Source organism: Pseudomonas pseudonitroreducens (genome assembly GCF_021603645.1).
Taxonomy (GTDB): Bacteria; Pseudomonadota; Gammaproteobacteria; order Pseudomonadales; family Pseudomonadaceae; genus Pseudomonas; species Pseudomonas pseudonitroreducens.
Window position 1 is genome coordinate 167,017 of sequence record NZ_BQHJ01000003.1, and the last position, 399,736, is coordinate 566,752.

Sequence of the window (399,736 nt, forward strand, 5' to 3'; positions counted from 1 at the left end):
GAGGAAACTCAACATCGAGGAATGGTCCTTGTACGTAGGCGCCCGGTCGGCCGGGCGCGTGATGCGTTCGTGGGCACATCCCTCGTGCCTTGGGTTATCAGCCGTCCTTGCCGCTGTCCGCCTGGATCGCCGTCAGTGCGATGGTGTAGACGATGTCGTCCACCAGCGCGCCGCGCGACAGGTCGTTCACCGGTTTGCGCAAGCCCTGCAGCATCGGCCCGATGCTGACGCAGTCGGCACTGCGCTGGACCGCCTTGTAGGTGGTGTTCCCGGTGTTCAGATCGGGGAACACGTACACGTTGGCGCGTCCGGCCACCAGGCTGTCGGGCGCCTTCTGGCGGCCCACGCTGGCGATGGCGGCGGCATCATACTGCAAGGGACCGTCAATCAACAGATCGGGGCGTTTTTCCCGCGCGATGCGCGTAGCTTCGCGGACTTTCTCGACATCTGCGCCGGTTCCCGAGTCGCCGGTGGAGTAGCTGATCATCGCCACCCGCGGAGTGATGCCGAAAGCCTGCGCCGAGGCGGCACTCTGCAGGGCGATCTCTGCCAGGTCACTGGCCGAAGGATCGGGATTCACCGCGCAGTCGCCGTAGACCACCACCTGGTCGGGCAGCAGCATGAAGAACACCGAGGACACCAGGTTGTAGCCGGGAGCGGTCTTGATCAGCTGCAGCGCCGGGCGGATGGTGTTGGCGGTGGTGTGGATGGCGCCGGACACCAGCCCGTCCACCTCGTCCAGGGCGAGCATCATGGTGCCCAGCACCACGTTGTCTTCCAGCTGCTGCTCGGCCATCGGCGCATTCAGGCTCTTGCCCTTGCGCAGCTCGACCATCGGCTCGACGTAGCGGCTGCGCACCAGGTCCGGGTCGACGATCTCCAGGTCCTCGGGCAACACGATGCCCAGCATCTGCGCCACGGCCTGTACGTCATCGGGTTTGGCCAGCAGCACGCAGCGGGCGATGCCGCGGGCGTGGCAGATGGCGGCAGCCTGCACGGTGCGCGGCTCGCTGCCTTCGGGCAGGACGATGCGCTTGCCGGCGCGGTTGGCGCGACGGGTCAACTGGTAGCGGAACACCGGTGGCGACAGGCGCAGCTCGTGGGGCGCGCCGCAGCGGTCCCTGAGCCATTCGAAATCGATGTGCTCGGCGACGAACTCGGTCACACGCTCGGCGCGCTCGCGGTCGTCCACCGGGATTTCCTTGTTCATCCGCGACAGGTCGCCGGCGGTGTCGAAGGAGCCGGTCTTCACCGTCAGTACCGGCAGGCCGCTCTGCAGGGCGCTGCGGCACAGCTCCATGATCCGCGCGTCCGGCGCCAGGCCCGAGCACAGCAGCAGCCCGGCCAGCGGTACGCCGTTCATGGCGGCGAGGCAGGCGGCGAGGATGATGTCGTCACGGTCGCCCGGCACCACCACCAGCACGCCCGGCTTGAGCAGGTGCACGGTGTTGGGCGCCGAGGGAGCGCAGAGGATGATCTTCTGCACGCGGCGTTGTTCGTAGTCGCCGGCGTTGAGCACGCTGGCGTCCAGCAGGTCGGCCACGTCGCGGGTGCGCGGGGCGTTCATTTCATCCTGCCAGGGAATGCAGCCGAGCAGGCGCACGTCACCGTCGCGCAGCAACGGGGAGTGTTCCTTCAGGCGCTCACCGAACAGCCGCGCGGCTTCCACGGCGTCGCGGGGCATATCGTCGCTCTCGCCGCCGCGTACCTTGTTCACGATCAGGCCGGCCAGGTGCGGGTCGCGCGGGCCGCCGAACAGCTGGGCGAGGATCTCGATGCGGTCGGACAGTTCGCTCACTGTCTCGTTGTCCGGCGCGGAAACCAGGATCACCTCGGCATCCACGCTGCGCGCCAGGTGGCCGTTGATGCGCGCGGCGTAGCTGGCGTGCTTGGTCGGCACCATGCCTTCGACGATCATCACGTCCTTGTCGACGGCGACGCTGTTGTACATGCCGACGATGTCTTCGAGCAGCTCGTCGAGCAGGCCGTCACCGAGCATGCGCTCGACCTTCGACAGCGACAGCGGGGTGGGAGCGTTGAGGCCGTGGGTACGGGCGACCAGTTCGCTGGAGCGCTCCGGACCGTCGTCCCCGGCATGGGGCTGGGCAATCGGCTTGAAGAAGCCGACTTTCAGGCCGGCGCGTTGCAGGGCGCGAATCAGCCCCAGGCTGGTAGACGTCAGACCGACACCGAAACCGGTCGGTGCGAGGAAGAAGGTGTGCATCCGGGCTCCTTAAGCCGTGCGGGGGTGGGAGGCGCCCTTGTGGGGCGCAACCCATGGATCTTCAGTCGAGTACGGCCAGGGTGTCGAGAGCGATCTGGCGTTCCTCGTTGGTGGGGATCACCAGTACGCGGGGATGGCCGGGCAGGTGGATCGGCCCGCCGACGCCGCGCACGCAGCGGGCGTTGGCTTCGCCGTCGAGTTCGAGGTTGAGCACGTGCAGGTGCTTGACCGTGAGGTTGCGTACCAGCGCGGAGTTTTCGCCGATGCCGCCGGTGAAGATGATGCCGTCCAGGCGCGGTAGCGCACAGGTCAGCGAGGCCAGGGATTTGGCCAAGCGGTAACAGAATACTTCGATGGCCAGTGCCGCATTGGCGTGGCCCTGCTCGCGGGCATGCTCCAGGGTGCGCATGTCGTTGGACAGCCCCGACAGGCCGAGCAGGCCACTGTCGTGGTTGAGCATGTGGTCGATCTTCTCCAGGCTCCAGCCCAGGGTGCGCGCCAGATGACTGTGCAGGTTCGGATCGACGTCGCCGCTGCGCGTGCCCATCATCAGACCTTCCAGCGGAGTCAGGCCCATGCTGGTGTCGCGACTCTGGCCGTTGGCGATGGCGCAGGTGGAGCTGCCATTGCCCAGGTGCGCCGACAGCCAGTAACTGTCGCCCACCGCCAGCCCGCTCATCTCGGCTGCCTTGTGGCTGACGTAGCGGTGGCTGGTGCCGTGGAAGCCGTAGCGGCGCACGTGCTGCTCGCGGTACAGCGGCTCGGGGATGGCGTAGCGGAAGGCGCGCTCGGGCAGGCTCTGGTGGAAGGCCGTGTCGAACACGGCGATGTGCGGCAGGTTCGGGTAGAGCGCCATGGCGGCGTCGATCCCGACCAGGTTGGCCGGGTTGTGCAGCGGCGCCAGCGGTGAGGTTTCGCGGATGGCGCCGAGCACTTCGTCGGTCAGGCGCGAGGCCTGGGTGAAGCGTTCGCCGCCATGTACCACGCGGTGGCCGATGGCGTGCAGCTCGCCTTGCGCAGCCTGGGCCACCAGTGGCAGCAGGCGGGCGAGGGCGGCCTTGTGGTCGCCACCAGGCAACTCCAGGGTCTGCGGCTGCTCGTCGGTCTCGCCCTGCCAGCGCAGGCTGGCGCCATTGGACCCGAGGCGCTCGGCCAGGCCATGGAGGATGAAGTCTTCGCGTCCCTCTCGAACCAGAGCGAACTTGATCGAAGAACTGCCGCAGTTGATCACCAGGATATTGCGAGCCGGCATGCCTACTCCTTGCTGCTGTCGGATTGCCTGGCGCACCAGCCGCAGGGGAACCAGCGGCCGATCTGCGCCTTGCGTTGCTGCGGGTCCAGCACCCAGGGCCGCGACTGCCAGGGCGGCTGGTGGCGCAGATGCTGGGTATGGCCGCAGGACAAGACTGCCACCCAGTGGCCGTCTTCGTCCTGATGAAAGTCAAGCAGGCGCGGCGCGACCGCGTCATCCCGTCCGTCTGTCTTCGGGTCGCATTCGGGGGCGGCGCCGCGTAAACTTACGCGCTCATCTTCAATATCAGATAGGTTTCGAACCATGCAGATCGCGGCCAACAAGGCGGTTTCCATCGACTATACCCTGACCAACGACGCGGGTGAGGTCATCGACAGCTCCGCCGGCGGCGCTCCGCTGGTCTACCTGCACGGTGCCCACAACATCATTGGCGGCCTGGAAAAGGCTCTGGAAGGCAAGCAGGTCGGTGACGAGCTGGACGTGACCGTCGAGCCGGCAGACGCCTACGGCGAATACAGCGCCGAACTGGTCGCCACCCTGACCCGTGAAATGTTCGAGGGTGTGGACGAGCTGGAAGTCGGCATGCAGTTCCACGCTTCCGCTCCGGACGGCGGCATGCAGATCGTCACCATCCGCGATATCGAAGGCGACGACGTGATCGTCGACGGCAACCACCCGCTGGCCGGCCAGCGCCTGAACTTCAAGGTGAAAGTGATCGACATCCGCGACGCTTCCGCCGAAGAAGTCGCCCATGGCCACATCCACGGCGAAGGTGGTCATCACCACTGATCGCTGCCATCCGGTCGCTCATCGGGATCGGGTGGAGCCATCATTGAGCTGCTAAGCTCAATCGGGAAAGGCGCCTTCGGGCGCCTTTCTCATGCAACCTGATCGACTGCAACAAGGCCAGGGCATTTTTCCCGCATCGACTGGGATTGCGCAGCACGACGGACACGTTGTCCGCCCCTGCGCGGGCACTTCGTGCCTACTTCTTCAAGGAGCAAGCAATGAGCGCTTTTCACGATCTGACGCTGCATGGTCTCGATGGCCAGGATCTGCCGCTGGCCCCACTCAAGGGCAAGGTCGTGCTGGTGGTCAACGTCGCCTCGAAATGCGGCCTGACCCCGCAGTACGCCGCTCTGGAGAACCTCTACCAGCAATACAAGGATCAAGGGTTCGTGGTACTGGGCCTGCCGTGCAACCAGTTCGCCGGGCAGGAGCCGGGCAGCGAAGCCGAGATCCAGTCGTTCTGTGCACTGAACTACGGGGTCAGCTTCCCCATGTCGGGCAAGCTCGAGGTCAACGGCTCCGAGCGCCACCCGCTGTACCGTCTGCTGGCGGGCGAGGGCGCCGAGTTCCCCGGCGACATCACCTGGAACTTCGAGAAATTCCTCCTCGGCCCGGATGGCCGCGTGCTGGCCCGCTTCAGCCCGCGCACCACGCCGGATGATCCGGCGCTGATCCAGGCCATCGAGAAGGCGCTGGGCGCCTGATCCTCCCCGGCGGGAGAGGGCGCATGCGCCAATCCCGCCGGCATTTCTTCCCTTTCCTTGTTCTGCGCCGTGCGCGGCGGCTTAATCGGACGACCTGAACCGGGAGTCCGCCATGAGCCGTTTTGCCACCGAGTCGTCCTGCCTGCCCGCGACCCCCGATGCCCTGCGTGCGTTGATCGAGCAGCGTCGCTCGGTACGTCGTTTCCTCGACGAGCCGGTCCCCGATGCAGTACTGCGCGACTGCCTGGAACAGGCGGTACTCGCGCCCAACGCCTGCAATCTGCAGCCGTGGAGCTTCCAGGTGATCCGCAACGCCGAGCTGCGCCGCCGACTGGTGCCGGTCTGCCTGGGGCAGAACGCGGCGCGCAGCGCACCGGTGCTGATTGCGGTGCTGGCGCGGCCGGATACCTGGCGTGAGTCCTGCGCGGCGATCCTCGAGCAATGGCCCGAGCCGCAGGTGCCGGAGAAGGTGCGCGACTTCTATCGACGCACCGCGCCTTTCCAGTACAACCAGGGGGCGCTCGGCCTGCGCGGGCTGTTCAAGCGCGTGCTGTATTCGCTGGTCGGATTGCGCCGTGCGCTGATGCGCCAACCCAACAGCCATGCCGAGATGCGTCTGTGGGCGGTGAAGTCCACCGCGCTGGCGGCGCAGAACCTGATGCTTGCCGTGCAGAGCCACGGCTACGCCAGTTGCCCCATGGAGGGCTTCGACGAAGTGCGCCTGCGCAAGGTGCTGCAGATTCCCCGGCGCGCGGTGCCGATCATGCTGCTGGCGGTGGGGCGGGCTGCCGACAATGGCGTCTACAACCCGCGCCTGCGTTTCCCTTTGGAGCAGCGCGTCAGCTGGCACTGAGCGCATCAGGGCGCGTCAGTACGCCCATGCGCCCGCCGCCGAAGGACCAGTCGTCCGCCTCGCTGGTGGTGATCTGCACCATCACATCCTCGCTGGCGATTCCCAGGCGTTCGCCCAGCAGCGCGTTCAGTCGGCGATAGAACGCCTGCTTGGTCTGCGCATCGCGGGGGCGGCCGATGGTGATGGCGATGAGGACGAAGTCGTCGCTGCGTGGACCGCCCAGGTAGCCGCGGTTGTAGATGAATTCTTCCGCCTCGTGCTGGTGGATCATCACGAACTGGTCCCCCTCCGGCACATTGAAGGCCTCGTGCATGGCGTCGTAGACGGTGTTGGCGAGTTCGCGCAGGTAGCCGGGTTGTTTGCCCTTGTGCAGGGAGATGCGGACGGTAGGCATGGCGCCGTTCCTCGGTGGGTGATTGACGAGTTCAGGCTAGCCCGGCAAGTTGATTCGGAATATCGGGAAATACTTGATCGATAGTTCGATTAATCAGGATGGTTGCCATGGCCCGCATCAACTTCGATCTGGACGTGCTGCGCACCTTCGTCGCCGGCATCGAGCTGGGCAGCTTCGCCCGCGCGGCGGACCGCCTCGGGCGCTCCACGTCGGCGGTCAGCGCACAGTTGAAGAAACTGGAAGAGCAGGCCGGCACACCGGTATTGCGCCGCGAAGGGCGCGGTATGGCGCTGACCGAAGCGGGCGAGACGTTGCTGGCTTACGCGCGTCGGCTGCTGGAGCTGAACGACGAAGCGGCCAGCGCCTTGCGCGGTGGTTCGCTGGAGGGGCGGGTACGCCTCGGCCTGCAGGAAGACTTCGGCGAGACGCTGTTGCCCGCCGTGCTGGCGCGCTTTGCCCGCGCCCATCCCAAGGTCCGCATCGAGGTCCGCACGGCGCGCAATCAGCAACTCCTCGAAGGCGTGCGCAACGGCGAGCTGGACCTGGCGCTGGCCTGGGAAACCGGCGAGCGCACGCCACACATGGAGCGCATAGGCACGGTGGCGCAATGCTGGATCGGCGCGCCGGACACTGGTTTGCCCGTCAGCGCAGAACCCTTGCCGCTGGTGATGCTGGAAGCGCCATGCCTGCTGCGCAGTGCGGCAACGGCGGCGCTCGACCGTGCCGGCATCGCCTGGCGCGTGGCGTTCACCAGCGCCGGATTGTCCGGCATCTGGGCTGCGGTCGGCGCCGGGCTGGGGGTTGGCCTGCGTACGCCGATCGGTTTGCCGGCCAGCGTCGAGCGGCTGGATGCCGGGCGCGCCGGGCTGCCGCTGATGGCGCCGCTGGGCCTGTGCCTGCACCGCAGTGAAGCCGAGCCGGAAGCGCTGGTGGCGCGCCTGAAAGAGCTGCTGCAGGAGGGCGTGGCGGAGCTGCTGGAAAGCCCGTCGGTTCGTTGATTCGTTTCTGAGGGAAAATCACCGCGATCAATGGTGCTGGCAAAAGCGAGACGACCGGTCATATTCTTGCCGCCATGAACAGCATCCGACTCGACAAGCGTGACCTGATCCTCGCCAAGGGCTCCCTGGCGATGACCCGCAGCGGCTACCACGGCACCGGCGTGCAGGACATCGTCCAGGCCGCCGGCATCCCCAAAGGCTCCTTCTATCACTACTTCGAGAGCAAGGAAGACTTCGCCCTGCAGGCCCTGGAGCACCTCTACGCCCCGCGCCTGGCGCGCTACGCCGAAGCGCTGGGGAATCCCGCGCTGGGGCCGCGGGCGCGCATCCTTACCTATTACCGCGAGTTGCTGGCGCACTTCGCCCGCCAGGAAAAGCTCGAATACCACTGCTTCATCGGCAGCCTGAGCTTCGAAATGGCCGAGCTGTCGCCGCCGATCGCCGAGCGCGTCGATGGCATTCTCCAGCAGTCCATCGACACCCTGCGCGACTGCCTGGCCGACGCCCAGCGCGCCGGGGAGTTGCCCACCTCGGAGAACGTCGAGCAACTGGCCGAGTTCATCGGCAATGCCTGGCAGGGCGTGCTGGCACGCATGAAAGTCAGCGCATCGCTCAAGCCGGTGGAACGCTTTATCGAGCGCCTGGAGCACTTGCTGCAGGCCTGATCTGCCTGAGTCATCACTCAATTTTCCAGCCCAACTCAAAAACGAGACGACCGGTCGCCTGGCCGTCATGGAGACTTCAATGACTGCATCCGTAGATACCCTGTTCTCGCCCTTCCGCCTGGGCGATCTGGAACTGCCCACGCGCATCGTGATGGCGCCGATGACCCGTAACTTCACGCCGGGCGGCGTACCGCACGCGCAGGTCGTCGAGTACTACCGCCGCCGTGCCGCTGCCGGCGTCGGCCTGATCGTTACCGAAGGCACCACCGTCAACCACAAAGCCGCCAACGGCTACCCGAACGTGCCGCGCTTCCATGGTGAAGACGCCCTGGCCGGCTGGAAGCAGGTGGTCGACGCCGTGCACGCCGAAGGCGGCAAGATCGTTCCGCAGCTGTGGCACGTCGGCGCCGTGCGCCGCCTGGGCACCGAGCCGGATGCCAGCGTTCCGGGCTACGGCCCCAGCGGCAAGGAAAAGGACGGCACCGTGCTGGTCCACGAGATGACCAAGGAAGATATCCAGGACGTCATCGCCGCCTTCGCCCAGGCTGCCCGCGACGCCAAGGCCATCGGCATGGATGGCGTGGAAATCCACGGCGCCCACGGCTACCTGATCGACCAGTTCTTCTGGGACGGCAGCAACAAGCGCACCGACGAGTACGGCGGCAGCCTGGCCAACCGTTCGCGCTTTGCCATCGAGCTGATCCAGGCCGTGCGCGCGGCCGTCGGCCCCGACTACCCGATCATCTTCCGCTTCTCCCAGTGGAAGCAGCAGGACTACAGCGCTCGCCTGGTGCAGACGCCCGAGGAGCTGGAAGCCTTCCTCAAGCCGCTGTCGGATGCCGGCGTGGACATCTTCCACTGCTCCACCCGCCGCTTCTGGATTCCGGAATTCGACGGCTCCGACCTCAACCTCGCCGGCTGGACCCGCCAGCTCACCGGCAAGCCGACCATCACCGTCGGCAACGTTGGCCTGGACGGCAGCGAGTTCCTGGCGTTCTTCGGCAACACCGAAGAAGTCGCCCAGCCGTCGGGCATCGACGGCTTGCTGGAGCGTCTGAACAAGGAAGAGTTCGACCTGGTCGCCGTCGGCCGTGCCCTGCTGGTCGACCCGGACTGGGCGGTGAAAGTGCGTGACGGTCGCCTGGAGGACATCAAGCCCTTCAGCCGTGATGCGCTGATGTCGCTGGCCTGATTCGCCCGCGCCTGATGCAGGAAAGCCCCTGGCACCGTTGGTGTCAGGGGCTTTCGCATTTCTGTAGGAGCGAGCTTGCTCGCGAACAGGCCCCGTTGTGGACTCGGTTCGCGAGCAAGCTCGCTCCTACAAGTGGTGCCCTTCTTATGATCGGTTATTGATTGCCTGAATGGTCTGAAAGCACCGTCCCAGGCGTTTACAAATCTTTTCCGAGACCCACCTTTCCGTATGCTGACTTCCCAGTCCGAAACGGGCAGAGTATGAACGCGTTCACACAACAATAGGCCGGGAGACGGCCATAGGAGTAAGTCATGCGGATCGGCTTGGTAGTCGATGCAACCTGCGACCTTCCCCCCGAATTCCTTGCTGCCCACAATATTCGCGTTCTGCCCATCGGTATCCGGGTGGGTGAGCGGCGTATCGTCGATGACCGCGATCCCGACACCACCCTCAAGTTCTATTCCCAGGACCTGCCCAAGGTCGGCCCCGAGGACGGCAGCGAACCGCTGACGCCGGCGCAGACCCACGACTGGTTCCTGGAAAAGCTGGTTACCGATTTCGACTACGTGATCTGCCTGACCGTCAGCAGCCAGCGCAGCCCGATCTTCGACAACGCCACCCAGGCCTCCTTCAGCCTCCTGCAGAGCTACAAGGAGCGCCGGGCCGCCGCCGGTATCGCCGGGCCCTTCGCGCTGCGGGTGATCGACAGCCAGACCGTGTTCGCCGGCCTCGCCGTGCTGGCCGCCGAAGGCGTGCGCCTGCTCGGCGAAGATCAGCATCCCAACGCCGTGCGCACCCGCTTGGAGCAGCTCAGCCAGCAGATGAACACCTTCCTGGTCGCCAGCGACCTGGGGCACATCCGCCGCCGTGGCTTCCAGAAGGGCGACCGTAGCAGCATCGGCGATCGCCTGCGTGGCGCCTTCCTCGGCCTGGGCTCGATGCTCGACATGAAGCCGGTGCTGAGCCTGGTGCAGGGCGAAGACAAGCCCGTCTCGGTGTCGCCCAACTACGAGAAATCCGCCGAGCGCCTGCTCAACTTCGCTCGCGCGCGGGTCGAGGCGGGCGAGTTGCTGGCGCCGCAGATGAGCCTGAGTTACGCCGGCGATCCGTCCGCACTGCGTGACCTGCCGGGCTTCGCTGCGCTGGAGGCGGCCTGCCAGGCCAAGGGCGTGCAGGTACACCTGGCCATGCTCAGCCCCACCGGCGGCATCAACCTTGGCGCCGGCGCCATGAGCCTGTCCTTCGCCGCCGAGCCCAAGCCCTTCGCCTGACGGCTATTTGTGGGCTTCGGGATGTCCCAGGCCGCCGGGGTGCTTCCCCGGCAGGGCCGTGCGACAGGCTTCCTGCAGATACCCTTCGAAACGCTCGACCACCGTGTCCCACGCCTGATGGATGGCGTGGTGGCGCGCGTTGAGGCGCACCCGGCGCAGGCGTTCCGGGTCGGCCAGCAACCAGCTCGCCGCATCGAAGAAACTCTGGTTCTCGCCCGGCACGCCGAGCACGCCGTTGTGCCCGTGGCGAATATGCTGGCCGGCCGCGGCCTGGTCGAAGGCCACCACCGCCAGCCCTGAGGCCAGTGCCTCCAGCACCACATTGCCGAAGGTTTCCGACAGGCTGGGAAACAGGAACAGGTCGCCGCTGGCGTAGTGGCGGGCCAGCTCCTCGCCACGCCGCAGGCCGCAGAACAGCGCTTCGGGCAGTTCCTTCTGCAAGTGCGCGCGTTGCGGGCCGTCGCCGACTATCACCAGGCGCAGCTTGAGCTGCGGATGTGCTGCGCACAGGGCGCGGAAGCTGCTGCCCAGCAGCGACAGGTTCTTCTCCGCCGCCAGCCGGCCGACGTGCAGCACCGCGATGTCGCGCTCGCCCAGGCCCCATTCGCGGCGCAGCGCTTCATCGCGGCGGGCGGGGTTGAAAAGTTGGCTGTCGACGCCGCGCGCAAGCTGCGCCAGGCGCTCGAAGCCGCGCCGTTGCAACTCCATGGACTGGCTGGCGCTGGGCACCAGGGTCTGCTGGGTGCGGTTGTGGAACCAGCGCAGGTACAGGGTCACCAGGCGCATCAGCGGGCCGAAGCCGTAGTGCGCGCTGTACTGCTGGAAATTGGTATGGAAGCCGCTGATCACCGGAATTCGCAGGCGCCGCGCAGCGCGCAGGGCGGCAAGCCCGAGCGGGCCTTCGGTGGCGATGTAGAGCACGTCCGGGCGGATGCGCTGCCAGTGGCGCAACAGCTTGTGCAGGCACGATTGGCCCCATTGCAGGCCAGGGTAGCCGGGCAGCGGCCAGCCACGGGTGAGGACCAGTTCGGCGTCGCTGTGACGGTCATCGTCGCCCTGCTGGCGCGGGCGAACTATCTGGATCTGGTGCCCGAGGCGCAACAGCCCCGAGGCCAGGCGCCCGAGGGTGTTGGCAACGCCGTTGATTTCCGGCGGAAAGGTTTCGCTGATCAGCGCAATGCGCAGGGGAGTCGTGGTCATGCTCGCAGTGTCCCGGCGCGCGGTGGCGCGCCGATGACAAAGCGATGATCGATAGGTGACAGCCGCCGTGCGTTACTTCACCAGTGCTTTCTCGCCGCCTTCGCGTACCCAGAACAGCACCGCTCCAGCCACGGCGGCGGGCATGGCGACCAGGTTGACCACCGGGATCAGCAGCGCGAGGTAGGTGATGCCGCCAAAGCCCATGCAGGCCCAGCGCTTGCTGCGCAGCCAGGCGAGCATCTCGTTCCAGCCCAGCTTGTGGTTGTCGGCCGGGTAGTCGATGTACTGCACGGCCATCATCCACACGCCGAAAATCAGCCACAGCGGTGCGGCGATCAGGTTCAGGCCGGGGATCAGGCTGAGGATGAACAGCGCGATGGCGCGCGGCAGGAAGTAGCCGAGCTTGCGCAACTCGCGGCCGATGGTGCGCGGCACCATGGCCATCAGCTCGCCCCAGCTGAACTCGGGGAAGTCGTCGGTGCCGCGCACCACGACTTCGACCTTCTCTGCGAGGAAGCCGTTGAAGGGCGCGGCGATGATGTTAGCGAGCATGGTGAAGGTGAAGAACACGATCAGCAGCACCAGCGCGACGAACAGCGGCCAGAGGATGAACTGCAGGAAGCTCAGCCACTCCGGCAGGGTCGGCATCAGCCAATCGACCCAGTGGCTGAACTGGTTGATGGCGAAGCCGATCAGGCCGACGAACAGCAGGATGTTGATGCTCAGGGGCAGCAGGACGAACAGCCGCAGGCCGGGGCGCATCATCAGTTTCAGGCCTTCGCTGAGGTATTGCGGGCCGCTCAGGGTGGACATCGGCATCTCCAGGGTTGAACCGTAGGCGACCTTAGCAGACCCGGCAAAGGCGCGGCGAGCCGTCTGTTTTGCCGGGTATGTGGAGCGCAGCCTGGCAATCAGCCAGGCGTATAGCGGTAACAGCGGTTGCGCTCCTGCTTGGCCTGGTACATGGCGATGTCGGCGGCGCGGGTCAGGGCGTCGGCAGCGGCGGCATCCTGCGGGTAGAAGGCGATGCCGATGCTCGGGGTGACGAAGTCGATCAACTGGCCGCCCAGGTGATAGGCAGTTCCCAGTACCGACAGCAGGCGTGCGCCAAGGGCCTCGGCCTGCTCCGGCTCGGCGTTGTTCAGCAGCACGGCGAATTCGTCGCCGCCCAGGCGGAAGGCCTGGTCCGGTTGGCGCAGGCTGCTGCGCATGCGCTCGCCGACGGTACCGAGCAAGGCGTCGCCGATGGCATGGCCGAAGCGGTCATTGACCTGCTTGAAGCGGTCCAGGTCGATGTACAGCAGTGCCACGCGGCTGCAATGCGCCACGGCGTGCTGCAGTTGTTCGTTGAATGCCTTGCGGTTGCCCAGGCCGGTCAGGGCGTCGCGGTAGGCCAGGTCGATGAGCTGTTTCTGATAGGCCACCTGGTCGCTGATGTCGCGCAGGATGCCGCGCAATCCCTGGAGTTCGCCCTGGGCGTCACGGATCGCCGAGAGGCGCGTCTCGCAATTGACGAGGTGGCCATCGCCGTGCCTGAACGGCGCCGAGAAGGTGGTTTCCTGCTCATCGTTGCGCACCTTGTCGTAGAGGCCCTGGGCACGATGGTAGTCCTCCTCCTGCAGCAGGATGCTGAAGTGCCGGCCGTTGAGTTCCGCGCTGGCGCGGCCGAGCATTCGGCACAGCGCCGGGTTGACGGTGCCGATGCGGCCCGTCGTATCCATCTCGAAGTAGCCATCGCGGATCGCGTCGAGGATTGCCCGGTCGCGCGCCTCGCTTTGTTCTAGGCGGTCCAGGGTGCGGTTCATCTCACTGGCCAGTTGGCCCAGCTCGTCCGTGCCCTGGGGGCTCAGGCGCGAAGCGGTCCGGTCCTGGCCGATCACCGCTACTTCGCGATTCATCCGGGTGACGCGGCGGATGATGCGGAATTCCAGGGCCACATAGGCGAGCAGGATGGCGCCGCCGAGCAGGGCCAGGGTCAGGTAGAGGAACAGGCGCACCGATTGCTGGCCCTGCTGGTACAGCGGTCGGGGACTGCTCAGTTCCAGGCGCAGTTGCGGCCGGCCGCGGGAGTCGAGATAGAGCAGCGACATCTGCTGGCTGTTCTCGTCGAGCAGGTGTCGCGGGCTGAGCAGCGTGGCGCCGCGCCCGGTGGGGATGTTCAGGGTGCGCCAGTCCTTGCCCTGCACCGGGTCCTGGGCCAGGCGCAGGCTCGCGCCCATCTGCGTCTGCAGGTTGTACATGCGCGCGCTGTCGAGCAGTACGCCGGCGATGACCACCCCGGCCGGTTCGGCGGTGCCTGCGGTATTGCTGATGGGGTAGCTGAGCAGCAACTGCGGCACGCCTTCGATCTGCAGCAGTTGATCGAGGCTGTGGCGCGGGTCGCCATCGATATCCAGGGCACCCAGCTCCAGTGCGGTGCGCAGGATGCCGTCGCGCAGGCGCTTGGTGTCGGGCACCTGCTGGCCGGGGAAGCGCGCGGCCAGCTCGTCGAGCTTCCATTGCTGGGCGACGATGTGCCCGTCGCGGTCGACGAACAGGACATAGTCGAAGCCGAGGATGCCCAGCAGGTCCTGGTCGAGATTGTCCTCGATGAAGCGCGCCTGCGGCAGGCGCATGAACTGGTAGCTGGCGTCCCACCAGGCGTAGCTGTGGACGATGTCGAGGTTGCGCTGTTTCTCGTAGGCGACGCGGTTGTGGACGATGCGCACCTCATCGGCGAGGTGCTGGCGGTCCCCGCGGTCGAAGCGGTCGAGCAGAATCATGTCCGACAGCAGCCAGACCCCTGCGAGGCTCGCGATGAACAGGGGCAGGCACAACCAAAGCAGGCGGGCGCGAAGGTTCATGGTGGTACGAGTGACCTCTGGTTTGCTTGAGTCTAGACACAGGTGCAGTGCGTGCCTGTTGCATAGGGCCAGCCTATGAAGGGCATTGAGATTGGGCATTTCAGCAGGACGCGGCGGCGGCGGTAAGCTGCGCGCCATCTGGTATCGAACGAGTTCGAGGGTCGATCCGGGGCTCCCTGACTTGGCTCAGGGGGCGCAGGACGACTGCGGAAATCCCTGACTTATCTCAAGGGTTTTCCGGAGTTCTGCGGGACAATGCGAAGCGTGACTCAGGTCACACCGCATTGCCCACAGTCTCCGGGCCGTGCGGTCCGCGCAAGAAACCTTTCCGTGGAGCTGCCGCCCTCCCAACCTTCCCCCTGGTGCTTTGGCAGCTCCCTTTTCTTTTGCATCCCGCTCTTCACCCGAGCACTGGAGGCTGTCATGTCCGATCGTCACGCGCGCGTCATCATTCTGGGTTCGGGGCCTGCGGGTTACAGCGCCGCGGTCTACGCCGCCCGCGCCAACCTCAAGCCGCTGCTGATCACCGGCATGCAGGCCGGCGGCCAACTGACCACCACCACCGAAGTGGATAACTGGCCGGGCGACCCCCATGGCCTGACCGGCCCGGCGCTGATGCAGCGCATGCAGGAGCACGCCGAGCGATTCGAGACTGAAATTGTCTTCGACCACATCCACGCCGTCGACCTGGCCGGCAAGCCGTTCGTGCTCAAGGGCGACAGCGGCACCTACACGGCGGATGCGCTGATCATCGCCACCGGCGCCAGCGCGCGTTATCTGGGCCTGCCGTCGGAAGAGGCGTTCATGGGCAAGGGCGTGTCCGCCTGCGCCACCTGCGATGGCTTCTTCTACCGCAACCGCGAAGTCGCGGTGGTGGGCGGTGGCAACACCGCCGTGGAAGAGGCGCTGTACCTGGCCAATATCGCCAGCAAGGTGACCCTGGTGCACCGCCGCGACAGCTTCCGTTCCGAGAAGATCTTGCAGGACAAGCTGCGAGCCCGCGTCGCCGAAGGCAAGATTGAGCTGCGCCTGAACGCCCAGGTGGAAGAAGTGCTGGGCGATGACATGGGCGTCACTGGTGTGCGCCTGCGCCACAACGCTGGCGAAGCGTCCGAGCTGAAGGTGGACGGCCTGTTCGTCGCCATCGGCCACACACCGAACACCTCGTTGTTCGAGGGCCAGCTTGAATTGAAGGACGGCTACCTGGTGGTCAACGGCGGTCGCGAAGGCAATGCCACGGCGACCAGCATCCCCGGCGTGTTCGCCGCCGGCGACGTGGCTGACCATGTCTACCGCCAGGCCATCACCTCGGCCGGCGCCGGCTGCATGGCCGCGCTGGACGTCGAGCGCTACCTGGACTCCCTGTAACGGCCCGAAGAGCCGGCGTGCAGGAAGGGGCCCCGCTTTGCGGGGCCTTTTTCTGTCCGGTGCTTTTCGTAGGAGCGAGCTTGCTCGCGAACCGCTTGGCACCGTGCCTTGCAGGTTCGCTGATAGCGGCATCGGCGGATAATCCGTTCCGGGTTATGCGCCCTGCGTATTGCCGGACTCTGGCCTTGACGGCGGTTCGCGCGCATGGCGCGCTCCTGCGGGTTTGGTGTTTCGTTCGGGGTTTCCACCCGCGCCGAGGCCAGGCAGAACCACGCAGGTAGGATGGGTGGAGCTTGCGATACCCATGCTGTCGGTGCATCGGAATCGATGGGTATCGCTGCGCTCCACGCCATCCTACGACAGCGTTTTCCGGGGAGCGGTGGCAGGGTGCGGTTCCCGAGCAAGCTTGCTCCTACAGATACCAGGAAGTGAGTTGCGAGGCTTTGCCGGCGTCCGAACCGCGTTCCTATGAACTAGTGCCGCAATTTTGCGTGCGACGTTTCCGTATCATCCCAAACCGCGTCGGTAGGGCTAACGGCTGCTGGGTCGACTCAGTACCTTGGCGGACGGTGCTGAACACACCCAGTAGGCGGTCTGCCGCCACCCGACAATGCGGTTGTTCTTGCTGCTGTAGCAATTGCTATGGCCGGGTGGCGCGCAGCCATAAAACACCCGAAAGGGGAAATCTGCGGGCGGTCCTACTGCCGTGTTCAAGCACCTGGTCGCCCCTCTGAACAGGGGGCGGAGCATGAACGAATGAGTAGGTATTTCGAATGCACAAACAGACCCAGTCCCAGGCCTTTGGGATTTCATCAAGGCGTGTCCAACATGAGGTCCGCCATGGATAACGAGATCCTCATCCCCGCCACCTTCATCCGTCATCGCCGTCAGTTGCGCGCCTTCCTGCTCGACGATGAGCCCTGGTTCTGCGTCAGTGACCTAGGCCGCCTCATCAACCGCCCGCTCAACGAGCGCCTGCACAACAGCCTCGACGCCGACCAGTTGCAAACCTCTTGGGTGCGCAACGGCCATGGCGAATATGAAGAGGCATTGCTGGTCAGCGAGTCCGGCGCTTATGCGGCGTTGATCTTCCACTTTCATCCGGAAAACCGCTCTGTTCGGCACTGGCTCAATCGCCAGGTGGTGCCGGCGTTGCGCAGCGCGGAGCATCCGCAATTACGGCCGCGCGAACGGCAGTTGAGTTGGGCGGATCAGCACCTGGGCGTGCTGGAGTGGCACGGGCGGTTGTGGGTCCCGTTCGATGATGTGCCGGTGATTGGGCGGTTGGACTAGTTGCAAGGGCATCGCGAGCAAAACTCGCCCAATCAAGAGCCCCTAACCCTCTCCCGCACGCGGGAGAGGGGAGCATTGGGTGCAAGAGGGGGTTTTCGGGAAAGCCCGGCGCGAGGCGGGCATATCGCGGACGAAGTCCGCTCCTACGCGGAGGCAACCCGCCGGAGTTTCCCGGGACGGGTGAACTTGGCCGCGGTGCATTCGCGGACAAGGTCCGCTCCTTCCAACTGTTCGCCCAAGAAAAAGCCCCGCATCGGCGGGGCTTTTTCATCGAGCAGGAAACCTCAGCCGCGGCGCGACAGGGGTTGGCGCTCGAAGTTGACGCCGGCCAGGCCGGTGCTCTGCAGGGCGCGGATGTTGGCGTGGTCGGTGCCTTCGGGGTTGTCACGCACGGCGCGGTAGTGCTCGCCGAACGCCAGCAGCGACTCTTCCTGGCTCAGGCCTTCGAGAATGGCGAAGCCCAGGGTCTTGCAGGAACCTTCGTTCTGTCCGGCGGGGTTCTCCACGCTGCCGTTGCTGAAGGCGCTGGGGGTGTAGCTGTAGTGCTCGGCGATGTACGCCAGGGTATCGGTGAACAGGTGCTGCTCGCTGCGCAGGCGCGAGCGGAAATCGTTGAGGGTCATCAAGGCAAACTCTTAGTGTTTCTTCGCGTTATCGAAGGCCGACTGCTGGGCAGGGGTCGCTTCCGTCTGGTGCTTGGCCTTCCATTCGGCGTAAGGCATGCCGTAGATCTCTTCGCGGGCCTGGTCCGGGCTGACCGCCAGGCCCATGTCGTCCGCGGCAGCCTTGTACCATTTGGACAGGCAGTTGCGGCAGAACCCGGCAAGATTCATCAGATCGATGTTCTGCACATCCTTGCGGGTACGCAGGTGCTGGACCAGGGTGCGGAACGCGGCGGCTTCAAGCTCCGTGCGCTGCTCGTCGGTCAGGTTCATCGGCTCGGTCATGGCAGGTCTCTCAACAAGGGCGCAGCGGAGGCGCATGGCGGGGCTGGCGAGATTCTAAGAGGCGGGCGATCTGCCAGCAACGCCCATTGGCCGGCTGGCACGCTCGTGCAGGCTGGCGGCAGGGCTGTTTCGCGCTCAGCGTCGGGCCGCCAGGGCGATCGATACCGACTCGGCGAAGCGCAGGGCGTGGGGCTTGTCCACTTCCACTTCGGCGTAGTGCACGGCCGGATTGGCCATCACCAGATCGAGCAGTTCCTGGGTCAGGCGCTCGAGCAGGGCGAAGCGGTTCTCCTCGACGTGGGCGATGATCGCCTTGGTGATGGTGCGGTAGTTCAGCGCGTGGTCGATGTCGTTGACCTGCACCGCATCGCCGGCGGGGTAGAGGATGGTGAGGTTGATCAACACATCCTGCTTGTTGAGGATTTCCTCCTCCTTGATGCCGATGTAGGTGCGCACGCGCAGATCCTTGACCCGGATTCGCGCCATGCCCGGCTGCAGTTGCGTCATTTCACTTGCTCCGTCCGATCAGTTGCAGGAATTCCTGGCGGGTATTGGTCGATTCGCGGAAGGCACCGAGCATCACCGAGGTGTTCATCACCGAGTTCTGCTTCTCCACGCCGCGCATCATCATGCACATGTGCTGCGCCTCGATCACCACCGCCACGCCGGCAGCGCTGGTGACCTGCTGGACCGCCTCGGCGATCTGCCGGGTCAGGCTCTCCTGGATCTGCAGGCGGCGCGCGAACATGTCGACGATGCGCGCCACCTTCGACAGGCCCAGCACCTTGCCGGTGGGAATGTACGCCACATGGGCCTTGCCGATGAAGGGCAGCAGGTGATGTTCGCACAGCGAGTAGAGCTCGATGTCCTTGACGATGACCATCTCGTCGTTGTCCGAGGCGAACAGCGCGCCGTTGACGATCTCGTCCAGCGTCTGCCCGTAGCCGTGGCAGAGGTACTGCATGGCCTTGGCCGCGCGCTTGGGCGTGTCCAGCAGGCCTTCGCGGGTCGGGTCTTCGCCGAGCCCCAGGAGAATCTCACGGTAGTGGCGAGACAGGTCTTCGATCATGGTGGGAGTTCCTCGCGCCCGCGCCGGGCGGGTCATTTCAGGTGCCGGCCGCCGTTGACGGTGAGGGTGGTGCCGGTCACGTAGGGGCTGTCGAGCAGGTAGCGCACGCTCTGGTAGATCACGTCCGGGCCGGGCTCGATGCCCATGGCGGATTTCGCCAGGGTGCGGGCGCGGTACTCGGCGTCGTCGCCGGGATTGAACATGATCAGTGCCGGCGCGATGCCGTTGACCTTGATGCGCGGTGCGAGGCTGGCGGCGAAGGACAAGGTGAGGTTGTCCAGGCCGGCCTTGCTGGCGCAGTAGGCGATGCGGTTGGCGCTGCCCTTGCGGGCGACGTCGTCGGAGAGGTGGATGATGTCCGCCGGGGCGCCGCGCTCGGCGGCGTCGCGTTCGAGCAGTTCGCTGCAGCGCAGGTTGATCAGGTAGGGCGCGAGCATGTGCACGCGGAACAGTGCTTCGAAAGCCTGCGCATCGCCACCGGGCTGTTCGGCGATCCACGCCGAGGCGTTGTGGACGATCGCGCGCAGCCGGTCGGTGTGGGACTTCAGCGCGTCGATGAAGGCGAGGATGCCGGCTTCATCGGCCAGTTCGGCGTGCAGGCAGGTGGCGCCGAGTTCGCGCAGCTCGGCGATGCCGGGCTTTTCCTGGCGATAGGTCGCGATGACTGGCTGGCCTTCCTGCAGCAGGCGTTTCGCGCAATGCAGGCCGATGCGCTGGCTGGCGCCGGTGATCAGGATGGGGGCTGGGGTCTGGCCCATGCGCGCCTCGCGAAGGTCCACTGGGGAAGTGCCGCGGCGGACAATGTCCTAGCGGCCGGGTAGGGCAAAACTATACCAGCCCCGGCGCGGCGCGACACGGATGGGGCATAATGGGCGGCCTTGTCTTGCCTTGTGGGAGTGAACATGAAAGTCGCCATCCTGTCCGGATCGGTCTATGGCACCGCCGAAGAAGTCGCGCGCCACGCCAAGCGCCTGCTCGAGGCCGCCGGCTTCGAAGCCTGGTATGACCCGCGCGCCACTCTGGACGCCATGCTCGAATTCGCTCCCGAGGCTCTGCTGGTGGTGACCGCGACGACTGGCATGGGCGACCTGCCCGACAGCTTCCAGCCACTGTTCCACGCCATCCGTGACCGCCTGCCCGCCGCCTGGCGCGGTCTGCCGGGTGCGGTGCTGGCGCTGGGTGACTCCAGCTACGGCGACACCTACTGCGGTGGTGGCGAGCAGGTGCGCGAGCTGTACGCCGAACTGGGCGTGCAGGAAGTGCTGCCGATGCTGCGCCTGGACGGCAGCGAAACGGTGGACCAGGAGACCGACTCCGAGCCGTGGCTGGCCGACTTCATCGCCGCGCTGAAGGCCTGATGCACCCGCGCGCCCGCTTCCTGATCGACACCCTGCAGCTTGCCCCGCATCCCGAGGGTGGCTTCTACCGGCGGGTGTTCGAGTCCAGCCTGTCGGGCGCCGATGGCCGGCCGCAATCGTCGGCCATCCTCTTCCTCCTGCCGGCCGGCACCGTCAGCCGCTGGCATCGGGTGGATGCCGACGAACTCTGGCACTTCCACGAGGGCTCGGCGCTGGAATTGCTGATCGCCGAGCGCCCGGATGTTGCCGTGCGCTGCGAAACCCTTGGCCCGGTGGGCGAGGGCAGCCTGCCGCAACGTGCCGTGCCGGCCCATGCCTGGCAAGCGGCGCGCTGCCTGGGCGACTACGTGCTGGTGGGATGCACCGTGTCCCCCGCGTTCGAGTTCGCCGGCTTCCGCCTGCTGGCTGACGATGCGGAGGCGCAGCGGGATTGGTCGAAGCTGGCCGGCGATTTTCCCGAACTGCTCTGAAGCGTCTCGTAGGATGGGTGGAGCTTGCGATACCCATCAACGTGCTCTCCGGCCTGCTCGATGGGTATCGCTTCGCTCCACGCCATCCTACTCAGAGCCCATTCCCGATAACCGGGTAATGGTGGATACACCTGCACGGGTCAAGCCATGCCGGTTGCATGCAGCGGCATCTCGACCATCAAGGCCAGCCAGGCTTTTGCCGCATTCGACAGATAGGCGTCGCGCCGCCAGATGAAGCTGATGTCCCAGCGCAGGTCCGGCTGGCTCAGCAGCACACGAACCAGCCCCGGCCGCTCCAGGTCCTTCGCCACCACGCGGGGCAGCAGCACCGCGCCTTGCCCGGCGGCTACCAGCGCACCCAGGAAGTCCGCCTGGCCGCTGCGGCCGCCTTCCTTCGGCTCGAAGCCAGCCTCGCGGCAGGCGCGCAACAGGCGGTCGTTGAGGGTGAAACTCTGCTGGTAGAGCAGGAAGGGCGTGTCGGACAGTTCCACCAGTTCCAGGCTTTCCCGCGTTGCCAGCGGATGATCTGCCGGCAATAGGACGTCCAGGGGCTCGTTGCAGAAGGGCTGCCAGTCGAACCCGGGCTCGTCCGGCGTGAGGCCGCCACCCAGTTCCAGTTCGCCGCTACGGACCATTTCCTCCATGGTCTTGCTGCCGCCCTCGATCAGGTGCACGTCGATGTTCGGGTAGCGCCGCCGGTATTCGGCGAAGCGCCCGGCAAACAGCGCGTCGGCGCCCAGCAGCGGCAGGCCCAGGCGCAGTTCGCCACGGTGCAGGTGAGTCAGGTCGTCCAGCTCCGTGTGCAGTTCGCGGCGCAGGCGCAGCATATCCTCGGCGCGGCGCAGCACCACTTCGCCAGCGGCGGTCAGGCGGATGTGCGGGCCGCTGCGCTCCAGCAGTTGCACGCGCAGACTCTGCTCCAGCTGGGCGACCTGCTTGCTCACGGCGGACTGGCTGGCGTTCAGGTGCACCGCCGCCTGGGTGAAACTGCCGTGGCGCACGACTTCGGCGAAGGTGCGCAATTGCTTGAATTCCATTCTGGAATGGCTCCGATTCGATCTATTCGCTTTGGGGATGATAGGCGCGGGAGTAGGCTTTGCGCCATTCCCAACCGATTTTTCATCCCGCTCAACGCCTCGAGATCGCCGCCATGTTCCGCCGCGCCGCCCGCCTGATTTTCGAACTCGCCGTCCTGGTTGCCTTCTGGTGGCTTGGCGGCTGGATCGCCACGCTCACCGGCCTGCCGCTGCCGGGCGGGGTGATCGGCCTGGCGCTGCTGCTGGTGCTGTTTGCCGGCGGGGTGATCCGCCCGGCGCTGTTGCAGGGCGGCGCCGGCTTGCTGTTGGCGGAGATGCTGCTGTTCTTCATTCCCGCGCTGATGAGCCTGCTGGACTACGGCCCGCTGCTGCGCAGCGAGGGCTGGAAGATTCTGCTGGTGATTACTGCCAGCACCGTGCTGGTGATGCTGTCCACCGCCCTGGCGGTTGAATGGATGTGCCGCTGGAGATCGCGCCATGAGCCTCGATAAGCAAGCCCTGTTCTGGTTGGCCGTCACCCTGGGCGGCTACCTGCTCAGCCGTACCCTCTACCGCCGTTTCCAGCAGTACTGGTTGTCGCCCATCGTCTTCGTGCCGGTGTTGCTGTTTGCCCTGGCGATCCCGATGCAGGCGCGCTACGCCGACTACGCCCGTGACACCAGTTGGCTGGTGGCGCTGCTCGGCCCGGCGACCGTGGCCTTCGCCATCCCGATCTGGCAGCAGCGTGCCTTGCTGGCGCGCCACTGGCCCGCGCTGCTGACCGGCATGCTGGCTGGTTCGGCCATGGCCATCGGCAGCTCCTGGGCGCTGGCCCACGCGCTGGCGCTGGACGGCCAGGTGACCCTGTCGCTGATTCCGCGCTCGATCACCACGCCCTTCGCCATGGAAATGTCCCACGACCTGGGCGGTGTGCCGGCGCTGACCGCGGCCTTCGTGATGATCACCGGGGTGTTCGGCGCGCTGATCGGCGGTGTGCTGATGAAGATGCTGCACCTGCGCTCCGCCCTGGCCCGCGGCGCGCTGCTGGGCGTCGGCGCGCACGGCGCGGGCACCAGTCGGGCTTACGAGTTCGGCGGTGAGGAAGGTTCGGCGGCGGGGCTGCTGATGGTGCTGACCGGGCTGTTCAACCTGCTGATGGCCCCGGTCCTGGCCTGGTGCCTGTAACGGCGATCAGCTCAGCTCATAGGCATCGAGCATGCGCGAGGTGTCGGCGGGGGAGTTGAACATCATCACGTCGATGATCGAAAGCCCCGCCTCGAAGGTCGGGCGCTTCTGTTCGTAGGGCACCAGCTTGGGCTCCTGGAAACGTAGCGTGAGCCCGGCTGCCTCGTACTTGCCGCGGTCGAAGAAGCTCTGCCCGCCAGGCGGGTTCCAGTACTCCTCGACGCCGCCGAGTGCCTTGCAGATGTTCAGCGCCCATTCGTCCGGTGCGGTCGGCCGCTCCATCGGCAGCTGCATGCGCGAGAGCACCGGCATTTGCCGTGGAAAGCCAAGGTAGGCGCAGGTGGCTTCCAGGGTGGTCTTGTTCAGCGAAACGATGTCCTCGAAGGGATGATCCAGCGAGGCGGCGATCATCTCCCGCACGTCGCGATAGTACGGCGCGACCTTGCGGTACACGTCGAGCTGCGAGAACAGGCTGCGCCGCCAGTCCTGGCGATTGTCCAGGCGCACGTCCTTGATCAGCGTCTCGCGGTGGTGCTTGATCCGCGGCACGCGGATATACAGCCAGCCGTCCTGCTGCTTGAGGATGCGGTTGCGCTCGATCCAGCCGTGGTGGATGTACTGCACGGTGTCGAACAGGACAAACAGATCGGTGTGCTTGATCAGGCTGAAGTAGCCCAGGTAAGGAAAGAAGTAGGGCTGCATGATGGCGGTTCGTTTCACGTCGGCTGCCTCGTTGGCCGAACTGGAGTCTCCTCCCGACTCCCGGGTACTACTCCCGAATGGTGCGAAAGATATTGCGAAATGTTTCCAGGTGGAGCGGAAGCGCCCGGAAGGGCGCCGGGGGCAGGCTGAGAAATGGGCACGCTTCCGCCAGCCCTGACCTGCGAGCGGGCTGCCGCAGCGTCTGGATAGCGCCTTTGCAGGAGTCACCGCTGCGCCGGGCTGTGCCGGCGTCGAGGGAGGTGATTGCCCCCACTATAGGTCGCGCAAGGCGTCACGCAAGCGAGTTCATTAGCCCTCGGTTATGGGGAAACATTCGCCAGACACTGCCAGAGGCAACTGTCAGTTCCGTGACAGTCGATATCCCGCCGCGCTGACTAGACTGCGCCATCGAACAACAACAACGAAGAGGCTACCGACCATGCACGCCGCTCATCCGCTGCCCACCGTGAACGTCAAGGACGAGGTCTCCGCCGCCGAATGGCAGACCCGCGTCGACCTCGCCGCCTGTTACCGACTGATCGCCCTGCAGGGCTGGGACGACCTGATCTTCACCCACATCTCGGCCAAGGTCCCCGGCACCGAGGACTTCCTGATCAACCCCTACGGCATGATGTTCCACGAGATCACCGCATCGAGCCTGGTGAAGGTGGATGCCTCGGGCAAGAAGCTGATGGACAGCCCCTACGACATCAACCCGGCCGGCTACACCATCCACAGCGCCATCCACGATGTCCGTCACGACGTCGCCTGCGTCCTGCACACCCACACCGCCGCCGGTATCGCGGTGTCGGCGCAGAAGCAGGGCCTGCTGCCGATCTCCCAGCAGTCGTTGTTCGTCCTCTCCAGCCTGGCCTATCACGGCTACGAGGGCGTGGCGCTGAACCATGACGAGAAGGCGCGCCTGCAGGCTGACCTGGGCGAAGCCAACTTCATGATCCTGCCCAACCATGGCCTGCTGACCTGCTCCGCGACCATCGCCGACACCTTCCTGATGATGTTCACCCTGCAGCGCGCCTGCGAGATCCAGGTGCTGGCCCAGGGCGGCGGCGCTGAGCTGATCATGATTCCGCAGCAGATCCTCGATGGCGCCCGTGCCATGGCCGCTGCCGTGACCAAGAGCAAGCAGGGCATGGGCGGTGCGCTGGCGTGGCCGGCGCTGCTGCGCAAGCTCGACCTGCAGAACCCCGGCTACCGCGATTGATGGCGCAGGCCGGCATCGCCCTGCGCGACTGGCGCGCGCAGGGCAGCGACTTCACCTTCCGTGGGCACGCCATACGCTACTGGAGCGCCGGCAGCGGTGCTCCGCTGTTGTTGATCCACGGATTCCCCACGGCGTCCTGGGACTGGCATTTGCTCTGGCAGCCACTGGCCGAGCGCTACCGGGTTATCGCCTGCGACATGCTCGGCTTCGGCGACTCTGCCAAACCCAGGGGCCATGACTACCGCATCCTCGAACAGGCCGACCTGCAGCAGGCGTTGCTGGAGCACCTGGGTGTGCGCGAGTCGGTCCACCTGCTGGTGCACGACTACGGCAACAGTGTCGGCCAGGAGCTGCTGGCGCGGCACGAGGAGGGTGCTTTCAAGCTGGCTTCGCTGGCCTTCCTCAATGGCGGGCTGTTCCCTGAGACCCATCGCGCGGTGCTCTCGCAGAAGCTGCTGCTCAGCCCGTTCGGTTCGCTGTTCGGCCGGCTGTTCGACCGCCGGCGCCTGGCGCAGAACTTCGCCAAGGTATTCGGTCCGCAGACCCAGCCGTCCGAAGCGGAACTGGATGCGTTCTGGGAGCTGATCCGCCACAACGACGGGCCGCGCGTCATGCACCGGCTGATCCACTACATCCTCGACCGTCGCCAGCACCGTGAGCGCTGGGTCGCTGCGATGCAGCGCACGGCAGTGCCGCTGCGCCTGATCGATGGCCCGGAGGACCCCATCTCCGGCGCGCACATGGTGGTGCGCTACCGCGAGTTGATTCCGCGGCCGGACACCGTTGAGCTACCTGGCATCGGCCACTACCCGCAGGTCGAGGCGCCGGAGCACGTGCTACGGCACTACCTGGCATTCCGACAGGAACGAGCGCCATAGGTACGGACCGATCTGTCTGCAAATTAGGAACTGGCTGATAGATCGGCTCTGAGTGGCAGCGGTAGCTTCCCCGGTTTTGTTCTGCCAGAGGTCGCCGCCATGTCACTCAGAGCCGTCATTCCCGTCCGCCAGCCGCAGGGTTCGCTGCTGTATCGGGCGCTGCTGCACCTGCGCCGGGATTTCGTCTTCGTGGCCATTCCCGTGCTGCTGGTGCTGTTTGGCGCCTGCGGCGCCGGTGGCTACTACGCCTGGCTCACGCAGGACTGGGTGCCCGCCGCCCTGGGCGGTCTGGCACTGTTGCCGGCCTTCGGCCTCATGCTGTTCTGGAGCGAGTACGACTGGTGGCTGTTCAAGCTCGGCCCGCGCGATGACCTGAACATGCCGATGCGCTGAAGGATCATCCCCTGGCCTTATCGAGCACCATTCAGCCTTGGTCGTCTTGGTTGTGACCGGATCGTGACTGCCGGACACTCCAGAAAAAATCATCCTGCCTGGAGCCCCAATCATGAGTGATGCCCTGCGTTTCGACGGAAAAGTCGTGATCGTAACCGGAGCCGGCGGCGGTATCGGCCGCGCCCATGCCCTGCTGTTCGCCAAGCACGGCGCCAAGGTAGTGGTGAACGACCTGGGTGGCAGCACTCACGGTGAAGGCGCCAACGCCTCGGCGGCCGACCGTGTGGTCGCTGAAATCCGCGAGGCCGGTGGCACCGCGATTGCCAACCACGACTCGGTGACCGACGGCGAGAAGATTGTCCGTCAGGCGGTCGAGGAATTCGGCCGCATCGATGTGGTGGTGAACAACGCCGGCATCCTGCGCGACAAGACCTTCCACAAGATGGACGATGCCGACTGGGACCTGGTCTACAAGGTCCACGTCGAAGGTGCCTACAAGGTGACCCGCGCGGCCTGGCCGTTCATGCGCGAGCAGGGCTACGGCCGGGTGATCTTCACCTCGTCCACCTCCGGCATCTACGGCAACTTCGGCCAGAGCAACTACGGCATGGCCAAGCTGGGCCTCTACGGCCTGACCCGCAACCTGGCCATCGAAGGGCGCAAGAACAATATCTTCGTCAACGCCATCGCCCCCACTGGCGGCACCCGCATGACCGAGGGCCTGATCCCGCCGCAGGTGTTCGAGGCGCTCAAGCCGGAACTGGTCAGTCCGCTGGTGGTGTACCTGGGCAGCGAGGCCTGTCAGGAAACCTCCGGCCTGTTCGAAGTGGGCGGTGGCTGGATTGGCAAGGTGCGCTGGGAGCGCAGCCTGGGCGTGGGCTTCGATCCGCGCGAGGGCTTCAGCGTCGAGGACGTGGCTGCCAACTTCGCGCAGATCTGCGACTTCGAGAATGCGGTGCATCCCAAGGACAACGTCGAGGCACTGCGCGAGATGATGGCCAACCTGCAGAAATACGCCGGTTGATCCTGCCAGCCTGACCGGCGGAACGGCCAGCGGGGCTGTTCCACGGCGGTGAACGCAGTAAGGTGAAAGGGCCGGCTCAATGCCGGCCCTTCGCTTTTCAGCTTCCAGGCCCGAGGAGTTCGCGATGAGCGTGATAATCCAGAAGAACGGTGCGGTGACCACCCTGGTCATCGCCCGCCCTGCGGTGCGTAACGCCGTGGACCTGCCGACCGCCCAGGCGCTGGCCGATGCCCTGCGCGAATTCGAGCAGGACGAGGAGGCCCGTGTCGCGGTGCTGACCGGCGCCGGCGGGACTTTCTGCGCGGGCGCCGATCTCGCGGCGCTGGCCGAGGACGGCGAGCGGCGCAATCGCCTGGAAACCGAAGGCGACGCGCCGATGGGGCCGAGCCGGATGCAGTTGTCCAAGCCGCTGATCGCCGCCATCGAGGGCTACGCCGTGGCTGGGGGGCTGGAGCTGGCGTTGCTGGCGGACCTTCGGGTAATGGCCGAGGACGCGGTATGCGGAGTGTTCTGCCGGCGCTTCGGTGTGCCGCTGATTGACGGTGGCACCGTGCGTTTGCCGCGCATTGTCGGCCAGGGGCGGGCGCTGGACCTGATTCTCACCGGCCGCCCGGTGGGCGCCCAGGAAGCCTTTGCCATGGGCCTGGCCAACCGCGTGGTGGCCAGCGGCACTGCGCTGGAAGCGGCGGAAGAACTGGCGCGGGAGATCGCCGAATTCCCTCAGCGCTGCATGCTCGCCGACCGGGCGAGCGTGTTCGCCCAGTGGGAACTGTCATTCGATGTGGCGCTGGCCAACGAGTTCCAGGGCGGGATGGCAGTGATCGAGAGTGGCGAGACGGTGAAAGGAGCGAAGCGTTTTGCCGGTGGGCAAGGGCGGCACGGGGAGTTCTGATACGGATTCCGACTGTAGGAGCGAGCTTGCTCGCGATCCCGGTCAGCGTTGGCGCTGCCGGTAATCCGTTCGCGAGCAAGCTCGCTCCTACAGCTGAGGCGCAGGGCGGGGCGATCGCTCTCCCTGCTTCTAGATCAATCGCGCTCGATGATCACGTAGGTCTTGCGCGTGGTTTCCTGGATGTCCCAGATGCCCAGGCTGTTCTGCGGCAGCAGGAAGGCGTCGCCAGCCTGGAAGGCGATCGGCTCGCCACCGTCCGGGGTGAAGGTGCCGCGGCCGGAGATGAAGTGGCAGAACTCCTGCTCGACGATCTGCCGGCGCCAGCGGCCGGGGGTGCATTCCCAGATGCCGGTCTCGACGCCGTCGGGACGCTCGATGGATTCTACGCGAGTCTCGGAAATCGGCTCGCCCAGGGGCACGGCCACCGGGTTGGCTTCACCGAGTTCGGCGTGCAGGGTGTTCTTCAGGTGGGTCAGTTTCATACGGGGCTCCAGTGGGGGGCTCGTTGTTCAGAGGAAAATCGGCGCTTCAGCCGACCTTCCAGGTCATCAGGTTTTCCATGCTGGCGGCGACCTTCTCCGCCAAGCGGCGGCGCCAGGGCGCGCTGTTCGGGTTGGCCAGCACATCGTCCTCATGAACGAAGCTGCGGATGATGGCGTTGTAGCCCAGCCAGCGGCAGGGTTCCGGTTCCCAGCCGCGCAGGCCGTCCTGCACGCTGCGATCGTTGATGACCCAGGGCTGGCGGGTGAGGGCGCTGTCCTGGCCGAGGATCAGGTCGGCCAGCGTGCGGCCGCCCAGGTTGGTAGCGCCGACGCCTTCACCGCCGTAGCCGCCGGCGAGGGCGATGCCGTTGCGGCGGTCCACCAGCATGTGCGGGTGGAAGCGCCGCGACATGCCCAGGTTGCCGCCCCAGGTGTGGGTGATGCGCACGTCCTTCAATTGCGGGAACAGTTCGCTGAACAGGTAGCGGCGCAGCTCCACTTCATCATCGGTCAAGCTGAAGTCGTTGCGCAGCTTGCCGCCGAAGCGGTAGCCGCCACGGGCGCCGAACGCCAGACGGTTATCCGGGGTGCGCTGGCCGTAGGTGACCTGGCGACTGAATTCGCTGAAGGCCTGGCCCTTGTCCAGGCCGATCTCCGCCCAGACCGATTCGGGCAGCGGCTCGGTAGCCACCAGCAGGCTCTGCACCGGTAGCTGGTAGTTGCCCAGCGGCGGCAGGTCGGCGGCGTAGCCTTCGATGGCCGGCACCACCCATTGCGCTTTCAGTTCGCCCTGTTCGGTGCGCAACAGACCCGGTGCCCAGTGGGTGACCCGGCTCTTTTCGAAGATCGGCGTGCCCTGGCGCTCGACCGCACGGGCCAGGCCGCGAACCAGCTTGGCCGGATCGATGGTGGCGCAGTGCGGGGTGTGGATGGCGCCCAGCGCACTGGGAATGCGCAGTTGTTCGGCCAGTTCGCTCTTGCTCAGCCAGCGGTAGTCGTCCTCGGTCAGGCCTTCGCTGTGCAGGTGCTTGAGGTAATCGCGCAGGCGGGTTTCCTGCTCCGGGTAGCGCGCGGCGGTGTAGAGCACGCCAGCCTTGCGATAGTCGCAATCGATGCCTTCGCGATCGAGCACGCGGGCCACTTCATCGGGGATGTCGTGCAGCAGGTCGTAGGATGCGCGGCGCTGCTCGGGCGACAGGCCGGCAAGCAGGCGGTCTTCGCCGAGCATGTTGCCCATCAGCCAGCCGCCGTTGCGACCGGAGGCGCCAAAGCCGGCGGTTTCTGCCTCGACGATGGCGATCTTCAGCTGCGGTGCGCGCAGCTTCAGGTAGTAGGCGGTCCACAGGCCGGTGTAACCGGCGCCGGCGATGGCCACATCGACGTCCAGGGTGCCCTGCAGGGATGACCGCGGGACGAGATCATCGTCCAGTTGGTTCATCCACAGACTGATATGACGCCATGCCGACATAGACGACTCCAAAAGGAAGAAGGGGGAATGTCGGCAAGCCTAGATTTGGCGCGGGGTTCTGTCGTGCGCGCGGGTACGCGAGGATTGCTCGCGTACCCGCCGGCAGGGGCGGGTCAGGCCGGTTCCTGTTCTTCGCGCAGGCGCTTCAGGTACTCGCGGGGGGACTGGCCGGTCTGCTGGCGGAAGCAGCGGTAGAAGGCCGAGAGCGAGTTGAAGCCGGCGGAGAACGCCAGCTCGTCGATGCGTGAGGGCAGCGGCGGGCGCAGCTGGCTGAGCAGGTGGGTCAGGCGCGTCTGGTTGACGTACTGGTAGAAGCTCAGCCCCATCACCTGGTTGAGCAGGTAGGAAATCTGGTTGCGGGTGTAGCCCGTGGCGGTGGCCACCTGGGTCAGGTCCAGGTCCGGCGCCAGGTATGGCTGGCTCTTGCTGAAATAGTCTTCCAGGTCGCTGGCCAACTGGCTGAGCTGCCGCGGCGAGAGGCCCAGGCGGCTGGTGGCTGGCCGCGGGTCGATGGCCTGCGGTCGGTTTTCGCTGCCTTCGCGCACGACCGAGGCGTACTCGTTGATGCGCCAGATCAGCCCGTCGCGCACGGTGATCGCTTCGCTGGAGTGGAAGGTCGCCAGGCGGCCGCTGAGGGTTACCGCGATGCGGTACTGGATGAACGCGGTGTCGCCGTCCACGCGGATGCGGTCGATGTGGTCGAGGAACTCTTCCGGGCGGCTGGGCATGGTGCCCTGCACGTAGTCGCGCAGGTCGGTGTAGCCCAGCGTGCGGTTCTGGAAGAAGTCGTTGTACTGCACCTGCGGGTGATACAGCGCGAGCACCGCTTCGAGGTCGCGATGCTTCCAGCACTGGTGGTAGCGCAACACGACCTCGCGGGTCTGCTCGGTCAGGTGGCTGTCGGTCGGGCGTTGGTCGATGGCATGCATAGGGGGCTAAGGATGCCCCAGACCGCGCTTCTCGGGTAGTGGCAAAGCAGTTGTCAGGCGCACGGCACTATCCATCGTCTCGATGATCCGTCATCGCCTGCACCAATATCGCCCGCCAGAGCCCATGGCAGAGGGGGGATTCACTCTTTCGGGCGACACGCCAAATACCACCTTGGAGCGCTTACTCCCCGTCAGGTCGCTCAGTAGGGTAAGGCCACCTAGACACCGTCAGGAGAGCCGCATGACAACAAAAACAAGGCGCGGATTCTTCCAACCGCAACTTCTCGCCACTGCTGTCGCCCTGGGATGCGCCACCCAGGCTCAGGCAATCAACTTCAACATCGGGGAGATCGAGGGGCAGTTCGATTCCAGTCTGTCCGTGGGGGCCAGCTGGAGTACCCAGAGTCCGAAGGAGGATCTGATCGGTGCCGCCAACGGCGGCCACGGCATGACCCAGACCAACGACGATGGCCGGCAGAACTTCCGCAAGGGCCACACCTTCTCGAAGATCTTCAAGGGTATTCACGACCTCGAGCTGAAGTACGGGGACTTCGGCGTATTCACCCGGGGCAAGTACTGGTATGACTTCCGCCTGAAGGACGAAAGCGTTGCCTTCAAGGACCTGTCCGACGACGGCCGCAAGGAAGGCGCCAAGTCTTCCGGCGCGCAACTGCTCGACGCCTTCGGCTACTACAACTATTCCATCGCCGACCTGCCGGGCACCGTGCGCCTGGGCAAGCAGGTAGTGAGCTGGGGTGAAAGTACCTTCATCGGCAACAGCATCAACACCATCAACCCCATCGACGTCTCCGCCTTCCGCCGCCCTGGTTCGGAAATCAAGGAAGGCCTGATCCCGGTGAACATGGTGTACCTGTCGCAGAGCGTCACCGACGCGCTCTCCGTCGAGGGCTTCTACCAGCTGGAGTGGGACCAGACGGTGCTCGACAACTGCGGCACGTTCTTCTCCACCACCGACGTCGCCGCCGATGGTTGCAACACCAACTACAACATCCTCGACCCGGCCACGATCAATACGCTGAACTCCCCGGGGATCCACTCGCTGCTCGACTCCATGGGCGTCACCGTCACCCAGGAGGGCCTGATGGTGCCGCGCGGCGCAGACCGCGACGCCCGTGATTCCGGCCAGTGGGGCCTGGCCCTGCGCTGGCTGGGCGACGATGTGGAATATGGCGCCTACGCCATGAACTACCACAGCCGCACGCCCATCGTGAGCATGCAGAACGCCGGCCGCTCCGACATCATCAATGCGCTGCGCGTGTCGGCGCTGGCGCAGCCGATCCTGCTGGGGCGCGGCAGCTACTTCCTCGAGTACCCCGAGGACATCCGCCTGTACGGCCTGAGCTTCTCCACCACCCTGCCCACCGGCACCGCGTGGAACGGCGAGATCAGCTACCGGCCGAACATGCCGCTGCAACTCAACACCACCGATCTGACCCCGTTGCTCGCCACCACCGTGGCCGGTGGGTTCGCCAGCGGTGGCGTGGCCGGCGCGCTGGCCGAGGCCAACCAGGTCAGCCACGGCTATGTGCGCAAGGAAGTGACCCAGGCGCAGACCACCTTCACCCACTTCTTCGACCAGACCATGGGCGCGGACCGCGTCACCCTGGTGGGCGAAGTCGGCGTGACCTATGTCGGCGGCATGAGCAACGAAGTCGGCGAGCGCTACGGTCGCGACTCGGTCTATGGGGTGCCGGAGAACGCCACGGCGCGCAACGAATACGGCAGCGGCGGCTTCTATACCTCGTCGTCCTGGGGTTACCGCGCCCGCGCCATCTGGGACTACAACAACGTCTTCGCCGGGGTGAACCTCAAGCCGAACATCGCCTGGTCCCACGACGTGAACGGCTACGGCCCGGTCTTCAACGAAGGCAGCAAGGCCGCCAGCGTCGGTATCGATGCTGACTACCAGAACACCTACACCGCGAGCCTGAACTACACGAACTTCTTCGGCGGCGACTACAACACCATCGTCGACCGGGACTTCCTCTCGCTCAGCTTCGGCGTGAACTTCTGACCTGCCTGCTCAAGGAATCGACATGAGAACGACAAGAATCCTCCAATGCGGCGCGCTGGCCCTGAGCCTGCTGTCCTGCGGCGTGATGGCCGCGGTGCCCGCCGACGAAGTGGCCAAGCTGGGCACCAGCCTCACGCCCATGGGCTCGCAGAAGGAAGGCAACGCCGACGGCAGCATTCCGGCCTGGACCGGCGGCATTTCCCGCACCGCCGGCAAGCTCGACGCCAAGGGCTTCCTCTCCAACCCGTTCGCCGACGAGAAGCCGCTGTTCACCATCACCGCGCAGAACGCCGACCAGTACAAGGACAAGCTCTCCGCCGGCCAACTGGCGATGTTCAAGCGCTACCCGGATACCTACAAGATTCCGGTGTACAAGACCCACCGTACCTTCGCGCTGCCCGACGACATCTACGCCGTGATCAAGCGCAGCGCCGAATTCGTCCAGCCGATCAACGATGGCAATGGCCTGGAGAACTTCGAGAAGAGTCGCTACTACGCCTTCCCGCTGCCCAAGAACGGCGTGCAGGCGCTGTGGAACCACCTGACCCGCTACCACGGCGGCAACATTTCCCGCTCGGTGGTGCAGGTCGTGCCGCAGACCAACGGCAGCTACACGCCGATCCGTTTCGAGGAATCGATCGCGGTGCCGCAGAACATGGGTGACCAGGATGTCAGCAAGACCGGCAACATCCTCACCTACTTCAAGCAGCAGGTAACGGCCCCGGCGCGCCTCGCCGGTAACGTCCTGCTGGTGCACGAAACCCTGGACCAGGTGAAGGAGCCGCGCCTGGCGTGGATCTACAACGCCGGCCAGCGCCGCGTGCGCCGCGCCCCGCAGGTGGCCTACGACGGCCCGGGTACCGCTTCGGACGGCCTGCGCACCTCGGACAACTACGACATGTTCTCCGGTGCACCGGACCGTTACGACTGGAAACTGGTCGGCAAGCGCGAGATGTACATCCCGTACAACAGCTACCGCCTGAACTCGCCGGAGCTCAAGTACGACGACATCGTCAAACCGGGGCACATCAACCAGGACCTGACCCGTTACGAACTGCACCGCGTGTGGGAAGTGGTCGGTACCCTGAAGTCCGGTGAACGCAACATCTACGGCCAGCGTCACTTCTACCTCGACGAGGACAGCTGGCAGATCGCCGTGTCCGAGCTGTATGACGGCCGTGGCCAGCTGTGGCGCGTCGGCGAAGGCCACGAGATGACCTTCTACACCGAGCTCGCCACCGGCTATGCCGCTGAATCGCTGTACGACATCCTCGCCGGCCGCTACGTGACCTTCGGCCTGAACAACGAGGAGAAGCGCGGCTACCAGTTCGGCCAGAAAGCCAGCATGGCCGATTTCACCCCGGCGGCACTGCGCAACACCGGCGTCCGCTGAAGCAACACCCCGCTCCTTGGCCCCGGCATCCCGCGTGGATGCCGGGTTTCTTTTTTTCTGCGCAGCCTCTATTTCGGGCCTGAGGGCGGCTTGCTCTATACCGCCCCATGAATCTGGCTGATGGTCCTTTGCCCACTCCGCCCAGGGGCATAGTCTGGCCTGCAAATGGCCGGAAGAAGCCCATGTCGACAATCGCCCTGCACAGCCTTACAGAGCACGGTGCGGCGCTGCCTCGCCTGCCCCGCCAGCACCTGCCCCGCGAGCGGCTGCATGCCAGCCTCAGCGCCACCGAATGTCGCCTGCGCCTGCTGGTGGCGCCGCCCGGTTGTGGCAAGACGGTGCTGATGAGCGAATGCGCGCGCCTGGCGCCGACCAGTACCCGCGTGGTCTGGCTGGGCCTGGGGGGGCGGCCGCTGGCCCCCGAACAATTCTGCGAACGGCTGGGCGAGGCGCTGGGTGTGCCCTGGTCCGGCGAAGCGGCGCTGGCGGCCTGGCTGGAAAACGCCAGCGAGCCAGTCTGGCTGATGCTCGACGACTATCCCCGTACACCCAGCCCGGCCCTCGACGACTGCTTCGACCGCCTGCTCGCCGTGGCCTCGCCGCAGATCGGCTGGTGGCTGGCCAGCCGCCGTCGACCGGCCTGCAACCTCACCCGTCTGCTGCTCGAAGGCGAGCTGCTGGAACTGGGCGCCAGCAGCCTGGCGCTGAGCCAGTGCGAGCTGGACGTCTATCTGCAGATCGCCGGCCTGGAGTGGCCCCAGGCCCAGCGCCAGGCCCTGCAGGACGCCACCCATGGCTGGTTCGCTGGTGTGCGTCTGCGCCTGCTCAGCCTTGGCAGCGATCCCATTGCGCCCTGCGCCACCCAGGTGGCCGAGACCGGTAACGGCCTGCTGCAGGACTACTTGCAACGCGAAGTCCTGGCGAGCCTGCCGGCCGAACTGGCGGAAACCCTCTGCGGCCTGGCGCAGATCGCCCGCTTCAACCGCGAACTGTGCGATTACCTGTTCGACGAGCCCGGCCTGGGGCTGGATGGCCTGCAGTCCTGGGGCGTGCTGATCGAAGCGGTGGACAACACCCAGCACTGGTTCCAGGTGGCGCCCATGGTTGCCGCAGCGCTGGCGAGCCTGTCGCGCTGGCCGGCGGCGACCCTGCACCGGCGCGCCTGCCAGTGGTTCACCCAGTGCGGGGAAATCCATTCGGCGTTCGAACATTCCCTGTACGCCGAGCAGCCGGATGTTTCCGCCAGCCTGCTGCAACGCCTGACCGAGGAACAACTGCTGCACGGACGCAACGTCGAGCGCGTCTTGCAACTGCGCGAGTCGCTGCCCGCGGAGCTGCTGTGCAGCACCCCGCGCCTGCTCATCCTCAATGCCTGGACCCTGCTGTTCGTTGGTCGCCTGGACGATGTGGAAGCGCTGCTGGCCGGCTTCGATCGCTTCCTGCCGATGCCTGGCGAGCACCGTCAGCGTGCCCTGATTGCCCAGTGGCAAGGGCTCAACGGCATGCTCACCCATGCGCGCGGCCTGCCCGGCTCCCGCGAGCAACTGCGCGAGGCGCTGGCGCACCTGCCCGAGGACGCCTGGGCGCAGACCCTGATCTGTCTCTCCGCGTTGACCCAGCAGGCCCAGGCCGAGGGCCGCCTGGCCGAGGCTCGGCTGATCAACCGCGAGGCGCTGCGCCGCGCGCGCCTGCAAGGCAGCACCACCTTCGAAGCGCTGCTGGAGCTGGACCGCGCCCAGTGGCTGGAGCAGCGCGGCGAACTGCAGCGTGCCGACGCACTGTTGGCGCGGGTGCAGGAATACCTCGACGAGATGCGCATTACCTGCAACGCCATGGCCGGCCGCGTCGCCCTGCGCCGGGGCTGGCTGTGCCTGCGCCAGGGGCGTGACGAGGAGGCCCGCGAACTGTTCATCGCCGGACTGAACGAAACCCGGCGCAGCCACGACCCGAGCTCGATCTACGGCTTCACCGGCATGGCCTGGCTCGACGCGCTGGACGGCGACACCGATGGCGCCTTCAGCCGCCTGCTGGAAGTCGAGCGGCTGATGCAGCTGCAACATGTGCCGGAACCGATCTACCGGGGCCCGCTGCTGCTCGCCAGCGGCGCGCTGAATCTGCGCCAGAACCGCGCGGGGCCGGCGCGGGAAGTCCTTCAGCGCGTGGCTTCGCGCTATCGCGCCGACTGCCTGAGCCCACCGGCGGCGGCGCCGGATCAGATCCTGCGGGTCGAACATCACCTGGCGCTGGCGGAGCTCTACGACGGCGACGTGGAGGCCGCCCTGCAGCGCTTGCAGGCGATGCTCCCGGACCTGCTGCGCCAGGGCCGCAACACCCTGGCCTGTGACGTCTGGCTGGCACTGGCCGAGGCACACTTCATCGCCGGCAGCCTGGACGAGGCGCGCTGCGCGCTGGACGAAGGCGTCGCGCTGGCGCAGCGCTTCGGGCTGCTTTCCACTCTGCGCGATACCCAGCGCCGCCAACCCGGCCTGTTCGGCCTGCGTCCGCATGCCGGGGAAATGGCTCCGCACAGCCTGCTGAGCCTGCGCGAACTCTCGGTGCTGGAGTTGATCGCCCGAGGCTGCTCCAACCTGGAGATCGGCGAGCGGCTGTACATCTCCCTGCACACGGTGAAGACCCACGCGCGGCGGATCAACGGCAAGCTTGGTGTGGAGCGGCGCACCCAGGCAGTGGCGCGGGCAAAGGAGCTTGGGCTGCTGAAGGTGTGAATTGGCGCGCTAGTGCAGCGCCTTGGGCGGCACGCTGATCTCGGCCAGGCGCTGGGCCAGGCGCATCTGCTCCGCGGCATCGTCGCTGAGCAGCATGGCGCGTTCGAGGTCGTAGCGTTCCGCCTGCGGGCAATCCAGCACGTGGTAGAGATCGGCGCGGGCGAGGTGATCGCTGGCGCTGGGAGGCCCGAGTTCCAGTACACGCTGGGCATCCTTCAGGGCTGCCAGCGGCTCCCCGGCAGCCAGGTGCAATTGGCGCAGGTTGCGCGACAGGCGCTGCAGCATGTCGGCGGCGCTGGCAGTGCGCAGGTGCGCGGCGGACAGTTCGACGTTGGCGCCCATCTGGTGTGCCAGCAGGTCGCGGCAGTCGCGGGTGTAGAGGCGGCGGCCGGTGGCGGGGTCGAGCAGGTGGTCGGCGCCGGGCACGCGCAGCAGGAAGCGTCCGGGGAAATTCACCCCGACCAGGGTAATGCCGTTGCGCCGTGCCATTTCCAGGGCGATCAGCGCCAGTGACAGCGGCTGCCCGTGGCGCCGCTGCAGTACCTGCGGGAGCAGGGCGGCGCGGGGATGCAAGGGGTACTCGTCGTCCTCGGCGAAGCCCAGCTCGCTCAGCCGGCGCAGCAGGAACTGCGCGCGCTCCGCATCGCCGCTGCCCTGGGGCAGGGCCACCGCGACCTGGTGCGCGAGCGAGTCGAACAACCGCTGCGCCTGATCCGGAGACAGGTGCGGTTCGTGCTCGGCGGCGATCCACAGGGCCGCCTCGAACAGGGCGGGTGGGTCCTGGGCAAGACAGGCAAGGCAGGCTTGACGCGGGTCCATGGCGTTCTCCGGCTGACCCTGCGGTTGTAACCGGAGCGCCGGGCACTCGTCCAGTGGTGCGGTCGTCGCCCGTGAAGGTGAGATGACAGGCGCTGCCTATACTTGAGAGGTTCGCTGACAGAACGCTGTCCACCCCCAGCAAGGGAGCGCCGCCATGTTCGACATGATGGAAGCCACCCGGCTCGAGTCGCTGCATCTCTTCCAGGACCCGGCCACGGGACTCAAGGCCATCATCGCCATCCACAATTCACGGCTCGGGCCAGCGCTGGGCGGCTGCCGCTACCTGCCTTACCCCAGCTACGACGCCGCGCTGCGCGATGCCGCCCGCCTGGCCCAGGGCATGAGCTACAAGGCGGCGCTGGCCGGTCTGCGCCAGGGCGGCGGCAAGGCGGTCATCCTGCGCGCACCGCACGTGAACAATCGCGGTGAGCTGTTCGAGGCCTTCGGCCGCTTCATCGACTCCCTCGGCGGCGCCTACATCACAGCGGTGGACAGCGGTACGTCCAGCGCCGACATGGACTGCATCGCCCAGTTCACCCGCCACGTCACCAGTACCACCAGTGGCGGCGATCCCTCTCCGCATACCGCGCTGGGTGTGTTCGCCGGGATCCGCGCCAGCGCCCAGGCGCGCCTGGGCAGCGATGACCTGGATGGTCTGCGTGTGGCGATCCAGGGGCTGGGCAACGTGGGATACGCGCTGGCCGAACACCTGTCTGCGGCGGGCGCGGAATTGCTGGTCAGCGATATCGATGCGGGAAAGGTGCAGCTGGCGGTGGAGCAACTGGGCGCGCGGCCGGTGCCTAATGAGGCACTGCTCACCACGCCGTGCGACATCCTCGCGCCCTGTGGCCTGGGTGGCGTGCTGACGTCACCGGTGGTCGGCCATCTGCGTTGTGCCGCGGTGGCGGGGGCGGCCAACAATCAACTGGCTCACCCCGAGGTGGCCGATGAGCTGGAGGGAAGGGGCATCCTCTATGCGCCGGATTACGTGATCAACTCGGGTGGGCTGATCTACGTCGCCTTGCAGCACCAGGGGCAAGCCCTGCCGATCATCACCGCACACCTGTCGCGCATTGCGGAGCGCCTGACCGAAGTCTATGCCCACGCCCAGGCCGATCACCTGTCGCCAGCGCGGGTTGCCGACAAGCTGGCGGAGCGGATTCTCTACGGGGAATATTCGGGCCACTGAGGGCTATTGGAACCCCAGCGCAAAACCGAACCTGCAGGAGCGAGCTTGCTCGCGAACCGGGACTCGCCCGCGGCTCGCCGACGAGCAAGCTCGCTCCTACCGAAACGCTCGCCCATCACGCCTCGGCGGAGGACTCGCTGAAGATCTCGTTCAGCGCATCGGGCTGGTTCTTGAAGGCGCGGGCAAAGGCGTCGCGGTTCCTGGCCATGAAGATGCCGATCTCCTCGAGCTGATCCTCCTTCAGCGAAGGCACCGCCTTCTGCAGCACGTCGGCCAGCGTTTCCGCCAGCTCCAGCATCTTGTCGTGCCGGTCGGCTTCTGCCTTATCCATGAACAGGCGCTCCGGATCGCGGCTGCTGCGGTACACCACTTCGACGGCCATTCATCACCTCTGTGCCTTCTCTTTGATTGGGGAGTTCGAAATAACTGTTTATTTATACAGTAGAACGATTGCGCAGTGCTACTACCGCGGTGTGAATCATTGCCGCAAGCGTAGACGCAGGAGAAGGAGGTGCTTGCATCAGGCCACTATCGGGTGTGGCCCAAAGCAGTGCGCGCGCCCCTTTGGCGCGCGCGATGGAACCACGTGACTGACGCAATGAAACGTCAGTCAGATGGCTCTGTAGGAAGGAGTTCTTGCGAAGAGTGGCTTCAGGACGCGATCGGCAGGCCGTTTTCGCCGCGCGTCATCGCGGCGAGCAGCTGCGGCGCTGTGCCGCCTTGCTCGATGGCGATGCCGAAACGGATGCTCTGGATGAAGCGCTGCAACTGTTCCGGGTCCTGCAACTGGGTGTTGCGGATCAGGCGGCGCGCGGCCACGCCGGCCTCGGTGGAGAGGGTCAGGACAATGCTGCCGTCGGGCCGTTCAAGGCTGAAATTGACGCGGTATTGGTCCTGGAAGGCGTCTGTCAGCTTCTGAAAGGGACTTTCCATCACTCATTCCTGCCTGTTTTGTGGCATGCCCCTGAATGGACTCGGGGCTGGCCGAAAAAGTTCGCAGTCATATTCGCGCAGTCGATCTGTGCCATGACTGCGCAAGATCAATGGCGTAGCACTTGCAGGCTTCACGCCAATCAAGCCTTGTGACGCGGAGAACCGACGAATGAAACAGAACTGGGCCGAGCGCCTGAGCGAGCGGATGCACGGCTGTGCCGAGTCCCTGGGCAACCTGCTGGTGGAAGGCTTCCACTACCTGGCGCTGTTCGCCATCGGCGGCACGGTGTTCTGGTCGGCGGCGGTGGCATTCGGCGAGATGGTCGGCAAGGGACACGCGAGCATCGACGACATCCTGCTGCTGTTCATCTACCTCGAACTGGGCGCCATGGTCGGTATCTACTTCAAGACCAACCACATGCCGGTGCGCTTCCTGATCTATGTGGCGATGACCGCGCTGACCCGCCTGATGATCGCTGACATCCAGCACAACCATGTGCCCGACGACGGCATCATCCTGGTTTCGGTGGCGCTGTTGCTGCTGGCGCTGGCGATCCTGGTGGTGCGCTATGCGTCTTCGCGTTTCCCTTCGCCGAGCTCCACGCAACGGGGCGGCGGCGAACGGGACCTGATCAGCGACGACGAGCGCTGATCGCCCGCGAGCTTTGATCCAGAGCCGCCGTTCAGGCGATGGATGCACTACCATCGGTGCATCCGCCGCCTGAGAAGACGACTCCATGAAGGGATGGAAGCTGTTCGCACCCCTGCTGATCCTGGTGATCATCGCCGTTACCCTGTACCTGCGCCTGCACACCCAGCCGTTGCTGCTGCAGGGGGAAGCAGACGCCACCAATGTCATCGTCGCCTCCAAGGCCAAGGGCCGGGTCGAAGTACTGCATGTGCGGCGTGGCGACGACGTGAAGCAGGGCCAGCTGCTGATTTCTCTGAGCAGTCCGGAACTGCAAGCCCAGCTGGACTCCCTGCGTGCTGCGCGCAACCAGGTGCAGGCCAATCTCGACGAATCTCTCCATGGCACCCGCGAGGAAACCCTGCGCGCCCTGCAGGCCAGCCTGTCCCAGGCCCAGGCTGAATTGCGCAATGCCGAGCTGGAGTACCAGCGCAATGAGGAACTGGCCGGCCGTGGCTTCGTTTCCCAGGCGCAGATGGACCTGTCCCGTCGCGGTCGCGACGTGGCGCGCAACCGCGTCGCCGAGGCCCAGGCCAATCTCGATCAGGGCAACCAGGGCGACCGTGAGGAGCGCCGGCAGGCGCTGCAAGCTGCCGTGCGCCGGGCCGACGCGCAGATTCTCGAACTGCAGGCGCAGACGGATGACCTCAACGTGGTGGCTCCGGTGGACGGCGAAGTCGGGCCGATCCCGGCGGAGCAGGGCGAGCTGGTCAACGCCTATAGCCCGTTGCTCACGCTGGTGCGCCTGTCCGACAGTTATTTCGTCTTCAACCTGCGCGAAGACATCCTTGCCGACGTGAAGAAAGGAGATGAAGTGGCCGTCCAGGTTCCGGCATTGAAGGGTGCCGAGGTGAAGGCCAAGGTCAGCTATATCGCGCCCCTGGGCGACTTCGCCACCAAGCGTGCGACCCGTGCCACCGGTGACTTCGACCTGAAGACCTTCGAGGTGCGCCTGTATCCGGAGCAACCGGTTCCAGGCCTGCGCCCCGGCATGAGCGCGCTGTGGCAGTGGAAGCAATAAGGAGCAACCTGCGGCGTTTCGCCCAGGCCTTCGGCAGCGAAACGCGGGTTGCCCTGCGCAGCTGGACCATTCATTGGCTCGGCTGGCTCTGGCCGCTGCTGCTGTTCGTGGTGATCAGCGGCGTGTACCAGGCAGGAACCCTGCTGGATATGCCGGTGGCCGTGGTCGATGCCGATCACAGCAGCCTGTCGCGGCGCATCGTCCGCGAGCTGGATGCCGGCTCCCATGCCAAGGTCGAGGTGCTTGGCGGTGGCCTGCAGGAAGGCCTGCGCCGTCTGCGCATGGCCGACGACTACGCGCTGCTGTATATCCCCCGCGATTTCGAGGCAGACGCACTGTCCGGCCGCCAGCCGGTCGCCGAGCTCTACTACAACTCGCTGTTCTACTCCGCCGGCTTCTACTCGACCCAGGATTTCAGTGGGCTGATGAGCACGCTCAATGCCGAACTGCGCCCGCACCTGGCCGCCGGCATGGACCGCCCCATGCCGGCGCTGGCCAGCGTCGCGGTGTCTTATGAAAGCCTGTTCAATGCCAGCGGCAACTACATCTATTTCCAGCAGTTCGCCGCCATTGTCCACCTGCTGCAGTTGTTCGTGATCGTTGCCACCGTCCATGTACTGGCGCGCGAGGCACCGGAGCTGCGTGCCTCCTCGCCGCATATCCTGCGGGCCAAGGCCTTGGGCCCGCGGCTGCTGGGCAAGATGGCGCCGTACACGCTGCTGTTCAGCGCCTTGCTGATGGTCGAGTTGTTCCTGCTGGTGGAACTCAACGGCGCGCGGATCAATGGCAATCCCTGGTGGATGCTGGCGATCACCGTCTGCTACGTGGCGGCGGCGCAGAGCGTCGGGCTGATGCTGTTCATCTTCACCGCCAACCGCTTCAGCGCCTACTCGCTGATCGGCCTGCTGATCGGTGTGGCGCAGACCTATTCCGGCGTGCTGTTGCCGGAGCTGGCGATGCCGCAGATCGCGCGGATCATTGCCGAGGCCGAGCCGCTGACGCACACACTGCATGGTCTGTTCGACCAGTTCCTGCGCAGGGCGCCGGTGGAGTCCGGCCTGTACACCTGCTGCAAGCTGCTGCTCTACCCGCTGATCGCCTACATGATCGCCAAGATGCGCCTGCGCCGGCGCCTCGACCTGAGCCCGGGGTAAGGAGCCAGCATGGAGAATTTCTACAACGTTTTTCGTCAGTCCCTGGGCAACATGCTCGGCAAGCCCTTGTGGCTGCTGATGGTGCTGTCGGTGGCGCTGACCACCTTGCCCTACGCGCACCGCACCATGGATGACCTGCCGGTGGCGGTGATCGACATGGATCACAGCGCCGTCTCACGCGAGCTGATCCGCCTGCTCGATGCCGCACCGAAAATCGCCACGCGCGCCTACGACCAGTTGCCCGCGGCCCAGCGCGATCTCGCCTGGCGCGAGCTGTTCGGCATCGTGGTGATTCCTGTGGACTTCGAGAAACGCGTGCTGCGCGGCGAGTCGGTGACCGTGCCGATCTTCGGCGATGCCACCAACCGCATGGCCAACGGGCAGATCCAGCAGGACATCAGCGCCACCTACAGTGAGCTGACGCTGCGCTACAACCGCGAACGGCTGATGCGCGGCGGCTTCTCCGAGGGTCAATCGAACGTGCTGCTGCAGCCGACGATCGGCCAGCTGACCGACCTGTTCAACCCCGGCACCAGCTTCGCCGCCATCGTCCTGCCGGGGCTGGTGACGCTGATCCTGCAGCACAGCCTGCTGCTCTCCTGCACGCGGGTGAACCTCAACCTGCGCGGCGGCACCCCGCGTTCGCTGCGCCAGCCGGCCTCGACTCGCTTTGGCCGCTATGCCGCGCAACTGCTCATCTGGATGGTGCTGGCGATGCTCTTCTACGTGATCTGGCCGTGGATGATGGGGTACCGGCAGACGGCATCGTTCTTCATGCTGATGGGCCTGGTGCTGCCATTCCTGCTGGCGGTGATTGCCATGAGCGAGTTCATCGCCGAACTGCTGCCCTCCGAGGAGGCGGTCTACCTGACCATGACCTTCATCACCCTGCCGCTGTTCTACATGGCCGGCTTCACCTGGCCGCCACAGGCCATGCCGCAGTGGGTTCAGTGGCTGGCCGACGCCATCCCGTCCACCTGGGCGATCCGCGCCGTGGTGGAGATGAACCAGATGAACCTGCCGCTATCCGCCGTTGCCGACAGGATTCTCATCCTCTTCGCCATGGCGGCGGCCTATGGATTGCTGGGCACACTGATCTACCAGTACCGCAACTGGCGCTGGGACCAGCTCAAGGGCTGGTGAGTCGTTACCTTTGCGATTGAGATGGGATTTCGATATGACGATGTGTCGTTCCTGGCTGCTGTTCAGCGCCGCGTTGCTCAGTGGTTGCGGCTCTTACCACACCCTGCACAGCGATGATGTGGTGAGTGCCAGCGAGCTGAACCTCAAGGGAACCTATTGCGGGGCAATTCCGCGCGTCTACGGCGGGGTGGTCTGGGATGCCTGCCAGCTGTACGGCGAACCACTGGCCGATACCGGCTATACGCCGCCCTCCGCACCAGCCAATCACACCTTTGGCCCGCAGATCCTGCCCTTGTTGGACATGGCCTTTTCTGGCGTTGTCGATACTCTCGCCTTGCCCTACACCCTGTACCGGCAGAACCGCGACGGCAGTATCCAGTTGACCCGCGACTGACCCGTCTAGAGTAAGTGTTCCAACTTCCCCGGGAGCTCTTTCGATGAATGTATTGAACGGCAAGGTCGCAGTGGTTACCGGCGCGGCCAGCGGCATCGGCAGGCAGATTGCCCTGACCCTGGCGCAAGCTGGCGCGGCCGTGGCTATCGCCGACCTGCAGGAGGACGCCGCCCAGCGCGTGGTGGCGGAGATCGAAGCCGTTGGTGGCAAGGCCCTGGCGGTCGCGATGGATGTGACCGACGAGCAGGCGGTGGACAGCGGTATCGATCGCGTCGTCGCCACCTTGGGCAGCGTCGACATCCTGGTCTCCAACGCCGGCATCCAGATCGTCAATCCGATTCAGGATTTCGCCTTCGCCGACTGGAAGAAGATGCTCGCGATCCACCTCGACGGCGCTTTCCTCACTACCCGTGCGGTGCTGCGTCATCTGTACCCGGCTGGGCGTGGTGGCGTGGTGATCTACATGGGCTCGGTGCACTCCCATGAAGCCTCGCCACTGAAGTCCGCCTATGTCACCGCCAAGCACGGCCTGCTCGGCTTGGCGCGCACACTGGCAAAGGAGGGCGGGCCGCACGGCGTGCGCTCCCACGTGGTGTGCCCCGGTTTCGTGCGCACGCCTCTGGTGGAAAAGCAGATTCCCGAACAGGCCAAGGAGTTGGGCATCAGCGAGGAAGCCGTAGTGAAGCAGGTCATGCTCGGTGGGACGGTGGATGGCGAGTTCACCACCGTGGAGGACGTGGCGCAGACGGTGCTGTTCCTGGCCAGTTTCCCTTCAGCGGCGCTCACCGGCCAGTCGGTGCTGGTCAGCCATGGCTGGGGGATGCGCTGAGGACTGCAGAAGGACAATGACCCCGTCTCGTGAGGGGACGAGCGGGGTCATTGGGTCGACTTGCTTGCGCCTGCTGGAGCCCTGGTTCACCCGGGGCGTCTGCCTCTTCCGGGGCCGGGCTCGTTGCGTCGGCGCAGGTGTAGATTCCTACATTCGGGCGACTGGTTATGTAGTGGATTTCCCCGTCATGGTGTCAGGCGGTTCTTCAGTATGTAGGGCGGATAACCCTGAACGGGTTATCCGCCGATAGCATGACGGCGTATAACGCTGGCGCGTTATACGGCCTACGGTCTGGACTCCAGGAGCGGGAGGTCAGACGGCCTTGGGCAGCGGCGCGAACAGCGCGTCGATATCCGCGTCGTCCAACTGCCAGTCGGCGCCCGAACCCTCGAGGATGCCGGCGGCCAGTGCGGCCTTGTCGCGTTGCAGCAACTGGATCTTCTCTTCCACCGTACCGCGGGCGATCAGCTTGTAGACGAACACCGGCTTGTCCTGGCCGATACGGTAGGCGCGGTCGCTGGCCTGGTTCTCTGCGGCCGGGTTCCACCAGGGGTCGTAGTGGATCACGGTATCGGCGGCGGTCAGGTTCAGGCCTACGCCACCAGCCTTCAGGCTGATCAGAAACAGCGGTACGCGGCCTTCCTGGAAATCCTTCACGGGGGCGCGGCGGTCGCGGGTGTCGCCGGTCAATAGGGCATATTCCAGATTGCGCTCGGCCAGTGCCTCGCCGATCAGTGTGAGCATCGAGGTGAACTGTGAAAACACCAGTACGCGGCGGCCCTCGGCCAGCAGCTCCTCGAGCATGTCCAGCAGATAGACCAGCTTGCCGGACGTGACCGCACGGGCGGACTTGCCCGTGGCCGGCGGGGCTTCCTTGTTGACCAGGCGGATGTCGCAGCAGACCTGGCGCAGCTTGAGCAGCGCCTCGAGGATGATGATGCGGCTGCGCGCCAGGCCGCGGCGGGCGATTTCGTCGCGCACCTTGCGATCCAGCGCCAGGCGCACGGTCTCGTAGAGGTCGCGTTGCGCCTCGCTGAGTTCGATGTGCTGGATGAATTCGCTCTTGGGCGGCAGCTCCGAGGCCACCTGCTCCTTGGTGCGGCGCAGCAGGAAGGGGCGGATGCGCGCGGCCAGGTGTGCCAGGCGGCCCTGGTCGCCGTGGCGCTCGATGGGTGTGCGGTAGTCCACGGCGAATTGCCGGGCGTCGCCCAGCCAGCCGGGCAGCAGGAAATGGAACAGCGACCACAGCTCGCCGAGGTGATTCTCCAGCGGCGTGCCGGTCAGGCACAGGCGGTTGCGCGCGCGCAGGTGGCGTGCGGCCTGGGCCGCCTTGGTGGTGGCGTTCTTGATGTTCTGCGCCTCGTCGAGGATCAGCAGGTGATACTCGTGCTGCCCGAGCTTCTCGGCATCGCGCGGCAGCAGGGCATAGGTGGTGAGGATCAGGTCGTGTTCGGCGATCTTCGCGAACGCCTTGCGCCGGCCCGCGCCGTGCAGCGCGAGCACGCGCAGGTTGGGGGTGAAGCGTTCGGCCTCGTCCAGCCAGTTGGGGATCAGGCTGGTCGGCATGATCACCAGTGCCGGGCTGGTCAGGCGCCCGGCCTGCTTCTCCAGCAGCACGTGGGCGAGGGACTGCAGCGTCTTGCCCAGACCCATGTCGTCGGCGAGGATGCCGCTGGCGCCGACTTCGCGCAGCGTCTGCATCCAGCTCAGGCCCTCGTGCTGGTAGGCGCGCAGCTCGGCGTTGAGGCCGGCGGGAATCTCTGCCGGCTGGGCACGGTAGTCGCGCAGGCGATGGGCGATTTCGCGCAATTGCTCGCCGCCCTGCCAGGTCAGCGGCAGTTCCTCCAGCTCGGTAAGGCGTGCGGCGTCCGGTGCGCCCATGCGCAGACGGCGCACGGGTAACTGCTCGCCGATGTAGAACTCGGACAGCGTGCCGAGCATCGGCTTGAGCTTGCCGAACGGCAGCGAAACGCGCAGCGGTCGGTCGGAGGCGGTCTGCCAGGTATGGATCGGATTGCGCCCGGCATCCAGGCGCAACACCAGTTGCTCATCGTCGGCATGGCGGGCGAGAGCGGTCGGGTCGAGCAATGCCGGCATGCGCCGGATCAGCTCGATCAGCGCCGGCAGCAGGCTGATGCGCCGGCCCTCCACCTCGATCCCCAGTTCCAGGTCGAACCACTGGCGGTCGTCGGTTTCCTCAATCTCGGCGTACCAGTTCTCCACCGGCGTGAGGTCGAAGACGAATTCCGGGCGGATGTCGATTTCCCAGCCTTGCTCACGCAGTTGTGGCAGGCCCACGCGCATGAATTCCTGCCAGGCGGAATCGTCGGGCAGCTCGAACATTTCCCCGGCGCTGTCTTCCAGCGCATCGCTGCGGCGCATCGCCGGCTTGAAGCCGAGCTCGCGCAAATCCAGGCGCCAGGCGTGCTCCAGCTCCAGCGCGCGGCTGACGCGGACGATCTGGTCATCGCGGAACACCCGGATCTCGCGGCCCGAGCGCGCGGTGACGCTGCCGGAAACCGGCATCTCGCCATACAGGAAGGCCAGCGCGGCGCGGTGCCGGGAAATGTTCTGCATGCGCCCGCTGCGCAGGTCGAAGCCGCTGTGCACGTGGCTGCCCAGGGTCAGCCGTGGCCGGGGCGCGAGTTCGTCGCGCTCCACGTCGAGCTGTGGAGATTCGGCGGGTGGCTTCATCCGAGTGTCCTTCCGGCAGTCCAGCCGAGTACGCAAACGCCCGATGATACCGCGATTGTTCTCGGGCGTGACGCGCAAGAACCCGCCCACGACCAGCTGCGCGTCGGTAAAACGGCGTTAAAAACAGGCTCAGAATGCTCATTTACTATTCGTAAACTGCGCTTCTTCGCCTGTTTTTGCCTTGTTTTACTCTAGCTCGCTTGGTCGCGGACGTGCTCTGAGGAAACCGGCGGTCAGCGGGCGAAGCGTTTCGCCCCCGCCACGCACAGCACCACGGCGACGGTCGCGCCGGCCATCAGCGGGCTGATCTGTTCGTGCAGCAGCAGGCCGGCCAGCGCCAGGCCGAAGAATGGCTGCAGCAGTTGCAGTTGGCCGACCGCGGCGATGCCGCCGGTGGCCAGGCCGTGGTACCAGAAGAAGAAGCCGATCAGCATGCTGAACAGCGACACGTAGCCCAGGCTCAGCCAGGCCGGCCAACTGGCGCCGGTGAAGGTTGCCGGCTGGGTGTACCAGGCCAGCGGCAGCATCAGCGGCAGGGACAGCACCAGCACCCAGCAGATCACCTGCCAACTGCCCAGGTGACGGGCGATGCGCCCACCCTCGGCATAGCCCAGGCCACAGACCGCCACGGCCGCCAGCATCAGCAGGTCACCGGTGACATTGCCCGCGCCGCTCTGTGACAGGGCAAAGCCCGCCACCACGGCGCTGCCCAGCAGCGAACAGATCCAGAACGCCGGGCGCGGTTGCTCACCGGCGCGGATCACGCCGAACAGCGCGGTAGCCAGCGGCAGCAGGCCGACGAAGACGATGGCGTGGGCCGAGTTGACGTGCTTGAGCGCCAGCGCGGTGAGCAACGGGAAGCCCACCACCACGCCGCCGGCGACTACCAGCAGGGGGATCAGGTCCTTGCGTGCCGGCAGCTTCTGCCGCAGCACCAGGAGGATCGCCGCCGCCAGCAGCCCGGCGATGCTGGCGCGGGCGAGGGTGAGGAAGGTCGGGTCGAAGTCGGCCACCGCTACCCGCGTCGCCGGCAGTGAGCCGCTGAAGATGAGCACGCCAAGGAAGCCGCTGAGCCAGCCGCCAAGGTTGCTGTTGCTGGCGAGTGTGTGGGGGTTGTTCATGGTGGGTGTTCCGACAGGAGAGCGAGCCTGGAGGATGCGCGCCGGGCTGCCGGGCGGCCAGTGACAGAAAGGTACAATTTGAGCAAACTGTCCGTAAATTATCCCGGTACAAATTGCCCCGGAAGAAATCCGGGGACAGGCGAGGGCGACATGGGCAGACCCAAGGGCACGCGAGTCGATTCGGTGATCCACCACGTGCGCGAGCGCCTGGCAGCGCGGGCGCTGGTGCCAGGCGAGCGATTGCCGTCCATCCGCCAGCTCGCCGAGCAACTGGAGGTGTCCAAGACCACCGTGGTGGAGGCCTACGACCGCCTGGCGGCTGACGGCGTGATCGCCGCCCGCCGCGGCTCCGGCTTCTATGTCAGTGGCCACGCGCCGCCGCTGTCCCTGGCGGACGTCGGCCCGGCGCTGGACCGCAGCATCGACCCGTTGTGGATATCCCGGCAGTCGCTGGAAGCCGCCGACACCTCGCTCAAGCCCGGTTGCGGCTGGCTGCCGCCGTCCTGGCTGCCGGAGGAGGAGCTGCGCCGTGCGCTACGGCAGATCGCCCGCGCACCGCAATCCAGCCTGCTGGAGTACGGTCGCCCTTATGGCCACTCCGGGCTGCGCGAGCAACTGGCGAGGCGGCTGGCTGATTACGGCGTGCCCGTTGGTCCGCAGCAGGTGGTGCTGACGGACAACGGCACCCAGGCCATCGACCTGGTCTGCCGCTTCCTGCTGGAACCGGGCGACTGCGTGCTGGTGGACGACCCCGGCTACTTCAATTTCCAGGCCCTGCTGAGGGCGCACCGCGTGCAGGTGGTGGGGGTTCCCTACACCCCGAACGGGCCGGATGTCGCGGCCATGGCCAACCTGCTGGAGCAGCATCGCCCGCGTCTGTACATCACCAACTCGGCCTTCCACAACCCCACTGGCGCGGTGTTGTCGCCTCTGGTCGCCCATCGCCTGCTGAAGCTGGCCGAGGCCCATGACCTGCTGATCGTCGAGGACGACATCTTCGGTGATTTCGAGCACGACAGCGCGCCACGCCTGTCGGCCTTCGACGGGCTGGAGCGGGTGATCCAGGTCGGCAGTTTCTCCAAGACGCTGTCGGCCTCGGTGCGTTGCGGCTACATCGCCACCAAGCCGGAGTGGTGCGAGCGCCTGGTGGACCTGAAACTGGCGACCAGTTTCGGCAACAGCCCGTTCAGCGCCGAGTTGCTCTACGAGTTGCTGCGCAAAGGCAGCTATCGCCGTCACCTCGATCATCTGCGCGGCCGCCTTGCCGACGCCATGGGCGAGACGCTGCTGCGCCTGCGCGCGCTGGATATCCAGCCGTGGCTGGAGCCGCGTGGCGGGGTCTTCGTCTGGGCCCGCCTGCCGGACGGGCTGGATGCCGCGCAGGTGTCGCGTGCTGCCCTGGCCGACAACCTGGTGCTGGCGCCGGGCAACGTCTTCAGCCTCAGCCAGAGCGCTGCCGGTTACCTGCGTTTCAACGTTGCGCAGTGCCAGTCGCCCCGCGTGTTCGAGGGCCTGGAGCGGGCCATGGGACAAGTGCGCGGGCGTTGATGAAGGACAATTCGTCAACCTCCGCGGTGAAGTCTGTAGCGGGAGTCGGAACGCCGGAGGCTATGGGTGACCCTGGCGAGACCGAAAGGTCGGCGGAAAATTGAACGGTTGTACAAGCGAATCTGAAAATACTGACTTCACAGTCGAAAAGGTTGCGCTAACTCAACAGCGGACGAGCCTCTAGCATTATCGATTCAGCAAACGGGCAGTACAGGCTTCCCGTGATCAATCGATTAATCATAAGAGGAGCATTTCCCATGGCCGAGCCCTGTCAGTTGTACCTCAAGGTCCGCATCAGTCGTTCCAGGCTCGATGACTATCTGCGCCACGAAGCAGGCTCGGCGGCCTGCTTCAAGGACCTCGAGCATTGGCTGGATGGCAATCGCCATCGGCGCGGCGGGCTGACCTGGAGCGAGCTCTGCGAGCTGGGGCAGGGCACCACCGCGGCCGCCTGGGTGTCAGGCTGGGGGCGGCACCAGCGCTCACCGGCGTGGAACCACTATGACGACGCAACCCAGACCTGGAGCCTGGGCGTGCTGGAGTTCCCTGAAAGCCGGGACTGGATCATCGGTGCGATCAATGTGTTTCGACGAGTCGCCGAATACAAGGACCTGCCGGGCACCGACTACCTGCTGATCTACGAATACCTGTTCGGCAAGGGCACGGTGGTCGCCGCCGTCGAACTGACTCCCGGTGCTTCGCGCATCCTCGAAGAACCCCCGCCCCTGCGTCTCACGGCCGAGGCCGATCGCACGATGAACAGCCTGTTGCGTGCCATGGATGTCAGCGCGCCGTACGCCGCACAGCGGAATTCGGACACAGATACTCACAAACAGCGTTTCTGAGTTCTTTTAATTGAGAATCAGTATCATATAATTGCGCTTTTCCATCGCCCGCCCAGGAGTGCCCTGGGCGGCCCAGCAGGATTCACCTCGATGTGCGTTTCCCCGCGCCCGACCCAACCGAGAGCCGACGCATGAGCGGAACCCGATTCGGTGCCGTTGCCGCCCGTATCCTCAGCGCCGTGGTTGGCGGTTATGCCCTGGCCTACACCGCCACGGCCTTCTTCAGCGTCTACCTGCCGATGTCGCGTTCGGACCGCGTATCCCTCGCCAGCCTGGCCTGCTTCATTGTCTGGGTCGCCGCGATCATCTACGCCTTTGGCGCGAAGAGCCCGTGGCGCGCCGTCTGGGCGCCCGCTGCGCTGAGCATCGTGCTGGGCCTGGCGGCTTTCCTGCCGACGGCTTACGGGGTGCGCCCATGAGCCTGCGCCAATCGATGTCCGGCCTGCACACCTGGAGTGGGCTGCTGGTCAGCTGGATTCTCTTCGTCGTGCTGTTCTCGGGCACCGTTGCGGTGTTCGACAAGGAACTCACCCGCTGGATGACTCCGCAGCTGCACAAGCTGGAGCAGGTGAGGGTTGGCGCCGACCAGGTGCGTGAGCTGATCGTCGAGCGCGCGCCCAAGGCCCACGGCTACTGGATGCATCCGCCCACCGAGCGCATGCCCTACTGGACCGCGGGATGGGAGCCGGCGGACTTCAGTGAGTTCCAGTCCTTCCTGGTGGACGCGCAAAGCGGCGAAGTGCTGCCCAGGACCGTCGGCGGCAACTTCTTCCTCGAGCTGCACTACGAACTGCACGGCGGGATGATCGGCCTCTACGTAGTCGGCGTGGCCGGCGTGTTCATGCTGGTGGCACTGGTCAGCGGGGTGATCGTCCACCGGCGCATCTTCAAGGACTTCTTCACCTTGCGCCCGAAGGCGGCGAAGCAGCGCGCCTGGCTCGATGCGCACAACGTGCTCGGCGTGCTCGGCCTGCCGTTCCACCTGCTGATGGCGTACACCGGGCTGGCGATCTTCATCACCTTCTATATGACCGCCGGCATCAAGGTGGCCTACAAGAACGACATGGAGCATTTCTTCCATGATGTGCAGGGCGCCTTCGACCGCGAAGCGCTGGGCAAGCCGGCGAAGGCGACCAAGTCCATCGACAACATGATCCTCAAGGCCCGCGAAGCCTGGGGCGACGACAGCCAGGTCGGCTGGATCAATATCGAGAATCCCGGCGACGCGGCAGCGATGGTGCAGGTCCGCAAGGCGGTGGACAAAGGCATGGTCAACGACCAGCGCACCGTGTCCTTCGACTCCGGCAGCGGCGCGCTGCTGCACGTGCAGAAGCCCTACAAGCCGGGCTACAAGACCTACGCCTGGCTGACCGGCCTGCACATGGCACAGTTCGGCAACGACCTGCTGCGGGTGATGTATTTCGCCCTTGGCCTGCTGGGCTGCGTGATGGTCTTCGGCGGCCTGCAGGTCTGGGTGAGCAAGCGTGAAACCCGTGGCCACCGGGGCGTGGGGCTGGTGCGCACGCTCAACGGCGCGGTCTGTGGCGGCCTGCCGATTGCCTCCCTTGGGCTGCTGGCGGCGTCGCGCCTGCTGCCGGCCGACCTGCCTCAGCGAACCCGCTGGGAAGCGACTGCCTTCGTGGTGATCTGGTTGCTGGCGCTGGCCCATGCATTGTTGCGCCGTGGCAGCCGCGCCATGGCCCGCGAGCAGTTTGTCGCCCTGGCGGCGTTGGCCTTGCTGCTGCCGCTGCTGAGCCTGTTCGGCCCCGAGCCGGGACGGATCACGACCCACATCGCCAACGGCGACTGGATGATGGTCGGTATCGATCTCGGCCTGCTGCTGATCGGCGGCCTCTGTGCGTTCCTCGCCTGGCGTCTGGGGCAGGAGCGCGCGCAATCCACGCGCGCGCGGCGTGCCCGCCATGAGGAGTACGCCTGATGCTGCTGGTGTTCGGTCTCAACCTGCTGGCGCTGGCAGCGGCCTGCCTGTCGCTTTCCCGTCACCACCGTGACCTGTTCGGCAGTGCGCCGTCCGCGTCCCGTGTGCGCCTGCTGCGTATCGTGGCGCTGGTGGACGGCGCGCTGGCGCTGGCCTATGCGATCCATGTCATCGGCGTCGAACTGGGCATCGTCTACTGGGCGTGCCTGCTGATGATCGCCTGTGCCGTGCTCGTCCTGCTGCTGGCCTGGCGGCCGCGCTGGGCGTTGCCGACGGCAGCAGCGATGCCGGTGATCGGTGGGGTGCTGGCCGTACTCGGCTGACGCTTCAGGCTTTTGCAGGAGCGAGCTTGCTCGCGAACAGATTTCCCGATTGGTCCGCTGGTGTGCGGTTCGCGAGCAAGCTCGCTCCTACAGGTCGGGTGTTCGCGCAGGATCGGCCGGCGGCCTACTCCTCGAACGCCTGCCGATATTCCCCTGGCGTGCCGCCCACTACCGAACGAAATCGATTGGCGAAGTGGCTGGCGCTGGAGAATCCGCAGGCCAGCGCTACCTGGCTGAGCGGCTGGCGGGTATCGCGCAACAGACGCTGCGCCAGGGCCACCCGGCGGGCCAGCACGTATTGGTGCGGGGGCATGCCGAAGCTCTCGCGGAACATCCGCGCGAAGTGGTATTCCGACAGCGCCGTCTGCATCGCCAGTTCGCCCAGTGACAGCGGTTGGTCCAGGCGCTGCTCGATGTATTCGGCAACGCGCCGGCGCATGGTCGGTGCCAGGCCGCCCTTGAGCTTCAAGCCCTCGCGCAGGCCGACCTGGTTCAGCAGCAGATGGTCGATCAGGTCATGGGCCAGCGTGCTGGTGCGGATGCGTTCGCCCGGCTCGTGCCAGTCCAGCTTCACCAGTTGGCGAAAGCGCGCGGCCTGCTGCGGGTCGTCGAGGAAGGTCCGTTCGTGCAGTTGCAGTTCACGCGGCTCGCGGTCCAGCAGGCGGATGCAGCCGAGGGCGAACTGCTCCTGGCCGATATAGAGGTGTGCCAGGCGGATGTCGCCGTTGACGATCCACGCCGACTCGGCGCCGGCCGGCATCACGCAGAGTTTGTCCGGCGCGCCCTTGCTGCCCGGCGCACCACGGCGGAAGGTGCCGGTGCCGTCGTTCAGGTAGCAGGACAACGTGTGGTGGCTCGGCGCGTGGTAATCGCGGGCGTCGTGGCTGTTGCTCCAGATCGCCGCGGACAGCCCGTCGCCCAGCTCCGCGCAACGCTCCAGGCGGGCGTTGGGCGAGGCGTTCATCGACTGGAAGACTTCGAGCTGCGAAATGGCTGACATGGGTGTTCCTCTAATGCCTTCACTCTACCCGCGCGGGCGCGCCTTGCCAGCCCGGTTGTCGCAATAAGCGCAAGAATCTGCAAGCCGGCGCCGGGGCGCGGCGGGAGACTGTTTCTCCAGCCATCCGGAGATCGCCATGAATCTCTCGCTCTACCTGCTCACGGTGCTCATCTGGGGCACCACCTGGATCGCCATCAAGCTGCAGGTCGGCGTGGTCGCCATTCCGCTGTCCATTGCCTACCGCTTCAGCCTGGCGGCACTGGTGCTGTTCGCCTTGCTGCTGGTCTCCCGGAAACTGCAGCCGTTGGGCCGGCGCGGGCAGGCGATCTGCCTGGCCCAGGGGCTGTGCCTGTTCTGCGTGAACTTCCTGTGCTTCTACACCGCCAGCCAGTGGATCCCCAGTGGCCTGGTCGCCGTGGTGTTCTCCACTGCCACCCTGTGGAACGCGCTGAATGCGCGAATCTTCTTCGGCCAGCGCATCGCCCCCAACGTACTGGGTGGCGGGGCGTTCGGCCTGGCGGGGCTGGCGCTGTTGTTCTGGCCGGAGCTGTCCGGGCATCAGGCGTCGCGGGAGACCTTCTACGGCCTGGGCCTGGCGCTGCTCGGCACGCTGTGTTTCTCGGCAGGCAACCTGTTGTCGAGCCTGCAGCAGAAAGCCGGGCTGCGGCCGTTGTCGACCAATGCCTGGGGCATGCTCTACGGCTCGCTGATCCTGCTGGCGATCTGCCTGGTGCAGGGCGTGCCGCTGACTTTTGATAGCAGTGCGCAGTACGTCTGGTCGTTGCTGTACCTGGCCATTCCCGGCTCGGTGATCGGCTTCACCGCCTACCTGACGCTGGTCGGGCGCATGGGGCCGGAGCGCGCGGCTTATTGCACAGTGTTGTTCCCGGTGGTGGCGCTGAACGTCTCGGCCTTCGCCGAAGGCTACCAGTGGAGCCTGCCAGCGCTGGCCGGGCTGGGGCTGGTGATGGCCGGCAACGTACTGGTGTTCCGCAAGCCCAGGCCGGTGTTGCAGCCGGCACGGGCGTGAACCTGTAGGAGCGAGCTTGCTCGCGAACAACCCCGCGCTGAGGCTGTTCGCGAGCAAGCTCGCTCCTACAAAGAATTGTCAGGATTGAATCTACCGTAGGAGCGGACTTCGTCCGCGATGCATATCAGCGGCCGGGAAACATCGCGGACGGAGTCCGCTCCTACGTGAAAGTTCTGCGCTCGGGGCGGCCCTCACCCTAACCCTGGCTGCGCGCCCCGCTCAGGGGAAGAGAGAACCGTTAGGCGCAGGATGAAACCTCAGTGTCAGCCGGCCCGGGCTGCCCCTCTCCCTGAGGAGCCGGGCGTGCAGCCAGGGCTGGGGTGAGGGGGATGCATTGGTACGGACTCCCCAGGAAAAGACAGTTGCTCCTACGAAGAGCAGCTCGAAGTCAGGCCTTCCAGGCCTGCGGATTGACCAGGTTCTTCGGACGCTCGCCACGTAGGGCGGCTTCGAAGTTGCCCAGCGCGCATTCCGCCATGGCGCGGCGCGTTTCGTGGGTCGCCGAGCCGATGTGCGGCAGGGTCACGGCATTGGGCAGGGCGAACAGCGGCGACTCGGCCAGCGGTTCCTTCTCGTAGACGTCGAGGCCGGCGGCAAGGATGCGCTGCTCCTGCAGCGCTTCCACCAGCGCGGCTTCGTCGATCACCTGGCCGCGGGCGATGTTCACCAGGATGCCGCTGGGCTTCATCAGCTCCAGTTCGCGCTTGCCGATCAGCTTGCGGGTCTTGTCCGACAGCGGCACCACCACGCAGACGAAATCCGCCTCGCCCAGTAGTTCATCGAAGCCGCAGAAACGCGCGCCCAGTTCCTGCTCCAGCTCCGCCTTGCGGCTGTTGCCGTGGTAGAGGATGTCCATGTTGAAGCCGAAGTGGCCGCGGCGGGCGATGGCTGCGCCGATGCGGCCCAGGCCGAGGATGCCGAGCTTCTTGCCGTGCACGTCGACGCCGAAATGCTGGGCGTCCACGGTGCGTTTCCATTCGCCGGCCTTGGTCCAGGCGTCCAGCTCGGCAGTGCGCCGGGCGGCGGCCATGATCAGGGCGAAGCCGAGGTCCGCGGTGGTTTCGGTGAGCACGTCCGGCGTGTTGGTCAGCGGGATGCCGCGCTGGTTCAGGTAGTCCAGGTCGTAGTTGTCGTAGCCCACCGAGACGCTGGAGATCACCTCCAGCTGCGAGGCCTGGGCCAGTTGCTTCTCGCCCAGCGGACGGCCGACGCCGATCATGCCGTGGGTGGTCGGCAGGGCGGCGGCCAGCTGTGCGTCGACGTCGCCCTGCTTGGGATCGAGCACGGTGACGTTGAACTGGCTGCGTAGGCGGTCGAGGTGTTCCGCGGCAAGGCGGCTGAAGACGAAGACGTTCTTTTTCATGGCGCTCGGACGGTAGGGAGGCGGAGGGGGCTTAACCCTACCATTGCCGAGCCAGAGCGGCGCAAGGCTTGCGTGCGCGGTGGGCGATTATCGAACGTGGTCGAAAAGCCTAGAAAAGATGCCTTTCAAAGTAGAGCCAGCCACCTCGAACGAACCGCGGGCCACATCTTCTGATGGTTCTGGGATGCTAGCTAGGCCGATGTAGCAGAAATAAGTGAGGGCGGAACCGATAGCAACACGTTTTATCAGATTGATCATGGGATTCTCCAGCACAAATAGGCCCTAGAGTTTTACCCAAAAAAGAGAGATGAAATTGACGCTTCTTACGGTGGGCCGAACCGATATCTAGGTAGGAAAGATAGAGGTGAGCGCAGTTAGGAAGATGGGTTCGCGGGCAAGCTCACTGAACACCGGGGTAGGGAGTTACACAGTGAGCTTGCCCGCGAAACACGACGAAAAGGCTGGTCAGGGTCCCACATCGGCGAGGCCGGCGCCATCGGCCTGGAGTACGCCGGGGAGGTTCTCGCGCAGGTAGGCTACCCAGGTCTTGATCTTCGCGTCCAGGTACTGCCGCGACGGATACAGCGCGTAGACGTTGAGAATCTGCAGCTTGTAGTGCGGCAGCACGCGCACCAGCGAGCCATCGCGTAGGCCGTCGATCGCCGAGTAGACGGGCAGGGCGCTGATGCCCATGCCCGAGCCGATGGCCTCGGTCATGGCGTCGCCGACGTTGACCTGAAACGGCGAGGGACCGAGGGTGATCATTTCCTGGCCGTTGGGGCCGTCGAACAGCCATTTGTCCAGTGGCAGCACCGGGCTGATCAGGCGCAGGCAGTCGTGCTCCATCAGTTCGGTGGGCGTCTTCGGTGTGCCGCGTCGGGCCAGGTAGTCGGGCGAGGCGCAGAGAATGCTGTAGGTCTCGCCGATGCGCTGCGACACCAGGCCCGAATCGGGCAGTTCCGAGGCGACCACGATGGCCACGTCGAAGCCTTCGTCGAGCAGGTCCGGCACGCGGTTGGCCATGGTCAGCTCGAAGGTCACGTCCGGGTGCTGCTGGCGGTAATTGGCGATGGCGCGGATCACATAATGCTGGCCGATGCCGGTCATCGAGTGCACGCGCAGGCGGCCGGCGGGACGGGCGTGGGCATCGCTGGCCTCGGCCTCGGCTTCCTCGACGTAGGCGAGGATCTGCTCGCAGCGCAGCAGGTAGCGCTGGCCGGCCTCGGTCAGGGCGATGCGCCGGGTGGTGCGGTTGAGCAGGCGGGTCCGCAGGTGCGATTCCAGATTGGCGACCGCGCGGGATACGTAGGCGGTGGTGGTGTTCAGCTGCTGCGCGGCGGCGGTGAAACTACCGGTTTCCGCGACACAGGCGAACGCACGCATGGTCTGCAGTGTGTCCATTGGGGCCTCGTCGGTGGGGCGTCTGTCCCGGGTGGCGACGCCAATGAAGCGATACGTCGCCGCCGCCGGCATGTCCTTGATGAGTGGCAATGCGCGGAGCAGAGCGGGGGCGGCCTATTGTCACATGGATGGCGACACACATTGTTTCATTATCGGTAATAAACAATCACAAAACAGCCGGCTTATCCGTTCCCTTTCCCGTCTCTAGAATTCAATCGCCGCAACTGGCTTTGCCGGCTCTCCACGCGTAAAAGCCCTACTCTGAATAGCTAGACCACTTCCAGGACCTCCACCGTGTCGCGTCACCTCGTGAAAGGACTGACGTTCGTCGGCTCCTTTGTCATTTTTTCAACAATCGCCGGATGTATCAGCACCAACGGCATCGCCCCGCAGGAACAGCGCCTGGGCGACACCGAGCTGGCCACCGACGCCGCCATCGCGCACGCCAACCAGGAAGCTGGCTGGCCCGCCGAGCAGTGGTGGCGCGCCTATGGTGATCCGCAGTTGAATAGCTGGGTGCAGACTGCGCTGGACGGCAGCCCGACCCTGGCCCAGGCCGAGGCGCGGGTGCGCATGGCCATGGCCATGGCTGGCGTCGCCGAGTCCGCCGAGTCGCCGCAGATCAGCGGCGATGCTTCGCTGACCCGCCACCGCTGGCCGACCGACTACTTCTACGGCCCGGGCGAGCTTGCCGACACCACCACCTGGAACAACAACGCTGCCCTGGGCCTGAGTTATTCGCTCGACCTCTGGGGCCGCGAGCGCAGCAACACCGAGCGCTACGTCGACATCGCCAAGATGACTGCCGCCGAGGCGCGCGTGGCCCAGCTGGAGCTGGAGAGCAATATCGTCCGCGCCTACATCCAGCTGTCGCTGCAATACGCCGAGCTGGACATCGGCAAGGCCATGCTGGCTCAGCAACAGGGCATCCTCGCCCTGGCCCAGCGCCGCCTCGATGGCGGCATCGGCACGCATTTCGAAGTCAGCCAGGCGGAAGTCCCGCTGCCGGAAACCGAACGCAAGATCGAAGCGGTAGACGAGGAAATCCAGCTGACCCGCAACCAGATCGCCGCCCTGGCCGGCAAAGGCCCCGGCGCCGGCGCCTCGATCCGGCGCCCGAGCCTCAAGCTCGCCGAGGGCCCCGGCCTGCCCAGCAAGCTGCCGATGGAACTGCTCGGCCATCGCCCGGACGTGGTCGCCAGCCGCTGGAAAGTTGCCGCGCAAGCCAAGGGCGTGGACGTCGCCCGCGCCGAGTTCTACCCCAACGTCGACCTGGTCGCGAGCATCGGCTACAGCGCGGTCGGCGGCGGCATGCTGGAATTCCTCAATGCCGAGAAATTCACCTACGGCGTCGGCCCGGCCATCTCCCTGCCGATCTTCGACGGCGGTCGCCGTCGCTCGCAGCTGAGCCAGGAATCGGCGGGCTACGACGCCGCCGTGGCGCAGTACAACCAGACGCTGATCAACGCGCTCAAGGGCATTTCCGATCACCTGATCCGCATGCACTCCATGGAGCTGCAGCAGGGCTTCGCCGAGAAGTCCGTGGCGTCGGCCCAGCGCACCTACGACATCGCCACCAAGGCGTACCGGGGCGGTCTGACCGACTACCTCAACGTGCTCAACGCGCAGACCCGCCTGTTCCAGCAGCAATTGGTGGAACAGCAGGTTCGCGCCGCACGCCTGGCCACCCATGCCGGCCTTGTCGTTGCCCTCGGCGGCGGCCTGATGGACAAGCAGGAAGGCCCGAAGGAGCACAAGATGGTCCCGGAAACCGTCGACGTCCGCGCGGCCCAGGGAGCCGGGCGCTGATATGGCGGCGAACGACTTCAGCGCCCATCCGACACCGCTCGACGCCCTGCGTCGCGCGCTGCTGGAGTGGGGCCGCAGCGACGGGGTCACCTGGGTGTACATCGCCAAGGTGCTGCTCGCCGCGCTGCTGACGCTGTGGCTGGCGATGCGCCTGGAGCTGCCGCAGCCAAGCACGGCGACCATCACCGTGTTCATCGTCATGCAGCCGCAGAGCGGCCAGGTGTTCGCCAAGAGCTTCTACCGGATTCTCGGCAGTGTGGTCGGCTTGACCGTGATGGTCGCGCTGATCGCCATCTTCGCCCAGCAGCGCGAGCTGTTCCTGCTGGTCTCGGCGCTGTGGATCGGCCTGTGCACCGTCGGCGCCGCGCGCTACCGCGACTTCCGCTCCTACGCCTGCGTGCTCGCCGGCTACACTGCCACGCTGATCGGCCTGCCCGCCACGCTGCATCCGGAAGCCGCGTTCATGTCGGCGATCTGGCGCGTGCTGGAAATCAGCCTGGGGATTCTCTGCTCCATGGTGGTCAGCGCCACGCTGTTCCCGCAGACCTCCAGCACCGCCATGCGCAGCGCGCTGTACCAGCGTTTCGGTGCCTTCGCCGGCTTCGTCCTGGACAACCTCGGCGGCGGTGATCGCAGCAAGTTCGAGGCGTCCAACGTGGCCTTTGCTTCCCAGGCCGTTGGCCTGGAAGCGCTGCGCAGCGTCACCCGTTTCGAAGACCCGCACATGCGCCTGCGTTCCGGCCGCCTGTCGCGCCTGAACAACGAGTTCATGGTCCTCACCACCCGCTATCACGCGCTGCACCAGTTGCTGGCGCGTCTGCGCGCGCAGGAAGCCGACGCCGTGCTGCGCGCCCTGCAGCCGTGCCTGGACGAACTGGCCCAGGTGCTCGCCCCATGGCGCGGCCAGTCGGTTACTGACCGCGATGCCGAGCGCCTCGCCGCGCAGCTGGAAAGCCATCGTACGCGGATGATGCAGTGCATCCGCGCCGGTCGTGCGCAACTGTTGGACGAGCAGGATGATCCTGCCGCGCTGCTCGACTACAACACCGCCGGCGAGCTGCTCTACCGCCTGGCCGACGACCTCTACAATTACGCCCTGACCCACGCCTCCCTGGCTGCGCACAAGCACGAGCGGGAGAACTGGAAGCATGGCTTCTCGCCCAAGGCCAACCTGGTCGCCTCGCTGGTGGCGGGCGGCCGCACCGCGCTGATGGTGCTGGTGTTCGGCCTGTTCTGGATCGAGACCGCCTGGCCCAGCGGCAGCACCTTCGTGCTCAACGCCGCGGCCGTCGCCGCGCTGGTATCGGCCGCACCGGACCCGGCGAAAATGGCCATGCAGATGGCCGTGGGTACCTTCTTCGCGGCGATTCTCGGCTTCTCGGAAACCTTCTTCGTGTTCCCGCACCTGGACGGCTTCGCCCTGCTGGCGTTCGCCCTGGCACCGGTGTTCGCGCTGGGCGCGTTCTTCTCGATCAAGCCCAAGTACGCCGGCTACGGCCTGGGCCTGCTGGTGTTCTTCAGCTTCGGCGCGATCCCGGCGAACCTCACCGTCTACGATCCGGGCCGCATGCTCAACGAGTACATCGCCCTGGTGCTGTCGCAGAGCCTGGCCGCGGTCGTCGCCGCGGTGATCATGCCGCCGACCAGTGCCTGGCTCTGGCGCCGCCTGGAGAAAGACCTGCGCCTGCGCGTGGTGGAAGCCATCAGCGGCAGGCTCGACGGCCTCGTCTCGTCCTTCGAGAGCGGCACCCGCGACCTGCTCAACCAGGCTTATGGCGTGGCCGCGCGCAGCCCACAGATGCAGCGCCGGCTGCTGCGCTGGACCTTCGTGGTGCTGGAAATCGGCCACTCGATCATCGAACTGCGCGTCGAGCAGGAGAACCTGCCGGCCGAGCCCTGCTATGCCGAGTCGACGCCCTGGCGGCAGTCGATCCGTACCATGGGCCGTGCGCTGATCCGCCTGTTCGTCAAACCCTGCGAGGCCAACCGCGAGCGCGCCCTGGCCGCCGTGGAACAGGCCATCGATTGCGTGAAGACCACCGACGAGCCGCGCGCCCCGGACTTCGAAAGCTCGCCGCTGCGCCGCGTGCTCAGCTACCTGCACTTCATCCGCAGCAGCCTGCTCGACCCACAGTCGCCGCTGCGCGACGGTGAAACCTCTTCAGGAAAGATCACCCATGTTGCCTGACCTGCCCCGCGAGATCGCGTTCCACGGGGTCTACATGCCGACCCTGACCCTGATGTTCCTCGTTGCCGCCGTGATCTGCTGGGGCATCGACCGCATCCTCGCTTCCGTCGGTCTGTACCGCTACACCTGGCACCCGGCGCTGTTCCGAGTGTGCCTGTTCGCCTGCCTGTTCGGCGGGCTGTCCCTCACTATCTATAAGTAACGAGCGTGCACCCATGACTCTCAAATCCATCATCAGCCTGCTGGCGACCCTGATCATCCTGGCGGTCGCCGCGTTGATCGGCCGCGCCCTCTGGGTGAACTACATGGATACGCCCTGGACCCGCGACGGCCGGGTGCGCGCCGACATCATCAACGTCGCCGCCGACGTCTCCGGCGTGGTGGTCGACGTACCGGTGCGCGACAACCAGCAGGTGAAGAAAGGCGACCTGCTGATGCAGATCGACCCGGATCACTACCAGATCGCCGTGAAGCAGGCCGAAGCCCTGGTCGCCTCGCGCAAGGCCACCCTGCAGATGCGCCAGCTCAATGCCAAGCGCCGCCGCGCCATGGACGAGGAAGTGGTCTCCCGCGAGAGCCTGGACGACGCCAGCAACACCGCAGCCGCCTCCGAGGCCGACTACCAGCAGGCCCTGGCCGCGCTGGACGCCGCCAAGCTGAACCTGGAACGCACCCAGGTTCGCGCCTCGGTGGACGGCTACGTGACCAACCTCAACGTGCACCGTGGCGACTACGCTCGCGTTGGCGAAGCGAAGATGGCCGTGGTCGACGAGAACTCCTACTGGATCTACGGCTACTTCGAAGAGACCAAGCTGCCGCACATCCGTGTCGGCGATCCGGCCGAACTGCAACTGATGAGCGGCGAGCGCCTGAAGGGCCACGTCGAAAGCATCGCCCGCGCCATCTACGACCGCGACAACCCCGAGAGCCGTGAGCTGGTGGCCGACGTCAACCCGACCTTCAACTGGGTACGCCTGGCCCAGCGCGTGCCGGTGCGCATCCACATCGACGAAGTGCCGGACGGCGTGCTGCTGGCGGCGGGCATCACCGCCACCGTGATCGTCAATCCGCAGAGCGGCAACGCCGAGCATTCCGATGGCGCGACTGCGACGGCGCAGTGATCGGGGCGGGTGAATGAAAACGGGAGCTTCGGCTCCCGTTTTTCTTCTGGCTCAATGCCGTAAGCGTTTCCGGTGCTCGGGCAGCCCTCACCCCAACCCTCTCCCGGAGGGAGAGGGGGCTGATCGTGCCGGCTGACGCTGTGGTTTTTCGCCTGTACCGATCGGTCCCCTCTCCCGCTTGCGGGAGAGGGTTAGGGTGAGGGGCTTTTGATTTTGTAGGATCGAGGGGGCGTACATTCGTTGCTCGCGAACAACCCTGCAGCGCAATCGGTTCGCGAGCAAGCTCGCTCCTACGAAAGCGGTTCAGCCCTCGGCCTGCTCGCCCTGGCGGTTCTTGTAGCTGCCGCGAATATTCATCGCTGCCAGGCACAGCTGCAGGATCACCAGCGCGTATGCCTGGGCCGGGATGCCCCAGGCGATCCACAGGGCGTTGCTGGCGAGGAAGACCCAGAAGCCGATCTTGCGCCGCTTGCGCTCGCGGGAGCCGACCAGCCAGGCGGCGAGGACGGTGACCAGCATGGCGGGCCATTGCAGCAGGTCGATCAATTCGTTCATGGGCGGTCGGGCTCAGGCGATTGTCCTGAACTCAGACCAGCCCTGGCGCGGCAAAGTGCGGACGAACTGGGTAACCATCGAGCAGCGCATTGGTTTTTTCCGCGTCCAGCTCGCCATTGAACGGCACGCCCAGCGCCTGGCGGTGGATGCCGGTGGCGGCCAGCCAGAGTGTGTCGATGCGTGCGGCCAGCGCTCCGGGGACGTCGGTCACCAGCGAGTCACCGACGAACAGGATGTGCTTCGCGCCGCGCGCCTCCAACTGTCGCTGGGCGATGCGGAAGGCGGAGGGATCGGGCTTGCCGTACCAGTGAACCTTGCCGCCTTCCTCGGCGAAGGCTTCGGCCAGGCGACCGGCGCCGAACACCGTCTGGCCGCCGGAGACCACCACACGGTCCGGGTTCGCGCACAGGAACGGTTTTTCGGTGGCGCCACGCAACGGGGCGAAGCGCTCTTCCAGTTCGTCCTGCGGGAAGCTGCCGACGCCAAGGATCATCGACGCGGCATGGATGTCGTCGCAGAAGCGCTCGCGGATTTCCGCCGGCCAGGTGGTCAGCGCATCACCGACGCCGACGGTGTAGATACCGCCGCGCTGGAATTCGCGTTCATGGGTGAAGGCGTCGATGGCCAACTGGCCGGAGGTGGTGATGCCGGCGAACAGCTCGCGGGAGACGCCCAGCCGCACCAGGGTGTCGGCCATCTCCGGGACGCTGCGCGAGGCATTGCTGAGGAACCATACCGGCTTGCCTTCGGCGGCGCGGCGGGCGAGCCAGTCGAGGGCGCCGGGGAAGACGTCGACGCCGTCGATCAGTACACCCCAGAGGTCGAGCAGGAAGCCGTCGTAGTCAGCGCAGAAGGCATCCAGGCCGGCGTGGTCGATATAGCGGGTGTGGGTGACGGCGCTGAAGCGGGAAGAGGTCATGGCGTGCCTGTGAAACGGTGAAGGTGGGGATAAACTACCGCACTCTCGCCGAATCGGTGTGACAGGCCGCCGATCAGTGCGCCGGATGCGGCGCGCGCTCCTCGCCGAAGGTATCCGCCAGCCACCCCTTGAGCTGGCAGCCAGCAAAGGCCGAGGTGCTGCATTCGCCACTTGCCAGGGCCTGCTGCAGCTGACCGATGTCGGCTTTCTGCACATAGGCGATGGCGTCGGTCATGTCATCTTCGCTGCCATAGCCGCCCTGGGTCATTTCCTTGAGCGCGTCCTCCTTGCTCCAGCCCTGGATCACCGTGCGGTACATGGCGGCGAACAGGCCGGTGCGGTCGCGTCCGTGCTTGCAGTGCATCAGCACCGGACCGTTCTGTTCAGCGCTTTGCAGGATGCGCAGGACCTTCAGGACATCGGCGTCGTCGACGCGGTCGGCATGGGTCGGGAAGCTCACTGCCTCGATGTTCTGCTGGCCGATCCATTCGCGGTCGTCGTCCTTGATGAAACTCACCACGGTCTTTACCTGCAGGCGCTGCAGTTCGGGCAGGTCGGCGCTGCCGGGCAGCGCGCTGCGGTAGAGGGTCGGCGACATCTGGTAGAGGTTGAGCGACTTGTCCACGGGCTTGGCCCAGTCGGACGGCGTTGTGCCGGCGGCCAGGGCAAGCGGGCTAATGCTCTGCAGGGCAGTGCTCAGCAGGGCGGCGGCGATGGCGCCGCGGAGAATCTGGGGCAGGGACATGGGGACTCCTCCAAGGTCTGCGTCACCTTAGGCGGGGTCGGGTCGTGCCCGGATGAAATGCAGGTGAAGAAAGCGTGAAGCCCGCTCAGCGCCTGTCGGCCGGCAGGAAGCGCACCAGCACGCCGGGGCGGAAGAACCACCAGACGCACAGCGGATAGCACAGGTAATTGAGGAAATAGAGCAGCAGGGCTGCCGGGCTGGGCGTGTTCTTCCATGCCGCCATGCCGACCAGGATGGCGTAGAGCAGGGCCAGGCCGCCGCCGTACAGGGCGGTCAGCCGCCAGCGTTCAGCGGTCTCCGCCAGTCGCTTGTGCCGGCGAGCGAACCAGAAGGCCATGGCGGCGGCGATCACGGCTGCCACCAGCAAGGTCGCCGGCACACCGCCGACCCGCAGCAGCCCGCGTGCCACCACGTTGAGGAAGAAGGCGGCGAGGATGCCGGCAAGGGCGAGGTAGCGGACCTGGTAATGCATCAGAGTTGCCCGTCGAGACCGAAGCGTTTCTTCAGCACCTTGTCCAGCAGGCCGGCGGGCACCCAGCGTGAGAGCAGGGGCAGGGCCCGGCTGCCGTTGCCGATGCGCACCAGGCGCGGGCGCGGGGATTTCTGCACAGCGGCCAACAGCTCGCGGGCGAAGTCAGTGGCCGGGGTGGGTTTGTCCTGGGACGCGGCAGCGCGCGCCTGGATGAATTGGCGCAGCGGCCACCAGGCGGATTTCTCGCTGACCACCGCGGCCATCTCACGGCTGGCGTTGGCGCCGAAATTGGAGGCAATGGCGCCCGGCTGCACTTCCATCACCTCGATGCCGAAGGGTGCAAGCTCCAGGCGCAGTGCGTCGTTCAGGGCATGCACGGCGGCTTTCGATGCGCAGTACGCGCCGGCGAAGGGCGTGACCAGTACCCCGGACACGCTGCCGATGTTCACCACCAGCCCGCGCCGGGCGCGCAGGGCGGGGAACAGCGCGCGGGTGACACCGACCACGGCGAACACGTTGGTCTCGAATTGTTTGCGGATTGCCTGGCTGCCGCCGTCGAGCAACGGGCCCATGGCGCCGTAGCCGGCGTTGTTGATCAGCACATCGAGGCCGCCGGCTTCGTGCAGTAACTGCTCGGCAAGGCGCTCCACGGCGGGTTCGTCGTTGACATCCAGCAGCACGCCGCGAAAGCCCGCCTGGCCAAGGGCGGCAACGTCTTCATCGCGGCGGGCGGTGGCCCAGACCTGGTATCCGGCGGCCTGGAAGGCATCGGCAAGGGCGCGGCCGATACCGCTGGAGCAACCGGTGATGAGGGCGACGGGCTGGGGCATGGTCTGGCAGTCCTTGGGCTGTGGGCGGGACTACCGTACCGGATTGTGCGGGGCAGGTGAATCAGTTGCCGAAGCGACCGTTCACTCGTTCGGCGCGGAACTCCAGGGTGCTGGCGCGATAACCGGGGCGCAGCGGCGGCAGCGGCAGGCAGTCGTTCCAGCTGTCACCGGCGAGCAGCGCGCCGGGGCCGCGATAGCGCGGAGCCTCGTAGAGGTTTTCGGCAAGGTCGGTGGTGTCGCCAGGGCGGTAGGCGGCGACCTTCCAGCGCAGCTCCAGCAATGGGCGGTGCGAACCGTTTTTCAGGCTAATGGCCAATGGGCGGTCGGCGGGGCACTGCTCCGGCTGGTAGGCGATGCGCAGTTCCAGATGCTGGAGTTGGCGCGCGTCGCTGTTGTCCTGCCAGATGGCGATGGCGATCACACAGGCCAATCCAACCAGCCCGGCGCCGGAGATCGGCAGGGCGCGGGAGGGGTAGCGGATCAGCAGGACGATCCAGGTGACGATCAGCAGGATGCCGTACAGCATGGAGCGCTCCGTGGGGGATGTGTGGATACCTTAGCAGGAGCATCGCGGCGGTGGGTTGATGCTGCTCCATGATACCGCTCGATGTAGGAGCGAGCTTGCTCGCGAACCCGCCCAGCGCCGACGCTGAGCTGTAGGAGCATCTGTCTTTCTCGGGAAGCCCGTGCCGATGCTTTCCCCTCACCCCAGCCCTCTCCCGGGGGAGAGGGAGCAGTCCGTACCGGCTGACACCCAGGATTCATCCTGCACCTAACGGTCCCCTCTCGCCTTGGGAGAGGGCTAGGGTGAGGGACGGCCCAAGCGCAGAGGTAACTCGTAGAAGCGGACTCCGTCCGCGATCAGGGCTGCTCTTTACGCCAGAGCAACGCGGGATCGTGTGGAGCGCAGCGATATCCATCAATGGCGGTGCACAGGGCAGCATGGGTATCGCTGCGCTCCACCCATCCTACGAAGGCTTTCGTTTGCGGTTCGCGAGCAAGCTCGCTCCTACGAAAAGCGGGCCGGCGCGCGGGCATAAAAAAGCCCCCGCACCGCAAGGTGCGAGGGCATTGGCGCCGATGGGGGGGAAGCGCCAGGTCCCGGGGCTTAGCGGACCACAGCCTGCAGTTCCACGTTCTCGGTGGTGCGGCCGTAGACGTCTTCCAGACGCTCGATGTCGTCTTCGCCCAGGTAGCTGCCCGATTGCACTTCGATGATCTCCAGCGGGATCTTGCCCGGGTTGGCCAGGCGGTGGACCGAGGCGATCGGGATGTAGGTGGACTGGTTCTCGGTGAGCAGGAAGGTCTTGTCGTCACAGGTCACCTGGGCGGTGCCGGAAACGACGATCCAGTGCTCGGCGCGGTGGTGGTGCATCTGCAGCGACAGGCGTGCACCCGGCTTGACGGTGATGTGCTTGACCTGGAAGCGCCCGCCCATGTCCACCGAGTCGTAGGAGCCCCACGGACGGTAGACCTGGCAGTGGTTCTGGGTCTCGCTGCGGCCGGCGGCGTCGAGCTGGTTGACCACCTTCTTGACGTCCTGCACGCGGTCCTTGTGGGCGATCATCATGGCGTCCTTGGTCTCGACGACCACGATGTCTTCCAGGCCGATCACCGACACCAGCTTGCCGTTGCCGTGCACCAGGCAGTTGTGGCTGTCGTGGACCATCACGTCGCCCATGGTGACGTTGCCGTCGTCGTCCTTGTCATGCACTTCCCAGATCGACGACCAGCTGCCGACGTCGTTCCAGCCGGCGGACAGCGGTACCACGCAGGCGCGGCGGGTCTTTTCCATCACGGCGTAGTCGATGGAGTTGTCCGGGCAGCATTCGAAGGTGGCGGCGTCGATGCTGATCAGCTCGCCGTCGTGCTGGCTGCGCTCCAGGGCCAGCAGGCAGGTGTCGTAGATGTCGGCGTCGTGCTTCTTCAGTTCCTCGAGGAAGCGGCTGGCGCGGAACAGGAACATGCCGCTGTTCCAGAAGTAGCCGCCGTCCTCGACGAACTGCTGGGCGCGGGTTTCGTCGGGTTTCTCGATGAAGCGCTCGACACGGATCACACCGTCCGGCAGACCGCGCTTGTCGCCGGCCTTGATGTAGCCGTAGCCGGTTTCAGGACGGTTGGCGGGGACGCCGAAGAGCACCATCTCGCCCTTTTCGGCGGCGTTGGTGGCCAGCGCCAGGGCGCGCTGGAAGGCGCGCTGGTCTTCGATCACGTGGTCGGCGGGGAGGATCAGCAGCAGTTCGTCGCGGCCCTCGGCCATCAGCTTCATGGCGGCGATGGCGACGGCGGGCGCGGTGTTGCGACCGAAGGGCTCGAGCAGGATCGATTGGGTTTTCAGGCTCAGCTCTTCGAGCTGTTCCTGGACGATGAAGCGGTGCTCCTGGTTGCTCACCACCACCGGCGGCTCCATGCCTTCGAACACCAGGCGCGAGAGGGTCTGCTGGAACAGGGTGTGTTCGCCGGTCAGGGCCAGGAACTGCTTGGGATACTGTTTGCGCGAAAGAGGCCAGAGTCGCGAGCCGCTGCCACCGGAAAGAATTACTGGAATCATCGGGTTTCTCCTTAAGCGTTTGCGTTCTGTCTGCCGGGCCACGTCGTGTGGGCCGGCCTGCGGTTTGGGTGACCTCTCCAGTGCTTGCCGTTGCTGCGGCGCACGGGTCTTGCTGCCGGTGTGGGGCCGGTCTTGTTGTTCTGCTCGGGAATCAGGCGTGATGCCGCTCCCGTAGGGCGAATAACGCGAAGCGTTATCCGCCGTCTTTCTCGGTCATTCCGTCGGCGGATAAGCGCAAGCGGTTATTCGCCCTACGTGTTGCAGCCATCAGCGGCGCAGATCAGTCCGCCTTGACCGGACGCTTGACCCACACCGGGTTCAGCTTGCTGTCGCCGGTGACGTAGAGGCAGACCACTTCGCCGCGCTCGAGGGTGACGGGCTTGAGGTCGCTGACCTTCTTGGCGCCGTCGAACAGGGCGAGGTTGACTTTCACCGGGTTGATCTCGCGGTCGCCGTGGCTTTGCGGGGCGACGTTGCTGACCACTTCGGTCTTGCCATCGGCGGTCTTCAGGGTGAGGGCCTTGCCGCTGAGGTTCTGCACGCGGACCAGGGCCTTCTGCTTGTTCTTGAACGGCGGCTCGGGCACCAGGCGCGGCTGGCCGCCGGGCTGGCTGACGAGGGTGTAGTAGGCGTCCGGATCAAGCTTCACCGGCAGGCTCTGGGAACCGACCTTGGCGGTGTAGTTGCCCGGCGGGAGGAACTTGAAGTCGCTGGAGCCCAGCGGCGAGATGTCGTTGAGGGTGGCGTTGCCGACGCTGACGGACAGCTCGGAGCTGCCGGCGTTGTAAGCCCGCACGAAGGTGGAGCCCTTGGGTGCCTGCGGGCCGTAGAGCGCGCCTTCACCGCCGGCGAAGGCGCCGAAGGAAGCGGCGCCCAGGGCGAGGGCGAGGGCGGACGACTTCAGGGTGCGAATGCTCAGTCGGTTCATGGGGTGTACCTCCGTCTTTCTCTCTTGGGGGGCACAAGAGGTGCCCAGTTCCAGCGCTTGGTGCGCCGTGGGTGTTCGGGTCAGTGAGCGGCCTGGTTGGAAGCCAGGCGTTCGTCGCGGTTACCGTCCGCACGCAGTTGCGCCAGCCAGTCCTGGTTGAACTGGCTGAGGTCGCTGTGCATCGGCAAGTAGCGTTCGGGGAATTCCCAGACCAGCAGCTTGGCCGGGGCTTTCTTGAAACCTTCGTCCTGCAGCAGTTCGAGCATTGGTTCCAGGGGGCCCTTGCCCTCCTTGGCGTAGTTGATGACGTCCGCCGACAACGCCTGCTTCAGCGCCCCGGCGAAGTTCCAGCGCGGGTTGGCGCTGTAGCTGGTGCCGACCAGGGCGATCTGCGGCTGGGCGCTGTCGCCGAACAGGTCGCCGCCACCTTCGGATGTCGCGGTGGCGCCGTCGGCCGGGTGGGTCTGGCGCTGTTCCAGCTGGTCTTCGGCCGGCAGCAGGTCGGTAAACAGCGGGTCCAGCGGCAGGAAGGTGAGCAGGTCGCCCTTGTGCGCGCCGCTCTTGCCGGCTTCGGTGACGAAGGTCTGGGTCGGCAGGTCGGCGCCCTGGCCCTGGCGGATGCTTTCACCCAGGCGCTGGGCCACGGCTTCGGCGCCCAGCGGGGTCCAGTGGGTGTCGGTACGCAGGAACACCTGGCCGTTGTCCTTGGCTTTCTCCAGCGTCCCCAGCAGCTCGGGCGCGGCCATGCCGGCCTGGCGGGCACGCTGCAGGAAGTCGGTGTAGAGGGAGGCGTGCAGGGCGGCTGGTTGTTCCTTGCCGACGAACTCGGGATACAGGCGTGTCTTGGCCGGAATAATCGCCAGCACCAGCTGCACGCCACGGCGTTCCAGCTCCTGTTGCACGCCACGCACCAGCGCCCAGTTGTCGTCCAGCTGCTGCTGGGTCGGCGCGGGCTTGAACTCTTCATCGGTGAACAGCCAGCCGTCCTTGCCGATCACCACGCCTGGGCGGCCTTCGTCGAAGACGGTGTAGTCCAGCGCGGCCCAGAGGTTGGTGCCCAGGCGCTTGATGGGGAATTCGTCGTCGTAGTGGCCCTCGAAGGCGTGGGCCAGCTTGCCGTTGAGCACGGTGGTGCCCTCGGCGGCGGAGAAGCTCGGGAAGGCCTTCAGCGACCATCCGGCCAGGCCCAGCAGCATGCCGCCGAAGGCGGCGATGTAGGCGTACTGCAGGGGTTTGCTGATCTTGGGTTGAGTGGTCGATTGCATGATCCGGCCTCGCTCAGAACTGGAAGTAAAGGAACGGCGAGTAGCTCTGCGCCGACAGCTTGAGCACCGAAGCGGCGAACAGCAGGAGCAGGGCGAGTCGGGTAGCCAGTACCGGCAGCTGGGTCATCCAGTGCGGCTGGTAGACGGCGTCGCCGCTGGGCGAATAGGCGATGGCGGCTGGGTCCTGCCGGGCCATGGACGGGGTGCGCGGCTGCGCGCTGGCGGGGCCGTCGGCGTTGACCTGTTCAGTCTTCGCGGCGGCCTTGGGTGCCTTGTCCTGCATCGGCTGGTTGTAGAACTGGCGGATGCCGAAGAAGGCCAGCACGAGGTAGGCGATCACCAGGGTGCCGACCTGCAGGCCGGTGAGGCTGGCGCGGTTGAGCTCGGAGAGCTTCCAGTCGCCGAAGCTGAACATGGCTTCGTACATGCGCCAGGCCACGTGCAGGTTCTCGGCGCGGAAGATCACCCAGCCGACGATCACCAGCAGGAAGGTGAAGGCCCACTTCAGCGGATGGAGTACGCGCGGCGCGGCGTTCACCCCCAGGGCGCGCTCGATGGCCAGCCACACGCCGTGCCAGGCGCCCCAGATGATGTAGGTGACGTTGGCGCCATGCCACAGGCCGCCCAGTAGCATGGTGAGGATCAGGTTGCGGTAGGTCTGGAAGGTGGTGCCGCGGTTGCCGCCCAGGCTGATGTACAGGTAGTCGCGCAGCCAGGTGGACAGGCTGATGTGCCAGCGCCGCCAGAACTCGGTGATCGACTGGCTGATATAGGGCTGGTTGAAGTTCTCCATGAAGCGGAAGCCCATCATCAGGCCTAGGCCGATGGCCATGTCGCTGTAGCCGGAGAAGTCGAAGTACAGCTGCGCGGTGTAGGCCAGCGCGCCGAGCCAGGCGTCACCGGTGGTGGGGTTCTGCAGGGCGAAGCAGTGATCGGCCACCGCGGCCAGGGTGTCGGCGATGAACACCTTCTTGACGAAGCCCTGCATGAAACGGGTGCAGCCTTCGGCGAACTTGTCGACGGTGTGGGTACGGTGGTTGAACTGGTCGACCAGGTCCTTGAAGCGCAGCACCGGGCCGGCGATCAGGTGCGGGAAGATCGCCACGAAGGCCGCGAAGTCGATCAGGTTGTGCGTGGCCGGGGTGTCGCCGCGGTACACGTCGATGATGTAGCTGATCGATTCGAAGGTGTAGAAGCTGATGCCGATGGGCAGCAGGATGTGGGTCAGCACGAAGGGCTGCATGCCGAACGAGGTGATGATCTCGTTGAGGCTCTCCACGCCAAAGTTGGCGTACTTGAAATAGCCCAGCACGCAGAGGTCGACCACCACGCCGAGCAGTAGCCAGCGCTGGGCGGCCTTGGTGCGCACGCCGGCGGCGCCGATGCGCAGGCCGATCCAGTAGTTGAATACGGTGACGCCGGCGAACAGCAGGAGGAAGTCCACCCGCCACCAGGCGTAGAAGATGTAGCTGGCGACCAGCAGCAGGAGGTTCCGGTAGCGGTTCCCGCTCAGGTAGTACAAGCCGAGGAAGACCGGCAGGAACAGGAACAGGAACACGTTGGAAGAAAAGACCATTCCGCGTCTCTCTCTGGAGCTTCAAACCTTGAGTCGCTCCGGACCTTCCGGCGTCTGTTCGACGCCTTGAGGAAAGGCCGGGGCAACCCGCCAATTCCTCCCCATGTGGTGCTCAATCTGCTGCGCCCGCCCGCGTCTTTGATTGCGTGGGTCGGGGGTGTTGCCGTACTCCGCGTGTGCGGGATGGGTAGCTCTTTGTAGGAGCGAGCTTGCTCGCGAGCCGCCCTGAGCTGGAGCTCTCGGAGACGCTGTTCGCGAGCAAGCTCGCTCCTACAGGTCCCCGGGCGAATTACGCGAAGCGTTATCCGCCCTACGGGTCATTCAGGGAGACACTCGCTGCCTCAGCTCCCCGCCCCCTGACGGTTGAAAACCTTGGTCACTTCGCCCCCCAGGCGGAAGCTGTTGAACGGCTCCATCTTCTTCTTCCAGTCCTGGGTCTTCGGCGCGCAGCTGTAGAGCGCGCAATAGGGTTCCAGCCAGGCGAACTTGCTGTTCTCCTTCAGGTCTGCCATGTCCTGGTCGTTGCCGGTTTTCTGGTCGAATGCGTTCTGGTCATCCACGCCTTGCATGACGCGGTTGGCCAGGCGCTGCAGGGCGCCGTTGTTTTCCTGGCGCAGGTCGACGCCGTTCACCTGGGCGAAGGCGGCGATCATGGTCAGCGGCGGCAGCGAGTAGTTGTGGTACGACAGCGCACGCTGGCGGCGCTTGAGCTCGTTGGGCAGGTAGCCGTCGTTGTCCACCTGGTTGGCGGCGACCTTGAACTCCTGCACCGACCAGTCGAACAGGTCGCGGCGGTTGGTCACCACAGCGGTGGACATCACCGACCAGGCGGCCCAGTAGGAGTGGTTGTTGATCTTCTTCAGCGGCAGGTCGCTCCAGTCGCGCACCACCTGGCTGCCCAGGGTGCTGAACCAGTTCTCGATCTCCTTGGATTGCTCGGAGTAGGCCGCCAGTGGGCGGCTGCTGGAGAACTTCAGGCGCATGTAGGACGACGACAGGCTGCCGAGGGCCCATTTGCGCATGGACTTGCCGGTGTGGTTGTAGTCACTGCTTTCCAGCGCGCCGGCCTTCGCCCAGGCATCCAGCCAGCTCATCGCGCAGTCCAGGTCGCCCTTGTTGCCGCTGCGCATGTACTGGGTGATGAGCTTGGTGGCGCCGCGCTCCATGTCGGTGATGTCCTTGATCTGAGTGCGGAACTCCTTGTCCGCATCCGCGTTGAAGGTGGCACGTGCCGAGTCCGAACCCTTGTACTTGCTGGTGAACTGCAGGCTGCCGGTGTAGGGCGTCGGGGCGGTGGGGCAACTGTCCGCGTCTTTCTTGCTGCCCTTGTCGCCGACGGCGGAGAAGTAGCCCGGCGGTGGCATCAGGTCGGCGGCATAGGTGGTGCTCTCGCCGAACAGCGCGCCGAGTACCGCAATGGTCAGGCCGATGCGGGCGACGACGGGGGTCTTGATCTTGTGGAGGCTGGGCATGGTGCTTGTCCCTCGCTTCAGTTGGCGGCCACGTCGGCCGACTTGGCTTTGGGCGTCTGACAGAGCTTGGCCTCGACTTCCAGGCCCGCCGGCATGTCGTCCGGCGCCTCGATCTCCAGGGAGAGGAACTGCTGGTTCGACCAGTCTTCGTCGTTGCGCAGCTCGAAGACGTAGCGTCCGCCGGTATCCACGGCCTTGGACTGCTCGATCTTCAGCTGCTCGCGACGACCGTTCATGTACCAGATGGTGTTCTTCAGCTCGTGCACGCCGGGGTCGGAGTAGGTGACGTCGGCGGTGTAGCTGCCCGAGCGGATCGGCAGGGCGCCGCTGTTGAGCAGCACCTCGTTGCTGCCCGCGTGCAACTTGACCTTGCGGCTGATGGCCGGCTTGCCGTCGGCGCAGCCGTTGTCCACCAGCGGCATGGCCTGGCGGTAGAAGCTCTTCTGCGCCATGTCGTAGTGGGTGGCGAATTCCCAGATGAGGATCTTCGGCGGCTTGTCGTGGAATTCCTTGCTGGTCATGTAGGCCAGCAGGGAGCTGTCGAAGCCGCCGCCCGACACGGCGTTGTTGAGGATGTCGACCTTGCCGTACTGCTCCAGGAAGCCGGCGAAGTTGTAGGCCGGGCCGCTGTTGGAGGTACCCACCAGCGCAACCTGGGCATCGCCGCCTTCACCGAACAGGTCACCGCCGCCCGAATCGCCCACCGGCTCGGTCTCGAAGCGGTCGACGTACTGTGGGGCGTAGCTGCTGCCGCACAGCTGCGCGGCAGCCTTGTGGAAGGTGCCGAGCTTGGACAGCAGGCCCACGCGCTTGCTCTCGAATTCCTTCTTGGGAATGTCGTTGTAGGCGGGGATTTCCTTCAGGGTGTCGGCGACGATCTTCGCGCTGCGCATCGCGCCATACGGCGTCCAGTGGTGGTCGCCCTTGAAGTAGTACGGGTGCTCCTGCTTCTCGTCGAACAGCGGCGAGAAGTCCGGGGTGTAGATGCCGGCCTTGCGGAACTGTGCGATGGCCGCCTGGTAGTTCTTTTTCGCCAGGTCGTAGTTGAAGCTGGCCTTCTCCTGCGGGTTGAGCTTCTCGCGGTTCACCAGGCCACGGGTGGGCTGGTACACCACGACCAGATCGATACCCTTGCGCTTGAGTTCGTCGCGCAACTGCTTGAGCTCGCGCCAGCCTTCGGCGCTGGTGCCGAAGTCGGTGCGCAGGTCGTAGGTGGTGCGGAACAGCCAGTCTTCCTGCGCCGGTACCAGGTGGGTGAAGAAGCCCAGGTACTTGGTGTTGTACGCCGCGTCGTTGGATGCGGTGGGGCACAGGCCGGCGGCCGGTTGAGCGGTGTAGCTCGGTGCGTCGGCGGCACCGGCCTGGTGGGCAAACAGCAGGGCGGCGGAGAGGCCCGACAGGCGCAGCAGGTTGATGGTCATGTTGTTCATGGTCGGTCCTCAGTTCTGCAGTTCGGCCTGGCTTTCGACGGGGTCGATCAGCACCGCGCGTTGCTGGCGCACCAGCAGGTCCAGGATCTGGTCCTGCTTCTCGCCGAGCACGCCGTTGAAGCTGATGCCGGAAGATTTGGTCGGGCCGAGCATGGCCACCTTGTAGAGCTCCAGCGACAGCGGCGAATCCACCGACAGCGGGCCCGAGCCATTGCCGGCCAGCTTGCCGCCGACCACGATCAGCGAGACCTTGGTGTCGAAGGGGTCGAGGTCGATGTTGCGGTCGGTGTCGGTCAGGTCCTTGATGTGGCCGTAGACGCCGATGAGCTTGTTGCCGGCCGCGAGGTTCTCGTACAGGCGGATGTTCACGCTGTTACGGATGCGGATGCCGTGGCGCAGGTTGGCCAGCACCTGGTTGCCGTAGATGAGGTTGTCGCCCGACTCGTAGAGCGTGATGCCGTCGGAGTGGTTGCGGTACACCTCGTTGTAGGCCACCAGGTTGCGCTCGGAATTACGGTCGAGGACGATCCCGGAGAGGTGGTTGTCGTAGGTCTTGTTGTGGATGATCCAGCTGTCGTTGACCTCACGGGAGACGATGATGCCGTGCTTCTTCTTGGTCCCGTAGACGGTGTTCTCGGCGATGACCAGACGGTGTGAACGGTCGTGCGGGTCGATGCCGTAGACGATGTTGTTCTTGTAGGTGTTGCCGCGCACCACCAGATCGTCCGCCTCGTAGCAGTAGAAGCCGTACCAGGCGTCCTCGAAGGTCGAGCCGATCACCCAGCCTTTGGGGCGCGGGCGCTTCATGGTCTTGTCCATGCCAGGGCTGTACTGCGAGATGGAGATGCCGTAGGCCTTGGAAGCGTTGTAACCGAAGCTGGTGAAATGGCTGTTCACCAGGTAGGCCTCGGCGCCGCCCCAGGAGATCAGGAAGGGGCGGAACTCGTTGGGGGTCTTGTACCAGGCCGGCTCTTTCTTCGCTTCGTTCCAGGCGGTGACCTTGGTGTCGCGCACGAACAGTTGGCCATCGTTGACCAGGAATGAGCCGCGGTCCTGGGACAGGCGCAGTTCCTTGACCTTGCCGTCGATCTCCAGGGTCGCGCCCTGGCTGACGACGATCGGCAGGCGGGCGATGTAGACGCCCGGTTCGACCTGCTCCAGGGCGGTCTTCGGCAGCTTGCCGGCAAGCTCCGCGAGGTTGACGTAGCCTCCGTCGATGAAGATCGCCTGGGGCATCTGGCGCTGGCGCTTCACCCACTCGGCGAGACGGTTCTTGCCGCCGGTGAATTCCTTCAGAGGCTGCTGCTGGACCATCCGCTCGATGTGGGCGCGGCCGGCCTTCTTGCGCTCGATCTTCTTCTCCACCGCTTCGGCGGTGTAGCCGGTGAGGTCGGGCAGCTTGGGCGGTTCCAGGTGCAGCGGTTCGCTGGGCGCAGCGGTCACGGTGTAGTTGCCGGACTCCTTCAGCGTCTGGGTCTTGCCCGGCTCGCTGCCGGGATGTTCCTCGGCGGTTTTCTCTTCGCTGCCTTTCGCGGCGGCCTTGGTACTGCTCTCGGCCTTGGCCGCGGGCTGCGCCGCCCAGACCGGTGCGCCGGCGCTGAGCAGGCCGCCGAGCAGCAGCGCGGTCAGCGGCAGGGCGTGTAACGGGTGGCGGTTCATGGCCATGTCTCCTTGCGCGCGGTCATCCGCCAGGCACCCGGCTACGCGCCGGGAACGGCAGAGTGCGAGCGCGGGTAGCTGACGGATGTTCATCGCTACAGTCCTCAGAAGCGCCAGATCACATCGACGAAGGCGTGGTGCATGGTCGAGTCGACGTGGCTGCCGTAGGCGTCGCCGGGCTTGAACACGCCACCACGGAAGCGGATCAGCGCCGACGGCTCGTCGATCGCCTGGCTCATCGACGCCGGCAGCAGGCCCTGTTTGAAGTACTTGGTAACGACCAGGTCGACTTCCTGGCCGACGTCTTTCGAGTCGTTGACCATGGGTGCACTGATGCCGCTGTTGCCGATGTCCGAGTCGCCGTCCACGCGCCAGAACTTGTGGTACACGAGGCTCGCGTCGTAGTCGTCGCGCAGCTGCCAGGAGCCGAACAGGGTGGCGTCCTGGAGGTTGGAGAGTTCGCCGCGGAAGGCCTCGCCGAAGCGGTGCACGCGCGAGCGGGTGCCGGTGAAGTTGGAGCGGTTGCTCTCGAGGCCGGTCTGCTGGAACTGGTCCTCGCCGTTGTGGCCGCCGCCGCTGCCACGGGCGTAGCCGATACCGGTCTTCCACTGCTCGTCGATGTTCCAGCGCAGGCCGAGGTCGACGTCGTAGGCATTCACATCGCCGCTCTGCTTGCCGGTGGCGATGCGGTCGTTGCCGATGGTGGTGCTGGTCAGGCGGTCGCGGTTACCGGTCAGCCAGGTGGCGCTCGCCCAGTAGTTGAGCGGCATCTGCGAGCGCGGGTTGTAGCCGTCGCCGTTGGCTTCGATGCCCACCCAGGTGAGGTCGCCGGTGTAGGTCTTGTCGAGGCTGTCGACTTCCTCGCCCGGGTCCTTCAGGTGGCCGCTGTCGTCGGCGTGGTGCAGGCGCAGGCCGACCCAGTGGTTGGGCAACCACTGCGTGGAGATGTCGCCGAAGACATGGGTGCGGTCCTTGTCTTCCGGGGCGAGTTCGGTGAGGTCGGTGCGGTATTCGGAGAAGCGCTGGGCGACGCCGGCGTGGGCGCGCAGCAGGGTGGTATCGAAGGTCCAGTTCAGCGCTTCGATGTTAGTGTCCTGCCACATGCCGCTGTCATCGCGCAGGCGCTGGCGACCGAAGCGCAGGTGCTCGCCCGGGTATTGGGTGAGGCCGGCGTAGTCGACCCAGAACTCGCGCAGGGCCAGGTAGCTGTCGTCGCGTTCGCGGCCGTCGTCGCTGTTGTCGGAGTCGTTGGAGGTGGCGTTGTCTTCCTGCAGGGTGTCGGTCTGGATGGTGTCGGTGGCGGTGACCGCCTGGCCCATGGTGTAGGCGCTCCAGTTGCCCCACTGGCCGAAGGCCCAGGGGCGCAGGTCCAGGCCGATGCCGTTGAGGTCGCCGCCGTGGGCGGTGCCCAGATCGCGATCATCCTCGGATTCGGCGGTGACCTTGATGTCGATGCCGAAGTTCTTCGGCGGTTCTTCCGCCGCATGGGCGAGGCTGCCGAACAGGGTGCCGGCGAGGCTCAGGCCGACGCCGAACATGGCAGGGAACAGGCGGGCGCGGCGGACAGCGGTAGCCAGAGCTCGCGGCTTAATCCCTTCGATAAGAGCAAACGGCGGGGTGGTCATCGGGTCGATGCGCTTCATAGGTTTTCTTGTTCCTGGTTGTTCTGCAGAAGGCTGACGGTGGCTTGCCAGTTGGCGCCGCGAGCCTGTTCTTCACGCTTGAGCAGTTGCTGCGCGGCGCTGCGGTCGGCCGGCTGGATCTGTGGTTCGATCTGCGCCATCAGGTCGCTGGCGGTGGGCACCTGCTGGCGCTGGGCGAGCTCGCCGAAGACGTAGGCGTTGACCAGGTTCGGGCGCACGCCACGGCCCTGCGAATACAGCTGGGCGAGGGCCATGTCGGCGCTGGCCTGGCCGGCGCGGGCGGCGATCAGCAGGTGATCCACGGCCTTCTGCGGATAGACCTGGCCGAGGAAGCCGCGGCGGTAGATCTGGCCCAGGTAGTAGTGCGCCTGGGGTTCGCTGGCGGCGGCCTTGAGCAGGTGCTGCTCGGCTTTCTGCGGCTCCTGCGGGGCCCACTTGCCGTCGTAGTAGAGGCGCCCGAGGAGCAGCTCGGCGCGGGGCTGGGCGGCGTCCTGGGCTTTCTTCAGGTAGTCGAGCATCTGGTCGAGGTCGCCCAGGTCGGGGTTGTCGTACTGCAGCTTGGCCAGGCTGACCCAGGCGGCCGGGTAGGTCGGCGCGATCTCGGTGAGCAACGCCTGCGCGGCCTGCGGGTCGGCGGTGCCGATGTTCGGATCGGCCAATACGCCGGCCACCGATTCGACGCGCTCGGACGGCACGCGGCCGGCCTTCCAGCCCGCCTTGAGTGCTTCGATGTGGGCCTTCTGCTTATCCGCGTTGCCCTGCTTCTGGTACACGGTGGCCAGTTCCATCCAGCACACGTCCATGCGGTTCAGCCAGCGCTGGCAGACCTGCTCGACTTCGGCGAGGTGTTGGTCGTAGGTGCCCTGGGTGCGGTACAGGATGATCTGCGCCAGGTCCGCCTGCGGCAGTCCCTGGGCGCGCCACTGGTCGATGCGCTGCTGCGGGTTCACGTTCGGCCAGGCCTGCGGGTATTGCAGGTAGAGGACGATCAGCGGCACCAGTGCGCTGTCCTCTCCCTCGTTGAAAGCGCGGCTCAGCAGTTGCTCGGCTTCGCGGTGCTCGGCGTCGCTGCCGCCGGGCTTGGCTGCCAGCCACTTGCCCAGGCGGGCGCGGGCACGCGGCGAGCTTTCGGCGGCTTCGCGGTAGAGCTTCTCGGCGCGGGCCTGCTCGTCGGGGTCGCCGGTGGCGGCCTGCATGTCGGCCAGTCCGACCTGTGCGTCGGCGTAACCCATGGTCGCCAGGGCCTGGAAGTTGGCCTGGGCGGTGGCGATGTCGCCGCGCTCCAGGGCTTCCTGGGCCAGTCGCTGGTCGGGCAGGCCGGCGCAACCGGCAGCTGCGGCAATGGCCAGCGCCAATCCAAGGTGTCGGGCCAGGTCCGGGGCGTGTCGCAAGACAGGTCGATTCATGCGGGCAGTCCTCTTAGCGAGCGGTGGCCAGGGCCATCGCCTTGTTCAGCAGGGTGCGGCCCGGCAGGCCGCCGATGCTGACTTCAGTCGGGCGGCCAGCCATCTGGCTGTCGAGCGGCTGGTCGGGGGTGATCTGCACGCGGATTTCCGAGGACAGGTCACCGTCCACCGGTGCGGTGCGCAGGATGCGGCCGCCGCGTACTTCGCTGTCGCCGGCGACCTGGAAGTTCACGTGGGTGCCCGGCGAGAGTTCGGCGGCGTTGCGGTAGGGGAAGCGCGCCTCGACGGTGGCGGTGCTGTCACGCGGGGTCAGGGTGAAGATCACGTCGCCCTTGTTGGCGAACTGCCCATTGGCGACGCGCTGCTCGACCACGCGGCAATCGCACGGACTGGTCAGGGTGCCTTTCATCTGGTGGCCGAAGAGCTTCTCGATATTGCTCGGGTTGAGCTGTTCTTCGGTCAGGTTGCCCTTGAGCAGGTCCAGCAGGTTGGCGGAGAAGGAGGCGATCGGCGCGCCCTTGGCGACTTCCGCGCCCGGCTCCACCAGGCTTTCCACGGTGCCCTCGCGGGGCATGGTGATCTGCTGGTTGGCCACGCTGACCACGCCCGAATCGGCATGGGTGACGAAGTACAGGTTGTAGATCTGGTTGAGGATCACCGCGAAGGCGCCGACGCCGACCACGAAGATCGCGGTGCTCACGGTGACGGCGCGGAAGCGCCCGAAGAAGCCCATGCCGCCGGAGCCTGCGCCGTGCTTGCGGGCCTTGGTGAAGTTCTCGCGCTGCAGGGTGTTGAGCATGTCGCCGACGCTGATCACCTCGCCTGCCAGGTAGGAGGTGATCAGGTAGCGCAGGGCAGCGATCTCGCGTGGCTTCAGGTGCTGGAATTCGCAACCGACGCGGCCGCTGTCGCGGTCGTAGGAGCGCACCTGGAATTCCACTTCCAGGGAGAAGCTGATGCTGTCGATCTGGAACAGCAGCTTGCCCTTGTGCAGGTCGCCGACCTGTACCGGAGTGTTGTTCGCCGAGGCGAACGCGAAGCCACCGGCGGACAGGTCCAGCAGGCGCGCATCGACACCTTCGCGGTTGCCCCCGATGTAGCGGATGCGCGCGGGCAGCTTGACCCTGGCGTGCTGGCGCTGGGCTTCGGATTCATGCACGACATTGACGTTGACGGCGGTATTCATGAGGTCGAGTCCTGTTCGTAGCTAATAGGAAGTCGGTCAGACGATGGTCAGCAGTACGGCGACGAAAACGCTGGCCGCGGAAAAGGTCATGGCGCGCGAGGACCAGGTGTTGAACCAGCGCTGGAAGCTGGCCAGGCCGCGATCGAGCTTGGTGTTCTGGCGGGTCCAGGACTGCTGGTCGAGGCGGAAGAACACGTAGATCTTCACCAGGGCGCCGACGATCTGGTTGTAATAGAGGATCGCCGGGTAGGCCGGCCCGATGTGGTGGCCCGACAGCGACAGCAGCAGGGTCAGCACGAAGCGGGTGATGCCGATCCACAGCAGGTAGATGAGCAGGAAGGCGATGCTGTACTTGATGCTGGCGATGATCGCGGCGACCAGGCCGAGCAGGCAGGTCCACATCGACAGGCGCTGGTCGAACAGCACCACGCTGGTGAACCAGCCCAGGCGCTGCGGGCCCAGGGCCAGGGCGCGGGAGTTCTGCCGCAGGTTGTTGCCGTACCAGCGGAACATCAGTTTGCGGCTGGCCTTGATGAAGCTCTTCTCCGGCGGGTGCTCGACCGTGTTGATCGCCGCGTCCGGCACGTAGAAGGTGTCGTAGCCCAGGCGCATCAGGCTGTACCAGCTGGACTTGTCGTCGCCGGTGAGGAACTGGAAGCGGCCCAGGCGCCAGTGGTCCAGGTGGTCGCTTTCGACGTCGGTGATGAAGTCCGGGTCGGTGACCACGGCAGCGCGGAATACCGACATGCGCCCGGTCATGGTCAGCACGCGCTTGGACAGGGCCATGGAGCACATGTTGATGTGGCGCTGAGCGAAGCGCAGCTTGTGCCACTCGCTCATCACGTAGCTGCCGCGCACTTCGCAGAATTCGTTGGTGGTCAGGCCGCCGACGTTGGGGAAGAGCTTGAACCAGGGCACGGTCTTCTTCACCACGCCGGGTTCGAGCACGGTGTCGCCGTCGATCACCGCGACTACCGCGTGTTCGTCCGGCAGGTGGCGGGAGATGGCACGGAAGCCGTGGGCCAGGCCGTCGCGCTTGCCGGTGCCGGGGATGCGCACGAAGTCGAGCTTGACGTGGTCCGGCGGGTTGAGCTTCTGCCACTGCTGCTTGATCAGCACCTCATCGGACATCTCGACGATGGAGCACACCACGGTGGTGGGGTAGCCGCAGGCAATGGCTTCTTCGATGACCGAGCGATAGACCATGGAGGTGGTCAGCGCGTCGATGCGGAAACTGGTGACCATCAGGTACACGTGGGACGGGTCGGCCGCGTCGCCGAGCTTGCGCACCTTGCGCCGGTAGTGCGGGTAGACCAGGTAGAGGAACAGCATGCCGCGCAGGAAGTGCAGGCCACCCATGGAATAGCGCCAGATACCGACCGCGCCGATCAGCAGCAGGAAGTCCTTGGACTCGGCGTCGAATACGGTCGGTGGCACCAGCAGCGCCAGCAGCATCAGCAGGCTGAGAAAGACCAGCCAGCCGGTGGCTTCACCGATCACTCGTTTGTAGGTTTCCATCGTCGTCTGTCCGTCTGGTGGGGCTTGGTTACCGGCCCGCTGGGCGGGTCGGTAACCGGCGCTTTTGGTTTCTGAAGGCATGGACTCGATTGAGCGAGCTAGAGTCCGGTTAGGCGGAGAGGGACGAGGAAGTGGAGTTCACTGAAGTGAATGAGCATTTCCGAGTTCCTCTCCAACGACACCGGGCCGACGCGCAGCCAATCGAAACCCAATTACCAGCAGATGCCTTCGGCGCGGTCGTCTGTGACACTCGGCATGAAGCCGATCAGGTCGACGACCTTCTTGCCCGCGGGTGCCTTGTTCACCACGTCGACGAACAGCTCGTCGCCGTTGCCCAGTACCAGCACGTCGGAGGTCTTCACCACGGCGTCCAGGTCCGAGACCAGCAGCGAGGAGACATGCGGGATCTTCGCTTCGATGTACTCCTTGTTCGCGCCATGGACGCGGGCGTACTCGACGTTGCGGTCGAAGATCTGCAGCTCGTAGCCCTTGCCGATGAGCATCTCGGCCAGCTCCACCAGCGGGCTTTCGCGCAGGTCATCGGTGCCGGACTTGAACGACAGGCCGAGCAGGCCGACCTTGCGGCTGCCGTGGGCGGCGATGATGTCGAAGGCCTTCTGCACCTGGTGCTGGTTGCTGCGCATGATCGAGCCGAGCATCGGGTGTTCGATGTCCAGCTGGCTGGCGCGGTAGGTGAGGGCGCGGACGTCCTTGGGCAGGCAGGAGCCGCCGAAGGCGAAGCCGGGCTTCATGTAGTAGCGCGAGAGGTTCAGCTTGCGGTCCTGGCAGATCACGTCCATCACCTCGCGGCCGTCGACGCCGACTGCCTTGGCGATGTTGCCGATCTCGTTGGCGAAGGTGACCTTGGCGGCGTGCCAGACGTTGCAGGTGTACTTGATCATCTCCGCTACCTCGATGGTCTTGCGGATGATCGGCGCGTCCAGTTCGCGGTAGATTTCTTCCAGCAGGTCGCCGGTCTGGGCGTCCAGCTCACCGATGACGGTCATGGGCGGGAAGTCGTAGTCCTTGATCGCGGTGGATTCGCGCAGGAACTCCGGGTTGGTGCCCACGCCGAAGTCGGCGCCGGCCTTCTTGCCCGAGCAGTCCTCGATGATCGGGATCACCACGTTGTTCACGGTGCCCGGCAGCACGGTGCTGCGCACGACCACGGTGTGGCGCTCTTTCTTCTCGCGGATGGCGTAGCCGATCTCGCGGCACACGGACTCGATGTAGCCCAGGTCGAGGTCGCCGTTCTTCTTGCTCGGGGTGCCGACGCAGATGAACGACACGTCGGTATCCAGTACGGCCTTCTTGAAGTCGGTGGTGCCGGACAGGCGACCGGTGCGGATGCCCTGTTGCAGCAGCGGCTCCAGACCCGGTTCGACGATAGGCGACTTCCCGTTGTTGATCAGATCGATCTTGGTGGTGGACACATCCACCCCAACGACTTCATGGCCTCGTGCGGACAGGCAGCCGGCACATACTGCGCCAACATACCCAAGACCAAAGATGCTGATACGCATCGCATTCACCTCTTCAATGGTCGAACTGTTTAAAGTTGCCCGGTAGGGCGATTTATTCAGGTTGAGCGAACCCCCGGAGTTCACTGAAAAGTGCTCTCCGTACTTCCTTCCAGGCAGGCATGGGAATCGAGTGCTAAACTTCAGAGCACAGTCTGGGTGCAAACTTTTTATGTTTGCCCTGTTATGTTTCAGGCAGGTTGCAAAGTTGGTGCGGCGTCTGCCTGGCGTGCTCCAGTTTGGTTAGATGATTGCCTCTTCATCTGAAAAGTTCAGTGATTTCATTGAGTTGTGGTTTTTCTGGAAGGTCGGCAAGAACTTGTCGAAATATCCTCAGAACCAAACTCCAATTTCCATCGAGGCATTTTTGTTTTGCCAACGATGGTCGTTGCGCAAATAGGATTTATCCGAAATGCGGTTAGTTCCTTCCGCCCATCTCGCCTTTGAAATCATTTGAAATATCCATTTGATATCACTTGATGCTGCACTAATGGCAAAACACGGATTGTCTTTGCCAGTGCAAAGTGCAATGTCTGGGAAAGTTCCATTGAAATTTTCGTTAAAAACGACCGTGTATCGTCGTCAAGACATTCGTTCAGCTGCCGTTCAGCTTTCTCTCTTGCAAAGTGCAATCGTGAAATGCATGTCATGGCCAAAGGCTGTTAATGGCCAATGGATTACAAGGCAGGGAGCGAATCAGGACGATTTCCATCCTTCCGACGGGTTCGGGCGGGCGAAAAAATTTCTCACGATTAATCCTGAAGCGGACGAACGGTCATTGAGCCCCTTCCTGCTGTGTGGACATTCGGGGTTTTTTTGAGCAGGAAACGTACAGTTCAGCCCCGTGTGACCGGGCAGTCCCATGGTCAATGGCTTACAGGCCACTTGGAATCAGCCGTCCTCGCCGCCCTTTTCTTGTAGGAGCGAGCTTGCTCGCGAACCTCCTGCGATCTATGAAGCGAAAGCGGTTCGCGAGCAAGCTCGCTCCTACATAAAGCAGGGCGGCTGCCAAGGACAGAGGGGGTGAAACGAGAACGGGAGCCCATCCACGACTGGAAAGGCTCCCGTTTGGTGCAACACAAGGTGGGTCAGTCTTCAGCGTGGTCGCGCAGGAATACCAGCTGGTCAGCCTTGGAGTGCTTGGCGCTGTAGGCGTAGCCCGCGTAGTTGAAGTCCTTCAGGCCTTCGGGGTTGCTCAGGCGCTCCTTGATCACGTAGCGCGCCATCATCCCGCGGGCCTTCTTGGCGTAGAAGCTGATGATCTTGTACTGGCCGTTCTTCAGGTCCTTGAACTCGGTGTCGATCACCCGCGCGTTCAGCGCCTTGCGCTTCACCGCGCCGAAGTATTCGTTGGAGGCCAGATTCAGCAGTACGTCGTCACCCTGCTCGGCCAGGGACTCGTTCAGCCAGCCGCTGATGCGCTCGCCCCAGAAGGCATAGAGGTCCTTGCCGCGGGCGTTGGCCAGCTTGGTGCCCATTTCCAGGCGGTAGGGCTGCATCAGGTCCAGCGGCCGCAGCACGCCATAAAGGCCGGAAAGCATACGCAGATGCTGCTGGGCGAAATCGAAGTCGTCTTCGCTGAAGTCCTCGGCCTGCATGCCGGTGTAGACGTCGCCCTTGAAGGCCAGCAGCGCCTGCTTGGCGTTGGCCTGGGTGAACTCCGGGTGCCAGCTGCCGAAGCGCGCGGCGTTCAGGCCGGCCAGCTTGTCCGACAGGTGCATCAGCTCGGCGATCTGCGCCGGGGCCAGTTCCCGCAGGATGCCGATCAGTTCCTGGGCATCGTCCAGGTGCTCGGGCAGGGTGAAGCGCTGCGTCACCGGCGCGGTGTCGTAGTCCAGGGTCTTGGCGGGGGAAATCACCATCAGCATCGTGCGGTCTCCTACAAGCGAGCGGCGATTGTAAGGAGTCGCGGGCGTTGGCTCCACCTATGGGGACGATTAGCTTCTCTATAGAGGCGGGCGCAGGACGCAAAGGCCCGGCCTGGTGCGGCTCGTGCTGTCGGGGCGGCGGGCTAAGGGACTGATCCAGCGAGGGAAAGGCGGAGAATTGCGGGAGGTTGGACTCCTAAAACTAGCGCTGTCCGAGGCCCTCGCCAAGGTATTTCGTCGTACGACGAAAAAAACTTTCTTAGGAAGGAAAAAGACTTTTTATCGTCATGTTTTTTCCTGTATTTGTTGAGACGTAGACCGCCGAACCCTGCAGACAGGTGGCGGCCCCGGCCCGGCCCGTCCTCTTATGCAGTTCTCTCGAACCCTGCCCTGATCCCAGGCTTCGAGAGCCGGTGGTTCGCAGCACGGCGGAGCGCTGTAGCGGCATTCCGTCGAACGCCCCCACAAGAGGTGACCCGCGTATGGATGACCACGGACGCTCCCGCCCCACCCAGCCCACCTTGTACGTCCTCGACACCAACGTCCTGATCCACGATCCCAACGCCTTGCTGAATTTCCAGGAGCACCACGTCGCCATCCCGATGACGGTGCTGGAGGAACTGGACAAGCTCAAGACCGGCAAACACACCGTAGCCGCGGAATGCCGCCAGGCGATCCGCCTGATCGACTCGGTGCTGGGCGAAGCCTCGCCCGAGCAAGTGGAGGATGGCGTACCCATCCAGCGCGGCAAGAGCGGCCCCTGTGGCAGCCTGTCGATCCTCATGAGCAAGCGCGCGGAGCCGATCACCTGGCTGCCCGAACACCTCAACGACAACAAGATCATCAATCAGCTGGTGGAACTGAAGAGCCGCCATAGCAGCAAGCGGGTGGTGCTGGTCACCAAGGACATCAACATGCGCCTGAAGGCGCGTGCCTGCGGGGTGTTCGCCGAGGATTACCACACCGACCAGCTGGTCGATGACATCAACCTGCTGTCGCGCGGCTACCACTCGCTCAGTGGGTCGTTCTGGGACCGCGTCAGCAAGGTGGAGACGCGCCAGGATCGCGGGCGGACCTGGCACCGCGTGCAACTCACCGACAACCTGCCGGCGGTGCACATCAACGAGTTCATCGTCGATGAGCAGGGCTTCGTCGGCTGGATCAAGGGCATCGACCAGGACGAGCTGACCATCCTCGACCTGCACCAGGAGCCGCTGCTGCACCAGGAAGCCTGGGGGCTGCGCCCGCGCGATGTCTACCAGTCGCTGGCGCTTTATGCGCTGCTGGACCCGGACATCCACCTGGTCAACCTGTCCGGCGCTGCCGGCTCGGGCAAGACCATCCTCGCCCTGGCGGCCGCCATCGAGCAGACCATGGTCACCAAACGCTACAAGCGCATCATCGCGACGCGCAGCGTGCAGGGGCTGGACGAGGACATCGGCTTCCTGCCCGGTACCGAAGCCGAAAAGATGGAGCCCTGGCTCGGCGCGATTACCGACAACCTCGAAGCGCTGCATTCGGATGATGAGTGCACCCACGGCAGCGTCGACTACATCCTCAGCAAGGTGCCACTGCAGTTCAAATCGCTGAACTACATCCGCGGCCGCAGCTTCCAGCAGAGCCTGATCCTCATCGACGAGTGCCAGAACCTCACCCCGCACCAGATGAAGACCATCATCACTCGCGCGGGCAACGGTTCGAAGGTGGTCTGCCTGGGCAACCTGGCGCAGATCGATACCCCCTACCTGTCGGCCACCAGCTCCGGCCTGACTTACCTGACCGAGCGTTTCAAGGACTTCCCCCACGGCGTGCACGTGACCCTGCAAGGGGTGCCGCGCTCGGTGCTGGCAGAGTTCGCCGAAGCGCACATGTAAGCCACCTTCACTCACTCAGCAGGGCCCGCCATCTGGCGGGCCTCTTTATTCCTGCTTCCAGGCTGTTCGCGAGCAAGCTCGCTCCTACAAGAGCCTGTCGGGGCGGACCTGGAGGAAAGAGGGGGACGCCCAGTTCTTGCTCGCGAACCTCGGCGACGCAGGAGCTAACCCTCGCATACCTCTTCTTGTATACAATCCTCCCTCCAACGCGCCGCTCGCCGGTCTGCCAGCCCCGCGAGTCGGGGTTAAACTGTTCCCCTGATTCTCCGGAGATTTCCCACTCGTGCTGACCCATCTCGATTCCCAGGGCCGCGCCAACATGGTCGATGTCACCGAAAAAGCCGTGACCTCCCGTGAAGCCGTGGCCGAAGCCCGGGTGCGCATGCTCCCGGATACCCTCAAGCTGATCCAGGATGGCGGCCACCCCAAGGGCGATGTGTTCGCCGTGGCGCGCATCGCCGGCATCCAGGCCGCGAAGAAGACCCATGAACTGATCCCGCTGTGCCACCCGTTGCTGCTCACCAGTGTCAAGGTCGAGCTTTCCGCCGAGGGCACGGACACGGTGCACATCGTCGCCCGCTGCAAGCTGGCCGGGCAGACCGGCGTGGAGATGGAGGCGCTGACCGCTGCCAGTGTCGCCGCCCTGACCATCTACGACATGTGCAAGGCAGTGGACCGCGGCATGACCATCGAAAGCGTGCGTCTGCTGGAGAAACTCGGCGGCAAGAGCGGGCATTACGTGGCGAACGATAGCGTCGCTGACCAGAGCAGCGCAGGAGACACCCCATGATCCGCGTGCAGTACTTCGCCCGCTACCGCGAAGCCCTCGGCCTGGATGGCGAGCAATTGAACTGGAGCGACTCCCTGAGCAGCCTCGACGACCTGCGACGGCTGCTGCTGGAGCGCGGGGGCGCCTGGGGTGTGCTTGGCGAGCAGAACCTGATGTGCGCGCGCAACCAGGAGCTGTGCTCGCTGGACGAGCCCCTCGTCGATGGCGACGAGGTGGCGTTCTTCCCCACCGTCACTGGAGGCTGAGGCCATGGCGATTCGCGTCCAGCCGGCGGCGTTCGATCCGGGCGCCGAGCTTAATGCGATGCACGCCGCCAATGTCGGCGTCGGCGCGGTGGTCGGCTTCGTCGGCTACGTGCGCGATTTCAATGATGGTCGTGAAGTCGGCGGCATGTTTCTCGAACATTACGCCGGGATGACCGAGAAGGCGCTGGCGAAGATCGAGCTCGAAGCCAATCAGCGCTGGCCGCTGCTGCGCCTGGAAATTCTCCACCGCATCGGTCGGCTGGAGCCGGGCGAGCCCATCGTCTTCGTCGGCGCCGCCAGTGCCCACCGCCAGGCGGCGTTCGATGCCTGCAACTTCGTCATGGATTACCTCAAGACCCGCGCGCCATTCTGGAAGAAGGAAGACACCAGCGACGGCCCGCGCTGGGTCGAAGGCCGTTGCAGCGATCAGGCTGCTGCCGAGCGCTGGAAGAGCTGAGCCGGCTGGCAACGGCGCCACGGCTCTCGCAGAAGCAGCCGTCATGCAGCGGGAAATCCGCGCGTCTGGATGCGCTCTCGTCCCCCTGGCTGCGCGTCCCCCTGCATGGGCGAGGGGCACTGTGCCGGCTGACGCAGTTGTTTCACCCTGCAGCGAGCGGTCCCCTCTCCCTTTGGGAGAGGGCTAGGGTGAGGGCTGATCCGAGCGCAGGACTATCTCGCAGGGCGCTCCTGCAGATTCACAGCGAATTTTCTGCTCTGCATGTCGCGGATAGGGTCCACTCCTACACATTCGCACGGTGGATTACTGCCCCGCACGCGCCGGGGTAGTACCTCCTAGGAGGAATGGGCGGTAGGGGAGAAGGGGCGCAGGCTGGCGCCAGCCCTTTTTTGCTCCGAATCGGAGAGCCCCTCATGAGCCATCTCAGCACCCCGGAATTCCAACCGCTGGAGATCGCTGTCCTCACCGTCAGCGATACCCGCAGCCTGCACAACGATACCTCGGGCCAGGCCCTGGTCACCTCGCTGCAGCGCGCCGGCCACGCCCTCGCCGAGCGCCGTCTGGTGATCGACGACATCTACCAGATTCGCGCCGTCGTCTCCGCCTGGATCGCCGATCCCAAGGTCCAGGTCGGCCTGATCACCGGCGGCACCGGTTTCACCCTGCGCGACAACACTCCACAAGCCGTGGCGCCCTTGCTGGAACGCACCGTGGACGGCTTCGGCGAACTGTTCCGGCAGATTTCCCGCGAGGAAATCGGCACCTCGACCATCCAGTCCAGGGCCATCGCCGGCATCAGCAACGGCACGCTGATCTGCTGCCTGCCGGGCTCCACCGGCGCCTGTCTGACCGCCTGGGAAAAGATTCTCGTGCAGCAACTCGACAGTCGCACCAAGCCGTGCAATTTCGTCCCCCATCTCAAGCGCCTGCCCGAGCGCCCGGTGCTTGCCTGCGGTACCCGCTCGTGAGCGGCTGCGGCTGTTCCGGCTCCGGTCTGCGCCCGGTGGACGAGGCCATTGCCGCACTCATGGACTTCGTTCCCCCGGCGCCGCCAATCGTGCGCGTCGACCTGGAAAGTGCGCTGGGCCGCGTCCTCGCCGAGGACATTCACTCACCCATCGACCTGCCTCTGTGGGACAACAGTGCGATGGACGGTTATGCCCTGCGCTGCGCCGACACGGGCCCATCCGGCGCGCGACTGAAGCTTGCCGGGTACATCGCTGCTGGCGATGCCGCCGAGGTCGAGCTGCAGTCGGGGCAGGCCATGCGCATCTTCACCGGCGCACCTCTGCCGCCAGGCGCGGACAGCGTGATTGCCCAGGAAGACTGCGAGGCCGATGGCGACTGGTTGCAGGTTCCGGTCGTCGAGCACGGCAGCCACGTTCGCCGTCGCGGGGAAGAGCTTCGCGTTGGCGATGCGCTGCTTGGCGCCGGCAAGAAATTGCGCGCCCAGGACCTCGGCCTGCTGGCCAGCGTTGGCCTGGACCGGGTCCCGGTATACCGGCCGTTGCGCGTTTGCCTGCTCAGCAGTGGTGACGAATTGCGCGAGCCCGGTGAGCCACTGGCGCCGGGGCAGATCTACAACGCCAACCGCTTCAGCATCGCCAGCCTCCTGCGTGGCTGGGGCATCGAAGTGCATGACTATGGCGTGCTCGCCGACACCTTGGCGGCCAGCCGCGATGCGCTGAGCCTTGCTGCGGCCGAGTGGGACGTGCTGATCACCAGCGGAGGCGTCTCCGTGGGGGATCGGGACTACCTCAAGCAGGCAATCCGCGAACTGGGCGAGTTGCATCTGTGGAAGCTGAAAATGCAGCCGGGCAAGCCACTGGCCTTCGGCAGCATCGCCGGCAAGCCGTGGATCGGCCTGCCGGGTAACCCGGCCGCCGCGCTGGTCACTGCACTGGTGGTGGCGCGGCCATTCCTCTGGCGTGCCCAGGGGCGCAGCACGACCGATACCTTGCCGGTGATGTTGCCGGCGGGCTTCGATTGGCCCACGGCCAATCCGCGTCGCCAATACCTGCGCGCGCGACTGGAGCTGGATAGCACCGGTGTGGCACGCATCTGCCTGCATCCGCAACAGGGTTCGGCCATGTTGCGCGCGGCGAGCTGGGCCGATGGCCTGGCGGTAGTGGAGGCCGGGCGCATTCTGCACGCCGGCGAGCCGCTGCCATTCCTGTCTTTCAGCGAACTCGGCGCCTGACGCCGTTCCCGGCCGCCGGCGGGGGCCGGCGGCCTCCGCATTGCCCGGGGGAAGCATGCAACTGGTCTGTCCGGCGGGAAGTCTGCCCGCCTTGAAATCGGCCCTGCGCGAAGGCGCCGACGCCATCTACGTCGGCTTTCGCGACGATACCAATGCCCGGCACTTCGCCGGCCTCAACCTCGACGATCGCCAACTGCGACAGGGCGTGGAGCTTATCCACAATGCCGGCAAGCAGATGTATGTGGCGGTCAACACCTACCCTGGTGCGGCCGGCTGGGCACGCTGGCAACGCGCCGTGGACCACGCCGCCGACCTCGGCGTGGATGCACTGATCGCTGCTGACTGCGCGGTGCTTGGCTACGCTGCCAAGCGCCATCCGAACCTCGCGCTGCATCTTTCGGTACAGGGCTCGGCCACCAACGTGGCAGCGCTGGCGTTTTACCACGAGCGCTACGGTATCCGCCGCGCCGTACTGCCGCGTGTGCTCTCGCTGGCGCAGGTGCGCCAGGTGGCGGCAAACAGTCCGGTACCCATCGAAGTCTTCGCTTTCGGCAGCCTGTGCATCATGGCTGAGGGACGCTGCCACCTGTCGTCTTACGTTACCGGCGAGTCGCCCAACCTCTGCGGCGTCTGTTCGCCGGCCAAGGCGGTGCGCTGGAGCGAGGAGCCCGAAGGGCTGACCTCGCGCCTCAACGACGTGCTGATCGACCGTTACGCGCCGGACGAGCCGGCGGGCTACCCGACCCTGTGCAAGGGCCGCTTCGTGGTCAACGGCGAGCGCTTTCATGCCCTGGAAGAACCTACCAGCCTGAACACCATCGACCTGATCCCGCAGCTGGCGGAGATCGGCGTGGCGGCGGTGAAGATCGAGGGCCGGCAACGCAGCCCGGCCTACGTCGAGCAGGTCACCCGCGTCTGGCGCCAGGCGCTGGATGCGTGGCAGCGCGCGCCCGAGAACTACCGTGCGCTGACGCAGTGGCAGGACGCCCTGGACAAGCTTTCAGAAGGCCACCAGACAACCCTGGGCGCCTACCATCGTTCCTGGCAGTGAGGACCTCGTGATGAAACTCAGCCTGGGACCGGTGCTGTTCTACTGGGACCGCCGGACACTCCTGGATTTTTATGCGCAGATGGCCGAGCAGCCGCTGGACACCATCTACATCGGTGAAACGGTCTGCTCCAAACGTCGCGCGCTGTCGCTGGACGATTGGCTGGGGCTGGGGCGCGAGCTGCAGCAGCAGAGTGGCGCGGAAATCGTCATTTCCGGCCTGGCGCTGATCGAGGCCGCTTCTGAGCTGTCGTCACTGCGCCGGCTGTGTGCGAACGGCGAGTTGCGGGTCGAGGCGAGCGACATGGGCGCGGTGCAGATTCTGAGCACCCTTGGCGTCGAGTTTGTCGGCGGCCCTGCGCTCAACGTCTACAACGGCCATACGCTGGCGGAGCTGCACGCCGCAGGTCTGCGCCGTTGGGTGCCGCCGGTGGAATGTTCGGGTGAGCAGATCCAGGCGGTGATCGAGCAGTTGCGCGAGTTGGGCGTCAGCGATGTGGAAACCGAGGTGTTCGCCTACGGCCATCTACCACTGGCGTACTCGGCTCGCTGCTTCACCGCGCGGGCGGAGAACCGGCCCAAGGACGACTGCCAGTTCTGCTGCCTGAACTATCCGGAGGGTATGTCGATGTTCAGCCAGGAAGGTGTGCCGCTATTCACTCTCAATGGAATCCAGACGATGTCCGGCGAGGTCAGCAACCTGTTGGCGGACTATGCCGCGCTGCATGACTGTGGCGTCGATCTGCTGCGTCTGAGCCCTCGCGCCGAGGGCATGGTGGAGGTAGTGCAGGCGTTCGACCGAGTGCGCCACGGAGCCACACCGCCGCTGGCAGTGGCGGGTTGCAACGGTTACTGGCACGGCCGACCGGGCATGTTGCGTAGTGATGAGGTGAGTCTGTGCTGACTCTGCAAACCGGCGCCCTGCGCGCCGCCGACCGCCTGTTGCCGCTGGCTGTGCATATTCCCTCCAGGCTGCAACGCATGGTGTTGCAGCGTGCCGCCAACCGGTTGTTCGCCGATGCGCTGGCCGATGGTGCCTTCGATATCCTCGAAGGGCATTGGCTGCGCCTGGAGGTGAGCGATCTCGGCCTGGCCTGGAGCTTCACCCATGACCGCAATGGTCTGCGTTTTGCCGAGGCTTGTGCGCCAAGCGTGACCATCCGCGGTAGCTGGCGCGACTTCCTGCTGTTGGCAGGGCGACAGGAAGACCCGGATACGCTGTTCTTCCGTCGTCGCCTGGTGATCGAGGGGGATACCGAACTGGGCCTGGCCGTGAAGAACCTGATCGACAGCCTCGATCCGGACAGCCTGCCTCCTTGGCTGTGGAGCGCCATGCGCCGTGCCAGCCAGGTGGTGCAGGAGAACGCCTGACCGGCATTTCGTAGGATGGGTGGAGCTTGCGATACCCATGCTGTCCTGGCACGCCAATCGATGGGTATCGCTTCGCTCCACCCATCCTACGTCGGTGTCTGTTCTTTCGCCTTGTGCAGTGGTGGTTCAGGCCGGGGTGCGCACGAGGAACTGCAGCTCCTCGTAGAGCATCTCGAAGTCCTGAACGGGTGCATCCTGACCGTAGCGCTTCTTCAGCCCATATTCGGTCAGGGTGATCTCGTGCTCGGCCTTCACCCCGTGGCGCGCCAGGCAGTTCTGCACGCAGTGCAGGTGGCAGCCGTCCACGGCGATGATCGGCCGGCCGGAGCAGGCCTTCTTTACCAGCGCCGGTACGTCGCCGCCCACTCCTGCGATGCAGGACATTTCCGCCAGGCCGTCACGATCCAGACGCAGGGCTAGGTCGTTGGCCAACTGCGCGAGGTTGGAGCAGCCGGAGCAGGAATAGACGAGGGGCAGGTGTGGCGAGGGCGACATGGGGGCCTCCAGGGTGAGTCCCGCAGTTTCCTGCCGCCATGGGCTGGCGCGACATGATCTGAATCAAGTCGATGATTGGACTATGACCATTGAGGTAGGTCGGGTTGGGCTTTCGCAGGACCAAAGGGGGACGCCCAGTCCTTGCTCGCGAGCAATTTTCGCTGTGGGGCATTCGCGAGCAAGCTCGCTCCTGCAGGGCGAGTTCGGCGTAGTGATCAGACCAGGTGGTTCTCCACCGCCCACACCGCCGCTTCTACGCGTGAGCGCATGCCTAGCTTGTGCAGCACGCGCTTCACATGGACCTTCACCGTGCCTTCGGTGATGTCGAGTTTGCGCGCGATCATCTTGTTGCTGTAGCCGTGGGCGAGCTGGCGGAGAATCTGCCGTTCGCGATCGGTGAGTTCCTCGATCCCCTTGGGGCGGTCATCGCCACGCAACGCCTGGGCCAGAACCTGGGTCAGCTGCGGGCTGATGGTCAACTGGCCGGTGGCGGCCTGGCGGATGTGCTCCAGCAGGCGCTCGGGGTCCATGTCCTTGAGCAGGTAGCCGTCGGCGCCGGCGCGCAGCACATTGATCACGTCGTTGCGGTCATCGGAGACGGTAAACACGACGATGCGCGCGTCCTCGCCGTTCTCGCGCATGGCGCGCAGGGTGTCGAGGCCGGTCATGCCCTTCATGTTGAGGTCCAGCAGGATCATGTCCGGCTGCAGTTCCGCAGCCATGCGCAGCGCTTCCTCGCCGCTGCCGGCTTCGCCCACGACTTCCAGGCCGTCCTCGAACTCGAGCAGTTGGACCACGCCCTTGCGCATCATCGGATGGTCGTCGACGAGCAGGATGCGTGCGCGGTCATCGGTGGGGGTGGCCGTCATGGGTGGGTCTCCGGGTACTGCGACTGGGATTTGTGGGCGAAACGAACGCTGACACGAGTGCCCTGCGGCGTGCGCGGGGCGATGCTGAAGCTGGCCTCCAGGGTCTGGCTGCGCTCACGCATGATGCTAAGCCCATAGTGCCCATTGCGGCTCTGCGCCAGGTCAAATCCCACTCCGTCATCGTCCACCGTGATGCAGACGTGGTCCTCGGCGTCCTCGGCAAGACTGACTCTAGCCTGGCTGGCGTGGGCATGGCGCACGACGTTGGAGAGTGCCTCGCGGACGATCTGCAGGATATGGATTTCCTCGTTGGGGTTGAGCGGGATGTGCGCCAGGCGGTTGTCCAGTTCGATGGCCAGGTTGCCACGCTCGGCGAACTCTTCCACGGTCTTAACCAGCGCCGCTTCCAGGCTCGACTGTTCCAGGCTCAGGCGGAAGGTGGTGAGCAGCTCGCGCAGCTGCCGGTAGGCACTGTTGAGGCCTTCGCGCAGTTCGTCGAGGGTCTCGTCGATCTTCTCCGCTGGAACGTCGCGCTTGAGCAGGGTGGCCAGGCGGCTGACCTGGATCTTCAGGTAGGACAGCGATTGCGCCAGCGAGTCGTGCAGTTCTCGGGCGATGGTGCTGCGCTCGGCGAACAGGGCCAGGCGATTTTCCTGTTCCTGCTGCAGGGACAGCGTGAAGGTGCGCGCGATGTTGTCGCAAAAACCCTCGACGAACTGCCGCTGCCAGTCTTCCAGGTGTCCGTTGGTCGTCTCGATGAACAGTTCGCCGAAGCGGTGTTCGCCAATCGATAGCGGTTGCATCAGCAGCGGGTTGATGCCCTGGCTGGGCTCGCTGCAATGGTTGGCCTGGGCACGGCAGTCGGAGCAGTTGCCCTGCAGGCAGAAACTGCCGGTGACGCCGTCGGTTGTGAGGGAGGAATAGGCACGCTCGACGCCGTCCTTGTTCAGGCACAGGGTCACCTTGCCGGCCTGCAGCACGCGTTCGAGCTGGTTCAGCAGTGGTTGCAGCGAGCGTTCGTCGTATGGGTCCTGGCCCAGGCGGCGGGCGCTGTCGTAGAGCAGCTCAAGGCGTTGGTGGCTATTGGTCAGCGCGCGGGTCTTGTCTTCTACCCGGGCTTCCAGTTCGCGGTAACTGGCCTGCAGTTCCTCGGCCATCTGGTTGAAGCGCTCGCCCAACTGGCTCAGTTCGTCCTCGCCGCTGCTGCTGACTCGTGCGTCGAGGTCGCGCTGGCCGAGCCGGCGCGCCGTGCTGGTGAGTTCTCGCAGGGGGCCAACCACGTGGAAGCTCAGGTCGTAGAGGCTGATGAAGACCACCAGCAGACTGAGAAACAGGCACAGACCCTGCACCGTGCTGAGCATCTGCGAACGCTGCTCGGCGTTGCGCTGCAGGGTGCTGACGAACCTGTCGATGTGCCCGACGAAGGTATCCAGCGACCCCAGCTCCGGCGTCTCGGAAAGGTCCAGGTTCTGCAGCTCCCGGCGCAGTTGTTCGTGTTGCTGGCGGATCGGTGCGTCGGCATCGGAGCGACGCAGCAGGCGGGTGATTTCTTCGTTGTCCAGGCGCGCGGCGAGCGTTGATTGCAGGGCCTGGCGGTTGATTGGCGATGGGTCCAGCGCCAGGCGGTAGGTGAGCATGCGCAGCGAACCGGCCTGGTTGATGACTGCCGCGTCCTGGTGCGAGTAGTCGGCGAACAGCAGGGCGCTGAACATCCCGGCCAGCGCCAGGGAAACCAGCAGGCTGAGGTAGCAGCCGAAGCGCACGACGATGGATTTGCGCAGGGAAGTGCGTCCGGCAGGCGGACTACCTACTAAGAGTCGGTCGCCGGAGGAGGGCTCAGTCCTGGACGCTGTACTCATGATTAATTCCTTAAAAAACAACGCCTTATAGGTTCATCTCGGAGATACCCCCTAAGGGGTAGCGGCGCGCATCTGCTCACGAATCACCCCTTGGGTCATTGATGAGGGTCAAGAGAGGCCAACTAGACCTTACCTAACGTGCGGGAAAAGGCTTTCAGAAGTGAGCTTAGCCATGTTATCCCACCGTCAGAAACAGTACTCCGTGCTCGGCATGAGCACACTGGCGTTCGCCGTGAACTTCGCGGTCTGGACGATGTTTTCGATCATCGGTATCCGCATCAAGGAGGAGCTGGGGCTGTCCGAAGCCCAATTCGGCCTGATGGTGGCGTTGCCGATCCTCACCGGTTCGCTGGTGCGCCTGCCGCTGGGGCTGATCACCGACCGCTTCGGCGGGCGCATCGTGTTCTTCATCCACATGCTGCTGGTGGCCATCCCGATCTACGGGCTGGCATTTGCCACGCTCTACTGGCATTACCTGGTGCTGGGCCTGTTCGTCGGCCTGGCCGGCGGCTCCTTCGCCGTGGGCATTGCCTACACCTCCTCGTGGTTCGAGAAAGAGCGCCAGGGTACCGCCATGGGTATCTTCGGCGCCGGTAACGCCGGTGCCGCGATCACCAACCTGGTGGCGCCGATGATCGTGGTCGCCTTCGGCTGGCGCATGGTCCCGCAGATCTACTCGGTGGCCATGCTGGTAACCGCGCTGCTGTTCTGGTTCTGCACCTGGACCGATCCCGCCCACGTCAAGGGCGGCGAGGCCGACCCGAGCCGTCCGCGCCCGACCCTGGCCAAGCAGCTGGCGCCGCTGGGTGAACTGCGCGTCTGGCGCTTCGGTCTGTACTACTTCTTCGTCTTCGGCGGCTTCGTCGCCCTGGCCCTGTGGTTGCCCAAGTACTACATCGCCGAGTACGGCCTGGACCTGCGCACCGCTTCCTTCATCACCATGCTGTTCACCCTGCCGTCCGGCCTGATCCGCGCCCTGGGTGGCTGGTTCAGCGACCACTACGGCGCTCGTGCGGTGAACTGGGGCGTGTTCTGGATCTGCCTGGTCTGCCTGTTCTTCCTGTCCTATCCGCCGACCACCATGACCATCCACGGCATCAAGGGGGACGTCAGCCTGGGTATCGGCCTGAACGTCTGGCTGTTCACCTTCCTGGTGTTCGTCGTGGGCATTGCCCAGGGCTTCGGCAAGGCCAGCGTGTACCGGATCATCCACGACTACTACCCGCAGAACATGGGCACCGTCGGCGGCATGGTCGGGGTCATCGGCGGCCTCGGCGGCTTCTGCCTGCCCATCCTGTTCGGCTACGCCGCTGACCACATCGGCGTGCGCTCCTCCTGCTTCATGTTGCTGTTCGGCCTGACCGTGATCTGCATGATCTGGATGCACTACGCGATCAAGCAACAGCAACGCCTCGATGGCCAGGTCCGTGTGGCCGACGTCGACGCCACTCCCATTCCTTCCAGCCACTCCTGAGGTAATGCCGTCATGGGCATGATCGCCAACCCCCAACTGAAAGCCGCCAGAGGCCCGTTACTGGTCGACTGGCGCCCCGAGGACCCCGAGTTCTGGGCGCACACCGGCAAGCGTATCGCTGCGCGCAACCTGTGGATCTCGATCCCCGCGCTGCTGCTGGCCTTCTCCGTGTGGATGATCTGGAGCACCGTAACCGTGCGCCTGAACGCCGCCGGTTTCAACTTCAGCAACGACCAACTGTTCCTGCTCGCCGCGCTGCCGTCGATTTCCGGCGCCACCCTGCGAGTGTTCTACTCCTTCATGGTGCCGGTGTTCGGCGGCCGCCGCTGGACCGCCCTGTCCACTGCATCGATGCTGATCCCCTGCATCTGGCTGGGCTTCGCCGTGCAAGACCCGAACACCCCGTACTGGGTGTTCGCGACCATCGCGCTGCTGTGCGGCTTCGGTGGCGGCAACTTCGCTTCCAGCATGTCCAACATCAGCTTCTTCTACCCGAAGAGCCAGCAGGGCACTGCCCTGGGCCTGAACGCCGGCCTGGGTAACCTGGGTGTCTCGGTGATGCAGTTCGCCGTGCCCCTGGCTGTGGCTGGCGGCATCTTCGGCGCCTTTGGTGGCGAGCCGCAGCAACTGTCGGACGGCGGTCGCCTGTTCCTGCAGAACGCTGGCTGGATCTGGGTGCCGTTCATTGCCGTGGTGTCCGTCGCCGCCTGGTTCGGCATGAACGACATCGCCGACGCCAAGGCCTCGTTCCGCGAGCAATCAGTGATCTTCAAGCGTAAGCACAACTGGCTGATGTGCTGGCTGTACGTGGCCACCTTCGGCTCGTTCATCGGCTTCTCCGCTGGCTTCGCCATGCTCAGCAAGACCCAGTTCCCGGACATCAACCCGCTGCAGTACGCCTTCCTCGGCCCGCTGGTAGGTGCCCTGAGCCGGCCGCTCGGCGGCTGGCTGGCCGACAAGTTCGGCGGCGCGCGCATCACTTTGTGGAACTACGGAGCAATGATCGCCGGCGTATTCGCAGTGATCAGCTTCCTGCCTGGCGCCAACGGGGCCGGCAGCTTCTTCGGTTTCCTTGGCTCATTCATCGCGCTGTTCTTCTTCGCTGGCATCGGCAACGGCAGCACCTTCCGGATGATCCCGGTGATCTTCCGCAACGAGTGGGCCGCACGCCTGAAACGCGGTGGCTTCAGCGAAGCCCAGGCAGCCAAGGGCGCGAGCATGGAGTCCGCCGCGGTAATCGGCTTCTCCGCCGCCATCGGCGCCTACGGCGGCTTCTTCATTCCCAAGGCTTTCGGCACCTCGCTGGCCATGACCGGCAGCGCCGAGGGCGCCCTGTACCTGTTCGTCGCGTACTACCTGAGCTGCATCGTCGCCACCTGGTGGTGGTACGCCCGCAAGGGCGCAGAGAGCCCTTGCTGACCCCCCCCTTCGGCGAATAACGCGCTGCGTTGTTCGCCGACCTGATTTGCAAGTCCTGATTTGAGTTTGAACGCCCGGCGCAGACCGGGTGAGGAGATACAGATGAGTTACCTACTCGACCGCCTGCAATTCTTCAAGAAGAAGCAAGGTGAATTCGCCGATGGTCATGGCGAAGTCAGCAACGAAAGCCGTGCCTGGGAAAACAGTTATCGGCAGCGCTGGCAGCACGACAAGATCGTGCGCTCCACCCACGGGGTGAACTGCACAGGATCGTGCTCCTGGAAAATCTACGTGAAGAACGGCCTGATCACCTGGGAGACCCAGCAGACCGACTATCCGCGTACCCGTCCTGATCTGCCCAACCACGAGCCGCGCGGCTGCCCCCGTGGCGCCAGCTACTCCTGGTACATGTACAGCGCCAACCGCCTGAAGTATCCCAAGGTGCGCAAGCCGCTGCTCAAGCTCTGGCGTGAAGCCCGTGCGACGCACAACGATCCGGTGGACGCCTGGGCCAGCATCGTCGAAGACTCGGCCAAGGCCAAAAGCTACAAGAGCGAACGCGGCCTGGGTGGTTTCATCCGTTCCAGCTGGAGCGAAGTCACCGAAATCATCGCCGCCGCCAACGTCTATACCGCCAAGACCTACGGTCCGGACCGGGTGATCGGCTTCTCGCCGATCCCGGCCATGTCCATGGTCAGCTACGCAGCCGGCGCCCGTTATCTGTCGCTGATCGGCGGCGTGTGCCTGAGCTTCTATGACTGGTACTGCGACCTTCCTCCCGCATCGCCACAAATCTGGGGCGAGCAGACCGACGTGCCGGAATCGGCCGACTGGTACAACTCCAGCTACATCATCGCCTGGGGTTCCAACGTTCCGCAGACCCGCACCCCCGACGCGCACTTCTTCACCGAAGTCCGCTACAAGGGCACCAAGACCGTGGCCGTCACTCCGGACTACTCGGAAGTGGCCAAGCTCACTGACCTCTGGCTCAATCCCAAGCAGGGCACTGACGCCGCACTGGGCATGGCCTTCGGTCACGTCATCCTCAAGGAATTCCACCTCGAGAAGCCCAGCGCCTACTTCGTCGACTATTGCCGCCAGTACACCGACATGCCAATGCTGGTGCTGCTCGAGCCGCATACCGAAGGTGTGCTCAAGCCGACCCGCTACCTGCGCGCGGCGGACCTGGCGAACAATCTCGGCCAGGACAACAACCCCGAGTGGAAGACCATCGGCCTGGACGAAATCTCCGGCGAACTGGTTTCTCCCACTGGCACCATCGGCTACCGCTGGGGCGAGTCGGGCAAATGGAATATCGAGGAGAAGGAAGGCGGCGCGAAGCGCGACACTCGCCTGGCCCTGACCCTGATCAACGGTGCGGAAAACGCCTGTGACGTCGGCTTCCCGTACTTCGCCGGCCAAGAACACCCTCACTTCAAGGGCGTGGACAACGACGAGGTGCTGGTGCGCCGCGTACCCTTCCGTGAAGTGTTCGGTGCCGACGGCCAGACCCTGCGCGTCGCCACCGTGTACGACCTGCAGATGGCCAACTACAGCGTCGATCGTGGCCTGGGTGGCCGCAACGTCGCTGCTTCCTACACTGACGCCGACGTGCCCTACACCCCGGCCTGGCAGGCACGCATCACCGGTGTACCGGCTGCCCGCGCCATCCAGGTGGCACGCGAGTTTGCCGACAGCGCCGACAAGACCCATGGCAAGGCCATGGTCATCATCGGCGCCGCGATGAACCACTGGTACCACATGGACATGAACTACCGCGCGGTCATCAACATGCTGATGATGTGCGGCTGTATCGGCCAGAGCGGTGGCGGCTGGGCACACTACGTGGGCCAGGAAAAACTCCGCCCGCAGACCGGCTGGGTCCCGCTGGCGTTCGGCACCGACTGGAGCCGCCCGCCGCGGCAGATGAACGGCACCTCCTTCTTCTACCTGCACAGTTCGCAGTGGCGTCACGAGAAGATCTCGATGCACGAGGTTCTCTCGCCGCTGGCCGACACCAAGCAGTTCCCCGAGCACGCGCTGGACTACAACATCCGTGCCGAGCGCATGGGCTGGCTGCCGTCCGCCCCGCAGCTCAATCGCAACCCGCTGCACATCGCTGCCGACGCCGAGCGCGCTGGCATCCCGGTGCAGGACTACGTGGTGCGCGAGCTCAAGGCCGGCAACCTGCGCGTGGCCAGCGAGCAACCGGATGATCCGCAGAACTTCCCGCGCAACATGTTCATCTGGCGCTCCAACCTGCTCGGTTCCTCGGGCAAGGGCCACGAGTACATGCTCAAGTACCTGCTGGGCGCGAAGAACGGCGTGATGAACGACGACCTTGGCAAGGAAGGTGGTCCGTGCCCGGGCGAAGTGGATTGGGTCGACCAGGGTGCCGAAGGCAAGCTGGACCTGGTTACTACCCTGGACTTCCGCATGTCCTCCACCTGCATGTATTCGGACATCGTCCTGCCGACCGCGACCTGGTACGAGAAGGACGACCTCAACACCTCCGACATGCACCCCTTCATCCACCCGCTGTCGGCCGCCACCGACCCTGCCTGGGAAGCCAAGAGCGACTGGGAGATCTACAAGGCGATCGCCAAGAAGTTCTCCGAGGTCTCCATCGGCCACCTGGGTGTGGAGAAGGACCTGGTCACCGTACCGCTGTTGCACGACACCGCCAACGAGCTCGCGCAGCCCTTCGGCGGCAGCGACTGGAAGAAAGGCGAGTGCGAACCGGTTCCCGGCCGCAGCATGCCGACCCTGCACGTGGTCGAGCGTGATTACCCGAACACCTACAAGAAGTTCACCTCCCTCGGCCCACTGCTGGACAAGCTGGGCAACGGCGGCAAGGGCATCGGCTGGAACACCGACAAGGAAATCAAGCTGCTCGGCGAGCTGAACCATCGCGTGACCGAGCCGGGTGTCAGCGAAGGTCGTCCGCGCATTGAGAGCGCCATCGACGCCGCCGAGGTGATCCTCGCCCTGGCGCCGGAAACCAACGGCCAGGTCGCAGTGAAGGCCTGGGAAGCGCTGTCGAAGTTCACCGGTCGCGAACATGCTCACCTGGCGCTGCCCAAGGAAGAAGAGAAGATCCGCTTCCGCGACGTCCAGGCGCAGCCGCGCAAGATCATTTCCAGCCCCACCTGGTCGGGTCTGGAAGATGAACACGTGAGCTATAACGCCGGCTACACCAACGTTCACGAGATGATCCCGTGGCGAACCCTTACCGGTCGCCAGCAGTTCTACCAGGATCACCCCTGGATGCAGGCCTTCGGCGAGGGCTTCGTCAGCTACCGGCCGCCGGTCAACACCCGCAGCACCGACAAGCTGTTCAACAAGAAGCCCAACGGCCACACCGAGATCACCCTCAACTGGATCACCCCGCACCAGAAGTGGGGCATCCACTCCACCTACAGCGACAACTTGCTGATGCTCACCCTGTCGCGTGGTGGCCCGATCATCTGGATGAGCGAGAACGACGCGAAACGCGCCGGCATCGAGGACAACGACTGGGTCGAGGTCTTCAACGCCAACGGCGCTGCAACTTGCCGCGCGGTGGTCAGCCAGCGTGTGAAGGACGGCATGGTGATGATGTACCACGCCCAGGAACGCATCGTGAACCTGCCGGGCAGCGAGACCACCGGAACCCGCGGCGGTCACCACAACTCGGTGACCCGCGTGGTGCTCAAGCCAACCCACATGATCGGTGGCTACGCCCAGCAGGCCTGGGGCTTCAACTACTACGGCACCGTCGGCTGCAACCGCGACGAATTCGTCGTGGTGCGCAAGATGAACAAGGTCGACTGGCTCGACGAGCCGGAGCACGGCGGACTGGGCGGTGACGCTCTGCCGCAACCGTTGCCCCAGGATATTTGAGGATTACTGCCATGAAAATTCGTTCGCAAGTCGGCATGGTGCTGAACCTCGACAAATGCATCGGTTGCCACACCTGCTCCATCACCTGCAAGAACGTCTGGACCAGTCGTGAAGGCGTCGAATACGCCTGGTTCAACAACGTCGAAACCAAGCCCGGCATCGGTTACCCGAAAGAGTGGGAAAACCAGGAGAAGTGGAAGGGCGGCTGGAAGCGTAACGCCGACGGCTCCATCGTTCCGCGCATCGGTGGCAAGTTCCGCGTGCTGGCGAACATCTTCGCCAACCCGGACCTGCCGGAAATCGATGACTACTACGAGCCCTTCGACTTCGACTACCAGCACCTGCACACCGCGCCCAAGGCCCAGCACCAGCCGGTCGCCCGCCCGCGTTCGCTGGTCTCCGGCCAGCGCATGGACAAGATCGAGTGGGGCCCGAACTGGGAGGAAATCCTCGGCACCGAGTTCGCCAAGCGCCGCAAGGACAAGAACTTCGACAAGATCCAGGCGGACATCTACGGTGAGTACGAAAACACCTTCATGATGTACCTGCCGCGCCTGTGTGAGCATTGCCTGAACCCGGCGTGCGTGGCGTCGTGCCCGAGCGGCGCGATCTACAAGCGCGAGGAAGACGGCATCGTCCTCATTGACCAGGACAAGTGCCGCGGCTGGCGCATGTGCATCAGTGGCTGCCCGTACAAGAAGATCTACTTCAACTGGAAGAGTGGCAAATCCGAGAAGTGCATCTTCTGCTACCCGCGCATCGAGGCCGGTCAGCCGACCGTCTGCTCGGAAACCTGCGTAGGCCGCATCCGCTACCTCGGCGTGCTGCTGTATGACGCCGACCGCATCCACGAAGTGGCTACCTGCGAGAACGAGCGCGAGCTGTACCAGAAGCAACTGGAAATCTTCCTCGACCCGTTCGACCCGAAAGTGATCGAGCAGGCTCGCAAGGATGGCGTCCCGGACAGCGTCATCGAGTCCGCGCAGAAGTCCCCGGTGTACAAGCTGGCCATGGACTGGAAACTGGCCCTGCCGCTGCACCCGGAATACCGCACGCTGCCGATGGTGTGGTACGTGCCGCCGCTGTCGCCGATCCAGAACGCCGCATCGGAAGGCCATATCGGTAGCGATGGGGTGATCCCGGATGTCGAGTCCCTGCGCATCCCCGTGCAGTACCTGGCCAACCTGCTGACCGCTGGCGATACCGCTCCGGTGCTGCTGGCCCTCAAGCGCCTGCTGGCGATGCGCGCCTACAAGCGCTCCGAGCATGTGGAAGGCAAGCAGGACCTGGACGTGCTCGCCAAGGTCGGTCTCACCGTGAACCAGGTGGAAGAGATGTATCGCTACCTGGCAATTGCCAACTACGAAGATCGCTTCGTCATCCCCAGCGCGCACCGCGAGGAAGCGCTGTCGGATGCCTTTGCCGAACGTTCGGGCTGCGGCTTCAGCTTTGGCAATGGTTGCTCCAGCAACTCCGGCGTCAACCTCTTCGGCGGCAAGGCAACGGACAAGCGCAACGTCATCCAGACCGTGCAGATACAGGAGTGACGACCATGCCCATCTCAATGGAAAGTCACAGCCAACTGCTCAAGCTCAGCGCGCTGATGCTCGACTACCCTCGCGTCGAACTGCGCGAGGAAAGCCTGGCGCTGCACGCACTGATTCGCACCTGCGACCTCCCTGAGGCGCAGCGCGACGGTCTTGCCGTACTGCTCAACGAGCTCTGCAAGGGCGACATCCTCGACGTGCAGGCTCGTTACGACGGCCTGTTCGAGCGCGGTCGCTCGGTCTCGCTGCTGCTCTTCGAACACGTGCACGGCGAAAGTCGTGACCGTGGCCAGGCGATGGTCGACCTGATGGACCGCTATACCCAGGCGGGCCTGGTCATCGACGTCAACGAGCTGCCGGACTACCTGCCGCTGTACCTGGAGTTCCTCGCTCTGCAGGACGCCGAGGCGGCTCGCACCGGCCTGGCCGAAGTCGCGCACATCCTCGCGCTGATCGCCTTGCGCCTGGAAGAGCGTGGTAGCAGCTATGCCGCGGTATTCCACAGCCTGCTGTCGTTGTCCGGCGAGCAGCCGGACCTTGGTGCGCTCAAGCGCGACCGCGAGCAGGAAGTGCGCGACGACAGCCTGGAAGCCATTGACAAGGCCTGGGAGGAAACCCCGGTGAGCTTTACCGAGCCCGCCGTTGGTTGCCCGTCTACCAGCGCCCGGCGGATTTCCTCCGCCGCAGAACAACCCATGCAGTGGGTCGCCCAGCCGGTGCCGCAGATGCAGTACCGGGCGACCAGATAAGGAGTCTGAACATGTCCCTCGATCTTCTAGCGTTCGGGATCTATCCCTACGTTGCGCTTGCCATCTGCCTGATCGGCAGCTGGGCGCGCTTCGACCTGTCGCAATACACCTGGAAAGCCGGCTCCAGCCAGATGCTGAGCAAGAAGGGTATGCGGGTCTACAGCAACCTGTTCCACATCGGTGTGCTGTTCATCCTCGCCGGCCACTTCGTCGGCCTGCTGACCCCGCATGCCGTCTACGAGCACCTGATCAGCACCGAGCAGAAGCAACTGCTGGCAATGGTCTCCGGCGGTTTCTTCGGCATCCTCTGCTTCATCGGCCTGACCGGACTGATCCTGCGCCGCCTGACCAACGAACGCGTGCGCGCCACCGGCAACGCGTCGGACCTGATGATCCTGCTGGTGCTCTATGCCCAACTGATCCTCGGCCTGTCCACCATCGTCGCGTCGACCCATCACCTGGATGGTTCGGTGATGGTCATGCTCGCCAACTGGGCGCAGTCCATCGTCACTTTCCAACCGATGGCCGCTGCCGAAGCGATCGCGCCGGTATCGTTGGTCTACAAGCTGCACGTGACCCTCGGCCTGACCCTCTTCGTGCTGTTCCCCTTCACCCGCCTGGTGCACATCGTCAGCGCCCCTGTGTGGTACTTCGGCCGCCGCTACCAGGTGGTCCGTACCAAGCGTCGCGCAGCGTGAAGAAGCGGCGGATAACGCTCGCGCGTTATTCGCCCTACCAAACCTCGAACCCGTAGGGTGCATAACGCCACCGGCGTTATCCGCCATCCGGAGGTAAGCGAAAATGAGTTGCTCCCACTACGAAGCCAAGGTCGAACACGTCGAGCTGCCGAAGATCGAAGTCAACGGCGTCGCCATCGCCGAGGACGAGCTGGCCCGCGAGCTGCAATACCATCCCGCTTCCAGCCACGCCGAGGCGCTGTACTCCGCCTGCCGTGCGCTGGTCGTGCGCCAGTTGCTGGTGCAACGCGCCGACGCGCTGGGGCTTGTGGCCGACGCGGAGGAGGGCGAGGCCCCGGAAGAGGCGCGCATCCGCGCCCTGATCGACCGTGAGGTCGGCGTGCCCGAAGCTGACGAAGCCAGCTGCCGCCAATGGTACGAAGCCAACCCCAGCCGCCTGACTGCGCCCTGGCGCATGCGCCTGCGCCACGTGTTGCTGGGTTGCGCGCCGGACGACCTGGAAGGCCGCGCCAAGGCCCGCGAACAGGCCGAGGAACTGCTCGCCGAACTGCGTGCACATCCCGAGCGTTTCGCCGAGAAAGCCATGCGCTTCTCCGATTGCCCATCCAAGGACGACGGCGGTGATCTGGGCTGGATCGAGCCGGGGCAGACCGTCCCCGAGTTCGAGAAACGCCTGCTGCAACAACAACCCGGCCTGCTCGCTCATCCGCTGGAGAGTCGCTACGGCCTGCACGTGGTCGAGCTGATCGAGCGCGATGGTGGCGAGCCACTGGAGTTTGCCGAGGCGCGCCCGCGCATCGCCGCCTACTTGCGCGCCCAGGTGCTGCAGCGCGCAGTCAGCCAGTACATCAGCGTGCTGGCCGGCGAGGCGAAGATTGAGGGCTTTCTCTTCGATAGCGCAGAGTCGCCGCTGGTGCAGTGAACCGGTTCCGGACCCCTCTCTCCCGATTCCTCCCCCGGAGGAGAGAGGGGCTTCGGAAACGGCCATGAATATCGGCCCTCGTCGTGGATGACGAAGGCCGGCCGGAGTGAACACCATGTCCGAATGGATCGACGGCCAGGGTCGCAAGATCGACTATCTGCGCTTGTCCGTAACCGATCGCTGCGATTTCCGCTGCGTCTACTGCATGTCGGAGAACATGCGCTTCCTGCCGCGCCAGCAGGTGCTCACCCTGGAAGAGATCGAAAGGGTGGCGCGCCTCTTCGTCGAGCGCGGGGTCAAGAAGCTGCGCCTCACCGGCGGCGAGCCGCTGGTGCGCCCCGGCATCGTCCATCTCTGCGAGCGCCTTGCCGCACTGCCAGGGTTGCGTGAACTGTGCATGACCAGCAACGGCTCCCAGCTGGTTCGGTTGGCTGGTGATCTGCGCGCCGCCGGTCTGACACGCCTGAACATCAGTCTCGACACCCTCGATGCCGAGCGTTTTGCCGCTATCACCCGCACCGGGCGCCTGGAACAGGTACTGCGCGGTATCGACGCCGCGCAGAATGCCGGTTTCGAGCACATCAAGCTCAACTGCGTGGTGATGAAAGGCCGCAATGCCGACGAGGTCCCAGCGTTGGTGGACTATGCCATCGCCCATGGGCTGGACATCAGCTTCATCGAAGAAATGCCCCTGGGCCAGGTGGGACGTGAGCGCGAAGAAAGCTTCTGCTCCAGCGACGAAGTCCGCGCACTGATTGCCGAGCGTCACGAACTGCTCGACAGTGCCGAACACAGCGGTGGCCCGGCGCGCTACGTGCGCCTGGCGCAACATCCGAATACGCGCATCGGCTTCATCTCGCCGCACTCGCATAATTTCTGCTCGACCTGCAATCGCCTGCGCCTGACTGCCGAAGGGCGCCTGCTGCTGTGTCTGGGCCATGAGAACTCCCTGGATCTGCGCGGTCTCCTGCGTCGTCACCCTGTGCATGACGAACCGATCCTGGAAGCCCTCCGTAGCGCCCTGCAACGCAAGCCTGCCCGCCATGAGTTCAGCGTCGGCGATGTGCAGGTGCTGCGCTTCATGAACCTCAGCGGCGGCTGAAGCCAACCTCCCTCGGCGGGCACCTTGCCCGCCTTTTGCCTTGCCTGCCTATCTCGCAGAAACGGCGGATGACGATGTGGTCATCCGCCGTTTCTGTATCTTTTCGCCGGACAAAAGAAAAGCCCCTGCGACATGAGCGTATCGCGGGGGCTTCGGGCATTTGCCTAAGGTATAACCGTGGAAGCTACGGTAAATCATGCGAAAGAATCGTTTCGAATCCTCCTCGGATCGCTTCAGAACGCTTCCAGACTAAGGCGGGAGCCTGGCGCGCGACATTCCTCCGAAGGAGTAGCGAGTGGTGCGCAAAGGGGAGTGCGCTGTGCGGTCGCAGGACGATTGACGTTGTGTACTTTTTAGTCCAGATTGGATTTTAAGTTTACGCGCCAGCGCGCGTGGACGAACGATAACAAGCTGGTCGCCTGGGTCAGGGCAAGGCAATGCCGCTGCGACGTGTCACGTTGCGCCCCTGGACGAATCACAAGATGCCGATACTTCTCTGCCAAGACGCAGCGGCCGGCCGCCCGGCCCTGCCACCGAACATGCCACGGAGTTCATCGATGAATCGCAAAGCCCTGCTGGGCGGCCTGATGCTGGCCGCTTTCGCCACCCTCTCCCATGCCGACGACAAGCCGCTGCGCATCGGCATCGAAGCGGCATACCCGCCCTTCGCCTACAAGACTCCCGAAGGCGGCATCGCCGGCTTCGACTACGACATCGGCAATGCGCTGTGTGAAGAAATGAAGCGCAAGTGCCAGTGGGTCGAGCAGGAATACGATGGCCTGATTCCCTCGCTGAAGGTGCGCAAGATCGATGCCGCGCTGTCCTCGATCACCATCACCGAGGAGCGCAAGCATTCGGTGGACTTCACCCACAAGTACTACTTCACCCCAGGCCGCCTGGTGATGAAGGAAGGCTCGCAGCTGGACGAGCAGTTCAGCCAGCTCAAGGGCAAGAACATCGGCGTGCAGCGCGGCTCCACTGCTGACCGCTTCGCCACCGAGGTACTCGGCAAGGCCGGCGCCAACGTGGTGCGCTACACCAGCCAGGACGAGATCTACCTGGATCTGCTGGCCGGTCGCCTGGACGGTACTTTCGCAGACTCCATCCCGCTGGAGATCGGCTTCCTGGAAACCCCGCGCGGCAAGGGCTTCGCCTTCATCGGTCCGGAATTCAAGGACCCGAAATACTTCGGCGAAGGCGCCGGCATCGCGGTGCGCAAGGGCAACACCGAACTGGTCGGCCAACTCAACGCCGCCATCGACGCGCTGCGTGCCAATGGCAAGTACAAGGAAATCGAAGGCAAGTACTTCAAGAGCGATATCTACGGGGACTGATCTTTTCGTCGAGTCCTGGAAAAGGCCGCCTTCGGGCGGCCTTCTTGCTTTTCGTAGGAGCGAGTTTGCTCGCGAACCTCACTCTGCCGCCGCTTCAGACCCGCTTTCGTAGGATGGGTGGAGTGAAGCGATACCCATGCTGTCCCGCACACTGGCTCTTGCCGGGGATGGTGTTTCGCGCCGCTTCGGCGTGTTCGGAGATTTCTTGTTTCGCCCCTCGGGCGAGTCCCTTTTGTCAAACGCCACAAAAGGAACCAAAAAGTCTTGCCCCGGACATCCGGTTTTTCGCTTGGGGCGAAAAATACCCTCGCTGAAGCGAAGTTTCAGGGGCCCGCGGCGAAGGGCCATCCCTGGCCCATCGCCGCTCTCGCGACATCCATGTCGCTCAACCACTGAAACTCCGCTTCAACGATGCCTCCTGAACGGGGCATTCGGCGCGTGCGGACGTTTCTCTGGAAGATTTTTAAAAGCCAAAGTGAGGTTCGCGAGCAAGCTCGCTCCTACGAAGAGCGCACCGCGCATTACGCAAGACTGTAGGAGCGAGCTTGCTCGCGAACCGGAGCGAAAAGCGCGCGAAGAAGTCGGCTCACACCTCCTCCTTCAACTCCTTCAGGTGCTTGTACACCGTCGCCCGGCCCATGTTCAGCACGTTGGCCACATAGTTCGCCGCGCTCTTGCCCTTGAATGCACCTTCGGCGTGCAGGGCCAGGACCAGTTCGCGCTTGTGGTCGCGGCTGAGGGTGGACAGGCTCAGCTGGCGCTGCTGCAGCCAACCATGCAGGAAGGTATTGATGCGCTCCTGCCAGTCGTCGCGGAACAGCGCGTCCGGCTGCGGGATGACCTTGCTGGAGGAGAGGAACAGGTCCAGCGCCGCCTTGGCGGTCTCGAACAGCGTGATGTTGAGGTTGATGCACAGCACCGCCAGCGGCTCGCCCCTGGCATCGCGCAGCACGCTGCTGATGGAGCGAATCTTCTGGCCATCCCAGTTGAGCTTCTCGTAGGGGCCGATGTTGCGCTCCTCACTGCCGCCTTCGAGCATGTCCTCCAGCGCGGAATCATCGCCGATCTCGCGCTTGGAAATGTTGTTCGCCAGGTAGGCCACGCGCTGGTTACGCAGGTCGTGGATGACCACTTCGGCGTGGGGGAAGAACAGCGCGGCGATGGCATCGGCGATGGCCTTGTAGTTGTCCAGCGGATCAGCAGCGGTCATGGGCAAGGCTCTCGGGGCGATGAGACGGGCGATGGAGCGGGCGCTGGCGAGTGTGCCGCAAGCGCCCGCGGGCTGTCACGGGCGGCGGCTCACTTGGCCAGCAGGCGTGCCGGGGAGAGCATCTCGGCAGTCAGGCCGTGGCGAGTCAGGTGCTCGGGCAGCGCTGCATGGCGGATCAGCGCGGCGCTGGCTTCACCCATCGCTGCCGAGGTCTGGATGCCGTAGCCGCCCTGGCCGGCGACCCAATAGAGGCCCGGCGTGGCCGGGTCGTAGCCGGATACCAGGTCGCCGTCGGCGAAGAACGAGCGCAGGCCGGCCCAGGTGTGGCTCGGACGGCGGATGCTGAGGGTGGTGTGTTCCTCGATCTGGTAGATGCCCATTGCGATATCCAGCTCTTCGGGCTGCACGTCGTGGGGTTCCACCGGGTCGGCGTTGGCCGGCGAGCCGAGCAGCATGCCGGCATCGGGCTTGAAGTAGAAGGATTCGTCCAGGCTCACCAGCACCGGCCAGGCGTGGCTGTCCACGCCCTCCGGCGGGCTGAACAGGAAGGCAGCGCGGCGCTTGGGGACCAGGCCCAGTGGGGCGGCACCGGCCAGCTCGGCGATCTTGTCGGACCAACTGCCAGCAGCGTTGACCAGTACGGGGGCGCGGTAGGTCTGCTGCGCGCAGCGCACTTCCCAGGCACCATCGATGCGGCTGATTTCCAGTGCTTCGCTGTCCAGTTGCACGCTGCCGCCATTGCGGCGTATGCCGCGCAGGTAGCCTTGCAGCAGGCCGTCGGTGTCAATGTCGGCGGCGCTGGGGTCGAGCATTGCGCCGTGGACTTTCTCGCGGCGCAGCACGGGGACGATGGCGCAGGCTTCGTCGGCATCCAGCAGGCGCATTTCCGGCACGCTGTCGCGGGCACTCTGGTACTGACGCTGGAGCTCTTCCGGGTTGCCTTCGAAGTCCACGGTCATCTCGCCGCGCGGGGTGAGGATCGGGTGTTCGACGAAGCCTTCCGGCGGATTGTCGAAGAAGGCACGGCTGGCGGCGGTCAGGGCTCGGACCTGCGGTGTGCCGTAGGCGACGGTGTAGAGCGCCGCCGAGCGACCGGTGGAGTGGTAGCCGGCGTGGGACTCGCGCTCCAGCACGGCGACCTTGCCTTGGCGGGAGAGGAAGTAGCCGGTGGAGGCGCCGGCGATACCGCCGCCGATGATGAGGAAGTCGACTTCGATCATGTTCGTCTCCGCCTCAGGCGTGCTTGGTCTGGAGATGGTAGAGCGCATTGGCCAGGGCGACGTCTTCCAGGCCCAGGCCGATGGAGCGGAAGAAGGCGTGGCGCTGGTAGTCCGGCTTGGCCGCCTGGCCGCTGACCAGTTCCGGCAGGTCACCGCTGATGGCGCCGTCCCAGCCGTGCTCGTCGCGAGCCAGGCGCATCTCGCCAGCGGAGGCCGGGGTGGTGGCGCGGTAGTCACAGTACACCTGCATTTGCGCGAGCGACTGCGGCGGCACTTCGTGGGCACGGGCGACGTTGGTGCTGATGGAGGTGATCAGCGCGGGTTTGCTGAGGATCGCCGGGTCGAGCACCGGGGTTCCGGAGGAGGTGCACAGCAGCACCACATCCGCGTCGGCCACCGCGGCTTCGACACTGGTAGCGGGTTCAGCGCGGCAATCGATGCTACCGAACTGCGCCAGTACGCCGGCGTTGAGGTTCGGCGAGTAGACGCGGATGCTCTGCCAGTCACGCAGGCCGGCGACGTAGCGCAGATGCGCACGAGCGACCGGGCCGCTGCCGATGATGGCCAGGCGTTTGGCGTCCGGGCGGGCCAGTTCCTGCACCGCCAGGGCGGTGGTGGCAGCGGTGCGCGCGGTGGTCAGGCTGCCGGCGTCGCACAGCAGCAGCGGCTGGCCGCTCTCCATGGACATCAGCAGGCTCCACGCGGTGACCAGCGACTTGGGCTGGCGCACGATGTACGGCGAGGTCTTCACGCCGTAGACCTTCTGCGAGGCCAGCACGCCCAGGTAGTTGATGAAGTCGCCGCCGCCGTTGGGGAATTCCACCAGTTGCTGCGCGGGCTGCACGGCGCTGCCAGCGGCCAGTTCGACGAACATCTCGCGCATGGCCTGGAGCACATCGACCTGTTCGAGCAGGCGTTCGGCGTCGGCCTGGTTGAGGGTGAAGGGCGTGGCGGCGGACATGGCGAAGCTCCAGATGTGGATTTATTTTTCCATTCTGGACTCTATTGTCTTTATCGACAAGCGCGGGTGGTCGGATGGGCTACCCCTGTAGGAGCGAGCTTGCTCGCGAACGCATTTTGCCGGAGGTTCCGGTGCCGCGCGGTTCGCGAGCAAGCTCGCTCCTACAGGGGGCGTTACAGCTTGAACTGCGCCACCAGCTCTTCCTGGCTGCCGGCCACGCGGCGCAGGTGTTCGCCGCAGTCGCGGGTGTGCGCGGCGGTCTTGCGGTTTTCCACGGTCATGTCGCTCAGGCGGTGCATGTGCTGGTTCACTTCCTGGGTCGTCGCGGCCTGCTGTTCGGCGGCGGCAGCGATCTGGAAGGCCATGGCGTGCACACCCTGCAGGGACTCATCGAGCGCGCCGAGGGCTTCCAGCACGGCCTGGGTGTCGTGCTCCAGGGTGTGGGCCTGTTCGCTGGCACCGTGCATGCTCGACTGTGCCTGGACGGACGAGTCGCCCAGGCTGCCGACGATGGCGACGATCTCGTCGGTGGCGCTGCGGGTGCGCTGGGCGAGGCTGCGTACCTCGTCGGCGACCACGGCGAAACCACGGCCCGCTTCGCCGGCACGGGCGGCCTCGATAGCAGCATTGAGGGCGAGCAGGTTGGTCTGTTCGGCGATCGAGCGGATCACGTCCAGCACGGAGCCGATCTGCTGGCTTTCGCCGGCCAGGGTCTGCACCACGCCGTCAGCCTGGCGCAGGCCGACCAGCAGTTGGTCCTGACGGCCGATCATGTGCTGCAGGGTGCCCTGCATGGCGACGAAGGCCTGGCGCGCGGCGGCGCTGCCGTCGGCACTGCGGCTGGCGCTGCCGGCGATTTCCTGCACGGTGGCGGCCATCTGGTCGACGGCACTGACCACCATTTCCAGCGCTTCCTGTTGCTGGTCGAGGTGATTGCTGGTGCGTCCGGCGGCGTCGAGGATGTCGCCGCTGGCGTCGCCTACCGCTTCGCTGGCCTGGCGCAGGCGCTCGACGACCTGGCGCCAGGCGCTGGTCATCTCGCGCAGCGCCTGCATCAGGCCACTGCTGGCGCTGGCGTCATCGCTCAAGCGCAGCTCGCCACTGGCCAGGCGCTGGGCCAGCGCCGCCATGCTGGCCGGTTCACCGCCCAGCGGGCGCATTACGCTGCGGCTGACCAGCCAGGTGCCGGTGGCCACCCCCACCAGGGTCAGCAGGCCGAGCACGAGGATCTGCCACATCAGCTTGCGCACCGGGGCGAAGGCCTGGGCCTGATCCATCTCCGCCACCAGCGCCCAGTGCAGGCCGTCGAGGTTCAGCGGGACGAAGGACTTCAGCGCCGGTTCGTTGCTCAGGCCGGCCTCGGTGAGCCGGCCCTGTTCACCGGCCAGGGCTTTGGCGATGGCCTCGCCGGGCATGGGAGCGGGGCTTTCCTTGTCGCGGCGCACGTGGTGATCAGCGAAGCGCACCGAATCCGAGCGCAGGCTGCCGTCGCCGCCCACCAGGTAGGTTTCCCCGGCTTCGCCCAGGCCCTGGCGGTTCTGCATCACTTCGTTGATCGCCGCCAGCGGCAGTTCCAGCACCAGCAGCAGTTGCAGCTTGCCGTTGTCCTTGATCGGTGCGGCCAGCCATTGCACCGGCTGCTGGTCGTTGGGCGCCTGCTCCAGGTCGCTGATGCTGGCCTTGCCGCTGTCCAGCGCGGTGCGGATGAATTTGCCGAAAGCGGTGTCGCGCCATTGCGGATCACCGATGTTCTGCTGGTAGTCGACGCCGCGGCCGAGGCTGAACACCACCTTGCCGTCACCGGCCACCAGGCGCAGCTCGCGGTAGCCGAAGGTCTTGATAAAGTTCTCGAACACCGGGCGGTCGTAGTTGGCGGTGGTGACCAGGGATTCGCTGTCCAGCCCGGCGTAGTTGCTGCCCAGGTTGGTGGCGAGGCTGCTGAGCTGGTCGTTGCGGGCCTTCCAGGCGTCCATCAACTGCCGCTGCTTGATGCTGGCGACCGCCTCCAGGGCATTCAGGCTTTGTTCTTCGAGGGCTCGGCTGGCCTGGAGATAGACCACGATGGCCATCACCAGTACGGGGATCAGGCCGACCGAGAGGAAACTCAGAGCAAGTTTGGCGCGCAAGGGCATGGGAGGATTCCGACGAGTTCTTGGAATTGTTCTCGCGTGCTTTGCAAGAAGCGTGCGAATTTTTTTACGTCTGTAAATAAAACTGAGCAGAAATGGCCGGGGCGGGGCTGATTTCGTGACAGGGATGGCGCGGTGCCATTGTTTGCGGGGAATCCCGTACGGTCGTCCCAGCGGGTCCGGCGGGAAAAACGCGAGGCTCTGGCGCGGGGACCGGCGTGTGTTTCAGCAGAGGAGAGGAGGAGGCGTCACCGGACGTAACGCCGATGGAAACAAAAAAGGCGAAGCCGGGTGGCTTCGCCTTGTTTTGGAGCAGAAAGCTGGTGCAGTACTCGATCAGTGCTTGCGCGGAACCGGCTTGAGCAGCTCGGTGGGCGGCATTTCGCAGTTGATCTTGCGGCCCAGCAGCTCCTCGATCGGCGGCAGGGCGAAGGCATCGTCCTCGCCGGCGAAGCTGATCGAGGTACCGGTGCTGCCGGCGCGGCCGGTACGGCCGATGCGGTGCACGTAGTCGTCCGGGTCTTCGGGCAGGGTGAAGTTGATCACGTGGCTGATGCCGTCGACGTGGATGCCGCGGCCGGCGACGTCGGTGGCCACCAGGACGCGGATCTTGCCCTCGCGGAAGCCTTCCAGGACCTTGATGCGCTTGTGCTGCGGCACGTCGCCGGACATCTGGGCGGCGCTGATGCCGTCCTTGGTCAGGCGTTCCTCGATGCGGCGCACCTCGTCCTTGCGGTTGGCGAAGACCATCACGCGGGTCCAGTCGTTCTGCGCGATCAGGTTGTACAGCAGCTTGTACTTGTCGCTGCCGGCAACGGCATAGACGTGCTGCTCGACGGTATCGCTGGCGACGTTCTCCGGCTCGATCTCGACGATGGCCGGGTCGACGGTCCACTGCTTGGCCAGGTTCATCACGTCGTCGGTGAAGGTGGCGGAGAACAGCAGGGTCTGGCGTTCGCCCTTGTACGGAGTCTGGCGGATGATCTGACGAACCTGCGGGATGAAGCCCATGTCGAGCATGCGGTCGGCTTCGTCGAGCACCATCACCTCGACCATGTCCAGGTGCACTTCGCCGCGCTGGTTGAAGTCCAGCAGGCGGCCCGGAGTAGCGACCAGGATGTCGCAGAAGCGCGATTCCAGGGTCTTGAGCTGTTTGTCGAAGTCCATGCCACCGACGAAGCTCATCACGTTCAGGCCGGTGTACTTGGCCAGGCCGAGCGCGTCGTTGGCGATCTGCACCACCAGCTCGCGGGTCGGCGCGATGATCAGCGCGCGGGGCTCGCCCATGTAGCGCTCTTTCGGCGGCGGGGTCTGCAGCAGCTGGGTGATGATCGAAATGAGGAACGCAGCGGTCTTGCCGGTGCCGGTCTGGGCGCGACCGATGGCATCCTGGCCGCGCAGGGTGAAGCCCAGTACCTGCGCCTGGATCGGTGTGCAGTAGGGGAAGCCCAGGTCATGGATGGCGTGCATCAGACGCGGGTCGAGGTTGAAGTCGTGGAAACGGGTCTTGCCTTCGGCTGGCTCGACCACGAAGTCTTCCAGCTTCCAGTTGTCGACCACCGGCGGGCGCGGCTTGCGTTCGCGGCGGGGGCGGTCGGCCCTGGGCTCGCGGGGCTTGTCGGCGCCTTCAGTCTTTGCCGGCTCGGCCTTGGCTGCCTGGTCGCGTTTTTCGCCACGTTCACCTTTGTCGGAACGCTCGGCGCGGGGTTTGTCGCTCTTCGGGCCGCGGGCCGGTTTCTCGGCGGAGTCGCCTTCGGGGCGCGGGTTGCGCGGTTTGCGCGGGCGTTTCTCGCCGCTCTGGGCGGGCTTTTCTGCGGCGGGAGCGGGGGCCGCTGGCGTGGCTACGGGTTGCTCGCCGTCGCCCTTGCTGAAGATTTTCTTGAGTGCTTTAAGCACGGCTGTCTCGTGTTGGTTAAGGAATGAACGGCCGCCAGTGTAATGCAAGATGCCCGCAGGGCGAAGTGCCAGGGGCATCTTGCCTATTGACTTGGCTTACGGAAGGCTCTCCAGCAGCAGCCGGCGGACGTTGCCGCCTATGATTGCGGCGATGTCCTGGTCGCTGAAACCGGCCTTCGCCAGGCCCTGGGTCAGCTGTGCCAGGCCGGTGGTGTCGAAGGGCGCGTTCACCGCGCCGTCAAAATCAGAGCCCAGCGCGACGTGCTCGACACCTACTTTATCGGCCGCGTAGCGCATCGCCTTGACGATGGCCTCCACGGACGTCTCGCAGACCGCGCCATCCCAATAGCCTATGCCGATGACCCCGCCGGTGTTGGCGATGCCGCGCAGGTGCGCGTCGGTCAGGTTGCGCGGGCCGGGACAGGTGCCTGCGACACCGGTGTGGGAGACGATCAGCGGGCGCTTGGCGATGGCCAGCACGTCGTCGATCAGCGGACGCGAGGCGTGGGCCAGGTCGATCAGCATTTTCTTTTCTTCCAGGCGCGGGACGACCTGGCGGCCGAACTCGGTCAGCCCGCCTTTCTTCAGGCCGTGGGCGGAGCCGCCGACTTCGTTATCGAAGAAGTGGGTCAGGCCCATGATGCGGAAACCCGCGTCGTACATGCGGTCGATGTTCTCCAGCTTGCCTTCCAGCGGGTGCAGGCCTTCAGTGGCGAGCACGCCGGCGACGCGCTTGGGGTCCTGCTGCCAGGCAGCGAGGTAGCGGGTCAGGTCGTCGCGGCTACGGATCAGGGTGAGCTTGCCCTGGCTGTCGGCGGCGGCCTTGTCGAGAAGTTCGCCCTGGTACAGGGCGCGCTCGAGCAGGCTGTTCCAGGTGCGTGCCGGCCAGCGCTGGGCGATGACCAGCGGGGTGATATTGTCGCTGTCGGCGCTGTTGCTCTCGTAGTTCAGGCCGCGCGGGGTCTTGGTGACGGTGGAGAACACCTGCAGGCCGACATGGCCTTCGAGCAGGCGCGGCAGGTCGGTATGGCCGTGGTCGTGGCGGTCGAGCAGGTTGCGGTCCCAGAGCAGGGCATCGTCGTGCAGGTCGGCGACGAACAGCGTCTGGTGCAGCGCCTGGGCCTGCGGCGAAGCGGGGTAGGGCGGCGGGCTGGCCACGGTGTTCATCTTCCGGTCCATGTAGCCCGGCAGGTTGAAGAAGATCCCCAGGCCAACGGCCAGCAGGATGAACAGGACGATCAGCAGTTTGCGCATGTCAGCTTCCCAGCTTTGTTGTTATTGGTGTTTTCGCTGGGGGAATCTAACAGACGGGCCAGTGCGGTGGGAGGTCAGCCGCAGAGGCAGTTGCGGCCCTTCTGCTTGGCCTGGTAGAGGGCGCCGTCGGCACGCAGGATCAGGCTCGGCAGGTTTTCCTGGATATCCATCTCGGCCAGACCCAGGGACACGGTGACGCCCGGCAGGATGCCGACGGGCGAATAGAAGGAGGCGACGTGCTCCAGGCTCTGGCGCAGGCGGTTGCCGATGCGCCGGGCTTCGTCGATGGCGATTTCCGGCAGGAGGATGACGAACTCCTCGCCGCCGTAGCGCGCCATACTGTCCTTGGGCCGCAACTGGCTGCGCAGGGTGTGGGCGACCAGGCAGAGCGCATAGTCGCCAGCCAGGTGGCCGTGTTCGTCGTTGTAGTTCTTGAAGTGGTCGACATCGAGCATGAGCATGCACATGGGCTGTTCGTTGAACGCGCAGCGCGTGCTTTCGCGGTCGTAGATGTGCTCCAGCCAGCGCCGGTTGAACAGCCCGGTGAGGGTGTCGATGTTGGCGTTCTGCTCGGTGTCGAGAATGATCCGGTTGCCTTCGCGAACGCGCTCGCAGAGTACCGAGAGGAGGTTCTGCATGACCTGCGGGGAGTGCTCGAACAGGCCGATCAGCGCCTCGCGATGCAGGCGCAGCACGGTGGTCGGTTCGCTGGCGACGACGTAGGCCGAAGGGTGGTCGCTGTCGATGAAGCTGATCTCGCCGGCACAGTCGCCCGGATGCAGGGTGCTCACCGGCTGGTTGTCCAGAGAGCCCAGGTACACCGTCAGGTGCCCGGAGAGAACCATATAGAGGAAGTGATTGCGGTTGAATGGCGACAGCAGGATTTCGCCGCGCTCCAGTTCACAGGCGCGGAAATCCTTCAGCAATTGCTGCAGGTGACCCGCGGCCACATTCTGGAACAGGCGCAGGTGCTGGAGTTGGCGTATGTCCTCGTTCCACTGCGCGGCTTTCATGGCGCAGCGGAAGTCGGATGGCGGCTGATGATGTGCACGACTGACTCTCCCTGTAGTCCTCTTCGCACATTGAGCCATCAGTATTAGTCAGATTTGAGTACTGGCAATTCGCAGCCAGACCCGGCCGACCGGCGGTCGGCCGGGTGTTTCATCAGCTTTCCAGCAGCTCCACGTGCACGGCATAACCTCCCAGGCGGTCGGCCAGTGCGGCGCGTGAGTCTAGGTCGAGGCCGCCAACGAAGACACGTGCTTTCTGCCCATGACGGTCATCGGCGATCACCTCGACACGCGGGGGCGGGGCGAGGTGCCGGGTTTCGTCCTCGAGCACGCGACGAATGGCATCCAGGCGCAGAGCCGGCTTGAAGGTCTTGCCCACCGCGGTGACCGGGATGGCGTCCAGCAGCCAGGCGTCCTTGGGGACCGCCGCGCGCTCGGGAATGTGCCGGGCGGCGTGTTCCAGCAGCTCCGCCTCGCTCGCCCGCATGCCCGGTTTGAGCTGGATGTACACCACGGGCAGCTCGCCGGCTTTCAGGCAGGGTTTGCCCACGGCGGCGGCCATGGCCACGGCGGGATGGCGGTGCAGGGCTTCCTCGATCATCTGCGGATCGATGTTGTGGCCGCCACGGATGATCAGGTCCTTGCTGCGGCCGGTGAGCCAGATGTAGCCGTCGGCGTCGATGCGGCCCAGGTCGCCGGTGTTGAACCAGTCGCCGTCGACCCAGATGTCCTTGTTCTTGCTGGCTTGCAGGTAGCCCTTGAATACGGTGGGGCCGCGCAGGCAGATGTTGCCGATTTCATCCACGGCGGCGTCGCGCAGGTACTGGCCGTCACCGTCGAGGATCACCGATTTCAGCTCGCAGTAGGGCAGGCGCAGGCCGATGGAACCGGGCCTGCGTTCACCGCCGCGCGGGTTGCAGCTGGTGCCGCAGGTGCCTTCGGTCATGCCATAGCCTTCGATGACTTTCAGGCCCGTCTTCGCCTCGAACTGGCGAATCAGCTCCACCGGCATGGGCGCGGCGCCGCACAGGGCGAAGCGCAGGCTGGAGAGGTCACGGCCTTCGCTGGGTACCTGCAGCAGGGCGGCATAGATGGTCGGCACGCCGCTGAAGCTGGTGACCTTGTAGCGCTCCACCAGCTTCCAGAAGTCCTGGATCAGGGTGGGATTGCGGTAGCCCTGGGGGCCGGCCAGCAGCACTTCGCCACCGCGCATGAACGGTGCCAGGCCGCTGACCATCACGCCGTTGACGTGGAACAGTGGCAGGCCGCAGAGCAGCACGTCGTGGCCGTCATAATCGGAATTCAGGCCCATGATCTCGGCCATCGCCACTTCGTTGAAATGGCTGTGCGGTGCGAGCTTGGGCGTGCCGGTGGTGCCGCCGGTGTGGAAATACGAGGCAACGTCGTCCGGGGCGATCACGCGGCCGCTTTCCAGGTGATCGTCCGGGCACTGGGCGAGCAGTTCGTCGAAGTCCAGCACGCCGTCCGGCAGGGCACCGCGCGCTGATCTGATCGCCGAACGCTGTGGCTCGGGCAGCAGGTTGGCGATATCGACGGTGACGATGGCGTTGAGCTCGGGCAGGTGGTCGCGCAGGGCGGCCACCTTGTCCCAGAGGTCGGTGCCGGGGAAGGGTGCCAGGGTAACCAGCACGCGGGAGTTGGCGGCGCGCACCAGTTCGGCGATGTGTTCGGGGTCGAGCAGCGGGTTGATCGCGTTGACGATCCCCGCTGCCTCGCCACCCCAGATCACGTAGTGGGTCTGCGGCAGGTTGGGCAGCAGGAACGACACCGAGGTGTCCGGCCGCACGCCGAGGCGATGGAAGGCGTTCGCCGCCTGGGTGACGCGGGCGAACAACTGCTCGTAGCTGACCTTGAGCGGCTCTTCGTCCGCCGAGCCCTGCAGCAGGAAGGTCAGGGCGGTGGACGGGCCGAACTGCCGGGCGGAACGGCGCAGCAGTTCATAGGTGTTGGGCGGCAGGTCGCGGTCTTGCAACGGGACCTGTTCCAGGGCTTCGACATCACGCAGGCTGCTGATCGGGGCGTTCATGCTTCTTCTTGTTCTCCGCAGGGTCAGGGGATCACAGGCGCTCCCGCAGCCAGGCGCCGATATCGCCGAGTTCCTCGTTGCTCACTTCGTGGCTCATCGGGTAGGTGCGCCACTGCGCGGGCACCTCGTTGGCCTGCAGGAAATCGTAGGCGGCGCGGCCCATGGCGGGCAGCACCACGTCATCGAAAGTGCCATGCAGGCAAAGCGCGGACAGTTGTCTTTTTGTAGCCGGCAGGCTTATGCCTTCGCTGAATGTCGGGCCATAGGTGGAGAGGGCCATGACCCCGCCCAGTTCGCCGTCCCAGCGCAGGTAGCCGGTATGCAGCACCACCGCGCCGCCCTGGGAGAAACCGGCGAGGATGATGCGTTTGGCGACGATGCCCTGGTCGATCTGCCCCTGGATCAGCGCGATCACGCTGTCGGCCGAGGCTTCCAGCTGGGCTTCGTCGATGGCGCGCGCCGGGGCCATGGCAAGGATGTCGTACCAGCTCGGCGCGGGCATGCCGTTGAACACGGTGACCGGGCGGGTCGGCGCTTGCGGAAGGATGAAGCGCGTCGAGGTGAAGCTGCGTTGCAGCATCTGTGCTACCGGCTCGAAGTCGTAACGGTCGGCGCCCAGGCCGTGCAACCAAATGACGCAGGAGTCGGCGCTTTGGGCGGGTTCGAGGATCAGGGGCTGGGTCATGGAGGCTCCAGGATGGGGCAGGCGCTCTAGGAAGGGGCGCCGCGCTTGGGAAAGGGCAGAGGGGCGATGCAAGAAGATGTCGCATGGCCATAACTTGTGGGACTTGACTGCACGAATTTGCACGGATGTTTCCAGGCTGGTACGTCCCTTGCTATCGCTATTGGCAGGCCGTGCGGCCCCACTTCCGGTAACACTCTACCGACCCCATCCGGAAAGCTGTACCGGAAGTGGCGCCACGAAAGCCTTGGGCTGCTTCAGGGCCCGTCGTGCCGGCTGCGGTCAACAGTCGGTGCGGCGGGCCTTCGCCTTCACGCAATGATCCCTTGATGACCCGTTCCAGCGCGCAAGACCTGCGCGCTCGAAGGTGTGTTCGCGGCTCGGCGAAGGATTTTTCGCAGGCCGTCTAGACTCACTTTCAGGTCTCCATCCCGTTTGTTGTCTTGCTGGTGCCTCACGAGGGTACGGCGGTGGAACCGGGACTCCAAAACACTAAAAAAGCAACGGAGAAGATCGATGAAGATGGTGAAATCCACCCTGGCAGTGCTGACCACCGCCGCCGTGTTCGGCATCAGTGGGCTCGCCCATGCCGGCGCGACCCTGGATGCTGTGAAGAAGAAAGGCTACGTGCAGTGCGGTATCAGTGACGGTCTTCCCGGCTTCTCGTATGCCGACGCCAAGGGCCAGTACAAGGGCATCGACGTGGATGTCTGCCGCGCCGTGGCGGCGGCCGTGTTCGGCGACGCCAGCAAGGTCAAGTACAGCCCGCTGACCGCCAAGGAGCGCTTCACCGCGTTGCAGTCCGGCGAGATCGACATTCTTTCGCGCAACACCACCTGGACCAGTTCCCGCGACAGCGCCATGGGCCTGAACTTCGTCGGCGTGACCTACTACGACGGCCAGGGCTTCCTGGTGAACAAGAAGCTTGGCGTTTCCAGCGCCAAGGAACTCGACGGCGCCACCGTGTGCATCCAGGCCGGCACCACCACCGAGCTCAACCTGTCCGACTACTTCCGCTCCAACAATCTCAAGTACACCCCCATCACCTACGACACCTCCGACGAGAGCGCCAAGTCCCTGGAGTCCGGCCGTTGCGACGTGCTGACCTCCGACCAGTCGCAGCTCTACGCCCAGCGCATCAAGCTGGCAGCGCCGGACGACTACGTGGTGCTGCCCGAAGTGATCTCCAAGGAGCCCCTCGGCCCGGCCGTGCGTCAGGGTGATGAGGAATGGTTCGACATCGCCCGCTGGACGCTCTTCGCAATGCTCAACGCCGAGGAACTGGGCATCAACTCGAAGAACGTCGAGGAACAGGCCAAGAGCACCAAGAACCCGGACGTCGCGCGTCTGCTCGGCGCCGAAGGTGACTACGGCAAGGACCTCAAGCTGCCCAAGGACTGGGCAGTGCAGATCGTCAAGCAAGTGGGTAACTACGGCGAGATCTTCGACCGCAACGTCGGCGACGGCAGCGAGCTGAAGATCAAGCGTGGCCTCAACGCCCAGTGGAACAAGGGTGGTCTGCAGTACGCACCGCCGGTGCGCTGACCTGACCCGCTCCGGCGCCCGGAGTCTGGGCGCCGGACTGTTTCGAACGACGTGAAGCCCAGCGGGCGGTCGCGGGCGTAGCCCGTGCCCGGCCGCCGGGTTTGCGAGAGGGCTTACATGCAGAATTCCGTCAAGGCCCAGCGTCCACGGGGGATATCGCTCAACGATCCCGTCGTGCGCGGCTGGGCATTCCAGATCCTCGCCGTCATCTTCGTCGTGGCGGTTGGCTGGTTCCTCTTCGACAATACCCAGACCAACCTCGCCCATCGCGGCATTCAGTCCGGCTTCGGCTTCCTCGACCACAGCGCCGGCTTCGGCATCTCCCAGCACCTGATCGACTACAGCGAAAGCGACACCTACGGACGGGTGTTCATGGTCGGCCTGCTGAACACGCTGCTGGTCACGGTGGTGGGCATTTTCTTCGCCACCATCCTCGGCTTCATCCTCGGCGTGGCGCGGCTGTCGCCCAACTGGCTGATCCGCAAGCTGGCGACCCTGTACATCGAGACCTTCCGCAACATCCCGCCGCTGCTGCAGATCTTCTTCTGGTACTTCGCCGTGCTCGGCCCGCTGCCGAACCCGCGGCAGAGCATCAGCTTCGGCGGCCTGTTCTTCGTCAACAACCGCGGCCTGCAGATGCCCGCGCCGATCGCCGCAGACGGCCTCGGCCCGTTCATCGTCGCGGTGATCCTGGCGCTGGTCGGCTGGGCAGTGCTCTGGCGGTGGGCCAGGGCCCGCCGCCATGCCACCGGCAAGGCCTTCCCGGTGTTCGTCAGTGGCCTGGCGCTACTGATCGTGCTGCCAGGCTTGGTGTCGCTGGTGGCCGGTGCGCCGTTCCACTGGGACGTGCCGGTGCTGCAGGGCTTCAACTTCCGTGGCGGCTGGGTGGTGATCCCGGAACTGGTGTCGATCGTTCTGGCGTTGTCGGTCTACACCGCCGCCTTCATCGGCGAAACGGTGCGTGCCGGCATCCAGGCGGTCAGTCATGGCCAGACCGAAGCTGCCGGTTCCCTCGGCCTGCGCCCGGGGCAGACGCTGCGCCTGGTGATCATCCCGCAGGCGTTGCGGGTGATCATTCCACCGCTCACCAGCCAGTACCTGAACCTGGCGAAGAACTCCTCGCTGGCCGCCGCCATCGGCTATCCGGACATGGTCTCGCTGTTCGCCGGCACGGTGCTCAACCAGACCGGCCAGGCCATCGAGACCATGGCCATCACCATGAGCGTGTACCTGGCCATCAGCATCAGCATTTCGCTGCTGATGAACTGGTACAACAAGCACATCGCGCTGGTCGAGCGGTAGGGGAAGCAGATCATGACAACTCATACCTTCAAGCCCGACCTGCCGCCACCGGCGATGAGCGTCGGTGTGCTTGCCTGGTTGCGCGCCAACCTGTTCTCCAGCTGGTTCAACACGCTGCTGACGCTGGTCGGTATCTACCTGGTCTGGCTGATCCTGCCCCCGCTGCTGGAGTGGGCGATCATCAAGGCCGACTGGACCGGCAGCACCCGCGCCGACTGCTCCCGCGAGGGCGCCTGCTGGGTGTTCATCGGCTCGCGTTTCGGCCAATTCATGTACGGCTTCTACCCCGAGGAACTGCGCTGGCGCGTGGACCTCACCGTGCTGTTCGTGGTGTTCGGCGCGGCGCCGCTGTTCCTCAAGCGCTTCGCCTACAAGGTGAAGTACGGCCTGGGCTTCCTCGTGGCGCTGCCGATCGTGGCCTACTGGCTGCTGCATGGTGGCTTCCTCGGCCTGGAAACCGTGCCGACCAGCGCCTGGGGCGGCCTGATGCTCACCGTGGTGATCGCCGCGGTCGGCATCTGCGGGGCGATGCCGCTGGGTATCCTGCTGGCGCTGGGGCGGCGCTCGAAGATGCCGGCGATCAAGGTCATCTGCGTCACCACCATCGAGTTCTGGCGCGGTGTGCCGCTGATCACCGTGCTGTTCATGTCCTCGGTGATGCTGCCGCTGTTCCTGCCCGAAGGCATGAACCTCGACAAGCTGCTGCGTGCGATGGTGATGGTGGTGCTGTTCGAGGCCGCGTATATCGCCGAGGTGGTGCGCGGCGGCATGCAGGCCATCCCGAAAGGGCAGTACGAAGCCGCGGCCGCCATGGGCCTGGGCTACTGGCGGACCATGGGCCTGGTGATCCTGCCGCAGGCGCTCAAGCTGGTGATCCCCGGCATCGTCAACACCTTCATCGCGCTGTTCAAGGACACCAGCCTGGTGATCATCATCGGCCTGTTCGACTTCCTGAATAGCATCAAGCGCGCCACCGCGGACCCGGCCTGGCTGGGCATGGCCACCGAGGGCTATGTGTTCGCCGCGGTCGTCTACTGGGTTTTCTGTTTCGGCATGTCCCGCTACTCCATGCATCTGGAGCACAAGCTGGACACGGGCCATAAGCGTTAGGAGCGATTCATCATGTCTGAAGCCACCAACAAGACCGCGCAGCCGGCCATCGGCGATCACGTGATGATCACCATGAAGGGCGTGAACAAGTGGTACGGCCAGTTCCACGTGCTCAAGGACATCAACCTGGAGGTCAAGCAGGGCGAGCGCATCGTGCTCTGCGGGCCGTCCGGCTCGGGCAAGTCGACCACCATCCGCTGCATCAACCGCCTGGAGGAGCACCAGCAGGGCAGCATCGTGGTTGACGGCACCGAACTGACCAACGACCTCAAGCAGATCGAGGCGATCCGCAGCGAAGTTGGCATGGTGTTCCAGCATTTCAATCTGTTCCCGCACCTGACCGTGCTGCAGAACTGCACCCTGGCGCCGATGTGGGTGCGCAAGATGCCCAAGCGCCAGGCCGAGGAAGTCGCCATGCATTATCTTGAGCGCGTACGCATCCCGGAGCAGGCCCACAAGTTCCCCGGCCAGCTGTCCGGCGGCCAGCAGCAGCGCGTGGCGATCGCCCGTGCGCTGTGCATGAAGCCGAAGATCATGCTGTTCGACGAACCCACCTCGGCGCTCGACCCGGAGATGGTCAAGGAAGTGCTCGACACCATGATCGGCCTGGCGCAGAGCGGCATGACCATGCTCTGCGTGACCCACGAGATGGGGTTCGCGCGTACCGTGGCGAACCGGGTGATCTTCATGGACAAGGGCGAGATCGTCGAGCAGGCGCCGCCGGACCAGTTCTTCGACAACCCGCAGTCGGACCGCACCAAGCTGTTCCTCAGCCAGATCCTGCATTGATAAAGCTCTTCGTAGGAGCGAGCTTGCTCGCGAACGGATTTCCCGGCTACTTGGATGCCAGGCTGTTCGCGAGCAAGCTCGCTCCTACAGAGTCATGATGCCGCACCGCAAATCTTCATCCCCTCACGCTCGTCTCCCGCGATGGCGAGCCCCCGGCGCAACGGCGTATGCTGCCGACACCACCGCAACAAGGTGCGCATCGCCAAAAGCCGGCTGAACTCGGCCGTCGGATCGGTGTTCCCATGTGCAGTGGTTTGTCAGGGATGGGCTAACGTTTGAAGTAGCTCCCCTGCACCCGCCGTCCAAAGGAAGAGAGCCGACGTGAACCTGATCCTATCGCCAATGAACCTCAGCAAAGCCAAGGCCTGGGGCGCCCACGCGGTGACCTCCAGCGGTGTCATCCTCGCGCTGCTTGCGCTTCTCGCGCTGGTCGACAACAGGCCGCAAGCCTGCCTGCTGTGGCTGGGCGTGGCGCTGCTGGTGGACGGCCTGGACGGCACTCTGGCACGCAAGTTCGACGTCAAGGCGGTGCTGCCGCACTTCGATGGCTCGACCCTGGATCTGGTGATCGACTACCTCACCTACGTCTTCATCCCGGCGATCTTCATCTATCGCTACGTTCCGCTGCCGGTGCACACCGAACTGCTGGCGGTGGGGGTGATCCTGGTGTCCTCGCTGTTCTGCTTCTGCAACGTCAACATGAAGAGCAAGGACAACTACTTCGTTGGCTTCCCGGCTGCCTGGAACGTCGTGGCGGTGTACTTCTTCGTGCTCGACCTGCATCCCTGGGTCAGCTTTGTCACCGTGCTGGTACTGGCCGCGCTGACCCTGACCCGGATGAAGTTCCTGCACCCGTTCCGCGTGCGTCAGTTCATGCCGCTGAACATCGCCGTGACCTTCGTCTGGCTGCTCAGCAGCGCCTTGCTGATCCTCCAGCATCCGGTGGACCAGCCCTGGCTGCTCGGCCTGTGGTTCGTGGCGTCGGCCTATTTCGTCGGCGTCTGCGTGTGGCGCACGGCGATGGAATGGTTCCACTGATCGCGGAATCACAATTGCCTTACGTAGGATGGGTGGAGCGAAGCGATACCCATCGATTGCTCTGCAATGACCCGCACGGGTTACGGTCCTGAGGCTCTTGAATGTAGGAGCGAGCTAGCTCGCGAACATCCCAGCGCTGGAGTGGCCGGGAAATGGTTCGCGAGCAAGAACTGGGCGTCCCCCTCGCTCTTACAAATCCCTCCTAGAGTTGCCGCCCCAGCACTCGCTGCCGGAAAGCCCCCGGCGTCTCTCCGCACACCTGCTTGAACAGCCGCGCGAAGCTTGCCCGGTCGGCGTAGCCGACATCACTGGCGATGCGTTCCAGCGAGCGCCCCGGATCGCCCAGCGCTTCCTGTGCCGAAGCGATACGCAGGCGCTGCACGTAGTCATTCGGCGACATCCCAACCTGCTCGCGAAAGCGCCGCAACAGCGTGCGCGTGGAGCAATGCACACGTTGCGCCAACGTGGTGAGGTCAAAGGGCTGAGCGTAGTTCTCCTCCAGCCAGGCCAGCAGCGGTTGCAGCGGCGAGCCGGCGGGCAGCGGCTCCGGTAGCAGCGGCGTGAAGCGCCGCTGGCGGCCGCGCCCGTGCTCGAACACCAGGGTTGCCGCCGCGCGGCGCGCCAGCGCCGCACCGGCATGACGCTCGATCAGGTACAGGCACAGGTCCAGCCCGGCCTGGGCGCCGCCGGAGCAGAGCCGGCCGTTGTCGTCGGTACACAGGGCGTCGATGTCCAGGCGCACCTGGGGATAGCGTGCGCGGAACGCCGCCTCCAGCGCCCAGTGCGTGGTGGCGCGGCGCCCGTCCAGCACGCCGGCTTCCGCCAGCAGGAACGCGCTGCTGCACAGGCTGCCCAGTTGCACGCCGGCGGGCGCACGGCGCAGCCAGGAAAGCAGCGGCTGGTTGGCCTTGACAGTGCTGTCTATGTCCGCGCCGGTGGCGGGAATCAGTAGCAGGTCGCAGTGCGCAGCCAGATCCAGGCCGCCTTCCACTTCCACGCGGCCGAAAGGCAACTCTACCGGTGCGCCATCGCTGCTGATCCGCAGCACTTCGAAGTGCCGCTCACCGGCCAGGCGGTTGGCGAGATGGAAGCTGTCCATGGCCAGGCCAAGGCTGGAACACAGGGTTTGCGGGCAGACGAACAGGGCTATCCTGAACATGGCGTCTCGCTTTGCTCTGGCGATGGAAGTGGCGCTATTGATCATAATGTTGTCGATATTGCCAATCGTGTCCAGTCGAAGCGGCTCCGATACTGCACACATCCTCCCAGACACGAGCCCACCATGGCCCACGCCAACGCCCAACTGATCGAACGTTTCTACCAGGCCTTCCAGCGCCGCGACGGCGAGGCCATGGCCGCCTGCTACAGTGCCGACGTGCAGTTCCGCGACCCGGTCTTCAGCGACCTGCGCGGCGCCGAGGCCGGCGACATGTGGCGCATGCTCAGCGCCCGGGCGCAGGATTTCGCGCTGACCTATGACGGCGTCGAGGCTGACGATACTCGTGGGTCGGCGCGCTGGGTGGCGTCCTACACCTTTACTCAGACTGGTCGGAAAGTGACCAATCACATCCAGGCACATTTCCATTTTCGCGATGGATTGATCTGTCAGCACGAAGACCGCTTCGACCTCTGGAAATGGTCGCGCCAGGCCCTTGGGGCCAAGGGCGCGCTGCTGGGTTGGGCGCCCCCGGTGCAGCGGGCGATTCGTGCGCAGGCCGCCAAAGGGCTCGCGGCATACCGCGCACAACGAGCAGGGAAGCCCTGATAGCGGGCTTTCGGGCTCGCCCGCGGCGGCTGGATAGGCTTAAATGACAGGCGACTGAGAGCCGGACGCCGCCATGATCACACTTTTCCAGTTCCCGCCCGCCTTCAACGTACCCAACGTCAGCCCTTTCTGCTTGAAGCTGGAGACCTTCCTACGCCTCGCCGGGCTGGAATACCAGGTCAAGCCTGTGATGGACCCGCGCAAGGGGCCCAAGGGCAAGCTGCCGTTCATTACGCTGGACGGCAAACCCATCGCCGACACGGCGATCATCATGCGCACCCTGCAGCAGTACTACGAATTCGACCTCGACGCCGGCCTCGACGCCCGTGGCCGAGGCTGGGCCGTGTCGATCACTCGCCTGTGCGACGAGCACCTGGTGCCGCTGCTGGTGTATTTCCGCTGGCTCGACGAGCAGGGCTTCCGCCAGGTGAAGGACGTGATGTTCCGTGGCGTTCCCGCCCCCCTGCGGCCGGTGGTCGGTGCGATGCTGCAGCGCAAGATCCGCGGCGATCTGAAGGGTCGCGGCCTGCTGCGCCACAGCCGCGAGGAACTGCTGAGCTTCGCCCGCGATGATCTCGAAGCCCTCGACGGCATGCTCGGTGACCTGCCGTACTTCGGTGGTGCCCAGCCATGCAGCGCCGATGCCGCCACCTACGGCGTGCTGGCCAACCTGATCCTGAGCACCCTGGAAACCCCGCTCAACGACATGGCGCGCAGCTACGAGCGCCTGGTCGCCTACTGCGATCGCATGCAGGCACGGGTCTGGGCGTCGTGACCGCCGCCGAGCCAAAACCCTGGTTCGTCTACCTGGTGCGCGCCGAGAACGGCGCGCTCTACTGCGGTATCAGCGACGACGCGCAACGGCGCTTCGAAGCCCATCGGACCGGCAAGGGCGCGCGCTTTTTCCACTCCAGCCCGGCCCAGGCGCTGGTCTACGTCGAAGCCTGCCCCGGCAAGGGCGACGCGCTGCGCCGTGAGCGGGCGATCAAGGCGCTGAGTAAAAAGGCCAAGGAGCACCTGGTGCTCGCCAGCCCCTTCACCATCAGTGCCGTGGATGTCATGCCATCCTAGGGATGAGGTAGGACTCGCCTGCTGCTCGGGTTAAGCTGCCGGGCCACTTTCCGACCGCTGGAGCGCCCCATGTCCGAGCTGATCCTGCACCACTACCCGACTTCGCCCTTCGCCGAGAAGGCGCGTCTGATGCTGGGCTTCAAGCAGTTGCCCTGGCGCTCGGTGACCATCCCGCCGTTGATGCCCAAGCCGGACCTGATGCCGCTTACCGGTGGCTACCGGAAGACGCCGGTGTTGCAGGTGGGCGCCGATATCTACTGCGACACCGCGTTGATCGCGCGCCGCCTGGAGCAGGAAAAGGCCGTGCCGGCGTTGTTCCCCGAGGGCCATGAGTTCACCGTCGCGAGCTTTTCCTCGTGGGTTGATTCGGTGATCTTCCAGCATGCGGTCAGCCTGGTGTTCCAGCCCGAGTCGATTGCCATGCGTTTCGGCAAGCTGCCGCCGGAGTTCCTCAAGGCGTTCGTCGCCGACCGCAGCCAACTGTTCAGCGGCGGCACCGCCAGCAAGCTGTCGGCCGAGCAGGCCAAGCACCAGTGGCCGAGCTTCATGGCGCGCGTCGAGGAGCAACTGTCCCGCGAAGAAGGCGATTTCCTGTTCGGCGAACCCTCGGTAGCCGACCTGTCACTCGCCCACTGCCTGTGGTTCGTCAAGGCCACGCCGGTCACCTCGCCACTGGTGGACGCCTACCCGGCGGTCAGTGCCTGGCTCGCTCGCGTGCTGGGTTTTGGTCATGGTGCGCCCAGCGAAATGAGCAGCGAAGAAGCCATCGCCGTGGCGCGCGACAGCCAGCCCGCCGCCTTGCCCCAGGAAGACTTTGCCGATCCCAACGGCTTCACGCCCGGCCAGCGTGTGGTGATCGCCGCCACTGACTACGGTTGCGATCCGGTGGAGGGCGAACTGCTGCATGCCGGGCTGGAGAGCCTGATCCTGCGCCGTGAGGACCCGCGTGCCGGCATCGTCCACGTGCATTTCCCGCGTATCGGCTTCAGCATCCGCCCGGCCTGAGCCCGGCCGGGCCAGGGCATTGCCGCGTGATCGGCGTACGCAGGCGCGGCAGGCTCTCGGCCATTTCACGGAAGTGTTGCAGGCGCTCGTAGCAGAGCGCCATTTCCCCGCTGTTGCTGTTGTACCAGGCGTCCGGTGCGCCGCAGCTGACCAGTTGGATGGTCAGCGGGCGCGGTGGCCGGAACAGACGGAACACCTCGTCCACCATCGCCTGCAGATGATCGCCGTCGCGTAGCAGGGCGATCAGCGGCTGCATGGCATCGCGGTCCACCGCTGGCGTGTCGTAGTTCAGGTGCAGCGCGGCACGGTGCTGGATCGATGGATGCCGCCGGGCGTGGCGAATCCACTCGAACGCCTTGCTGGCCTGCTGGAATTCCTGGTCACAGTAAACGGCGCGCTCGTAAGGCAGCCCGGTGAGCGGCGGCAGCCAGTCCAGCCGCGTCATGTCGCTGCCATAGAGCAGGCAGGCGATGTTGTAGTAGCGCTGCTCGTCCAGCGGGTGGCTGTCCCAGGCCAGCACCTGGTCCGGTGGGGGCTTGGGCGTCTGCCATTCCAGCCGCCAGTAGTCGGCGATATCCAGCAGGCGCGCGTCCACCTCGTCCCGCGGCAGCCTGGCATAGAGGCGGAACAGCAGGATGAAGCCAAGCTGGTCTGCCGCATCTTCCTCGCGGCCCAGCACCGGCAGGTCGTACTCGGCGATCAGCATGTGTCCCATTTCGTGCATCACGCTGAACTCGGCGTTGGCCAGCACGAAGCGCGCGACGTTGGGCGGGAGCGGTGTCGGGTCGGCGAAAAGCAGGCGGGTGCAGAGCAGCAACAGCAACGCGAAATACGAGGAATTCGACCGGGGATGCCCGGAGAGCGGGGACGCAGCGACAGTGAAAGCGTGCAAGGCGGGCATGGCGGCCACCGCGAGCGAGAGGCGCCTGATCTGACTCTAGCAGCCGCACCGCGCGGGCTGCGGGGCGTTTTGTCGGAAGTCTGGGGCAGTGGTCGTTTGATTCTTCAGCCCTGCAGGTTCGCGAGCAAGCTCGCTCCTACACGGAGCGCACTGCACTGGCCCGCTTTCTGTAGGAGCGAGCTTGCTCGCGAACCGCACGGCGCCAAATCGTCAGCCACAAAAAAGCCCATCGCGAGATGGGCTTTTCGTTTCAGCCGGGGCTCAATCCTTGCGGCGCTTGAGCTGGTCCTGCAGTTGGGTCGGCAGGCCGCGGATGATCAGCATGTCGCGCGCCTCGTCGTATTCCACCTTGCTGCCCAGCAGGTGCGCCTCGAAGCTGATCGACAGGCCTTCGGCGCGGCCGGTGAAGCGGCGGAATTGATTGAGTGTGCGCTTGTCCGCCGGGATCTCCGGCGACAGGCCGTAGTCCTTGTTGCGGATGTAGTCATAGAAGGCGCGCGGCGCCTGGTCGTCCATCAGCTCGGAGAGCGCGTCCAGGGCCATCGGCTCGCCGATCTTGGCCTGGCTGGTGGCGTAGTCCACCAGCACGTCGGTCTTCTCGCGGGCCTGCTCTTCAGGCAGGTCTTCGCTTTCGACGAAGTCGCTGAAGGCCTTGAGCAGGGTGCGGGTCTCGCTGGGGCCGTCGACGCCCTCGGTGCAGCCGATGAAGTCGCGGAAGTAGTCCGAGACCTTCTTGCCGCCCTTGCCCTTGATGAACGAGATGTACTGCTTGGAGGTCTTGTTGTTGCGCCACTCGGAGATATTGATCCGCGCAGCCATGTGCAACTGGCCCAGGTCCAGGTGACGCGACGGGGTGACTTCCAGCGCCTCGGTCACCGCCACGCCTTCGCTGTGGTGCAGCAGGGCGATGGACAGGTAATCGGTCATACCCTGCTGGTAATGGCAGAACAGCACGTGACCGCCGGTGGACAGGTTGGACTCCTCCATCAGCGTCTTCAGGTGTTCCACCGCCTGCTTGGAGAAGGCGACGAAGTCCTTGCCGTTGTCCAGGTACTCGCCCAGCCAACCGCTGAACGGATAGGCGCCGGACTCGCCCTGGAACAGGCCCCAGGCCTTGTTCGGCTTGGCGTTGTAGCTCTCGTTGAGGTCGGCCATCAGGTTCTCGATGGCCTGGGAGTCGCCCAGCTCGGCATCGCGCGCATGCAGCGTCGCGGGGTTGCCGTCGGGCTTCTTGTCGATCAGGTGGACGATGGCGTGGCGAATCGGCATGGCGGACCCGGATGTTCAGTGCCGGCGCCGCCGCACGCAGCAAAGCGGCGGCGGGGCGGGCGGATTGGAAAACGCCAGAGTTTACCCGACAAGGCGCCGGGATGCGCGACGCCGATCAGTCCGCCGCCGGCGCCAGCCCCTCGTCGCGCTCGCGGCGGTTGCGGCGCAGCTGGCGCAGGCGGCGGATCACGTAGTTGAGGTGCAGGTGCAGTTCGTACAGCTCGTTGTAGTACGACAGCGGCACCTCGACCTTGGCCAGCTCGGCCTCCAGTTGCTCCAGGCGCTCGATCTCGGTGCTCAGCTCGGCGCTGCCGGTGCGTTCGTCCAGGCGCCGGTCGATCTCGCGCAGGTAGCGGTACCAGCGGTAGATGCGCGCACGGATGCGCCAGCGGTACAGCGGGCCGATGGACTTCATCAGCGGGATGAGGATGGCGATGAAGGGAATCAGCAGGATGATGTAGCGGTCCGCCAGCGAGGCGATGCGGAACGGCAGGAAGCGCTGCAGCAGTGGCGGGCCGCTCTTGTAGTAGCGCTCGGCGTCTTCCTGCAGGGCCAGGGTGCGCGGCTCGGCGCTGGGGAAGGCGCCGGCGGTATCGAGCAGGGTGCCGCTCTTCATCACCGTGCGTGCGGCCTCGAGGATCAACGGGGTAAGTGCCGGGTGGAAGTCGCCGTTGACCACCAGGGTGGCGACCGGTGACAGGGTGGCAAGATCCTGGTCCGGCACGTTCTGCGCCAGGTTCAGCAAGCCTTCGCTGACCTCCACGCGCTTGAGGAAGGGAATCCGCGCCTCGTAGGCGTGCGCGCGGCGAAAGCCCGTGAGCTTGAGTTCGGGGCTGGCGGCCAGACGCTGGATCAACGGGTTCTCCGCCGGGCCGACGAAGAAGGCGGCGTCCAACTCGCCCGCCAGCAACTGGTTGGCTACGGCATTGCCGCCGTGCGCCTGCCAGCCGGCGGGCAGGGGCTCGACGGGGATCTCGTTGGCCTTGAGGATGGCCTCGGTCACGGCCTCGGTGCCGCTACCGGCGCCGCCGACCGCTACGCGCAGGGCGAGCAGGTCGGCCAGGCGATCGATCTTCGCCTCGCGGCGCTGGAACAGCCACAGCGGTTCCTGGAACATCGCGCCGAGGGTCTGCAGGTGCGCGCGCTGCTTGGCTTCGAGTTGCTGTTCCTGGCCGCTCTGCACCAGCGCCAGGTCGACGCCGCTCTTGCCATCGAGCAGCTTGCCCAGGTTTTCCCGCGAGCCGCTGGTGCGCACCAACTGCAGATCGAAGCCCTGCTTGGCCAGTTCCTCCTTCAGCCGTTGGCCGAATACCGCGTAGCCGCCGCCCGGCGCACCGGTGGCCAGGGTGGCGCTCATCGGTGGCGGCGGGGCGACGAAGTAGAAGACCGCGGCGACCAGTGCGGCCAGCACCGGCACCAGCCAGAGGTTGGCGCGCACCAGGATGGCGAGGTCCTTGAGCATGTTCAGAAGGCGTTGCATGGAGAGTCCTTGTGGCGACGTGCTGTCCTGAAAAGATAGCCAGCCTGGGCGAGGGCGGCCGGCGAATCCGCCATCGCGAAGGCGCAAACCGCTATCATCCGAATCCTTCGAAACACGGCTGCGGACTTCACGGCATGCGTATTCTCCACACCTCCGACTGGCACCTGGGCCAGCATTTCATGGGCAAGAGCCGCGAGGCCGAGCACCAGGCGTTCTGCGCCTGGCTGATCGAACAGGTGCGCGAGCAGGGCGTGGATGCGGTGATCATCGCCGGCGACATATTCGATACCGGCGCGCCGCCCAGCTACGCCCGCGAGCAGTACAACCGCTTCATCGTCGAGCTGCGCGACACCGGCGCGCGCCTGGTGGTGCTGGGCGGCAACCATGACTCGGTGGCGATGCTGGAGGAATCCCGCGACCTGCTGGCCTGCCTGGATACCCAGGTGATCGCCGCGGTTGGCAGCGATCTCGAGCGCCAGTTGCTGGTGCTGCCGCAGCGTGACGGCCAGCCCGGCGCAATCCTCTGTGCGATTCCCTTCATCCGGCCGCGCGATGTGCTCACCAGCCAGGCCGGGCAGAGCGCGCAGGACAAGCAGCTGGCGCTGCAGCAGGCGATCCAGGCGCACTACCGCGAGCTGTTCGAGCGCGCCGAGGCGCAGCGCAAAGCCGTCGGCCGGCATCTGCCGATCATCGCTACCGGGCACCTCACCACCGTTGGCGCGAGCGCCAGTGAATCGGTGCGGGAAATCTATGTCGGCACGCTGGAGGCCTTCCCCACCAGCGCCTTCCCGGCGGCGGACTACATTGCCCTCGGTCACATTCACCGGCCGCAGAAAGTCGGTGGCCAGGAACATATCCGCTACAGCGGCTCGCCCATTGCCCTGAGCTTCGACGAAGCGACCCAGGGCAAGGAGGTGCTGCTGGTGGAGCTGGATGACAGCGGCCTGCGCAGCGTCACCGCGCTGCCGGTGCCGCGCTTCCAGCCGCTGAAGTCGGTGTCCGGCAGCCTCGCCGAGCTGCCCGCCGAACTGGCCCGCGTCGCCCGCGAGGGCAGCGTGGAGCAGCCGGTCTGGCTGGAAGTGATGGTGCATACCGATGACTACCTGACCGATATCCAGCTGCGCGTCGAGAAACTCTGCGAGGACCTGCCGGTGATCGTCCTGCGCACCCGGCGCGATCGGGGTACGGCGCAGGCGGCGCTGTTCAGCGAAGCGAAGGAAACCCTCGACGAGCTCAGCCCCGAAGACGTGTTCCGCCAGCGCCTCGACGCCGAGGAGCTGGACGACCCGCTGCGCGAACGCCTCACCGGTCTGTACCGGGAAGTCCTCGCCGAGCTGCAGGAGGATCGCCCGTGAGAATCCTCAGCCTGCGCCTGAAGAACCTCAACTCGCTGAAGGGCGAATGGAAGATTGACTTCACCGCCGAACCCTTCGCCGGCAACGGCCTGTTCGCCATCACCGGGCCGACCGGGGCGGGCAAGACCACACTGCTCGATGCCATCTGCCTGGCGTTGTATCACCGCACGCCACGCATGAGCGTGCTGTCGCAGAGCGGCAACGAGCTGATGACCCGGCACACCGCCGATTGCCTTGCGGAAGTCGAATTCGAGGTGAAGGGGCAGCCTTACCGTGCCTTCTGGAGCCAGCGCCGTGCCCGCGACAAGGCCGAGGGCGCGTTGCAGGCGCCGAAGGTGGAACTGGTGCGTATCGACCGCGCCAGCGGCGAGGGGCAGATCCTCACCGACAAGATCAACGACAAGCTGAAGCAGACCGAAACCCTCACCGGGCTCGACTTCGAACGCTTCACCAAATCCATGCTGCTGGCCCAGGGTGGCTTTGCCGCCTTCCTCGAAGCCAACGCCAACCAGCGCGCGGAGCTGCTGGAGGAACTCACCGGCACGGAAATCTACGGGCTGATTTCCCAGCGCGTGTTCGAGCGTACCCGTGAGGTACGCAGCGCGCTGGAGCAACTACGTGCCCGCGCCGAGGGCGTCGAGCTGCTCAGCGCCGAACAGCGCGCCGAACTGCAACAGCAGGGCCACGATGCTGCCGCCCAGGAAACTGCCCTGCAGGCGCAGCACGCGGCCATTCAGGCACAACGCCGCTGGCGCGAGGACCTGAGCCGCGCTCAGCAGCAGGTCGAGCAGGCTGGTGCGAAAGAGGCCGGCGCACGCCAGGCGCTGGAACAGGCAAAGCCCGATCTGCAGCGGCTGGCGGACAGCGAGCCCGCCGCTCGCCTGCAACCGCTGCACCAGGCCTGGCGCAGTACCCACGAGAGTGTCGAACAGGGTCACGCGGCGCTGCAGGACAACCGCGCGCAGCAGGCGTCCAGCCGTGAAGCGGTCGCCCAGGCGCTGTGGGCAGCCAGCCAATACGCGCAGCAGACGCGGGATGTGCGCGAGCGCGAGTACAAGACCGTCAGCGAACAGCGCCAGGAGCTGCAGGCGCGCCTGGCGCAGCAACCGCAGCGCGCCAGGTTGGGTGAGCTGCTTGGCGGCTGGCGCGCGCAGTTCGCCCAGCGCTCGCGCCTGGCCCAGGCCGTTGCCGATTTGCAGCGGCAGGCACAGGCGGCTGACCAGGTGATACAGGCAGCGGCCGCGCAGCGACAGACTCTGCAGGGCAACGTCGATTTCATGCAGCAGCAAGTCGACTCGGCTGTTGCGCAGGAGAGCCTGCAGCAGCAGAAGCTCGATGCCTTGTTGGCCGGCGCGAGCGAAGCCGGCCTGCGTGAAACCCTGCAGCAGGCGCAACTGCAAAGCCGTGGGCTGGATCGTCTCGAGCAATTGGCCCAGGCCCGCGCCCAGGCTGCCGCACAACTGGCTCACTGGCAGCCGGAACTGGACTCGCTGGGCCAACGCAGGGCCGAGCGCGACACCGCAATCGTCGCGTTGCGTGAGCGTTATCAGGCGACCAAGCAGCAGGTCGCCGACAAGGAAAAACTCCTGCAACAGGAGCAGCGCATCCACCAGCTGGAGCATCTGCGCGCGCAATTGCAGCCCGGCGAGGCCTGCCCGTTGTGCGGCTCGTCGGAACACCCGGCGGTCGCGGCCTACCAGGCGCTGGATGTGTCCTCTACTCAGCAGGCGCTGGGGCAGGCGCGCGAGCAACTGGCCGAGCTGGAAAGCCAGGGCATCGCCCTGCGAGGCGAGCTGGCCGGGCTGGATGCGCAACTGCAGCAGGGGCAGCGCCAACTGCACGAGGCCCAGACGTCATTGGCGCAGCATCAGCAGGCGTGGCAGCAAGCGTGTGAAACCCTGGGGGTCGCGCTGGAAGATGACCGGCAGCTCCGCGCCGAGCGCGAACGTCATGAAACTTCGCTGACGGCCTTGCAGCAGCAACTGAGCCTGCTGGAAGAGCTCCGCGGCCTGCTTCAGCAGGCACAACAGCAACGCCAGCGCGCCGAGCGCGATCACACCGAAGCGGCGCAGCAGTTGGCGCTCTTCGACCAGCAACAGACCCACGAACGCCAGCGCCAGGAAGAGCGCGCGCAGCAGCTCGCCACCCAGCGCGCTGACCTGCAACAGCAGGACCAGACGCTGGCCGCTGCGCTCGGCGAGCTGGGCTATGGCGTGCCGGCAGACGGTGAGCAATGGTTGGCCGCACGCGCGATGGAGTGGCAGCAGTGGCAACACGACCAGCAGCGTGCGCAGGAGCTGGCAGCAGCCGAACGCGATGCTGAACAGGCCGTTCGAGCGGCGCAACAGCTCGCAGCGCAATGGCAGCAGCGTTGGCAGGCCGCTGGCTTTGACGCGCGCCAGCCGTTGGCGCAGCACGCAGCCGCGCAGCAGGCATTGGCGCAGGTGGAGGAGCAACTGGCGTCCGCCCAGCGCCAGGCCGACGCCTTGCAGGGGCGCGAGCAGTCGTTGGTAGAACGGCTGGAGCAGGACCAGGCACGCCTCGTCGAACGCCTGGCGAACTGGCAACAGGCGCTGGCGGCGAGTCCTTTTGTCGACGAGCCAGCCTATCTCGCGGCCCTGCTGGACGACGACCAGCGTGCGCAACTGACCCAGCTGCGCCAACGCCTGGAGACTGCCATTACCGAAGCCGTCACGTTGCGGGCCGCTGCTGCCCGGGATGTCGAGCGCCTGCAAGCCGAGCCCCACGGCGAACTGCCGCTGGAACAGCTCGACCAGCAGTTGCAGGCGCTTGCCGCGCAGTTGCGCGAGCTGGGCCAGCGCCAGGGCGAGATTCGCGCCCAGTTGCAGGGCGACGACAGCCGTCGCGCCAGCCAGCAGAGCCTGTTCGCGGATATCGCCCGGCAGGAGGAAGAGCACGACCTCTGGCAGCGCCTCAACAGCCTGATCGGCGCTTCCGACGGTGCGCGCTACCGGCGCTTCGCCCAGGGCCTGACCCTCGACCACCTGGTGCACCTCGCCAACCGTCAGTTGCAGCGCCTGCACGGCCGTTATCAGCTGGCGCGACGCAGCGATGGCGAGCTGGAGCTGGAAGTGGTGGATACCTGGCAGGGCGATACCGCACGCGATTGCAAGACGCTGTCCGGTGGTGAGAGCTTCCTGGTCAGTCTCGCGTTGGCGCTGGCGCTGTCCGATCTGGTCAGCCACAAGACCAGCATTGATTCGCTGTTCCTCGATGAGGGTTTCGGCACGCTCGATGGCGAGACCCTGGAGGTCGCGCTGGACGCTCTCGACAGTCTCAATGCCACGGGCAAGACCATCGGTGTGATCAGCCATGTCGAAGCGCTGAAGGAACGTATCCCGGTGCAGCTCAAGGTGCACAAGGGGGTCGGCATGGGGTACAGCCAGTTGGACGCGCGCTTCCGTTTCAACCCGGAGAACGCCTGATGGAGGTTCAGCTGCAGCACTGCGCAGAGAGCGATCTGGCGGGCTGGATCGAGCTGCGCCTGCAACTCTGGCCGGGCGATCACGCGGAGGAATTCGCCGAGGAAGCACGTGACATGCTCGCGCAGCCACAACGCTACGGCGCCTGGCTGGCCCGCGATGAACAGGGCAGGGCGCTGGGGCTCGCGGAGGCCTCGGTGCGTAGCGACTATGTGAATGGTACCGATGGATCGCCGGTGCTGTTTCTCGAAGGCCTCTACGTCCGCGAGGACGTGCGCCGACAAGGTGTGGCGCGGGCTCTGGTGTGCACGGTGCAGGCCTGGGGCGGCGCCCGCGGCTGTGTGGACTTCGCCTCGGATGCGGCGCTCGACAACACCGACAGCCATGCCTTGCACCGCGCCCTGGGCTTTGTCGAAACCGAGCGCGTGGTGTACTTCCGCAAGCCACTCCACGATTGATCCACATCAGGTGGAACGCGAGCACAGCACGGCTGTCAACTTGCAATCGACGCCAGGCGAGATAGGCTCAAGACCGCGTAAGTCAGCCGCTCCTGCCTGGGTCGGCATCCACAGGTATCGTGATCTTTCGTAGAGGTGATTGGTGATGAAGAAATCCGCATCGGCTCCGAAGAAACCCGCAGCGGCCAAACCCGCCGCGAAGCCGGCTGCGAAAGCGGCCAGTAAACCTGCCGCAAAACCCGCCGCTGCCAAGCCGGCCGCCAAGCCCGCTGCCAGCAAACCCGCTGCCGCGAAGACGGCTGCTGCCAAGCCCGCCGCTGCAAAACCGGCTGCTGCCAAGGCCGTCCCGCGCCGTGCGCCCGCGCTGGCCACGCCGTCTGACCTGAGCAAGAACGCCACCCGCGATCTGTCCGCGGCGCTCAATCGCCTGCTGGCGGATGTCTTCGCGCTGTACCTGAAGACCAAGAACTTCCACTGGCACGTGAGCGGTCCGCACTTCCGCGACTACCACCTGCTGTTGGATGACCACGCCACCGAAATCTTCGCGATGACCGACGCGATTGCCGAGCGCAACCGCAAGATCGGCGGCAACACCATCCGCTCCATCGGCCACATTTCGCGGCTCAAGCGCATCCTCGACAACGATGCCGAATTCGTTCAGCCGCTGGATATGCTGGCCGAGCTGCAGGAGGACAACAAATCGCTGACCTCCTACATGCGCGAGGTCCATGACCTGTGCGACGAGTACCACGACATCGCCACCGCCAGCCTGATCGAGAACTGGATCGACGAAACCGAGCAGCGCACCTGGTTCCTCTTCGAGACCAGCCGCCGCGGTGACAACACAGGGCATTGATCGGTACGACAAGAAAGACCAAGGCCGCCTTCGGGCGGCCTTGTCTTTGGTAGGAGCGAGCTTGCTCGCGAACCGATCCACATCGGGCTCACCGGCTGGATAGTTCGCGAGCAAGCTCGCTCCTACAGTTCAGGGATGGCTCTGCCAGAAGGTCGAGAACTCCTCGAAGGGGTAGCGCGTGCCGTCGTAGCTAACGGTCTTGCGGACTGTCCTCGAAGCGCCGACATTCTCGCCCGCCGATTCGCGCTGCACCTTCGCACCGATGATCAGGTCGGCAAAGCCGTGATGGATTTCCGGGCCCATCGACAGGGTGAGTTGTGAGCGCTCGATCAGCGTGTTCCCATCGCTGCAGGTCTGGCCTTCGAGTGTCGTCCATTGCCGCAGGTAGGTGCGGAACACCTCCTTGAGTTGGTCGCCCTGCGGCGCGTAGAGGCTGAAGTCGTCGTAGGACCAGGCATCCGGGCAGCTCGCGCCGCGCGCCACGCTGGCGATGATCAGGCCGAAGCCGCGCACATCCGGCGCCAGGCGATAGCGGGCGGTGTCGAGCCACAGGCTGGAGCGATCGATCTCCACCATGGCGTCCTCGCCGATGCTGTCGTCGACGCGCGTCACCAGCTTGCCGCTGGCCGTGTCGAACTGGCCGACCAGCAGGTTCAGGTTGCGCTCGCCGGGCTCGGTTTTGTCGTCCGCCGCACTGTAGGCGACAGCAACGACCTGCAACTGCGGATCATCCGGCCAGGGTTTGCACGCGGCGGCCACCACTGGCGTGGCCGCAGCGGACTCCGGCGCCTGCCAGCCCTGCTGGCCGAGCAGCCCGGCGAGGGTCTGCAGGGTGGCGTCAGCGCAGGGTTGTGCGGTGCGTTCCGCCGCACCGGCGCTGCCGGCAAGTACCAGCAGCGCGGCGCAGGTCCATTTCCCTATGGGGTACATCGATGACTCCTTGTGCGGTCGGAGGATCAGCGACCTTCGCTGTCCTTCCACTTGTTCATCAGGGTATTGGAAACCAGGCTCTCGTCGAGCAGCTTCTTCGCCGTCTCCACGCCGGCCACCGGCAGCCCGGCAGGGTCGAGCAGGCCGATCTGCACCAGCACGCTGGCCTGGTCCCAGTGGATGTGCTCGTGGCACAGCTTGTCGCCGCGGAAGCGGATCACCCCGAGCATGGGGATCTCCACGTACTTGCCGGTGGGCGCTACGCCGGGGAGCATCCAGTCGATTTCGCTGGAGTGGGTGAAGCACATGACGAACTCGTCCACCACCTGCAGCGCGCCGACAGTGCGGGAGATCGGCACCAGCTTCATGTCCGGCGGATTGCCGTGGACGAAGTGGTTGCGATAGAAGCGCGCCAGTTCGTCCTGGCCGACGCCGCCAGTCATGGTCGGGATGTGGTTGACGTAAGGCTGGGCGACCATGGTCGCCATGGTGGCGGGCACGTCGCGGGCGGCGAATTCGTGATGGATGTGATCTTCCCACAGCTGCGACAGGTCGAAGTCCGGGCCGATCTCGCGCTTGAGTGCGCCGATGCTGCGCTCGTGGGCCATCAGTGCAGCGGGCTTGTCGAAGTGCATGCCGTTGGGACGGGCGAAGGCATGGTCGACGCCGGGGTAGCTATAGACCTCCGCCTTCGGCAGCTTGCCGAGCACCTCGCCGATCGCGGCGCGGGCGTTGGCATCGCAGTACACGTCCTGCTCGGCGAAGTGCAGTACCAGGCGGCCACGGATGTTCGGTGCTTCGTCGAGCATCTGCTCGATACCCATGCCGTAGTAGCCCACCGAGCAGGCCGCGTCGGTGCGTGCGGCGGTGAGGTAGGCCAGCTTGCCGCCCAGGCAGAAGCCGACGTAGCCGATGCCACGGTCTTCCACTGCCGGCAGGGCGCGCAGGGCGTCCATGGAGGCGGCGATGTCGTCTACGCCCTTGTCCACGTCAAAGCGCTGGAACAGGCCGATCGCCTGGCCGAACTCGGCTTCGCTGTAGCCCAGCTCCAGGTTCGGCTGCAGGCGCCAGAACAGGTCGGGCACCAGGGCGACGTAACCTTCCTCGGCGTAGCTGTCGGCGATGCTGCGCATGTTGGCGTTGACGCCGAAGATCTCCTGGCCGATCACCACGCCGGGGCCGCGCCCGCTGGCCGGTACCGCGAGATAACCGCTGAAGCTGCCACTGCCGTCACGCGCGGCGATGCTGATGCTCTTGCCCATGTTCCCTGTCTCCCAGGCTCGTTGTGGTGGTGTTCTGGCGCCGCATAGGGTGCGTGCTTGAGCGGCGCCTGCCAAGAGGGCCTGAAGCTTGTGAGGGAAAGTAGCGCAGCGCTACCATCACGCCCCCCATGGAAAAGGAGCTTCGGGATTGGATCGCATGGAGAAGACAAAGGGTATCGCGCGCATCAGTCTGCTGCTGGCACTGGCGGCATTGGCGGCATTGGCGGCATGCAGCAGCGTCAAGGAGGACGAGGCGCCACGACTCGTAGCACGATACATGGCTCCTCCGGAGTATCCGCAGGAGTTCCGGCCTCTTGGCATCGATGGCTCGGTGAAGTCCACTTTCGATATCGAGGCCAGCGGCAAGGTCTCCAACGTGCAGATCGTCGAGTCGACCAATCCCGCGCTGGCCGACGCCGTGCGCGAACGCCTGGCCCAGTGGCAGTTCGAACCTTGGAAACCGACTGACACCCATCCGGCGCCGCAGAAGGTCATCAAGACCTTCAATTTCAAACAGGTCGAAGCCGGCACGCCCATGCTGGGGGCGGACAAGTCGGCGGACGAAAACGAAGCGAAGCCTGGCGAGGGGCTGGCGAACACGATTCGCGACCTGCTCGCCCAGCCGTGCAGTGCGATCAGCAGCCAGTATGCCGATTTCCACAAAGCCTACCCTGATCGTCCCCTGGACCAGTTGCCGAGCTTTCGCATGACCAGTGGCGCGCTGTTCCTCGTCCAGCTCAGTGGCAAGCTGGATGTCGAGAAGAACCTCCAGGTCGGCAAGCTCTTCGATGCCGCTTTGCCCAATGTACTGGAGCGATGCCAGCAGCAGCCGGAGGCAGTTTACTCGGACGTCCTGTTTGATGAGATGCGCCGCGCGCGTGTTGACAGCGCCCGCTCCTGAGTCGACAAACAGGGTTGGACCTATAGGAGCCAAACCATGTTGATGCGCGCTCAAACTTCCTCCCTGCTGATCATCGACATCCAGGAACGCCTGTTCCCGGCCATTCACGACAACGAGGCGGTGCTGGAACACGGCGCCTGGCTGCTGGCGATCGCGCGCCGGCTGGGGGTGCCGGTGCTGGCCACCGAGCAGTACCCGAAGGGGCTCGGGCCGACGCTGCCGGCGCTGCGCGGCGAGCTGGGCGAAGGCGAGGTGCTGGAGAAGATCGCCTTCTCCGCCGTTACTGACGCGGGCCTGCTGCAGATGCCCGGCGGCGATCGCAGGCAGTTCGTGGTGTGCGGCACCGAGGCCCATGTCTGCGTGCTGCAGACGGTCCTCGGCCTGTTGGCGGAGGATCGCGAAGTGTTCGTGGTGGAAGAGGCGGTCGGCTCGCGTCGTCCGCAGGACAAGGCACTGGCACTGGAGCGCATGCGTCAGGCCGGCGCGGTGATCGTCTCGCGGGAGATGGTCGCCTTCGAGTGGATGGAGCGTGCGGGGACAGAAGTCTTCCGTGAGATCAGCAGGCAGTTCATTCGCTGAGCTGCCTCAGCGCGTGACGAACAGCCGGTCGCCGAGGAAGTCGAGGAACACCCGCAGCTTCAGCGGCATGCGCCGCCTCGCCGGCCACAGTGCATGGAAGCTGCCCTGGTGCGCGGTGTGCTCCGCCAGCACCTGCACCAGCCGGCCTTCGCTCAGCGCGCTGCGCACCGCGAAGTCGGGCAGGCAGGCGATGCCCATGCACTGGCTGGCGACGTTGATCAGCATGTCGGCGGTATTGCAGATCAGCCCGCCGTCCAGGCGCGGCTCCGGTTCCCCTGGCTGCAGGTGCAGTGGCCAGCGCTGCACCAGGCCGCTGCTCGGGTAGCGATAGTGCAGGCACAGATGCTGGTTGAGGTCCGCCGGTCGACGCGGCGTGCCGTATTGGCGCAGGTAGCCCGGCGCCGCCACCAGCAGCAGGCTGAAGTCGCCCAGCTTGCGCGCCTTGAGCCGCGAGTCGCGCAGCTCGCCGCCGCGCACCACGAGATCGAAGCCCTCCTCGATGACGTCTACCAGCCGATCGGTGAAGTCGATGTCCAGTTGGATGCGCGGGTAGCAGCGAAGGAACTCCGGCAGCACCTGCGGCAACAGCCCGGCCACCAGCGGCATGCTGACCTTAAGCCGGCCGCGAGCCTGCTGGGTGGACAGCGCCAGCTCCTGCTCTGCGGCTTCCAGTTCGTCGAGGATGCGCCGGCAGCGCTCGAGGAACAGCTGGCCTTCGTTGGACAGGCTCAAGCTGCGCGTACTGCGGTGGAACAGGCGCACGCCCAGGCGCTCTTCCAGACGCGCAATGCTCTTGCCCACCGCCGAAGCGGAAAGCCCGAGCAGGCGGGCGGCCTGGGCAAAGCTCAGGGAGTCGGCGACCTGGAGGAACACGCGCAGGCCGTTGAGGCTGTCCATGTGAATGTATCCGTGTGGGCAGGCGGCCATTGTGCCGCTTGGCAGGGTATGAATTGCGGACAGAGGTGTCCGTTATGTTCGGAATCCTAGCCTGTTTTTCCGCAATGCCGGGTTGTTTAGCTTTCGCCGGGTCTTCCACGGAATATTGCGGACCCACCATGAGCCCTTCCCACGACACTCCTGATAACCGGCCCGAGGCCTCGCGCTGGCTGCTGTTGCTCGCCGCCAGCCTGACGGCTGTGCTGATTCCCCTGTGCTTCACCGGCCCGGCCGTGGTGCTGCCGGCCATCGCTCATGAACTGGGCGGTTCGGCGGTGGCGCTGAGCTGGATCGTCAACGGCTACGTGCTGGCCTACGGTGCGGCGATGATGGCGGCGGGCAGCCTGGCCGACGTCTATGGCCGCAAGCGCATCTGGCTGGTCGGCCTGGCGTTGTTCTGCGCGACCACCCTGGCAATTCCGCTGGCCGGCTCGGTGGCGGCCATCGACGTGCTGCGCCTGCTGCAAGGTGCGGGTGGTTCGGCGGCCTTCGCCGCTGCCATGGCAGCCCTGGCGCAGGAGTTCGACGGGCCGATCCGCACACGGGTCTTCAGCCTGCTGGGAACGACCTTCGGTGTTGGCCTGGCCTTCGGCCCTTTGCTGGCCGGCTGGCTCACCGACGGGCCGGGCTGGCGCTGGGTGTTCCTGGTGCCGGCGGTCTGTGCGCTGGCTTCGGTGCCGGTGGTCGTCTACTTCTGCCGCGAGACCCGCGACCCGCAGGCGCGCGGGCTGGACTGGCCCGGCGCGCTGAGCTTCACCGCCGCGCTGAGCCTGTTCACCTACGGCCTGTTGCTGGCGCCGGAACAGGGCTGGAGCAGCGCTCCGGTGATCGTCACGCTGGTAGCCAGTACCGTGCTCCTGGCGGCATTCATCGTCATCGAAGGTCGCGTCGAGCGCCCATTGCTGGACCTCTCACTGTTCAGCCAATGGCGTTTCGTCGGTGTGCAACTGCTGGGCGCGTCGCCGGCTTTCGCCTACGTGGTGCTGATCGTGCTGTTGCCGGGGCGTTTCATCGGCGTCGAGGGCCAGGGCGCCCTGCAGGCCGGCTGGACCATGCTGGCGCTGTCCGCGCCGCTGCTGCTGGTGCCCTTCCTGGCAGCGCTGCTGGCGAAGCATTTCAGCGCGGGCAGCCTCTCGGCGAGCGGGTTGCTGATCGTCGCGGGCGGGCTGCTCTGGCTGGCGCACAACCTGGCGGGAGGCGTTGCGCCGGATGCGCCGCTGCTGATGATCGGCATCGGTATCGGCCTGCCCTGGGGGCTGATGGACGGGCTGGCGGTGAGCGTCGTCGAGCGCGAGCGCGCGGGCATGGCGACCGGCATCTTCAACACGGTGCGGGTGTCTGCTGATGCGGTGGCCATCGCGGTGGTCGGCGCCTTGCTGGCAACCTTGATCGCAACGCAGCTGGCGCCGCTGGGACTGGCCCCGGCGGAGCGCCTGGTAAGCGCCAACCAGTTGGCCATCGGCAACCTGGCGGCGGTGGTCGAGCAACTGCCGCAAGTGCCCGTGGAGCAGTTGCGCGGCGATTACGTGGCGGTTTTCAGCCGGGTGCTGGAGCTGCTGGCGGGCGTGACCCTGGTGGTCGCCGGGCTGGTGTTCGTGCTGCTGGGGCGGGAACGAGCGCCGGTGCTCGCCGCCGAGGCGTAGGGCGAATAGGCGCTTGCGGTTATCCGCCGTGCTCCGGTTGACGGCGGATAACGCGTGCCGCGTTATGCGCCCTGCGGCGAGGTTCGACGGTGCTCGGGCTCGAGGAAGGTCCAGGCGACGAAGCGGCTCTGCTTCTGGCCCTGGGCCATGTCCACAGTACGGATGCTGATGGCGCCGGCCTTCTTCAGGGCGCGACGGAAGTCGTCGAGGTTGCCGGCCTTGGAGACCAGTGAGCTGAACCAGCGCACTTGCTGGCCGACTTCCGCGCTTTCCGCCGCCAGTTTGCGCAGGAAGGCGATTTCACCGCCTTCGCACCACAGCTCGTTGCTCTGTCCGCCGAAGTTCAGCTTGGGCAACTGGCGCGATGGGTCGAGCTTGCCGAGGTTCTTCCACTTGCGCCGGCTGCCGCTGCTGGCCTCGTCGGGGGAGGCGTGGAAGGGCGGGTTGCACAGGGTCGCATCGAAGCGCTCATCGGCGCCGAGCAGGCCACGGAAGATGTGCCGGGGATCGTGCTGCTGGCGCAGTTCGATGGCCTCGTTGAGCCCCGGGTTGCCGTTGACGATGGCGTGGGCCGAGGCCAGGGCGGCGGGCTCGATGTCCGAGCCGAGGAAGCGCCAGGCGTAATCGCGGTGGCCGATCAGCGGGTAGATGCAGTTGGCGCCGACGCCGATGTCCAGCACACGTACCCCCGGCCCGCGCGGCACGCTGCCGCCGTTGTCCTCGGCGAGCAGGTCGGCGAGGTAGTGCACGTAGTCGGCGCGACCAGGAATCGGTGGGCAGAGGAAGCCGGCGGGAATATCCCACTGGCCGATGCCGTAGTGCGCCTTGAGCAGCGCACGGTTGAATACGCGCACGGCCTCGGGGTTGGCGAAGTCGATACTCGGCTTGCCGTACGGATTGGTGATGACGAAACGACCCAGCTCCGGGCAGCCCTCGATCAGCGCCGGGAAGTCGTAATGCCCCTGGTGCCGGTTGCGCGGGTGCAGCAGATTCGGCCGCTTGGCGGCAGGGTCGCGCAGGGCTTGGGCGGGTTTCGCCGGCGTGGCGGGGCGTTTCGGCGGTTTCGATGGTTTCGGCATGAGGGCGCGCGGGGCAGGAAAGCGGTGGGCGATTTTCCCACAGTTGAGCGCTTCAGCCGAGCAGCACGTTACCCAGGCGGTCGAACAGCAGGCAGCACAGCAGCAGCGGAATCGGCAGGCCGAGCGCAGTGCCGAGCATGTACGGCCAGAAGCCGATGCCCGAGAGCGCCAGGCTGTAGTTCAGCGTCGGCGAGGTGATGAATGCCTGGCGCAGGAGGAACACGCTGCTCGCCGGGCGCTGGTCGAGGTGGCTGAATACCGCGCGGGTCAGTTTGTTGTTCAGCAGGCGCAGGCCATTGCCGCCGACGGCGCGTACCACCAGGAAGGTGAAGCCGCAGGAAAATACCGCCGCACAGTAGGTGATCAGCCCACCCCACAGCTTACCCATGGCCAGCACTGCGGCGGCGAGGAACAGCAGGCCGGGAATGTGCAGCAGGTTGCCCAGGGCGAACAGGCCGGCGAACAGCAGCAGACCGCGCAGGCGATTGTCGGTCAGCTCGGCGCGCAGGTAGTCGAGGCTGAACTCCTCGTGCAGGCCGCTGGCGCGGTAGAGCAGGAGCAGCACCAGGGCGAAAGCCAGCAGCAGGATCAGTCGGCGATAGCGCCAGAGGATGGGGGGAACGGCAAGCATGCTGGCGGGCTCAGGGGTACTGCAGGATGTCCTTGATCTTCGACAGGTGCGCGGCAATCCAGCGCGGATCGATGGCGCCCCAGTCGCGGATGCGGTAGTGGCCGGCGTTGTTGCGCTCGCCGTCGTGCTGCTCGAAGGCGCAGTCGATGTCCAGGTCGGCCAGCGCGGCCAGGGTGTCCTGGGCGGTGCGCCGGGGCATGCCGGTGGCTTCCATCAGCGCCGGTACGCTGGTGGCGGTGCCGCTGTCGATCAGCCAGGCGACGTAGAGGCGGCGGTAGAAACTGCTTTTGGTCTTGCTCACTTCCATCGAGAGGTTTCCTTGATGACCTTGGTGGACGGCTACAGCGGCAGCAGCCAGGGTACCAGCACAACGCTGACGATCATCACCAGAATCGTGAAGGGTACGCCAACCTTGACGAAGTCGGCGAAACGATAACGTCCCGGGCCCAGTACCAGGGTGTTCACCGGCGAGGAGATCGGTGTCATGAAGGCGGCCGACGCAGCCAGCGCGACGATCATCGCGAAGGCTTCGGGGGAGGCGCCCAGGGCCTTGGCCGTGGCAATGGCGACCGGTGCCATGAGTACGGCGGTGGCGGTATTGGAAATGAACAGGCCGATCACCGCCGTGAGCACGAACAGGCTGGCGAGAATGGCATAGGGCCCGGCGCCGCCGAGGGCGCTGACCAGCCCGTGCACCGCCAGGTTGATGCCGCCGGTTTTCTGCAGCGCCAGGGCGAAGGGCAGCATGCCGACGATCAGCAGCAGGCTCTGCCAGTGAATGGCGCGGTAGGCGCTGTCCATGTCGATGCAGCGGAACGAGCCCATCAGCAGGCAGGCGATCAGCGCGGCCATGACGTTGGGCACCAGCCCACTGACCATCAGGATCACCATGACCGCCAGGCTGAACAGCGCGTGGGGTGCCTGGCTGGCGGCGGGAGCGGCTTCATCGACCTCGGCGGGCAGGCTGAGCACCAAGAAGTCGCGGGCGCGCGCCTGCAGATGGCGAATCTCCTTCCAGCCGCCAATCACCAGCAGGGTGTCGCCGACCTTCAGCTTGGCGTCCAGCAGGCCTTCGACCATTGCCTCGCGGTTGCGTCGCAGGCCCACCACGTTGAGGCCGAACTGGCTGCGGAACTCCAGGTCCAGCACGCTCTTGCCCAGCAATACCGACTCCGGCGGCAGGGTCACTTCGGCCATGCCGACTTCGTGGGCGCGCTCGGTGAAGTAGTCGCCCTGCAGGCTCAGCGGCTCCAGGCCGAATTCGTGGTACATGCCCAGCAGGTCGCTGCGGTCGCCGTAGATATCCACCAGCAATACGTCGCCGGCATGCAGCACGATGTTGGCGCCGGGGCTGAGGATCTTCAGGCGGAAATGCACCATGCGCTCGATCGCCACCACGTTGGTGCCGGCGCGGGCGCGCAGTTCGATGTCGCCCAGGCTCATGCCCACCAGCTGCGAGTCGGGGCGGATGCGCAGGCGGCGCTCGCGGCCGGCCAACTGGTAGTCGCGGATCAGGTCGCTCAGGGTGCGGCGCTTGACGCTCTGCTTGTCGTCGCCATCGTCGTCGCCCAGCCAGCGCCGCGCCACCAGCATGTAGCCGACGCCGAGCACCAGCACGACGAGACCGAATGGCGTGAAGCTGAAGAAACCGAAACCCTTCGAGCCTTCGCGCACCAGTTCGCTGTGCACCACCACGTTGGGCGCGGTGGCGACCAGCGTGAGCATGCCGCTGATCAGCCCGGCGAAGCTCAGCGGCATCATCAGCCGGCGCGGCGACAAGTGCAGGCGCGCGGCGATGCTCAGCACCACGGGAATGAAGATGGCGACCACGCCGGTGGAACTCATCACCGAGCCAAGCCCGGCCACGGCCAGCATCAGCAGCACCAGCAGGCGCGTCTCGCTGGCGCCGGCGCGGCGGGTCAGCCATTCGCCGATGCGATAGGCCACGCCCGTGCGCACCAGGCCCTCGCCGATAACGAACAGCGCGGCGATCAGGATGACGTTGGGATCGGCAAAGCCGGCCAGCGATTCCTGCACGCTGAGCACGCCCGACAGCGGCAGGGCGACCATCACCAGCAGGGCGACGACGTCCATGCGCGGGCGGTTGACGACGAACAACCCGACCGCGGTGGCGAGCAGGACGAGGACCCAGATCAGTTGCAGACTCATGCGCTTCCCTAGCGATTGTTCGGCGCGCCATTGTGCCCGGTGCGACGGGCACGGTGCGTTGATCCGATGCAGCTTAGCGAAGCGTGACGCCCCGCGCGCGGGGCGTGTGCGGAGTCATGGCAGGCGCGAAACCGGGGTGATCTGCCTTGGGTCGGTGCGCAACTCGATCAGCGCCGGCCTGCCGCTGGCCTGGGCGCGCTGGAAGGCGGCGGGAAAGTCCTCGCTGTGCTCGACCAGCTCGCCGTGGGCGCCGAAGGCCCGGGCGAGGGCGACGAAGTCCGGGTTACGCAGTTGCGTAGCGCTGATGCGGCCGGGGTATTCGCGTTCCTGGTGCATGCGGATGGTGCCGAGCATGCCGTTGTTGACCACGATGACGGTCAGCGCCGCACCGTACTGCACCGCGGTGGCCAGTTCCTGCGGATACATCATGAAGCAGCCGTCGCCGGCGAAGCACACCACACTGCGTTGCGGATCACGCAGCTTGGCGGCGATGGCGGCGGGGAAGCCGTAGCCCATGGCGCCATTGGTGGGGGCCAATTGGCTGCGTGGCGTGCGGTAGCGGTAGAAGCGATGCACCCAGACGGCGTAATTGCCCGCGCCGTTGCTGATCGCCGCATCGTCCGGCAGCGTTTCGTTGAGGTACTGGATGACCTGGGCAAGGTCGACGCCCTGCACGGGCTCGGTGGGCTGCGGTGGCCTGATGTAGCTTAGGTAGTCGGTGCGGGCGGCGGCGGTCCACTCCGCCCAGGGTGTTTCGGCGAAGGGCGCGAGGCCGGCCAGGGCGGCGGCGATCTCCGGCATGCCGGCCTCGATCATCTGGTCGGCCTGGTAGACGCGGCCCAGTTCGCTGGCATCGGCGTACACGTGGATCATGCTCTGCAGTGGGCGAGGGCTCTGGATGAGGCTGTAGCCGGCACTGGGTGTTTCGCTCAGGCGCGAACCGAGCACCAGCAGCAGGTCGGCTTCCTGCACCCGTGCGCTGAGCTTGGGCGAGGTGCCGAAGCCAAGCTGGCCGGCGTACTGTTCGTCGCGGTTGTCGATCAGGTCCTGGCGGCGGAACGAGGCTACCAGTGGCAGGCAGTTGTCCCGGGCGAATGCTCGCACCTGCTCGCAGGCGGCGTGGGTCCAGCCGGTGCCGCCGACGATCAGCAGCGGGCGCCTGGCCTGGGCCAGGCGCTCACGCAGTTCGGCCAGCGCGCTGGCGCCGGGAGTCGCACGGCTGATCGCGGTCGGCGCGACGTCAGCGACCTGCGCCGAGCCGAACAGCACCTCCTCCGGCAAGCCGATCACCACCGGCCCTGGCCGCCCGGATTGGGCGACGCGGAAGGCACGGGCGACGATTTCGGGAATGCGGCGGATGTCGTCAATCTCTGTGGCCCACTTGGCCAGGCCGCCGAACATCTGCCGGTAGTCCACCTCCTGGAAGGCCTCGCGGCCCTTGAACGCGCTCTCCACCTGGCCGATGAAGAGGATCATCGGCGTCGAGTCCTGCATCGCCGTGTGCACGCCGTTGGCCGCGTGGGTCGCGCCTGGCCCGCGGGTGACGAAGCAGATACCCGGGCGGCCGGTGAGCTTGCCGTAGGCGTCGGCCATGTTCGAGGCGGCGCCTTCGTGGCGGGTGACGATGGTCTGGATATCGGTCGCGTCGTGCAGCGCATCGAGCACCGGCAGGTAGCTTTCGCCTGGGATGCAGTAGACGCTGTCCACCGCGTGGTGCAGCAGGGCATCGACGAGGATCTGGCCGCCATTGCGGGCCGGGAGGTCGGACATGGGAATCGGGTTCCTGAATGGGCAGGGGTGCGCTGATCTTCGGTGAACTGCCGGGGTGATCCAAGCGAGCATTCTTCGCAAGGTCATTCCCTCATGGAATGCACAGGCCGCCCCAGAGCGGCCGCGGCGACGAACCGCGCTGGCATTTTCCGCCAGTTGTCTATGGTTGATGCACGGACGCACCGGCGTCCGCAGGATGTTTTGCTGCAAAAGGAGAGCCTCCCATGCACCACCTCTCGTCCCGAGCCTTGCTCGCCGGCCTGTTCACCACCGCCAGCCTGCCCCTGTGTGCCGCCCTGCCTTCGGCGCCGGGGTATGTCGATGACAGCGGTTACAGCGCCGCGGCCAAGACCCGTATCCTCCCCGCGATGTTCGAGCAGAAGCTCGCCAGTACGAAATACATTGCCAAGGCGGACAACCCGCTGATCACCCTGGCCGAATCCAGCGGCTTCAAGGAAACCTCCGATTACCACCAGACCCGCGCCTGGCTGCAGAAGCTGGCCGATGCCTCCGGGGGCGCCATCAGCCTCAGCGACCTGCCGGAGAACAGCGCCACCGGCGAGCCGATGCTGCTGGTCACCGCCAGCCGCGAGGCGGACAAGTCGGCGGCGGGGCTGAACAAATCCGGCAAGCCGACCATTTTCGTCGAGGCGGAAATCCACCCCGGCGAAGCCAATGGCAAGGACGCCATGTTCATGCTGCTGCGCGACATGACCACCGGCGACAAGCCGCTGGCCGGTCTGCTGGACAAGGTCAACATCCTCTTCATTCCCACCGTGAACATTGACGGCGACTTGCGCCGCAGCCCCTACGGGCGGATCAACCAGAACGGCCCGGAAGTCACCGGCTGGCGGGTCAACGGCCTGAACTACAACCTCAACCGCGACTTCACCAAGCTCGACAGCGCGGAAATCCGCAACGTCGCCGCGGTGTTCAACCAGTACGACCTGAGCTTCTTTGCCGACACCCACTCCACCGATGGCGCCATGTACCCCTACGACAGCTCCTATTGCCACAACGGCAACGGTTGGTCGCCGGCTTCCAGCGAGTGGATGGACAAGGTCATGCGCCCGCCGGTGTACAAGGAGCTGGAGGGCGACGGCCACGTGGTCCACGAGTGCATCAGCTTCAATGACAACCAGGACCCGACCAAGGGTTACTACCCCTATCGCACCGACCTGGCGCGGTTCTCCAACCAGTACGGCGACATCCGCAACGTGCCCTCGATCCTCATCGAACAGCACGCGCTGCATCCCTATGAAACCCAGGTACTGGGCAACTACGTGATGCTCAAGGCGATGTTCCAGGTGATCGGCGACAACGCCGAATCGCTCAAGCAGGCCATCGCCAAGGACCGCGAGCGCCTGGCCGCGCAGAAAGAGGTGACCCTCACCTGGAAGCCCGGCAAGGAACAGCACACGCCGTTCATCGTGGGTGACTACCGCTACGAGGAGTCACCGATCACCGGGAAGAAGACCATCGTCTGGAGCAACAAGCCCAAGCAGCTCAACGTGCCGATCAGCGACAACTCGGTGCCGGACCTGGTGGTGAAGCGGCCGAAGCAGTATGTGGTGCCGGTGCAGTGGAGCGAGGTGATCGCGCGCCTGAAGTCCCATGGCGTCCAGATGAAGACCCTGGACAAGGCCACGCCGATCGAGGTGACCCTGTTCCGCATGGACGACATCAAGCTGGCCGGCGGCTTCGAGCCCGACCGCGCCGCCGCCAACGAGATTCCCGGCTACGAGGGGCACCTGCTGGTGAGTGGCAGCGGTAAGCCGTTCCAGCGCCTGCAGACCTATCCGGCCGGTTCGGTGGTGATCGATACCGACCAGCCGCTGGGTGTGCTGGCGGTCAACCTGCTGACGGCGGAAAGCCCGGACTCGTTCTGGTCCTGGGGCTTCTTCAACTCGACCCTGGTGGTGGCCGAGGAGCCGGAGGAGTACGTGATGGAGCCGATGGCGCGGAAGATGCTCGCCGAGGATCCGAAGCTGAAGGCCGAGTTCGAGAAGAAGCTCAAGGACGACAAGGCCTTCGCCAAGGACGCCCAGGCCCGCCTGCAGTGGTTCTACCAGCGCACGCCGTTCTATGACGTGAATGCCTACGTGTACCCGGTAGGGACGGTGTACTGACGATACCTGTAGGAGCGAGCTTGCTCGCGAACGCTCTTGCCCGGCGGTTTGGGCGGTTCGCGAGCAGGCTTGCTCATCCAATGCTGGCTCAAGGCTGTCGCTGGCGTAGCTCCTGCAACTGCACCAGCAGCTTCGGAACTTCGTCGCGGATGATGCTCCACAGGGTATCGTTGTCGATACCCAGATACCCGTGTATCAGGCGATTGCGAGTGGCGACCAGCATGCGCCACGGCACTTGCTGATTTGCCTGGCGTACTTCTTCGGGTATGCGGGTTGCTGCTTCGCCGATTATTTCCAGATTGCGTACCGTTGCGTCATAGACCAGCGAGTTGTCGCTGAATGCTAGTTGGTCCAGTCCTGCACAGTACGCGAGCACTTTTTCCGAGCAGCCAATCATGTCGTCGAGGTAAAAGTACCAGACCCTCTCCGGCCGCTCAGACATTCATCGCCTCCGCCTCGATAAAAGGCTTCAGTTCCGGACGCAGGGCCTTTTCAGTCACCAGGTCGACGCTGCTGCCCAATAGGTCTTCGAGGTAGAACTGCACGCCAAAGTATCTTTCCGAGGTGGCGGGACCATCGAAGGCCACCAGAATATCCACATCACTGTCCGGCCTTGCATCATCGCGCACAGTGGAACCGAACAAGGCCAATCGTACGACGCCAAAGCGTTTCCCCAGCTCTGGCTTGCACTTTTCCAGCAGATTCAGGGTGCGGTCACGGTTCATTAGGCTTTTGCGTATGTGGATGTTGCTCTGAAGGTAGCATAGCCCTTTGCTTTTCAGGGCAGACGGTTGGCCCGGCGGCGCAGGGAGCGGTGCCGGCTGGCGAAGAAGAGGCGCAGGAAGCCTTTCACCACGGGGGCGGCGAAGATCGGCTCGACGGTGAGCTGGTCGACTACCCGCGTACCCTGCGCACAAGGCTCCAGCGTGCGCTCGTGGCGCCACAGGCGCATGCCGGTCATGGGCGATTCCTCGATGAAGCCTTCACCGCTGCGCAGTTCGCGCAAGGTCAGGTGCGAGGTGCCCAGGGGGATCACGCCCAGCAGCCAGAGCCAACTGGTGAACAGCGGTTTGCCGGGCTCAATCTGCAGGTCTTCGAGGTTGTTGATGCCACGGGGGATGCTCATCCACAGCAGCGGGCGCATCTCGTCCCGCAAGCAGCGCACGTCGGTGATCCAGCGCCAGGCCAGTTCGGAGTCGGCGCGGAGGATGGATTCGAAGCGCAGCGAGATGGTCATTCTCTATCCCTGAAAAGCAAAAGGCCCGCACGCGGCGGGCCTTTCGGTAGCACTTACAGACTGGCGATCTTCTCGCGCTGCTGAACCAGGTTGGTCACGGCCTGTTCGGCCTCGGCCAGCTTGGCGCGTTCCTTCTCGATCACTTCCGGCGGGGCTTTGGCGACGAAGCCTTCGTTGGACAGCTTGCCGCCCACGCGTTTGACTTCGCCTTCCAGGCGCTGGATTTCCTTGTCCAGGCGCGCCATTTCGGCAGCCTTGTCGATCAGCCCGGCCATCGGTACCAGCACCTGCAGGTCGCCGACCAGCGCGGTGGCGGACATCGGCGGTTCTTCGCCTTCGTCCAGCACGCGGATGGTTTCGAGCTTGGCCAGCTTCATCAGCAGCGGCTCGTTGTCGGCGAGGCGACGGTGATCTTCGGGCGATGCGTTGTTCAGCACCAGGTCGATGCGCTTGGCCATGGAGATGTTCATCTCGCCACGGATCTGGCGGATGCCCAGCATCAGCGCCTTGACCCACTCGATGTCGCCTTCGGCGGCGGCGTCGATCTTCGTCTCGTCGGCGATCGGCCAGGGTTGCAGCATCAGGGTGTCACCGGATTTGCCGGCGGCGGTCTTGATGCGCTGCCAGATTTCCTCGGTGATGAACGGCATGAACGGGTGCGCCAGGCGCAGTGCGGTTTCCAGCACGCGCGCCAGGGTGCGACGGGTGCCGCGCTGGCGCTCGATCGGGGCGTTCTCGTCCCACAGCACCGGCTTGACCAGTTCCAGGTACCAGGCGCAGTACTCGTCCCAGATGAACTCGTAGAGGGCCTGGGTGGCGAGGTCGAAGCGGAAGGCGTCGAGCTGGCGCGCCACTTCGATCTCGGTGCGCTGCAGGGCGGAGATGATCCAGCGGTCCACCGAGGACAGCTCGACCGGCTCGCCATTCACGCCGGTGTCCTTGCCATCGGTGTTCTCGATGACGAAGTTGGCGGCGTTCCACAGCTTGTTGCAGAAGTTGCGGTAGCCCTCGACGCGACCCATGTCGAACTTGATGTCACGACCGGTGGAAGCCAGCGAGCAGAAGGTGAAGCGCAGGGCGTCGGTGCCGTAGCTAGCGATGCCTTCGGGGAACTCGGCCTTGGTCTGCTTGGCGATCTTCTCGGCGAGCTTGGGCTGCATCATGCCGCTGGTACGTTTCTCCAGCAGTTCGTCGAGGGTGATGCCGTCGACGATATCCAGCGGGTCGAGGACGTTGCCCTTGGACTTGGACATCTTCTGGCCCTGGCCGTCGCGCACCAGGCCGTGGACGTAGACGGTCTTGAACGGGATCTGCGCGGTGCCATCGCCATTCTTGATCAGGTGCATGGTCAGCATGATCATGCGCGCGACCCAGAAGAAGATGATGTCGAAGCCGGTCACCAGCACGTCGGTGGGGTGGAAGGTCTTCAGGTATTCGGTCTGTTCCGGCCAGCCGAGGGTGGAGAAGGTCCACAGGCCCGAGCTGAACCAGGTGTCGAGGACGTCTTCGTCCTGGCGCAGCTTTCCAATGCCTTGGCTGACGGCAATTGCCTCTATGACTGTCCAAGCGCTCTTGACCGTTTTTAGGTCCTCTTCTAGGACGGCCCCTTTGACCGCCTGGTCTTGGAAGTATTTGTGGTTATTACGATAATTTTCCCGGCTGTTAATAACGTCAACTGGGTTTTCTAAGCCGTGGGCTTTGAACAGCTGTACATACGCATCTTCTGCATTTCGAGCGACGTAGACGTTGCCGGCGTCGTCGTACCAGGCCGGGATGCGGTGGCCCCACCACAGCTGGCGGCTGATGCACCAGTCCTGGATATCGCGCATCCAGCTGAAGTACATGTTTTCGTACTGCTTGGGCACGAACTGAATGCGGCCGTCTTCCACGGCGGCAATGGCGGGTTCGGCCAGCGGCTTGGTGGAGACGTACCACTGGTCGGTCAGCCACGGTTCGATGACGGTGCCGGAGCGGTCGCCCTTGGGCACTTTCAGCGCGTGGTCGTCGATCTTCTCGAGCAGGCCGGCGGCTTCGAAGTCGGCGACGATCTGCTTGCGTGCGACGAAGCGGTCGAGGCCGGCATAGGCGGCGGGCAGGCTGGCGTCGAACTCGGCGTTGACGCTGCCGTCGAGCTGGAACACCTGGGCGGTGCCGAGCACGGCGGCGTTCTTGTCGAAGATGTTGATCAGCGGCAGGTTGTGGCGCTTGCCGACTTCATAGTCGTTGAAGTCGTGGGCCGGGGTGATCTTCACGCAGCCGGTGCCGAACTCGCGGTCGACGTAGTCGTCGGCGATGATCGGGATGCGCCGGCCCACCAGCGGCAGGTCGATGAAGGTGCCGATCAGGGCGGCGTAGCGCTCGTCTTCCGGGTGCACGGCGACCGCGCTGTCACCCAGCATGGTTTCCGGACGGGTGGTGGCGACGATCAGGTGGTCCTTGCCGTCGGCGGTCTGGTTGCCGTCGGCCAGCGGGTAGCGCAGGTGCCAGAGGTGGCCCTTCTCGTCGTGGTTCTCCACTTCCAGGTCGGAAATGGCGGTGTGGAACTTGGTGTCCCAGTTGACCAGGCGCTTGCCGCGGTAGATCAGGCCGTCCTCGTGCAGGCGCACGAAGGCTTCCTTGACCGCTTCGGAGAGGCCGTCGTCCATGGTGAAGCGCTCGCGCGACCAGTCCACGGAGGAGCCCAGGCGACGAATCTGGCGGGTGATGGTGCCGCCAGACTGGTCCTTCCATTCCCAGACCTTCTCCAGGAACTTCTCGCGGCCCAGGTCATGGCGGGCAATGCCCTGCGCGGCCAGCTGGCGCTCCACCACCATCTGTGTGGCTATGCCGGCGTGGTCGGTACCCGGCTGCCACAGGGTGTTGCGGCCCTGCATGCGGCGGTAGCGGATCAGCGCGTCCATGATGGCGTTGTTGAAGCCGTGACCCATGTGCAGGCTGCCGGTGACGTTCGGCGGCGGAATCATGATGGTGTACGGCTCGCCGGAACCTTGCGGGGCGAAGTAGTTCTCTTTCTCCCACAGGGGATACCAGTGGGATTCGATGGCGTGGGGCTGGTAGGTCTTGTCCATGAGCGCGGCGGGACCCTGATAAGGCTAGACGGAAAACCGCTGAGTATAACGGGAGGCAGGGCGCTCAGGCCACCGGCGTGGTTTTGCCCCTTGGCCGATGGGGGCTGTAGGAGCGAGCTTGCTCGCGAACGCTCTTCTGCAAGCTCGCAGTGGCGATGGTTCGCGAGCAAGCTCGCTCCTACAGAAAACGGAATGGCGCGGGGTGTCAGGGCTTGCGCTGAGCCAGCAGGCGCTGCATCCGCGCTTCCAGGCGGCGCTGCAGTTCGGCTTCGATCTGCGGGGCGAAGTCGTCGATCACATCCTGCAGGATCAACTGGGCCGCCGCGCGCAGCTCCAGGTCCAGGCGGTTCAGCTCGCTGGTCGCGGTCGCGGCGGGTAGGGCAGTGGAGGGTTCCTGCGCCAGGGGCGCGGGCGTGACGACGTCGGAGAGCAGCGGAATGTTGTCCGGCTCGAAGGATTCGGTGAGCAGGGGCGGCTCGGCCCCCGTCTCGTCCAGCAGGTCCTGGATCTTCTTCAGGTCTTCCAGCAGGTGGTCGGGGTCGTGCGGGGGCTTACGGCTGTCCATGGTCTTGGCGGGTGCGTTCTCAAGGGCGTGGCAGGCGGTGGTCCTGCAAAGGATAGCCCTGCTCGCGGTAACGGCGGAAATTCTCCCGCGCGGCCTGACGAATCGCCGGTTCCTCGATCACCAGTTCGGCGACCCGGTTGAAGCGGTCGACGAAGGCAGGAATGGCCAGGGTCAGGTTGATCAGCAGGTCCCGGTGGCTCTCCGGCGGCTCGCCCAGGGCCAGCACGATGGGCGAGTCGGCGTCTTCTTCCGCCGCGTTGTGTGGGATGAAGGTTTCCCCACGGAAGTTCCACAGCCGGGCATCCAGCGCATCGCGCTGGGCCTCGTCGCTGCACAGCACGAAGATGCGCATGCCTTGCCGCCAGGCCTTTTCGGCCAGGCGGCAGGCGATGGTCAGGCGTGCGTCGGGATCGGCGCTGGGAATGACGTAGAAATCCACACGCGTCATGCGTTCGATCCCATCGGCAGATTGCACTGTGCCATTACTTGGCGCGGTCCAGCAGGTACTGGGTCAGCAGCGGAACCGGGCGGCCAGTGGCGCCTTTGTCCTTGCCACCGCTGATCCAGGCGGTGCCGGCGATGTCCAGGTGCGCCCAGTGGAACTTCTTCGCGAAGCGCGACAGGAAGCAGCCGGCGGTGATGGTGCCGGCCTTCGGCCCGCCGATGTTGGCGATGTCGGCGAAGGGACTGTCGAGTTGCTCCTGGTACTCGTCGAACAGCGGCAGTTGCCATGCGCGGTCGTCGGCGACTTCGCCGGCCTTGAGCAGTTGCTTGATCAGCGCGTCGTTGTTACCCATCAGGCCCGAAGTATTGGAGCCCAGGGCGACGATGCAGGCGCCGGTCAGGGTGGCGATGTCCACCACGGATTGCGGCTTGAAGCGCTCGACGTAGGTCAGCGCGTCGCACAGCACCAGGCGGCCTTCGGCGTCGGTGTTTAGGATCTCGACGGTCTGCCCGCTCATGGTGGTGACGATGTCACCCGGACGGGTAGCGCCGCCGCTGGGCATGTTCTCGGCGCAGGCCATCACGCCGACCAGGTTGATCGGCAGCTGCAGCTCCAGCACGGCGCGGAAGGTGCCGAACACGGAGGCGGCGCCGCACATGTCGAACTTCATCTCGTCCATGCCCAGGCCGGGCTTGAGGCTGATGCCGCCGGTGTCGAAGGTGATGCCCTTGCCGACCAGGACGTGCGGGGCCTCGTCCTTCTTCTTCGCGCCGTTGTACTGCAGCACGATCAGGCGCGGCGGCTGGTCGCTGCCCTGGGCGACGGCGAGGAACGAGCCCATGCCCAGTTCACGGAGTTTCTTCTCGTCGAGGACTTCGACTTTCAGACCCTTATATTCCTTGCCCAGCGCCTTGGCCTGCTCGCCGAGGAAGGTCGGGTGGCAGAGGTTCGGCGGCAGGTTGCCCAGGTCGCGGGTCAGGGCCATGCCGTTGGCGATGGCCTGGGCTTCCTTGGCGCCCTGTTCGACGGCGGCGGCGTCGGCCTTGTCGGCGAGCAGGGTGATCTTCTTCAGCTTCGGCGCTTCGGCCTTCTGGCTCTTGAAGCGGTCGAAGACGTAGGTGCCGTCGGCCAGGGTTTCCACCTGCAGGCGGGCCTTGCCGTGGGCAGTGCGGCCTTTCACGGCCAGGTCGCCCAGGGCCAGGACGGCGTCGGCGCCACCGAGGTTCTTCAGATTGTTAAGGACGGCGGAAACCAGTTTGCGGTAGGCGCGGTCGGAGAGTTCGCGCTCTTTGCCGGCGCCGACCAGCAGGACGCGCTCGGCCTTAAGGTTGGGTAAATCTTGCAACAGTAGAGTCTGGCCCACCTTGCCTGCCAGATCGCCGCGCTTGAGCAGGTTGGCGATGGCACCGCCGGTGGCTTCGTCGACGGCCTTGGCGCTGGCGCCGAGCTTGCGGCCTTCGCCCACGGCGATGACCAGGGTGGCGGTCTTCAGGGTTTCCGGACGTACGCTTTTTACAAGGAATTCCATGGCTGAGTGTCCCCGGGACAAAGAGCAGAAGGGTCTGCGAATGAAGATGGACTGCGCAGTGACAGGCCTGGCGAATCGCAGGATAATGCCGGCTATTTGCGCTGGGTCGCGTCCGCGCGCACCCGGCAATGCTTCACGGCGGCTAGTTTGAGCGTAGCCGCCTGAGCGTGACAACCCTGGAGTGTCCGGTTTGATTGTCTTCCGTTACCTGTCCCGTGAAGTGCTGATCACCATGAGCGCGGTGAGCGCCGTGCTGCTGGTCATCATCATGAGCGGCCGTTTCATCAAATACCTGGCACAGGCGGCCCAGGGCCTGCTTGATCCGGGCTCGCTGTTCATGATCATGGGGGTACGCCTGCCGGGCTTCCTGCAGCTGATCCTGCCGCTGGGCCTGTTCCTCGGCATCCTGCTGGCCTATGGCCGCCTGTACCTCGACAGCGAGATGACCGTGCTCACCGCCACCGGCATGAGCCAGCAGCGCCTGCTGGCCATCACCCTGGCGCCGGCGCTGTTCATCGCCCTGCTGGTGGCCTGGCTGAGCCTGTGGCTGGCGCCCCAGGGCATCACCCAGATGCAGCTGCTGCTGAACAAGCAGGATGCGATGACCGAGTTCGACACCCTGGCACCGGGACGCTTCCAGTCGATGCGTGACGGCACGCGGGTGACCTATACCGAGACCCTGGCCAACGAACGCACGGAACTGGGCGGGGTGTTCATCTCCGACAAGAACCGCCCGCGCAACGGCAAGGACGGCGGCACCTCGGTGCTGGTCGGCGCCACTGGCGTGCAGGAAATCCACGGCGATGGCAGCCGTTACCTGATCCTTAAGGACGGTTACCGTTACGACGGCACGCCTGGCCAGGCCGATTACCGCGAGATCAAGTACGACACCTACGCCGCCTTGCTGCCCAAGCCGGAAGTGAGCAGCGAGATCGACGACCGCGATGCCATTCCCACCGCCGACCTGCTGGGCAGCGATGACCCGCGCATGCAGTCCGAGCTGCAGTGGCGCCTGTCCATCCCGCTGCTGGTGTTCGTGGTGACTGTGCTGGCGGTGCCGCTGTCGCGCGTCAACCCGCGCCAGGGCCGCTTCCTCAAGCTGCTGCCGGCGGTGCTGCTGTACATGGCCTACCTGGCCCTGCTGATCGCCGGGCGCGGCATGCTCGACAAGGGCAAGATTCCCATGGCCCTTGGCCTGTGGTGGATCCACGGGATATTCCTGGGCATCGGCCTGTTGTTGCTGTACTGGGAGCCGTTGCGCCTGAAGCTGGCCGCCAAACGAGCGAAGTCGGGCGGGGAGCTGAAGCATGCGTAAGCTGGATCGTTACATCGGCACAACCGTCTTCGTTTCCATTCTCGCGGTCCTCGGGGTAATCCTCGGCCTGGCCGAACTGTTCGCCTTCGTCGACCAGTTGGGGCAGATCGATGACAGCTATACGCTGACCGAGGCCCTCAAGTTCGTATTGCTCACGGGGCCGAGCCGGGCCTACGACATGCTCCCCATGGCGGCGCTGATCGGCTGCCTGGTGGGCCTGGGCACCCTGGCCAGCAACAGCGAACTGACCATCATGCGCGCCGCTGGCGTGTCGCTGCAGCGTATCGTCTGGGCAGTGATGAAGCCGATGCTGGTGCTGATGTTCGCCGGCATCCTGGTCGGCGAGTACGTGATTCCCTACACCGAAACCGCTGCCCAGAGCGGTCGCGCGCTGGCCCAGAGCGGCAACGGCTCGCAGAGCTCCAAGTCGGGCCTCTGGCACCGCCAGGGGCACGAGTTCATCCACATCAACGTGGTGCGCCCGGACGGCGTGCTGCTGGGCGTGACCCGCTACAACTTCGACGACAACCGTCGCCTGCAGACCGCGAGCTTCGCCCGCCAGGCGGTCTTCGAGAACAACCAGTGGCAACTGCAGGATGTGACCACCAGCGTGCTGCATGCCGCGGAGAAGCGCAGTGAGGTGGTGAGCTCGCCCAGCGAGACCTGGAACATCCAGCTCAGCCCGCAACTGCTCAATACCGTGGTGATGGAGCCGGAAGCGCTGTCGATCACCGGCCTGTGGAGCTACATCCATTATCTGCAGGACCAGGGCCTGAGCTCCAACCGCTACTGGCTGGCGTTCTGGACCAAGATCCTGCAGCCGTTGGTGACGGCCGCCCTGGTCTTGATGGCGATCTCGTTCATCTTCGGTCCGCTGCGTAGCGTGACCCTCGGCCAGCGGGTATTTACCGGTGTGCTGGTGGGCTTCACCTTCCGCATCGCGCAGGACCTGCTCGGCCCGTCGAGCCAGGTGTTCAACTTCCCGCCGCTGCTGGCGGTGCTGGTGCCGGCAGCGATCTGCGCCTTCCTCGGCACCTTGCTGTTGAAGCGGGCCGGATAAACCCTGTAGCAGCGAGCTTGCTCGCGAACCTCTTGCCACCGAGTGGGGGCGCGCGAGCAAGCTCGCTCCTACAGAGAGCAAAAGCAAAAAGCCGGCAATCGCCGGCTTTTCTGTGCGCGGGAATCAGCCGCGGCCCTGGGTTGCCTTGCGCACCGCCTTGGGAATCTGGATCACCACGCTTTCCGAGTAGCGGTCCTGCCAGGTGCGCTTGTCCTTGTCCCAGAGCATCCAGAGGAAGCCAAGGCCGGCGCAGCCCCAGGACGCGATGGCAATGACGAAGCGCAGCAGCGCCTGCATCAGGGTGATGCGCGTGCCGTTGGCGTTCTGCACGCGAATGCCCCAGACCTGCATGCCGAGGGTCTGGCCACTGTGGGTCCAGAACTTCGCGAAGAAGGCGAACACGCTGATGAACAGCAGGCTGGACAGCAGCGGGTCACCGGTCAGGGCACCCTGGTCGGCCAGCATGCGGAGTTTCTCGCTGCCATAGATCAGGCGCAGGAAACCTTGCTGATAGACCAGCGTCACTACCATCAGCAAGGCCACGCAGAGCAGGAAGTCGTAGAACATCGCGGCAAAGCGACGGACGAGCGTGGCGGGCGGAAAGTCTCCGGTGGGCTGGAGCTGCTGCGGCTTGGGCATGGGCATCTTCTGTGGCGATCAGGATGGATGGGGCCGGGATTATACGGATTCCGCCGCGCAGCGTTCTGTGGCGCAGGCTGTTCTAAGCTCAAGGCACGTCGCTACCCATGAGGGAGTGGCAATGCGTCGCAGGTCGCGACGCTGTCGAGCAAGGAACAAGGATGCCGCTACGCAGCTATACCCGGCGCCGGCTGCTGCCCCGTCTGGTCTTTTCCCTTTCCATGGCACTGCTGCCGCTGTTGCTGGGCAGCGCCATCATCTATTGGCAGGCCCTGCGCAGCCTGAGCAGCGAGGCAAGTGCGGCGTCGAACGAGGCTGTGCGCCTGTTCGATGTGATGCTCGGCAACGCCACGGCAGCTGCCCGGGCGGCACTGTTGCACGCCGATGAATCCTGCGAAGACGCCACCTGGGTGCTCCGCGAGCAGGTCGCCGTGGTGCCGTTCGTCCGTTCGGTCAACCTGACCCGCGACAACGACATCTATTGCACCTCGCTGTTCGGCGAGTTCGACGAGCGCCTCGACCCCAGCCTCTATGCGAATGGGCAACTGCGGATGATGGCGGGCAATTCGGTGACGCCGAACTATGCCCTGCTGATCCTGCGCCGGGTGCAGGGCAACAAGGCGGCCCTGGCGACCGTCGATGGGCGCTACCTGAGCAATACGCTGCAATTGGTCGATCAGCGCAGCGACCTGCAGCTGCAGGTTGGCCGGCAGTGGATGGACGAAGAGGGGCGGGTGTTCGACGGTGAACCGGCGTCCCTGCCTCTTGGGCATGTCGAACTGGCGTCCGGGCAGTTTCCCTACAAGGTCATCGGCGGCTTTCCGAAAGGCGCGCAGTGGCGGCACATCCGCGAGGATTCGCTGCCGCTGGTAACGCTGATGCTGATGCTCGGCGGGGTGTCGGGCATGGCCTGCTACTGGCTCTGGGGGCGTTCGGCGACGCCGAGCCTGGAGCTCGAGCGCGCCTTGCTCGCCGGGGAGTTCGTCCCCTATCTGCAACCCCTGGTCGATGCCCGGGACGGTCACTGGATCGGTGCCGAAGTGCTGATGCGCTGGACTCATCCGCGCGAAGGCATGGTCGGCCCCGACCTGTTCATCCCCATGGCCGAGCGCTCCGGGTTGATCGTGGCGATGACCCGCGAACTGTTCCACCAGGTCGCCGACGGCCTGGCGCCGCACGCAAAATTGCTCGGCCAGGGCTTTCACCTGGGCTTCAACATCAGCGCCCGGCACTGTACGGAACCGGGGCTGTTCGACGATTGCCGGGACTTCCAGGCGCGCTTCCTGCCCCATCGCCCGGAGCTGACCCTGGAGCTGACGGAACGCGAGCTGATCGTCTCCAGCGAGGTGACGGACGAGTTGTTCGACAAGCTGCACGGATTGGGCGTCAAGCTGGCGATCGACGACTTCGGAACCGGCAACTCGAGCCTGGCCTACCTGCACCGCTTCAAGGTGGATGCGCTGAAGATCGACAAGAGCTTCGTCGCGATGATCGGTGTGGACGCGCTGTCCTCGCACGTCCTCGACAGCATCGTCGAACTCTGCGGCAAGCTGGACCTGATGATCATTGCCGAGGGGGTGGAGACCGTGGAGCAGCAGGCTTACCTGGCCTCCCGCGGCGTCGAGGTGCTGCAGGGCTATCTGTTCGACCGGCCGATGCCTCTGGCGGCGTTCGTCGCAGCACTGCAGGAGCGGCATGGCGTGGCTGCGGCGCCGCAAGCTCGCCAATGAATTCGTCGTGGTGCAGCTGTCAGGGTGAGCGCTGCACCACGCGTTGCGTGTCAGGTCCTCAGCGAATCCTGAACAGCCGATCCAGCGACCAGGCACCCGCGCCGCGACCGATCAGCAGCAGAAGCAAGCCGGCCCAGGACAAGTGTGTCGGCCAGGCGTCGGGGTAGACGAACACCTCGATCACCGTGGTCATGCCCAGCAGTGCCAGTGCCGAAAGGCGAGTGAACAGCCCGAGCGCCAGCAGGATTGGGAAGAAATGCTCTGCATAGGTGGCCAGGTGTGCGGCGATGTACGGTGGCACCAGGGGCAACATGTACTCGCTCTGGAACAGTTCGTAGGTGCCGGGGGTGATGGTCAGGAGTCCCTCCACCTTGGTGCGCCCGGAGAGAAAGAAGATCGCGGCAATCCCGACGCGCGCCACCAGGCACAGGAAAGAGTCGCCCAGCAGGCGCTGCAGCAAGTCCGCAAGGCGATTCCAGCCGTGGCGCAGGCCGGTGGTGGGGGTGGTGCCGTGAGCAAGGTCCATGATGTCCTCCTTAAGCGAGGGTGACGGGACGAAAAACGCCGGCGGCCAGCAGGCGGCCCAGCAGCACGCTGAAATCCAGATCGGGCTGTGTGGCAAGTGCCAGCGTTGACGCGCGATCGAGGCTGTTCCCCTCCGCGCAGGCGTCGAGGAAGACGCAGCCGCCGAGCTCCAGGGACTGCCAGTCGACACCTTCGGCATGGCCGACCAGCAGGACGCCTTCGCCGTGCCAGGGCAGCGCATCGGGCATTGGCAGCGCTTCACGGTTGTAGTGCCAGAGGCTGCGGATCGGTTGTTCAGCAAACCAGCGCCAGCGCACGCTGGCGCGCGGTTCCAGCTGACAGGTGGCGAGGTCCGAGGCGGTCATGCCGGCCAGGCTGGCCAAGTCCAGCAGTGCGTCCTGATGCGCGGTGAATGCCTCGGTCCAGAGCCGGTCCAGGCGCGCTACGTCGCCCAGGTAGGGAAACGCGCGTGCTGGCTCGCAGGCATCGAGGAAGTCCGCGAAGCGTTCACCGTAGAGCACCAGGCGAGCGTCGCTCGGCGGCATTTCTCCGGCGTACAAGGCCGCAACGGCACGCATCCAGTCGCTACCGGCCAGACGCTCGACGCTGGGGAAGTTGGCGCACAGGGCGTCGATGCAACCCTTGAGGACAGTGTTGCGGTACACCTGGAAAGCGGCCTGCGTGGTGACCGCCTGCAGTTCCGGGGCCGGGCGCTGGTAGAGCGCCGCGACGAACGCGTCCTGGAAGGCGCCCAGAGAGGTCTTCATGCGGTCACCTCGACCAGGTTCAGGGTTGCCTGGGCGATGTCGCGTTCGGCCAGCAGGTCGGCAAAAGCCGGAAGGTGATCGTCGCGCTCGATCAGCGTCGGCCTTGGCCCGATACGCTGGATCAGGCGCTGGTACAGGGCCCACACCGGTTCAGCGATGGGCGCGTCGTGGGAGTCGATCAGCAGCTCGCCGCCTGCGTCATGGCTGTGTCCGGCCAGGTGGATCTCGAGGATGGCCGCAGCAGGGAAACCAGCGAGATAGTCGTGCGCGTCAAAGCCGAGATTGTGCGCGCTGACATGCACGTTGTTGATATCGAGCAACAGACCACAGCCAGTCCGCAGCGCCAGTTCGGTGAGGAACTCTATTTCGCCCCAGTCATGGCCCTCGAGGCGTACGTAGTGGCTGGGGTTCTCGATGGCGATGCGCCGCCCCAGGGCTTCCTGGGTGCGCTGGATATTCTCGGCTATGCGCGCCAGGGCGGCATGGCTGCGCGGGAAGGGCAGCAGGTCCGGCAAATACTGGCCACGCCAGGTGGACCAGGCCAGGTGCTCCGAGATCAGTTCCGGTTGCACACGCTCGACCAGCGCGCGCAGCTGATGCAGGTGCGCAGGGTCCGGAGCCGAGTCCGCGGCCAGGGATAGCGATACTCCGTGGAGTGTCAGCGGATGCCGTTCCGCTATGCGCTGCAGCCAGGCGAGGCGGGGGCCGCCGACCATGTAGTTCTCCGGGTGGACTTCAAACCAGAGTCCCTGGGCAGTGCAGGCAAGAGCGTCCGCGTAGTGCTCGGCCTTCAGCCCAAGGCCTGCGCCCAGTCGAGTATGTGCGTTCATGGTCGGCGGCCTGGGCTCAGGCCTTGCTCGGGGTCAGCGAGCCCATGCCGTGGGGCGTCTTGATCGAGGTGCAGGTGCCGGCCGGGACGTTCTTCCAGTGCATGCCGTCATAGTCCTTCTTGGCACTGCCTGCACAGGTGGTGCCCGCGCCCGCCTTGCAGTCGTTCTTGCCTGCCATGGCCACGCCGTAGCATTTCTCCATGGCGGCGCCATTGCCGGCCTTGGTGTTCATGTCGTCGGCCAGGGCTGCGCTGGTGATGGCGGCGAGGGCAATGGCGGCGGTAGTCAGGGTCAGGGTTTTCATGGTGCGGTTGCTCCAGTTCGGTTGAGGGCCGCGGAGGACTTTCCGACGGCTTGATGGGTAGTTCGCCGGGAGCGCTGATCCGGTTACAGCCGTGCGAAAAAATTTTGAGAATTCTTCGCCGCGGCCCTAACGTATTGAACGACGGTCTGTTTTTCCTGTGGGCCGGCGGCGCGCCAGAAACAGCGGCGAGTCGTGGGAAAAATCCAGCCGCGGTGTAACCAGGACGGCCGATGCAGCGAACTACCAGTCAGGATGTGTTGATTGCGCGTGAAGCGCAGCTGCAGGCGTTGCTGCTGCGCGGCATGGACGGTGACAACGCGGCGTACCGTGACTTTCTCAGCGCACTGGGCACGCATCTGCGTGCCTTCTTGCGCCGGCGCCTGAGCCAGCGCCCTGGAGAGGTCGAGGACCTGTTGCAGGAGGTCCTGCTGGCGGTGCACAACGCCCGCCACACCTACCGTGCCGATCAGCCGCTGACGGCCTGGGTGCAAGCGATTGCGCGCTACAAGCTGGCGGACCATTTCCGCGCGTTCGCCCGTCGAGAGGCGCTGCATGATCCCTTGCAGGACGACGCCGCGGAACTGCTCATCGGCGAAGATGACGAGCCCGCACAGGCCCGCCGCGATCTCGGCAAGCTGCTGCTGCAGCTACCCGACAAGCAGCGCCTGCCAATAGTCCATGTGAAGCTCGAAGGCCTGTCGGTGGAAGAGACCGCGAGCCTGACCGGGCTTTCCAGTTCCGCCGTGAAAGTGGGCATTCACCGTGGGCTGAAGGTCCTGGCGAATATGATTCGAGGAAGGCGAAGCGATGAAGACCAATGAACTGATCGACCTGCTGAGCGCCGGCGAAAGCGCGGTGGATCGGCGAGTTCTGGGCAAGCGCCTGGCGATCGCGCTATTCGCCGGAGGTCTGGGCGCGCTGCTGCTGATGGCTGCGTTGTTTGGGGTTCGGCCTGACCTGGCTGAAGTCTCGCGCACACCATTGTTCTGGGCCAAGGTCGCACTCCCGGGCAGCCTGGCGCCGCTTGCATTGTGGCTGAGCAGTCGCCTGGCACGACCAGGCGTCAGTGGGGGAGCGGCCTGGGTGCTGCTGGGGTTGCCAGTGCTGGCGGTCTGGCTCGGTGGCGCCCTGGAACTGGCAGGAGTGCCCGTCGAGGCGCGCGCAGGCCTGATCCTTGGCAAGACCTGGCGCACCTGCGCGCTGAACATTGCGCTGCTCTCGGTGCCGGCATTTATCTCGGTGTTCTGGGCGTTGCGCGGCCTTGCCCCGACGCGCCTGCGCCTGGCGGGGGCAGCAGGAGGATTGTTGGCTGGCGCCACCGCGACCCTGGCCTATTGCCTGCACTGCCCTGAAATGGGCGTTTCTTTCTGGGGCGTCTGGTATCTGCTCGGCATGCTGGTGCCCAGCGTGCTGGGCGCGCTGCTCGGACCACGCCTGCTGCGCTGGTAGTCGAGGCCAACGCCTGTGTGCTCCACGCGCGCGCTGATCATCAGGCTGTGGGCCGACGCCGACTGAATGGCTGCTGAAGCCATCGCTGTCGCTGATTTTCCTGTCCCATCGGGTAGACAGTTTTTTCCGTCGCTTTTATGGCGGGAAAGCGTCTTTCTGGACGCTTCAGTATTGGTTCAGTAGAGCTCCCTTACTCAGGAGTTCTCGCAATGAATCAACACAGTTATTGGTCGGTCTGCCTGGTGCTGCTGCGCATCTTCGCTGTGATGCTGCTGAGCTTGCCGTGCTACTAGTGCCACCCCAAGGCGCTGCGAGGCGCCTTTTTCACTGGCTGGAACCACGCCGGCCTTGCGCCGAGGCATCCTGGAGCAGGTCGTCGCAAGCGTCTGGAACGGTCGTGCGAGCCAGGGGTTTCCGGGCTGGTCCGCTGCGCCGAACAGAGGGGGGCAAGTGCCGCTACGTTCCCTGGAGGGGCGCCAGAGGCCACCGGGCTGGGAAGTCTTCGGTCGTCCTGGGCTGCGCTGATTGCGAGGAGGCCCGCCTTGATCGCCCTGTAGGGCTCCAGTCGAGCCACTTGCGAGGAGAATCGCAGGCAACAAAAAACCGGCCCTGAGGCCGGTTCTTCGTGGGTTTCAGGACTTCCTCGGAAGTCCCGAAACAATGTGGTGGTGCCCCGGGAGAGACTCGAACTCTCACTCTGTCGCCAGAAACGGATTTTGAATCCGCCGCGTCTACCATTCCGCCACCGAGGCAATGGCGCGGCAGTATAGGGAGACGCTCTGCGCCGGTCAATCGGCTCGAATGGTCAGAATTTGGCATTTCCAGTAAGATACGCGCCCCTTCGAGATAGCTCTTCCCATGCGTGTCGCTGACTTTCATTTCGACCTGCCCGAGGCGTTGATCGCCCGCCATCCGCTCCCTGAACGCCGCGGCAGCCGCCTGCTGGTGCTGGACGGACCGAGCGGCGAGCTCAGCCATCGGCAATTCGCCGACATCCTCGGCTTCCTCAAGCCGGGCGACCTGATGGTGTTCAACAACACCCGGGTGATTCCTGCCCGCCTGTTCGGCCAGAAGGCTTCCGGCGGCAAGCTGGAAATCCTTGTCGAGCGCGTGCTGGACAGCCATCGCGTGCTGGCTCATGTGCGCTCCAGCAAATCGCCCAAGCCGGGTTCGAAGATCCTCATCGACGGCGGTGGCGAAGCCGAGATGCTGCAGCGCCACGATGCGCTGTTCGAGCTGGGCTTCAGTGAGGACGTGCTGCCGCTGCTGGAGCGCGTCGGCCACATGCCGCTGCCGCCTTATATAGACCGTCCGGATGAAGACGCCGACCGCGAGCGCTACCAGACTGTCTATGCCGAGCGTGCGGGCGCGGTGGCCGCGCCGACTGCCGGCCTGCACTTCGACGAAGCGCTGCTGGAGTCGATCCGCGCCAAGGGCGTGGATACCGCGTTCGTCACCCTGCACGTCGGCGCCGGGACCTTCCAGCCGGTGCGCGTGGAGCGCATCGAAGACCACCACATGCACAACGAGTGGCTGGAAGTCAGCCAGGACGTGGTCGACGCCGTGGCCGCCTGCAAGGCGCGCGGCGGCCGGGTAGTCGCCGTCGGCACCACCAGCGTGCGTTCGCTGGAAAGCGCGGCTCGCGATGGCGTGCTCAAGCCGTTCAGCGGCGACACCGATATCTTTATCTTCCCCGGGCGGCCGTTCCACGTGGTCGACGCCCTGGTCACCAATTTCCACCTGCCCGAATCCACCCTGCTGATGCTGGTCTCCGCCTTCGCCGGCTACCCCGAGACCATGGCTGCCTATGCGGCGGCAGTGGAGCAGGGCTATCGCTTCTTCAGCTACGGCGATGCCATGTTCATTACCCGCAACCCGGCACCGCGCGGCCCCGAGGACTGATCCATGAGTTTCATGAAATTCGAACTGCTGGCCACTGAAGGCAAGGCCCGTCGCGGCCGCCTGACCTTCCCCCGCGGCGTGGTGGAAACCCCGGCTTTCATGCCGGTGGGCACCTACGGCACCGTGAAGGGCATGCTCCCGCACGACATCGAGGGCATCGGCGCGCAGATCATCCTCGGCAATACCTTCCACCTGTGGCTGCGCCCGGGCACCGAGGTGATCCAGAAGCACGGCGACCTGCATGACTTCATGCAGTGGAAAGGGCCGATCCTCACCGATTCGGGCGGCTTCCAGGTGTTCAGCCTGGGCGCGCTGCGAAAGATCAAGGAGGAGGGCGTGTACTTCGCCTCCCCGGTGGACGGCGCCAAGGTCTTCATGGGCCCGGAAGAGTCCATGGCGGTGCAGCGTGCGCTGGGCTCGGACATCGTGATGATCTTCGACGAGTGCACCCCGTACCCGGCGGAATTCGACGTGGCCAAGCGCTCCATGGAGCTGTCGCTGCGCTGGGCCAAGCGCTCGAAAGTCGCCCACGGCGACAGCCCCTCGGCACTCTTCGGCATCGTCCAGGGTGGCATGCACGAAGAACTGCGCATGCGCTCGCTGGACGGCCTGCAGGAAATCGGTTTCGACGGCCTGGCGATTGGCGGCCTGTCGGTAGGCGAGCCCAAGGAAGAAATGATCCGCGTGCTGGACTTCCTGCCCCAGCACATGCCGGCTGACAAACCTCGTTACCTGATGGGTGTGGGCAAACCCGAAGACCTCGTGGAAGGTGTGCGCCGGGGCGTCGACATGTTCGATTGCGTCATGCCCACCCGCAATGCGCGCAATGGCCACCTTTTCGTTGACACCGGGGTGATCAAGATCCGCAACGCGGTGCACAAGCACGACGAATCTCCGCTGGACCCGACCTGCGATTGCTACACCTGCAAGCACTTCTCCCGCGCTTACCTCTACCACCTGGACAAGTGCGGCGAAATGCTCGGCAGCATGCTCAATACCATCCACAACTTGCGGCATTATCAGCGGCTTATGGCTGGTTTGCGCGAGGCAATCCAACAGGGTACATTGGCGAACTTTGTCGACGCCTTCTACGCCAAGCGCGGCCTTCCCGTGCCGCCGCTGGCGGACTGACCTTATTCATCGAAAAAGCTTTGAGACAGGAGTTTCCAATGAGTTTTCTGATTCCCGCTGCCTACGCTGACGCCGCAGCCCCGGCCGCTGCTGCTGGCCCGGCCGGCACTGGCTTCGAGTGGATTTTCCTGGTCGGTTTCCTGGTCATCTTCTACCTGATGATCTGGCGTCCCCAGGCCAAGCGCTCCAAGGAGCACAAGAACCTGCTGTCCGGCCTGCAGAAGGGCGATGAAGTCGTCACTTCCGCCGGTATCGCCGGCAAGGTGACCAAAGTGGCCGATGACTTCGTCGTCGTCGAAGTTTCCGACAACGTCGAGCTGAAGTTCCAGAAGGCCGCGATCGCCGCGACCCTGCCGAAAGGCACCCTGAAGGCGATATGATCCACCTCTTAGAAACCCAACCGACGGGGCGCAAGATGCGCCCCGCGTCATAACGGGCGGTGTCATGCTCAACAAGTATCCCCTGTGGAAGTATCTGCTGATCCTGGCGGTCCTGGCCGTCGGTTTCATCTACTCCGCGCCCAACCTCTATCCTGACGATCCGGCCGTCCAGATCAGCGGCGCGAGCACTGCGCTGCAGGTCACCCAGGCCGACGTGGACAAGGCCAGCAAGGCGCTTGCCGATGCCGGCATCGCCGTCAAGGCAGGCTCGCTGGGCAAGAACAGCGGCCTGATCCGCCTGGCCAAGCAGGAAGACCAGCTGCCGGCCAAGGACATCGTCCGCCGCGCGCTGGGTGACGACTACGTAGTCGCCCTGAACCTGGCCCAGACCACGCCGAACTGGCTGCGCAATATCGCCGCCCACCCGATGAAGCTGGGTCTCGACCTTTCCGGTGGTGTGCACTTCCTGCTGGAAGTGGACATGGAGAAAGCTGTCGACGCTCGTATGAAGGTGTACGAGAACGAGGTCAAGAGCGCCCTGCGTAAAGAGCGCGTGCGCTACCGCAGCCTGCCAGTGCAGGACGGCGGCATCCAGCTGGGCTTCACCGAAGAAGCCGACCTGGACAAGGCCAAGTCGATCATCGCCAAGGATTTCCGCGATTTCGAAACCGCCCAGAGCGACCGCAATGGCATGCAGGTCCTGCGCCTGGCCATGACCGCCACCAAGCTGGCCGAAATCCGCGAATACTCGATCAAGCAGAACCTCACCACCGTCCGCAACCGCGTGAACGAGCTGGGCGTCTCCGAGCCGCTGGTACAGCGCCAGGGCGCCAACCGCATCGTCGTCGAGCTGCCGGGCGTGCAGGACACCGCCGAAGCCAAGCGTATCCTCGGCAAGACTGCGAACCTGGAGTTCCGCCTGGCCGCCGAGCCGGATGCGATCAAGTCCTCCACTGAAACCTTCGATTTCCGCGAGCCGCGTCGTCCGCCGGCGACCCTGGAGCGTGGCGTGATCATCACCGGTGACCAGGTCACCGACGCCAGCGCCAGCTTCGACGAGAACGGTCGTCCGCAAGTGAACATCCGCCTGGATGGCCACGGCGGCGAACTGATGAACCGCGCGACCCGCAACAACGTCGGCCGCAGCATGGCCGTGGTGTTCATCGAGCAGAAGCCGATCACCCGCTACACCAAGCAGGTCGTCGACGGCGTCGAGCAGGAAGTCGCTGTTCAGGCATTCAAGGAAGAGAAGCAGATCATCAGCCTGGCGACCATCCAGTCGCCGCTGGGCAACCAGTTCCGCATCACCGGCCTGGACGCTCCGGGCGAGTCCTCGGAACTGGCCCTGCTGCTGCGCGCCGGTGGCCTGGCTGCTCCAATGTACTTCGCCGAAGAACGCACCATCGGCCCGAGCCTGGGTGCGGACAACATCGCCAAGGGTATCGATGCATCCCTCTGGGGCATGGTCTTCGTTTCCCTGTTCATCATCGTCATCTACCGCTTCTTCGGCGTGATCGCCACCGTCGCCCTGGCCTTCAACATGGTCATGCTGGTGGCGCTGATGTCGATCCTCGGTGCGACCCTGACCCTCCCGGGTATCGCCGGTATCGTGCTGACCATGGGTATGGCGGTGGACGCCAACGTGCTGATCTTCTCGCGGATACGCGAGGAACTGGCGGCGGGCATGTCGACGCAGCGGGCGATCCATGAGGGCTTCAACCGGGCCTTCACCGCGATCATCGACGCCAACCTGACCTCGCTGCTGGTCGGCGGCATCCTCTACGCCATGGGCACCGGCCCGGTGAAGGGCTTCGCCGTGACCATGTCCCTGGGTATTCTCACCTCGATGTTCACTGCCATTCTGGTCACCCGCGCAATGGTGAACCTGATCTACGGCGGCCGCGACGTTAAGAAGCTGTGGATCTAAGGGGCCAGAGATGAATATCAAGATCGGTACTATCAACTTCATGGGCGTGCGCAACATTGCGTTCGCCGCGACCCTGATCCTGACCCTGATCGCCCTCGGCAGTTGGGTCTTCAAAGGTATCAACTTCGGCCTGGACTTCACCGGCGGTACGTCGATCAAGCTGAACTACGAGCAGCCTGCCGACCTGTCCAAGGTGCGCGAGCAACTGGTCGCCGCCGGTTACAGCGAGGCCGTGGTACAGAGCTTCGGTGATACCCGCGACGTGCTGGTGCGCATGCCCAGCGAAGACCCGGAGCTGGGCAAGAAAGTCGCCGCTGCGCTGCAGAAGGCGGATGCCTCCAACCCCGCCAAGGTCAACGGCGTCGAGTACGTGGGCCCGCAGGTGGGTGAGGAGCTGCGCGACCAGGGCGGCCTCGGCATGCTCCTGGCGCTGGGCGGCATCCTGTTGTACGTGGGCTTCCGCTTCCAGTGGAAGTTCGCCCTGGGGGCGATCCTCTCGCTGATCCACGACGCCATCATCGTGATGGGCGTGCTGTCGTTCTTCCAGATCACCTTCGACCTGACCGTGCTGGCCGCGGTGCTGGCGGTGGTGGGCTACTCGCTGAACGACACCATCGTGATCTTCGACCGGGTGCGCGAGAACTTCCGCGTGCTGCGCAAGGCCAGCCTGATCGAGAACATCAACATCTCGACCAGCCAGACCCTGCTGCGGACCATCGCCACGTCGGTGTCGACCCTGCTGGCGATCGCTGCGCTGCTGTTCTTCGGTGGCGACAACCTGTTCGGCTTCTCCATCGCACTGTTCGTCGGTGTGATGGCGGGTACCTACTCGTCGATCTACATCGCCAACGTGGTGCTGATCTGGCTGAACCTGTCCAGCGAGGACCTGATTCCTCCGCCGAGCAAGGAAGTCGACGAGCGCCCGTAATAGAGCGTTTCCGGCCTTCCAGAGAAAACTCCCGCTTCGGCGGGAGTTTTCGTTTGTAGGAGGTGGATCACGAAACCGCCGGAACTTTCTTACAAATGGGTCGCTCCAAGGCAAGGTAAAGGGCAAGGCCCGAATGAGAAGAAAGACCAGGAGAACCCTATGAACAAGTCGTTGCTAATCGGTACCGTGCTGGGCGCTGTAGGCGTGACTGCCGGTGGCGCCGTGGCTACCTACAGTCTGGTGGACCGTGCGCCGCAATACGCCGAGGTGCTCGCCGTTCAACCGGTCAAGGAAACCATCAAGAATCCGCGCCAGGTCTGCAAGGACGTGGCAGTGACCCATCAGCGTCCGGTCAAGGACACCCACCAGATCGCCGGTACGGCGATTGGCGCCATCGCTGGCGGCCTGCTGGGCAACCAGATCGGCGGCGGCAATGGCAAGAAGATCGCCACCGTGGCGGGCGCCATCGGCGGCGGCTACGCGGGCAACAAGGTGCAGGAAGGCATGCAGGAGCGTGATACCTACACCACCACCGAAACCCGCTGCAGCACCGTCAATGATACCAGCGAGAAGGTCGTCGGCTACGACGTGAAGTACCTGCTCGATGGCAAGGCCGGCCAGGTCCGCATGGACCGCGATCCGGGCTCGCAGATTCCGGTCGACAAGAGCGGCCGACTGGTCCTGGGGCAGCAATAAGCCGTCGCCAGGTCTCAGTGAGAAAGGCGCCCATCGGGCGCCTTTTCTTTTGGATCTCTTCGTAGGAGCGAGCTTGCTCGCGAACAGCCCCGCGTCGTGTCGCCAGAAGAAAGGGCAAAAGCATCGCGAGCAAGCTCGCTCCTACAATGAAGTGCGTTCTTGCAGGCACAAAAAAGCCCGGCATTGCCGGGCTTTTTCTGTCGAGGCTCTGGCTCAGCGCTTGAGCGACGGCGGCAGGTGCGGCTGGATGCTGGTCAGCAGCGCCTTGAAGCACTTGGTGTTGCCGGCAACGATCTGGCCCTTCTCGAGGAACTCGTGACCGCCGGTGAAATCGCTCACCAGGCCGCCTGCTTCCTGGATCAGCAGGGCGCCGGCTGCCATGTCCCACTCGGACAGGCCGAATTCCCAGAAGGCGTCGTAGCGGCCGGCGGCGACGTAGGCCAGATCCAGGCTGGCGGCGCCGGCGCGGCGGATGCCGGCAGTCTGGCCGACCAGGCTGCGGAACATGCCCAGGTAGGCGTCCAGATTGTCCATCTGGCTGTCGCGGAACGGGAAGCCGGTGCCGAGCAGTGCGCCTTCCAGGCTCTTGCGGTTGCTGACGCGCAGGCGGCGACCGTTCAGGGCGGCGCCACGGCCGCGGCTGGCGGTGAATTCTTCCTGGCGGACCGGATCGAGGACTACGGCGTGCTCGAGGCGGCCGCGGTATTTGCAGGCGATGCTGACGGCGTAGTGCGGAACGCCGTGGATGAAGTTGGTGGTGCCATCCAGCGGATCGATGATCCACAGGTAGTCTGCGCCTTCGCCGCTGCCTTCGAGCATGCCGCCTTCTTCGCCCATGATCCCGTGGTTCGGGTAGGCCTTGCGCAGGGCGGTGACGATGGAGAGTTCGGCCGCGCGATCGACTTCGGTGACGTAGTCGTTGGCTTCTTTCTCGTTGACCGACAGGGTATCCAGGCGTTCGATGGAGCGGAAGATCAGTTCACCGGCGCTGCGAGCGGCGCGCAGGGCGATATTCAGCATAGGCTGCATGGAGAGGTCACCTGGGTCGTTAAAGAAAGCCGAACATTCTAGCAGAAAGCCATGGAGTTCATAGAGCGACCTGTCGCCTGCGTGGCGCAAGACCCACTGCTGCGGTAGGATTCCCTCCCTTTTTCGCTTTTGTGTGGAGTCGCGCGTTGCTCGACAAAATTCGCGTGGTGCTGGTCAACACCAGCCATCCCGGCAATATCGGCGGTACGGCCCGTGCGATGAAGAACATGGGCCTGTCGCGCCTGGTACTGGTCGATCCGATGGATTTCCCCAGTGGCGAGGCGCGCGCCCGCGCATCCGGCGCCGACGACATTCTCGATGCGGCCGTGGTCGTGCCGACCCTGGAAGATGCCCTGGCGGGTTGCAGCCTGGTGCTGGGTACCAGTGCGCGCGATCGCCGCATTCCCTGGCCGCTGCTCGATCCCCGCGAGTGCGCCACCACCAGCCTGGAGCATGTCCAGCAGGGTGGAGAGGTCGCGCTGGTGTTTGGCCGCGAGTACGCCGGCCTGACCAATGACGAGCTGCAGCGATGTCAGTTCCACGTGCACATCCCGGCCAATCCCGAGTTCAGCTCGCTGAACCTGGCGACGGCGGTGCAGGTGCTGGTCTACGAGGTGCGCATGGCCTGGCTGGCCGTTCAGGGGCAGCCGACCAAGCAGGAGAAGGTCGAGTCCACGGCAATGCTCAACAGCGTCCCGGTGACGTCGGATGAGCTGGAGCGCTTCTACGCACACCTGGAATCGACCCTGGTGGATATCCAGTTCCTCGATCCGCAGAAGCCGCGCCACCTGATGTCGCGCCTGCGCCGCCTGTATGGCCGCAGCGGTGTGAGCAAGCTGGAGATGAATATCCTGCGGGGTATTCTCACCGAGACACAGAAAGCTGCCCGCGGGGAGCTTTCCAAGCGGAGTGATGAAGATGTTTGAGCGCGTACGCGAAGACATTCAGAGCGTATTCCATCGAGACCCGGCGGCACGTAATGCCTTCGAAGTGCTCACCTGCTATCCGGGCCTGCATGCCGTCTGGCTGCACCGCCTGGCCCATGGTTTGTGGGTGTCCGGCTGGAAGTGGCTGGCGCGAATGGTGTCGAACTTCGGTCGTTGGATGACCGGTATCGAGATCCATCCAGGCGCGAAGATCGGTCGTCGCTTCTTTATCGACCATGGCCTGGGTATCGTCATTGGCGAAACGGCCGAAATCGGCGACGACGTCACCATCTACCAGGGCGTGACCCTGGGCGGCACCAGCTGGAACAAGGGCAAGCGCCATCCGACCCTGGCCGATGGCGTGGTGGTAGGGGCGGGCGCCAAGGTGCTCGGCCCGTTCACCGTCGGTGCCGGCGCCAAGGTCGGCTCCAACGCCGTGGTGACCAAAGAGGTGCCTCCGGGCGCCACCGTTGTGGGGATTCCAGGGCGCATCATCATCAAGGATGACGCGGATCAGGCGGCCAAGCGCCAGGCCATGGCAGAAAAGCTCGGGTTCGATGCCTACGGCGTCAGCCAGGACATGCCCGACCCGGTGGCTCGTGCCATTGGTCAGTTGCTTGACCACCTGCAGGCGGTCGATGGTCGTCTGGAAGGCATGTGCAAGGCTCTGACGGCCCTGGGTAGCGACTACTGTGCGAAGGATCTTCCGGTACTGCGGGAAGAGGACTTCGCTGGAGTCAAGGGCGAGGAGAGCAGCAAGTCGGCGCAGTGATGCGCCGGCCCTTGCATTGCTGCTACAATACGGCGCCGTTCGCTGGCTAATTCCGACTAAAGTAATAGGTCTTATAGTTGACTTAAATAGTCGGAAAAGAGCATACTTCCGCCATACCAGCGATTCTTCCGGATTTCCCCATGCGATTGACCACCAAAGGCCGCTATGCCGTCACCGCCATGCTCGATCTGGCGTTGCACGCCCAGCGTGGCCCGGTTTCTCTCGCCGATATCTCCGAGCGCCAGGGTATTTCCCTGTCCTACCTGGAACAGCTGTTCGCCAAGTTGCGCCGTGGCAACCTGGTGGTCAGCGTGCGTGGTCCGGGTGGCGGTTACCAGTTGTCCCGCGACATGACCGGCATCCACGTTGCCCAGGTGATCGATGCGGTCAACGAGTCGGTCGATGCTACCCGCTGCCAGGGCCAGGGTGACTGCCACTCCGGCGATACCTGCCTGACCCACCACTTGTGGTGCGACCTCAGTCAGCAGATTCACGAGTTCCTCAGCGGCATCAGCCTGGCCGACCTGGTCGAGCGCCGCGAAGTTCAAGAGGTCGCTCAGCGCCAGGACGAGCGTCGCTGCTCGGGCAGTAAGCCGCTGCGCCTCGACAAGATTGAAGCGTCCGCCATCGATTGAGCGAACGCCCGCCTGTAGGAGTTACCTGATGAGATTGCCGATTTACCTCGACTACTCCGCCACCACCCCGGTGGATCCGCGTGTCGCTCAGAAAATGGCCGACTGCCTGCTGGTTGACGGCAATTTCGGCAACCCGGCTTCGCGTTCCCACCTCTTCGGCTGGAAGGCCGAGGAAGCGGCTGAAAACGCCCGTCGCCAGGTCGCCGAACTGGTCAATGCCGACCCCCGCGAGATCGTCTGGACTTCCGGTGCCACCGAGTCCGATAACCTCGCCGTCAAGGGCGTCGCGCACTTCTATGCGACCAAGGGCAAGCACATCATCACCTCGAAGATCGAGCACAAGGCGGTCCTGGATACCTGCCGCCAGCTGGAGCGTGAAGGTTTCGAAGTGACCTACCTGGAGCCGACCCCCGAGGGCATCATCACCCCGGCGATGGTCGAGGCCGCCCTGCGTGACGACACCATCCTGGTTTCGGTCATGCACGTGAACAACGAAGTCGGCAGCATCAACGACATCGCTGCCATCGGTGAGCTGACCCGTTCGCGCGGCATCCTGCTGCACGTCGACGCTGCCCAGTCCGCCGGTAAAGTCGACATCGACCTGGAGAAACTCAAGGTCGACCTGATGTCCTTCTCCGCCCACAAGGTCTACGGCCCCAAAGGCATGGGCGCGCTGTACGTGCGTCGCAAGCCGCGTGTGCGCCTGGAAGCCCAGATGCACGGCGGCGGTCACGAGCGCGGCATGCGTTCGGGTACCCTGGCGACCCACCAGATCGTCGGCATGGGCGAAGCCTTCCGCATCGCCAAGGAAGAAATGCACCAGGAAATGGCTCGCATCGAAGGCCTGCGCAAGCGCTTCTTCGATCAGGTCCAGGACCTGGAAGAGCTGTATCTCAACGGCAGCCCGACTTCCTACGCGCCGAACATCCTCAACGTCAGCTTCAACTACGTCGAAGGCGAGTCGCTGATGATGTCGCTCAAGGACCTGGCCGTTTCGTCCGGCTCCGCCTGCACCTCGGCCTCGCTGGAGCCGTCCTACGTGCTCCGCGCCCTGGGTCGCAACGACGAACTGGCGCACAGCTCCATCCGTTTCAGCTTCGGCCGCTTCACTACTGAAGAAGAGGTCGACTACGCCGCCAAAAAGGTGGTGGAAGCCGTTTCCAAGCTGCGTGAACTCTCGCCGCTGTGGGATATGTTCAAAGAGGGTGTCGACCTGTCCAAGGTCGAATGGCAGGCCCACTGACCCGCCCCATAGAGTGAGGATTAGCCATGGCTTACAGTGACAAGGTCATCGACCACTACGAAAACCCGCGCAACGTCGGCAAGCTCAATGCCGAAGACCCGGATGTCGGCACCGGCATGGTCGGTGCTCCCGCCTGCGGCGACGTGATGCGCCTGCAGATCAAGGTCAACGAGCAGGGCGTCATCGAAGACGCCAAGTTCAAGACTTACGGCTGCGGTTCCGCCATCGCCTCCAGCTCCCTCGCCACCGAGTGGATGAAGGGCAAGACGCTGGACGAGGCCGAATCCATCAAGAACACCACCATCGCCGAAGAGCTGGCCCTGCCGCCAGTGAAGATCCACTGCTCGGTGCTCGCCGAGGACGCCATCAAGGCGGCCGTGCGCGACTACAAGCAGAAGAAAGGTCTGCTCTGAAGCGATTCGTTGAGTAAGGAGTTCCCATGGCCATCAGCATGACCGAATCCGCCGCCAACCATGTTCGCCGTTCTCTCGAAGGGCGCGGCAAGGGTGAGGGCATTCGTCTTGGCGTGCGCACCACCGGGTGTTCCGGGCTGGCCTATGTGCTGGAGTTCGTTGACGAACTGGCAGCCGAGGACCAGGTCTTCGAGAGCCACGGCGTGAAGGTCATCATCGACCCGAAAAGCCTGGTCTACCTCGACGGTACCGAGTTGGACTTCACCAAGGAAGGCCTCAACGAGGGCTTCAAGTTCAACAACCCGAACGTGCGCGGTGAGTGTGGCTGCGGCGAAAGCTTCAACGTCTGAGGTCGGGTGTGGGTAGTCCCTGTCACTTCGCGCTGTTCGATTTGCAGCCGGGCTTCCGGATCGATCTGGAAGCCCTTGGCAACCGCTACCGCGAGCTGGTGCGGACGGTCCATCCGGATCGCTTCGCCGATGCCTCCGAGCGCGAGCAGCGCCTGGCGCAGTCCAAGGCTGCCGAGCTCAACGATGCCTACCAGACGCTGAAGAGCGTGCCGCGTCGTGCCCTGTACTTGCTGGCGTTGCGCGGCGATGCGTTGCCGCTGGAGGCCACGGTACAGGATCCGGAATTCCTGCTGCAGCAGATGCAGCTGCGCGAGGACCTGGAAGACCTGCAGGACAGCGCCGATCTCGATGGCGTGGCGCAGTTCAAGCGTCAGTTGAAATCCGCCCAGCAGCGTCTGGAAGAGGATTTCGCCGATTGCTGGGACGATACCGGTCGCCGTGAGTTGGCCGAGCGTCTGGTTCGCCGCATGCAGTTCCTCGACAAGCTGGCGCAGGAAGTGCGGCAGCTCGAAGAGCGACTCGACGATTAATCCGCGCGGCCCGTGCCGCGCCCGATAGCCTGATTAGAAACCGCATGGCCCTACTGCAGATCGCCGAGCCCGGACAAAGTCCCCAGCCACACCAGCGTCGCCTGGCGGTGGGGATCGACCTGGGTACCACGAATTCCCTGGTCGCTGCCGTGCGCAGCGGCGTCGCAGCACCCTTGCCCGATGATCGCGGCGAAGTGATCCTGCCGTCTGCGGTGCGTTACCTCGCCGATCGCATCGAGGTGGGCGAGAACGTTCGCGCCACCGCCTCGCAAGACCCGCTGAACTCCATCATTTCGGTGAAGCGCCTGATGGGGCGCGGCCTGGAGGATGTGAAACAGCTGGGCGGCCAACTGCCGTACCGCTTTACCCAGGGCGAATCGCACATGCCCTTCATCGAGACCGTCCAGGGCGCCAAGAGCCCGGTCGAAGTCTCGGCGGAAATTCTCCGCGTCCTGCGCCAGCGCGCCGAGTCGACCCTGGGTGGCGAACTGGTGGGCGCAGTGATCACTGTTCCCGCTTATTTCGACGACGCCCAGCGCCAGGCCACCAAGGACGCCGCGCGTCTGGCCGGCCTGCACGTGCTGCGCCTGCTCAACGAGCCGACCGCTGCGGCGGTCGCCTACGGCCTCGACAAGAACGCCGAGGGCGTGGTCGCCATCTATGACCTGGGTGGCGGTACTTTCGACATTTCCATCCTGCGCCTGACCCGTGGCGTCTTCGAAGTCCTGGCCACCGGCGGTGATACCGCGCTGGGTGGCGATGACTTCGACCACGCCATCGCCGGCTGGATCATCGAGCAGTCCGGGGTCTCGGCCGATCTGGATCCGGGCGCCCAGCGTCGCTTGCTGCAGGCTGCCTGCGCGGCGAAGGAAGCGCTGACCGACTGCGCCAGCGTGGCCGTTGCTTATGACAGCTGGTCAGGTGAGCTGACCCGCACCCAGCTTGAGGCCCTGATCGATCCGCTGATCCAGCGCAGCCTCAAGTCCTGCCGTCGCGCAGTCCGTGATTCCGGTGTCGAGCTGGAAGAAGTCAGCGCTGTCGTCATGGTTGGCGGCTCGACCCGTGTGCCTCGTGTGCGCGAACTGGTGGGCGACCTGTTCGCTCGCGACCCGCTGACCGACATCGATCCGGACCAGGTCGTCGCCATTGGCGCGGCCATCCAGGCGGATGCCCTGGCCGGCAACAAGCGCGGCGAAGAGCTGCTGCTGCTGGACGTGATTCCCCTGTCGCTCGGCCTGGAAACCATGGGTGGGCTGATGGAGAAGGTGATCCCGCGCAATACCACCATTCCGGTGGCGCGCGCTCAGGAGTTCACCACCTACAAGGATGGCCAGACGGCCATGATGATCCATGTGCTGCAAGGCGAGCGCGAGCTGGTCAAGGACTGCCGGTCCCTGGCGCGCTTCGAGCTGCGCGGCATTCCGCCGATGGTGGCCGGCGCGGCAAAGATCCGCGTCAGCTTCCAGGTCGACGCCGATGGCCTGCTGGGTGTGTCCGCCCGTGAATTGTCCTCGGGCGTCGAGGCGAGCATCCAGGTCAAGCCGTCCTACGGCCTGACCGACGGCGAAATCGCCCGCATGCTGCAGGATTCCTTCCAGTATGCCGGCGATGACCTTGCTGCCCGCGCCCTGCGCGAACAGCAGGTCGAGGCCCAGCGTCTGCTGGAGGCCGTGCAGTCGGCGCTGGACGCCGACGGCGAGCGCCTGCTGGAGGCCGACGAGCGCCTGGTCATCGATGCTGGCATGGACTCGCTGCGCGAGCTGGCCACCGGCAGCGATACCGTCGCCATCGAACAACAGATCAAGCGTCTGTCCCAGCTGACCGACGCCTTTGCCGCGCGCCGTATGGACGCCACCGTCAAAGCTGCACTGGCCGGTCGCCGGCTCAACGAAATCGAGGAATAAGCGAAGATGCCGCAGATTGTCTTTCTGCCCCACGCCGAACACTGCCCCGAAGGCGCGGTGATCGAAGCCCAGCCGGGCGAAACCATCATGAAGGCGGCGCTGCGCAACGGCATCGAGATCGAACACGCCTGTGAGATGTCCTGTGCCTGCACCACCTGTCACGTGATCGTGCGCGAGGGCTTCAACTCGATGGAAGGCTCCGACGAGCTGGAAGACGACATGCTGGACAAGGCCTGGGGTCTGGAGCCGGATTCGCGCCTGTCCTGCCAGGCCGTGGTCGGCGAGACCGATCTGGTGGTGGAAATTCCGAAATACACCATCAACCAGGTGTCCGAAGGTCACTGAGGCGGAGCGTTCGCATGAGTCTGAAATGGGTTGATGTGCTCGAAATCGCCATCCAGCTGGCCGAGTCCCAGCCGGACGTCGATCCGCGCTACGTGAATTTCGTCGATCTGCACCGCTGGGTGCTGGCATTGCCGGAGTTCAGCGACGATCCTTCCCGTGGCGGGGAAAAGGTCCTGGAGGCCATCCAGGCTGCCTGGATCGAAGAAGCCGACTGAAAGCGGCGGCAGGCGGCGGGCTGCAGGCTGCAGGCAAAATCAACAGCCGCCTTTCGCCTGCAGCCTAAGGCCTGCTGCCTGAAGCCGCCCTTATGCTTTTCCCCGAACCCGCGTATAATTCGCGGGTTTTATCTTTAGGTGAGCTGTCGAAAATTTCCCCAGGGGAATTTTCCAGCCGCCGGCCCTGTCGCAGTCGGGCCGGTTTCGCGGCTGCCGCCCATCGGGCGTGGCGCGCGGCAAACCCTAGAATCGCAGGAGCTCCTGGCCACGCCAGGGGCTTCTTGGCATTACCAACCTTGCTTTTTCGGAGTTATTTCCATGGCCCTGCAACGTACCTTCTCCATCATCAAGCCCGACGCCGTTTCCAAGAACGTCATCGGCGAAATCCTGACCCGCTTCGAGAAAGCCGGCCTGCGCGTTGTCGCTTCCAAGATGGTTCAGCTGTCCGAGCGCGAAGCTGGCGGTTTCTACGCCGAGCACAAAGAGCGCCCCTTCTTCAAGGACCTGGTTTCCTTCATGACTTCCGGCCCGGTCGTTGTCCAGGTTCTGGAAGGCGAAGACGCCATCCTGCGCAACCGTGAACTGATGGGCGCCACCGATCCGAAGAAAGCCGACGCCGGCACCATCCGCGCCGACTTCGCCGTTTCCATCGACGAGAACGCCGTACACGGTTCCGACTCGGAAGCTTCCGCTGCTCGTGAAATCGCTTACTTCTTCTCCAGCACCGAGGTGTGCGAGCGCATTCGCTGATAACGGCGAATGAGCGAGGGTGAATCCATGACTGATACCGCTGTAAAGGCCAACCTGCTGGGCATGACCAAGCCCCAGCTCGAGGAATTCTTCGAGTCCATCGGTGAAAAGCGCTTCCGCGCCGGCCAGGTGATGCAATGGATTCACCACTTTGGCGCTGTCGAGTTCAGCGCCATGACGAACGTCGGCAAGGCCTTGCGCGAAAAGCTCGAGGCCGTTGCCGAAATTCGTCCTCCGGAGATCGTCAGCCAGGACATTTCCGCTGACGGTACCCGCAAGTGGGTGGTGCGCGTGGCCTCGGGCAGCTGCGTCGAGACCGTGTACATCCCGCAAGGCGGCCGCGGCACCCTGTGCGTGTCGTCGCAGGCCGGTTGCGCGCTGGACTGCAGCTTCTGCTCCACCGGCAAGCAAGGCTTCAACAGCGACCTGACCTCCGCCGAGATCATCGGCCAGGTGTGGATCGCCAACCAATCGTTCGGGACCATCCCGGGCAAGATCGACCGTGCCATCACCAACGTGGTGATGATGGGCATGGGCGAGCCGCTGCTGAACTTCGACAACGTCGTGACCGCCATGAGCATCATGATGGAAGACCTCGGCTACGGTATTTCCAAGCGCAAGGTGACCCTGTCCACCTCCGGCGTTGTGCCGATGATCGACAAGCTCGCCGAGGTGACCGACGTGTCCCTGGCCCTGTCGCTGCATGCGCCCAACGACGAGCTGCGCAACAAGCTGGTGCCGATCAACAAGAAGTACCCGCTCGAGATGCTGCTCGACTCCTGCTATCGCTACATCACGCGTCTGGGCAAGGAACGCGTGCTGACGATCGAGTACACCCTGCTGGCCGGCGTCAACGACCAGCCCGAGCATGCTGAGCAACTGATCGCACTGCTCAAGGATTTCCCTTGCAAGATCAACCTGATTCCGTTTAATCCGTTCCCGCATTCCGGTTACGAGCGGCCGAGCAACAATGCCATCCGCCGATTCCAGGACATGCTGCACAAGAGCGGCTTCAACGTGACTGTTCGTACCACCCGCGGCGACGATATCGACGCTGCCTGTGGTCAATTGGTGGGCCAGGTGATGGACCGCACCCGCCGTAGCGAACGTTACATTGCCGTACGACAACTGGCTGCGGACGCCGACCAGGCCCCGACCAACGCCAATCGAAACTGACTAGGGAGGATTCCGATGACCCTGCGCGCCGCGCTGTGCTTACTGTTGGCAACCGTGCTGACGGGTTGCGTGACGACTGGTAAACAGGATCCTCTGAAGACCGAGAAGGGCCGGGACGAGGCGCGCGACGCCTACATCCAGCTCGGCATCGGCTACCTGCAAATGGGCAATACCGAGCAGGCCAAGGTGCCGCTGCGACAGGCCCTGGATATCGATTCGTCGAGTGCCGATGCCCATGCTGCGCTGGCTGTCGTCTATCAGACCGAGATGGAGCCGAAGCTCGCGGAAACCGAGTTCCGCAAGGCGCTCTCGGCGCGCTCTGGTGATGCACGTATTCTGAACAACTACGCCAGCTTCCTTTTCGAGCAGAAGCGCTATCAGGAAGCCTACGACACCTACATGAAGGCCACAGACGACGGCCTTTATTCCGAGCGTTCGCGGATTTTCGAGAACCTCGGCCTGGTCAGCATGAAGCTCAACAAGCGCGCAGAGGCCAAGGAATTCTTCGAGAAGGCTGTGCGCCTGAACCGGAATACTCCCGGCGCGCTGATCGAGCTGGCGGACCTTAACTACCAGGATCGCGAGTACGTGCCGTCCCGCGCATTCTATGAGGAATACCTCAAGCAAGGCCCGCAGACTGCGCGTAGCCTGCTGTTGGGGATTCGACTGGCAAAGATTTTCGACGACCGGGATACCGCTGCCAGCTACGGGCTGCAACTCAAGCGCCTGTATCCCGCATCTCCTGAATACCAGGCATACCAGGCGGATAAATGATGAATACGTCGCAGCCCGATGTTATCGGCACGACCCGCGCCAATCCTGGCGAGACCCTGCGCCAGGCGCGCGAGAACAAGGGCTGGAGCACCGCGCAGGTGGCCGGCCAGCTGAACCTGACCGAAAATGCCTTGCGCCAGCTGGAACAGGGTTCCTTCGAACAGTTGCCGGGGCATACCTTCGCCCGCGGCTATATCCGTGCCTACGCCAAACTGCTGGGCATGGACCAGGCCCAGATGGTCACCGCCTTCGACCAGTACACCGGTACCGATGCCAGCGGCAGCAACGTCCAGGCGCTGGGGCGCGTCGTTGAGCCCGTGCGGCTGTCGCGCAATCTGCTGCGCCTGTTCAGTTTGGTCCTGCTGGCCGTGCTCATCGGCTTCGGCTACTTCTGGTGGCAGGAGCGCTCTGCGCGCCCGGCCGAGACCGGCAGCCTGAACATGGAGCATGTCGAGGTCGAGAGCGCCGACGGCACCACCGAGATCCATACGCTTGACGAGCCGGAAGACCAGGCCGTCGCCGAGGACCAGGCCAATACTCCGCCGGCACCGACCGAGCCGGCCGGCGACAACGGCAGCGCTGAGGCTCCGCTCGAGACTGCACCGTCGACCGCAACGACTCCGGCCACCCCGGGCGTGCCGGCTGCTGCCGAAACCGCTCCCGCCGTCCAGGCTCCGGCAACTCCGGCCCAGCAACCGACTGCCCAGCAGCCTGTCGCGCCGGCCAGCCCGGTCGCCCCGGTGGCTCCGACCGAGGCGCCTGCCGCTCCGGTGGTCGCTTCCGCCGGTCAGGGCGTGGTCAAGGTTCAGTTCAGCGCTGATTGCTGGACCCAGGTGACCGATGCTGACGGCAAGGTCGTCCTCGAGGGCCTCAAGCGCAAGGGCGAATCACTGGAAGTCGCCGCCAAGGCACCGGTCCAGCTGCGCCTGGGCTTCGCCCAGGGCGCCCAGGTCAGCTACAACGGCCAGCCGGTCGAAGTCACACCGGCGCGTGGTGGTACCGCACGCCTGAAGTTGGGTGGACAGTAAGATGCATTGCGAGTCTCCGATCAAACGTCGCCTGTCCCGCAAGATCTGGGTAGGCAACGTGCCGGTGGGTGGGGACGCCCCCATCGCCGTGCAGAGCATGACCAACACCGACACCCTGGACGTGGCTGCCACCGTGGCCCAGATCCGTCGTCTGGAAGATGCCGGTGCTGACATTGTCCGCGTCTCCGTGCCGGACATGGACGCCGCCGAGGCGTTCGGCAAGATCAAGCAGCAGGTGAAGGTCCCGCTGGTTGCCGATATCCACTTCGACTACAAGATCGCCTTGCGCGTGGCCGAATTGGGTGTCGACTGCCTGCGCATCAACCCGGGCAACATCGGTCGCGAAGACCGGGTAAAGGCCGTGGTGGATGCTGCCCGCGAGCGCAATATCCCGATCCGCATCGGCGTCAACGCCGGCTCCCTGGAGAAGGACCTGCAGAAGAAGTACGGCGAGCCTACCCCCGAGGCGTTGCTGGAATCGGCCATGCGCCATGTCGATCACCTCGACCGCCTGGACTTCCAGAACTTCAAGGTCAGTGTGAAGGCCTCCGACGTGTTCATGGCCGTGGCCGCCTACCGGCTGCTGGCCAAGCAGATCGAGCAACCCCTGCACCTGGGCATCACCGAAGCCGGTGGCCTGCGTTCGGGCACCGTGAAATCGGCGGTGGGCCTGGGCATGCTGCTGGCCGAAGGTATCGGCGATACCATCCGCATCTCGCTGGCCGCCGACCCGGTGGAAGAGATCAAGGTCGGCTTCGATATCCTCAAGTCGCTGCGCCTGCGTTCCCGTGGCATCAACTTCATCGCCTGCCCGAGCTGCTCGCGGCAGAACTTCGATGTGGTGAAGACCATGAACGAGCTGGAAGGCCGCCTGGAGGACCTGCTGGTGCCGTTGGACGTCGCCGTGATCGGCTGCGTGGTCAACGGCCCGGGTGAAGCCAAGGAAGCCCATATCGGCCTTACCGGTGGTACGCCGAGCAACCTGATCTACATCGACGGCAAGCCGGCGCAGAAGCTGCAGAACGATAACCTGGTGGATGAGCTGGAACGGCTGATCCGCGAAAAAGCGGCCGAGAAGGCCGAGGCCGACGCCGCACTCATCGTGCGCGGCTGACCGCAACAAGGATCCTAAGTGAGCAAGTCCCTGCAAGCCATCCGTGGCATGAACGACATTCTGCCGGACCAGACCCCAGCCTGGCGCTATCTGGAACGTACCTTCGCCGGCCTGCTGGACAGCTACGGCTACAGCGAGATCCGCCTGCCGATCCTCGAGTTCACCGAGCTCTTCGCCCGCGGTATCGGTGAAGGTACTGATGTGGTCGACAAGGAGATGTACACCTTCCTCGACCGCAATGGCGAATCCCTGACCATGCGCCCGGAAGGCACTGCGGGCTGCGTGCGCGCCGTGCTGGAGCATGGTCTGTCCGGCGGTGGCCAGGTGCAGAAGCTCTGGTACACCGGCCCGATGTTCCGCTACGAGAAGCCGCAGAAGGGCCGCTATCGCCAGTTCCACCAGATTGGCGTGGAAGTCTTCAACCTGCCCGGCCCAGACATCGACGCCGAGCTGATCATCCTTACCTGGCGCCTGTGGCAGAAGCTGGGCATGGCCGATGCCGTGACCCTGCAACTGAACACCCTGGGCTCCAGCGAAGCCCGTGCGCGCTATCGCGATGACCTGGTGGCCTACCTGCAGGAGCGCTTCGAGCAGCTGGACGAAGACAGCCAGCGCCGCATGACCACCAACCCGTTGCGCATCCTCGACAGCAAGGTGGAAAGCACCCAGGCCCTGCTGGTCGGTGCGCCGAGCCTGCACGACTACCTGGACGAAGAGTCGATCGCCCACTTCGAGGGCCTGAAGGCTCGCCTGGATGCGGTCGGCTTGCGCTACGAGATCAACCAGAAGCTGGTTCGCGGCCTGGATTACTACTGCCGCACTGCTTTCGAATGGGTCACCGACAAGCTCGGTGCCCAGGGCACCGTTTGCGGCGGGGGCCGCTACGACGGCCTGGTCAGCCAGTTCGGCGGCAAGCCGACGCCGGGCGTGGGCTTCGCCATGGGCGTGGAGCGCCTGGTGCTGCTGCTGGATACCCTGGGTGTGGTCCCGGCTGAATTGAACCGTCCGGCCGACCTCTACGTCTGTGCCTTCGGCGAGCCGGCAGAGCTGGCTGCGCTGGCCCTGGCGGAGAAGCTGCGTGAAGCCATCCCGGGGCTGCGCCTGCTGGTCAACGCCGGTGCCGGCAGCTTCAAGAGCCAGTTCAAGAAGGCCGACAAGAGCGGCGCACAGTTCGCAATGATTCTGGGTGACGACGAACTGGCCAACCGCGTGGTAGGTTTCAAGCCCCTGCGTGGCGAGGGCGAACAACAGAATATCGCCTGGGATGCTCTGCCCGAGCACCTGGCTGCCTGCCTCCAGCAGGCTTGAATCGAGCGGATAGGAGTATTGGGGTGAGTAACCGTACCGAAGAAGAACAGATCGCTGACATCAAGGACTGGTGGCAGCGTAACGGCATGCCCCTGCTGACCGGCGCCGCTCTGGCGCTGATCGTGGTGTTCGGCTGGCAGGCCTGGAAGAAGTACCAGACCAACCAGTCCCAGGGTGCCTCCATCATTTACCAGGCCCTGCTGGAAACCGCGCTGAACCCGACCGGCAAGCCCGACACCGCCAAGGTCGCCGAGCTCGCTGGCAAGCTGAACACCGACTTCGCCGGCACCCCGTACGCCCAGTACGGCCGCCTGTTCGTCGCCAAGGTCGCGGTGGATAGCGGCAAGCTGGATGACGCCGTCCTTGAGCTCAAGGCCGTGGTCGACAAGCCTGTGGACGCAACCCTCGGCGAGCTGGCCCGCCAGCGCCTGGCACGTGTCCTGGCTGCCCAGGGCAAGGCCGAAGACGGCCTGAAGCTGCTCGACAGCACCGTCGACAAAGCCTACGTTGCTACCCGCGAAGAACTGCGCGGCGACCTGCTGCTGCAGCTCAAGCGCAATGACGACGCGCGCGTCGCCTACGAGAAGGCCAAGGCTGCCCTGCCGGAAGATGCCGCCGTCGGCGCCCTGCAGATGAAACTCGACGACCTGGCCAAGGGAGACGCCTGAGATGTTGCGTTGGAAACACGTTGCACTGCTGGCACTGACCCTGATGGCTGTGGGTTGCAGCAGCAATAGCAAGAAAGAACTGCCGCCGGCCGAACTGACCGATTTCAAGGAAGAGGTTCGCCTGGAGAAACAGTGGAGCCGTTCGGTCGGTGACGGCCAGGGCGACCTGTACAACCTGCTCGAGCCCGCCGTCGATGGCCAGACCATCTACGCCGCGTCTGCCGAAGGCCGCGTCATGGCCATGCAGCGCGAAACGGGCGAAGTGCTGTGGAAGAAAGACCTCGATCTGCCGATCTCCGGCGCCGTCGGCGTGGGCAGCGGCATGGTCCTGCTGGGCACTCTGCGTGGTGACGTGATCGCCCTGGATTCCGGTTCGGGCGAGCAGAAGTGGCGCGCCAAGGTCACCAGCGAAGTACTGGCCGCTCCGGCCACCAACGGCGACGTGGTGGTGGTGCAGACCCAGGACGACAAGCTGATCGGCTTCGACGCTTCTACCGGCAACCAGCGCTGGATCTACGAAGGTACTGTCCCGGTTCTGACCCTGCGTGGCACTGGCGCCCCGCTGATCGCCGGCCGTCTGGCGCTGGCCGGCCTGGCCAGCGGCAAGGTCGTTGCCGTGGATGTCGAGCGCGGCCTGCCGGTGTGGGAACAGCGCGTTGCCATCCCGCAAGGCCGTTCCGAACTGGACCGTGTCGTCGATATCGACGGCGGTCTGCTTCTGATCGACAACGTGCTCTACGTTGCCAGCTACCAGGGCCGCGCCGCGGCGCTGGACGTAGGCACCGGCCGCGTACTCTGGCAGCGTGAGGCTTCCAGCTACGTGGGCGTGGCCGAAGGCACTGGCAGCGTGTTCATCAGCCAGGCCAGCGGCACCGTGGAAAGCCTCGATTCCCGTGGTTCGTCTTCGCTGTGGAGCAACGATGCACTGGCTCGCCGCCAGCTGTCCGCTCCGGCCGTGCTGTCGAGCAACGTGGTCGTCGGTGACCTGGAAGGTTACGTGCACCTGCTGAGCCAGGTGGACGGTCGTTTCGTTGGCCGCGAGAAGGTCGACGGTGACGGCGTGCGGGTTCGCCCGCTGGTAGTCGGCAGCTGGATGTACGTGTTCGGCAACAGCGGTAAGCTGGCCGCCTACACGATTCGCTAAGCTGAGTGTTACTGCCGGCCGCTGCCGTGAAAAACGGCAGCGGCCGTCGTGTTTTCTGAAAATCAAATTTCCTGGAGAGCCGCATGGTTCCCGTTATAGCCCTGGTGGGCCGCCCGAACGTCGGCAAGTCCACCCTGTTCAACCGCCTGACCCGCACCCGTGACGCCATCGTCGCCGAGTACGCAGGTCTGACCCGCGACCGCCAGTACGGCGAGGCCAAGTGGCAGGGCAAGAAATTCATCGTCATCGATACCGGCGGTATCTCCGGTGACGAAGAGGGTATCGACGCCAAGATGGCCGAGCAGTCGCTGCAGGCCATCGAAGAGGCCGATGCCGTCCTGTTCATGGTCGATTCCCGCGCCGGCCTTACCGCTGCCGATGAGATGATCGGCGAGCACCTGCGCAAGAAGAACAAGCGCACCTACCTGGTGGCCAACAAGGTCGACACCGTCGATCCGGACATCGCCCGCGCCGAGTTCAGCCCGCTGGCCCTGGGCCATGCGATCCCGATTGCCGCCGCCCACGGCCGTGGCATCACCCAGATGTTGCAGGAAGCCCTGGGCGAGATGTTCGCTCCGGAGCCCGAGGCGCCGGAAGACAACGACCTGCCCAGCGAGCTGGAAGAGGTCGCCGAGGGCGAAGAAGCCAAGCGCATTCCCGGCCCGAGCGAGAAGGATGGCATCAAGATCGCCATCATCGGTCGCCCCAACGTCGGCAAGTCCACCCTGGTCAACCGCATGCTCGGTGAAGAACGGGTGATCGTCTACGATCAGGCCGGCACCACCCGCGACAGCATCTACATCCCCTTCGAGCGCAACGAAGAGAAGTACACCCTGATCGACACCGCCGGCGTGCGTCGCCGCGGCAAGATCTTCGAGGCGGTGGAAAAGTTCTCCGTGGTGAAGACCCTGCAGGCGATCCAGGATGCCAACGTGGTCATCTTCGTCATGGACGCCCGCGAAGGCGTGGTCGAGCACGACCTCAACCTGCTCGGCTTCGTGCTGGAAACCGGCCGCGCGCTGGTCATCGCGCTGAACAAGTGGGATGGCATGGAATCGGCCGAGCGCGACTACGTGAAGACCGAGCTCGAGCGCCGGCTGATGTTCGCCGACTTCGCCGACATTCACTTCATCTCCGCGCTGCATGGCACCGGCGTTGGTCACCTGTACAAGTCGGTGCAGGATTCCTTCCGTTCCGCCGTGACCCGCTGGCCCACCAGCAAGCTCACGCAGATTCTGGAAGACGCCATCCAGGTCCACCAGCCGCCGATGGTCAACGGCCGCCGCATCAAGCTGCGCTATGCGCACCTGGGGGGCGCCAACCCGCCGTTGATCGTGATCCACGGCAACCAGGTGGACGCGGTGCCCAAGGCCTATACCCGCTACCTGGAGAAGACCTTCCGTCGCGTGCTGAAGCTGGTCGGTACGCCGATCCGCATCGAGTACAAGGGTGGCGACAACCCGTTCGAGGGCAAGAAGACTCAGCTCACCGATCGCCAGGTCAACAAGAAGCGCCGCCTGATGTCGCACCACAAGAAGGCCGAGAAGAAGAAGAAGGACAAACGTAAATAACGTCTTTCGGGCTTCAGGCCGCAGGCTACAGGCGATAAGCTGGGGCATCCCTTGCCGCCTGAAGCTTGTCGCCTGTAGCCATGATTGCCAGCAAACTGCCGAATGTCGGCACCACCATCTTCACCCGCATGTCCCAGCTCGCCGCACAAAGCGGAGCGCTGAACCTCTCCCAGGGCTTCCCGGACTTCCCCGGCCCGGCTCCGTTGCTCGAAGCCGTCGGCCGCCACGTCATGGCCGGACACAACCAGTACAGCCCGATGACCGGCCTGCCGGCACTGCGCGAACAGGTCGCGATCAAGGTTGCCAGCCTCTATGGTCGTCAGGTCAGCGCCGACGCTGAAGTAACCATCGTTCCCGGCGCCACCGAGGGCATCTTCTGTGCGGTGCAGGCGCTGATCCGCGCCGGCGACGAGGCCATCGTCCTCGACCCCTGCTATGACAGCTACGAGCCTTCGGTGGAACTGGCCGGCGGGCGCTGTGTGCATGTCGCGCTGAGCCAGCCGGACTTCCGCATCGACTGGCAGCGTCTGGCCGATGCCATCACTCCGCGCACGCGCCTGATCTTCCTCAACAGCCCGCACAATCCCAGCGGCGCGCTGATCGACCGCGCCGACCTGGATCGCCTGGTCGAGCTGATTCGCGACCGCGAGATCTACGTCATCAGCGACGAGGTCTACGAGCACCTGATCTACGACGGCGTGGAGCATGCCAGCGTGCTGGCCCATGACGAACTGTATCCGCGCGCCTTCGTCATCAGCTCCTTCGGCAAGACCTACCACGTCACCGGCTGGAAGACCGGCTATGTGGTGGCGCCGCCGGCGCTGTCGGCGGAGATGCGCAAGATCCACCAGTACGTGAACTTCTGCGGCGTGACCCCGCTGCAGTATGCGCTGGCCGACTTCATGGCGGCGCACCCCGAACACCTGCGCGAGCTGCCGGGCTTCTACCAGGCCAAGCGCGACCTGTTCTGCGACCTGCTGGACGGTTCGCGCTTCACCTTCCAGCGCGCTGCTGGCACCTATTTCCAGGTGGTGGACTACTCCGCGATCCGCCCGGACCTCGACGACGTCGCCATGTCCGAGTGGCTGACCCGCGAGCACGGCGTAGCCGCCATTCCGGTCTCAGTGTTCTACCAGCAGGCCCCGGCAGACATGCGCCTGGTGCGCTTCTGCTTCGCCAAGAAAGAGGAGACGCTGCGCCAGGCAGCGGAACGACTATGCGCGATCTGAGCCAACTGCCCGACCTCAAGCTTGCCCTGGTGCAGACCACCCTGGTCTGGCATGACGCCAAGGCCAATCGCGAGCGCTTTGAAGCGCTGCTGGAGAGCGCCCGCGGCGCGGACGTGGTGATCCTCCCGGAGATGTTCACCACCGGATTCTCCATGGACTCCGAGGCATTGGCCGAAGCGGAGGAGGGCGCGACCTACGCCTGGCTGCGCGAGCAGGCTTCGAGGCTCGATGCCGTGGTCTGCGGCAGCGTGATCATCCGAGCCGCCGACGGCAGCCATCGCAACCGCCTGCTCTGGGCGCGCCCGGATGGCGAGATGCAGCACTACGACAAGCGCCACCTGTTCCGCATGGCCGGCGAGCACAAGCACTACACGCCGGGCGAGCAGCAGATACTGCTGGAATGGAAGGGCTGGCGGATTCGCCCGCTGGTCTGCTACGACCTGCGCTTCCCGGTGTGGAGCCGTGATGCCCAGGACACCGACCTGCTGCTCTATACCGCCAACTGGCCGGCCGCGCGCCGCCAGCACTGGAACCGCCTGTTGCCCGCGCGGGCTATTGAAAACCTCTGCTACGTCGCGGCGGTCAACCGCGTCGGCGAAGACGGCAAGGGCCATGCCTATTCCGGCGACAGCCAGGTGCTGGACTTCCAGGGCGACAACCTGCTGGCGGCCGGCAGTGCCGACGGGGTATTCCAGATCGCCCTGAATGCGGCGGAGCTGGCGGCCTACCGGGAACGCTTCCCGGCCAATCTCGATGCGGACGAGTTCGACATCCGTCGCTGAAGTCGTGCCTCGCTGAAATCAATCGCGGACGGAGTCCGCTCCTACGAAACTTGACACCGCGTAGGAGCGGACTCTGTCCGCGAAGTTTTTGCCCCGCTCAATAAGCGCTGGCTGTGTTCAAGCGCTGGATCGCCTCGTCACTGAGCTTCAGGTCCACCGCTGCGATCAGGTCCGGCAACTGCTCAAGCTTCGATGCGCTGGCAATCGGTGCGGTGATGCTCGGGCGGGCCATCAGCCAGGCCAGGGAGACCTGTGCTGGCGTGGCATTCAGCTCGCCAGCCACCTCCTCCAGTGCATCGAGGATCGCGAAGCCGCGCGCGTTCATGAAGTTCTTCACCTTGTAACCGCGCACGCTGCTCTTGCCCAGGTCCGCCTCGCTGCGGTACTTGCCGGTGAGGAACCCCGCCGCCAGCGAGTAGAAACTGATGACGCCGAGACCCAGTTGTTGCACCGTGGGCTCCAGGTTGGTCTCGTAGTTGGCGCGATCGTAGAGGTTGTAGTTGGGCTGCAGGCTCTGGTAGTTCGGCAGCTTCAGACGTTCACACACCTCGCGCGCTTCACGCAGGCGCTTGGCCTCCAGATTCGACGCGCCGATCACCCGCACCTTGCCGCTCTCTACTGCCTCGGCGAAGGCACCCATGGTTTCCTCCAGAGAGGTATGCGGGTCATCGCAGTGGGATTGGTAGAGGTCGATATAGTCAGTCTGCAGGCGCTTGAGCGAACGCCCCAGCGCCTGTTCGATGTACACCGCCGACAGGCCCTTGTGGCCGTTGCCCATGTCCATGCCGACCTTGGTGGCGATCTGCACCTGGTTGCGCTTGCCGGTCTTCTTCAGCCATTTGCCGATCAGCGCTTCTGACTCGCCGCCCTCGTGGCCGGGAGCCCAGCGCGAGTACACGTCCGCGGTGTCGATGCAGTTGAGTCCGGCGTCGAGCAGGGCGTCGAGCAGGCGAAAGGAGGTCGCTTCGTCGGCGGACCAGCCGAACACATTGCCGCCGAACACCAGCGCGGGAATCTTCAGGCCCGATTGTCCGAGTTCGCGTGTACGCATCTGCTTTGCCTCCTCTGGGGTGTGCGAGAACCCTCAGTGTAGACGCCGCCTCTGGCCGCGCCGGGCGGAATAACCGGCAGCCGCCACCCACCTGGTCTATCATGGCGGCCAGCCCAATTGCCGAGTGCCGAACATGACCACGACTCCCTATCTGCTGGACCAGCTGGAAACCGCCGACATGCTCTTGATCGACGGCCTGCATGCCTGGCAGTTCGAGCTCAACGAGGCACTACTGGACCAGGCGGACGCCGCCGCCAACGCCGGGCACCCCTTTGCCAGTGAAGACGTTGTCCTGCAGATCGAATCCATCGACGGCCGTGATCGCCGCGAATGGCGCTTCAGCTACAACCAGGTGATGGAGGCCAGCTATCAGGCCGAGGACGAGAGCTGGCTGCTCCACGCAGGCGAGCAGCAGCACCGCCTGTGTTGCCTGGGCGCGGTAACGGCCAGTGGCGACGACGAGTGAATGAAGAAGGCCCCGAAAGGGGCCTTCTTCGTTTCAGGGCCTTCAGAACGCCAGCGGGTAGCTGGTGATGAAGCGCACCTCGTCATAATCGCTGGCGTAGCTGCTGCGCACGGTTGAGGAGCGCATCAGAAAGGACAATGACTTCAGTGGCCCGCCCTGGATGGTGTAGCCGATATCCGTGTCGCGCTCGTACTCGTGGCCATCGCTCTTGCCAGGGCGCGAGATATCGGTGCCCTTGGTATAGCGCGTCATCAGCGTCATGCCCGGCAGGCCAAGACTGGCGAAGTCATAGTCGTAGCGCAGCTGGTAAGAGCGCTCCTGCGCCCAGAAGAAGCCGCCGTTGGTCACCCAGTTGACCAGATAGGGCTGTGGCGTGTTGCCCAGCAGCATGGGGAACATGTCCTCGCCCAGCATGCGCTGGTAGGTGGCCGATAGCGTGTGGCTGCCGTGTTTCACGCCCAGCCGCGCACCATAGGCACGGTTGTCGATGCGACCGGACAGCGCCTGCCCCGACTCCTCGTTGTGGAAGTAACTCAGGGTGCCGAGCAGCGCGGTGTTCTCGCCGACCGGCTGTTTGAAGTTGGCGCCGACATAGTGCTGGTCGTAGATGTCCTCGAGCTGGGCGAAGTAGTAGCTGGTGGACAGTCCAGGCGTCCACTGCGCATCGACGCCGCCCAGGTTCAGCTTGTTGCTGTCCTGGCTGGCAGGACGCGTGGCCAGGTAGAACGACTCGCGGTCGCTGGAGGCGCGGGTGCTGGTATTCCATAGCTGCGCGGCGGTGAACTTGAAGCGCTCCGACTCCTTAGACTCCAGCATCACGCCCTGGAAGGTCTGTGGCAGCACGCGCACATCGTCCTGGAAGATCACCGGCAGGCGTGGCTCCAGCAGGCCAACTTTCAGCGTGGTCTTCGAATAGCGCAGCTTTAGCGTGGCGCCACCACGGCTGAAGTCATCCACCGGCTCGCCGGTCGTGCGGTCATAGGGCAGGTTGCTGTCGTTGCTGGTGCCGGCGCCGCCGTCGAGCTTCAAGGCGTAGAAACCGGTGAAGTCCATGCCGACACCGATGGTGCCTTCGCTAAAGCCCGAGCTGAAGCGTGCCAGCACCGCCTGCGACCAACTGCCCGCCTGGGACTGCGGAGCGTTGTCCTGGCGGTAATCGCGCAACATGTAGAAGTTGCGCAGCGAGGTGTCCAGGCGGCTGTCGTCGATCAGGTCGGCCTGGGCACAGAGGGGCAACAGCGCGCCGGAAAGCAGCGCACTGGCAAAGCGATTACGCAACATCGTCATCTCCTGAGCATCGTTCGCCGGGGCGCAGGGCGCCACGCCGGCGAACGGGCGTACGTCTTGTCGAGGCGGGCGCGATCAGTTCGCGGCGGCGGTGTTATCCAGCGATACCGCTTCAGGCTGGACTGTCTGCTCCTGGCCCAGGCTGCGGCGGAAGTGCTTGCGCCCGCTGCCCAGCAGCCACAGGCAGAGCAATCCGGCGAGGGTGACGATGATGCCGATGGAGGAGCCGACGGCTTTCGGGTCCTTGAAGTACTGGTCGGTGAGCAGCGCGACCAGGGTGGTGCCGACACCCAGGCCGATAAGGTTGGAGACCAGCAGGAACAGCGCCGACACCTGCGCGCGCAGGCGATTGGGTGTGAGCACCTGCATGGCGGCTGCCGAGGTGGAGATGCAGAAGGCGCAGAAGAACATCGCCGCGCCCATCAGCAGCACCGACAGCTGCAGGCTGCCGGCCGTCACCGAACCGATGACGAAGGGGATGGTGCAGGCGGCGCCGAGCATGCCGCTGATCAGCGCCGCATCGCTGCGCCCACGCTTCTGCAGCACGTCCACCAGCCAGCCGGCGCAGAACACCCCGGCGGTGTTGAGCACCAGCAAAATGCCGCCGAGTATGTAGCCCACCTCCAGCGGCGACAGGCCGTACTGGCGGATGTACAGGGCCGGCGCCCAGCCCATCAGCGCGTACTGGCACATGGCGAAGAAGGAGAAACCCAGGTAGTGGCAGGCGAAGGTGGCGCGATGGCGCCCCAGGAAACGCAGCCCGTCACGAACCGTTGCCTTTTGCTCCCGATCGCCCAGCTTGCGCGCCGGGTCGCGGATGGTCAGCGCGATCAGCAGCGCCACCAGCACGCCGGGCAAGCCAACGATGAAGAACGCGATCTGCCAGGAACGCACCTGGCCCAACCAGCCCAGGTCGATGGCCGGTACGTCGCGCAGCGCCTCGATCACGTAGCCGCCGACCAGGAAGGCCAGGCCGCCGCCGAGGAAGGCGCCCATGGAGTACAGCCCCAGCGCGCGGCCGAGCTTCTCCTTGGGGAACAGGTCGGCGAGCATCGAGTAGGTCGCTGGGGTCAGCGCGGCTTCGCCGACGCCCACGCTCATGCGCGCGAGGAACATCTGCAGGAAGTTCTTCGACAGGCCGCACGCCGCGGTGGCGAAGCTCCAGAAGGCCACGCCGATGGCGATGATCCTGACCCGCGAGGAGCGATCGGCGAGGTAGGCAATGGGCAGGCCCATGAAGGCATAGAACAGCGAGAAGGCCAGCCCGCTGAGCAGGCTGAACTGGGTGTCGCTGATCTGCAGGTCGGCTTTGATCGGCTCGATCATCAGCGAGAGGATCTGCCGGTCAACGAAGGAGAAGATATACGCCACCATGCACAGCACGACGACATACCAGGAATAACGGGAAGTGTGGACGGATTGCGGGTGGGGAGATTGCGGGTTCACGGTTACTGGCTCCTGAAGCGGGTGAAGGCAGATGGCCAAGCACGTCGAGCTCGTTGTTGTTGTAGGTAACCAGGCGCCTCTGTACGCAAGGCAGGGGCGGCCGAAAGTGTCTGATTGCGTGACACGGTTTTTTGTTTGCCTGCCGCTTTCGCAGCAGTGCAGGCAAGACTAGGGAAGGGGGGAGCGGGGAGTAATCGGGGCGAGCCCCAGCATTGCGGAGACTTCCCCCTAGGGGGCTAGGGGGAATCTTTAGGTGATGTGCAGAGGGTGATTCAGATCAGCCCGAACAGCGCCAGGACAAAGGCACCGCCGAAGACCACGGCCATGACCGCGAGCAGGAACAGCAGGCTGACGCCGAAAGCACGCCAGTTGGAGGTGAACTGGCCACCCTGGGCCGCATGCTGCTCGACAGCTGCACCGGTGTGCTGCTTGGCGTAGTGATACATGCCGAAGACGGCGGCAATGTTGATGGGGGTGGCGGGGACGCTATCCGGCAGGAACATGCCCAGCAGGAAGATCGCAACGAGGGCGCCGATGCCGGTGATCCAGGCGTTGCGCACCTGAGCGTGGCGGCCCAGACGTTTGAGGTTCTGCGCGATGACCCAGGCTCCGGCTACCGGCGTGCCGAAGAAGGTGGCGATGCCCACGGCGGCGAGTCGGTAGAGCGGTTCACCGGTGGCGATGGCCGGGCCATCCTGAAGTGCCGCGGCGGGCGTCTGGAAGGGGTTGTCCTGTGGTGTATCGGTCATGTTTTCACTCCGTTGAAAACAGCCCCGGACGCACGAGGCGTCCGGGGCAAAGGGGACTGCTGTATTACCAGGCTTACGCGGCTTTCGCGTGGCCCAGCGTTACGGCGCGGTTCAGGGCGCTGAACAGCGCACGGAAGCTCGCGGTGGTGATGTTTTCATCGATGCCGATGCCGTGCAGCGAACGACCACCCTCGACACGCAGTTCGATATAGGCGGCCGCGCGGGCATTGGTGCCGGCGCCGATGGCGTGCTCGTTGTAGTCCATGATCTCGACGTCCACCGGCAGCGAGGCGACCAGGGCTTCCAGGGTGCCCTTGCCCTTGCCGTGCCAATGGTGCTGCTCACCCTTGTGGGTCACGTCGATATCGATGGCGCAGGTACCGTTCTCTTCCTGCAGGCGGTAGTTCTTCAGGCCGAACGGAGAAACGGCCTGCAGGTACTCGGTCTGCAGCAGGGTGTAGATCTGCTCGGCAGTCATTTCCAGGCCGAGGCGGTCGGTCTCGTTCTGCACGACCTGGCTGAACTCGATCTGCATGCGGCGCGGCAGGCTGATGCCGTATTCCTGTTCGAGCAGGAAGGTGATGCCACCTTTGCCGGACTGGCTGTTCACACGGATCACCGCCTCGTAGCTGCGGCCGATGTCCGCCGGGTCGATCGGCAGGTACGGCACTTCCCACACGGCGTCTTCCTTCTGCTGGGCGAAGCCTTTGCGGATGGCATCCTGGTGGGAACCGGAGAAGGCGGTGTGGACCAGGTCGCCGACATACGGGTGACGCGGGTGCACCGGAATCTGGTTGCACTCTTCCACCACCTTGCGCACGGCATCGATGTCGGAGAAGTCCAGCTCGGGATCGATACCCTGGGTGTACATGTTCAGCGCCATGGTCACCAGGCAGAGGTTGCCAGTGCGCTCGCCGTTACCGAACAGGCAGCCTTCTACACGATCGGCGCCGGCCATCAGGGCCAGTTCCGACGCGGCCACGCCAGTGCCACGGTCGTTGTGGGTGTGCAGGCTGATCAGCACGCTGTCGCGCTTGTTGATCTGGCGGCCGAACCACTCGATCTGGTCGGCGTAGTTGTTCGGCGTGGCGCACTCGACGGTAGCGGGCAGGTTGAGGATCAGGCGGTTCGCCGGAGTCGGCTGGAACACGTCGATCACCGCGTTGCACACCTCGACGGCGAAATCGGTCTCGGTGGAGCTGAACACTTCCGGCGAATATTCGAAGCCCCACTGGGTTTCCGGCGCGGCGTCGGCCAGGCGCTTGATGGTCTGGCCTGCGGCCACGGCGATGGCTTTCACGCCAGCCTTGTCCTGGTTGAAGACGATCTTGCGGAAGCTCGGTGCGCAGGCGTTGTAGTAGTGGACGATGGCTTTCTTCGCGCCCTTGAGGGACTCGAAGGTGCGCTCGATGAGATCGTCGCGGGCCTGGGTCAGCACCTGGATGGTGACGTCATCGGGAATGTGGCCGCCCTCGATCAGCTCACGAACGAAGTCGAAGTCGGTCTGCGAGGCGGACGGGAAGCCCACTTCGATTTCCTTCAGGCCGACCTGCACCAGGCACTTGAAGAAGCGCATCTTCTTCTCGGCGTCCATCGGCTCGATCAGCGACTGGTTGCCGTCGCGCAGGTCGGTGGACAGCCAGATCGGCGCCTTGTCGATGATCTTGTCCGGCCAGGTGCGGTCGGGCAGGGTGATCTGGGTGAAGGCACGGTATTTCTTCGACGGGTCTTTCAACATGCTCATGAGCGGAATCCTTGTTCTCTGCGGCCTGCGGGGCCTGCGCAAATAAAACGAAATGAGGCGAAACCGGGGGAGGGGGCTCAGCCACGCAGTCGCGGGCTGACCAGGCGCAGGCAGGCGTGTTGGCGAAGCAGGATGAGGGTGTGTGCGGTTTTCATGAGTGCCAAGCTAAAGGCCTCGGAGATCAATGGCAAGCATTTGGGGAAATTTGGTAGAAAAAGTCTATTACTGCATTTTTGCGATGATTAATTGTTGGTGATGTTGATTTTCAGCAATTATTCCTAGCGCTTAACGCTGTGCTTAACTGATTCTGCGTCCACGTGCCGCAGCGGAGCTTTGTAACTCCGTGCGATCATTGCGCACCCCCGCCGCAGGTGGGGCATACCCTGCTCAAGGACATTTCGTGACCCGTCGCACTCGACAAGGCGTAGGCACCTGGCTGGCGTTGTTCGCCATGCTGATGATCTATGTCGGCCCGCTGGTTTCCCAGTCGATGCCGATGGATCACGCCATGCCCATGGATCACGTCATGCCGATGGAGCATGGCAAGGCCATGGACCATGGTGCGGCCGTCGCCGCCATGGACGAAATGGCCTGTTCGGATGGGCACCGGGCTGCTGCACAACACGCGGCACCGACTTCCCACGGCGAACAGCCGCTCACCGCCGACGCCTTCATGGAGAAGTGCGGCTATTGCAGCCTGCTGATCCACAGCCCGCCGCTGACTCCGCCGCCAGTCCTGCTTGACCACGGCCTGCCCACCGCCGGCGCCCCTGTCGTCCAGCTGCTTTCCTCGCGCATTCCCGATTCGCCGGTCTTTCCCGGCGCCCGTTCCCGCGCACCCCCGCTCCTGATCGGCTGACCTGCAATCCCGACTCCCCGACCCCGGCGCGGATGCCTGCATTCGCTAGCGCGCCGTGCGAGTACGTGTGGAGCGGGCGTCATCACTGATCATGGAATTCATGGAATGTCCCGCATGCCTATGCGCCGTCGGCAAACTGCCGTCGGCCTGCGCGCCCTGTGCGCGCTGACCGCCCTCGGCGGTTTCACTGCCGTCCCTGTGCTGGCCGAGGAAGAAGATCACTCGGCGCATGTCACTGAGCTGTCTCCCAGCGTCATCACCGCCGTGGCGCAGAGTTCGCCGTTGACCGTGGTCACTGATCCGAAGCAGCCGCGCCAACCGATCCCCGCCAGCGACGGCGCCGACTATCTCAAGACCATCCCCGGCTTCTCCTCCATCCGTAACGGCGGCACCAACGGTGACCCGGTGCTGCGCGGCATGTTCGGCTCGCGTCTGAACATCCTCACCAACGGCACTACCATGCTCGGCGCCTGCCCGGCGCGGATGGACGCGCCGACCTCCTATATCTCCCCGGAGACCTTCGACAAACTCACCGTGGTGAAAGGTCCGGAAACCGTGATCTGGGGGCCGGGCGCCTCGGCTGGCACCATCCGTTTCGACCGCGAGCCGGAGCGCTTCGGCGAGCTGGGCATGCGGGTCAACGGCAGTCTCACCGCTGGCTCCAATGGCCGCTTCGACCGGGTGCTGGATGCGGCCGCCGGCGGACCATTGGGTTACCTGCGCGTCACCGGCAACAAGTCCCAGTCCGACGACTACGAGGACGGCAGCGGCAATACCGTGCCCTCGCGCTGGAACAAGTGGAACGGCGACGTGGCTGTGGGCTGGACGCCGGACGCCGACACCCTGGTCGAACTCACCGCCGGCAAGGGCGATGGCGAAGCGCGTTATGCCGGACGCGGCATGGACGGTTCGCAGTTCAAGCGCGAAAGCCTCGGCCTGCGTTTCGAGAAGTCCAACATCGGCGAGGTGCTCGACAAGCTGGAGGCGCAGGTCTACTACAACTACGCCGACCACGTGATGGACAACTACAGCCTGCGCACGCCCTCGGGCATGGGCATGATGGCCGGCCCCATGGCCTCCAATGTCGACCGCCGCACCCTCGGCGGGCGCCTGGCCGCTACCTGGCGCTGGGACGATTTCAAGCTGATCACTGGCGTCGACGCGCAGACCAACGAACACCGTGAGCGCAGCGGCATGGGGATCAATACCTATGACGAGCAGCCGTGGGACAAGGACGCCGTGTTCCACAACTACGGCGCGTTCGGCGAACTGACCTGGTATGCCGCCGACCGCGATCGCGTGATCACCGGTGCGCGCCTGGACCGCGCTTCGGCCAAGGATTACCGGCAGAGCTCCGGCTCGGGGATGATGGCGATGCCCAACCCCACTGCCGACGACACGCGCGCCGATACCTTGCCCAGTGGCTTTGCGCGCTACGAGCACGATCTGGCCGACACGCCGACCACCCTCTACGTCGGCCTCGGCCACGTGCAGCGCTTCCCCGACTACTGGGAGCTGTTCTCCCCGGACAAGGGCCCGAGCGGCTCGGTCAACGCCTTCGACAGCATCAAGCCGGAGAAGACCACCCAGCTGGACTTCGGTGCGCAGTACGAGGACGAGAAGCTCAAGGCCTGGGCGTCGGGCTACGTCGGTGTGATTCGCGACTACATCCTGTTCGACTACATGCCCGGCGGCATGATGGGCCGCACCTCCCAGGCGCGGAACGTCGACGCCCGCATCATGGGCGGCGAACTGGGCGCGGCCTACGCGCTGACCAGCAACTGGACCGCCGACGGCACCCTGGCCTATGCCTGGGGCAAGAACACCACCGACGACACCGCGCTGCCGCAAATGCCGCCGCTGGAGGCACGTTTCGGCCTGACCTACGAGGAAGGCGACTGGAGCGCTGGTGGTCTCTGGCGCGTGGTCGCGCACCAGGGCCGCATCGCCGAGAACCAGGGCAACGTGGTCGGCTACGACTTCGACGAAAGCCCCGGTTTTGCGGTGTTCTCGCTCAACGGCGCGTACAAGCTGAGCAAGAACCTCAAGGTCAGCACTGGCGTCGACAACCTGTTCGACAAGGACTACGCCGAGCACCTGAACCTGGCGGGCAACGCCGGCTTCGGCTATCCGGCCAACGACCCTGAATCGATCCACGAGCCGGGACGCACGTTCTGGACCAAAGTGGACTTCTCGTTCTGATGCCCGACCGGCCCCCGCTGGTCGGGGGCCTCCTTGCGTGAGGAGATCAACGAATGCAGAACAAGACATTCGACTTCTACAACCTGGCCTGGCGCTGGCACTTCTATGCCGGGCTGTTCGTCGCACCGTTCATGATCCTGCTGTCGCTGACCGGCATCATCTATCTGTTCAAGCCACAGCTCGACCCGCTGATGTACAGCGACCTGCTGCAGGTGAAACCGGGAGAGATGCGGCTGTCCGCCGATGAGCAACTGATGCACCTGCGCCACCAGAACCCGCAGTTGCAGGTCAGCCAGTATTTGCCGGCACCGGCCGCCGACCGCAGCGCGCAGTTCGTCGCCCAGCTCGATGGGCGCGAGGTGAATGCCTTCGTCGATCCCTACAGCGGCAAGCTGCTCGGCGTGCAGGACGCCAAGTCCAATCTGCAGGCCATGGCCCGTGCGCTGCACGGCGAGCTGATGATCGGCACGGTCGGCGACCGGCTGATCGAGCTGGCCGCCGGCTGGGGCATCGTATTGGTGGTCTCCGGCTTATACCTGTGGTGGCCGCGCAAGCGTTCCCTGCGCGTGCTGCTCTGGCCGGACCTGTCGCGTCGCGGCCGTGCGCTCTGGCGCGAAGTCCACGTGGTGGTCGGTTTCTGGGGCTCACTGCTGATGCTGTTCATGCTGCTCACCGGCATGACCTGGACCGGCTTCTGGGGCAAGACCTTCGCCGACGTGTGGAACCGTTTCCCGGTGGCCATGTGGAACGAGGTGCCCAAGTCGGACCTAGAGGCGCGCACGCTCAATCAGGCGCACCGCCAGACCATTCCCTGGGCCATGGAAAACACCCCGATGCCGATGTCCGGCGGCGCCCACGCCGAACACATGGCCCACGGCTCCGGCGGCATGGCAATGCCGCAGATCAGCCTGCAGCAGGTGGTCGATACGGCCGACAAGGCCGGCGTGACACCGGGCTATGCCGTCGCATTGCCCAAGGGCGCCGAGGGCGTATTCACTGTCTCGGTGTTCGCCGACGACTCGCGCAACGATGCCACCCTGCACATCGACCAGTACACCGGCAAGGTGCTCGCCGACGTGCGCTGGAAGGACTACGGGCTGGTGGCCAAGGGCGTCGAATCCGGCGTGATGTTGCATGAAGGCAAGATGTTCGGCCTGTTCAACCAGCTGCTGATGCTCGCGGTCTGCCTGATGATCCTGCTCAGCGCCGTCAGCGGCCTGTGGATCTGGTGGAAGCGCCGCCCGCAGGGCCGCCTCGGCGTGCCGCCGATGCCCCATGCGCTGCCGGTGTGGAAGGGCGGGGTGGCGATCATGCTCATCCTCGGCAGCGCCTTCCCGTTGGTGGGCGCATCGCTGCTGCTGGTATGGGCGCTGGACTGGGCGGTGCTGTCGCGCTTCAAGCCGCGCAGCCCGGCGCTGGGCTGATGCGTACCTGTTTCAACCTGACGCCTGCCGCGAGGCAGGCTATGCTGCGGCGCGATCGTTGCGCCCGCGGCCCGATGTTTTATCGCCCTTGTGGCGGATCTGATCACAAGCCAACTGGAGTCTCGAACATGCGTAAAACCCTGCTCGCTTTCGCTGTCCTGCTGGGCTTCTCCGGCGCCACCATGGCCCACGAATACGAGGCCGGCAACCTGCACATCGACCACCCGTGGTCGCTGCTGCTGCCGGCCAACTCGGTGAACGGCGCCGCCTACTTCATCGTGCAGAACCACGGCAAGGACGCGGACCGTCTGCTCGGCGCCGATACCGATCGCGCCGCCAGCGCCGAAATCCACCAGCACGTGGAGAAGGACGGCATGATGAAGATGCAGAAGGTCGAGGGCGTGGATATTCCTGCCGGCGGCAAGGTCGTCTTCGCGCCTGGCCAGTACCACCTGATGCTGTTCGGCCTGAAGAAGCCGCTCACCGATGGCGAGCGCTTCCCGCTGACCCTGCACTTCCAGAAGGCCGGTGACGTGAAGGTCGAGATCGCCGTGCAGAAAGAAGCCCCGCTCTCTAAAGGAGCAGAGGGGGGCACCGACATGGGCCACGACATGCACGGCATGAAGATGAACTGATGAGCGACCGGCTCCTGCGCCCCTTGGTGTGGGCGCAAGACGGCGAGTGGCTGCTGGGTTTCGACGGCAGCTACTCGAGCGACTCGATCCTGCGCATCGAGAGCGCCGCCGATGGTTTCATCCTGCGCGAGGAGCGTCTGGCCGAGACGCAGACCAAGCGCTATCCCTTCGCCGATCTGAAGGATGACGTCACGGCGGCCGACTGGACCGCCGTGGTCGTCGACGAAGAAGGCGAGCGCCTGGGCTTCGCCATCGCCCACTACGAAATCTGGAATCGCCGCGCGGTGCTGGACGACCTGTTCGTCCTCCCCGAGGCGCGCGTGTTGGGTGTAGGCAAGCAACTGCTGGACGGTTGCCTGGACTGGGCGCGCGGCACCGAGGCGCGCCACCTGTGGCTGGAAACCCAGAATCTCAACCTGCCGGCGGTGGGCTTCTACCGCTCGCGCGGCTTCGCCCTCAGTGGACTCTCCACTGACCTCTACGACCCGGCGCACGTGCTGCCCGGGGAAATGGCGCTGTTCTTCAGCTACCCGCTGGCCTGAGGGCCATGCGCGCCTGTCGCGCCACAAGGATCAGCGCGAAGCCGATGCAGTAGGCCAGTACATCCAGCCAGTCCGGCGTGGCGCCCAGCACGATGCGCAATGCGCGGTTGCCGATCTGCCAGTGGAAGGTTGCGGCGAGGAACTGGCCGAATTCGATCAGCAGCCCGCAGGCCAGCGCCGCTGCGGCCAGCCAGTGCGCGGGAGCATCCAGCGCGGCGCGCAGCAGGCAGTACAGCCAGATCACCGCCAGCACGTCGCCGCCAAAGCCGCGCAGCCAGCCAAGGTGCGCGCCGGCCGTGGCCAGCCAGACGAGTACGGCAAACCAGAGCAGCGCGAAGATCGCGCTGCGTCCATCGAAACGAAGCTGCATCAGGGCTTGAACGCGCCGATGAAGATCGCCGGATCGACGCGGGCGTCGTTCAGGCTGACGTTCCAGTGCATGTGCGGCCCGGTGGCGCGGCCGGTGGCGCCGACACGGCCGACCACGCCACCGCGCGGGAGCTGATCGCCTAGCTTCACGTCGATCTTCGACATATGGCAGAACATGCTGATGAAGCCCTGGCCGTGGTCGACAAACACGGTGTTGCCGTTGAAGAAGTAGTTGCCGATCAGGATTACCTTGCCGGCGGCCGGTGTCTTGATCGGCGTGCCGGCGGGCACGGCGAAGTCGAGGCCCGAGTGCGGGTTGCGCTCCTCGCCATTGAAGAAGCGGCGCAGGCCGAAGGGGCTGGAGAGCGGGCCGTTGACCGGCTTGTCGAGTACCAGGTTGCTCGGTGTGCCGGGGCTGAAGCTGCGGTACGCGGCGGTCTGCTCGGCCAACTCGCGGTTGATGCGCTTGAGGTCTTCGGGCAGCGGGTTCACCTGGCGGGTGTTCTTCAGGGTGATGCGCTGCTCTTTATAGTGCTTGGCGCCAACGCTGAAGCCGAGGTTGCGGCTCGCGCCGGCCTGCTTCACGGCGATCTGCTGGTTGCCGGTCTTGGCGGTCAGCGGGATGCCGACGATGGCGATCCAGTCGCGGCCTTCCTCACGCACCACCAGCACCGGCTTGCCCTGGAAGGTGGCGGTGGGCACGGCGGCATCCTGACCCAGTTGCACCACGGCGACACCGCCGGGCACCGGCTTGTTCAGGGTACGGCTAATGAAGCCTTCGGCGTGGACGTGCAGGGCGAGGAGGGTGGCGGCGAGCAGGCAGAAGAGTCGGAGCATGGCGCAATCCGTGGACGTGTCGGCGGATGAAGCGGGCAGTCTACACGGCGCTCTTCGGCGAGCGGGACGATTTCGTCGAAAGCGGAATCCAGTTGTACTGCCGATCAATCCAGGAGCACCAACGTAGGATGGGTGGAGCGCAGCGATACCCATCGATAACTCAACTGCGCCTATTGATGGGTATCGCTGCGCTCCACGCCATCCTACAAAGCGACTGCTACCGGTGCAGGCCCTCGAGCTGCTGGCGCCACAGCTGTTCCAGCGGCAGTACCTGTGCCGGGCCGTAGACGGCGTGGGGCTTGCCCAGATGAGCGGCCCACAGCTGGTCGCCATAGTCGTAGTGCCACCACTCACTGGAGAGGTTGCTGAAGCCCGCCGCGTGCATGGCATTGAAGAGGATTCGGCGGTTGTCACGGATACGCTGCTGCGATTCGTCGGGCTCGGAAATCTCTTCGTAGTGGCGGGTATACGAGCGTGGCGTGGCCTCGTCGAACAGGCTGCCCATGTCCAGCCAGCGGCCTTCGCGGTCGCACAGGGTGAGGTCGATGGCGCCGCCGGTGAGGTGCGGGCTGGGTGATTCCGTGCGGGTACTGGGCGGGGCGACGAATTCGCGGGTGCGCCGGGTCAGTTCGGCGGGGTCGGCGTCCGGCTGGTGCTGGTGGAGGATGTCGTAGAGCGTGTCGTACAGATGCTGCTGCACGGCAAACGGCCGCCAGGCGTCGAGGATGACCAGGCGCAGGCCGTCGGGCAGCAGGCTGGCCGCGTGCAGCAGGCGCTCGAAGACTTCCGTGCGGGCATAGCATTCCGGCTGCGCGTTGGGCACGCCGAGGCGGTGGTACGCCGGCCATACGCTGAATCCGCTGGCGATGCTCAGTGCCTGCAACGGCTGGTCGCATTCGATGATCGGCACCCGGAAGGCCTCGGCCCAGTCCGGGTCGGGTTGCGGCAGGATCGGCGCGAGCAGGTCGGTCATCGGCAGTCAGTCCAGCAGGGAAAGGGTGACGGGCGCCTGGTGGTTGTCTTCCACGCGCACTTCCAGCTCGCCGTCGCCCAGCCTGGCCTTGAGGCGCTGGCCGTTCTTCGTCTGCGCCGCGCTGCGGATGGCCTGGCCCTTGTCGTCGAGCAGGATGCTGTAGCCACGGCCGAGGGTCGCCAGCGGGCTGACGATGTGCAGCGTCTGCATCAGGCCATCCAGGCGCTGGCGCTGTTCGCGGAGCATGGCTTTGGTGGCGCGCGGCAGGCGGGCGCTGAGGTTGTCCAGGCGCTGGCGCAGCAGGGCCAGGTTGCGGCCGGGATGTTGCGCGGCGAGGCGGGTATCCAGGCGCGCCACGCGCTCCTGGCGGATCTGCAGCTGGCGCTCGAAGGCGCGGCGCAGGCGCATGTCCAGGTCGTCCAGGCGCTGGGACTGCTGGCGCAGGCGCTCGCCGGGGTGGCGCAGGCGCCGGGCGCTGCCTTCCAGGCGCAGCCGTTCGCGGGTCAGACGGTCCTGGATGCGCAGGATCAGCCGGCGGCGCAGGCTGTCCAGGCGTTGTTGCAGGTCGCCGCTGTGGGGCGCCAGCAGCTCGGCGGCGGCCGAGGGCGTCGGTGCGCGTACGTCGGCGACGAAATCGCTGATGGATACGTCGGTTTCGTGGCCCACGGCGCTGACGATGGGCGTCACGCAAGCGGCGATGGCGCGGGCCACCGGTTCCTCGTTGAAGCACCAGAGGTCTTCCAGCGAGCCGCCGCCACGGGCCAGGATCAGCGCGTCGAAGCCCTGCGCATCGGCCAGCTTGAGCGCGCGGACGATCTGCCCGATGGCTTCGCGACCCTGCACGGCAGTGGGGATCAGGGTCAGCTCGACCTGTGGGGCGCGGCGGCGGAACACACTGATGATGTCGCGGATCACCGCGCCGGTGGGCGAGCTGACGATGCCGATGCGCCTGGGATGCGCAGGCAGTTCCTGCTTGCGTTCGGCGGCGAACAGGCCCTCGGCGGCGAGCTTTTCCTTCAGCGCCTCGAAGGCCAGGCGCAGCGCACCATCGCCGGCGGGTTCGACGGTATCGGCGATCAGCTGGTAGTCGCCCCGCCCCTCGAACAGCGAAACCTTGCCGCGCACCCGCACGGCCAGACCGTCGCGCAGGGCCTGGCGCACGCGCAGGGCGTTCTGGCGGAACAGCGCGCAGCGTACCTGGGCATTGCTGTCCTTGAGGGTGAAGTACATATGGCCGGATGCGGGGCGGGCGAGGTTGGAAATCTCGCCTTCGACCCAGACCTGCGGGAACACGTCCTCCAGCAGGTGGCGGGCGCGCTGGTTGAGCTGGCTGACGGTCAGAACCTCGCGGTCGAGGCCCAGCCGTTGAAAGGGATCTTTCTGCATGGCGAAGGATGATAAGCGGGCCTGTGGACAGGGGCCAGCGCGTAAGCCAGATAAAGACTGCATTCAGATCGTCTGGTTACGTTGAGCCGCACCCCTCAGCTGGGATATAATGCCGCGCTTCCATTTTTCCCGATCGGGAGCCCCCGCCATGCTGCGCATCAGCCAAGAAGCCCTCACTTTCGACGACGTCCTCCTGATCCCAGGTTATTCGGAAGTCCTGCCCAAGGACGTGAGTCTGAAGACTCGCCTGACCCGTGGCATCGAACTGAACATCCCGCTGGTGTCCGCCGCGATGGATACCGTGACCGAAGCCCGCCTCGCCATCGCCATGGCGCAGGAAGGCGGCATCGGCATCATCCACAAGAACATGAGCATCGAGCAGCAGGCTGCCGAAGTTCGCAAGGTCAAGAAGCACGAGACCGCCATCGTTCGCGACCCGGTCACTGTGACCCCGTCGACCAAGATCATCGAGCTGCTGCAGATCGCCCGCGAGTACGGCTTCTCCGGCTTCCCGGTGGTGGAAGAGGGTGAGCTGGTCGGCATCGTTACCGGCCGCGACCTGCGCGTGAAGCCGAACATCGGCGACAGCGTGGCCGCGATCATGACCCCGAAGGACAAGCTGGTCACCGCCCGCGAGAACACCCCGCTGGAAGAGATCAAGGCGGCGCTCTACGAGAACCGCATCGAGAAGATGCTGATCGTCGACGAGAACTTCTACCTCACTGGCCTGGTGACCTTCCGCGACATCGAGAAGGCCAAGACCTACCCGCTGGCGTCCAAGGATGACCTGGGTCGCCTGCGCGTCGGCGCAGCGGTCGGCACTGGCGCCGATACCGGCGAGCGTGTTTCCGCCCTGGTCGCTGCCGGCGTTGACGTGGTTGTCGTCGATACCGCCCACGGCCACTCCAAAGGCGTGATCGATCGCGTCCGCTGGGTCAAGGAAACCTTCCCGCAAGTCCAGGTCATCGGCGGCAACATCGCCACCGGCGAAGCGGCCAAGGCACTGGCTGACGCTGGCGCCGACGCCGTGAAGGTCGGCATCGGCCCGGGCTCCATCTGCACCACCCGTATCGTCGCTGGCGTCGGCGTGCCGCAGATCTCCGCCATCGCCAACGTCGCCGCCGCCCTCGAAGGCACCGGCGTTCCGCTGATCGCCGACGGCGGCATCCGTTTCTCCGGCGACCTGGCCAAGGCCATGGTGGCTGGCGCCTACTGCGTGATGATGGGCTCGATGTTCGCCGGTACCGAAGAAGCGCCGGGCGAGATCGAACTGTTCCAGGGCCGCTCCTACAAGTCCTACCGTGGCATGGGCTCCCTGGGCGCCATGGCCGGTTCCACCGGTTCCTCCGACCGCTACTTCCAGGACGCCTCCGCCGGCGCCGAGAAGCTGGTGCCGGAAGGCATCGAAGGTCGCGTGCCCTATAAGGGCCAGCTGACCGCCATCGTTCACCAGCTGATGGGTGGCCTGCGTGCCGCCATGGGCTATACCGGCAGTGCCGATATCCAGGACATGCGCACCAAGCCGCAGTTCGTGCGCATCACCGGCGCCGGCATGGCCGAGTCCCACGTCCACGATGTGCAGATCACCAAGGAAGCCCCGAACTATCGGGTGGGCTGACGCCCACGGCTTCAAGCTTCAGGCGGCAAGCTACAAGCCAGAGCGCTGTGGCTGCCGCTGCGCTCTTTCCATCTTGCAGCTTGCGGCTTGAAGCTTGCAGCTGCCTCGTAGAGGCCCCCATGTCCCAAGACATTCATGCTCACCGGATCCTGATCCTCGACTTCGGCTCCCAGTACACCCAGCTGATCGCCCGCCGCGTTCGCGAGATCGGTGTGTACTGCGAGATCCATCCGTTCGACATGAGCGACGACGAAGTTCGCGCCTTCGCCCCTCGCGGCATCATCCTGGCCGGCGGCCCGGAGTCGGTGCACGAAGCCAACAGCCCGCGCGCGCCGCAGGCCGTGTTCGACCTGAAGGTGCCGCTGTTCGGCATCTGCTACGGCATGCAGACCATGGCCGAGCAGATGGGCGGCAAGGTGCTGGGTTCTGACCTGCGCGAATTCGGCTACGCCCGTGTCGACGTGGTCGGCAAGGCTCGCCTGCTGGATGGCATCGAGGATTGCGTCAGTGAAGACGGCGTGTTCGGCCTCGATGTGTGGATGAGCCACGGCGACAAGGTCACCGAGATTCCCGAAGGCTTCCACATCCTCGCCAGCACCCCGAGCTGCCCGATCGCCGCCATGGCTGACGACGTCCGTGGCTACTATGGCGTGCAGTTCCACCCGGAAGTGACCCACACCAAGCAGGGCGGTCGCATCCTCTCGCGCTTCGTGCTGGACATCTGCGGCTGCGAAGCCCTGTGGACCCCGTCCAACATCGTCAATGACGCCATCGCCACCGTTCGCGCCCAGGTGGGCTCGTCCAAGGTGCTGCTGGGTCTGTCCGGTGGTGTGGACTCCTCGGTGGTCGCGGCGCTGCTGCACAAGGCCATCGGCGACCAGCTGACCTGCGTCTTCGTCGACAACGGCCTGCTGCGCCTGCACGAGGGTGACCAGGTGATGGCCATGTTCGCCGAGAACATGGGCGTCAAGGTGATCCGCGCCAACGCCGAAGAGAAGTTCCTCAGCCGTCTGGCCGGCGTCAGCGACCCGGAGCAGAAGCGCAAGATCATTGGCGGCAGCTTCATCGAAGTCTTCGATGAGGAAGCCACCAAGCTGAAGGACGTGAAGTTCCTCGCCCAGGGCACCATCTACCCCGACGTGATCGAGTCGGCCGGCGCCAAGACCGGCAAGGCCCACGTGATCAAGTCGCACCACAACGTCGGCGGCCTGCCCGAAGACATGCAGTTCGAACTGGTCGAGCCGCTGCGCGAGCTGTTCAAGGACGAAGTCCGCAAGATCGGCCTGGAGCTGGGCCTGCCCTACGACATGGTCTATCGCCACCCGTTCCCGGGCCCGGGCCTGGGCGTGCGCATCCTGGGGGAAGTGAAGAAGGAATACGCCGACCTGCTGCGTCGCGCGGACCACATCTTCATCGAAGAGCTGCGCAACTTCGACTGGTACCACAAGACCAGCCAGGCCTTCGTGGTGTTCCAGCCGGTGAAATCCGTCGGTGTGGTCGGTGATGGCCGCCGCTACGCCTGGGTCGTCGCCTTGCGTGCCGTGGAAACCATCGACTTCATGACCGCTCGCTGGGCGCACCTGCCGTACGAGCTGCTGGAGAAGGTCTCGAACCGCATCATCAACGAGATCGAGGGCATCTCCCGCGTCACCTATGACGTGTCGAGCAAGCCGCCGGCAACCATCGAGTGGGAATGATCGGAGACGTCTGAAAACCTGTTTCGATCTGCTGCGTGTCGGCCGTAGGGTGCTTTCCGCCTACTACGGTTCTAGCTCGCGAGATCGAAGTCAGGTTTTAACGTTTCCTTAACGAGGAAAGCGGCAATCTCGCCGCTTTCTTCGACAGGCCAGGACGGGGATACCTGTCCTTGACCTGGCGCATGAGAGGCGTTCGTGCCTTCATGCACAGTTGTCTTCTGCTTTCGATGTGGAAGCAGAGCAGTGCAGCCGGCCGCACGAGCCTGGCGCCGGGCGCTAAACGCGCCAACCTCCGTGAAAGCCGATGGGGTCGCAAGTCCCTTGTTTGAGGAGTCTGGACCCATGTCGTTTACCCGTAGACAAGTACTCGGTGGCCTCGCTGGCCTGGCCGTCGTCGGCCTGGGCGCCGGTGGCGCGCGCATCTGGCTGGCGCGCCCGCAGGTAGCCGCCGAGCACGATTACGAACTGATTGCCGCGCCGCTCGACCTGGAGCTGGTGCCTGGCCACAAGACACCCGGCCTGGGCTATGGCGGCCAGGCCCCCGGTGTGGAAATCCGCGCGCGCCAGGGCGACTGGCTGCGCGTGCGTTTCACCAACAAGCTGGACGAGCCGACCACCATCCACTGGCACGGCATCCGCCTGCCCATCGAGATGGACGGCGTGCCCTACATTTCGCAGCCGCCGGTACAGCCGGGCGAGAGCTTCATCTACCAGTTCAAGACGCCGGACGCCGGCAGCTACTGGTACCACCCGCACCTGATGAGCAGCGAGCAGCTGGGCCGTGGCCTGGTCGGGCCGCTGATCATCGACGAGCGCGAGCCGACCGAGTTCACCAGCGAAAAGATCCTTAACCTGAAGACCTGGCACGTGGACGAGGAGGGCAACTTCACGCCCTTCAGCGTGCCGCGCGAGGCCGCGCGCGAAGGCACTCGCGGACGCCTGTCGACCATCAACGGCGAGCGTACCCCGGTAATCGAACTGCCGGCCGGCGAGATCGTCCGCGTGCGCATCCTCAACGTCGACAACACCGTGACCTACCGCCTCAACCTGCCGGACGCGGAGGCGAAGATCTACGCCATCGATGGCCACCCGGTGGAGCCGCGGGATTTCGGCAAGGGACCCAACGACCAGTACTGGATCGGCCCGGGCATGCGCCTGGAGCTGGGCATCCGCGGCCCGGCGGAAGGGACCGAGCTGTCGCTGCGCAATGGCCCGGTGCGCCTGGCGACCATCCGCGGTGTGGCCAATCCGAAAGCGCCCACGGCCAAGTGGCCGGCGCCGCTGCCGCACAACCCGGTGGCCGAGCCGGACCTGAAGAACGCCGAGACCATCAATTTCAAGTTCGAGTGGGTCGGGGCCATGTCCGACTACTCCAAGGGCCAGTCTGCGCCGTCGCTGTGGCAGATCAACGGCGTGGCCTGGCAGGGCGGCGAGGAGCACAAGCACAACGCGCCGCCGCTGGCCAAGCTCAAGGAGGGCAACAGCTATATCTTCGTGCTGCGCAACATGACCCAGTACCAGCATCCGATCCACCTGCACGGCATGGCCTTCAAGGTGCTGGATTCGGATCGCCGCGACATCATCCCGTACTTCACCGACACCTACCTGTTGGGCAAGAATGAGACGGCCCGCGTGGCGCTGGTGGCGGATAACCCCGGCCTGTGGATGTTCCACTGCCACGTGATCGATCACATGGAGACCGGCCTGATGGGAACCATCGCGGTGGGCGAGGCATGGTGCGGCTGACCAACAGCAAGGGGCATCCGACGGTGAAGGGGCTGGCGCCGGTCATCGACCGCAGCCAGGACATCCCCTTCATGCGCGAGGCAATGGCCCTGGCCGAGCAGGGCGCGGCGCTGGGCGAAGTGCCGGTGGGCGCCGTGCTGGTGCTGGACGGCCAGGTCATCGGCCGTGGCTTCAATCGCCCGATCACCGCCCACGACCCCAGTGCCCATGCGGAAATGGTCGCCATCCGCGAGGCCGCCGCGGCCGCGCAGAATTACCGCCTGCCCGGCAGCACGCTCTACGTCACCCTCGAACCCTGCAGCATGTGCGCCGGCCTGCTGGTGCACTCGCGCATCCAGCGCGTGGTGTTCGGTGCCACCGAGCCCAAGTCGGGTGTGGTAGTCAGTCGGGGCAACTTCTTCGAACAGGATTTCCTCAACCACCGCGTGCTGGTGGAGGGCGGAGTGCTGGGGGAGGAGTGCAGCGCGATGCTCTCGGCCTTCTTCAAGGCGCGCCGCAAGGGTTCTTTGTAGGAGCGGGCTTGCTCGCGAATCTGCTCAGCCTTGCGCAGCGCTTGGCCTATCGCGGATAAATCCGCTCCTGACTAATGCTCGACATCCGCGTAGGAGCAACTGTCTTCTCTGGATAGTCCGTTGCTGCGTTTTCCGCCCTCACCCCAGCCCTGGCTGCGCGCCCCGCTCCTCAGGGAGAGGGGGCAGTCCGAGCCGACTGACGCGAAGGTTTCATCCTGCACTGAACGGTCCCCTCTCCCCTTGGGAGAGGGCTACGGTGAGGGATGGCCCAAGCGCAGAGGTATCTCGTAGGAGTGGACTCCGTCCGCGATCGATTCGACGTGTCACGTTGGCGAGTCAGTGAGGTTGAAGCCTCAGAGCTTCTGGTCCCGCGCGTCGTCGCCGTCGTCGGGCTTGGTCTTGTTCACGCCTGGCAGGTGCAGGCCGCTCTCGGCGAGCTGGCCGCCTTCCATCTGCGGCTGGGTCACCCAGGTAAGGATGTCGTAGTAACGGCGCACGTTCTGCACGAAGTGCACGGTTTCGCCGCCGCGCGCATAGCCGTAGCGCGTCTTGCGGTAGTACTGCTTCTGCGCCAGGCGCGGTAGCATCTTCTTCACGTCGAGCCACTTGTTCGGGTTCAGGCCTTCCTGCTCGGCCATCTTGCGCGCGTCGTCCAGGTGCGCGCCGCCGATGTTGTAGGCGGCCAGTGCGAACCACATGCGGTCCGGGTCCTTGATGCTGTCGGGCAGCTCGTCCTTGATCTGCACGTAATACTTGCTGCCGCCCTGGATGCTCTGCTTCGGGTCCAGGCGGTTGGCCACGCCCATGGCCTGGGCGGTGCGGTTGGTCAGCATCATCAGGCCGCGCACACCGGTCTTGGAGGTCGCGTCGGGCTGCCACATGGATTCCTGGTAGCCGATGGCCGCGAGCAGGCGCCAGTCGGCCTCGAGCTTGGTGCCGCTCTGGCGGAAATGCGGCTCGTACTTGGGCAGGCGCTGTTGCAGGTGCTGGGCGAAGGTGTAGGCGCCGACGTAGCCGAGTACGTCCACATGACCGTAGTAGCGATCCTTCAGGCGTTGCAGCAGTCCATCCTGCTTGGCCTTGTCGAGGAAGGCGTTGACCTTCTCCAGCAGGCTGTTGTCGTCGCCAGCCGGCAGCGCCCAGGCCAGGCCCTTGGCATCGCCGAGGTCGAAGGCGACGCGCACGTTGGGGAAATAGACCTGGTTCATCGCCAGTTCGTTGGAGTCCACCAGGGTCAGGTCGATCTCGCCGACGTCCACCATGCGCAGCAGGTCGACCATTTCGTCGGCGTCGGACTCGCGGTACTCCAGTTTGGGGTACTGCTTCTTCAGTTCGGCCAATTGCGCGGCGTGGCTGCTGCCTTTGAGGACGACGATGCGTTTGCCCACCAGGTCTTCGGGGCGGGTGGGGCGCTGCGCGCCGTTGCGGTAGACGACCTGTGGGGTGACGTCGAGATAGGAGTGCGAGTAGCGCACCTGGGTGTCGCGCTCGCCGCCCGGCGTCAGGCCGGCGGCCGCCAGGTTCGGTCCGCCGTCGCGGCCGATGCGGTCGTAGAGATCGTCGATGTTGTCGGCGGTTTCGATCTGCAGCTGGACGCCCAGGCTGTCGGCAAAGCGCTTGGCCAGCTCGTATTCGAAGCCGGTATCGCCGTTGCGGTCCTGGAAGTAGGTGGCCGGACTGTTGCGGGTGATCACGCGCAGCACGCCGTCCTTCTGCACGCGCTCGAGGGCCGTCGGGGCTTTCGCCTCGCTACAGCCGGAAAGCAGCAGAAAGATACAGGTCGCCAAGATCCAGGCGGTGCAGCGCACACGGGACACAGTCAGGGCAAGCATCGGGGCAGTATACGCAAAGGCCGTTGTGCGCCATATCTCGACAGGTCGAAGCTTCTCTGCTAGCCGGGGCACCGTTCGTCGGCATTTTTCTCGCTGAAGGCCGTGGGGCGGGGCTTTTTCCTACGCCGCTCGAAGGCCTTCGAAGATGAGTGGCGCTATCCGCCGGAGCAACGGCAAGGAAGGCACTTGAAAGGTGCCTCCGCGCAACGCTTTACGGTAGAATGCACGGCCTCTGTGGGCCGGCCCGTCCGGCCCCACACACTTCCCCGTCTCCAGAGGCTGTTCCGACAATGCTGATCCTGCGCGGTGCTCCCGCCCTTTCCGCTTTCCGCCACGGCAAACTGCTCGACCTGCTGACCCAGCATGTACCCGCCGTCACCGGGCTGTATGCCGAGTTTGCGCACTTCGCCGAGGTCACCGGAGCCCTCAACGCCGAGGAAGAACAAGTCCTGGCGCGCCTGCTGAAATACGGCCCGAGCGTCCCGGTTCAGGAGCCCGCCGGCCGCCTGTTCCTGGTCCTGCCGCGCTTCGGCACCATCTCGCCGTGGTCGAGCAAGGCCTCTGACATCGCCCGCAACTGCGGCCTGGCCAAGATCGAGCGCATCGAGCGCGGGATCGCCTACTACGTCACTGGCGAGTTGAGCGAGGCCGACGCACAAGCCGTCGCCGCCCGCCTGCACGACCGCATGACCCAGCTCGTGCTCAACGAGCTGGAGCAGGCTTCTGCGCTGTTCAGCCACGCCCAGCCCAAGCCGCTGACCGTGGTCGACATCCTCGCCGGCGGTCGCGCCGCGCTGGAGAAGGCCAACCTCGAGCTGGGCCTGGCCCTGGCCGAAGACGAGATCGACTACCTGGTGAAAAGCTTCGTCGAGCTGGGCCGCAACCCGCACGACGTCGAACTGATGATGTTCGCCCAGGCCAACTCCGAACACTGCCGCCACAAGATCTTCAACGCCAGTTGGGACATCGACGGCCAGGCTCAGGACAAGAGCCTGTTCGGTATGATCAAGAACACCTATGAAATGCACCGCGAAGGCGTGCTGTCCGCGTACAAGGACAACGCCGCGGTGATGAAGGGTTACGTCGCCGGGCGTTTCTACCCGAACGCCGAGACCCGCGAATACGCCGCCAGCGAAGAGCCGGTGCACATCCTGATGAAGGTGGAGACCCACAACCACCCGACCGCCATCGCTCCCTTCCCCGGCGCCTCCACCGGCTCCGGCGGCGAGATCCGCGACGAAGGCGCGACCGGTCGTGGCGCCAAACCGAAGGCCGGCCTGGTCGGCTTCACCGTCTCCAACCTGAACATCCCCGGTTTCGAGCAGCCCTGGGAAGTGCCTTACGGCAAGCCCGAGCGCATCGTCACTCCGCTGGACATCATGATCGAAGGCCCGCTGGGCGGCGCCGCGTTCAACAACGAATTCGGCCGCCCGAACCTGGCCGGCTACTTCCGTACCTTCGAACAGTCCATCGCCACCCCGCGCGGCGAAGAAGTCCGTGGCTACCACAAGCCGATCATGATCGCCGGCGGCATGGGCAACATCCGCGAAGACCACGTGCAGAAGGGCGAAATCTCGGTCGGCGCCAAGCTGATCGTGCTTGGTGGCCCGGCCATGCTGATCGGTCTGGGCGGCGGTGCCGCTTCCTCCATGGCCACCGGCGCTTCCGCCGCTGACCTGGACTTCGCCTCGGTGCAGCGCGAGAACCCGGAAATGGAACGCCGCTGCCAGGAGGTCATCGACCGCTGCTGGCAGATGGGCGAGAACAACCCGATCAAGTTCATCCACGACGTGGGTGCGGGCGGCATCTCCAATGCCCTGCCGGAACTGATCAACGATGGCGGCCGCGGCGGCCGTTTCGAACTGCGTAACGTGCCCAACGACGAGCCGGGCATGAGCCCGCTGGAAATCTGGTGCAACGAGTCGCAGGAGCGCTACGTGATGTCGGTGGACGCCGCCGACTTCGAAACCTTCAAGGCCATCTGCGAGCGCGAGCGCTGCCCGTTCGCCGTGGTCGGCGAAGCCACCGAAGAGATGCAGCTCACCGTCGCCGACAGCCACTTCGGCAACAAGCCGGTGGACATGCCACTCGAAGTGCTGCTCGGCAAGCCGCCGCGCATGCACCGTTCGGTCACCCGCGAAGCCGAACTGGGCGATGACTTCGCCGCTGCCGGCCTGGACCTAACCGAGTCCACCGAGCGCGTGCTGCGCCACCCGGCGGTGGCCAGCAAGAACTTCCTGATCACCATCGGCGATCGCACCATCACCGGCCTCGTTGCGCGCGACCAACTGGTCGGCCCGTGGCAGGTTCCGGTGGCCGACTGCGCCGTTACCGCCACCAGCTTCGACGTCTATACCGGCGAAGCCATGGCCATGGGCGAGCGCACCCCGCTGGCCGTGATCGATGCCCCGGCCTCCGGCCGCATGGCCATCGGCGAGACCATCACCAACCTGGCTGCCGCCAGCATCGACAAGATCTCCGAGATCAAGCTGTCCGCCAACTGGATGGCCGCCGCCGGCCACCCGGGCGAGGACGCGCGCCTGTACGACACCGTCAAGGCGGTCGGCATGGAGCTGTGCCCAGCGCTGGGCATCACCATCCCGGTGGGCAAGGACTCCATGTCCATGAAGACCCGCTGGCAGGATGGCGACGCCGAGAAGAGCGTCACCTCGCCGATGTCGCTGATCATTTCCGGCTTTGCCCCGGTCAACGACGTACGCAAGACCCTGACGCCGCAACTGCGCCTGGACAAGGGCGAGACCGACCTGATCGTCATCGATCTCGGCCGCGGCAAGAACCGTATGGGCGGCTCCATCCTTGCCCAGGTCAACGGCCAGATCGGCCGCGCAGCGCCGGACGTCGACGATGCCGAAGACCTCAAGGCCTTCTTCGCCGTTATCCAGGGCCTGAACGCCGACGGTCACCTGCTGGCCTACCACGACCGTTCCGACGGCGGCCTGATGGCCACCGTGGTGGAAATGGCCTTCGCCGGCCACTGCGGCCTCGACCTCAACCTCGACGCGCTGGCTGAAAACCGTGACGAGCTGAGCGCTGCGCTGTTCAACGAAGAGCTGGGCGCGGTGATCCAGGTTCGCACTGGCGCCACGCCGGAAGTCCTCGCCCAGTTCAGCGCTGCCGGCCTGGAAGACTGCGTTGCGGTCATCGGCCAACCGGTCAACACTGCCGAGATCGACCTGTCCTTCAACGGCGAGCGTGTTTTCAGCGCCCAGCGTCGCAACCTGCAGCGCATCTGGAGCGAGACCAGCTACCGCATCCAGCGCATGCGCGATAACGCCGACTGCGCCGATCAGGAGTTCGACGGCTTGCTGGAAGAGGGTAACCCCGGCCTGTCGGTGAAACTCAGCTTCGACGTCAACGACAACATCGCCGCGCCCTACATCAAGAAGGGTGTGCGCCCGCAGATCGCCATCCTCCGTGAGCAGGGCGTCAACGGTCAGGTGGAAATGGCCGCGGCCTTCGATCGCGCCGGCTTCGCCGCTGTCGACGTGCACATGAGCGACATCCTCTCCGGCCGCATCAGCCTGGAGCAGTTCAAGGGCCTGGTGGCCTGCGGCGGCTTCTCCTACGGCGACGTCCTCGGCGCCGGTGAAGGCTGGGCCAAGTCGATCCTGTTCAACGCCCGTGCCCGTGATGGCTTCCAGGCCTTCTTCGAGCGCAAGGACAGCTTCGCCCTCGGCGTGTGCAACGGTTGCCAGATGATGTCCAACCTGCACGAGCTGATCCCCGGCACCGAGTTCTGGCCGCACTTCGTGCGCAACCGCTCCGAGCAGTTCGAAGCGCGCGTGGCGATGGTCCAGGTGCAGGAATCGCAGTCGATCTTCCTGCAGGGCATGGCCGGTTCGCGCCTGCCGATCGCCATCGCCCACGGTGAAGGCCATGCGGAATTCGAGAGCGAAGAGGCACTGCTGGAAGCCGACCTGTCCGGTACCGTGGCCCTGCGTTTCGTCGACAACCTGGGCAAGGTCACCGAAAGCTACCCGGCCAACCCGAACGGCTCGCCGCGTGGCATCACCGGTCTGACCAGCCGCGATGGCCGCGTCACCATCATGATGCCGCACCCGGAGCGCGTGTTCCGCGCCGTGCAGAACTCCTGGCGTCCGGACGAGTGGGAAGAGGACGGCGGCTGGATGCGCATGTTCCGCAACGCCCGCGTCTGGGTCGGCTGAGTCCGCGCCGATGCGACACGAGAAAGGGGAAAGCTTCGGCTTTCCCCTTTTTCTTTGCCCGGCCTCTGGAGGACAAGGTCTTGGCTGACCAGGAGATACTTCCCGATGTTCGTGCGGTCACGCCCGGGCAGGTGCTGCGCCTGTGTGGTTGCGGGCAGTGCGCCACTCGGCCGGATGCCGCTGCCGCCTGTACTAATCTGCTGGAACTGACGGTTGGACGCGAGCGTCACCTGTTGCTGTGCCGTTGCGGGCTCTCGGCGCGGTTGCCGTTCTGTGACGGTTCCCACGCGCCGGCTGCACCTGGCCTGAAAGAGCGCTGGCGACGTTTCACCGGTAGGTGAGATCGAAGTTCGTCACAGATTTCGTACAAAGTCGTCTGTAGGCGAACAAGCCCGGAACCGGACGGTCGAACTTCCACGACGACCTGCAAGTCATAAGAGGCAAAGTGCCACTATTTGTGGCAGCATTTGTCACCCGTGTCGCTCTTTGCCACGGCAGTGTCCCTGTTTCGATCGGAGTCTCCGATGTACAAACTGTGTTTCTACGTTCCGGAAAGCCATCTGGAACCGGTCAAGAAAGCGGTGTTCGCCGCCGGTGCAGGACGCATCGGAGCCTATGACAGCTGTTGCTGGCAGGCGCTTGGACAGGGACAGTTCCGCCCTCTGCAGGGCAGCAACCCGTTCATTGGCCAGGCCGGCAGCGTCGAGCAGGTCGCCGAATGGAAGGTGGAGATGGTGGTGGCCGACGAGTTGATCCATGACTCGGTGAAGGCTCTCAAGCAGGCTCATCCCTACGAAACGCCGGCCTTCGAGGTCTGGCGGCTGTCGGACATGGTGTTCTGAGCAGATGTTCTGAGCAGACATGAAAAAGGCGCCCTTGGGCGCCTTTTTCTTTTCGCGCAGCTTACGGGCGAATCTCGATCAGCGTGCCGTCCTTGACCAGGCTCCAGACCTCGCGCATGTCGGCGTTGGTCATGGCGATGCAGCCGTTGGTCCAGTCCAGGGTCGAGAAGTACCACTCGGGGTAGTCGTCATCCATCGGCGTGCCGTGGATCATGATCATGCCGCCGGGCGACAGGCTTTTCTCCCGTGCCTTGGCGACGTCGCGGGCGTTGGGGTAGGAGATGTGCATGGAGAGGTTGTACTTGTCGCTGGTCTTGCGCCAGTCGACCCAGTAGAAGCCTTCCGGCGTGCGGTTGTCGCCCTCGGCGAGCTTGGGGCCCTGCGGGCGTTTGCCCAGCGACACGCGGTAGCTCTTGAGAACCTTGCCGTTGCTCATGAGATGCAGTTTGCGCTCGGACTTGAGCACGAGAATCTTGTCGATGTGACCGTCGAGCGTGGGCGTCGCGTTGGCATGCGAGAACGCTGCGAAGGTCAGACAAAGTACGGCAATCAACCAGCGCATCGAGTGGAGTTCCCCGGTAGTTCCTAAAGCCTTAGAGGCGGTATATGAGCTTATTAGTTCTTTTTCTGTACAAGCATTGGAAGAATCCCTTCATTGCGTATCGGAAAGTTCTGCACGATCCGGTCCGCCAGGAAATATTCTAAGGTACGGCCCACGGTGGGGAAAGCCAGCTCCCCCCACGGAATGTCGGATTCTTCGAAGAGTTGCACCTCCAGGCTTTCCTCGCCAGCGCAGAAGTCCAGATCGGCCAGCTGCGCGCGGAAGAAGATATAAACCTGGCTGATATGCGGCAGATCAAAGACCGTATAAAGCTGCAGGCCGTGGACGCGGGCATTGGCCTCTTCGAGGGTTTCCCGGGCGGCGGCCTGCTCCAGGGTCTCGCCGTTCTCCATGAAGCCTGCCGGTAGCGTCCAGAAGCCCTGGCGCGGCTGGATGGCGCGGCGGCAGAGGAGGATGCGCCCGTCCCAGACCGGCAGGCAGCCGGCGACGATGCGCGGGTTCTGGTAATGCACGGTCTGGCACTGGTCGCAGACGAAGCGCGGGCGGTTGTCGCCGCTGGGAATGCGCAAACTCACGCTGGCGCCGCACTGACTGCAGAATTTCATGCTGCTTCCTTGTTATCGATTGGAACAATCTTGCGCGTTGCGCGGGGCGCCCAGCAAGGGGCGGGGGTTGGGCAGGGACGTCTTTCGTGCCATGATCCCTCAATTAGAAGAATCGGCCCCCCGCAGGATGTTCGGCATGCTGGACCAGCTGCGCCAACGTATACAGACGCACAAGCCAAGCGACCTTGAAACGGACCACAGCTTTCCGGAAGCGGCGGTCCTGCTCCCCATCACTCCCCAGGAAGAGCTCGTGCTCACCCTGCGCGCGACCGGGTTGTCGACCCACAGCGGCGAAGTCGCCTTTCCCGGTGGGCGCCGCGACCCCGAAGACGTCGACCTGATCCACACGGCCCTGCGCGAGGCCCACGAGGAGATCGCCCTGCCGCCGGGACTGGTGGAGGTCGTCGGGCCGTTGAGCACCCTGGTGTCGCGGCACGGCATTCTGGTCAAACCGTTCGTCGGCTTTGTCCCTGATTTCGTGGAGTACCGCCCCAACGACGGCGAGATCGACGCCGTGTTCAAGGTGCCGCTGGAGTTCTTTCGCGGCGACCCAAGGGAAACCACCCACCGCATCGATTATTTCGGCCGCAGCTGGTACGTCCCGAGCTACCTGTTCGAGGGCTACAAGATCTGGGGCCTGTCCGCGATCATGCTGGTCGAACTGCTGAACCTGCTCTATGACGCCCGTATCGACCTGCACCAGCCGCCGTCGAAGTTCATCAAGCTGAGCTGAGACCCGAGAATAAAAAGCGGCCCCCGCCTGAGGAGAAACCCATGAAGTACCGCCTGGGCTCGTCCCGAGTCGAAACCCATCCGGAAAGCTGGATTGCCCCCAATGCCACGCTGGTCGGCAAAGTACGCCTCGATGCCGGCGCCAGCGTGTGGTTCAACGCCGTGCTGCGCGGCGACAACGAGCTGATCCACATCGGCGAACACAGCAACGTGCAGGATGGCACCGTCATGCACACCGACATGGGCTTCCCGCTGACCCTGGGCAAGGGCGTGACCATCGGCCACAACGCCATGCTGCATGGCTGCCAGGTAGGCGACTACAGCCTCGTCGGCATCAACGCGGTGATCCTCAACGGCGCGAAGATCGGCAAATACTGCATCATCGGCGCCAACGCGCTGATTCCCGAAGTCAAGGAAATCCCCGATGGCTCACTGGTCATGGGCTCGCCCGGCAAGGTCGTGCGCGAACTGACCGAGCCGCAGAAGAAGATGCTCGAAGCCAGCGCCGCCCACTACGTGCACAACGCCCAGCGTTACGCCCGCGACCTGGCCGAGCAGGAAGATGACTGAAGAACGTCCCGTCGCCTCGCCCTGCGTGCACGTCTGCGCGCTGGACGACGCCGACGTCTGCCTGGGCTGCCAGCGTAGCGCAGCCGAAATCACCCGCTGGGGCCTCATGGACAACGCCGAGCGTCGTGAGGTGCTGAAGCGCTGCGAACAGCGCGCCCGCGAGCAGGGCGTGCTGGTCTAGAGCCTTCACGCTTGAGAGCTACCCTGTTTCGAACTTTCCCTTCCCGAGGTTTCCCGCAATGCCCCGTATTGGAACTCCCCTGTCGCCGAGCGCGACCCGCGTACTGCTCTGTGGCTCCGGCGAGCTGGGCAAGGAAGTGGCGCTCGAACTGCAGCGCCTGGGCTGCGAAGTCATCGCTGTCGACCGCTATGCGAACGCGCCGGCCATGCAGGTTGCGCATCGCAGCCACGTGATCAGCATGCTCGACGGTGTCGCCCTGCGTGCCGTGATCGAGCAGGAGAAGCCGCATTACATCGTGCCGGAGATCGAAGCCATCGCCACGGCGACTCTGGTCGAGCTGGAGAACGAGGGCTACACCGTCATCCCCACGGCCCGTGCCGCCCAGCTGACCATGAACCGCGAGGGCATTCGTCGCCTGGCCGCTGAAGAACTGGGCCTGCCGACCTCGCCCTACCACTTCGCCGACACCTACGAGGATTACGTCGCTGGCGTCGCCGCCGTGGGTTATCCGTGCGTGGTCAAGCCGATCATGAGTTCCTCGGGCAAGGGCCAGAGCGTGCTGAAATCCGCCGCCGACCTGAAGACCGCCTGGGACTATGCCCAGGAGGGCGGTCGTGCCGGCAAGGGGCGGGTGATTGTCGAGGGCTTCATCGACTTCGACTACGAGATCACCCTGCTGACCGTGCGGCACATCGGCGGCACCACCTTCTGCGCGCCCATCGGCCATCGCCAGGTGAAGGGTGACTACCACGAGTCCTGGCAGCCCCAGGCGATGAGCCCGAAGGCGCTGGCGGAGTCCGAGCGCGTAGCCAGGGCCGTCACCGAAGCGCTGGGCGGCCGTGGCCTGTTCGGTGTGGAGCTGTTCGTCAAAGGTGACGAGGTGTGGTTCAGCGAAGTTTCACCGCGCCCGCACGATACCGGCCTGGTCACGCTGATTTCCCAGGACCTTTCCGAGTTCGCGCTGCACGCCCGTGCCATTCTCGGCCTGCCGATCCCGGTGATCCGCCAGCTGGGCGACTCCGCTTCGGCGGTGATCCTGGTGGAAGGCAAGTCGCAGCAGGTTTCCTTCGGCAACCTCGGCGCCGCGCTGAGCGAACCTGACACCGCACTGCGTCTGTTCGGCAAGCCGGAAGTGGATGGCCAGCGGCGCATGGGCGTAGCCCTGGCGCGCGACGAGTCGATCGACGCCGCCCGCGCCAAGGCCACCCGCTCGGCCCAGGCGGTCAACGTCGAACTGTGAGCCGCTGGGCGGGGCTGATCTGGTGGGCGGCGGCACTGCCGCTGCTGCCGCTGGCCCTGCCCATGGCCGTGCGCACCCGGCGCACGGCCTTGCGTCTGGCTCCCGCCGCTGGCGTCTGCGAAGGTGTCGCCGGTGCGGAGCTGCCAGGCCAACCCTTTCGCCTGCTGTTGCTGGGCGAGTCCACGGTTGCCGGTGTCGGCGCGTCCTGCCTGGACTTCGCGCTGGCCGGCCGGCTGGCTTCGGCGCTTGCCAGCCGTCTTCAGCGTCCCGTCGCCTGGCGCGCGGCAGGGGAGAACGGGATCACCGCCGGTGAAGCCTGCGAACGCCTGCTACCGTTGGTGGCCGAGCAGGATTACGACCTGGTGGCACTGGTCTTCGGCGTCAACGACACCACGCACTTCAGCTCGCGCCGGCGTTGGCTGGGCGCCCTTGAACGGCTGATCGAGCACTTCCAGCGCCGCGGGGCGCGGGTGGTATGCACCGCCGTGCCGCCGCTGCAGCATTTCACCGCCTTGCCCTGGCTGTTACGGCAGTTGCTGGGGTGGCGTGCGTCGTTGCTGAACCGGCAACTCAGTGCGCAAGCGCTGCTCCAGGGCGCCGGGTACTGCGCAGTGAGCCTGGAGATGCAGCCGCAGTTCCTCGCCATCGACGGCTATCACCCTTCGGCGCTGGGCTACCAGGTGTGGGGCGAGCATCTCGCGCAGTGGCTGGTTTCCCGGCCCTGAGTCGATGCGTCAGTGCAAGCGCACCCAACAGAAAACCAGCAGCGAAGCCGCCACCAACCAGGCCAGCGCGGCCATCGCCAGTGAGAGCTCCAGGCGCATGCGATCCACCATCAGGTAGAGCGCGGCGAGGTAGACGAAGTAGGGGATGATCGACCACATGCCGAACAGGATGGTGGTCTTCAGGTCGTCCAGCGAACGACTCTTGCCGACAATGAAGTGGGCGATCAGGGCGAAGGTGGGGAACAGCGGCACCAGGCCGGCGATGTAGTAATTGCGCGTCTTCGACAGCGCGGCGAGGATCAGCACCACGCCGGCGCCGAGGGCTGCCTTGAGGATCAGGTCCACGTCGTTCTCTATGCGGCGACGCCACCGGGTCGGTGGCGTCGGGGATTATCCGCGAGAGAGGTGGCTCGCTCCAATGCGACGTTCAGGCAACCTGCGTGCTGGGCTCCAGCGGGCTTTCGCTGCCGAGGAGTTGCTCCAGGCGCTCCCGCTGCCGCGCATTGAGAAACAGGCCGAGCTTGGTGCGGCGCCAGAGGATGTCGTCGGCGTCGCGCGCCCATTCTTCATGAACCAGGTATTCCACTTCCCGCGCATACAGCCCGGCGCCCAGGTGTTCGCCCAGCTCGCTGAGGTTGTGCGCGCCGTCCAGCAGTTTCCAGATGCGACTGCCGTAGGTGCTGGCCCAGCGGCGGGCGAGGGCGGGGTCGAGCTGGCGCAGGCGTTCCATGAGCTGGATGGCGAGGTCTTCCACTGTGGTCATCGCTTCGCCGCCGGGCAGCGGGGCGCTGGCGGTCCAGCTCGCTTTCATCACGCCGGCGAAGTGCGGCGCCAGTTGTTCCAGCGCAGCTTCCGCGAGCTTGCGGTAGGTGGTCAGCTTGCCGCCGAACACCGACAGCAGTGGCGCTTCGCCGGGGGTGTTGTCCAGCGCCAGGGTGTAGTCGCGGGTGACGGCAGAGGGATCGTCGGACTCGTCGTCGCACAGCGGGCGCACGCCGGAGAAGGTCCGCAGGATGTCCTGGCGGCCCAGCTGGCGCTTGAAGTGGGCATTGACCACGTTCAGCAGGTAGTCGGTCTCTGCTTCGCTGATGCTGATCTGCGCCGGGTCGCCCTGATACTCGCGGTCGGTGGTGCCGATCAGGGTGAACTGGCGCAGGTAGGGGATGGCGAAAACGATGCGGCGGTCTTCGTTCTGCAGGATGTACGCATGCTCGCCGTCGTACAGGCGCGGCACGATCAGGTGGCTGCCCTGGATCAGGCGGATGCCGTAGGGCGGCTTCTGCCGCAACTCCTCGCGCAGGAAACGATCGACCCAGGGGCCGGCGGCGTTGACCAGCGCGCGGGCGCGGATCGAATAGAGGCTGCCGTCGTGGCGTTCCAGGTGCAGGTGCCACAAACCCTTGCTGCGCCGCGCGCTGACGCAGCGGGTGCGCGGGTGGATATGCGCACCGTTCTCGCGGGCGGCCATGGCGTTGAGCACCACCAGGCGGGCGTCGTCCACCGAGCAGTCGGAGTATTCGAAACCGCGGGTGATCTCGGCCTTCAGCGGGCTATCCAGGTCGAAACGCAGGCCACGGGACGCCGGCAGCTTCTCGCGCTTGCCCAGGTGGTCATAGAGGAACAGCCCGGCGCGGATCATCCAGGCCGGGCGCAGGTGCGGGCGGTGCGGCAGCACGAAACGCAACGGGTGGACGATATGCGGGGCCTTGGCCAGCAGGACTTCGCGCTCGGCGAGAGCCTCGCGGACCAGGCGGAATTCGTAATGTTCGAGGTAGCGCAGGCCACCATGGATCAGCTTGCTGCTGGCGGAGGAGGTGTGGGCGGCGAGGTCGTGCTGTTCGCAAAGGAATACCGACAGCCCGCGTCCGGCGGCGTCCGCCGCGATCCCCGCACCATTGATGCCGCCGCCGACGACGGCCAGGTCATAGACTTCGGCAAGGGGCGCGTGGCGCTTGCTGGTGGAATTCATGGGACCGCCTGGGTGTTGAAAGTGAATCTTTTATGTTCGTTTTCGAAAATATCCTAGTTCAGTGAACGAAACATGACCAGCCTTTGCCGCGAATTCGCGCAGGCATTCGTCTGAATGTTCGAAAGTGAATTGACTGGAGGGTCTCAGACCAGCTCGAGCTGAACCTTGTGCTGGCTCATCAGGCGTGCCACGGCGGCAGGCGGCGGGCTGTCGGTGAACACCCGGTTGACCAGGGAGATCGGTCCCAGGCGCACCATGGCGTTGCGGCCGAACTTGCTGGAGTCGGCGGCGAGGAATACCTGCCGCGCGTTGTCGATGATGGCGCGGGAGACGCGCACTTCCTGGTAGTCGAAGTCCAGCAGGCTGCCGTCTTCGTCGATGCCACTGATGCCCACCACGGCGAAGTCGACGCGAAACTGCTCGATGAAATCCACTGCCGCCTGCCCGACCACGCCGCCGTCGCCGCGCACCGTGCCGCCGGCGATCAGCACTTCGAAATCATCCTTGCCGGCGAGGATGCTGGCGACGTGCAGGTTGTTGCTGATGACCTTCAGGTTGCGGTGGCCGAGCAGGGCGCGGGCGATGGCTTCGGTAGTGGTGCCGATATTGATGAACAGCGAGGCATTGTCCGGAATCTGCGCCGCAATGGCTTCGGCGATGCGCTGCTTCTCGTCGCGCATCTGGTCGGCGCGGGTGTTGTAGGCGGTGTTCTCGATGCTCGAATCCCAGGCCGCGCCACCGTGGTAGCGACGAAGCAGGTTCTGTTCGGCGAGCTGGTTGATATCGCGGCGGATGGTCTGCGGCGTGACGGCGAACTGCTGGGCGAGCTCTTCGATGCTCAGGTAGCCGCGTTCGCGGACCAGATCGAGGATGTTCTGCTGGCGGGGTGGCAGGTTCATGCGGTTCGCTCGTGCGGACGGGCCGGGAGGGCAAGGATGCCGCACGCAGCCAACGCTGTCATGCGGCACGGGCTTCACCTGTAGGAGCGAGCTTGCTCGCGAACCCGTCCAGGCACATCGGCATCCAGTGGTTCGCGAGCAAGGACTGGGCGTCCCCCTCGGTCCTACAGAAGAGCAATCAATCTTCGGCAGCCCAGCCGCGGGTGCGTTCGACGGCTTTTTGCCAGCCCTTGTACAGCCGCGCGCGCTCGATCTCATCGCAAGCCGGCTGGAACACCCGCTCGATCACCGCCTTGTTCTTCAGCTCCGCGAGATCGCCCCAGAAGCCACAGGCCAGGCCTGCCAGCACGGCGGCGCCGAGGGCGGTGGTCTCGCGCATCTGTGGGCGCTCCACTGGCGTGCCGAGGATGTCGGCCTGGAACTGCATGAGGAAGTTGTTGGCCACCGCGCCGCCGTCCACGCGCAGCGCGCGCAGCGGTTCGCCGGCGTCCTGCTGCATGGCGTCGAGCACGTCGCGGGTCTGGTAGGCGATGGACTCCAGGGTGGCGCGGATCAGGTGATCGGCCTTCACCCCACGGGTCAGGCCGAACAGTGCGCCGCGCGCGTAAGGGTCCCAGTAGGGCGCGCCGAGCCCGGTGAAGGCGGGGACCAGGTAGACGCCGTTACTGTCCTTCACCTTGGTGGCGAAGTACTCCGAATCGTGGGCATCGTTGATCACCTTCAACTCGTCGCGCAGCCATTGCACGGTGGAGCCGCCGTTGAACACCGCGCCTTCCAGCGCATAGGCGACTTCGCCGCGCGGCCCGCAGGCGATGGTGGTGAGCAGGCCATGGGTGGACTTCACCGCCTTGTCGCCGGTGTTCATCAGCAGGAAGCAGCCGGTGCCATAGGTGTTCTTCGCCTGGCCCGGCTCCACGCACATCTGCCCGAACAGCGCGGCCTGCTGGTCGCCGGCGATCCCGGCGATGGGCGTGCGGTGCACGCCGAGGCCGCCGACCTTGGCGTGACCGTAGATCTCGGACGAAGCTCGCACCTGCGGCAGCATGGCGTGCGGGACGTCCAGCGCGGCAAGCAGCCGTTCGTCCCAGTCGCGCTTGTGGATATCGAACATCAGGGTGCGCGAGGCATTGGTGTAGTCGGTGACGTGCACCTCGCCTTCGGTGAGCTTCCAGATCAGCCAGCTGTCGACCGTGCCGAACAGCAGCTCGCCGCGCTGCGCGCGCTCGCGGGCGCCGTCGACGTTGTCGAGAATCCACTTGAGCTTGGTGCCGGAGAAGTAGGGGTCGAGGACCAGCCCGGTGGTGTCGCGGATGTGCTGCTCCAGGCCGTCGCGCTTGAGCTGCTCGCAGATCGCGGCGCTGCGCCGGCATTGCCAGACGATGGCGTTGTGGATCGGCCGGCCACTGGCCTTGTCCCACACCAGGGTGGTTTCGCGCTGGTTGGTGATGCCGATGGCGGCCACTTCGGCGACGCTGATGTTGGCCTGCGCCAGGGCTTCCACCAGGGTCGAACTCTGAGTCGCCCAGATTTCCATCGGGTCGTGCTCGACCCAGCCCGGCTGCGGGTAGATCTGCGCGAACTCGCGCTGGGCCGTGCTGACCACGTTGGCGTCGTGGTCGAAAATGATGGCGCGCGAGCTGGTGGTGCCCTGGTCGAGGGCGACGACGTATTTCTTGTTCTTCGGGTCGGTCATGCGGGCGGCCTTGTGCGGATTCCGTTCGGCAGTCCCGGCCACGTGGGCCGGAAGGTGAATGGCGCAGACCATACGGGATTCGTCCGCGTCGGTGAAGCGAACACCGTGCAGTGCAACACGCCTTGGCTTACTGTTATGCGCTGGAAAGCCGCTTGCGAGAAGCCTGCCGATCATGACCCCCGCCATCGACCTGCTGAAGAAGAACCGTGCCGAACACCATGTGCTGAGCTACGAGCACGACCCCAAGGCGCCATCCTACGGCCTGGAAGCCGCCGAGAAGCTCAATCTCGACCCGGCGCGGGTGTTCAAGACCCTGTTGGCGGCGAGCGAAAAGGGCGAGCTGCTGGTGGCGGTGGTACCGGTGGCGGGCACTCTGGACCTCAAGGCGCTGGCCCACGCGGCAGGCGTCAAGAAAGCCGATATGGCCGACCCGAATGCCGCGCAGCGCGCGACCGGTTACCTGGTGGGGGGCATCAGCCCGCTGGGACAGAAGAAGCGCTTGCGCACCTTTATCGATGAGTCCGCCCAGGGCTTCCCGACCATCCATGTCAGCGCCGGCCGGCGCGGCCTGGAAGTGGAGCTGAGCGCCGAGACACTGGCCGGGCTGACCTCGGCGAAGTTTGCGCCAATCGGGAGAAATTGAGTTTTTGCAGGAGCAACATTGCTTTCCCAGTAGCGCTGCCCGCTCCTGCCCTTACCCCAGCCCTGGCTAAGCGCCCGTGGAGAGGGGCAGACCCTGCCGGCTGGCGCTGCGGTTTTATCCTGCACCGAACGGTGCGCTCTCCCGCCTGCGCGAGAGGGCCAGGCGCAGGGGCTCCTGATCTCTCCGGGAGGGAGCACTGTGTGGTCCCTACTGTACGGTTCGTCGTTGATCGGCTTCTGTCATGCTCGGCCATCACTTTCCAGGAGACTGCCATGCTGCTCGATTTCCACCAGGTAGACGCTTTCACCGACCGCCCGTTCGCCGGCAATCCGGCCATGGTCTACCGCCTCGATGCCTGGTTGAGCGACGAGCTGATGCAGCAGATCGCCGCCGAGCACAACCTCTCGGAGACCGCCTTCCTGGTGAAGGAACCGGCCGGTTGGCGCATCCGCTGGTTTACCCCGACCGCCGAGGTGCCGCTCTGTGGCCACGCCACGCTGGCCAGCGCCCATGTGCTGTTCGAAGTGTTCGATGAGCCGGGCGAAGTGCTGGAGCTGAACTCCCTGTCCGGGCCGCTTCGCGTGGCCCGCGAGGACGGCCGGCTGGCACTGAACTTCCCGGCGCAGCCGCCGAGCGAGTCGGGCTCCACGCTGGAGCTGGAGAATGCCCTGGGAATCGACGTGGTGGATGCGCTGAATACCGCCAACCACCTGTTGGTTCTGCTCGAGTCGGAGCAGGCGGTGCGCGACTGCAAGCCTGACTTCGCTGCCCTGGCGCGCCTGCCGTACCTGGGCGTTATCGTCACGGCACGTAGCGACAACTACGACTTCGTTTCGCGCTTCTTCGCCCCGGCCATCGGCCTCAACGAAGACCCGGTGACCGGCGCCGCCCACTGCGTGCTGATTCCCTACTGGTCGCGGCGACTGAACAAACTGCAGATGCGCGCATTCCAGTCTTCCGCCCGTGGCGGTGAGCTGTGGTGCCGTCTCGAGGGGGGGCGCGTGAGCATCGCCGGCTACGCGCGCCTGGTGGCCAGCGGTCGTTTACTGGTTGTTTGATCTGTGACCGGGGAGTTTTGCGCTTCCTCGCCTAGGCTTGCTCCCATTGGCTGTCGCGCACCCGGCGCGGCTTGGAGGCAGGCCCATGGCAATCCTGGTCATCGCTGACTACCACACCTACACCGGCTCCGCCGTCCTGGCGCCGGCGACCCTGAATGCCCTGGCGGCTGCACGGCAGATCGGCAACGACGTGCACCTGCTGTTGGCCGGCAGCGGCCTTGACCGACTCTGCGAGACGGCACGCCGTCTCGAGGGAGTCACTCGCGTGCTGCAGGTGGATGATCCGCTCTATGACCACCTGCTGGCGGAAAACCTCTCCGCGCTGGTCATTCGGCTCTCGCCTGGCTACAGCCACATTCTCGCGCCCGCCACGGCGATGGGCCGTGACTGCCTGCCGCGGATTGCCGCGTTGCTGGACGTGGATGCGGTTTCCGAGGTTATTGCGGTGATCGACAGCGAGACATTCCAGCGCCCGATCTACGCCGGCAACGCCATCGCCACGGTGCGCTGCGAAGGGCCGATGACGGTGCTGGGGATTCGCCCCACGGCGTTCGATCCGGTTCGCGCCGAGGGTGGGAACGCCGAGCTGGAGCGGCTCAGCGGCGCCGGCGATCTCGCACTTTCATCATGGCAGGGGGAAGAACATCCGGACTTCGAACGCCCCGCGCTGGAGTCGGCGCGCGTGATCGTTGCGGGTGGTCGCGGGCTGCAAACGGCGGAGGGCTTCGCCGCGCTCTATCCCTTGGCGGATCGCCTGCACGGCGCCGTGGGCGCTTCGCTGGCGGCGGTGGATGCTGGCTTCGCGCCGGCAGAACTGCAGATCGGCCAGTCCGGACGCATCGTCGCGCCGGAGCTTTATCTGGCCGTGGGGATTTCCGGTGCTGTTCAGCACGTGGCAGGCATGAAGGATGCCAAGGTCATCGCCGCGATCAATCTCGACCCGGACGCGCCAATCTTCGAGATTGCCGACTATGGACTGCAGGGCGACCTGTTCGAGTTGCTGCCGGAGCTGCTGCGCGAACTGGACGATTCGCTCGGCTAGACCGCTACGCTGCCCTGGGCCGGAAACAGCACCAGATGCTCGGCGGCCACGCCAATCGCCACTTCGTCGCCCAGCCGATGGTCGGCATGGCTGGGGAACAGTGATTCCAGCTGGGCACCGGTGGGCAGTTGCAGGCGATAGAGCGTCGCTGCACCGAGGAACGACTTGCCGACGATCCGTGCCTTCAGCGCGCCGTCGGCGGCCGGCACCAGGTCATCCGGGCGTAGCAACACGTCTACCGCGCTGCCGTCCGGCAGGCTGTAGGCGCGGTTGCCGCGCAGCAGACCGAGTTCGGTCTGCACCGCATCGTTGCCGCGCATTTGCCCGCGAATGAAATAACCCTGGCCGACGAAGCTGGCGACAAAGGGTGTCTGCGGTTCGTGGTACAGGTTGAACGGAGTGTCCCACTGCTCCAGCAGACCGTTGCGGAATACACCGACATGATCGCTGACGGCGAAGGCCTCTTCCTGATCGTGGGTCACCAGGATGGCGCTGGTGCCGCGTGCCTTGAGGATATCGCGGACCTCGTGGCTGAGCTGGCGGCGCAGCTCCACATCGAGGTTGGAGAAGGGCTCGTCGAGCAGCAGCAGCTGCGGTTGCGGAGCCAGCGCGCGGGCCAGGGACACGCGTTGCTGCTGGCCGCCGGAGAGTTCGTGGGGGAAGCGCTGGCCGAGGCTGTCGAGCTTCACCAGTTCCAGCAGTTCGCCGACGATGCGCCCGCGCTCGGGGTGCTTGCGGATGCCGAAGGCGATGTTGTCCGCCACTGACAGGTGCGGGAACAGCGCGTAGTCTTGGAACACCATGCCGATCCGGCGTTTCTCCGGCGACAGGGTGAAGCCGGCGCGGGAAATGACTTCGCCGGCCAGCTCGATCCGGCCGCCTTGGACCGGCTCGAAACCGGCAATGGCACGCAGGGTGGTGGTTTTACCGCAGCCCGAAGGGCCGAGCAGGCAGCCGATATCGCCGGCGTTCAGGTGCAGGCTGACGCCTTGCACCACGCGCTGCTGTTCATAGCCACAGGAAAGATCGTCGAGGTTGAGCAGCAGCGTTTGGGTCATCGGGCTCGAAACAGGGGCTTAGGCGTAATGCGCGTGCTCGACCAGCAGTTCGAGCAGGGCCTTCTGGGCGTGGAGACGGTTTTCCGCCTGGTCCCAGGCCACCGAGCGCGCGTCGTCCAGCAGGTCTTCGCTGATCTCTTCGCCACGGTGGGCCGGCAGGCAGTGCATGAATAGTACATCCGCCGCCGCGCCGTCGAGCAGCGCACGTGTTACCTGATATGGCTGGAACAGGCGCAGGCGCGCGGCAGCTTCGTCCTCCTGGCCCATGGAGGCCCAGACGTCGGTGCTCACCAGGTGCGCGCCGGCTACCGCCTCGCGCGGGTCGCGGAAGATCTTCACACGCTCGCCGGCCTGCGCCATCAGGGCCGCGTTCGGCTCGTAGCCTTCCGGGCAGGCGACGTTCAGCTGGAAGTCGAAGCGGATCGCCGCCTCGATGTAGCTGTTGCACATGTTGTTGCCGTCGCCGATCCAGGCCACGGTCTTGCCGGCGATGCTGCCGCGGTGCTCATGGAAGGTCTGCATGTCGGCCAGCAGCTGGCAGGGATGCAGGTCATCCGAGAGGCCGTTGATCACCGGTACGCGGGAGTTCTCGGCAAACTCGATCAGGTTGCTGTGGGCGAAGGTGCGGATCATCACCGCATCGACCATTCGCGACATCACCCGCGCGGCGTCGGCGATCGGCTCGCCACGGCCCAGCTGGGTGTCGCGCGGGGAGAGGAAGATGGCCTGGCCGCCGAGCTGGATCATGCCGGCTTCGAAGGAGATTCGCGTCCGCGTCGAGGCTTTCTCGAAGATCATGCCCAGCACGCGATTCTTCAGCGGTTCGTAGAGCACGCCTCGGTCGCGCAGGTCCTTCAGCTCGGTGGCGCGGCGGATCAGACCGAGCAGTTCTTCGGTCGTGTAATCCAGCATCGAGAGGAAGTGACGTGCGCTCATGGTTCGTACCTACTACTTATTCTCAGAATCAGGCCGAGGTACCGACCGGCTTTCGTGAGAAAAAACGGGCTGAACCTGCGGCGGGACCGCATGGAGCGGGAAATGGGGGAAGGCGCGATCCTATAAGGAAATGACGGATCTACGCAAGTTTCGCCCGGAAGGCCCGTCGGCCGGGGCTTCAACATGGTCGTTCCTGATGCCCGGGGATTCACCCGACGGAAGCTGGTGGTGCTTCGCCAGGACTGGATTCATAGTGCTTTCGACCCTGCGACCGGCCCCTTGAGCGCCGGCGACAACAATAACGAGGCGAGCCATGAGCAAGACCCTCCACCACCGTGCGTGCCATCTGTGCGAGGCCATCTGCGGCCTGACCATCGAGACCGAAGACGAGCGCATTCTGTCGATCAAGGGCGATGCCCAGGACAGCTTCAGCCGTGGCCACATCTGCCCCAAGGCGGTGGCCCTGCAGGACATCCAGAACGACCCGGACCGTCTGCGCCAGCCGGTGCGCCGCGTCGGCAGCGAGTGGCAGCCGATCGGCTGGGACGAAGCCTTCGAGCTGGTCGCCACGCGTCTGGCGGAGATCCGCGAGCGCCATGGCAACGATGCCGTGGCCGTGTACCAGGGCAACCCCAGTGTGCACAACTACGGGCTGATGACCCACAGCAACTACTTCCTCGGCCAGTTGAAAACCCGCAACCGCTACTCAGCGACCTCCGTCGACCAGCTGCCGCACCACCTGGTCAGCCAGCAGATGTTCGGCCATGGCCTGCTGATCCCGATTCCGGACATCGACCACACTGATTTCATGCTGATCCTGGGCGGCAACCCGCTGGCCTCCAATGGCAGCATCATGACCGTGCCGGACGTGGAGAAGCGCCTGAAGGCGCTGAAGGCGCGCGGCGGCAAGCTGGTGGTGGTCGACCCGCGTCGCACCGAGACCGCGGCGATTGCGGATCAGCACCTGTTCGTCCGGCCCGGGGAGGACGCCGCGCTGCTGCTGGGCATCCTCGATACGCTGCTCAGCGAAGGGCTGACCCGCGAATCCTCGTTGCCGGTCAACGGCCTCGACGTGGTGCGCGAGGCGCTGGCGCCATTCAAGGTCGAAACCATGGCCGTTCGTTGTGGCGTGCCGGCCGAGGATATTCGCCAGTTGGCGCGGGAATTCGCCGCCGCCGACAAGGCCGTCTGCTATGGGCGCATGGGCGTTTCCACCCAGGTTTTCGGCAGCCTCTGTCAGTGGCTGGTACAACTGATCAACCTGTTGACCGGCAACCTCGACCGCGTCGGTGGCACCCTGTGCACCACGCCGGCGGTGGACCTGGTGGCAACCACTGCGGGTGGCGCGTTCAATCGCTGGCAGAGCCGCGTGTCCGGCCTCCCCGAATACGGCGGCGAGTTGCCGGTGGCGGCGCTGGCCGAAGAGATGCTCACCGAAGGGGAAGGGCAGGTGCATGCGCTGGTGACGGTGGCCGGCAATCCGGTGCTGTCCACGCCCAATGGCCGTCGCCTGGAACAGGCGCTGGACGGCCTGGAATTCATGCTCAGCGTCGATCTGTACATCAACGAAACCACCCGCTACGCCGACCTGATCCTGCCGCCCACCGCGCCGCTGGAGCACGATCATTACGACACCACCTTCAACGTCTTCGCGGTGCGCAACGTTACCCGCTTCAACGAAGCGATCCTGCCCAAGCCCGAGAGCGCGCTACACGATTGGGAAATTTTCGTTGGCCTGGCAAAGGCCTACGCCGCGCGCCTGGGTACCGAGCTGAAGCCGACCATGGCGCCGGAGCAGATGATCGAGATGGGCCTGCGCTTCGGCCCCTACGGTGACGCCAGCGAGCACAAGCTGAACCTGGCCAGGCTGCGCGAGCATCCTCACGGGCTGGACCTCGGCCCGTTGCAGCCAAACCTGGCTCCGCGTCTGAAAACCGCCAGCCGTAGCATCGAGGCGGCACCCGAGATTTTCCTCAATGACCTGCGCCGCTTCGCCGATACCCAGTCGCCGGCCGTCGACCAGCTCCTGCTGATCGGTCGCCGCCACGTGCGCAGCAACAACTCGTGGATGCACAACTATCACCGCCTGGTGAAGGGCAAGCCGCGCCATCACTTGCTGATGCATCCGCAGGATCTGGCCTCGCGTGGGCTGGTGGACGGGCAGAAGGTGCGGGTGCGTTCGCGGGTTGGCAGCATCGAAATCGAGGTCGCCTCCAGCGACGAAGTCATGGCCGGTGTGGTCAGCCTTCCCCACGGCTGGGGGCATCGGCGACCGGGTGTGCAACTGTCCATTGCCAGCGAGCAGGGCGGCGCCAGCGCCAACGACCTGACCGATGAGCGTCATCTGGATTCGCTCTCCGGCAACACCGCGCTCAACGGCGTGCCGGTGGAGGTGGAAGCGGCCTGACAAGCTGACGCACGTCACCTGCAAAGCCGAGCGTGGCGCTCGGCTTTGCAGTACAATGCGCGGTACCGTGCCGGCCAACGCCCACCGTGGGGACTGCCGGGTCAGTATCTGATAGTTCAGCCGAGGAAGTTCATGGATATCATCGATACCATCAAAGAGCAGATCGCCAACAACCCTGTCCTGCTGTACATGAAGGGTTCGCCGAATGCTCCGCAGTGCGGTTTCTCGTCCCGCGCCGCCCAGGTTCTGATGGCTTGTGGTGAGAAGTTCGCCTACGTGGATATTCTGCAAAACCCGGAAATCCGCGCCAACCTGCCCAAGTACGCCAACTGGCCGACCTTCCCGCAACTGTGGGTTGGTGGTGAGCTGGTCGGCGGCAGTGACATCCTGGCCGAGATGTTCGAGAAAGGTGAGCTGCAACCGCTGATCAAGGAAGCCGTAGGCAAGGCCGACGCCTGAGTCTTTCGTGCTGTCGCACAAAGCCCCGCTTCGGCGGGGCTTTGTTTTTGGGAAGAAAAACATGACTGAACAGACGCGGGCCAACGCCGCCCGCTGGGCGTGCGGATACTGCTTCGCCATGGGCGGGATGGTCCACGGCAGCGTGATGGGGCGGGTGCCGGCGCTCAAGAGCATGACCGGGGTGGATGAGCAGCAACTGGGCCAGGCGCTGTTGGGCGCGGGCTTCGGTGCGCTGCTGGCGTTTGCCTTCGCCGGCGCGCTGGTCCGCCGCTACGGTAGCCGGGCGATCACCGTGATCTCGGGGCTGGCGCTGATGGCGACCTTCCCGCTGCTCGGGCTGGCTCAGGACGTCTGGGTCCTGGCGGCGGGCTTCCTCGCCGTTGGCCTGACCTTCGCCACCATGGACGTGGCGATGAACACCCAGGCGGTGGAAGTCGAGCGGCGCCTCGGCCGCCCGTGCATCTCCAGCCTGCACGGCATGTACAGCCTGGGTGGCCTGGTGGGTGCCGTCGGCGCTGCAGTCTTCGCCGGCCTGGCGCCGATCTGGCATTTCAGCCTGTTGGCGCTGATCGCCGTGGCGATCCTGCCGTTCTTCGCTCGCCAGCTGTTCGAGGGCCGTCCGGAACCCATGGAGGAACAGGCGCCAGCCCAACGTGGCTGGCGCCTGCCGCCACCGGCGCTGATCGGCCTGGGCCTGTTGACGCTGTGCGCGTTCGTTTCCGAAGGGGCGGTCGCTGACTGGGGCGCTCTGCTGCTGCACCAGGTGCTGGGCGCGTCGGAACGCCTGGCGGCGCTGGGCTTCGCGGCATTTTCCGCGACCATGGTGCTGGGCCGGTTGTTCGGTGATCGCCTGCGCGTGCGCTTCGCCGATGAAGCGCTGGTGCGCAACCTGGCGCTGCTGGCCATCGCCGGCATGCTGCTGGCGTTGTTCAGCCCTTGGGTCGCCGGTGCGATTGCCGGTTTCGCCCTGGTCGGTGCGGGACTGTCGGTGGTCGTGCCGATCCTGATTGGCGCAGCGGGCAATCGCCCGGGCGTCGAGCCGTCGCGTGGCGTGGCGGCAGTGGCGTCGTTCGGCTATGGCGGTTTGCTGATGGGCCCGCCGCTGATCGGCTTCCTCGCCGAGCACGTGGGCTTGCGCCTGTCATTGCTGGTAGTGGTGGGGCTGTGCGCCGGGCTGGTGCTGAAGGCGTCACTGGTACGCCGCCCGCCGAAGGCGAACGTCTAGGAGGGAAGGGCACCGGCGTCCACAACTGCGCCGGTGCCCCAGGCGGGTCAGTCGTCTTCGTGCATGTGCGACTGCAGGTAGTTCTCCAGACCGACCTTCTGGATCAGGCCCAGCTGGGTTTCCAGATAGTCGATGTGCTCTTCCTCGGACTCGAGGATGTCCTTGAGGAGGTCGCGGCTGACGTAGTCATGCACGCTTTCGCAATGCACGATGGCGTCGCGCAGGTCCTTGGTGGCCTTGAGTTCCAGGTTCAGGTCGCACTGCAGCATTTCCTGGGTGTTCTCGCCGATCAGCAGCTTGCCCAGGTCCTGCAGGTTGGGCAGGCCCTCGAGGAACAGGATGCGTTCGATGAGCTTGTCGGCGTGCTTCATCTCATCGATGGACTCGTGGTACTCGTGCGCGCCGAGACGCTTCAGGCCCCAGTCGTTCCACATGCGCGAGTGCAGGAAGTACTGGTTGATGGCGATCAGCTCGTTGCCGAGGATCTTGTTCAGATGCTGGATGACTTTCTTGTCGCCTTTCATGCCGGGGTCCTGCCGTGTGGAGTGGGAGAGATTGAAATTCTCGCGCCCTTATAACCATCTGTCAAACATAAGCCCTTGAATTTGTTATAAAAAGGAATATGAATGCGAATGTTTTCATTCCGCAACTTGGTGCTAAACCACTGAATTGCGGGCATAAAAAAACCGGGCCATGGCCCGGTTTCTGCGGTATTCCTGCTGAACTGATCAGCGGTATTTTTTCTCAACCCGCCGCATAGGCCAGGTTGTAGTTCATCGCCTGGGCGCTCTGCAGCTCGCCGAGGGTCTCGCGAACCACCTGTTTGGCCAGGCACGCGCACTTGCCACACTGGGTGCCGACACCGGTGCACTCACGCACTTGGCGATAGTTGCAGGCGCCGTCGTAGATCGCATCGCGGATCTGGGTATCGGTAACACCGTTGCAGAGGCAGACGTACATGGTTGCACTACAGTCGCTGTGGGGTTGTTGGAAGCGATACTAATAATAATGAGAATGATTGTCAAAAGTTGCCGGAGTCTCATCTCGGCATCCCGATAAATGGTCTGCCGGGTCAATGAGTTAGCGCCTGGGGTGGGTGGATGAAGGCAGGGCGCGCCAGGTGTATGATGGCTGCCCCACAGGAGCGGCAGCCTCTCAAGCACGGCAGTTTCGACCGGGCAGGGCAGCCACTCCCAAGCGCCTCACCATCACTGGAGACAAGGAATGAGCGTACTCGTAGGTAAGAAAGCTCCCGATTTCAACGTGGCTGCCGTGCTCGGCACCGGCGAGATCGTCGACAGCTTCGTGTTGTCCGAAGCCATCAAGGGCAAGTACGGCCTGGTGTTCTTCTACCCGCTGGACTTCACCTTCGTCTGCCCGTCCGAGCTGATCGCCCTTGACCACCGCATCCCGGACTTCCAGGCGCGCAACGTTGAGGTCATCGGCGTTTCCATCGACTCCCACTTCACCCACAACGCCTGGCGCAACACCCCGGTGGACAAGGGCGGTATCGGTCCGGTCAAGTACACCCTGGCTGCCGATATCACTCACGAGATCGCCAAGGCCTATGACGTAGAGTCCGAAGGTGGCGTGGCCTTCCGTGGCGCCTTCCTGATCGACCAGAACGGCGTGGTGCGTTCGCAGATCGTCAACGACCTGCCGCTGGGCCGCAACATGGACGAACTGCTACGTCTGGTCGACGCCCTGCAGTTCACCGAGGAGCACGGCGAAGTCTGCCCGGCCAACTGGAAGAAGGGCGACAAGGGCATGACCGCCTCGCCCGAAGGTGTCGCTGCCTACCTGGCCGAGAATGCCGGCAAGCTGTAAGGCTGCCGTCGCATGAAAAAGCCCCGCTCCGGCGGGGCTTTTTCATGGTTGCGCAGGATTGCTCTTCGTAGGAGCGAGCTTGCTCGCGAACCATCACATCGGCGGATACTGGCCGTGCCGCCCTTGTTCGCGAGCAAGCTCGCTCCTACAGATAGATCGCGAGATCAGAGCGCAAAAAAAGCCCCGCGAATGCGGGGCTTTTTCATTCCGGAAGGTGCGATCAGTGATCGTCTTCCATCCAGCCGCCGAATTCCTTCCAGCGGTTGACGATGCCGCAGAACAGCTCGGCGGTCTTCTCGGTGTCGTAACGGGCCGAGTGCGCTTCGCGGTTGTCGAACTCGATACCTGCGGTCTGGCAGGCCTTGGCCAGGACGGTCTGGCCGTAGGCGAGGCCGGCGAGGGTGGCGGTGTCGAAGCTGGAGAACGGGTGGAACGGGTTGCGCTTCACACCGCTGCGGTTGACTGCGGCGTTGAGGAAGCCCAGGTCGAAGCTGCTGTTGTGGCCGACCAGGATCGCCCGCTTGCAGCCGTTGGACTTCAGCGATTTGCGGATGCCACGGAAGATTTCGGTCAGTGCCTGTTCTTCCGGTACGGCCATGCGCAGCGGGTGGTCCAGCTTGATGCCGGTGAACTCCAGCGCGGCCTGCTCGATGTTGGCGCCTTCGAAGGGCTCCACACGGAAGAAGTAGGTGTGCTCCGGGAACAGGTAGCCGCTCTCGTCCATGCCGATGGTGACGGCGGCGATTTCCAGCAGGGCGTCGGTGCCGGCGTTGAAGCCGCCAGTCTCGACGTCCACCACGACCGGCAGGTAGCCACGGAAGCGGCGTGCCATCGGGTGGCGCGGGCCCGGCGGGAAGGAGCCGTCGAGTTCTTCTTCGAAGATTTCGTTCTCGTCACTCATGCCACGGTCTCCAGCAGGCGCCAGCGCAGTTTCTCGCCGGCACGCAGCGGGACTACATCGAAGTCACCGAACGGCAGGGCCGCCGGCGCTTCCCATTCTTCACGCACCAGGGTGATGCGGTCGCTGTTGCGCGGCAGGCCGTAGAAGTCCGGGCCGTGCAGGCTTGCGAAGCCCTCCAGCTTGTCCAGCGCATTGCGTTGCTCGAAGGCTTCCGCGTACAGCTCGATGGCAGCGTAGGCGGTGTAGCAGCCGGCGCAGCCGCAGGCGGCTTCCTTGGCGTGGCGCGCGTGGGGGGCCGAGTCGGTGCCGAGGAAGAACTTCGGGCTGCCGCTCACTGCCGCATCCAGCAGGGCTTCCTGGTGGGTGTTGCGCTTGAGGATCGGCAGGCAATAGAAGTGCGGGCGAATGCCGCCCACCAGCATGTGGTTGCGGTTGTACAGCAGGTGGTGCGCGGTGATGGTGGCGCCAACGTTGGCCGGGGCGGCCTTGACGAAGGCGGCGGCATCGCCGGTGGTGATGTGCTCGAAGACTACCTTGAGGGTCGGGAAACGCTCGACCACGCGGGTCAGGTGCTCGTCGATGAAGCGCTTCTCGCGGTCGAACACGTCGACTTCCGCGCGGGTCACTTCACCGTGCACCAGCAGCGGCAGGCCGACTTCGGCCATGGCTTCGAGGACGTGGAAGATGTTGTCGACGCTGGTCACACCGGAATCGGAGTTGGTGGTGGCGCCGGCCGGGTACAGCTTGGCGGCGTGCACGAAGCCCGAGGCCTTGGCGGCGCGGACTTCCTCGGCGCTGGTACGGTCGGTGAGGTAGAGCACCATCAGCGGTTCGAAGCGGCTGCCGGCCGGACGGGCAGCGAGGATGCGCTGGCGGTAGGCATCGGCTTCGGCGGCGTTGCGTACCGGCGGGACCAGGTTCGGCATGATGATGGCGCGGCCGAAGGTGCGGGCGGCGTCGCCGACGGTTTGCGCGAGTGCGGCGCCGTCGCGCAGGTGGATGTGCCAGTCGTCGGGGCGCAGGAGTGTCAGGCGGTCGGACATGCGGATTCCAGGGGTGCGGTTGCAGCGGGAAGAGGGTGAAATGCTACCGGAAAAGGCCGCCGCCGGCACTCGCTATCAAGTTTTACCGAGGCCGACCGATAGATTGTGGGACGCCTATTTACCTGTGTGGATGCCGCCGTGCGCCAGCCCTCCCTCCTCCTGCTCTCACTTTGCGCCAGCCTGCCGGCCTGGGGGCTGACCTTCCAGCCGCGCCTGGAAAGCGCCCAGTGGACGGTGGCGGGTGACCAGTTCGAGTGCCGGCTGTCGCAGAGCGTGGGTGGTTTCGGGGTGGGCGAATTTGTCTGGCGCGCCGGCGAACAGCCTACGTTCCGCCTCAAATCCCAGCAGGGCTGGCTGGGCTCCGGCTCGGCAACCTTGCTGGCCGCCGCGCCGCCGTGGCGACCGGGGCAGGGTGACCTGAACCTGGGCTCGGTGAGCGTGAGCTCCGGCGAGGTGCCGTTCAACAGTACCCAGCAGCAGGCCGGGCGCCTGCTCGGTGGGCTGCTGGAAGGCCGTACACCAGAGGTGCGCCATCGCACGCGTACCGGCGAAAACCTGCTGGTGCGCCTGCTGCCGACACGCTTCGCTGATGGTTACGCGCAGTTCCAGGACTGTTCGACGAAGATGCTTCCAGTCAACTTCGACCAGGTGCGCCAGAGCCAGGTCGGCTTCCCGGACGGCGGCACCGAGGTCGACCCGCTGGGGCGCGCCAAGCTGGACATCATCCTGCAGTACATGAAGGCCGACCCGACGGTGAACCGCATCGAACTGGACGGCCACTCCGACAACAGCGGCAACCGCCTGGCCAACCGCGAGGCCTCGCGCCGTCGCGCCATTGCGGTCATGGAATACCTCAAGGCCAACGGTGTGGCGGAGTCGCAGATCACCGTGCGTTTCTATGGTGAGCGCTATCCGCTGGTGAAGAACAATTCCGCCGCCAATCGGGCGAAGAACCGCCGGGTGACGGTGAACCTGTCCCGCGAGGCGGTGATCGAGCCGCCTCCTGCCGAAGCTCCACCCGCACCTGCTGCAGCGGCTCCCGTCGCGCCCGCTGGCGCCGCCAGTGCCCCTGCGCAGGGCGCCCCGGCAGCGGCAGCGCCTGCCGCCAACGCTTCCAGCCCGCCTGCCGCGCCGTCCGCTACGCCCAAGGGCTAAGCCGCGGCGACAGGTCGCACCGACGATAGTATCTGTCGCTTTGTCGTCAAAAGCTGTCGCCCCTCTGTAAATTATTCCGAGCGGACAGTAGAATCGATCCCTTTCGTGACAACCCCCGTGGAGTTGAGTGGCATGGCGGACGTGAAGAAGGTAGTCCTGGCGTATTCCGGTGGCCTGGACACCTCCGTAATTCTGAAGTGGCTGCAGGATACCTATAACTGCGAAGTAGTGACCTTTACCGCTGACCTGGGTCAGGGCGAGGAGGTCGAGCCGGCCCGCGCCAAGGCCAAGCAGATGGGCGTGAAAGAGATCTTCATCGAGGACCTGCGAGAAGAGTTCGTCCGCGACTTCGTCTTCCCGATGTTCCGTGCCAACACCGTCTACGAAGGCGAGTACCTGCTGGGTACTTCCATCGCTCGTCCGCTGATCGCCAAGCGCCTGATCGAGATCGCCAACGCCACCGGCGCTGACGCCATCTCCCATGGCGCCACCGGCAAGGGCAACGACCAGGTTCGCTTCGAGCTGGGCGCCTACGCGCTGAAGCCGGGCGTGAAGGTGATCGCTCCCTGGCGCGAGTGGGACCTGCTGTCCCGCGAGAAGCTGATGGACTACGCCGAAACCCACAACATCCCGATCGAGCGTCACGGCAAGAAGAAATCGCCGTACTCCATGGATGCCAACCTGCTGCACATCTCCTATGAAGGCGGCGTGCTGGAAGACACCTGGACCGAGCACGAAGAGGACATGTGGAAGTGGACCGTCTCCCCGGAGAAGGCCCCCGACACCGCCACCTACATCGAGCTGACCTACCGCAAGGGCGACATCGTTGCCATCGACGGCAAGGACATGAGCCCGGCGCAGGTCCTCACCGAACTGAACCGCATCGGCGGCGCCAACGGCATCGGCCGCCTGGACATCGTCGAGAACCGCTACGTCGGCATGAAGTCCCGTGGCTGCTACGAGACCCCCGGCGGCACCATCATGCTCAAGGCGCACCGCGCCATCGAGTCGATCACCCTGGACCGCGAAGTCGCTCACCTGAAGGACGAGCTGATGCCGCGCTACGCCAAGCTGATCTACACCGGCTACTGGTGGAGCCCGGAGCGCGAGATGCTCCAGCAGATGATCGATGCCTCCCAGGAACACGTGAACGGCGTCGTGCGCCTGAAGCTGTACAAGGGCAACGTCATCGTGGTTGGCCGCAAGTCCGACGATTCGCTGTTCGATGCCAACATCGCGACCTTCGAGGAAGACGGCGGCGCCTACAACCAGGCCGATGCTGCTGGCTTCATCAAGCTCAACGCGCTGCGCATGCGTATTGCCGCGAACAAGGGTCGCAAGCTGTTCTAAGCGACCTGTGCTAGGAGCGAGCCAGCTCGCGAAGCTTTTGCTTTTTGCGCGGTTCGCGAGCAAGCTCGCTCCTACAGAAAAACAACAATCCCCGGCCACGAGCCGGGGTTTGTGTTTATAAGCCCCGCACCGGGGCACCTGATGAGGAAAGAACCGATGAGACTGCTGCACACCATGCTGCGCGTCGGCGACATGGACAAATCCATCGCCTTCTACACCGAAGTCCTGGGCATGACCCTGCTGCGTCGCAAGGATTACCCGGACGGCCAGTTCACCCTGGCCTTCGTCGGCTATGGCAACGAGGACGACAACAGCGTCATCGAGCTGACCTACAACTGGGGCGTGGACCAGTACGAGCTGGGCACCGGCTACGGCCACATCGCCCTGGAAGTGGCCGACGTCTACAAGGCCTGCGAGGACATTCGCTCCCGTGGCGGCAAGATCACCCGCGAGCCGGGCCCGATGAAGCACGGCACCAGCATCCTGGCCTTTGTCGAAGACCCGGACGTACCCCAAAGTTTTCACTGATTTGACAGGATTTTAAAGTCAGCTAGAAGTGGACAGACAACCTTTATGAGGATTGTCCGATGCTTCGAGGCGTGGCTCGCTCGCTTTCAATTCGCAACTGTCGATTCACGATAGTCGCTCCTCCTGGCGGGGCTTCGGACCGCGTCCAGACCTCTCTTCTCTGCTACTTCACGTCTCCGCACTCCTGCTACTCAAGCTTTGGCCTACCTACTTCGGTCACTTTTCCTGTCGTTCTGAGTGGAGATGGGGGGCTTTGGCATGAAGCTAATTTCTATTTATTCAGTCGGTACAAAGACGGAATTATCGGAATAGAGACCTGTCGTGATATTTCGAAGGATCTTTCTCTATTTAAGCGATATCTAGAGGATGAAGAACTGAGCTTCACGTATTTTCCTGAGGAAAAACTGAGGAGGGTTACTTATAGGTATCGATCATCTCTTCTCAATAAAGTCAGATCCCGAGAGATAAGCTCTACTACAGCAAAACGTAGGATGGGGGCCGTTGTTTCATTTTACAGATGGTTAGGGGAGAATGGGGTATTCATTCCCGAAAATAAACCGTGGGTTGAGTCCGAGAGATATTTGATCGGAAGGGGGCGTGTTGGAAATAAGGTTCTCAGAAAGATCAAGGTGACCGATCTTTCTATAAAATCCCCCAAGCCTTTAGATACCGAAATTATATGCGATGGTGGGAAGCTAAAGCCCATATATCTGGATAGACAGATACATCTTTTAGAGGTCTTGGTGGAAGTTGGTAATCCGGAAATGCTTCTAGCTCACTGTATAGCGCTATTTACCGGTGCCAGAATACAAACAGTTCTAACGCTAAGGGCAGGGGTATTTACGGGGGAGTTTGAAGACAGGCGTCACTATCAGGTTTTTGCAGGGCCTGGAACAGGGGTCGATACCAAGTTCAATAAGAATATAACCCTTCTTTTCCCAGGTTGGTTAATGAGTAGGCTTGCGACTTATCGTGAAAGTCCGAGATGGGCGGGGAGAGCCGAAAAATTCAGGTTAAGAGAAAATAGAGAGTCAGACTATATTTTGATGACCAATCGCGGTGAGCCGTATTATTTGTCACGGCAAGATGTTACGAGTAGCCAGTCAAGATATAAGAGCGAGGGGCAGGCTGTTCGTCAGTTTATTTATGATCAAGTTATTCCTCGTCTCTCCAGAAATGGATCTGATGTCTGGAGGTATCAATTTCATGATCTTCGCGCTACCTGCGGAATGAATATTGTTGACGCGTTGATGCCGAAGGTTGAGCGGAATGATATTTCACTTTCCTATGTCCGGGAGTATGTAAGGACGAGGCTTTCACATGAAAGCTCTAGAACGACAGATCTTTATCTTAATTATAGGAGGCTGAATAATTTGGTTGCAGCTGCGCAGTTTGATTGGGAAGAGCATCTCAAAGATATTGCTGATAAAGGGCTATTCAATTTCCTGTGAGTTTCGGGAGGTGGGTATGCAGAGATTTTCTGAGAGGAGTACGGTAAGGCTAGATATAAAAGACTCTCAAAGTATTCAGGATAATAGTATCGAGAGGATAATAGTTAGCTTTAATGGAGGGGGTACCTCTATAGATATAGGGGCGTTCTGTTACAAAACTAGATCAAAGGAAGGCAGGCTCAAGGGCAAGCCGAAACTGGTAGATACATCGACTATTTGCCCTGTGCGATCCCGGAATTTGAGGCAAGTGGTTGAGCACTTTTCGAACAGAGTTATCAGTGGTTACCTTCGACCAACTACTGCTCAAGGCTATCTTAGAATTGTTGGCGAGTTTATGGATTTCTGTGATGAGAATTTTGAGTTAGTTGATTTTCAGGATGAAGTACTTCGTAAGAAAGCAGTGTTTTCTTATACGGATTTCCTAGAGGGCCTTACAAGAAGATCTCCCCATGCCAATAATTATTACTCAACAAAACAGGTGGTTCTTATCAATGAGCTTTCTGAGATGTGGTGTGACGATTCTGTTTGGTTTGGTGTTCGGCGTTTGCAATCTAATGCTGATTTAGATGCCCCTGTTCAGCCTCCGGATGATAGTAGGGTTTCGAAAAATATTGATATGTTTCGATGCCTCTTTAGTGGTTATTCTCATTTTGTTACATCCTTTGGCAAATTTCCATTTTTTTTAAAGCTTCCTAAGTATATTGGAGATGGGATGTATATATTCCCTACGAATCTGAAATTCGTGTCTCCTTTGGCAATAGATAGGTTTGAAAATTTAAAGAACACTGGCGGCGCAGTTGATTATAGGGCGGGGAGAATTCGAAGTTTGGATGAGTGTGAGTCGTTCTATAAGAATAGGGCCTCCGCATCTGTTTGTAGAAATAGTCTATTGAGATCACTTAGGCAGGCTAACGAGGACCCTCAATGCTCTCGTAGAAGAATGTTGGGCATACTTGCGCACAATGCGTTCTTTGTTCTTTTTCAAGCAAATACTGGAATGAATCTCTCAGGTGCTATGGAGTTGGAGTGGTGTGATGAATACACCGTAGAAACCTCGCGAAAGAAATTTCGCCTTATTAAATATCGAGCAAGTGGGCGTGAGCAGAGTTTTGAAGTGTCGGCAACATTTCTTCAGGCGTTTAAGGAGTTTCTTAAACTTAGGACTTATCTTTTGGCGGGGCAGGTGTGTAGTACTCTATTTTTTCGATGTTCCTTTTCTGATATCTCTTCCCCAGTTAAAGCTATGCGAATTGGATGTACTACTGAGTTATCAAAATGGGTGTTGAAGATTGATCCGGGATTTGAATTCGTAACTTCTCGCGAATGGCGTGCAGCGAAATCTGACTTTCTTTTGCAAAAATATAGTGTCGAAGTTGTTTCGCTGGCTCTTCAGAATAATGTTGATACCGTGGAAAAGCATTATGCTGAAGGGAGTGATCAGAGAGCTCGTGTTGAGTTGTCTGAGTATTACTCTAAACTTATGAATGCTGTTGTCCGCTCCAAAGACCACGCATTGACTAAGATTTCAACTGGAAGCTGTAGTGACTATGGTTCTCCCTCTGTATCAGACTCAACTGTAGCTGCGCCTGATTGCAAGACAGATCTTGGGTGCTTGTTCTGTGAGAAATTTAGGGTTCACGCTGATGTTGAAGATGTAAGGAAGTTGGTGAGTTGTCGCTATTTTATTAATAGGCTGTCTTACCTAAATCCTAGTTCTGATTCAGTCAGAGAGTTCTATGGTCCAGCGCTGGCGCGGATAAATTCTATTTTAGAGATAATCAGTTCCCATTCAGATGAGCTTAGTGGCGTTGTCTCTAATCTGGAGGAGTCTATAGCGGTGCAAGATGGATTAGATTCCTATTGGGAACTTCGAATATCATCTCTTATAGAGGTTGGAGTTCTTTAATATGAAGGGTGCTAAAAGGGGCGGAAATATACCTCTCAACGAAACTCATCTCGAACTGGGCGGTTTGATATGCACTGATCGAAAGCCTGTACGTGTCGTAAGTCGTGATGGGGACGGTGTGGTTCTGTCTGTTTTTGACGATGATGATTGGTATCTTCCTCGGTATGAGGGAGATCCAGAACAGACGGTCATGCGTTTTAAGTATTGGTATCCTGGTTTTACATGCGACAAGAGCCTAGATGAGCTGGTAAGGCAAACAAAAGAAATAGTTTGGCATATGCTGGAGGTGAAGCGTAATTCACTGTCGCCGCGTACTGTAGATCACTACTTTCATATGCTGGTTGATATGTGCAGATTCTCCGCGTTATATGGGTTAAGTATTTTTGAAATTCTATCTGAAGATGAAAAATGCCGTCTATTCATACATCACGTTTCAGATAGCTGGCAGCTAAGTTATCTCAGATCGCTGCTCTCTGCACTACAAGAGCCTGAGGCCTTATCCCTCCCCTTTAGGCCGGTCGGCCGAACCCTCATACAAGAGGCTAGTAGCCTTCTAAAGAAGTTTCCTGAATATAAGCAAACTCCCGTCATACCCACTCGAATTTTCTCCCAAGTAATATCCTATTTAATGGGGGAAATTAATATTTGTGAAGGCGTTGTGGATTCATTGGTTGAGGTTGTTAAGGAGCTCAGGGGTAAGAAACCTTCAAGTGCTGAGGAGTGGAAACGCCTTCGGTGGATGAGTAAAGCTGATTTTTCTGTAATCCTCGATAGGCTCGGTTTGAGTGATTTTTATGGTTCACGTGGGTATTCAATTGCTAGGAATACTTTTTATATTTTGACTGAGATGCTCTTTGTTTGTAAGTATGTTATTCATATTTTTTCTGGAATGCGTGATTCGGAAGTTAACTACCTACCATATGATTGCCTACGCTCGTATGTTGATGGCGGACTGCGGCATTACATGATTCACGGCTTCACGACAAAACGCTCTGGCGGTAAGCATAGAGAGTCGAGATGGGTCACCTCAATTGAGGGAGTCAAAGCCATAAGGTTGGCTCAAAAGATTTCAGAAGGGATTTACTCATGTATTGGGGTGGATGCAAATAGGACCTCTGGTTGTCGTCTTTTTGTAAGTCCAGGTGTGGTTAGGTTTTGGCCGAAAAGAGGCGATGAGGCAAAAGTTGTTGATTTTGATATATCGCGATTTACGAGGATAGTGGAGAGAATGTCTCTGACTATCGAGCAAGTGGATTGCGATGAGCTTATGAGGATCGACCCATTTCGCGATTGGGGCGAAAGTGGAATTGTTGTTGGCGGTTGCTGGAAGCTGAGAACACATCAGTTTAGACGTTCTTTGGCGTTGTACGCTTCTCGGTCTGGATTGGTCTCAATAACTTCCTTGCGTAGACAATTACAGCACATAACCGAGGAAATGACTCGGTACTATTCGGATGGCAGTTTTTTTGCGAGGAATATGCTTGAGTATGATAAGGATCATTTCTCTGTAGATTATATTGAAACGCTTCCTGAAGGAGAAGCGCTTTCATTTTTTGAGAATGTATTATCTAGCAAGGAAAAGCTGTTTGGTGGCGCGGGGTCTTGGATTGAGGCTCATAGTTCTAGTAGGAATAATGTTACATTTGAATCTAGATCTGAAACGATTGAGAAGTTTATTAAGGGCCTTCTTTCGTATAAAGAAACGCCGGTTGGTGGCTGTATGAAAAGTGGGGATTGCCAGCAGCGTTCATTTGGGCGGTGGGTATATTGTCTGGCGCATTGTTCGGACTCAGTTGTGAGTTTGAAGAAATTGGCTAAGCTAATCGAGGTTCAACGAAGGTTTGTTTCTGATCTCGCTGATGGTACTGTTTATAGAAGAACTGAGAGGTTTGTTCTTGATGAATATGAAAGGCTCTATAATCAGTTTTTGGAGAAGGCGTAATGAATGGATTGAGTGAGTATTTTGACGCGCTTGATCGATTGGTTTCGGGAGCCCCGGTTCGATTGGGGTCTGATGCCAAAATAAATAAAGATAATGTTGCATTAGAAGCTGGTCGAGGGCGGGGTAGTATTAAAAAATCGCGACCGGTTTTTGATGACTTAATTAAGGCAATCGAAAAGGCTGCCCAGGAGAGATTAGAGGAAAGTATTCCTCCTGATAGTAAAGTAAAGGAAGAGTTAGAGTTCTATAAGGGTGAGTATGAGAAAGCTTTGGCCAGAGAGTTGTCTTTAGTGGTGGAGGTTATTGAATTAAGGAGGCAGTTCGCAAAAGCCAATTCAGCCTCCTTAAAGTTGGTGAAATCTACTTCTGAATGAGTTCGATCTTATAGCCGTCAGGATCGGCGACAAAAGCAATCACGGTAGTGCCGTGCTTCATTGGGCCGGCTTCTCTCGTAACAACACCACCATTGTTTCGGATATCATCACATGCTTTGGCAGCATCTTTAACTTCAATTGCGATATGGCCATAGCCAGTACCAATTTCATAGCTATCGACACCCCAGTTATGGGTTAGTTCGATAACACTGCTGTCTTCTTCACTGCCATAGCCGACGAAGGCCAGGGTGAACATACCTTCAGGATAGTCCGACTTGCGCAGCAGGGTCATTCCCAAGATTCTGGTGTAAAAGTCCAGGGACTTATCGAGATCGCCTACGCGTAACATAGTATGAAGCAGTCGCATTATATTTCTCCTCACTTAGCTTTCTTCATTATACATGAATCTAATTTGGATAAGTCTTGTGGGATCACGGCTTGGGCGTGACTCGTGCTAGTAGACTGCCAGATATTCCTCACATTCCTTATGACATTTCGTCCCTTCCTCACGCTCATTCCCTAATCGCCGGCTTGAAAGAGAAATCGCAAAAGGCTTGATGAAACGATACGTACCGTATATATAATCGATGCCCTTCAGTGCTTGCTCCGCTTTCGGACGCGGAGGAACGCAAGCCGGTTGGGGGATAGGGAGCGAGAAGAGGCCCAGGAGGGCTGGCCCTGGGTGCGGTTTGGGATTGAGCTTTCCGCTTGGTCTCCACTTGGGACTCCCTCATACACAAGGCTCGGCTCTAGAGAGCCGATTTGGCGTCATTCCTTCACCGAGAGAAGCCACGAAAATGTCGAACCCAAGAGGTGCCGCTGCAGTGCTGGCAAGTCCGCTCCAAATTAATGGGGTCGAGATCAAGAACCGGATCATCCTGGGGCCTATGGCTGTATTAAGACCGCAAGAGGATGGTCGCCCCAGCGACCAAAGCATTGCGTTCCTGAGGCGCAGAGCCAAGGGAGGAGTAGGCCTCGTCATTGTTGGCGGGTCTGTCTGCAGTGAGCGGGCTTGGAACGAATCCCCCTTCGTGCCGGTACTTCGTTTCGACAAAGAGGATTTTCTTGAGGATCTGAAGCGGCTTACTGATGCCGTTCATGGGGATGGCGCACCTGTTTTTGCGCAACTCTTCCCAAGCTTTGGCCGCATGGGGGTGCCTCGCAATGGAAATTCGATCTCGGCGGCTAGCCCGAAGCCCGTGAGGATTGGTTCCGGTGGTTTACCTGACCATCTCTACATCCCTGGTGGACATGTTTCACCGACGCCAAACGAGGCTTCTGTGGAAGAAATCCAGGAGCTGCAAGCTAGCGTTGTAACTGCAGCGCTCCGCGTCAAAAGGGCGGGTTTCGACGGCGTCGAGATTGGAGCGCACATGTGCTACTTCTACTCGTCTTTCCTCTCGCCTCTGTCGAACCAACGCACCGATGAGTACGGTGGTACAGCCGAAAATCGCGCTCGTATCCTCCGCGACTTGGTTGCTGCAGTTCGTGCCGCGGTGGGACCATATTATCCCGTGGGCGTGCGCATGAGCGTGAATGACCATGTGCCAGGTGGCCAAGGGCCAGAGGGCTTCGCGGAGGTGGCCGCTCACATTGCGAAGGCGGGTCTCGATTTCGTCTCACTCAGCGAGGGGAATTACGAGTCGATGCGCGATAACGTCCCCAGCACGTCTGGAAACATGCTTGAGCACGGTGAGCCGCAGGCATTTCGTAAAGCGCTGGGTAGCGAAGTGCGGTTGTTCTTATCAAGCACACCTAGGCCGTTTCAAGCGGCTGCAGCCATCGTGGCCGGCCACGCTGATGCCACCATGCTGGCTCGGCAGATGCTCGCTGATCCTGATTACGCTGTGAAGGTTATTGAAGGGAGAGACAGTGAGATCGTCTGGTGCGACCACAGCAACTCCTGCCTGCGCCGCCTGATCCTCAATGCCCCTGTCGCTTGCCACAAGAACCCTGAGATGGGGCGCGAAGATCCAAACGCACTGCTCGCTACCACTGGCCAGAACCTGGCTGTATGGGCGGCGGGGAATAGGTTGCTAATGGGGGTTGCTGACAAAATCGCGCGAGTCATCAAGAGTCGCACTGCGAATTGAGTTCCTACTCCTATTCATCTTCAGTGGGCGGCCAATGACGATCAGGGCGAGATACTAGCTCTGAAGTTTTCGCCTCGCACTGAGCGTTGCTGGCCTGTCCTGACCTGCTGGGCTATCGCTGCCTCCTGGCTCGGGCTATTTTCGTGGATCACGGACGGGAGGGGATAGGGATGTTCTGGAAAAGAGAAAGGACGGTGCGGGTTGAGTTTCTCAGTCCGCCTGTCATGGTTACTGCGACCGCGCCGCTAAGCGCGGCTGAATCGAAGCCGGTGAGTCACGGGCTGCTCAGCCTTGAGCAGCTTCTTAAGCTTGCAACGATCATGATTGCGGTCGTGAATACCGCCCTGGTTGTGCTGGGTTACATGCGCTATGTCGGGGTGCTACAGCAATATGGCATTAGCAGAACAGAAGTGGCTTTCACGCTCTCTGATTTGCTCTCCTTCGGGTACGTCGGCTTTCTAAATATGACGTTCTCGGGTCAGGTCGCGGTGGCTGCGGTCAGCACTGCCATTTGCCTGCCAGTGATGGCCGTGGTGATTCGACTCAAGAGGAGCATGCATCAGCTGCTGCAGTTCCTGCTTGTCTGGTGCATTTCGACAGGGCTCTTTTTCCTGGTAACCGCCCCTTACTGGGTTGGCTATAACCCAGGAAAGGAGGCCGCGCTACGGATGGCTGCCAAGTCGCTAAAGATCGTGGAGGAAGAACTCCAGGGGCTGTCGATTGAGCAAGAGGTCAGCACGGATTCGGGGTCATTGACGGGGACCATTCTCCTGGCGATGCCTGAAATTACGTACCTGCTCAAAGAGGATGTGCTCTACAAAATTCGCGCTTCTGATGGCCATATCCTGCGGAAGACGCATCTCAAGCCGACCCTGAAATCGACTACCGCCGAGTAGAGGTGAAGTGGCTGCAGGTCTGGTCGCCTATACGGGAAAAAATATGCGAAAAAAAATGTGAATGAATTTGCGGGAAAACAGCTTCAGACCCCCGAGATAGAGGTGCTCGTTATTGCGGCGAAATGTGCATTTTCGTCTCTGTGATTTTGCTACTCATCCAGCTCAGTTTGCCCTGCGGGGGAGACTGGTCTCTTTGCAGATGCTGATGCAGCAGTTGGCCGTTTGGCACGCCAGCGCGGTCTCGACTGGTCACCGGTGAGCGAGCGAAGTAATCTCACCCTAAGTAGCCAATTGCTACTCAGATTAGGGATGATCGAATGCAAGACTTTCGTCGCATTATGCCGGCGGTTCTGGATCGTCATATCGAGACTGAAGACCAGGACGCTTTCGGGCATCGGCACTACGCTCAAGCGCTACGTTGTTTGATTGAGGATGAAGGCCATAGACCCCCCTTTAGCATTGGTCTGCTAGGAGGCTGGGGAACGGGCAAAAGCTCAGTCAAAGAGCTCTACACGCGAGCGCTGGCGGACGACACCGCGAAGGAGGGGAAACAGCACCCTCGCAGCAAGCGGTTCAAAAGCATCACCTTTAATGCTTGGCGCTTCGGCGGTAAAGAGCAGGACATCAAACGGGCTTTGCTTCGCCATGTCTTTCTCGAGCTAGGCGGCGACGAAGGGAAGCTCCAGGATGATCTCTACCGGAACGTGACGCACACGCAGTCAGTTGCCAAGCCTGTCTGCGAGCTCATCAAGCAGCATCTCATCAGCTGGGCCGCGCCGGCACCAGCCTTTCTGATTGCCTTCTTCACTTACCTCTTTGTCGTTTGCATAGGTTTGGTTTGGCTGCCTCTTGAAAACGGGGTTGTTCAAGCCTTTTTTGTTATGGCCGTAACGGGGATTTATGGCTACCTCGTGAAGGTCATGAAACCTTCATCCGTTAGCCCATTCAGCACCATTACTAGGGTGCATCTCCCCAGTGTGTCCGCGGAGCAGTATGAAGAGCTGCTCCTTCAGCAACTTCGTAAGTTCAAGCCCGCCAGAGGTAACGCAGTACCCTACGAGCGGCTTGTCATTTTCGTTGATGACCTTGATCGGCTTTCCGCAGAGGAGATGGTCCTAGGGCTGGATGCTGTACGCACGTTTATGGAGATTCCCGCTGACAAGCTTCCCGAAAATTTAGGGCTGGTCTTCGTCATCTCTTGTGATGAAGGGAAGGTTGCTGATGCCCTTTCCCGTCGGCGCGGTAACCCGGAGCAACCCGGCTCGATTTTCAATCCAACTGATGCCCGGCGTTATCTCGACCGCATTTTTCAGTTCAGGTTAGAGATCCCGCCACCGCCGCGTAATGACATGCGGCAGTTTGCGCTCTCGAAGCTAAAAGCTTTCCCAGATCTCGTGAGTGAGATCGCTGAAAAGGGAGCATCGGTCGAACAGGTGGTTGACCGTATGATCCACACGAACGTCACCGACCCTCGCAACGCTCTTCAGATCGTCAACGCTTTCACCCAGACTTGGTGGTTGGCCCGAGCGCGGGAGCAGGATGCGATTGGAAGTGATCGCCCGGGGGGCTTCACGAGGGGGCGGTGACGAACCACCCGATTCCACTAGGCGCCCTCAGCGCCGCGCGAGTGAGCTTCCCAGGTTTCTACGGCGATCTCCAGGACGACCCGCAGCTCCTTCTCCGATTGACCGGCTTGATGGTCAGAAACACTCCGCTCAAAGACGAGCCGCTTGAGTCCCGCCATATCCTTAAGCGCTACGTTGAGGAAGATGCGGAGGGTAAAACCATCCTTGTAGAGGGGCATCGGGAGCTGCGCCAGTTCCTAGCAAGCTTGGTTGGCATCCACTGGCCGGATTCCCTTCAAAGCTTGATTCTCCTATCCGAAGATTTCGCGACTCGCCAATACGGCGGCCAGGCTTCGCGAATTTACGGGTACTTGGTCTCTGGAGATACCCAAGGGTTCCTGGAGGCTCTTTCGCCGCGAGCCAACGACTTCCTGAGCGATCAGGAGGCGCAACTGCTTCACGGCATGCTTAGCGAGCTCCATCGCACGGAGGAGGCACTCAAATTCAACGCAATGCGCGTTGTTGCGGATGTGATTGGCAGACTACCGCCGCGCACCCGTACCTTGATTCTTGGCATTCTTTGCAATGACATTGTCACCTCACCGGATCTTCGCTCTCTCCTCGGCATCGAGAAGATTGCGCGAATTACCGCTGTTGCTGGTCCGACCGATCAGCAAGACATTGCTTCCGTACTCGTTGAGGAGTTGCTTGTAAGCGGTCGGAAGGCCTCGATGCGTCTGCCCAGTGGCCAGGCTCCAAACCTTGATGAAGCTGTTGAAATGGCCAAAGGGGCGGCAGGCATTGTCCTATCAGTGTTTGCTGCTCATGGGTTGCCTGCTCAAGCGAAAGAGCACCTCACCGATTGGGTCTGTGATCGCACCGTTTCGGTTGATGCCGGTGCCGTCAAATTAGGCTTCATTGAGCTGCAGCACTGGATGGGCAGCTACGAAGCGACACTGCTGCCTGAGATCGGGCCCCGCTATATCGAACAACTGACGACCGAACTTCGCCGTTTCGAGAAGAAAACAGAAGGCTTCGAGCCGCTTGACTCATTGGACATGCAACTGACAGCCGCGCGACTCAACACTGTGTGGGCGCGTTTGGCCAGCGAGGGTGAAGAAAGTAGGTCGATGCTGTGGGATCAGGTGGCCAATCTCGCTGAGACGCTCGCGCCAGAAGTGACAGGAAGCGTTATGGATGCCCTTGAGCGGTATGCACCATATGCTCAGGATGAGCAGTTGCTGGAGTGCCTCACTAGGTTCAGTCGTCGAGTGTCAGGCTTTGAAAAATCACCGCTCGATTACGAGCGGGCGTTCCGGTTGCTTATCGACAAAGGCGCTGAACGTCTCGTCCATTTCAACGATGAGTACTTTGCCGATTACGCGAACCTTTCGATTGAGTTGGCTCGTATCGACAGCTGCGAGAACGACGCAGCCGAGGTCTTCCGAATCTTTGTCGTTCATAACGTGCGGGCCCTCAGTGCGGTAGCCAGATCTTGGATCGGTGAGCCGCTCATCGATGTTCCGAGTGTGTGCCGCAGGCAGTTGTTTGCTGAGTATGGAGACTTGCCAGAAGAGGATCAGGAGGCATTGGCGGATAGCCTAACGAACCTGACGGATAGCTCGGAACTCGACGAAGACGATGGGGCTGTTTACCTCGATGCTGCGGAGTGTATTCCGGCTGAGTCTTGGGGCGATGGCTATCTACAACCACATCTTGATCAATTGTTGCCGAAGCTCAGTGCCAAGGTTGGCAACTGGGAGAAGTACCTTTCCCAGATCTTGCCTGGGCTGTCTCAAATCATTGTGCATACTAGCCCAGGCGTTCTTGGGCCCGCTCTGCAGGCGCTTTTCAGTGGAGCTAGATCGTACAAAGAGACGTTCGATCCACTGCACGGCCACTTTGTTGGCCGCTGGCCATCGGTTCAGCAACTCCCCCATGGATATGCACCTCAGACCTTATTTGCAGAGGCCATGCAGACTGCCACCTCATCACCTGGGTTCGTAGGTCGGAATGCTCTCGCGTCCATGAAGAGCATGTTGGTCGATGAGGTTGTGCCCGAAACGTTGGCCATCAACCTCGTCGAAACGGCGTGCGTGGTCTGGAGGCAGCGACCTGCAGAGGCCGTCGATCTCCTGAGCACGGGGAAGGAGGATCTGTCCGCTGCTCAGGTTGCTGATTTGGCTGACACCATTGACTTCAATGACGATGAGGAGGTTGGGCTGCTGGGACGGGTGTGGGAAGCAATCGCTCCAAACCAGTCCGTTTCCAATGATCTGGACGTGACAAAGGCGTTATTGGTCAAGGGGAAACGTGGAACCATTAGTGATCCCGACCTCGCATTCGCAATGTGGTGCATCGCACTGGGGCACGAAGCGCATAGCAATCTCCGGAAGCTGCTGTTGGACGCTGGGACCAACGATGAGCAGCGCACACGCCTGTTCAGTCAGATCACGCGTAACAGAGGTTTCCAGGACGACGGGGAGCTAAGGGAGATTCCTGCATTGGCCTTGAAGCTGTTCAAAACAGGCGATTCGCCGCTTGCCTGGGGGGCCGTTAAGTCCCTACGTCCGGAAATTGATAAGACCTTCCAGACGCAGGAGGAGCGGTTGGGGCTCGCGCGGTTGTTGCTCAATGAGTTGCAAGGTGGTGCTTCTGAAACCGCAAAGGGGTACATGGCGGAGTGGGCTAAATCCTTGGGAACCGAGGCCGTGTTGAAGGACGTGGATCCCGTTAGGTTGTCTGAGCGCGAGCTCGATATCATCAATAATGTGTTTGGAAATAGCCGCTCAATGTCCGGTCTGCGGCGACGTTGGGATCGCCGCCAATAGTTGGGCAGAGCAAAAGATACCAGAAGAGGCCGAGGGCAAAGGTCGCTAATCCACAGGGGCAATCAAAAGGGCCTTCTGGTTACGTGCATCCCCAACATCCGTAGTTACAGGGTAGGACCCAATTCTTTTTGGACTACGAATTGGAGATCGAGTAAAGTTCCGCCAAGAGTGTGCATGAGCCTCCCCGCTCTATAAATCCAGATGAGGTCCGCGTAGCACCTACTGCGGTCAGCTCGTAAAGGGCAAAAAGCAGGATGATCAGGCAGCGGCTGGTCCCTTTCTCGCAGTACGCCTTTGTATCGTCGAAACCCCGCAAGTGCGGGGTTTTTGCGTATCTAACCCGCGCTGTCCATTGGGGCTCGTAGCTCAATCAAGGTTATGAGCAATATGCAGGACAAGCTTCAGGGGCTCGGAGCTCGCCGCAATGCTAAAGAGAATGTCGCGCTTGCTGCGAGGTAGTTGCTTAGCGCAGCGTTTCGCAGTGGCCTTGATAGCACTGTCGGTGCCATGGATTTTTGCTGCGAGCAGAAGTGCAAGGACGGCATCCTGAAGGTTCACTTTGAAACGAGCTCCATGGGGGACCTATAACGATTTCTTTGTCAGGTGGAGGTCTCAAGTCTGAAGCACCCTGACCAATTTCCCAAGCGACGTCGCAATCGCTTTTTGTCTTGATACGTTGGCTGTGGCCATGAGGTTTTTGATGCGATCAGACGACCTGGAACGCCAGATGCGTGAGGCCCTGGGTATCCAGCCTAGGAAAGAAAAAAGGACAATTGAAGCTAGTAATCCGATGCGAGGGTACCTGATTGTCTTAAGCGTTCGTCGACAGGAAGGGCCCGCATTTCGGTATGAGTTCCGCTCGCGCTCACTGAGCAGAACCGAAGCAATCCTTGAGGCGGAGAAAAGCGCTCGAGCAGATGGCTACAGACCTTGGGCGTTGTTGGATGTCATCGATGCTTAGCAACAAGAGCTGGGTGAAAGCCCTCCATCGGGATGAGTTCCGATCCATGTACTTGGTTGGAGTTATTAGATGGGCTGGGATCTACTAGCAACCCCGGCTAACTGAAGCGCGCATCACGGTTGACCTCCATCCACAAATTTATGATATTTACGGGGCGCCGTGACGGTGGCGAATAAACCCTAGTTGAGTGAAGCATCCTGCCCGTCTCTGCATTGTCTTGTAGCCTTTCTTTGGATGGCCTGCGAGCACTAGGGTCCGAACAGGCCATGAGAGAATGGCCATGAGCAACCTTCCTGATACTCCTTCTTTTTCTGCTTTCAAAGCAGAAGCTAAACGTCTGCACAGGAGCGCGCGAGAGGCCTGTCCCCAGGCGCTCGAATTGCTAGAAAAGTATAATTTTGGGCACATGGCTCGCGACGAAACGCCTTCTGCCGTCAAGCTGCACCATTGCCAGCGTGCGCTTGCGGCCAGTTACGGCTCCGACTTCCAGACGTTGCAACTTGATGATCAACTGATCTCCAAGTACATCGCTCATTGCTACAGTCGCGGTTACTGGAGCGTTCCTTACTCGTGCACTTTCAATCGGCCGAGATTCGCACTGCAGCTTGAAGCACTGCTTGAAGCGTTCAGCGAAAAGGTCTCTCTGACCGAGGCTGCCTTGAGAAGAGATGTCGACTTCGCAGGCTTCCACTTCAGCGATCTGCTCTTCTCTCGCATCTCCACCGAGCTGGACTTGGATGGGCCACCCGACCTTGTTGGGATTCGCGCGCCGGGAGCCCTATTTGAGCAAGGTTGGCTGTCTGATGTAGAGAGCCTGAAGGGGGCCGACCTGCGAGGCGCTAAGTTCTACTCCGTCACTGTTGACCCAGTCATCCTTCCAGGAGCGAATTGCTACCAAGCGGACTTCTCCGGCGCCGATCTGCGGGGTGCTGATTTTCGGCGCTCATACCTTCGCGGATGTGTGTTCAAGAAAGCGAAGCTTGATGGAGCGGATTTTAGAAACGCTGTCCTGTACGAATGCAATTTCACCGGTTCGACAGGTGAGTACCGCGCTGGGCGCGTGGATTCCAGTGACTGGGCCGTGCGTCCCTTGGGTAGGTACAAAGTTAGCTAGAGATAGCCTGCTTTGGGGCTGATGGCGATTAATGCCAAAAGCCCTCAATACCAAGGGATCCTTCTGAGACGAGGGTTCGCGTATTGCGCTGAGTCTTTCGCAATTGCGAGGCATACGTTGCTTACGTGCCACGTCGCGAGCGAGGGGCCGATGGCTCAATCCGTCCTTAAGTGCAGCGGGATTCCTAACCCTGATTCGACCTCCGACTGGATGGGTTTAAGGAGCGCGGTTTTGAATAGCAAGGTGATGAAAGAGTTGAGGGAGATGGCGTTTCGGCTGCCCGCGTGGCGGTTTCTGCTGCTGAGCATGATTGCCCTGCTGGTTGCCGCTGGGTACCTGGCGGGTAACGTGCCGTGGGACAAGGTTTTGTGAGCGTCCACTTCACCAGGTTGGCGCAGGAGAGGGCTGTCGATCCTACTGCGCCTGCTCAGAGGAGATTTGCAAAGATGATGACTGCCAAGTTTTTGTCAACGGGCTTGTGCCCCTCACAACTAGCTTTGCAGCAGTTTAACCTGCTGTTGAGGTTTCTGATTATTTCGAATAAAAAGCAACGTTTGGGAGGCAGATTGTCGCCCGCGGACGTCGAGGGAGACATCCATGCCTAGAGCTGCGGTTATCCCTACAGCTTTACCTACGGAGACGGAGATTGCTGCGGCTACAGGCGCGCTTCGTGTCTTGGAGCCACTGCTCTTGGCACAGAATGACCTGGACGTGCAGCTGGTTTGCTCTATTGGCGATAGCCAGCCTATCTCGGTGCCAACGCTGGCTCTGCGCTTGCTTGTGGATGTGGTGAATGAGATCGCCTCGGGCAACGCGGTTAAGGTCGTTCCCATCCATGCTGAATTGACGACTCAGGAGGGAGCAGATCTGCTCAATGTATCTAGGCCGCATCTGGTGAAGCTGTTAGAGGATGGTGTAATTCCTCACACGAAAACAGGCAGCCATCGGCGTTTGAAGCTCGCTGACGTGGTTGCTTACAAGCAAGGAAGGGAAAGGTTGAGCAGTGTTGCTCTGGACCAGCTTACTGAGCAGGCGCAGGCGTTAGGTATAGGGTACTGATGAACCTATCTACCGAGGCCATATTGCAGTGAATGTCGATCCGCTTCACTTCCCTCGGGCTGACCTTGCTGCTCAGATGGTCTTCATTTTTGAGCATCGTCTTCAGCCTGCTCTGACTCTTTTCGCTCCGGAGCAGAAGGGAAAAACAACTTTCCTTCAGCAAGATTTCATTCCCCTAGCGAGACAGTACGGCTTCTTGGTGGCCGTGGTGGACCTGCTGGCCTACCCGGATAGCCCCGAGCGGGCTATCGCAACGGCTATCCAAGAAACTGTTCGCGGTGCGCAGAGCCAGAGTCCACACTTGGTGCTGGTAAATGGCTTGGACCTCTTGGTGAGAAGGGTTAGGGCTCACGTGGGGGCTTATCGCGGCCAGGCTTCGTTAGCGTCTGGTGAAACCCGTGACATCAAGGTGCTGCTCGAGCAGTTCAATCAGGCGGCAATGGGTAGAGCTGTGTTAATTATCGAGGCGGCTGAACACCTGGCCACTCGGGGAGTCTTCGAGAATTTCACGGCTAAATTGAGATCGCTCCTGCAGGCGCCGGACACTGGAGTTCGCGTCGTATTCACCGGGGCATCGCAGCGAGGACAAGCAGAGCTGTTTCGGCGCCATGATGCACCCTTCTACCAGTACGGCTTTGGCATGGATTTCCCAAACTTTGGTAAAGAATTCGCTAGCCAGTTCGGAGACAGATTCAAGGAGGCCACTGGGAAAGACTGGGATGTCGACTTGGCCCACCGTCTCTTTGTGAGGCACGGAGAAATGCCTGGATTCTTGAGAGCTCTCTACGAAGTTTCACTCTCTAAGGGCTTAGGTGTGAAGGAGGCTGCTGAAGTCGTACAGTCAACCGCATTACCGAATCCTCAGACGACTCTCTGCTTCCGACTGAAAGCAGACGGTAGTAACGCTAGTTCAAAGACATAGCTCTTCGCTGCTGCGTAATTGCATCGCACTTGACCACCCAATTGCATTGCCGCTGACCAGTCAATCGCATTCGTGCTGACCACCGTTTGCATCCGAATTGACTTGTCACGCCGAAGAGGCGACCGGCAGAGAATTGAATCGGCCACTTGCGGACCTTTACGCGGAGCCGCTCTGGAAAAAGAGCAGCGCTTTCCGGTCAGAAAAAACAAACCCCCTGGTGCGCAGTACGGGAAGCTCCCGCCCGAGGCGTGGGGGTTATGGTCTGTCTGCATGATGCCACAGCTGGATTCACATTCAAATGGAACCAGCGCAGCACTTTGCCGGATTTTCCGTTAATGGCTTGCTGACCTAGGTGAGAGGCAGCTACCGACCCAAAGCTGTCGTCCGCAAAATGCGGCTATCGGCCAAATCAGTTGCTCCAGGGCGGAAGCAAAACCCTTTTGAGGCGTATCTTCAAACCAGCCGAGATACCCAAGCACGGCCGAACTCCTGGAGTTTGGATTGCTCAATCCAGGCGAGGGTCTTTCGAATGCTCAGTGGGGTTAACCCGGTGGGGGACAGCCTCACACGGCCCTCTTTGTCGGGATAGCTGCACGACAGGCAGGCCCAAGAAAACCCGCCGGGTTTCCACCAAACGGTGCTTCCGGCGCGCGCTTCGCCCAGGAAGCTAGCCACCTGTAACGCACACTGGTGCGGGACTTTCAATTGCCAATTGCCAGACGTGCTGATCTCGATAGAAAGCAGATAACCACCTGGGGCGCTTTGCACGCACATGTAGGTAGGGAACCACTTTCCTGCACTGCACGCAGTGACCAAAGCGGGTGACGTTTCCATCCGCACCTCCATCCGTAGTGGTCATTGCAGCTTAGCGGGGCGGCGCGAGCGGCCAATCCTTAAATTCCGACTAATGAGAACGACACGCGTGGCCTCATCTGCGAGTTTCTGATGGGCAGCTACCGACCCATTGCGGCCGTTCGAAAGGGGCAGAAGTCGGCCAAAAGCGGCCACTAGCGACCATCAAAAGTGGCTACAGAGCTAGGAGCAAATCAACCTGTGGATTCGCTCTTTCCAATCAGTTAGGTTTGATCGTATCGAACCCCCTCAAAGTCGTCCGCACCCAAGCAGGAGCTATGCAATGGCAAGGAATGTTTTCTTCAGTTTCCACTTCAAGAATGATTTTTGGCGCACCCAGCAAGTTCGAAACATCGGTGCCTTGGATGGTCAGAAACTCTATACGCCGAACGATTGGGAAGAGGTCAAAAAAAAGGGTAATCCAGCAATTGAAAAGTGGATTGATGACAGCCTGGTAGGGAAGACCTGTGTAGTCGTACTGGTGGGCTCCGAGACCGCAAGCCGACCGTGGGTGGTTAACGAAATCATCAAGGGTTGGAACGCGGGCAAAGGCGTCGTGGGCATTCGCATCAACAAGCTTCTAGATGCAAATGGAAACTCTTCGGTAGCAGGCTCCAACCCTTTCGATCTGGTCACACTGAAGAACGGTACGGTGAGCCTTTCGAACTATGCCAGGCTGATCACCCCCGTAGGGGCCGACAGCAAAGCGGTCTACGCATCGATCCAGGAGAACATTGAGCAATGGATTGAGGATGCCATTGCAGTCCGGAAAAACTACAAGCCGTGAGGTCTGGATCAATCTCCGCACATTTGATGAGTGCTGACCATGACTAAAGCGGCTTTGAACCGATTCCTCAATGAGTACCCTGATGCGCTGAACGATGGCGTGGGGGCGATTTTCGTTGGTGCCGGCGTCTCGATGGCGGCGGGTTACCCTTCCTGGGCAGAGCTGCTCAGTGACATCGCTGTAGAGCTTGAGGTTGACTCGAAGAACGTCCACGACCTGGCGGCGCTGGCTCAATGGAGCATCCTGGAAAACGGTGGTGCCACACGTGTCCGCAATGTCATCAAGAACGAGATAGGCCCTGACAAACCTATCCCGGAGACAGTTGAGATCATCTCGCGGCTACCGGTCAGACATATCTGGACGACCAACTATGACCGCTTGATAGAGCGTGCGTTTGAATCCATTAGTCGCCCGCTCAACCCGATATCCAGCCCTAAAGATCTTGCCCTTAGGGTGACGCCTGGCGCAGTGCTGCTCTACAAGATGCATGGCTCTGTAGATCGCCTCGACGACGTCGTCATCTCCACGGACGACTACGAACTGTTTCGCTCAAAACGAGGCCAGTATCTGCCGCTGTTTCAAGCGCACCTGACCAGTATGTCCATGCTGTTCATCGGCATCAGCTTCACCGACCCCAATGTTCGGCATGTCCTATCGCTGATCAGAGAAAGCTTCACCGATGCGCCGCCTGAGCACTTTGCCATCGTGCGTGCACCGCAGAAGTCCGACTTCAAGACTGAAGGGGAATTCGCAGCGCGCAATGCCCAGCACAAGCTGTGGGCGAAAGATTTGAAGCGCTATGGCTTGTTGGCGGTAGAGGTCAACGACTATGCCGAGATCCCGGCGCTTCTGCGTCAGATCGGAAAGCGAGTCGCTTCGCGCAGAATCTGGGTGAGTGGTAGCTGGCCTCTTGAGCGGGGAGGTTCGGAGTCAGCCGACATCCATGCGCTGGCTGAAGACATTGGCCGGCGTATTGGTGAGACAGGTCGCCACCTGGTGACTGGTGCAGGCCTGCTGGTTGGATCGGCGTCACTGTCGGGGTTCTTGGGAGCCCTTCGGCAAGGTGGCGGATGGGATCTGGAGCGACGGCTAATCGCCAGACCATTTCCTCAACCCCTGGCGGGAGCCCAGCCCAACAACGAAGAATGGGCTGCGCTGCGGCAGGAGCTTGCTCGACAAGCTGGTATCGCCATTTTCATTGGCGGTGCGAAGCTGGCCGGCGACAAGTTGGAGGTCGCTCAAGGAGTGGAGCAAGAGTTTGAAGTTGCCAAGGCGGCAGGAGTATTTCTGCTCCCGGTAGGGGCGTCTGGTGGCGCTGCGAAGAAAATCAGTGACCTGCTGCTGGGATCAGAGCTCTCCTCATCTGGTCAGGACGCTGTAAGGCCCACGGATAAAGAACTGAAAGTACTTTCTGCTCCAGGGCTCCTGGATAGCAAAGAAGGGCGGCGCAAGCTCGTTTCCCAGGTGTTTGAGATCATTGATCGAATAGCTCGTGCTACCTGAGTGCTCCCAAGTAGGAAGGATTCGATGGCAAGGAACGTTACCAAAGCTGAACTTCGAGCTTTTACAGCAAACAGATCGCAGAGTGACCGCGAGAAGCTTCTGAAATCCAATGCATCAAGCAGTGGCACAAGCACATTCCTATCGCACTCCAGCAAAGATCACGAGCTGTTGGAGGGAGCGATGGAAGTGCTTCACAACCACGGCGCACGGGTCTATATCGATGAAATTGACCCTGAAATGCCGCCCTACACCTCAGCAGAAACTGCTGCCTTACTTAAGCAGCGCATTAGTCAAACAAGGCGCTTTGTTCTGCTGACGACCGAGAACAGCAAAGACAGTCGGTGGGTCCCCTGGGAGTTGGGCATTGCGGATGGCGAAAAGGGCTTGTTGAACATTGCGCTCTTTCCAGCATCCGACAGCACCTACGATGACAATTGGACGAGTTGGGAGTATCTCGGCTTGTACCATCGAATCGTCTGGGGAAAGCTTTCAGGGTACGAAAATGAGCTGTGGATGGTGCTTGATGCCAAAGCAAATACAGCCGTAACGTTGAGAAAATGGCTTACGGGATGCTGAATCTTGGTGGCCTATAGATGGCTATCGACACCCACGTCGCCGCAAAGCGCTTCAGAGCTTTAACGCCAACCAACTATGGATGCATATGCCTTGTGAACAGCAGAGGCCTCAATGAGTGGTTCAATGTTCACTTTTGGCCAAAAACTGAATTTTGATAAGGGTCGATAACAGCCAGAGTCAGATGCTTATCCCCGCAGCGATTAGATCACTATGGCCGATAAAAAGATTAAAAACTATCTCTTCGCTCTGGGTGTTTATTTATTTTCTTTCGCTCGAACAACTTATACACTAGGTTGGTATCCGTATAGATACTTACCTTTTCAATCGGCGGGTAAATTTCATGACAATTGTATGTGCATGGGTTAGAGCGTCTAAGAGAGGGGCTGAGGAGCTCATTGTATGCTCTGATAGCCGGCTATCCGGCGGAGGTACACTGGATTGTTCGCCGAAGGTTTTCCAGCTTCCTAGAACAGACGCCGTAATTGCTTTTTCAGGGGCGACTTATCTCGCGTATCCATTGCTCCTTCAAATGACACAGGCAATAAATTCTCATGGCCCGATGAGGGATGGCGTGCTTGACTATGTCCGCCTAAAATCATTTCTACTGAGATTACTGAACGAGCTGTTTGGCAGATTTGATACCTACTTGGATGCATTTAAAAAGCCAGAGCATAATTTTCTATTGTGTGGATACTCATGGTTCCATAAGGAGTTCATGATTGATCGATTTGAGTATGATCATCATGCAAAGAAATTTCAGGCGCACCCGGTTGTTAGAGGCATAGGTAATTTCGGGAAAATTGCATTTATTGGCGATGTGCGCAAGCAAGCAAATCACCAGCTTATAACCTTGCTGCGAGGTCGTTATGGGGATGCATCAGTCCTGCCTAGCAGCAGCTTGGTCAAGCGCTATGACATGGAGCCTTTTGAAATTATTCGCGATATGCTACGACGTGCTAGGGCGGGGGACTCGATTGGAGGCGCCCCTCAGTTGACCTCGCTATGTCAACATATGATTTCAAAACCCTTAGGGGTGTTCTGGCCGAACAAAGAAAGTAATGAAATATATGTAAATGGAAGGCCTGTATTTTCATTTGAAAATATTGATAGCTGGATTATTGACCCGGATTCCTTGAAAAAATCACACAAGTACTTATCAAAAAACGAGCCGGCCTTTGAAGAATAGAAATAGCCTGTAAAGTTAGTCAGTTCAGCCACCGAATCAATTATTAACGCATCAGTGGCCGCTCCTGGCCGATTTCTGCCTGTTGTGACTGGCAGAGGTCGCCCCGGGCCGGAAATAAACAGTGAGCCAGAGGAGCTTTCTCATCCACTGATTAGCTGCTTTCCGACTGGTTACGTGTCCACCTGCCAACGGGCTCCCTCAACTCCGACCTGAGCACCAGATCAGTGTTGAATGGAGTCCTTTTTCCCAAGAGGCCGTAATGCCCATAGAGCAACTCTGTTGCCAGCTCTTCGAGGTAGCGAATGGCAGCTTCCTGGGCGTAGCAGAGATAATAGTGGCGACGCGTCATTGGTAGCCGCCCGTGATTGGCCAGGCAGATCAGCACCATATCACTGAGTATGTAGCCGCGAATGTCATAACGGCGATCAACAGCTCTCAAAATACTTCTGTAGCAAGATGTGTAGACAGGCCGCACTTCAGCTTTGGAAACAGTCTCGATCCCGCTCATCACGGATTCCTTCCATTGCCCACTAACCGTCAGCATGGTCAGTCAAATTGGGCGGTACAGAACTGCTCGCTGACTGGCAGGACCGCCGCTCAGAGGCGTAGAAAATCCTCAGTCTGCCGTACAGAGCCCAGATTTTTCTCACTTCCTAAAGAAAATGCTCATTTCCCGCGATTTCTGGAGTTTTTTTCTCAGAGTCAGCCCCCGGGCTCTTGCATCCGAGTGAGGCTAGCGGGCGGCTACCGACCCATAGCAACCATGGCGTATGTCAGCTGTACTACCGCCCGTTATAGGGGCACTTGATCCGCCGGTAGCCCAGCCATCTCTCTGAGCGTCTCCAGTCCCGCCTTCAGACCGCTGGTATCGATACTGATGGACAGCTCCTTCTTGAGCTGTTCGATGCTGAAGTAAGTGCTCTGGCGATGGCTCAGGGCGTTCCTGGCTGCACTGATGAGGGCTTCAGGGTCTGAATCGAGCCTGCTCAATTTGCACCGGCTCACTGCAGATTGCACGCCGGCTTCGAGTGCAGCCAGAAGCCCCACGGCGAATTGGTGATAGGGGCCTTCGAAGTCTGGCGCAACCACCGGCTCCTTGTAGTTGTTGTCGTCGCGGAAGAGGTCCAGCACTTGCCGCAGCTTTGCTTCGATGTACTCGTCGCTCTGTTCGACCTCTTCGAAGCTCTTGATCTTGTAGGACTTGCTGTCCAGCTCGACCTTGTAAAGGGTGTCGCAATCGTAACGGTTGATGTAGAAGTCTCTGCCATTGGCTGCCCAGAATGCTTTTCCCATCGGCACGTCGATGAACGAACCCTCGTTGTTCACCCTGCGTGCCTTGCCGCTTCTGACGCTGTAGACGAAGACTTCCGGGAAGTCGGGGTCTTCAAATATGCCCAGCAAAAGGGCCTTTTTGCCGTCGGCGGAGACGTCCATTGACTGAATGCCGAACTCGTAGTCCTTGCGATCCAGACACTTTCGAATGTCGTCCGTTACTTGGTTGGTCTTCAGCATGGCTTGGCGTCGTCCTTGAACCGGGATAAGAACTCAGCTTTGCACTCTAGCGAGAAACCTGCACGGTGCCGAGACGTAGTGCTCAAGCGCGATCGGCTCGTCTTGTCGCTGCGTCTGATAGAGGAGTTGCAGAAGGTCGCCCCCAACTGTCGGCTACGAACCTCTCAGTTGCCGGCTGAAAACATCCTCAACTCATTGGAGAGAGGAGAGATCGATCTTGCTATAGGCTCCCATTACATTCAGGAGTCCAGCCTGTTCCAGCAAGAGCTGTTCCGGCACTCGTTCTCCAGCATCGTCAGCCGAAGCTTCGAGCAGGGCCAGATGGATGTAGAGACCTTCCTCTCGATGAAACACATATCCGTTGTTCTGTCGGATAAGAGTACTCGTTACGACCAGTTCATTGAGGATCTTGGCCTGCGCAGGGACATCTACCTGACGACGCCACACTTCATCACCATCCCGATGATTCTGGAGAAGAATCCAGGGTTGATTGCAACGGTCCCGACAGAGCTTGGTAAGACCTTCGAGCGATACAGTGCTGTGAAAGTGATCAAGACCCCGGTGCCGTCACCGGCTCTTTATCTCAGGCAGTACTGGCACCCGCGGCACCATCATGAGTCTGGGAACATCTGGCTTCGACAATTGATGAAGCAGGTCTTTGATCGGTTCATGAGCTAGTCGGGGAATACCTCATGAACCGGAGCGTGCCCCTTACCGGAGCCTTCAATCTGTTGCGTCGGCTGCCGAGATCTTCTGGTGGACCAAGGGATTCTGCTCCGGCGGGGTTAGCTTGAGCCAACCGTCTTCCAGGGAGCGCAGCAGCTCGTTTAGTTGTTCAAGACGCGCGGCGTTGCCCAGTAACTCCCCTAAGCCTGCAGCACTCGTTGTTGCCAACTGAGATGCTGCTGAGTCAATCGCTGTTTTTCCCTTCTTCGTGAGCCGGATCAGCTGGCTCCGGCGATCGAGGTGGTCGGCTACTCGATCAACAACTCCTTTCTCTACCATTTTGTCGACGCGATAGGTTGCGGCGCCGGAAGTCACCTTCAACAACCGGAACACATCAGTGGGCCTCATGCAGTAAGGCTTGCCGCTGCGTCTGAGGGCGAAGAGCAGAATCAGTTCTTTGTGATCGAGCCCGAGGCCCGCAGCAATTTCGGACAGGCTCTGGTCGATGAGCATGGCCAGGCTTCTGACGCGCAGGGCGACCGAGAGGCCGGTATGGTCCAGATCCGGCCGCTCCTTCACCCATGCTTGAGCGATGGCTTCGGGGCTTGCTGTGGGGGAGAACAGCTCGTTCATGGTCAATCCCAGGGCTTTGGATCAGCCGATCATACCTCAAGGCCGTCAGATACAAGATCTGCTAAGGCAATTTGGTTCTTCCTATCGTGGTTTACATGTTAACAAAATTCCTTGACAGCTTTGGTAGTGATGGATAGCTTGAATTTATCTTAATTGCTAAGAAAAGTAGCCGTTAAGACGAATTTAGCCTGATCAGCCAGTGACTGGCTACAAAAACAAGGAAAAATCCTATGCTTACCGCAGAACAGAACCGCCTCCTGACGGACGTCACCCCGGGAACGTCGCTTAACCGGTACTGGAAACGTCACTGGATTCCAGCGCTGCGCAGCGAGGCGCTGGCTGCGGGAGGTGATCCGCAGCGCGTTGAGTTGCTGTGCGAAAAGTACGTCGCATTCCGTGGACACGATGGAAAAGTGGGCTTCCTCTACGAAGCCTGCCCGCACCGTGGTGTGTCACTCGCGCTTGGTCGGAACGAAAACAACCGCCTGACCTGCATCTTCCATGGCTGGAGTTTCGATGCGGACGGCAACTGCACCCGCATGCCTACAGAGAAGGATCAGAGCTTCTGCCAGAAGGTGAAGGGCCAGGGGTTCCCGGTACGGGAAGGCGGCGGGATCGTCTGGGTATACCTAGGAGAGGGAGAGCCGCCAAAATTCTCTGACTTCGCGTTCACCCACCTGACTCGCCAGAATGCCCGCCCGCGTGCTTCGTATAACGAGGCCAACTGGCTGCAGAACCTGGAGACGCTGATGGACTCCGCGCATATCGGTCTTCTGCATCACGATACGACTGCTGATGCGAGCCTGCCGCAGGCCGGTCTGCAGCTAGTTACTGGAAACGACACGCCCAAATACACGCTCGAACAGCGTCCCTATGGGCTGCGCTCGTATTCGTTGCGGACTACCGGTGGTGAGAAAGACTACCTGCGTGTCACCGAGTACGTTGCACCTGCCTCAGCGTTCATCGGCACAACCGATGCCGAAGCTGGGTTCCTCATCATCGTGGTCCCGGTAAACAACACTCGTAGCCTCCAGTGGTACGTCTACTGGGATGCACGTCAGAACATCGACAGCAACCTGCCTGATTTCGCATTGCTCGGTACCGACGAGTCGGACGACAACTTCGCAGGTTCGCGTCAAGGGCTGCCGAACTATGGCCAGGACCGCGAAGCCATGCGCGCAGGGAAAACCTGGAGTGGTATCCCGGGTGTGATCTTCGAAGACTATGCGGTGGCAGAGAGCATTCCGATTGTTGACCGGACCCGTGAGTTCTTGGGCAGTGGCGATCTGGCGATTGTTCGGCTGCGCCGCGAGCTGATGGAGCGAATCCGCCAGTCTGATGCTGGAGAGGATTGTGTGCAGGCAGATGTCAGTGATTACCGCGCTCTGCGTGCGCTCGCTGAGATGATCCCTGTCGGTACTAACATCCAGGACTTCACGAATCAGAAGCAGCAGGAGCGCAGCGAGAGCTTCGAATAACGCTTATCCATATGGGCGCCAGAAATTTCTGGCGCCCAGCTTTTTTTGCTCCAGAAGCGTGGTGATTGCTGTCATGAGTTCCCAGAATTCCTTCTCCGTTTACGTTAAGTCTGTCGTCCATGAAGCTCACGACATTCTTTCCTATGAGTTCCGGCCTGTGCCCGGTGCAGGCTCCGAACTGCCGCCGTTCTCTGCAGGGGCGCACATCGACCTGATCATTGAGGGGGCACCACTCAGAAGCTATTCACTTCTGAACTCCCAAGGCGACATGAATCGCTACGTGATCGCCGTCGCTAAGGATGCTAAGAGTCGAGGTGGTTCCAAGCTCATTCACGAGAAGCTGCACTGCGGCGATCGGATTAAAGTCAGTGCCCCCAAGAACTGCTTCGAGCTCTACGAAGGGGGGGGCAAAGCGATTTTGCTGGCCGGTGGGATCGGTATTACACCTATCTGGTCGATGGCTCAGCGTCTGGAAGTCTTGGCCATCCATTGGGAACTGCATTACTTCGCACGGGGGCGTGAATATGCAGCGCTCCTGGATCAGCTAGAAAGCTCGTTCAAGTACGGTGAGGTGCACCTGCATTTTGCTAAGTCCGTGGACGAAACTGTCAGCACGATTGGCTCCCTCTTGAGCGCTGGTGACGGCGAGACTCACTTCTACTGTTGCGGCCCTTCCGGGATGCTGAACTCGTATTTGGAAGCATCGAAGGCAGTTCCCTCCGAGCGGGTTCACTACGAGAGTTTTGTGCCGCTGCAAGAGGTCAGCACCGGAGGTGGCTTCGAGGTTCATCTTGCTCGCTCCGGAAAGACCATCAGTGTTGTCGAAGGGCAGACCGTCTTGGACGCCCTGGATCAGGCCGGAGTGGAGGTGATGAACTCGTGCCGTGAAGGGATCTGCGGCGCGTGCGAGGTCCAGGTGCTTGAGGGCCAGCCAGACCATCGCGACTCGATCCTCAGCGAGTCAGAGCGTTCGAGCAATAAGACAATGTTCGTCTGTTGCTCCGGGAGCAAGTCACCCCGACTGGTGCTGGATCTTTAATCCGGCGCTCTAGCTCTCGGCGTTGATAAGAAAACGGCCCTGTTAAGGGCCGTTTTTTTGTTAGTACACCGAGCCTGCGGAAGGAGCCATAGTGGCTGCTTGGCCCTTGTAGCGACTTGCCAGATCTAGCAGGGAGCGCATCAGCAAACTGGTGTCGACGCCTACTGCGACAAACTTGGCTCCCAGCTCCAGATAGCGACGTGCGAGCTTCTCATCTGCGCTGAGGATGCCAGCGGCTTTACCCGCACGTTGGACGCGAACGATGGCATCTTCAATGGCTTCCTGTACTTCTGGGTGACCAGGATTCCCTCTGTGCCCCATGGCCGCGCTCAGGTCCGCGGGGCCGATGAAAACACCATCGACACCTTCCACTGCTGCAATCTCGTCTAGGTTGGCGAGACCTTCCAAGTTTTCTACCTGGACCAGTAAGCACATCTGGTCGTCGGCCTCATCAAGATATCCAGGGATGCTATTCCAGCGCGAGGCGCGGGCGAGGGCGCTTCCCACACCACGAATACCGAAGGGCGGGTAGCGCATTGCGCGTACCAGCTGATGAGCCTGCTCTGCTGAGTCCACCATGGGGACGAGGAGCGTCTGGGCGCCGATATCAAGCAGCTGCTTGATCAACGTGGCATCGCCAAGGACTGGACGAATGATGGGATGAGCTGGATAGGCTGCGACCGCTTGCAGTTGTCCGAGCAGGGTCTGGAGATCGTTGGGAGCATGCTCACCATCGATCAATAGCCAGTCGAAGCCAGCGTTAGCCGCTAGCTCCGCACTGTAGGGGTTGGCCAATCCGAGCCAGAGGCCGATCTGTGGCGCACCAGTCAGAAGGCGTTTTTTAAAGGAATTAATAGGAAGATTCATGGGGCGTCCTTTAGAGGGTGAGGGACGGCCCGAGCCCCGGTTGATGCGAGCTGCCAGGCTCATCAGCAGTGATTCAGGGCCGTCACCTCATGATCAGACGAAGCGGCAGGAGATGCTGCCGAGTTGGTCGTAATCAACGTGGAAGGTATCGCCGGGCGCAGCGGCCACTGGACGAGTGAAGGAGCCGCCCAGGATTACCTGGCCAGGCTCGAGCGTGACGTCATACGGGGCAAGCTTGTTTGCCAGCCAGGCCACGCCTTTCGCGGGATGGTTAAGTACGGCTGCGGAAACGCCAGACTCCTCGATAACGCCATTGCGATAGAGGACTGCCGGTACACGACGCAGGTCGATGTCGCCCGGTCGTACGGCGCGGCCACCCATAACGACACCGGCGTTCGCTGCGTTGTCAGAGATGGTATCGAAGACCTTCCGAGTAACCTTCGTCTCCGGATCAACCTGGTGAATTCGTGCATCAATGATCTCGAGTGCCGGGATCACCCACTCAGTGGCTTCCAGCACGTCGAACAGGGTGACATTCGGGCCGCGGAGCGGTTTGCCGAGAATGAACGCCAGCTCGACTTCCACGCGCGGAACGATGAAACGCTCGAAGGGGATGTCGCTCCCTTCTTCGAAGAACATGTCGTCGAGCAGAACGCCGTAATCCGGTTCGGTGATGTTGGAGGAGACCTGCATTGCGCGCGAAGTCAGGCCGATTTTATGGCCTTTGAGTGTGCGGCCGTCGGCGATCTTCTTCTCCACCCACGCTCGCTGGATGGCGTAGGCGTCCTCGATCGCGATATCCGGGTAGTCGAGGGAGAACTGACGTACTTGTTGGCGCGAACGCTCTGCAGAGTCGAGGCGAGTGGCGGCTTGCTTGATCAGTTGCGGGTCGAGCATAGGAACCTCAAGAAGTCTTTGCGAACAGAGGGTGGAGGCTGCTGTGCTTGGCGTCGTAGACCTGTCCAGGACTCTCGTCGATTTGCAGGGTGATACCGATGGGGCGACGAGCCAAAAGCTCATCGAGCTCGCCTCGGAGAACTGCCAGGAGACAGTCTCCAACTTGCTTGTGCACAGCAGGACTCCGGCCGGCGCCCATGCGTAAGTTGGCGTAGAGGAAGCCGTAGGCTCCTTTGCCATCGGCTACTGCAGCGTGAGCTGCCGGATAGGCCAGCACACGAGTTCCGCCTACGGGGAACACCGCTTTGCCGGTTTCATCGCGCTGTTCGAGCATGCAGTCGGCCAAGGAACGGCAAAGACCGCTGATATCTGCTTCCGCTTCTAGATCAGGGCTATAGAGCAGAACAAAATGTGGCATGTCTTGCTCCTACAGTCGGCTGGTGGATGGGCGTCCATCCTGATCAGATGCTTGTGCTGCTGGGATTGCAGTGCCGTCTTGCGGGGTTACCGGGAAGATTGCGTTGATCTGGCCGGTGGCGGACGAGCCGAAGTAGGGAGTAATCACTTCTGCTTTTCCTTCGTAGTCGGACCAGCCCAGAGCACCAAGAAGCATTGCGGTATCGTGCATGAAGCCTTCACCGTGCCCTTTTACGGCATACTCGGGGAGCATGTTGCAGAAGGCTTCCCACTCACCGTTCTCCCACATCTTCACGACGCGAAGATCGAGCGTTTCCAGGAACGGACTCCAGACCTTGGTTGCGAACTGAGGTGCTTGCCCGTTCTGAGCAAAGCGATGAGACAACGAACCGCTAGCCAAGAACGCCACGGTACCGTCGTAGTACTTTTCAACTGCTCTACGCATGGCCCAGCCGAGGCGAGCACTGTCGTTGAGGTAGTGCGAGGTGCAAAGCGCGGACACGGAGACCACTTTGAAATGCTGGTCTTCGTTCATGTAGCGCATAGGGACCAAAGTCCCGTATTCCGGGCCCAGTGTCGTTGCGTCATGAGCCATGGTTTCCACGCCGAGCCTGTTGCACTCGTCCGCGAGCATACGACCAAGTTCAGGGTTGCCCGGAAATGCATAGGGCATGTTCGCGATGAAGTGAGGCAGCTCGTTACTGGTGTAGACGCCCTCGAATTTCGGGGCGCAATTAATGTGGTAGTTCGCATTGACGAGCCAGTGCGTGTCGAAGACCACGAGGGTATCTACACCGAGCTCACGGCAGCGACGACCGATCTCTTTGTGTCCATCGATGGCAGCCTGGCGATATCCCTGATTCGGCCCGGGAAGCTCGGACAGATACATGGAGGGAACATGCGTGATTTTGGCAGCCAGAGCGAGTTTGCCCATGACGGTTCTCCTAGCGGCGCCGCCGCAAAAGCGGCGCTCGTATTCTTATGTTTGTTAGCTGCGCGCCAGCGATGGAAGCGAACTGGATGGACGCCTCCATTGTTGCACGGCTCATAGCCCCCAGCGCGGGATATGGTGACTACCCATGGAGATGCAGACGTTCTTGATTTCGGCGAAGACTTCGAAGCTGTACTGGCCGCCTTCGCGGCCAGTGCCGGAGCCTTTCACGCCACCGAACGGCTGACGCAGATCGCGAACGTTCTGGCTGTTGATGAAGACCATGCCAGCCTCAATGCCGGCAGCCAGGCGGTGTGCTTTGCCGATGTCCTGGGTCCAGATGTAGGACGCCAGGCCGTATTCAGTGTCGTTTGCTAGGCGCAGCGCTTCGGCTTCGTCTTTGAACTTCAGCAGGCAGACCACTGGGCCGAAAATCTCCTCTTGGGCAATGCGCATGCGGTTGTCCACGTCAGCAAATACTGTCGGTTGGACGAACTGGCCACGTGCGAGGTGTGCTGGGAGGTTGGCAGGGCGATCGAGGCCTCCAGCCACAAGGCGAGCACCTTCCTCGATACCAATGCGGATGTAACCAGTGACCTTATCGTAGTGTTGCTGGGTGATCATCGAGCCGACTTGAGTCTTCGGATCTTGCGGGTCGCCGACGATCAGGCGCTTGGCGCGAGCGGCGAACTCCTCAACGAAGCGGTCATAGACCGATTCCTGGATGAAGATCCGGCTGCCGGCGGTGCAGCGCTCGCCGTTCAGCGAGAAGATGGTGAACAGTGCGGCGTCGAGCGCCCGATCAAGATCGGCGTCGTCGAAGATCAGTACCGGAGACTTGCCGCCCAGTTCCATGGAGTACTTCTTCAGGCCTGCAGTCTGCATGATCTTACGGCCGGTGGCGGTGCCGCCGGTGAAGGAGATTGCGCGTACGTCTGGGTGGCGCACCAGGGCGTCACCAGCAGTGGCGCCATACCCTTGTACGACGTTGAGCACGCCTGGCGGGATACCAGCTTCGAGGGCCAGGCGCCCAAGTTCATTGGCTGTCAGCGGCGACAGCTCGCTCATCTTCAAGACCGCAGTGTTGCCCAGTGCCAGGCAAGGAGCGGTTTTCCAGGTGGCGGTCATGAACGGAACGTTCCACGGCGACACCAGGCCACACACACCCACCGGCTGGTACAGGGTGTAGTTGAGCATCTGATCGTCCACCGGATAGCTGTGACCATCCATGCGGGTGCAGACTTCGGCGAAGAACTCGAAGTTGTGCGAGGCGCGGGGGATCAGAACGTTGCGGGTTTGGTGGATCGGGAGGCCGGTGTCCAGGGTTTCCAGCTCAGCCAGGTTCGGCACGTTCTGATCGATCAGCTCGCCCAGTTTGCGCATGAGCTTCGCGCGTTGCTTCGCCGGCGTGTTCGCCCACTTCGGGAAGGCCTCTCTGGCTGCGGCCACAGCGAGTGCAATTTCTTCCGCGCCGCCGCTGGCTACTTCCGCAATAACGTCAGTGGTTGCCGGGTTGATGGTTTCGAAGACTTCTTTGCTTTCGACCTCGCGGCCGTTGATCCAGTGCTTGATCATTCTGCTGACTCCAATTACACGCGGGCACGGTTCGCGAAGAACTCGGCTTCGCTGACGATTCGGTTGACCAGGCGACCAACGCCTTCTACTTCCACTACCACCTCATCCCCTGGCACCACATCGGCCAGACCTTCCGGAGTGCCGGTGGCGATCATGTCGCCGGGCTGCAGAGTCATGAAGCTGGAGAAGTATTCAATCAGGTAGGGGATGTCGAAGATCATGTCGGACGTGGAGCCTTCCTGTTTCAGCTCACCGTTGATCCAGGTACGCAGCTTCAGGTTCGACGGATCCGGCACATCGGCGGCATCGACGATCCAGGGACCAACAGGTGTGGTGGCGTCCCGATTCTTCACCCGCAAATTGGGGCGGTAGTAGTTTTCGAGGTAGTCACGGATTGCGTAGTCATTGCAGACGGTGTAGCCGGCGAGATACGAGAGGGCGTCCTCTCGTTTTACGTTCCGTGCAAGCTTGCCGATCACTGCTACCAGCTCGCACTCGTAGTGCATATAGGCGACATTGTCCGGACGCCAAGTGGTTTGGTAGTGCCCGGTGTAGGTGCCCTTCGATTTGACGAACGCCAGCGGTTCAGTTGGTGCCTTGAAGGCCAGTTCCGCGGCGTGATCGGCATAGTTCAGGCCGAGTGCAAACATCGTCCCTTCTGCCGGAGGCAGCCATTCCACTTCGCGCTCACCGAGGAGTTGGCCATTGCGCAGACGAACAGCGTTGTCGCCCTCAACGGTCACAGTGTGGACTTCGCCCTGGTAGCGAATACGTGCATGTTTCATCTCAGGCTCCCTCCGCCACGATGGTGTTGCGCAGACGGCCGAGACCCTCAATCTCTACCACGACTTCATCACCTGGTTGGACATCGACGCGCCCTTCGGGGGTGCCGGTGATCAGTACATCCCCTGCATGCAGCGTCATGAATTCGCTGATTTCAGCGATCAACTGAGGAAGGCTGCGCACAAAGTTCGCAGTACTGTTTTCCTGGAGGACCTCGCCGTTGACCAACAGGCGGATCGGGAGAGCGTGAGGGTCAGCGATCCGGTCGCGCTCGATCACTTCGCTGCTAAGCGGGCAGAAGCCATCGCGGCATTTTCCGCTCACTACCGGGCGGTAATAGCTGACTTCCGGCAGGCTGAATTCGTTAACGATCACGTAACCGGCCACGTATTCCAGGGCATCTGCTTCGCTCACCCGGCTGGCGTCGCGGGCCAGCACCACGCCCAGTGCCGGGCCGGGCTGCAGGCGTTCGACGCCGGCGGGGTAGACCACCGCCGCGCCGTCGGCGTTTCGGGTGTTCGGGGTCTTGATGAACAACACCGGCTTCACCGGCGGCTTCTGGTAGGGCGGCTGCTGGAATTCCTCCAGCCGGCTCTGCAACAGGCCTTGGTAGTTCAGCGCGACGCCGAACAGGGTGCCGGTTGCTACTTCGCTGGCAGCGCGAGGCATAGCGTTCTCTCCTGGTTCCTTCCGCCCCAATGGCGGTCAGAAATAGTTAACATGTTCATGTATAGTTAATATGTTAACTATGGTCAACCCCCCCAGGTGCTGACCAGCGCTTGGAAGAGCGGGGATGTTTGGCCGTAACGCAGCACGGTGCTTGGTTTACAGAGCGTGGATAGCTGCAGGGGTTGCATTTGCCCGGAAGAGGGTAAAGCTGGTTAAAATCTTTCCAATTTCACTGAGATCGTCCCCTTCATGAACAATCCTCGCCCGTCTTTGACCCTCACCCTTCTGCAGGCGCGTGAGGCCGCCATGGCGTTCTTCCGACCATCGCTGAACCAGCACGATTTGACTGAGCAGCAATGGCGCATCATGCGGATCCTGCGTCAGCAGGGAGAGATCGAGATCTTTCAGCTGGCTCAACAGGCGTGCATCCTGAAGCCGAGCATGACCGGGGTCCTGGCTCGTATGGAGCGCGATGGCCTGATTCGCCGTTGGAAGTCTGAGTACGATCAGCGGCGTGTGCTGGTATGCCTCAGCGAGAAGGGGCAGCAGTGCTTCGTGGACATGAGCGATGACATGGAACGCAATTACCAGCGCATCCTCGAGCAGTTCGGCGATGACAAGCTTCAGCAGCTCCTGGGGCTGCTCGACGAGCTGAAGCAGATCAAGCCCTAACTTGGTAGCGGTGAGTCTTCTCCATGGCGCGCACACCGATTCCTAATATCGACATTGGCCAGGTCTACGATCTCCGCTATGCGGAGGCCGAGGTGCACTACGAGGAACTGGGCAAGCTGGCTGCATTCTTTGGCCGCAACATGCCGGTGCATCGCCATGACCGTTTCTTTCAGGTGCACTACGTGAAGAGCGGTTCTGTGCGTGTTTACCTGGATGATCGGCTCTACCACCGCCGAGGGCCGTTGTTCTTCCTGACGCCCCCAACCATCCCTCACGCCTTTGTCACTGAGGATGATGCTGACGGACACGTGCTGACTGTTCGCCAGCAGCTGCTTTGGCCGCTCCTCGCGGTGGAGCAGGGGCTTGCTGCAGGGCCGCAGATCAAACCGGTGTGCGTGGCGTTTGACCAGCTGGATGATGCCCTCACAGGAGAGGTGGAGCGCCTCGATAAACTCTTCGAGTTTCTGCGTGAGGAGTTCAGTAGCGAGCGGCCTGGGCGAGATGTTGTACTGGTCGACCTGGTTCGCCTGATTTTCGTCAGCCTCCTGAGGTTGTCATCTCGCTCGCTCAAGGCTCAGCCCATGCGACGAGATGACCTGAGCTTCTTCCAGCGTTTCAATCAGCTCATCGAGCAACACTACCCAGAGCATTGGCCTCTAAGTGCGTACGCTGAATGCATTGGCGTCACCGAGACTCGGCTCAACGATATCTGTCGGAGGGTGGCGGGTCTGCCATCGAAACGTTTGGTGCACGAACGGCTGATGCAGGAGGCCAGACGCTTGCTGCTTTTTGGCGGCGGCTCCGTCAACGAAATTTGCTACCAGCTGGGCTTCAAGGACCCTGCTTACTTCAGTCGATTTTTTGCCCGTAACGCCGGCATGGCCCCGGGTGAGTACCGACTTAGCAAGGCAGGCGACAAGGAGGAGGCATGGCGGTAGCTGAGTGCTCTTTCTCTGCTTTTTGAGCCAGTTCTGATGCGTCACCGGCCTGGTCTTTCGTAATTTTCTCTAGAACAGCTAGCCCTAGCTCGAGTGCATTTGGTTAACTTGTTAACTTTGCATGCCGCCTCGTCTTGGAGCTCTCATGCCGTCTGTTGATCGTCCACAGCGACTCATCGTTGCCCTGGCCGCGTTGGTCGCTTTTGCCCCTCTCTCCATCGATACATATCTGCCTAGCCTTCCGTTGATTGCTTCTGACTTGGCTTCGAGAGCGGATGAGGTGCAGTTGACCATCAGCCTGTTCCTTGCGGGCCTTTGCGTGGGCATGCTGTTTCTTGGGCCCTTGTCTGATCGTTACGGCCGGCGTCGGTTGCTGATCGGAGGAATTACCCTATATCTGCTGGCTACCCTTGGCTGCATGCTCGCGCACACCACGACTTTGCTGATCACATGGCGCTTTTTCCAAGCGCTGGGTGCTGCTGCAGCGTCCGTCCTTGGGCGAGCGATAGTGCGAGATCTTTTCCCTTTGAAGCAGTCCGCACGAGTTTTGTCGCTTATGCACATGGTTACTATGGTGGCCACACTCGTGGCGCCGCTGCTGGGAAGCCTCCTCGCGGATTTCGCAGGCTGGCGGGCAGTATTCGCAATGCTGTTTGTCTTCGCTGTCTTGTGTCTGCTCACCGTGCTATTCCAGGTGCCAGAGAGTCTCCCGGCAGACCGTCGAGGTAAGTCACTCGGTCAGGCGTTTCGTGCTTACGCCCGGATAGCTGTCCAGCCTGCGGCGTTGGGATATCTGCTGTGCATGGGGCTGACTTTTGGGGGGATGTTCGCTTTCATCACGGCATCTCCGTTCCTCTACATCAAGCACTTTGGAGTCTCTCCTCAGGCCTACGCTTGGCTGTTCGCTCTCAATATCGCCGGCGTGATTTTGATCACCAGCTTCAACGCGTGCTTTGTGGGACGGTTGGGGCCATCGAGGATGCTGTCGTTCGGCACGGGGCTTGCCCTGTTTGCCGCGCTGTTGCTCTTAGTCGTTGGCATGAGTGGCCTGGTCGGACTGCCTGTGCTCGTGTTTGGGGTTCTGCTTTTCGTTAGTGTCACTGGGCTGGTAGGAGCCAACTGCGTGGCCAGTTTGTTGGCGTTGTTTCCAAATCAGGCGGGGGCGGCGGCGGGGCTGGCTGTTGCAGGGCAGTTCGCTATGGGGGCTGCCTGTAGTGCCTTGGTTGGTCGGCTTTCCGATGGTACGCCGTGGGCGATGTGCGTCGTCATGGGAGTAGCTGGTGTCGGCTGTTTCCTGGTCTTGCAGCTCGCACGCAGAGCATCTCTATCCGTTGAGTCAGCTGCGTGACTCACGCTGTTGCTCAATCCCCTCAGAGACAGTTCTGCTTGCGCTCCAGATGCAGTAACAAAGCAGGGTGATACCTGCGATGGCCATCGCCCTGGGGCCTCCATATTGCGAAGCAAGGAGTCCGGCAAGAAGGCCTCCGATTGCATCAAAGCCAAATCTTGTCGCGGTGTAGATGGAGACAACGCGGCCGCGGAGGCCATCGGGAGCGTCACTCTGCAGGATGATGTTGGTTCCGACATTGTTGACCGTAACTCCCGCGCCCAGCAGAACCATCGCCGCCAAGGAGATGTAGAGGCCATGGCTGAAGGCAAGCAGCAGCAGGCCCAAGACGCTGATCAGGGCAGAGATCAGCAAGGCGCGTGGAAGTCGGTTCGAGTCCTGATGGTTTGCGAGATACAGGCTCGACACTAGTGAGCCGAGTCCAGCTGCGCCCCATAGCCAGCCAAGCGTTTGCGCATCTCCGGAAAGAACATCTCGTGCGAATACCGGCAGCACTGCGGCGTAGCTAGATGCGGTGAGGTTGACGAGCAGCACACCCAAGATCAGCCGGCGAACGTTGGGGGTGTAGAAGGCGTACTCAAGCCCTTCGCGAAACACTGCACCCATGCTGCCGGATGCGCGTGTAGTCGGTTCCGTTCGGGCGCGCAGCAGGTTCGCTACAAGGGCCAGATACGACAGCGCATTGAGCGAGAAGCAGACACTTTCACTGGTGAATCCAAGCAGCAATCCGGCCAGTGGCGGGCCAACGAAGCGCGAGCAAGTGAACAAGGTAGCGTTCAGTGCCAACGCATTGGGCAGATCAGCCCGATCACTAACGAAATTGCTGAGTAGCGACTGGCGCAGCGGTGTATCGAATGCGTTTAGCACACCCAGAAGTGCAGACATGGCAACGATCATGGCTGGTGTGATCATTGCGCTGGCCGTCAGTATGGCCAGCACCGCGGCTTGCGCTGCCATGAGGCTTTGAGTGATCAGCAGTAGTCGACGCTTGTCGTGGCGATCAATCCAAGCGCCGGCGAGGGGGCCGATGAATAGCTGAGGCAGTAGGGCAAGGCAGCTGGTTATCCCTAGGAGCGCAGCAGAGTCGGTCAGGCGGTAAATCAACCACGCCAGGGCAACTTGTTGGATCCAGGTCCCCAGGGTAGATACCGCATGGCCAGCGAAATACAGGCGGAAATTGCGATGCCGAAGAGCTCTCAAGCTCATTGGCCAGGCAAAGGACGCAGGCATGGGCCACTCGCATGGACAGAGAAAGCGCGATGATAGCGGAAAAGTCCCTGCGCAATGTTTAGATGTTAACTAAATAGGCAGAAAATAGGGCCTGCAGCGCATTCGTGCTGGTTAGTCAGCCTTGAAAAGGACGTGAAAAGTACAATCGAGTGCCCGGAAGTTGCATTCAAGTTGGTGGCGACACGATCCCATAATCGCCCTACCTCCTCGCCATTTGCGAGAACTTTGCCTGCATAGGTCGGCTGTCTTGCGTGACAACGCCGGCCTCGAGGCAAGCCACCAATAACAATCAAGGGCCGCCGAAATGAAAACACCAAACCCTCTGCTTGAAGATCTGAAATCGATTCTGCCTGCCATCGCGGCCAACGCCGAGCGTGCAGAAAAGGAACGCATGGTCCCGGCTGAAAACATCGCTCTTCTCAAGGGGATTGGGATGCATCGAGCTTTCCAGCCACGCTGCTATGGCGGCATGGAGATCTCTCTCCCTGAGTTCGCGGAGTGTGTGGTCGCTTTGGCGGGGGCATGTGCGAGCACGGCGTGGGCGTTCAGCCTTTTGTGCACGCACAGCCACCAGTTGGCGATGTATTCCAAGCAGCTCCAGGACGAAGTATGGGGTGAGAACGCCGACGCAACGGCAAGCAGCAGCATCGCCCCCTTCGGCAGGACCCAGGAAGTCGAAGGTGGTGTTCTGTTCAGCGGTGAAATGGGGTGGAGTAGCGGTAGCGATCACGCTGAGTGGGCGATCATGGGGTTCCGGCGCCGCAATGCTGCAGGTGAAGAGCTCTACTGTTTTGCTGCTCTGCCTCGTAGCGACTACGAGGTTCGAGACGATTGGTATGCCGCTGGTATGAAGGGAAGTGGAACCAAGACTCTTATTGTGAAGGACGCCTTTGTCCCGAACCATCGCATCCAGGCAGCGAAAGACATGATGGAAGGGAAGTCCGCAGGCTTCGGTCTCTACCCTTACAGCAAGATTTTCTATACGCCTTACCGCCCCTATTTCGCCAGCGGATTCTCTGCCATTAGCTTGGGTATCGCTGAACGAATGTTGGAGGCATTCAAGGAAAAAACTCGCAACCGCGTGCGTGCCTATACCGGCGCCAACGTGGGGGCTGCAACCCCTGCACTGATGCGCCTCGCTGAGTCGACTCACCAGGTCTCTGCGGCCAGGGCGTTCCTGGAGAAAGTCTGGCAGGACCATGCAGATCATGGCGAGCGGCATCAGTACCCGAGCCGGGAAACACTGGCCTTCTGGCGCACCAACCAAGCCTACGCAGTGAAGATGTGTATCCAGGCGGTCGACCGTCTGTTTGAGGCCGCCGGGGGCACCTCTTGGTTTGAGAGCAATGAGATGCAGCGACTGTTCCGTGACTCGCATATGACCGGTGCACATGCATACACAGACTATGACGTTTGTGCGCAGATCCTTGGCCGAGAGCTGATGGGGTTGGAGCCTGATCCGAGCCTCGCCTGACGATCAGTATTTTTCTCCAAACGTGATAGCTCGCCGGCATCGCTGGCAAGTAGGACTCTGCCATGAATCAGAACAATGAAGTGGGCTTGGACCCGCGTGCTTTCCGCCGTGCCTTGGGCAACTTCGCCACCGGTGTTTCCGTAATGACTGCAGCTGCCGGCGCCGAGCGCGTTGGCGTGACCGCCAACAGCTTCAACTCTGTGTCTCTCGATCCGCCTCTGGTGCTTTGGAGTATCGATAAGCGTGCCAGCAGCCTGGACGTGTTCAATCGAGCCAGCCACTACGCAGTGAATGTTCTGGCTGCGGACCAGATCGATCTTTCCAATCAGTTTGCGCGCCCAAGTCCCGATAAATTTGCCGGGGTCGACTGCGAAGAGGGGGCAGGCGGTGCTCCATTACTACCTGACTGTGCCGCGCGTTTTCAGTGTGAGCTGCATCAGCGCGTGGATGGAGGTGACCACTGGATTTTGATTGGCCGGGTTGTGGCGTTTGATGACTTGGGGAGGGCTCCGCTGCTTTACCACCAAGGTGTCTACTCCAGCGTTCTGCCTCATCCCAGGCTGCGTGAAGCGCAAGCTGGTTTACCTCGAACCGCTTTCCAGGGGCGCCTGAATCACAACCTCTACTACCTCATGACACAAGCTGTGCGCTGCTATCAGGCTGAGTATCAGCCCCGCCAGCTAGCAAGCGGCCTGCGTACTAGCGAGGCGCGCATGCTGATGGTCATGGAGAAGGATGCCAGCCTGAGTACTGTTGCGCTTCAGCAGCTCGTGGCGATGCCTTTGCGGGAGATTGAGGAGGCTCGAGCCAACCTGGAGCGCAAAGGCTTGGTGCAGAGAAGTGAAGACGACTGCTCGTTGACTGCGGCGGGTCAGGACCAGGCTGAAACCCTGTGGAGTATTGCTGAACAGCAGCAAGCACAAATCTTCGCCCGATATACTCCTGAGCAGCTCGAGGGCTTTAAGTCCGTGCTGTGCGGTCTGATCGCTAGCGGCTAAGCCGGGGAGCTGGCAGGCAGTTGGAAGGAGGGAGGGGCTTACGGCCACCTCCCTTTTTGGCGTTCCGACGAATATTCGCCAGATGCGCTGCATCTGCCGTTTCTGTTGGTATGCAGTTTTGCCATTACTCGCTGATTCTTATGGCCTTTCAACTGCCTGAAGGCTGGATTTTGCTCGTTTGACAATACGATACGTACAGTATTATATTTGACTAAGGCAAAATGAGAGCAAAAAATGACCAATCACAGACTCCGAGTAATGTGGTTCGTACCTCCCGCGATCGCGGTTGCCGCCTCTTGGCAAGAGTGCGCGGATTTGTCGCTTGAGACGAGTCGCACCCAGTCTTCAGATGAGCAATTCGCTGCGCTCTCGGGCGGTAGCATCGATGCCGTCGTTACCTCGATGGACAATGTCTTCCACTGGAATCATCGGCCAGGTCCCAAGGACTTCGTCATAGTGGCTCAAGTAGAGACCACGACGCCACTGTCCATCGTTGCCTCCCCGCGCATCAAAAGTGTCAGCGATCTCGGCGGCGCAAAAATCCTGGTTGATGCTCCTGAGAATGGATTTGTCATTGCGCTAAGAGCAATGCTGAATCAAGCAGGCTTGAATCTACCTGACTACACACTTACCCCGGTGGGTGGTGTTAAAGAGCGCTACCTGGCACTGGTAAAGGGGGAGGGCGATGCCACTCTCCTTGGCCCGCCGTTTGACGCTCTCGCTATCAAGGAGGGGATGCATAAGGTCGCCGAGGTGCAAGCGTCTTACCCCGAGTTCCCTGGCCAGGGGCTGGTCGTCAGAAAGTCATCGTTGTCCTCGAATCCAGGCATAAAGCTATGGTTGAAGGCCCTCTCCGAGGCTCTTGCTCTGCTTCCCGCGAATCTGGAAAAACTCCGGAATAGTCTTTCAAACGAAGGATTTCCTGATGGGGCAGTTAGTGCGATGGTCCAGTCTGTCCCGACCTCGCTCACTCCCAATGAGCGTGGCGTAAATCTGCTAATTGAACATCGGCAGCTGCTTGGGCTTATCGGCTCGGATGCTACGTACGATCAAGTTGTATACCAGGGTTGATAAATTAAGTTTGGAGTTGGCATGAAAAAGTTCGCATTGGGTACGTTCTCTGCTCGAAGTGAAAATTCTGAGAAATTCGCAGGCCTGGTTGTGGATCGGAAGGTTGCTCCGATTTCTAGCCTGGCAGAAGAGTACGGCTTGCCACAGCTTGGCGGGAAAAGTGTACTCGCTCTTCTTGAATCGTGGTCCAGTTCCTTCCAGACACTCAAAGCACTTGTGGAAAAGGTCGATACTACCGAGTGGTGTGATGAGAGCCATCTGAAATTCCATCCGGCTGTAGATCTTCCTCGACAAGTTTTCTGCACCGGCGCTAATTACAGAAAGCACGTTGTCGATATGACTGTTGACTCCAATATCGGACCTGAAGGGCTCAGCAAAGAAGAACTTAAGAAATGGGCAGAGGAGATGATGGATAATCGGGTCGCGAATGGCGAGCCGTATGTATTCACCAAGCCGGTTTCCGCTATTTCTGGACCTTATGATGATCTAATTCTGCCTCCCACTACTGCAAAGCCTGACTGGGAGCTGGAATTGGCGGTGGTAATTGGGAAAGAGGGATACAATATTCGCGAAGCAGATGCAATGGATTATGTGGCCGGGTATACGATCGTAAACGATATCTCTGCCCGCGACCTGATTCCCCGAACCGATTACAAAATGCTCGGTACTGACTGGTTCCGCTCGAAAGGGCAGCCCGGCTTCCTGCCACTGGGCCCCTACGTTGTGCCCAAGTGTTTCATCGATAACCCATACGATCTGCTGATGAAGCTCACTGTATCCGGAGCAACTATGCAGGACGAGACCACCGCAGATATGCTTTTCAATATTGAAAAGCAGATTGCCTACATCTCTAAGTACGCAAAACTATTGCCGGGCGACATTATCTGCACTGGCTCGCCTGCCGGTAATGGTACCCACTATAACCGCTATCTCACTGATGGTGATGTAATGTGGGGTGAGATTTCCGGGCTGGGATATCAGCGTCAGAAGTGTGTTGCCGAGAAGAGTTGAGGCGGGTTATGCAGGTTCTCAATGATAATCCCGATCGCGCACTCCTCGAGAAAATTATTTCTGAGCAGGATTTTGATTTTGCACTTGAAACGACAGAGGGATTGAAGGAACTCGGTGCTCGACTAGTGAATGGATCTCCAGGTGAGTTGGAGTTCAGTTTTCTCGTTTCGCCTAAAGCGGTTCAGGGTAATGGAGTTGTTTCCGGCGGGACTCTGATGACCATGCTCGATTATGCCATGGCATATGCGGTTCTGAGTAAGCTGCCGTTTGGAAAGACCTGCGCCACCACTAGCATCACCGTGAACATGCAGTCTGCTGCAACTCCGAAGCTCTTGAAAGTTACCGGTAGCGTTGATCGTGTCGGTCGCCAAGTTGCATTCGCTAGAAGTGCGGTTCATGACCTTGAGAGAAACGCATTAATAGCTAATGCCTCGGCAACGTTCTTTGTTATGGATGTAAATCCGGGCGCAAAAAAAATTTAACAAATTATCATACGAAACGTCCCGTTTCTGTGGAGAGAAAATGAGCAAGCCGGAAAATCTGGGTTACGCCGCAGCACGACGAATTGTCACCGGTCACAACGAAAAAGGTGAGTCGATCATCGTCAGCGATGGCCACGCGCTGAATGTAATTGCTGAGCCTGGAAAGCCTGTCGCTCAAGTCCTTTGGGCTACTGGTGAAGGCCGTGCGGCTGGTGGAGAGCCTGCGCCGGCTGGGCACAAATTCGGCTTCCATTCCGAAGGCGGTTCGCTACTGCGGATCGTGGACTTCCCGCCGGACGAGTCGTACGACAAAGAGAAGCTCCTTGAGTTTCTCGACAAGGAAGGCGTGCGTGATAAAGCGCAGCCGCGACACTTCTGGTTCCACAAAACCGAGTCCCTGGACTACGCCGTAGTCCTCGAGGGCGAGATCTACGCAATGCTCGATCAAGGTGAGTCGCTGATGAGGGCAGGCGATGTTCTGATCCAGCGAGCCACTAACCATAGCTGGTCGAACCGGTCGGGCAAGAACTGCCGGATGCTCTTCGTCCTCCTGGCTCTCAACGAAGGAGAGGAGCTGTGAAAAAAGCGATCATTACCGCTGCTATCACCGGTGGCGCACATACCCCCTCAATGTCGCCTTACCTCCCAGTGACCCCCGATGAGATTGCCGAACAGGCGATTGAGGCGGTCAAGGCCGGTGCTGCAATTGTCCACCTTCACGCGCGAAACCCTGAAGATGGTCGTCCTACTGGTAGCCCTGAGGTGTTCCGCGAGTTTGTCGGCCGCATCAAGCGTGAAACTGATGCGATCGTGAACATCTCCACCGGTGGTGGTGGCCCGGGCATGCCGATCAATGAGCGTGCCGCTGCCGGCATCGACCTGCAGCCTGAGATGTGTTCGCTGAACATGGGGTCGATCAACCTCAACCTGTCCGAAATGGCGAAGAAGGACCGAGAGTGGAAGTACGACTGGGAGGTCCAGCACCTTGAAGCGACCAAGGACCTGGTGTTCAAGAACACCTATGCCGATATTGAGTGGATCCTGAAAACGATCGGTGGTGCAGGGACTCGCTTCGAGTTCGAGTGCTACGACGTCAGCCATCTCTACACCCTGAAGTACTTCCTTGATCAAGGCTTGGTAAAGCCGCCGCTGTTCATTCAAACCATCTTTGGTTTGCGCGGGGCCATTGGCTCCCACATCGAGGATGTCCTGCACCAGAAGCGTACTGCAGATCGCCTGTTCGGCGATCAGTATCACTGGTCTGTGCTGGGAGCGGGGAAGGATCAGATTCCGCTGTCGACCATCAGCGCAATCCTGGGCGGCAACGTGCGCGTTGGCCTGGAGGACAGCCTCTACATAGGCCGTGGCGAGCTCGCAGTGTCGAATGCAGCGCAGGTGCGCAAAATCCGGGAAATCCTTGAAGGCCTAGGGATCGAAATTGCAACTCCGGCGGAGGCGCGTGAAATCCTGGCCCTGAAAGGTAAAGACAACACCGCGTTCTAAGTCCGAGGTTTGTCTATCTCTTTGCCGGCCTTAAGGCCGGCTTTTTTTCTGTTCAGTTGATGCCCAGCAGGTGGTACACGTAGGCGATGTGAGACTCGGCAAAAGCTTCATCGAGCGGTGCATGGCCCAGCAAGAGGCGCATGTAGACCGCACCGTAGATCACATCCATGAGGATCTCGATGTTGGTATCTGCGGGAATTTCTTCACTCGCCTTCCAGTCTTCGAGCACTTCGCGCACGACTGCTCGACGACCGTAGTGGAACCGTTCGCGGAACGCCCGCAAGATCGATGGATCCGATTGCCCTTCAGCAATGATCTGAGCGACCAAACGGCCTGGCCAGCCTGAGTACTGCTCGACTAGCGACTTGAAGTGATAGGCCAGTGCTTCGCGTGGTCCAAGGTCACGCGGGATGGTTGTCTTAATCAGGTGGTTTTCCATGAAGGCGTCGATAACCACAAGCGCCTTGGAGTCCCACCACCGATAGATCGTCGCCTTGCTCACTCCAGCTTCGCGTGCAATTGCCTCAATGGATATGGCCTGAATGGATTTTTCCTGGAGAAGGGCGATGGTCGCGCTGAGGATTTGGCGGCGAGTTGCCTCGCTGCGGGGGCGGCCGACCGATGTTTTTTCGTTCGATGCGGTCTTTTTAACCTGCATGCATCCGTCCTTTCGATTTAGCTAAAACGCTCGCGCAGCCCGCATTGGCGATGCTTACGAGACGAATCGGTCAGTATATTGTCAGCGGTCCGATTTTACTACCGCAGTGCCGTGAACCTTGGGGTTAGAGGCGACGGCCCGATAGATACAGGCCTCACGTTGTTTAGTCTAGCAAATGGCTTTACAAAACGGTACGTGCCGTATAGATTGATTTTCGACCCCAAGGACCAAATCAGGTTTACTCAGCCTGTGAAGGAGATCACTGCCTAGAAGCCTTGGATGGTCGGTTTGTACCATGAGTGATGATCAAAAGTGCAGCTTGACGCGCCCGTCGGCCGGTGGTCTCGACTGGGTGCGCCGAGAAGCAGTAAGCGTTGGCAGAATATGGTGGCCGGTGGTCGCAAGAGCGCAGGCCTTTCATGTATGAGTCGCTGGTTGGCTTCGTCAGGCCTGCTGGTCGAACCGACGGCACGATGAATAATAAAAAGGTGATCGAATGAACATTATTGGCCCGGATACGCTTGTCTTTGGTGTGGATGACGTTGCTCTCTGCGAGCAGTTTCTGACCGACTACGGTCTCAAGCCTGTTGGCAACGGCCGTTTCGAAGCCCTTGATGGTACCGGCGTTGAACTGAAACATCGCGACGATCCTTCTCTGCCGGCCTGGGAACTCCCGACTGCCAACATGCTGCGCAAGACTGTCTACGGCGTTAAGGACGCCTCGGTCCTGCAGCAAATCAAGCAAGAGTTCGAAGGTGAGCGTGAGGTCAAAATCCTGACCGATGGCTCCCTGGAACTTGTCGACGATCTCGGCTTCGCGCTAGGCTTTCAGGTCACTGTGCGCAAGCCCCTCGATCTGCCTGCCGAGGTTGTGAACGCACCTGGCGATGCCCGTCGTCCCGCAAACGTCACCGGTGTACCGTCCGATGTCGCCACCCCCATCGACGCGCGCCCGCGCTCGCTCTCTCATGTAGTGTTTTTCGTGCCCGATATCGAGAAAGCTGAGGCGTTTTACACCAATCGTCTCGGCTTCAAACTGACTGACAAGTTTGTCGGCATGGGCCCCTTCTTGCGCCCAGCAGGTACCTTCGAACACCACACTCTGTTCTTCATCCAGACTCCGCCGCAGCTGCAAGGATGTGAGCATTTCACCTTCCACATGGGCGGACCGACCGAAGTTCTCAGCGCTGGTACCGCTCTGGTCAACAAAGGTTACGAAACCTTCTGGGGACCTGGCCGCCACCGCTTCGGCTCAAACTGGTTCTGGTACTTCAATACCCCGATGGGTTGCCATATCGAGTATGACGCTGATATGGACCAGCATGATGACAACTGGGAACCTCGTATCGCCCCAGGCATCATGGATAATTCCCAAGTATTTCTGTTCCACTGGCGCGAACAGTGGGCACCGGGTGGTGAACGCCCTCAGTAGAAGTTAACTAGGCCGAGCCGTTATGGGGCGAATCTGCCATATCGATGATGTTCAGCCTGGAACTTCAATGGGGTTCCGATATTCGCCTTTTGGAAAAGATGATATTTTCTTGGTAAATAAGGCCGGGAAAATATATGGGTATCGGAACTCTTGCCCACATTGGCCCGGGTCAACATTGCCTATGAGAAAGGGGCAATACCTCGATGGACAATCGAAGTACATCGTCTGCCACGGGCACGGTGCTCTGTTTGAGATTGATACAGGTGTTTGTATTCATGGCCCATGCCTGGGGGAAAAACTAACCGCTTTGTCTATAGAAGTAGATAGGGATGGTAATGTTTTTTTAATAAACGCCTAGAGTAGTTTCCGAGCTTTTGCCTTACTCCAATGAATGGCTGGGTAGGGACTCTATTTCCGGGTGGCTCACTTCTATTTAAAACAAAAACAATACGGAGTCTCTCCATGAAAAGTACCGGTGCTTTGCGAGTAGTTGCCTGTTTCGTCGGTTCCTTGTTGGCTTCGCATGCTTATGCGTTGGAGGGTGGTACTTCCAGCTACCCTGCAGGTACCGTGACTGTAATGAGTGGTGCTGTAGGTGCTCCTGGTGAAACTCACTTCTACACTTACAACAAGCTCATAGATATCGACTCGATTCGAAATAATGACGGCGATAAGGTGTTTCCGAAAGCCAAAGGGCGTGTTCACGCCCACGCCATTCGAGTTGTTCACACACTGGACGGTCCTAAGTTCCTGGGTGGAGATGTATCCCTGCAGGCAGCGCTGCCTTATGTGAAGGGTCACATCAATATTCCGGCTCTTGGCCCGTACGAGCGGGATTCCGTCAGCGGTATCGGTGATCCGATGTTTGGTTTCCTGGTCAGTTGGATGTCTGCGACCTACCTGCAGAACATCGATATTGAACTGATCGAACCCTGGGGTAAGTACGACAAGAACGCCCTAATCAACGCGGGTAACAATAGCCGTGCGTTGTACATGGGTTATGCCTTCACTTGGTTCCCAGTGGATCGAGTCGAATTGAGCTCGAAAATAAGTTTGAACTACAGTTGGGAAAATAATGATACTGACTATCAGTCAGGTGTTCAGTTGGTGGCAGACTACGGCCTGAACTATCGTGTGACTCAGAGCTGGTTGGCAGGTATTGGCGGGTATATCTCTACTCAGCTTAACGATGACCAATCTCGTGGCCACGATGTAGGTAACCGCAGCCGAAGCACTAAAATTGGTCCGCAAATTGGATATGGCACCCGTGACTGGGGCTTTGTCGCTGCGTATCAGAACGATATATATTCGCGTAATGCTTCGGAGGGTGATACTATTATGCTAAATGGATTCCTTAAGTATTGATTGCTAATCCCGTACGCCCAGCTATAGTTGTTGGGCGTATATTTGGATCCGGCGTTTGGCGTTTGGCTGGCGTTATAGATAGTGCTGTCATTGATGGTTTTTCAGCTTTTGTGCTCGATTTAAAAGCGTACATGGAGTTGGAGGGAAATTGCTATAATGCGGTGGTGTTTCTTTTGTGCTCAGTAGCAAGGGTTTTCATTTGATTGAAAGTAAAAAGCAGCCCCATAGGGCTGCTTTTTATTACTCCCCCTTTTTGTGCTTGTGGGGTTTCAAGTCAGGATGGTCTTTCTGCTTTTCGGGCGTGACTCGCTGTCGCTTGTCCGGAGTACCATCTTCATTTGTCCTTTTCGGTCCAGGTTTTATGCTCATGGTCGACGTCCTTTATCGCTTGGTTGTTAAGTTCCATGATTTATTAGCGCAGCCTCTCAGCGCTGTCAACTAAGAAGGGGCGAGAGGTGCTGCGTAGCCATCTTGCAGGAATTTGGTCGAAGATCGAGAGTTTTGGCTTATCTCAGAAGTTGATCAGCTCTTAGTTTATTTTGATCTGCGGGCCGATATTTGGAGCAGGTAGCTTCCAATGGTTAGGTTAGCCTACAAGCCTCTGCGGACTTGGGACTGTCAGAGGGCTCAGAACCAGTAGTCCAATCTACAGCCAGCGTCTGGTGTGTGAACAGTAATCAGTAAAGCTAGCGCCAAATAGGCCTCGAAGCGCTCGCTCCTCTGGACGAATCTGCCAGCGATCGATCCAGAGAATGAAGACAGCGACAGCGACAAAGGCGAAGAGCGAAGCGAGTAGGACTGCCCAGCCCACCAGTATCAGGGTGAATCCTAGGTACATCGGGTTTCGCGTCAGTCGGTAAATCCCTTGGGTGACTAGATCGCTGGCCGAGTCAGGGCTCAGCGGATTCACCGTTGTCCTTGCCCTCCGGAACGAGTGAACGCCCATGAGGCAGATAGCAGTGCCCGTAACTGTGATGGCCAGAGACAGCGGGAGCCGCCAAATCAACGGCATCTCCAGGGTAGGCAGCAATCTAGCTGTGAGTCCCATCGTCAAGGCGCAGCCCAGCATCAGCACAACGGGCGGGATGCGATGGTCGAGCCACGCCATGATGCTCAGTTCCGGCTCTTGGCGACTTCTTCGCGAACCATCTGGCGCAGCACGTCCGGACTGTACTGCATCAGTTGCTTGCCGTTGACGAAGAAGGTGGGTGTGGACTTGATGCCAACGGCCTGGACGTCCTGCTTGTCGGCGGCGAGTACCGCATCGACGGCCGGGGCGTACATGTCCTTTCGAGCTTTCTCGACATCCAGCCCCACGGCGGCAGCAGCGTCCCAGGCAGCGGCGGCGGTGGCGTCGTCATGCCATTGCGGCTGCGCCTTGAGGACCACCTCCAGTACCTGCGGGAACAGGTTCTGCTTGCGCGAAGCTTCGAGCATCCGCACCACTTCCTCGGACCCCTTGTGGAACAGCACGTAGCGCAGGACCAGGCGCACGTTCTGGGTGTCCTCCGCGAGGATGTTCTTCACGTAGGGGTAGAAGGAGCGGCAGGCCTCGCAGGACGGGTCGAAGAACTCGACGATGGTGACGGGTGCGCTGGCCAGGCCGAAGGAGGGCGAATGGAAGCGAACCAGGTTGTTCTTCACCGAGGCGGGCGGCGTTGCTGAAGTTGTCTCCAGGGCCGATTCCGATGTTTTCTGAGGCTTGAAGACGTATGCCGCCGCAGCGAAGACGCCGAGTAGCAGCACGCAGATAGTCACGACAAGGGCGCGGCGATTCATGGGGTGGTTCTCCGGCGAACGATGAGCAGGGTGGCGGAAATCAGGATGAAGGCGAGGAGCGCCAGGAAGGGCAGCGGAATCATGCCGAACAAGGTCATGTTGGCGTCAGTGCAGGAAGGGCCGGTGGCGCTGCAGGGCTGTATTGGCTGTGGGATGATGCCGGCATAGAGCAGGCTATGGCCAAGTGCAAACAGGCCACCGATCACCGACAGTGGTAGCGCGTAGCGCCAGACCTGGAAGTCCGATCCGAAGCAGGCGATCGCCAGCAGGATCGCCAGCGGGAACATGAAGATGCGCTGGTACCAGCACAGCACACAGGGTTGTTGGCCAAGCACTTCGCCGATGAACAGGGCTGCGAGTGTCGAAACCAGTGCCACCAGCCAGGCAAAAAGCAGCAGATACCAGGCGCGCAAGCTGAGAGTTTGAGTCATGGTGGCACCCTCAATCGCTGCCGGGGAGGACGGTGGTGAAGGTCGCAGGAACTCGCTGTTCGTCGCTGAACTTCAAGGTCATTTGTACTTTGTCGCCCACAGCTAATGGCACCTGGCGCTGCATGAGCATCAAGTGATAGCCGCCGGGAGCGAAGCTGAGTTTTCCGTTGGCCGGGATTTCTACCTGCATGACGTGTTGCATGCTGGCGGTGCCGTCGCGTTGCACGCTCTGGTGCATCATCACGCTGGCGAAGGCGGGACTTTCAGCGCCTTCGAGAGTGGTGGGTGTCGGGCCATCGTTGATCAGGGTGAAATAACCCGCTGCCGGCAGGTCGCCCGGTAGAATCCTGATTCGAGCATCGCGGACTTCGATGGCGGCCTGGGCAAACATCGAGGTCAGTAGTAGTGGCAGGCACAGCACGGGAGCGTAGCGCATCCTTTCGGTCCTCATCCCTTAGTTGTTGTTAGGTGATCCGCAGCAAGAGGCTTCTGCTGCAGTTTTCTTGGCTGGCTCACTGATGCCGAGTAGTGGGCTCTGCGTCGCTTTTACCGGCTCGCAGCAGGAGGACGTTTGCTCGGCGCAGCACGAGCGGAGTGCTGTCGCCGGAGCCGGTTCGCAACAGACAGTGGCTTTTATGGCCGCCGCCGTATCGACGATGCTCTGCTCTTCACTGCAGCCCTTGCTCGGGGACACGGGTGGCGCGCAGCAGGTGTCGGTAGTTGTATTGGTTCCGCCACAGGCCCCCGCGCTGGCAACGCTGCTAGCAGCAACGACAGCTTCAGCCCGTGGTGCGGGGTTGGCTCGCCACTCTGCCAAAGCTTCGCGGATCACCTGCCAGGCCGAGTGCAGGAACAACGCGGCGATGGCCAGACCGACGATGATGTCCGGCCACAGGCTGCCGGTCACTGCCACGAGCCCGGCCGCTACGATCACGCTGGAGTTGGCAAGCAGGTCGTTACGCGAACAGAGCCAGGTGGAGCGCATGTTCAGGTCGTCGGAGCGGTGAGCAAAGAGGAGGTAGAAGCACCAGCCGTTGGCCAGCAGGGCGAGCAATCCTACGGCGCCCATCCAGTCCGCTGCTGGAACTTCTTGTATCAGGAGTTTACGAACAGCATCGGCCACCACCACCAGGCCGAACAGCAACATGAAGCCGCCCTTGAACAGCGCGGCTCCTGCCCGTGCGCGCACGCTGCGATGCAGGACGAACAAGGTCAGCGCATAGACCGAAGCATCGCCGAACATGTCCAGGGAGTCCCCCAGCAGGGCTGTCGAGCCGGCGATCCAGCCCGCGGCGAATTCCACCAGGAACATCAGGGCGTTGACCGCCAGCACGATGTACAGCACGCGGGCCTGTTTGGCGCGCAGTTGTGCCAGTTCCCCGGCTTTGTTTTCGCAACAGCTGTCCATGGTGGACTCCCGCTCGGTCGATTCAGCGGGTAGGATGGGCCTTATAGTCACTATAAGGTCAAGCGCCATGAACGATGCCCAATTCACCATCGGCCAGCTCGCACGGGCCACGGATACCAAGTCGGTGACCATTCGCTATTACGAGCAGCAGGGTCTGCTCGCGCCGCCGGTTCGCACACCGTCCGGTTACCGGCTCTACAGCGCGCAGGAGCAGGATCGCCTTCAATTCATCCGGCGCAGCCGCTCATTGGGCTTTAGCCTGGATGACATCCGCGAGCTACTGAGCTTTTCCGACCACCGTCAGGCCTCCTGTGCCTCGGTGGACGCCAAGGTAGCGGAGCAGTTGGTGCAGGTGCGTTCGCGCATTCGCGACCTGCAGAAGCTGGAGAAGGAATTGCAGCGGCTGCTCGCCTGCTGCCACGGCGGGGTAATCGAGGAGTGTCGGATCATCGGATCGCTGAGTCGCTAAATCGCTGAATCGCTGAGGGCGTCACTTGTAGTATCCCCACTAGGGGATACCCTGAGCTTCAGGGGGGCATGCCCCGGAGGGTTCCCGATGCTCTGGATTCTGACCAAGTACGCCACTACCGCCGGCATCGTCGTGCTCGTCTCGGAGCTGGCCAAGCGCAATGACCGACTGGGTGGACTGGTGGCGGCATTGCCGCTGGTCACCGTGCTAACGCTGATCTGGCTGCAGGTGGAGAATCAGGGGCAGGACAAGATCGCCAACCATGCCTGGTACACCTTCTGGTATGTGGTGCCGACGCTGCCGATATTCCTGCTGTTTCCGGTGTTCCTGCCGCGCCTGGGGTTCTGGCCGACGCTTGTCGCCAGCATCTTCGTCACCTTGCTGTTGTTCGTCCTCTTCTCATTTCTGATGCGTCGATTCGGCATCGAGCTGTGGTAGAGCCACTTTTTACGCCGCACGAGGAATCCACATGCAGGATCACGGGCCGCACACTTCCCATGAGGCCGTGCGCAAACGACTCAAGCGTGCGGAGGGGCACTAGCGCAGCATAATCTCGATGATCGATGAACAGCGCGCCTGCGTGGACATCGCCCAGCAACTGCACGCCGTGGAGAAGGCAGTCTGCCAGGCCAAGCGAACCCTGATCCAGGATCACATCGATCATTGCGTGGAGCATGCGCTGGATGATCCGCAAGGGGTGAGGCCGGGCGTGCTGGACGAGTTTCGCGAGATCACCCGTTACCGTGAACGGGGGAGCTCCGCGCATTACCGAATCGTCATCTTTCGCTCAGGATGCCGTTAGGCATGGAGCCTTAAGGTGTTGTCATCCACGGACAACAGCCATGAGGCCTTCCATGAAAGTCAAAAGTGTTCTGCTCCTCGTCACCCTGCTCGGTACCTCTTCCTTCGCCCTTGCTGACGGCGGCGGTGATATCACCTTTGCACGCATGGAGCAGGCCCGCCAGCAAGCCATGAAAGCTGCTCAACAAGCACCGGCACAGATCGAAACCGCGAAGAACTAAGCCAAGTTCGACTGTACCGAAATCAAAGACATCAAGGCCGCATCCCGAAACGGGACGCGGCTTTTTGCCATTGCCGGCTTGCCAGATAGGACGTTTCAGTAATGTAAGTCGCTCGCCATGCACTGGTCAGCACCTGTCCCGTATCGTGTTGAAAACTCGAAAGGAGACAGCGCAATGAATAAATCGAGCTTCACGAAAGCAGCCGGCATTACCGCCATCTTTCTGCTGAGTCAGGCATTCTTTGCATACGCCCAGGCGGTGCCGGAGGACTATGTGCAACGCATGGAGATCCTCAACGATCAGGCCGTGCGTCAACATGCCGAAGCGGAGGGCAAGGCTGTTCCTTCAGTGGAGGATTATCACTTCGGCATGAAGATGGACGTGGCGAAGGTCATTCATGTCACCCCAACGGCGAGTGCTAACTTGTGCGGCAATGTTCCTAAGTTGATGTCCTACGAGAACAGCGCGGGAGAGCTGAAGACCATCCGCTACACCGTCAATGGCAACTGCCGCAGCGAGCGCTGATCCTGACTGTCGCATTACTGAATCGTCATGTGCCGCTCAGGCTGCTGTTAGGGGGCGGATCGTAAGGTGGAGTCAATGCATGGCACTGACTCCGCCGAGGCGACCACGATGAAAACTCAATACGCACTTCTGTTCACCGTCCTGATCGGTTCGACATCACTGGCTTCGGCCGACGGTGGCGGCGACATCACTTTCTCGCGCATGCAGCAAGCACGGGAGCAGGCGATGGCGGCTCGCCAACCGACTCCCATTGAAGTCGCTCAGGCCAAGCAATACACCTATGGCATGGACCTGGATATTGCCGAGGTTGTTTCCGTGACTCCACTCAGTCGCGACTGCGGCGTGGTGCCGGTGCAGATGCGTTACAAGGATTCCTTTGGCGAAGAGCAACTGGTCGAGTATCGCCAGGAGCGCTTCGCCTGCCGCTCGATTCGCTGAGTCAGGCGACCCGGCGCGGGAATCTCAACAGGAAGCGGGTGGGACCCGCTTCCGAGCTTTGGGCGCTGACCGTTCCCTGATGCAGGTCCATGATCGTGTTGACGATGGCCAGACCCAGTCCGGTTCCCCCCGCGGCACGGGTGCGACTTGGATCGACTCGGTAGAAGCGCTCGAACAGGTGTGGCAGGTGCTCGGCGGCAATACCAGGGCCTGGGTTTTCAACCTGCAGTGCGATGCCTGATTCATCCTCGCTGATCCGGACTTCGACGATGCTCCGCTCAGGAGTATGGCGGATCGCGTTGGAGAGAAGGTTGGAGATGGCTCGCTGAATCATCAGTCGGTCGCCGAACACCTGTGCATCGCCGGTTATTTGAATCTGCAGGTCCTTCTCTTCCGCGCTGAGTTCAAACAGCTCGGCAACTTTGTGCGCCTCTGCGCCCAGATGCACGGGATCGCTGGGTAGCAGGATCTTCGGATGGCTGACCTGGGCGAGGAACAGCATTTCGCTGACGATGCGGGCGACCCGCTCCAGCTCTTCGACGTTCGACTCCAGGACTGACTGGTAAGCGGCGTTGTCACGCCGACGGGAAAGCGCTACCTGGGTCTTGCCCAGCATATTGTTGATCGGTGAGCGCAGCTCATGGGAGAGGTCGTCAGAGAACTGCGTGAGCTGCCGTACACCTTCGTCCAGTCGGCCCAGCATGGTGTTGAGTGCGTGAGCGGCATCCTTGAGTTCATCCGGCAAGCGTTTGACCGGAATGCGATGGCTCATGTCGTCGGTAGAGACCAGTGCGGCTACCTTGCCAAAGCGGCGCAAGGGCAGAAGTCCGCGTTGTGCCGCGAGTCGCGCTCCCAGGGCGATCAGCAGCAGAAGTAGCGGCGTCGATAGCAGCGAAGAGCGCAGGAAGGCACCGAGCAGTGCGGCATCGGCGTGGCGGTCAAGGGTGAGGAAAACCCGCACGGACTCACCGTTCTCCAGCGTCACGACACTGCGCGAAGTCAGTAGGTTATGGCCGTTACCCGCTGTCCATTCGAGACTACCCTTTTGTAGCGGCAGACGATCCAGGGTCTGCCAGTCTACGAAAGACTCGGTCTGCATCAGCGGAGGCAGGCCAGGCGCAGTCGGTAGCAATGTCAGGCTGAGATAGTCATGGCCGATGATCAGGTCACGAAGGGCATGGGTGCCCTGAGGCAGGATGCCGGGGCCCATGTCCTCGTCCAGGCGATGGCGAACCTGATCCATCTTGCTGTCCAGCGACTGCCGCGCGCGGATGTCGAGCTGATGTTCGAGTACCAGGTAGGTCAGGCTGATCAGCAGCACCATCAGCACCGAGCCGAGTAGGCCAACCCACAAACCAATCCTCAGCGACAGGCTCGCCGGCTTCATTCGCGTGACTCCAGTACATAGCCTACGCCCCTGATCGTGTGGATCAGCTTGCTGGGGAACGGATCGTCGACCTTCGCCCGCAGGCGGCGGATGGTCACTTCGACCACGTTGGTATCGCAGTCGAAGTTCATGTCCCACACCAGGGAAATGATCTGCGTGCGCGACAGGACTTCGCCACTGCGGCCCATCAGTAACTGGAGCAGAGTGAATTCCTTGCTGGTCAGATCGATGCGCTGTGCACCGCGAAAAGCACGGTGGCGGCCTGGGTCCAGCTCCAGATCGGCCACCTGTAGAACCTGGCTGGGTTGCGCACGCTCGCCGCGTCGCTGCAAGGAGCGGATGCGCGCCAGCAGTTCGGGAAACTCGAAGGGCTTGAGCAGATAGTCGTCGGCCCCCAGGTCCAGGCCTTTGACCCTTTCGCTGAGGCGGCCGCGTGCTGTGAGCATTATCACGCGGGTATCGGATTCGCTGCGCAACCGGCTCAGCACTTCCCAGCCATCCAGCTTCGGCAGGTTCACGTCCAGCATGATCAGGTCGTAGGGAAACTGGCGGGCTAGGTGCAATCCGTCCAGACCGTTGTCAGCGTGGTCCACCACATAACCGCTTTCGCTCAGCCCTTGGCGCAGGTACTGGGCAGTCTTGGGTTCGTCTTCGACCAGGAGAATTTTCATCGATGGGCTTCCGCGCTACTTCTATTTGATAGTGCCCAATGTGCGGGGCGCAATGGCGACGGATTCTAAAAGCTGTAGTTACTACAAGGTCAATGTAGTGCGGGGCTGGGTAATTGTTTCTGGGGATTGCCGGAGCGGTGTCGTACTCAGCCGCTCTGGCACGGGGGGCTGGATTACATCTTTGTAATTTGACAGTCACCTTGTCGCTAGTGGCTCACCTTTAGATTGGCGCAGCAAATGACGGGTCTTGCCGTCGAATCTGGAGCCAGCGGGTGAGGTCTATGGTGTGTTCGAGTCGATTCGCAAAGGGATTTCGATCAGGAGGGCGTTGGGCCATTGGCCTCGCCGTGGCCTGGAGTCTGTCGAACTCCGCAGCAGCGCGTGATCTGGGTATCGAGGAGGCGATGCAGGCGGCGGTTGCGAACAACCCCTCGTACTCCGCCGGCTCCCGTGAAATCGGCATTGCCCAGGGGCTTCGCCAGCAGGCGGGATTACTGCGTAACCCTACCTTGTCCTGGGAGCAGGAGGGCACCGAGTCACGCAATCGCACGACCACCGTCGGCCTGACCCAGCCCTTCGAGCTGGGCGGCAAACGCAGTGCGCGCGTCGAGTTGGCCGAACGGGGGCAGGAAGTTGCGGCACTGAGCTTCGAAGAGCAACGCAACGCCCTGCGCGGCGACGTCATTGACGGCTTCTATTCTGCCCTGCGCGCCCAGGAGCGCGAGCGCCTGGCACAGCAGTCTGTGGCACTGGCCGAGCGCGGAGTGAAGGCAGCCCAAGGTCGCGTTCACGCTGGCAAGGCGCCTCCACTGGAAGCCAATCGCGCCGAGGTGCAGTTGGCGGAGGTGAAGCTGGAGCAGGAGCGTGCCGCACGGGATCGCGCCGATGCCTACCAGAACCTCGCCGTGCTGATGGGCCTGCCGCGCCCCGATTTCACCAGCGTGCTTAGCGATACCGCCAGGCCACTGCCGGAGCTGCCTTCGGATGTGACGCTGCTCGATCGACTGGGGGACAGCGCCTCGCTTCGTCTTGCGCAGAGCCGCATCGATCAGAGCGAAGCCGCTTTGCGCCTGGCGCGCACTCAGCGCATCCCGGACCTGGACGTCACCGTCGGCACCCAGGAGGCCATCGAGGAAGGCAACCGCGACCGCATTGCCGTCGTCGGCCTGAGCCTGCCGTTGCCGCTGTTCGACCGCAACCAGGGCAACATCCTGGCCGAGTCGCGCCGTGCCGATCAGGCCCGCGACCTGCGCAATGCCACCGAACTGAGGCTGCGTCAGGAAACCCAGCAGGCCCTGCAGCAGTGGAGCACCGCGCAGATGGAAGTGAATGCCTTCCGCCAGACCATCCTGCCCACCGCTCAGACCGCGGTAGAGAGCGCTACCCGTGGTTTCGAGATGGGCAAGTTCGGATTCCTCGAAGTGCTCGACGCACAGCGCACGCTGATTACCGCTCGCGATCAGTACCTGCAGGCGCTGGCCCAGGTCAGCGATGCCTGGGGGCGCATAGAGCGTGTCTACGGTGATGTCGACTCGGCCTCGCGCTAAAGGGCGCGCGGCGCGTTTTCTGGTGGGGTGGGTGCTGCTGGTCTTGCCGACTTGCGCACCCGCCCCGGGTTTCGTCCGGGATCTGGGAGTGGCGCACTGGTGCGTCCATGACCTGTTCCAGGACCTGCATCAATTATTTTCCAGTCCCGACGTCTGACGCCATTGGCGCGGTCGGGCTCATTCCGGAGTCCTCATGGTCAAGAGAGTCCACATTGCAGGGGCCGTCGTGCTGGCGTCCGTCCTGGGTATTAGCGCCTTCACCTGGCTGGGTGGAGAAAGCCAGCCAGGCGCGCATCAGGACGATGCGACCCACGCCGACAACGAACACCACGGCGAGGCCGGCACATCGGAGCATGCGGAGGCATCCGGGCATGCCGATGGCGAGCATCACAACGCTGAAGGGGGGGGGGAAGCCGGCGAAGAGGAAGGTCTGCACCTGAGCGCGGAGCAGATCCGCGCGGCGGGCATCAAGCTGGTGACTGCCGCCCCGCGTGCGCTCGATGAAGCCGTCAGCCTGCCGGGCGAGATCAGTTTCGATCAGGACCGCACCGCGCACATCGTGCCGCGTACAGCGGGCGTGGTGGAGTCGGTGTCGGTCGATCTGGGCCAGAGCGTGAAGAAAGGCGACCTGCTGGCCATCATCTCCAGCCAGCAGATCTCCGAGCTGCGCAGCGAACTGGCCGCGTCTCAGCGTCGCGTCGCCTTGGCCAACACCACCTTCGAGCGCGAGCGCGAGTTGTGGCGCGAGAAGATCTCCGCCGAACAGGACTACCTCCAGGCACGCCAGGTATTGGAAGAGGCGCAGATTGCGCTGGCTAACGCGAAGCAGAAGACCAGCGCCCTAAGCGGGGTTACCGCCAGCGGTGGTGGCAACCGTTACGAGCTGCGGGCCCCCTTCGACGGTGTAGTAGTGGAGAAGCACCTGGTGCAGGGCGAAGTGGTCAGCGAAACCACTAATGCCTTCACCCTCTCGGACCTCTCGCGGGTCTGGGCCACCTTCAGCGTCGCCCCGCAGGACCTGGCGCGCATCCAGGTCGGCAAGCCCGCGCGAGTCGAAGCGCCGGACCTGGGCATGCAGGTCGAGGGCCGTGTTGCCTATGTCGGCAATCTGCTCGGCGAGCAGACCCGCAGTGCCGTAGCCCGCGTCACCCTAAACAACCCCGATGGCGCATGGCGCCCAGGGTTGTTCGTCAACGTGCGAGTCAGCGCCCAAGCGCGCCAGGTGCCGGTGGCCATCCCTGAACAGGCGGTTCAGACGGTGGAGGAGAAGCCCAGCGTGTTCGTTCGTAATGCCGAAGGTTTCGAGGCACGTCCGGTCAGCCTGGGACTGCGCAACGATGGCCACGTGGAAGTGATCGATGGCCTGGCGGTGGGCGATCAGGTCGCCAGCGACGGCAGCTTCATCCTCAAGTCGGAGCTTGGCAAGAGCTCGGCGTCCCACGCTCACTGACAAGGCGCAGACATGTTCGAACGCATTATTCGATTCGCCATTGAGCAGCGTTATTTGGTGCTGCTTGCCGTTCTCGGCATGGCCGGCTTGGGGGTCGCGAGTTACCAGAAGCTACCCATCGACGCCTCGCCGGATATCACCAACGTTCAGGTACAGATCAATACCTCAGCGCCCGGATTCTCACCCCTGGAAACTGAACAGCGAGTTACCTATCCGGTTGAGACGGCGATGGCCGGCCTGCCTGATTTGCAACAGACCCGCTCGATCTCCAGATCGGGCCTATCGCAGGTAACGGTGATCTTTAAGGACGGCACCGACCTATTCTTCGCACGCCAGTTGGTCAACGAACGCCTACAGCAGGCCCGTGAGCAGTTGCCCGAAGGCGTTGAGTCGGCCATGGGGCCGATCTCTACGGGCCTCGGGGAGATATTCTTGTGGACCATTGAGGCCGAGCAGGGCGCGCGCAAGGAGGACGGCAGTGAGTACACGCCGACCGACCTGCGGGTGATCCAGGACTGGGTGGTCAAACCGCAGCTGCGCAACGTGCCTGGTGTCGCCGAGGTCAATACCATCGGTGGCTTTGCCAAGCAATTCCAAGTGGCGCCCGACACCCGCCGCCTTGCGGCCTACGGTCTGACACTGACTGATCTGATCACAGCTCTGGAGCGCAACAACGCTAACGTTGGCGCCGGTTACATCGAGCGTAGTGGCGAGCAGCTGTTGGTGCGCGCACCTGGCCAAGTAAAGGACCTGGATGATATCGCCAATATAGTGGTCGCTAACGTCGACGGCACGCCCATACGCATGCGTGATATCGCTGAAGTAGACCTGGGGAAGGAATTGCGTACTGGCGCCGCTACTGAAAATGGTCGCGAGGTGGTGCTCGGTACAGTGTTCATGTTGATTGGTGAGAACAGCCGTACTGTCGCTCAAGCGGCGGCTCAGAAGTTAGAAGAAATCAACCGTACGCTGCCACAAGGAGTGAAAGCAGTTACGGTCTACGACCGTACAAAGCTGGTGGACAAAGCCATTGCAACGGTCAAGAAGAACCTCATCGAAGGCGCAATTCTAGTTATCGCGGTGCTTTTCTTGTTTCTTGGGAACATCCGTGCGGCACTCATCACAGCCATGGTAATCCCGTTGGCGATGCTGTTTACCTTTACCGGTATGTTTAGCAACCGTATCAGCGCAAATCTGATGAGCCTCGGCGCACTGGACTTCGGCATCATCGTCGACGGCGCGGTGGTGATAGTCGAGAATGCCATCCGCCGGCTGGCCCATGCGCAGCAGCACCACGGCCGCATGCTGACACGCAGCGAGCGCCTGCATGAGGTGTTTGCTGCGTCAAAGGAAGCGCGCCGCGCGCTGATTTACGGCCAACTGATCATCATGGTGGTGTATCTGCCGATCTTCGCCCTCACTGGCGTCGAGGGGAAAATGTTCCACCCCATGGCATTCACCGTAGTGTTGGCGCTACTGGGTGCAATGATCCTTTCGGTCACCTTCGTACCTGCTGCTATTGCGCTCTTCATAACCGGCAAGGTGAAGGAAGACGAAAACCTGCTGATGCGTAGCGCACGTCGGGCATACGAGCCGGTACTCGACTGGGTGATGGCGCGTCGGACTCTGGTATTTGCTCTCGCGGGATTACTGGTAGTGCTCTCGGGGTTGCTTGCCAGCCGCATGGGCAGCGAATTCGTGCCAAGCCTGGGGGAAGGCGACTTCGCCCTGCAGTCTCTGCGCACACCAGGGACTAGCCTGTCGCAGTCTGTGGCCATGCAAGAAAGTTTGGAGCGGCAGGTTCTGGCCAGAGTGCCTGAGGTCGAACGCATGTTCAGTCGAACGGGGACTGCGGAAATCGCCTCCGATCCGATGCCGCCTAACATTTCTGACGCTTACGTTATGCTCAAGCCAAAGGACCAGTGGCCTGATCCGAAGAAGAGCCGTGCCGAGCTAGAGGCGGAAATCCAAGAAGCCGCCAACAGTGTGCCGGGCAGCGCCTACGAACTGTCTCAGCCAATCCAGCTGCGCTTCAACGAGCTGATTTCCGGAGTTCGTAGCGACGTTGCGGTGAAGGTGTTCGGTGATGACATGGCGGTGCTGAATAAAACAGCGGAGCAGATTGCCGGCGTGTTGCGTAAGGTCCAGGGGGCATCAGAAGTTAAGGTCGAGCAGACCAGCGGCCTACCAGTGCTTACTGTGAACATTGATCGCCAGCGTGCCGCGCGTTATGGCCTGAATGTTGGGGACATCCAAGATACTGTCGCAGTGGCCATCGGTGGTCGCGAAGCCGGAACTCTGTTCGAGGGCGATCGCCGCTTCGACATGATTGTGCGCCTGCCAGAGCGCCTGCGCAGTGACATTGACGCACTATCTCGCATGCTTATTCCGGTCCCTGCAACGGGTACGGCGTCGCGTATTGGCTTCATCACCCTGGGAGAAGTTGCGCGTCTCGAACTTGTGCAGGGGCCCAACCAGATCAGCCGCGAAAACGGCAAGCGACTTGTTATCGTGAGCGCTAACGTCCGTGGCCGCGATATTGGCTCCTTCGTCGTCGAGGCGAGCCAGATTTTGGAGCAACAAATTAAGCTTCAGGCTGGCTACTGGACTACATGGGGCGGTCAATTCGAGCAACTGCAGTCAGCGGCTCAGCGTCTGCAAATCGTAGTGCCTGTGGCGTTGCTCTTGGTGTTCACTCTGTTGATGATGATGTTCAACAACGTCCGCGATGGCCTGCTGGTCTTCACTGGTATTCCATTCGCACTGACGGGCGGCGTAGTGGCTTTGTGGCTGCGCGACATTCCGTTATCGATCTCCGCGGGTGTTGGCTTTATCGCACTTTCGGGTGTGGCGGTGCTCAACGGCCTGGTGATGATTTCCTTCATCCGCAGTCTTCGTGAGGAGGGTCGTAGTCTTGACGTGGCAATTCGTGAAGGTGCGCTGACGCGCTTGCGCCCGGTTCTAATGACGGCGCTTGTGGCCTCGCTGGGCTTTGTGCCGATGGCTCTAGCGACCGGTACAGGGGCAGAAGTCCAACGACCGCTGGCTACGGTAGTGATAGGCGGCATCCTGTCTTCCACCACACTGACCTTGCTCGTATTGCCGGCACTGTATCGCTGGATGCACCGCAAGGACGAGGATGCGGAAGCGATGGAGGCATCGCCTGCCGTCCATTGATCCTCGCGGTTAGAATTGAAGGCGGCCTCTTAAGTGGTCGCCTTTTTTTATGGGCTGTTTATGAGCGCTTGAAGCGCAGGTACTTGAAGGATGCCCACTTCACCTGCGATACGAGGATGGGAGTTCGAAGGCAAAAAAAAGCGCCCGGGAGGGCGCTGCAGAGGGTTTCTCTTCCCCCAAGGAAGCTTGGAGCACTAGGAAGAAAAACGGATAGGGAAATCAGCCACCGGCTAAGGGACGGTGACAATCTCTGTTATACCTCCCGTCGTTTAACGAGGTGGTGAGTAAGGGGTGACAATTTTGACAGCTTCGCCACCTGGTCTCTTCGAGCACTCATCAGGTAGTTGCGGAGCCAAATCCTTCGGCCCTAGCGCAGTTCTTTGTCTCTGCTCTCATAGCAGATCGTCGAATGATTGGCTCTAGGGCATGGTGGATGAGGCAGGCAACATCCTTTTAGCCTGGGGCCAAAAGGATGGAGCGCAGCTACCGTTGCGGGGATATAGAGGTCCGAAGAGAGCCTGCGCTCTGCCGAGATTATTTGGCTTCGCGGGCTAGAGAGGGGGAGTGCTCAGCGATGGGCGGGAAAGTCAAGATGGAACGTAGTGACCCGATCTGGAGCTACCTCGACATCAGTGGTGCCTTGGTGAAGGCTCATGATAGAGCGCACGATGGCAAGTCCCAGCCCTGTCCCTCCCTCACTGCGAGCCCGGCTCTTATCGACGCGGTAAAAACGCTCGAACAAATGCGGCAGGTGTTCAACGGGGATGCCTTTTCCTGGATTGCTGACACTCAAACGTATGCAGGCACCGTGTGGCTCGATGGCTATGGCTACCGCCGAGCCCGGAGGGCAGTAGCGGATGGCATTGGACAGAAGGTTAGAGATAGCCCTCTGGATCATCAGGCGATTGCCGTGGATGCTTGCCTCGCCCTTGATCTGCAACGCCACACCAGCCTCTTCAGCTGAAAGGCTGAAAAGATCGCTTACGCGTTCGACTTCGTCACGAAGGTTCACGAGCTCGAAATGTACTAGTTCCAGAGGATGGCTGACGTGGGCGAGAAAGAGCATATCGGCGACGATGCGCGTTAAGCGGTCGAGTTCTTCGGTGCAGCATTCGAGCACGTCACGATATTCCTCTGGGGAGCGTGTTCGTGTCAGTGCCACTTGTGCCTTACCCATCAGGTTAGTGATGGGGGCTCGCAGCTCGTGCGCGAGATCATCGGAGAACTGTGATAACTGCTGAACGCCGTCGTCCAGGCGATTGAGCATGACGTTGATGCCCTCCGCGAGGTTGCCCAGCTCCGCCGGTAGCCGCTCGGTAGGTAGGCGATGATCCAGATTTTCAGTTGAGACCTTCGAGGCTACGCGGAGGAAGCTGTTTAGTGGCTTGAGTCCTTGTCTGACTGTCCACCAGGCGAGCAGCAGGATCAAAAGTAAGACGGATGGGTAGGCTACTAGCGCTGTGCGAGAAATCGAGTTGAGCAGCTCCCGGTCGGAGGTCCTATCTATCGTCAGGTACACCACTACCGGGCTGCCGTCTTTGATGCTGAGCGCTTGTGCGACGCTCAGCATCGGGCGGCCACCTTCGTCGCGCCACTCGTGAAAGTTCAGGTCACTTCCTAGCTTTAGAGAAGGAGGATTGAAGGCTACCTTCATGGTGCCGATGGTCAGTAACGGCTTTGTCCGATCTGATGGGGTATAGATATTGAGGAACATGTTGGTGTGTCCCAGAGCGAGATCCATCAGGATGTGCGGCTCGGTGCGGATTTCACCAATCTCGCTCATTTGTGAAACGCTGTGGGCGACACTGACCATCTTCGCTCCCAGCGTGGTTTTCACCGAGCGCTCCAGCCCTTGAGCAAGAAGGAAATAACAGACGACTGCCAACGCTGCGACTAGGATGGCCGTCATCAGGCCGACGTTAACGCCCAGCCTTGTGGCCAAGCTCACGTACGGTCCTCGAGCACATAGCCGACACCACGAATCGTATGTATCAGCTTCGTGTCGAACGGATCATCAATCTTTGCCCGCAGCCGTCGTATGGAAACGTCGATGACGTTGGTGTCGCAATCGAAATTCATATCCCACACCAGCGAAATGATCTGTGTGCGGCTTAGCACCTCTCCGGCACGGCTCATCAATAGCTGCAGAAGCGCGAACTCCTTGGTGGTCAGGTCAATACGGTGATCGCCCCGGAAAGCACGGTGACGGCCCGGATCCAGCTCAAGGTCCGCAACTCTTAGCGTCGGAGTTTCGGTCAGGGTATCGCCGCGTCGCATCAGAGCACGCACCCTGGCCAGAAGCTCAGGAAACTCGAAAGGCTTGGTCAGGTAGTCGTCGGCGCCGGCATCGAGCCCCTTTATCCGATCATTCAGCCGGCTCCGCCCCGTTAGCATGAGAATCCGGACACGACTGGTCTTACGAATGAACTCCAGCACGCCCCAGCCATCGATGCTGGGAATGTTTACGTCGAGCAAGATCAGTTCGTAGTTGTTATGGCCGAATAGATGCAGAGCATCGACGCCGTTCGCGGCGCGATCAACGATAAATCCACTTTCCGTGAGACCCTGTTTGATATAGGACGCAGTTTTTTCTTCATCTTCAACTACAAGTATCCGCATGAGCGACACTCTGAAACGTTAAGGCGGGGGTACGGCAGGCGCGTCATGTCCGTGCGGCTACCGGCGCACCGGGTACTGCGGATTGGCGCCAAGCCCATGAGTTGGTCGTTGGCGGATTCTAGCGTGTAAGAAACTTGCTTCGATAAATCCTACAAATTTGTAATTTTCTCATCACCTGAGTGATAACCAATGCATCTCCGATAGAAGCATTTATCACAATTTAATTCTTTCAAAATTGTAATCAACCGCTAATCCTACGGTTAGACATGGACAGTAAGCATAGGTCGCTAACACCAGCACGCATTCTCTGAATAAAAAGCAGTGGTGTTGATAGACCAACAAGAACTGCCATTGACCATGGAGCAATCATGTCCCGTATCCCATCCCTATCTCTTGTGGCCCTCTCCGCGCTCACTTGTATCAGCCCAGTGGTTGTAGCAGCAGAAGCTGAAGAAGGCTTTGTCGAGGGAAGCAAGCTTTCGATCCTGAACCGAAACATGTACTTCAACCGTGACAACCGCAACGGCGAGACCGCGCCGGGCGGAGCCGGATATTCGGAAACCTGGGCCCACGCCATCATCGGCAAATTCGAGTCGGGCTACACACAGGGCACCGTTGGTGTAGGCGTGGACGCATTCGCGATGATCGCCCTAAAACTAGATACCGGCGACGGCCGCAACGGCGGCCGCAGCTCCTTCGACATGATGCCGGTGGACAGTGAAGGCAAGGCTCGCGATGAGTTCACCAAGGTCGGCGGCGCAGTTAAGGCCCGCGCCTTTGACACTGAAGTCAAGGTGGGTGACGTCTTCCCTGCGACCCCCGTTGTGGCGTTCGGTGATTCACGCCTGCTGCCCGAATCCTTCCGAGGTGTGACCCTGAGCAATACCAGCCTCGAGGGCCTGACCCTGCAGGGTGGTCGTCTGCACTCAATGAGCCAGCCGACATCCAGCAACATGCGTGACCAGTTCGCCACCTTCTATGCAGGTCCGGTGGATTCGCCCTGGGTAGCCTACGGCGGTGGTGATTACGCGATCAATAAGAACGTCAGCGTGAGCCTTTACACCAGCCGTCTGAAGGATGCCTGGAACCAGCATTACTTCGGTGCCTACCTGGCCTATCCGCTGGCGGAAGAGCTGATGCTGATCGGCGACTTCAACTACTACAAGGCCGTCGACGAGGGCAAGAAGCTGCTCGGCGAGTTCAACAACAACATCTGGGCAGGCAAGGTCGGTCTGCAGTTTGGCGCGCATACCGTTTCCGTTTCTCACCAGCAGAACAACGGCAACGACGATTTCGACTACCTGCGCCAGTCGGACTCGATCTTCCTGGATAACTCCATCCAGTACAGCGACTTCAACTCGCCCAAGGAGAAGTCCTGGATGGTGCGTTACGACCTAGACATGGAGCGTTACGGCGTGCCCGGCCTGACCTTCATGACCCGTTACGGTCGCGGCAGCGATATCGACTACTCCAACGCCAACAGCGTTTATATGCGCCGCGATGCCGACGGTAATCCGTTGACCAACCAGAAGCGCTGGGAGCGGGATGTCGAAGCCAAGTACGTTGTGCAGTCTGGACAATTTAAAGACTTGTCCTTCCGGCTGCGCCAAGCAACGACGCGCGCTACCCAATTCGAGTCAGATCTGGATGAAACCCGTCTGATTGTGGAGTACCCACTTTCGGTTCTTTGATCAGTGGTGCAGCGGAAGGAAAGATTACAAATTCTTAATGTTCCAATCATCTTCGTGTCAGGGCTTGTGCGTTATGTTTCCTGCGCAACTTCAATCCCTGATTGATTTTGTCGGCATTGTTATCCCCGGTTGAAAAGCCGGTTTTTACCCTAGAGTTCACCTTTGAAGCTTAATTGCTCCTTTGGAAGAGGTGAATTTATTAGGCGCCCTGAGCGGGCGCCTTTTTTTATGCCTGATGATTTACCGGACTTATGACAAAAACCAATCCAATGTACCGGGAATTAGGTGCGCGGGATCAGCTCTGCTGATTTTTCACGGTAAGCCAGTAAACGCAGCGCATTGAAAACGACCAGGAGCGTGGAGCCTTCATGGACTGCAACGGCCGCACCAATGCCCAGTCCGAAAATGGTGGCAGGCACGAGCAGGGCGACTATTCCCAAGCTAACGAATACATTCTGACGAATCACGGAGCGGGTGTGTCGACTTAGCCCAACGGCAAAGGATAGATGCCGTAGATCGTCTGCCATGAGTGCCACGTCCGCAGTTTCCAGCGCCACGTCCGAGCCAGCTGCTCCCATGGCGATCCCCACAGTGGCATTCGCCATGGCAGGAGCGTCGTTAACACCGTCACCAACCATTGCCACTTGAGCCTGTTTTTTTAGCTTGCGAATGGCCTCAACCTTGTCTTCAGGCATCAGATTCCCCCATGCCTCATTCAGGCCTACATCCTTTGCGATCGCCTGGGCTACGTTCTGGTGATCTCCGGAGATCATGATCATCCGTTCAATTCCGAGCTGCCGGAGTTGCTGAAGCGCCTCTTTTGCTCCTGCTCGGGGAGTGTCCAGCAGGCCGATAGCACCCAAATCACGGTCGCCATGCCTGACGACCATAGTCGTCCGACCTTTTTCCCGAAGCTGATCAATGGCAATGCGGGCGCCACCGCCCAGTGCTGGTACTTCGTCGGCGCCGAACATTTCTGCCTTGCCGATCCATACGGTCTCCTCGTCAAGTCTGGCGCTGACACCGCGTCCGATCAGATTCTCCAGATCACTTGCTACTGGTATGGGGTGATCACCCAAGCGTTGTTTCCCGTCCCGGGCGATGGCTGCTGCCAGCGGGTGATCGCTTAGCGACTCTACTGCCACTGCAACAGCGAGTAGTTCAGCTTCACTGGTATCGCCCAAGGGCAATATATCGGTGATACGTGGTTGCCCTTCGGTCAGAGTACCGGTCTTGTCGAATGCGATGGCAGTCAGTGAGCCCAACTCTTCCAGTGGAGCTCCACCTTTGACCAAAACGCCCCCACGGGCGGCACGAGCAATTCCCGAAAGTACTGCGCTGGGCGTAGCAATTGCCAGTGCGCACGGACTGGCAGCCACTAGTACCGCCATGGCTCGGTAGAAGCTTTCGCGGAAGGGCTCATCGATGAATACCCAGGCGAAGAGCAACAGGAATACCAGCGCCAGAATTGCGGGCACGAAGATGCGCTCGAATTTGTCGGTGAAGCGTTGGGTGGCTGACTTTCGGGTCTCCGCTTCGCTCACCATCTTCACCACTCGGGCCAGCGCTGAATCGGTGGACCGACGGGTGACCTCGACCTCCAGTCCGCCTGCGCCATTGATGGTGCCGGCGAATACCTTAGAAACAGCGCCAACGCTATCGGGCCTCACCCGTGCGAGTGCTGGGTCGGCAACGGCGAGCTTATCTACCGGTATGCTTTCGCCGGTCACCGGAGCCTGGTTGATCGAAGAGTTGCCGCGCACGATGAAGCCATCGGCAGGCAGTCGTTCGTTTGGCCGAACCAGCACGATATCGCCAACTAGTAATTGCTCGACAGAGATTTCCTGAACTTGCTCGCCGCGGCGCACTGTGGCCGTTTCGGGAGCTAACTGAGCGAGCGCCTCAATCGCACGCTTGGCGCGCCCCATTGCGTAGTGCTCGAGGGCGTGGCCGAGGCTGAAGAGAAATAGCAACAGTGCACCTTCGGCCCAGGAGCCTAATGCAGCTGCCCCTGCAGCGGCGACCAGCATCAACGTGTCGATTTCAAAACGCTTCAACCTCAGGTTGTCTATCGCTTCACGCAGGGTAAAAAAGCCGCCGAAGATATAGGCCACAATGAAGCAGGTGGTAGATAGCCAGGCGGGCCCGGCCACAAATTGTTCCGCTCCCGCGCCTATCCCCAGGAGGGCACCACAGGTGAGCGCGAACATCAGCTCGGTATTCGAGCCCAGGATTCCTGCATGATCATGCTGCTCTCCGGCACCATGATCATCCTGCTTAGAGTGGCTTCCGTCTTCGCCACTCAAGCGCACGCCCAGCCCATCTAGAGCGGCGAGGATCACTGCTTCGCTTGTTTTCTTGCTATCGAAGTCAACGTGCAATTGGCCAGCAGGGCTCGCCTCAGCCTCTAGGACCCCAGGCATAGCGCGCAGTGTGTTGGCGATTGTCCGGGCGCGGCGAGCATGGGTGATGCCGGTCATCTGCCATAATCGATGTCCGAACCGTTCGCCGATTCGGATACCCGTTGCATCGACGATCTCGCGTAGCCGAGAAAGAGGCAGGACGTCAGGATCGAAGTGCACACACAGTTGAGCTTCGAGCTCATCGCTTGTGCTGCGAACATGCACTTCGCTGATCCCTTCGCGGCCTTTGAGCTCCTCAATTAGTCGTTTAACGACACCATCCTGAATGTCGGTAATTTGCGGGAGCAAGACGGGTATATCCAGGCGTAGTTTTTCGGTCATGGTCGTTGGGCCTTGAGTTGAAAAATACGAATCGTGCCAAATAGACGATGACTGCCTCTGGCTTGAGATGTCAGCAAGGCCAGCCAGGAATTCGAGGCTTAGCTGCGTAAGAAGCACTAGCGAGTATGGCTAGCTCCTCTTTCGGGGATGACAGGACGAACGTTCATGATCGCCTCACTGAGGTTTTTGCAGACGGTCAGGTGGAGTCTATCGAGCCCCGCGACAGAACACCCTTTCGAGTTCGTCAGATTTCGGTCATGCCAGCGTCAATTGTCGAATCACAGAACACGCTCCTGGTGAGGATTGAGCATTGCGCTCCTATCGCGAAAACGGTACGGGGCACCGAAGTGCCCCGATTGCCTGCAGGCGGAAGGTCAGAAAACGTACTGCATACGCATCACGATGCCATCGCCCGTGTCGTCGCCATTGGCGTTGGTCACATTGTTAGTACGCGCCTTAATGTAGTTGGCACTGACCTTTACTGCTTCGTTGGCATACCAGTTCAGCCCCAGTGTGTGTGTCCTGCCGTCGGCGTCTCCGACCTGACGGGTAGCGGTACTGGAGGTGATGTTGTCATCCTCGACGGTAATCGAGTCATAGCGGTAGAAAACCTCCCACGCACCAATCTGCTTGTTGACCGGCTTGATGGTGTCGAATTTGGCACCGTCGAGTTTATAAATGCGCGGCTCTCCCGTAAGAGTGTATGCGACCTGCGCGTAGTAACCGGAGGCGTCGACATCACTCTGAGCAGCGTCAGCCTTCAATTGGCGGCGCAGATACTCGCCCTGAATAGAGAGTGCGTCGAGCGCCCAAGCTCCTTCCACGCCCCAGACAGAGTCGTCCTTCCAGAGACCTTCGGTTGCTGTCATACCACCGAACAAGCCGCGATTGCCATTGGAGCCCGCACTATTGCCACCGTTGGTTTCCACGCCGCGCATGCCCATTCTGGAACGAATTCGTGTGTCCACGGCGCTATCCTTCAGGTCGCGATAGGCATACTGCAGCCCCACATGCAGTACATTTCCCGCCTCACTCAAGGGAGCGAACACACCACGGAGGTTAAAGCGCTTCACGCTGTCGCCGTCGGTGTCGTTGTTGTTTTCGCTGAACACGCTGCCCGACAAATACGCCATATTGGCAACCGTGCTGCTCGCCTGAACACCCATTCCAGAGTTGTCATTCACCCACTCGGCGAGGTCGTAGCTCAGGTTTCGCTCGAGCGCCGTCACCCATTTGGAGCTGGTGGCCTTTTCCAGGCCAAAGTCGGTGTAGAAGCGACCGAACTTCAGGTTCACCGGCGCAAAGCCCGTGTAAGCGATGCTGGCTTCATCAAAGTAGCCTGCACTGTCGTTACCAGTATTGTGAGAGAAGTCGTAGTTGATCTGGTACTTCCAATCCTTGTAGGCAGTGCCACCGAACTCGATAAAGGCACGACGCAGATAAGCAGCGTCGGCAGTGTTGCCATTGCGGGTGTAGTAGTCGTCAAAGCGCGCGTAGTCTGCCTGTAGGCGGCCGCCAAGCTTGAAGCTGAACTCTTTGTCGGTAGTGGCAACTTCAAGTCCTCCCTTGGTCTTGATGACCAGGTCCGCACCATCTGTAGTAACGGTTCCGGCGTGAGCGTACAGAGTTGCTGAGCTCAACAGCAGGCTCAGGGTAACGCGGTTGTGCCATTGAGCTTTGGGTTGACCGAACATGAACTTCTCCTCGTTGCACGATGTAGTGGTTGGCGAGGCGAAGGTCGGTCAGGTCAATGACACTTCTGTGCGACATTCGTGGCGAATTTATTACGCTGTAGGTGAGGGCGAGCAAGGCCCTATGAATCGCGGCATTCAGAAAAATATGCCCATGAACGGATTGTTTCGGATCGATGAAGGAGGTGTGGCAGATTGTTTTTTGGAAGGCAGGAAGCCGCGCTCATGCCAATGCTGAAAACCACGCGCTGCGTTTTTCAAACGCTTGCTGGATGACAGACACCAACGCTGTGACATCCGCTTCCTGGGCAACCAACGGCGAAACCGCCATCCAGGCAGTGCGCTCCATCGGTTGGGTAAATAAATCGGATAGCGGTCTCAAGCTCTTATCCAGACAGGCTGCATACGATGGGAGCAGGCCAATGCCACCAGCGCTCCTGACCAGCTCATGCACCCAGCTTTGCGTATGCACCTGTGCCACGGCCTTTCCACGCTGGGACAGCAGTCGGTTCCAGGGGGCGAAGGCAGCAACGGTCTTGTTCACCGAGTGCTGTACCAACAAGAAGTCCGCGAGTTCGTGCGCCGATGCCGGGATTTTGGCCCCCGCATATCGAGATGCGACGTGCGCCATGTAGCCAATGCGCCCCAGCAATTGCGGGCGAGTCAATGCGAAGCCTGGATTTGGGCGAGGGCTGTCGATATCGGAGAGCCACACCGTCACGTCTGCTGGAGTCTCGGGCAGCCCTTGCTGGGGGACGATCAGCAGATGTATACCGGCATCCTTGCGGGCCCAGGCAATGACCTCTCTGGCAAGTATGTCGTCGAGCAGATCCGGCTGCACCGCGAGACGCAATTGCCTTCGTTGCGGACTTGAAACCTGCTCCATCACGTCGCCGAAAATGAGGGTCAACTTCGCTTGCAGTGCTTGGCCGGCCGCGGTCAGCCGCAACGATCGATCCTCGAAGACAAACAAGCGATCGCCGAGGACGGTTTCGAGCTTCTTCAACTTCTTCCGCATGGGCACGATGTGTTTATTCAGAATGCGTGCAGCTTGCCGAAAGCATCCACATCGGGCACTGGTAAGAAAAATCAAAGCTAATTCGCGATCCACAAGGTCGTGCTGAAACATTGCTTATAAGGGGCTCGAAGAATTCATTCCGACAGCGGGAATGGCAGGGCTTAAGGATTCTTGAGCCTAACGAGCTGCGCCTGACGGGACGGTCGCAGGCACATTACTTATTTGTCATGGTAATGACTAAGATCAACCGATTCATAATTGGTATATCGCTATGGATTAATTTGTAGGGAAAATTCGGTAAAGGAACATTAGCGGTCCCTTCTCTGAGCTTTGCGATAAGCCACCCCGACTCAAAGCGGGCACCACCAGTCAAATCGCCGTCCGACCTTGGCAGGCAAGACCCTAGCAACGGGACACCTGCTGGCGACGGCCACGCTGTTGGTTGCCGCATTCGTACCCGACGGGGCGGCGCTTCAGCTTCCCATCGGCCGGGTTGCCGACCGCACTTCATACAGGGTTTCGCAGTTGCTGTGCGGGTTGGTAATGGTCGGCGGAGTGCTGCTAATCGCTCTGTGCCTGCCAAATCCGTGGCTTGCTGTACTGGCCACGTTCGCCTGGGACAGTGCCATCGGCGAAATGAACACCCGGGAAGTGATCGAAGCTGGCGAGCGAGTCGGCTAACAGCAACGGTCGACGGCCATGACCGCCATCGCGTTGTTCTACATCGTGGACGGCATCGCGGGCCCGATCGTCACGGGCGCTGCCATTGGTGCGATGGGTGAACAGGGCGTGGTCGCGTCGGTGGGGACGGCGGGGCTGCTGTTCGTGATCGCCCTGGCGCTGTATCCCGGATCTTCGCACCGGCAGTGAACTGGGGAGCAGGGTGTGGCGACCAGTTCTCGGTCCTCGTGCGCAGCGATCAGTCGACGTCCTCGGGCTGTTGCTGGCGTTGACGGTACCGCGCAGTGGCGTGGCGAGCACCGCAGTTGGTGGAGCACCAGTGCCGATCCCCTCGACGCGAGCGGTCGACGAAGATGACCGGGCAGATGTGGCTGGCGCACTCCCTGATGCGCTCGGCGTATTCACCGGAGAACAGTTCGATGGCATCTCGCGCCAACATCGACAGGACCTGTGCCTGCGAAATGCTTTCCGGCACTCGACGAGAACGGCCGTCCGCCGCCAGTTGCGCAACCGGTATCGGGTGTTCTGCGTACTGATTGATAGCCCGTACGTCGGTGGGCAGTGCATCCATTCCTTTTACGCGCGCCTGTGCCAGGCCATAGATCGCTCTGCGCAAGTCGCGCATTTGCTCCAGGTCGTTGGCGCTGAGTGCCTCGGTAACCGTCGGATAACCGATCTGCTGCAGCCAATCGTTCCACACCTCTGCCGTCATGATCCGGTCATAACGACGGCGGGTCCATTCGCCGAAGGTTTCCACCAGGAAGAGCGCTGGCGTACCACTGCGAAAATTGAAACGCAGATCCCGCTCGCTCAGGGTCGTACTTTCTTCCGTCATTGCAGATAGCGCCTCGCAGGTTTTCGGAGGGTGTGGTGCGGTAAGTGGCTGCATCATTATGTAATGGGTAAATCCCATGACTTTGCATTATATCATCGAAGGAGATGTTATTGGTTTGATGCATGACATTTCTGGTGTGGATAGCCACGCTGTGTTAGCCGTGACCCATGACACAGTCGTTCTTATCTGGCTTCTATTCGACAGCCAGCCTTCGCAATCGTCGATATTGCGCCACTCTAGACTCGTTTTTCTACGCATGAAATTGAAAGGAATAAAAACGACTACTGATATATCAATAGATCAAATCAATCTTTGCTCTCACGGCTCAGCTGGGTAGGATCGAGTTCAGTTAGTGTATTGACCAATAACTGATTTGAAGAGTTCGCTGATGGACGATTCCGTACTTCCTAACCACCGGCATCCTGCCAAGCCCCGCCGTCCGCTGCTGCCACGAGACTTGGCGCTGATCGCGTTGTTCGCCGCCTTGATCGCTGTGCTCGGCCTGTTCGGCGTCCTGCCGTTGGGGCCCGTGGCAATAACCGCGCAAACCCTCGGCGTGATGCTCGCCGGCACGCTGCTGGGGCCGCGGCGAGCGGTGCTGGCCGTGCTCTGCTTCCAGGCATTGACGCTGGCCGGACTGCCTTTGCTCTCAGGAGGTCGTGGTGGTCTGGCGCCCCTGTTCGGGCCTTCCGCCGGATTTCTGCTGGGCTGGCTGCCAGGGGTGGCGGTGATTGCCTGGATAGCGCCCCACGATGGGCGCCATTACTCGCTCGGCCGTGCCCTGTTGGCGAACTTCGTCGGTGGCATCCTGGTGATCTATGCCGCCGGATTGCCGGTTGCAGCCTGGCGGCTTGGCAGTGGTCTGGGCGCATCCGTACTGGCCGCCGTGGAGTTTCTGCCGGGCGACCTGCTCAAGGTGGTGCTGGCTTCCCTGATCGGTCGCTCGCTGTTCCGCGCCCTCCCCATTCCGCCCGCCGGTGTTCGACGCGGCGAGTCCTGAGATACCCCTTTCCTACGCAATCGAATACCGAGGTTCCCAGCGGTGATTTCCATTCGAAACCTGAGCCACAGCTTCGGCGACTGGCCCGTGCTGCACGACATCAACCTGGAGCTCAAGGAGCAGCGAATCGCTTTCATCGGCGCCAATGGCAATGGTAAGTCGACCCTGGCACGCATGCTCAATGGTCTGCTGATCCCGCAGCGGGGCGATGTCGTGGTGAACGGCGTGGAAGTGCGCCGCCATCCCGTCCAGGCTCGCCAGCGAGTGGGCTTCATTTTCTCCGACGCCGATAGCCAGATCATCATGCCAACCGTCGCGGAAGATGTTGCCCTGGGTCTGCGCCGCTTTGGCTATGACAAGCTGCGAACCCAGCGTGAAGTCGATGCGTTGCTGGCTCGCTTCGGCCTACAGGAGCACGCCGAGCATTCAGCGCACCTGCTGTCGGGCGGACAGAAACAGATGCTCGCACTGGCCTCGGTGCTGGCCACGCAGCCACAGATCCTGATCTGCGACGAGCCCACGACTTTGCTCGATCTGCATAACGTCGAGATCTTCGTCGATACCCTGCGCCGGCTGGAGCAGCAGGTCATTCTCCTGACCCATCAACTGGAGATTATCGAGGACTTTGATCGTGTGGTCGTCATCGACCGCGGACGGGTGTTTTACGACGGCCTGCCGGCAGAGGCGGTGTCCCGATACCGCGCCCTGATTCGCGCTCGGCGGGTTCCCCAGGAGCTTTCGGCATGATGGGTCTGTTCAAGCCCGGTAGCTCCTGGCTGCATCGATTGACTCCCGGCTGGAAGTTCCTTGGCCTCCTGGGGCTTTCCGCGGGGTTGTCTCTGACCACCTTCCTGTCCGCCCAGCTAGCCTGGCTCGCACTCTTCCTTGCGTTGTATCTGCAGGCTGGCCTCGGATTACGACCTGCATTCGCCGCGTTGCGCGCCTTGGCGCCGTTCGTGGTGCTAATCATGCTGGTGCAGGTCTTCACGCAGGACTGGCAAGCCGGCGCACGGCTATCGCTGACCATGTACAACGCCATCCTGCTTGCGGGTTTGCTGACCCTGACCACGAGAGTTTCCAGCATGCTCGAACTGTTCGAGCGACTGCTGCGTCCCTTCGGCCGATTCGGCGTGGATACCTGGAAGGTGAGCCTGGTGCTGGCGCTGACTATCCGACTGATTCCAAGCGTGAGTCGTGCCATCGATACCTCGCGAGATGCGTGTAAAGCGCGAGGTTACGCGCGGCCTGGTGTGCGTATCGTGCTGCCGGTATTGGTGCGCCTGATTCGGGAGAGCGAAGCTGTCGGCGATGCCATTGCTGCCCGCGGGCTGGAAAGCGATCCCTCCGCGGACATCGATGAGCCGGGGCGCCAGCCGGTTGGGAGCGTCGTCCAATGAGTAGCGTGCATGTAATTCGCGACGAGTCCGAAGTCGAAGCCATTCTTGACCGACTGGATTCGCTGGTTGCCGAAGGTTCGATCGAGCGCGACGCGACCGGATCTCTACCCGACGCCGCGATCGCCGCGATCGCCAGCAGCGGCCTGTTGGCGCTGAATGTGCCGCAAGCTTATGGTGGGGTGCAGGCGAGCGCCGTCACCATTGCCAAGGTCTACCGTCGCATTGCCGCGGCCGACCCCAGCGTGGCGCAAATTTTCCAGCCGCACTATGCCGCCCTGGATGCGATAGGCCGGGTTGGCAGCGAACGCCAGCGTCGCTTCTTCTTTGCCGAAGCACTGGATGGCGCCTGGTTTGGCAACGGCACGACGGAAATCGGCGTCAAGCGTGGCTATGAGCACTTCCAGACCAGCCTGCGGGAGATCGAGCCCGGCGGCGATTATCTGCTGGATGGGCGCAAGTACTACAGCACGGGTGCCGTGCACGCGCGCTGGATCGCGGTGATGGCCAAGGACCCCCAGGGACGGATCGCAGTTGCCTATGTCGAGCGGCAGGCCGCGGGTGTCAGAGTCGAGCAAGACTGGAATGGCTTCGGCCAGCGCGGTACCAGCAGCGGCACCACCACGTTCGAGCGGGTAGAGGTGCCGCGCTGGCGGGTGGTCGAACGCTGGAGGCTGTTCGAGCAGCCGCAAAGCCATGGCGCCTTTGGTCAACTGCACCACATCGGGCTGGACCTGGGAGTTCTCGATGCTGCGCTGCGCGACGGTGCAGAGTACGTTCGGCTGCGTTCCCGACCCTCCAGTGAGTCACCGTTTGCGAGCAACAGCGAAGACCCCGTGGTGATCCAGGCGTTCGGCCGTTTTGCCATCGCCCAGCGGGCCGCCGCGGCTCTGCTGGACGAAGCCGCTCGGACCTATGACCACCTCGACCCGCTACTGCGTGATCCCGATACCCCGCCCGACCAGGCGGCAGAGGCTGCCGCGCAGATTTCCCTGGCCGTTGCGGCCGCCAAGACCTTTGCCGCCGAGCAAGCAGCCAGTGTGAGCAGCGCGGTTTTCGACTGGATGGGGGCGGGCGGTACGGCACGACCACTGGGGCTTGACCGCCACTGGCGCAACACCCGTACCCACTCTTTGCACGATCCAGCGCGCTGGAAGATCCACCACCTGGGCAATCACCTGCTCAACGGAATCCTGCCGCCCAACAGCGGCATCCTCTAAGACCTCTTTCCATAAACGATGACGCCCCTTCAGTGGGGTTGGGGGAACTTTGCATGGCAGTTTGGCTTGTTACTGGATCCAGCCGTGGGCTGGGATGGCACTTGGTGAAAGAGCTGCTCGCCGACGGGCATCAGGTAGCCGCGATTTCGCGCGTGATCGCTGTCGGTGAACCTGAGCATCCGCAGCTGCTGCGCCTTGCCGCTGATCTGGTCGACCCGATTCAAGTCGGCGAGGCAGTGGCAGCGACAGTGCAGCGCTTCGGACGCATCGACACTGTCATCAACAACGCGGGCAAAGGCCTGCTGGGGGCTATCGAGGAGGCCAGCGACGCGGAGGTTCGCGAGGTCTTCGAACTGAATCTGCATGGCGCGCTGAATGTTATCCGGGCGGTTCTGCCAGGCTTCCGTGCCCAGCGTGCCGGCAACCTGGTGAACATCAGCTCGCTGGCAGGCTTCTCTGGCGCGGCATCCTGGGGCGTCTACTCCGCCAGCAAGTTCGCCCTCGAAGGCTTGAGCGAAGCGCTGGCCAAGGAAACGGCGGCGCTCGGTGTGCGCGTTCTGATCGTCGAACCCGGCATCCTGCGCACGGAATTCCTCGAGGACCAGTCGCTGCTTACCAGTCAGACGCGTATTGCGGATTACGAGGCAAGTTCGGGCGTGGCGCGGGGCGGGCTTGCGCAGAGCCGTGGCCAGCAACCCGGGGATCCGCAGCAGGCAGCGCGGCGCATCATCGATCAGGTTGGCGCCGGTCTTCCGGCTGATGGGTTTGCTTCCCGGCTTATCCTGGGCTCGGACGCTGCGCGCGTCATCAGTGCCAAGCTGGCGCTGTTGCAGGGGCAGGTGGCCGCCAGCGCGCCGCTGGCCGGAAGTATCGATTTCGCCAGCGCGCCAGCAGCATGAGTCGCCGCGGGAAGATGCACCTGGCCCTGGTGACCGGAGATGCCGGTTTCCACCAGGCGGCTTGGCGACAGCCCGACAGTGCGGCGGAGCAACTCTGCGATCTGCAGCTGTTCCAGCGGCTGGCCCGGCGCGCCGAGGCGTCGGCGATCGACAGTCTGTTCGTGGCCGACGTCGCAGGCTTCGACCCGCAATCCCATGCCAGTTGGCCGACCAACCAGCTCGAGCCGCTGACACTGCTTGCAGCGCTGGCCGCAGTGACCTCGCGGATTGGCCTGATTGCTACCGTTTCGACCACGTTCACGCCTGCATACACCTTGGCACGCCAGGTTCTTTCGCTGGATCACCTGAGCCGTGGGCGTGCAGGCGTCAACATCGTGACCTCCCGTGGCGGGCAGCAGCTCTATGGACTTGAGCAGTTGCCCGCACATGCAACGCGCTACCAGCGAGCTACCGAGACGCTGGAAGCGGCCCGGGCGCTGTGGGACGGCTGGGAGCCGCGGGCGATCCTGCTTGATCGCCAGGCAGGGCGTTATGGCGATCCGCGGCGTATTCATGTGGCCGACTACCGGGGTGAGCATGTGCGCGTGAAGGGCGCACTGCCAACGCCGCGCTCCCCGCAAGGACGGCCAGTGGTGGTGCAGGCAGGGTCTTCGGAGGAGGGCCGCGAACTCGCCGCGCGCTACGCGGACATCGTCTTCACCATGCAGGGGGATGCGGAGCAAGCAGCAAGCTTCTATCGCGACCTCAAGCAGCGCGCCCGCAAGTACGGGCGCGACCCCGAGCACCTGCGGGTGCTGCAGGGGGTGACGCCGATCAGTGGCCCGACCGTCACCCAGGCGCAGGAGCAGCAGCGAGCGCTCGCTGAACTGACTGATCAGGAGCAGGCGCTTCGCCGGCTTTCAGGGTTGCTGAACGGTATCGACTGCACGTCCCTCGCACTGGACCAGCCGCTGCCCGAATCGTTGCTACGACAGGCACGCCAGGCTGAACCCAGCACAGCCGCGCAGGAGCTATTGGCGCTGGCGGATCAGCAGCGCTCGCTTGGAGAAATCCTGCAACGGTTGGTGAGCTCGCGGGGGCATTGGACGCCGGTGGGCAGCTACGAGCAGATCGCCGACCAGTTGCAGGAACGCTTCGAGGCTGGAGCAACCGATGGATACGTGGTGTTGCCTGCGGATCTGAGCGCCTCCCTCGACGGCCTGCTGGACCACGTCATTCCGCTACTGCAAGAGCGCCAGGTGCTGCGTAGCCAGTACCAGGGCGAGACCTTGCGCGAACACCTGGATCTTCCGTTGCCGGACTGGCAACGCCCCGTTTAAGGACTTTTTCATGAGCGACCTTTCTTCTGGCCGCGGTGCCAATGAGCTTTTCTTCAATGCTTTCGAGCAGAACTGCGTCTCCCTGGCATATCACGGCGTCTGGGCTCATCCGGAGTCCAAGCGTTTCGATTACACCCGCCCGCGCTTCTGGACTGACCTGGCCAGGACGCTTGAGCGTGGCGGTTTCGACAGCATCTTCTTGGCGGATGTCGTGGGCGTCCATGACATCTACCGAGGTGGCTATCAGACGGCGGTCAGCAGGGCGATGCAGACCCCTGGTGGTGATCCGAGCGTGCTGATTCCGCTGATGAGCGCGGTTACAGAGCACCTGGGCTTTGTCTTCACCCAGTCCATCCTGCAAGAGCCTCCGTTCAACTTCGCGCGGCGGGTCTCGACGCTGGATCACATCACCGAGGGGCGTGTGGGCTGGAACATCGTCACCTCGCATCTGGCGAGCGCGGCGCGAAACCTTGGCTGGGGCGACCTGCCCGAACATGACACTCGCTATGCCATGGCGGCGGAGTACCTGGAAGTCTGCGGTCGGCTCTGGCAGCACAGCTGGGAGGATGATGCCGTGCTGCGTGACAAGGTAATGGGCCGTTATGCCGATCCTGCCAAGGTGCACCGCATCGATTTCGAAGGTCAGTTCTACCAGGTGCCCGGCCCGCACTTGTCCGAGCCCTCGCAGCAGCGCACCCCGGTGTTGTTCCAGGCGGGTTCGTCGGAGGCTGGCCGGCAATTCGCTGCGCGCAATGCCGAAGCCATCTTCCTCGACTCGACGACCCCGCTCGGGGCCCAGCAGATCATCGCTGACGTTCGCCGACGTGCCCAGTCATTGGGGCGTGACCCTTCGAGCATTCTGTTCTTCCAAGGACTCACTTTCGTGGTTGGCGGCACCGATGAAGAAGCCAGGGCGAAGGATGCCAGCTACCGGGAATATCTCGATGAGGAAGCCTTCGCGGCGCAACTGAGCAGCGCGGCGGGCCAGGATATTTCAGCGGTGGATTTGAACACACCGTTGGAGAGCATTCGCACAAACACTCAGCAAGGCTGGCTGAACAGCCTTCGACAGTCAGCGCCCGACCAGAAGTGGACGCTTGGCCAGGTCTTACTGTGGCGCCGCAACCGGCAGATTGTCGGCTGCCCCGAGCGCCTGGCCGATGAGCTTCAGAAATGGAAGGACGCCGGGGTGGATGGCATCAACGTCACCTACGTGATCTCTCCAGGCAGCTTCGAGGATTTCAGCGACGGCCTGGCGCCGGAGCTGCGCAAGCGCGGCCTGCTCAAGCAGGAATACCGCCCCGGAACCCTGCGTCAGAAACTCTTTGGCAAAGGCGATCGCCTGCCAAGCAACCACCCATTGCAGCGCCGCGGCTGAGCTCGCGCGTTGAGTGTCTAATCGTCTTTCAAGGATGTAGTCCCATGCAGTCCCAACAACCACCTTTTGCACGCCGTGCATTGCCCTGGCTGGGCTATAGCGTCGCGTTGGCCTTCAGCCAGATTGCCCAGGCCGATCAACCGAACACCGCTGTCGAACTGGAAAAAGTCGAGGTCATTGGCCGCGCGCAGACTGAAGCGGAGGTCGCCAAGGAGCAACTGGACAAGACCCCGGGCGGTACCAACTACATTGACTTGCAGAGCGTTGAGCAGGGCCGTGCCAGCAACAACGAAGACGTGTTTAAGTACCAGCCCGGCGTCTATGCCAAGGCGACCAACAATGACGGTATCAAGCTGTCGATCCGTGGTTCGGGACTAAACCGCGGCGCAGGTGCCCACGCGTCCGGCCTCTACGAGACCATCGACGGCCTGCCGCTTACGGGGCCTGGCGGTACACCGTACGAGCTCAAGGAACCGCTCTGGCTGAGCCGGGTAGAGGTTTTGCGCGGGGCTAATGGGTTCGACCGGGGAGCCCTGGCGCTGGGCGGTGCGGTCAACTACGTCACCCACACTGGATATGACGCACCGAAGTTGCAGTTGCACTATGAGGCGGGCTCCAACGGGTATGCCAAGCGCGAGATCAGCTCTGGCCAGGTGCTGGGCGATGCGGACTACTACGTCAGCCTCACGGACTCGGAATACGACGGCTACCGCGACCACAGTGGCGGCAGCGGCAAGGGCGTCGCGGCGAACTTTGGCTATCGCTTCAATCCCAATCTCGAGACCCGCTTCTACTTCCGCTATCGGGAAACCGACAACAACATGCCGGGCAACCTGACCCGCTACCAGATCAATCACGACCCCAGGGCGGCGAACCCGGTCTACGTGGCTCGGGACTCCAAGCGCATCCAACCGGGTACGACCTGGTTCGGAAACAAGACGACCTTCTACCTCGACGACAACTCGCGGGTGGAAGCCGGCCTGGTCTACCACGACTACCCCATGGATCTGCGCGAGGGCACCAACCGCATCAAGGTCGCCTACACCGATGTCAGCGGGGTACTGAACTACATTCGCCAGGACACCCTGTTCGGCCACGACAGCACCACCACCGTCGGCCTGCGCAGCACCAAGGCGCTGCCCAACAACGGCACTTCGGAGTATGTGCGTGTGCCCACCGGCAACACCGCCGCGTACGCCGTCGGCACCAAGACGCGCGATTACAGCTACCTGGGTTCCGACAGTGTGCTGCACATCGGTAACGACCTGGAGCTTGCTCCGAGCTTGTGGCTGACCACCGGCCTGGCGGCCATCTATACCCGCCGTGAAAGTGAAGTGACCTATCCGGAGGGCGGCGGCAAGGTGAGCCAGCATGACTGGGACTATGCACCGCGTGTCGGGTTGCGCTACGAGTTCAGCCCGCAGTTGCAGGTCTACGGCAACCTCAGTCGCTCGGTCGAACCGCCACACGCCTGGTCGCTCATCTGGGGCTCGAACAAGTACTTCCCGGCCGGAAGCGGGCCTGCCACCGGCTTGCAGCGCGAGCCCGTCAAACTGAAGAACCAGACCGCTACCACGCTCGAGGTGGGCGGCCGCGGTGACGCTCGGTTCGGGCACTGGGATCTGGCGGTGTATCGCTCGGAGGTTCGTCACGAACTGCTGAGTGTCGAGACCCAGGCTGCCACGGCCACCACTTCGGCCATCATCGCCGAATCCAACGCCAGCCCGACGATTCACCAAGGCGTGGAGTTCAGCCTGGACAGCCTGCTCTGGGATGGTGGCGGCCACGGCCGCCTGAACCTCACTCAGGCCTACACCTACAGCGATTTCCATTACCGCGACGATGATCGTTTCGGCGGTAACCAACTGCCGGGTATTCCCAAGCATTACTACCAGGCCGAACTGCGATACAGCCTCCCCAACGGTTTGTATGCCGGGCTGAACACCGAGTATTCCTCGCGAATTCCGGTGGACTACGCGAACTCGTTCTATGCCGGTTCGTATAACATCTTCGGTGCTCGCGTGGGCTATGACGCTCCGGGAAAAGATTGGCAAGGCTGGCTTGACCTTCGCAACCTGACCAATGAGCGCTACGCGAACATCGTCACTCCGGGTTACGACGACAAGGGCAAGGACGTCGCACGCTCAGTTCCGGGCGATGGCTTCGGCGTCTATGTGGGGCTCACCTATGCCTTCCATTGAGGGGAGCGACACGCATAGGTCCCGCCAGGGGCGCCGCAAGGCGCCCCTCGGTGCCGCTCTGCTGGCGTGCTGGCTTCCGCTGGCAGCGGTTGCGGAGCCTGCCAGACCGACCGTTCTTGCCGACATCGCGCAGCTCGCTGAGCTCAGCGAGCTGCGCGCGACGGCAGGCGGCGAGGGCGTGCTGTACACGGTCACCCGCCCATCATCCACGGACGATGTACAGCAGAGGGAACTCTGGCTCGCCCATTCGGCGGAGCGGACGCCTCGCCTCCTGCTGGGCGGCGACCAGGCTTTTTCGCAGGCGCGAAGTGTTCCGGGCGACCAGGGTTACAGCTTTCTGCGTGATGATCATGGAACGCGCCAGTTGTGGGTGGTTCGCGATGGCTCTGCGCCCCGCCAGCTTTCCCGGCTGTCGGGGCGGATCCTGGACTACGAGTGGTCTTCCGACGGCAAGCAGGTGTTGATTACTTACGACAGCGAGACTGCTCGTCCGGCCAGCCAGCCACTGGTCATTGACCGCCTGGAGTTCAAGCGGGACGGACAGGGCTATCTGAGTGGAGCAGAACCCTCTCTCTTCGTCCTCGATCCGGCCGGCGGCCGATTGCATAGGGTTGCCGGCGACGGACAGGCAAGTCCTGGCTCGGCTCGCTGGTCTCCGGACGGCCGCTGGATTGCCTTCATTGCGAGTGCGGAGCCCGGCAGACACGCGCGTCGCAGCGAAACCCTGTTCGTTGTCGACAGCAAAGGAGAAAAGCCTCCACGCGCCCTTGCTCCCGCTCGACTAGGTATGGGGACATCCCTGGCGTGGGCACCGGACAGTCGCTCGATAGCCTATCTCGACAGCACGGAGCGTGACCTCGATTTTCGCGAGCACCCACACTTGTCCCTGGTTGCACTGGACTCCGGCGCCGTCCGGTCGCTGACCAGGACACTGGATCAGTCAGTCAGCACACCTGCCTTCAGTTCCGATGGCAAACGCGTGAGCTTCATGGTCAGCGGTGACCGGAGCCAGGGGCTGGCAGAGGTAACGCTGGCTGACGGCCGGGTCAGCCGCTTACTGGATGGCCCGCTGACAGTAAGCGACTACGCAGTGACATCGACGGGCATCCTCTACATTGCCTCTGGCGATGAACGTCCAGGCGAGCTGTTTCGCTTGATACGGGGCTCGTCCGGCCTGCCGCGCCAGTCCATCAGCGGCATCCACGACGCACTCAACCGGCAGGTACGCTGGCTGGTGGCGAAGGACGTCGAGTTCAGCTCCGGTGATGGACAGATCGTGCACGGCCTCCTGACGTTGCCCGGCGGAAGGCTCAGTCACACTCTGCCCACGCTTCTGCGCATCCATGGCGGACCAAACTCACAGGACAGCCACGCTTTCGTCTTCGAGCGACAGCTACTCGCGGCACAGGGCTATGCCGTGTTGAACGTGAACTATCGCGGAAGCAGTGGTCGTGGCACCGATTTCAGCAAGGCGCTGACGGGGGATTGGGGTAATTTGCCGGTGGCCGACCTGCTTGCTGGTGTTGATTACCTGGTGTCGAGCGGTATCGCTGATCCGCAGCGTCTTGGAGTGGGGGGCTGGAGCTTCGGGGGCATCCTCACCGACTACCTGATTGCTGCGGATAGCAGGTTCAAGGCGGCCATCAGTGGTGCGGGCAGCGGCAGCCGTATCGCCCAGTACGGACATGACCAGTGGCTGACCTTCTGGAGAGCTGAGTTTCCAGACCCATGGCTCGCCCCGCAGGCATGGATCGATGCCTCCCGGCCGTTCTTCCATGCCGGCCAGATCCGAACGCCGACATTGTTCATGGGCGGTGACCGGGACTGGAGCGTGCCTCTGGTGGGAAGCGAGCAGATGTACCAGGCGCTAAAGGTCAACGGCGTCCCGACACAGTTGGTTGTCTATCCGGGCGAAGGGCACGTGTTGCGGCGGCCCTCTTTTGTCCGAGACCGCCTGCAGCGAACCATCGATTGGTATGCGCAATGGTTGCGGTGACTCATTGCCGCGATCAACCCGGATAGTTCGTCGCGACCAGGAAGATTTCCCGCTGACAGCAGACAGTGCGAATCGCTTCCCGGAACGAGTGTTCACCATCTGGCTTGCAGTTCGAGCTGGCCTTACACAAGCCAGGCGCTTTTGCTGGCTTACGCAGAGCCACCATAAGCGCGCCTGGGCTGGCTGCCTGCCCATGCTCGACCGCCCAGTGGCTGAGGGCAGCCGATTGATGCCCCTGGCGAGAGGCCGCTACTGACTGTGGATTCAACCGGTCTACGATCACAATCGGCCTCTATTTGTTGTTGAAAGCTGTCTATGAAGGTAGATGCCACTCAAGGTTTTTTCCGCTTGAAATCTAGCTCCTGGCGCATAAAGGCGAGAGGAAGGAGAGCAAATGGAGAAGGGCTAGCTGCCGGCTGATAGGTGACGTCAGGGCTTCATTGCGAAGCTGGAGGACAGTCCTCGGCAGCCATCACTGGCTGCCGAGGACTCGCGACTGCTGCGGTTACTGACTCAGACCGCCAAGGGCGACGTACTTGATCTCCAGATAGTCTTCTACACCGTACTTGGAGCCTTCGCGACCGAGGCCGGAGGTTTTCACACCGCCGAAGGGCGCAACTTCAGTAGAGATCATGCCTTCGTTCACGCCGACCATACCGAACTCAAGGCTGTCGACGACGCGGAAGATCCTGCCCACATCGCGCGCGTAGACATACGCGGCCAGGCCAAACGGAGTGTCGTTTGCCATGGAAATCGCTTCTTCCTCGGACTCGAAGCGAAACAAGGGTGCTACCGGGCCGAAGGTTTCGTCGCTGAAGATCAACGCTTCGTTCGGTACGTTGGTGAGAACGGTCGGCTCGAAGTAGCTTCCACCCAGGTTGTGCCGCTTGCCGCCAGTGGCTACCCGGGCGCCTTTCTCTACCGCATCGGCTATGTGCTCTTCGACTTTTTTGACCGCCTCATCATTAATCAGCGGACCAAGCACTACGCCTTCGTCCATGCCGTTACCAACTTTCAGAGCAGCGGTGGCCTCTGCAAGTTTCTGCGCAAACGTGTCGTAGATCCCCGACTGAACCAGCATCCGGTTAGCAGCGACGCAGGCCTGTCCGGTGTTGCGGTACTTGGCTGCAATGGCACCCTTCACTGCCGCGTCCACATCAGCATCATCGAAGACAATGAACGGTGCGTTGCCACCCAGTTCCATGCTGGTCTTCTTGATAGTCGGTGCACATTGGGCCAGAAGCTGAGCACCTACTTCGGTCGAGCCAGTGAACGAGAGCTTGCGTACGGTCGGGTTGGAAGTCAGCTCGCCGCCGATTGCTCGAGCCGAACCGGTCACGACGTTGCAGACGCCTGCAGGCAAACCTGCACGCTCCGCCAGTACCGCAAGTGCCAGCGCAGATAGGGGTGTTTGGCTTGCAGGTTTGATCACGCCGGCGCAACCCACAGCCCAACCCGGGCCCGCTTTACGGGTGATCATCGCAGAGGGAAAGTTCCAAGGAGTGATAGCTGCGAACACCCCAATAGGTGCCTTCTGCACGAGGATCTGACGGCCTTCCACGTTGTGCGGAATGATGTCGCCGTAAACGCGCTTTGCCTCCTCGGCGAACCACTCGATGAAGCCTGCGGCGTAGATTATCTCGCCGCGCGACTCACCCAGGGGCTTACCCTGTTCGGCGGTCATGATCTTCGCCAGATCGTCGATGTTTTCCAGCATCAGATCGAAGAGCTTGCGCAGAACCTTTGAACGCTCCTTCGGCAGCGTTTTGCGCCAGCCTTTCATCGCGCGCTCGGCGGCAGCTACCGCACGCTGCGTTTCGCGCATACCACCATTGGGAACGCGGGCCACCAGTTCTCCGGTGGCCGGGTTGCGGACCTCAATGGTCTGGCCGTTGTCGGCTTGAACCCATTGGCCATCGATCAGCATGGCCTCACGGAGCAGATCAGGGTCTTTCAACTGCAGAGTGTTTGCACTGGACATGGCTGACCTCAAACAGGGTTACGGCCGACGAAGAAGGCTTCGTCTGCGTCGCGGGTGGGGTTGAGGCCGGCAGCCTCGAGACCTTTGCGAAGAACCGCCATGTCTTTCTGGAATACACGCTGAGTCGGGTGAGGCATCGGACCGCCGTTGTAGCCCTGGAGCCAGCCTTGGTACTTCCACATCATGCGGTTCAACAGTCCATTTGCAGCCATCGGGAGGCTGGCGAAAGCTTTACGAGCTGGGTCCATCTTGTACCAAAGCTGGGTGGCTTCATCGTAGTTGCCAGCGCGGATTAGCTTGTGGATCTGGGGCAGGAGCGGGCCGTAGTAGGCGGAGTAGTTGGTCCCACAGAAAGGAATGTCCATGACTTGGGCCAGGGGCACGTACTCATATTCCAGAGGGGAAGAAATCACGACCTCCTCATGGAACTCGCGGTGCACCTCGATGGCGGACATGATGTAGGGCAGGCCGCCTTCAGCCTTGATCGCCACAACGTTGGGAATCTCGTCGACCATGCGACGCAGAACCGAGACCGGGATATCTGCGGGGTGCAGTCGGCTGAAACCCCAGGCCGGCAGCGGGAAGATGATTACGCCGAGATTGGTCGCGTCACAGACTGCCTTGGTGTACTGGAAGACCTCTTCGTAATCCTTCGGGTAGAAGTAGGGCGGATATCCCAGGAGCACTAGGTCGGCACCGGCTGCTTCGGCGCGTTTTACAGCTTCGATGTTGTCTTCAAGAGTATTGAATACCGCTTGGTGAACAATGACCATCCGGCCTGCAGCCTGATCGGCCATGATCTGGCAGAACTCGAAGTATTGGTCCTGAGTGATCGCAACCTCAGAGCAGGACAGACTACCTACGAAGCCGTGCTGGATTGCCAGTTCGACGTCATGGCGCACAGCCTTTTCGTTGATGCGTTTGAAGTCGGAGGTCATTGTCGGAATGGTGACGTTGGCCACGCCGAGCAGGTGTTCACGTGCCCATGCACGGGCGTCCTTTTTGTTGTAATTGGCCATGTTCAGTTTCCTCTGTGGATTGTTCTATCTGGACTAAAAGCTCGTTTAGCTTTTGGTTTCGAATTGAATGGGGAGCGGAGTGGCAAGGCCAGCTTCGATTGCCTTGGTGAGGATCAGCTCAGCGACGACGATGTCTTGCAGGCCGCCGCCAACGGACTTGAACATCGGGGCGCGAGATTTCGCCACGGCATCTGCGCAGGCGCCGCTCATGAGGTCGGCCAGGCTGAATGCTTTGTTGTGGAACTCAATGTCCGCTGCCTTGGCGGCCAGCATGTCACCAGTCTCCTCGAGTACTTCTTCCAGCGTGTCGCAGATGATGATGTCGCTGCGCTCAACTACCGAGACATCGATTTCGCGCTGCTCAGGAATGGTCGAACCAATCGATACAACGGTTGCACCTGGCTTGAGCCATTCGGCAAAGAGAATCGGTTCTTCGCCACGAGAGCGAGCCGCAGTCAGCACGATGTCTGCGCCTTCCACTGCCTCTTTGGCAGAGGCCACACCCTTGGCCGGAACGCCGGTATCTGCAGTTACTGCCTCGGCGAAGGCCGCACGACGATCAGGAGTCGGGCTGAATACGTTGACTTCGGTGAGCTCGCGAACACTCGCGAACGCGCGGGTGTGCATTGCTGCTTCCAGGCCGCTACCAAGTACTGCCAGGCGAGCTGGCCCCTTGGGGGCGAGTCGATCCAACGCTGCGGCTGAGGTGGAGGCGGTGCGGTAGCCCGTCACTAAGTTTCCGTCGACGAAGGCCGCGATCCGGTTGGTGGTCCGATCAAACAGGACGATGACGTATTCGATACCAGGAGGCGCGTCGCCCCCCATGTTCGAACCCATCAGCTTAGCGCCGTAGTAACGACTGCCAGGCGGAATTGCGGGCAGGTTGCGCAGCCAGGTTTTTTCAAGCACAGCTACCGTGCGAGGCGGCGTCGCCTTCGCGGGGATGGAGTGGGCGTACGCCTTTTGGAGAGCGGCAATTGCATCTTTCCAGCGAAAGACAGCCCGTGCAGTGTCGCTGGAGATGAAGACGGGATTCTGGAGATTGGCAGTCATATGATTGATTCCAAAAAGCAGCGGTTACGGGGTGAGCGAGAGTAGAGCGACCCAGCTTCAGCAACGGTGCGTTGCAGAGACGTCTCCGACTACACAGCTCCCTAGATCTGCAGCCAGATAGCTTGCCTCGTGAGGCGGTTTAAGGCTCCTGATGGTGCGGCCTTCTTAATGTGCATGACAGCGCAGTTAAGCCCCTTCTCATGGCGCGCAGCCGGGGATGATTTCTTTATAAACGACACGGAGCGTATCTAAAATATTTCACTCAGGCAAGGCTCATTTAGCCAATCCATGAGGCACCATCTGCGAAGTGCCTAGAGGTGGTTGCACTTGTGAAACGATACGTATAGTTTGTTATCGACAGAACAAGACACCCCTCGGGAGAAAGTGATGAAGCTAGGTCGGTTTGTGGTTGAAGGACTGGACGGTCCCGTACAACGTATCTGCGTGGTTCTGCCGGAGCAGAATCGGGTCATCGATCTGCGTGCCGCTGAAGCTCTGCGTCTTCAAGCAAAGGGCGCTACTCGCGAAGCTGCTCTTCGCTATGCATCTACGGTATTCCCCGAAAGTATGTCTGCCGCCATCGCCCTGGGGCAGCAGTTCCTGGATACTGCTGCCGAAGCTGCGGAAAAAAACGGCGCTGACGCGTCGCTGCCTATGGATGGTCTGAAGTGGGGTGCTGCCTGCGATCCTTCGGTTGTCCGTGACGGCCTGACTTTCACCAAGCACATCCGCCAATTCCATGAGCGGATGAATGTCACTCCGCAACCGGCTCTGCTGGAGATCCCTGGTTACTTCAAAGGCTCGCCTTGGACCGTCATCGGTCATGACGCTGAGGTACCGTGGCCGGCTCGAGGCCAACGTATCGATTACGAATTGGAGATCGGTTGGGTTATCGGTAGTCGTGCCAATAACATCACTCCCGATACAGCGCTTTCCCATCTGTTCGGCGTGACCATCTTCAACGACTTCAGTGCTCGCGATCTGCAGGCCAACGAGTTCGCAATCGGCATGGGGCCCACCAAGAGTAAGGACTTCGCCTACGGCATCGGCCCGTGGATCACCACGATCGACGAGTTCTCCGACCTGAACGCCATTAAGATGTCGGTTCGCGTTAACGGCGAGACCTGGGGTGAGGGCGATTCTTCCGAGATGCTCTGGACTCCGGAAGAATTGATCGCCTACGTTTCGATCGGCGACCACATCCAGCCCGGCGATGTCATCGGTTCCGGCACCATGGGTAACGGCTCGGCACTCGAGCTGGGTAGAAGCCTGAACCCTGGCGACATTGTCGAGTTGGACGTAGGCGGTGTCGGTGTGCTGCGTAACCGCATCGGGCAGCGTCCGGAAGAGTCCTGGTGGCCGGAGCGTCGTAAGCCGTTCATGTAAGCATCAGATGTACCGCTGTTAATTTCTGGCCTTTGAAGATTTCAAACCGCAAGGTTTGAGCGTCGGAAGGTGACTCGACCAGCATTGGGTGGCTAATGCAGCATCCGGGCTGGTCTGACGGGCGCCGATTCCAGGTCGTAGCTATCTGCTGCGGGGGGATCGGCGCCGGTCAGTAAGAGGCGCAAATGTGACCAGCCTTGTGCAGAGCTTTGGGCAAAGCGCGGGCGACTACACCTGCTTTAGCAGTTACCACCCGCCACAGAAGCGGAGAGGAGACAAGAAATGAATGCAATTAAACGCGTCCTGATCGTGGGCAGCGGAATCGGTGGCGCTACAGCAGCTTTTGCGCTTCGCAGAATTGGTGTTGATGTTCACTGCATCGATATCAAGCCCGAAGCTCCGATGGCCGGTTCTGGAATCTGCATGCTTCATAACGCGATGCGAGCCCTTAACGGTCTTGGCCTCGCGGAGCTCTGCCTAGAGAGTGGTTACCGGTTCGACAAGTTTCGCCAGTTCAATTCGGCGGGTGAGCTTCTGGTAACCAACCCAGCTCCTCCCAGTTGCGGGATTCGCCGCCCGGAACTGGCTCGCATCCTGGAGGCCGCTGCCGAAGGTGCCGGCGCAGTCATCGATCGAGGTCTGACCGTCGAGAGTCTGGTCAATCGAGAGGAGGGCGTGGACGTTCGCTTCTCGGACGGTCGCGAGGCAACTTACGACCTGGTAGTTGCGGCCGACGGGGTTTACTCCAAGATCCGTGATCAGGTGTTTGGTACAGACTGCAGCCCCCGATTCGCGGGTCAAAGCGTCTGGCGTTTTAACGCACCCAGACCGGCCGAGATCGATGCCTTCTGCCTTTACCGCACTCCCACTGGCCATACGGTGGGATCGTTCCCGACGTCGCAAGAGAGCTGCTACATCTTCTATCTCGAAAACAGCAATGAACCTCTGCGTATTCCGGAAGGAGAGGCTCACCACCTGATTCGGGATCGGTTGATGGAGTACACCGCCCCGTCAATTCGCGAGTCCCTTGAGCTTGTGACCGATGCCAAACAGGTCATCTTCCGTCCGTTGGATATCACACTGGTGCCGGCACCTTGGTATCGCAAGCGTGTGGTTCTGCTCGGCGACGCGGCGCACGCTCCCACGCCTCACATGACCTCTGGCGGCGGCATGGCCATCGAAGATGCAGTTGTCCTCGCTGAGAGTGTCGCGGCCACTGCTACAGCAAAAGCTGCTCTTGAGATGTACTCCAATCGTCGATTCGAGCGTTGTAAGACGATCTGCGATGCATCGCTTCAGCTGTGTCGGAATGAGCAGGAAGACGCGCTGGGTAACCGAGAGAAATCGGCTGGGCTGCTTCTGCAGACCTACCAGTATTTGGGGAATCCCATTTAATCCCTAAAATATAAGGGATCAATCCTCGATTCGTCTGGAACGGCGAATCGAGGAGCATTTTAAAGTTCAAGGAAATACCTAAGTCAATGATCTTCCTCGCTTGAGGATGGTTGTTTGCTGATGCACGTCCGAAAATAAAAAATAGAGGAACTGCTATGAATCTTGCCTTGAAAGAATCTGTTATGGCTGGCCTTATTGGCGGAGTCATCTCCGCAGTCGTTGCCTTCCTTGTTGCATATTACCTTGCTCCGTTCCCGCTCAATCCTATTGACAACTCCATCGGCAACAGCGTGAGCGGCTTCTTCAGCGGGTTGGTTAGTGGATTTGTTGGTGTTTTTCTTGTGATCAAGAAGCTGGCTTCTTGATTAATAAGCTACGAGGTCGGATTTTCCTAAATGGTTTGAGTGCTCCTTTCCATTAAGGATGGCCTTTAACGCTTCTTCTTGTGTCCCTTGTTTTACTTGTGCGCCTGTACGGTCTTCGTCAGGCGTTTTTTTTGCTTGCTGCCTTTGGCTTTCCAGGGGGAGATATGTTGCGAAGCATGAAGTTGGCGCCACGCTCGGCATTTAGTTTTGGAGTCATTGCACTAATTGTATTTCTCTTGGGTGTTTTCTCTATCCAGAAGATGGAAAGGATGACTAAGCAATCTTCCGTCATCAATGAGAAGTGGCTTCCTAATATTGTTAATCTCAGTAACCTGGTTAAAGCACAGCTTAGAAATCATGTGTTTCTTGCTCAACTGGCGTCCATGGAGAATCCAGCGGCCAGGGAGGGCGGTATTCGTCAGCTGAAGGCTCTTGTAGGTGAGGTTCAGTCTCTGAAAGGACATGTCGATGCCGGGTTGACAGGTGCGGAGGAGCGAAGTGTATTTGACCAGTTCGACGAGGCAGACAAGGTCTATACCGCTGAGCAGGAGAAAATTGTTGGTGCAATTTCTTCCGGCGAGCTGGCTACAGCTTCCTCAATGCTGAGAGGAGCAATTATTGACTATGGGACTCGGCTTGGAATGGCGACCGAGGCGCTCATGAAACTCAACATGGAAGGCTATGAGAAAGCCACGGCGGGGCTTCTCGAGGCTAGGAACAGTGCCCGGCGGGGGATCATCGCTGCTGTGCTAATTGCTCTTCTGGTAACGGTGGGTTTAGCGATCTTTTACACCAGGAGCATTGTGCAGCCCCTTGGGCGTGCAGTGCAGGTGGTTGAGATGGTTGCTCGAGGAAAGCTGGACGCGAAGATTGACTCGGTAGGCCGGGATGAGCCAGCTCAGGTTCTCCGCTCGCTAAAGCTCATGCAGGACGGTTTGAGAGATGTGATCGAAGCCATCACGAAGTCATCCACTCGCATTGCGGCCTCTGCGCGTGAGCTCAAAGTAGTCACCACATCCTCATCAAGGGCGATGAAGTTGCAGGATGAGGAGGTCGTGTCAGCGGTATCTATTGTGAATGTCGCAACACTCGCCGTGGTGGAGGTCGCTAAGAATGCGGCCAGGACTGCGGAAGCTTCGCAGATTTCCGATCAAAGCGTGAGGTCGGGATGTGAACAGGTCGCTCGGATGGTCAATTCCATCTCTGGTCTTTCTGAAGAGGTTTCGCTGACAAACGCACAGATTGGCGAGCTAGCCATGAGCGTTGCAAACGTTACCAGAATCATCGAGGTCATCCGCTCAATCGCGGAGCAAACGAACCTACTCGCGCTGAACGCTGCGATTGAGGCGGCCCGGGCTGGTGACGCAGGGCGTGGTTTCGCAGTAGTCGCAGAGGAAGTTCGGGCCTTGGCTCACAGAACGAAGAACTCAACTCATGAGATCGAGGTGCTCATTGGGGGAATCCAGGACGTAACGGAGCGAGCAGTTTCGTCAATGCAACGCAGTTCGGAAAGCGCGGAGGTCACTCTGAGTTTGGCGGGTTCTGCTGACCAGGCTTTGAGAGATATTCGGGCTTCAATCGAGACGATTATTGAGCGAAGCAGGGTCATTGCCGGTGCAGCTGATCAGCAAGAAGGGATGATGGAAAGCGTCAATCAGAGTTTGCTGAAGATACAGGGACTGTTCCAGGAAGCATCCGAAGGCGTCAATCAAACAGATCAGGCCAGTGGTGATCTTTCAGAGTTAGCAGGTCTCTTGCAGGAACTAGTTTCGAGATTTGAGGTTTAAGGCGCGATTTACGATGTCACGCACTCACTAATTTTACGGCGTATTAGCGGGCTGTCGAGATTTTGCCTGAGGGATTATGCCGCCTGGGGTTGAGATGAATATAGTAATCGGATATATGTTCTTATTACTTTCGGTCTTTTCTATCGGTTCGGTAGCGGCTGGGTTTCCTTCTGAGTTCTCTCAGGGAGACCGAGATTTGGTTGTTAATGGAGTCGCGAAGCGATTATCTCGAGATCACAAGCCTCAGTATGAGGTGGCCCTGTACTTGGCTGCTAAGTCTGAAGACGCTCAAGCAATTCTATCTGGTGATGCACCGGGAGCTATCTCAATAATTTTTCAGGATAACTTGTCGCCCAAAAAAGCTAAGTCGCTTCTGCTGGAAGACCTCTTCGTAAATTTAGATGACGCAGACCTCCAGAGGCTGTCGCCTATTTTAGGAAGGTTGATGACGCTAGCCCCGGAAAATGGATTCGTGAATGGTGATAATGCCGTATTTTCATATTCTCCTGGCGAGGGTACCGAAGTATTCCTCAATGGGCATTCAGCGGGGATGATCCCGGGGAAAGACTTTTTCTTTTGTTTCCTTAGCCAATGGCTAGGGCCGCACCCTATAAACAGAAAGGAGAAGATGGGACTTCTCGGAGTAAAGGCGCAGGGCTCGGGAACCTGACTCAGAAGATGATAAGCGGCTGCAGTACTGAGTGTTAGTCGATGAGAAATCAGCCTTTGTGTATAGGCAAACTGGCCAAAATTACTAAGCGATCTGGGCAGTTTTTTTCGCTTGTGAACCTTGCTACACGCATGGACTGCGTGAAGGCCTAGGCAACCTCATGGATGGAGGTTGGCATTGCTACTTGTGACCCATGGGCAACGCTGCAGTCATGTACAGGAGTGCATGCCGCCACAGATTGCTACTCGTAGTCGTGGTGATCAATTCAGAGTGTGTGCAAGCCCCACTAGCCAAAAGCTAGTGGGGCATTGCCTTCTGCGAGGAAATAGAGGCTAAGACAGACCGCAGCTGAATATTCCGGTGTTGCGTGACGGAGTAGAAGAGGGCGACGGCATCAGATCGATGCCAACCGCAAACAGATGCCTGGATAGGGCATCAGCAGTCGTCTTTCGCCGGTGCCCTGCAATTGCAATAGCTTCAGCTCAGCATTGAGCTGCTAAAGACCCGCCTTTTCTTCACCCCTTGCTTGTTGATGATTGATTCATCTCCCCAAACGTATCGGATGCCGCTCTGTACCTCGTACGTAAAGGTGAGCCCCCTCGCTGTCTCATAGCGCTCGAGGGTTTCCAGAGGCTCCATGAGCCATCTGCCAGCCTGATTCATGTGGTTAGGGGTGACTAATAAAATCGTCCCCACTCGGAGCTGTTCCCCTTGTTCCGCAAGCAATGACTCTAGGAGGTCCTCGTCGGTCAGCATCAGCATTGGCCGTCTCGTGAACCCATCCTTGTCCGACTCATTCACTTCCTCTGTCGCAACGTAAAACCATGGGCGATGGATGCTGTGCTCTACAAATCGCCAGCAAGGCGTCTCACCGAACAACCCAAAGTTCTCGATTTCAGCCTGGAGGGGGGTAAGGAACATAAAAAAACTCCAAATATACTATATATAGTATAGAGCAATTCGATCCTAAGCGGCTTCATCGTTCCTTTTGCGAGCGTCAAATATGCAATCGGAACTGAAGCAAGCTCTAGGGGCTGCTATTCGAGCCTACAGGCTCAATCGAGACATTCCCCAAGAAAGCCTTGGTCCCAGCCAGCCGTACATCAGCAACCTGGAGAGCGGTAGGTGGAGTGCAACTCTGGACAAAGTTGATCGCATGGCCGCCGCACTCGGAGTCCATCCAGTTAGCATCATCCTCGCGGGATATCTCGCCCTTGAAGAGAGCTCTGACACCGACGCCGTTCTGGCCCGAATACGGGAGGAGCTGCGGGAGATCGGACGTTAAGGGGCTTTTTGTCCACATCCGCCATTTTCTGTGGACAGCCTGATGGACGGTTAAGTACCTGTAATATTGGATTTTTCTCGTGTCCATACTCTCTATTACTTAGGGGTACCATACGCTACAAGATCGAGCTGCTCAGCCCGCAGCGCAAGGACTGACTCTGCGCCTTCGCGCAGACCACCTCGGAGAAACCCCGCCTTCATGGCGGGGTTTTTCTTTTCCAGCTGTCATCAGAAAGTCACCACAGCGTTCATACTCAAGGGGCATCGACGCCGGACGCGTCGATTGCGGAAGCAGTTTCCGCCATTCGCTTGTCACAGTCAGAAGGAGCGCGCTGCGGGCCGGAGAATCCCCGCCGCGACGCCCCCGGCAATGACGGCCGAATGGACGGCCGCATCGATTTATCGGAAGGCCCCGCGCCCAGGCGCCTGGCTTCTATCGTCAAGGAATACAGCATGTCCCCAAGACCGGTTAACAACGCCTCGGTCAGCCCCAAGGGCAGCCTCGAAACCCTTTCCCAACGTGAAGTCCACCAGCTCAGCGAAGCGGGCTCGGGCAGCACCTACAAGCTCTTCCGCCAGTGTGCCCTGGCCATCCTCAACACCGGCACGCAGATCGACAACGCCAAGCACATCCTCGACGCCTACCGTGACTTCGAGCTGGAAATCCACCAGCAGGACCGCGGTGTGCGCCTGGAGCTGTTCAACGCGCCGGCCGACGCCTTCGTCGACGGCGAGATGATCGCCAGCACCCGCGAGATGCTCTTCAGCGCCCTGCGCGACATCGTCTACACCCAGAATGCGCTGAACAGCCGCCGCTTCGGCCTGGACAGCTCGGCCGGCATCACCGACTACGTCTTCCATCTGCTGCGCAATGCGCGCGCCCTGCGCGCCGGCGTGGAGCCGAAGATCGTCGTGTGCTGGGGCGGCCACTCGATCAGCACCAACGAATACAAGTACACCAAGAAGGTCGGCCACGAACTGGGCCTGCGCAGCCTCGACGTCTGCACCGGCTGCGGCCCGGGCGTGATGAAGGGCCCGATGAAGGGCGCCACCATCGGCCATGCCAAGCAGCGCATCACCGACGGGCGCTATATCGGCCTGACCGAGCCGGGGATCATCGCCGCCGAGGCGCCAAACCCGATCGTCAATGAACTGGTGATCCTGCCGGACATCGAGAAGCGCCTGGAGGCTTTCGTCCGTGTCGGCCACGGCATCATCGTGTTCCCCGGCGGCGTCGGCACGGCAGAGGAGTTCCTCTACCTGCTGGGCATCCTCATGCACCCGGAGAACCAGGACATGCCGTTCCCGCTGGTGCTCACCGGCCCGCGCAGCGCGGCGGCCTACATCGAGCAACTGCACGCCTTCGTCGGCGCGACCCTGGGCGAGGCGGCGCAGCAGCGCTACCGCATCATCATCGACGACCCGGCGGAAGTGGCGCGGGAAATGAGCGAAGGGCTCAAGCGGGTCAAGCAGTTCCGCCGCGAGCGCAACGACGCCTACCACTTCAACTGGCTGCTGAAGATCGACGAGGGCTTCCAGCGCCCGTTCGAGCCGACCCACGAGAACATGGCGAGCCTCGACCTGGGCCGCGACGTGCCGCCCCACGAACTGGCGGCGAACCTGCGCCGGGCGTTCTCCGGCATCGTCGCCGGCAACGTCAAGGACCGCGGCATCCGCATGATCGAGGAGTTCGGCCCGTACGAAATCCACGGCGACGCGGCCATCATGGAGCCGCTGGACGCACTGCTGCAGGCCTTCGTCGAGCAGCACCGGATGAAGTTGCCGGGTGGCGCGGCGTACGAGCCTTGTTACCGGGTGGTTCAACGTAGTCCTGCACTGGCCGGCTGACTGCAGACTGGCGCTTTGCAGAGGACAGTCCCCTCTCCCGCTGGGAGAGGGTTAGGGTGAGGGGCGCCGGGAAGCACGGTGTCAGGGCTGGCCCTCACCCCCGCCCTCTCCCGGAGGGAGAGGGAGCCATCCGAGCAGGTGAATGCAGTGGGTTCACCCGACGGTAAAAACAAAAAGCCCCGCCAGGATGCGGGGCTTTTTCATGCGGGTACTTCGCTTAGGAGAAGGCTTACAGATCGAAATCGTAGTCGGACAGTTGGCGCTGCAGGCGACGCTCTTCCAGGTAGTTGTCGATGATGCGGCGCTTGGTCAGGTTGGTCTTGGCGACCTCTGCCGTGGCTTCTGCGCCGTCATCGCTGTCGTCTGTGCTGACATCGTCCTCGAGTTCGAGGTCTTCTTTGTCGTTTGCCATTCGGTGCACTCCACAACACGGGGTGTGTTGGCGCCCCTTATAGCGACAAAGGAGTGGGCGGTAAAAAAGATTTTTTCAATCAGCCTGAAGGAATTTTCCCATAACGCTCAATCGTCCGACGTCTTGTGCTTGAACTCGCACAGGTCTTCGATCCGGCAGCTGCCGCACTGCGGCTTGCGCGCCTTGCAGACGTAGCGCCCGTGCAGGATCAGCCAGTGGTGCGCATCCAGCAGGTATTCCTTGGGGACGAACTTGAGCAGCTTGCGCTCCACCTCCAGCACATTGCGTCCCGGCGCGATGTTGGTGCGGTTGGAAACGCGGAAGATGTGCGTGTCCACCGCCATCGCCGGCTGTCGGAAAGCCGTGTTGAGGACCACGTTGGCGGTCTTGCGGCCCACGCCCGGCAAGGCTTCGAGATCTTCGCGGTTCTCCGGCACCTGGCCGCCGTGCTTCTCGATGAGGATGCGGCAGGTCTCGATGGTGTTCTTCGCCTTGCTGTTGTACAGGCCGATGGTCTTGATGTACTCCGACAGGCCCTCCACGCCGAGGGCGTAGATCGCTTCCGGGGTGTTGGCTACCGGGTAGAGCTTGGCGGTGGCCTTGTTCACCCCCACGTCGGTGGCCTGGGCGGAGAGCAGCACGGCGATCAGCAGCTCGAAGGGCGAGCTGTAGGCCAGCTCGGTTTCCGGGTTGGGGTTGTCTTCCTTGAGTCGGCGGAAAATCTCCGCGCGCTTGGCGGCATTCATTCGATCACTCCGGTCACGCGGACGCGCTGGCGCTCGGTCGCGGGTACGTCGCCCGCCGGCGCCTTGGCGCGTTCCGCCAGGCTTTCATCAATACGGTTCTTCAGGGCAATGAGCAGGCCCAGCACCAGGAAGGCGCCGGGCGGCAATACCGCCAGCAGCAGGCCCTGGTAGCCGGGGATTTGCACTTTCCAGTCGGCGGCGGCCGGGCCGAACAGCAGGTCCATGCCGGCCAGCAGGGTGCCCTGGCCGAGCAGTTCGCGCAGGGTGCCGAGAGTCAGCAGCACGAGGGCGAAGCCCAGGCCCATCATCAATCCGTCGAAGGCCGAGCGCGCCACGCTGTTGTTCGCGGCGAACGACTCGGCACGGCCGAGGATCACGCAGTTGGTGGTGATCAGCGGCACGAAGATGCCCAGCACCTGGTACAGCTCGAAGCGCCAGGCCTGCATCAGCAGTTCGATGCAGGTGGTCAGCGTGGCGATGATCAGCAGGAAGACGGGCAGGCGCACGGCCTGGCTGAGGGAGCCGCGGATCAGTGCAACGGCGGTGCTGCACAGCACCAGCACGACGATGGTCGCCAGGCCCAGGCCAAGGGCCTTGACCATGGAGTTGCTGGTGCCCAGCAGTGGGCACAGGCCCAGCAGTTGCACCAGCCCCGGATTGTTTTTCCACAGGCCCTGCAGGGCCATCTCGCGGTAGCCGGGATTATTCATGGCTCTCTCCCGAAGCTGCAGGGGCGAGCAGCTCCGATTTGTGTGCATCGAAATACTGCAGCGCCAGGTGCGTGGCCTTGACCACCGCGCGCGGGGTGACGGTGGCGCCGACGAACTGGTCGAACTGGCCGCCATCCTTCTTCACCTTCCAACCGGCGTCACCTGGATCGGTCAGCGAGCGGTCGTCGAAGCCGTGCAGCCAGTTGCTCTTGCCCAGCTCGATGCGGTCGCCCTGGCCCGGAGTTTCATGGTGCGCCACGACGCGCACGCCGAGCAGGCGGCCCTGGGCGCTGATACCCACGAGCAACTGGATGGAGCCACCGTAACCATCCCGTGCGATGGGCTGCAGGATCACTGCCGTGGTCTGTCCCCGGAGCCGGGCAATATAGGCGGGTGCCGGCTCGTCACGGCCCAGCAGCTTGGGATCGAAGGCGCGGACTTCAGCCTCCAGCGGATGGTTGTCATAGCTGCCCCTGGGCAGCAGTTCAAGCACTGAACGGCCACGAAACTCGCGCTGCGCGGTGTCGATGCGCTGCGCGGTGAACTGGTGAACGGTGGCCACCACGCCGGCGGCGATCAATGCGACCAGGCCCAGTGCGAGGGCACTCTTGAGCAGCTCGCGGTTCATCGGTCACCCGCCCTGAAGCCGCGCTCCGGCTTCTTGTGCCCGTAGGTGCGCGGACGGCTGAAGTAATCGATGGTCGGCGCGGCGAGGTTCATCAGCAGCACGGCGAAGGCCAGGCCGTCCGGGTAGCCGCCCCAGGCGCGGATCACGTAGGTGAGCACGCCGACGCCGACGCCGAACAGCAGGCGGCCGCGGTTGCTGGTGGCGCCGGAAACCGGGTCGGTGACGATGAAGAAGGCGCCGAGCATGGTCGCGCCGCTGAACAGGTGCAGCAGCGGCGAGCCGTGGGAGTCGGAGCCGCTACCGTTCCAGAACAGCAGGCTCATGATGAACAGGCCGCCGAGCATGCCCACCGGTGCGTGCCAGGTGAACAACTTGCGCCAGAGCAGGAACAGGCCGCCGGCAAGGAAGGCCAGGTTGACCAGTTCCACACCGCGCCCGCCGACGCTGCCGAAGGCTGGGGACTGCGCCAGCAGTTCGTCCATGGTCAGGCTGTGGTTGTTGCGTACCACGTCCAGCGCCGTGGCGCCGACCCAGGCGTCGGGCCCCTGGCTGGCAAAGCCGAATATCTGCCGCAGGCCTTCGCCGAAGCCAAGTGCGCTGTCCGGCGCCGGCCACTGGCTCATCTGCTGCGGGAAGGACACCAGCACCACCGCGTAGCCGACCATCGCCGGGTTGAACGGGTTCTGCCCGAGACCGCCGTACAGGTGCTTGCCAAAGATCAGCGCGAACACCGTGGCGACCGCACTCAGCCACCAGGGGCAATACGGCGGCAGGGCGAGGGCGAGCAGCACGGCGGTAACCAGGGCGCTGCCATCCTTGAGGAAGAACGCCAGCGGGCGGTCGCGCAGCCTGAGCATGAGCGCTTCGGTGGAAAGGGCGAGCAGGCTGCACCAGAGCAGGTTGAACAGGGTGCCGACGCCGTACAGGCCGATCAGCACCAGCGCGCCCGGTGTGCAGGCGGCGAGCAGGGTCAGCATGACCTTCTGCGTGCGATTGCTGCCTGTGGCGTGGGGCGAACTGATGCGCGGCAGCTTCATCACGGCGCTTCACCACTGGCGTCGGCAACGGCGCGTTCCGCCGCTTGCAGGCGTTCGCGCGCGACAGCCAGCGCCGGGTCGCCGGCGCCTTCGCGTTCGAGTTTCTTCAGATCGGCGCGGGCGTAGGCCAGTTCGGTCTTGGCGGCGCGCAGGGCGGCACTGACCGGCCGTTTTTCGGTGCGGACCAGATCCGGCGGGGCCTTGCCGCTGGCGTCCTCGGCGGCGTGCAGGGCGGCTTCCGCGGCGGCTAGCGCCCGCTGGATCGCCTCCAGCTCTTCAGGGCCGGCGCCTTCGCGCTCGGCGGCACGCAAGGCATCGCGCTGGGCAATGTAGGCGAGCTTGGCCTGGCGCAGGGCGAGAACGCCGTCGACGGGTTGGGCGGCGTTCGATTCGGTCGGCATGGCGGTCCCCTGCAGTTGGTGGAGTTGGCGCTCGATGCGTTCGACGTCCCCGCGCAGGGAGGCCAGTGTGGCGCATTGCTCGTCTGTGGGCGATTCGCCGAAGGCCTTTTCCGACTTCTTCAATTGGGCGCGGGCCATGGCGGCGTCGATCTTCGCTTTCTTCAGTGCAACCTCGTGCTCCGCAGGCACTGTGATCGGCGCCGGCGCGCTGGGGGTGCTTGCCGATTCGGCGGCGTCCAGCGCGGCTTTTGCCTCTTCGGCAGCGACGCGCAGTTCGGCGACCTGGCTGCGCAGCTGTTCGGTGTCGTGGGCGGTCAGTTGCTTCTCGGCCTTCTTCAGCGCGACCTGAGCCATGCTCGCCTCGATCTTCAGGCGCTTGAGCTGGTCGGGGGCATTGCCCACGGACTTCTCGGCCTTGACCCGCTCGATCACCGCTTGCGCGGCCGGCGCGCTGGGTGATGCGATCTCGGGCTGTTCTTCCTGCACACGCGCGGCGCGTTCCTGGCGGGCCAGGCGGTCTGCGGAGCGTTGTACTTCTTCCCGGCGCAGACGCTCCTGACGCTGCTCGAAGCGCAGGCGCGCTTGCTCGGCTTTCGACTGGCGCTGCGCTAGCTGGCGAATCTCGGCCTTGGATGCGCGGTAGTACTGCACCAGAGGAATGCTCGACGGGCAGACATAGGCGCAGGCGCCGCACTCGATGCAATCGAACAGGTTGTGCGCCATGAGCTGGTCGTGGGCTTCAGCGAAGAAGTGCAGTTGTTGCGGCAGCAGGCTGGCCGGGCAGACCTGCGCGCAGTCGCCGCAGCGGATGCACGGCATGGCTGGCGCCGGCGCTGGCAGTTCCTCGCGCGTGGCGGCCAGCAGACAATTGGCGGTCTTGGTCAGCGGCCCGTCCTGCGAGGAAAGGCTGTCGCCCATCAGCGGCCCGCCGAGAATCAGGCGGTCGAGCCGGCCGTGGTCGAGGCCGGCGAAATCCAGCAGTTCGCCAATCGGCGTGCCGATCACTGCTTCGACGTTGCACGGGCGCGCCAGCGCAGCGCCGCTCAGGGTGGTGATGCGTGAGATCAGTGGCACCCCGCGCAGCACGGCGTCGGCCACGGCGACAGCGGTAGCGACGTTCACGCAGAGCATGCCGATATCCGCAGGCAGCCCGCCGGAAGGCACTTCGCGGCCGGTGAGAATCTGGATCAGCTGGCGTTCGCCGCCGGAGGGGTAGCGCGAGGGTATCGACTGCAGCTGGATCGGCCGTTCGCCGATGGCGGCCTGCACGGCGGCGATGGCCTGGGGTTTGTCATCCTCGATACCGAGCAGCACCTGCTGCGGCTGGAGGATGTGCATCAGCACTTCGATGCCTTCCACCAGTTCGACGGCGCGTTCGCGCATCAGCAGGTCGTCGGCGCTGATGTACGGCTCGCACTCGGCGCCGTTGATGATCAGCGTATGCAGGTCGTCCTGCGCGCGCGAGGCCAGCTTGGCGGCGGTGGGGAAGCCGGCGCCGCCGAGACCGGCGATGCCCGCCAGGCGAATGCGCTGCAACAGATCGCCAGCAGCGAGGGAGGCATAGTCGGGCTCGGGTGTGAGATCGGCCCATTGTTCCGCGCCGTCGCTGTCGATGACGATAGCCAGCGCCGGCAGGCCGGAGGCGTGCGGATAAGGCTGCTCGCTGATCTCGACCACGGTGCCGGAGGTCGGCGCATGCAGCGCGGCACTGATGGCGCTGCCCGCTTCGGCGATCCGCTGGCCCTTGAGCACGCGCTGGCCGACTGCGACACAGGGCACGGCGGGTTCGCCGATATGCTGTTGCAGCGGCAGCACCAGCCGGCGCGGCAACGGCGGATGCTGGATCGGCGTGGCGGTGGATTGCTGCTTGTTGGCCGGTAACCTGAGGCCGCCCGGGAAATTCCAGACCTGCATGTTCATGCCGCCTGCTCCCGGTCGCTGTGGATCAGTCGACCCTGCGGCAGCGGCCACTTCCAGTCGGCGACGCCTACCGGCAGGTCGCGCATCTCGATGCAGTCCACCGGACAGGGTTCCAGGCACAGGTCGCAGCCGGTGCATTCGTCGACTATCACCGTGTGCATCAGCTTGGCCGCGCCAACGATGGCGTCTACCGGGCAGGCGCGGATGCACTTGGTGCAGCCGATGCACTCGGCTTCGCGGATGTAGGCCACGCGCAGCGGCGTTTCTTCGGCAGCGTCCAGCGGCAGGGGTTCGACGTCCAGCAGGTCGGCAAGCGCGGCGATGGTTGCCGCGCCACCGGGCGGGCACTTGTTGATCGCATCGCCTTCGGCCATGGCCTGGGCGTAGGGCTTGCAGCCGGCATAGCCACACTGGCCGCACTGGGTCTGTGGCAGCAGGTCGTTGATCTGCTCGGCAGTGGGCTCGGCGCTGATATCCACCCGTGCCGAGGCGTAGCGCAGCGCGACGATGCCGGCCTGGCCAGCGAGGATGATGAGCAGCGCCGCGATCATGGCTTGAGCAACCCACTGAAGCCCATGAACGCCAGCGACATCAACCCGGCGGTGATCATGCCGATCGCTGCGCCCCTGAACGGCTTGGGCACGTCGGCGATGGCGATGCGCTCGCGCAGGGCGGCGAACAGCAGGAGTACCAGGGTAAAGCCCAGCCCCGCGCCGAAGCCCTGGAATGTGGACTGCAGGAAACCGAATTCGGCCTTGCGGGCGTTGAGCAGCGCCACCCCCAGCACGATGCAGTTGGTGGTGATCAGCGGCAGGAAGATGCCCAGTGTGCGGGCGAGCAGGGGGCTGGTCTTGTTCACCAGCAGTTCGGTGAACTGCACGACGATGGCGATCACCAGGATGAAACCGATGGTGCGCAGGAACTCCACGTCCAGCGGTTGCAGCACGTAGCGCTGCAGGATGTAGCTCAGCGCCGAGGCGAGGGTGAGGACGAAGGTGGTCGCCAGGGCCAGCGCGAGCGCCGCCTCGATCTTGCGCGACACACCCATGAACGGGCAGATGCCGAGGAACTGCACCAGCACGAAGTTGTTGACCAGGATGGCGCTGACGAGGATCAGGGCGAGTTCGGTCATGGCTGGCGACTCGTGCTCAGGTGTGGGCGGTTCATGCTCAGATTCCGCTGATCAGCAGATCGATGGCGGCGATGATCTCCAGGCGCAGATGCGCCAGGCTGCCCACCGGCTCGCCCAGTTCGCGGCGGGAGATTCCGGCCATCTGCGGGGTCAGCAGCAGGAACGCCTCATCGCCCACTCGTACCTCCGGCAGCAGCCGGTGGATGCCGGCCAGGCCCTTGGCGCGACTGAGCGGGATCACCATGCGCGTGTTCAGCGAGGCCAGCAGGTCGCTCTGAACGTCCAGCAACAGCGGTATCGCCTCGCGGGTGCGCGGGTTGGCGTTGCGATACAGATCGAACTGCTTCATCAGAAGCTCCGCAATCCATCGCTGAACACGCCAGTTTCCTCGACGTGCTGGTTATAGGTTTCGATGGCTTCGCGGTTCTGCTCCAGCCAGCGTTGGCCGAGGCGCTCCTTGACCACATCGGCCAGCGCCTCCTCGAGCACCGCCGAGAGGTTCACGTCCAGTTCACGGGCCTGCTTCAGCAGGTCGCTGTTGAGACTCAGGTTGGTGGCTTTCTTCGGCGCTTGAGGATCGTAGGTCGTGTGCATGGGCACCTCCACGGTGGATGCGCATAGGTTATGCGCATTGCTCGCCGGGGACAATCTTCCTGCTCCGTAAATCAGTTGCGGTGCCAGGGCTGGCGGGAGGAACATCAACGGCTGCCGAACCCGATCGGTTCCCCTCACGGAAGTCGCGATGCGCATACCCCTGTCCGGACGCTTTACCGCCCTCTGCCTGCTGTTCTCCAGTGCTCTGGCCTCGGCCGCACCCTTCACCAGCGCTGACCTGGTTGCTTGGCCGCGCATGAATGTCGCTGACTTCGCCTGCCTGCTGGAGCAGCGCAGCGGTCACGCCGACGCGCAGTTCAGCTGCGCCGCCAGCCGAAAGCTGAGCAACTGGGGCGATGCCTGCCATGACACCGACCTCAGCTACGCCGGTCCGCAGTTGCCCGAAGCCCTGGCACGGCAGCTGAATCCGCATATCACGGCCGTGGACCTGGACTGGGAGTACGGCCGTCTGCAGTCGGTCAACGTCACCTTCGACAAGATCATGACCGCGGAAGAAGTGGCGGACATCTTCCCCGAGGTGAACCTGGAAGACCCGACCTCACGGGAAAACCTGAGCAATGCCTCGCTGCAAGACTGCGCCGAGGATGCTTCCTGCCTCTACCTGGAAGGCTTCGAGCACCTGGGCGGCGGCGATGTGGACTGCGAGGACGCTCAGTAGGGCCTGGGGCAGCCCCGCCGAAGGCGCGGAGTTCGTGTCAGGCAGCTCGCTTCGTGGCGCGCCGGGTTCCGAGTTTGCGCCACAGCCAGCGCAGGATCAGGCCGGCGATCAGCAGCACCAGCAGCAGCGGCAGTCCGTAGGCAGCCACCTGGATGGCGTTGACGGTGCCGTCGGTGAGTTCGTCCAGCGAGTTGCCGAAGGCCCTGCCGATGCGCGACCAGCGCCCGGTCGGCTGGTATTCGCTGGAGAAGTCCAGGGTCAGCAGGTTGGTGGCGATGCGTCGCTGTTGTTGGGCGGCATCCTGGCGGGCGGCGTGCAGTTGCTGCTCGACCTCGGCGGTGGCCTTGGCCAGCGCCAGCAGGTCGCTGACGCTCATGTCCTTGCGACCCTGGAAACCTTGCAGGGTCTGGTACTCACGCTCGAGGCGCTCGCGCAGTTGCTGGTTGTCGCTCACCGCCTGGGCGAGGTCTTCGGCCTGGGTGCGGCGGCTTTGCAGTTGGCCGCCTTCGGCCGCGAGGGCGACGAGCTTTTCCACGCCCTCGGGGACGACACGAACCACGAGATGCGCATTGCGCATCTGGCTGTCGCCGCTCTGCTCGATGGCGATCAGCTCGCAGGCGCCGAAGCGGTCCTGGCTGCAGGCATCGCGGGAGGCGGCCAGTTGCGCGTCGATGCGCTCGCTGGCCAGGCGGATACCGACCTGGTGTTCGTAAGCGAGGAAGGTGCCGGCTTTCGCTGCCTCCCCCTGGAAAGCGGCGCCGGAACCGGCACTGTGCTCCGAGGAAGCGCCGCAGCCGGCGAGGGCAGCGCTCAGGGCGAGCGCTGCCAGGTGGTGCAGTTTCATCGATGGCCTCCTTGCCGTCCGATGCTTACTTGACGCGCTGGCCGGGCTTGGCGCCGCTGTCCGGGCTGAGCAGGTAGATCTCTTCACCGCCGGGGCCGGCGGCCAGGACCATGCCTTCGGAGACGCCGAATTTCATCTTGCGCGGGGCCAGGTTGGCCACGTACAGGGTCAGGCGGCCTTCGAGCTTGCTCGGGTCCGGGTAGGCGCTCTTGATGCCGGAGAACACGTTGCGCTTCTCGTCGCCGATATCCAGGGATAGGCGCAGCAGCTTGTCGGCGCCCTCGACGAACTCGCACTTCTCGATCAGCGCGATGCGCAGGTCGACGGCGGCGAAGGCGTCGAAGTTGATTTCCGCGGCCAGGGGGTCCTTGGTCAGCTCGCCATTGCCGGCGGGTTTCGGGGCACTGGCGAGGAGGTCTTCCTTGGAGGCTTCGATCATGGCTTCGATTTTCGCGGGCTCGATACGGGTCATCAGCGGGTTGAACGGGTTCAGTTGGTGATTGGCCAGCAGTTGCTCGTGGTCGGCCCATTTCAGCGGGGCGACGTTGAGGAAGGCTTCGGCGGCAACGGCCAGCTTCGGCAGCACCGGCTTGAGGAAGATCACCAACTGGCGGAACAGGTTCACGCCCAGGGCGCAAATTGCCTGGACCTCGTCCTGCTTGCCTTCCTGCTTGTTCAGCGACCACGGCGCCTTGTCGGCGATCCAGGCGTTGGCCTGGTCGGCGAGGGCCATGATCTCGCGCATGGCGCGGCCGAAGTCACGGGCTTCGTAGGCGGCGGCGATGCTCGGCGCGGCGTCCTTGAAGGCCTGAGCCAGTTCCGGCGCCGGGTTGGCGTCCACCAGCAGGCCGTTGTTGCCCTTGTGGATGAAACCGGCGCAACGGCTGGCGATGTTGACCACCTTGCCGACCAGGTCGGAGTTGACCTTCTGCACGAAGTCCTCGAGGTTCAGGTCGAGGTCGTCCACGCCGCGGCCCAGCTTGGACGCGTAGTAGTAGCGCAGGTATTCCGGATCCAGGTGATCCAGGTAGGTGCGCGCCTTGACGAAGGTGCCGCGCGACTTGGACATCTTCTGCCCGTTGACGGTCAGGTAGCCGTGCACGTTCAGCGCGGTCGGCTTGCGGTAGCCGGCGCCCTCGAGCATGGCCGGCCAGAACAGCGCATGGAAGTTGACGATGTCCTTGCCGATGAAGTGGTACAGCTCGGCGTCCGAGCCCTGCTTCCAGTAGGCGTCGAAGTCCAGTTCCGGGCGGCGCGCGCAGAGGTTCTTGAAGCTGGCCATGTAGCCGATCGGCGCGTCCAGCCAGACATAGAAGTACTTGCCCGGCGCGTCGGGGATCTCGAAGCCGAAGTACGGCGCGTCGCGGGAGATGTCCCATTCCTGCAGGCCGGAATCCAGCCACTCGGCGAGCTTGTTGGCCACCGATTCCTGCAGGGCGCCGCTGCGGGTCCACTGCTGCAGCATGGCCTGGAAGTCAGGCAGCTTGAAGAAGTAGTGCAGCGATTCCTTGAGCACCGGGGTGGCGCCGGAGATGGCCGATTTCGGGTCCTTCAGCTCGGTCGGCGCGTAGGTCGCGCCACAGGCTTCGCAGTTGTCGCCGTACTGGTCGGCGGTGCCGCACTTCGGGCAGGTGCCCTTGATGAAGCGGTCGGCCAGGAACATCTGCTTTTCCGGGTCGAAGTACTGGGTCACCGGGCGGGTGGCGATGTGGCCGGCGTCGCGCAGCTTCAGGTAGATGGCCGAGGACAGCTCGCGGTTCTCTTCCGAGTGGGTCGAATGGTAGTTGTCGAACTCCACCAGGAAGTCGGCGAAATCGCCCATGTGCTCGGCGCGCACGCCGTCGATCAGTTGCTCGGAGGTGATGCCTTCGCGCTCGGCGCGCAGCATGATGGCCGAGCCGTGGGCATCGTCCGCGCACACGTACACCGCCTGGTTGCCACGCATCTTCTGGAAGCGAACCCAGATGTCGGTCTGGATGTACTCCAGCATGTGACCGAGGTGGATCGAACCATTGGCGTAGGGCAGGGCGCTGGTGACGAGGATCTTGCGGGCTTCGGACATGATGATCGGCCGTTCCGGTTAAAACGAGGGAATCGGCAACTATATAGGGCCGGGGCGAAATTTTCATCCGTGGGCCGCTTGGCTGTAGGGATGAGTACGTCTGCGCACATCAGGCGCGTGGGCTGTTCGCGAGCAAGGGCTGGGCGCCCCCCCCCCCCTGGGTCCTACAGGTGCGTGCCGCTCCTGCCTGCTCTTTGTAGGAGCGAGCTTGCTCGCGAACGCCGACCTGCGACCGATGATCCCGAGCAAGGCCGCGACGACAGGCGTAAGATACCCGCCCATTCTGCTCAGTCTTTCATCGGGAGTACCCATGAGCGCCGTTACCCGTGCCACGGTGGAGGCCGTCCTCCGCCAGATCAACGACCCCCACACCGGCCAGAACCTGCTGGACGCCGGCTACCTGCACGAGCTGGACATCCAGGGCGGGCGCGTTGCGCTGACCCTGGAGCTGGGTTACGCCGCCGGCCTGTTCAAGAATGGCCTGGCGCAGACCGTGCAGATGGCTCTGGAAACGCTGGATGGCGTCGACTCGGCGCAGGTCAAGGTGGAAATCCATATCGCCGCGCACAAGGCCCAGGCCCAGGTGCCGGGCATGAGCAACGTGAAGAACATCATCGCCGTGGCCTCCGGCAAGGGCGGCGTGGGCAAGTCCACCACCGCCGCCAACCTCGCGCTGGCGCTGGCCCGCGAAGGCGCCAAGGTGGGCATCCTCGACGCGGATATCTATGGCCCGAGCCAGGGCATCATGTTTGGTATCCCTGAAGGCACCCGGCCGAAGATCCGCGAGCAGAAGTGGTTCATCCCGCTCGAGGCCCACGGCGTGGAAGTCATGTCCATGGCCTTCCTCACCGACGACAACACGCCGGTGGTGTGGCGCGGCCCGATGGTCTCCGGCGCGTTGCTGCAGCTGATCACCCAGACCGCCTGGAACGACCTGGATTACCTGGTCATCGACATGCCGCCGGGTACCGGCGATATCCAACTGACCCTGGCGCAGAAAGTCCCGGTGGCCGGCTCGGTCATCGTCACCACCCCGCAGGACCTGGCCCTGCTCGACGCCAGGAAGGGCGTGGAGATGTTCCGCAAGGTCAACATCCCGGTGCTGGGTGTGGTCGAGAACATGGCGGTGCACATCTGCTCCAACTGTGGCCATGCCGAGCACCTGTTCGGTGAAGGCGGCGGCGAGAAGTTGGCTGCGCAGTACGGCGTCGAGTTGCTGGCGTCGCTGCCGCTGTCCATGGCCATCCGCATGCAGGCCGACGGCGGCAAGCCGACTGTGATCGCCGACCCGGAAAGCCAGCTGGCGATGATCTACCAGGAAATGGCCCGCTGCGTCGGCGCCCGCATCGCCCTGAGCGAGAAGGCCGCGCCGGACATGCCGAACATCTCCATCAGCGACGACTGATACGCAGGGACTGCCATGCGCAAGGATGCGAAACGCGCCGCTGGCTGGCTGCTGGCGGTGTGCCTGGGGCTTGCCGGCTCAGTGGCACGGGGCGCCGACGAAGATTCCGCCAACTGGCAGGCCCAGTGCCTGATCGGCGGCAAGCCGGTGATTCTGGACTTCCGCTCCGCCTCGGGTGACGCCTTCGAAGACGACATGGTCGTGCAGGCGCGCCCCGCCGATGCTTCCTTCGTCACCCTGCCGTTGCCGCCTGCGCTGTACCACGCCATCGGGCCGCTCGGCAGCCCGAAGAGTGCCTGCGACTCAGTGCCGCTGCTGGACATGGGGGGCGGCCTCGGCCTGTTGCTGGTAGTACGCGACAACCGCCCCGGCCTGCCGGTGGTGGATGCGCTGCTGCTGGACCAGGCCACCCTGCAGGTTGTGGATAAACGCCTGGGCGACCCCGGCGCCGTGGCAGGCCTGCTGAAGACCAGCAGCCTGGTGCTGCGTCAGTCCGTCGATGGCGTCGACCTGCGTCTGGTGCGCGAGGCTGTGCCTGGCGCCGAGTGCAATTGCGCCGACGGCTACGCCGAGGATTGGCTGCGCTTCTCGGTGGAGCAGCGCAAGCTGCGCACCGACTGGCGACCCTGAGGCGTTACGGAAGCCATTCCGTTCCATCGCCCGCAGGCAACTGACCGCTACGCAGTTCGTCCTGGCTGAGCTCGCGCCCGGTCCAGAGTCGAACCTTGCGTGCTCCGGCCCCGCGGCAGAGCTCATACAGCCCGCGGACCTCCACCTGGGTCAGCCCGCCCTCGAGGAGCTCCTGAGGGTGCAGGATCAACACCGGCGCGGCCTTGAGCAGAGACCTGGGGACGAGTCGGCCGACCAGCAGCTTGAGCGTCATCTCGGCGAAGGAGAAATTCGCCAGCAAGGAGCGGGGATGGTCGAAGCCGTTGACGATCTCGATGCCGTCCTGGCCCTGCAACTGCTGGGCGGCGGCACCGGCCGCAAGGACCTTGGGTTTGCCACCTTCATAGCGCACCGCCAGCAGCGGCGGTTCGGCGAATGCTTCGCCGGACGGGAGCACCACTCCGCTGATCCAGTGGCGGGAAAGCTTCAGGTACAGGGTGGATGAAAAATGATCGAGCATGCCTGGCCTCTTCCATGAGTCAATGTGCTGCAGGTTACGGAAATCCACCCGCTAGCGTCGACCATCCGGCCGCACCCTTTGCTGGAAATTGTGACGCCCGGTAAGATTCGCGTTCTTTTTCAACCGCCGCACAGGACACCCGCCATGAGCATCAAATCGGACAAGTGGATTCGCCGCATGGCTCAGGAGCACGGCATGATCGAGCCGTTCGTCGAGCGCCAGATTCGTGGTGCCGATGACAGCCGGGTGATTTCCTACGGTGTTTCCAGCTATGGCTACGACGTGCGCTGCGCCGCCGAATTCAAGGTGTTCACCAACATCCACTCGGCGGTGGTCGATCCGAAGAACTTCGACGAGAAGAGCTTCGTGGACATCAACAGCGACGTCTGCATCATCCCGCCGAACTCTTTTGCCCTGGCTCGCACCGTCGAGTACTTCCGCATCCCGCGTGACGTGCTGACCATCTGCCTGGGCAAGAGCACCTATGCGCGCTGCGGCATCATCGTCAACGTGACCCCGCTGGAACCGGAGTGGGAAGGCCACGTGACCCTGGAGTTCTCCAACACCACCAACCTGCCGGCGAAGATCTACGCCCACGAAGGCGTGGCGCAGATGCTGTTCCTGCAGTCGGACGAAGCCTGCGAAGTGTCCTACCGCGACCGTGGCGGCAAGTACCAGGGCCAGACGGGCGTCACCCTGCCCAAAGCCTGATTCGCGCTCCGCTTCATGAAGAACCGGGCCAAGGCCCGGTTTTTTCTTGGAACGAAGAGCCTGTAGGAGCGCGCCTGCTCGCGAACGGTCTGGCTCGGCCCCGAGGCGGGAGGTTCGCGAGCAAGCTCGCTCCTACAAAAGGCAGCGCATCAAGACGAATTCCGCGCGTTCCTCCAGACCGCCCAGCGGCAGCTCCAGCAGCCGATACCCCAATTCCTCATACACCTTGGCCATCATCGCCGCCGTTCGCTGCGCTTCGGCGAAGTCCTGCCTGCGTTCGGCGTCGTTGCGGTAGATGGCTTCCCACGCGGGCGCCAGGAACACGGTCCGCGCGTAGCGCAGTTTCCGCGCGGCGATTTGCAGTTCTTCCGGAACCGCTAGGCCGCAGAGCCTCGCATACCCCAGCACATCCGGCAGGCCGCGATCGAACAGCCACAGGCCACCGCTATCGAGCGCCTGCTCACGAGTCGTCAGCGCGTGCTCGAACATTTCCCGGCAGAAGGCCTCCCGGTTTGCCCACGGCAGCGCGTCGCCGCCACTGGCCAGTTGCTCGCGGATGATGGCGCGGCCGCCTTCCTCGACGATGTTCAGGCCGTGATGGCGGTGCAGGTGATCGAGCAGTGTGCTCTTGCCGGCGCCGGGACCGCCGGTGATGACGATGAGGGATTCGGACATGGCGATGACTCCTGGGAAAGGATGCAGGGGACTACCAGCCGGGGAAGGTCTTGCAGGAAAGAAATGCAGCGGAGCAGAGACGGGAAAAAAGAAAGGCACCCAAGGGGTGCCTGAATATGATCATGGAGTAAGTCGACAATTCTGATTCCGGGACGGGAAGCAAGTTCCCGGCTCCCGGAAATATTTTTCAGATCATCACTTCTCCGGCACCAGGGTCAGGCGCTTCACGCCGTAGACCTTCTCCAGGTTCTGCGACTGGAAGGGGAAGCTCATGTAGTTGCCCTTCAGCCAGGCGTCGATACCGTCGGCGTAGTGCGGGCTGGCCGGATTGCCGGACTGGCCGCTGCTGTTGAGGCCGATCATCGGTTCGCTCTGGCCGAAGTCGACGACGATGCGCATGGCCGGGATCAGCCAGGTGTTGAAGTCCTGGCCCCAGTGGTAGGCCGAGACGTTCAGCGTGCTGTGGTCGCCGCCGGCCGGGTAGGGGCCGCGGTCCAGGTAGCCCTTGATCGCGCCCAGGCTGGCGCGCTCGCCGGCACTGAGGTTGGGCGCCATCTTGGTGCTATCGCTGACCCACTCGTAGGTGTGCAGCTTGCCCCACTGCCAGGCGCGGCGATCGCTGCCCAGCTTCTGTTCGCAGAAGGCGGTGGCGGCGGCCAGGCTGCGGGCGAGGATGGTCGGTTTGTCTTCCTTCTGCGGGGTGCGGGTGTCATCCCAGAACGGGCTGTCGTCACGGCCCAGCAAGTGGTCGGCCTGGGCCGAGTAGGAGAGGTTGGCGGTCTCGACGAAGGCTTTCCAGGACGGGCTGTCTTCCGGGCCCAGTTCGTCGAGGAAGATCTGTTTGCTGCTCTCCTGCAGGAAGGCCTCGTACAGCGCCGCATCAGCGGAAGTGGCCGAGAGCTTGCCGTCGAACGCCATGATCCGGTCCAGCGCTTCGCGCGCGCGGGCGCGCTGGTCGGCGGGCAGGGCGTCGATGGCCTTCTTCAGCGGCTGTGCCATGCCGGGTGCGTCGAACATCGACTGCAGCTTGCCGGCGAAGGGCGTGGTCTGGTCGTACTGCATGGCGATCATGCTGCGGTAGTCGTGGCTCTTGCTGCCGCCGGCGAGCTGGGCGATGCGCTCGTAACGCTCCGGGTAATACCAGGAGCTGGACAGCTGCGCGCCGTAGCCGGGCTGCACGCTGCGGTGGTTGGCGGTGCCCAGCCAGCCCTGCTGCGGGTCCTGGTCGGACGGGTGGAGGATCGGATCGGCGAAACCGTCCCAGTCGTAGCGTCCATCCCAGCCGGGAGAGGGCAGCAGGCCGCGGCCTTCCTTGCGGTTGGGGAAGCGTCCGGTGACCTGCCAGCCGATGTGCTTCTCGTCGGCGAACACGATGTTCAGCGCCATCGCGCGTACGTCACGGGTGGCGTCGAAGGCCTGCTCGACGTTCTTCGCCCGGGACAGGTCGAAGAAGGCGTCGAGGGTGCGGTCGGTTTCGCCCTGGATGCTCTGGTAGGCGATGCCGTAGCCGCTGGACAGCGGCAGCGGCTGCAGATCGTGTTTGCGCTCGCCCAGCGCGCTGTTGAGCAGCGGACCGTGGCGGGTTTCGTAGATGACCTCGCGGACCGGACTCTGGCCCTTGATGAAGAAGGTCTCGTTGCGTTCGATAGCCGGCTTCCACTGGCCATCGGCGAGGTAGTAGAGCTTGCTGCCCTGGCGCTTCACCTGTTCGAGGAAGAGGTCCTGGTTGTCGCCCATGACCATGGTCATGCCCCAGGCCAGCTTGCCGTTGAAACCGGCGACCACACCCGGTACGCCGGCGATGGAGACGCCCGCGGCGTTGTATTTCGGCGAGCGGATCTGTACGTAGTTCCACACCGAGGGCATGGACAGTGGCAGGTGGGTGTCGTTGGCCAGGATGCTCTTGCCGCTGCGGGTACGCTGCGGGGCAATCGCCCAGTTGTTGGAGGCGGCGACGCCCATCATCTGCAGCGCAGCGATCTGGCCCGCGGCCTTGTCCAGTTGCTCCAGACCGGCGATCTTGCCATCCAGGCGCAGGCCCTTGAGCTTCTCCGCCTCCTCGAAGGGCAGTGCTTCATCCGGATAGATCGGCGTCAGCCAGGGCAGCTTGTCGGCGCCGACTTTTTGCGCGAGCACCAGGGAGGCGATCTCCTCCTGCAGGTTCACCGCCAGGCCGAAGTTGAGCAGGCTGAAGACCAGTGCGGAATCTTCCGGCTTCCAGTACTCGGGACGATAGCCGGACTCGGCCAGGTCCATCGGCAGCTTGTCGCGGTAGCGGTACAGGTAGGCATTGACGCCGCGCGCGTAGGTCTCGAAGAAACGCTTGAGGCGTGGCGAGGCGCCGGCATACAGCGCATCGGCGGCCTTCTTCAGGTTCACCGTGCGCATGAAGCGGTCGGTCTCCAGGGCACCGGGGCCGACCATTTCCGACAGGCGCCCCTGGGCCATCAGGCGCAGGCCGACCATCTGGCTGATGCGGTCGCTGGCGTGCACGTAGCCCAGGGTGAACAGCGCGTCGTGGAAGGTGCTGGTCTCGATCAGCGGCATCCCCAGGCTGTTGCGGCGGATCGATACGTTGTCCGCCAGGCCCTTGATCGGCTGCACGCCGTAGGTTGGCGGCAGGCTGCCCGCGTAGCGGTCGTTGAGCCAGCCCTGGCAACCGGTGAGGCTGACGGCGGCAGTGACGGTGGCGGCAAGGCCGAAGCTAGGAAGCCGGCGGAAGGCTCGCGGGGCCATGGAGATGTGCTCCTGCACAAAGAGGTCGCTTGGAAAAGGTCGCTTGAAACGCGCTACGTTAGTGAGCCGCCGGGGCCTGCGCAAGCCGCGCGGGCCGGGAATTGCAGCAGCCGACGAATAGTTGGGCCAGACAGCAGAAGGCCCGCGCTCGGCGGGCCCTCGGGGTAGTGCTCGAAGCCTGGATCAGGCGCCGTGGCACTTCTTGTACTTGCTGCCGCTGCCGCAGGGGCAAGGATCGTTGCGGCCCACGTCCTTGAGCGGATTGCGCGCCGGCTCGTGGCTGTGGTTGCAGTGCGGGCCGTGCACGTGACCGTGGTCATGGTGGTGCTCATGATCGTGGTCGTGGTTGCAGTTCGGACCGTGTACGTGGGGTTCCTGGCTCATGGTGACGCTCACTCGGGGATGAAATCGCCGGGAATTATCTCGCCATTGCGGGCGATGTGCACGCTCTGTCCGAACAGCAGGCCGGTCTTCACTTCGCCATCGAGGCGGTAGCGGATCGGCTTGTCCGGGTCTTCCAGCAGCTTGACGATGTATTTCATGTGCCGCCACAGGTTGGTGGTCACCGGCACTTCGAAGGTTTCATGGCCGTTAGCCGGCACTGTGAACCAGTTATTCGACTCGCCTTCGGCGAGATCGATATCGTTCAGCTTGACCTTGTAGGCCAGGCCGCGAACCGGAAGACTGAAATCGTTCGGGTTGTCGATGCGGAAATGCAGGACGAATTCCTGCTCCAGCAAACGAGCTTTCACGACGTCGACTTTCTGCAGTTTCACGTCGGGTTGCTCGAAATCACCTGCCATCCAGCCGCAGCCCGAAACGAGGCTGAACAGCCAGAACAGGCTGAAAATTCTTATCATTTGCGCCTGATAATTCATGTCTACCCCTCAAGACGCCCCAGTGTACCAAGCACCTGCTCGGCCGCAAGTTGTTGTTACGTTAAAAGAAGCTGCACCATACTGGCCGAATGTAACCGGCGGGTTAACACAGGAGAGTGATGATGAGCCGTTATGAGATAGCCTTCTCGGGGCAGGTGGTGCCGGGCGCGCAGCTGGATACCGTCAAGGCCAACCTGGCCAGGCTGTTCCAGGCCGACGCCCAGCGTATCGCGCTGCTGTTCTCCGGGCGGCGCATGGTGATCAAGAACAACCTCGATGCCGAGGCGGCGGAGAAATACCGCAGTGTCATCGAGCGTGCCGGTGCGATTGTCGAAGTGGTCGACATGGACGCACAGATCGAGGAGATCGAACTGGCGCCGCCGCCCCCCGCGGAACCAGTGCCCGCTCCGCCTCATCCTGCTGCCGCGGTTCCGCCGGGTGCGCCACAAGGTCGCCTGAAGGTCGCACCGCGTGACGAATACATGGCGGCTTTCGCTGATGTCGAGGCGCCGGACTTCGGCCTTGCCCCGGTGGGTGCCGACCTGCAGGACGAGAAACCCGAGGCCCAGGCGCCGCGCGTGGATCTCAGCCAGTTCAGCGTCGCCCCGGTGGGCAGCGACATGGGCCAGGCCAAGACCGAGCCGGCCGGGCCTGCGCCGGACACCAGCCACCTCAAGTTGCAGGACTGATCAATCGCCCTGGTGCGGATCGTCCTGGTAGACGAACTTGGGCATTTCCCAGCGGAAGCGGATCGCCAGCATGCGGAACAGGAAGCCGGCGAACAGGGTGATCAGCATGGCCTGCTCCTTGGGCAGGTCGATCTGCAGGCAGATCAGGTAGCACCAGGCGCTGGCGAAGGACACGCTGGCGTACAGCTCGCGGCGGAAGATCAGCGGCACGTCGTTGCAGAAGATGTCCCGCAGGATGCCGCCGAATACCCCGGTAATCACCCCGCTCACGGCGGCGATCAGCAGGCTGTGGCCCATCTCCAGGCTGACCTGGCAGCCGATCAGGGTGAAAGCCACCAGGCCCACGGCGTCCAGCGCGAGGAACATCGAGCGCAGGTGGCGCATCAGCGGTGCGATGAACACGGTGACCAGTGCGGCGCCAGCGGTGAGCGCCAGGTACTCCGGGTGGCGCACCCAGGTCAGCGGGTAGTGGCCCAGCAGCATGTCACGCACCGAACCGCCGCCCAGGGCGGTGACGCAGGCGACCAGCACCACGCCGAACAGGTCCATGCTGCGCCGGCCGGCGGACAGTGCGCCGGTCATGGCTTCGGCGGTGATGGCGATGATGTAGAGAACGGTCAGCAGCATGGCGAGGTCCGGCAGGGGTAGCCGGTGCGGCGAATCACTGCCGTCCCGGAAAAAAGCGCGGATTCTAGCCCAGACACCGAATGCCCCCAAGGGGGGCGAGTTGGCGCCTCACTCGATCCTGTCCTACTCAATCCAGGGACCGCAGCATTTCTTCAGCTTGCCGCCGGCGCCGCAGGGGCAGGGATCGTTGCGCCCCAGCTTCATCGGCACGGTAGGGTCGAGGAAGTACCAGCGGCCGTCGCGCTGGACGAATCCCGAGCACTCGTGGTGGCTGTGCTCGCCGCCGGCGTCATGCCAGCGTGCGATGAAGGCCACCCGCGCGTGCTCCGGCTGGCCGCCGAGCACTTCGTGGCTCTCCACCTCCAGGCCCAGCCAGGTGCTGCCCAGGCTCCAGGTGCGGATGGCGTCCAGGTCCAGGCCGGGTTGCTGGGCCGGCAGCGTGGTATCGCGCAGGTAATCCACCAGGCCCAGCGCATAGGCGCTGTAGCGCGAACGCATCAGCGCCTCGGCAGTTGGCGCGGCCAGGCCCGCGTGGAAGCGCCCGCAGCAGTCGGGCAGCGGGCGGCCGCTGCAGCAGGGACAGGTCGGTTCGGTCATGGTCACCACCAGTACTTGCCGAAGTTTTCCGGGTTGGCCCAGAACTTCGCGTTGAGCCAGTCCGGAACCTGTTTGTATTCGTGCAGATCGTAGGTGAACAGGGTGATCACCTGGGCGTCGCGCTGGAAGCGCTCGCTGGCCTGCATGGCCAGGGCGTAGAAGTCCGCGTCCTGCGCCTGGGCAGCGTCGAGGTCGACCAGTACGGCGACGCGGCTGCTGTTGAGATTGCGGATACCGCCCACCAGTTGCTGCGCTTCGCGGCGCGGCAGGTGTTCCAGGCAGTCGGCCAGCAACGCGAGGTCGTAGCGCTGGCCGGCCAGTTCCGCCGGCAGAGCGCCGGCGTCGGCATGAAACAGCTCGCAGTCCGGATGCGCCGCGAGGAAGGCATCCACTGCCGGGATCTGGCTGGCACCCACCAGCAGCAAGCGCTGCGGTTGATAGCGATCGAGCAGGGCGGCGAGGGCTTGTTGCGGCGTGCGTGTCGAAATCATGGGGCTCGTCGAAAGCGAAAAATAATGAACGAAGACTAGCGTGTGACACCCATATGGCCTAGTGCTGGCGCATTCTGTCAGTCACGTCTTTACTCGGTAATTGTCGGTCGAGACCCGATCATTAGAGGAGACATAACTTTATGAGCATCACAAGGACCGCTTTACCCCTGCTGCTGGTAAGCACGTTGCTCACCGGTTGCGCAGGGTTGCAGAAGTCCGATTGGCCGACTTGCGCCGTGGTTGGCGGTGTCGGTGGCGCAGGTCTGGGCTCCATTGAAAGCAGCGCATGGGCTGGCTGGGGCGCCCTGATCGGTGGTGTGCTGGGTGCGTCCTACTGCTGGGTACATGGTGCCGCAGAACAAGTGGCCGAGGTCCCGCCGCCTGCACCGGCTCCTGAGCCTGCTCCGGCTCCGCTGCCCAAGGAAGAGACCATCGTGGTGCGTGACCTGCACTTCGCCTTCGACTCGTCGAAGATCGATGCGCAGGACAAGGACAAGCTCGATACCATCGCTACCCGCCTGAAAGGTGAGGCCGCGAGCACCGAGCTGAACATCGGTGGTCATACCGACAGCATCGGTACCGACGCCTACAACCAGAAACTGTCCGAGCGCCGCGCCAACGCCGTGTCCAACTACCTGGTCGATGCCGGCGTACCTGCCAGCAGCATCAAATCTGTCGTCGGTTATGGCGAAAGCCAGCCGGTCGCGGATAACAAGACCAAGGAAGGCCGCGCCGAGAACCGTCGCGTGGAAATCAAGATCACCCGCCAGTAAGTCTGGGGTGATGCCTGCAGAGGGGGCCTTCGTGGCCCCCTTTGTCATTCCCGGTTGCCACTGGCATAGGCCGGGGCAGAGGCGTATGTTCCCCGGCAAAGAAAAAACCGGGGGCATTTCATGAAAGCGTTGTTGGGGCTGGGCAAGCTGATTGCCCTGTTGTTCTGGCTGGCGGTGCTGGCCAACCTGATCCAACCCTTCGCACATCCCTTCGCCCTGCTGCTCAATGCGGCTGGCGCGCTGATCCTGCTGATCCACATCCTTGAAGTCCTGGCGCTGCGCAAGCGACTGCAGGGGCGCCCGCATCCGGGCATGGACCGCCTGCAGATACTGCTGTTCGGCGTCTTTCATTTCGCGACCCTGCCGCTGCCGGCAGTGGAGCAACCGGCATCCGCAAAAGTAGAAGGAGATACCCATGCGTAAGTCGCTGCTGGGCCTGGCGCTGTTCGCTCCGCTGGCCTGTTCGGCTGCCGGCACCGTCTCGGTGGAAGCCAATACCGTGCTGCGCCTGCCGGTGAAGGGCGACAGCCTGAGCCTGGACCGCGTCAGTGTGGGGCCCGAGGGCGCGCTGCTGATCCCGTCGCGGGTCAAGGAGCTGAAGATCGGCGAGCTGGACCTGGCGAAGAATGCCCGCCTCGGTGTGTTTCCCGGCAGCGACGCGCTGCAGATCGAGGTGCTGCACGGCAACCTTGCCGACGGCAGCGTGATCGCCGCGCAGGGCAGTTCCGGCAGCTTCGAGAAGCCCGCCAGCGGCGGTCGCAACCTGGTGTTGCGGCTGCAGGACGTGGCGGTGGAAAACCTGCTGATCGACGTCCGCGGCGGTGTTGGTGCGCCGGGCTATGACGGCCTGGATGGCGGCAGTGCGCAGACTTCCGGTTGCCTGTGGGGCAGCGGCAGGTCCGCTGGCGACGGCCAGAACGGTGCCGATGGCCAGACCGGGGCGTCCGGCGGCGTGGTGCGCCTGGAAGTCCCTGAGCAGTTCGCTGTCGAGAAGGTCAGGGTGCGCCTGGAAGGCGGCGCTGGCGGAGCGGGCGGCAAGCCCGGCAAGGCCGGACCGCGCAGCGCCGAGAAAGGCTGCTGGTTCTATTCGGTGGCGGGCGAGAAGCCCGGCGCGGAAGGCCAGGGCGGTGCGGAAGGGGCGAAGGGCAGCGAAGGCCGCCTGGACGTGAAGCGCTTCTGAAACCCAGGCTCGTTGCAACTAAGGGCCCGCCTGGCAAGTCAGGCGGGCCTTTTGTTTACCAGTGCGGGCGTGCTGCGACGAAGGCCACCAGCGCCATGCCGATCAGCAGGTTCAGACCCACGGTCTTGCGGATCTTGCCCAGCGCGGCGCCACCGGCCGGCCAGTCCTCGGCGCCCACCGCGCGGCGCAGTTCCGGCAGCTGCAGCGCCTGGATGCGCAGGAACAGTGCGAGCATCGCCACGTACAACCCCATCATCACCTGCACGTAGCGCGGTGCGCCGGCCATGCCGTTGAAGCTCAGGTGCAGCATGCCCACGCCGGTCACCGGCAGCAGGATCACCGCCGCCCACACCCAGCGGAAGAAGCGCGGGAATACCTCCAGCCACAGCTTCAGCCGGGCCGGCGCCTCCAGCGCAGCGACCGCGGCCGGGCGCAGCACCATCCAGGCGAAGAACATGCCGCCGACCCAGACCAGGGCGGCCAGGAGGTGCAGGGCATAGACGAAGGCAAAGGGTGTCATTCGGACGATCTCCGCTGGCGGTTGTGGTCGAGCGCGCTATCATAGCCGCCGATTCGAACCACTGAAAATTTATCCAGCATCCGGATGTGTCCACCAGGGCAACGCCGGAGCCCGGGAAGTCCATGCTCAGCACCGAACTCAAGGCCACGATCCAGGGCGCCTACTCGCGCTTTCTCGAGGCCAAGGAACTCAAGCCGCGCTACGGCCAGCGCCTGATGATCGCCGAAGTCGCCAAGGTCCTGGGGACCATCGCCAGCGACGAGGAAGGCCATCGCCTGGGCGACGCCGCCGTGGTCGCCGTGGAGGCCGGCACCGGCACCGGCAAGACCGTCGCCTACAGCCTGGCCGCCATCGCCTGCGCCAAGGCTGCCGGCAAGCGTCTGGTGGTCGCTACCGCCACCGTCGCCCTGCAGGAGCAGATCGTCCACAAGGACCTGCCCGACCTGCTGCGCAACTCCGGCCTGTCGTTCAGTTTCGCCCTGGCCAAGGGGCGCGGGCGCTACCTGTGCCTGTCCAAGCTCGACCACCTGTTGCAGGAAGGCCAGGCGCAGAGCGCCACCGCCCAGTTGTTCGAGGAGGAAGGTTTCCGCATCGACGTCGACGAAACCTCCACCAAGCTGTTCAACCAGATGATCGAGCGCCTGGCCGGCAATCGCTGGGACGGCGACCGCGACTCCTGGCCCGAGGCCATCGAGGATGCGCACTGGTCGCAGGTCACCACCGACCACAGCCAGTGCACCAACCGCCATTGCCCGAACTTCCAGCAGTGCGCCTTCTACAAGGCACGCGAAGGCATGACCAAGGTCGATGTGATCGTCACCAACCATGACCTGGTGCTGGCTGACCTGGCGCTGGGCGGCGGTGCGATCCTGCCCGACCCGCGTGAAACCATTTACGTGTTCGACGAAGGCCATCACCTGCCGGACAAGGCCATCGGCCACTTCGCCCACTTCACCCGCCTGCGTGCCACGGCCGACTGGCTGGCCCAGGTCGACAAGAACCTCACCAAGCTGCTGGCGCAGAACCCGCTGCCGGGTGACCTCGGCCGCCTGATCGAGCAGGTGCCGGAACTGGCCCGCGAGTTGCGCACGCACCAGCAGTTCATGTTCACCGCCTGCGAGGAGATCGGTGACTTCCGCGCCGGCGAGGACATGGAAGGCCGCGAGCGGCCACGCCATCGCTTCGAAGGCGGAGTGATCCCCGAGCACATCCGCGAGATGGGCATCGAGCTGAAGAAGGGCTTCGCCAAGCTCACCGACCTGTTCACCCGCCTGACCGAACTGCTCAAGGAAGCCATGGACGGGGAGGGCAGCGTCGGCATCGCCAGCCACCAGGCCGAAGAGTGGTACCCGCTGTTCGGCAGCCTGCTGTCCCGCGCCCAGGGCAACTGGGAACTGTGGACCGCCTTCACCAGTGAAGACCCGGAAGACAGCCCGCCCATGGCGCGCTGGCTGACCCTCGCCGAGAGCGGCACCTTCTACGACATCGAGGCCAACGCCAGCCCGATTCTTGCCGCCGAGACCCTGCGCCGTAACCTGTGGAACGTCGCTTATGGCGTGCTGGTGACCTCCGCCACCCTCACCGCCCTGGGCACCTTTGATCGCTACCGCATGCGCGCCGGCCTGCCGCGCGCGGCGGTCACCGCCGTGGTGCCGAGCCCGTTCCACCACGCCGATGCCGGCGTGCTGCGCGTACCGGACCTGAAGGCCGACCCGCGCGATGCTGCCGCGCATACCGCCGCGATCATTCGCGAGTTGCCGGAGATAGTCGAAGGTTCGCGTGGTTCGCTGATCCTGTTCTCCTCGCGCAAGCAGATGCAGGAAGTCTTCGACGGCCTGGACCGCGACTGGCGCAAGCGCGTGCTGATCCAGGGCAACCTGTCCAAGCAGGAAACCCTGAACAAGCACCGCTCCCGCGTGGACGATGGCGAGCCGAGCGTGCTGTTCGGCCTGGCCAGCTTCTCCGAAGGTGTGGACCTGCCCGGCGCCTATTGCGAGCACGTGGTGATCGCCAAGATTCCCTTCGCCGTGCCGGATGACCCGGTGGAAGCGGCGCTGTCGGAGTGGATCGAGGCGCGCGGCGGCAATCCCTTCATGGAGATCGCCGTGCCCGATGCCTCGCTGCGCCTGGTGCAGGCCTGTGGCCGACTGCTGCGGACCGAGCAGGACCGCGGCACCATTACGCTGCTGGACCGTCGCGTGGTGACGCAGCGCTACGGCAAGGCCATTCTTAACGCATTGCCGCCGTTCCGCCGCGAAATTGCTTGAGTGTGCGGGAGCGAGTTCCCGCGCTGGCTGTCAAACGATCGCCCGCCGTCCGGCGGGCGTGTTGCAAGGATTCGAATCCATGACATCGATGCGTTGGCATCTGCCTCTGCTGCTCAGCCTGGCCATCGCCAGTGCCCCGGCCTGGTCGGCCGGCGGCAATGAAACCCTGTTCAACTTCGTCAAGCCGATGGGGGTGGTCAGCGTCACCACGCAGAACGCCGACCTGCCGAGTTCCACTGCAGAGGCCACGCCCGAAGGCGAAATCCTGCGCCGGGTGAACTTCAACCCCGCGCCGCAACCGACCCTGCGCCTGGCGCCATCCAGCGGCAGTTGGGATTTCTCCCAGGCCGACAGCATCAGCCTGCGGATCCAGAACGCCATGGACTGGGCCATCACCCTGGAAGTGGAGATCGAAGGCGTAGCCGGCGCCCCCGGCCTGCGTGCGAGCATCGCCTTGCCGCCGGGGCCGGCACAGACCCTGGTGATCCCGCTGCACGCCATCGCCCCGGAAGACTTCGGCATGCGTGCCGGCGTGCCTATGCCCGCGACACAGGACGGCCAGCGCCTGCTGCTGGCGAGCAAGGTCAGCGGCGAGCTGAACCGCAGCCAGGTTGGCGCGGTGAAGCTGTTCCTCACCTCGCCCAAGGCGGCGCAGGACATCCTCGTTGGTCGTTTCGGCACCCGTGCCGGCAACGACGAATACCACAAGGCCTACGCCGGCATCGTCGACGGCTTCGGCCAGTCCACCCGCAGCGACTGGCCGGAGAAGGTGAAGAGCCCGGAGCAACTGGCCAACGCCTGGAAGGCTGAAGGCGAGCAACTGAAGAAGTGGCAGCCGGCGCCAGGGCGCGACGCCTTTGGCGGCCTGCTCGATGGCCCGGCCTTCGAAGGTACCGGCTTCTTCCGCACCGAGAAGCGCAATGGCCGCTGGTGGCTGGTGACGCCGGAAGGGCATTCGTTCTGGTCCATGGGTGTCAACGCGGTGAACGCCGACAGCAGCCAGACCTACGTCGAAGGCCGCGAATACATGTTCGCCAGCCTGCCCAAGGAGGACGAGCCACTGGCCGCCTTCTACGGCCAGCGCGACGACCGCAGTGGCGTCGGCGCCCAGCAGGGGCGTGCCTTTGGCAACGGTCGCTGGTTCGACTTCTATGCTGCCAACCGCTTCCGTGCCGATGGTGGCCTGACTGCCGATGCCGCAGCCGCCGCGTGGCGCGAGCGCACCGTACAGCGCCTCGGTTCCTGGGGCTTCAATACCCTGGGCGACTGGAGCGATCCGGCCTTCGCCGACGATCCGCGCATGCCCTACAGCGTGCCGCTGTCCATCAGCGGCGACTATGCCACGGTGAGCACCGGCTACGACTGGTGGGGCGCCATGCCCGATCCGTTCGACCCGCGCTTCGCCATGGCCGCCGAACGGGCCATCGCCATCGCCGCACGCGATCATCGCGAGGACGCCTGGCTGCTGGGTTACTACGCCGATAATGAGCTGGCCTGGGCCGGCCGTGGCGACGACGACCAGGCGCACTTCGCCCTGGCCTTCGGCACGCTCAAGCTGTCCACCGACAGCCCGGCCAAGCGCGCCTTCATCAAGCAGCTCAAGGACAAGTACGAGGATCACGAGCAACTCGCCGAGGCCTGGGGCGTGCAGCTGGGTTCCTGGGAAGACCTCGATGCGCCGGGCTACCAGGCGCCGGTCCCGAGCGAAGCGCACCCGGCGATCGCCCAGGACTACAGCGCCTTCCTGCGCCTGTACGCCGACCAGTACTTCAAGACCCTGAAGGACTCGCTGCAGTGGCACGCGCCGAATCACCTGCTGCTCGGCCCGCGCTTCGCCGTCAGCACGCCGGAAGCGCTGGCCTCCTGCGCGCAGTATTGCGACATCCTCAGCTTCAACCTTTACGTGCCGTTGCCGCGGCAGGGCTTCGATGCCAACTACGTGCGCAGCCTGGACAAGCCGGTGCTGATCACCGAGTTCCACTTCGGCTCCCGCGACCGCGGGCCGTTCTGGGGCGGCGTTGCCGAGGTGTACACCGAGCAGCAGCGTGGCGAGGCGTACCAGCGCTTCATCGCCGAGGCGGCGAAACAACCGAATATCGTCGGCGCGCACTGGTTCCAGTACCTCGACCAGCCGGTGACCGGCCGCCTGCTCGATGGTGAAAACGGCCATATCGGCCTGGTCGGCATCACCGACCTGCCGTTCACCGGCTTCGTCGACGCCGTGCGCAAGGCCAACCAGCAGACGCTGAAAGGTATCGACGAGCTGGCCCGTGCCGCCGCCAAGGTCGCGCCGGAGCCCAAGCCGAAACCGGCGCCGGCCGCCGATGACAGCGATGATGGGGAGCAGGCGTCGCAGTGACGGCGCGGCGATGATCGGACATTCGCGGGACCACACCCTGCCTTCGGCAGGGTTCCCAGGGGCAGAAGGCGCTGAAACAATGGCGCTTCCTGCCCCTGTGCATTTCCGGAGCCTGAGATGACCCTGAACGGCCACTGCGATCCGCGTTTCACCCCTGTTGCCGATGCTTTCAGTGCGCTGTTCGAAGACCCGCAGGAGCGCGGCGCGGCGCTGTGCATCCAGGTCGGCGGCGAAACCGTGGTCGATCTCTGGGCCGGCAGTGCCGGCAAGGAGCCGGGCCAGGGCTGGCAGGCCGACACACTGCTCAACCTGTTCTCCTGCACCAAGACTTTCGCCGCCGTCGCCGCACTGCAACTGGTGGGTGAGGGCCGTCTGGAACTGGACGCTCCGGTGGCGCGCTACTGGCCGGAGTTCGCCGCCGCAGGCAAGCAGGACATCAGCGTACGCCAGCTCCTCTGTCATCGCGCGGGCCTGCCGGCGATCCGCGAGCCGCTGGCGCCCGAGGCGCTGTACGACTGGGACAGCATGACCGCCGCGCTGGCCGACGAAACGCCGTGGTGGACACCCGGCGCCGAGCATGGCTATGCCCCCATTACCTACGGCTGGCTGATCGGCGAAGTGATCCGCCGTGTCGACGGTCGCGAGCCGGGGGCCGCCATCGTCGCGCGTACGGCCACGCCACTGGGACTGGACTTCCATATCGGCCTGGATGACAGCGAGTTCCACCGCGTGGCGCACATCGCCCGGGGCAAGGGCAACCTGGGCGACGCCGCGGCGCAACGTCTGTTGCGAACCATGATGACCGACGCCGCCGCACTCTCGACCCGCGCCTTCACCAACCCGCCTTCGGTGCTCACCAGCACCAACAAGCCGGAATGGCGCCGCATGTCTCAGCCCGCCGCCAATGGCCATGGCAACGCACGCTCGCTGGCCGGCTTCTACAGCGGCCTGTTGCAGGGCAAGCTGCTTGACGACGCGTTGCTGGCCGAACTCACTCGTGAGCATGCCGTCGGTGAGGATCGAACTTTATTGACCTGTACGCGCTTCGGCCTGGGCTGCATGCTTGATCAGCCGAGTGTGGCCAACGCCACCTACGGCCTTGGTCCGCAGGCTTTCGGGCATCCCGGCGCCGGCGGCTCCATTGGCTTCGCCGATCCCGAGCGCGAGCTGGCTTTCGGTTTCGTCGTCAACACGCTCGGCCCGTACGTGCTGATGGACCCGCGCGCACAGCGCCTGGCGCGTCTCGCCGGCGACTGCCTGTAGCGACGAACGGGAGGAACCTTCCTCCCGCCGTACCTTCTCAAGGTCGTCCGCTTTTGCCGTCGGCAAGTATTGCGCCGGCATTCCGCTGCAGGTGCCGATGAGCGCCGCTCGTCAGTTCGAGATTAAAATCTCGTTCCAACTGAGTAAGTTATGTACAACTCTTAAGCTGATTGCTGAAGTCAGGGTGCCGCTGCTCGCCAGTCGCGCCCGGCCTCCCTTCATCCCCCGACTTGTGGATCGCTCCCATGAACGTGCTGCCCATGAATGTGTTGAAAGTTTCCACGCTTGCCCTCTGCATGGGCCTCGCCGCCTGTAGCCAGTTCCAGTCCAGTGACTCGACCAAGGCGCCGGACAATGTCGCGGCAGCAGCCAAGCCCGCCGCCGGCACCGGCCATTGGTGGTGGCCATTCGCTGCCGGGGACGAAGCGACTGCCGCCGCTCCCGCGCCGCAGCAGAAAGCCGTGGAAGCGCCCAAGGTGGCCGAAGCGGGCAGCAAGCAGCCCGGCGGTCATTGGTGGTGGCCGTTTGGTGTCAGTGAGAGCAAGCCGGGTGCCGAGAAGGCCGCCAAGCCGCAATCCGTGCAAGTCAGCAAGGAGTGGCTGGACCAGCACGAGAAGTCCCTGCGCGCGGCAGTTGCCGGCAGCAAGTTCACCGTCGAGCGCCGCGAGAATGCCCTGGTGCTGATTGCGCCGGTGGAAGGCTCGTTCAACCCCAAGCGTCCTGAACTGCTGCTGCCGATTACCCTGGCGCCGCTGGGCAACGTGGCGAAGATGCTGCAGAACGATCCGGAGAGCGGTGTGCTGGTGCTTGGTCACAGCGACAGCTCGGGCGACAAGGCGCTCAACGACAAGGTCAGCCTGCAGCGTGCCCAGGCGGTGTCCTCGATCTTCCGCCTCAGCGGGCTGGGTGCCGACCGTCTGCGCCTGAAGGGCGTCGGTTCCAGCCTGCCGCGCGCCGACAACGCCAGCGCCGAAGGTCGCGCGCTGAACCGCCGTGTCGAAGTGCTGGTAACCCAGCGCACCAGCCTGCTGGCGCTCGCCCAGGCCAACTGATCCGCCGCAGGCAAAGCGTCATTCCGCCTGGAATGACGCTTGTCGTGGATCAAGCGCGAAGGCGCAACTCTGGATAAGCTTAGGGACTTCTTCTGCAGGAGATTTCCGATGGCCCAGACCCTGGCCGATATGCGCCGCGAATACACCCGTGACGGACTGACCGAAACCCAGGCGCCCGCCGAGCCGTTCAGCCTGTTCAACCAGTGGTTCGAGGACGCGGTGAAGACCGAGCAATTGCCGGTCGAACCCAACGCGATGATGCTCGCCACCGTGGACGCCGACGGCCAGCCGCACTGCCGCGTGCTCCTGCTCAAGGGCCTGGACGAGCGTGGCTTCACCTTCTTCAGCAACTATGAAAGCGCCAAGGGCCAGCAACTCGGGGAAAACCCGCGTGCGGCCATGACCTTCTTCTGGCCGGCCCTGGAGCGCCAGGTGCGTATCGAAGGACGAGTCGAGAAGGTTTCCAGCGAAGAGTCCGCCGCCTACTACCGTGTGCGCCCGCTGGGCAGCCGGCTGGGCGCCTGGGCGTCACCGCAGAGCCGGGTGATCGATGGCCGTGGCGAGCTGGAGCAACTGCTGGCGGAGACTGAACAGCGCTTCGCCGACAGCGCGCCAAGCTGCCCGGACTTCTGGGGCGGCTACCGCCTGCTGCCGAGCCGCATCGAGTTCTGGCAGGGCCGCCCGAGCCGCCTGCATGATCGCCTCAACTTCCGCAACGAAAATGGCGCCTGGGTGCGCGAACGTCTCGCGCCCTGATCTTCTGCTCTTCGTAGGAGCGAGCTTGCTCGCGATCTGCCTCACTATTGGGGTTGTTCGCGAGCAAGCTCGCTCCTACAGGTCAACTCAATTTTCAGGCCTGAATCGGACCGATCGCGGACGAAGTCCGCTCCTACGCACGCCGGAAAGTCCGTGCTGCGGTGTAGGATGCCCAGCATCCTCCCGCTCAACGGACCTGTCCCATGAAAGTCGTCATCGCTCCCGACTCCTTCAAGGAGAGTCTCTCCGCCCCTGAGGTCGCCGAGGCCATTTCCCGTGGCTGGCTGCGCGCCCGGCCCGATGACGAAACCCTGCTGCGGCCCATGGCCGACGGCGGTGAAGGCACGGTGGATGCGGTGCTGGCTGCGCGGCCGGGCGAGCGTCGCGAATTGCTGGTTTGTGGCCCGCTGGAGCAGCCGGTAACGGCGCACTGGGGCTGGCTGGAGGATGCCACGGCGGTGATCGAGATGGCCGCTGCCAGCGGTTTGCACTGGGTGCCGGAAGGCAAGCGTGACGCCACCCGCACCACCAGCCGAGGTACCGGTGAGGTGATCCGGGCGGCGCTGGATGCCGGTGCGAAGAAGATCATCATCGGCCTGGGTGGCAGTGCCACCAATGACGCTGGCCTGGGTCTGCTGCAAGCGCTGGGTGTGAGTTTCCTCGATGGCGAGGGCAGCGAACTCGGCGCCGGCGGAGCGCAACTCGCGCAGCTCGAGCGCATCGACCTGTCGGGGCTCGACCCGCGACTGGGCGCGGTCGAGTTTGAAGTCGCCGCCGACGTCAACAATCCCCTTTGCGGCCCGCATGGCGCTTCGGCCGTGTTCGGCCCGCAGAAGGGCGCCAACCCGGCGCAGGTGCAGCAGCTGGACGCCGCGCTCGAACGCTTCGCCGAAGTGGCGGCGCAGGCCCTCGGGCAGGATCACCGCCTGTTTCCCGGTGTCGGTGCCGCAGGTGGCCTGGGCTTCGCTTGCCGGGCCGTCCTCAAGGCTCGATTCCGCCCGGGGATCGAACTGATCGCCGAATTGTCGGAACTGGAACCGGCGCTGACCGGGGCGTCGCTGGTCATTACCGGGGAAGGGCGGCTGGACGGCCAGAGTCTCCACGGCAAGACACCGGTGGGCGTGGCCCACGTTGCCCGGCGCGTCGGCGTGCCGGTAATCGCCCTGGCGGGCAGTGTCGGCGAGGGGTTGGCCGAATTGCGTGAAGTGGGAATCGAGGCGGCCTTCAGCCTGGCGCCGGGCCCCATCACCCTGGCCGACGCCTGCGCCCGGGCGGCGCAGGAGCTGGAAAACCGCGCCGAGGCGCTGGCGCGCTTCTGGTCGCTGGCTCAGGCCGCGCGATAGTCGTCAGCGGCGCGCTGCAGCCAGTCGGGGAGGTCGCGGCGCTTCACCTTCTGGCGCTTGGCATCAGCCAGGCGTTCGAGCAGGTAGGTGCGTTTGCGCGGATCATCACCGGCCAGCGACAACGCCAGGTCGCGGTCCATCCAGCGACGGATGCGCCAGTAGATCCACCAATGGAAGTACAGGCCGGCGGCGGTGGTGACGACGATGATGAAATAGTCCATGGGAGTATCCGTGCGGGGCGCTTCTGCGGCGGGCGCCAGCCTAACCGATCCGTCGTCAGGAAAAACTGAGCCACGGCAGGCGTTTTCGGTGGATATGGCACAAACTGTACGAAAGCTGAATCGAGATCAGCTGTTTCACGACCTGGCGTGACAGGCGGGCTGTCGTCGGAGTCTAATAGTCGTAGCCCTACTCGGAGGTTCCCTAATGCGTAAAACTGCCCTGATCGCCGTGACTTTCGCGGCCCTGGCCATGACCCTCGGTGGTTGCCAGTCCAGCCTGACCGGCGATACCTATACCCGTGAAGAAGCACGCACCGTGCAGAACGTTCGCATGGGTACCATCCAGGCCCTGCGCCCGGTGAAGATCGAAGGCACCAAGACTCCCATCGGCTCGGTTGCCGGCGCCGCGGTTGGCGGTATCGGCGGCAGCGCCATCGGTGGCGGCAAGGGCAGCTATGTCACCGCCATCATTGGCGCCGTGGCCGGCGGCCTGCTCGGCGCAGCGACCGAAGAAGGCCTGACCCGCACCCAGGGTGTGGAAATCACCGTTCGCGAAGACGACGGCAGCACCCGCGCCTACGTCCAGCAGGTCGACGAAGGTGCCGTGTTCCGCGTTGGCGAGCGCGTGCGCATCCTCACCGTCAACGGTACCAGCCGCGTCGCTCACTGACCGGCATCGGCTGCCCACCTGTGGCAGCCAGCGAAAAACAGCGCGCGACAGTCGACCCGACTGTCGCGCGCTATCGTTTGGGGGATCGGAAAATCCGTCGCAGCTCAATGCAGCTGCGGCTCATGGCTGTATTTTCGTAATAATTCAATCCATGACGCGTAATCGATAGATATGGATAATCGTCGCCTTTGCAAGCCGGCCGCCTGTGTGCGGTGTTGTCTGCCAGAACGCCGTCCGGCGGTGAAAAGGAGTAGGTCATGACGTTGGCGCTGATTATCGCGCTGCCTTTCTTCGGGGTTTTGCTGCCGCTGCTGACCGAGCGTTTCGGCCGTACCGCCTGCGCTGCCGCCACCGGCCTGGTGCCATTGCTGGGCTTGATCCTGCTGCTGGGGCAACGCTCGGTGCTGGGTTCCGATGCGCAGGTGTATCGCCAGCAGTGGCTGCCGGAGCTGGGCCTGAACCTCAGCCTGCGCCTGGATGGCCTGGGCTTCCTGTTCGCCCTGCTGATCCTCGGCATCGGCCTGCTGGTGATCCTCTACGCCTGCTATTACCTGTCCGAGAAGGAGCCCGCCGGGCGCTTCTTCGCCTTCCTGCTGCTGTTCATGGGCGCCATGCTTGGCGTGGTGCTCAGCGAAAACCTGTTGCTGATGCTGGTGTTCTGGGAGCTGACCAGCCTGTCGTCGTTCCTGCTGATCGGCTTCTGGGGGCATCGCTCGGATGCGCGCAAGGGCGCGCGGATGTCCCTGGCGGTCACCGGTGGCGGCGGCCTGGCGCTGCTCGCCGGCATCCTGTTGATCGGCCACGTGGTCGGCAGCTTCGAGCTGAGCAGCGTGCTCGGCGCGCGCGAGGTGCTGCAGGCCAGCCCGTTGTTCCCGCTGGCGCTGTGCCTGGTGCTGCTGGGCGTGTTCACCAAGTCGGCGCAGTTCCCGTTCCACTTCTGGTTGCCCCACGCCATGGCGGCGCCGACGCCAGTGTCGGCCTACCTGCACTCGGCGACCATGGTGAAGGCCGGTGTGTTCCTGCTGGCGCGCCTGTATCCGCTGCTGTCGGGCAATGACCTGTGGTTCTACCTGGTCAGTCTGACCGGCCTGGCGACCCTGCTGATGGGCGCCTTCATGGCGCTGTTCCAGAATGACCTCAAGGGCCTGCTGGCGTATTCCACCATCAGCCACCTGGGCCTGATCACCCTGCTGTTCGGCCTGGATTCGCCCATGGCCAACGTCGCGGCGATCTTCCACATCATCAACCACGCGACCTTCAAGGCCTCGCTGTTCATGGCCGCCGGGATCATCGACCACGAGACTGGCAGCCGCGACATGCGCCGCATCAACGGCATGTGGAAGTACATGCCGCACACCGCCGTTCTGGCAATGGTGGCGTCGGCGTCCATGGCTGGTGTGCCGCTGCTCAATGGATTCCTCAGCAAGGAGATGTTCTTCGGCGAGACCCTGGCGCAGAACATGATGGGTAGCTTCAACTGGCTGATCCCGGCGCTGGCGACCGTCGGCGCACTGTTCTCGGTGAGCTACTCGGTGCGCTTCATCCACGACGTGTTCTTCAACGGCGAACCGATCAACCTGCCCAACCCGCACCCGCACGAGCCGCCGCGCTACATGAAGGTGCCGGTGGAAATCCTGGTGCTGATCTGCCTGCTGGTTGGCGTTATGCCGGGGATCATCGTCGGGCCGCTGCTGGCCGGCGCCGCGGCGTCGAGCCTGAACGGTGCGCTGCCCGAGTACAGCCTGGCGATCTGGCACGGCTTCAACGCGCCGCTGGCCATGAGTTTCGTGGCGAGTGCCGGTGGCGTGCTGCTCTACGTGCTGCGCAAGCCACTGTTCGACTGGTACGCCGGGTTGCCGGCGATGGATGCCAAACTGGTGTTCGAGCAGCAGGTGCAGCGCGTGGTGCGCTTTGCCGCGCGCGCCACCGACTTGCTGGAGAACGGCTCGCTGCAGCGCTATTCCATGCTGCTGGTGCTGGCTGCCGTGGTGGTGGTGTTCGCCGGTCTTGCACCGCTGCCGGGTATCGAGGGCGCGCGTGCGCAGACGCCTCTGGATGGCATCACCGCCCTGGGGCTGGCACTGCTGGCCGTCGCCGGCCCGCTCACCGTATGGTTCCACCGCCAGCGCCTGACCGCACTGGTCATCCTCAGCATCGCCGGGTTGCTGGTGGCGCTGGCCTTCGCCCGCTTCGCTGCGCCGGACCTGGCGCTGACCCAGCTGTCGGTGGAGGTGGTGACCATGGTCCTGCTGATGCTGGCGCTGTACTACCTGCCAGCGCGCACGCCGAAGACGTCCAGCAGCCTGCGCCGCTTGCGTGATTTCGTGATCGCCGTGGGTGCCGGAGTAATGGTCACGCTGCTGACCTATGCCGTGCTCACCCGGCCGTACGACAGCATCGCCGGTTACTACCTGGAGAACAGCGTCACCGGTGGCGGCGGTCACAACGTGGTGAACGTGATCCTGGTGGACTTCCGTGGCTTCGATACCCTCGGCGAGATCACCGTGCTGGCCATCGCCGCCGTCGGTATCTTCGCGCTGCTCGACGGCCTGCGCCTGCTGCGCCGCGAGCAGGACGACGAAGGCCGCGCCTGGGCGAAGGATCGCTTCCCGCCCATCCTCGCCGCGCTGTCGCGCCTGCTGCTGCCGCTGGCGCTGCTGGTCTCGGTGTTCATCTTCCTGCGCGGGCACAACCTGCCGGGTGGCGGCTTCATTGCCGGGTTGATCACCTCGGTGGCGCTGATCCTCCAGTACATCGCCTGTGGCAGCCGTTGGGTGAACACGCGCCTGCCGCTGGACTACAGCCGCCTGGCCGGCCTCGGTGTGCTGATCGCCGGGCTGACCGGCCTGGGCGCCTGGTTCTTCGGTTTCCCGTTCCTCACCTCGGCGTTCGGCCACTTCCACATTCCGCTGGTGGGCGAGATCGAGCTGGCTACCGCCATGCTCTTCGACCTGGGCGTGTACTTCACCGTGGTTGGCGCGACGCTGCTGATTCTTTCCGGGCTGGGTTCGGTCACCGCGCCGCCGGAGCCTCTGACCAAGGAGGCGCACTGATGGAAGCGCTGTTCGCCATCGCTCTCGGCCTGCTGACCGCCAGCGGCGTCTACCTGCTGCTGCGCGCGCGCACCTTCCCCGTCGTGCTGGGGCTGACCTTGCTGTCCTACGCAGTGAACCTGTTTCTCTTCGCCATGGGCCGCCTGGCCGGTGACCCGGCGGTGGTCGGCAAGGTTGCCAATGCCGGCGATCCGATCCCCCAGGCGCTGGTGCTGACCGCCATCGTCATCGGCTTCGCCATGACCGCCTTCGTTATCGTCCTGGCCCTGCGTGGGCTGGCGGAGACTGGCGGCGATCATGTCGATGGCGGTAATGGGGAGGAAGGCCGATGAACCACTGGCTGATCCTGCCCGTCCTGCTGCCGCTGTTCGCCGGCTGTGCGCTGCTGCTGGTTGGCGAACGCCTGCAACGAGCCCTGTCGTTGCTCGCCACCTTGGCCTTGTTGCCGCTTTCCGCCGTGCTGTTGCAACAGGCCGACAGTGGCGTGGTGCAGTTCTACGCGCTGGGCAACTGGCAGCCGCCGTTCGGCATCATCCTGGTGCTGGACCGCCTCAGTGCGCTGATGATTGCCGCTACCGCGCTGCTCGCCAGCCTGTCGCTGATCTACGCACTGCGCGGGGACGACAAGCGCGGCAAGCGCTTCCACCCGTTGTTCCAGTTCCAGCTGCTCGGGCTCAACGGCGCCTTTCTCACCGGCGACCTGTTCAACCTGTTCGTGTTCTTCGAGATCCTGCTGATCGCGTCCTATGCGCTGTTGCTGCATGGCGGCGGGGCAGGGCGGGTGCGCGCGGGTGTGCACTATGTGGTGCTCAACCTGGTTGGCTCGGCGTTCTTCCTCATCGCCGTAGGCACCCTCTATGGCATCACCGGCACCCTGAACATGGCGCACATGGCCGAGCGCGTGGCGCAGTTGAGCGCCGAGCAGGCGCCGCTGGTACGTGCGGCGGCGCTGTTGCTGCTGGTGGTGTTCGGCCTCAAAGCGGCGTTGCTGCCGCTTTACTTCTGGCTGCCCAGGGCCTACGCCGAAGCCAGCGCGCCGGTGGCGGCGCTGTTCTCGATCATGACCAAGGTGGGCATCTACTCGATCCTGCGCGTGTATACGCTGATCTTCGGCGAGCAGGCCGGCGAGTTGGCGAACCTCGCGCAGGCCTGGCTGTGGCCACTGGCGCTGGCCGGTATCGTGGCCGGTGCGCTGGGTACCCTGGCGGCGACCACGCTGCAGGGCCTGTTGTCGTATCTGGTCGTGGTATCGGCCGGTACGCTGCTGGCGGCCATTGCTTTGGGCACGCCGGAAGCATTGTCCGCCGCGCTGTACTACCTGCTGCACAGCATCTGGGTGGCCGGCGGCCTGTTCCTGCTGGCCGACCTGATCGCCCGCCAGCGTGGTGACAAGGCCGGCCGGCTGGTGCAAGGCCCGGCGTTGCTGCAGCCGCATCTGCTGGGCGCTGCGTTCTTCTTCGGCGCCATTGCGGTTGCCGGGTTGCCGCCACTGTCGGGCTTCCTCGGCAAGCTGATGCTGCTGCGCTCGGTCAGCGGCGGCAGCGAGGCTATCGCGCTGTGGAGCGTGGTGCTGGTGAGCGGGCTGGTAACCATCGTTGCCTTGAGCCGCGCCGGCAGCACGCTGTTCTGGCGCACCGGGCACACCGTGCTGGGCAGCGCCGAACGTGAACCGGTGAAGCTGCTGGCGGCCTTCGGCCTGCTGGCTAGTGCACCGCTGATGGTGGTTGCCGCGCGACCGCTGATCGACTACACCCAGGCCACTGCCGCGCAATTGCTGGATGCCGGGCTGTATCGCCACGCAATCCTGCTGGGAGGTGGCGCATGATTCGTCGTCTGCTTCCACACCCGCTGCTCAGCGGCGTACTGCTACTGACCTGGTTGCTGCTGGTCAACGATTTCTCCCTGGGCCACTGGCTGCTCGGCGCCTTCCTCGGCCTGGCGATCCCGCTGCTGTGCCGCAATCTGCTGCTGGCGGCGCCACGCATCCAGCGACCTGGGCTGCTGCTGCGCTTCATCGGCCTGGTGCTCTACGACATCGTGGTTGCCAACCTGCAGGTGGCGAAACTGGTGCTGGGGCCGAAGGCCAACCTGCGGCCCGGCTTCGTGGAAATCCCGCTGGAGCTGACCGATGACCTGGCCATCAGCATCCTCGCCAGCGTCATCACCCTGACCCCGGGTACCTGTTCGGCCGACTTGTCCGCCGACCGCCGCAGGCTGCTGGTCCATGGCATCGACGTGCCCAATCCGCAGGCGCTGGTCGCGGATATCAAGGCGCGTTACGAGGCGCCGCTGAAGGAGGTATTCGCATGCTCGGCATCGTGATCCCGATCTGCCTGGTGCTGCTGGGGATCGCCGTGCTGCTCACCGTGGCGCGGCTGGTTCGCGGGCCGTCGGTGGCAGACCGCATCCTGGCGCTGGACACCCTGTCGGTGGAAGCCATCGCATTGATCGTGCTGTTCGGCATCTGGAAGGGCAGCGGCCTGTACTTCGAGGCGGCGCTGCTGATCGCGGTGATGGGCTTCGTCAGCACCGTGGCGCTGTGCAAGTTCCTCCTGCGCGGAGACATCATCGAATGAACATGCTCATTGAAGCGCTGGTCTGCTTCCTGCTGCTGGCCGGCAGCCTGTTCGCCCTGCTCGGCGCCATCGGCCTGTACCGGCTGCCGGACTTCTACACGCGCCTGCACGCCCCGACCAAGGCCTCGACCCTGGGCGTGGGCGGCGTGGTGCTGGCCTCGCTGCTGTACTTCAGCACGCGCGGCGAGGGCGTGAGCCTGCACGAAGTGCTGATCACGGTGTTCCTCTTCATCACCGCACCGGTGAGCGCGCACCTGCTGGCCAAGGCTGCGATGCAGCAGCGCGTGCCGGTGCAGCGGGGGACCAAGGGCAAGCCCTGGGACTGATTTTGAGCTTTGATTGCGATGCTTCTGGTTGGGGTGGTTCAGCATCGCTTTGGCGTACGCGCGGACTCTGTGTTTCGCCCCCTCGGGCGAGTCCCTTTTGTCAAACGCCACAAAAGGAACCAAAAAGTCTTGCCCCGGACATCCGGTTTTTCGCTTAGGCGAAAAATACCCTCGTTGAAGCGAAGTTTCAGGGGCCCGCCGTGAAGGGCCATCCCTGGCCCTTCACGGCTCTCGCGGCATCCATGCCGCTCAACCCCTGAAACCCCGCTTCAACGAGGCCTCCTGAACGGGGCATTCGGCGTGTGCGGATATTTCTCTGGAAGACCTTAAGCGCCAAAGTGTGAGGGGGTTAAAGGTTTGGCACTGGGCTGGGGGAAGCCGGAAGAGACCGGATGAAACCGGAAGAAGGCGGGGAAGCCAAAGCGGGCAAGGGCTGCAGCGGACAGCCCTTTCAGAATCGGTGCCAAAGCTCCGCGAAGCGTCTGCGGGGACAACCGTCAAATTTCGCGGGGGGATTGGCACCGTACCTGGAATAACGCAAACGTCAGATCAACCAGCCGCCAGCCCAGACAACGCGGCCAACAATCTGTAAGCCCTCAGTCAGCCCCTTAGGCACGACCATCAGGTTATAGGCTTTGTTCTCGCTGATGATATGGACCGAGCCATCGAACTGCCTTTGCAGGCGCTTAGCATAGAGGTGGTCATCTAGCAGGATGACATAGACACCCTCTCCCTCAAGGCTATCCCGACTCAGATCAATCATGACGGTATCGTCATCCTCGATCAGCCCAACCATCGAATCGCCATCGTTTCTTAGACAAGCCAGGTTATCTGGTTTGAGCCCCTTCTTCCGCAGCGAGTAACGCGTAAACGCCAGGTTTGTAAGTACCTTGGCGCGCTCGTTCCATGCGCCGTGCCCAGCGCTACAGCGAGCGTCGTAAAGCGGAATGAACGCATATGTCTCATCGTCTAGCGGAGCCGCCCACGCCGCATCTGGCGAGGGCTTCCCCAGTAGCAACCAGTCCAGGCTTGCCCCTGCTGCCCCAGCGAGCGCTACCGCTGCCGAGATGCTGGGTGCATTAGCACCTTTGATGTACTTGTACAGCTGCGTCTCATGAATGCCTGACAGGTTTGCTAGTTCTCTCTTGCCCCCGACCCTGGCGGCTAACTCCTCAATCCTGGTTCCGATTGCCAGCGGACTAAACGGAACGCGGGGCTCTGCGGGTTCCGATTGTTCCGATTCGGCGTAATCGTCTGATTTCATTAGGGTTTATCTCTTTAGCTATGCGGATGAAGCGAATGAGCCAATCGGAACTAGCTTTTTCGCTTGATGGCGCCTATCTCTTTCGCTATGTTTATCCGCAACAGGTCGTTAGACGGCCTAAAGAAACCACCCGCCAAGATGGTTATGAGATGGACGCCAACAACATGCCACGCGACCCAGCCCAGCGCTGGGAGTGGATCAAGTACCAACTGCGAATTCGGGGTTCCTCGGCAGCCGAGCTGGCTCGGCAGTTGACTGTTACTGACCGCGCAATCCGGGCAGTGAAGACAACCCCCTATCCCCGCATTGAGCGCGCAATCGCCGCTGCTCTCGGTGTCGAGCCGCAGCAGCTTTGGCCAGAGCGTTGGAACAGCGACGGCACCCCCAAACGGCAGCGCCCTAATCGTGCGGAAAGCACGATGCAATATCAGTGTACCGAGCGTGCCCAGTCTAGCCGTTACGTTCCTGTTCCGCACCGTAAAACCGGAACGGAGGCTTGAACATGCGTCACGGAAAAGACGACCGCACCATAAACATCGACTTCGATGTGCCACAACCTCAACTGGTCAGTGCCTGTGACTTCCGCGTCCAGGTAAGCGAAATCATCAGCGAAATGCTGAGCGACGCGAAGAGCACCGGACTTGAGCGCTTCGACGTTGCAGCGCAGATGTCGCGCCTCGCTGGCGAGGACATCAGCAAGGCAATGCTGGACGCCTGGTCAAGCCCGGCCCGCATCGACCACAACCTGCCTTTCTACCGAGCCGCGCTCTTGGAGCAGGTTTGTGGCAGCCATCAACTGTCTGACCTGATCGTCACGGTCAGGGGTGGCCGCGTCAGTTGGGGACGTGATGCTCTGCTGGCCGAACTCGGTCGCGTGGAGAGCATCCGCGAAGAGGCCACACGCCAGGCACGTGCCCTGCGCCGCCAGATTGGAGGTGCAGCATGAGACCGTCGCACTTGAAGCCTGGTACTTGGCTGGTGATTCGCGAGGCCTTTGGCACAGGTGAGTATCACGCCCGCTTCGAGGGACGCACTCCTGCTCAAGGCAAAGGGCGTCCTGCGGTCAACCATCTGTTCAATCCTGAATGGGTCGGCTTGTCTAGCGCGGACGATAGCGGCATGGCGACCATCAGCGATTACGAACTTGCTCGGCGTGGGTGCCTGCTGGGAGGTCGTCCATGACCCGTGTCCCTCAGGCACTACTAGATGATCTGCGCAACGCGACTGAGTTCTATAGGTGCGTAGAGGCCGAGAGTTCTGGAGTGGAAGTCGGCGCATGGACCGACGCTCGCGAGTGGCTGCGCACTGCAGCCCTGAACCTTGGGGCCGCTCTGATCGCTGAGCTTGAAGCAAGCGAGGCTCCCCATGCGTAAGTGGTTCACTGCCAGCGAGCTGGCTGGCCTGCCAGGGCTGCCAGGCACGGAGCGCGGCGTCCTCAAGTTGGCCAAGCGTGAGGGATGGGAAGGCCAGCGCCGTCTCGGGACGAAGGCCGTGGAGTACGGCTTCGCTGCGCTACCGAAAGAGGCTCAGGCCGCTTTGCTGGTCCGCTTGGTGGCGGATCAGCAGAGCACGTCCTCTCAGCAGATGTCCTCCGCGCAGACCATCCTAGTGCCGAAGCGTGACGCTGTTTCCGCGTCACGCTTGACCGACGATCAGCGCAACGTCATGAGCGCGCGCCTCGCCTTCGTGCGTGAAATCGAGCGCATGAGCGAGATGGTCAGCCAGCAGCGAGCCATTGAAACGCTGGTAGGCCTGGCACGCGATGGGCAACTGAGTCCCTACCTGGCCAGCAAGGCTGCGCAAGCAAATGATCGCAAGACAGCAGACCGCACCCTATCTGAGCGGACCCTCAAACGGTGGTTGAGCGACTACCGCAACGGCGGTGAGTCGGCGCTTGCTCCAGCTCGGCGCAAGCCGGACATGGGTGTGCCTACCTGGGCGCCCGCCTTCCTGCGCTGCTTCCAGCGGCCGACAAAACCCAGCGTCGAAGCGGCCTATGCCGAATATGCCGAGAAATGCGAAGGCGACCGCCCAAGCATTCACCAGGTACGCCGCTTCCTAGACAAGCTGTCGCCGGAGGCTCGCGAGACTGGTCGGCGGAGCCCGCAAGAACTCAAGGCCCTGCAGGCCTTCAAGCGCCGCGACACCAAGAACCTGCTGCCGGGTGACGTCTACACCGCCGATGGCCACAAGTTCGATGCCGAGGTCATCAACCCCCGCACCGGCAAGCCTTACCGCCCTGAAACGACCACTGTCCTGGACGTGGCGACCCGGCGCGCTATGGGCATCTCCATCGGCGAAGCCGAGTCCACCGTGGGCGTGCTCGACGCGCTGCGAGATGCCATTCAGCGCGGCGGTATGTTCGCCATCTTCTATGTGGACAACGGCTCGGGCTTCGCCAACGACACGGTGCGCGAGGTGGTCGACCGCCTGGGCGGAACCATGACCCACGCGCTGCCCTACAACAGCCAGGCGCGCGGCTTGGTTGAGCGTGCGCACCAGTCCATCTGGGTGACAGCAGCGAAGAAGCTGACCAGCTACATCGGCGCCGATATGGACAAGCATGCGGGGACTGCTGTGCATCGCATCAGCCGCAAGCAACTGCGCGAGTCGGGCAGCACCCGCCTGATTCCCACCTTCGCTGAGTTCATGGCCGGCGTCGAGTACGAGCTGGAGCAGTACAACAACCGCCCGCACCGTGGGCTAGCCAAAATTCGTGATCCGCAGACCGGCAAGCCACGCCACATGAGCCCGAACGAGGCATGGCAAGCCGCCATTGAGGGTGGCTGGGAACCAATGATGGCGCCCGTCGAGCTGGTACAGGACCTGCTGCGGCCCCAGGTGGTGCGCCCGACTCGTCGCGGCGAAGTCACCTGGGCCAACCAGCGTTACTTCCTCCAGGACCTAGTGGCTCTGCACCAGGAAGAGGTCCGAGTCGCCTATGACGTGCGTGATGCTTCGCGCGTTTGGGTTCGCACCCTGGAAGGTGCGCTGATCGGCGAGGCCCTGCTCGATGGAAACGCCAGCGACTACATGCCCAAGACCATGCTGGAGCAGGCCTACGAACGCCGCGAGCAAGGCCAGATGAAGCGCTCCATCGACAAGCTGGAGACGCTCACTGGCCGCCGTGTCGAACTGATCGCCCCGACCGATGCCCCGAGCCGCGAGCTTGCCCCTGAGCAGCTTGCCGACGCTCGCCAGACCGCCCTGGAGCTGATCGCCACCGAGCCAGCTTTCGTACTGCCTGATGACGACATGGGGCGCTATCGCCTGTGGAACCGCCTAGCCGCTCGCCGCGATGCCGGCGAAGCCCTGCCCGCAGCAGAAGCCGCGTGGCTGGTGAGCTACGCCAACAACCCGAACCTGGAATCCATCCGCCGCACCTTCGAATTCGTCGCGGCCACCGCATAACCAAACGGCCGCCGGATAGCGGCCAAGGAGTGAGCAAATGAGTAACGTAAAAATCGCCCCGCTGACCAACGTGGGCCTGCTGTCCAGCGCTATCGACCGCGCCCTGCAGCGCCCGCTGGGCCTGCCGGGCCTGGTGGTCATGTACGGTGCATCCGGCCTGGGTAAGTCGGTATCCGCCGCAGTCGCCGCTAATCGCCACCGGGCCTATTACGTCGAGTGCCGTGACGCCTGGACCAAAAAGGCTTTCCTGCTGGCGATCCTGCGTGAGATGGGGCTAGTGCCAACCCGCACGCTGAGTGAGATGGTCGACCAGGTGGCTGAGCAGTTGACCCTTTCCGGGCGCCCGCTGCTGATCGACGATGCCCAGTACCTGCTGGATAAGGCCGTCGCCAACGTCATCACCGACCTTCACAACGCCAGCCAGGGAACCATCGTACTGATTGGCGAGAAGGGTGTGCCAGCTAGCCTGGCCAAGCTGGAGCGCCTGCACAACCGAGTCCTGGAGTGGGTCCCCGCGCAGCAGGCCAGCCTGGACGATCTGCGCACTTTGGCCGAGACGGCGTATCCAGGGCTGCAGATCGAGGACGAACTGCTCGACGACCTGCGCCGCAATGTTCGCGGCAGCCTACGGCGGGCGGCGGTAAACCTCTACCGAATCAATTCCGAGGCTCAGGCTCACGGCGTCAACAGCTTTGGGATGGAACTGTGGGGCAATCGCGGCTGGTTTACCGGCGATGCCCCTGCGGCACAGAGGGCTTGAGCATGGAAAACCGTGAACCTCTACCGCGTGGCGCTGATGACATGAGCCTTCCAGAAGGGAAGACCTGCGGCGACTGCGTTCACTGCCGCCGCTGCACAATCATGTTCGGCCATATCCCGGCTGATGAGTCTTGCGACTGGTCGCCGTCTCGGTTCACGCCGAAAGTGGGGGTGAACAATGCGTAAGCCCATCCACCTCACCATGACCGGTGGCAAAAGCCCGCGCCAGCACATGTGGGAGGCCATCCGCTCGCTGTCCCGCGACCCGAAGGGCCTGACCACTTACAACGTGTCACGTTTGTCCGGCCAGGAAGACCAGGCCGTGAGCAGCTACCTGCGCGACCTGAACAAGGCCGGCATCGTCGAGCGTGTAGAGGTCCTGGTCCAGCGTGATGCCCGCTGGAAGCTGCTGGTAGATGAAGGCGCGGAAGCCCCGCGCGTCAACAAACGTGGGGAGCGTGTGCCGCCATCTGGGGTCGAGAGCATCTGGCGAGCCTTACGCATTCTGGGCGTGATGAGCGCCGCCGAGGCGGCAGAGCTCGCCAGCGTCAATGGCATCACCATGACCGAGCTGGCTGCCCGCACCTACCTGCAGGGGCTGACTCTTGCTGGCTACGTCACCCGCACCGACGGCACGCCAGGCAAGCCCGCGCGCTATCAACTGGTCCACCAGCGCTATACCGGCCCACAGCATCCGGTCTATCAGCGCAGCAAGTACGAGCAGGTCTATGACCAGAACCTGGACCAGGTGGTGTGGAGTAAGGACATGCCGGAAAGCCCGGAGCTGGCGGGGCTGCGCATTGAGAACCATCGGATGCGCGCACTCCTGGAGGAGCTGAAAACCGCTCGCCCACTGGTGCTGTACGGGGACGCCTGGATCACGCGCATCGGCGAAGCCCTGGGTGAGCAACAAGGAGACCAGGCGTGAACGCCCGCGTTGATCTGTCCGCTTGGGGCGAGCAGCCCCCGCAGTGGGTCTGCCTGCTGGCCGCCGAGGTCGAGCAGACCAACCGCACCCGTGCCGGTGAGCGCATCGGCATGAGCCGCTCTGCGGTCAGCCTGGTGCTCTCCAATCGCTACCCGTCGCCGAGCACCTCGGCGGTCGAGCGCCGGGTGGTGGCCGCCCTCGGCGCCCTGGACTGCCCCGCCCAGGGCGAGCCCATCAGCCTGATCGAGTGCCAAAGCTATCGCGAAAAGAAGGCTCCGACGCACAACCCGCAGGCCATGCAGCAGTGGAAGGCCTGCCAGCACTGCGCCAACAACCCCAACTGTGCCCAAGCCCTGGAGGCGAGCCATGCAAGCCAGCACTAACGCTCAGCTAAAAGTCCTGACCCCGCGCCTAGCTGATCGGCTGCGGGCCTTCAACAGCGCGGCGCGTGATCTGCAGCGCATGGGTATCCGCCTGCACCGCATAGAGCCTGAGGCATACCGCCTGGTCATCAGCCCTGAAGACGGCCGCCGCCTGGTGGGCCTGAAGCTGGTCTGCGGCTACCAGCGCCAGGGCTCGGCAGGCAGCACCCGTTACAGCGCGCAGTTCCAGGGCGTGGAAGTCACCTGGTCCGAGCCGATCAGCTACCGCGATTTCGCCAGCCCGTCCCCCATCGACCTCACTTTCCACTGAGCAACAGGAGCCATCCCATGAACCAAATCGCAATCCCCGAAGGCTTTCGCCTGGATGCGCAGAAGCGCCTGGTCCACGAAAGCCTCATCAAGCCCATCGACCAAGCACGCGACCAGTTGGTGCTGGAGCTTGTGGAGAAGGCCAAGCAACTGCACAGCCTGATCGCCGAGTTCAAGGTGTCGGCGTTCGGTGACGTCGCCGCTTTCGTGGAGCTGTCCGCCGATCAGTACGGCGTCAAGCTGGGCGGCAAGAAAGGCAACGTCAGCCTGGTGTCGTTCGATGGACGCTTCAAGATCACCAAGGCCGTACAGCAGTCCATCCAGTTCGATGAGCGCCTGCAGGCGGCCCGCGCCCTGATTGACCAGTGCTTGCTGGAATGGACCGAGGGCGCCCGCCCGGAGGTCGTCACCCTGGTCAACGACGCTTTCCGCACCGACACCAAAGGCGAGGTACGTACCGCCAACGTCCTTGCGCTTCGCCGCTTGGAAATCACTGACGAGCGCTGGCAGCGCGCAATGAAGGCCATCGCTGAGGCCTGCCAGGTCGTCGGCTCCAAGGACTACATCCGCGTCCATGAGCGTGTGGGCGACTCTGACCAGTGGCGGGCGATCCCGCTCGACATCGCGGGGGTGTGACCATGGCAGCACGCAACAGTAAGCAGCAGCTCTGCATCGTCACCTTCAATTACGAGCGCTACCTGCTGCCCCAGGCAGACGCACTCAAGGTCATCGACATCATGAGTCGCGCGGCCAGGGTGGAAATGGACTACTCGGGCGACGACATCAAATACATCGTCGGAGAAAGCCCGAGTGCCGAGCTGTCAATGGTGCGCCCTGGTCAGTTGGTCATGCCGAGAGCGGCGTCGGAGCCGGTTGCTCCGAGAAGTCGCAGGAAGGCACCCGGCCAGCTCCCGCATCAGACCTTCCTCCTGGAGGGCAACTGATCATGGTCAAGACCTATGCCGTGTGCCGCATAGACGGCCTGATCGAGCTGCACGACGAGCACCCTGGTGACGGCTATTTCGCCCTCGCCGTGGGTGACTCGGCCGAGCTGCGCCGAGTGATTGACCTCAGTGCCGACCCCGTTGCGGGCTTGGCCTGGCGCGTACCTGGCGTCCGTGCTGGTGCCGAACCGCGCGCCAACCTCGGCGCCATCGCTCGCTATATCAGCGATCTGTCCACCCACGATGCGCCCGGTGTTCGGGCGCTGGGGGTGTGACATGGGGCAAGCACCTCTGCTCGATGAAATGAACCTGGACAAGAGCGTCCGCCAGATGATCGACGAGGCCGAGCAGCTCACTGCTGACAGCTTCGACGTCATGCACCTGACGCTGAACAACGGCAACGATCTGGTGGTGGTTGCCATCACTGGCGAGTACCTGGACCCGGTTGCAAAGGTCCTGGAAGCCATTCGCGAACTACGGGAGGCCAAGTGATGGGGGTCACTACTGCAATGAAGAGCGCGCTCGGTGCGCTGTTCACCGAGTTCAACATGCGTCGCGTTGGCGATGGCTACACGGCAACCAGTCACGGCAAGTCGGCCAGTTGTTCCTGGAGCCGCGAGGCCTGCGCCAAACGCCTGGGCCAGAAGCTCTACCCCGACGCCGTTATCCACGTCGAGTGCATCGAAGACAAGGCCGAAGGCTCTCACGACAGCCGCTGGCGCGTGACCGTGGAGGGCCACTGATGGAGCGCTACCACGATACGCAGACCGATCCACTGCCGATCCGCTCGCCGTACCACGAAGCTGAGCGTCAGCGCCTAGAGCAGTTGACTGCGGAGTTTCTCGCCAAGGGCGGCGAGATACAGGAGGTCGGCCATCAGATGCGGGACAAGTACACGTTTGTCCTCAACCCCAGCCGGAGCCCGGTCTACGCGCACCTGTTCGAACAGCCGGCCGTGCCGCTGGTAGCCAAGCCGACCAGGCTCCTGGAGAAAGAGCCGACCGCCCGAACGGAGCCGGAGCGCAAGAAAGCTCCTGCACTGCTGGACGCTCGCACGCTGGCTGCTCGGCTCATGGTGCAAGCGGCCCTGGATGCGAGCCCAGGGCAAGCCGCCAAAGCGGTGGGCATCGGGGAAAAGCACGCTCGCCAGCTCATTCGCGATTTCAACATCAAGTTCCATCGCCAGCGCTAGGGGGATTCATGAGCAAGTTCACCATCACCATCACCGAGGAAAGCAACGGGCTGAGCATCGTCCTGGATGGCACAGGCAAAAAGGATGGTCCGGCCGCCATCACCGCTCTGGCCCTTCTGTATGTCGCCAAAGACATCGTGCCAAAGGCCACCAAGAGTGCGGCAGAGAAAGGGACTTGCCAGTGCGACAAGTGCAAGGCCGCCCGTGCGGAGGCTCAGGAGCAGGCGCCATCAACCGAGGGGAAACCCACCATCCACTAAGCGAAACCGCCCCGGCCTGGCCGGAGCGGTCTGCCCAGCGTGGTAGCTGGGTACTGATGAGCAGCCGAGGACGTTATGCAGAAACAAACCAGGACCTATCGAGGCGCAGATCATGAGCGCGCTTTTCAAGCTGCACAGTCAATTCCTTCTGATTCGCTGGAGCGAATGGCTAGTGCACTTACTGAGGAAGCATCTGCGGGAATGGCCAGCGATGCTCGGCCATGTACTGCAGAAGCTGAAGGCCAAGAACTGTCTCGGACGTACCTGCCAGGAAGTCTGGGGCGAACTTCAGGTCCTTAAACATCGTGAGGAACATGACGTACTGAGTCAGAAACATCGAAAGAA

Annotated in this window: 387 protein-coding genes, 1 tRNA gene, 1 other RNA gene and 2 pseudogenes (1 of these 391 cut by a window edge); 231 read left to right on the top strand and 160 right to left on the bottom strand. The window is 63.1% G+C overall.

Going from position 1 to position 399,736, the window contains the following annotated elements:
* From L6D89_RS08640 to L6D89_RS08655, 4 genes are all read right to left on the bottom strand, one after another.
* On the bottom strand, window positions 1–15 hold the start of the coding sequence (locus tag L6D89_RS08640) for an acyltransferase (RefSeq protein ID WP_236199380.1). It extends 894 nt beyond the left edge of the window; only the first 15 of its 909 coding nucleotides appear in the window; the start codon lies at window positions 13–15; its stop codon lies beyond the left edge, outside the window.
* A gap of 82 nt (window positions 16–97) precedes the next feature.
* Entirely contained in the window at window positions 98–2,224 is a 2,127-nt protein-coding gene (pta, locus tag L6D89_RS08645; protein ID WP_236172869.1) for a phosphate acetyltransferase, read from the bottom strand.
* Window positions 2,225–2,285: 61 nt separating this feature from the next.
* Window positions 2,286–3,476 carry an acetate kinase gene (locus tag L6D89_RS08650; protein ID WP_236172868.1) on the bottom strand — a complete coding sequence of 397 codons (1,191 nt, stop codon included), beginning with the start codon at window positions 3,474–3,476 and terminating at the stop codon, window positions 2,286–2,288.
* 2 nt (window positions 3,477–3,478) lie between these two features.
* Window positions 3,479–3,811: a DUF3565 domain-containing protein gene (locus L6D89_RS08655; protein ID WP_236199381.1), complete on the bottom strand. Its 333-nt coding sequence runs from the start codon at window positions 3,809–3,811 to the stop codon at window positions 3,479–3,481.
* Here L6D89_RS08655 and L6D89_RS08660 point away from each other — a divergent pair.
* From L6D89_RS08660 to L6D89_RS08670, 3 genes are all read left to right on the top strand, one after another.
* Complete coding sequence (locus L6D89_RS08660; protein ID WP_236199382.1) at window positions 3,780–4,265, top strand: FKBP-type peptidyl-prolyl cis-trans isomerase; 486 nt, start codon at window positions 3,780–3,782, stop codon at window positions 4,263–4,265. The two genes, L6D89_RS08655 and L6D89_RS08660, sit on opposite strands and share 32 nt — an antisense overlap.
* Before the next feature lie 218 nt (window positions 4,266–4,483).
* Window positions 4,484–4,969, top strand: coding sequence for a glutathione peroxidase (locus tag L6D89_RS08665; RefSeq protein ID WP_236172865.1), 486 nt, complete (start codon window positions 4,484–4,486; stop codon window positions 4,967–4,969).
* A 112-nt stretch (window positions 4,970–5,081) separates the two neighbouring features.
* Window positions 5,082–5,822 (top strand): nitroreductase family protein, encoded by a 741-nt coding sequence (locus tag L6D89_RS08670; protein ID WP_236199383.1) that lies wholly within the window; start codon window positions 5,082–5,084, stop codon window positions 5,820–5,822.
* On the opposite strand, the gene L6D89_RS08675 is transcribed toward L6D89_RS08670, so the two are convergent.
* Complete coding sequence (locus tag L6D89_RS08675; protein WP_236199384.1) at window positions 5,809–6,216, bottom strand: tautomerase family protein; 408 nt, start codon at window positions 6,214–6,216, stop codon at window positions 5,809–5,811. The two genes, L6D89_RS08670 and L6D89_RS08675, sit on opposite strands and share 14 nt — an antisense overlap.
* Before the next feature lie 107 nt (window positions 6,217–6,323).
* Here L6D89_RS08675 and L6D89_RS08680 point away from each other — a divergent pair, with 107 nt between their 5' ends.
* The 4 genes from L6D89_RS08680 to L6D89_RS08695 all read left to right on the top strand — a co-directional run bounded on the left by L6D89_RS08680 (window position 6,324) and on the right by L6D89_RS08695 (window position 10,342).
* Window positions 6,324–7,214: a LysR substrate-binding domain-containing protein gene (locus L6D89_RS08680; protein WP_236199385.1), complete on the top strand. Its 891-nt coding sequence runs from the start codon at window positions 6,324–6,326 to the stop codon at window positions 7,212–7,214.
* A 74-nt stretch (window positions 7,215–7,288) separates the two neighbouring features.
* Window positions 7,289–7,879 (top strand): TetR/AcrR family transcriptional regulator, encoded by a 591-nt coding sequence (locus L6D89_RS08685; RefSeq protein ID WP_236199386.1) that lies wholly within the window; start codon window positions 7,289–7,291, stop codon window positions 7,877–7,879.
* 79 nt (window positions 7,880–7,958) lie between these two features.
* Complete coding sequence (locus tag L6D89_RS08690) at window positions 7,959–9,071, top strand: NADH:flavin oxidoreductase (protein WP_236199387.1); 1,113 nt, start codon at window positions 7,959–7,961, stop codon at window positions 9,069–9,071.
* 311 nt (window positions 9,072–9,382) lie between these two features.
* Window positions 9,383–10,342 carry a DegV family protein gene (locus L6D89_RS08695; RefSeq protein ID WP_045210882.1) on the top strand — a complete coding sequence of 320 codons (960 nt, stop codon included), beginning with the start codon at window positions 9,383–9,385 and terminating at the stop codon, window positions 10,340–10,342.
* Window positions 10,343–10,345: 3 nt separating this feature from the next.
* Here L6D89_RS08695 and L6D89_RS08700 read toward each other — a convergent pair whose 3' ends face one another.
* The 3 genes from L6D89_RS08700 to L6D89_RS08710 form a co-directional block, all read right to left on the bottom strand.
* Window positions 10,346–11,542: a glycosyltransferase family 4 protein gene (locus tag L6D89_RS08700; RefSeq protein WP_236199388.1), complete on the bottom strand. Its 1,197-nt coding sequence runs from the start codon at window positions 11,540–11,542 to the stop codon at window positions 10,346–10,348.
* A 72-nt stretch (window positions 11,543–11,614) separates the two neighbouring features.
* A complete protein-coding gene (gene cysZ, locus L6D89_RS08705) occupies window positions 11,615–12,355 on the bottom strand; it encodes a sulfate transporter CysZ (RefSeq protein ID WP_236172858.1) in 741 nt (246 codons plus the stop codon).
* Between the two features lie 98 nt (window positions 12,356–12,453).
* A complete protein-coding gene (locus L6D89_RS08710) occupies window positions 12,454–14,385 on the bottom strand; it encodes a sensor domain-containing diguanylate cyclase (RefSeq protein ID WP_236199389.1) in 1,932 nt (643 codons plus the stop codon).
* A gap of 423 nt (window positions 14,386–14,808) precedes the next feature.
* On the opposite strand from L6D89_RS08710, the gene trxB reads away from it, so the two are divergent.
* Together trxB and L6D89_RS08720 are read left to right on the top strand one after the other, a co-directional pair.
* The gene (gene trxB, locus L6D89_RS08715; protein WP_236199390.1) at window positions 14,809–15,753 is read left to right on the top strand and encodes a thioredoxin-disulfide reductase; all 945 of its coding nucleotides are present in this window, start codon (window positions 14,809–14,811) and stop codon (window positions 15,751–15,753) included.
* A gap of 840 nt (window positions 15,754–16,593) precedes the next feature.
* Window positions 16,594–17,046 carry a BRO-N domain-containing protein gene (locus L6D89_RS08720; protein ID WP_236199391.1) on the top strand — a complete coding sequence of 151 codons (453 nt, stop codon included), beginning with the start codon at window positions 16,594–16,596 and terminating at the stop codon, window positions 17,044–17,046.
* A 284-nt stretch (window positions 17,047–17,330) separates the two neighbouring features.
* Here L6D89_RS08720 and L6D89_RS08725 read toward each other — a convergent pair whose 3' ends face one another.
* From L6D89_RS08725 to folM, 5 genes are all read right to left on the bottom strand, one after another.
* On the bottom strand, window positions 17,331–17,669 hold the full coding sequence (locus L6D89_RS08725) for a HopJ type III effector protein (RefSeq protein WP_236172854.1): 339 nt from the start codon (window positions 17,667–17,669) through the stop codon (window positions 17,331–17,333).
* A 12-nt stretch (window positions 17,670–17,681) separates the two neighbouring features.
* On the bottom strand, window positions 17,682–17,993 hold the full coding sequence (locus L6D89_RS08730; RefSeq protein WP_236199392.1) for a DUF1244 domain-containing protein: 312 nt from the start codon (window positions 17,991–17,993) through the stop codon (window positions 17,682–17,684).
* 135 nt (window positions 17,994–18,128) lie between these two features.
* The gene (gene folX / locus L6D89_RS08735; protein ID WP_236172852.1) at window positions 18,129–18,500 is read right to left on the bottom strand and encodes a dihydroneopterin triphosphate 2'-epimerase; all 372 of its coding nucleotides are present in this window, start codon (window positions 18,498–18,500) and stop codon (window positions 18,129–18,131) included.
* A gap of 1 nt (window position 18,501) precedes the next feature.
* Entirely contained in the window at window positions 18,502–19,062 is a 561-nt protein-coding gene (gene folE, locus L6D89_RS08740) for a GTP cyclohydrolase I FolE (protein ID WP_236172851.1), read from the bottom strand.
* A 32-nt stretch (window positions 19,063–19,094) separates the two neighbouring features.
* Window positions 19,095–19,820: a dihydromonapterin reductase gene (gene folM / locus L6D89_RS08745; protein ID WP_236199393.1), complete on the bottom strand. Its 726-nt coding sequence runs from the start codon at window positions 19,818–19,820 to the stop codon at window positions 19,095–19,097.
* Between the two features lie 144 nt (window positions 19,821–19,964).
* On the opposite strand from folM, the gene L6D89_RS08750 reads away from it, so the two are divergent.
* Both L6D89_RS08750 and L6D89_RS08755 read left to right on the top strand, forming a co-directional pair.
* Window positions 19,965–20,420 carry a flavodoxin gene (locus tag L6D89_RS08750; RefSeq protein ID WP_236172849.1) on the top strand — a complete coding sequence of 152 codons (456 nt, stop codon included), beginning with the start codon at window positions 19,965–19,967 and terminating at the stop codon, window positions 20,418–20,420.
* Window positions 20,420–20,890 (top strand): cupin domain-containing protein, encoded by a 471-nt coding sequence (locus L6D89_RS08755; protein ID WP_236199394.1) that lies wholly within the window; start codon window positions 20,420–20,422, stop codon window positions 20,888–20,890. The genes L6D89_RS08750 and L6D89_RS08755 overlap by 1 nt, the downstream gene beginning before the upstream one ends.
* Window positions 20,891–21,030: 140 nt before the next feature.
* On the opposite strand, the gene L6D89_RS08760 is transcribed toward L6D89_RS08755, so the two are convergent.
* Window positions 21,031–21,927: a LysR family transcriptional regulator gene (locus tag L6D89_RS08760; RefSeq protein ID WP_236172847.1), complete on the bottom strand. Its 897-nt coding sequence runs from the start codon at window positions 21,925–21,927 to the stop codon at window positions 21,031–21,033.
* 113 nt (window positions 21,928–22,040) lie between these two features.
* Between L6D89_RS08760 and L6D89_RS08765 the strand changes: the two genes are divergently transcribed.
* Complete coding sequence (locus tag L6D89_RS08765; RefSeq protein WP_236199395.1) at window positions 22,041–22,418, top strand: CidA/LrgA family protein; 378 nt, start codon at window positions 22,041–22,043, stop codon at window positions 22,416–22,418.
* Window positions 22,405–23,091 (top strand): LrgB family protein, encoded by a 687-nt coding sequence (locus L6D89_RS08770; protein ID WP_236199396.1) that lies wholly within the window; start codon window positions 22,405–22,407, stop codon window positions 23,089–23,091. Before L6D89_RS08765 ends, L6D89_RS08770 begins: the two co-directional genes overlap by 14 nt.
* Before the next feature lie 6 nt (window positions 23,092–23,097).
* Here L6D89_RS08770 and L6D89_RS08775 read toward each other — a convergent pair whose 3' ends face one another.
* The gene (locus tag L6D89_RS08775; RefSeq protein ID WP_236172845.1) at window positions 23,098–23,811 is read right to left on the bottom strand and encodes a WbqC family protein; all 714 of its coding nucleotides are present in this window, start codon (window positions 23,809–23,811) and stop codon (window positions 23,098–23,100) included.
* Between the two features lie 421 nt (window positions 23,812–24,232).
* Here L6D89_RS08775 and L6D89_RS08780 point away from each other — a divergent pair, with 421 nt between their 5' ends.
* The 5 genes from L6D89_RS08780 to L6D89_RS08800 all read left to right on the top strand — a co-directional run bounded on the left by L6D89_RS08780 (window position 24,233) and on the right by L6D89_RS08800 (window position 28,202).
* The gene (locus L6D89_RS08780; RefSeq protein WP_236199397.1) at window positions 24,233–25,015 is read left to right on the top strand and encodes a class II aldolase/adducin family protein; all 783 of its coding nucleotides are present in this window, start codon (window positions 24,233–24,235) and stop codon (window positions 25,013–25,015) included.
* A complete protein-coding gene (locus L6D89_RS08785) occupies window positions 25,015–25,893 on the top strand; it encodes an alpha/beta fold hydrolase (protein WP_236199398.1) in 879 nt (292 codons plus the stop codon). The genes L6D89_RS08780 and L6D89_RS08785 overlap by 1 nt, the downstream gene beginning before the upstream one ends.
* A 99-nt stretch (window positions 25,894–25,992) precedes the next feature.
* The gene (locus L6D89_RS08790; RefSeq protein ID WP_236172843.1) at window positions 25,993–26,286 is read left to right on the top strand and encodes a hypothetical protein; all 294 of its coding nucleotides are present in this window, start codon (window positions 25,993–25,995) and stop codon (window positions 26,284–26,286) included.
* Window positions 26,287–26,398: 112 nt separating this feature from the next.
* The gene (locus tag L6D89_RS08795; RefSeq protein WP_236172842.1) at window positions 26,399–27,310 is read left to right on the top strand and encodes an SDR family oxidoreductase; all 912 of its coding nucleotides are present in this window, start codon (window positions 26,399–26,401) and stop codon (window positions 27,308–27,310) included.
* Between the two features lie 124 nt (window positions 27,311–27,434).
* Entirely contained in the window at window positions 27,435–28,202 is a 768-nt protein-coding gene (locus L6D89_RS08800) for a crotonase/enoyl-CoA hydratase family protein (protein WP_236172841.1), read from the top strand.
* A gap of 134 nt (window positions 28,203–28,336) precedes the next feature.
* On the opposite strand, the gene L6D89_RS08805 is transcribed toward L6D89_RS08800, so the two are convergent.
* The 3 genes from L6D89_RS08805 to L6D89_RS08815 form a co-directional block, all read right to left on the bottom strand.
* A complete protein-coding gene (locus L6D89_RS08805) occupies window positions 28,337–28,684 on the bottom strand; it encodes a cupin domain-containing protein (protein WP_236172840.1) in 348 nt (115 codons plus the stop codon).
* Between the two features lie 46 nt (window positions 28,685–28,730).
* Complete coding sequence (locus L6D89_RS08810) at window positions 28,731–30,152, bottom strand: NAD(P)/FAD-dependent oxidoreductase (protein WP_236172839.1); 1,422 nt, start codon at window positions 30,150–30,152, stop codon at window positions 28,731–28,733.
* A 113-nt stretch (window positions 30,153–30,265) separates the two neighbouring features.
* The gene (locus L6D89_RS08815; RefSeq protein ID WP_236172838.1) at window positions 30,266–31,081 is read right to left on the bottom strand and encodes an AraC family transcriptional regulator; all 816 of its coding nucleotides are present in this window, start codon (window positions 31,079–31,081) and stop codon (window positions 30,266–30,268) included.
* A gap of 241 nt (window positions 31,082–31,322) precedes the next feature.
* Between L6D89_RS08815 and L6D89_RS08820 the strand changes: the two genes are divergently transcribed.
* The 3 genes from L6D89_RS08820 (at window position 31,323) to L6D89_RS08830 (ending at window position 37,235) form a co-directional block, all read left to right on the top strand.
* Window positions 31,323–33,116: a DUF1302 domain-containing protein gene (locus L6D89_RS08820; RefSeq protein ID WP_236172837.1), complete on the top strand. Its 1,794-nt coding sequence runs from the start codon at window positions 31,323–31,325 to the stop codon at window positions 33,114–33,116.
* Between the two features lie 22 nt (window positions 33,117–33,138).
* Window positions 33,139–34,509, top strand: a complete 1,371-nt coding sequence (locus L6D89_RS08825; RefSeq protein WP_236199399.1) for a DUF1329 domain-containing protein — start codon at window positions 33,139–33,141, stop codon at window positions 34,507–34,509.
* Between the two features lie 182 nt (window positions 34,510–34,691).
* Complete coding sequence (locus L6D89_RS08830) at window positions 34,692–37,235, top strand: LuxR C-terminal-related transcriptional regulator (RefSeq protein WP_236199400.1); 2,544 nt, start codon at window positions 34,692–34,694, stop codon at window positions 37,233–37,235.
* A gap of 9 nt (window positions 37,236–37,244) precedes the next feature.
* On the opposite strand, the gene L6D89_RS08835 is transcribed toward L6D89_RS08830, so the two are convergent.
* Window positions 37,245–38,054 (bottom strand): SirB1 family protein, encoded by an 810-nt coding sequence (locus L6D89_RS08835; protein ID WP_236172834.1) that lies wholly within the window; start codon window positions 38,052–38,054, stop codon window positions 37,245–37,247.
* 154 nt (window positions 38,055–38,208) lie between these two features.
* Between L6D89_RS08835 and L6D89_RS08840 the strand changes: the two genes are divergently transcribed.
* A complete protein-coding gene (locus tag L6D89_RS08840) occupies window positions 38,209–39,243 on the top strand; it encodes a Glu/Leu/Phe/Val dehydrogenase family protein (RefSeq protein WP_236199401.1) in 1,035 nt (344 codons plus the stop codon).
* 115 nt (window positions 39,244–39,358) lie between these two features.
* Here the strand turns inward: L6D89_RS08840 and L6D89_RS08845 are convergent, their stop codons facing one another.
* Together L6D89_RS08845 and L6D89_RS08850 are read right to left on the bottom strand one after the other, a co-directional pair.
* Window positions 39,359–39,625 carry a YebG family protein gene (locus L6D89_RS08845; RefSeq protein ID WP_236199402.1) on the bottom strand — a complete coding sequence of 89 codons (267 nt, stop codon included), beginning with the start codon at window positions 39,623–39,625 and terminating at the stop codon, window positions 39,359–39,361.
* Between the two features lie 269 nt (window positions 39,626–39,894).
* Window positions 39,895–40,176, bottom strand: a complete 282-nt coding sequence (locus L6D89_RS08850) for a DUF3509 domain-containing protein (protein ID WP_138216095.1) — start codon at window positions 40,174–40,176, stop codon at window positions 39,895–39,897.
* Window positions 40,177–40,345: 169 nt separating this feature from the next.
* On the opposite strand from L6D89_RS08850, the gene L6D89_RS08855 reads away from it, so the two are divergent.
* The 6 genes from L6D89_RS08855 (at window position 40,346) to L6D89_RS08880 (ending at window position 45,405) form a co-directional block, all read left to right on the top strand.
* Window positions 40,346–40,828, top strand: coding sequence for a phosphate-starvation-inducible protein PsiE (locus L6D89_RS08855; protein ID WP_084358703.1), 483 nt, complete (start codon window positions 40,346–40,348; stop codon window positions 40,826–40,828).
* 85 nt (window positions 40,829–40,913) lie between these two features.
* Window positions 40,914–41,885 carry an HlyD family secretion protein gene (locus tag L6D89_RS08860; protein ID WP_236172830.1) on the top strand — a complete coding sequence of 324 codons (972 nt, stop codon included), beginning with the start codon at window positions 40,914–40,916 and terminating at the stop codon, window positions 41,883–41,885.
* The gene (locus tag L6D89_RS08865; RefSeq protein ID WP_236199403.1) at window positions 41,867–43,039 is read left to right on the top strand and encodes an ABC transporter permease; all 1,173 of its coding nucleotides are present in this window, start codon (window positions 41,867–41,869) and stop codon (window positions 43,037–43,039) included. The genes L6D89_RS08860 and L6D89_RS08865 overlap by 19 nt, the downstream gene beginning before the upstream one ends.
* 9 nt (window positions 43,040–43,048) lie before the next feature.
* On the top strand, window positions 43,049–44,182 hold the full coding sequence (locus L6D89_RS08870) for an ABC transporter permease (protein ID WP_236199404.1): 1,134 nt from the start codon (window positions 43,049–43,051) through the stop codon (window positions 44,180–44,182).
* 34 nt (window positions 44,183–44,216) lie between these two features.
* On the top strand, window positions 44,217–44,576 hold the full coding sequence (locus L6D89_RS08875; RefSeq protein WP_236199405.1) for a YceK/YidQ family lipoprotein: 360 nt from the start codon (window positions 44,217–44,219) through the stop codon (window positions 44,574–44,576).
* A 43-nt stretch (window positions 44,577–44,619) separates the two neighbouring features.
* Entirely contained in the window at window positions 44,620–45,405 is a 786-nt protein-coding gene (locus tag L6D89_RS08880) for a 3-hydroxybutyrate dehydrogenase (RefSeq protein WP_236172826.1), read from the top strand.
* Between the two features lie 312 nt (window positions 45,406–45,717).
* Here the strand turns inward: L6D89_RS08880 and L6D89_RS08885 are convergent, their stop codons facing one another.
* Complete coding sequence (locus L6D89_RS08885; protein WP_479685101.1) at window positions 45,718–48,099, bottom strand: DEAD/DEAH box helicase; 2,382 nt, start codon at window positions 48,097–48,099, stop codon at window positions 45,718–45,720.
* 233 nt (window positions 48,100–48,332) lie between these two features.
* Window positions 48,333–49,220 carry a DMT family transporter gene (locus L6D89_RS08890; protein WP_236172825.1) on the bottom strand — a complete coding sequence of 296 codons (888 nt, stop codon included), beginning with the start codon at window positions 49,218–49,220 and terminating at the stop codon, window positions 48,333–48,335.
* Window positions 49,221–49,370: 150 nt separating this feature from the next.
* Here L6D89_RS08890 and L6D89_RS08895 point away from each other — a divergent pair, with 150 nt between their 5' ends.
* From L6D89_RS08895 to L6D89_RS08915, 5 genes are all read left to right on the top strand, one after another.
* Complete coding sequence (locus tag L6D89_RS08895; protein ID WP_236199406.1) at window positions 49,371–50,768, top strand: aminotransferase-like domain-containing protein; 1,398 nt, start codon at window positions 49,371–49,373, stop codon at window positions 50,766–50,768.
* A 257-nt stretch (window positions 50,769–51,025) separates the two neighbouring features.
* Entirely contained in the window at window positions 51,026–51,613 is a 588-nt protein-coding gene (locus L6D89_RS08900) for a hypothetical protein (protein ID WP_236199407.1), read from the top strand.
* A gap of 131 nt (window positions 51,614–51,744) precedes the next feature.
* Window positions 51,745–52,032, top strand: coding sequence for a DUF3649 domain-containing protein (locus tag L6D89_RS08905; RefSeq protein WP_236199408.1), 288 nt, complete (start codon window positions 51,745–51,747; stop codon window positions 52,030–52,032).
* Window positions 52,029–53,552, top strand: a complete 1,524-nt coding sequence (locus L6D89_RS08910; RefSeq protein ID WP_236199409.1) for a PepSY-associated TM helix domain-containing protein — start codon at window positions 52,029–52,031, stop codon at window positions 53,550–53,552. The genes L6D89_RS08905 and L6D89_RS08910 overlap by 4 nt, the downstream gene beginning before the upstream one ends.
* Window positions 53,552–53,875, top strand: a complete 324-nt coding sequence (locus L6D89_RS08915) for a DUF3325 domain-containing protein (RefSeq protein WP_236199410.1) — start codon at window positions 53,552–53,554, stop codon at window positions 53,873–53,875. Before L6D89_RS08910 ends, L6D89_RS08915 begins: the two co-directional genes overlap by 1 nt.
* Before the next feature lie 124 nt (window positions 53,876–53,999).
* Here L6D89_RS08915 and L6D89_RS08920 read toward each other — a convergent pair whose 3' ends face one another.
* Entirely contained in the window at window positions 54,000–54,875 is an 876-nt protein-coding gene (locus L6D89_RS08920) for a helix-turn-helix domain-containing protein (RefSeq protein WP_236199411.1), read from the bottom strand.
* 136 nt (window positions 54,876–55,011) lie between these two features.
* Here L6D89_RS08920 and L6D89_RS08925 point away from each other — a divergent pair, with 136 nt between their 5' ends.
* Window positions 55,012–55,905, top strand: coding sequence for a DMT family transporter (locus L6D89_RS08925; RefSeq protein ID WP_236172818.1), 894 nt, complete (start codon window positions 55,012–55,014; stop codon window positions 55,903–55,905).
* A gap of 388 nt (window positions 55,906–56,293) precedes the next feature.
* On the opposite strand, the gene L6D89_RS08930 is transcribed toward L6D89_RS08925, so the two are convergent.
* The 3 genes from L6D89_RS08930 to L6D89_RS08940 form a co-directional block, all read right to left on the bottom strand.
* Window positions 56,294–57,268 carry a 2-hydroxyacid dehydrogenase gene (locus L6D89_RS08930; protein WP_236199412.1) on the bottom strand — a complete coding sequence of 325 codons (975 nt, stop codon included), beginning with the start codon at window positions 57,266–57,268 and terminating at the stop codon, window positions 56,294–56,296.
* An 87-nt stretch (window positions 57,269–57,355) separates the two neighbouring features.
* Window positions 57,356–57,526, bottom strand: a complete 171-nt coding sequence (locus tag L6D89_RS08935) for a hypothetical protein (RefSeq protein ID WP_236199413.1) — start codon at window positions 57,524–57,526, stop codon at window positions 57,356–57,358.
* 207 nt (window positions 57,527–57,733) lie between these two features.
* Entirely contained in the window at window positions 57,734–58,669 is a 936-nt protein-coding gene (locus L6D89_RS08940) for a LysR family transcriptional regulator (protein WP_236172816.1), read from the bottom strand.
* 294 nt (window positions 58,670–58,963) lie between these two features.
* Between L6D89_RS08940 and L6D89_RS08945 the strand changes: the two genes are divergently transcribed.
* Genes L6D89_RS08945 through L6D89_RS08960 form a run of 4 tightly spaced genes read left to right on the top strand, consistent with a single transcriptional unit; the run spans window position 58,964 to window position 63,787 of the window.
* Window positions 58,964–60,478, top strand: a complete 1,515-nt coding sequence (locus tag L6D89_RS08945) for an efflux transporter outer membrane subunit (protein ID WP_373874936.1) — start codon at window positions 58,964–58,966, stop codon at window positions 60,476–60,478.
* A gap of 1 nt (window position 60,479) precedes the next feature.
* A complete protein-coding gene (locus L6D89_RS08950; RefSeq protein ID WP_236199414.1) occupies window positions 60,480–62,666 on the top strand; it encodes an FUSC family protein in 2,187 nt (728 codons plus the stop codon).
* A gap of 1 nt (window position 62,667) precedes the next feature.
* Window positions 62,668–62,868 carry a DUF1656 domain-containing protein gene (locus tag L6D89_RS08955; RefSeq protein WP_045211321.1) on the top strand — a complete coding sequence of 67 codons (201 nt, stop codon included), beginning with the start codon at window positions 62,668–62,670 and terminating at the stop codon, window positions 62,866–62,868.
* A gap of 13 nt (window positions 62,869–62,881) precedes the next feature.
* Window positions 62,882–63,787 (top strand): efflux RND transporter periplasmic adaptor subunit, encoded by a 906-nt coding sequence (locus L6D89_RS08960; RefSeq protein ID WP_236199415.1) that lies wholly within the window; start codon window positions 62,882–62,884, stop codon window positions 63,785–63,787.
* A 303-nt stretch (window positions 63,788–64,090) separates the two neighbouring features.
* Here the strand turns inward: L6D89_RS08960 and L6D89_RS08965 are convergent, their stop codons facing one another.
* From L6D89_RS08965 to yaaA, 19 genes are all read right to left on the bottom strand, one after another.
* Entirely contained in the window at window positions 64,091–64,342 is a 252-nt protein-coding gene (locus L6D89_RS08965) for a hypothetical protein (protein WP_236199416.1), read from the bottom strand.
* Between the two features lie 31 nt (window positions 64,343–64,373).
* Window positions 64,374–65,261, bottom strand: a complete 888-nt coding sequence (locus L6D89_RS08970; RefSeq protein WP_236199417.1) for a TIGR01459 family HAD-type hydrolase — start codon at window positions 65,259–65,261, stop codon at window positions 64,374–64,376.
* A gap of 73 nt (window positions 65,262–65,334) precedes the next feature.
* Entirely contained in the window at window positions 65,335–66,006 is a 672-nt protein-coding gene (locus L6D89_RS08975) for a dual specificity protein phosphatase family protein (RefSeq protein WP_236199418.1), read from the bottom strand.
* Window positions 66,007–66,091: 85 nt separating this feature from the next.
* Window positions 66,092–66,478, bottom strand: a complete 387-nt coding sequence (locus L6D89_RS08980; protein ID WP_236199419.1) for a hypothetical protein — start codon at window positions 66,476–66,478, stop codon at window positions 66,092–66,094.
* The gene (locus tag L6D89_RS08985) at window positions 66,478–67,308 is read right to left on the bottom strand and encodes an SDR family oxidoreductase (protein WP_236199420.1); all 831 of its coding nucleotides are present in this window, start codon (window positions 67,306–67,308) and stop codon (window positions 66,478–66,480) included. The genes L6D89_RS08980 and L6D89_RS08985 overlap by 1 nt, the downstream gene beginning before the upstream one ends.
* A 61-nt stretch (window positions 67,309–67,369) precedes the next feature.
* Entirely contained in the window at window positions 67,370–67,834 is a 465-nt protein-coding gene (locus L6D89_RS08990; RefSeq protein ID WP_236172808.1) for a multidrug transporter, read from the bottom strand.
* 582 nt (window positions 67,835–68,416) lie between these two features.
* Entirely contained in the window at window positions 68,417–69,859 is a 1,443-nt protein-coding gene (locus tag L6D89_RS08995) for a mannose-1-phosphate guanylyltransferase/mannose-6-phosphate isomerase (RefSeq protein WP_236199421.1), read from the bottom strand.
* A gap of 280 nt (window positions 69,860–70,139) precedes the next feature.
* Window positions 70,140–70,787: an alginate O-acetyltransferase AlgF gene (locus L6D89_RS09000; RefSeq protein WP_024765849.1), complete on the bottom strand. Its 648-nt coding sequence runs from the start codon at window positions 70,785–70,787 to the stop codon at window positions 70,140–70,142.
* Window positions 70,788–70,867: 80 nt separating this feature from the next.
* Window positions 70,868–72,052, bottom strand: a complete 1,185-nt coding sequence (locus L6D89_RS09005) for an alginate O-acetyltransferase (protein ID WP_236199422.1) — start codon at window positions 72,050–72,052, stop codon at window positions 70,868–70,870.
* A gap of 13 nt (window positions 72,053–72,065) precedes the next feature.
* Window positions 72,066–73,628: an MBOAT family O-acyltransferase gene (locus tag L6D89_RS09010; protein WP_236199423.1), complete on the bottom strand. Its 1,563-nt coding sequence runs from the start codon at window positions 73,626–73,628 to the stop codon at window positions 72,066–72,068.
* Window positions 73,629–73,969: 341 nt separating this feature from the next.
* The gene (locus tag L6D89_RS09015; protein WP_236199642.1) at window positions 73,970–75,082 is read right to left on the bottom strand and encodes a mannuronate-specific alginate lyase; all 1,113 of its coding nucleotides are present in this window, start codon (window positions 75,080–75,082) and stop codon (window positions 73,970–73,972) included.
* A gap of 35 nt (window positions 75,083–75,117) precedes the next feature.
* On the bottom strand, window positions 75,118–76,530 hold the full coding sequence (locus tag L6D89_RS09020) for an alginate O-acetyltransferase (RefSeq protein WP_236172802.1): 1,413 nt from the start codon (window positions 76,528–76,530) through the stop codon (window positions 75,118–75,120).
* 9 nt (window positions 76,531–76,539) lie between these two features.
* Window positions 76,540–78,189 carry a mannuronan 5-epimerase AlgG gene (gene algG / locus L6D89_RS09025; RefSeq protein ID WP_373874937.1) on the bottom strand — a complete coding sequence of 550 codons (1,650 nt, stop codon included), beginning with the start codon at window positions 78,187–78,189 and terminating at the stop codon, window positions 76,540–76,542.
* 104 nt (window positions 78,190–78,293) lie between these two features.
* Window positions 78,294–79,727: an alginate export family protein gene (locus L6D89_RS09030; RefSeq protein WP_236199644.1), complete on the bottom strand. Its 1,434-nt coding sequence runs from the start codon at window positions 79,725–79,727 to the stop codon at window positions 78,294–78,296.
* 101 nt (window positions 79,728–79,828) lie between these two features.
* Window positions 79,829–81,238 (bottom strand): alginate biosynthesis TPR repeat lipoprotein AlgK, encoded by a 1,410-nt coding sequence (algK, locus tag L6D89_RS09035; protein ID WP_236199424.1) that lies wholly within the window; start codon window positions 81,236–81,238, stop codon window positions 79,829–79,831.
* 13 nt (window positions 81,239–81,251) lie between these two features.
* Window positions 81,252–82,424 (bottom strand): alginate biosynthesis protein Alg44, encoded by a 1,173-nt coding sequence (locus L6D89_RS09040; RefSeq protein WP_236172799.1) that lies wholly within the window; start codon window positions 82,422–82,424, stop codon window positions 81,252–81,254.
* A gap of 36 nt (window positions 82,425–82,460) precedes the next feature.
* Window positions 82,461–83,942, bottom strand: coding sequence for a mannuronan synthase (gene alg8, locus L6D89_RS09045; protein ID WP_037015978.1), 1,482 nt, complete (start codon window positions 83,940–83,942; stop codon window positions 82,461–82,463).
* Window positions 83,943–84,154: 212 nt separating this feature from the next.
* A complete protein-coding gene (gene algD / locus L6D89_RS09050; RefSeq protein WP_236172797.1) occupies window positions 84,155–85,465 on the bottom strand; it encodes a GDP-mannose 6-dehydrogenase in 1,311 nt (436 codons plus the stop codon).
* A 1,085-nt stretch (window positions 85,466–86,550) separates the two neighbouring features.
* Window positions 86,551–87,330: a peroxide stress protein YaaA gene (gene yaaA, locus L6D89_RS09055; protein ID WP_236199425.1), complete on the bottom strand. Its 780-nt coding sequence runs from the start codon at window positions 87,328–87,330 to the stop codon at window positions 86,551–86,553.
* A gap of 482 nt (window positions 87,331–87,812) precedes the next feature.
* Between yaaA and L6D89_RS09060 the strand changes: the two genes are divergently transcribed.
* From L6D89_RS09060 to ubiT, 9 genes are all read left to right on the top strand, one after another.
* Window positions 87,813–89,204, top strand: coding sequence for a PhoH family protein (locus L6D89_RS09060; protein WP_017519020.1), 1,392 nt, complete (start codon window positions 87,813–87,815; stop codon window positions 89,202–89,204).
* Between the two features lie 283 nt (window positions 89,205–89,487).
* Window positions 89,488–89,994 (top strand): cyclic pyranopterin monophosphate synthase MoaC, encoded by a 507-nt coding sequence (moaC, locus tag L6D89_RS09065; protein ID WP_236199426.1) that lies wholly within the window; start codon window positions 89,488–89,490, stop codon window positions 89,992–89,994.
* On the top strand, window positions 89,991–90,239 hold the full coding sequence (locus L6D89_RS09070) for a MoaD/ThiS family protein (RefSeq protein WP_236199427.1): 249 nt from the start codon (window positions 89,991–89,993) through the stop codon (window positions 90,237–90,239). The genes moaC and L6D89_RS09070 overlap by 4 nt, the downstream gene beginning before the upstream one ends.
* 4 nt (window positions 90,240–90,243) lie before the next feature.
* Entirely contained in the window at window positions 90,244–90,696 is a 453-nt protein-coding gene (gene moaE / locus L6D89_RS09075) for a molybdopterin synthase catalytic subunit MoaE (RefSeq protein ID WP_236199428.1), read from the top strand.
* Window positions 90,697–91,109: 413 nt separating this feature from the next.
* The gene (gene moaB / locus L6D89_RS09080) at window positions 91,110–91,664 is read left to right on the top strand and encodes a molybdenum cofactor biosynthesis protein B (RefSeq protein WP_236174256.1); all 555 of its coding nucleotides are present in this window, start codon (window positions 91,110–91,112) and stop codon (window positions 91,662–91,664) included.
* Complete coding sequence (locus L6D89_RS09085) at window positions 91,661–92,896, top strand: molybdopterin molybdotransferase MoeA (protein ID WP_236199429.1); 1,236 nt, start codon at window positions 91,661–91,663, stop codon at window positions 92,894–92,896. The genes moaB and L6D89_RS09085 overlap by 4 nt, the downstream gene beginning before the upstream one ends.
* Window positions 92,897–92,951: 55 nt before the next feature.
* The gene (gene ubiU / locus L6D89_RS09090; protein WP_236174254.1) at window positions 92,952–93,947 is read left to right on the top strand and encodes a ubiquinone anaerobic biosynthesis protein UbiU; all 996 of its coding nucleotides are present in this window, start codon (window positions 92,952–92,954) and stop codon (window positions 93,945–93,947) included.
* Between the two features lie 10 nt (window positions 93,948–93,957).
* Window positions 93,958–94,848 (top strand): U32 family peptidase, encoded by an 891-nt coding sequence (locus L6D89_RS09095; RefSeq protein WP_236199430.1) that lies wholly within the window; start codon window positions 93,958–93,960, stop codon window positions 94,846–94,848.
* A complete protein-coding gene (ubiT, locus tag L6D89_RS09100; protein ID WP_373874938.1) occupies window positions 94,842–95,315 on the top strand; it encodes a ubiquinone anaerobic biosynthesis accessory factor UbiT in 474 nt (157 codons plus the stop codon). The genes L6D89_RS09095 and ubiT overlap by 7 nt, the downstream gene beginning before the upstream one ends.
* Before the next feature lie 126 nt (window positions 95,316–95,441).
* On the opposite strand, the gene L6D89_RS09105 is transcribed toward ubiT, so the two are convergent.
* The 3 genes from L6D89_RS09105 to L6D89_RS09115 form a co-directional block, all read right to left on the bottom strand.
* A complete protein-coding gene (locus tag L6D89_RS09105) occupies window positions 95,442–95,810 on the bottom strand; it encodes a putative zinc-binding protein (protein ID WP_236199431.1) in 369 nt (122 codons plus the stop codon).
* A 215-nt stretch (window positions 95,811–96,025) separates the two neighbouring features.
* Window positions 96,026–96,679, bottom strand: coding sequence for a two-component system response regulator NarL (narL, locus tag L6D89_RS09110; RefSeq protein ID WP_236199432.1), 654 nt, complete (start codon window positions 96,677–96,679; stop codon window positions 96,026–96,028).
* Window positions 96,676–98,538, bottom strand: a complete 1,863-nt coding sequence (locus L6D89_RS09115) for a histidine kinase (RefSeq protein WP_236199433.1) — start codon at window positions 98,536–98,538, stop codon at window positions 96,676–96,678. Before L6D89_RS09115 ends, narL begins: the two co-directional genes overlap by 4 nt.
* 172 nt (window positions 98,539–98,710) lie before the next feature.
* Here L6D89_RS09115 and L6D89_RS09120 point away from each other — a divergent pair, with 172 nt between their 5' ends.
* From L6D89_RS09120 to L6D89_RS09160, 9 genes are all read left to right on the top strand, one after another.
* Window positions 98,711–100,012 (top strand): nitrate/nitrite transporter, encoded by a 1,302-nt coding sequence (locus L6D89_RS09120; RefSeq protein ID WP_236199434.1) that lies wholly within the window; start codon window positions 98,711–98,713, stop codon window positions 100,010–100,012.
* A gap of 12 nt (window positions 100,013–100,024) precedes the next feature.
* Window positions 100,025–101,431, top strand: a complete 1,407-nt coding sequence (locus L6D89_RS09125) for a NarK family nitrate/nitrite MFS transporter (protein WP_236199435.1) — start codon at window positions 100,025–100,027, stop codon at window positions 101,429–101,431.
* 102 nt (window positions 101,432–101,533) lie between these two features.
* Complete coding sequence (locus tag L6D89_RS09130; protein WP_236199436.1) at window positions 101,534–105,313, top strand: nitrate reductase subunit alpha; 3,780 nt, start codon at window positions 101,534–101,536, stop codon at window positions 105,311–105,313.
* An 11-nt stretch (window positions 105,314–105,324) separates the two neighbouring features.
* Window positions 105,325–106,860 (top strand): nitrate reductase subunit beta, encoded by a 1,536-nt coding sequence (narH, locus tag L6D89_RS09135; RefSeq protein WP_236174246.1) that lies wholly within the window; start codon window positions 105,325–105,327, stop codon window positions 106,858–106,860.
* Between the two features lie 17 nt (window positions 106,861–106,877).
* Complete coding sequence (gene narJ, locus L6D89_RS09140) at window positions 106,878–107,609, top strand: nitrate reductase molybdenum cofactor assembly chaperone (protein ID WP_236174265.1); 732 nt, start codon at window positions 106,878–106,880, stop codon at window positions 107,607–107,609.
* An 11-nt stretch (window positions 107,610–107,620) separates the two neighbouring features.
* Window positions 107,621–108,307, top strand: a complete 687-nt coding sequence (gene narI, locus L6D89_RS09145) for a respiratory nitrate reductase subunit gamma (protein WP_236174245.1) — start codon at window positions 107,621–107,623, stop codon at window positions 108,305–108,307.
* Window positions 108,308–108,410: 103 nt separating this feature from the next.
* A complete protein-coding gene (locus tag L6D89_RS09150; protein ID WP_236174244.1) occupies window positions 108,411–109,229 on the top strand; it encodes a peptidylprolyl isomerase in 819 nt (272 codons plus the stop codon).
* 115 nt (window positions 109,230–109,344) lie between these two features.
* Window positions 109,345–110,331 (top strand): GTP 3',8-cyclase MoaA, encoded by a 987-nt coding sequence (moaA, locus tag L6D89_RS09155; protein WP_236174243.1) that lies wholly within the window; start codon window positions 109,345–109,347, stop codon window positions 110,329–110,331.
* Window positions 110,332–110,870: 539 nt separating this feature from the next.
* Window positions 110,871–111,665, top strand: coding sequence for an ABC transporter substrate-binding protein (locus L6D89_RS09160; protein ID WP_236174264.1), 795 nt, complete (start codon window positions 110,871–110,873; stop codon window positions 111,663–111,665).
* Window positions 111,666–112,251: 586 nt separating this feature from the next.
* Here L6D89_RS09160 and L6D89_RS09165 read toward each other — a convergent pair.
* The 9 genes from L6D89_RS09165 to L6D89_RS09205 all read right to left on the bottom strand — a co-directional run bounded on the left by L6D89_RS09165 (window position 112,252) and on the right by L6D89_RS09205 (window position 124,077).
* Entirely contained in the window at window positions 112,252–112,875 is a 624-nt protein-coding gene (locus L6D89_RS09165) for a helix-turn-helix transcriptional regulator (RefSeq protein ID WP_236199437.1), read from the bottom strand.
* Between the two features lie 89 nt (window positions 112,876–112,964).
* The gene (locus tag L6D89_RS09170; RefSeq protein WP_236199438.1) at window positions 112,965–114,095 is read right to left on the bottom strand and encodes an NAD(P)/FAD-dependent oxidoreductase; all 1,131 of its coding nucleotides are present in this window, start codon (window positions 114,093–114,095) and stop codon (window positions 112,965–112,967) included.
* Window positions 114,096–114,108: 13 nt separating this feature from the next.
* Window positions 114,109–115,056, bottom strand: a complete 948-nt coding sequence (locus tag L6D89_RS09175; RefSeq protein ID WP_236199439.1) for an ornithine cyclodeaminase family protein — start codon at window positions 115,054–115,056, stop codon at window positions 114,109–114,111.
* Between the two features lie 173 nt (window positions 115,057–115,229).
* Window positions 115,230–117,188, bottom strand: coding sequence for a methyl-accepting chemotaxis protein (locus L6D89_RS09180; RefSeq protein ID WP_236199440.1), 1,959 nt, complete (start codon window positions 117,186–117,188; stop codon window positions 115,230–115,232).
* 333 nt (window positions 117,189–117,521) lie between these two features.
* A complete protein-coding gene (gene rhlB, locus L6D89_RS09185) occupies window positions 117,522–119,081 on the bottom strand; it encodes an ATP-dependent RNA helicase RhlB (protein ID WP_236199441.1) in 1,560 nt (519 codons plus the stop codon).
* Window positions 119,082–119,177: 96 nt separating this feature from the next.
* Window positions 119,178–120,335: a dipeptidase gene (locus L6D89_RS09190; RefSeq protein WP_236199442.1), complete on the bottom strand. Its 1,158-nt coding sequence runs from the start codon at window positions 120,333–120,335 to the stop codon at window positions 119,178–119,180.
* 74 nt (window positions 120,336–120,409) lie between these two features.
* The gene (locus tag L6D89_RS09195; RefSeq protein ID WP_236174236.1) at window positions 120,410–121,348 is read right to left on the bottom strand and encodes a GGDEF domain-containing protein; all 939 of its coding nucleotides are present in this window, start codon (window positions 121,346–121,348) and stop codon (window positions 120,410–120,412) included.
* Between the two features lie 151 nt (window positions 121,349–121,499).
* Window positions 121,500–123,392 (bottom strand): acyl-CoA synthetase, encoded by a 1,893-nt coding sequence (locus tag L6D89_RS09200; RefSeq protein WP_236174235.1) that lies wholly within the window; start codon window positions 123,390–123,392, stop codon window positions 121,500–121,502.
* A 31-nt stretch (window positions 123,393–123,423) separates the two neighbouring features.
* Entirely contained in the window at window positions 123,424–124,077 is a 654-nt protein-coding gene (locus L6D89_RS09205) for an alpha/beta hydrolase (protein WP_236199443.1), read from the bottom strand.
* Between the two features lie 513 nt (window positions 124,078–124,590).
* Here L6D89_RS09205 and L6D89_RS09210 point away from each other — a divergent pair.
* From L6D89_RS09210 to pcsA, 5 genes are all read left to right on the top strand, one after another.
* Window positions 124,591–125,619 carry an amino acid ABC transporter substrate-binding protein gene (locus L6D89_RS09210; protein WP_236174233.1) on the top strand — a complete coding sequence of 343 codons (1,029 nt, stop codon included), beginning with the start codon at window positions 124,591–124,593 and terminating at the stop codon, window positions 125,617–125,619.
* A gap of 117 nt (window positions 125,620–125,736) precedes the next feature.
* On the top strand, window positions 125,737–126,921 hold the full coding sequence (locus tag L6D89_RS09215) for an amino acid ABC transporter permease (protein WP_236174232.1): 1,185 nt from the start codon (window positions 125,737–125,739) through the stop codon (window positions 126,919–126,921).
* A gap of 12 nt (window positions 126,922–126,933) precedes the next feature.
* The gene (locus L6D89_RS09220; RefSeq protein WP_236174231.1) at window positions 126,934–128,031 is read left to right on the top strand and encodes an amino acid ABC transporter permease; all 1,098 of its coding nucleotides are present in this window, start codon (window positions 126,934–126,936) and stop codon (window positions 128,029–128,031) included.
* A gap of 12 nt (window positions 128,032–128,043) precedes the next feature.
* Window positions 128,044–128,820, top strand: a complete 777-nt coding sequence (locus tag L6D89_RS09225) for an amino acid ABC transporter ATP-binding protein (protein WP_205337154.1) — start codon at window positions 128,044–128,046, stop codon at window positions 128,818–128,820.
* A gap of 342 nt (window positions 128,821–129,162) precedes the next feature.
* The gene (gene pcsA / locus L6D89_RS09230) at window positions 129,163–129,858 is read left to right on the top strand and encodes a phosphatidylcholine synthase (protein ID WP_236174263.1); all 696 of its coding nucleotides are present in this window, start codon (window positions 129,163–129,165) and stop codon (window positions 129,856–129,858) included.
* A 202-nt stretch (window positions 129,859–130,060) separates the two neighbouring features.
* Here pcsA and L6D89_RS09235 read toward each other — a convergent pair whose 3' ends face one another.
* Window positions 130,061–131,017 carry a GlxA family transcriptional regulator gene (locus L6D89_RS09235; RefSeq protein WP_236199444.1) on the bottom strand — a complete coding sequence of 319 codons (957 nt, stop codon included), beginning with the start codon at window positions 131,015–131,017 and terminating at the stop codon, window positions 130,061–130,063.
* Between the two features lie 123 nt (window positions 131,018–131,140).
* Here L6D89_RS09235 and L6D89_RS09240 point away from each other — a divergent pair, with 123 nt between their 5' ends.
* From L6D89_RS09240 to L6D89_RS09255, 4 genes are all read left to right on the top strand, one after another.
* Window positions 131,141–131,623 (top strand): nuclear transport factor 2 family protein, encoded by a 483-nt coding sequence (locus L6D89_RS09240; protein WP_236199445.1) that lies wholly within the window; start codon window positions 131,141–131,143, stop codon window positions 131,621–131,623.
* A gap of 73 nt (window positions 131,624–131,696) precedes the next feature.
* Window positions 131,697–132,398, top strand: coding sequence for a glutathione S-transferase C-terminal domain-containing protein (locus L6D89_RS09245; protein WP_236199446.1), 702 nt, complete (start codon window positions 131,697–131,699; stop codon window positions 132,396–132,398).
* Window positions 132,395–132,694 (top strand): GIY-YIG nuclease family protein, encoded by a 300-nt coding sequence (locus L6D89_RS09250; RefSeq protein ID WP_236199447.1) that lies wholly within the window; start codon window positions 132,395–132,397, stop codon window positions 132,692–132,694. Before L6D89_RS09245 ends, L6D89_RS09250 begins: the two co-directional genes overlap by 4 nt.
* Before the next feature lie 69 nt (window positions 132,695–132,763).
* Entirely contained in the window at window positions 132,764–133,699 is a 936-nt protein-coding gene (locus tag L6D89_RS09255; protein ID WP_236199448.1) for a glutathione S-transferase family protein, read from the top strand.
* On the opposite strand, the gene L6D89_RS09260 is transcribed toward L6D89_RS09255, so the two are convergent.
* The 3 genes from L6D89_RS09260 to L6D89_RS09270 form a co-directional block, all read right to left on the bottom strand.
* Complete coding sequence (locus L6D89_RS09260; RefSeq protein ID WP_236199449.1) at window positions 133,680–134,600, bottom strand: DUF4344 domain-containing metallopeptidase; 921 nt, start codon at window positions 134,598–134,600, stop codon at window positions 133,680–133,682. The two genes, L6D89_RS09255 and L6D89_RS09260, sit on opposite strands and share 20 nt — an antisense overlap.
* A gap of 261 nt (window positions 134,601–134,861) precedes the next feature.
* The gene (gene yejK, locus L6D89_RS09265; RefSeq protein WP_236199450.1) at window positions 134,862–135,869 is read right to left on the bottom strand and encodes a nucleoid-associated protein YejK; all 1,008 of its coding nucleotides are present in this window, start codon (window positions 135,867–135,869) and stop codon (window positions 134,862–134,864) included.
* A 115-nt stretch (window positions 135,870–135,984) separates the two neighbouring features.
* Window positions 135,985–137,349 carry a TAXI family TRAP transporter solute-binding subunit gene (locus tag L6D89_RS09270; RefSeq protein WP_236199451.1) on the bottom strand — a complete coding sequence of 455 codons (1,365 nt, stop codon included), beginning with the start codon at window positions 137,347–137,349 and terminating at the stop codon, window positions 135,985–135,987.
* A 134-nt stretch (window positions 137,350–137,483) separates the two neighbouring features.
* Between L6D89_RS09270 and sbcD the strand changes: the two genes are divergently transcribed.
* The 4 genes from sbcD (at window position 137,484) to L6D89_RS09290 (ending at window position 143,461) form a co-directional block, all read left to right on the top strand.
* Window positions 137,484–138,704, top strand: coding sequence for an exonuclease subunit SbcD (gene sbcD / locus L6D89_RS09275; RefSeq protein WP_236199452.1), 1,221 nt, complete (start codon window positions 137,484–137,486; stop codon window positions 138,702–138,704).
* Window positions 138,701–142,150 carry an AAA family ATPase gene (locus L6D89_RS09280; protein ID WP_236199453.1) on the top strand — a complete coding sequence of 1,150 codons (3,450 nt, stop codon included), beginning with the start codon at window positions 138,701–138,703 and terminating at the stop codon, window positions 142,148–142,150. The genes sbcD and L6D89_RS09280 overlap by 4 nt, the downstream gene beginning before the upstream one ends.
* Entirely contained in the window at window positions 142,150–142,605 is a 456-nt protein-coding gene (gene aac(6'), locus L6D89_RS09285; protein ID WP_236174219.1) for an aminoglycoside 6'-N-acetyltransferase, read from the top strand. Before L6D89_RS09280 ends, aac(6') begins: the two co-directional genes overlap by 1 nt.
* 145 nt (window positions 142,606–142,750) lie before the next feature.
* Window positions 142,751–143,461, top strand: coding sequence for a Dps family protein (locus L6D89_RS09290; protein ID WP_236174218.1), 711 nt, complete (start codon window positions 142,751–142,753; stop codon window positions 143,459–143,461).
* A 129-nt stretch (window positions 143,462–143,590) separates the two neighbouring features.
* Here L6D89_RS09290 and L6D89_RS09295 read toward each other — a convergent pair whose 3' ends face one another.
* Together L6D89_RS09295 and L6D89_RS09300 are read right to left on the bottom strand one after the other, a co-directional pair.
* On the bottom strand, window positions 143,591–144,391 hold the full coding sequence (locus tag L6D89_RS09295) for a PA3715 family protein (RefSeq protein WP_236199454.1): 801 nt from the start codon (window positions 144,389–144,391) through the stop codon (window positions 143,591–143,593).
* 26 nt (window positions 144,392–144,417) lie between these two features.
* Window positions 144,418–145,653: a dienelactone hydrolase family protein gene (locus L6D89_RS09300; protein ID WP_236199455.1), complete on the bottom strand. Its 1,236-nt coding sequence runs from the start codon at window positions 145,651–145,653 to the stop codon at window positions 144,418–144,420.
* A gap of 157 nt (window positions 145,654–145,810) precedes the next feature.
* Here L6D89_RS09300 and L6D89_RS09305 point away from each other — a divergent pair, with 157 nt between their 5' ends.
* Both L6D89_RS09305 and L6D89_RS09310 read left to right on the top strand, forming a co-directional pair.
* A complete protein-coding gene (locus tag L6D89_RS09305) occupies window positions 145,811–146,554 on the top strand; it encodes an energy transducer TonB (RefSeq protein ID WP_236199456.1) in 744 nt (247 codons plus the stop codon).
* A gap of 36 nt (window positions 146,555–146,590) precedes the next feature.
* Window positions 146,591–147,133, top strand: coding sequence for a hydrolase (locus L6D89_RS09310; RefSeq protein WP_236199457.1), 543 nt, complete (start codon window positions 146,591–146,593; stop codon window positions 147,131–147,133).
* 6 nt (window positions 147,134–147,139) lie between these two features.
* On the opposite strand, the gene L6D89_RS09315 is transcribed toward L6D89_RS09310, so the two are convergent.
* Complete coding sequence (locus L6D89_RS09315; protein ID WP_236199458.1) at window positions 147,140–148,030, bottom strand: LysR family transcriptional regulator; 891 nt, start codon at window positions 148,028–148,030, stop codon at window positions 147,140–147,142.
* 158 nt (window positions 148,031–148,188) lie between these two features.
* Between L6D89_RS09315 and L6D89_RS09320 the strand changes: the two genes are divergently transcribed.
* Window positions 148,189–149,712, top strand: coding sequence for an MFS transporter (locus L6D89_RS09320; protein ID WP_236199459.1), 1,524 nt, complete (start codon window positions 148,189–148,191; stop codon window positions 149,710–149,712).
* 62 nt (window positions 149,713–149,774) lie between these two features.
* Here the strand turns inward: L6D89_RS09320 and rlmF are convergent, their stop codons facing one another.
* From rlmF to L6D89_RS09345, 5 genes are all read right to left on the bottom strand, one after another.
* On the bottom strand, window positions 149,775–150,791 hold the full coding sequence (gene rlmF, locus L6D89_RS09325) for a 23S rRNA (adenine(1618)-N(6))-methyltransferase RlmF (RefSeq protein WP_236174211.1): 1,017 nt from the start codon (window positions 150,789–150,791) through the stop codon (window positions 149,775–149,777).
* A gap of 52 nt (window positions 150,792–150,843) precedes the next feature.
* A complete protein-coding gene (locus L6D89_RS09330; protein WP_236199460.1) occupies window positions 150,844–151,422 on the bottom strand; it encodes a VTT domain-containing protein in 579 nt (192 codons plus the stop codon).
* A 10-nt stretch (window positions 151,423–151,432) separates the two neighbouring features.
* The gene (locus L6D89_RS09335; protein WP_236199461.1) at window positions 151,433–151,729 is read right to left on the bottom strand and encodes a winged helix-turn-helix domain-containing protein; all 297 of its coding nucleotides are present in this window, start codon (window positions 151,727–151,729) and stop codon (window positions 151,433–151,435) included.
* Between the two features lie 32 nt (window positions 151,730–151,761).
* On the bottom strand, window positions 151,762–153,591 hold the full coding sequence (locus tag L6D89_RS09340; RefSeq protein WP_236199462.1) for an SLC13 family permease: 1,830 nt from the start codon (window positions 153,589–153,591) through the stop codon (window positions 151,762–151,764).
* 114 nt (window positions 153,592–153,705) lie between these two features.
* Window positions 153,706–155,361, bottom strand: a complete 1,656-nt coding sequence (locus tag L6D89_RS09345; protein ID WP_236199463.1) for a thiamine pyrophosphate-binding protein — start codon at window positions 155,359–155,361, stop codon at window positions 153,706–153,708.
* Window positions 155,362–155,585: 224 nt separating this feature from the next.
* On the opposite strand from L6D89_RS09345, the gene L6D89_RS09350 reads away from it, so the two are divergent.
* Window positions 155,586–157,490 carry a M14 family metallopeptidase gene (locus L6D89_RS09350; RefSeq protein ID WP_236199464.1) on the top strand — a complete coding sequence of 635 codons (1,905 nt, stop codon included), beginning with the start codon at window positions 155,586–155,588 and terminating at the stop codon, window positions 157,488–157,490.
* An 88-nt stretch (window positions 157,491–157,578) separates the two neighbouring features.
* On the opposite strand, the gene L6D89_RS09355 is transcribed toward L6D89_RS09350, so the two are convergent.
* From L6D89_RS09355 to L6D89_RS09385, 7 genes are all read right to left on the bottom strand, one after another.
* Window positions 157,579–157,932 (bottom strand): HepT-like ribonuclease domain-containing protein, encoded by a 354-nt coding sequence (locus tag L6D89_RS09355; RefSeq protein WP_236199465.1) that lies wholly within the window; start codon window positions 157,930–157,932, stop codon window positions 157,579–157,581.
* On the bottom strand, window positions 157,925–158,215 hold the full coding sequence (locus tag L6D89_RS09360; protein WP_236199466.1) for a nucleotidyltransferase family protein: 291 nt from the start codon (window positions 158,213–158,215) through the stop codon (window positions 157,925–157,927). The genes L6D89_RS09355 and L6D89_RS09360 overlap by 8 nt, the downstream gene beginning before the upstream one ends.
* 53 nt (window positions 158,216–158,268) lie before the next feature.
* Complete coding sequence (locus tag L6D89_RS09365; protein WP_236199467.1) at window positions 158,269–158,727, bottom strand: SRPBCC family protein; 459 nt, start codon at window positions 158,725–158,727, stop codon at window positions 158,269–158,271.
* Between the two features lie 53 nt (window positions 158,728–158,780).
* Window positions 158,781–161,795, bottom strand: coding sequence for a valine--tRNA ligase (locus L6D89_RS09370; protein WP_236199468.1), 3,015 nt, complete (start codon window positions 161,793–161,795; stop codon window positions 158,781–158,783).
* Window positions 161,796–162,000: 205 nt separating this feature from the next.
* Window positions 162,001–162,360 (bottom strand): DNA polymerase III subunit chi, encoded by a 360-nt coding sequence (locus tag L6D89_RS09375; protein WP_236199469.1) that lies wholly within the window; start codon window positions 162,358–162,360, stop codon window positions 162,001–162,003.
* Window positions 162,361–162,379: 19 nt separating this feature from the next.
* The gene (locus tag L6D89_RS09380) at window positions 162,380–162,808 is read right to left on the bottom strand and encodes a DNA polymerase III subunit chi (protein ID WP_236199470.1); all 429 of its coding nucleotides are present in this window, start codon (window positions 162,806–162,808) and stop codon (window positions 162,380–162,382) included.
* 34 nt (window positions 162,809–162,842) lie between these two features.
* Window positions 162,843–164,333: a leucyl aminopeptidase gene (locus L6D89_RS09385; RefSeq protein WP_236199471.1), complete on the bottom strand. Its 1,491-nt coding sequence runs from the start codon at window positions 164,331–164,333 to the stop codon at window positions 162,843–162,845.
* 190 nt (window positions 164,334–164,523) lie between these two features.
* Here L6D89_RS09385 and lptF point away from each other — a divergent pair, with 190 nt between their 5' ends.
* Together lptF and lptG are read left to right on the top strand one after the other, a co-directional pair.
* A complete protein-coding gene (gene lptF, locus L6D89_RS09390) occupies window positions 164,524–165,648 on the top strand; it encodes an LPS export ABC transporter permease LptF (protein WP_236199472.1) in 1,125 nt (374 codons plus the stop codon).
* A complete protein-coding gene (gene lptG / locus L6D89_RS09395) occupies window positions 165,641–166,708 on the top strand; it encodes an LPS export ABC transporter permease LptG (RefSeq protein WP_236174199.1) in 1,068 nt (355 codons plus the stop codon). Before lptF ends, lptG begins: the two co-directional genes overlap by 8 nt.
* A gap of 123 nt (window positions 166,709–166,831) precedes the next feature.
* Here the strand turns inward: lptG and L6D89_RS09400 are convergent, their stop codons facing one another.
* Entirely contained in the window at window positions 166,832–167,347 is a 516-nt protein-coding gene (locus tag L6D89_RS09400; protein ID WP_236174198.1) for an RDD family protein, read from the bottom strand.
* Between the two features lie 161 nt (window positions 167,348–167,508).
* Between L6D89_RS09400 and L6D89_RS09405 the strand changes: the two genes are divergently transcribed.
* A complete protein-coding gene (locus tag L6D89_RS09405) occupies window positions 167,509–169,077 on the top strand; it encodes an EAL domain-containing protein (RefSeq protein ID WP_236199473.1) in 1,569 nt (522 codons plus the stop codon).
* Window positions 169,078–169,135: 58 nt separating this feature from the next.
* Here L6D89_RS09405 and L6D89_RS09410 read toward each other — a convergent pair whose 3' ends face one another.
* Genes L6D89_RS09410 through L6D89_RS09425 form a run of 4 tightly spaced genes read right to left on the bottom strand, consistent with a single transcriptional unit; the run spans window position 169,136 to window position 171,503 of the window.
* Window positions 169,136–169,603: a DoxX family protein gene (locus L6D89_RS09410; protein WP_236199474.1), complete on the bottom strand. Its 468-nt coding sequence runs from the start codon at window positions 169,601–169,603 to the stop codon at window positions 169,136–169,138.
* A 10-nt stretch (window positions 169,604–169,613) separates the two neighbouring features.
* Window positions 169,614–170,369, bottom strand: a complete 756-nt coding sequence (locus L6D89_RS09415) for an HvfC/BufC N-terminal domain-containing protein (protein WP_236199475.1) — start codon at window positions 170,367–170,369, stop codon at window positions 169,614–169,616.
* Window positions 170,366–171,199: an MNIO family bufferin maturase gene (gene bufB, locus L6D89_RS09420; RefSeq protein WP_236199476.1), complete on the bottom strand. Its 834-nt coding sequence runs from the start codon at window positions 171,197–171,199 to the stop codon at window positions 170,366–170,368. The genes L6D89_RS09415 and bufB overlap by 4 nt, the downstream gene beginning before the upstream one ends.
* Before the next feature lie 16 nt (window positions 171,200–171,215).
* Window positions 171,216–171,503: a BufA1 family periplasmic bufferin-type metallophore gene (locus L6D89_RS09425; RefSeq protein WP_236174193.1), complete on the bottom strand. Its 288-nt coding sequence runs from the start codon at window positions 171,501–171,503 to the stop codon at window positions 171,216–171,218.
* Window positions 171,504–171,733: 230 nt separating this feature from the next.
* On the opposite strand from L6D89_RS09425, the gene L6D89_RS09430 reads away from it, so the two are divergent.
* Together L6D89_RS09430 and L6D89_RS09435 are read left to right on the top strand one after the other, a co-directional pair.
* Window positions 171,734–172,324 carry a sigma-70 family RNA polymerase sigma factor gene (locus L6D89_RS09430; protein WP_236199477.1) on the top strand — a complete coding sequence of 197 codons (591 nt, stop codon included), beginning with the start codon at window positions 171,734–171,736 and terminating at the stop codon, window positions 172,322–172,324.
* Window positions 172,311–172,952: a DUF1109 domain-containing protein gene (locus L6D89_RS09435; protein WP_236174191.1), complete on the top strand. Its 642-nt coding sequence runs from the start codon at window positions 172,311–172,313 to the stop codon at window positions 172,950–172,952. The genes L6D89_RS09430 and L6D89_RS09435 overlap by 14 nt, the downstream gene beginning before the upstream one ends.
* Before the next feature lie 666 nt (window positions 172,953–173,618).
* Here the strand turns inward: L6D89_RS09435 and L6D89_RS09440 are convergent.
* Window positions 173,619–173,704, bottom strand: a tRNA-Leu gene (locus L6D89_RS09440).
* Between the two features lie 106 nt (window positions 173,705–173,810).
* Between L6D89_RS09440 and queA the strand changes: the two genes are divergently transcribed.
* The 6 genes from queA (at window position 173,811) to L6D89_RS09470 (ending at window position 179,916) form a co-directional block, all read left to right on the top strand.
* On the top strand, window positions 173,811–174,854 hold the full coding sequence (queA, locus tag L6D89_RS09445) for a tRNA preQ1(34) S-adenosylmethionine ribosyltransferase-isomerase QueA (protein WP_236174190.1): 1,044 nt from the start codon (window positions 173,811–173,813) through the stop codon (window positions 174,852–174,854).
* Between the two features lie 12 nt (window positions 174,855–174,866).
* On the top strand, window positions 174,867–175,985 hold the full coding sequence (tgt, locus tag L6D89_RS09450) for a tRNA guanosine(34) transglycosylase Tgt (protein ID WP_236174262.1): 1,119 nt from the start codon (window positions 174,867–174,869) through the stop codon (window positions 175,983–175,985).
* Window positions 175,986–176,023: 38 nt separating this feature from the next.
* Window positions 176,024–176,365 (top strand): preprotein translocase subunit YajC, encoded by a 342-nt coding sequence (yajC, locus tag L6D89_RS09455; RefSeq protein WP_024762947.1) that lies wholly within the window; start codon window positions 176,024–176,026, stop codon window positions 176,363–176,365.
* Window positions 176,366–176,429: 64 nt separating this feature from the next.
* Window positions 176,430–178,292, top strand: coding sequence for a protein translocase subunit SecD (gene secD / locus L6D89_RS09460; protein ID WP_236199478.1), 1,863 nt, complete (start codon window positions 176,430–176,432; stop codon window positions 178,290–178,292).
* Window positions 178,293–178,302: 10 nt separating this feature from the next.
* Window positions 178,303–179,220, top strand: coding sequence for a protein translocase subunit SecF (secF, locus tag L6D89_RS09465; RefSeq protein WP_236174188.1), 918 nt, complete (start codon window positions 178,303–178,305; stop codon window positions 179,218–179,220).
* 159 nt (window positions 179,221–179,379) lie between these two features.
* Window positions 179,380–179,916: a glycine zipper 2TM domain-containing protein gene (locus tag L6D89_RS09470; protein ID WP_236174187.1), complete on the top strand. Its 537-nt coding sequence runs from the start codon at window positions 179,380–179,382 to the stop codon at window positions 179,914–179,916.
* A gap of 213 nt (window positions 179,917–180,129) precedes the next feature.
* On the opposite strand, the gene suhB is transcribed toward L6D89_RS09470, so the two are convergent.
* Window positions 180,130–180,945: a type III secretion system regulator SuhB gene (suhB, locus tag L6D89_RS09475; protein ID WP_138524970.1), complete on the bottom strand. Its 816-nt coding sequence runs from the start codon at window positions 180,943–180,945 to the stop codon at window positions 180,130–180,132.
* 146 nt (window positions 180,946–181,091) lie between these two features.
* On the opposite strand from suhB, the gene trmJ reads away from it, so the two are divergent.
* From trmJ to L6D89_RS09580, 21 genes are all read left to right on the top strand, one after another.
* Window positions 181,092–181,871 (top strand): tRNA (cytosine(32)/uridine(32)-2'-O)-methyltransferase TrmJ, encoded by a 780-nt coding sequence (trmJ, locus tag L6D89_RS09480; RefSeq protein ID WP_236199479.1) that lies wholly within the window; start codon window positions 181,092–181,094, stop codon window positions 181,869–181,871.
* Window positions 181,864–182,643, top strand: coding sequence for a serine O-acetyltransferase (cysE, locus tag L6D89_RS09485; protein ID WP_236174185.1), 780 nt, complete (start codon window positions 181,864–181,866; stop codon window positions 182,641–182,643). Before trmJ ends, cysE begins: the two co-directional genes overlap by 8 nt.
* Window positions 182,644–182,783: 140 nt before the next feature.
* Window positions 182,784–183,278, top strand: a complete 495-nt coding sequence (gene iscR / locus L6D89_RS09490; RefSeq protein WP_088419609.1) for a Fe-S cluster assembly transcriptional regulator IscR — start codon at window positions 182,784–182,786, stop codon at window positions 183,276–183,278.
* Window positions 183,279–183,306: 28 nt separating this feature from the next.
* Window positions 183,307–184,521, top strand: a complete 1,215-nt coding sequence (locus tag L6D89_RS09495) for an IscS subfamily cysteine desulfurase (RefSeq protein WP_081515981.1) — start codon at window positions 183,307–183,309, stop codon at window positions 184,519–184,521.
* 26 nt (window positions 184,522–184,547) lie between these two features.
* Window positions 184,548–184,934 carry a Fe-S cluster assembly scaffold IscU gene (gene iscU, locus L6D89_RS09500; protein ID WP_015478505.1) on the top strand — a complete coding sequence of 129 codons (387 nt, stop codon included), beginning with the start codon at window positions 184,548–184,550 and terminating at the stop codon, window positions 184,932–184,934.
* 26 nt (window positions 184,935–184,960) lie between these two features.
* Complete coding sequence (gene iscA, locus L6D89_RS09505) at window positions 184,961–185,284, top strand: iron-sulfur cluster assembly protein IscA (RefSeq protein ID WP_017522292.1); 324 nt, start codon at window positions 184,961–184,963, stop codon at window positions 185,282–185,284.
* 8 nt (window positions 185,285–185,292) lie between these two features.
* On the top strand, window positions 185,293–185,814 hold the full coding sequence (gene hscB / locus L6D89_RS09510) for a co-chaperone HscB (RefSeq protein ID WP_236174184.1): 522 nt from the start codon (window positions 185,293–185,295) through the stop codon (window positions 185,812–185,814).
* Window positions 185,815–185,858: 44 nt separating this feature from the next.
* Entirely contained in the window at window positions 185,859–187,718 is a 1,860-nt protein-coding gene (gene hscA / locus L6D89_RS09515) for a Fe-S protein assembly chaperone HscA (protein WP_236199480.1), read from the top strand.
* 6 nt (window positions 187,719–187,724) lie between these two features.
* Complete coding sequence (gene fdx / locus L6D89_RS09520) at window positions 187,725–188,063, top strand: ISC system 2Fe-2S type ferredoxin (RefSeq protein ID WP_205337113.1); 339 nt, start codon at window positions 187,725–187,727, stop codon at window positions 188,061–188,063.
* 14 nt (window positions 188,064–188,077) lie between these two features.
* Window positions 188,078–188,278 (top strand): Fe-S cluster assembly protein IscX, encoded by a 201-nt coding sequence (iscX, locus tag L6D89_RS09525; RefSeq protein ID WP_236174181.1) that lies wholly within the window; start codon window positions 188,078–188,080, stop codon window positions 188,276–188,278.
* A gap of 318 nt (window positions 188,279–188,596) precedes the next feature.
* On the top strand, window positions 188,597–189,028 hold the full coding sequence (gene ndk / locus L6D89_RS09530; protein WP_024762960.1) for a nucleoside-diphosphate kinase: 432 nt from the start codon (window positions 188,597–188,599) through the stop codon (window positions 189,026–189,028).
* A gap of 27 nt (window positions 189,029–189,055) precedes the next feature.
* Window positions 189,056–190,204 carry a dual-specificity RNA methyltransferase RlmN gene (gene rlmN, locus L6D89_RS09535; protein ID WP_236174180.1) on the top strand — a complete coding sequence of 383 codons (1,149 nt, stop codon included), beginning with the start codon at window positions 189,056–189,058 and terminating at the stop codon, window positions 190,202–190,204.
* Between the two features lie 15 nt (window positions 190,205–190,219).
* A complete protein-coding gene (gene pilW / locus L6D89_RS09540; protein WP_236174179.1) occupies window positions 190,220–190,978 on the top strand; it encodes a type IV pilus biogenesis/stability protein PilW in 759 nt (252 codons plus the stop codon).
* The gene (locus L6D89_RS09545; protein ID WP_236174178.1) at window positions 190,975–192,006 is read left to right on the top strand and encodes a RodZ domain-containing protein; all 1,032 of its coding nucleotides are present in this window, start codon (window positions 190,975–190,977) and stop codon (window positions 192,004–192,006) included. Before pilW ends, L6D89_RS09545 begins: the two co-directional genes overlap by 4 nt.
* A gap of 1 nt (window position 192,007) precedes the next feature.
* Window positions 192,008–193,120 carry a flavodoxin-dependent (E)-4-hydroxy-3-methylbut-2-enyl-diphosphate synthase gene (ispG, locus tag L6D89_RS09550; RefSeq protein WP_017522283.1) on the top strand — a complete coding sequence of 371 codons (1,113 nt, stop codon included), beginning with the start codon at window positions 192,008–192,010 and terminating at the stop codon, window positions 193,118–193,120.
* Between the two features lie 18 nt (window positions 193,121–193,138).
* Window positions 193,139–194,428, top strand: a complete 1,290-nt coding sequence (hisS, locus tag L6D89_RS09555) for a histidine--tRNA ligase (RefSeq protein ID WP_236199481.1) — start codon at window positions 193,139–193,141, stop codon at window positions 194,426–194,428.
* Between the two features lie 23 nt (window positions 194,429–194,451).
* Window positions 194,452–195,096 (top strand): YfgM family protein, encoded by a 645-nt coding sequence (locus tag L6D89_RS09560; protein WP_236199482.1) that lies wholly within the window; start codon window positions 194,452–194,454, stop codon window positions 195,094–195,096.
* A 1-nt stretch (window position 195,097) separates the two neighbouring features.
* Entirely contained in the window at window positions 195,098–196,240 is a 1,143-nt protein-coding gene (gene bamB / locus L6D89_RS09565) for an outer membrane protein assembly factor BamB (RefSeq protein ID WP_236199483.1), read from the top strand.
* Window positions 196,241–196,323: 83 nt separating this feature from the next.
* Window positions 196,324–197,811 carry a ribosome biogenesis GTPase Der gene (gene der, locus L6D89_RS09570; protein ID WP_045210518.1) on the top strand — a complete coding sequence of 496 codons (1,488 nt, stop codon included), beginning with the start codon at window positions 196,324–196,326 and terminating at the stop codon, window positions 197,809–197,811.
* 80 nt (window positions 197,812–197,891) lie between these two features.
* Window positions 197,892–199,040: a pyridoxal phosphate-dependent aminotransferase gene (locus tag L6D89_RS09575; RefSeq protein ID WP_236199484.1), complete on the top strand. Its 1,149-nt coding sequence runs from the start codon at window positions 197,892–197,894 to the stop codon at window positions 199,038–199,040.
* Window positions 199,028–199,822 (top strand): amidohydrolase, encoded by a 795-nt coding sequence (locus L6D89_RS09580; RefSeq protein WP_236199485.1) that lies wholly within the window; start codon window positions 199,028–199,030, stop codon window positions 199,820–199,822. The genes L6D89_RS09575 and L6D89_RS09580 overlap by 13 nt, the downstream gene beginning before the upstream one ends.
* A gap of 97 nt (window positions 199,823–199,919) precedes the next feature.
* Here the strand turns inward: L6D89_RS09580 and L6D89_RS09585 are convergent, their stop codons facing one another.
* The gene (locus L6D89_RS09585; protein WP_236199486.1) at window positions 199,920–200,873 is read right to left on the bottom strand and encodes an aldo/keto reductase; all 954 of its coding nucleotides are present in this window, start codon (window positions 200,871–200,873) and stop codon (window positions 199,920–199,922) included.
* Between the two features lie 133 nt (window positions 200,874–201,006).
* Here L6D89_RS09585 and L6D89_RS09590 point away from each other — a divergent pair, with 133 nt between their 5' ends.
* Window positions 201,007–201,339, top strand: coding sequence for a DUF5629 family protein (locus L6D89_RS09590; protein ID WP_236174171.1), 333 nt, complete (start codon window positions 201,007–201,009; stop codon window positions 201,337–201,339).
* Window positions 201,340–201,381: 42 nt separating this feature from the next.
* Here the strand turns inward: L6D89_RS09590 and L6D89_RS09595 are convergent, their stop codons facing one another.
* The 4 genes from L6D89_RS09595 to leuA all read right to left on the bottom strand — a co-directional run bounded on the left by L6D89_RS09595 (window position 201,382) and on the right by leuA (window position 206,565).
* Complete coding sequence (locus L6D89_RS09595) at window positions 201,382–202,620, bottom strand: OprD family porin (RefSeq protein WP_236199487.1); 1,239 nt, start codon at window positions 202,618–202,620, stop codon at window positions 201,382–201,384.
* Between the two features lie 81 nt (window positions 202,621–202,701).
* Window positions 202,702–204,072, bottom strand: a complete 1,371-nt coding sequence (locus L6D89_RS09600; protein ID WP_236199488.1) for a spinster family MFS transporter — start codon at window positions 204,070–204,072, stop codon at window positions 202,702–202,704.
* Window positions 204,073–204,344: 272 nt separating this feature from the next.
* Window positions 204,345–204,821 (bottom strand): hypothetical protein, encoded by a 477-nt coding sequence (locus L6D89_RS09605; RefSeq protein ID WP_236174169.1) that lies wholly within the window; start codon window positions 204,819–204,821, stop codon window positions 204,345–204,347.
* 73 nt (window positions 204,822–204,894) lie between these two features.
* On the bottom strand, window positions 204,895–206,565 hold the full coding sequence (gene leuA, locus L6D89_RS09610) for a 2-isopropylmalate synthase (protein ID WP_236174168.1): 1,671 nt from the start codon (window positions 206,563–206,565) through the stop codon (window positions 204,895–204,897).
* 400 nt (window positions 206,566–206,965) lie between these two features.
* On the opposite strand from leuA, the gene L6D89_RS09615 reads away from it, so the two are divergent.
* From L6D89_RS09615 to L6D89_RS09635, 5 genes are all read left to right on the top strand, one after another.
* Window positions 206,966–207,424, top strand: a complete 459-nt coding sequence (locus L6D89_RS09615) for a DUF2946 domain-containing protein (RefSeq protein ID WP_236174167.1) — start codon at window positions 206,966–206,968, stop codon at window positions 207,422–207,424.
* A gap of 105 nt (window positions 207,425–207,529) precedes the next feature.
* Entirely contained in the window at window positions 207,530–209,626 is a 2,097-nt protein-coding gene (locus L6D89_RS09620; RefSeq protein ID WP_236199489.1) for a TonB-dependent copper receptor, read from the top strand.
* A 53-nt stretch (window positions 209,627–209,679) separates the two neighbouring features.
* Window positions 209,680–211,050 (top strand): PepSY-associated TM helix domain-containing protein, encoded by a 1,371-nt coding sequence (locus L6D89_RS09625; protein ID WP_236199490.1) that lies wholly within the window; start codon window positions 209,680–209,682, stop codon window positions 211,048–211,050.
* A 128-nt stretch (window positions 211,051–211,178) separates the two neighbouring features.
* The gene (locus L6D89_RS09630; protein WP_236199491.1) at window positions 211,179–211,685 is read left to right on the top strand and encodes a copper chaperone PCu(A)C; all 507 of its coding nucleotides are present in this window, start codon (window positions 211,179–211,181) and stop codon (window positions 211,683–211,685) included.
* Window positions 211,685–212,227 carry a GNAT family N-acetyltransferase gene (locus tag L6D89_RS09635; RefSeq protein ID WP_236199492.1) on the top strand — a complete coding sequence of 181 codons (543 nt, stop codon included), beginning with the start codon at window positions 211,685–211,687 and terminating at the stop codon, window positions 212,225–212,227. The genes L6D89_RS09630 and L6D89_RS09635 overlap by 1 nt, the downstream gene beginning before the upstream one ends.
* On the opposite strand, the gene L6D89_RS09640 is transcribed toward L6D89_RS09635, so the two are convergent.
* The 4 genes from L6D89_RS09640 to xseA all read right to left on the bottom strand — a co-directional run bounded on the left by L6D89_RS09640 (window position 212,208) and on the right by xseA (window position 215,792).
* Window positions 212,208–212,597, bottom strand: coding sequence for a DUF2809 domain-containing protein (locus L6D89_RS09640; RefSeq protein ID WP_236174162.1), 390 nt, complete (start codon window positions 212,595–212,597; stop codon window positions 212,208–212,210). The genes L6D89_RS09635 and L6D89_RS09640 overlap by 20 nt on opposite strands.
* The gene (locus tag L6D89_RS09645; protein WP_236199493.1) at window positions 212,597–213,433 is read right to left on the bottom strand and encodes a M23 family metallopeptidase; all 837 of its coding nucleotides are present in this window, start codon (window positions 213,431–213,433) and stop codon (window positions 212,597–212,599) included. Before L6D89_RS09645 ends, L6D89_RS09640 begins: the two co-directional genes overlap by 1 nt.
* 217 nt (window positions 213,434–213,650) lie before the next feature.
* Window positions 213,651–214,406: a M15 family metallopeptidase gene (locus L6D89_RS09650; protein ID WP_236199494.1), complete on the bottom strand. Its 756-nt coding sequence runs from the start codon at window positions 214,404–214,406 to the stop codon at window positions 213,651–213,653.
* A gap of 6 nt (window positions 214,407–214,412) precedes the next feature.
* Complete coding sequence (xseA, locus tag L6D89_RS09655; RefSeq protein ID WP_236199495.1) at window positions 214,413–215,792, bottom strand: exodeoxyribonuclease VII large subunit; 1,380 nt, start codon at window positions 215,790–215,792, stop codon at window positions 214,413–214,415.
* Between the two features lie 148 nt (window positions 215,793–215,940).
* On the opposite strand from xseA, the gene guaB reads away from it, so the two are divergent.
* From guaB to tadA, 4 genes are all read left to right on the top strand, one after another.
* On the top strand, window positions 215,941–217,410 hold the full coding sequence (gene guaB, locus L6D89_RS09660) for an IMP dehydrogenase (protein WP_024762983.1): 1,470 nt from the start codon (window positions 215,941–215,943) through the stop codon (window positions 217,408–217,410).
* A 119-nt stretch (window positions 217,411–217,529) separates the two neighbouring features.
* Window positions 217,530–219,107 (top strand): glutamine-hydrolyzing GMP synthase, encoded by a 1,578-nt coding sequence (gene guaA / locus L6D89_RS09665; RefSeq protein WP_236199496.1) that lies wholly within the window; start codon window positions 217,530–217,532, stop codon window positions 219,105–219,107.
* Between the two features lie 342 nt (window positions 219,108–219,449).
* Window positions 219,450–220,853, top strand: coding sequence for a multicopper oxidase family protein (locus L6D89_RS09670; RefSeq protein ID WP_236174157.1), 1,404 nt, complete (start codon window positions 219,450–219,452; stop codon window positions 220,851–220,853).
* Entirely contained in the window at window positions 220,841–221,365 is a 525-nt protein-coding gene (tadA, locus tag L6D89_RS09675) for a tRNA adenosine(34) deaminase TadA (protein WP_373874939.1), read from the top strand. Before L6D89_RS09670 ends, tadA begins: the two co-directional genes overlap by 13 nt.
* Window positions 221,366–221,718: 353 nt before the next feature.
* Here the strand turns inward: tadA and mltF are convergent, their stop codons facing one another.
* Window positions 221,719–223,197, bottom strand: coding sequence for a membrane-bound lytic murein transglycosylase MltF (gene mltF, locus L6D89_RS09680; protein WP_236174155.1), 1,479 nt, complete (start codon window positions 223,195–223,197; stop codon window positions 221,719–221,721).
* Between the two features lie 290 nt (window positions 223,198–223,487).
* Between mltF and purL the strand changes: the two genes are divergently transcribed.
* The 3 genes from purL to L6D89_RS09695 all read left to right on the top strand — a co-directional run bounded on the left by purL (window position 223,488) and on the right by L6D89_RS09695 (window position 228,226).
* Window positions 223,488–227,384 (top strand): phosphoribosylformylglycinamidine synthase, encoded by a 3,897-nt coding sequence (gene purL / locus L6D89_RS09685; protein WP_236199497.1) that lies wholly within the window; start codon window positions 223,488–223,490, stop codon window positions 227,382–227,384.
* Between the two features lie 131 nt (window positions 227,385–227,515).
* Window positions 227,516–227,725 carry a CDGSH iron-sulfur domain-containing protein gene (locus L6D89_RS09690; RefSeq protein WP_236174261.1) on the top strand — a complete coding sequence of 70 codons (210 nt, stop codon included), beginning with the start codon at window positions 227,516–227,518 and terminating at the stop codon, window positions 227,723–227,725.
* Window positions 227,726–227,908: 183 nt separating this feature from the next.
* Complete coding sequence (locus L6D89_RS09695) at window positions 227,909–228,226, top strand: YqfO family protein (RefSeq protein WP_017522254.1); 318 nt, start codon at window positions 227,909–227,911, stop codon at window positions 228,224–228,226.
* 61 nt (window positions 228,227–228,287) lie between these two features.
* Here the strand turns inward: L6D89_RS09695 and L6D89_RS09700 are convergent, their stop codons facing one another.
* On the bottom strand, window positions 228,288–228,788 hold the full coding sequence (locus tag L6D89_RS09700; protein ID WP_236174773.1) for a L,D-transpeptidase family protein: 501 nt from the start codon (window positions 228,786–228,788) through the stop codon (window positions 228,288–228,290).
* Between the two features lie 53 nt (window positions 228,789–228,841).
* Window positions 228,842–229,393 carry an NUDIX hydrolase gene (locus L6D89_RS09705; protein WP_236174772.1) on the bottom strand — a complete coding sequence of 184 codons (552 nt, stop codon included), beginning with the start codon at window positions 229,391–229,393 and terminating at the stop codon, window positions 228,842–228,844.
* Between the two features lie 136 nt (window positions 229,394–229,529).
* On the opposite strand from L6D89_RS09705, the gene L6D89_RS09710 reads away from it, so the two are divergent.
* From L6D89_RS09710 to L6D89_RS09730, 5 genes are read left to right on the top strand one after another with little or no spacing between them, the layout of a single operon-like run.
* On the top strand, window positions 229,530–230,126 hold the full coding sequence (locus tag L6D89_RS09710) for an NUDIX hydrolase (protein ID WP_373873616.1): 597 nt from the start codon (window positions 229,530–229,532) through the stop codon (window positions 230,124–230,126).
* Between the two features lie 41 nt (window positions 230,127–230,167).
* The gene (locus tag L6D89_RS09715; protein WP_236199498.1) at window positions 230,168–230,695 is read left to right on the top strand and encodes a gamma carbonic anhydrase family protein; all 528 of its coding nucleotides are present in this window, start codon (window positions 230,168–230,170) and stop codon (window positions 230,693–230,695) included.
* Entirely contained in the window at window positions 230,688–230,876 is a 189-nt protein-coding gene (locus L6D89_RS09720; protein ID WP_236174769.1) for a DUF1289 domain-containing protein, read from the top strand. The genes L6D89_RS09715 and L6D89_RS09720 overlap by 8 nt, the downstream gene beginning before the upstream one ends.
* A 58-nt stretch (window positions 230,877–230,934) precedes the next feature.
* Window positions 230,935–232,116, top strand: coding sequence for a formate-dependent phosphoribosylglycinamide formyltransferase (gene purT, locus L6D89_RS09725; RefSeq protein WP_236199499.1), 1,182 nt, complete (start codon window positions 230,935–230,937; stop codon window positions 232,114–232,116).
* A complete protein-coding gene (locus L6D89_RS09730) occupies window positions 232,113–232,841 on the top strand; it encodes an SGNH/GDSL hydrolase family protein (protein ID WP_236199500.1) in 729 nt (242 codons plus the stop codon). Before purT ends, L6D89_RS09730 begins: the two co-directional genes overlap by 4 nt.
* A 9-nt stretch (window positions 232,842–232,850) precedes the next feature.
* On the opposite strand, the gene L6D89_RS09735 is transcribed toward L6D89_RS09730, so the two are convergent.
* The 4 genes from L6D89_RS09735 to glpK all read right to left on the bottom strand — a co-directional run bounded on the left by L6D89_RS09735 (window position 232,851) and on the right by glpK (window position 237,402).
* Window positions 232,851–233,177, bottom strand: a complete 327-nt coding sequence (locus tag L6D89_RS09735; RefSeq protein ID WP_236174775.1) for a GlpM family protein — start codon at window positions 233,175–233,177, stop codon at window positions 232,851–232,853.
* Between the two features lie 91 nt (window positions 233,178–233,268).
* Window positions 233,269–234,810 (bottom strand): glycerol-3-phosphate dehydrogenase, encoded by a 1,542-nt coding sequence (gene glpD / locus L6D89_RS09740; protein ID WP_236199501.1) that lies wholly within the window; start codon window positions 234,808–234,810, stop codon window positions 233,269–233,271.
* Window positions 234,811–234,953: 143 nt separating this feature from the next.
* On the bottom strand, window positions 234,954–235,709 hold the full coding sequence (locus L6D89_RS09745) for a DeoR/GlpR family transcriptional regulator (protein ID WP_236174765.1): 756 nt from the start codon (window positions 235,707–235,709) through the stop codon (window positions 234,954–234,956).
* A 178-nt stretch (window positions 235,710–235,887) separates the two neighbouring features.
* A complete protein-coding gene (gene glpK / locus L6D89_RS09750; RefSeq protein WP_236199647.1) occupies window positions 235,888–237,402 on the bottom strand; it encodes a glycerol kinase GlpK in 1,515 nt (504 codons plus the stop codon).
* 172 nt (window positions 237,403–237,574) lie between these two features.
* Here glpK and ybaK point away from each other — a divergent pair, with 172 nt between their 5' ends.
* The 3 genes from ybaK to L6D89_RS09765 all read left to right on the top strand — a co-directional run bounded on the left by ybaK (window position 237,575) and on the right by L6D89_RS09765 (window position 240,145).
* Window positions 237,575–238,045 (top strand): Cys-tRNA(Pro) deacylase, encoded by a 471-nt coding sequence (gene ybaK / locus L6D89_RS09755; RefSeq protein WP_236199502.1) that lies wholly within the window; start codon window positions 237,575–237,577, stop codon window positions 238,043–238,045.
* A gap of 272 nt (window positions 238,046–238,317) precedes the next feature.
* Window positions 238,318–239,103: a PhzF family phenazine biosynthesis protein gene (locus L6D89_RS09760; protein ID WP_236199503.1), complete on the top strand. Its 786-nt coding sequence runs from the start codon at window positions 238,318–238,320 to the stop codon at window positions 239,101–239,103.
* 85 nt (window positions 239,104–239,188) lie between these two features.
* Entirely contained in the window at window positions 239,189–240,145 is a 957-nt protein-coding gene (locus L6D89_RS09765) for an electron transfer flavoprotein subunit alpha/FixB family protein (RefSeq protein ID WP_236199504.1), read from the top strand.
* On the opposite strand, the gene L6D89_RS09770 is transcribed toward L6D89_RS09765, so the two are convergent.
* Together L6D89_RS09770 and argF are read right to left on the bottom strand one after the other, a co-directional pair.
* Window positions 240,142–241,203 (bottom strand): ABC transporter ATP-binding protein, encoded by a 1,062-nt coding sequence (locus tag L6D89_RS09770; protein ID WP_236199505.1) that lies wholly within the window; start codon window positions 241,201–241,203, stop codon window positions 240,142–240,144. The two genes, L6D89_RS09765 and L6D89_RS09770, sit on opposite strands and share 4 nt — an antisense overlap.
* 18 nt (window positions 241,204–241,221) lie before the next feature.
* A complete protein-coding gene (gene argF / locus L6D89_RS09775; protein ID WP_236174760.1) occupies window positions 241,222–242,139 on the bottom strand; it encodes an ornithine carbamoyltransferase in 918 nt (305 codons plus the stop codon).
* 313 nt (window positions 242,140–242,452) lie between these two features.
* Here argF and L6D89_RS09780 point away from each other — a divergent pair, with 313 nt between their 5' ends.
* From L6D89_RS09780 to L6D89_RS09790, 3 genes are all read left to right on the top strand, one after another.
* On the top strand, window positions 242,453–244,546 hold the full coding sequence (locus L6D89_RS09780; protein WP_236199506.1) for a molybdopterin oxidoreductase family protein: 2,094 nt from the start codon (window positions 242,453–242,455) through the stop codon (window positions 244,544–244,546).
* A gap of 132 nt (window positions 244,547–244,678) precedes the next feature.
* Window positions 244,679–245,005 carry a Grx4 family monothiol glutaredoxin gene (gene grxD / locus L6D89_RS09785; protein WP_015476170.1) on the top strand — a complete coding sequence of 109 codons (327 nt, stop codon included), beginning with the start codon at window positions 244,679–244,681 and terminating at the stop codon, window positions 245,003–245,005.
* Window positions 245,006–245,066: 61 nt separating this feature from the next.
* Window positions 245,067–246,230: an MFS transporter gene (locus L6D89_RS09790; protein WP_236199507.1), complete on the top strand. Its 1,164-nt coding sequence runs from the start codon at window positions 245,067–245,069 to the stop codon at window positions 246,228–246,230.
* Between the two features lie 47 nt (window positions 246,231–246,277).
* Here L6D89_RS09790 and bfrB read toward each other — a convergent pair whose 3' ends face one another.
* Window positions 246,278–246,754: a bacterioferritin BfrB gene (gene bfrB / locus L6D89_RS09795; RefSeq protein WP_024765400.1), complete on the bottom strand. Its 477-nt coding sequence runs from the start codon at window positions 246,752–246,754 to the stop codon at window positions 246,278–246,280.
* 220 nt (window positions 246,755–246,974) lie between these two features.
* Window positions 246,975–247,190, bottom strand: coding sequence for a bacterioferritin-associated ferredoxin (locus tag L6D89_RS09800; protein WP_236174757.1), 216 nt, complete (start codon window positions 247,188–247,190; stop codon window positions 246,975–246,977).
* 264 nt (window positions 247,191–247,454) lie between these two features.
* On the opposite strand from L6D89_RS09800, the gene L6D89_RS09805 reads away from it, so the two are divergent.
* Entirely contained in the window at window positions 247,455–248,057 is a 603-nt protein-coding gene (locus L6D89_RS09805; RefSeq protein ID WP_081517709.1) for a peroxiredoxin, read from the top strand.
* Between the two features lie 220 nt (window positions 248,058–248,277).
* On the opposite strand, the gene rnt is transcribed toward L6D89_RS09805, so the two are convergent.
* Together rnt and pyrC are read right to left on the bottom strand one after the other, a co-directional pair.
* Complete coding sequence (gene rnt / locus L6D89_RS09810) at window positions 248,278–248,958, bottom strand: ribonuclease T (RefSeq protein WP_037011317.1); 681 nt, start codon at window positions 248,956–248,958, stop codon at window positions 248,278–248,280.
* Window positions 248,955–250,001, bottom strand: coding sequence for a dihydroorotase (gene pyrC / locus L6D89_RS09815; RefSeq protein WP_236174756.1), 1,047 nt, complete (start codon window positions 249,999–250,001; stop codon window positions 248,955–248,957). Before pyrC ends, rnt begins: the two co-directional genes overlap by 4 nt.
* A 138-nt stretch (window positions 250,002–250,139) precedes the next feature.
* Here pyrC and L6D89_RS09820 point away from each other — a divergent pair, with 138 nt between their 5' ends.
* From L6D89_RS09820 to L6D89_RS09850, 7 genes are all read left to right on the top strand, one after another.
* Window positions 250,140–251,156 carry a flagellar protein MotY gene (locus L6D89_RS09820; protein ID WP_236199508.1) on the top strand — a complete coding sequence of 339 codons (1,017 nt, stop codon included), beginning with the start codon at window positions 250,140–250,142 and terminating at the stop codon, window positions 251,154–251,156.
* Between the two features lie 132 nt (window positions 251,157–251,288).
* Window positions 251,289–252,506, top strand: coding sequence for an argininosuccinate synthase (locus L6D89_RS09825; RefSeq protein ID WP_054908855.1), 1,218 nt, complete (start codon window positions 251,289–251,291; stop codon window positions 252,504–252,506).
* Between the two features lie 156 nt (window positions 252,507–252,662).
* A complete protein-coding gene (gene gloA / locus L6D89_RS09830; RefSeq protein ID WP_236199509.1) occupies window positions 252,663–253,034 on the top strand; it encodes a lactoylglutathione lyase in 372 nt (123 codons plus the stop codon).
* 59 nt (window positions 253,035–253,093) lie between these two features.
* A complete protein-coding gene (locus L6D89_RS09835) occupies window positions 253,094–254,485 on the top strand; it encodes a hypothetical protein (RefSeq protein WP_236199510.1) in 1,392 nt (463 codons plus the stop codon).
* A 247-nt stretch (window positions 254,486–254,732) separates the two neighbouring features.
* A complete protein-coding gene (locus tag L6D89_RS09840; RefSeq protein ID WP_236199511.1) occupies window positions 254,733–256,391 on the top strand; it encodes a hypothetical protein in 1,659 nt (552 codons plus the stop codon).
* A 1-nt stretch (window position 256,392) separates the two neighbouring features.
* Window positions 256,393–258,333 carry a hypothetical protein gene (locus L6D89_RS09845; RefSeq protein ID WP_236199512.1) on the top strand — a complete coding sequence of 647 codons (1,941 nt, stop codon included), beginning with the start codon at window positions 256,393–256,395 and terminating at the stop codon, window positions 258,331–258,333.
* The gene (locus tag L6D89_RS09850) at window positions 258,333–258,707 is read left to right on the top strand and encodes a hypothetical protein (RefSeq protein WP_236199513.1); all 375 of its coding nucleotides are present in this window, start codon (window positions 258,333–258,335) and stop codon (window positions 258,705–258,707) included. The genes L6D89_RS09845 and L6D89_RS09850 overlap by 1 nt, the downstream gene beginning before the upstream one ends.
* Here the strand turns inward: L6D89_RS09850 and gloA (L6D89_RS09855) are convergent.
* Entirely contained in the window at window positions 258,694–259,074 is a 381-nt protein-coding gene (gene gloA, locus L6D89_RS09855) for a lactoylglutathione lyase (RefSeq protein ID WP_236199514.1), read from the bottom strand. The genes L6D89_RS09850 and gloA (L6D89_RS09855) overlap by 14 nt on opposite strands.
* A gap of 430 nt (window positions 259,075–259,504) precedes the next feature.
* On the opposite strand from gloA (L6D89_RS09855), the gene L6D89_RS09860 reads away from it, so the two are divergent.
* From L6D89_RS09860 to L6D89_RS09875, 4 genes are all read left to right on the top strand, one after another.
* Window positions 259,505–260,800 (top strand): NADH:flavin oxidoreductase, encoded by a 1,296-nt coding sequence (locus L6D89_RS09860; RefSeq protein ID WP_236199515.1) that lies wholly within the window; start codon window positions 259,505–259,507, stop codon window positions 260,798–260,800.
* A 170-nt stretch (window positions 260,801–260,970) separates the two neighbouring features.
* Complete coding sequence (locus L6D89_RS09865) at window positions 260,971–261,696, top strand: hypothetical protein (protein ID WP_236199516.1); 726 nt, start codon at window positions 260,971–260,973, stop codon at window positions 261,694–261,696.
* A gap of 317 nt (window positions 261,697–262,013) precedes the next feature.
* A complete protein-coding gene (locus L6D89_RS09870; RefSeq protein ID WP_236199517.1) occupies window positions 262,014–263,282 on the top strand; it encodes a KAP family P-loop NTPase fold protein in 1,269 nt (422 codons plus the stop codon).
* Window positions 263,279–266,092, top strand: a complete 2,814-nt coding sequence (locus L6D89_RS09875; protein ID WP_236199518.1) for a hypothetical protein — start codon at window positions 263,279–263,281, stop codon at window positions 266,090–266,092. Before L6D89_RS09870 ends, L6D89_RS09875 begins: the two co-directional genes overlap by 4 nt.
* Window positions 266,093–266,458: 366 nt before the next feature.
* On the opposite strand, the gene L6D89_RS09880 is transcribed toward L6D89_RS09875, so the two are convergent.
* Window positions 266,459–266,650, bottom strand: coding sequence for a DUF7740 domain-containing protein (locus tag L6D89_RS09880; RefSeq protein ID WP_236199519.1), 192 nt, complete (start codon window positions 266,648–266,650; stop codon window positions 266,459–266,461).
* A gap of 683 nt (window positions 266,651–267,333) precedes the next feature.
* Here L6D89_RS09880 and L6D89_RS09885 point away from each other — a divergent pair.
* The 8 genes from L6D89_RS09885 to L6D89_RS09920 all read left to right on the top strand — a co-directional run bounded on the left by L6D89_RS09885 (window position 267,334) and on the right by L6D89_RS09920 (window position 275,052).
* On the top strand, window positions 267,334–268,167 hold the full coding sequence (locus L6D89_RS09885; RefSeq protein ID WP_236199520.1) for a pentapeptide repeat-containing protein: 834 nt from the start codon (window positions 267,334–267,336) through the stop codon (window positions 268,165–268,167).
* A gap of 150 nt (window positions 268,168–268,317) precedes the next feature.
* Window positions 268,318–268,539 carry a hypothetical protein gene (locus L6D89_RS09890; RefSeq protein ID WP_236199521.1) on the top strand — a complete coding sequence of 74 codons (222 nt, stop codon included), beginning with the start codon at window positions 268,318–268,320 and terminating at the stop codon, window positions 268,537–268,539.
* A 225-nt stretch (window positions 268,540–268,764) separates the two neighbouring features.
* Window positions 268,765–269,226: a helix-turn-helix domain-containing protein gene (locus L6D89_RS09895; RefSeq protein WP_236199522.1), complete on the top strand. Its 462-nt coding sequence runs from the start codon at window positions 268,765–268,767 to the stop codon at window positions 269,224–269,226.
* Between the two features lie 28 nt (window positions 269,227–269,254).
* Window positions 269,255–270,148, top strand: a complete 894-nt coding sequence (locus tag L6D89_RS09900) for a hypothetical protein (protein ID WP_236199523.1) — start codon at window positions 269,255–269,257, stop codon at window positions 270,146–270,148.
* 1,135 nt (window positions 270,149–271,283) lie between these two features.
* Window positions 271,284–271,787, top strand: coding sequence for a TIR domain-containing protein (locus L6D89_RS09905; RefSeq protein WP_236199524.1), 504 nt, complete (start codon window positions 271,284–271,286; stop codon window positions 271,785–271,787).
* A gap of 39 nt (window positions 271,788–271,826) precedes the next feature.
* The gene (locus tag L6D89_RS09910; protein ID WP_236199525.1) at window positions 271,827–273,290 is read left to right on the top strand and encodes an SIR2 family protein; all 1,464 of its coding nucleotides are present in this window, start codon (window positions 271,827–271,829) and stop codon (window positions 273,288–273,290) included.
* A gap of 24 nt (window positions 273,291–273,314) precedes the next feature.
* Window positions 273,315–273,866, top strand: a complete 552-nt coding sequence (locus L6D89_RS09915) for a toll/interleukin-1 receptor domain-containing protein (RefSeq protein WP_236199526.1) — start codon at window positions 273,315–273,317, stop codon at window positions 273,864–273,866.
* 571 nt (window positions 273,867–274,437) lie between these two features.
* The gene (locus L6D89_RS09920) at window positions 274,438–275,052 is read left to right on the top strand and encodes a hypothetical protein (protein WP_236199527.1); all 615 of its coding nucleotides are present in this window, start codon (window positions 274,438–274,440) and stop codon (window positions 275,050–275,052) included.
* Between the two features lie 151 nt (window positions 275,053–275,203).
* Here L6D89_RS09920 and L6D89_RS09925 read toward each other — a convergent pair whose 3' ends face one another.
* Window positions 275,204–275,560 (bottom strand): hypothetical protein, encoded by a 357-nt coding sequence (locus L6D89_RS09925; RefSeq protein ID WP_236199528.1) that lies wholly within the window; start codon window positions 275,558–275,560, stop codon window positions 275,204–275,206.
* 284 nt (window positions 275,561–275,844) lie between these two features.
* Window positions 275,845–276,564, bottom strand: coding sequence for a hypothetical protein (locus L6D89_RS09930; RefSeq protein WP_236199529.1), 720 nt, complete (start codon window positions 276,562–276,564; stop codon window positions 275,845–275,847).
* Window positions 276,565–276,642: 78 nt separating this feature from the next.
* On the opposite strand from L6D89_RS09930, the gene L6D89_RS09935 reads away from it, so the two are divergent.
* Window positions 276,643–277,242: a LysR substrate-binding domain-containing protein gene (locus tag L6D89_RS09935; RefSeq protein WP_236199530.1), complete on the top strand. Its 600-nt coding sequence runs from the start codon at window positions 276,643–276,645 to the stop codon at window positions 277,240–277,242.
* Between the two features lie 45 nt (window positions 277,243–277,287).
* On the opposite strand, the gene L6D89_RS09940 is transcribed toward L6D89_RS09935, so the two are convergent.
* A complete protein-coding gene (locus L6D89_RS09940; RefSeq protein WP_236199531.1) occupies window positions 277,288–277,863 on the bottom strand; it encodes a MarR family winged helix-turn-helix transcriptional regulator in 576 nt (191 codons plus the stop codon).
* Between the two features lie 230 nt (window positions 277,864–278,093).
* Between L6D89_RS09940 and L6D89_RS09945 the strand changes: the two genes are divergently transcribed.
* Window positions 278,094–279,341: a Rieske 2Fe-2S domain-containing protein gene (locus L6D89_RS09945; protein ID WP_236199532.1), complete on the top strand. Its 1,248-nt coding sequence runs from the start codon at window positions 278,094–278,096 to the stop codon at window positions 279,339–279,341.
* Window positions 279,342–279,414: 73 nt separating this feature from the next.
* Entirely contained in the window at window positions 279,415–280,380 is a 966-nt protein-coding gene (locus L6D89_RS09950) for a PDR/VanB family oxidoreductase (protein ID WP_236199533.1), read from the top strand.
* Window positions 280,381–280,440: 60 nt separating this feature from the next.
* Here L6D89_RS09950 and hpaI read toward each other — a convergent pair whose 3' ends face one another.
* The 7 genes from hpaI to L6D89_RS09985 form a co-directional block, all read right to left on the bottom strand.
* Window positions 280,441–281,247, bottom strand: coding sequence for a 4-hydroxy-2-oxoheptanedioate aldolase (hpaI, locus tag L6D89_RS09955; protein ID WP_236199534.1), 807 nt, complete (start codon window positions 281,245–281,247; stop codon window positions 280,441–280,443).
* A gap of 93 nt (window positions 281,248–281,340) precedes the next feature.
* Window positions 281,341–282,144 carry a 2-oxo-hept-4-ene-1,7-dioate hydratase gene (hpaH, locus tag L6D89_RS09960; protein WP_236199535.1) on the bottom strand — a complete coding sequence of 268 codons (804 nt, stop codon included), beginning with the start codon at window positions 282,142–282,144 and terminating at the stop codon, window positions 281,341–281,343.
* A 7-nt stretch (window positions 282,145–282,151) separates the two neighbouring features.
* A complete protein-coding gene (locus L6D89_RS09965; protein WP_236199536.1) occupies window positions 282,152–282,562 on the bottom strand; it encodes a 5-carboxymethyl-2-hydroxymuconate Delta-isomerase in 411 nt (136 codons plus the stop codon).
* Between the two features lie 9 nt (window positions 282,563–282,571).
* Complete coding sequence (gene hpaD, locus L6D89_RS09970) at window positions 282,572–283,495, bottom strand: 3,4-dihydroxyphenylacetate 2,3-dioxygenase (protein WP_236199537.1); 924 nt, start codon at window positions 283,493–283,495, stop codon at window positions 282,572–282,574.
* 111 nt (window positions 283,496–283,606) lie between these two features.
* Window positions 283,607–285,067 carry a 5-carboxymethyl-2-hydroxymuconate semialdehyde dehydrogenase gene (gene hpaE / locus L6D89_RS09975; protein WP_236199538.1) on the bottom strand — a complete coding sequence of 487 codons (1,461 nt, stop codon included), beginning with the start codon at window positions 285,065–285,067 and terminating at the stop codon, window positions 283,607–283,609.
* 14 nt (window positions 285,068–285,081) lie between these two features.
* On the bottom strand, window positions 285,082–285,852 hold the full coding sequence (locus L6D89_RS09980; RefSeq protein ID WP_236199539.1) for a fumarylacetoacetate hydrolase family protein: 771 nt from the start codon (window positions 285,850–285,852) through the stop codon (window positions 285,082–285,084).
* A gap of 1 nt (window position 285,853) precedes the next feature.
* Entirely contained in the window at window positions 285,854–286,519 is a 666-nt protein-coding gene (locus L6D89_RS09985; RefSeq protein WP_236199540.1) for a fumarylacetoacetate hydrolase family protein, read from the bottom strand.
* Window positions 286,520–286,768: 249 nt separating this feature from the next.
* Between L6D89_RS09985 and hpaR the strand changes: the two genes are divergently transcribed.
* The 3 genes from hpaR (at window position 286,769) to L6D89_RS10000 (ending at window position 289,477) form a co-directional block, all read left to right on the top strand.
* Window positions 286,769–287,191, top strand: coding sequence for a homoprotocatechuate degradation operon regulator HpaR (gene hpaR / locus L6D89_RS09990; protein ID WP_236199541.1), 423 nt, complete (start codon window positions 286,769–286,771; stop codon window positions 287,189–287,191).
* A 23-nt stretch (window positions 287,192–287,214) separates the two neighbouring features.
* The gene (gene hpaA, locus L6D89_RS09995; RefSeq protein ID WP_236199542.1) at window positions 287,215–288,129 is read left to right on the top strand and encodes a 4-hydroxyphenylacetate catabolism regulatory protein HpaA; all 915 of its coding nucleotides are present in this window, start codon (window positions 287,215–287,217) and stop codon (window positions 288,127–288,129) included.
* 145 nt (window positions 288,130–288,274) lie between these two features.
* On the top strand, window positions 288,275–289,477 hold the full coding sequence (locus L6D89_RS10000) for a Bcr/CflA family multidrug efflux MFS transporter (RefSeq protein ID WP_236199543.1): 1,203 nt from the start codon (window positions 288,275–288,277) through the stop codon (window positions 289,475–289,477).
* Here the strand turns inward: L6D89_RS10000 and L6D89_RS10005 are convergent.
* Window positions 289,466–290,707 carry an MFS transporter gene (locus L6D89_RS10005; RefSeq protein WP_236199544.1) on the bottom strand — a complete coding sequence of 414 codons (1,242 nt, stop codon included), beginning with the start codon at window positions 290,705–290,707 and terminating at the stop codon, window positions 289,466–289,468. The two genes, L6D89_RS10000 and L6D89_RS10005, sit on opposite strands and share 12 nt — an antisense overlap.
* 304 nt (window positions 290,708–291,011) lie before the next feature.
* Here L6D89_RS10005 and L6D89_RS10010 point away from each other — a divergent pair, with 304 nt between their 5' ends.
* The 7 genes from L6D89_RS10010 to kce all read left to right on the top strand — a co-directional run bounded on the left by L6D89_RS10010 (window position 291,012) and on the right by kce (window position 297,246).
* Window positions 291,012–292,181: a p-hydroxyphenylacetate 3-hydroxylase oxygenase component gene (locus L6D89_RS10010; protein WP_236199545.1), complete on the top strand. Its 1,170-nt coding sequence runs from the start codon at window positions 291,012–291,014 to the stop codon at window positions 292,179–292,181.
* Window positions 292,182–292,243: 62 nt separating this feature from the next.
* The gene (locus tag L6D89_RS10015; RefSeq protein ID WP_236199546.1) at window positions 292,244–293,179 is read left to right on the top strand and encodes a p-hydroxyphenylacetate 3-hydroxylase reductase component; all 936 of its coding nucleotides are present in this window, start codon (window positions 292,244–292,246) and stop codon (window positions 293,177–293,179) included.
* A gap of 234 nt (window positions 293,180–293,413) precedes the next feature.
* Complete coding sequence (locus L6D89_RS10020; RefSeq protein ID WP_236199547.1) at window positions 293,414–294,250, top strand: ABC transporter substrate-binding protein; 837 nt, start codon at window positions 293,414–293,416, stop codon at window positions 294,248–294,250.
* 21 nt (window positions 294,251–294,271) lie between these two features.
* Window positions 294,272–295,261: a fumarylacetoacetate hydrolase family protein gene (locus L6D89_RS10025; protein ID WP_236199548.1), complete on the top strand. Its 990-nt coding sequence runs from the start codon at window positions 294,272–294,274 to the stop codon at window positions 295,259–295,261.
* An 8-nt stretch (window positions 295,262–295,269) separates the two neighbouring features.
* Window positions 295,270–295,743 carry a PaaI family thioesterase gene (locus L6D89_RS10030; protein ID WP_236199549.1) on the top strand — a complete coding sequence of 158 codons (474 nt, stop codon included), beginning with the start codon at window positions 295,270–295,272 and terminating at the stop codon, window positions 295,741–295,743.
* A gap of 40 nt (window positions 295,744–295,783) precedes the next feature.
* Complete coding sequence (locus tag L6D89_RS10035) at window positions 295,784–296,323, top strand: cupin domain-containing protein (protein WP_236199550.1); 540 nt, start codon at window positions 295,784–295,786, stop codon at window positions 296,321–296,323.
* A complete protein-coding gene (gene kce, locus L6D89_RS10040; RefSeq protein WP_276574787.1) occupies window positions 296,320–297,246 on the top strand; it encodes a 3,5-dioxohexanoate:acetyl-CoA acetone transferase in 927 nt (308 codons plus the stop codon). The genes L6D89_RS10035 and kce overlap by 4 nt, the downstream gene beginning before the upstream one ends.
* A 52-nt stretch (window positions 297,247–297,298) precedes the next feature.
* Here the strand turns inward: kce and L6D89_RS10045 are convergent, their stop codons facing one another.
* Window positions 297,299–297,904 carry a TetR/AcrR family transcriptional regulator gene (locus L6D89_RS10045; RefSeq protein ID WP_236199551.1) on the bottom strand — a complete coding sequence of 202 codons (606 nt, stop codon included), beginning with the start codon at window positions 297,902–297,904 and terminating at the stop codon, window positions 297,299–297,301.
* Window positions 297,905–298,400: 496 nt separating this feature from the next.
* Here L6D89_RS10045 and L6D89_RS10050 point away from each other — a divergent pair, with 496 nt between their 5' ends.
* The 3 genes from L6D89_RS10050 to L6D89_RS10055 all read left to right on the top strand — a co-directional run bounded on the left by L6D89_RS10050 (window position 298,401) and on the right by L6D89_RS10055 (window position 300,701).
* Window positions 298,401–299,336 (top strand): VOC family protein, encoded by a 936-nt coding sequence (locus L6D89_RS10050; RefSeq protein WP_236199552.1) that lies wholly within the window; start codon window positions 298,401–298,403, stop codon window positions 299,334–299,336.
* A gap of 22 nt (window positions 299,337–299,358) precedes the next feature.
* Entirely contained in the window at window positions 299,359–299,694 is a 336-nt protein-coding gene (locus L6D89_RS32755; protein ID WP_373874940.1) for a Rieske (2Fe-2S) protein, read from the top strand.
* A 104-nt stretch (window positions 299,695–299,798) separates the two neighbouring features.
* Window positions 299,799–300,701, top strand: a complete 903-nt coding sequence (locus tag L6D89_RS10055) for a SphA family protein (protein ID WP_236199553.1) — start codon at window positions 299,799–299,801, stop codon at window positions 300,699–300,701.
* Window positions 300,702–301,347: 646 nt separating this feature from the next.
* Here the strand turns inward: L6D89_RS10055 and L6D89_RS10060 are convergent.
* The 5 genes from L6D89_RS10060 to L6D89_RS10080 are packed head-to-tail and all read right to left on the bottom strand — an operon-like array spanning window position 301,348 to window position 304,319.
* Window positions 301,348–301,809 (bottom strand): methyltransferase family protein, encoded by a 462-nt coding sequence (locus L6D89_RS10060; RefSeq protein ID WP_236199554.1) that lies wholly within the window; start codon window positions 301,807–301,809, stop codon window positions 301,348–301,350.
* Window positions 301,810–301,814: 5 nt separating this feature from the next.
* Window positions 301,815–302,480, bottom strand: a complete 666-nt coding sequence (locus L6D89_RS10065; RefSeq protein ID WP_236199555.1) for a DsbA family protein — start codon at window positions 302,478–302,480, stop codon at window positions 301,815–301,817.
* Window positions 302,477–302,911 carry a disulfide bond formation protein B gene (locus L6D89_RS10070; protein WP_236199556.1) on the bottom strand — a complete coding sequence of 145 codons (435 nt, stop codon included), beginning with the start codon at window positions 302,909–302,911 and terminating at the stop codon, window positions 302,477–302,479. Before L6D89_RS10070 ends, L6D89_RS10065 begins: the two co-directional genes overlap by 4 nt.
* 10 nt (window positions 302,912–302,921) lie before the next feature.
* Entirely contained in the window at window positions 302,922–303,347 is a 426-nt protein-coding gene (locus L6D89_RS10075; RefSeq protein WP_236199557.1) for a copper chaperone PCu(A)C, read from the bottom strand.
* Between the two features lie 18 nt (window positions 303,348–303,365).
* Complete coding sequence (locus L6D89_RS10080) at window positions 303,366–304,319, bottom strand: cation diffusion facilitator family transporter (protein ID WP_236199558.1); 954 nt, start codon at window positions 304,317–304,319, stop codon at window positions 303,366–303,368.
* Window positions 304,320–304,386: 67 nt separating this feature from the next.
* On the opposite strand from L6D89_RS10080, the gene L6D89_RS10085 reads away from it, so the two are divergent.
* The 6 genes and pseudogenes from L6D89_RS10085 to L6D89_RS10110 all read left to right on the top strand — a co-directional run bounded on the left by L6D89_RS10085 (window position 304,387) and on the right by L6D89_RS10110 (window position 306,773).
* Window positions 304,387–304,788: a MerR family transcriptional regulator gene (locus tag L6D89_RS10085; protein ID WP_236199559.1), complete on the top strand. Its 402-nt coding sequence runs from the start codon at window positions 304,387–304,389 to the stop codon at window positions 304,786–304,788.
* 87 nt (window positions 304,789–304,875) lie between these two features.
* On the top strand, window positions 304,876–305,226 hold the full coding sequence (locus tag L6D89_RS10090) for a DUF3147 family protein (protein WP_236199560.1): 351 nt from the start codon (window positions 304,876–304,878) through the stop codon (window positions 305,224–305,226).
* Between the two features lie 31 nt (window positions 305,227–305,257).
* Window positions 305,258–305,590 (top strand): annotated as a pseudogene (locus L6D89_RS10095) (metal-sensing transcriptional repressor).
* A 52-nt stretch (window positions 305,591–305,642) separates the two neighbouring features.
* Window positions 305,643–305,810 (top strand): co-regulatory protein PtrA N-terminal domain-containing protein, encoded by a 168-nt coding sequence (locus tag L6D89_RS10100; protein ID WP_236199561.1) that lies wholly within the window; start codon window positions 305,643–305,645, stop codon window positions 305,808–305,810.
* A 174-nt stretch (window positions 305,811–305,984) separates the two neighbouring features.
* The gene (locus tag L6D89_RS10105) at window positions 305,985–306,335 is read left to right on the top strand and encodes a DUF2790 domain-containing protein (protein ID WP_236199562.1); all 351 of its coding nucleotides are present in this window, start codon (window positions 305,985–305,987) and stop codon (window positions 306,333–306,335) included.
* 108 nt (window positions 306,336–306,443) lie between these two features.
* A complete protein-coding gene (locus L6D89_RS10110) occupies window positions 306,444–306,773 on the top strand; it encodes a DUF2790 domain-containing protein (RefSeq protein ID WP_236199563.1) in 330 nt (109 codons plus the stop codon).
* Window position 306,774: 1 nt separating this feature from the next.
* Here the strand turns inward: L6D89_RS10110 and L6D89_RS10115 are convergent, their stop codons facing one another.
* Window positions 306,775–308,160 carry a heavy metal sensor histidine kinase gene (locus L6D89_RS10115; protein WP_236199564.1) on the bottom strand — a complete coding sequence of 462 codons (1,386 nt, stop codon included), beginning with the start codon at window positions 308,158–308,160 and terminating at the stop codon, window positions 306,775–306,777.
* Complete coding sequence (locus L6D89_RS10120) at window positions 308,157–308,831, bottom strand: heavy metal response regulator transcription factor (RefSeq protein ID WP_236199565.1); 675 nt, start codon at window positions 308,829–308,831, stop codon at window positions 308,157–308,159. Before L6D89_RS10120 ends, L6D89_RS10115 begins: the two co-directional genes overlap by 4 nt.
* A gap of 347 nt (window positions 308,832–309,178) precedes the next feature.
* Between L6D89_RS10120 and L6D89_RS10125 the strand changes: the two genes are divergently transcribed.
* From L6D89_RS10125 to L6D89_RS10135, 3 genes are all read left to right on the top strand, one after another.
* Window positions 309,179–310,378 (top strand): TolC family protein, encoded by a 1,200-nt coding sequence (locus L6D89_RS10125; protein ID WP_236199566.1) that lies wholly within the window; start codon window positions 309,179–309,181, stop codon window positions 310,376–310,378.
* Between the two features lie 193 nt (window positions 310,379–310,571).
* Window positions 310,572–311,828: an efflux RND transporter periplasmic adaptor subunit gene (locus tag L6D89_RS10130; RefSeq protein WP_236199567.1), complete on the top strand. Its 1,257-nt coding sequence runs from the start codon at window positions 310,572–310,574 to the stop codon at window positions 311,826–311,828.
* A gap of 12 nt (window positions 311,829–311,840) precedes the next feature.
* A complete protein-coding gene (locus L6D89_RS10135) occupies window positions 311,841–315,005 on the top strand; it encodes a CusA/CzcA family heavy metal efflux RND transporter (RefSeq protein WP_236199568.1) in 3,165 nt (1,054 codons plus the stop codon).
* Window positions 315,006–315,573: 568 nt separating this feature from the next.
* On the opposite strand, the gene L6D89_RS10140 is transcribed toward L6D89_RS10135, so the two are convergent.
* Window positions 315,574–316,914, bottom strand: a complete 1,341-nt coding sequence (locus L6D89_RS10140; protein WP_236199649.1) for a heavy metal sensor histidine kinase — start codon at window positions 316,912–316,914, stop codon at window positions 315,574–315,576.
* 35 nt (window positions 316,915–316,949) lie between these two features.
* Window positions 316,950–317,624: a heavy metal response regulator transcription factor gene (locus L6D89_RS10145; protein ID WP_236199569.1), complete on the bottom strand. Its 675-nt coding sequence runs from the start codon at window positions 317,622–317,624 to the stop codon at window positions 316,950–316,952.
* A gap of 368 nt (window positions 317,625–317,992) precedes the next feature.
* Here L6D89_RS10145 and L6D89_RS10150 point away from each other — a divergent pair, with 368 nt between their 5' ends.
* Window positions 317,993–319,315 (top strand): OprD family porin, encoded by a 1,323-nt coding sequence (locus L6D89_RS10150; protein ID WP_236199570.1) that lies wholly within the window; start codon window positions 317,993–317,995, stop codon window positions 319,313–319,315.
* A gap of 281 nt (window positions 319,316–319,596) precedes the next feature.
* Here the strand turns inward: L6D89_RS10150 and L6D89_RS10155 are convergent, their stop codons facing one another.
* The 3 genes from L6D89_RS10155 to L6D89_RS10165 all read right to left on the bottom strand — a co-directional run bounded on the left by L6D89_RS10155 (window position 319,597) and on the right by L6D89_RS10165 (window position 324,879).
* Window positions 319,597–322,059 carry a heavy metal translocating P-type ATPase gene (locus L6D89_RS10155; protein WP_236199571.1) on the bottom strand — a complete coding sequence of 821 codons (2,463 nt, stop codon included), beginning with the start codon at window positions 322,057–322,059 and terminating at the stop codon, window positions 319,597–319,599.
* 374 nt (window positions 322,060–322,433) lie between these two features.
* A complete protein-coding gene (locus L6D89_RS10160; RefSeq protein WP_236199572.1) occupies window positions 322,434–323,753 on the bottom strand; it encodes an OprO/OprP family phosphate-selective porin in 1,320 nt (439 codons plus the stop codon).
* A gap of 220 nt (window positions 323,754–323,973) precedes the next feature.
* On the bottom strand, window positions 323,974–324,879 hold the full coding sequence (locus tag L6D89_RS10165) for a LysR family transcriptional regulator (protein ID WP_236199573.1): 906 nt from the start codon (window positions 324,877–324,879) through the stop codon (window positions 323,974–323,976).
* A gap of 276 nt (window positions 324,880–325,155) precedes the next feature.
* On the opposite strand from L6D89_RS10165, the gene L6D89_RS10170 reads away from it, so the two are divergent.
* Both L6D89_RS10170 and L6D89_RS10175 read left to right on the top strand, forming a co-directional pair.
* The gene (locus tag L6D89_RS10170; RefSeq protein ID WP_236199574.1) at window positions 325,156–325,449 is read left to right on the top strand and encodes an MFS transporter; all 294 of its coding nucleotides are present in this window, start codon (window positions 325,156–325,158) and stop codon (window positions 325,447–325,449) included.
* 18 nt (window positions 325,450–325,467) lie between these two features.
* The gene (locus L6D89_RS10175) at window positions 325,468–325,638 is read left to right on the top strand and encodes a hypothetical protein (RefSeq protein ID WP_236199575.1); all 171 of its coding nucleotides are present in this window, start codon (window positions 325,468–325,470) and stop codon (window positions 325,636–325,638) included.
* Between the two features lie 49 nt (window positions 325,639–325,687).
* On the opposite strand, the gene L6D89_RS10180 is transcribed toward L6D89_RS10175, so the two are convergent.
* Window positions 325,688–326,284, bottom strand: coding sequence for a CGNR zinc finger domain-containing protein (locus L6D89_RS10180; RefSeq protein WP_236199576.1), 597 nt, complete (start codon window positions 326,282–326,284; stop codon window positions 325,688–325,690).
* Between the two features lie 388 nt (window positions 326,285–326,672).
* Between L6D89_RS10180 and L6D89_RS10185 the strand changes: the two genes are divergently transcribed.
* From L6D89_RS10185 to L6D89_RS10225, 9 genes are all read left to right on the top strand, one after another.
* Entirely contained in the window at window positions 326,673–327,284 is a 612-nt protein-coding gene (locus L6D89_RS10185; protein WP_236199577.1) for a biotin transporter BioY, read from the top strand.
* Window positions 327,285–327,371: 87 nt separating this feature from the next.
* Window positions 327,372–328,031: an energy-coupling factor ABC transporter ATP-binding protein gene (locus L6D89_RS10190; protein ID WP_236199578.1), complete on the top strand. Its 660-nt coding sequence runs from the start codon at window positions 327,372–327,374 to the stop codon at window positions 328,029–328,031.
* Complete coding sequence (locus L6D89_RS10195; protein ID WP_236199579.1) at window positions 328,028–328,681, top strand: CbiQ family ECF transporter T component; 654 nt, start codon at window positions 328,028–328,030, stop codon at window positions 328,679–328,681. The genes L6D89_RS10190 and L6D89_RS10195 overlap by 4 nt, the downstream gene beginning before the upstream one ends.
* The gene (locus tag L6D89_RS10200) at window positions 328,678–329,898 is read left to right on the top strand and encodes an acyl-CoA dehydrogenase family protein (RefSeq protein WP_236199580.1); all 1,221 of its coding nucleotides are present in this window, start codon (window positions 328,678–328,680) and stop codon (window positions 329,896–329,898) included. The genes L6D89_RS10195 and L6D89_RS10200 overlap by 4 nt, the downstream gene beginning before the upstream one ends.
* Before the next feature lie 53 nt (window positions 329,899–329,951).
* On the top strand, window positions 329,952–330,797 hold the full coding sequence (locus L6D89_RS10205; protein ID WP_276574788.1) for an SDR family NAD(P)-dependent oxidoreductase: 846 nt from the start codon (window positions 329,952–329,954) through the stop codon (window positions 330,795–330,797).
* A 14-nt stretch (window positions 330,798–330,811) separates the two neighbouring features.
* A complete protein-coding gene (locus L6D89_RS10210) occupies window positions 330,812–332,116 on the top strand; it encodes an NtaA/DmoA family FMN-dependent monooxygenase (RefSeq protein WP_236199582.1) in 1,305 nt (434 codons plus the stop codon).
* Window positions 332,117–332,126: 10 nt separating this feature from the next.
* Window positions 332,127–333,494, top strand: a complete 1,368-nt coding sequence (locus L6D89_RS10215) for an LLM class flavin-dependent oxidoreductase (protein WP_236199583.1) — start codon at window positions 332,127–332,129, stop codon at window positions 333,492–333,494.
* 44 nt (window positions 333,495–333,538) lie between these two features.
* Window positions 333,539–335,695: a TonB-dependent receptor family protein gene (locus L6D89_RS10220; protein WP_236199584.1), complete on the top strand. Its 2,157-nt coding sequence runs from the start codon at window positions 333,539–333,541 to the stop codon at window positions 335,693–335,695.
* Window positions 335,682–337,691, top strand: coding sequence for a S9 family peptidase (locus L6D89_RS10225; protein ID WP_236199585.1), 2,010 nt, complete (start codon window positions 335,682–335,684; stop codon window positions 337,689–337,691). Before L6D89_RS10220 ends, L6D89_RS10225 begins: the two co-directional genes overlap by 14 nt.
* 505 nt (window positions 337,692–338,196) lie before the next feature.
* On the opposite strand, the gene L6D89_RS10230 is transcribed toward L6D89_RS10225, so the two are convergent.
* Genes L6D89_RS10230 through L6D89_RS10240 form a run of 3 tightly spaced genes read right to left on the bottom strand, consistent with a single transcriptional unit; the run spans window position 338,197 to window position 341,744 of the window.
* Complete coding sequence (locus L6D89_RS10230; RefSeq protein WP_276574794.1) at window positions 338,197–339,654, bottom strand: NAD-dependent succinate-semialdehyde dehydrogenase; 1,458 nt, start codon at window positions 339,652–339,654, stop codon at window positions 338,197–338,199.
* A gap of 26 nt (window positions 339,655–339,680) precedes the next feature.
* Entirely contained in the window at window positions 339,681–340,691 is a 1,011-nt protein-coding gene (locus tag L6D89_RS10235) for a dihydrodipicolinate synthase family protein (RefSeq protein ID WP_236199586.1), read from the bottom strand.
* A gap of 45 nt (window positions 340,692–340,736) precedes the next feature.
* Window positions 340,737–341,744, bottom strand: coding sequence for an ornithine cyclodeaminase family protein (locus L6D89_RS10240; protein ID WP_236199587.1), 1,008 nt, complete (start codon window positions 341,742–341,744; stop codon window positions 340,737–340,739).
* A 387-nt stretch (window positions 341,745–342,131) separates the two neighbouring features.
* Here L6D89_RS10240 and L6D89_RS10245 point away from each other — a divergent pair, with 387 nt between their 5' ends.
* The 6 genes and pseudogenes from L6D89_RS10245 (at window position 342,132) to L6D89_RS10265 (ending at window position 347,347) form a co-directional block, all read left to right on the top strand.
* On the top strand, window positions 342,132–343,130 hold the full coding sequence (locus L6D89_RS10245) for a fumarylacetoacetate hydrolase family protein (RefSeq protein WP_236199588.1): 999 nt from the start codon (window positions 342,132–342,134) through the stop codon (window positions 343,128–343,130).
* A 282-nt stretch (window positions 343,131–343,412) separates the two neighbouring features.
* Entirely contained in the window at window positions 343,413–344,525 is a 1,113-nt protein-coding gene (locus L6D89_RS10250; protein WP_236199589.1) for an FAD-dependent monooxygenase, read from the top strand.
* Between the two features lie 155 nt (window positions 344,526–344,680).
* Window positions 344,681–344,890, top strand: a complete 210-nt coding sequence (locus L6D89_RS10255) for a hypothetical protein (protein WP_236199590.1) — start codon at window positions 344,681–344,683, stop codon at window positions 344,888–344,890.
* A 176-nt stretch (window positions 344,891–345,066) separates the two neighbouring features.
* Window positions 345,067–345,822, top strand: a pseudogene (locus L6D89_RS32760) (MCP four helix bundle domain-containing protein); the annotation flags it as partial.
* Window positions 345,823–345,921: 99 nt separating this feature from the next.
* Complete coding sequence (locus L6D89_RS32765; RefSeq protein WP_373874943.1) at window positions 345,922–346,677, top strand: methyl-accepting chemotaxis protein; 756 nt, start codon at window positions 345,922–345,924, stop codon at window positions 346,675–346,677.
* Between the two features lie 94 nt (window positions 346,678–346,771).
* The gene (locus L6D89_RS10265; protein ID WP_236199592.1) at window positions 346,772–347,347 is read left to right on the top strand and encodes a chalcone isomerase family protein; all 576 of its coding nucleotides are present in this window, start codon (window positions 346,772–346,774) and stop codon (window positions 347,345–347,347) included.
* A gap of 477 nt (window positions 347,348–347,824) precedes the next feature.
* On the opposite strand, the gene L6D89_RS10270 is transcribed toward L6D89_RS10265, so the two are convergent.
* Window positions 347,825–348,109, bottom strand: coding sequence for a hypothetical protein (locus L6D89_RS10270; RefSeq protein ID WP_236199593.1), 285 nt, complete (start codon window positions 348,107–348,109; stop codon window positions 347,825–347,827).
* A gap of 241 nt (window positions 348,110–348,350) precedes the next feature.
* Here L6D89_RS10270 and L6D89_RS32770 point away from each other — a divergent pair, with 241 nt between their 5' ends.
* Window positions 348,351–348,632, top strand: a complete 282-nt coding sequence (locus tag L6D89_RS32770) for a helix-turn-helix domain-containing protein (protein ID WP_373874941.1) — start codon at window positions 348,351–348,353, stop codon at window positions 348,630–348,632.
* Between the two features lie 452 nt (window positions 348,633–349,084).
* A complete protein-coding gene (ppnN, locus tag L6D89_RS10275; RefSeq protein WP_236174754.1) occupies window positions 349,085–350,479 on the top strand; it encodes a nucleotide 5'-monophosphate nucleosidase PpnN in 1,395 nt (464 codons plus the stop codon).
* Between the two features lie 229 nt (window positions 350,480–350,708).
* Here the strand turns inward: ppnN and L6D89_RS10280 are convergent, their stop codons facing one another.
* The 10 genes from L6D89_RS10280 to L6D89_RS10325 all read right to left on the bottom strand — a co-directional run bounded on the left by L6D89_RS10280 (window position 350,709) and on the right by L6D89_RS10325 (window position 358,059).
* Window positions 350,709–350,891, bottom strand: coding sequence for a PA3496 family putative envelope integrity protein (locus L6D89_RS10280; RefSeq protein ID WP_017521020.1), 183 nt, complete (start codon window positions 350,889–350,891; stop codon window positions 350,709–350,711).
* A 107-nt stretch (window positions 350,892–350,998) separates the two neighbouring features.
* Window positions 350,999–351,637, bottom strand: coding sequence for an endonuclease III (nth, locus tag L6D89_RS10285; protein WP_236174753.1), 639 nt, complete (start codon window positions 351,635–351,637; stop codon window positions 350,999–351,001).
* Window positions 351,634–352,347, bottom strand: a complete 714-nt coding sequence (locus L6D89_RS10290) for an electron transport complex subunit E (RefSeq protein ID WP_236199594.1) — start codon at window positions 352,345–352,347, stop codon at window positions 351,634–351,636. Before L6D89_RS10290 ends, nth begins: the two co-directional genes overlap by 4 nt.
* Window positions 352,340–352,975: an electron transport complex subunit RsxG gene (rsxG, locus tag L6D89_RS10295; RefSeq protein WP_236199595.1), complete on the bottom strand. Its 636-nt coding sequence runs from the start codon at window positions 352,973–352,975 to the stop codon at window positions 352,340–352,342. The genes L6D89_RS10290 and rsxG overlap by 8 nt, the downstream gene beginning before the upstream one ends.
* On the bottom strand, window positions 352,972–354,012 hold the full coding sequence (locus L6D89_RS10300; protein WP_236199596.1) for an RnfABCDGE type electron transport complex subunit D: 1,041 nt from the start codon (window positions 354,010–354,012) through the stop codon (window positions 352,972–352,974). Before L6D89_RS10300 ends, rsxG begins: the two co-directional genes overlap by 4 nt.
* Window positions 354,012–356,333 (bottom strand): electron transport complex subunit RsxC, encoded by a 2,322-nt coding sequence (gene rsxC / locus L6D89_RS10305; RefSeq protein WP_236199597.1) that lies wholly within the window; start codon window positions 356,331–356,333, stop codon window positions 354,012–354,014. Before rsxC ends, L6D89_RS10300 begins: the two co-directional genes overlap by 1 nt.
* Entirely contained in the window at window positions 356,330–356,884 is a 555-nt protein-coding gene (gene rsxB, locus L6D89_RS10310) for an electron transport complex subunit RsxB (protein ID WP_236199598.1), read from the bottom strand. The genes rsxC and rsxB overlap by 4 nt, the downstream gene beginning before the upstream one ends.
* Window positions 356,881–357,465, bottom strand: a complete 585-nt coding sequence (gene rsxA / locus L6D89_RS10315) for an electron transport complex subunit RsxA (RefSeq protein WP_236199599.1) — start codon at window positions 357,463–357,465, stop codon at window positions 356,881–356,883. Before rsxA ends, rsxB begins: the two co-directional genes overlap by 4 nt.
* A 37-nt stretch (window positions 357,466–357,502) precedes the next feature.
* The gene (locus tag L6D89_RS10320; RefSeq protein WP_236199600.1) at window positions 357,503–357,814 is read right to left on the bottom strand and encodes a CcdB family protein; all 312 of its coding nucleotides are present in this window, start codon (window positions 357,812–357,814) and stop codon (window positions 357,503–357,505) included.
* Window positions 357,814–358,059, bottom strand: a complete 246-nt coding sequence (locus L6D89_RS10325; protein ID WP_045209847.1) for a type II toxin-antitoxin system CcdA family antitoxin — start codon at window positions 358,057–358,059, stop codon at window positions 357,814–357,816. Before L6D89_RS10325 ends, L6D89_RS10320 begins: the two co-directional genes overlap by 1 nt.
* A gap of 148 nt (window positions 358,060–358,207) precedes the next feature.
* Between L6D89_RS10325 and L6D89_RS10330 the strand changes: the two genes are divergently transcribed.
* Window positions 358,208–358,738, top strand: coding sequence for a hypothetical protein (locus tag L6D89_RS10330; RefSeq protein WP_236199601.1), 531 nt, complete (start codon window positions 358,208–358,210; stop codon window positions 358,736–358,738).
* A 37-nt stretch (window positions 358,739–358,775) separates the two neighbouring features.
* Here the strand turns inward: L6D89_RS10330 and L6D89_RS10335 are convergent, their stop codons facing one another.
* Both L6D89_RS10335 and metG read right to left on the bottom strand, forming a co-directional pair.
* Window positions 358,776–359,582: a DUF4349 domain-containing protein gene (locus tag L6D89_RS10335; protein ID WP_236199602.1), complete on the bottom strand. Its 807-nt coding sequence runs from the start codon at window positions 359,580–359,582 to the stop codon at window positions 358,776–358,778.
* A 25-nt stretch (window positions 359,583–359,607) separates the two neighbouring features.
* Complete coding sequence (gene metG, locus L6D89_RS10340) at window positions 359,608–361,644, bottom strand: methionine--tRNA ligase (protein ID WP_233298246.1); 2,037 nt, start codon at window positions 361,642–361,644, stop codon at window positions 359,608–359,610.
* A gap of 310 nt (window positions 361,645–361,954) precedes the next feature.
* Between metG and apbC the strand changes: the two genes are divergently transcribed.
* Together apbC and L6D89_RS10350 are read left to right on the top strand one after the other, a co-directional pair.
* Window positions 361,955–363,049 carry an iron-sulfur cluster carrier protein ApbC gene (apbC, locus tag L6D89_RS10345; protein ID WP_236199603.1) on the top strand — a complete coding sequence of 365 codons (1,095 nt, stop codon included), beginning with the start codon at window positions 361,955–361,957 and terminating at the stop codon, window positions 363,047–363,049.
* Window positions 363,050–363,064: 15 nt separating this feature from the next.
* Window positions 363,065–363,679: a hypothetical protein gene (locus L6D89_RS10350; protein WP_236199604.1), complete on the top strand. Its 615-nt coding sequence runs from the start codon at window positions 363,065–363,067 to the stop codon at window positions 363,677–363,679.
* Window positions 363,680–363,683: 4 nt separating this feature from the next.
* On the opposite strand, the gene L6D89_RS10355 is transcribed toward L6D89_RS10350, so the two are convergent.
* Window positions 363,684–364,178 carry a rod shape-determining protein gene (locus L6D89_RS10355; protein WP_236199605.1) on the bottom strand — a complete coding sequence of 165 codons (495 nt, stop codon included), beginning with the start codon at window positions 364,176–364,178 and terminating at the stop codon, window positions 363,684–363,686.
* Between the two features lie 144 nt (window positions 364,179–364,322).
* Here L6D89_RS10355 and dcd point away from each other — a divergent pair, with 144 nt between their 5' ends.
* Complete coding sequence (gene dcd, locus L6D89_RS10360) at window positions 364,323–364,889, top strand: dCTP deaminase (RefSeq protein WP_017521037.1); 567 nt, start codon at window positions 364,323–364,325, stop codon at window positions 364,887–364,889.
* Window positions 364,890–365,021: 132 nt separating this feature from the next.
* On the opposite strand, the gene L6D89_RS10365 is transcribed toward dcd, so the two are convergent.
* From L6D89_RS10365 to L6D89_RS10380, 4 genes are all read right to left on the bottom strand, one after another.
* Window positions 365,022–365,564, bottom strand: coding sequence for an AAA family ATPase (locus L6D89_RS10365; protein ID WP_236199606.1), 543 nt, complete (start codon window positions 365,562–365,564; stop codon window positions 365,022–365,024).
* Between the two features lie 195 nt (window positions 365,565–365,759).
* The gene (locus L6D89_RS10370; RefSeq protein WP_236199607.1) at window positions 365,760–368,300 is read right to left on the bottom strand and encodes a penicillin acylase family protein; all 2,541 of its coding nucleotides are present in this window, start codon (window positions 368,298–368,300) and stop codon (window positions 365,760–365,762) included.
* A 183-nt stretch (window positions 368,301–368,483) separates the two neighbouring features.
* On the bottom strand, window positions 368,484–368,684 hold the full coding sequence (locus L6D89_RS10375) for an SEC-C metal-binding domain-containing protein (protein WP_236199608.1): 201 nt from the start codon (window positions 368,682–368,684) through the stop codon (window positions 368,484–368,486).
* An 8-nt stretch (window positions 368,685–368,692) separates the two neighbouring features.
* Window positions 368,693–369,178, bottom strand: coding sequence for an LEA/WHy family protein (locus L6D89_RS10380; RefSeq protein WP_236174738.1), 486 nt, complete (start codon window positions 369,176–369,178; stop codon window positions 368,693–368,695).
* 122 nt (window positions 369,179–369,300) lie between these two features.
* On the opposite strand from L6D89_RS10380, the gene L6D89_RS10385 reads away from it, so the two are divergent.
* The gene (locus tag L6D89_RS10385; protein ID WP_236199609.1) at window positions 369,301–369,867 is read left to right on the top strand and encodes a hypothetical protein; all 567 of its coding nucleotides are present in this window, start codon (window positions 369,301–369,303) and stop codon (window positions 369,865–369,867) included.
* On the opposite strand, the gene L6D89_RS10390 is transcribed toward L6D89_RS10385, so the two are convergent.
* The 3 genes from L6D89_RS10390 to L6D89_RS10400 form a co-directional block, all read right to left on the bottom strand.
* Window positions 369,868–370,494 (bottom strand): trimeric intracellular cation channel family protein, encoded by a 627-nt coding sequence (locus L6D89_RS10390; protein ID WP_236174736.1) that lies wholly within the window; start codon window positions 370,492–370,494, stop codon window positions 369,868–369,870.
* Window positions 370,495–370,617: 123 nt separating this feature from the next.
* Window positions 370,618–371,091 carry a YchJ family protein gene (locus tag L6D89_RS10395; RefSeq protein ID WP_236199610.1) on the bottom strand — a complete coding sequence of 158 codons (474 nt, stop codon included), beginning with the start codon at window positions 371,089–371,091 and terminating at the stop codon, window positions 370,618–370,620.
* Window positions 371,092–371,093: 2 nt separating this feature from the next.
* Window positions 371,094–371,582 (bottom strand): DUF6231 family protein, encoded by a 489-nt coding sequence (locus tag L6D89_RS10400; RefSeq protein ID WP_236199611.1) that lies wholly within the window; start codon window positions 371,580–371,582, stop codon window positions 371,094–371,096.
* 140 nt (window positions 371,583–371,722) lie between these two features.
* On the opposite strand from L6D89_RS10400, the gene L6D89_RS10405 reads away from it, so the two are divergent.
* From L6D89_RS10405 to L6D89_RS10415, 3 genes are all read left to right on the top strand, one after another.
* Complete coding sequence (locus tag L6D89_RS10405; RefSeq protein ID WP_024765226.1) at window positions 371,723–372,355, top strand: OmpA family protein; 633 nt, start codon at window positions 371,723–371,725, stop codon at window positions 372,353–372,355.
* Between the two features lie 120 nt (window positions 372,356–372,475).
* A complete protein-coding gene (locus L6D89_RS10410; protein ID WP_236174733.1) occupies window positions 372,476–372,778 on the top strand; it encodes a DUF1145 domain-containing protein in 303 nt (100 codons plus the stop codon).
* Window positions 372,771–373,535, top strand: a complete 765-nt coding sequence (locus L6D89_RS10415) for a collagen-like protein (RefSeq protein WP_236174732.1) — start codon at window positions 372,771–372,773, stop codon at window positions 373,533–373,535. Before L6D89_RS10410 ends, L6D89_RS10415 begins: the two co-directional genes overlap by 8 nt.
* Window positions 373,536–373,590: 55 nt before the next feature.
* Here the strand turns inward: L6D89_RS10415 and L6D89_RS10420 are convergent, their stop codons facing one another.
* The gene (locus L6D89_RS10420) at window positions 373,591–374,055 is read right to left on the bottom strand and encodes a CopD family protein (RefSeq protein WP_024765224.1); all 465 of its coding nucleotides are present in this window, start codon (window positions 374,053–374,055) and stop codon (window positions 373,591–373,593) included.
* A gap of 122 nt (window positions 374,056–374,177) precedes the next feature.
* Here L6D89_RS10420 and dinG point away from each other — a divergent pair, with 122 nt between their 5' ends.
* The 6 genes from dinG (at window position 374,178) to L6D89_RS10450 (ending at window position 383,095) form a co-directional block, all read left to right on the top strand.
* Window positions 374,178–376,322 carry an ATP-dependent DNA helicase DinG gene (gene dinG / locus L6D89_RS10425; protein ID WP_236174731.1) on the top strand — a complete coding sequence of 715 codons (2,145 nt, stop codon included), beginning with the start codon at window positions 374,178–374,180 and terminating at the stop codon, window positions 376,320–376,322.
* A gap of 79 nt (window positions 376,323–376,401) precedes the next feature.
* On the top strand, window positions 376,402–378,681 hold the full coding sequence (locus L6D89_RS10430) for a beta-galactosidase (protein WP_236199612.1): 2,280 nt from the start codon (window positions 376,402–376,404) through the stop codon (window positions 378,679–378,681).
* A gap of 117 nt (window positions 378,682–378,798) precedes the next feature.
* A complete protein-coding gene (locus tag L6D89_RS10435) occupies window positions 378,799–379,944 on the top strand; it encodes a serine hydrolase domain-containing protein (protein WP_236199613.1) in 1,146 nt (381 codons plus the stop codon).
* 260 nt (window positions 379,945–380,204) lie between these two features.
* On the top strand, window positions 380,205–380,996 hold the full coding sequence (locus L6D89_RS10440) for an OmpA family protein (protein ID WP_236199651.1): 792 nt from the start codon (window positions 380,205–380,207) through the stop codon (window positions 380,994–380,996).
* Between the two features lie 108 nt (window positions 380,997–381,104).
* Window positions 381,105–381,752, top strand: a complete 648-nt coding sequence (gene pdxH / locus L6D89_RS10445) for a pyridoxamine 5'-phosphate oxidase (protein ID WP_236199614.1) — start codon at window positions 381,105–381,107, stop codon at window positions 381,750–381,752.
* Between the two features lie 203 nt (window positions 381,753–381,955).
* Window positions 381,956–383,095: a glycerate kinase gene (locus L6D89_RS10450; protein ID WP_236199615.1), complete on the top strand. Its 1,140-nt coding sequence runs from the start codon at window positions 381,956–381,958 to the stop codon at window positions 383,093–383,095.
* Here L6D89_RS10450 and L6D89_RS10455 read toward each other — a convergent pair.
* A complete protein-coding gene (locus L6D89_RS10455) occupies window positions 383,080–383,316 on the bottom strand; it encodes a hypothetical protein (RefSeq protein WP_236174725.1) in 237 nt (78 codons plus the stop codon). The genes L6D89_RS10450 and L6D89_RS10455 overlap by 16 nt on opposite strands.
* A gap of 205 nt (window positions 383,317–383,521) precedes the next feature.
* Between L6D89_RS10455 and L6D89_RS10460 the strand changes: the two genes are divergently transcribed.
* The 7 genes from L6D89_RS10460 (at window position 383,522) to L6D89_RS10490 (ending at window position 389,941) form a co-directional block, all read left to right on the top strand.
* Window positions 383,522–383,986: an outer membrane lipoprotein gene (locus L6D89_RS10460; RefSeq protein ID WP_045209875.1), complete on the top strand. Its 465-nt coding sequence runs from the start codon at window positions 383,522–383,524 to the stop codon at window positions 383,984–383,986.
* Window positions 383,987–384,243: 257 nt separating this feature from the next.
* Window positions 384,244–387,039, top strand: coding sequence for a monovalent cation/H+ antiporter subunit A (locus L6D89_RS10465; protein ID WP_236199616.1), 2,796 nt, complete (start codon window positions 384,244–384,246; stop codon window positions 387,037–387,039).
* Window positions 387,039–387,371 carry a Na+/H+ antiporter subunit C gene (locus L6D89_RS10470; RefSeq protein ID WP_236174723.1) on the top strand — a complete coding sequence of 111 codons (333 nt, stop codon included), beginning with the start codon at window positions 387,039–387,041 and terminating at the stop codon, window positions 387,369–387,371. The genes L6D89_RS10465 and L6D89_RS10470 overlap by 1 nt, the downstream gene beginning before the upstream one ends.
* Window positions 387,368–388,864, top strand: coding sequence for a monovalent cation/H+ antiporter subunit D (locus L6D89_RS10475; protein WP_236199617.1), 1,497 nt, complete (start codon window positions 387,368–387,370; stop codon window positions 388,862–388,864). Before L6D89_RS10470 ends, L6D89_RS10475 begins: the two co-directional genes overlap by 4 nt.
* Window positions 388,861–389,361 (top strand): Na+/H+ antiporter subunit E, encoded by a 501-nt coding sequence (locus tag L6D89_RS10480; protein WP_236199618.1) that lies wholly within the window; start codon window positions 388,861–388,863, stop codon window positions 389,359–389,361. Before L6D89_RS10475 ends, L6D89_RS10480 begins: the two co-directional genes overlap by 4 nt.
* Window positions 389,346–389,615, top strand: coding sequence for a K+/H+ antiporter subunit F (locus L6D89_RS10485; protein WP_236174720.1), 270 nt, complete (start codon window positions 389,346–389,348; stop codon window positions 389,613–389,615). The genes L6D89_RS10480 and L6D89_RS10485 overlap by 16 nt, the downstream gene beginning before the upstream one ends.
* Window positions 389,612–389,941, top strand: a complete 330-nt coding sequence (locus tag L6D89_RS10490; protein WP_236199619.1) for a Na+/H+ antiporter subunit G — start codon at window positions 389,612–389,614, stop codon at window positions 389,939–389,941. Before L6D89_RS10485 ends, L6D89_RS10490 begins: the two co-directional genes overlap by 4 nt.
* Window positions 389,942–390,485: 544 nt before the next feature.
* On the opposite strand, the gene L6D89_RS10495 is transcribed toward L6D89_RS10490, so the two are convergent.
* Window positions 390,486–391,205 (bottom strand): S24 family peptidase, encoded by a 720-nt coding sequence (locus L6D89_RS10495; RefSeq protein ID WP_236199620.1) that lies wholly within the window; start codon window positions 391,203–391,205, stop codon window positions 390,486–390,488.
* Between the two features lie 35 nt (window positions 391,206–391,240).
* On the opposite strand from L6D89_RS10495, the gene L6D89_RS10500 reads away from it, so the two are divergent.
* The 16 genes from L6D89_RS10500 to L6D89_RS10575 form a co-directional block, all read left to right on the top strand.
* Window positions 391,241–391,705: a helix-turn-helix domain-containing protein gene (locus L6D89_RS10500; protein ID WP_236199621.1), complete on the top strand. Its 465-nt coding sequence runs from the start codon at window positions 391,241–391,243 to the stop codon at window positions 391,703–391,705.
* A 2-nt stretch (window positions 391,706–391,707) separates the two neighbouring features.
* The gene (locus L6D89_RS10505; protein ID WP_236199622.1) at window positions 391,708–392,151 is read left to right on the top strand and encodes a hypothetical protein; all 444 of its coding nucleotides are present in this window, start codon (window positions 391,708–391,710) and stop codon (window positions 392,149–392,151) included.
* A gap of 419 nt (window positions 392,152–392,570) precedes the next feature.
* Window positions 392,571–394,616 (top strand): DNA-binding protein, encoded by a 2,046-nt coding sequence (locus L6D89_RS10510; RefSeq protein WP_236199623.1) that lies wholly within the window; start codon window positions 392,571–392,573, stop codon window positions 394,614–394,616.
* 37 nt (window positions 394,617–394,653) lie between these two features.
* Window positions 394,654–395,376, top strand: coding sequence for an AAA family ATPase (locus L6D89_RS10515; RefSeq protein ID WP_236199624.1), 723 nt, complete (start codon window positions 394,654–394,656; stop codon window positions 395,374–395,376).
* 177 nt (window positions 395,377–395,553) lie between these two features.
* The gene (locus tag L6D89_RS10520; protein WP_236199625.1) at window positions 395,554–396,303 is read left to right on the top strand and encodes a MarR family transcriptional regulator; all 750 of its coding nucleotides are present in this window, start codon (window positions 395,554–395,556) and stop codon (window positions 396,301–396,303) included.
* Window positions 396,300–396,686, top strand: a complete 387-nt coding sequence (locus tag L6D89_RS10525; protein ID WP_236199626.1) for a helix-turn-helix domain-containing protein — start codon at window positions 396,300–396,302, stop codon at window positions 396,684–396,686. The genes L6D89_RS10520 and L6D89_RS10525 overlap by 4 nt, the downstream gene beginning before the upstream one ends.
* The gene (locus tag L6D89_RS10530; protein ID WP_236199627.1) at window positions 396,670–396,996 is read left to right on the top strand and encodes a hypothetical protein; all 327 of its coding nucleotides are present in this window, start codon (window positions 396,670–396,672) and stop codon (window positions 396,994–396,996) included. Before L6D89_RS10525 ends, L6D89_RS10530 begins: the two co-directional genes overlap by 17 nt.
* Before the next feature lie 17 nt (window positions 396,997–397,013).
* A complete protein-coding gene (locus L6D89_RS10535) occupies window positions 397,014–397,631 on the top strand; it encodes a DUF3164 family protein (protein WP_054906990.1) in 618 nt (205 codons plus the stop codon).
* A 2-nt stretch (window positions 397,632–397,633) separates the two neighbouring features.
* Window positions 397,634–397,939, top strand: coding sequence for a hypothetical protein (locus L6D89_RS10540; RefSeq protein WP_236199628.1), 306 nt, complete (start codon window positions 397,634–397,636; stop codon window positions 397,937–397,939).
* A gap of 2 nt (window positions 397,940–397,941) precedes the next feature.
* Window positions 397,942–398,214, top strand: coding sequence for a hypothetical protein (locus L6D89_RS10545; protein WP_236199629.1), 273 nt, complete (start codon window positions 397,942–397,944; stop codon window positions 398,212–398,214).
* A gap of 1 nt (window position 398,215) precedes the next feature.
* Window positions 398,216–398,431 (top strand): hypothetical protein, encoded by a 216-nt coding sequence (locus L6D89_RS10550; RefSeq protein ID WP_236199630.1) that lies wholly within the window; start codon window positions 398,216–398,218, stop codon window positions 398,429–398,431.
* Window positions 398,431–398,682, top strand: coding sequence for a hypothetical protein (locus L6D89_RS10555; protein WP_236199631.1), 252 nt, complete (start codon window positions 398,431–398,433; stop codon window positions 398,680–398,682). Before L6D89_RS10550 ends, L6D89_RS10555 begins: the two co-directional genes overlap by 1 nt.
* A complete protein-coding gene (locus L6D89_RS10560) occupies window positions 398,682–399,131 on the top strand; it encodes a hypothetical protein (RefSeq protein WP_236199632.1) in 450 nt (149 codons plus the stop codon). Before L6D89_RS10555 ends, L6D89_RS10560 begins: the two co-directional genes overlap by 1 nt.
* Before the next feature lie 8 nt (window positions 399,132–399,139).
* Window positions 399,140–399,391, top strand: coding sequence for a hypothetical protein (locus L6D89_RS10565; protein WP_236199633.1), 252 nt, complete (start codon window positions 399,140–399,142; stop codon window positions 399,389–399,391).
* Window positions 399,390–399,461, top strand: an RNA gene (locus tag L6D89_RS10570) — hammerhead ribozyme type II. Before L6D89_RS10565 ends, L6D89_RS10570 begins: the two co-directional genes overlap by 2 nt.
* A 42-nt stretch (window positions 399,462–399,503) precedes the next feature.
* Window positions 399,504–399,736 (top strand): hypothetical protein (locus L6D89_RS10575; RefSeq protein ID WP_236199634.1); only part of this gene is annotated, 233 nt, incomplete at its 3' end.

Excerpts from the sequence above, each read along its gene's own strand:
- narJ (WP_236174265.1), top strand. The coding sequence starts at position 106,878 with ATGGAAAGTCACAGCCAACTGCTCAAGCTCAGCGCGCTGATGCTCGAC.
- hpaR (WP_236199541.1), top strand. The coding sequence starts at position 286,769 with ATGAACAATCCTCGCCCGTCTTTGACCCTCACCCTTCTGCAGGCGCGT.
- trxB (WP_236199390.1), top strand. The coding sequence starts at position 14,809 with ATGTCCGATCGTCACGCGCGCGTCATCATTCTGGGTTCGGGGCCTGCG.
- L6D89_RS08845 (WP_236199402.1), bottom strand. The coding sequence starts at position 39,625 with ATGGCCGTCGAAGTGGTGTACCGCAGCAGCCGCGATCCGGAGCGCCTG.
- L6D89_RS10180 (WP_236199576.1), bottom strand. The coding sequence starts at position 326,284 with ATGACGGAAGAAAGTACGACCCTGAGCGAGCGGGATCTGCGTTTCAAT.
- L6D89_RS08700 (WP_236199388.1), bottom strand. The coding sequence starts at position 11,542 with ATGACCACGACTCCCCTGCGCATTGCGCTGATCAGCGAAACCTTTCCG.
- L6D89_RS09545 (WP_236174178.1), top strand. The coding sequence starts at position 190,975 with ATGATGAATACGTCGCAGCCCGATGTTATCGGCACGACCCGCGCCAAT.
- ybaK (WP_236199502.1), top strand. The coding sequence starts at position 237,575 with ATGACCCCCGCCATCGACCTGCTGAAGAAGAACCGTGCCGAACACCAT.
- rlmN (WP_236174180.1), top strand. The coding sequence starts at position 189,056 with ATGACTGATACCGCTGTAAAGGCCAACCTGCTGGGCATGACCAAGCCC.
- glpD (WP_236199501.1), bottom strand. The coding sequence starts at position 234,810 with ATGAATTCCACCAGCAAGCGCCACGCGCCCCTTGCCGAAGTCTATGAC.
- L6D89_RS08710 (WP_236199389.1), bottom strand. The coding sequence starts at position 14,385 with ATGAACCTTCGCGCCCGCCTGCTTTGGTTGTGCCTGCCCCTGTTCATC.
- apbC (WP_236199603.1), top strand. The coding sequence starts at position 361,955 with ATGAGCGCCGTTACCCGTGCCACGGTGGAGGCCGTCCTCCGCCAGATC.
- L6D89_RS08875 (WP_236199405.1), top strand. The coding sequence starts at position 44,217 with ATGACGATGTGTCGTTCCTGGCTGCTGTTCAGCGCCGCGTTGCTCAGT.
- L6D89_RS08810 (WP_236172839.1), bottom strand. The coding sequence starts at position 30,152 with ATGTCGGCATGGCGTCATATCAGTCTGTGGATGAACCAACTGGACGAT.
- L6D89_RS09030 (WP_236199644.1), bottom strand. The coding sequence starts at position 79,727 with ATGTTCGGCGTCGGCCTGAGCCTCGCCGGCACCCTGTTCGGCAGCCTC.
- L6D89_RS10115 (WP_236199564.1), bottom strand. The coding sequence starts at position 308,160 with ATGAAGCCGGCGAGCCTGTCGCTGAGGATTGGTTTGTGGGTTGGCCTA.
- yejK (WP_236199450.1), bottom strand. The coding sequence starts at position 135,869 with ATGCCGATTCGCCACGCCATCGTCCACCTGATCGACAAGAAGCCCGAC.
- L6D89_RS09870 (WP_236199517.1), top strand. The coding sequence starts at position 262,014 with ATGCAAGACTTTCGTCGCATTATGCCGGCGGTTCTGGATCGTCATATC.
- iscA (WP_017522292.1), top strand. The coding sequence starts at position 184,961 with ATGGCCATCAGCATGACCGAATCCGCCGCCAACCATGTTCGCCGTTCT.
- L6D89_RS09860 (WP_236199515.1), top strand. The coding sequence starts at position 259,505 with ATGTCGAACCCAAGAGGTGCCGCTGCAGTGCTGGCAAGTCCGCTCCAA.
- L6D89_RS09620 (WP_236199489.1), top strand. The coding sequence starts at position 207,530 with ATGTCCCGCATGCCTATGCGCCGTCGGCAAACTGCCGTCGGCCTGCGC.
- L6D89_RS10100 (WP_236199561.1), top strand. The coding sequence starts at position 305,643 with ATGAAAGTCAAAAGTGTTCTGCTCCTCGTCACCCTGCTCGGTACCTCT.
- L6D89_RS08825 (WP_236199399.1), top strand. The coding sequence starts at position 33,139 with ATGAGAACGACAAGAATCCTCCAATGCGGCGCGCTGGCCCTGAGCCTG.
- hpaA (WP_236199542.1), top strand. The coding sequence starts at position 287,215 with ATGGCGCGCACACCGATTCCTAATATCGACATTGGCCAGGTCTACGAT.
- L6D89_RS09115 (WP_236199433.1), bottom strand. The coding sequence starts at position 98,538 with ATGAGTACAGCGTCCAGGACTGAGCCCTCCTCCGGCGACCGACTCTTA.
- L6D89_RS10355 (WP_236199605.1), bottom strand. The coding sequence starts at position 364,178 with ATGCTCGATCATTTTTCATCCACCCTGTACCTGAAGCTTTCCCGCCAC.
- L6D89_RS09220 (WP_236174231.1), top strand. The coding sequence starts at position 126,934 with ATGACAACTCATACCTTCAAGCCCGACCTGCCGCCACCGGCGATGAGC.
- purT (WP_236199499.1), top strand. The coding sequence starts at position 230,935 with ATGCCCCGTATTGGAACTCCCCTGTCGCCGAGCGCGACCCGCGTACTG.
- L6D89_RS08805 (WP_236172840.1), bottom strand. The coding sequence starts at position 28,684 with ATGAAACTGACCCACCTGAAGAACACCCTGCACGCCGAACTCGGTGAA.
- L6D89_RS08965 (WP_236199416.1), bottom strand. The coding sequence starts at position 64,342 with ATGAACGAATTGATCGACCTGCTGCAATGGCCCGCCATGCTGGTCACC.
- L6D89_RS09720 (WP_236174769.1), top strand. The coding sequence starts at position 230,688 with ATGACTGAAGAACGTCCCGTCGCCTCGCCCTGCGTGCACGTCTGCGCG.
- rsxC (WP_236199597.1), bottom strand. The coding sequence starts at position 356,333 with ATGAACATGCAGGTCTGGAATTTCCCGGGCGGCCTCAGGTTACCGGCC.
- L6D89_RS10450 (WP_236199615.1), top strand. The coding sequence starts at position 381,956 with ATGAAAGTCGTCATCGCTCCCGACTCCTTCAAGGAGAGTCTCTCCGCC.
- L6D89_RS10400 (WP_236199611.1), bottom strand. The coding sequence starts at position 371,582 with ATGATTTCGACACGCACGCCGCAACAAGCCCTCGCCGCCCTGCTCGAT.
- cysE (WP_236174185.1), top strand. The coding sequence starts at position 181,864 with ATGTTTGAGCGCGTACGCGAAGACATTCAGAGCGTATTCCATCGAGAC.
- L6D89_RS09195 (WP_236174236.1), bottom strand. The coding sequence starts at position 121,348 with ATGAAAGCCGCGCAGTGGAACGAGGACATACGCCAACTCCAGCACCTG.
- L6D89_RS08690 (WP_236199387.1), top strand. The coding sequence starts at position 7,959 with ATGACTGCATCCGTAGATACCCTGTTCTCGCCCTTCCGCCTGGGCGAT.
- L6D89_RS09865 (WP_236199516.1), top strand. The coding sequence starts at position 260,971 with ATGTTCTGGAAAAGAGAAAGGACGGTGCGGGTTGAGTTTCTCAGTCCG.
- dinG (WP_236174731.1), top strand. The coding sequence starts at position 374,178 with ATGCTCAGCACCGAACTCAAGGCCACGATCCAGGGCGCCTACTCGCGC.
- L6D89_RS10465 (WP_236199616.1), top strand. The coding sequence starts at position 384,244 with ATGACGTTGGCGCTGATTATCGCGCTGCCTTTCTTCGGGGTTTTGCTG.
- L6D89_RS10145 (WP_236199569.1), bottom strand. The coding sequence starts at position 317,624 with ATGCGGATACTTGTAGTTGAAGATGAAGAAAAAACTGCGTCCTATATC.
- L6D89_RS09950 (WP_236199533.1), top strand. The coding sequence starts at position 279,415 with ATGAGTTCCCAGAATTCCTTCTCCGTTTACGTTAAGTCTGTCGTCCAT.
- L6D89_RS09380 (WP_236199470.1), bottom strand. The coding sequence starts at position 162,808 with ATGACGCGTGTGGATTTCTACGTCATTCCCAGCGCCGATCCCGACGCA.
- L6D89_RS10090 (WP_236199560.1), top strand. The coding sequence starts at position 304,876 with ATGCTCTGGATTCTGACCAAGTACGCCACTACCGCCGGCATCGTCGTG.
- L6D89_RS10375 (WP_236199608.1), bottom strand. The coding sequence starts at position 368,684 with ATGAGCCAGGAACCCCACGTACACGGTCCGAACTGCAACCACGACCAC.
- L6D89_RS09240 (WP_236199445.1), top strand. The coding sequence starts at position 131,141 with ATGGCCCACGCCAACGCCCAACTGATCGAACGTTTCTACCAGGCCTTC.
- sbcD (WP_236199452.1), top strand. The coding sequence starts at position 137,484 with ATGCGTATTCTCCACACCTCCGACTGGCACCTGGGCCAGCATTTCATG.
- L6D89_RS08750 (WP_236172849.1), top strand. The coding sequence starts at position 19,965 with ATGAAAGTCGCCATCCTGTCCGGATCGGTCTATGGCACCGCCGAAGAA.
- L6D89_RS08655 (WP_236199381.1), bottom strand. The coding sequence starts at position 3,811 with ATGGAAACCGCCTTGTTGGCCGCGATCTGCATGGTTCGAAACCTATCT.
- L6D89_RS10430 (WP_236199612.1), top strand. The coding sequence starts at position 376,402 with ATGACATCGATGCGTTGGCATCTGCCTCTGCTGCTCAGCCTGGCCATC.
- L6D89_RS10435 (WP_236199613.1), top strand. The coding sequence starts at position 378,799 with ATGACCCTGAACGGCCACTGCGATCCGCGTTTCACCCCTGTTGCCGAT.
- L6D89_RS10415 (WP_236174732.1), top strand. The coding sequence starts at position 372,771 with ATGCGTAAGTCGCTGCTGGGCCTGGCGCTGTTCGCTCCGCTGGCCTGT.
- L6D89_RS10500 (WP_236199621.1), top strand. The coding sequence starts at position 391,241 with ATGAGCCAATCGGAACTAGCTTTTTCGCTTGATGGCGCCTATCTCTTT.
- L6D89_RS08730 (WP_236199392.1), bottom strand. The coding sequence starts at position 17,993 with ATGACCGAGCCGATGAACCTGACCGACGAGCAGCGCACGGAGCTTGAA.
- L6D89_RS10050 (WP_236199552.1), top strand. The coding sequence starts at position 298,401 with ATGAACATTATTGGCCCGGATACGCTTGTCTTTGGTGTGGATGACGTT.
- L6D89_RS08765 (WP_236199395.1), top strand. The coding sequence starts at position 22,041 with ATGTTCCGCCGCGCCGCCCGCCTGATTTTCGAACTCGCCGTCCTGGTT.
- L6D89_RS10250 (WP_236199589.1), top strand. The coding sequence starts at position 343,413 with ATGAATGCAATTAAACGCGTCCTGATCGTGGGCAGCGGAATCGGTGGC.
- L6D89_RS08650 (WP_236172868.1), bottom strand. The coding sequence starts at position 3,476 with ATGCCGGCTCGCAATATCCTGGTGATCAACTGCGGCAGTTCTTCGATC.
- L6D89_RS08925 (WP_236172818.1), top strand. The coding sequence starts at position 55,012 with ATGAATCTCTCGCTCTACCTGCTCACGGTGCTCATCTGGGGCACCACC.
- L6D89_RS09410 (WP_236199474.1), bottom strand. The coding sequence starts at position 169,603 with ATGGACCTTGCTCACGGCACCACCCCCACCACCGGCCTGCGCCACGGC.
- L6D89_RS10065 (WP_236199555.1), bottom strand. The coding sequence starts at position 302,480 with ATGAATCGCCGCGCCCTTGTCGTGACTATCTGCGTGCTGCTACTCGGC.
- argF (WP_236174760.1), bottom strand. The coding sequence starts at position 242,139 with ATGAGCGCACGTCACTTCCTCTCGATGCTGGATTACACGACCGAAGAA.
- L6D89_RS09650 (WP_236199494.1), bottom strand. The coding sequence starts at position 214,406 with ATGACCGACCTGCTCGCGCCGATCCTGCCGCAACCCGACCCGGACTGG.
- L6D89_RS10020 (WP_236199547.1), top strand. The coding sequence starts at position 293,414 with ATGACCAATCACAGACTCCGAGTAATGTGGTTCGTACCTCCCGCGATC.
- L6D89_RS10055 (WP_236199553.1), top strand. The coding sequence starts at position 299,799 with ATGAAAAGTACCGGTGCTTTGCGAGTAGTTGCCTGTTTCGTCGGTTCC.
- L6D89_RS09335 (WP_236199461.1), bottom strand. The coding sequence starts at position 151,729 with ATGGAAGTGAGCAAGACCAAAAGCAGTTTCTACCGCCGCCTCTACGTC.
- L6D89_RS09805 (WP_081517709.1), top strand. The coding sequence starts at position 247,455 with ATGAGCGTACTCGTAGGTAAGAAAGCTCCCGATTTCAACGTGGCTGCC.
- L6D89_RS09005 (WP_236199422.1), bottom strand. The coding sequence starts at position 72,052 with ATGCAATCGACCACTCAACCCAAGATCAGCAAACCCCTGCAGTACGCC.
- yaaA (WP_236199425.1), bottom strand. The coding sequence starts at position 87,330 with ATGCTGATGGTGATTTCCCCCGCCAAGACCCTGGACTACGACACCGCG.
- L6D89_RS09105 (WP_236199431.1), bottom strand. The coding sequence starts at position 95,810 with ATGTCGCCCTCGCCACACCTGCCCCTCGTCTATTCCTGCTCCGGCTGC.
- L6D89_RS09760 (WP_236199503.1), top strand. The coding sequence starts at position 238,318 with ATGCTGCTCGATTTCCACCAGGTAGACGCTTTCACCGACCGCCCGTTC.
- L6D89_RS09885 (WP_236199520.1), top strand. The coding sequence starts at position 267,334 with ATGAGCAACCTTCCTGATACTCCTTCTTTTTCTGCTTTCAAAGCAGAA.
- L6D89_RS09165 (WP_236199437.1), bottom strand. The coding sequence starts at position 112,875 with ATGACCGCTGCTGATCCGCTGGACAACTACAAGGCCATCGCCGATGCC.
- L6D89_RS10365 (WP_236199606.1), bottom strand. The coding sequence starts at position 365,564 with ATGTCCGAATCCCTCATCGTCATCACCGGCGGTCCCGGCGCCGGCAAG.
- ispG (WP_017522283.1), top strand. The coding sequence starts at position 192,008 with ATGCATTGCGAGTCTCCGATCAAACGTCGCCTGTCCCGCAAGATCTGG.
- glpK (WP_236199647.1), bottom strand. The coding sequence starts at position 237,402 with ATGACCGACCCGAAGAACAAGAAATACGTCGTCGCCCTCGACCAGGGC.
- iscR (WP_088419609.1), top strand. The coding sequence starts at position 182,784 with ATGCGATTGACCACCAAAGGCCGCTATGCCGTCACCGCCATGCTCGAT.
- L6D89_RS10510 (WP_236199623.1), top strand. The coding sequence starts at position 392,571 with ATGCGTAAGTGGTTCACTGCCAGCGAGCTGGCTGGCCTGCCAGGGCTG.
- hpaH (WP_236199535.1), bottom strand. The coding sequence starts at position 282,144 with ATGCTCGACCCGCAACTGATCAAGCAAGCCGCCACTCGCCTCGACTCT.
- L6D89_RS09355 (WP_236199465.1), bottom strand. The coding sequence starts at position 157,932 with ATGTCTGAGCGGCCGGAGAGGGTCTGGTACTTTTACCTCGACGACATG.
- L6D89_RS10320 (WP_236199600.1), bottom strand. The coding sequence starts at position 357,814 with ATGAAGCAGTTCGATCTGTATCGCAACGCCAACCCGCGCACCCGCGAG.
- L6D89_RS09235 (WP_236199444.1), bottom strand. The coding sequence starts at position 131,017 with ATGTTCAGGATAGCCCTGTTCGTCTGCCCGCAAACCCTGTGTTCCAGC.
- L6D89_RS09180 (WP_236199440.1), bottom strand. The coding sequence starts at position 117,188 with ATGCCCTTGCGCGCCAAACTTGCTCTGAGTTTCCTCTCGGTCGGCCTG.
- L6D89_RS10515 (WP_236199624.1), top strand. The coding sequence starts at position 394,654 with ATGAGTAACGTAAAAATCGCCCCGCTGACCAACGTGGGCCTGCTGTCC.
- L6D89_RS09170 (WP_236199438.1), bottom strand. The coding sequence starts at position 114,095 with ATGATCGAAGTCGACTTCCTCATCATCGGCGGCGGTATCGCCGGCGCC.
- L6D89_RS10240 (WP_236199587.1), bottom strand. The coding sequence starts at position 341,744 with ATGACTGCCAATCTCCAGAATCCCGTCTTCATCTCCAGCGACACTGCA.
- L6D89_RS10330 (WP_236199601.1), top strand. The coding sequence starts at position 358,208 with ATGCGCATACCCCTGTCCGGACGCTTTACCGCCCTCTGCCTGCTGTTC.
- L6D89_RS08920 (WP_236199411.1), bottom strand. The coding sequence starts at position 54,875 with ATGTCAGCCATTTCGCAGCTCGAAGTCTTCCAGTCGATGAACGCCTCG.
- L6D89_RS10520 (WP_236199625.1), top strand. The coding sequence starts at position 395,554 with ATGCGTAAGCCCATCCACCTCACCATGACCGGTGGCAAAAGCCCGCGC.
- L6D89_RS10290 (WP_236199594.1), bottom strand. The coding sequence starts at position 352,347 with ATGAATAATCCCGGCTACCGCGAGATGGCCCTGCAGGGCCTGTGGAAA.
- narI (WP_236174245.1), top strand. The coding sequence starts at position 107,621 with ATGTCCCTCGATCTTCTAGCGTTCGGGATCTATCCCTACGTTGCGCTT.
- L6D89_RS09130 (WP_236199436.1), top strand. The coding sequence starts at position 101,534 with ATGAGTTACCTACTCGACCGCCTGCAATTCTTCAAGAAGAAGCAAGGT.
- hpaE (WP_236199538.1), bottom strand. The coding sequence starts at position 285,067 with ATGATCAAGCACTGGATCAACGGCCGCGAGGTCGAAAGCAAAGAAGTC.
- L6D89_RS10565 (WP_236199633.1), top strand. The coding sequence starts at position 399,140 with ATGAGCAAGTTCACCATCACCATCACCGAGGAAAGCAACGGGCTGAGC.
- L6D89_RS10470 (WP_236174723.1), top strand. The coding sequence starts at position 387,039 with ATGGAAGCGCTGTTCGCCATCGCTCTCGGCCTGCTGACCGCCAGCGGC.
- L6D89_RS10325 (WP_045209847.1), bottom strand. The coding sequence starts at position 358,059 with ATGCACACGACCTACGATCCTCAAGCGCCGAAGAAAGCCACCAACCTG.
- L6D89_RS09835 (WP_236199510.1), top strand. The coding sequence starts at position 253,094 with ATGCTTCGAGGCGTGGCTCGCTCGCTTTCAATTCGCAACTGTCGATTC.
- L6D89_RS09340 (WP_236199462.1), bottom strand. The coding sequence starts at position 153,591 with ATGAGTCTGCAACTGATCTGGGTCCTCGTCCTGCTCGCCACCGCGGTC.
- guaA (WP_236199496.1), top strand. The coding sequence starts at position 217,530 with ATGTCCCAAGACATTCATGCTCACCGGATCCTGATCCTCGACTTCGGC.
- L6D89_RS08680 (WP_236199385.1), top strand. The coding sequence starts at position 6,324 with ATGGCCCGCATCAACTTCGATCTGGACGTGCTGCGCACCTTCGTCGCC.
- L6D89_RS10390 (WP_236174736.1), bottom strand. The coding sequence starts at position 370,494 with ATGCTGCTGACCGTTCTCTACATCATCGCCATCACCGCCGAAGCCATG.
- L6D89_RS09010 (WP_236199423.1), bottom strand. The coding sequence starts at position 73,628 with ATGGTCTTTTCTTCCAACGTGTTCCTGTTCCTGTTCCTGCCGGTCTTC.
- L6D89_RS10255 (WP_236199590.1), top strand. The coding sequence starts at position 344,681 with ATGAATCTTGCCTTGAAAGAATCTGTTATGGCTGGCCTTATTGGCGGA.
- L6D89_RS09270 (WP_236199451.1), bottom strand. The coding sequence starts at position 137,349 with ATGCAACGCCTTCTGAACATGCTCAAGGACCTCGCCATCCTGGTGCGC.
- L6D89_RS10200 (WP_236199580.1), top strand. The coding sequence starts at position 328,678 with ATGAGTAGCGTGCATGTAATTCGCGACGAGTCCGAAGTCGAAGCCATT.
- L6D89_RS10410 (WP_236174733.1), top strand. The coding sequence starts at position 372,476 with ATGAAAGCGTTGTTGGGGCTGGGCAAGCTGATTGCCCTGTTGTTCTGG.
- L6D89_RS10490 (WP_236199619.1), top strand. The coding sequence starts at position 389,612 with ATGAACATGCTCATTGAAGCGCTGGTCTGCTTCCTGCTGCTGGCCGGC.
- L6D89_RS09210 (WP_236174233.1), top strand. The coding sequence starts at position 124,591 with ATGAAGATGGTGAAATCCACCCTGGCAGTGCTGACCACCGCCGCCGTG.
- L6D89_RS08850 (WP_138216095.1), bottom strand. The coding sequence starts at position 40,176 with ATGGAAAGTCCCTTTCAGAAGCTGACAGACGCCTTCCAGGACCAATAC.
- hpaD (WP_236199537.1), bottom strand. The coding sequence starts at position 283,495 with ATGGGCAAACTCGCTCTGGCTGCCAAAATCACGCATGTTCCCTCCATG.
- ubiU (WP_236174254.1), top strand. The coding sequence starts at position 92,952 with ATGCAACTGGTCTGTCCGGCGGGAAGTCTGCCCGCCTTGAAATCGGCC.
- tgt (WP_236174262.1), top strand. The coding sequence starts at position 174,867 with ATGAAATTCGAACTGCTGGCCACTGAAGGCAAGGCCCGTCGCGGCCGC.
- L6D89_RS08880 (WP_236172826.1), top strand. The coding sequence starts at position 44,620 with ATGAATGTATTGAACGGCAAGGTCGCAGTGGTTACCGGCGCGGCCAGC.
- L6D89_RS08950 (WP_236199414.1), top strand. The coding sequence starts at position 60,480 with ATGGCGGCGAACGACTTCAGCGCCCATCCGACACCGCTCGACGCCCTG.
- L6D89_RS32765 (WP_373874943.1), top strand. The coding sequence starts at position 345,922 with ATGAAGTTGCAGGATGAGGAGGTCGTGTCAGCGGTATCTATTGTGAAT.
- L6D89_RS09495 (WP_081515981.1), top strand. The coding sequence starts at position 183,307 with ATGAGATTGCCGATTTACCTCGACTACTCCGCCACCACCCCGGTGGAT.
- moaE (WP_236199428.1), top strand. The coding sequence starts at position 90,244 with ATGGCGATTCGCGTCCAGCCGGCGGCGTTCGATCCGGGCGCCGAGCTT.
- L6D89_RS10270 (WP_236199593.1), bottom strand. The coding sequence starts at position 348,109 with ATGCTGATGCTGACCGACGAGGACCTCCTAGAGTCATTGCTTGCGGAA.
- L6D89_RS08905 (WP_236199408.1), top strand. The coding sequence starts at position 51,745 with ATGAGCGGAACCCGATTCGGTGCCGTTGCCGCCCGTATCCTCAGCGCC.
- iscX (WP_236174181.1), top strand. The coding sequence starts at position 188,078 with ATGAGTCTGAAATGGGTTGATGTGCTCGAAATCGCCATCCAGCTGGCC.
- L6D89_RS09985 (WP_236199540.1), bottom strand. The coding sequence starts at position 286,519 with ATGCCTCGCGCTGCCAGCGAAGTAGCAACCGGCACCCTGTTCGGCGTC.
- L6D89_RS09000 (WP_024765849.1), bottom strand. The coding sequence starts at position 70,787 with ATGAACCGACTGAGCATTCGCACCCTGAAGTCGTCCGCCCTCGCCCTC.
- L6D89_RS10265 (WP_236199592.1), top strand. The coding sequence starts at position 346,772 with ATGAATATAGTAATCGGATATATGTTCTTATTACTTTCGGTCTTTTCT.
- iscU (WP_015478505.1), top strand. The coding sequence starts at position 184,548 with ATGGCTTACAGTGACAAGGTCATCGACCACTACGAAAACCCGCGCAAC.
- L6D89_RS09225 (WP_205337154.1), top strand. The coding sequence starts at position 128,044 with ATGTCTGAAGCCACCAACAAGACCGCGCAGCCGGCCATCGGCGATCAC.
- L6D89_RS08660 (WP_236199382.1), top strand. The coding sequence starts at position 3,780 with ATGCAGATCGCGGCCAACAAGGCGGTTTCCATCGACTATACCCTGACC.
- L6D89_RS10245 (WP_236199588.1), top strand. The coding sequence starts at position 342,132 with ATGAAGCTAGGTCGGTTTGTGGTTGAAGGACTGGACGGTCCCGTACAA.
- alg8 (WP_037015978.1), bottom strand. The coding sequence starts at position 83,942 with ATGGAAACCTACAAACGAGTGATCGGTGAAGCCACCGGCTGGCTGGTC.
- L6D89_RS09780 (WP_236199506.1), top strand. The coding sequence starts at position 242,453 with ATGAGCAAGACCCTCCACCACCGTGCGTGCCATCTGTGCGAGGCCATC.
- cysZ (WP_236172858.1), bottom strand. The coding sequence starts at position 12,355 with ATGTCCACCCTGAGCGGCCCGCAATACCTCAGCGAAGGCCTGAAACTG.
- ppnN (WP_236174754.1), top strand. The coding sequence starts at position 349,085 with ATGTCCCCAAGACCGGTTAACAACGCCTCGGTCAGCCCCAAGGGCAGC.
- L6D89_RS10110 (WP_236199563.1), top strand. The coding sequence starts at position 306,444 with ATGAAAACTCAATACGCACTTCTGTTCACCGTCCTGATCGGTTCGACA.
- L6D89_RS10215 (WP_236199583.1), top strand. The coding sequence starts at position 332,127 with ATGAGCGACCTTTCTTCTGGCCGCGGTGCCAATGAGCTTTTCTTCAAT.
- L6D89_RS10130 (WP_236199567.1), top strand. The coding sequence starts at position 310,572 with ATGGTCAAGAGAGTCCACATTGCAGGGGCCGTCGTGCTGGCGTCCGTC.
- L6D89_RS09930 (WP_236199529.1), bottom strand. The coding sequence starts at position 276,564 with ATGCTGAAGACCAACCAAGTAACGGACGACATTCGAAAGTGTCTGGAT.
- L6D89_RS09800 (WP_236174757.1), bottom strand. The coding sequence starts at position 247,190 with ATGTACGTCTGCCTCTGCAACGGTGTTACCGATACCCAGATCCGCGAT.
- L6D89_RS08860 (WP_236172830.1), top strand. The coding sequence starts at position 40,914 with ATGAAGGGATGGAAGCTGTTCGCACCCCTGCTGATCCTGGTGATCATC.
- L6D89_RS08720 (WP_236199391.1), top strand. The coding sequence starts at position 16,594 with ATGGATAACGAGATCCTCATCCCCGCCACCTTCATCCGTCATCGCCGT.
- L6D89_RS08695 (WP_045210882.1), top strand. The coding sequence starts at position 9,383 with ATGCGGATCGGCTTGGTAGTCGATGCAACCTGCGACCTTCCCCCCGAA.
- lptG (WP_236174199.1), top strand. The coding sequence starts at position 165,641 with ATGCGTAAGCTGGATCGTTACATCGGCACAACCGTCTTCGTTTCCATT.
- L6D89_RS08760 (WP_236172847.1), bottom strand. The coding sequence starts at position 21,927 with ATGGAATTCAAGCAATTGCGCACCTTCGCCGAAGTCGTGCGCCACGGC.
- L6D89_RS09905 (WP_236199524.1), top strand. The coding sequence starts at position 271,284 with ATGGCAAGGAATGTTTTCTTCAGTTTCCACTTCAAGAATGATTTTTGG.
- L6D89_RS09040 (WP_236172799.1), bottom strand. The coding sequence starts at position 82,424 with ATGAATACCGCCGTCAACGTCAATGTCGTGCATGAATCCGAAGCCCAG.
- L6D89_RS10460 (WP_045209875.1), top strand. The coding sequence starts at position 383,522 with ATGCGTAAAACTGCCCTGATCGCCGTGACTTTCGCGGCCCTGGCCATG.
- L6D89_RS10475 (WP_236199617.1), top strand. The coding sequence starts at position 387,368 with ATGAACCACTGGCTGATCCTGCCCGTCCTGCTGCCGCTGTTCGCCGGC.
- L6D89_RS09895 (WP_236199522.1), top strand. The coding sequence starts at position 268,765 with ATGCCTAGAGCTGCGGTTATCCCTACAGCTTTACCTACGGAGACGGAG.
- bamB (WP_236199483.1), top strand. The coding sequence starts at position 195,098 with ATGTTGCGTTGGAAACACGTTGCACTGCTGGCACTGACCCTGATGGCT.
- tadA (WP_373874939.1), top strand. The coding sequence starts at position 220,841 with ATGGTGCGGCTGACCAACAGCAAGGGGCATCCGACGGTGAAGGGGCTG.
- L6D89_RS08790 (WP_236172843.1), top strand. The coding sequence starts at position 25,993 with ATGTCACTCAGAGCCGTCATTCCCGTCCGCCAGCCGCAGGGTTCGCTG.
- leuA (WP_236174168.1), bottom strand. The coding sequence starts at position 206,565 with ATGAGCATGTTGAAAGACCCGTCGAAGAAATACCGTGCCTTCACCCAG.
- L6D89_RS09260 (WP_236199449.1), bottom strand. The coding sequence starts at position 134,600 with ATGCCCGCCTTGCACGCTTTCACTGTCGCTGCGTCCCCGCTCTCCGGG.
- L6D89_RS09360 (WP_236199466.1), bottom strand. The coding sequence starts at position 158,215 with ATGAACCGTGACCGCACCCTGAATCTGCTGGAAAAGTGCAAGCCAGAG.
- L6D89_RS10160 (WP_236199572.1), bottom strand. The coding sequence starts at position 323,753 with ATGTTCGGTCAACCCAAAGCTCAATGGCACAACCGCGTTACCCTGAGC.
- L6D89_RS09580 (WP_236199485.1), top strand. The coding sequence starts at position 199,028 with ATGCGCGATCTGAGCCAACTGCCCGACCTCAAGCTTGCCCTGGTGCAG.
- L6D89_RS09590 (WP_236174171.1), top strand. The coding sequence starts at position 201,007 with ATGACCACGACTCCCTATCTGCTGGACCAGCTGGAAACCGCCGACATG.
- purL (WP_236199497.1), top strand. The coding sequence starts at position 223,488 with ATGCTGATCCTGCGCGGTGCTCCCGCCCTTTCCGCTTTCCGCCACGGC.
- rsxA (WP_236199599.1), bottom strand. The coding sequence starts at position 357,465 with ATGACCGAACTCGCCCTGATCCTCGTCAGCGCCATCCTGGTCAACAAC.
- secD (WP_236199478.1), top strand. The coding sequence starts at position 176,430 with ATGCTCAACAAGTATCCCCTGTGGAAGTATCTGCTGATCCTGGCGGTC.
- rsxG (WP_236199595.1), bottom strand. The coding sequence starts at position 352,975 with ATGAACCGCGAGCTGCTCAAGAGTGCCCTCGCACTGGGCCTGGTCGCA.
- L6D89_RS10000 (WP_236199543.1), top strand. The coding sequence starts at position 288,275 with ATGCCGTCTGTTGATCGTCCACAGCGACTCATCGTTGCCCTGGCCGCG.
- L6D89_RS09095 (WP_236199430.1), top strand. The coding sequence starts at position 93,958 with ATGAAACTCAGCCTGGGACCGGTGCTGTTCTACTGGGACCGCCGGACA.
- L6D89_RS08670 (WP_236199383.1), top strand. The coding sequence starts at position 5,082 with ATGAGCCGTTTTGCCACCGAGTCGTCCTGCCTGCCCGCGACCCCCGAT.
- L6D89_RS09850 (WP_236199513.1), top strand. The coding sequence starts at position 258,333 with ATGAATGGATTGAGTGAGTATTTTGACGCGCTTGATCGATTGGTTTCG.
- algK (WP_236199424.1), bottom strand. The coding sequence starts at position 81,238 with ATGAATCGACCTGTCTTGCGACACGCCCCGGACCTGGCCCGACACCTT.
- L6D89_RS10105 (WP_236199562.1), top strand. The coding sequence starts at position 305,985 with ATGAATAAATCGAGCTTCACGAAAGCAGCCGGCATTACCGCCATCTTT.
- hscA (WP_236199480.1), top strand. The coding sequence starts at position 185,859 with ATGGCCCTACTGCAGATCGCCGAGCCCGGACAAAGTCCCCAGCCACAC.
- L6D89_RS09910 (WP_236199525.1), top strand. The coding sequence starts at position 271,827 with ATGACTAAAGCGGCTTTGAACCGATTCCTCAATGAGTACCCTGATGCG.
- L6D89_RS10505 (WP_236199622.1), top strand. The coding sequence starts at position 391,708 with ATGCGTCACGGAAAAGACGACCGCACCATAAACATCGACTTCGATGTG.
- L6D89_RS10235 (WP_236199586.1), bottom strand. The coding sequence starts at position 340,691 with ATGGCCAATTACAACAAAAAGGACGCCCGTGCATGGGCACGTGAACAC.
- L6D89_RS08890 (WP_236172825.1), bottom strand. The coding sequence starts at position 49,220 with ATGAACAACCCCCACACACTCGCCAGCAACAGCAACCTTGGCGGCTGG.
- L6D89_RS10335 (WP_236199602.1), bottom strand. The coding sequence starts at position 359,582 with ATGAAACTGCACCACCTGGCAGCGCTCGCCCTGAGCGCTGCCCTCGCC.
- L6D89_RS09310 (WP_236199457.1), top strand. The coding sequence starts at position 146,591 with ATGTTGATGCGCGCTCAAACTTCCTCCCTGCTGATCATCGACATCCAG.
- algG (WP_373874937.1), bottom strand. The coding sequence starts at position 78,189 with ATGAACCGCCACCCGTTACACGCCCTGCCGCTGACCGCGCTGCTGCTC.
- L6D89_RS10530 (WP_236199627.1), top strand. The coding sequence starts at position 396,670 with ATGCAAGCCAGCACTAACGCTCAGCTAAAAGTCCTGACCCCGCGCCTA.
- L6D89_RS08980 (WP_236199419.1), bottom strand. The coding sequence starts at position 66,478 with ATGCATTACCAGGTCCGCTACCTCGCCCTTGCCGGCATCCTCGCCGCC.
- moaB (WP_236174256.1), top strand. The coding sequence starts at position 91,110 with ATGAGCCATCTCAGCACCCCGGAATTCCAACCGCTGGAGATCGCTGTC.
- L6D89_RS09215 (WP_236174232.1), top strand. The coding sequence starts at position 125,737 with ATGCAGAATTCCGTCAAGGCCCAGCGTCCACGGGGGATATCGCTCAAC.
- L6D89_RS09765 (WP_236199504.1), top strand. The coding sequence starts at position 239,189 with ATGGCAATCCTGGTCATCGCTGACTACCACACCTACACCGGCTCCGCC.
- L6D89_RS10155 (WP_236199571.1), bottom strand. The coding sequence starts at position 322,059 with ATGACCGAAAAACTACGCCTGGATATACCCGTCTTGCTCCCGCAAATT.
- rlmF (WP_236174211.1), bottom strand. The coding sequence starts at position 150,791 with ATGCCGAAACCATCGAAACCGCCGAAACGCCCCGCCACGCCGGCGAAA.
- L6D89_RS10205 (WP_276574788.1), top strand. The coding sequence starts at position 329,952 with ATGGCAGTTTGGCTTGTTACTGGATCCAGCCGTGGGCTGGGATGGCAC.
- narH (WP_236174246.1), top strand. The coding sequence starts at position 105,325 with ATGAAAATTCGTTCGCAAGTCGGCATGGTGCTGAACCTCGACAAATGC.
- L6D89_RS10280 (WP_017521020.1), bottom strand. The coding sequence starts at position 350,891 with ATGGCAAACGACAAAGAAGACCTCGAACTCGAGGACGATGTCAGCACA.
- L6D89_RS08800 (WP_236172841.1), top strand. The coding sequence starts at position 27,435 with ATGAGCGTGATAATCCAGAAGAACGGTGCGGTGACCACCCTGGTCATC.
- L6D89_RS09160 (WP_236174264.1), top strand. The coding sequence starts at position 110,871 with ATGCCACGGAGTTCATCGATGAATCGCAAAGCCCTGCTGGGCGGCCTG.
- L6D89_RS09640 (WP_236174162.1), bottom strand. The coding sequence starts at position 212,597 with ATGCAGCTTCGTTTCGATGGACGCAGCGCGATCTTCGCGCTGCTCTGG.
- L6D89_RS08895 (WP_236199406.1), top strand. The coding sequence starts at position 49,371 with ATGGGCAGACCCAAGGGCACGCGAGTCGATTCGGTGATCCACCACGTG.
- L6D89_RS09365 (WP_236199467.1), bottom strand. The coding sequence starts at position 158,727 with ATGACCATCTCGCTGCGCTTCGAATCCATCCTCCGCGCCGACTCCGAA.
- L6D89_RS10545 (WP_236199629.1), top strand. The coding sequence starts at position 397,942 with ATGGTCAAGACCTATGCCGTGTGCCGCATAGACGGCCTGATCGAGCTG.
- L6D89_RS09370 (WP_236199468.1), bottom strand. The coding sequence starts at position 161,795 with ATGGACAAGACCTACCAGCCCCACGCCATCGAATCCCACTGGTATCCC.
- secF (WP_236174188.1), top strand. The coding sequence starts at position 178,303 with ATGAATATCAAGATCGGTACTATCAACTTCATGGGCGTGCGCAACATT.
- gloA (WP_236199514.1), bottom strand. The coding sequence starts at position 259,074 with ATGCGACTGCTTCATACTATGTTACGCGTAGGCGATCTCGATAAGTCC.
- pilW (WP_236174179.1), top strand. The coding sequence starts at position 190,220 with ATGACCCTGCGCGCCGCGCTGTGCTTACTGTTGGCAACCGTGCTGACG.
- L6D89_RS08935 (WP_236199413.1), bottom strand. The coding sequence starts at position 57,526 with ATGATCAATCTGATAAAACGTGTTGCTATCGGTTCCGCCCTCACTTAT.
- L6D89_RS09845 (WP_236199512.1), top strand. The coding sequence starts at position 256,393 with ATGAAGGGTGCTAAAAGGGGCGGAAATATACCTCTCAACGAAACTCAT.
- L6D89_RS10025 (WP_236199548.1), top strand. The coding sequence starts at position 294,272 with ATGAAAAAGTTCGCATTGGGTACGTTCTCTGCTCGAAGTGAAAATTCT.
- L6D89_RS08870 (WP_236199404.1), top strand. The coding sequence starts at position 43,049 with ATGGAGAATTTCTACAACGTTTTTCGTCAGTCCCTGGGCAACATGCTC.
- L6D89_RS09575 (WP_236199484.1), top strand. The coding sequence starts at position 197,892 with ATGATTGCCAGCAAACTGCCGAATGTCGGCACCACCATCTTCACCCGC.
- L6D89_RS09150 (WP_236174244.1), top strand. The coding sequence starts at position 108,411 with ATGAGTTGCTCCCACTACGAAGCCAAGGTCGAACACGTCGAGCTGCCG.
- folM (WP_236199393.1), bottom strand. The coding sequence starts at position 19,820 with ATGGGCCAGACCCCAGCCCCCATCCTGATCACCGGCGCCAGCCAGCGC.
- L6D89_RS10015 (WP_236199546.1), top strand. The coding sequence starts at position 292,244 with ATGAATCAGAACAATGAAGTGGGCTTGGACCCGCGTGCTTTCCGCCGT.
- L6D89_RS09205 (WP_236199443.1), bottom strand. The coding sequence starts at position 124,077 with ATGACCCAGCCCCTGATCCTCGAACCCGCCCAAAGCGCCGACTCCTGC.
- L6D89_RS09925 (WP_236199528.1), bottom strand. The coding sequence starts at position 275,560 with ATGAGCGGGATCGAGACTGTTTCCAAAGCTGAAGTGCGGCCTGTCTAC.
- L6D89_RS09470 (WP_236174187.1), top strand. The coding sequence starts at position 179,380 with ATGAACAAGTCGTTGCTAATCGGTACCGTGCTGGGCGCTGTAGGCGTG.
- der (WP_045210518.1), top strand. The coding sequence starts at position 196,324 with ATGGTTCCCGTTATAGCCCTGGTGGGCCGCCCGAACGTCGGCAAGTCC.
- L6D89_RS09630 (WP_236199491.1), top strand. The coding sequence starts at position 211,179 with ATGCGTAAAACCCTGCTCGCTTTCGCTGTCCTGCTGGGCTTCTCCGGC.
- L6D89_RS10035 (WP_236199550.1), top strand. The coding sequence starts at position 295,784 with ATGAGCAAGCCGGAAAATCTGGGTTACGCCGCAGCACGACGAATTGTC.
- L6D89_RS10370 (WP_236199607.1), bottom strand. The coding sequence starts at position 368,300 with ATGGCCCCGCGAGCCTTCCGCCGGCTTCCTAGCTTCGGCCTTGCCGCC.
- algD (WP_236172797.1), bottom strand. The coding sequence starts at position 85,465 with ATGCGTATCAGCATCTTTGGTCTTGGGTATGTTGGCGCAGTATGTGCC.
- L6D89_RS10140 (WP_236199649.1), bottom strand. The coding sequence starts at position 316,914 with ATGACGGCCATCCTAGTCGCAGCGTTGGCAGTCGTCTGTTATTTCCTT.
- L6D89_RS09965 (WP_236199536.1), bottom strand. The coding sequence starts at position 282,562 with ATGCCACATTTTGTTCTGCTCTATAGCCCTGATCTAGAAGCGGAAGCA.
- fdx (WP_205337113.1), top strand. The coding sequence starts at position 187,725 with ATGCCGCAGATTGTCTTTCTGCCCCACGCCGAACACTGCCCCGAAGGC.
- L6D89_RS08970 (WP_236199417.1), bottom strand. The coding sequence starts at position 65,261 with ATGACCTCTTCCCGCTTCAGCGCCGTCACCCACACCCGCTATATCGAC.
- L6D89_RS10045 (WP_236199551.1), bottom strand. The coding sequence starts at position 297,904 with ATGCAGGTTAAAAAGACCGCATCGAACGAAAAAACATCGGTCGGCCGC.
- L6D89_RS09790 (WP_236199507.1), top strand. The coding sequence starts at position 245,067 with ATGACTGAACAGACGCGGGCCAACGCCGCCCGCTGGGCGTGCGGATAC.
- folE (WP_236172851.1), bottom strand. The coding sequence starts at position 19,062 with ATGATCGAAGACCTGTCTCGCCACTACCGTGAGATTCTCCTGGGGCTC.
- L6D89_RS09020 (WP_236172802.1), bottom strand. The coding sequence starts at position 76,530 with ATGAACAACATGACCATCAACCTGCTGCGCCTGTCGGGCCTCTCCGCC.
- L6D89_RS09300 (WP_236199455.1), bottom strand. The coding sequence starts at position 145,653 with ATGGGCAAGAGCATCAGCATCGCCGCGCGTGACGGCAGTGGCAGCTTC.
- dcd (WP_017521037.1), top strand. The coding sequence starts at position 364,323 with ATGAGCATCAAATCGGACAAGTGGATTCGCCGCATGGCTCAGGAGCAC.
- L6D89_RS10135 (WP_236199568.1), top strand. The coding sequence starts at position 311,841 with ATGTTCGAACGCATTATTCGATTCGCCATTGAGCAGCGTTATTTGGTG.
- L6D89_RS09345 (WP_236199463.1), bottom strand. The coding sequence starts at position 155,361 with ATGTCCGACCTCCCGGCCCGCAATGGCGGCCAGATCCTCGTCGATGCC.
- L6D89_RS08665 (WP_236172865.1), top strand. The coding sequence starts at position 4,484 with ATGAGCGCTTTTCACGATCTGACGCTGCATGGTCTCGATGGCCAGGAT.
- L6D89_RS10420 (WP_024765224.1), bottom strand. The coding sequence starts at position 374,055 with ATGACACCCTTTGCCTTCGTCTATGCCCTGCACCTCCTGGCCGCCCTG.
- moaA (WP_236174243.1), top strand. The coding sequence starts at position 109,345 with ATGTCCGAATGGATCGACGGCCAGGGTCGCAAGATCGACTATCTGCGC.
- L6D89_RS08960 (WP_236199415.1), top strand. The coding sequence starts at position 62,882 with ATGACTCTCAAATCCATCATCAGCCTGCTGGCGACCCTGATCATCCTG.
- mltF (WP_236174155.1), bottom strand. The coding sequence starts at position 223,197 with ATGCTTGCCCTGACTGTGTCCCGTGTGCGCTGCACCGCCTGGATCTTG.
- yajC (WP_024762947.1), top strand. The coding sequence starts at position 176,024 with ATGAGTTTTCTGATTCCCGCTGCCTACGCTGACGCCGCAGCCCCGGCC.
- L6D89_RS08915 (WP_236199410.1), top strand. The coding sequence starts at position 53,552 with ATGCTGCTGGTGTTCGGTCTCAACCTGCTGGCGCTGGCAGCGGCCTGC.
- L6D89_RS08770 (WP_236199396.1), top strand. The coding sequence starts at position 22,405 with ATGAGCCTCGATAAGCAAGCCCTGTTCTGGTTGGCCGTCACCCTGGGC.
- L6D89_RS10480 (WP_236199618.1), top strand. The coding sequence starts at position 388,861 with ATGATTCGTCGTCTGCTTCCACACCCGCTGCTCAGCGGCGTACTGCTA.
- L6D89_RS09315 (WP_236199458.1), bottom strand. The coding sequence starts at position 148,030 with ATGGACAGCCTCAACGGCCTGCGCGTGTTCCTCCAGGTCGCCGACTCC.
- L6D89_RS10080 (WP_236199558.1), bottom strand. The coding sequence starts at position 304,319 with ATGGACAGCTGTTGCGAAAACAAAGCCGGGGAACTGGCACAACTGCGC.
- L6D89_RS10405 (WP_024765226.1), top strand. The coding sequence starts at position 371,723 with ATGAGCATCACAAGGACCGCTTTACCCCTGCTGCTGGTAAGCACGTTG.
- L6D89_RS32755 (WP_373874940.1), top strand. The coding sequence starts at position 299,359 with ATGGGGCGAATCTGCCATATCGATGATGTTCAGCCTGGAACTTCAATG.
- L6D89_RS09060 (WP_017519020.1), top strand. The coding sequence starts at position 87,813 with ATGGATGACCACGGACGCTCCCGCCCCACCCAGCCCACCTTGTACGTC.
- L6D89_RS10010 (WP_236199545.1), top strand. The coding sequence starts at position 291,012 with ATGAAAACACCAAACCCTCTGCTTGAAGATCTGAAATCGATTCTGCCT.
- L6D89_RS09290 (WP_236174218.1), top strand. The coding sequence starts at position 142,751 with ATGAAGAAATCCGCATCGGCTCCGAAGAAACCCGCAGCGGCCAAACCC.
- L6D89_RS09770 (WP_236199505.1), bottom strand. The coding sequence starts at position 241,203 with ATGACCCAAACGCTGCTGCTCAACCTCGACGATCTTTCCTGTGGCTAT.
- L6D89_RS08990 (WP_236172808.1), bottom strand. The coding sequence starts at position 67,834 with ATGCTGTACGGCATCCTGCTGATCGTCACCTGGATCGTCCTGCTGATC.
- L6D89_RS08995 (WP_236199421.1), bottom strand. The coding sequence starts at position 69,859 with ATGATTCCAGTAATTCTTTCCGGTGGCAGCGGCTCGCGACTCTGGCCT.
- L6D89_RS09745 (WP_236174765.1), bottom strand. The coding sequence starts at position 235,709 with ATGAACCTGCCACCCCGCCAGCAGAACATCCTCGATCTGGTCCGCGAA.
- L6D89_RS09415 (WP_236199475.1), bottom strand. The coding sequence starts at position 170,369 with ATGAAGACCTCTCTGGGCGCCTTCCAGGACGCGTTCGTCGCGGCGCTC.
- L6D89_RS08795 (WP_236172842.1), top strand. The coding sequence starts at position 26,399 with ATGAGTGATGCCCTGCGTTTCGACGGAAAAGTCGTGATCGTAACCGGA.
- L6D89_RS10220 (WP_236199584.1), top strand. The coding sequence starts at position 333,539 with ATGCAGTCCCAACAACCACCTTTTGCACGCCGTGCATTGCCCTGGCTG.
- ndk (WP_024762960.1), top strand. The coding sequence starts at position 188,597 with ATGGCCCTGCAACGTACCTTCTCCATCATCAAGCCCGACGCCGTTTCC.
- L6D89_RS08675 (WP_236199384.1), bottom strand. The coding sequence starts at position 6,216 with ATGCCTACCGTCCGCATCTCCCTGCACAAGGGCAAACAACCCGGCTAC.
- L6D89_RS09710 (WP_373873616.1), top strand. The coding sequence starts at position 229,530 with ATGCTGGACCAGCTGCGCCAACGTATACAGACGCACAAGCCAAGCGAC.
- xseA (WP_236199495.1), bottom strand. The coding sequence starts at position 215,792 with ATGCAGAAAGATCCCTTTCAACGGCTGGGCCTCGACCGCGAGGTTCTG.
- L6D89_RS09070 (WP_236199427.1), top strand. The coding sequence starts at position 89,991 with ATGATCCGCGTGCAGTACTTCGCCCGCTACCGCGAAGCCCTCGGCCTG.
- pcsA (WP_236174263.1), top strand. The coding sequence starts at position 129,163 with ATGAACCTCAGCAAAGCCAAGGCCTGGGGCGCCCACGCGGTGACCTCC.
- L6D89_RS09435 (WP_236174191.1), top strand. The coding sequence starts at position 172,311 with ATGAAGACCAATGAACTGATCGACCTGCTGAGCGCCGGCGAAAGCGCG.
- L6D89_RS10350 (WP_236199604.1), top strand. The coding sequence starts at position 363,065 with ATGCGCAAGGATGCGAAACGCGCCGCTGGCTGGCTGCTGGCGGTGTGC.
- L6D89_RS09295 (WP_236199454.1), bottom strand. The coding sequence starts at position 144,391 with ATGTACCCCATAGGGAAATGGACCTGCGCCGCGCTGCTGGTACTTGCC.
- L6D89_RS10555 (WP_236199631.1), top strand. The coding sequence starts at position 398,431 with ATGGGGGTCACTACTGCAATGAAGAGCGCGCTCGGTGCGCTGTTCACC.
- suhB (WP_138524970.1), bottom strand. The coding sequence starts at position 180,945 with ATGCAGCCTATGCTGAATATCGCCCTGCGCGCCGCTCGCAGCGCCGGT.
- L6D89_RS09255 (WP_236199448.1), top strand. The coding sequence starts at position 132,764 with ATGTCCGAGCTGATCCTGCACCACTACCCGACTTCGCCCTTCGCCGAG.
- L6D89_RS09305 (WP_236199456.1), top strand. The coding sequence starts at position 145,811 with ATGGAGAAGACAAAGGGTATCGCGCGCATCAGTCTGCTGCTGGCACTG.
- L6D89_RS10005 (WP_236199544.1), bottom strand. The coding sequence starts at position 290,707 with ATGCCTGCGTCCTTTGCCTGGCCAATGAGCTTGAGAGCTCTTCGGCAT.
- L6D89_RS08840 (WP_236199401.1), top strand. The coding sequence starts at position 38,209 with ATGTTCGACATGATGGAAGCCACCCGGCTCGAGTCGCTGCATCTCTTC.
- L6D89_RS09695 (WP_017522254.1), top strand. The coding sequence starts at position 227,909 with ATGTACAAACTGTGTTTCTACGTTCCGGAAAGCCATCTGGAACCGGTC.
- L6D89_RS09330 (WP_236199460.1), bottom strand. The coding sequence starts at position 151,422 with ATGCTTGCCGTTCCCCCCATCCTCTGGCGCTATCGCCGACTGATCCTG.
- L6D89_RS08910 (WP_236199409.1), top strand. The coding sequence starts at position 52,029 with ATGAGCCTGCGCCAATCGATGTCCGGCCTGCACACCTGGAGTGGGCTG.
- pdxH (WP_236199614.1), top strand. The coding sequence starts at position 381,105 with ATGGCCCAGACCCTGGCCGATATGCGCCGCGAATACACCCGTGACGGA.
- pta (WP_236172869.1), bottom strand. The coding sequence starts at position 2,224 with ATGCACACCTTCTTCCTCGCACCGACCGGTTTCGGTGTCGGTCTGACG.
- L6D89_RS09705 (WP_236174772.1), bottom strand. The coding sequence starts at position 229,393 with ATGAAATTCTGCAGTCAGTGCGGCGCCAGCGTGAGTTTGCGCATTCCC.
- L6D89_RS09940 (WP_236199531.1), bottom strand. The coding sequence starts at position 277,863 with ATGAACGAGCTGTTCTCCCCCACAGCAAGCCCCGAAGCCATCGCTCAA.
- L6D89_RS10185 (WP_236199577.1), top strand. The coding sequence starts at position 326,673 with ATGGACGATTCCGTACTTCCTAACCACCGGCATCCTGCCAAGCCCCGC.
- L6D89_RS09635 (WP_236199492.1), top strand. The coding sequence starts at position 211,685 with ATGAGCGACCGGCTCCTGCGCCCCTTGGTGTGGGCGCAAGACGGCGAG.
- L6D89_RS09320 (WP_236199459.1), top strand. The coding sequence starts at position 148,189 with ATGAGCCCTTCCCACGACACTCCTGATAACCGGCCCGAGGCCTCGCGC.
- L6D89_RS09400 (WP_236174198.1), bottom strand. The coding sequence starts at position 167,347 with ATGCCCAAGCCGCAGCAGCTCCAGCCCACCGGAGACTTTCCGCCCGCC.
- L6D89_RS10210 (WP_236199582.1), top strand. The coding sequence starts at position 330,812 with ATGCACCTGGCCCTGGTGACCGGAGATGCCGGTTTCCACCAGGCGGCT.
- pyrC (WP_236174756.1), bottom strand. The coding sequence starts at position 250,001 with ATGTCCGACCGCCTGACACTCCTGCGCCCCGACGACTGGCACATCCAC.
- L6D89_RS09350 (WP_236199464.1), top strand. The coding sequence starts at position 155,586 with ATGCACCACCTCTCGTCCCGAGCCTTGCTCGCCGGCCTGTTCACCACC.
- rnt (WP_037011317.1), bottom strand. The coding sequence starts at position 248,958 with ATGAGTGACGAGAACGAAATCTTCGAAGAAGAACTCGACGGCTCCTTC.
- queA (WP_236174190.1), top strand. The coding sequence starts at position 173,811 with ATGCGTGTCGCTGACTTTCATTTCGACCTGCCCGAGGCGTTGATCGCC.
- L6D89_RS08975 (WP_236199418.1), bottom strand. The coding sequence starts at position 66,006 with ATGTCCCTGCCCCAGATTCTCCGCGGCGCCATCGCCGCCGCCCTGCTG.
- L6D89_RS10120 (WP_236199565.1), bottom strand. The coding sequence starts at position 308,831 with ATGAAAATTCTCCTGGTCGAAGACGAACCCAAGACTGCCCAGTACCTG.
- L6D89_RS08900 (WP_236199407.1), top strand. The coding sequence starts at position 51,026 with ATGGCCGAGCCCTGTCAGTTGTACCTCAAGGTCCGCATCAGTCGTTCC.
- L6D89_RS09945 (WP_236199532.1), top strand. The coding sequence starts at position 278,094 with ATGCTTACCGCAGAACAGAACCGCCTCCTGACGGACGTCACCCCGGGA.
- L6D89_RS10560 (WP_236199632.1), top strand. The coding sequence starts at position 398,682 with ATGGAGCGCTACCACGATACGCAGACCGATCCACTGCCGATCCGCTCG.
- metG (WP_233298246.1), bottom strand. The coding sequence starts at position 361,644 with ATGTCCGAAGCCCGCAAGATCCTCGTCACCAGCGCCCTGCCCTACGCC.
- L6D89_RS09645 (WP_236199493.1), bottom strand. The coding sequence starts at position 213,433 with ATGCTCCGACTCTTCTGCCTGCTCGCCGCCACCCTCCTCGCCCTGCAC.
- L6D89_RS09825 (WP_054908855.1), top strand. The coding sequence starts at position 251,289 with ATGGCGGACGTGAAGAAGGTAGTCCTGGCGTATTCCGGTGGCCTGGAC.
- L6D89_RS08725 (WP_236172854.1), bottom strand. The coding sequence starts at position 17,669 with ATGACCCTCAACGATTTCCGCTCGCGCCTGCGCAGCGAGCAGCACCTG.
- L6D89_RS09670 (WP_236174157.1), top strand. The coding sequence starts at position 219,450 with ATGTCGTTTACCCGTAGACAAGTACTCGGTGGCCTCGCTGGCCTGGCC.
- gloA (WP_236199509.1), top strand. The coding sequence starts at position 252,663 with ATGAGACTGCTGCACACCATGCTGCGCGTCGGCGACATGGACAAATCC.
- nth (WP_236174753.1), bottom strand. The coding sequence starts at position 351,637 with ATGAATGCCGCCAAGCGCGCGGAGATTTTCCGCCGACTCAAGGAAGAC.
- L6D89_RS09595 (WP_236199487.1), bottom strand. The coding sequence starts at position 202,620 with ATGTTGCGTAATCGCTTTGCCAGTGCGCTGCTTTCCGGCGCGCTGTTG.
- L6D89_RS08835 (WP_236172834.1), bottom strand. The coding sequence starts at position 38,054 with ATGGACCCGCGTCAAGCCTGCCTTGCCTGTCTTGCCCAGGACCCACCC.
- rsxB (WP_236199598.1), bottom strand. The coding sequence starts at position 356,884 with ATGATCGCGGCGCTGCTCATCATCCTCGCTGGCCAGGCCGGCATCGTC.
- hpaI (WP_236199534.1), bottom strand. The coding sequence starts at position 281,247 with ATGAATCTTCCTATTAATTCCTTTAAAAAACGCCTTCTGACTGGTGCG.
- L6D89_RS09405 (WP_236199473.1), top strand. The coding sequence starts at position 167,509 with ATGCCGCTACGCAGCTATACCCGGCGCCGGCTGCTGCCCCGTCTGGTC.
- L6D89_RS09200 (WP_236174235.1), bottom strand. The coding sequence starts at position 123,392 with ATGAACGCCCCGATCAGCAGCCTGCGTGATGTCGAAGCCCTGGAACAG.
- L6D89_RS10455 (WP_236174725.1), bottom strand. The coding sequence starts at position 383,316 with ATGGACTATTTCATCATCGTCGTCACCACCGCCGCCGGCCTGTACTTC.
- folX (WP_236172852.1), bottom strand. The coding sequence starts at position 18,500 with ATGACGCAACTGCAGCCGGGCATGGCGCGAATCCGGGTCAAGGATCTG.
- L6D89_RS10075 (WP_236199557.1), bottom strand. The coding sequence starts at position 303,347 with ATGCGCTACGCTCCCGTGCTGTGCCTGCCACTACTACTGACCTCGATG.
- L6D89_RS08855 (WP_084358703.1), top strand. The coding sequence starts at position 40,346 with ATGAAACAGAACTGGGCCGAGCGCCTGAGCGAGCGGATGCACGGCTGT.
- L6D89_RS08830 (WP_236199400.1), top strand. The coding sequence starts at position 34,692 with ATGTCGACAATCGCCCTGCACAGCCTTACAGAGCACGGTGCGGCGCTG.
- L6D89_RS10300 (WP_236199596.1), bottom strand. The coding sequence starts at position 354,012 with ATGAAGCTGCCGCGCATCAGTTCGCCCCACGCCACAGGCAGCAATCGC.
- L6D89_RS08985 (WP_236199420.1), bottom strand. The coding sequence starts at position 67,308 with ATGCCCCAGCCCGTCGCCCTCATCACCGGTTGCTCCAGCGGTATCGGC.
- L6D89_RS09890 (WP_236199521.1), top strand. The coding sequence starts at position 268,318 with ATGGCTCAATCCGTCCTTAAGTGCAGCGGGATTCCTAACCCTGATTCG.
- L6D89_RS08755 (WP_236199394.1), top strand. The coding sequence starts at position 20,420 with ATGCACCCGCGCGCCCGCTTCCTGATCGACACCCTGCAGCTTGCCCCG.
- grxD (WP_015476170.1), top strand. The coding sequence starts at position 244,679 with ATGGATATCATCGATACCATCAAAGAGCAGATCGCCAACAACCCTGTC.
- L6D89_RS10385 (WP_236199609.1), top strand. The coding sequence starts at position 369,301 with ATGAGCCGTTATGAGATAGCCTTCTCGGGGCAGGTGGTGCCGGGCGCG.
- L6D89_RS08785 (WP_236199398.1), top strand. The coding sequence starts at position 25,015 with ATGGCGCAGGCCGGCATCGCCCTGCGCGACTGGCGCGCGCAGGGCAGC.
- L6D89_RS09375 (WP_236199469.1), bottom strand. The coding sequence starts at position 162,360 with ATGGACAGCCGTAAGCCCCCGCACGACCCCGACCACCTGCTGGAAGAC.
- L6D89_RS09245 (WP_236199446.1), top strand. The coding sequence starts at position 131,697 with ATGATCACACTTTTCCAGTTCCCGCCCGCCTTCAACGTACCCAACGTC.
- L6D89_RS10440 (WP_236199651.1), top strand. The coding sequence starts at position 380,205 with ATGAATGTGTTGAAAGTTTCCACGCTTGCCCTCTGCATGGGCCTCGCC.
- L6D89_RS09625 (WP_236199490.1), top strand. The coding sequence starts at position 209,680 with ATGCAGAACAAGACATTCGACTTCTACAACCTGGCCTGGCGCTGGCAC.
- L6D89_RS10030 (WP_236199549.1), top strand. The coding sequence starts at position 295,270 with ATGCAGGTTCTCAATGATAATCCCGATCGCGCACTCCTCGAGAAAATT.
- L6D89_RS10175 (WP_236199575.1), top strand. The coding sequence starts at position 325,468 with ATGACCGCCATCGCGTTGTTCTACATCGTGGACGGCATCGCGGGCCCG.
- L6D89_RS10150 (WP_236199570.1), top strand. The coding sequence starts at position 317,993 with ATGTCCCGTATCCCATCCCTATCTCTTGTGGCCCTCTCCGCGCTCACT.
- L6D89_RS09915 (WP_236199526.1), top strand. The coding sequence starts at position 273,315 with ATGGCAAGGAACGTTACCAAAGCTGAACTTCGAGCTTTTACAGCAAAC.
- L6D89_RS10380 (WP_236174738.1), bottom strand. The coding sequence starts at position 369,178 with ATGAATTATCAGGCGCAAATGATAAGAATTTTCAGCCTGTTCTGGCTG.
- L6D89_RS32770 (WP_373874941.1), top strand. The coding sequence starts at position 348,351 with ATGCAATCGGAACTGAAGCAAGCTCTAGGGGCTGCTATTCGAGCCTAC.
- L6D89_RS09175 (WP_236199439.1), bottom strand. The coding sequence starts at position 115,056 with ATGTCCGCCGCCACGCCCTTCACCCTCAACCAGGCCGACGCCGAACGC.
- L6D89_RS09700 (WP_236174773.1), bottom strand. The coding sequence starts at position 228,788 with ATGCGCTGGTTGATTGCCGTACTTTGTCTGACCTTCGCAGCGTTCTCG.
- L6D89_RS08815 (WP_236172838.1), bottom strand. The coding sequence starts at position 31,081 with ATGCATGCCATCGACCAACGCCCGACCGACAGCCACCTGACCGAGCAG.
- L6D89_RS09605 (WP_236174169.1), bottom strand. The coding sequence starts at position 204,821 with ATGACCGATACACCACAGGACAACCCCTTCCAGACGCCCGCCGCGGCA.
- L6D89_RS10535 (WP_054906990.1), top strand. The coding sequence starts at position 397,014 with ATGAACCAAATCGCAATCCCCGAAGGCTTTCGCCTGGATGCGCAGAAG.
- L6D89_RS09430 (WP_236199477.1), top strand. The coding sequence starts at position 171,734 with ATGCAGCGAACTACCAGTCAGGATGTGTTGATTGCGCGTGAAGCGCAG.
- L6D89_RS08940 (WP_236172816.1), bottom strand. The coding sequence starts at position 58,669 with ATGGACACACTGCAGACCATGCGTGCGTTCGCCTGTGTCGCGGAAACC.
- L6D89_RS08780 (WP_236199397.1), top strand. The coding sequence starts at position 24,233 with ATGCACGCCGCTCATCCGCTGCCCACCGTGAACGTCAAGGACGAGGTC.
- L6D89_RS08820 (WP_236172837.1), top strand. The coding sequence starts at position 31,323 with ATGACAACAAAAACAAGGCGCGGATTCTTCCAACCGCAACTTCTCGCC.
- L6D89_RS10165 (WP_236199573.1), bottom strand. The coding sequence starts at position 324,879 with ATGTTTCAGCACGACCTTGTGGATCGCGAATTAGCTTTGATTTTTCTT.
- bfrB (WP_024765400.1), bottom strand. The coding sequence starts at position 246,754 with ATGAAAGGCGACAAGAAAGTCATCCAGCATCTGAACAAGATCCTCGGC.
- guaB (WP_024762983.1), top strand. The coding sequence starts at position 215,941 with ATGCTGCGCATCAGCCAAGAAGCCCTCACTTTCGACGACGTCCTCCTG.
- L6D89_RS09190 (WP_236199442.1), bottom strand. The coding sequence starts at position 120,335 with ATGCGCAAACTGCTGATCGTCCTGTTCATCCTGCTGGCCGTTGGCCTG.
- L6D89_RS10540 (WP_236199628.1), top strand. The coding sequence starts at position 397,634 with ATGGCAGCACGCAACAGTAAGCAGCAGCTCTGCATCGTCACCTTCAAT.
- L6D89_RS09385 (WP_236199471.1), bottom strand. The coding sequence starts at position 164,333 with ATGGAATTCCTTGTAAAAAGCGTACGTCCGGAAACCCTGAAGACCGCC.
- L6D89_RS09980 (WP_236199539.1), bottom strand. The coding sequence starts at position 285,852 with ATGAAACATGCACGTATTCGCTACCAGGGCGAAGTCCACACTGTGACC.
- bufB (WP_236199476.1), bottom strand. The coding sequence starts at position 171,199 with ATGAACGCACATACTCGACTGGGCGCAGGCCTTGGGCTGAAGGCCGAG.
- L6D89_RS09125 (WP_236199435.1), top strand. The coding sequence starts at position 100,025 with ATGGGCATGATCGCCAACCCCCAACTGAAAGCCGCCAGAGGCCCGTTA.
- L6D89_RS10485 (WP_236174720.1), top strand. The coding sequence starts at position 389,346 with ATGCTCGGCATCGTGATCCCGATCTGCCTGGTGCTGCTGGGGATCGCC.
- L6D89_RS08885 (WP_479685101.1), bottom strand. The coding sequence starts at position 48,099 with ATGAAGCCACCCGCCGAATCTCCACAGCTCGACGTGGAGCGCGACGAA.
- L6D89_RS10070 (WP_236199556.1), bottom strand. The coding sequence starts at position 302,911 with ATGACTCAAACTCTCAGCTTGCGCGCCTGGTATCTGCTGCTTTTTGCC.
- L6D89_RS10060 (WP_236199554.1), bottom strand. The coding sequence starts at position 301,809 with ATGGCGTGGCTCGACCATCGCATCCCGCCCGTTGTGCTGATGCTGGGC.
- L6D89_RS09120 (WP_236199434.1), top strand. The coding sequence starts at position 98,711 with ATGTTATCCCACCGTCAGAAACAGTACTCCGTGCTCGGCATGAGCACA.
- L6D89_RS09425 (WP_236174193.1), bottom strand. The coding sequence starts at position 171,503 with ATGAAAACCCTGACCCTGACTACCGCCGCCATTGCCCTCGCCGCCATC.
- narL (WP_236199432.1), bottom strand. The coding sequence starts at position 96,679 with ATGACGGCCACCCCCACCGATGACCGCGCACGCATCCTGCTCGTCGAC.
- L6D89_RS10495 (WP_236199620.1), bottom strand. The coding sequence starts at position 391,205 with ATGAAATCAGACGATTACGCCGAATCGGAACAATCGGAACCCGCAGAG.
- L6D89_RS10085 (WP_236199559.1), top strand. The coding sequence starts at position 304,387 with ATGAACGATGCCCAATTCACCATCGGCCAGCTCGCACGGGCCACGGAT.
- L6D89_RS08930 (WP_236199412.1), bottom strand. The coding sequence starts at position 57,268 with ATGAAAAAGAACGTCTTCGTCTTCAGCCGCCTTGCCGCGGAACACCTC.
- L6D89_RS10225 (WP_236199585.1), top strand. The coding sequence starts at position 335,682 with ATGCCTTCCATTGAGGGGAGCGACACGCATAGGTCCCGCCAGGGGCGC.
- L6D89_RS08685 (WP_236199386.1), top strand. The coding sequence starts at position 7,289 with ATGAACAGCATCCGACTCGACAAGCGTGACCTGATCCTCGCCAAGGGC.
- L6D89_RS10195 (WP_236199579.1), top strand. The coding sequence starts at position 328,028 with ATGATGGGTCTGTTCAAGCCCGGTAGCTCCTGGCTGCATCGATTGACT.
- L6D89_RS09715 (WP_236199498.1), top strand. The coding sequence starts at position 230,168 with ATGAAGTACCGCCTGGGCTCGTCCCGAGTCGAAACCCATCCGGAAAGC.
- L6D89_RS10550 (WP_236199630.1), top strand. The coding sequence starts at position 398,216 with ATGGGGCAAGCACCTCTGCTCGATGAAATGAACCTGGACAAGAGCGTC.
- L6D89_RS10395 (WP_236199610.1), bottom strand. The coding sequence starts at position 371,091 with ATGACCGAACCGACCTGTCCCTGCTGCAGCGGCCGCCCGCTGCCCGAC.
- L6D89_RS09585 (WP_236199486.1), bottom strand. The coding sequence starts at position 200,873 with ATGCGTACACGCGAACTCGGACAATCGGGCCTGAAGATTCCCGCGCTG.